Origin of the sequence: Conexibacter sp. W3-3-2 (assembly GCF_009707605.1) — a bacterium.
GTDB classification, from domain to species: Bacteria; Actinomycetota; Thermoleophilia; order Solirubrobacterales; family Solirubrobacteraceae; genus Paraconexibacter; species Paraconexibacter algicola.
The window spans coordinates 1,791,298-2,238,800 of record NZ_WLYW01000001.1; the positions used below are offsets into that span (position 1 = coordinate 1,791,298).

Genomic DNA, 447,503 nt, shown 5'->3' on the forward strand with positions numbered 1-447,503 from the left:
CGTCGGCGAGCGGGGCGGCGGCGGGGCGCAGGTCGCGCAGCGCGGGCCGGACCTGGCGCAGCGTGCGGTCGGTCGTGGCGAAGGTGCGGCGCGCCTGGCGCAGCACGGCGGGCGCGCGGGTCAGCGCGTCCTGCAGCGCGCCGCGCTCGTCGGCGATCGACCGCAGCGCCCGCGCCGTGGTCGTGATGCCGGCGCCGACGTCGTCGCGGCGGTTGGCGAGGACCTTCGTGACGGCGGCGCCCGTGGTGACGAGCCGCCCGACCGCCGCCGTGTCGAACGCGAGCTCCTCGGCGAGCGCGCGGCCCTGGCCGACGGCGGGGTTCAGGTACTGCGTGGCGCGGTTGGCGTCTCCGGCGGCGGTGCCCTCGAAGATCTCGCTGCCGTCCTTGATGATGTTCTGGAGCTTGCCGCGGGTCTTCGCGTCGAGCGCGTTGAGGAGCGTGTCGAGGTCGACGACCGGCCGCGTCTCGTCCTGGGAGAGGACGCCGCCGTCCGGGATCGCCTCGCCGCTCGACGGGCCCGGGGCGAGCTCGAGGTAGCGGTTGGCGACGCCGGAGAGGCCCACGAGGCGGATCTGCGCGACGGTGCCGCGGTGCAGCGGCTTGACCCCGTCGTCGGTGAGCGTCAGCGTCAGCTCGGCCTGGTTGTCGTCGGTCAGGTCGATGTCGGTGACCTTGCCGACGGGCCGCCCGGCGACCTGCACGAGGTTGCCCTTGACGAGCTGGCCGGCGTCGACGAACCGGGCCTTGACGACGTAGTCGCCGCTGCCGCCGAGCAGGACGACCGCGGCGACGGCGAGGGCGATGACGAGCGCCGCGACCGCGGCGATGCGCTGGGTGGGCAGGCCCCGCACGCGTCCGCGCTACCCGCCGATCGGGGCTCGAGGGTTGCCGCCCCAGAACACCTGCGTGCCGAGCATCCCGATGATGTGGATGCCGAAGATGTTCATGACCATCGACTTCGCGGTCGCGCGGCCGACGCCGACGGGTCCCCCGGTGACGTTGTAGCCGTAGTAGACGCCGACGAGGACGACGAAGGTCGCCATCAGCATCCCCTTGATCGCCGAGTACAGGAGGTCGACGGGGTTCTGGAACTGCCAGAAGATCTGGAAGTACCCGCCGGCCGACACCTCGGCGATCTGCTCGACGACCGCGATGTACGAGCCGAGGAACCCCGCGGCCACCGCGATGATGTAGACGAACGGCAGCACGAGCCACATCCCGAGCAGGCGGGTGGCGCAGAGGTAGAGCATCGAGTCGAAGCCCATGACCTCGAGCGCGTCGATCTCGTCGGAGATCCGCATCGAGCCGAGCTCGGCGACCATGCCCGTGCCGACCTTCGCGGCCATCATGTAGCCGAACGCGTACGGGGTGACCTCGCGCAGGTCGCACAGCGCGGTGAACGCGCCGACCGTCGACGGCGACCCGACCGCGCGGGTGCCGTAGACGCCCTCGATGCCGCACTGCAGCCCGAGGATGAAGACGAGCCCGAGGACGATCAGCACCGAGCCGACGACGAGGATCCCGGCCTGCCGCAGCGCCTCGCCGAAGAAGCGCATGACCTTCAGCGAGTAGACGTCGCCCATCACGCGGCCGGCGAACCGCAGCCAGACGCCGAACGGCAGGAAGATCCGGTCGTTGAGGGTCCTCATCGGACGGCCGACAGCTCCGGGTGGGTGGCCAGCAGCGTCTGCGTGAAGACGTAGTTGAACGCGCCGATGCCGAGGAACGCGATGACGACCGCCTCGTTGACCGCGCGGCCGACGCCCTCGGGGCCGCCCTTGGCGGTGAGGCCCTTGTAGCAGCAGACGATCGCGATGATCGCCCCGAACAGCGTCGTCTTCAGCAGCGAGCCCCAGAGCTCGGTCGTCGTCGCGTTCGTGAAGTACGTGGCGAAGAACGCGCCGACCGGGGCGCCGTTGGAGAGCGTCACGAGGACGCCGCCGAAGGTGCCGAAGATCAGCGCGTAGACGTTGAACATGCCGGTCGCGAGCATCAGCGCGAGGAAGCGCGGCACGACGAGGTTCTTGATCGGGTCGACGCCGAGCACCTGGAGCGCGTCGAGCTCCTCGCGGATCTTGCGGGCGCCGAGGTCGGCGCACATCGCGGTGCCGGCGACGCCCGCCATGACGATCGCGCAGACCAGCGGCGCGAACTCGCGCACGACGGCGAGGACGAACAGCCCGCCGAGCCGGTCGAGCGCCCCGAACAGGTTGAGGAAGTTCGCGGCCTGGATGCCGGACGGCCCGTAGGTGAACGCGATCGACGCGACGATCATCGGGAACCAGCAGAGCCGCAGCGCGAACAGGAACTGCGAGACGAACTCGCCGCCGTAGGGGTAGGGCGGACGGACCGCCGAGACGATCGTCTTGCCCGTGAGGATGCCCATCGAGCCGATCGTCTCGATGAACTCCCGCAGGGGCAGGAACGCGCGATCAGCTAGGCCGCGCACCATGAACGCTTCTCTCCCACATCCCTCTCCCGCGCCCCCGCCCTCGGGTCGAGGGCGGGCTCCGTGGCGCGCGGCGAGCCTAGCCGACGAGACTCTGGCCACGCAACCAGTACCGGCGCGGTCCGCCGCCGGCGCGCGCGGCGCGGCATGATGCCCGGCGTGTCCCCCGGTCCCGCCGCGACGGCGCAGCTCCTGGTCGCCCCGCTCGGCGTCGCCCTGGAAACCTGGCGGTCGCCGCTGCTGCTGCGCGGCCGGACCGGCGCCACCGCCCTGCTCGGCTCGTGGGCGGGCGGGTCACGCGCGGTGCTCGCGCCCGGCCCGCCGCTGCGGGTCGCCGTCGACGCGCCCGAGCCGTTCGCCGCCCTGGACGACCTGCCCGCCGTCACGGCCGCCGGCGACGCCCCGGCCGGTGCGGTGGGCGGCGGCTGGTTCGGCCTGCTCGGCTACCCGCTCGGCCGCGCCCTGGAGCCGGTCGGCGGCCCGCCGCCGCGACCGGTCCCGCTGCCCGGGGCGGCGCTCGCCTACCACGACCACGTGCTGCGCCAGGACGCGGCCGGCGACTGGTGGTTCGAGGCGCTCGTCACCCCCGACCGCGAGCCGGCGCTGCAGGAGCGCCTCGCGGACCTGCGCGCGCGAGCGGCCGCCCTGGTCGCCCAGGACGAGGGGCCCCGCCCGGTCCGCACCGGCACCTGGCGGGCCACCCCGTCGGCGGCCGGGCACGCCGCCGCGGTCGCCGCCTGCGTCGAGCGGATCCGTCACGGCGACCTCTTCCAGGCGAACCTCTGCCAGCGGCTCGACGGCCGGCTGGAGGGCGACGCGCTCGACGTGTTCGTGCGCGCGTGGGCGGCGCTGCGCCCCGCCAAGGCCGCCTACGTCCAGGGGCCGTGGGGCGTCGTCGCCTCGCTCTCCCCCGAGCTGTACCTGGAGCGCCACGGCCGCAGCGTCCTGAGCTCCCCGATCAAGGGGACGCGGCCGCGCGGGCCCGACCCGGTCGCCGACGAGGAGGCCCGGGAGGAGCTCGAGAGCGCGGAGAAGGACCGGGCCGAGCACGTGATGATCGTCGACCTCGTCCGCAACGACCTCGGGCGCGTGTGCGCGACCGGGACGGTGCGGGTGAGCGCGCTCGCGCAGCCGCGCGAGGCCCCGGGCGTGTGGCACCTCGTCTCCGACGTGCGCGGCGAGCTGCCCGCCGGCGTCGGCGACGCGGAGCTCGTCCGCGCGACCTTCCCGCCCGGCTCGGTGACCGGCGCCCCGAAGGTCGCGGCGATGCAGGTGATCCACGAGCTGGAGAGCACCGGGCGCGAGGCCTACACCGGGGCGATCGGGCTCGCCGGCCCGCTCGCGGGGCTCGACCTGAACGTCGCGATCCGGACGTTCGAGGCGCGCGGCGAGCGGATCTGGCTGGGGGTCGGCGGCGGCATCGTCGCCGACTCGACCGGGGCCGGCGAGGCGACCGAGGCCGCCGACAAGGCCGCGCCGCTGCTCGCGGCGATCGGGTCGCCGCCGTTCGCGGCCGACGCGACGCCCGCCCCGCCCCCGGGCGCGGGGATCGCGCCCGCCCGGCGCGCGCCCGTGCCGCTGCCGCGGCCCGAGCCGGGACGCGGCGTGTTCGAGACGATCCTCGTCCGCGACGGGACCGCGGTCGACCTCGACGAGCACCTCGCGCGCCTGACCGCCAGCACGCTCGAGCTCTACGGGGACGCCTTGGCGTTCCGGCCGCTGGTCGCCGCGGCCCGCGCCGCGATCGCGACCGCGGGGCTCACCGCCGGCGAGGCCCGGCTGCGGATCGACGTCGTGCCCGGCCTGACCGGCCGGCTCGCCTCCCACGCGGTCTGCACGCCGCTGCCGCCCGCCGCGCCCTCCCCGGTCGTGCTCGGTCCGGTCGTCGTGCCCGGCGGCTTCGGCCCGCACAAGTGGGCCGACCGGCGGCTGTGGGACGCGCTCGCCGAGCGCGACCCCGGGGCGCTGCCGCTCGCCGTCGACCTCGACGGCCTCGTGCTCGAGGCCGCGCGCTCCAGCGTGCTCGCGCGCCTGGCCGACGGCAGCTGGGTGACGCCGCCGCTGGACGGGCGGATCCTGCCCGGCATCGCCCGCGCCCGCTCGATCCGCCAGCTGCAGGAGATCGGCGAGGTGATCGCCGAGCGTCCGCTGCCGCTCGGCGAGCTGGGCGACGCCGCGGAGATCCTGATCGTCAACGCCCTCCGCGGCGCCGAGCCGGCCGTGCTCGGTCCGGCCCGGGACTGACGGGCCGGCGCGGGCTCAGCCGAGCGCCATCCGCGGCTCGCCGTTCAGCAGCCCGTTCGCGGCGCGGGTGCACCGGCCCGAGCGCGGCGTCCCGCCGTTGTAGGCGAGCCGGACGCAGGCGCGCAGCGCGAGCTGGCCCCAGTAGTTGGGGTGCAGCGACTCCTGGATGAAGTAGTTCGAGTTGATCGTCGACACCGTGCGGATCTGGTTGACCCACTCGGTCTGGTCCACCGCGCCGGGGGACGCCCAGCTCGCCAGGCCCCGCTCCTCGACCAGCCCGACGGTGTTCTCGCACAGCCGGCGGCCGTTGAACGCGCTCGACACGTCGAGCGTCCGGAGGTTGCTCAGGCCCGCGTCGGCCGCGCCGCCGAAGACGGCGCCGTTGATGGTCGGCAGCGCCGTGGCGTTGGCCCAGTTCGCGTCCGCGTTCCAGAACCCGCAGCCGCCGGTGGACTGGCGCCCGTAGCCGCTCTCCCCGTAGCGGAAGCCGCTGCCCGCCGGGATCGGCGAGCCGTAGTTCTGCACGAGGATCGTGTACTGCGAGGCGCTGTAGCCGGCGTTGCTCATCGCGGTGCGGAGGTTCAGCAGCGCGTTGCGGATCTTCAGCCGCTGGGCGGCGACGTTCGCGGCGGTGAAGTTCGCGGTGACCGACGAGTCGTCGTTGCAGTAGTCCTTCCACCAGGTCGGCGAGGTCGCCCAGTTCGTGACGCAGGTCTGGACGATCGAGGCGAAGTCGAAGTCGTTGCCGCCGATCGAGACGACGACGAGCTTCACGTTGTTGGCCTGCGCAGTCTCCTGGAGCATCCGCGCCTGCCCCTTGCTCGCTCCCGAGAGGAAGAAGTCCAGGCCGGGCTTGAAGCGCCCGTCGCCGTCGGTGTAGGTGGCCGTGCGCGCCCCCGAGCAGGCGAGGTTGATCCCGCGCACGCCGCCGCCGATGAACGCCTCGGCGCTCTCGGACCGGTGGCAGCGGTCGATCTGCTCCCCGGTCCTCGTGGCGTTGTCCCAGTAGGCGTCGGCGCCGAGCGCGTCGTGCCGGTTCTCGCTCGCGTTGGAGTTGCCCGCCCAGCGGCCCGCCTCGCCGGAGATGTAGGAGTCGCCGACCGTCACGACGGTCGGGGTGCCGACCCCGGGGCGGCGAGCGCCGACGGGGCGGCCGCGGCGGGACCGGCGAGCGCGAAGGCGACGGCGGCGAGGGCGGCACGGCGGCGCGTGCGGACGACCTGGGACATGCGGGCTCTCCTGGGACGGGCCGCCCCCGACCCGGGGGGCGGCGGACGGGCGCGAGCCTAGAGCGGGCGCGACGGCGCGCGCAAGGCCCGTTCACCGGCCGGATACGCTGGGCGGCGGATGCCCGAGACGTGGACGAGCTGGTCGCAGGAGCACACCTGCCGCCCCGCGGTGCTGGCCCGGCCGACCTCGGTGGCCGAGGTGCAGCGGCTCGTGCGGGAGGCGGCGGCCGCCGGGCGCGTCGTGCGGGTCGCGGGCGCGGGCCACTCGTTCACGCCGTGCGTGGTCACGGACGGGACGCTCCTCTCGCTCGAGCGGATGAGCCGCGTGCTCGACGTCGACCGCGAGGCGGGCCTCGTGCGCGTCGAGGCCGGGATCACCCTGAACGCGTGCAGCGAGGCGCTCGCCGCCCACGGCCTGGCGTTCGAGAACCTCGGGGACATCGACGTGCAGTCGATCGCCGGGGCGACCGCGACCGGGACGCACGGGACCGGCGCCCGGCTGCGCAACCTCTCCAGCGCCCTGCACGCGATCGAACTGGTCCGCGGGGACGGCGAGGTCGTCGAGCTCGACGAGGCGTCGGACCCCGACGGCTGGCGGGCGGCGCGCGTGTCGCTCGGCGCGCTGGGCGTCGTGACCGCGGTGACGGTGCGTGTCGTGCCCGCGTTCACGCTGCGCGGGGTCGACACGCCGATGCCGCTGGCCGAGGTCCTCCCCCGGCTCGACGAGCTCGCCGACGGCAGCGAGCACTTCGAGTTCTTCACCTTCCCGCACAGCCCGCTCGCGCTCACGCGGACGAACACGCGGACCACCGAGCCGCCCCGGCCCCGGTCGCGGGCCGCCGCGTTCGTGCAGGACGAGCTGCTCGTCAACCGCGCGTTCGGGGTCGCCAACCGGGTCGCGCGGGCGCGGCCGTCGTGGATCCCGGCGATCAACCGGCTGGTCTCGCGCGTGTCGGGCACGAGCGTGCGCGTGGACCGCAGCGACCGGATCTTCGCCTCGCCGCGCAGCGTCCGCTTCACCGAGATGGAGTACGCGATCCCGCGCGAGCACGGCCGCACGGCGCTGGAGCGCGTGCGCGCGCTGGTGCAGGACGGCGGCCACGCGGTGTCGTTCCCGTTCGAGGTCCGGTTCGTCGCGGGCGACGACGCGTTCCTCTCCCCCGCCGGCGGCCGGGACACCTGCTACATCGCCTCGCACGTCTTCGAGGGGATGCCGTGGGAGCCGTTCCTGCGCGGCGTCGAGGGGATCATGCGCGAGCTCGACGGCCGCCCCCACTGGGGCAAGCGCCACTTCCGCACCGCGGAGGACCTGCGCCCGGTCTACCCGGACTTCGACCGCTTCCTCGCCGTGCGGGACCGGCTCGACCCCGGGCGCGTGTTCACGAACCCGTACGTCGCCCAGGTGCTCGGCCCGTGAACGCGACCGGACCGCACCTGCACGACCGCTTCCCCGAGCTGGCCGGCGGTCCGCTGCCGCACGTGCGGCTCGGGTCCGCGCCGACCGCGGTGCGGCGCCTCGACGGCCTGGCGGCGGGTGGCGCGGAGGTCTGGATCAAGGACGAGGGCGCCTACGGGGACGGCGGCTGGGGCGGCAACAAGGTCCGCAAGCTCGAGTGGCTGCTGCCCGACGCGCTGCGCCGCGGCCGCGACACCGTCGTGACGTTCGGGGCGCTGGGCACCAACCACGGCCTGGCGACCGCCCTCTACGCCCGCGACCTCGGGCTGCGCGCCGCGGTCCTCGTCGTCGAGCAGCCGCTGGACGAGCACGTCGAGCGCCAGTTCGGGCTGCTGTGCCGGTCGGGGGCGTCCGTCTACCGGACCGGCACGAAGGCCCGCACCGCCGCGGCCCTGCCGGTCGTGCTCGCCCACCACGCGGCGGCCTCGGGCGGCCGGCGCCCGTACGTGTTCCCGGCCGGGGGCTCCTCGCCGGTCGGCGTGCTCGGCACCGTCGAGGCGGCGCTGGAGCTGGCCGCCCAGGTCCGTGCCGGGGAGCTGCCCGAGCCCTCGCACGTCGTCTGCGCGGTCGGCACCGGCGGCACGGCGGCGGGCTTCGCGCTCGGCTTCGCGCTCGCCGGGCTGCGGACCCGCGTCCACGCCGTCGTCGTGAACGACACGCTGCGCCTGGACGAGCCGCAGATGCTGCGGCTCGCGCGGCGCACGAGCGCGCTGCTGCGCCGTCGCGGCGCGCGGCTCGGGCCACTGCTGCTCGGGCGCGGCCACGTGGTCGTCGACCGCAGCGAGCTCGGCCCCGGCTACGGCGTCGGCACGGAGGCCGCCGGAAACGCGATCGCGATCGGCGGCGAGCACGGCGTGCACCTCGACCCGGTCTACACCGGCAAGGCGTTCGCGGCGCTGCTCGCCTCGGCGCGCCGCGGCCGCTACGGGCGCGGCCCGGTCGTGCTGCTGCGCACGCACGGCCCGCGGCCATGACGGGCGGGCGGCGTCAGCCGCGCTGGCAGGCGGGGCACCAGAACAGCGTGCGCATCGCGAGCTCCTCGCGCGTCACCGGCCCGCCGCAGGCCAGGCAGGCGCTGCGCCGGTAGACGACCACGCGCTCGTCGCGGCGCAGCCGCGAGCGGGGCTTGCCGGCGGGGGCGAGCTCGGGCGGCGTGGTGACGATGCGGTTCAGGCGCACGCCCTCGCGCAGCATCGCGACCGTCGTGTCCCACAGCGCCCGGACCGTGTCGGCCGGGACCTCGCGGGCCGGCGTGTACGGGTCGACGCGACAGGCGTGCAGCACCTCGGCCCGGTACACGTTGCCGATCCCGGCGACGACCGCCTGGTCCAGCAGCGCGGCGCCGATCGGGATCCGGCGCCGCGCGAGGTTCGCGGCGAACGCGTCCGGGTCGCCGTCGCGGCGCAGCGGGTCCGGGCCCAGGCGGGCCAGCAGCGCGTCCTCCTGGGCGGGGTCCAGCAGCTCCGAGGCGGTCGCGCCGCTGAGGTCGACCGCGAGCGCGTCGGGGTCCTCGGCGGGCACGAGCCGCAGCCGCGTCGTCGCGCGCGGCTGCGGGATCGGGGCCTTGCGGCGCGTCACGAACCGGCCGAACAGCCCGAGGTGCACGTGCACCGCGCCCTCGACCCCGGCGAAGCGGTAGAGCAGGTGCTTGCCGTGGGCGTCGACCGCGTCGAGCACGCGCCCGTCGACCGCCTGCGCGGCGGCGGACGCCCGGCCCTGCGGCGAGGTGACGTGCAGCGCCCGGCCGCCCAGCAGCCTGGTGTGGTCCCGCGCGAGGCGGTGGATCGTGTGGCCCTCCGGCATCACCAGGGATACGGCGCTCAAGCCGCGCGGACCACGGCCGACCACGGGGACGTGCACCGCTTCCTCGAGCCCGGTGTCGTCGCCGACGTCGTCCTGGACGGCGGCTGGCGACGGCACGTCCACGTCAGCCACGCCGGCGATCCCGTGCTCGTGCGCCCGATCGAGGGCGGCACGCTGCTCCCCGGCACGCTGCGGTTCTGCCCCGCCGCGCTGGAGTGGCGCGTCGGCTCCCGCGCCGCCCGGCTGGACGGCGTGCTCACCGCCCACGGTGACGGCTTCGCGCTGACGCCCGTCGGTGCCGCGCACACGATCCAGCGCCGGCGCTTCGTGCGGGTCGCCGCCGAGCTGCCCGCCGCGCTCGTGGCCGAGGACCGCCGCGTGCTGGCGCGCACGCGCAACGTCTCGATCGGCGGGATGCTCCTCGCCGGCGTGCCCGACCTGCGGCTCGACGAGCGCCTGCGCTTCGCGCTCGAGCTCGGCGAGGACGCGACGGTCGCCGGGACCGGGCGCGTCGTGCGCGGCGCGCCGGACGGCACGCGCGGCGTGCAGTTCGAGGACCTCGACGGTCGCTCCGAGCGGGCGCTCGCCCGCTTCGTGACCGAGCGCCAGCGCTCGCTGGCCGCCGCGCTCTGACCGTCGCTCAGGCGGGCAGGCGCAGCGGGTCGGTGGCCGGGTCCGCCTTCGGGCACTCCCGGCCGATGCGCCGCATCACGCCCCAGAAGTCCACGAGCTCCGGGTAGACGATCGGCTTGCCGCTGGTCACCAGCGCGCACGCGGTCGCGCGCGCCGGGTCCGCCCATCCGATCGTGTTCGAGTAGCCGAGGTGGCCGAACACCTGCTCGGTGTCGGGCCCGTAGATGCTCAGCAGCTGCGCGCCGAGCATGAACCCGAGCGAGTAGCGGGTCGGGAAGCCGAGCGTGAAGTCGATCTCGCGGTAGGACTGCTCGGTGACCGCCCGGCGGATCGTGCGCGGCTCGAACACCTCGACGCCGTCGAGCGTCCCGCCCGCCCGCAGCAGCTCGAAGAACCGCGACAGCTCGAACGCGCTGGCCACCCCGTTGCCCGCCGGGATGATCCCGGTGAGGAACCGCGGGTCGTTGGCGAGCGCGGGGATGTCGTCCGGGTGCTTGCCGAGCGCGCGCAGCAGCAGCGTCGAGACGGGCGGCAGGCTCGGGGCGCCCGTCGCGTAGGACCAGCCGACCTCGTCGACGCGGTCCGCGGGCACGCCGTAGTTGGTGAAGTCGAAGCCGAGCGGGTCGAGGATCTCGCGCGCGAGGACCGTGCGGATGTCGTCCCCGGTGACGCGGCGCACGATCTCGTCGACGATGAAGCCGCCGGAGATCGCGTGGTAGGCGAGCGCCTTCCCGGGCCGCGACAGCGGCCGCGCGTCGCACATCGTCCGCACGACGAGGTCGTGGTCGTCGATGTTCTCGAGGTCGAGCATCTCGGTCGGCACGTTCGGCACGCCCGCCCGGTGGGAGAGCACGTGCGCGATCGTCACGCCCTCCTTGCCGTGCGCGGCGAACTCGGGGACGTACTCGCAGACGCGGTCGCCGATGTGCAGCACCCCGCGCTGGTCGAGCAGGTGGGCGACCATCGCGGTGATCGCCTTGGACGCCGAGTAGATGACGAACGGCGTGCGGGTCGTGACGGGCACCCGCTCGACGTCCGGCCCGTCCGCGGGACCGTTGCCGCGCGCGTGGCCGATCGCCCGGTCCAGGACGACCTGCCCCTCGCGGCGCACCGTCAGCTGGATCGCCGGGTGCACGCCGGTGCGGTAGAGCACGCGGATCGCCGCCCACATCCGCTCGACGTTGTCGCGCGTCATGCCGACCGCGGACGGGTCGACCTCCTCCCCGACGCTCGTGATCGCGTCGAGGTCCTTCGGCACGCGGATCCGCCGCAGCGGGTCGGGGCCGATCGGCAGGCGGGGGATCAGCTGGGGCATCGCGGCGGCACCGTACCGTGTGGGGATGCCCACGGTCACCGCGCGTCCCGTGCTGCCGCCGGGCCCGACCGTCGCCCCGGTCCGGCAGTCGCTCGCCTGGATCGCGCGGCCGATGGCGTTCATGGAGCGCTGCCGCGCCGCGCACGGCGACGTCTTCACCGCGCGGATCTTCGGGGACCAGCCGCTGGTCTTCGTCGCGGACCCGGGGCTCGTGCGCGACGTGCTCACCGGGGACCCCGACGTGCTGCGCGCCGGGGAGGGCAACGCGATCCTGCGCCCGGTCGTGGGCTCGCGGTCGCTGCTGCTGCTCGACGGCGCCGACCATCTCGCGCAGCGCCGGATGATGCTCCCCGCGTTCCACGGCGATCGGATCGACGCGTACGTCGGGCTGATGCGCACGGCGACCGCGCGGGAGGTCGACGGCTGGCACGACGGCCCGGTCGCCGCCTGGCCGCGGATGCAGGCGATCACGCTGGAGATCGTCGTCGCCGCCGTGTTCGGCGTGACCGAGCCGGCGCGCGCCGCCCGGCTGCGCGACGTGCTCGCGCGGATGCTCGACGACCTCGCCGCGCCGACGAAGCTCGTGCGCCTGGCGCTCGCCACGCGCGGCGCGCGGCGCGGGGAGAGCGACGCGGCGCTCGAGCCGTTCCGGCGCGCGACCCGCGGCGTCCACGCGCTGCTGCAGGAGGAGCTCGACCACCGCCGCCGCGGAGCCGGCGGCGGGCAGGACGTCCTGTCGCTGCTGCTGGCCGCCCGCGACGAGACCGGCCGCGGCCTCACCGACGAGGAGCTGCGCGACCAGCTGATCACGCTGCTGGTCGCCGGCCACGAGACGACCGCGACGACGCTCGCCTGGGCGCTGGAGCGGCTCGTGCGCCACCCGGCGGCGCTGCACCGCGCGGTCCAGGAGGCCGACGACGGCGGGCACGCGTGGCTCGACGCGGTCGTGCGCGAGACGCTGCGGCTGCGGCCCGTGCTGCCGATCGTCGTGCGCCACACGACCGCCCCGGTGCGGCTCGGCGACCACCTGCTCCCCGCCGGGATCGACGTCGCGCCGTGCATCCACCTGCTGCACCGCCGGCCCGACGCCTGGCCGGACCCGCACGCCTTCCGGCCGGAGCGGTTCCTCGACGACGGCGGCCGCGACGCGTACACCTGGCTGCCGTTCGGCGGCGGTGTGCGCCGCTGCCTGGGCGCCTCGTTCGCGCTGGTGGAGGCCCGCGTGGTGCTGGCCGAGCTGCTGCGCCGGGTGACGGTCCACGCCGTGCGCGAGCGGCCCGAGCGGGTCGCCCGGCGGGCGATCACGCTGACGCCGTCCCGGTCCGCCACGATCGGCGTCACCCGTCGCGTCTGATCCGGGCGCGGGAGCGGGCCCGTCGGACCGTGCTCCGGACCGCCGTCGTGCGACTATCCCTGCAGCGGTCCAGCAGGCAGGCATGGGAGGAACATCGGTGGAACTCGTACCCAAGGTCATCAGCCGTCCGGCCGCGCGCATCGGCGCGGCGGCCCAGAACGCCCTCGAGGTGGCGCGCTTCGGCGGCCTGGAGACCGACGACGAGCACGCCCCGTTCGAGGTCGTCGCCGAGCAGCGCGTCTACCGCCTGCGCCGCTACTTCCCGCCGCAGGACGAGCGCCGCCTGGGCTCCGCGCCGCAGGACCGCCCGGCGATCGTGCTGGTGCCGCCGATGATGCTGTCGGCCGAGGTCTGGGACGTCTCCCCGCAGGCGTCGGCCGTGCGCGACCTGCACGCCGCCGGCATCGACCCGTGGGTCGTCGACTTCGGCGCGCCCGAGCACGAGGAGGGCGGCCTGCAGCGCACGCTCACCGACCACGTGCTGGCCGTCAGCGAGGCGTGCGACCGCGTCGGCGCCGCGACCGGCCGCGACGTGCACCTCGGCGGCTACAGCCAGGGCGGCATGTTCTGCTACCAGGCCGCCGCCTACCGCCGGGCCGAGGGCCTGGCGTCGCTGATCACGTTCGGCAGCCCGGTCGACACGCGCGGCGTCCTGCCGTTCGGCCTGCCCGAGGAGGTCTTCAACGGGGCGGCGAACGTCGTCGCCGCGCTGCTCGGCCGCGCCGCGCTGCCCGCCTGGGCGAGCCGGACCGGCTTCCGCCTGCTCGACCCCGCGAAGTCCGTGCGCCAGCGCGTCGAGTTCGTCATGGCGCTGCACGACCGCGAGGCGCTGCTGCCGCGCGAGAGCCAGCGCCGGTTCCTCGCCGGGGAGGGCTTCGTCGCCTGGTCCGGTCCCGCGATCGCCGAGCTGATGCGCGGCTTCGTCGCGCACAACCGGATGCTGCAGGGCGGCTTCGTCATCGACGAGCGGCTCGTGACGCTCGCCGACATCGCCTGCCCGTGCCTGTGCTTCGTCGGCGAGGTCGACGAGATCGCGCCGCCGCCCGCGGTCCGCGCGATCCAGCGCGCCGCCCCGCGCGCGAAGGTCTACGAGAAGAGCCTGCGCGCCGGGCACTTCGGCCTCGTCGTCGGCAGCACCGCAGGCCGCGAGAGCTGGCCCGCCGTGGCCGAGTGGCTGCAGTGGTGCGACGGCGGGAAGCAGGGCCCGCCGCCCACCGGCATCGCGCCGATGATCGGCGGCGAGCTCACCGAGACCGGTCGGGGCGGTGGCGTCGGCTACCAGCTGGAGCTCGCGGCGGACGTCGGCTACGGCCTGGCGAAGTCCGTGCTCGGCGGCGCGAGCCGCACGGTCCGCTCCGTGCGGGAGGTCGCCCGCGAGGCGGCGACGCAGCTGCCGCGCCTGGCGCGGCTCGAGCAGATCGCGCCGGGCACCCGGATCTCGCTCGGCCTGCTGCTCGACGAGCAGGCCAAGCGCTCCCCCGGCTCCGTCTGCTTCCTGTTCGAGGACCGCGCGCACTCCCACCGCGACGCGAAGCGCCGCATCGACAACGTCGTGCGCGGCCTCGTGTCGATCGGCGTGCGGCAGGGCGAGCACGTCGGCGTCCTCATGGAGACGCGGCCGTCGGCGCTCGTCACGGTCGCGGCGTTGTCGCGTCTGGGCGCCGTCGGCGTGCTGCTGCGCCCGGACGGCAACCCGACCCGGGAGGCGGAGCTCGGCCAGACGACGAAGATCATCGCCGACCCGGACAACATGCACATCGCGCTGCGCGCCGAGGGCGCGCACGTCTACGTGCTCGGCGGCGGCGGCGAGGACCGCGACCTCGGGCCCGACGTCACCGACATGGAGCGCATCGACCCGGACGCGGTCGAGCTGCCCGCCTGGTACCGGCCGAACCCCGGGAAGGCGTCGGACCTCGCGTTCGTCCTCTTCACCGGCGAGGGCGACCGCACGCGCGCCGCGCGCATCACGAACCGTCGCTGGGCGCTGTCGGCGTTCGGCACCGCGTCCTCCGCCTCGCTGGGCGAGGGCGACACGGTCTACTCGGTCACCCCGATCCACCACCCCTCCGGCCTGCTGATGTCGATCGGCGGCGCGGTGGCGGGCGGCTCGCGGCTGGCGATGGCCCGCGAGTTCGACCCCGACACGTTCTGGGACGAGGCGCGGCGCTACGGCGTCACGGTCGCGGGCTACACGTGGACGCTGCTGCGCGCGCTCGTCGAGGCGCCGCCGCATCCCGCCGAGAAGCACCACGGCGTGCGGCTGTTCATCGGCTCGGGCATGCCGCGCGGCCTGTGGCGGCGGGTGCTCGACCGCTTCGCGCCCGCCCGCGTCATCGAGTTCTACGCCGCGACCGAGGGCGACGCGATCCTCGTCAACCTGACCGGCGCCAAGCCGGGCGCGCTCGGCCGCCGGCTCCCGGGCTCGGCCGAGGTGCGGGTGGCCGCCTACGACCCGAGCGAGGGCCGGCTGCTGGAGGGCCCCGACGGGCTGGCGCGGGTGTGCGACGACGACGAGGTCGGGATGCTGCTGTCGCGGCTGGAGCCCGGCGTGCCCACGACCGGGTCGCCGCTGCGCGGCGTCTTCCAGCGCGGTGACGCGTGGCTCGCGACGGGCGACCTGTTCCGGCGCGACGCCGACGGGGACCACTGGCTCGTCGACCACGTCCCGGCGCTGATGAAGACCGACCGCGGTCTCGTCGCCGCGACCCCGATCGTCGACGCGCTGTACGACCTGCCCGCCGTCGACCTGGCGATCGCCTACGGCGTGCGCCCGCGCGAGGGCCAGGAGGAGCTGGCGGTGGCGGCGGTCACGGTCCGGCGGGGCCAGACGCTGACGGTCGCCGAGATCGAGGACGCGCTCGGCGTGCTGGCGATCGACCAGCGGCCCGCGATCGTGCACGTCGTCGACGAGATCCCGGTGACGACGTGGTACCGCCCGACCGCGGGCCCGCTGCGCGCCGAGGGCGTCCCGGCGGCGAACGCCGCGGGCCGGCCCAAGACGGTCTGGTACCGCGAGAGCGGCCGCGCGGGCTACAAGCCGCTGACGATCGCCGCGCGGCGCAAGCTCGTCGGCGTCGCGCCGACGAAGACGCCGGCCTGAGCCGCCCGGCCACCTGCCCGCGCCGCCCCGGACCGGGGCGCGCGGGCCGCGTGCGCCTGCCCGCGGCTGGGGCCGCGCGTGCCGCGGGGCGCGCTGCGGCGGGGCGGTCGACTGTGCGATCGATCACCCCTACCGACATATAAATTTATAGGTCGGTAACGTGCGGCGGGTGAGCACCGCTCGCCCCCGCGACTGCCCCGCGCCGAGCGCGAGGCCCAGATCCTCGACGTCGCCCACGCGCTGTTCGCCGCGCGCGGCTTCGGGGCGGTCACGATGGACGAGGTGGCCGCCGAGGTCGGCGTCACCAAGCCGCTGCTCTACACGTACTTCGGCAACAAGGAGCGCCTGTTCCTCGCGTGCGTCGCGCGCGGCGGCACGAAGCTCCAGGCCGCGGTGACCGAGGCGTTCACGACCGCCCCCGACCCGGGTGAGAGCCTGCGGTCCGGGATGCGCGCGTTCCTGGAGTTCCTCGACGCCGACCGCGCCGCGTGGCAGGTCCTCTACGACCCCACCGTCCCGGTCGGCGGCGAGATCGAGCTCGAGATGGACCGCCATCGCGAGCAGCTCGCCGCACTCGCCGCCGCCGCCGTCCAGGGCGTCCTGCCCGGACACTCCGCCGCCGAGGCGGACGCCATGGCGCACGCCCTCCTGGGCGCCGCCGAGGGCCTCGGCCGCTGGTGGCTGCGCAACACCGAGGCGCTCACCGCCTCGGAGGTCGCCGACCTCCTCATCACCACCGTCGAGCCGGGCATCGCGCGGCGCGCACGGACCTGACCCGACCCCCCTCACGAGACCAAGGACCAACACAGAGATGCCCGACAAGCCCCGCCGCGTCGCCATCATCGGCGGCAACCGGATCCCGTTCGCGCGGTCCAACAGCGCCTACGCGCAGGCCTCCAACCAGGACATGCTCAGCGCTGCGCTCGACGGCCTGGTCACCCGCTTCAACCTCGAGGGCCAGCGCATCGGCGAGGTCGTCGCCGGTGCCGTGCTGAAGCACAGCCGTGACTTCAACCTCACGCGCGAGACCGTCCTGGGCAGCCGCCTCTCGGCCGAGACGCCCGCGATCGACATCCAGCAGGCGTGCGGCACCGGCCTGCAGGCCGTCATCCAGGTCGCGAACAAGATCGCGCTCGGGCAGATCGACTCCGCCATCGCCGGCGGCGTCGACACGACCTCCGACGCGCCGCTGGCGCTCGGCGACGACCTGCGCCAGATCCTCATCGGCCTGAACAACGCGAAGACCAACGCCCAGCGCCTGAAGCTGCTCGCCGGCCTGCGTCCCGGCCAGCTGATCCCCGCGATCCCCCGCAACGAGGAGCCGCGCACCGGCCTCTCGATGGGCGAGCACGCGGCCCGCACCGCGCTGCAGTGGGGCGTCACCCGCGCCGAGCAGGACGAGCTCGCCGCGCGCAGCCACCAGCGCCTCGCCGCCGCCTACGAGCGCGGCTTCCAGGACGACCTGCTCACCCCCTACCTCGGTCTGACGCGCGACCAGAACCTGCGCCCGGACTCGAGCGTCGAGAAGCTCGCGAAGCTGAAGCCCGTCTTCGGCGGCCCGGACGGCACGATGACCGCGGGCAACTCCACGCCGCTGTCCGACGGCGCCTCCGTCGTGCTGCTCGCCAGCGAGGAGTGGGCCAAGGAGCGCGGCCTGCCGGTGCTCGCGTACTTCGCCGGCGCCGAGACCGCCGCGGTCGACTACGTGCACGGCGACGACGGCCTGCTCACCGCCCCGGTCTACGCGCTGCCGCGGCTGCTCGAGCGCGACGGCTCGAAGCTCGGCGACTTCGACCTCTACGAGATCCACGAGGCGTTCGCCTCGCAGGTCATCGCCACGCTGAAGGCCTGGAGCGACCCGGTCTTCGGCAAGGAGCGGCTCGGCCTCGACGGCGCGTTCGGCGAGATCGACCCCGACAAGCTCAACGTCAACGGCTCCTCCCTGGGGGCCGGCCACCCGTTCGCCGCCACCGGCGGGCGGATCGTGGCCGCGCTCGCGAAGGAGCTCGACCAGCGCGGCGGCGGCCGCGGCGTCATCTCCGTCTGCGCGGCCGGCGGTCAGGGCGTCGTCGCGATCCTCGAGAAGTAGCCAGGAGGCCACAGAGACATGCCCGACACCTACACCCAGATCGCGACCAACTCGATCGGTCGCAAGGTCATCCAGCAGCTGGGGCTCCCCGCCCCGGTCATCCTCGAGCGCCACGAGCCCGGCGACGCCGTCGTGCAGGGCACCGTGCTGCTCGGCGCGGCCCCGGGCGGCCGGCTCGCCGGCCCGATCGCCCAGGTCCTCGAGCGCGTCGGCGCCGAGGCGGCGACCGAGCTGCGCGACGACCTGCGCACCGCCGCGGCGGACGCGGGCCTGGACGCCGCCGTCTGGAACCCGCAGGCCCCGGCCGACCAGCGCTTCAAGGCGCTCGTGTTCGACGCGACCGGCATCACCGACTCCACGCAGCTGCAGGAGCTGCACGCCTTCTTCCAGCCGACGTTCCGCCGCGTGAAGAGCTGCGGCCGCGTCATCGTGCTGGGCACGCCGCCCGAGCACGCCGACTCGCCGCGCGAGGCCACGGCGCAGCGCGCGCTGGAGGGCTTCACGCGCTCCGCCGGCAAGGAGGCGCGCGCGGGCACCACGGCGCAGCTCGTCTACGTCGCCCCCGGCGCCGAGGACCAGCTGTTCACCACGCTCGCGTTCCTGCTCTCCCCCGCTCCGCGTACGTCAGCGGCCAGGTCGTGCGGATCGGCGAGGCGAAGGACCCGTCCACCGCGGACCTCGTCGCGCCGCTCGCCGGCAAGGTCGCGCTCGTCACCGGGGCGGCGCGCGGGATCGGCGCCGCGATCGCCCAGACGCTGCACCGCGAGGGCGCGACGATCGTCGGCCTCGACGTGCCGCAGCTCGGCGCGGACCTGCAGGCCGGGATGGACTCGATCGGCGGCACCGCGATCGAGGCGGACATCACCGCCGAGAGCGCCCCGAAGGACATCGTCGCCGCGCTGAAGAAGGCCCACAAGGGCGGCATCGACATCGTCGTCCACAACGCGGGCATCACCCGCGACAAGACGATCGGCGGCATGAAGCCCGAGGGCTGGGGCCTCGTCGTCGACGTCAACCTCTCGGCGGAGGAGCGGCTCAACGACGCGTTCCTGGCGACCGACACGATCAAGGACGGCGGCCGGATCGTCTGCGTGTCCTCGATCTCCGGCATCGCGGGCAACAACGGCCAGACGAACTACGCCACCTCGAAGGCCGGCGTCATCGGCATGGTCCAGTCGCTCGCGCCGGTGCTCGCCGACCGCGACATCACGATCAACGCGGTCGCCCCCGGGTTCATCGAGACCCAGATGACCGCGAAGGTGCCGCTGCCGATCCGCCAGGCGGGCCGTCTGATGAACAGCATGAGCCAGGGCGGCCTGCCGGTCGACGTCGCCGAGACGATCGCCTGGTACGCCTCACCGGGCTCGTCGGGCCTGACCGGCAACGTCGTGCGCGTCTGCGGCCAGTCGCTGCTGGGGGCCTGACCATGGCCGCGGCCAAGACGAAGACGCTCGACGCCACCCCCGGCGTCGGCGCCAACTACCTCAAGGCGTTCGGCGCGATGCTGCCCGGCATCGGCCGGCTGCCGCTGTTCCCCGGCGGCGGCACGGGCCTGCCGGAGCTCGTGCTGGAGATCCCGTCGGTGGAGACGGACCTCGACCACCTCGCGGCGTACTGCCGCGTCACCGGGTTCACGCTGCGCGACACGCTGCCGCTGACGTACCTGAACGTCCGCGCGTTCGCGGTCCACATCGCGCTGATGACCGACCCGGCGATGCCCTTCGGCCCGGTCGGCCTCGTGCACCTGACGAACACGATCACCCAGCACCGTCCCGTCACCGTCCGCGAGACGCTGTCGCTGAAGGTCTGGGCGACCGGCCTGGACCCGCACCCCAAGGGCCGCACGCTCACGCTCCACACGGAGGCGCGCGCGGGCCGGGAGCTCGTCTGGTCGGCGCAGTCGACGATGCTGCGCCGCGGGCCCGCGGGCCCGGGCGACGCGCCGAAGGCGGCCGCGACGCCCACCGCCGTCGTCGCGCCCGAGATCGCCCCGTCGGTCACGTGGAAGCTGCCCGAGGACCTCGGGCGCCGCTACGCGGCCGTGTCCGGCGACCGCAACCCGATCCACCTGAACGCGTGGACCGCCAAGCCGTTCGGCTTCCCGCGCCACATCGCCCACGGGCTGTGGACCAAGGCGCACGCGGTCGCCGCACTGGAGGGCACGCTGCCCGACGCGTGCACGGTCCACGTGCAGTTCCGCAAGCCCGTCCTGCTCCCCACCACGGCGCGGTTCGGCAGCGTCGTGCAGGACGGCACGACGTTCTTCGCCGTCCAGGACCGCAAGGGCTCCGCGCACCTGGAGGGCACCGTCACGGCGGTCACCGCGACGCCGCGGAAGGCCGCGCCCAAGCGCGGCACGCCCGCCCGGCGCACGCCGGCGGCCGCGGCCGACCAGGCGGCGCCCGCCGCGAAGAAGCCGGCCACCAAGCCTCGCAGCACCGCGGCCGGGAAGCCCGCCGCGAAGCCCCGCAGCACGGCGGCGAAGACGACCGCCGCGAAGAAGCCGGCGGCGAAGAAGCCGGCCACCACCACGAAGAAGACGACCACCAGGAGGACGACGTCATGAGCGTCGCTGATCGCAGCATGGGCCTGGGCCTCCAGGCCCTCCGCAAGCTCGCCTCGTTCGAGCTCATCGACCGCGTGGGTCTGCGCGGGCCGACCGAGCAGATCGTGTACCAGGCGTCGAAGAACGGCTTCAAGGGCGCGACCGTCGCGGGGCGCACCTTCGCCCGCGTCAGCGGCGCCGGCAAGCCGACCCGCGCCCGCGTGTCCGGGGGCAGCGACCTGTTCGACCTCACGCCCGACGACGACCAGCAGATGCTGGTCGAGGTCATGCGCGAGGTCGCGGCCGGCGAGCTGCGTCCCGCGGCGCTGAAGGCCGACGAGGCGTGCGCCGCCCCGCAGGAGGTGCTCGACCAGGGCACCGAGCTCGGCCTCGCGCTGCTCGGCGTGCCGGAGGACCTCGGCGGGACCGCCGCCGAGCGCTCCGCGGTGACGACGGTGCTCGTGACCGAGCAGCTCGCCCACGGCGACATGGGCCTGACCGTCGCCCTCCTGGGCACGAGCGCGGTCTCGACCGCGCTGGGCCTGTGGGGCGACGCCGACCAGCAGGCGACGTACATGCCCGCGTTCACCGGCGACGACGTCCCCTGTGCCGCGTTCGCGGTGCTCGAGCCGCAGCCGCTGTTCGACCCCTTCGCGCTGAAGACGACCGCCCGCCTGGACGGCGAGGGCTACGTGCTCGACGGCGTCAAGTCGATGGTCGCGCGCGCCGCCGACGCGGAGGTCCTGCTCGTCGCCGCGCACCTCGAGGGCCACGGCCCGGCGCTGTTCCTCGTGAGCAGCGGCGAGACGAGCGGCCTGACGGTGGAGGCGAACCCGGCGATGGGCCTGCGGGCCGCCGCGACGGAGACGCTGCACCTCGAGGGCGTCAAGGTCGGCCCGGACGCGCTGCTGGCGCAGGGCGACCCGGCCGTCTACGCCCAGGCGATCCACCGTGCCCGGCTCGGCTGGTGCGCGGCGACCGTCGGCACCGCCCAGGCGGTCCTCGACCTCGTCATCCCGTACGTCAACGAGCGCGTCGCGTTCGGCGAGCCGGTCAGCCACCGGCAGGCGGTCGCGTTCGCGGTCTCCGACATCGCCATCGAGCTCGAGGGCATGCGCCTGGCGACCTACCGGGCGGCGAGCCTGGCCGACCAGGACAAGGACTTCGCGCACGCGACCGCGATCGCGCGGCAGCTCTGCGCGACGAAGGGCATGTACATCGGCTCGCAGGGCGTCCAGCTGCTGGGCGGCGCGGGCTACATCAAGGAGTACCCGGTCGAGCGCTGGTACCGGGACCTGCGGGCCACGGGCGTGATGGAGGGCGCCCTGCTCGTCTAGCCATCGGCGACGAGGAGAACGACCGACATGATCAATCTCGAGACCCCCAAGAAGTTCCGGCCGCTCGTGGAGCAGGCCCATCAGGTCGCGGTGCACGTGATGCGCCCGATCAGCCGCAAGTACGACACCGCCGAGCACGAGCGCCCGGTCGAGCTGGACATGCTCGCCAAGCTCATCGACGGGATGAACGACGGCGGCGAGACCGGCGGCGCGGGTGCCGCGGGCGTCGGCTCGCGCGACAGCGCCGAGCAGAACGGCAACGGCAACGGCGCCGGCCCGAAGAACAAGAACGGGTCGAACATGTCGACCGCGCTGTCGATCATGGAGACCTGCTGGGGCGACGTGGGCCTGACGCTCGCGATCCCCGGCCAGGGCCTGGGCAACTCGGCGATCGCCGCGGTGGCCACCGACGAGCAGCTCAAGCGCTACGGCGGCAAGTGGGCGTCGATGGCGATCACCGAGCCCGAGTCGGGCTCCGACAGCGCCTCGATCCGCACGACCGCGGTGCTCGACGAGGAGACCGGCGAGTACGTGCTCAACGGCGAGAAGATCTACGTGACCGCGGGTGAGCGCTGCGAGCTCGTCGTCGTGTGGGCGTCGCTGGACCGCTCGATCGGCCGCGCGGCGATCAAGTCGTTCATCGTCGAGCGGTCGAACCCGGGCATGAAGCTCGACCGGCTCGAGCACAAGCTCGGCATCCGGGCGTCGGACACGGCCGCGTTCCGGCTGGAGGACTGCCGCGTGCCGAAGGAGGCGCTGCTCGGCAACCCGGAGATCGACACGAAGAAGGGCTTCGGCGGCGTCATGCAGACGTTCGACAACACCCGGCCGCTCGTCGCGGCGATGGCGGTGGGTGTCGCGCGGGCGTGCCTGGACCACACGCGCGAGGTCCTCACCGGCGCGGGCGTGGAGCTCGACGCGGACCGCCCGGCGCTGACGCAGTCCGCGGCGGCCGCGAAGTTCCTGGCGCTGGAGGCCGACTACGAGGCGGCGCGACTGCTGACCCTCCAGGCGACCTGGATGGCCGACAACCGCAAGCCCAACTCGCTGCAGGCCTCGCTGGCCAAGGCGAAGGCGGGCCGCACGGGCGTCGACGTCGCGCTCGGCTGCATCGAGCTGTGCGGCGCGCACGGCTACGACGAGACCGAGCTGCTGGAGAAGTGGTCGCGCGACGCGAAGATCCTCGACATCTTCGAGGGCACGCAGCAGATCCAGCTGCTCATCATCGCCCGCCAGCTGCTGAAGAAGACGAGCGCCGAGCTCAAGTAGCCGGTCGCTGCTGCGCCGTGGCTCACCGGTTCGGTGAGCTGCGGCGCACGCGTCTACCATCGGCGGATGGGAACACCGCGGATCACCGACGAGCTCGTCGCGGAGGTCGCGGCGGAGCTGCGCGACCGTTACGGGTTCGACTCCGATGACCTCCGCGCCCTCGGCGCCGCGCTCGCTGGGCGCGACACGGATCGCCGCGCGTCGGAGAACCGCGCGTTCGCCGCGCGGTTCGTGGCCGAGCACCCGGACACCTTCGACCGACTCTCCCGCTGATGATCCCGCGTTGGCGTCCGACGGTGGAGGACTATCTCGACCTCGCGGCCGTCGTGCTCGACACGGAGCACGGGACGCTGGCACGGCTTCCGCGCGCCGCGCTGGCCGAGTCCGCGGTCGAGGCGCCGTTCGCCTCCTTCGGCGGCCAGGAGGCCTACCCGGACCTGGTCGAGCAGGCGGCGGTGCTGGTCGAGCATCTGGTGCAGAATCACCCGCTTCCCGACGGGAACAAGCGCGCGGGCTTCCTGATGGCGGCGCGGTTCCTCGAGGCCAACGGTCGACCGTGGGGTCCGCAGGACGTGGAGCGGGACGCCGGGCTGATCGAGGAGCTCGCCGCGGGCCGCGTCCCGCGGGCCGCGGTCACGGCCTGGATCACCGAGCGCAGCGGCTGAGCGCTACTGGACGGACGCCGCCGCCTCGTCGAACGCGTCGGCACCGAGCGCCTCGCGCAGCTGGCCGAAGCGCACGCGGCGGGTGCTGGACCCACGGGCGGGGATCGCGAGGTTCACGGCGCGGCCGTCGAACTCGCCGGTGATCGTGACGGGCACGTCGGTGATGACGCCGAGGTCGCGGGTCTCGATGCCGATCGGCTCGAGCACCTCGGGGGCGGCGCGCAGGCCCTCGCAGGCGGCCGCGGCGTCCGGCCACGTCCCGCCGTCGGGCTCGCAGCGCAGCGTGAACGCGCGCGTGGAGCGGGGGCCCTGCAGCGTGATCGACAGCGACGACGCCGCCGTGACGTCGCGGGCGCGGTCGGTGCTGCCGTCACCGTCGTCGCCGCAGGCGGCGAGCCCGAGCAGCAGTGCCGTCGCGGCGGCGCCGAGGAGGACACGGGTCGTGGTCATGCGGTCAGCCCCAGTCGCTGGCGGACGCGCGCGGAGAGCAGCGCGCCCCGGTCGATGCCGGTGTCGGTCACGTACGGCTCGTCGGGCGCGGCGGGCCCGAGGGTCTCCCCCGCGCGGAACTGGTCGAGCGTCAGGTCGATCTCGATGCCGCCGGGCAGCCGGTTCCAGGCGTGGCGCTCGCCGTCGATGTGGCTGCCGAAGACGTCGGCCATGAGGATCTCGCCGCCGAGCAGCTCGCGCAGGACGATCGAGGTGACCGCGCACTGGCCGCGCGTGGGCACCTCGGGCGTCCACTCGTCGGGGTCGTCGCTGGTGTCGCGGCCCCACGACTCGCGGATCGCCGCCTCGATCGCGGCCAGGGTGAGCGTGGTGGTCTCGGGCATCCGTCCGCCACGCTAGCGGGCCGGGCCGCTCAGGGGGTCGTCGTCCAGCTGGCGCGCGGGTCGGGCAGCGGCGTGAGGTTCGCGACGATCGCGTCGCGGTGGGGCTCGAGCTGCGGCGGCAGGATCACGACCTCGCCGAGCCGCTCGAGCGGCACGTCGACGGTGAAGCCCGGCTCGTCGTCGGAGAGCTCGAAGAGCACGCCACTGGGCTCGCGGTAGTAGATCGCCTTGAAGTAGTGGCGGTCGATGATCGGGCTGGACTGCACGCCGGCCTGCTGCAGCCGCGCGAACCATGCCGGGTGGTCCTCGACCGTCGTGCCCCAGGCGACGTGGTGCACGGTACCGGCCCCAGGGATCGCCATCGCACCGGCGGGCGCCGGGTCGTAGGTGATCGTGCCGCCGCGACGCTCCCCGCGCAGCTCCCAGGTGCCGGGGCGCAGCTCGCGGGCGCCCATGAGCCGCTCCAGCAGCGCGCGGGAGCGCTCGGGGTCGTGCGTGTAGGCGCGCACGCCTTCGAAGCCGAGGAGGGCGTGCTCCGACGGGATCTCCGGATGGTGGGCGGCGAGCGGGGCGTCGGTGGTGTCGGCGACGACGAGGCCGATGCCGAGGCCCTCGGGGTCGGCGAAGACGAGGCCGTCGCGGCCGGTGACGTCGTCGGCGGCGCGCTCGGCGGTGATCCCCCTCGGCGGCGAGCCGCGCGGTCCAGAAGTCGAGTGCGGCGGAGGAGCCGACGCGCCAGACGACGCGGTGGACCATGCCGGCCGCGGGGCGACCGCGGCGCGCTCCGGGGTACTCGAAGAACGTCATGTCGCTGCCGGGCCGGCCGTGCTCGGAGGCGTAGAAGAGATGGTAGACGGACGGGTCGTCCTGGTTGACGGTCTTGGCGACGAGCCGCAGGCCGAGGACGCGCGCGTAGAAGTCGACGTTCCCGGCGGCGTCACCGGTGATGGCGCTGATGTGGTGGATGCCCTCGAGCTGCATGGCGTGCCCTTCCGTCCGATGTGATTGCACACGCAACTTTATCACGCGGCGCTTGACATTCTCTGCTTACTTGTATTTACTTATGCCACACAAGTAAACGGATCGAGGAGATCAGATGGACACGCCATCGACCACCACCCCGCAGGACAAGCAGATCACCGTCGACGTCCCCGCCGACCGCGTCCCCGAGTTCTACGCGTTCTACGCGCGCTTCCTCGCGGGCCGGCCGCGTCCCGGACGCCGCGGCCGCGGCCACCGCGGCGGCCCGCAGGGCCACCGCTGCGACCACCCCCACCACGACCGCCACGGCGCCGACGCGCGGCCCCGGCCCGCCCAGGCCTGATGGCCGACAAGGCCATCACGGTCGACGTCCCGGAGGACCGCGTCCCGGAGTTCTACCTCTGGTTCGCGGCCTTCCTGGCGTCGGAGCCGGGCGCCCCCGTTCCCGGCGGCCGACCGGGCCCCGGACGTGGTGGCCCGTTCGGCCCCGGCGGTGGCGAGCCCGGCCATCGCCGGCGCCGCGGCTGGGTCCCCCCGGTCGAGGACGCCGCCGCCTGGACGGCCGACGACACCGCCGAGGCCGCCTGGCTCTACGGCAAGCTCGCGCCCCCCGCGCGCGCCCTCTTCGACGCGCTGCTGGCCGCGCCCGGCACGCGGATCGCGGGCAACGACCTCGCCGCCCGCCTCGGGCTCGAGAAGGGCGCCCACGGCGTCGCGGGCATCCTCGCCTGGCCGGGCCGGTACTGCCGCAAGCTCGGCCGCGTCATGCCCGTCTCCACCGCCGGCCGTGACGACGGCGGCACCGACTACTACATGGAGCCCGAGGTCGCCGCCGTGTTCGCGGCCGCGGTCTCCGCCCGCTGACCGACGGCGGCCCCCGGCACGGCCCGTAGCATCGGGTCGTGCCCGCCGCCCTCGACCCCCACGCGGCCGACGCCGACATCGGCCGCAGCGACCGCACGCTCGTCGCCCTCGCGGCCACGCGCGTGCCACCGCGACTGCGCCCGCGGTTCGCGCCGCTGCTGCGCCGCGGCGACCTCGCCGTCCTGCACGGCCTCGCCGAGGGCCTGCGCTTCCCCGTCGTCGCGGTCCCGCCCGGCCATCCGCACACGCGGCTGCTCCTGCTCGGCGACCTCGAGGCGCCGGTGCAGGAGGCGCTGCGCCGCTCCGTGACCCCCGGGTCGGTGGTCTACGACATCGGCGCGAACATCGGCTTCTTCAGCGCGCTCGCCGGCCGCCTGACCGGGCCGACCGGGCGGGTCGTCGGCTTCGAGCCCGTCCCGCGGATCGCGGACCTCGCGCGCGCCGCGATCGCCCGCAACGGCCTCGCCGGACACGTCGAGATCCGCACCCAGGCGGTCGCCGCGACCGCCGGCACCGCCGCGCTGCACGTCGTCGGCGAGGCGTCGTGGTCGCACCTGGCCAGCCGCGGACGTCACCCGGACACCGTCGCGACGATCGACGTCGAGGTCGTCACCCTCGACGCGCTGCTGCAGGACGGCACGCCCCCGCCCGACGTCGTGAAGCTCGACGTGGAGGGCGCGGAGGTCGAGGCGCTGCGCGGCGCCACCGCGCTCCTGCGCGACCACCGACCCGTGCTCGTCGTCGAGCTGCACGACACCAACGACGAGGTCGCCGACCTGCTGGAGGACGCCGGCTACCGGCTGGAGAACCTCGACGGGCCCGAGCCCGTGCGGCAGGCCGGCGCGGTGCGGCTCCTCGCCCGGCCGAGCCGCGGCGGCGTCTAGGCCGCGCAGGCCGCCGCGAGCTCGTCGGCGAACGCCTCGGCGAGCAGCTCGTAGCTGCGCAGGCGGACCTCGGGTCGGGCGGTGTTCATCGCGACGATGACCTCGTCGGCGTCGGCGTGCGCGGCGAACGCGAGCACCTCCGCGCGGACCGTCGCCGGTGCGCCCACCGCGCTGTGGTGCAGCATCATCCGCGCCTGCCGGCCGATCGGCGAGGCGAGCAGCTCGGCGTCGGTCGCGCCCGCCGGACGGCCGGCGAGCTTCGCGAGGCCGCGGGCCATCGTCGCGAGGCTCGCCTCGAACAGCTCCCGGGCGGTCCGGTCGTCGTCGGCGGCGAACACGTTGAGCCCGGCGATGACGTACGGCTCCTCGAGCTGCTCGGAGGGCCGGAACTCCGCGCGGTAGCGGGCGACCGCGGGCACGAGCTCGGCGGGCGCGAAGTGCGAGGCGAACGCGTAGGGCAGTCCGAGGTGCGCGGCGAGCTGCGCCCCGAACTGCGAGGAGCCGAGGATGTAGAGCGGCACGTGGGTCCCCTCGCCGGGCACGGCGTGGACGCGCTGGCCGGGCTGCGGGTCGCCGAGCAGCGCCTGCAGCTCGAGGACGTCCTGCGGGAAGACCGACGAGGCGGCCGGGTCGCGGCGCAGCGCCGCGAACGTGTGCTGGTCGCCGCCCGGGGCGCGCCCGAGCCCGAGGTCGACGCGGCCGGGATGCAGCGACTCGAGCGTGCCGAACTGCTCGGCGACGACGAGCGGCGAGTGGTTGGGGAGCATCACGCCGCCCGCGCCGACGCGGATCCGGTCGGTGTGCGCGAGCACGTGCGCGGCGAGCACCGCGGGCGCCGAGGAGACGATCGTCGGCATGTTGTGGTGCTCGGAGAACCAGTAGCGGGTGTAGCCCAGCCGCTCCGCGGCACGGGCGAGCTCGACGCTCGCGGCCATCGCCGCACCCGGCGGCACGGCCTCACTGCTCGTCGCGAGGTCCAGGATCGAGAGACGCAGCGCCATCCATCGAGGCTAGCGCGCCGCGACCCTCCGCCTGCGACGGCCGTCTCAGCTGCGCACCGCGGCCTCGGTCTGGTCCATCGCGGTGTTGCGCGCGCTGGTGGAGCGGCCGAGCGCCGCGACCTCCTGGTCCATCAGCGGCAGCAGCGTCGGGACCTGCTTCAGCGTCTCGCGCTCGCCGACCGGGGTCGTGGCGAGCCGCTTGATCCAGCCCATGACGCCGACCCAGCCGGGCACGTTGACGCGGCGCTTGCGGCCCTCGATGCCGGCGACGAACGCCTCGACGCAGCGGTCGACGGAGGTCGTGCGGCTCAGCGGACCGGGCAGCGAGGCGACCATCTTGTCGAAGGCCGTGAGGTCCTTCTTGGCGTCCTGCACGAGCGGGGTGTCGATCCACGACATGTGCGCGGAGCCGACGACGACGCCGCGGTGCGCGAGCTCCAGCCGCAGCGCGTTGGCGAAGTGCTCGACGCCCGCCTTCGAGGCGTTGTAGGCGGCCAGCCCGGGCGCGGGGGCGTACGCGGCCAGGGACGACACGACGAGGACGTAGCCGCGGCGCTCGACGACCGAGGGCAGCGCGGCGCGGACGGTGTGGAAGACGCCGGTGATGTTGATGTCGATGACGCGCTTGAACGTCGCCGGGTCGACCGCCATGACGGAGCCGTAGCTCGCGATCCCGGCGTTGGCGAGGACGATGTCGATGCCCCCGAACCGCTCGATCCCGGCGGCGACGGCCGCCTCCATCGAGGGGAGGTCGCAGACGTCGCAGACCGCGGTGACCGCGACCCCGTCGCCGAGCTCCGCCCCGAGCGCGGCCAGCGGCTCGGCGTCGAGGTCGGTGAGCACGAGCTTCGCGCCCTTGCGGGCGAGCGCCCGCGCGGTCTCCGCGCCGATGCCGCGCGCCGCGCCGGTGATGAGGACGACCTTGCCGTTGACGGAGCTCATGGCGCGGCACGCTAGCCGACCGGCGCTCGACCTTGCGCGGGGCGGACGCGGCCGGGTAGCGTCGGGCCCCCGGCGGCCCGCGCACGTGCGTGGCCCCGGGCGCCGATCGTGCCGCCCTCGCCCTCGCCCCGTCCCGCCCAGGTCCCCGCCCCCGCTCCCGCCGACCGGGTCGCGACCGATCCGCCCGGGTCGGCGCCGCCGCTCGCGCTGCGCGTGCGCGCGGTCGCGCTGGTCGCGGCGATGGCGGTCGGGTCGATCGTGCTGTGGATCGGGATCCCGGTGCTGTGGATTCTCCTCGGCGGCCTCATCTCGACGCCGGGCACGCCGAGCTTCGCGCCGATCGCGCTCGTGCTCGTCGCGACCCCGGTGAGCATGGCGTTCTTCGCGCCGCTGCTGGGCCGCCTGGACCACGCGCACCGCGAGCTGCGCGGGGCGCTGCGCGACGGTCCGCGACGGGCGGCCTGGAACACGTCGATGCGCGACTCGCAGGACACGACCGCGCAGGACGGGATCCTCGAGCGCGTGATGGTCGTGAGCGTCGCCCTCGCCGTCGCGGTCGCGGGCGGCTACCTGGCGCTGTTCGGCGGCTCGATGTCCGTCCCGGGCACCTGAGCGCGGCGGCGCGCGATCCGCGCCGCGCCCTCCCCGACGGCGACGAGCAGCTCGGCGCAGTCCTCGACGAGCTCGTCGCGGGTGACCTCGACCTCGCCGTCGAGCCACGCGATCAGCAGCTCCGCGATGCCGCCGGCCAGCAGCGACGAGGTGACCGCGACGAGCCCCTCGTCCCGCGCGGTGGTCCCGAACGAGGCGCGACCCTGGTGGGCGATGAGCCCGGCGAGGGTGCGCATCGAGGCGAGGCGCCGTCGCGCGAGCGCCTCGTGGCCGAGCGCCTCGACGAAGACGACGCGGGCGCGGCGCGGGTCGTCGGTGAGGTCCACGACGAGCGTCCCGATCGCGGCGCGCGCGTGGGCCAGGCGGTCGGCCGGGTCCTCGGCGACGGCCGTCCGGACGGCGGCGAGCACGCGCGCGGTCGTCGTCGCGCTCACCTCGTCGAAGACGGCGACGACGAGCGCGTCGAGGTCGGGGAAGCTCTGGTAGAAGAACCGGGGCGTGAGCTTCGCCTCGGCGCAGACGGCGCGCACGGTCGTCCCCGACCAGCCGACGGTGCCGAGCAGCTCGAGCGCCGCGGCCATGAGGCGCGCGCGGCGCTCGGCGTGGCGCTGGGCGGCGGGGACGCCGGCGTAGACGCCGGTGGCGGGAGTGCTCACGGCCTCCAGTGAAGCACGTCCGTCACGGTTCGGAAACGGGTGTTGCCAGATCGGGCGCGTTCCGGCAACATCCGTTTCCTGATGTCCGCACCCGCGCACGATCCCGCGCTGCAACAGCGCCTCCTCGACGGCCGCACCGTCGGCGACCCGGCCGCCGACGCGGTCGTCGCCGCCTTCCGCGACCTCCCCGGCGGCCGCGGCTGGGCGCTGCTGGACGCCGCGCTCGCCGGCCGGCCGCTCCCCGGCACCCCGCGCGAGGTGCACGACCTGCTCGCCCCCGTGGTCGAGCCGCCCGCCTGGCTGGACCCCGAGCTCGCCGACGCCGGGGCGCTCGCCTTCTGGAAGGGCGGGGCGCAGCCGATCAGCCTCGCGCTCGCCGCCGGCTCTCTGGCGTTCGGCTACCAGTCGGCGTTCCTCGTGCGACCGCTCGCCGCCACCGGACGGCTGGAGCGGATGGCGTCCCGCCGCATGGGCGAGACCGCGCGCTGGGTCCTGGAGGTCACGACCCCGGGCGGGATGCGGGTCGACGGCCGGGCCGTCGCCCCGGGCGTCGCGGCGAGCATCCACGTGCGCATGGTCCACGCGCTCGTCCGCGACCACCTGCTGCGCGACCCGACCTGGGACCGGGCGTCCTGGGGCGTGCCGATCAGCGCCAGCGACACGCTCGTGACCGCCATCGGCGGCTTCCACGTCGTGCCCCTGCGTGCGATGCGCGATCTCGGCGTGCGGCACTCGCGGGCCGAGCTCGAGGCGCTCACGCACCTCTGGCGCTGGATCGGGTTCGTCACCGGCGCCCCCGAGGAGCTGCTCCCGCACAGCTACCGCGAGGCCTGCACGACGATCGGGACCGCCCTGGACCTCGACCCGGGCCCCAACGAGGACTCCGCGAAGCTGCTCCACGCCCTGCTGCACCACGGCGTCTCGCTGCAGCGCGTCCTCCCCGGCCCGACGCACGTGCCCGCCGAGTTCCTCGCCACCCAGATCCTCGGCATGTACACCCGGCGCTGGATGGGCGACGAGATGGCCGACCGGCTCGACGTCCCCGCCTCGCCGCTGCGGCACCTGCTGCCCGGGCTGCGCCCACTGATGCTCGCGCGCGACGCGCTGCGCTGGACCGGGGTGCTGGGGAGCGAGGAGCGGCTCGTGGCCCGCGAGATCGCCGGGGTCCGCCGCACGCTCGGCCTCGCGGGCGCCGCCCCGGCCGCGCTGGACCCGCGCGACGTGGCGCAGGAGCCGGCGCTCCCCCGCGCCGCATGAGCCGGTGACGGGTACCGTTGCCGCGGATGCCCGCCACCGCGCGCGACAGCGACAGCCCCCGCCCGACCCGTACACGATCGTCGGCGACGGCCCGCGCGAGCGGCTGCTGACCGCGCTGGCCCAGAGCATCCGGGAGCAGGGCTTCCGCGGCACCACCGTCGCCGACGTCGTCGCGCGGGCCCGGACCTCCCGCCGGACCTTCTACGAGCACTTCGACGACCGCGGACAGGCGCTGATCGCGCTGTTCGATGCGGTGAACGACGTCGCGATCCGGGCGATCGCCGCCGCGGTCGACCCCACCGCCCCGTGGACGACGCAGGTCGACCAGGCGCTCGACGTGCACGTCGGCGTGATCGAGGCCGAGCCGGAGATCACGGTGAGCTTCGTGCGCGAGCTGCCCGCGCTCGGTGCCGAGGCGATCGCGGTGCAGGCGGCGGTCACCGACCGGTTCGCCGACCTCATCGTGGGGCTCGTCGACACCCCGGAGTGGCGCGCCGCGGGCGTCCAGCCGCTGCCCCGGCACACGGCGGTGCTGCTGGTCGGCGGGCTGCGCGAGCTCATCGTCTACGCGGTCGAGCGCGGCGAGGACCTGAGCGCGCTGCACCCGCCCGCGCGCGACGCGGTGAAGGCCGTGCTCGACCCGTCCCGCCGGCGCTGGGTCTGAGGTCCGGGACGACGCACTGGTACATCGGCGTACCGTGCGCTACCGTGCCGGTACGCTGACGTACCGGTCAGTGTCCGTCCGAGGAACGAGAGGCCCCCGATGACCGCCACCGCCCACCGTCTGCCGCCCGGCCCGCGCCTCCCCAAGGCCGTCCAGGGCGCCGCCTTCCTGTTCTGGCAGCAGCGCGTCATGCAGGCCCTGCACCGCCGCCACCGCGACGCCTTCACGACCTACCTGCCCGGCTTCGGCCACAGCGTCGTGATCACCCACCCGACGCTCGTCAAGCAGGTCTTCACCGCCGACCCGAAGGTCCTCCACGTCGGCGACCGCGGCCCGCTCGGCAAGGTCCTCGGCAAGGGCTCCCTGTTCTCGCTCGACGACGCCGAGCACCTGCGCGAGCGGCGGCTGCTGCTGCCGCCCTTCCACGGCGAGCGGATGAAGTCCTACGAGGGCATCTTCGAGGAGGAGACCGTCCGCGAGCTCGAGACCTGGCCGCAGGACGAGGCGTTCCGCACGCTCGAGCCGTTCATGCGCATCACGCTGAACGCCATCCTGCGCACCGTCTTCGGCGCCGAGGACGAGGAGTTCGACGGGCTGCGCGAGCTGCTCCCCGGCATGGTCGAGCTCGGCTCCAAGCTCGTGCTCGTCCCCGCCCTCCACAAGGACCTCGGGCCGCGCTCCCCGTGGGGTCGCTTCGTGCGCCAGCGCGCCGCGTTCGACGCCTACGTCGCCACGCTCATCGCCAAGGCCAAGGCCGACCCCGACCTCGAGCAACGCACCGACGTGCTCGCGCTGCTCGTCCAGGCCCGCTACGACGACGGCGACGAGCTCTCCCACGCGGCGCTCGCCGACCAGCTCCTCACCCTCCTCGTCGCCGGCCACGAGACCACCGCGGGCAGCCTCTCCTGGACGGTCGAGCGCCTGCGCCGCCACCCCGAGCTGCTCGCGCGCCTCGTCGCCGAGACCGACGCCGGCGGCCGCGAGCTGCGCGAGGCGACGATCCGCGAGACGCAGCGCAGCCGTCCCGTCATCGGTGGCACCGTACGGTTCGTGCAGGAGGACTTCCGGCTCGGCCAGTGGACCGTCCCCGCCGGCATGGCGATCGTCGTCTCCGCCGCGCTCACCCACGCCGACGACCGCTACTACCCCGAGGCCGAGCGCTTCGACCCCGACCGCTTCGTCGGCGTCAAGCCCGACACGTACACGTGGACGCCGTTCGGCGGCGGCATCCGGCGCTGCATCGGCGCCGCGTTCGCGCACATGGAGATGGACGTCGTGCTGCGCACCGTCCTGCAGCACGTCGAGCTCGTGCCCACCGACGAGCCCGGCGAGCAGATGCGCTTCCGCGGCGTCGCCTTCGCGCCCTCCGCCGGCGGCGTGGCGGTCGTGCGGCGGCGCACGTCCGCGGCGCCCGCGGGCACGACGGACGCGGCGCTCGTCGCGGCCTGAGCCGCGGCGGCGGGGCGGCGCTCAGGCGGCGGCGAAGACGGCCTGTCGCAGCGTCGAGGCGCCGGGCAGCTCGTGCTCGGCGCCCGCCGCGACCGCCGCCTGCACGGCGTCCGCGTCGTGGCGTGCGCCGTCGTACACCACGACGACCGAGTGGTCGCCGGGCGCGAGGAACGTCGTCTCCCCCAGCGCCGTGTAGCGCGTCGCGCCGATCCCGATCACCACGACCGCCGGGCGCCCCGCCGCGAGCAGCTGTTGCCCGACGTCCTCCAGCGGCGTGCCGTCCGCGCCCTGCTGGTGGCGCAGGCGGTCCACGACCCAGTCGAGCAGCTGCGTGCCGAAGTACGAGTAGTCCGCGACGGCGCTGTCCACGCCGTAGGGGAGCGCCTCGCCGTCACGCACGAGGAAGCTCGCCAGGCGCAGCGTCGCGGCGGCGCCGTCCGGCTCGATCTCGGTGACGCGCAGCAGCTGCCGCGCGATGCCCTTCGACGCCTCGCCCCAGTTCTTCTTCTGGCTGATCTTCGTCGCGCCCTCGCGGCGGATCGAGCAGTCGTTGAACGCGCCGATCGCCCGCGGCTCGATCCGGTCGACGGTCCCGTCGCGCCGGTAGGTCACGACCCCCAGCACCGCGACCTCCGGCTCGATCTGGAGGTTCAGCGGCGTCTTCGACACGGGCAGCACGATCCGCTCGTGGGACAGCGGGAACAGCCGCAGGAAGCCGTTGTCGCGCGGCACGTACCAGGGGAAGATGCCCTTCGGCGCCTCCGCGGGAGCGTCGACGGACGTGAAGTCGCCCGCCTCGCCCGCCTGCTCCAGGTGCCCGGCGAAGTTGCCGGCGACGCCGAAGCCGAACGCGGCGCGGAGGTCCTCGAGGTTGAGCTGCATCGCCGCCGCAGGCTACCGGCCGCGCCCCTCGGCACGGCGGACCGCCAGCTCCAGCGGCTCAGCGCCGATCAGCGCCTCGAAGCGGCCGACGGCGAGCCACAGCGACCGCAGCGCGAAGCGCGCACGGCGGTCGACCGGCGCGACCCGCGCCTCGCTGACCAGCGTGCTGCGACCGTCGCCCGCCGGCCGCACGCCGTGCGCGAAGACGACGCGGACCGTGCCCGGGCGGTCCCACCGCGCGAACCGCTCGGCGTCGACCCGCGGGTAGTCGCGCGCAAGCGTCCAGATGCGGCCGCACAGGCCGGACACCGACCAGTGCTCGCCCTCGGCCAGGACGGTGAACGGCGCCGTCGCGAACAGCTCCTGGAAGCGGCGGTCCGGCGGCGTGCCCGGGATGCGCCAGCGCACGAGCCCGCCGAGCGTCCCCGTGTCGTCCAGGCGCACCGCGCGGGCAGCCGCCCACAGCTCCGCCGCCGACGCGGCCGCCGTCCGCTCGTGGCGCGTGCGGACCGCCGGATCGGCGACCCAGCGGTCGAGGTCCGGCAGCGGGCTCACGCCGCCCGGCGCCCGCGGCCGACCGGCAGGCACGCAGCCGGCCGGCCCCCCGGTGCGGTGGCAGCGGCAGCCCGGGACAGCTCGGCCATCACGTGCGCTCCGCCGTGCTCGAGACCCGCCAGCGACGAGCGGCCCTCGAGCAGCAGCCGACCGCGCTCGCGGACCGTGACGTGCAGCTGCCCGTCGAAGTGCTGGCGTGCCCCCGGGACGCTGCAGCGGCGCGCCGGCAGCGGGACCGGCAGCAGGTGCGCGCCCGCCGGGTCCGCGCGGCCGTCGAGCTCGACCGTGAGGCGCCGCGAACGCGCCCGCAGCCGCCAGCGCCCGTCGGTGGCGAAGTCCGTGCGGACGGGCGACCACACCGGGTCGCCGAGACGCACGACCCGGTCCCCGACCCGCACCACGATCGCCGTCGCGTGGGTGCGCCACGGACCGAGCGAGATCGCCCCGCCCGCGAACGCGACGCACGCGTCGGGCCGTCCGTCCACGTGCTGCGCCTGCCCCCACCACCAGCGCGACGGGAAGCCGCTCGTCCCCCAGTTCTTCTCCGCGTAGACGCGGAAGCCGTCCAGGTCGATCCGCTCCCCGTCGAGCTGCGCCGTCCCGGTCGCGCGGGCGCCGAGGAGGTACGGGTGCCAGCGCTGGCTGAGGCCGGGGACGACCTGGCCGATCCCGAGCCCGCCGAGCGCGCGTCCGGTCGGCCACGCGCAGGCCTCGTGGATGTGCAGGTCGAGCCGTGCGCGCGGTCCGAGGTCGACCCGGACGCCGCGCGCGTCCCCATGGAAGGTCCCGGCCCCCGCGCGCACGCCGAGGTCGTCGGGGTCCGCGAGACCGCCCGGCACGTCCGCCTGATGCAGCACGCGACCGGGGTGGGCGGCAAGCGCGACGTTGGACCAGCTGCGCCCCTCCCCATCGCGGTGCACGCCGCACAGCGCGACGATGACCCGCCCCGAACCCGGGTCGGTCAGGCGCCAGAAGTAGCCCTCCAGCGCGGTCCCGTGCGCGCGCAGCGGGTCGCCGAAGGGCAGGTCGGCGCCGGTGGCCCGGTAGTGGCGGAGCACCCCTCCATCGTGCCCGGCGCGGCGCCGTCCGCAACCCCCGTTCAGGCGTGCGCCTGGGCCTCGCAGAGCGCCAGCAGCGCGTCGAGCTCGCCCTGCATCCCGTCCAGCACGCGCTGCACGTCCGGCATCTGCTCGCGGTCGCAGATGATCCCCACGTCGATCGAGTCGAGGTAGCTCAGCACCGTGATGTTCAGCCCCGCACCGTCGGCGATCACCGACACCGGGTAGTTCGCCTCGAGCTTCGCGCCCGCGAGGTACAGCGGGATCGGCGGGCCCGGCACGTTGCTGATGATGAGGTTGAACAGCGGGCGCAGCGCCGGGTTGGCCCCGAGCTGCAGCACCACGCGGGCCGCGCGCGCGTTGATCGCAGGCGGGATGAAGTTCGTCACGTCCTGCAGCGCCTCGGCGGGCAGCGCGCGGTGGCGCTCCTTCGCGGCGCGCATCGCGTCGTGCGTCGCCGCCAGGCGGTCCTGCGGCTCGGCGACGTGCGTCGGGATCGGCACGATCATCACGCTGATGCGGTTGCCGTACGTGCCGATCTGCTCGTCGGTGCGCACGCTCACCGGGATCTGGGCGAGCAGCGGCGCCTCGGGCAGCGCGTCGTGCGCGACGAGCCACTCGCGGACCGCGCCCGCGCAGAGCGTGACGACCACGTCGTTGACGGTGACCCCGAAGTGGTTCTTGACCCGCTTGACGTCGGCGAGCGGCATCGAGCCGAACACGAACCGGCGGTGCGGGCTGATCGTGCCGCTGAACGGCACGCGTGGCGCGCGCATCTTCGGCCGCTCGACGACCTCCCCGTCGTGCTCGTCGCTGCCCAGCAGCCGGCGGCGCAGCCGCGAGGCGGTGCGGCTGATCGGCTCGGCGCCCGGCAGGCCGAAGATCGACGGCGCGACGTCGAGGTAGGGCAGCGTCGTCGGCACCGCGCGCAGCGCGCGGACCGGGTAGAGCGGCAGCGCCGCGACCCCGCGACCGAGCATCTCCAGCGTCCCCGGGGCCACCTCGGGCGCCTGGTCGGCGGGCGGCGGCTCGATGTCCCGGCCCTCCGGCGCGAGGTCGAACAGGATGCCCATGATCTCCGCCCCGGACATGCCGTCGATCATCGCGTGGTGCATCTTCGTCTGGACCGCGACGCGCCCCCCGGCCAGCCCGTGGATGACGTACAGCTCCCACAGCGGCCGCGCGCGGTCCAGCCGCCGCGACGCGATCCGCGCGACCTGCTCGGCGAGCTGGTCGTCGTCGCCCGGCGCCGGCAGCGCCAGCTCGCGGACGTGGAAGTCGAGGTCGAAGTGCGGGTCGTCCTTCCAGTACGGGCGGTCCAGCCCGAACGGCACCGGCACGAGCGTCCAGCGCAGCGGCGGCAGCAGGTGCAGCCGCTCCTGCAGCATCGCGCGGACCTCGGCGATGCCGAAGCGGCCCCCGGGGGCGGTCGCCGGGTCGAAGATCGCGAGGCCGCCGACGTGGCCGACGGTGGTGTCGCTCTCGATGGCGAGGAACTGCGTGTCGAGACCCGTGAGCTGCCGCATAGGGCGGCGAGCCTATCCGGGAACGCGACCGTTCGCCGGGCCTGTCGCACCGGCGGTCGCCAGGGTGAGCGGCGCCGCGCCGAGCCGGGTCAGATCGCGGCTTCGCGGCGCGCGCGGGCCCGGGCGCGCGGGTGCATCCGGTCCTCCTCGGAGGCCAGCAGCCGGGCGGCGAGAATGCCGCCGATCGCACCGAACAGATGGCCCTGCCACGACACGCCGTCCTCCGGGAGGATCCCGCCGAGCAGCACGCCGCCGTAGCCCGCGGCGACGACCGCGGCGACCGCCAGGTGGACGAGGTTGCGCTCGAAGACCCCGCGGCTGATCAGGTAGGTCGCGTAGCCGAACACGAGCCCGCTGGCGCCGAGGTGCACGCTGTTGTCCGAGCCGGTCAGCCACGTGCCGAGGCCGCCGACCACGCCGACGATCGCCGTGACGATCGCGACCCGCGCGATGCCGCTGAGCGCGATCCCGGCGCCGAGCGCCAGGAACGGGACCGTGTTCCCCGCGAGGTGCCCGAAGCCGACGTGCAGGAACGGGGCGAAGAGGATGCCCAGCAGGCCGTCCGCCTCGCGCGGCTCGATCCCGTACCGGTCGAGCCGGTGGTCCGCGGCGACGTCGACGACCTCGAGCACCCACATCAGCGCCGCCATCCCGACGACGAGCTTCAGCCCCGCGACGCGCGGATCGGTGGGGGTGCCGGTTGCCTGCTCGGTGGCCATGTCACCCAGGGTACGGGCTAGGCTCGGCCCCATGGCCAACGCGTGGCGCACCGACCATCCCTGGGCGACCGTCTACGACTTCCTCGTCGAGAGCCGCCGCATCGGGCATCCGATCGCCCGGATCGGGGCGGGCACCGACTTCGGCCTGCTGTGGGAGGCCGCCGAGGTCGTCGGCGAGCTGCCCGACGGCGCCGCCGTCCTCGACGTGCCCTGCGGTGGCGGCGTGGCGCTGCGCGGCATGCGCCCCGGACAGGACATCCGCTACGTCGCCGCCGACATCTCCCCGGCGATGCTGCGGCGCACCGAGGAGGCCGCGCACGAGCGCGGGCTCGCCCGGCAGGTCGAGCTCGTCGAGGCGGACGTCGCCGCGATGCCGTTCCCCGACGCGACCTTCGACCTGTGCGTGTCGTTCACCGGCCTGCACTGCTTCCCCGACGTCCGCGGCGCGGTCCGCGAGATCGCGCGCGTCGTGCGCCCGGGCGGGCGCCTGTCCGGCTCCGCGGTCCTCTCCGACGCCGGCCTGCGCTTCCTGCCGATGCGCGTCACCGGCCGGATCGCCGGGCTGCTCGGCCCGATGTGCTCGTCGACCGAGCTGCGCGAGTGGCTCGCGCAGGACGGCTTCGTCGACGTGGCGCTGCGCCCGTCGGGCGGGATCACGTACTTCACCGCGACCCGCGCCTGACGGCGTCGCTCAGGCGGCGACCGCGGTCGCGGCGGGCTCGCGCGCGTCGAGCCCGAAGGCGTCGGCGAGCAGCCGGTAGGACCGCACGCGCGCCGCGTGGTCGTGCGTGATGGTCACGAGCATCAGCTCGTCGGCGCGGTAGCGCTGGACGCGCTCCTCGAGCGCGGCGCGGACCTGCTCCGGCGTCCCGCAGACCATCCGGCGCGGCGGCGCGGTGTCCCCCTCGCTCTCCAGGAACCGCTGCGCGACGTCGGTCGGCGGCACGAGCATCGGGCGGCCGCGGCGCAGCATCTTGAACATCATCCGGCCGCTGGAGACGAGCGCCAGCGCCTCCGCGGCGTCCGGGGCGGCGAGCGCCCACGAGGCGAGCAGCAACTGCGGCGCGCGGAGGTGCTCGCCGGGCACGAAGCGGTCCCGGTACAGCTGCGCGACGTCGTGCCCGTCGGGGGAGATGAAGTCCGCGTACGCGTAGGGCAGGCCGAGCTGCCCAGCCCAGATCGCGCTCTGCGGCGAGGAGCCCAGCAGCCACGGGACCGGCCCGGTGCCCGCGGTCGGGGGCGTCACGTGCTCGCCGCGGACCTGCAGGTGGCGGAACGGGTGCTCCGGCGGGTAGGGGCGCCGGCCGAGGTGGGCGAGCAGCTCGGCGAGGTGCTCGGGGAAGTCGTCGGGCGCGGCCTGCCGGCGGTCGCGCTGCAGCGCGAAGCTGCGCATGCCGTCGGTGCCGGGCGCCCGGCCGATCCCGAGGTCGATCCGGCCGGGGGCCAGGCCGTCCAGCAGCGAGAACGTCTCCGCGACCTTCAGCGGGCTGTAGTGCGGCAGCATCACGCCGCCGCTGCCCACCCGGATGCCGGTCGTCTGCACGGCGATCGGGCCGATCAGCGCCTCCGGGCTCGCGCCCGCCATCGCGCCGCCGTGGTGCTCGGCGACCCAGTACCGGTGGTAGCCGAGGCGGTCCGCGGTCCGGGCGAGGTCCAGGGTGTTCGCGAGCGCCTGCGCGTTCGTCGAGCCCTGGGAGATCGGGGACTGGTCCAGCACGCTCACACGCATCCCCCGACGGTAGCGGGACCGCCGAGCGGGCTCGTCTACCCTGGGTGCGTGACCGACAATCCGCGGGTGCTGATCGCCGACGACGAGGTGCTCCTGCGGGCCGGGATCGCGCGGCTGCTGCAGGACGCGGGCATGACGGTCGTCGCCGAGACCGGGGACGCCGAGGAGGCGGTGGAGCTCACCGCCGCGCACACCCCGGACGTCGCGATCCTCGACGTGCAGATGCCGCCCTCGCTCACCGACGACGGGCTGCGCGCCGCGATCCGCATCCGCCGCGAGCACCCGGACACCACCGTGCTCGTGCTCTCCCAGTTCCTCGAGGAGCAGTACCCGCTCGATCTCATCGGCGACGACGCCGAGGGCGTCGGCTACCTGCTGAAGACGCGGGTCGCCGACGTGCCCTCGTTCGTCGAGTCGGTCCGCCGCGTGGCCTCCGGCGGGTCCGCCCTGGACCCGGACGTCGTCGCGCTGATGGTCGGGCGGCGCCGACGCGACAACCCGCTCGACGCGCTGACCCCGCGCGAGAGGGACGTGCTCTCGCTGATGGCCGAGGGCAAGTCCAACCACGGGATCGCCCGCTCGCTGGAGGTCACCCCCGCCGCGGTGGAGAAGCACATCACCGGCCTGTTCGGGAAGCTCGGCCTCGGCGACGAGCCGCTGCAGCACCGGCGGGTCATGGCCGTGCTCGCGCTGCTGCGGTCGCGCTGACGGCCGCGACCACGACGAGACGTGACCGCAAGGGTGACCGCGCGGTCGCGTCCGCTCCGCCGCCCCGGGTGGAGCACGATCCGAGGCAGCCGCGGGCCCGAGCACCTGTACGCGCTCACCGCGCCCTGAGCCGGGTTGCGGAAGGCTGCGTAGTGGTGGGTGATGCTCCCGAGCGCCGCCGACGACCCGCGCAGCGACACGACCGCCCTGGTGGTCGCCGTCAGCGGCGTCGTGGGCCCGGTCCCCTACGTCATGGCCGTCGCCGCGATCCGCATGGCGGGCAGCCCGCGTCGATCCCGCAAGGCCGCCGTGGCGATCGGCGTCGGTGCCGTGACATGCGTGCTGCACACGGCGTTCCTGGTCTGGCTGGCACTACGCGTGCTCTGACGCGTCCCGGTCCAGCTGAACCACGCCGGCGGGCCGCCCCGCGACCCAGGTCCTGCGTCCCACATGTGCTGGGCTCGCTCTGCCGCCCCGGCACGGCGCTCCGCAGGGTGGACCTCAGCTCGGTGCGGGCGCGTGCTGAGGTCCGCCATGCCCAAGGAGGCCGTGACTCCCTTCTCGCCTGGGGACGCTCGCCGCGGCGCAGCTCCCGCTCGCACTCGCCGAGCTCCGCGCGCGCCCAGAGCAGACGCTGCAGGAACTCGCAACGCGGTGGTCGGACTGAGAGGCCACGCTCTTGCTCGGCCGCCCACGCGGCTCGGACCATGGCGTTCAGAGGGGCTTCCGCGGCGGCCACAACGGCGGCGATCTGGATGTTCTCGCCAACGATGGTGAAGACACCCAGGACGCGCCCAACACGGTCCTTGCCGCTCTCACTTCGGCGTGGTTGCAGGCATCGGGCAGACGGATCGCCCGTACCATCGGGCTTTACGGATGCGACTCGGGGTGGCCAACAGGTTGGCCGGCGTGCTGCTGGCGATACTCGTCCTGGTGTGGTCACCGGTGTTCGCGGGTGCGGTCGTCCGCGTCGGGGGCGGGGGCGCTGATGTCCTGCGTGGGACGGCCCGTGCTGATCGGTTGGCGGGCGGGTTCGGTCGGGATCGTCTTCTGGGGCGCGAGGGCGACGACATCCTGCTCGGTGAGTCGGCCACGGATCGGCTCTACGGCGAGGCCGGAAGGGACGACCTCGATGGGGGCACCGGCGACGACCTGCTCGACGGCGGTCTCGGGGACGACGTGATCGACGGAGGTGACGGCAACGACACGCTGCGTGGAGGGCGTGGCAACGACTTCATCGTCGAGTCGGGCTTCGGCGATGACCGGCTGCTCGAGGGCGGGCCCGGGGACGACTACCTCGACGGCAACCGAGGAGCCGACAAGCGGATCGACGGCGGCAGCGGCAACGACATCCTGCGCGGAGGAGCAGGAGGCGACTACCTGGTCGGTGGACCTGGCAACGACGCCATCGACGGTGGCGACCGCCGCGATCGCATCGACGCCGGAGACGGGGACGACCTGATCGTGGTGCGGCCGGACGGGGACGGGGCGACTGATGCGCAGGACATCATCTCGGCGGGCGCCGGCAACGACACGATCATCGCCCTGATCCCGATGGGCAACGTGGACTGTGGTCCCGGTCAGGATGTCTTCGTCGGCCGGACCGAACGGGCGCTGCGGGGGTGCGAGATCGTGCGCCCCGCCGACGGCATCGACCCGGCGACCGATCTCCTGGGGAGCGTCAGCAACGCGGGCTTTCGGCGCGGAGGCCGCGCGCGGGCGGAGCTGGGATCGATCGGGGAGCCGCGACCCGTCCGAGTGCCGGGTAGCTCGGGTGCCGACGTGCTGCACGGCCTGCCCGGAGACTCCGACGACTTGTTGCTCGGCGCCGGTAGGGCAGATCGCCTGTTCGGGCTCGGCGGCGATGACCACCTCGAAGGTGAGTTCGGTGACGACCATCTGGAAGGGGGTGCCGGTGACGACCTGCTGTTCGGGCGCGTCGGCGACGACGTCCTGCTCGCCGGTGACGGCGATGACCTGCTGGAGGGCGGGCGCGGCGCCGACCGGTTGAGCGGCGGTCGCGGCGCCGACCGCCTCAACGGCGGGATCGGCTCCGACCGGATCAGCGGCGGGCCGGGGAACGACACCGTCATCTCCTTCGGCGGCGGGCGCGACCTCGTCGACTGCGGACCCGGCCGCGATCGGGTCGTCGCCGACAGCACCGACCGCGTCCGCAACTGCGAGAACCGCTGACAGCGCGGCGCCCGTCGGCCCCGGGGCGAGAGCGTCGTGCTCCCCGCTGCTGGCGTTGTCGGCGATGCGCTCGCGCGGGCACCATGGGCTATGCCCTCCACCGAGCTCCTGGACGTCTGCGGCCGCCGCCGCTCGCCCGCCACTGTGCCCGGCTTCCACGCCGGCCGCCCTCCTTGAAACAAGGGACGCTGCTACCCGGCCGACCCACCCCGGGTCGAGGAGATCATCCAAGTGCTGCGCGCCGCCGACCACGGGCTCTACGGCCTGCGGCTGCGCGCGCTGGTGGTTCGGCTACGCGAGCGGATTCGTCTCGCCTCGGCACTCGCCGAGCTAGCTCGACGGCGCAGCGACTGAAGGAGCAGACGCCTCGCTGCTTCCGCGCCGAGTCGAGCCCTTCCACGCGGGAGCGGTCACGGGCGGCATGTTCGCGGTGCTGAGCACGGCGCGGTACGGTTGGTCGGTGCGCCGTGACATTCCCAGCACCGATGCGTTGCCGCCGCGACTCCGCGCGATGATCGCTGACGGTCGAGCGATCGCGCCGCGCCGGGACCTCCGGGAGGTGCTGCGGGAGATCGAGTTGCCTCCGGCGCCTTCGAGCGACGCGGGGACGCGGGCGCTGCAGGAGCAACGCGGCGACCGTGTCTGACCGGACGGGTCTGCTCTACGCCGACACCTCGGCGCTCGTGAAACTCGCCGTCACCGAATCGGAGACCGCCGCGGTCCGCCAGGAGCTCTCCTCCTGGACTGGCGTCGTGACGAGCGTCCTGACCGAAATCGAGCTTGCCCGCGCAGTCGCGCGGGCCCGAGAGAGGGACTCGGCAGCGCTCGACGAGCTCGCCGTGTGGGCAATCACCGCAGGCATGGTCGAGATCGAGCTCAGCGCAGAGATCCGGCGTGCCGCTGCCGACCTGCAGCCCACCGCCGTCCGGTCCCTCGACGCGATTCACATCGCCACAGCGCTCTCGCTCGGCGAGGACCTCGGCGGCGTGCTGACCTACGACCGGCGCATGCAGGAAGCGCTGACTCACCGCGGCGTTGCAGTCGTCGCTCCAGCCGCTCCCTGATCTTCACGCCTGGGCCGCGTTCCCATCGTGAGCTGGCGTGATCGCATCCCACTCGACCACGGCGGCCGGCATGCCTCACCGCCGAACTGGTTCACCTAGACCGTCGTTTCCGCGGCCCCCCAACAGCCCGCTGTCGCATTGCGCGATCTGCGAGTGCGTAACGGAGCTGCTCGGCTGTGCCACCGGTACCTCCGCGGACGGGTGCCTGGGCTTCAGGCCGGTGGACGACTGTTCGAGGGTCGCTTGCGACGTATGTGGTAGTTCGTGCCGGTGAGCGCGTTGGTGTGGTGATGTCTGAACGTCTTCGGTTGGTGCTGGCCGCCTTGTCGGGGCTCGCGGTCACGCTCGTTCTGTTTCCCGTCTCGTCTGCGGTGGCGTCGTCGGTGTTGGTCGAGCGCACCGTCGTTCCGCCTGACGGTCGCGACCCTGGCTACACGACCGCTCAAGTGATGTTCGTGGCGGATCCTGGGGAGCGCAACGTCGTTGAGGTGCGCTCAGATGCGACGGGCTTGACGATCACGGATGGAGGCTCGTCGATCCGGGCAGGCGTTGGGTGTACGTCTCTTGACGGCGGTGGTGCGCGGTGCGAGGTGGTCGGTTCCGCCAGCCTGGCCTCGGGGGTGGTCGAGCTCGGCGACTCCGCGGACTCTGCCACCGCCGACATCAACGGCGCGGTCGACGCACTGACGATTGACGGCGGCGCCGACGATGACGTCCTACGCTCGAGCGGGACGATCTCGGTCTCGCTGCAGGGTGGCGAAGGAGCCGATGACCTCCGCGCCCTCGGACCTCGTGGGAGCAGTCTCTCGGGTGGGGCAGGCAACGACACCCTGGTCGGCGCCGACGGCAACGACCAGCTCCAGGGCGGTCCGGGAACAGACCGACTCGACGGAGGCACCGGGTCGGATACCGCCTCGTGGACGGACAGCTCGCGTGCCGTCCACGTCGATCTGGGCCGCGGCTCGGGCGGTCCCGCGGACGAGCTGGACCACCTGAACAATGTGGAGAACATCATCGGCAGCAGTGCTCCCGACTTCCTCGTCGGAAGCGATGGCCCGAACCGCATCTCGGGTGGCCAAGCTGGCATCGGCCCCGGTGATCGCATCTACGGGCTCGACGGCGACGACGAGCTCTCGGGCGGCCGCGACAACGACCACATCGAAGGCGGCTCCGGGAACGACCAGATCACCGGCGGAGGAGGAAGCGATTTCGCCGACGCCGGCCCGGGCCGCGACATCGTCCGCCTCACCGGCAGCGGAGGAACGGTCTCCGGCGGAGCAGGAGACGACGACCTCGCCACCATGCTGGACAGTCCCAAAGCGCGAGCGCACAGAATGGTCTGCGACGCCGGCGACGACATCGCCGGCAGCTTCGGCCGCGCCGTGATCGCCAGCAACTGCGAACGCGGCAGCATCGGCCTCTACGACCTCCGCTACCCGCGCCTGCGCAGCGACCGGCAGATCACCCTAACCCAGTTGCGACGCCCCACCGGGATCCTCAACACCTGCAACCGCCTCACGATCAGGACACCATCCGGACGGACGCTCGCCGACCGGATCGTCACCCGCTACCCCACCCAGATCACGACCCACCCGATCACGGGGCCGGTGCCGACCAAGGTGACCGTCCGCATCGATCTCCTCGGTGACTCGTGCCGACGGCGCACAGATCCCCGAGGCCAAACCGCGGTCGTAAACCTCCGCCGACCCGCGGGCATGCCGTAGGCCTTAGTGATCTCAACGCGTTCCTGATGCCAGCGCGATGGCTTTCGCTTTGCTGCGCCACTGCAATCGGAACAGCAAGCGCGACAAGCACGCGCTGCTTGACCGGACGGCGGTGCTCTTCCCCGGCAGGACTCCGCCCCGCGCGGTCACCTGCCTGCTGCACACCGCGCTTCCTGGTCTGGCTGGCGCTGCGGCTGCTCTGACGGCGCTCCGGAGCGTCGTGTGGACCGCAGATCCTTCCCGGAAGGTCCTGCGGTCCACTCGACGCCGCTCGCGCTCGCGCGGTCGGGCCGGCGCGCGGGACGGCGGCGTCAGGGAACCGGGATCGCGACCCGCAGGCGGGTGCCCTGGCCCGGCTCGCTGACGATCTCCAGCGTGCCGTCGAAGGCCGCCGCACGGTCGGCGAGGCCGCGCAGGCCGCTGCCGCCCTCGGCCCTGGCGCCGCCGCGGCCGTCGTCCTTGACCTCGATGCACAGGCCGTCGCCGCGCTCGTCGATGCGCACGTGGACCTCCTCGGCGCCCGCGTGCTTGACGACGTTCGTCAGCGCCTCCGCGACGACGAAGTAGGCGGCCGCCTCGAGGCTCGGCGCGAACCGCCGGTCGGTCACCGACACGGTCGTGATCAGCGGCAGCCGCGCCGCCAGCGAGTCGATCGCCGCCGCGAGGCCGCGCGTGGTGAGGATCGCCGGGTGCACCCCCGTCACGAGGTCGCGCAGCTCGGCGATCGCCTCCTCCGCCTCGCGGATCGCCTCCGCCAGGTGGCCGCCCGCGACCGGGTCGCCGCAGCTGCCCTCCGCCTGCTTGAGCGCGAGCAGCACCCGCACGAGCCGCTGCTGCGCGCCGTCGTGCAGGTCGCGCCCGAGCCGGCGGCGCTCGGTGTCCGCCGCCGCGAGGATCCGGGCGCGCGAGTCGTGGATCTCCTGCGCCCGCGCGCGCTCGACCGCCTCCCGGCGGGCCGCCTCCTCCGCCTCGATCCGCGCGGTCACGTCCCGGAACACGACCACCGCACCGCGGCCCGTGGACATCGGCAGCGGCGCGCTCGAGTACGCCACGCGGAACGGCGTGCCGTCCTTGCGCCAGAAGCAGTCGCCGTCCACGCGGACCGTCTCGCCCGTCTGCCGCGGGCGCAGCATCGGGCACTCCTCCTGCGGGAACGGCGTGCCATCCCAGTGGTGGTGGTGGATCGTCGGATGACTGATCCGGCCCAGCAGCTCCTCCTCCTCGTAGCCGAGCAGCTCGAGCGCCGCCGGGTTGGCGAACTCCACCCGCCCGTCCGGGTCGACGACGTACACCGCGTCCGGGACGCTCGACAGGAGCGCCTCGAGGACGTCGCGCGGCGCGAGCCCCAGGCGCTCGCCGACCCGCTGCACCGAGCTCGTCGTCATGCGCCCATCGTCGCGCACCGCGCCCGGCCGCGAGCTGGACCGGCGGTCGAGAGCTCCGGGCGCCGCGCCCGACCACGCGGCGCCGACGTGGGGTCTGCCGGAGCCCCACCGTCGGGTCACACCGCGCACGGGCGTCGGGAAACGACGGTCGGTCCCCGTCACCGCGGGCCCCGGCAGGACCGTGCGTCCCTGGCGGTCGGCCCGGCCCGCCCACAGGATCCAGGGGTGTCCCGCTTCGCCGACGCGCTCGCCGCCCGGACCCTCCTCAGCGCCGAGCTGACGCCGCCGCTGGGCGCCGACCCGACCGCCGCACTAGACGTCGCGCGCACCTGGGCGGGCTGCGACCTCGACGCCGCGCAGGTCAACGACCACCTCTGCGCACGGGTCCGCATGAGCGGCGTGGCGCTCGCCGCGCTGCTGCGCGGCACCCGCCTGGAGACCGTCCTGCACGTCGGGGTCCGCCACCGCAACCGGATCGCCGTCCAGGCCGACCTGCTCGGCGCGCACGCGATCGGCGTCCGCGACCTCGTCGTCGTCCCCGGACACGACGTGCGGCTCGGCCCCGACCCGCACGCGCGGGAGGCGCGCGACCTGAAGACCTCCGCGGCCATCGCCCTCGTGCGACGGCTCGCCGACGAGGGACGCCTCTCCAGCGGCTACCGGCTCGCCGGGCCGCTGCGCTTCCGCGTCGGGGCCGTCGAGGCCGTCGGCCGCGGCTCCACCGACGAGCTGCGCCGACGGATCGAGGCGAAGGCCCAGGCCGGCGCACACTTCCTGCAGCTCCAGGGGCTGACCGACGACGACCGCGCGACCGCCGTCCTCGACGCCCTGTGGGCCGACGGCGTGCCCGAGCGGGTGGCGCTCGTCGCCTCGATCGTGCCCGTGCGCGACGCCGCGCACCGCGCTCAGCTCGCCCGCATCCCGGGCGTCGCCGGCGTCGACGCCGAAGGCCCGGCCGCGGCCGCGGAGCTGGGCCGCCTGCTCCTCACGCACCGGGCGACCAGCGGGCTGCACCTGCGTCCCCTGCTGTGGGAGGACGCGGTGCCGCCGCTGGTCGCCGCCGTGCGCGCCCGCTGATCAGCGGAAGGGCAGCAGCTCCTTGCCCGCCGTGTCGTTGATGACCAGCGCCGCCGAGATGTACAGCGCCATCAGCGCGTCGACGAGGCCGAGCCAGCCGCCGAGCTGCGTGAGCCCGGTGCCGCCAGGAGCGGACATGTTCGCCAGGCCCAGCACGAGGAACACGACCGTCAGCAGCAGCTGCTGCGCGAACACGATGCGGTTGACGTAGAACGTCGCGACCGCGAGGAACCCGGACACGATCGCCCAGATCACGAGGTACGTGCCGATCGCGTCACCGAGTGCCGCGGGTCCCGCCGCCTCGCCGACACCCGCTGCGAAGAACTGGACCAGCAGGCCGAACGACAGCCAGAAGGTCCCGTACAACGCGCCGATCACCCCGGCGATGAGCAGCCCGGCACGGAAGTTGATGATCCCGCCGGCGAAGATGCCGATCGCCCCGACGCTGAACGCGACCGGCAGCACGACACCGGTCGCCGCCGGGCTGAACAGCTCGGCGTTCGCGGCGGACAGCAGCCCGAGCACGATGCCCAGCGCCCCGAGCTGCAGCGCGATGCCCAGCGGGACGTTGGGGAACAGCAGCCCGGCCCCGCCGGTGGGGCTGTCGAGGACCTTCGCCGCGAGGGCGCGGGTCGGGATGACGGATGCGGGTTCTGATGCAACCTGGGTGGCCACGAGAGCCTCTCCTTCTTGCGGATGAGTGATGGGCACGCGGTCCGGGCGCAGGCCGTCGGAGCAGCGAAGGACCGGATGAGCGACACGCGCCGGCGTGCCGTGGGGCGGCGGGGATCCCGGATCCGGGCCCCCGCGGCCTCACCCGTCGACCCGCAACCTACGGGCCGCTCCCGGGCCGCGGCATGGACCGCCGGCCCACAGGGCGACCGACCGCCGGTCCTCGCCCCCACCCCTCGCCGGGCCTCCCCCGACGGGCGGGTAGGGCCAACCCCACGTGTCGCGTGGGGACTCGACGTGTCGTCCGACCGCCGGTCGAAGGCCCGGACCGCCGGTCCGTAGGGAAGGTCCCGCCGGGCGGGCACTCTCGAAGGCGTCCTCTACGACGTCCAACCGAAGGAGCACCGCATGGCGGTCGAGCCCAAGCTCACCGATCAGGAGATCGCGAGCCTCATGGAGATCCCCCACCCCAGCAAGGCGGTCGGGGACTCCCTCTACGGCGAGACGAAGGTCTTCCCCGACTACCAGGCCGAGCCGGGCGAGACGTACTTCGGCCTCGTTCACGGCATCGTGCACGAGTCCTCCGTCTCGTTCGTCGCGGTCCTCCAGGCCATCCGCGCGCAGAAGAAGGGCTTCGACTCGGCGCTCTACTTCTACGGGATCGGGTCGCTGAACTGCCTCGCCACGCGCGGCTTCCCGACCGTCGGCAACGAGCTGTTCCCCGGCATGCGCAACGAGAACAACGTGCTCGAGCGCTACATCGGCGGCGGCGGCAAGGTGTACGCCTGCCGGCTCGGCCTGGCGCTGCACGGCGCCCGTGAGGAGGACCTCATCGAGGGCGTCATCCCCTGCCACCCGCTCGACCTCCAGGACGCGCTGATCGAGTACGCCCGCAAGGGCGCGATCATCAACTCCTCCTGGATGTTCTAGGGACGAGGCCCGCGCCATGGACCTTCGCTCCGAGCTCGCGGTGCGCGGGATCCGCTCCCGCCCGGCGGTCAGCCGCCGGGCCGGGGCCGGCCCCAGCGACGACGGCCACTGGATCCTCGACGGGCGCTCCGCCACCCTCCCGGTGGTCGAGGACTCCCCGTTCGAGCTGCATCCCGGCGGCACGCTCACCCGCGACGGCGTCGTCGTCGACGACGCGATGCTCGAGCCGATCGTCCGCCCGCGCTTCTACGACCTGACGACCGCGGACGGCACGCCCTACGAGGCGCTCGCCCGCCTGCACGGCACCGAGGTCCTCGCGACCACGGTCGTGCAGACCTGCATCCGCTACACCCACGAGGACACCCGCTGCCGGTTCTGCACCATCGAGGAGTCGCTGCGCTCCGGTGCGACCGTGCAGGTGAAGTCCCCCGAGCTGCTCGCCGAGGTCGCGCACGCGGCGGTGGAGCTGGACGGCATCCGACAGATGGTCATGACCACCGGGACGTCCAACGGTCCGGACCGCGGCGCGAAGCACCTGTCGAAGTGCGTCGCCGCGGTCCGGTCGGCCGTCCCCGGACTGCCGATCCAGGTGCAGATCGAGCCGCCGCTGGACCTGTCGTGGATCACCACGCTGCACGAGGCCGGTGCCACCGCCCTCGGCATCCACGTCGAGGCGCTCGACGAGACCGTGCGGGCACGCTGGACGCCCGGCAAGGCGACCGTGCCGATGGCCCGCTACGAGGAGGCCTGGCAGGAGGCGGTCCGCGTGTTCGGCCGCAACCGCGTCTCCACCTACCTGCTCGTCGGGCTCGGGGAGGACCCGGACGAGCTCGTCGCCGGCGCCGAGCGGCTGATCGCGATGGGCGTCTACCCGTTCGTCGTGCCCTACCGGCCGCTCGCCGGCTCGCTCGCCCACGCCGACGGCGTCCCCGCCCCCGACCCCGCCACGCTGATGCGCGTCACGCGGCGGGTCGCCCGCGCCCTGCGCGAGGCCGACATGCGCGGCGCCGACCAGGTCGCCGGGTGTGCCGCGTGCGGCGCCTGCTCGGCGCTCGGGGCGTGTGGCGGATGATGCTCGGCGAGACGACCGGGCCGGGTCCCACCGGACCGGCCACGTGGTCACGCCCGGTCGGCTTCGCGCCGCTGCTGGACCTGTTCGCCGCCGGCGACCCCGGGGCGCCCGCCGCCGCGCCCGCCGGGCTGATGGTGCTGCGCGCCGACGACCAGCCCCGGCTGCTGGCCGCCTACCGCGACCTGCGCCTGCGCGCCTTCGTCCACGACCAGGGCCTCTTCCGCGGCGACGACCTCGACGACCACGACGCCCACGACGCCACCCGCGTGCTCGTCGCGGTCGACCTCGACGGGGAGGTCCTCGGCGGCGTGCGCCTGCACCCGGTCGGGGACGACGCGACGCTCGGCTGGTGGCGCGGCAGCCGCCTGGTCTGCGGCCGCGGCAGCGCCGACCGCCCGCGGCGCGGCACGGTCGGCGCGGCGCTCGTCCGGGCCGCCTGCGCCCAGGCGCTCGACGCCGGGGCGCTGCGCTTCGACGCGCACGTGCAGCCGGGGCACCGCGCGTTCTTCGCGCGGCTCGGCTGGGAGGACGTGCGGGCCGTCACCTGCGCGGGCGCCCCGCACCGCCTGATGCGCTTCTCCGTCGGCCGGATCGCGGAGCTGGCGGCGCGCACGAAGTCGCCGATCGCGCCGCTGCTCGGCGGCCTCCTCGGCGGCGGCGCGTTCCTCGGGGACGACGGCGCCCCGGTGCCCGGCTCCGACCTCGTCGCCGCGACCGACGCGATCCTCCCCTCGATGGTGGAGCGCGACCCCGAGTGGGCCGCGTGGTGCGGGATGCTCGTCACCGCCCACGACCTCTGCGCGATGGGCGCGGCGCCCGTCGGCGCGCTCGACGCGCTCGGCGCCCGCGACGAGGCGCACGCGCAGCGGATCGTCCGCGGCCTGCGCGCCGGGGCCGACGCGTTCTCGCTGCCGATCCTCGGCGGCCACACGCAGCTCGGCGTGCCCGGCGCCCTCAGCGTCACCGGCCTGGGCCGCACCAGCCGGCCGGTGCCGGCGTCCGGCGGCCGGCCGGGGATGGCGCTCACCGTCACCGCGGACCTGCACGGCGGCTGGCGCCCCGGGTACGGGCGCACCCAGTGGGACTCGTCCTCGTGGCGCTCGCGCGAGGAGCTCGGGCTGATGCTCGACGCGGTCCGCGCCGGGCGCCCCGCCGCCGCCAAGGACGTCTCGATGGCCGGCGTCGTCGGCACGACGGGCATGCTCGCCGAGGCCTCCGGCTGCGGCGCCGAGCTCGACGTCGCCGCGATCCCGCGGCCACGCGGCGTCGGCGCGGCCGACTGGCTCACCTGCTTCCCCGGCTTCGCGCTGGTCACCGCCGACGCCCCCGGGGCCGCGCCGCTGCCGGCCGGTCCCGCGGTCGGCGCCGTCTGCGGCGCGCTCGTCCCCGAGCCCGGCGTCCGGCTGCGCTGGCCCGACGGCGAGGTCATCCCGGCCCTGTCGGCCGGCGTCACCGGCCTCGGCCCTGCCCGTCCCGTCACCCCAGGAGATCCCGCATGACCCCGTTGACGATCGCGGCCGCCGCCGCGCCGTTCACCCGCGACATGGAGGCGTGCTTCGCCACCATCGAGCGCCTGCTGCAGGACGCCCGCGCCGCGGGCGCCGGGCTCGTCGTCCTGCCCGAGGCGGCACTCGGCGGCTACGTCGAGACGCTCTCGGGCGAGGGCGAGATGGACCCGCCGCCCGCCCTGGACCCGGACGGCCCGCAGCTGCGGCGCCTGATGGAGCTCGCCGGCGACACCGTCGTGTGCGTCGGCTTCTGCGAGGGCGACGCCGCCGACCCGGACGGTCCCGCCTACAACGTCGCGGCCTGCGTCAGCGGTGACGGCCTGCACGGCCTGCACCGCAAGGTGCATCTGCCGCTGCGCGAGGACCGGGTGACCACGGCCGGCTCGTCGCTGGCCGCGTTCGACACGCCGGTCGGCCGGATCGGGATGCTCATCTGCTACGACAAGGCCTTCCCGGAGGCGGCGCGCACGCTCGCGCTCGACGGCGCCCAGGTGATCTGCACGATGTCCGCGTGGCCGTGCTCGGCGACGAACGCCGCCCCGGAGCTGACCGACGACCGCCAGTGGCGTCGCGCGGAGCTGTGGGACCGGGCGCGCGCCGCGGAGAACTCGCTCGTGGTCGCGTCCGCCAACCAGACCGGGAGCTTCGGGTCGCTGCGGTTCCTCGGCGGGGCGCGGATCGTCGAGCCCGGCGGCGACGTCGTCGCCCAGACCGGCACCACCCCGGGCCTGGCCGTCCACACGTTCGACCTCGACGCGGCGCTGACGCGCGCGCGTCGCGCCCTGTCCCCGATCCGCGACCTGCGCCCGGACACCTACCGGGTCGCCGAGCCGCTGCGCGCCTAGGGAGGCCCCGTGCCCACCGTCGACTTCACGCTGCGCTGGCCGGACGGCCGGCAGCAGCGCTGCACGTCTCCGTCCACGGTCATCCACGAGCACTTCGTGGACGGCCAGGAGATGCCCGTCCCGGAGCTCGTCGCGCGGATGCGCGTGGCGATGCACGCCGCCAGCGAGCGCGTCCGGGCCCGGTACGGCTTCGCCTGCACCGGTGCCGCCGAGCAGCTCGAGCAGATCGAGGCCGTCGCCGCGCGGTACGGCGGCGATGCGGGCCCGGTGACCGTCGTCGCGGTCGGCAAGCCCGCCGTGCCGGAGGTGCCCCGTGCTTCCTGACCGTACCGCGGTGGCGGTCATCGGCGGCGGCCAGGCCGGCCTGTCGATGAGCTGGTACCTGCAGCGCGCCGGCGTCGACCACGTCGTGCTCGAGCGCTCCGAGGCGTTCCACGCCTGGAAGCACGAGCGCTGGGACGCGTTCACGCTCGTCACCCCGAACTTCCAGTGCCGGCTGCCCGAGCACCCCTACGACGGCGAGGAGCCCGAGGGCTTCATGCGCCGCGAGCAGATCCTCGCCTGGCTGGACCGCTTCATGGAGAAGCTCGATCCGCCACTGCACGAGGGCGTCACCGTCACCCGGCTGCGCGCCGGCGAGGACGGGGGCTTCGTGCTGCAGACCGACGAGGGCGTGCTGCACGCCGAGCAGGTCGTGCTCTGCGTCGGCGGCTACCACCGGCCGTGGGCGCCGCCCGCGGTGGAGCGCGCGCTCCCGCAGGGCATCCACGCCGTGCACTCCAACGCCTACCGGTCGCCGTCGGCGCTGCCCGACGGCGCGGTGCTCGTGGTCGGCACCGGCCAGTCCGGGGCCCAGATCGCGGAGGACCTGCACCTCGAGGGCCGCGACGTGCACCTGTGCCTGGGCGACGCGCCCCGGGTCGCGCGCCGGTACCGCGGCAAGGACGTCGTCACGTGGCTCGAGGAGATGGGCCACTACGACCTGACGATCACCGACCATCCCGAGGGCAACGCCGCCCGCCGCGAGGCCAACCACTACGTCACGGGCCGAGACGGCGGCCGCGACCTCGACCTGCGCGCGTTCGCCGCCCAGGGGATGCACCTCCACGGGCTGCTGCGCCGGATCGACGAGGACGGCGTCGCCCACTTCGACGACGACCTCGCCGAGCGCCTCGACGCCGCGGACGCCACGTACGACCGGATCAACGAGGCGATCGACCGGTACATCGAGGCGCAGGGACTCGATGTCGCCGAGCCGCCGTCCCGGTACACGCCGGTGTGGACGCCGCCGCCCGGCCCGCCCGCCCCGCTGGACCTGCGCGCGGCGGGCGTCACGAGCGTCGTCTGGTGCACGGGCTTCCGGCCGGACTGGTCGTGGGTCGAGCTGCCGTTCCTCGACGACACCGGGTACCCGGACCACGTCCGCGGAGTGGTCGAGCGCGTGCCGGGCCTGCACGTGCTGGGGCTGCCGTGGCTGCACACGTGGGGCTCCGGGCGGTTCGCGGCGATCGCGCGCGACGCCGAGCACCTCAGCGCGCACGTCGTGACCCGGGCGAGCCTCGCGGTCGCCGCGCGCGCCGCCTGACGGCTCGGTTATGACGCCCTGACCAAAACCCTCGACCTCGGGTCGAGGGTCGTCGGCGACCCCGGGATCGCCGACCACAACGAAACCCATGAACCCTCGACCACGGCTCGAGGGTCGGTCGCCACCATAACCGGCCGGTCGACCTGCGGGTAGGGTCGGGCGGTGGTCTCGATCCAGCACCGGCGGGCCGTCGCTCAGGGCCTGCACCGCCCCGACGGCGCCGACGTCGCCGCGATCACGCAGCGCCTCCTCGCCGTCCAGGCCCAGGACTACCGCCAGGCCAAGCTCGCCGTCCGCGCCCGCACCGCCGGCCTGACCGCGGCCGACGTCGACGCCGCCATGGACGACCGCACGGTCGTCGTCAGCTGGTTCAACCGCGGCACGCTGCACCTCGTCCACCGCGACGACCACGCGTGGCTGCTCGGCCTCACCGCCCCCACGCACGAGCGACCGCTGCTCAAGCGCCTCGGCGACTTCGACGTCGGCGCCGACCTCGCGGACACGCTCGTCGACCGGATCGTCACGGTCCTCGCGCAGGAGGGCCCGCTGGACCGTCGCACCCTCGCCGAGCGGCTCGAGGCCGCCCGCCGCCCGGGCGAGGGGCTGAGCGTCGTCCACGCGCTCGGGCTCAGCGGCGCCCGCGGCCTCACCGTCCGCGGACCGGTGGTCGACGGCCAGCAGCGCTACGCACTCACCCGCGACTGGCTCGGCACCGAGCCGCCGGCGCCGCTGCAGGGCGCCGAGCGCGACCGGGCGCTGGCCGAGCTCGCCCGCCGCTACCTGCGCGGGCACGGCCCCGCCGCCGACCGCGACCTCGCCAAGTGGGCCGGTCTGCCGCTGCGCGACGCGCGCGCCGGCCTGACCGCGATCGCCGGCGAGCTCGTGCCGACCGACGGCGACCTCGTGGCGCTGCACGGGGAGGCCGCCGAGATCGAGGCGGCCCCGTCGCGGCTGCCTGCGCGCCTGCTGCCGATGTGGGACGAGATGACCGTCGGCTACCGCGACCGGGCGCTCCTCCTGCGCGCCGGCGACGAGCACCGCTTCGCCAACCGCAACGGGATCGTGCCCGCGATCGTCCTGCACGACGGCCGGGCGGTCGGCGGCTGGTCGTTCGCGCGCGAGAAGGGCGTCACCACCGCAACCGCCGAGCCCTGGGACGACGGGGGCTTCGGGCGGAGCGTCGGGCGGGCCGTCACGGCCGAGTGCCGGGACGTCACGCGCTTCGAGGGGTGACGGCGCGGCACCGGACCGTCACCGTCGCGTGACGGGACAGCATCGATCCGGTTGCGCCCAGCGCGCTGCGCGCCGTCGCCCACCACCCTGCGGCGATGCACGGTGACACCAGGCGGCACCTTTGCGATGCTCCATGAGGCCATGGCCCTCGCGCCCTCCGTCCACCGCTTCACCTCGGCCGAGTACGACGCGCTCATCAGCGCCGGCGCGCTCGACGGGCTGCGCGTGGAGCTGCTCGACGGGCTCATCCTCGACGTGCCCGACATGAGCCCGCAGGGGGACCTGCACGTCGGGACGGTCCGGGCGTTCACCCGCCTGCTCGCGGCCCGGGCGGACCTCCTCGTCGTGCAGTCGACCTTCGCCGCCGCCGAGGGGGACATGCCGGAGCCCGACCTGATGCTGGCGTCCACGCCGCAGCTCGCCCGGCCGACCGCGGGACTGCTCGTGGTCGAGGTCGCGGTCAGCTCGCGAGGGCACGACCTCGCCAAGGCCGCCGCCTACGCGCGCGCCGACGTCGCGCGCTACTGGGTCGCCGACGCCCGCGCGCGCGAGGTCGTCGAGCACACCGACCCCACCCCCGGCGGCTACCGCTCGGTGACCACGCTCCGTGGCGCGGACGTCCTCGACGCCCACGTCGACGGCGTGCCGCCGACGACGGTGGCCGCCGTCCTCCCCGGCTGACCCACCCTCACGCGCGCGCGGGCGCAGAGACCTCCTCCTCGACGCGCACGTCGCGGACGCTGTCGACGAACGCCCGGGCCAGCAGCGGCTCCGGGTCGCGGTCGGGCCACACGACCCCGATCGCGTGCCGCACGAGCGGGTCGCGCAGCGGGATCGCCCGGACGCCCTCGGGCAGGCCGAACAGGTGCAGCCAGGTGTGCGGCATGACGCCCGCGGCGAGGCCGTCGCGCACGTGCGCGTAGAGCGTCGTGATCGAGTTCGTCTCGAGCATCGGCCGCGGCTGGGCGCGCGCCGCGCGGAAGACCGCGTCGAGGATCCGGCGGTGCTGCATGTCCGGGGACAGCAGGCACAGCCGCTCGCCCGCGACCTCCGCCCAGCCGACCTCGGCCGCCCCGGCGTGCGGGCCGTCGCGCTGCACGAGGTACAGGTAGCGCTCCTCGTAGAGCCGCCGGGTGCGGACGCCGACCAGCGGCTCGTTGTCCAGGTAGGTGAGCCCGACGTCCAGGCGCGCGTCGCGCAGCCCCTCCTCGATCTGCCGCGAGGTCATCGACTGGACGGCCAGGTCCAGGTCGGGATGCGCGCGCAGCAGCGGCGCGGTGAGCAGCGAGACGATCGGCAGCGACGTGGGGATCGCGCCGATCCGCAGGCGGCCGACGAGCCCGTCGCGCATCACGCGCACGTCGGCGCGCAGCCCCTCGACGTCGGCGAGCAGCCGGTGGGCCCAGGCGAGGATGCGCTCCCCCTCGGCGGTCAGCCCCTCGTACCGCCGGCCGCGACGCACGAGCGGCACCCCGAGCTCCTCCTCCAGCCGGCGCAGCCCCGCCGAGAGCGTCGGCTGCGTGACATGGCAGGCGTCCGCGGCGCGGCCGAAGTGGCGCTCCCGGGCCAGCGCCGAGAGGTACGTGAGCTGCTGGACGAGCACGACCCCGCACGATAGACGCGCTCTATCGAAACAGCGGCACTTGCAGTTGCACGAGCACGTATCGCGCGGGAAGCTCAACGGAGTGCCCTCCCAGAACCTCGTCGAGCTCGTCCGCCGACACCACGCCGTCGACGCCCCCACCGTCCTCGACCTCCTCGTGGCCGCCGTCCAGGCCGACGGGGGACCGGTCACCGACGCCACCGTCCGCGACGTCGCCGCGCGCACCGGCGTCCCCGAGGCGACGGTCCACGGCGTCGCGGGCTTCTACGACGACCTGCTCGTCCCGCGGGGGACGCGTCACGTCCGCGTCTGCACCGGGACCGCGTGCTTCGCCGCGACCGGGCACGACCACGTCGACGCCCTCCGTGACGGGCTCGGCGTCGACGTCGGCGCCTGCACCCCCGACGGCTCCACCTCGCTGGCGGAGACCGTCTGCCTGGGCTTCTGCCACAGCGCCCCCGCCTTCCGCGACGGCGACACGATCGAGGCCGGGCCCGGCGCCCTGGACCGCGTCCTGGCGGACGCGAGCCGCGACGCTCCCGAACCGGCGGTCCGCAGCCTCCTGCCCGAGCCCGTCCTGACCCGGGACGGCGACTGGTCGGGCCTGCGGCACGTGCTCGGCACCGCGATCACGCCCGAGCAGCTGCTCGACACCGTCGAGGACGCCGGGCTGACCGGCCGCGGCGGCGCCGCCTTCCGCACCGGCTCCAAGTGGCGGTTCGCGCGCGAGGCCGACTCGCCGACCGGCCAGAAGTTCATCGTCGTCAACGGCGACGAGGGCGACCCCGGCTCCTACATCGACAAGCACCTCATGGAGCGCAACCCGCAGCTGCTCCTGGAGGGCATGGCGCTCGCCGGCTACGCGGTCGGCGCCGACCACGGCTTCGTGCTCGTGCGCAGCGAGTACCCGCTGAGCAAGCCCGCGCTGGAGGCGGCCGCCGACGAGGCGCGCGCCGCCGGCCTGCTCGGCGACGACGTGCTCGGCAGCGGCTTCGCGTTCGACGTCACGATCGTCGAGGGCGCCGGCTCCTACGTGGTCGGCGAGGAGACCGCGCTGCTCGCCTGCCTGCAGGGGCTGCGCGGCACCGTCTCCGCCCGCCCCCCGTTCCCCGCGCAGAAGGGGCTCTTCGGCCTGCCGACCGTCGTCAACAACGTCGAGACGCTCAGCAACGTGCCGGTGATCGCCGCCTGCGGCGCCGACGCCTACCGGGCGCTCAGCCCCGACAGCGAGACCGCCGGCAGCAAGCTCGTCTGCTTCAACGAGCGGTTCCGCACCCCGGGCGTGGTCGAGGTCCCGTTCGGCATGACCGTCCGCGAGCTCTGCGAGGACGTCGGCGGCGGCCTGCGTGACGGCCACACGATCAAGGCCGTGCAGATCGGCGGCCCCCTGGGCGGCATCCTCCCCGCGTCGCTGCTGGACACCCGCTTCGACCTCGACGCGCTCCCCGAGGTCGGCTGCATGGTCGGGCACGGCTCGCTGCTGGCCTTCGACGAGACGACCGACATGCGCGAGGTCGCCCGCCACCTGCTGCGCTTCGGCGCGCACGAGTCCTGCGGCACCTGCTTCCCGTGCCGGATCGGCCTGCAACGCGCCTACGAGGAGTTCTCCGTGCCCGGACGACCCCCGATCGACCGCGCCCGGCTGGAGGCGCTGCTCGAGGCGCTCGACGTCGGCAGCCTCTGCGCCCACGGCGGCGGGATGCCCGCACCGCTGCGCTCCCTGATCGAGCACTTCCCCGACGAGCTGGGGCTCGACGCATGACCCGCCTGACCGTCGACGGCACCGAGATCGAGGTCGCCGACGGCGCGACCGTGCTGGAGGCCGCGCGCGCCGCCGCCCACGACGTGCCCGTCCTGTGCTTCGACGAGCGGATGGACCCGTTCGGCGCCTGCCGCGTCTGCCTCGTCGGGGTCCAGGGCGAGGACGGCACGGTCGACGTCGTCCCGTCCTGCACGACGATCGCCAAGGACGGCATGGTCGTCCACACCCGCGACGAGCGCGCCCGCCGCGTCGCCGGCGCGGTCGTGGAGCTCGTGCTCTCCGAGCTGCCCGTCGCGCCCGCCGCGCACACCGAGCTCGCCGCGGTCGCCCGCGAGCTCGGCGTCACCACGACGCGCTGGCCCGGCGAGCAGCGCGCGGTGCGTCACGAGACCGACCACCCGTACCTCGCGCTGCGCCACGAGCTCTGCATCAGCTGCGCCCGCTGCGTGCGCGCCTGCGACGAGGTCCAGGGCACGTTCGCCCTGACGCTCACCGGTCGCGGGTTCCACACCGACATCAGCGCCGGGATCGACGAGGGCTTCCGCGCGTCGGCCTGCGTGTCGTGCGGCGCCTGCGCCGACACCTGCCCCACCGACGCGATCACCGAGCTGTCCCTGCTCGACCTCGCCACCGCCCAGGAGGCCACCGCATGAGCCGCTTCGACGACACCGTCACGACCACCTGCGGCTACTGCGGCGTGGGCTGCCGCCTGGAGGCGCACGTCGTCGACGACCACGTCGTGTCGATCACCCCCGCGCACGACGGTCCCGCCAACGAGGGCCACACGTGCCTGAAGGGGCGCTTCGCGCACCGCTTCAGCCGCCACCGCGAACGGCTCACCACGCCGCTGATCCGCGACCGCCGCGGCGGCGAGCTGCGGCCGGCGAGCTGGGAGGAGGCGACCGACCTGATCGTCTCCCGGCTCACCGCGATCAAGGAGCAGAGCGGCCCCGACGCGATCGCCGCCCTCGCGTCCTCGCGCGGCACCAACGAGGACTGCTGGGTGCTGCAGCGCCTGGTCCGTGCCGCGATCGGGACCAACAACGTCGACAACTGCTCGCGCGTCTGCCACTCCCCCACCTCCTACGCGATGCGCCGCACGCTCGGGCTCTCGGGCGCCACCGGCTCGTTCTCCGACATCGACCACGCCGACGCGGCGATCCTCGTCGGCGCCAACCCGACCGAGGGGCACCCGGTCGTCGGGGCGCGGATCAAGCAGGCCGCGCTGCGCGGCATGCAGCTCGTGGTCATCGACCCGCGCACGATCGAGCTCGTCGACCACGCCGCCCTGCACCTCGCGCCGCGGCCGGGCACGAACGCCGCGGTCATGCTCGGCCTCGCCCACGTCCTGCACCGCGACGGGTACGTCGACCACGACTTCGTCAGCGCGCGCACCGAGGGCCTCGACGAGCTCGTCGCGCTGCTGGCCGACTACGACCCGGCGGAGGTCGAGCGGATCACCGGCGTGCGCGCCGCCGACCTCGAACGCGCTGCCCGGATCTACGGCGACGCCGCGGAGGCCTCGATCATGTGGGGCCTGGGCGTGACCGAGCACCGCTACGGCAGCGAGGTCGTGCAGCTGATCTGCAACCTCGGGCTGATGACCGGCAAGGTCGGTCGGCGCGGCTCGGCGCTGCTGCCGCTGCGCGGCCAGAACAACGTGCAGGGCTCCTCGGACATGGGCGCGCTGCCGGACACGTACTCCGACTACCGCCCGGTCGACGACGAGCCGACCGCGCGCGCGTTCGAGGCCCGGTGGGGCGTGCCGCTGTCGCGCCGCCGCGGCCTGACGATCCCGCAGATGTTCGACGCGGCGATCGCCGGCGACCTGCGCGCGATGTACATCTTCGGCGAGGACGTCGCGCAGACCGACCCGAACACCGCGCACGTGATCCACGCGCTCGAGTCGCTGGAGTTCGTCGTCGCCCAGGACATCTTCGAGACGGAGACGACCCGCTACGCCGACGTCGTCCTGCCCGCCTCCTCGTTCCTGGAGAAGACCGGCACGTTCACCAACGCGGAGCGCCGCGTGCAGCTGGTGGGCGCGGCGATCACCCCGCCCGGGGACGCGCGCACGGACTTCGACATCATCACCGGCCTGTCACGGGCGCTGGGGCACGACATGGGCCTGGCGACCCCGGCGGACGCGATGGACGAGATCGCCGCGTTGACCCCGAACTTCCGCGGCATCAGCCACGCCCGGGTCGGGCGCACCGGCCTGCAGTGGCCGGTCGCCGCCGACGGCACGGACTCCCCCGACGCTGTACGAGACCGAGTTCGTCCGCGAGGGCGGCCGCGGCCTGTTCGCCGCGCTCCCGTACCACGAGCCCGGCGACGCCCCCGACGCGGAGTTCCCGCTGGTGCTGATCACCGGCCGGCGGCTGCAGCACTACAACGCCGGCACGATGACGCGCCGGACCGGCAACCTCGAGCTGCTGGACGGCGACTGGCTGGAGGTCCACCCCGACGACGCCGCGCGGCTGGGCGTGCGCGACGGGCAGCGCGTGGAGGTCCGCTCGCGCGTCGGGCGGATCGAGATCGACGTGCGCGTGACCGAGCGCATCGAGCCGGGGAACGTCTTCACCGCCTTCCACTTCCCGGAGATCCGCACGAACCTGCTCGTCGGCAACTCCGCGGACGTCAACACCTCCTGCCCGGAGTACAAGGTCGTCGCGGTCGCCGTGACCCCGTTCGGGGAGGAGCCGGCCGCCCGGCCCGTCCTCGGCACGCCCGCCGCCGCGTGATGTCCGGCCCGCTGGTCCCCGACGTCGCCGTCGCGCACAGCGTCGCGACCGTCGCGCGTGACGGCGGGCGCGACGAGGTCGCCGTCGAGGAGCCGCTGGAGATCCGCGTGGACGACCGGCCGCTCGTCGTGACGATGCGCACCCCGGGCCACGACGAGGAGCTCGCGCTGGGATTCCTGCACGGCGAGGGCCTGATCGACGCGCCACGGGCGGCGGGCCCGACCGCCGACCTCGCCGCGAACACGGTCGTCGTCGCCGGGCCGCTCCTGCGCGATCCCGGGGCCCGGTCGTTCTTCACCACGTCGTCGTGCGGGGTCTGCGGCAAGGGCGCGCTGGAGGAGGTCGCGGTGCACGCCCCGCCGCTGCCGACCGGCGGCCCGCGGGTGTCGCGCGCGCTGCTGGCCGCGCTGCCGGACCGCCTGCGCCAGCCGGGCTTCCGTCGCACGGGCGGCATGCACGCCACGGGCCTCTTCGACGCCGACGGCCGGCTGCTGCTCCTGCGCGAGGACGTCGGCCGCCACAACGCGATGGACAAGGTGATCGGCCGCGCGCTGCTCGACGGGCTGCTGCCGCTGCACGATCACCTCCTGTGCGTCAGCGGGCGGCTGTCCTTCGAGCTCGTGCAGAAGGCCGCCGTCGCCGGGGCCCCGGTGCTCGTCGGGGTCGGTGCGCCGACCTCGCTGGCGGTCGCACTGGCCGCCGACCGCGGGATGACGCTGTGCGGGTTCGCGCGCGGCGACGCGGTCGCCGTCTACGCGGACCCGGGGCGCGTCGTCGACTGACGCGCCCCCGGTCGGGCCGCTCAGGCCAGGACGAGTCCCGCCTGCGAGACGAGGTGCGTGACCGGCACCCCGTAGGTCGCGCGGAGCCGCTCGACGAGGCCGCGCTCCATCCAGTTCGACGCGCCGGGCGGGTGCGTGGACACGAGGATCTCGGTGGCCGGCCGCAGCGCCAGCGCGTCGGCGACCGCGAGGAACGGGTCGGCGTCGCCGACCTCGCCGGCCGCTCGGATGCCCCGCTGACGCAGGACCGCGACGACCTCCTCGAGCCGTCCCTGCGCCTGCAGGAGCGCCCCGTCCACGTCGGAGAAGGCGTGGCGCAGCCGGCTGTTCAGCGCGGGCGCGACGATCCGGACGTCCGCGGCCGGCGCGCGCTCGACGCGATCGTGGATCACGTCGACGAGGCCGGGACACGGACACGTGCGGTTGGCGACGACCAGGATGTGGGCGGTGGTGGGTCCCATCAGGTGCTCCTCGCGGTTCGGGGTTGAGACGAGTCTGCGCCCCGGTCCTTGCCGGACGGTGAACAGGAGATGACGGTTCGCGTTCGGCGGCGAGCACGCCCCGCGCTCGACCGCCGGTCGGGGCGCCCGGGCCCCGTCCGGTCCCGGCGGGCCATTCACCGCAGCGGGCGCGACGCCGACCATCCGAGCATGGACATCGCGCGTCTCGCCGATTCGGATCCCTCGTCACTCGCCACCCGCGTCGCCCGCATCACCGCCGGGCTGGCCGGGACCTACGTCGTCCTCGAGGCGACGCTCTGGTACACCGGCCGCCCGCCGGTCTACACCGCCGTCGTCAAGCAGAACTGACAGACTCGCCGGCCCATGGCCGGCTACCTGCAGCTCGCCCGCGTCGCGAAGCTCGCGCACGCCCGGGTGTCCACCGCCCGCGAGCTCGAGGCCCGCTGGAAGGCGCTCCCGCCCGAGCAGCAGGAGGAGGCGCGCAAGGAGTGGGAGGCCGTGAAGGCCGCCCTCGCCGCCGTCCGCACGCGCCTGGAGTACGGGCCCCGCGGGTTCGTCAGCGAGCTGAAGGCCGGCTACCGCGGCGAGGAGAGCGCCCCCGCGGACGACCCGCGCCCGCTCGCCGAGCTCGCCAAGGAGCTCGCGTCCGCGAGCAACGCGCTGCGCAACAAGCTCGACGCCTACGACGCCGCGCGGTAGCCGCTACCCGTCCCGCAGGGCGGCCGCGATCGCCGCCCACTGGGCGAGGTCCGGCTGCTCGCCGACGAGCGCCACGCGGTCGGCGAGTCCCCCGACCCGTGCGCGGATCTCCGCCGCCGCCTCGGCGGGCGTGTCGGCCCGCACCGCGAACAGGCGCAGGACGTCGTCGTCGACGAGGTCGGGCATCGTCCGCCACTCCCCCGCGCGCGACGCGGCGTGCAGCGCCTCGAACAGGCCGCCGAGGTCGTGGTGGTCGAGCACGTGCCGGTAGCCGGGCGTCGACCCGTAGAACGCGACGCGCCGGCGCACGCCCTCCCACTCGCCGTCGTCCAGGGCGACGAAGATCCCGGCGGTGACCTCGATGTCCGCGCGGGCGCGACCGCCGGTCTCGAGGCCGCGCTCGAGCGCCGGGAGCGTCACCTCGCGCAGCACGTCGACGGTCTGGAAGGCGTGGCCGAGCAGCCCGTCGGCGACCTCCCCGACGACCTCGAGCATCCGCTCGCGGACCGCGGCCAAGAGGACCGGCGGGCGCCGGACGCCGTCCGGGAGCGCGGGCGGCCGGAAGTTCGGCGGCATCAGCGTGTGCGACCAGAACTCGCCCTCGAACGCCAGCTCGCTGCCGTGCTCCCAGGCGTCGAAGATCGCGCGCAGGGCGAGCGTCTGCTCCCGCATCCGGGCCGCGGGCCGCGCGAACGCGGCGCCGTAGCGACGCTCGACGTGCGCGCGGACCTGCGAGCCGAGCCCGAGCGCGAAGCGGCCGCCGCTGAGGGTCTGCAGGTCCCACGCCGTGTAGGCGAGGTCCATCGGCGTGCGCGGGAGCGCGAGCGCGATCCCCGTGCTGACGCGGACGTCGGCGGTGGCGTCGGCGGCGAGGGTCGCGGCGACGAACGGGTTGCCGGTCGACTCGGTCACCCCGACGCCGGAGAAGCCGAGCGCCTGCGCCTCCCGGGCCGCGGACGCGACGTCGGCGATCGGCAGGGCGCGGAGGGTCAGGTCGACGTGCACGCGCCGAGTGTCGCGCACCCGCGGGTAGGGTGCGCGCGGATGCGACGCACGGTCCGGGATCCGCAGGGCACGCGCTGGACGGTCGGCCGGCGCTGGTCGGAGGGCTTCGAGCTGCCGCGCTGGCGCGGGCGCGACCCGGGACTCGACGGGTTCGACGCGGCGGGCTCGCTGGCCGACGCCGGGCCGCTCGCGATCCTCGGGGCGATCCTGGCCCTGATCGCGATCGCGCTGCTGATCGTGTTCGTCGCCGTGCCGCTGCTGCTGTTCGGCGCCGAGCTCGTGATCGTCCTGGTGGTCGTGCTCGCGGGCCTGGCGGGGCGGCTCGTGCTCGGGCACCCCTGGCTGGTCCAGGCGCGCACCGGCGGCCGGGTCGTCGAGCAGCGGCGGATCGCCGGGTGGGGCGCGAGCCTCGCCGCGGTCGCGGAGCTGCGCGAGGCCGTCGCCGCCGGCCGGCTGCGCGTGCCGCCCGCCCCGGCGCCGGGCGAGGCGCCGACCACCGAGGTGCAGCCGGACGCCGCACCGCCCGCCGCGCCCGACGGGCCGCCGGACGCGGGGGTCGGGGAGCGGGAGCTCGGCCTGCGCGCCGCGATCGCGGTGCTGCTCGGGCTGCTCTGGCTCGGCGGGATCGGCAGCGCCGTCGCGCTCGTCCTCGCGGGCGGCGTGCTGACGGACAGCGACCGCCGCGCGGCGCGGGTCGGCGCGTGGATCGCGGTCGTGCTCGGCTTCCTCGGGGTCGCGCTGACGATCGCGGTGGCGATCGGGCTCGCGGGCCAGGACGTCCGCCTCGACTGAGGTCGTCCGGGACGGTCAGCCGTGCACGTGCACGCGCTCGCCGTGCGGGCCGAAGATGCCGATCGCCTCGACCGGCTCCTCGACCGCGCCCATCGCGTGCGGGGTGCGGCAGCTGAACTCGACCGCCTCGCCGGGCTCGAGGATCAGCTCGTCGTCGCCGAGCAGCAGCCGCAGCCGACCGCTGAGCACGTAGATCCAGTCGTGGCCGTCGTGCACGCGCTGGTCGGCGGGCCCGAGCTCGCGACGGTGCGGGATCAGGAACTTGAACGCGTGCAGGCCGCCCGCGGCGCCCCGTCGCGTCAAGGGCCAGAAGGTCATGTCGCCGCGGCGGACCGGCTCCGCGCGGATGCGCGGGTCCTCCGGGGTGTGCGGCAGCAGCAGTTCGTCGGAGGACACGCCCAGGGCGGCGGCGAGCGCGGGCAGGTGGTCGAGCGCCAGGCGCCGACGACCGGACTCCAGGCGGCTGAGGGTCGAGGTGTCCATCCCCGCCCGGGAGGCGACCGCCTCGAGCGTCAGACCGCGATCGATCCGCAGCTCGCGCAGGCGCCGCCGGACGCGGTCCTCCGCCGACTCGTCGTTTGCCAACATGGCAAGCGATCTTGCCAGCCGCGGGTGCGCCGTGCCACCGTGTCCCCATGGATCAGGACTGGGACGTCATCGTCGTCGGCGCCGGGGCCGCCGGCCTGAACGCCGCGCAGATGCTCGGCCGGGCGCGGCGCCGGACGCTCGTCGTCGACGCCGGGGAGCAGAGCAACCGCGCCGCCCCCGCGGTCCACGGCGTGCTCGGCCACGACGGGCGGACGGCCGACGAGCTGTACGCGCTCGGCCGCCGCGAGCTCGCGACCTACCCGTCGGTCACCGTCCGGGACGGCACCGTCACCGCGGCCCGTGCGACCGGCACGCCGCAGGCCCCCGCGTTCACCGCCACCGTCGACGGCGACGAGCATCGGTCGCGGCGCCTGCTGCTCGCGGGCGGCACGACCTACGTCCTGCCCGACGTCCCGGGCGCGGCCGAGCTGTGGGGCACCGACGTCTTTCACTGCCCGTTCTGCCACGGCTGGGAGGTCCGCGACGCGCCGCTCGCGCTGCTGGCTCCCGGCGGCGGGCACCTGCTGCACGACCTGCTGCTCACCGGCTGGTCCGACGACGTCGTCGTGCTGACCGACGGGCCCGCGACCGCCCTCGACGACGCGGCCCGCGCGACGCTCGACGCCGCCGGGGTGCGACTCGAGGAGCGGCCGATCGCGCGGCTGCGCGCGGAGGGCGGGACGCTCGCCGCGGTCGTCCTCGCCGACGGCGAGGAGCTCGTGCGCCGTGCCGTGCTCAGCGTCCACACGCGCCGCCAGCGCTCGCCGCTGGCCGAGCAGCTCGGCCTCGAGCTGCGGCCGGACGGGACGATCCTGACCGACGGGCAGGCGATGACCTCGCTGCCCGGCGTCCTGGCGGCCGGCGACGCGGCGATGTCGATGCCCAGCGTGCCGAACGCGATCGCGGAGGGCTCACGCGCCGGGGCGTTCGCCAGCACCGGGCTGCTCGCGGAGGATCACGGGCTGCCGTTCCCGCCGCACTGAGCCGACCCCTAGCCTGTGAGAGGTGACGCGGCGGCCGGTCCTCCTCACCATCACCGCCGCGCAGGCGCTCTCGGTCGCCTCGGCGAGCGTCGTCGCCGTGGCGCTGCCGCAGCTCGGGCGCGACCTCGACGCGTCGGCGTCGGAGCTGCAGTGGGTCGTCGACGCGTTCGTGATCGTGTTCGCGTCGCTGCTCGTCGCCGGGGGCGTGCTCGGCGACCGGGTGGGCCGTCGCACGACGTTCCTCGCGGGCCTGTCGCTGTTCGCGCTCGGCTCGCTGTGGTGCGCGCTCGCGCCGAGCGTCCCCGCGCTGCTGGTCGGCCGCGTCGTGCAGGGGGTAGGGCCCGCGCTGCTGCTGCCCGCGTCGCTCGCGCTCGTGACCGCGATCTTCCCCGACGCCGTCGAGCGCGCCCGGGCGATCGGGGTCTGGGCGACCGGCTCGGGCCTGGGGCTCGCGAGCGGGCCGACCGTCGGCGGGATCCTCGTCGAGGCGTTCGACTGGCGTGCGGTCTTCGCGATCAACGTCCCGCTCGCCGCCGCGCTGCTCGTCGTCGGGGTACGCGGGCTGCCGCGCCTGCCCCCCACGCCGTCGCCGCACCGCTTCGACGTCGGCGGCGCGCTGCTGCTGACCGGCGGGATCGCGGCGCTGTGCTTCGCGATCATCGAGGGCCGGACGCTGGGCTGGGGCTCGCCGGGGATCGTCGCGTCCGCCGCGCTCGCGGCCGTGCTGCTCGCCGGCTTCCTGCGCTGGGAGCAGGGGCGGCCGGAGCCGCTCGTCGTCCCCGCGCTGCTGCTGCAGCGCACGTTCCTCGCCGCGAACCTCGCCGGCGGCACCGTGTTCTTCGCCCTCATCGGCGGCACCGTCTACTTCACGGCGTTCTTCCAGCAGGTCCAGGGACGCAGCGCCCTGGAGTCCGGGTTCTGCATGCTGCCGCTGGGCCTCGCCGTCGTGCTCGTCGCGCCGCTCGCGGGGCGGCTGACCCCGCGGCTCGGCGCCGGGCGGCTGATGCTCGCCGGGCTCGCGGTGGCGGCGACCGCGACGCTGCTGATGCTGCGGCTGGAGCCCGGGCTCGGCTACGGGGCGATCTGGTGGAACGTCGCGCTGGTGGGCGTCGGCACCGGCCTGGCGCTGCCGCCGATGACGGTGACGGCGCTGTCCGCCGTCGATCCGGCGCGCACCGGCATGGCGTCGGCGGTCCACAACGCCAGCCGGCAGGTCGGGCAGACGCTCGGGGTCGCGGTGCTCGGGACGATCATCGCCGCGCACGCGGGTGCCGCCGCCGACGGCGGGCGGGCGCTGCGCGGGGTCGCCGCCGAGGACTGGGTCGACGGCCTGCACGTCGCGCTCGTGGTGGCCGCGGCGCTGCTGGTGGCGGTCGCGGTGGCGGTGGCGGCCCTCGTGCGGCCCGGCTCCGGGGGCCCGCCCGCCGCTGCGACGACCGGCACGGTCGCGCGGCCCGCCGGCCCGGAGCCGCTCCGCCCGGCCGCGTAGCGCGAGGACGGCCACGGCGGGCCGCGGCGCCGACCCGCCCGTCCGGGGGCCGGGCGCCGCGCGGCGCCTCAGCCCCGGCGCACCAGGCGATCACGTCCCGCGCGCGGGACGGCCTCGACGTTCTCGGCGGCGTCGGTCGCCCGCACCGTCACGAGGTAGCGACCACGGGGCAGCCGGGCCGCGCGCGTGAGCGCCCAGGCCGTGGTGCCGCGGGCCTGCAGGTAACGGCGCCGGGTGCAGCCGGTCCGCGGACCGAACGTGCCGTCGTCGCGGACGAACCGGCACGAGCTGCCCAGCCGCAGCCCGATCGCCACGCGGACCCGGACGACCCGTGCGCCGCAGCCGGTGTCGGCGGCGGTGCCGGTGATGCGCAGGCCGCCGGCGCGCAGGCGCACGCGGCTGATCGCCGTGGTCGGGGCGACCGTGTCACGGCACCCCGGGGTCGCGGCGAGCGACCCGGAGGCCCCGGCGGTGCCCGGGGCCCCGGCCGCACCGGTCGCGCCGGTCGCTCCCGGCTGCCCCGTGGCCCCGGTCGCACCGGTCGCGCCCGGCTGACCGGCGGCCCCGGTCGCACCCGGCTGACCGGTGGCACCGGTCTCACCGGTCGCGCCCGGCTGACCGGTGGCCCCGGTCGGGCCCGACGCGCCGGTGGAGCCGGTCGCACCCGACGGGCCGGTGGGGCCCGTCGACCCGGTGGAGCCGGTCGGACCGGTCGGGCCGGTCGGCCCCGTCGACCCCGTGGAGCCGGTCGGTCCGGTCGGACCGGTCGGACCGGTCGTGCCGCCGCCCGGGACGTCGCCGGGCGTGAAGCGCGGCTCCTGGAAGGCGAGGTCCGCCAGCTGGATCGACCCGGTCAGGCTGTTCGTGCCGAACCCGAGCCGGACGGTCCGCACGTCGGAGAGGTCGACCCCGACGAACGCCGCGAGCGGGATCCGCACGCCGCTGAGCACCTGCTTGCGCGCCGTGGTCCCGGGCGGCACCTCCAGCGCGGGCGAATAGGAGGAGGAGATCACCGTGCGGCTGCGCGGCGGGGTCGAGCCGTCGGTCAGCGTCACCTCGACCTCGCGCTCGAGCCCCGGCGGGTTCAGCGGCGACGTGTGGTTCGTCGCCGCGCGGAACGCGAGCGTGTCGAACGCGCGCACGTCCCGCCGTCCCTCCCCGAGCGTCACGGTCAGCGCGGCCGTGTCGCTCCAGTCCAGCGACAGCTGCGGGCCACGGCTGCGGTTCGGCGTCGAGCCGCACCCCGTCGTGAGCACCAGCGCGGTCTCCGTCGGCGAGCAGGCGCTCACCGCGCTGAAGCCGGCGAAGGCGACCGCGTCCCCGTCGGGGGTGCGGGTCGGCACCGCCGTGGTCGCCGGGCCGACGAGCAGCCGCCGGTCCGGGGCCGGGGCCACGTAGGAGGTCTGCACGATGTTGCGGCACGTCACGCCCACGGGCGTCCCGGTGCTGTCGGGATCCTCGTCCGGGCAGACCGACGACGGCAGCCCCGCACCGGTCACGATCGGGTCGAACTGCCGCTCACCGCCGACGTAGCGGCGCAGGAAGCCGCCCATCAGCGTGATGCCGACCCGGCGCTCCTCGTCCGGGCTCAGCCGCGTCGGCGCGGCCGCGACGTTGCAGTTGGGGTCGCCGAAGCCGAAGAGGTTCGCGTCGTCGTTCGTCCAGACCGTGTTGAAGTAGTTGTGGTTGGCGCCGTTGACGACGTACTGGATCGCCGGGTGACCGGCCGCCGACAGCGCCGCCTTGTTGCGCTCGAAGACGGGCGCCCCCTGGAGGTTGAAGACGTCGCCGTCGCAGTAGGGCAGCGCGGTCGCGAACGCGGTGTTGTCGAACGTCGGGCGGAAGTTGCCCTGCCCGTCGACCGGCGCCAGCGAGAACACCGCCTTCAGCGGGTAGCGCGGGCCGAAGTCCGGGATCGCGCTCGGCGCGTCCCCCGGGGCGAGCCGCCACGCGGCGGCGTCCTGCGCGGTCAGCGGGCGGGCCGCGTTGTACTGGGCGAAGAGGTTGACGCCCTCGCCGCCGCGCGAGTGCCCCATCACGCCGACGCGCCCGAGGTCCACGCGCCCGATCAGCCCGGTGCCGATCCCGGCCGGTCCGGCCTCGCGGTTCCAGCGCGCCAGCAGGTCGAGCGTGCGCGACATCGTCTGCACGCGGCCGAGGTAGCCGGCGCGGTTGCCGTTCTCCCCCCAGGCCGTCACGTCGTTGATGTCGATCGACGCGACGACGTAGCCCTGCGTCGCGAGCCGCTGGGACAGGTAGTCGTAGCCCTGGTAGGAGCGGGCCGCGTCGACGTCCAGGGCGGCGTCGGCCGCCGGGCCCGCGTCGCTGCGGCACTGGCCGCTGTCGTAGTCGGCGGGCAGTGGCGACACCGGCAGGCCGTCGGGGCCCGACTCGCACGTGGAGTGGTTGCCGTGCAGGAACACAAGCGCCGGGAACGGGCCGTTCCCGTTGGCCGGGTAGTACACGTCGCCCGCGAGCCGCACCCCGGTGGTCGTCGCGTTCTCGCCGACCGGCTGCTTGGGGAAGTCGTACTCGGCGCGCACGAAGCCGTACGGGCCGGGGACCGCGGGGTCCGGGACGACGTCGGTCGCCGCCCCCGCCGGGGACGGGGCGAGCAGCGGCAGCAGGAGCAGGGCGAGCAGCAGCCCGACGGGCGCCCAGGAGGAGCGGCCCGCGCGGGCGCGGAGGTGCGGTGACACGGCGTGTCCTTTCGAGGAGGTGCGGCCGGGCGTCCGAGCTCGACCATCAGCAGGAACGACGTGGGACCGCCGGGCTTGTCCGACCGGCGGTCCAGTCCTGCGCGACCTCGCCTCGACCGCCGGTCGAGCCTCAGCCGTGGTGGGGAGGCAGGTGCGCGGCGGCGCGCCGGGCGGCCTCGATGCGCGCCGGCGGCACGGGGCCGTGGTCGGCGGGCTCGTCGGCCCGGTCGGCGGCCGTCGTGGCGGCCGGGGACGGCGGCGGCGGGTCCTCGAGCGTGCCGTACGGGCTGAGGGCGTGGAGCTGGTGGACGTGCGGTGTGTGCATGGCCTCCCGATGGTCAACCCGGGCCCGTGCGGGGCCCATCAAGAACACGGCCCCCGCATCAAGATCCGGTGAAGATCGGGCGCGGCCCCCGTCCCCTAGGGTTCGCGACGTGTCCCGCATCAGCCCGACGTACCGCTTCGCGATGGCCGCCTGCTCCCCCGCCGTGCGCGGCTGGGGTCGACTGGAGGTGCAGGGCCGCGACCTGCTGCCCGCCGACGGGCCCCTGCTCATCGCGGGGAACCACGACAGCTACTGGGACCCGGTCGCGATCGGCATCGCGGGCATGCCGCGCCGGCAGATCTGCGCGCTGGCCAAGCGCTCGCTGTGGAAGCCCGGCCTCGGGCTGATCCTCGACGGCATGGGCCAGATCCCGATCGAGCGCGGCTCCGGCGACCGCGAGGCGATGGCGACCGCGATCGAGCGGCTGCGCGACGGTGCGTGCATCGGCGTCTTCCCGGAGGGCACGCGCTCCCTCGGACGCGAGCTGCGCGCCCGCAGCGGCATCGGACGGCTCGCCGCCGAGGTCCCCGAGGCGGAGGTCGTCTGCGTGCGCGTGCGCGGCACGGTCGACCTGCCGAAGTTCCCGCGGTCACGTCCGCACGTGCAGGTCGAGTTCTTCCGCCCGGCGGGCGGCGGGCTGCAGCAGGGCGAGTCCACCACGGACTTCGCCGCCCGGCTGCTCGAGGAGATCCGTGCGGGCGCGCCGCGCGTCGTCGCGGGTCGCCGGCCGGCGACCGCCGCCTAGTCGGCGCGTCCCCGCTCACCTATATTCCGGTCGGTGTTGCGACTCATCGCTCCGGCCGCGCTCTCGGCGGTTCTCGTTCTCGCCTGGACCCCGGCACCCGCCACGGCCGTGGTCACCAACGCGCTGATCGTCTTCGACGGCGTCTTCGTGCAGCCGCAAGCCACCCAGGGCCACGAGATCTCGATCCTCGACTTCGGAAACCGGTACCAGGTCCGGGACGTCCTGGGCAAGGTCACCGCGATGAGCGGCTGCAGCCAGAGCGGCGACTTCGCCGACTGCCCGTCCGCGGACATCGAGCGACTCGTCGCCAGCGGCAAGGACGCCCCGGACAACATCGTGGTCGACATCCAGGCGACGATCCCCGCGACGCTCAACGGGCAGGGCGGCAACGACACGCTGACCGGTGGCTCGGGCGAAGACCAGCTCTTCGGAGGCAACGACAACGACAAGCTCTTCGGCGGGCCCGGCGCCGACCGGTTGATCGGGACGACCGGCGCCGACCAAGTCCTCGGCGAGGACGGCGACGACACGCTCGTCGACGAGGCCGGCGACGACACCGCCGCGACCCCCGCCGGCGACGTGTACACCGGCGGCCTCGGGTTCGACCGGCTCGACCTCTCGGCCCGGACCCGGCCCGTTCGCGTCTCGCAGAACGGGATCGCGGACGACGGCCGCGCCGGCGAGGGCGACAACGTCACCGAGGTCGAGTGGGTGCTCGGCGGCTCCGCCGACGACACCATCGGCGGGACGGGCTAGGCCGACCGCCTCGTCGGAGGCGGCGGGAACGACCGGCTCGAGGGCGGCGGCGGCCCGGACGTCCTGCTCGGCGGGACCGACGACGGCGGCCCCGTCGCGGGCGACGACACGCTGGACGGCGGGGCGGGCCCCGACGTGTTCCTCGGCGGCTCCGGGACCGACACCGTCACCTACGAGACGCGGACGACGCCGATGACCGTCACGATCGACGACGTGGCCGACGACGGCGCGCCCGGGGAGGCCGACAACGTCCGTGCCGAGAACGAGAACGTGCTCGGCGGCTCGAGCACCGACACGATCACCGGCGGGGACGGCCCCAACCGCATCGAGGGCGGGGACGGCGGCGACACGCTGTCCGGTCGCGGCGGCGACGACACGCTGCTCGGCGGCCCCGGCACGGACACGCTCACCGGCGGCACCGGCACCGACACGCTGCTCGGCGACGCCGGCGACGACACCCTGGAGTCCCGCGACGGTTCCGCCGACACCGTCGACTGCGGTGCCGGGATCGACACGGCTCGCGTCGACAACGTCGACACCACCGTGAACTGCGAGAGCGTCGAGGTGACGATCGTCCCGACGCCGCAGGGCAACGGGACGAGCCCCGGCCCGACCGGCGGCAGCACCTCGACGCCGACCGGCGGCAGCGCCTCGACGCCGACCACCGGTGGCCCGGGCACCGTGCCGGACACGACCGCCCCGTCGCTCACCGCGCTGCGCCTGTCGCGGCGCACCTTCGCGACCGGCGCCGACGCCACGGCGGTCGCCGCGGCCGTCCGCGAGACGACGCAGGTCTCCTGGCGGCTGAGCGAGCCCGCGGTCGTGACGCTCACCGTGGCGCGCACACGACCGGGCATCCGGCTGCGCGCAGCCGCCACGAGCCCCTGCTCGCCGCGCACCGGACGTCGCGTCGCGACGGTCCGTCGCCAGATCGCCCGCCTCGCGGCGGTCCGCCGGCTCACCGGGACGGCGCGCACGCGCCGCGCCGCGGCGCTGCTGCGCCAGCGCGCCTGCACGGTGGCCACGACCGCCGGGACCCTGCGCCGGACCGCGACCGCCGGGCCCTCGACGTACACGTTCACCGGCCGGATCGGCCGGCGGGCCCTGCCGCGGGGCAGCTACCGGCTCACCGCCGTCGCGCAGGACGCGGCCGGCAACCGTTCGGCCCCGGTCACCACGACCTTCCGCATCGCGCCGTACCGGGCCCGCTAGACGCCCCGGGGCCGCCGCGGCCGGTGAGCGCTCAGGCGGCGGCGAACCGCACGACCCGCCGGGCCACGTCCGCCTCGACGAGCCGGACGTCGAGCTCGTCGCCGAGCTGCACGTCGCCCTCCAGCGGCGCGACGACCGCCGGGTCGTGCAGCTGCACCTGCGCGCCCCGGTCGTCCCGGCCGACGACGACCCCGCGGAACGTCTCCCCCGCGCGCGGCGCGAGCACCGCCGCCTCGACCGCGTCCAGGCACGCGCGCTCGACACTGCTCGCGCGCCGGTCGGCCGCCCGCATGAGGTCGGGCAGCAGCGGCAGCGCGGCGCGCAGGTCCTCGGGGACCGGCTCGCCGGCGCAGAGCGCGGCGCAGACGAGCAGCCCGAAGCGGTCGACCAGCCGGCGCAGCGGCGCGGTGACGTGCGCGTACGGGGCGGCGACGCCCGCGTGCCGCGCGTCGTCCCCGGTCGGGGCCGTCCCGTCGAACGCGGTGTAGGCGGCCCCGCGGAACAGGCGCCTGGCGGCGTGGACGATCGCGACGTGCTCGGGCCGCGCGAGGTTCAGGGAGCGCAGGAACGCCCCGTGCGCGACGCCGTCGGGCCAGGCGACCCCGAGCGCGCGCGCCTGCCGTCGCAGCTGCCCGACCGCCTCCCCCGCGGGCGGCGGCATCGTGCGCAGGATGCCGATCCCGCCGTCGAGCATCAGCTGCGCGGCGGCTGAGCCGGTCATCAGCGAGATCTGCGCGTTGTGGTCCTCGACCGGCACCTGCGGGCGGTACACGAGCGCGTAGCGCCCGTCGTGCTCCTCGATCTCCTGGGCGGGCATCGGCAGCTCCGCGCCGCCGCGCTCGCGCTCCAGGGCGATGCGCCGCTCCCCGATCTCGCGCAGGAGCACGAGCTCCTCGGGTGCCCCAGCCGCATCGAGCGTCGCCTGGACGGACGCGTAGTCGTGGCGGGCGCGGCTGCGCACGCGCGCCCGGGCGACCGTCGCGCCCGTGACCACGCCGCGACCGTCCAGACGCAGGTCCCAGACGAACGCGGGACGCTCCCGGTCGGGCAGCAGCGAGGCGGCGTCCTCGCTGAGCACCGGCGGGTGCAGCGGCGTGCGCCCGTCGGGCGCGTAGATCGTCACGCCACGCCGGCGCGCCTCCGCGTCCAGCGGCGAGCCCAGCGGCACGAACGCGGGCACGTCGGCGATCGCGTACCGCACGCGGTGGCCGTCCCCGTCACGCTCGAGCGCCATCGCCTGGTCGAGGTCCATCGAGCCGGGCGGGTCGATCGTGAAGAACGGCACGTCGGTGAGGTCGCGCGCGGGCAGCGGCGCCCGCACGGCCTCCTCCGCCGCTGCCAGGACCTCCGCGGGGAACGCCTGCGGCACGTCGAGCTCGGCGCGGATCGCGTCGAACGCGGCGCGCAGGTCGGTGGACGGGGCGGGGACGCGCAGCACGTCCGCAAGCCTACGGCGAGCCCTCGTGTCACAGCGGACGGGGGCGGTGCAACTGTTGTCGCGATGGCACGCTCGAACCGACCACCACTCGACGTCGCGGCGCTCTACGCCCGGCTGGCGGACGACCTGCTCGTCTTCCTCACCCGGCGCACGGGCGACCCCGAGATCGCCCTCGACCTCTGGGCCGAGACCTTCGCCCTGGCGGTCGAGGGCCGCCGCCGCTACCGCGGCCGCAGCGACGCCGAGGCCGCGGGCTGGCTGTACGGGATCGCCCGCCGCCAGCTCGCGCTGTACCACCGCCGCGGCCGGATCGAACGGCGCGCCGGCGCCCGGCTGCAGCTCGAGCGGCCGCCCGCGTCCCCCGCGGTGCTCGAGGAGCTGACGCGCCGCGCCGGGCTCGCCGCGCTGCGCGAGGACCTCGGCGCGGCGCTCGCCACCCTCTCCCCGGCGGTCCGCGACGCCGTGACGCTGCGCGTCGTCGAGGAGCTGCCCTACCCCGCGGTCGCCGCCCGCCTGGGGATCGCGGAGCCCGCCGCGCGGGCGCGCGTCTCCCGCGGACTGTCCGCGCTCGCCGACCTGCTCGACCCACCCACCACCAAGGAGGCCCTCCAGCCATGAGCCCGACCCAGTACGACCGCTACCTCGACGACTTCGGGGCGCAGGTGTCCCGCGTCGCCGCCCCCGACCCGGACCCGGTCCGCCCGCCCCGCCGCCGTCTCGCCCTCGGTCTTGGCGGCACGGCGGTCGCGGCCGCCGCGATCGTCGCCGCCGTCCTCGCCGTCGGCGGGGGCGCGGCCGGCGAGCGCCTCGACGCCGTCGCCGAGGCGCAGGCGGCCCTGAACCCCGAGGGAGGCATCGTCCACCTGCGCCTGCGGTCGAGCGACGTCCCGACCCGCGGCCCGGGCGACGCGACCGTCGTCTCGGAGACCTGGAGCGACCCGGCGGCCGACGCCTGGCGCACGCGCTCGGCGGGCTCCGCACCGGCGGACGGCGAGGAGCCCCAGGGCCCCCTGGAGATGAGCTACGCCGACGGGACGCTGCGGGTCTACGTCACGAACATCGACACGCTGCGCGTGCAGCGGATCGACCCCGCCGACGGGCCCGTGATGCCCCTGGACGGCCTCGAGGGGCTCGGGCCCGATCCCGTGCAGGGCCTGCGCGACGCGCTCGCCCGCGGCGAGTTCCGCGACGAGGGCGAGGTGTCCTCGGGCGGGCGGACCGTCCGGCGGCTGGTGGCCACCGACGTGACCGACGCGCGCAGCCGGACCATCACCTACGACGTGGACCCGGAGTCGTTCGCCCCCGTCGCCGGCCGGGTCGTCGTGCGGACGTCCGACGGACTCGAGGTCGTGCGCTCGTTCACCGTGCCGGTGTTCGAGACGCTCGAGGGCTCGGCGGAGAACCGGAGGCTGCTGGACATCCCCACCACCGCCGACACCCGGGTCATCGTCCTGGACCGGGACGGCAACCCCGTGCGCGACGGGCGGTAGCCTGCGCCGCGTGACCGACGCCGCCCTCCTGCCCGACGACCTCGTCCACGCGTTCCGCCGCGACGGGGTCGTCGTGCTGCGCGACCTCCTCACCCCCGAGGAGGTCGCGACGCTCGCGGCCGGCGTCGAGCGCAACCTCGCGTCGCTGTCGCAGCTGGGCATGAACGCGACCGGGCCCGACCGGCCCGGCGCGTTCGTCGAGGACTTCCGCAACTGGACGCGCATCCCGGAGTACGAGCGGGTCGTGCGCGGCTCGGCGCTCGCGCGGGCCGGTGCGCAGCTGATGGGCTCGCGCGCCGCCCGCGTCTTCCACGACCACCTGCTCGTCAAGGAGCCCGGCACGCTGGACCCGAGCCCGTGGCACCAGGACCAGCCGTACTACTGCATCGACGGCACCCAGACCGTGTCGTTCTGGATCCCGCTGGACCCGGTGACGCGCGAGAACACGCTGGAGTTCGTCGCCGGCTCGCACGCGGACGGGCGCTGGTTCATGCCGCGCTCGTTCGTCCGCAAGACCCCGATGGTCTTCGAGGAGGGCGCGCTCGACGAGGTCCCCGACGTGGAGGCCGACCGCGACGCCCACCCGATCGTCGGCTGGGCGATGGAGCCCGGGGACGCGGTGGCGTTCAACATGCTGACGCTGCACGCCGCGGGCGGTTCCCCCACCCGGCGCCGCGCGTTCAGCCTGCGGCTGACCGGGGACGACGTCACCTACGCGCCGCGCCCGCACCGCACGAGCCCGCCGTTCCCGGAGCTCGCCGCCACCGACGGCAGCGGCCTGGCCGCGGGCGCGCCGCTCGCGCACCCGCTGTTCCCCGTCCTGTGGCCCACCGGTCACGTGGACGCCTGATCCTTCCCGGAAGGATCTGCGGTCCACTCGGCGTCGTCGGGTGCGCGCGGCGCGCGTGAGGAATCGATGAGAGCGGGGCGCGAGCCGGTCCGGCGCCGAGCAGGATGAGCGTCATGCGTCGTCTCACCCCCGCCCTGCTGGTCGCCTGCGCGCTGCTGGCCCCCGCCGTCCCCGCCGCCGCCGCGGAGCCGTGGGAGCGCGCCGACGAGTCGATCAGCTGCGCCGACGACGAGGGCTCGCGGCCGTTCTACAACGGTCCGAGCGCCTCGACCGTGTACGACGGGACCTTCGCGCTCGCGCGCGCCGTGCCCGGCCCGCTGCTCGACGGCTACGTGCCGCAGGGCCTGGGCACCTGGCGGGCCTGGGGTGGCCGCGGCGTCGACCTGCTCGTCCAGTCCGCCTACAACGACACGACCGACCGCGCGGTGATCGTCGGCATGGTGCCGGGCGGCGCCACGACCCGGATGCCGGTGCTCGTGCGGCCCGGCGGCCGCGACCCGGTCGACGCGCACGTCGGCGGCGTCGCCGTCGTCGGTCCGTGGCTGTTCGTGGCCGGCGAGGAGGTCGGGGGCGTCCCGACCGTCCTGCGCTTCCCGCTGGACCGCGTGCGCGAGCGCCTCGCCGACGGCCGTCCGCTCACGGCGGCGGCCGAGCACCGGCTCGAGGTCGGCACGAGCGGGTTCAACGCCTCGTTCCTGGCCGCTGACGGGGACGGCTTCTGGGCGGGGACGTTCTCGCAGGACGCCCGCAACCGCATGTACCGCTTCCGCGTCGGCCCGAAGGGCGGCCCGCGACTCATCGGCACGTCCGGCTCGTGGATCCAGGTCCCGAAGAAGACCCAGGGTCTCGCGGTGACGCGCACGCACTTCTTCTTCTCGACCTCCTACGGCAGCGAGAACCGCAGCAACGTCTACGTCGTGCGACGCGGTCGGCGGGACCTCGACGACGCCTACCCGCAGGACGTGACGTGCTTCGCGGCCCCGAGCATGGCGGAGGGGATCACGCTGTCGCGCGGCCGCGCCTTCCTGAGCTTCGAGTCGGGCTCCTACAAGTACCGGGGCGACGCGTGCGACCGCGGCATCTTCGAGGGCGGCTGCACCCGCAACGAGATCACGCACCTGCACCGTGCGAGCGTCCGCGCGCTCCAGGGCATGACCTGAGGCGACCGGCGACGGGCGACCGGTCAGTCGGCGAGGCGGACGATCGCCTCGACCTCGACCGGGATCCCGAACGGCAGCTCGGCGACGCCGATCGCCGAGCGCGCGTGGCGGCCGCGGTCGGGCCCCCAGAGCTCCAGCACGAGGTCGGTGAAGCCGTCCATCACCCCGGGGAGCGCCGTGAACCCGGGCGCCGCGCGGACGAGCCCGAGCGCCTTCACCCACGAGCCGACCCGCTCCAGCGAGCCGAGCTCGTCGCGCAGCGAGGCGAGGATCGACAGCCCGGTCGCGCGGGCCGCCGCGTAGCCGTCCTCGGGCGTGAGGTCACCGCCGACCCGGCCCTGCGACAGGACCGTCGCGCCGTCGACGGGACCGTGCCCGGAGACGTACGCGAGATCACCGTCGACGTGGACCCGGTCGAAGCGCCGCTCGAAGCCCGGCGGTCCGCCGAACAGCGCCGGCAGCGCGATCCCGAGCTCGGTGAGGCGGTCGTCGACGGTGCTCATCACCACGACGCTACCGGCCGCGAGGACCCGCTACCGGAACGTCTGGAACGCCTGCAGCCGCCGCGGGGTCGTGGCGGTGGTGGTCACCGCCCCGGTGTCGAGATCGATCTGCCCGAGGACGTAGGTGTTGTCCGCGAAGCGCAGGCCGTCGAACAGGATGCGGTTGTCGTCGGCGCGGTAGTTGAGGTGGTAGACCTCGACCTCGGCGTCCGGGCCGATGAGCACGCGCTCGGATCCGTCGGTGGTGTCGTAGAGCGTCGTGACGTTGCGCTCCTGCGCCCCCACCCCGCTGAGCACGACGTGGTTCAGCACGCCCTGGGCGACCGCGACCTTCGTGACGGCGGTGGTCGGGCGCGCGAGCGTCGGGAAGTACTGCACGAGCTGGCCCGTGGAGCCCCCGCCGGCGATGACGAACACCTTGCCCTGCAGGGTCGTGAACGCCTTGCTGATCCAGCTGCCCGTGCTGGAGCAGAAGCCCTGGTTGCTGACCCAGTCGGAGCAGAGCGACGTGCTGTCGTTGCGCGGGGGCAGCCCGTCCTCCCGCCCGGGCCCGATCCACAGCGGCGGATCGACCTCGTCGCTGGCGGCGAGGTAGCGGCGCACGCCGTAGTCCCCGGTGACGCTGACCCCGAAGTACACGTTGCCGTCCGGGAAGCGGCGCAGGAAGCTCGCGGCCGATGCCCGCAGGGTGCGCAGCGCCCCGCCCGGCGCGATGCGCCGCAGCCACGGAGCCTGGGTGTTCGACGTCGACCCGGTCAGCAGCACGGTGCCGTCACCGAGCACGAGGAAGTCGCTGACCGAGGCGTTGTCGGTGATGAGGTCGGTGCGCACCCCACCCGAGAAGCGGCGCAGGACGGTGCGGCCGTCGGCGGTGCCGCCGAGGTAGTAGACGCCGCCGCGGTCGTCGAACTGCACCGCCGGGTTGGGTGCCCCGGCGCCGCCGCCGTAGCCGTCCCACCAGACCGAGGCCAGCGTGCTGTCGACGCAGGTCGGGACGCCGTCCTGACGCCCGACCTCGGCGAGCAGGCACGACGGGCCGTCGGGCGCGAGCGGCGTGGGGCTGACGAACAGGACGAACAGCCGGTCGTTCGGCGCGATGAGGAAGCGGCTGGCCTGGACGGTGCCGGACACGAGCGCCTCGCGCAGGCGGCCGGCGCCGTCGACGACCGCGAGGTTGGAGACGCCGGTGTTGGTCGCGCGCGTCGCCGGGAGCGGCATCGACGGGTCGCGCAGGGCGATGCCCGCCGCACCCGTGAGGTCGAACCGCACCGGCGCGGCGGGCGGGGCGACGTAGCCGGGACCCCACGGCACGCTCGAGGGGGAGCGGCTGCCCGACGACCGCCGGGCGCAGCTTGCAGTACGGGACGAGGCTCCCGGCCTTGCGGTCGTAGCGCCGGGCGGCGGCGAGCTTCTTCGTGCGGGCCGCGCCCTTCAGCGTCCTCGCGGAGGAGCGGGCGTTGGCCGCCTGGCGCTTGAAGGTGAGGAAGCGGCCGGCCTTCGTGCGCGTGCCGGCGTACCAGGTGCCACCGATGCGCGCGCAGCTGACGGTGCCGACCGTCTTGAGGTCCTTGGCGGCGACGACGACGCCGAGGGGCGCCTTGGGCTTGGCCGGCGCCTTCTTCGCCGTCGCGGCGTGGGCGGCCGGCACCGGGAGCGTGGCTCCCAGGGCGAGGACGGCGAGGACCGGGATCTTCCGCAGGTGCGTCACCCGGCGCGTATCGGCTCGCGCGGGCCGGGACTTGAGCGCGGGCGCGCCCGGTGACGGTGCGGGTGCTCGACGGCTGCCCGACCGGCCGAACCGGGCGGGCCCATGCCCATATGTGGGCGTCTGCTCACCCAGTTCGCGTCCGGGGACGCCCCCGGACACCCGGGCGCCCGGGGCGGAACGGGCGAGGGCCCCGCACGCGGCGGGGCCCTCGGGCACGACGGTCCGGTGTGGGGCGACCGCTACGCGGTGGCGGCCACCGGCTCGTCGCTGTAGATCTCGCCGGCCTCGGCCTTGGCGACCAGGGACGCCGGCGGCTCGAAGCGCTCGCCGTACTTCTCGGCCAGCTCACGCGAGCGGGCGACGAAGCCGGCGACGCCACCCTCGTAGCCGTTGATGTACTGGATCACGCCGCCCGTCCAGGCCGGGAAGCCGATGCCCATGATCGAGCCGATGTTGGCGTCGGACACGGTCTCGAGCACGCCCTCGTCCAGGCACTTGACGGTCTCGAGGGCCTCGGCGAAGAGCATCCGCTCCTCGAGGTCCTTGAGGTCGACGGTGAACGGGTCGACGGTGACGGGGAAGAGGTCGTTCAGACCGCTCCACAGCCCCGTGCGCTTGCCGTCCTCGCCGTACTCGTAGAAGCCGGCGCCGCGGACGCGGGCGGGACGGCCGGCTTCGATCATCTTGTCGATGACGTCGAACGCCGGGTGGCTGATGGGCTCCTTGCCCTCGGCCACGAGCGCGTCGTTGCCCGCCTTGCGGATGCGGACCATGAGCTCCATGTTGAGCTCGTCGGTCAGCTGCAGGACCGGCGCCGGGTAGCCCGCCTGCGAGGACGCCTGCTCGATGGTCTGGGGCGAGTAGCCCTCGTTGACCATCGCGATGCCCTCGTTGATGAACGTGCCGATGACGCGCGAGGTGAAGAAGCCGCGCGAGTCGTTGACGACGATCGGGGTCTTCTTGATCTGCTTGGCGAAGTCGAGGCTCTTGTAGAGGACCTCGTCGCCGCCGCCGGCGCCCTTGATGATCTCGAGCAGCGGCATCTTGTCCACGGGGGAGAAGAAGTGCAGGCCGATGAAGGCCTCCGGGCGGCTGACGTTGCCGGCCAGGTCGGTGATCGGGAGCGTCGAGGTGTTGGAGCCCAGGATCGCGTCGGGCGCGACGTGCGGCTCGATCTCCTTCCAGACCTGCTCCTTGATGGACGGGTCCTCGAAGACCGCCTCGATGACGATGTCGGCGCCGGCCGCGGCGGCCGGGTCGGTCGTCGGGGTGATCCGCGCGAGCAGGGCGTCGCCCTTCTCCTGCGTGACCTTGCCCTTGGAGACGCCCTTGGCGACGAGCTTCTCGCTGTAGGCCTTGCCCTTGTCGGCGGCCTCCTGCGAGACGTCCTTGAGGACGACCTCGATGCCGGCCTTCGCGCACACGTACGCGATCGCGGCGCCCATCATGCCCGCGCCGAGCACGACGGCCTTCTTGGCCTCGTACTTCTCGATGCCCTCGGGGCGGTTGCGGTCGCCGTTGACCGCGTTCATGTCGAAGAAGAACGCCTGGATCATGTTCTTCGCGACCTGGCCGGTGGCGAGGTTCGTGAAGTACCGGCCCTCGATCGCGAGCGCGTTGTCGAAGTCGACGAGCGCGCCCTCGGCCGCGACGGCCATGATCGCCTTCGGGGCCGGGTAGTTGGCGCCCTTGAGCTGCTTCTTCAGGTTGGCCGGGAACGCGGGCAGGTTCGCCGCGAGCGCCGGGGTCTGCGGGGTGCCGCCGGGGATCTTGTACTTCTTGTCCGCGTCCCAGGGCTGCTGCGACTCCGGGTTGGCCTCGATGAACTTCTTGGCCGCCGGGATCAGGTCGTCGGGGCTGTCGACGAGCTCGCTGACGAGGCCCATCTCGAGCGCCTTGTCCGGGCGCACGCGCTGGCCCTGCAGCAGCAGGCCCATGAGCGCGTTGACGATGCCGAGCATGCGCACGGAGCGCACGACGCCACCGGCACCGGGGAGCAAGCCGAGCTGCACCTCGGGGAAGCCGAGCTGGATCTTCGGGTCGTTGACGACCACGCGGTGGTGGGCGACGAGCGCGATCTCCAGACCGCCGCCCAGGGCGGCGCCGTTGATCGCGGCGACGACCGGCTTGCCGAGGGTCTCGAGGCGACGCATGTCGGCCTTGAGGTCCTCGACGCCGGCGCTGAACTCGGCCGCGTCACCGGGGCCGACGCGACGGAGGTCGTTGAGGTCGCCACCGGCGAAGAAGGTCTTCTTCGCGGAGGTGATGATGACGCCCTTGATCGAGTCCTTCTCGGCCTCGAGCTGGTCCACGGTCTCCTTGAAGGAGGCCATGAACGCGGCGTTCATCGTGTTGGCGGACTGGTTCGGGTCGTCGAGGACGAGGTTGACGATCCCGTCCGCGTCCTTCTCGTAGCGGATGGTGCTCATGGCTAGAGGGCCTCCACGACGGTCGCGATGCCCATGCCGCCGCCGACGCACAGGGTGCACAGGCCGTAGCGGCCACCGGTGCGGTGGAGCTCGTCGATGATGGTGCCGAGGATCATCGCGCCGGTCGCGCCGAGCGGGTGACCCATGGCGATCGAGCCGCCGTTGACGTTGACCTTGTCCATGTCGGCGTCGAGGTCCTTGACCAGACGCAGGGCGACGGACGCGAACGCCTCGTTGATCTCGATCAGGTCGAGGTCGTCGACGGTCAGGCCGGCCTTGGCGAGCGCCTTCTTGGACGCCGGGCCGGGGCCCGTCAGCATGATCGTCGGGTCGGCGCCGGAGAGGGCGGTCGACACGATCCGCGCCTTCGGCGTGAGGCCGTTGCGCTTGCCGGCCTCCTCGTTGCCGATCATGACGAGGGCGGCGCCGTCGACGATGCCCGAGGAGTTGCCCGCGTGGTGGACGTGGTTGATCTTCTCGATCCAGTGGTACTTCTGGAGCGCGACGGCGTCGAAGCCGCCCATCTCGCCCATGACCGCGAACGACGGCTTGAGGCCGGAGAGGGACTCGACGGTCGTGCCGGGACGGATGAACTCGTCCTTCTCGAGGACGATCTGGTCGTTGATGTCGCGGACCGGGATGACCGAGTTGTCGAAGTAGCCGTTGGCCTGGGCGGCCGCGGCGCGCTCCTGCGAGCGGGCGGCGAACGCGTCGACGTCCTCGCGGGTCCAGCCCTCGACCGTGGCGATGAGGTCGGCGCCGATGCCCTGGGGCACGAAGCCGGTGTCGAAGTTCGTCTCCGGGTCCATCGCCCAGGCGCCGCCGTCGGAGCCCATCGGGACGCGGGACATCGACTCGACGCCACCGGCCCAGACGAGGTCCTCCCAGCCGGAGGCGACCTTCTGCGCCGCCGCGTTGACGGCCTCGAGGCCGGACGCGCAGAAGCGGTTGAGCTGGACGCCGGCGGTGGTGTCCGGCAGGCCGGCCTTGATGGCGGCGGTCTTGGCGATGTCGCCACCCTGGTCGCCGATCGGCGACACGCAGCCGAGGACGACGTCCTCGACCTGGTTGGGATCAAGGGACTCGTTGCGGGCCAGGGTCTCGTGCATGAGGCCGACGACCAGGTCGACGGGCTTCACGTTGTGCAGCGAGCCGTTGAACTTGCCCTTCCCGCGCGGGGTGCGGATCGCGTCGTAGACGAACGCTTCTGTGCTCATGGGGGATGAACTCCTCGAGGTAGCTCTCTCAGGCGCGGGGCGTGATGGGACCGGGCCCGCGGACCGCCGACGACATCGAATCGGCGGCCGCGGAATCGTAGCGCGTTGTTGGCAGAGTGCCAGTACGTTGCGCGACGGTCGCCCTCGAGGGGACGGCGGTCAGCCCGCGAGCGAGGCGTCCAGCGTGATCTCCTCGACGCCCGCGAGCGCCTTGGAGACCGGGCAGCCGGCCTTCGCGGCCTCGGCGTGCTCGAGGAACGCGGCCTCGTCGAGGCCGGGGACCGTGCCGACCGTCGTGAGCTCGATCTTCGTGATCGTGGGGCCGGAGTCGAGCAGCTTCAGGGTGACCTTCGCGGTCGTCTCGACCGACTGCGGCGTGTGGCCGGCCTCGGCGAGCATGTTCGACAGGGCCATCGAGAAGCACGCGGCGTGCGCGGCGCCGATCAGCTGCTCGGGGTTGGCGCCGTCACCGTCCTCGAAGCGGCTCTTGAACGAGTAGTTGCCGCCGATGCTCTCGCCGGCGACGAACTCGCCGCGGCCGGACTTCAGGTCGCCTTCCCACTTCGCGGTGCCGATGGACGGCATGTCGGGTCCTCCTGGTTTCGGGTTCGGGGTACGGCGCTCATCCTGCCCGAGGCGGAACCTCGTCAGTCCGAAGATGGCGCCGAGCCTCGGCCAGCGGGTTGCCCGCGTCGTCGGACTCGTGGCCGGGCGGCCAGGTGCCGAGGTAGTTGTTGCGTCCGCCGTCGACGTCGATGACCGAGCCGGTCGTGTAGTCGCCCGCCGGGGAGGCGAGGTGCGCGACGAGCCAGGCGATCTCCTCCGGGCGTCCGAGCCGCTGCAGCGGGACGGTCGCGGCCGCGCCCTCCACGATCGGCGTCGGGTACTTCGTCAGGAAGGTGTCGGTGCCGAACACGCCGGCGGCGATGGCGTTGAGCTTGATGTCGAAGCGCGCCCACTCCACCGCGAGCACCTTCATCATGTTGTCGACCGCCGCGCGGGCCGCGCAGGAGTGCACCATGCCGGGCAGCCCGTTGTGCGGGGTGAGCGTGACGCTGAGGATCTTGCCGCCGCGCTGGGGGATCATCGCCTTCGTCGCGACCGCGTGGGTCATCAGCCAGGTGCCCTCGACGTTCAGCCGGATGACCGTGCGGAAGCCCTTCGGCGTGATCGACTCGGCCGGGACGAGGAACTGGCCGCCGGCGTTGTTGACGAGCAGGTCGATGCGGCCGTGCTCGGCGACGACGCCGTCGACGAACGCGTCGACCTCGTCCTCCTCGCGGATGTCGCACGTCGCGGCGCTGACGTTGCCCGCGGGCGCGAGCGCGGCGGTCTCCTGCAGCGGCTCCTCGCGCCGCCCGCAGACGATCACCCGTGCGCCGAGCGACGCGAGCTCCAGCGCCGTGACCCGGCCCAGGCCGGAGCCGCCGCCGGTGACGATGCAGACCTGGCCGTCGAGCAGCCCCTCCCGGAACACCTGGCTCATGGGCGCGATCCTCGCACGCCGGCGGGGCTAGGGTGGCGGCTGCGATGGCTCCTCCCCCGCGCCGCGTCCTGGTGGACGCCCTCAACGTGCTCGGGAGCCGCCCGGACGGGTGGTGGCGCGACCGTCCCGCGGCGGTCACCGCGCTCGTGGCCGCGGTCGACGCGTGGTGCGCGCGGACCGGCGCGCAGGCGACCGTCGTGGTCGACGGGGCGCCCCGGCCGTACGGGGCGCCGGTGCTCGCGCGGGTCGTCACCGCGGACGGGCCCGACCCGTCGCGCCGGGACGCCGCCGACGACACGATCGTCGCGCTGCTGGAGCGGGACCGCGACCCGGGCGCGGTGACCGTGGCGACCTCCGACGGCGGCCTGCGCGAGCGGGCCGCGGCGCTCGGCGCCCGGGTCGTCGGCGCGCGCACGTTCCGCGAGCGCGTCGACGGCGACCCGCTCGTCGCGGTGACCTCGGCCCGCGACCCGCGCGTCGCCCGCGCCGTCGCGCTGCTCCGCGCGGAGGACCCGGACGGCCGCGTCGTCGCACTCGAGGACGCCGACGTGATCGCGGAGGCGGCCGCGCTCGGCGCCCGACCGGGCCTGCTGCTCGGCGGCCAGGACGGCGTGCCGCTCGCCGACGACGCCCGCCGCGCGCTCGGCGTGCTCGGGCAGGCCGCGGACGTCGTGGCGCTCGTGCCGCGCCCGGCCGCACCCGACCCCGGGGAGCTCCCGACGGGCGCGCTCGTCCTCGTGGGCGTGCGCGACGCCGGGAACGTCGGGACGATCGTCCGGACCGCGCGCGCGCTGGGCCGCCCGCGCGTCCTGCTCGACGAGGCGTGCGCCTCGCCGTGGTCGCGGCGGGCGCTGCGGGCGGCCGCGGGCGCGACGCTTGCGCCGGGCCTCGTGGCCCGCGGCGCGGACCTCGGAACGCTCGCCGCCGCCCCCGCCCGCCCGGCGCTCGCCGCGGCCGTGCCGCGCGGCGGCGTGCGGCCGGAGGAGCTGCCGGCGGGAGCGGTCGTCGTCCTCGGGAGCGAGCAGCGGGGCCTTTCCGAGGCGGAGGTCGCCTGCTGCGACCACGCGGTCACCGTCCCCGCGGGCGGCTTCGAGTCGCTGAACGTCGCGGCGGCGGCGGCGATCCTCGGGTACGCGACGCCGCGCTGAGGGCGACGGCTACCGCGAGCCGAGCTGCTCGAGCAGGCGGTCCAGGAAGGCCGCCTGCGCCCGCACGAGCTTCACCCGCGCCGCCTCGGTCCCGAACCAGGCGGCGCGGTCGATCTCCGGGAAGACCTGGGTGCGACCGGAGCGGGGCGGCCACTCCAGCTCGAAGGTCCCGGGCACGATCGCGTCGACGTCGAGGTCCCCGGCGACCGCCCACGCGGTGACGCGCTTGCCGCCGGACTGGCGGATCTCCCCGAGCTCCAGCCGCGGGCCGTCCGGGAGCGGCAGGCCGAGTTCCTCGCGGAACTCGCGGCGGGCGGCGTCCCACGGGTCCTCGGTGGCCGGGTCGTACTCGCCCTTGGGGATCGACCACGCACCGTCGTCCTTGCGGGCCCAGAACGGGCCGCCCATGTGCCCGAGCAGCACCTCGGGACCCTCCGGTCCGGCGCGGTGCAGCACGATCCCGGCGCTGTGGCGCACCCCGCTCAGGCGGGCGGGCCGTAGACGCGGGCGTACTCGGCCAGGAGATGGTCCAGCGGCAGGTCGTCCCAGGTGCCGTGGTCGCGCAGGTACTCCATGTAGCGGCCGCCCTGCGCGTCGAACTGGTGCAGCAGCGCGTCGCTCGTGCCGTCGAACTCCAGCGGCTCGACGCCGAAGCGCGCGCACAGCTCGGCGTTGAACGCGGAGCTCGCCTTGCGCCACGCGCCGTCGATCCAGAGGGTCGAGTAGCCGTGGTAGACGAACAGGTCGGTGCCCATCTGCTCGGCGAGCCGCTCGGACTGCAGGTGGTTCTTCACGTCGGCGAACCCCAGTCGCGAGGGCACGCCGAGTGCCCGCGCGCCCGCGGTGAGCACGACGGACTTCGGCACGCAGTAGCCGCGGCCCGCGTCGAGCACGGCGCTGGCCCGGTAGGCGGCCGGGTCGGTGGGCAGGTCGAAGGGGTCGTAGCGCAGCTCGTCGCGGACCGCCGCGAACAGCCGGCGGACCCGCTCGACCGCGGAGTCGGCTCCCGCGGTGACGCGCTGCACGAACGCGACGACGGTCGGGTGGTCGGCGTCGAGGAACGCCGTCGGCGCGAGGTCCGCGTCGGTCGGCGGCGCGTCGGGCGGGGTGACGGTCGGCATCGGCGGAGTCTGGCATGCCCGGCGGTGCCCTCCCGACACCAGAAGATCCTCCAGTTCGTGGCGCCCGACCATATGGTTTGACCTCCAAGCATCGCTACGGTGGATGCATGAGCGAGATCGAGCGGTTGGGCGTCGTCGGAGCGGGCTTCATGGGCTCGGGCATCGCGGAGTCGTGTGCGCGCGCGGGCCTGGAGGTCGTCGTCTTCGAGCCCGAGGGCCCGCCGCTGGAGCGCTCCCGCGCAGGGATCGAGCGATCGATCGCCCGCGCGGTCGGCCGCGGCAAGCTCGCCGAGGAGGACGGCGAGGCGCTCGTCGACCGCATCACCTGGACCACCGAGATCGAGGACCTGCAGCGGGTCGACGGGGTGGTCGAGGCGATCATCGAGGACGCCCGCGTCAAGGGCTCCCTGTTCAAGAAGCTCGACGCGCTGCTGCCCGACGCGCGGTTCCTCGCGTCCAACACCTCGTCGATCCCGATCGCCGAGATCGCTTCGTGGACCCGGCGCCCCGAGCGCGTCCTCGGACTGCACTTCTTCTCCCCCGTGCCGGTGATGAGCCTCGTCGAGATCGTCGTCGGCTACGACACCCACGAGGACGTCGTGGCGCTCGCCGAGGACCTCTCGCGCGACATCGGCAAGCACCCGGTGATCACGAAGGACCGCTCCGGCTTCATCGTCAACTTCCTGCTCGTCCCCTACCTCATGGCGGCGATCCGGATGTTCCAGGACGGCTTCGCCGCCCGCGAGGACATCGACGAGGCGATGAAGCAGGGCTGCGGCCACCCGATGGGCCCGCTGACGCTCGCCGACTTCATCGGCCTGGACGTCCTCTACGCGATCGGCGACTCGCTCTACGAGGAGTTCAAGCAGCCCGAGTACGCCCCGCCGCCGCTGCTCAAGCGGATGGTCGTCTCCGGCGCCCACGGCCGCAAGAGCGGCCGCGGTTTCTACGACTACGACAGCGCTCCCACCCCGACCAAGGCCATCGCATGACGACCACCGCGTTCCCCGACCTCTACGACATCCCGCAGGAGCTCCTGGACTTCCGGGACCTCGTCCGCCAGCTGGCGCAGGAGCAGATCGCGCCGCGCGCCGGCGAGATCGACCGGGCGGCCGAGTACCCGTGGGACGTCCGCCGGCTCCTCGCCGAGCAGGACGTGCTGGGGCTGCCGTTCGGCACCGAGCACGGCGGCACCGGCACCGGGACGCTGATGCTGCAGATGGCGGTCGAGGAGATCGCGAAGGTCTGCGCGTCGAGCGCGCTGATCCTCATGCTGCAGGAGCTCGGCTCGCTGCCGATCAGCCTGTTCGGCTCCGAGGAGATGAAGGAGAAGTGGCTGCCGCGCTTCGCCAGCGGCGAGCTCGCGCCCGCGTTCGCGCTGAGCGAGCCGGAGGCCGGGTCCGACCCCGCGGCGATGCGCACGACCGCGGTGCGCGACGGCGACGAGTGGGTCCTCAACGGGACGAAGAACTGGATCTCCAACGCCGGGGTCGCCGACACCTACGTCGTCTTCGCGATCACCGACCGCGAGAACCGGCGTTCCTCCGCGTTCCTCGTCGAGGCCGACCGCGAGGGGTTCTCGATCGGCAACTACGAGCACAAGCTCGGCATCAAGGGCTCCCCGACCGGCTCGCCCGTGATGGAGGACGTGCGGATCCCGCACGAGAACCTCATCGGCGTCGAAGGCAAGGGCCTCTCCGTCGCGCTCGGCACGCTGGAGCGCACGCGGCTGGGTGCGGCGGCGCAGGCGGTGGGGATCGCGCAGGGTGCGACGGACTACGCCAACGAGTACGCGAAGGAGCGGATCGCGTTCGGCAAGCCGATCAACCAGCTGCAGGGCCTGCAGTTCAAGCTCGCCGACATGGAGACCGGGACGGCCGCCGCGCGGGAGCTGCTCTACAAGGCGTGCACGATGGTCGACCGGGGAACGCCCAACGTCGGCAAGTACACGTCGATGGCGAAGCTGTTCGCGTCCGACAACGCGATGCGCGTCACGCTCGACGCCATCCAGGTCCTCGGCGGCTACGGCTACGTGAACGAGTACCCCGTCGAGCGGATGATGCGCGACGCGAAGATCACGCAGATCTACGAGGGCACCAACGAGATCCAGCGCGTCGTCATCGCCCGCGCGATGACCGCGTAGCCGGGACCCGGACGGCGCTACAGGCGGAAGTCGGCGGCCCGCAGGTGGTGCAGGACGTCGGCGAGGGTGACGAGGTCGCCGTCGCCGACGGGCTCCATCCCGAAGCGGATGCCGTTGAGGGCGCGCGTCGCGTCGGTGGCGACGGTGCGGCCCTCGTCGGTGATCCGCGCCAGCGTCGTGCGCCGGTCGCTGGGATGCCGGGTGCGCGCGACGAGGCCGAGCCGCTCGAGGCCGTCGACGAGGTTCGTGACGCTCGCGGGGTGCAGCTGCAGGCGCTCCCCCATCTTCCCGAGCGGCAGCTCCCCCGCGCGCGAGTAGAACAGCAGCATCAGCGCCTCGTAGCGCGCGTAGGAGAGCCCGTGCGGCTCGAGCTGCTCGTTCAGGCGGGCGAGCACGACCTGGTGGGCGCGCATGAGCGAGGTGACCGCCGCCACGGGAGGGACGGTCTCGGCGCCCCAGTGCTTCTCCCACTGGCGTCCGGCCTCGGCGATCGGGTCGATGGGCAGCGGCTCGGGCACGGCCCCGGGGAGCTTGCCACACGGCCCGCCGGGCCGGTCCGCCGACGCACCGACGCGCCGGACCGATGAGTTCCGGGCACCCGGTCGGTCAGGATCGACACCCGTCCCTGACCCGAGGAGCACCCGCATGTTCGACGCCAGCATCGCCTTCCACGGCCTCGCCGTCCCCGACGTGGAGGCCGCGCGCGCCTTCTACGCCGACACGCTCGGCCTGCCCACCAGCGAGGAGATGGGCATGCTCGTCCTGCACCTCGGGTCCCAGAACACGATCGTGTACCCGAAGCCCGACCACGTGCCCGCGACGTACACGGTCCTGAACTTCCCGGTGCCCGACATCGACGCGGCCGTCGACGAGCTCGCCGCCCGCGGCGTCGAACTGGTCCGCTACGACGGGTTCGAGCACGACGCCAAGGGCATCGTGCGCAGCGACGGCACGCGCGGCCCGCACATCGCCTGGTTCACCGACCCCGCGGGCAACGTCCACGCGGTCATGCAGGACGCCTGAGCGTCGCCCATGCGCGCACCACGACGTCGTCGCCGCGGCGCGCCTGCAGCGTCACGGCGACGCCGTCCACGTCACCGGTCAGGAGCAGCTCGTCCCCGGGCCACACCTGGCCGGTGAACCGCACGCGGTAGGACGCGACGTTCTCGGGCCCCGCCCAGCGGGCCAGGCGCGCGGCGACGATCCCGCCGCTCAGCAGGCCCATCGCGAACACGCCGTCGCTGCCCGCGGCGCGCGCGAACGCCTCGTCGTGGTGGATCGGGTTGAAGTCGCCGCCCGCCCCCGCGTAGCGGACGATGTCGGTGCGGGTGATCGGCCCGATCCGCTGCGGCGGGAACGCGCTCATGCGCCCGTCTCCACGAAGACGTGCCGCTGGACGGCGACGACCGCGCCGGCGGGATCGGTGAACGTGGTCGCGAACGTCGCGCGGGTCATCGTGCCGCCGCGCCGGCCCTCGCGGGTGTCGAGCGCCTCCACGACGGTCGTGCCGGTCAGCACGTCGCCCGCCCGGACGGGCCGGACGAGGTCCCAGGACGCCTCGCCGTGCAGCAGCCGCGCGACGTCCATCCCGATCGCCAGCGGCGCGTCGATGATGCCGTCGGCGCGCAGGTGGTCGGCGAGCACGAGCGCGGTCGGGGGCGCGACGGCGCCCCAGGCGTCCGGGGCCTCCCCGAACGCGCGGGCGAGCTCGCGCAGCTTGCCCGGCTCGATCGTCACGGTGACGGTGTCGAGCGCGCGGCCGACGACGGCAGGATCGACGGGCACGCCGCTCAGCCGAGGTCGTCGAAGGAGCCGTGGCGGCCGGCGCCGCCCGCGAACCGCGACGCGCCCTCCAGGGCGGCGGTGAGCGCGCGCCGCCCGTGCTCCCACTCGACGGCCAGGGCGGCCTGCTCGTCGCGGCCGTCCTGCTGCAGCGCCGAGAGGCGGTCGCCGCGCATCGTCACCTGCGGGAAGCGGGCGAGGTCGCGGGCGAGCTCCTGCGCGGCGGCGAGGCCCGTGCCGGTGGGCACGACGCGGTTGGCGAGGCCGATGCGCTCCGCCTCGGCGGCGTCGACGGGTCGGCCGGTGAGGATGAGGTCCATCGCGCGGCTGAGCCCGATCAGCCGCGGCAGCCGGACGGTGCCGCCGTCGATCAGGGGCACGCCCCAGCGGCGGCAGAACACGCCGAACACGGCGTCCTCCTCGATGACGCGCAGGTCGCACCAGCAGGCGAGCTCGAGGCCGCCCGCGACCGCGTGCCCGGCGACCGCGGCGATCACCGGCTTGCCGAGCTGCATCCGGCTCGGACCCATCGGCCCGTCCCCGCTGCCGGGGTCGTGCATCCGGTTGGCGCGGTCGGAGCCCAGCGCCTTGAGGTCGGCCCCGGCGCAGAACGAGCCGCCCTCCCCGTACAGGACGGCGACGGCGGCGTCCTCGTCGGCGTCGAAGGCGCGGAAGGCGTCGGCCAGCAGCGCGGCGGTCGGGCCGTCGACCGCGTTGCGGACCGCGGGACGGGACAGGATCACCGTGGTGACGGGGCCGTCGCGCTCGACGCGGACGGCGGCGGAGTCGCTCATGCCCCGACCCTAACCGCCGGGACCGTCCGCGATGATCCCGCCCGTGGCCCGCCGACGCGCCCAGGACATCGTGGTCGCGCGCGTCGGGGAGCTCGTCGTCGAGCGCGACCCGGCGCGCCCGACGGGCCGGCTGCTGCGTCAGGGCGACATGGACGCCTCCTACGTCGACCTCGCCGACGTGCGGCACCTCGAGTTCGACTACCTGCGCTGGGCGCGGCTCGTGCTGCGCGCGGCCGGGGCGCGCCGCGTCCTGCACGTCGGCGGGGCGGGCTGCGCGCTGGCCCGGGCCCTGGCCGACGAGGACCGCGAGGGCCGCCAGGAGGTCGTGGAGATCGACCCGGCGGTCCTCGAGGTCGCGCGCGAGCACCTGGGACTGCGCCGGGCGCCCGGGCTGCGCGTCCGCGTCGGCGACGGCCGCGAGCGGATCGCGGCGCGCCCCGACGACAGCCACGACGCGATCGTGCTCGACGCGTTCGTCGGCGCCCGCGTGCCCCGCCACCTCGTCACGATCGAGGCGCTGACGGACGCGGCGCGGGTGGCGCCGCTGACCCTGGTGAACCTCGTCGACACGCGCGCGCTCGACGACACGCGCGCGGTCGCCGCGTCGCTGCTGCAGGCCTACGCGCACGTGGTCGCGCTGGGCTCCCGCGGCCTGCGCGGCGGCAACGTCGTGCTGGCGGGGTCCACGGCGCCGCTGCCCGCCGACCGGATCGCGGCGGGCGCGGCCGCCGACCCGTCCCCGGCGCGACTGCTGGATCGAGCGGAGCTGCTGCGGCTCGTCGCGGGCACCGTGCCCGCCCGCGACGCCGACGGGATCTGAGCGGCGCCCGTCCCCGGGTCAGGCGGCGTCCGGGGTGCGCACGCGGTCGGCCCAGCCCAGCGCGGTCCCGGCGAGCTCGAGCAGGGCCTGGTCGAGCGCCTGGGCGTCGCGGGCCGAGCGGGCGCGCGCGACCTCGCGCACGGCGGCGGCGAGGGCGCCCGGCCCGTGGTCGGGCGCGGCCCCGGCGACGCCGTCGACCAGCGCGAGCCGATTGCGCCGCCGGCGGGCGAGCCGGTCGGCGGGCGTCTCGGACTGCGGGGCGGGCTCGAGGCCGGCGGCGGCGACGGCGGCGCTGAGCGTCCCGAAGTGGTGGCGCACGGTCGGCAGGCTCGGCCAGTCCCCCTCGTAGTAGCGCTCGATCCGCCACTCCTGGCGGGTGCGGCGCGCGCGGTAGGGGTCGAGGTCGGTCTGCGTCGGGGGCTCGCCGAAGCGGCGCGTCCACTCGCGGATCGCGCGCAGGACGGCGTCCGGTCCGGTGAGGTTGGGCTTGCGGCCGCGCGGGCGCGGGGGCTCGAGCCCGGCTGCGGCGATCGCCTCGCCGAGCGTGCGGAACTGGCGGCGCACCATCCGGATCGTCGGCCACGTCCCGCGCTCGAACCGCTCGGCGCGCCACACCTGCCCGCGGGCCCGGGCGCGTGAGGGCTCCCAGTCGATCGTCAGCGGTGGCGCGCCGTGCTCGGCGGTCCAGGCCTGGATCGCCGCGATGATCTCGTCGCGGCCGAAGCGGCGGGCGCGGGGGCGGCCGACCGGGCGTGCGGTGGGACGGCGCTCGACCTCGAAGACGGTGCTCATGCGGGGGGGCTCCTCGTCGAAGTACTCGGGGTGGGCGGCCTGGATCTCCCCGAGCTGCGAGGTGACCTGGCGGAGGTGGTGGCGCATCGCCGACTCGGCCGCGTCGGCGTCCCGGGCGGCGACCGCGGCGACGACGGCGCGGTGCTCGGCGAGCATGTCGGCGAGGAAGCCGGGAGCGGGGAGCGACAGCCGCCGGACGCGGTCGAGCTGGCCGTTGGCGCGTTGGGCGAGCGTCCAGGCGATCGGCCGCCCGCTGGCGAGCGCGAGCAGCCGGTGCAGCTCCCCGTCGAGCGCGTCGAAGCGGACCGGGTCGGCCCGGTCGACGACGCGCTCCTGCATCGCGAGGTTGGCCTGCAGCTCGTCGAGCAGGTCGGTGGTGGCGGCGCGCGCGGCGAGTCGCACGGACGCGCACTCGAGCGCCTCGCGGACGAACGCCGCGTCCTCGACCGCCTGGCGGCTGATCCGCGTGACGAAGGTGCCGAGCTGCGGCACGATCGCGACGAGCCGCTCCTCGCGCAGCAGCGCGAGCGCCTCCCGGATCGGGGTGCGGCTGACGCCGAGCTCCCCGGCGAGCTCGTTCTCGGACAGCCGCCGGCCGGGGTCCAGCTGCGCGGTGGTGATCGCGTCCCGCAGCGTCGCGTACACGCGGTCCCGGGTCGGTTCTCCGGGTCGGCCACGGTCGGACAGGACGAGCTGCATGGGCTGCGTACTAGTATACAAGCACGGGTGAGTTGCCCGAGCGCGCCCTGGCACCGGCTGGCGCACCGCAGAATGCACCGGATTCCCCCTCGACCACCTGCGCAGTCGGCCGCAGTTCGCCCTTGCATTTCGTCCTCCCGGTGCGGTTAGGCTGGCCGCCCATCGGGATCCGGGACTGCCGGAGCCCATGGGTCGAGAGGAGAGCGGTGGTGGCGCCCGAGGAGCGCATCGCTGGTGCATCCCTGGAGGTCCGCGATCTCGCGGTCGTCTACTCGGACGTCATCCACGCCCTGCGTGGCGTGACGTTCTCGGTGCCGGGCGGATCGATCGTCGCGCTGCTCGGCGCCAACGGCGCCGGCAAGACGACCGTCCTGCGCGCGGCGACCGGCCTGCTGCCCATGCACCGCGGCCGCACGGTCCGCGGCGGGATCGAGCTCGACGGCACGCCGCTCGGTCGTCGCGGCGCCGTCGACCTCGTGCGCGCCGGGGTCGCGCAGGTCATGGAGGGCCGGCGGATCTTCGCGCCGCTGACCGTCGAGGAGAACCTGCGCACCGGCGCGTTCTCGCGCACCGACCGCACCGCCGTCGCCGCCTCCCGCGACCGCGTGCTCGAGCTGTTCCCCGACCTGCGGGGACGGCTCGACGACGTCGCCGGCTACCTCTCCGGCGGCCAGCAGCAGATGCTCGCGATCGGCCGTGCGCTCATGGCCGGGCCGCGGCTGCTCGTCCTCGACGAGCCCTCGCTCGGGCTGGCGCCGCTGATGGTCCGCCAGATCCGCGACGCGATCGTCGCGATCAACGAGGCGGGCACCACGGTCCTGCTCGTCGAGCAGAACGCGCGGATGGCCCTCGCGATCGCTGATCGCGGCGTCGTCATGGCGACCGGCCGCGTCGCGCTCGACGGCCCGGCCGACGCGCTGCTCGCCGACCCCCAGGTGCAGGCCAGCTACCTCGGCGGCACCGTCGGCGAGCCGCTGCCCGACGCGGTCGCCCAGGCGCTCCCCGACACCGGGGAGCCGGCATGAGCGCGCTGCTGGAGGTCCGCGACGTCACCCTGCGCTTCGGCGGGGTCACGGCCCTGGACGGCGTGTCGTTCACCGCTGCGCGCGGCGAGCTCGTCGCGGTCATCGGCCCCAACGGCGCCGGGAAGACCTCGGTCTTCAACTGCATCAGCGGCGTGTACGTGCCGCAGGAGGGGGCGGTCGCCCTCGACGGCGTCTCGCTGCTCGGCTCGCGCCGGCGGTCCGCCGACCTCGGCGTCGGGCGGACGTTCCAGAACCTCGGCCTCTTCCCCACGCTCACGGTCACCGAGAACCTCCTGCTCGGCCGCCACCGCCACATGCGCTCCGGCTTCCTCGCCGGCGCCGCCTGGCTGGGTCGCGCCCGCCGCGAGGAGCGCGAGCACCGCGTCCACGTCGGCGCGATCCTCGAGCTCCTGCACCTGGAGGCGGTGCAGGACGCCCACGTCGCGATGCTGCCCTACGGCATCCAGAAGCGCGTCGAGCTCGGCCGGGCCCTGGCGATGGAGCCGCGGCTGCTGCTGCTCGACGAGCCCGTCGCGGGCATGAACAGCGAGGAGACCGAGGCGATGGCCGCGCACGTGCGCGCGGTCCGGACCGCCCGGCCCGAGCTCGCCGTCGTGCTCGTCGAGCACGACATGCCGTTCGTCATGGGGCTCGCCGACCGCGTCGTCGCACTCGACTTCGGCCGGCCGATCGCGACCGGCACCCCGGCGGAGATCCAGCGCGACGAGCGCGTCATCGCCGCCTACCTCGGCACCGCGGAGGTCGCATGACCGACTTCGTCCAGTACGTCTTCGCGGGAAGCGCGCTCGGCGCCCGCTACGCGCTCGTCGCGCTCGGGTTCGTCGTCATCTTCCGCGCCACCGGCGTCATCAACTTCGCGCAGGGCGGTCTCGTCGCCGTCGGCGCGTACCTGACCTACCAGCTGGCCGAGGAGTCCGGCCTGCCGTTCGCGCTCGCGGTCGTGATGGCCGTCGCGCTGTGCGGCCTGCTCGGCGCGCTGATCGAGCGGCTCGTGCTCGCCCGCACCGTCGGCCAGCCCGCCTTCGCGGTGATCATGATCACGATCGGCCTGCTGTTCGTCCTCGAGCAGGTCATCCCGACGATCTGGGGCTACGGGGCGCAGAACCTCGGCGACCCGTGGGGCATCGACACGGTCGACGCCGCCGGCCTCACGCTCGCGGTCCGGGACCTCTGGACGCTGCTGCTCGCCGCCGTCGCGCTCGCCGGGTTCTTCGCCTTCTTCCAGCGCTCCCGTTACGGCCTGGCGATGCGCGCCGTGGCGATCGACCAGGAGGCCGCGCTCGCGCAGGGCATCAGCGTCCGGCGCGTCGTCGCGGTCAGCTGGGCGATCTCCGGGATGGTCGCGGCCCTCGCCGGCGTCACGCTCGCGACGGGGGCGGCGGCCGTCACGCCGACGATCTCGTTCATCGCGCTCGCCGCCTTCCCGGCGATGATCCTCGGCGGCCTGGACTCCCCCGGCGGGGCGGTCGTCGGCGGCCTGCTGATCGGCATCACCCAGACGCTCACCGCCGGCTACCAACCCGACCACGCCGCGTGGCTGGGCGACAACTTCCACGTCGTCATGCCCTACGTCGTGATGATCCTCATCCTGCTCGTGCGGCCCTACGGGCTGTTCGGCAGCCGGGAGGTGGACCGCGCATGAGCACCCCCGTCCCCCGTCCGCCCGCGCTGCTGCGCGCGCCGGCGGCCCGCCCGCTCGCGGTCGCGCTGCTCGCGCTCTACGTGCTGCTGCCGCTTGGCGTCTCCGACTTCTGGCTGTCGGTCCTCGCCTACGCGGGCATCGCCGCGATCGGCGCCCACGGCCTCAATCTCCTCACGGGGTACGCCGGTCAGGTGTCGCTCGGGCACGCCGCGTTCATCGGCGTCGGCGCGTACGTCGCGGGCTGGCTGGGCGCGGACAACGGCCTGCCGCTGCCGCTGTGGCTCGCCGGGGCCGCGCTCGCCGGGGCCGTCATCGGCGCGCTGATCGGCCCGTTCGCCCTGCGGCTGCGCGGCCAGTACCTCGTCGTCGTGACGCTCGGGCTCGTGTTCCTGGCCGAGCATGTCTTCCGCAACTGGACCGGGCTGACCGGCGGCAACGGCGGCCGCGCGATCGACGCGCCCGCGAGCCTCGGCGTGGACTTCAACGACTTCGCGCTCGGCGGCTTCGAGGCCACCCGCGCGCAGAGCTGGTTCTGGCTCGTCTGGGCGCTCGTCGCGCTCGTCAGCCTCGTCGCCGCGAACCTCGCGCGCAGCCGCGCGGGCCGCGCGCTGCAGGCGATCCGCGACCGCGACCTCGCCGCCGAGCTGACCGGGGTCGACCTCGCCCGCACGAAGGTCGCCGTGTTCGCGCTGTCCAGTGCCCTCGCCGCGCTCGCCGGCGCCCTCCTGGGCGCCTACCAGGAGTTCGTCTCCCCGAACGAGTGGAGCCTCGTCCTCTCGATCCAGTACATCGCGATCGTCATCGTCGGCGGGCTCGGCTCGGTCTACGGACCGGTCGTCGGCGCGCTGTTCGTCGGCTCGCTGCCGCGGATCATCGAGGAGTACTCGGACTCGATCCCCGGGGTCGCCGCGAGCGCCGGCGACGACGGGATCATCACCGTCTTCGCGCTCAACCAGGTGCTGTTCGGGTTGCTGATCATCGGCTTCCTGATCGCCGAGCCCCGGGGGCTGACCGCCCTCACGCGTCGGGTCGCGCTGCGGGTCAACCGGCGGTCGTCCGCACAGGCGACCGCCACCACCGAGGAGGAGAGCAGATGAGAGGGAGCAGGACGACGAGGGCCGTCACCGCACTCGCGCTGGTGGCCGCCCTGGGCGTCGCCGGCTGCGGCCGCGACGACGACGACGGGGGCGGCGGCGGATCCGCAGGTGCCCCCGGCACCACCGCGGGCTTCGACGGCAAGACGATCAAGCTCGGGGTCCTGACACCGCTCAGCGGTCCGGTCGCCGTGATCGGGCAGCCGCTGACCGCCGGCAACCAGCTGTGGTTCGACAAGCTCAACGCCGCGGGCGGCGTCGCGGGCAAGTACCGGGTCGAGCTCGTGCAGCGCGACACGCGCTACGACCCGCCGACCGCCGTGCAGGCGTACAACCGGCTCAAGGACGAGACCGCCGCGTTCGTGCAGATCCTCGGCACGCCGACGATCTCCGCGGTCCTGCCGCAGATCAAGCGCGACGGCACCGTCGCCGGCCCCGCCACGCTCGACGCCGAGTGGGTGCGCGAGCCGAACCTCGTGCCGATGGGCGCCCCGTACCAGCTGCAGGCGATCAACGGGATCGACTACTACCTGCGCACCGAGGGCAAGGGCGGTGGCAAGAAGCTCTGCGGCATGTTCCAGGACGACCCCTACGGCGAGGCGGGATCGCAGGGCGTCGACTTCGCGATGAAGGAGCTCGGGCAGGAGCTCGCCGCCAGCGTCACCTTCCGCCAGGGCGACAAGGACTTCACGGGCCAGGTCACCCGGCTGAAGAACGCCGGCTGCGACATGGTGTTCCTCACCGCGCTGCCGACCGAGACCGGCGCCATCCTCGGCACCGCGGCTCAGGGCCGGTTCGCACCACGCTGGATCGCGCAGTCCCCCGCCTGGGTGCAGGCGCTGTCGCAGTCCCCGCTGAAGGACTACCTCGAGGCCCGGCTGTGGGTCGTCGCGGAGGGCCCGGCGTGGGGGGACGAGAGCGTTCCCGGCATGAAGGAGCTGATCGCCGCCCGCAAGGAGTTCCCGTCGAAGGCCAAGGTCGCCGAGGGCGACCTGTACTACGCGTTCGGCTACAACCAGGCGCGCGCCATGACCGCGGTGCTCGAGCAGGCCGTGAAGAACGGGGACCTGTCGCACGAGGGGATCCTCAAGGCGGTGCAGGAGGTCGGGACGGTCTCGCTCGACGGGCTGTCCGGCGACTACACCTACGGACCGGTCGCGCAGCGCAACCCGCCGCGCGAGTCGTCGATCTTCACGGTGAAGGCCGACGGGCCGTTCGGCCTCGAGGCGGCGGAGACGAACGTCGCCTCCGCGCCCGCCAAGGCGTTCACGTTCACAGGCGCCGCCGAGTAGGGCGCCCACCCGTCGTCGCCCGCGGAGACCGCGACCCCGGGACGTCCGTCCGGGGCCGCGGCGCGGGCGTCGCGGTCTCAGGCCACCGACTGCTTGCGCAGGGTCGGCTTGTCGATCTTGCCGACGGGGTTCTTCGGCAGCTCGTCGCGCAGCTCGATGAGCACCGGCCGCTTGTACTTCGCCAGCTGCTCCTCGCAGAGCGCGTGCAGGTCCTCCACCGTGGTGGTCGCGTCGGGGCGCAGCGCGACGTAGGCGACGACGACCTCGCCGAGCACGTCGTCGGGCCGGCCGATCACCGCCGCCTCGAGCACGCCCTCGTCGGTGTAGAGGACCGACTCGATCTCCTTCGGGTAGATGTTCTCGCCGCCGCGGATGATCATGTCCTTGATCCGGTCGACGATCTTCAGGTACCCGTCCTCGTCGAAGATGCCGACGTCACCGGTGTGCAGCCAGCCGTCGACGATCGTCTTGGCGGTCTCCTCAGGCTTGTTGAGGTAGCCGCGCATGACGACCGGGCCCTTGATGACGACCTCGCCGCGCTCGCCGTGCGGCAGGATGGTGCCGTCCTCGCCCATGATCTCGACCTGCTGGCCGGGCATCGGGATCCCGACCGTGCCGGGCTTGCGCTTCCCCCTCCACCGGGTTGATCACCGAGGCGCAGGTGCCCTCCGAGAGGCCGTAGCCCTCGACGAGCACGACGTCGAACCGCTCCTCGACGCGGTGGATGAGCTCGGCGGGCATCGGCGCCGCACCGCAGATGACGAGCCGCAGCGAGGACGTGTCGGCGACCTGGTCGTCGGGGAGCGCGGAGAGCATCGCGTAGATCGCGGGGACCGCCGAGAAGTACGTGGGGCGCACCGCGGCGACGGTGTCGAAGAACGTCGACGGGCTGAACTTCGCGACGATCGTCACGCGGCCGCCCGCGAGCAGCGGCGTGAGCGTGCCCGCGACGATGCCGTTGGCGTGGAACAGCGGCAGCACCAGCAGGCTGTGGTCGGCGTCGGTGATCAGCAGGTGCGTCCCGGCGCTCTCGCACATGCTCAGCAGGTTGGAGTGGTCGAGCATGACGCCCTTGGGCTTGCCGGTCGTGCCGCTCGTGTAGATCAGCAGCGCGAGGTCCGAGGGGTCCTGCGGCGGCGCCGGCAGCGCGGTGTCCCCGACGTCCTGCAGCAGCGCGTCGAGGCCGAGCACCTGCCCCTCGATCGGCAGGCCCTCGCCGATGATCGCCTTCGCCCCCGCGTCGTCGACCTGGTACTGCATCTCGGTCGGCGTCAGCATCGGGTTGACCGGCGTGATCGCCGCCCCGATCCGCCAGGACGCGAACAGCGCGACGATCAGCTCGTGACGGTTGGGGAGGATCACCGCCGTGGTGTCCCCCGGCCCGACCCCGGCGCGCACGAGCGCCGCGGCGGCCCGCTCGACGCGGTCGTGCAGCCCCGCGTTGTCGAGCTGCACGTGGTCGTCCCAGACGGCCGGGGCGTCGGGGGCCTGGGAGGCGCGCATCGCGGGCAGCTCGGCGAAGGTCGTCAGCGCGGCGCGGCGCTCTTCCATGGTCGTCATCGGTCTCTCCTGGCGTGGTGGGTCGCGTCCGAGGCTCCCACGTCGTCCGGGACCGCTGTATGGGGAGCAGGGACGAACCGGCACCCCGCGGGCTGTGGAGAGCCGACAGGCGCTCAGCCGCCGCCGCGGGCGCGCACGGCGGCGACGACCGCCTCGAAGCGGTCCTGCTCGAGCACGGCGCCCTCGCGGCGGATCGCGTCGGCACGGACGCGCAGGACGCGCGAGACGTCGACGTGGCTGCAACGGCCGTCGCGGTCCCACGCCCCGCTGCCGAGCTCGATCCAGTCGTCGCGGTCGAGCCGGTCCTCGTGGCTGCGGCTGGACAGCGGCACGAGCAGGACCTCGTCGCCGTCGCGGGCGATGACGACCGTCGGGCGGTCCTTGCCCTGGGAGGCGTCCTCCTCGTAGGGCACCCAGGTCCAGACGACCTCGCCGGGGTCGGCGTCCCCGTCGAGGTCCGGGTCGTAGCGGAACGCCGGCTCGCTCATGGCACAGGAACGTAACGGGGGCCGGTCGCGGCTGTGGGAGCATCGCGCCCATGGAGCGCGGAGTGTCCCGTCGGGAGCTGCTGGTCGCCGGTGCCGCGGGGGCGGGCGGCCTGCTGCTCGGGGCGCGCGGCGCGCCGCCCGCGCTCGGGCAGCTCGCGGCGCTGCGCGGCGGGCTGCGCTCGGAGCTCGTGACCGTGACGCCGACCGGCTTCTCGTGCTGGTGGGCGACGTCGGAGGCGTCCGACAGCCGGATCGTGCTGCGGGGCCCGGGCCTGCCCGCCGCCGGGGAGTCGCGGGTGCTGGAGCAGGGCGCCCGGGTGCACGTCGCGTCCGTGGAGGGCCTGCAGCCGGGCCGCGAGTACCGCTACGAGCTGTGGTCCGGCGGCCGCCGGGTGCCCGAGAACGACGCGCACACCGGGGTCGTGACGACGCTGCGCCGGCCCGCCGGGCGCGTGCTGGCGACGATCGCCGTGCTGAACGACATCCACGTCGGCGAGGGCTGCTCGGGGACGATCAGCGGCGACTTCCCGCCGTGCTTCTCCGAGCCCGGCTACGCGATCCGCATGACCGCTGCGGCCGTGCGGGCGATCCGACGGCTGCGCCCCGACCTGCTCGTCGTCAACGGCGACCTCACCGACCGCGGCCGCCCCGACGAGGTGCGCCGCGCCCTGGCGGTGCTGCGCCGGGCGCGCGTGCCGCTGGCGGTGACACGCGGAAACCACGACCGCCGCTTCGGCCCCTGCGGGGAGGACGGGGACTGCCTGCGCATGCAGGCGTTCGGCGACCGACCCGTCGGCGCGCACGCCCTGTCGTGGTCGCGCGACGTCGGCCCGGCGCTGACGGTGATCGGCCTGGACTCCTGCGACCCGGACAGTGGCCGCGGGCGGCTGGACCTCGGGGACCAGCTGTCGTTCCTGGACCGCGAGCTGACCCGGGCCGCCGGACAGGGCCGCCGGGCGCTCGTGCTCTTCCACCACCCGATCGTCGCCGGGTCGCGCTTCAGCGCGCTGCCGCCCTTCGGCTCCGGGGTCGACCCCGACCGCGGCGGCCGTGACGCGCTGGGGGTGCTCGCCCGGCATCCGCACGTCGCGCTGGTGCTCCACGGGCACACGCACCGCAACCTCGTCGCCTACGACGAGCGGATCGGGGAGCGGCTGCCGTTCGTGGAGAACGGGGCGGGCAAGGAGTACCCGGCCGGGTTCGCGCTGCTGCGCTTCCACGAGGACGGTGTCACGCGCGAGTTCCACCGCATGGACGAGCCGTTCGTGCGCGACTGGGTGGCGACCAGCGCCCGGCAGGTCTACGGGCGCCAGGCGGAGTACACGCGCGGCCCACGGTCCAGCCGCGGCTTCACGCACCTGTACGGGCGGCGGGGGTTCCAGCCCGCGCCGTCGCTGCCGCTGAGCGCGCCGGACCTGCCGTTCGTCGGCAGCTGAGGCGGACGGTCAGACGTCGGCCGCGGCGAGCAGCGCGACGCGCTCGGCCTCGGCCATCTGCACGTCGACGATCGCGGCGATGCCGTCGGCGCCGAGCGCCACGGGGACGGCGAGGACGCTGCCGGTGATCCCGAGCTCGCCCTGGCAGAGCGCCGAGCACGGCAGCACGCGGCGCGTGTCGTCGACGATCGCCGCGACGACGTCGACGACCGCGGCGGCGGGCGCCAGCAGCCCGGCGCGCTCGCCCAGCCCGGCGCGCAGCTCGTCCGCCGCGTCGGCGACGCCCGCGACGACCGCGTCGAGCCGCTCGGTGCCGAGCACCTCGGCGGCGGGACGTCCGGCGATCGTCGCGGTCGAGGTGATCGGGACGAGCACGCCGTCGTGCTGGCCGAGCACGAGCGCCTGCACGTCGGCGACGCTGACGCCCGCCTCGCGGGCCAGCAGCGACCGCAGCCGCGCGGTGTCGACGACGGTCCCGAGGCCGAGCACCTGACCGCGCGGGAAGCGGGTCGCCTCGAGCACCGCGTGCGTGGCCGCGTCCACCGGGGTGGTGAGCACGACGACGACCGCGTCCGGGCAGCGGCGGGCGAGCTCGGCCCCGACCTCGGCGAGCGCCGCGAGCGGGTCCGGCCCGCCGAGGGCGAGGACGACGACGTGGCTGCCCGCGACGTCCACCCAGCCGCCCGGGGAGACCCGGCCGGCGCCCGCGTCGAGCGCGACCGCGGCGGTGAGGTCGAGCGCGCGCGCCCGGGCACGAGCGGCGTCGGCGTCGACGAGCACGACGTCCGCGTCGGGCCGGCGGCCGAGCAGCAGCGCGGTCGCCGAGCCGACCGCGCCGGCCCCCACCACGGTGATCTTCCGTCTCATCGACCGAGTATCGCCCACGCGGCCTCCCGGCGCGGTGGACGATCGTCGGGGCGGGCCCGCACCCCAGGTGTGTCACTATTCCGAAAAGTCACATCCGTGACGTTTGCTGGTCATAACCGCACCGATTAGAGGTAGATGTGACACCATGACGGACTTTCTGGACGAGAAGCGTCAGGAGATCGCGAGCCGCCTGAAGGAGCTGGCGCCGCTCGTCGAGGAGTACCACAAGCTCGAGGCGGCGCTGCAGGCGCTCGACGGCGTCCGCGCCGCGCCCGCGCCCTCCCCCGCCCGTGCACCACGGGCCCGCAAGGCCGCCTCGGGCACGGACTCCGGCACGGGCCGTCGCGGCCGCCCCAAGGGCAGCGGCCCGCGGGCCAACGAGGCGCTCACGCTCGTGAAGGAGAAGCCCGGCATCACCATCCCCGAGCTCGCCGACGCGATGGGCATCAAGCAGAACTACCTCTACCGGGTGCTGCCCGGGCTGCAGAAGGAGGGCCTGGTGCGCAAGGAGGGGCGCGGCTGGCACGCGCTCGAGGCGGCCTGAGCGCCCGCGCAACGGCCGAGGGCCGGCGCCACCGCGGTGGCACCGGCCCTCGGTCCGTCCGGGATCGGTCGGGTCAGCCGACGAGGCCGAGGCCCTTGACCGCGTCGCGCTCGCCGACGAGCTCGGCGACGGTCGCGTCGATCTTCTCCTGCGCGAACTCGGGGATCTCGAGGCCCTGGACGATCGAGTACTCGCCGCCCGAGCAGGTCACCGGGAACGAGCTGATGATGCCCTCGGCGACGCCGTAGCTGCCGTCGGACGGGATCGCCATCGAGACCCAGTCACCCTCGGGGGTCCCGAGCACCCAGTCGTGGATGTGGTCGATCGCCGCGGAGGCCGCGGAGGCCGCCGAGGAGGCGCCGCGCGCGTCGATGATCGCCGCGCCGCGCTTGCCGACGGTCGGCTGGTAGATCTCGCGGTACCAGTCGAGGTCCGAGCCGACGGCCTCGAACGCGTTCTGGCCCTTGACCTTCGCGTTGTAGAGGTCGGGGAACATCGTCGGCGAGTGGTTGCCCCAGATCGCCATGTTCGTGATGTCGGACACGGTGGCGCCGGTCTTCTCGGCCAGCTGGGCGATCGCGCGGTTGTGGTCCAGGCGCGTCATCGCGGTGAAGCGCTCCTTGGGCACGTCCGGCGCGTTGGCCTGCGCGATCAGCGCGTTGGTGTTCGCCGGGTTGCCGACGACGAGGACCTTGATGTCGTCCGCGGCGCCGGCGTTGATCGCCTCGCCCTGCGGCTTGAAGATCGCGCCGTTGGCCTCGAGCAGGTCGGCGCGCTCCATCCCCGGACCACGCGGGCGGGCACCGACGAGCAGGCCGATGTTCGCCCCGTCGAACGCCTTGGTGGCGTCGTCGTAGATGTCGATGTTCGCCAGCAGCGGGAACGCGCAGTCGTTCAGCTCCATGGCGGTGCCCTCGGCGGCCTTGACGGCCTGGGGGATCTCGAGCAGCCGCAGGTTGACGGGGGTGTCGGGGCCGAGCATCGCGCCGGAGGCGATGCGGAAGAGCAGGGCGTAGCCGATCTGGCCGGCGGCGCCGGTCACGACCACGTTGACGGGGGTGCTCACGGTTCGGTGTCTCCTTCAGGGGTCCGGTGAGGGTGAGGTGCGGGCGATGCTATCGGCGTCGCGATTCACCGGCGGTACGGCGCCACGGCGCCGAGCGCTCAGAGCAGTTCCGCGTCGTGGACGAGCAGCGCGACCTGGACGCGGTTGTTCAGCTCGAGCTTCGTCAGCAGGCGCGAGACGTGGGCCTTCACGGTGGCCACGCTCATGTGCAGTTCGGCGCCGATCTCGGCGTTCGAGCCGCCACCGCCGAGCGCGACGGCGACCTCCAGCTCGCGCTCGGTGAGCTCCTGCAGCGCCTCGCGCGCGCGGCCGCGACGGTCCTCGACGGCCGGGTCGGCGACGTGCGTGATCAGCTGGCGGGTGACCGCCGGGGACAGCATCGCCTCGCCGGCGGCCACGAGCCGGATCGCCTCGACGATCCGGGCGGGCGGCGTGTCCTTCAGCAGGAACCCGCCCGCGCCCGCGCGCAGCGCACGCAGCACGTGCTCGTCGGCGTTCATGGTCGTCAGGACGATCACCTGCGGCGGGTCGCGGCGTGCGCGCAGCGCCTCCGTGGCGGCCAGCCCGTCGACCCCGGGCATGCGGATGTCCATCAGCACGACGTGCGGGCGGTGCGCGTCGACGGCGGCCGGCACCTCGGCGCCGTCGGACGCCTCGGCGACGACCCGCAGGTCGGACTGCCCGTCGAGCATCATCCGCAGCGCCGAGCGCACGAGCGCGTCGTCGTCGACGAGCAGGACGCGGATCGTGCTCACGTCGCCTCCACCGGCCAGGGCAGCCAGACGCGCAGGCGGAACCCGCCGTCCTGCGTGGGTCCGTGCTCCAGGCGGCCGCCGGCGAGCTGTGCGCGCTCGCGCAGGCCGAGCAGCCCGCTGCCCGCCCCGGGGATCCGGGCGGACGCCCCGACGGCGGCGCCGACCGGTGCCGGGTTGTCGACCTCGACGGTCAGCCCGTCGCCGGGCGCCCCGTGCAGGCGCACGTCGACGGGGGCGCCGTCGGCGTGCTTGCGCGCGTTGGTGAGCCCCTCCTGCACGACCCGGTAGGCGGTGCGGCCCAGTCCGGCGGGCACCGCGCCGACGGCGACCTCGGCGTGCACGCGCATCCCCGCCGCGCGGCTCTCCGCCAGCAGCGCGTCGAGGTCCCCGAGCGTCGGCTGCGGGCGGGCGGGCGCCCCCGACGCGGCGTCGACCTCGGCGGACTCGCCCGCGTCGGAGCGCAGCACGCCGATCACCTCGCGGAGGTCCTCGAGCGCCTCGTGGGCGCTGCGGCGGATCACGCCCGCGGCCTGCGCGATCTCGTGCGGCGGCGCGTCGGGGCGGAACTCGAGCGCCCCCGCGTGCATGCTCAGCAGCGAGATCCGATGCGCGAGCACGTCGTGCATCTCGCGCGCGATCCGCGCCCGCTCGCCGTCCCGGGCCTGCTGGGCGCGCAGCTGCTGCTCGGCCTCGGCCCGCTCGGCGCGCTCGCGCAGCGAGTCGACGAGCGCGCGGCGCGCGCGCACGTACATGCCCCAGCCGACGTGCGCCGCGACGAAGACGGCGACCATCACCATCAGCCAGCCCCAGGCGATCTCCTTGTCCGGGTAGAAGCGGAAGTACACCCCGGCCGTCGCGACGTACAGCGCCGCCACCGGCATCACGCTGCGCAGCGGCCGGTGCACGGCCACGGTGAAGAGGACCACCAGGCCGGCGCCGCTCGTGGAGGTCGCCAGCATCCCGAGGGGGAGCGTCGCGAGGGCGATCGGCACGGGCCAGCGCTTGCGCCACCACAGCGCCGCCGTCGCGACGACACCGGCCACGAGGTCCAGGAGCGCGACCACGCCGCCGTGGCGGTCCCACGGGGCGTCGGTCATGTACGTCACGAGGCCGAACGCGATCGCGGCGGCGATCAGCGCCGGATCGCGCCAGGTGCGGTCGGGGACGGTCGTGGCCATCGTGGATCGAGCGTACGCGCCCGCGGTCGCGCCGACCACCGACGGAAGTCGACGCCGCGATCGACCTTCGGCCGATGTGCCACGCGGCCCCGGCGCCGAAGCTCGAGAGCATGATCACGGTCGAGAACCTCACGAAGCGGTACGGCGGGCACACCGCCGTGCAAGACGTCAGCTTCCGCTGCGAGCCGGGCACCGTCACCGGCTTCCTCGGACCGAACGGGGCGGGCAAGTCCACGACGATGCGGATGATCGCCGGGTTGACGACGCCGACCTCCGGCACCACCACGGTGATGGGCGTCCCCTACGCAGACCTCCCGAACCCCGGCCGCGAGATCGGCGTCCTGCTCGACGCCTCCGCCCAGCACGCGGGCCGCACGGGGCTGGGGACGCTGCGCCTCACCGCCGACGTGCTCGGCGTTCCGCGCGCGCGGGTCGACGAGCTGCTGGCGCTCGTGGACCTCGACCGCACGAAGGCGCGCCGCCGCGTCGGCGACTACTCGCTGGGCATGCGCCAGCGGCTCGGACTCGCCCAGGCCCTGACCGGCGACCCGCGCGTGCTGATGCTCGACGAGCCCGCCAACGGCCTGGACCCCGAGGGCATCCACTGGATGCGCGGTCTGCTGCGCGACTTCGCCGACCGTGGCGGCACGGTGCTGCTGTCCTCGCACCTGCTGCGCGAGGTCGAGGCCGTCGCCGACCGGCTCGTCGTCATCGCAGGCGGCCGGATCGTCGCCGACGGCACCAAGACCGAGCTGCTCGCCGCGACCGGCACGCTGGTGCGGGCCACCAGCAGCACGGACCTCCGCCGGGCGCTCGCGGTCGCCGGCCTGCCGTCGACAAACCTGACCGACGGCGGTCAGCTCGTCGAGGCTGACGCCGAGGCGGTCGGCCGGGCCGCCGCGGCCGGCGGCGTCGTCCTCTTGGAGCTGCGCGCCGCCGACGGCGCCGGGCTCGAGGAGCTCTTCCTGTCCCTCACCACCTCCCCCCATCCCACCCTCGAGCACCAGGAGATCGCCGCATGAGCACCGCCACCCTCCCCACCACGCTCGCGCCGCGCGACATCGCCGGCCCGACCATCGGGCGGTTGACCGCCGTCGAGCTGCGCAAGGCGTCCGACACCCGCTCCGGCCGCTGGCTGCTCGGCCTCGCGGTGCTCGTCACGATCGCGGTCACCGTGGCGCGCGGGTTCATCGGCGCCGCCGAGGACCGCACGCTGACCGAGATCATCGCGCTCTCCCACCTGCCGTTCTCGATCTTCCTCCCGATCATCGGGATCCTGCTCGTCACGGGCGAGTGGTCGCAGCGAACCGCGCTCACGACGTTCGCGCTCGTCCCCGACCGTCGCCGGGTGATCGCGGCCAAGCTCCTTGCCGCCCTCACGCTCAGCGCGACCGGTCTCGCGACCGCTCTCCTGGCTGCGGTCGTGGTCACCGCGGCGGCCGGGGTGCCCGGAGCCTGGGACGTCGGCGCCGGCGACCTCGGGCAGGTGACCCTCGCGGTCCTCCTCGGCATGCTCTGGGGCGTCGCGTTCGGCCTCGTGCTGCGCACCTCGGCCGCAGCGATCGTCGCCTACTTCGCGCTTCCCACGGTGTTCGGCCTCCTCGGCGAGCTCGTCACCGCGCTCCAGTCCACGTGGACGTGGCTGGACCCGAACCTCTCGCTGGTGACCCTGAGCGAGATGCGTCTCTCCGGCGACGGGTGGTGGCACCTGCTCACCGCGTGCTCGCTGTGGATCGCGCTCCCGCTCGTCGTCGGCACCGCGCTGCTGCTGCGACGCGAGGTGAAGTAGCCCGCGCCGTGCGACCATGGAGGGGTGATCGGCTCCTCGTCCGTCCAGCTCGGTCGCCTGTTCGGGATCAGGATCGGCGCCAGCCCCAGCTGGTTCGTCTTCCTGTTCCTGATGATCTACTTCCTGTCCGGGCAGTTCCAGGACGTCCTGGGCGGCTCGGACACGGAGGCCTACCTCGTCGCGGTCGCGGGCGCGCTGCTGTTCTTCGTGTCGCTCGTCGCCCACGAGCTCGGCCACGCGCTCGTCGCCCGCCGCAGCGGGATCGGGATCGAGGGGATCGACCTCTGGTTCTTCGGCGGTCTCGCGAAGCTCAGCCGCGACAGCCGCACCCCGGGCGAGGAGTTCCGCGTCGCCGGCGCGGGCCCGGCGGTGACGCTCGTGGTCTGCGCGCTGTGCCTGGCGTTCGGCTTCGGCCTGTCCCGGGCCGGCGAGTTCTTCGACAACGTGACGTTCAGCGAGTCGAGCACCACCCCGGCGCTCGCGCTCGCCTCGTGGCTGTTCACGGTCAACGCGTTCCTGTTCGTGTTCAACATGGTCCCGGCGTTCCCGCTGGACGGCGGGCGCCTGGCCCGCGCGGCCGCGTGGAAGATCACCGGGGACAAGAACCGCGGCACGCGCTTCTCCGCCCGGCTCGGCCAGGGCTTCAGCTTCGTGCTGATCGGCGGCGGCGCGGTCCTCGCGTTCACGATCGACCCGATCAACGGCGTGTGGCTCATGGTGCTCGGCTGGTTCCTCGGCCAGGCGGCCTCGGGCGCGGTCGCGACGAGCGACTTCGCCGAGCGGATCGACGGCGTGACCGTCGCCGACCTGATGGACGGCGACCCGGTCACGATCCCCGGGGACACGACCGCGCTGCGCGCGCAGGAGGACTTCTTCCTGCGCTACGGCTGGGAGTGGTTCGCCGCGGTCGAGCCCGGGACCGGGCGCTACCTCGGGATCCTGCCGCGCGTGCGAGTGGACGGCGCGGTCGACGCGGGTCGCCCGATCCTGCCGGTCGCCGACCTGCTCGACGCCGCCGACGCGCGCTTCGCCGTCCGCGACGACGAGCCGCTGGAGGCGCTGATCCACTCCGCGCCGCTGCGCGACCTCGGGGCGCTCATGGTCGTCGACGCCGCCGGGGCGCTGCGGGGCGTCGTCACGGTCCAGCAGGTCCGCCGGGCGCTCGGCGCCGCGGTCGACGCCGCGTAGGCGGGCAGGCGGCGCCTAGCGCTCCCAGCGGAAGACGCGTGACGCGATCAGCGCGACGACCGCGCTGAAGGCGAGCAGGAAGGCCATCGGACCGAGCGCGGCCGCCGGGCCGTCCCCGCGCACCGTCACGTCGATCAGCCCGTCGGTGAGATGCCGCAGCGGGAACGCCTGCGAGACGGCCCTGATCCACTCCGGGGCGTCGTCGAGCGGGAAGAACGAGCCCGACAGGAACGCCATGGGCAGCACGATGATGTTCGCGATGCCGCTGGCGGCCTCCTCCGTGCGCGCGATGGCGCCCGCGAGCAGCCCGAGGGCCATGAACGCGAGCGCGGCGCACACGACGAGCGGGACGGCCATGTACCACGCCCCCGACAGCTGGAGGCCGAAGAACAGCACCGCGGCGAGGAAGAACACCGCGGTCTGCGCGAGCGCGATCGTGACGCTGACGCCGACCCGGGCGCCGACGACCGACCCCGCGCCGATCGGGGCGAGGCGCAGCCGCCGCAGCAGGCCCGAGACGCGCCAGTTCACGAGGGAGAGCGCCGCCCCGAAGGCGGCTCCGGTCGCGATCGCCCAGCCGAGCAGGCCGGGCGTGAAGTACTGGATCGGCTCCAGCGAGTCGTCCTCGACCTGCCGGGTGCTGAGCCGGAAGCGGGGCGGTTGTCCGGTGGCGGCGACGTTCGCGTTCTGGACGATCGCGTCGAAGGTGCCCCGGACGGTCGCGGCGGTCACCTGGTCGGCGGCGGAGTAGCGCACGACGACCCGTCCGCCCTGCTCGAGCACGACCGCGTCGACGTCGCCGTCACGGACCTGCTCGAGCGCGGCGGCGAGGTCGGTCTCTCGGCGGACGTCGAGGACGTCGTCGAGCGACCGCCTCGTCGCGGCGGACGCGCCGTCGAGCAGCGCCACCCGGCCGACCTGCACGACTGTGCTGCGGTCCCGCTGGCCGTCACCCGCGAGACCGCCGAGCAGGACGAGCAGCAGCAGCGGGAAGGCGATCGAGAAGAACAGCGCCGAGCGGTCGCGGACGAATCCGAGGAACATCGCGCGGGCGATGCTGCGCAGCGAGGTCATACGCGGTACTCCCTTCCGGTGAGGTCCAGGAAGACGTCCTCGAGCGTCGCGCCGGCGACCTGGAGCCCCTCGAGCGCGCCGTGCTGGGCGAGCGCGCCCAGCACGGCGGGCGCGTTCCGGGTGCGCAGCGTGAGCGTCGACCCGCCCACCTCGGCGTCCTCGACGCCCTCGATGGCGCGGGCGTGCGCTAGGTCGAGGGCGCTCGCGGCGACCGAGATCCGCAGCGGCGCGCCGAGGTCGCGGATCAGCGCGGCGGGCTCGTCCAGGCGCAGGATCCGCCCGTGGTCCATGATCGCCACGCGGTCGCAGAGGATCTCGGCCTCGTCCATGTGGTGGGTCGTGAGGACGACCGTGCGGCCGGCCCCGGTGATCGAGCGCAGCATGTCCCAGAGGTTGCGGCGCGCCTGCGGGTCGAGCGCGGCGGTGGGCTCGTCGAGGAACACGACCTCCGGGTCGTGGACGAGCGCGCACGCGATCGAGAGCCGTTGCTTCTGCCCGCCGGAGAGGTCGTTGGTCGGCGTCTCGTGCCGGTCCGCCAGCCCGACGGTCTCCAGGGCAGCGTCGATGCGCCCGTCCTCGACCCCGTAGAGCGCGGCGAACGTCGCGATCTGCTCGCGCACGGTCAGCCGGTCGAAGAACGCGGAGGACTGCAGCTGCGCGCCGATCCGGGGCAGCAGCGCCCGGTTGCGTGGCCAGGGGTCCAGTCCGGTCACCGTGACGGTCCCGCCGTCGGGCTCGCGCAGCCCTTCGACGAGCTCGAGCGTCGTGGTCTTCCCGGCGCCGTTGGGACCGAGGATGCCGAAGAACTCGCCCGCCTCCACCGCGAACGAGACGCCGTCGACGGCGGGGGTCCCGTCGTAGCTCTTGCGGAGGTCGTGCACCTCGATGACCGGCGCCATCGGCGCCGTCTACGCCCCGGTCGACCGGGGAAATCCCGCCGACGGGGATCCGGTGATCCCCGTTGCAGCGCCTGTGAGAGGCCCGCAGGAATAAGGGTTCCCTAACTGCCGATGGACAGCGAATGCCGTCCGCGGGAGTGGGGAATGGGCGCGTATGTCGTCAAGCCGGGAGCGATCCCGACCCGTATAGAGTGCGGTCCTAGAACACGTCCGTCGCAGAGAGAGTTCATGCCTTCACACGACGTCCTCATCATCGGCGCGGGACTCGCAGGTCAGCGAGCCGCCCTCGCCGCAGCCCAGGCCGGAGTCACGGTCGCGATCATGAGCAAGGTCCATCCGGTCCGCTCACACTCGGTGGCCGCCGCCGGCGGCATCAACGCCGCGGTCAGCGTCACCGACGACTGGCGCTCCCACGCCTACGACACCGTCAAGGGATCAGACTTCCTCGGCGACCAGGACGCCATCGAGGTGATGTGCTCCGAGGCCCCCGCCGAGGTCATGCACCTCGAGCACATCGGCGTCACGTTCCACCGCAACGACGACGGTCTGCTCGACCTCCGCGCCTTCGGTGGCGCCTCGGTCAAGCGCACCGCATACGTCGCCGACATCACCGGCCAGGCGATCCTGCACGTCCTGTACGAGCAGCTGATGAAGCACTCCGACACCGTCGACCGGTACGAGGAGTGGTTCACCACCTCCCTGATCCTCGACGACGAGGGCACCTGCACCGGCTGCGTGGCGCGGAACATCCGCACCGGCGACATGGAGGTCTTCACCGCCAAGAACGTCATCCTCGCCTCCGGTGGCGCCGGCCAGATCTGGAAGCCGTCCACCAACGCGCTCATCTGCACCGCCGACGGCATCACGCAGGCGTACCGCGCCGGCGTGCCGCTGATGGACATGGAGATGATCCAGTACCACCCGACCACGCTGCTGGAGAACGGCTTCCTCATCACCGAGGGCGCCCGCGGCGAGGGTGCGCACCTCCTCAACTCCGAGGGCGAGCGCTTCATGGAGAAGTACGCGCCCAACAAGATGGAGCTCGCCTCCCGCGACGTCGTGTCGCGCGCCGAGCAGACCGAGATCAACGAGGGTCGCGGCGTCGGCGAGGACGGGGCGGGCATCTACCTCGACATCACCGTGGTGCCGAAGAAGCGCACGCTCGAGGCGCTCCGCGAGATCGTCAACATCGGCAAGGACTTCGCCGGCGTCGACATCACCAAGGAGCCGATCCTCATCCGGCCCGGCCAGCACTACATCATGGGCGGCGTCAAGACCGACGTCGACGGCGCGACCCCGGTCCCCGGCCTGTACGCCGCCGGCGAGGTCGCCTGCGTCTCCGTCCACGGCGGCAACCGGCTCGGCGCCAACTCGCTGCTCGACACGCTGATCTTCGGCCGCCGCTCCGGCGAGCACGCCGCGGAGCGCGCGAAGAGCATGACGATGCCGACCAACGACCGCACGCAGCTGCTCAAGGACGAGGCGGAGATCAAGGAGATCATCGGCCGCCCGAAGACCGGGCGCCGCGTCTCCGAGATCAAGGACGAGCTCGGCACCGTCATGAACCGCTACGTCGCGGTGTTCCGCGACGAGGCCGGCCTCCAGCACGCGCACGAGGTCGTGCGGCGGCTGAAGGAGGAGGCGAAGTCCGCCTACATCGACGACCAGGGCACCGTCTTCAACCAGGACGTGCTCGGGGCGATCGAGCTCGGCTACATGCTCGACGCCGCCGAGTGCTGCGTCGTCGCCGCGCTCGAGCGCAAGGAGTCCCGCGGGGCGCAGTTCCGCACCGACTTCCCGGAGCGCAACGACGACGAGTGGCAGAAGCACATCAACACGTCGATCAACGGCGACGACGTGCCGACGATCCACTACTCGCCCGTGACCATCACCCAGTGGCAGCCCGAGGAGCGCAAGTACTAGATGGACACTCGTAAGCCCGCGCAGGACTTCACCCTGCGCATCCGCCGCTACGACCCGGACTCGGGCGAGGCCCCGTACTGGGACGAGCACACGGTGACCCTCGAGCCGCACCGCTCGGTGCTCGAGGGCCTGCTGCAGGCCAAGGCCAAGTACGACGGCTCGATCGGCGTGCGTTGTTCGTGCCGTGCCGCGATCTGCGGCTCCTGTGGCGTGCGGATCAACGACAAGCCCGGCCTCGCCTGCCACACCCATCTCGAGGAGGCGCTCAAGCGCTCCAAGGACGGGAAGATCACGGTCGAGCCGATGGGCAACATGCCCGTCATCAAGGACCTGATCGTCGACATGGACGCGGTCCACTGGAAGAAGATCAACCGCGTCACCCCGTGGCTGATCGGCAAGACCCCGGTGCCGGAGCGCGAGTACGTCGTCGACCGCGTCTCGATGGTCGACGTGACCCAGACGATGGCCTGCATCCAGTGCGGCGCCTGCGTCTCGGACTGCCTCTCGATGGAGGTCGACCCGGGCTTCATCGGCCCGGCCGCCCTCGCGAAGGCGTACCGCTTCGTCGGCGACCCGCGTGACGCCGAGCAGCAGCAGCGGCTGAAGGACCTCTCCGAGGACCCCAACGGCATCTACAACTGCACGCACTGCTTCAAGTGCGTGGAGGCGTGCCCGAAGGGCGTCGCGCCGATGAACCAGATCATGCGTCTGCGCCGTCGCGCCGGCTCCGACCACCACATCGACGACCGCAACAACGGCCACCGTCACGAGGCCGCGTTCGTCACGCTCGTCAAGCAGGGCGGCCTGCTCCACGAGGCCGAGCTGCTCCCGCGCTCGTACGGCGGCGACAGCTGGTTCGGCAAGTTCGCCCCGAAGGCGGGCGCCGAGCTCGTGTCCTCGCTGCCGGTCATCACCAAGGCGGTGCTGCGGCGCAAGGTCAACCCGAAGCTCGCGCTCGTGCCGCACAAGATCCCCAAGCAGGACGTCAAGGCCGTCCGCGAGATCTTCGACACGATCGGCTCGCGCGAGGAGCGCTACGAGCTGAACCTGTACGTGGTCGGGGACGACAAGGACCTGGAACAGCCCGTCGCGGGCGCCGTCGAGGATCGGAGCACCACCTGATGAAGGTCGCCTACTGGCCCGGCTGCGTCAGCCGCGGCTTCACCCCCGAGCTGCACGGCTCGATGGCGCAGGTCGCGCCGAAGCTCGGGATCGAGCTCGTCGAGCTCGACCGTGCCTGCTGCACCGGTGCCGGCGTCATCGCCGAGCACAACCAGGAGCTCGCCGACACCCTCAACGCCCGCACGTTCGCGCTGGCGCAGCAGGAGCTGGCGAAGGGCGCCGACCTGATGATGAACATCTGCTCGACCTGCCAGGGCGCGCAGAGCGAGTCGCAGGAGCGCCTGGACGCGAACAAGGTCTACCGCGACCACGTCAACGAGACGCTGGCCAAGGAGAACCTGACCTACCAGCAGGGCATCGCCAACAAGAACTTCCTGTGGATGCTCGTCGAGGACTACGGCCTCGACAAGCTCAAGGAGAAGGTCGTCAAGCCCCTCACGGGCCTGAAGGTCGGCCCGTTCTACGGCTGCTACATCGTCCGTCCGGCGGACCGCCTGGGCATCGACGACGAGAACCCGCGTGACAGCTACCTGTCGCTGGTCATCGAGGCGCTCGGCGGCACGGTCATCGACTACGCCGGCTCGCACAAGTGCTGCGGCTTCCCCATCATCACGATGAAGAAGGAGGCGTCGCTGACGATGGCGGCGCGCAACCTCGGGGACGCGCAGGACGCGGACGCGGACTGCATCGTCACGCCGTGCCCGCTGTGCCACCTGAACCTCGACCTGCAGCAGCCGATCGCGGCGAAGCTCACGCCCAAGCCGCTGAACATGCCGGTGCTGCACCTGCCCCAGCTCGTCGGCCTGGCCCTCGGCCTGTCGCCGAAGGAGATCGGGCTGAACAAGCACGTCGTGAAGCCCACCGCGGTCGTCGACTGGTCGACGAGCGTGATCGCGGGCGTCGGCGCCGAGGGCGGCGGCTGGTAGCCACGCCCGGCCGCGTGCCGATCCCGCAGGACCTTCGAGGCCGCCCCACGGGGCGGCCTCGGTCGTTCTGCACCCCCGCTTGCAGGGGCGTCCTGTCGGGGCGCCACGACGCCCCGGCCGGGGCATAGGATGCGCGCTCGATGCGGTTGCCGGATCTCGACAAGGTGCTCCCCCTCCCCGGGCGGCGCCGCCCCAAGCGGGCGGCCGCGAAGCCCGCGCCGCGCTCGTTCCTGCCGCTGCCCTCCGAGGACGGGATCGCCGAGCGCGCCCGGGCGCTCGGCGCGCCGAAAGGCGGCACGAGCCCCGCGGGACCGCTGGACGTGGCCCGGCTCGACGCGGCGCGCGAGCGGCTACGCCGCGAGATCCCGCCGGTCGACGACGACTGACGCCGTCCCCCGACGGCCCCGGAACGCGGACGGGCGGGCCGTCCTGGCCCGCCCGTTCCGACTCCCGGTGTTGCGTACCCCATTCCGCCCCAGGGAAGCTCTGTCGCGGTCGTCCCTCCCGTGGTCCGACCGGCTCGCCGTGTGTGCGTCAGGCGATGAGGCAATGGTGACGCAGCGGTCAGCGGCCGTCGTCCCCTCACCCGGGTGATCTTCGGGTGAGCGCCCGGGTGAGAAACGGGTGAGATCGCCCTCACCCTTTCGGGCCCGGCTGCCGATAGGGGTCACAGGACCATGGTCGCCCGCCGTTCCATCACCGTCGCGCTCGCCCGCTTCGAGGACCTCGTCGCCCGGGGCCTGCGCGCGTTCGTCGAGGACGACGAGCACCTGGAGATCGTGGCGGCCGACGTCGAGCAGCACGACCTCGACGGGGTCCTGCGGGTGCACCGGCCGCGCGTCGCGATCGTGAACTTCGGCGGGCTGCGCAGCCCGGCCGACGTCCGCCGCCTGCACACCGCGCACCCCGACACGCGCCTGGTGGTGCTCGCCAACCGGCCCGGGCCCGCCGAGGCCAACCAGATGCTCGCGTTCGGCGCGACCGCCTGCCTGAGCAAGGACACGCAGGCCCGCGACGTCCTCAACGCGATCCACCTCGCCTCCCGCGGCCTGCAGGTCCTCCCCCGCTCCGCGGCGGGCGGCGCCGCGACGGCCGGCGAGCAGGTCGGCCCCGACCTCCTCACCCCGCGCGAGGCCGACGTGCTCGAGCACCTCCAGCGCGGCGCCTCCAACGCGGAGATCGCGCTCGCGCTGCACGTCGGCGTCGAGACCGTCCGCACCCACCGCCGCAACATCTACCGCAAGCTCGGGGTGCGGACCCGTCGCGAGCTCGCCGGCCTGACGTCCCGCTGAGCCCGACGCTCGTCAGCGGGTAGGGTGACGCCATGCCCAAGGTCAAGCTCCACCGCTGCCAGTTCACCTTCCTGCACACGAGCCTCGACGCCTGCTGGAACGCGGAGAAGGCGCTGCGCGACCAGGGGATCGAGTACGAGGTCGTCAAGCACAACGGCCTGAAGAAGGGCAACCGCCCGGCGCTCGAGGCGCTCAGCGGCCAGAGCAAGCTCCCCGTCATCGAGTTCGAGGACGGCTCCGCGTACCGCGAGGAGTCCAAGGACATGGCCAAGCGCATCCGCGCCGGCGAGCTCTTCTCCTAGCGCGCCACGCGTCGGGTCCGGTCACCGGACCCGACGGCAGCACGGTGGCGCGCCGGTCGCGCGCCACCCCGGGACTCAGGTCCGGACGAGGCCCTTCTCGACCAGCAGCTCCGCGATCTGGATCGTGTTGAGCGCGGCGCCCTTGAGCAGGTTGTCGCCGACCACGAACAGGTTCAGCGAGCACGGGTCGGCGAGGTCCTTGCGGATGCGGCCGACGACGACCTCGTCGCGGCCCGCCCACTCCAGCGGGGTCGGCACGTCGTCGAGCGCGACGCCGGGCATCGCCGCGAGCGCCGCCTTGGCCTCGTCGACGTCGACCTCGCGCGCGAACGTGGCGCGGATCGCGATCGCGTGGCCGACCATGACCGGCACGCGCACGCACGTCGGGGCGACGGTCAGCTCGGGCAGGTCGAGGATCTTGCGGCTCTCGCTGAGCATCTTCAGCTCCTCGTCGGTGTAGCCGCCCTCCTTCTCGGAGCCCAGCCACGGCACGACGTTGAACGCGATCGGCTTCGCGTGGACGCTCGCGGTCACCGACGCGTACGCCTCGGCGCCGGCGTCGACGAGCTTCTCGCGCTGCCCGAGCATCGTCGGGATCTGCTCGGCGAGCTCGTCCATGCCCTTCTGCCCCGCGCCGCCGACCGCCTGGTAGCTGGACGCCACCAGGGACCGCAGGCCGTAGACGTCGTGCAGCGCCTTCATCGGCGGCATGAACGCCATCGTCGTGCAGTTGGGGTTGGCGATGATGCCCTTCGGCGTCTGCGCCACGAGGTCGCCGTTGACCTCGCTGACGACGAGCGGGACCTCCGGGTCCGCGCGGAACGCGGAGGAGTTGTCGATGACGATCGCGCCCTTCTCGACGAACTTCGGCGCCCACTCGCGGCTGATCGAGCCGCCGGCGCTGAAGATCGCGATGTCGATCCCGCCGATGTTGCGGTCGGCGAGCTCCTCGACCTTCAGGCCGCCGTCGAGGACCTTGCCCGCCGAGCGGGCGCTCGCGAGCGGCACGACCTCGGCCGCCGGAAAGCGCCGGTCGCGCAGGAGCCGCAGCATCGTCGTGCCGACCGCGCCGGTGGCGCCGACGATGCCGACGATCGGGCCGCTGCCGCCGCCCTGGCCGGTGACCGGGCAGGTCCCCTCTCCGCCGGCGCCGGTCATGCGAACTCCCCGAAGGGCTGCTCGGGCCGGATCGTGTCCGGGCCGCTGAGCTCGAACGCGCTGTGCAGGGCGCGGACCGCGTCGGGCACCTTGTCGCCCGGGACCACGCAGGAGATGCGGATCGGGGAGGTCGAGATCATCTCGATGTTGATCTCGTGCTCGCCGAGCGTCGTGAAGACCTTCGCGGCGACGCCCGGGTGCGACTTCATCCCGGCGCCGACGATCGAGACCTTCCCCATCGACTCGTCGGTGCGGATCTCGATGCCGTGCTCGGCGGCCAGGGCCGCGAGCGCGTCCTTGGCCGTGTCGAGGTCCTCGCGCGGGATCGTGAACGACATGTCGGCCTTCGCGTCGGCGGTGACCGGCTCGTTCTGGATGATCATGTCGATGTTGACGTTCGCCTCGGCGAGCGTCGTCGTCACCCGCCCGGCGATGCCGGGATGGTCGGGCAGGCCCAGCAGCGTCACGCGCGCCTCCCCGGTCGAGTGGGTGACGGCGGTGATCAGGGGGTTCTCCACGGTGTCCTCCTCGGACACGACGATCGTGCCCGGTTGGTCGTCGAAGCTGGAACGGCAGTGGATGCGCACGCCGTGGTTGCGGGCGTACTCGACGCTGCGCAGCTGCAGGACGCCCGCGCCGGAGGCGGACATCTCGAGCATCTCGTCGAACGAGACGACGTTCAGCTTGCGCGCGTCGGGGACGATGCGCGGGTCGGCGCTGAACACGCCCGCGACGTCGGTGTAGATCTCGCAGACGTCCGCGCCGACGGCGGCGGCGAGCGCGACCGCGGTCGTGTCCGAGCCGCCGCGGCCGAGCGTCGTGACGTCCTTCGCGGTCGACACGCCCTGGAAGCCGGCGACGAGGACGATGTTGTCGTCGTCCAGCGCGCTCGTGATGCGGTCGGCGCGCACGTCGAGGATTCTCGCCTTCGTGTGCGACGTGTCTGTCACGATGCCCGCCTGTGAACCGGTCAGGGAGATCGCGCGGTGCCCGAGGTCGTTGATCGCCATCGCGCAGAGCGCGCAGCTGACGCGCTCGCCGGTGGAGAGGAGCATGTCCATCTCGCGGGGGTCCGGCGACGGGCTGACCTCGAAGGCGTCGGCGATGAGCCGGTCGGTCTCCTTGCCGCGGGCGGAGAGCACGGCGACGACCCGGTGGCCGGCCTCGCGCTTCTCGACGATGCGCTTCGCTGCGCGCTTGAGGCGCTCCGCGTCGGCGACGGAGGTGCCACCGAACTTCATGACGACGGTCGGGGGGAGCTCATGGGGACGGTCGATTCTACGAGGGTGCCCGCCTCGCGGGCGGGCGACCCTGACCATGGGCGTGCACCTGCGTCGCCGCACCGTCGCGCTGGTCGTGCTCCTCGCCGCCCTGGCGGCGGCGATCCCGCTGCTCACGGGCTCCGACGACGACGCCGCGCCGACCACCGAGGGCGGCTCCTCGTTCCGTGCCGCGCCCGAGGTCCGCGAGCGCGGATCGTCCCTGATCTCCGCGCTCGCGCCGCTGCTGGCCGCCGGCAGCGGCCGGGCGGGACAGGGCTCCGCGACGGGCGCGGGCAGCACGACGACCGCCGCGCCGCAGCGCGGCGCGGCGGGCTCGAACCTCGGCGTGCCGGTCGACCGGGCGGCCGCGCGGCTGTTCGTCGTCGGCTTCCCGGGCACGACCCCGAACGCGCCGTTCTTCGCCCGGATGCGGGTCCGCGAGTGGGGCGGCGTGCTGCTCACGCGCCCGAACTACGTCGAGCCGGGACAGCTGCGCACGCTCGCCGCCGGGGTCGGGGCGGCCGCGCGCGCGGCCGGGCACGACGAGCCGTTCGTCGTCGCCCGCCAGGCCGGCGGCGAGGACAGCGCGTTCGGCAACCTCCCGCCCGACGCCCAGTTCGACCAGCTGACCCCGCAGGACGCCGCCGACCAGGCCCGGCGCTCGGCCGCGCAGCTGCGCGCGCTCGGGGTGACGATGACGCTCGCGCCCGACGCGGACCTCGGCTCGATCGGCGGGCCGTGGGACGGGCGCGGCTTCGCCGCCGACGTCCCGGACGTCACCGCCAAGACCGTCGCCGCGGTGCGCGCCTACCGGCGCGGGAACGTCGCCGCGGTCGTCGGGCACTTCCCCGGGGAGGGCGCCGCGTCCGCCGACCCGGCCCGCACCACCGCGACCGTCGGGCTCGGCCTCGACGAGCTGCGCGCCGCCGACATGCAGCCGTTCCTGGAGGTCGCGCCGGACGCCGCCGTCGTGCAGATGAGCGGGGCGCTGTACGCGGCGCTCGACGGGGTGACCCCGGCGACGCTGCTGCCGCAGGCGGTCGCGCTGCTGCGCAAGGAGGCCCGCTTCGACGGCGTCGTCCTGTCCGCGGACCTCGGGGCGGCCGCGTTCGCCTCGGGCACGACGCCCGGTGATGCCGCGGTCGATGCGCTGCGCGCCGGCTGCGACCTGCTGCTGCTGCCCGGGGACGCGACCGACCAGGAGCAGGCGGTGCGCACCGTGGTCCGCGCGATCCGCTCGGGAGCGCTGCCCGCCGCGCGGGTGCGCGAGGCGCTCGGCCGGGTCGCCGCGCTGAAGCGCCGCTACGACGTCGGCTGAGGGCCGGGCACGGGGCCTAGACCGCGCGGCGACCCGCGAGGGCCTTGCCGAGCGTGACCTCGTCGGCGTACTCGAGGTCCGAGCCGACCGGCAGGCCGGAGGCGAGCCGCGAGACCGTGACCTCGGGCGCGCGCTCGTGCAGGCCCGCGGCGAGGTGCAGCGCGGTGGCCTCCCCGGTGGTCGTCGGGTTGGTGGCCAGCACGACCTCGCGGACGTCGGGGTCCCCCGGGCGCGGGGTGGCGACGCGGGCGTACAGCTCGGCGATCCGCAGGTCGTCCGGGTCCACCCCGTCGATCGGGCTGAGCGCACCGCCGAGCACGTGGTAGCGGCCCCGGTACTCGTGGGTGCGCTCGAGCGGCACGATGTCCCCGGGCTCCTCGACGACGCAGATCAGCGCGGCGTCGCGGCGCTCGTCCTGGCAGATCGTGCAGTGCGGCCCCTCCGCGAGGTTGAAGCAGATCTCGCAGACGCCGATCTTCTCCTTCACCTCGCGGATCGCGTCCGCCAGCGCGAGCGCCACGTCGGCGTCCGTGCGCAGGATGTGGAACGCGAGCCGCTGCGCGCTGCGCTGCCCGATCCCGGGCAGGCGGCCGAGCTCGGTGACGAGCCGCTGGACGGACGGGGCCTGCAACGGCTAGAAGCCCGGGAGCCCCAGGCCGCCGAGGTCCATGCCGCCGGTGACGCCGCCCATCGCCTTGGCGGCGAGCTCCTGCGCCGAGCGGATGCCCTCGTTGACCGCGGCGAGGACGAGGTCCGACAGCATCTCGGGGTCGTCGGGGTCGATCGCCTCGGGCTTGATCTCGATCGACTTCACGACGAGCTCGCCCGTGACGACCACGGTCACCATGCCGCCACCGGCGGTCGCGGTGACCTCCTGCTCCTTGAGCTTCTCCTGCGCGGCCATCATGTCGGCCTGCATCTTCTGGACCTGCTTGAGCATCTGGTTCATGTTCGGCTGGGGCATCGGTCAGCTCTCCGTGGGGGTCTGGTCGGGGGCGGGTTCCTCTTCCGCGTCGAACGCGGACTTCAGGCGGGCGAGCAGCTCGTCCTCGCCGATCGGCTGCGCGGCGGCGCCGATCTCCGGGACGACCTCGCTGAGGTCACGCAGGTCGAACGTCACCCGGGCGCGCATGCCGGTGATCGAGCGGATGGCCTCGACCAGGGCGTCGCGGTTGGGCTTGTCCTCCGCCTTCTTGCGCATGAACGCGTTGCCCTCGTCGAACGCGACGACGAGCTCCTCGCCGTGCAGCTCGACCGGGACCGCGCCGCCGAGGACCGCGCCGAGCAGGCCGCTCTGCTCGCTGATCGTCTCGAGCACCGCGGGCCACAGGTCCTTGACGCCGTCGAGATCCATCGAGCCCCCGGGCGCGGCGACCGGCTCGGGGGCGGGCGGCGGCGGAGCGGGCGGATCGGGGACCGGTGCGGGCGCAGCGGCCGACGCGACGGGCGCCGGCGGGACGGGCGCGGGCGCGGCGGCGGGCGCCTCGGCGGGCGGCGACGGCGCAGCGCCGGTCGGCGCCGCGGGGGCCGCAGGCGGGCTGTCCACCGGCGTGGCGGGCGGCGCGGGCGCGGCGGGCGGCGCCGGCGTGGCGGCGGGCGCGGACTGGACGGGCGCGGGCGCGGGGGGCGCGGGCGCGGGGGGCGCGGGCGCGGGGGGCGCGGGCGCGGGGGGCGCGGGCGCGGGGGGCGCGGGCGCGGGGGGCGCGGGCGCGGCGGCGGCCGGCGCGGGGACGGGGACCGCGGCGGCCGCGGGCGTCGGCACCGGTGCCGGGGCGGGCGCGCCGGACGCGAGGCGGGCCTCGAGCCGCTCGATCCGCGCCATCAGCGCGCGGGTCGTCGCGTCGACCTGCGGGGTGGCGGCCTTCACGAGCGCGAGCTCGAGCTGCGTGCGCGCGTCCGCACCGTCGCGGACGGCCCGCAGCGCCGTGGCCAGCAGATCCAGCAACCGCACGACGTCGCCCGGCGTCACCCGCTGGGCCTGGTCGAGCAGGCGCGCGTCGCGGTCGGGGGTGATCGCGATCTCGCGCGGGACGGTCCCGAGCGTCTGCACGACCATGACCTCACGCACGTGGCCCTCGAGCTGGCGGCTGTAGTGCTGCAGGTCGCGGCCACCGTCCGACAGCGCCGCGATCGCGCGCAGCACCCCGGCGGCGTCGTGCGACGCGACGGCGTCGAGCGTGCCGAACAGCTGGTCGTCCGCCGCGACGCCGAGCACCGCGAGGACGTCGTCGAGCGTGATCTCCGCCCCGGAGTAGGTGACGAGCTGCTCGAGCGTGCCGAGCGCGTCGCGGAACGAGCCGGTCGCGTGGCGGGCCAGGAGAGCGACCGCGTCGGCGGGGATCGTGATCCCCTCCTGCGCGGCGACGCGGCCGACGACCCCGGCGAGCTGCTCGACGGTCGGCCGCTGGAAGTCGAAGCGGTGGCAGCGGTCCGCGACGGTCGGCAGGACCTTGTCGGCCTCGGTCGTCGCCAGCACGAAGATCGTGTTCGGCGGCGGCTCCTCGAGCGTCTTGAGGAACGCGTTCCACGCCTGCGTGGTCAGCATGTGCGCCTCGTCGAGGATGTAGACCTTCGCGCCGCCCGAGACCGGGGCGAAGGCGACGCTGTCGCGCAGCTCGCGGACGTCGTCCACCGAGTTGTTGGACGCCGCGTCCATCTCGATGACGTCGAGCGACGTCGCCGCGGCGATCGCCACGCACGACGGACACGCGCCGCACGGGCTGACCGTCGGCCGGGACTCCGCCCCGGTGCAGTTCAGGCACGCGGCGAGGATCTTCGCCATCGACGTCTTGCCGGTCCCGCGGGACCCGACGAACATGTACGCGTGGTGGACCTTGCCCTGCTCGACGGCGTTGCGCAGGGTGCGCACGACGTGCTCCTGACCGACCACGTCGGCGAACGTGCGCGGGCGGTGGCGACGGTAGAGCGAGGGGCCGGCGGACACGAGGAGCCAGTCTAGGGATACCCCCGGCGCGGCCGACGGGTAGCGTCACGGCCCTCGTGCACGCGCGTGTGAAAGCCCTGCTCCCGGCCATGCTCGTGCCCCCGGCGCTCGCCGCGGCGCTGCTCGTGCTGTTCCGCGGCGACGGGTTCCCGAACTACGACACCGAGTACGCGCTGCTCTGGGGCCGCGACATCGCCCGGCTCGACCCGATCGACACGGGCGCCTTCCTCTCTCCCACCCCGCACCCGCTGGCGAACCTCGCCGGCGCGCTGCTCGCCCCGCTGGACCTCGGCGTCGCGACGCAGCCCTACGGGACGACGGCGGAGTCGATCGTGACGGCGCTCGCGTTCCTGTGGCTCGGCGTGCTCGGCTACCTCGTCTACCGCCTCGGCGAGCGCTGGGCGGGCCCGGCGGCCGGGATCCTCGCCGCCGCGATCGTCCTCACCCGCGAGCCGGTCCTGAGCTTCGGCGTGCGCGCCTACGTCGACATCCCGTTCGTCTGCCTCGTGCTCGCCGCGATCCTGCGCGAGACACGGCGGCCCCGGGACGGCGCCGGGGTCCTCGTGCTGCTCGCGCTCGCCGGCCTGATCCGCCCGGAGGCGTGGCTGCTCGCGGCCGGCTACCTCGTCTACCTCTGGTGGCCGCAGCGGTGGGAGACGCCGCGGCTCGCGCTCCTCGTCGTGCTCGCCGCCGCCGGTCCCGTCCTGTGGGCGCTGCACGACCTGCTGCTCGTCGGCGACCCGCTCTACTCGCTGACCGGGACCCAGGACAACGCCGAGGTGCTGCAGCGTCGGCGCGGCTTCGCGGACCTGCCGCTCTACGGGCCCCGCCGCCTCGGCGAGATCGCACGCGAGCCCGTCCTGCTCGGCGCCGCGCTGGGTCTCGGGCTCGCGGTCCTGCGCCTGCGGGCCGTCCACGCGGTGCGGGTCGGGCTCGCGTCGCTCCTCGCCGCCGCCGTCGCGTTCGGCCTCCTGGCGGGCGCCGGGCTGCCGATCATCACCCGCTACCTGCTGCTGACGTCGGTGCTGCTGGCGCTGTTCGCCGCGGTCGCGCTCGTCGGCGTCACGCGGCTGCCCGCCGGTGACCGGCTGCGCCGACCGGCCTACGCCGGGGCGGTCGCGACGGCGACGCTGTTCGTCGCCTTCGGCCCCGGCCAGGTCGACCGGATCGACCGGCTGCGCGCCGCGATCACGACGCAGACGCAGATCCTCGCCGACCTGCGGTCGCTCACCGAGCCACGTGGCTCGGACCCCGCGCCGATCACCCGCGGGTGCGGTGTCGCGGTGCCCAACCAGCGGGCCGTGCCGCAGCTGGCGCTGTGGCTCGACGCGCCGCCGTCGCGGATCGTCGTCACGCAACGCGCGGGCGTGCCGCCGCGCGGCGGCTACGTCGTCCCCGCCAGTGCGGACGTCGCGCGGCGCTTCGTCCTCGACCCGCGCGACGAGCGCAAGGCGATCCCGCGCCCGCCGGCGGACGCCGACAACGTCGCCCGCAACGGGTCGTGGTCGGTGTCGCGACGCTGCCCCTGAGCAGGCAAGCACGAGCAGCAACGGCGACGCCCCCGGGAGACCGGGGGCGTCGTCCGTCCTGCGAAGTCATGGACCGTGCACCCGACCTCGAAGTGGCGATCGACGGGCGCTTCCGTCGAGACACGGCTCCGACCCAGGAACTCCCGCTGCGCCCGCCGGTGATCGCTTAAGGCTGCTTCCTTCCGGACCTGACCTGGTTCACGAGCCGTCGTCGCGCGGGACCCGGATCATCGACACCGCACTCGGCGAGCTCGACCCCGCGACCTCACCCCTCAACCGGGGATTCGGCCTCGCTAGAGCGGATTGCGAGCGACAGGGCACCGCTACCTCCCCCGCCTAGCACGGTCCGCCGTCGATGCTACCGGCCGGGCCCCGACGGCGCGCGACCACCCTTTCCCGACCACGGACGTCGGAGTTCCACTATGGTCCCGCCGGCCACGATGTAGGCATCCCTAACTAGGGCACCCTAAGACCGAAGGCTCGACCATGCGCAAGTACCTCCTCCCGCTGCTCCTCGTGCTCCCGCTCGCCACCACCGTGGCCGCCTGCGGCGACGACGAGGGGAACCCCAACGCCCTCACCGTCTACTCCGGCCGCAACGAGGACCTCGTCGGCCCGCTGCTGGAGCGGTTCGAGAAGGAGTCCGGCGTCGACCTCGAGGTCCGCTACGCCGATACCGCCGAGCTCGCGGCCACGATCCGCGAGGAGGGCGCCAACTCGCCCGCCGACGTCTTCTTCGGCCAGGACGCGGGCGCGCTCGGCGCGCTCGCCAAGGAGCAGCTCACCGCCCCGCTGGCGCAGAGCCAGCTCGGCAAGGTCGACGAGCGGTTCCGCTCCCCGGCCGGCGCCTGGGTCGGCACCTCCGCCCGCGCCCGCGTGATCGCCTACGACAGCCGCGAGTACCAGGACGCCGACCTGCCGCAGAGCGTCTTCGACCTCACCCAGCCCGCGTGGAAGGGCAAGGTCGGCTGGGCGCCCACCAACGGCTCGTTCCAGGCGTTCGTCACCGCCATGCGCAAGATCGCCGGCGAGGACCGCGCCAAGGCCTGGCTCGAGGGCATGCGCGCCAACGGCGTCAAGACGTTCGACTCGAACATCGCGATCCGCGACGCGATCGCCGCCGGCGAGATCGACCTCGGCCTGATCAACCACTACTACGTGCTCGAGGCCAAGGCCCAGGAGGGCGACGACTACCCCGTCGACGTCCACTTCACGAAGGCCGGCGACCCCGGCTCGCTCGTGAACGTCGCCGGTGTCGCGGTGCTCAAGAGCTCCGAGAAGCAGGCCGATGCCGCCAAGCTCGTCGACTTCCTGCTCGCCACCGAGGCCCAGAAGTTCTTCGCCGAGGAGACCAAGGAGTACCCGGTCGCCGACGGCGTCGCCGGCCCCGCGGGCGTCCCGCCGCTCGCCGACCTCGAGCAGCCCGACATCGACCTGTCGGACCTCGACGACCTCGCCGGGACGCTCGAGCTGATCGAGTCCTCCGGGGCCCTCTAGCCCCCGAGGACCGGAGCCGGACGCGTGGGCCTCGCGCTCGCCACCCCGCTGCGCCGCCGCATCCCGCCGCCCGCGCTCACGCTCGCGGGCGCGGCGTGCGCCGCGGTGGTCGCCGTGCCGCTCGTCTACCTGGCGATCGTCATCGGCGACCACCCCGACGCCGCCTGGGAGGCGCTGTGGCGCGAGCGGACCGCCCGGCTCATCGGCCGCTCGCTGCTGCTCGCCGCCGCCGTCTCGCTCAGCGCCTCGGTGCTCGCGCTGACGCTCGCGTGGCTGACCGTCCGCACCGACCTGCCCGGTCGGCGGCTGTGGTCGGTCCTCGTCGTGCTGCCGTTCGTGATCCCGAGCTACATCGGGGCGTACCTGTTCGTCAGCGCCCTCGGGCCGGGCGGCGTGATCGCCCAGACCTCGTGGATCTTCGGCTTCTGGGGCGCCTGGCTCGTGCTGACGCTCTTCACCTATCCGCTCGTGCTGCTGCCGGTGCGGGCCGCACTGCGCCGCCTGGACCCGGCACTCGAGGAGGCCGCGCGCGGCATGGGCCGCCGGCCGTTCGTGGTCTTCGCGACCGTCGTCGTCCCGCAGCTGATCCCCGCCCTGGGCGCCGGGGCGCTGCTGGCGATCGCCTACTCGCTCGCCGACTTCGGCGCCGTGTCGATCCTGCGGTTCGACAGCTTCACCCGCGTCATCTACCAGTCCTACAAGGCGAGCTTCGACCGCACCGGGGCGGCCGCGCTCGCCGCCCTGCTCGTCGTCGTGATCGTGCTCGTCGTCATCGCGGAGCGGCGGATCCGCGGCGACCGGGGCCGCACCCGCGTCTCCCCCGGCGTGGCGCGCGCCGCCACCCCGGTCGCGCTCGGCCGCTGGACCGTGCCGGCGCTGCTGTTCTGCGGGCTCGTCGTCGCGGTCGCGCTCGTGATCCCGGTCGCCACCCTGATCGTCTGGTCCGGCCGCGCGTTCGCCGGCGACCCCGACTGGGGCCGGCTGCTCGCCGCCGCCGGACGCTCGCTGGCGACCGCGGGGCTCGCCGCCGGGGCCGCGGTGCTCGTCGCGCTGCCGATCGCGCTGCTGTCGGCACGGCACCCCGGGCGGATCAGCCGCGTGCTCGACACCGTCGCGCAGACCGGCTACGTGCTGCCCGGCCTCGTCGTCGCGCTGGCGCTCGTGTTCGTCGGCACCCGCGTCGCGCCCTGGGCGTACCAGACCCTCGGCATCGTGGTCTTCGCGCTCGTCGTGCACTTCCTGCCGCTCGCGCTCGGGTCGATGCGCACCGCGCTGCTGCAGGTCCCGCGGTCGGTCGAGGAGGCCGGACGCAACGCCGGGCGCGGCCCGCTCGCCGTCTGGGCGACGATCACCGCGCCGCTGGCGATGGGCGGCACCCTCGCCGGGGCGGCGCTCGTGTTCCTCACGACGGTGAAGGAGCTGCCGACCCTGATCCTGCTGGCGCCGACCGGCTACGAGACGCTCGCCACGCGGATCTGGTCGCAGTCCACGGTCAGCGCCTTCGAGGCGGGCGCGCTCCCCGCCCTGCTGCTGCTCGCGGTCAGCGCCCCGCCCCTGTTCCTCCTGGCCGCCAAGGAGCGCTGAGCCGTGCGCATCCGGACCGTCGACGGCCTCCGCGGCTTCGCGGCGCTGCTCGTCGTCTTCGACCACACCGTCGAGGACCACTGGGGCCTCGGCCCCTGGTCCACGCAGAACCACGGCGTCGTGCTGTTCGCGATCCTCACCGGCATGCTCGTCGGCGCCCCGTTCCTGCGGGCGCGCCTCGACGGGCGGCCCGAGCCGGCGCTGCGCCCCTACCTGCGGGCCCGCGCCTCGCGGATCTACCCCGGCTACTGGGTCGCGCTCGCCGGCGCAGCCCTGCTGGTCGGCTGGCACTACGTGGAGCAGCCCGCCACCGACTGGCTGCAGATCGTCACGCTCACGCAGGCCTACGGACCCGACGGGCCGTGGGAGGGCATCCCGCCGACCTGGTCGCTGTCGATGTTCTTCGCCTTCTACCTGCTGCTGCCCGTCTGGTCGCGGCTGCGTCGCCGCGCCGACCGCGACCGCGACCCCGCGCCCGCCGCCGTCCTGCGCCGCGAGTCGCTGTGGCTGGCCGGGGTCATCGTCGGCGCGCTGCTGGTCCGCGAGCTGTCGCTCACCGGGCCGCTGACCGAGGAGCCGGTCTTCAACGTCTTCGGCCGCGCGGACTGGTTCGCGATCGGCATGCTGCTGGCGATCGTCGTCGCCGCCCGGCAGCGCGGGCTCGCCGGCCCGCTGCTCGACCTCCCGGGCCGTCGGCCCTGGCCGACCATCGCGCTCGCGCTGGCCGCCACGACGACCGCCGCGCTGCTGCCGCTGTCCTACGTCGAGGGCCGCGACCAGCTCGACACGATCGCCGCGACGCTGCTGATCGCCGCGCTGCTGCTGCACGGCGACGCGCTGCGCGGCCCGCAGCGCTGGTGCGTCACGCGCCCGGCGCAGGCGCTCGGCCGCTGGTCCTACGGGATCTTCCTGTGGGGCTGGATCGTGCAGAAGGCGCTGGTCGTGCACGCCCCGGACCTGCCGCTCGGCGCGCGGCTGCCGCTCACCATGGCCCTCGCCGTGCTGGCCGGGGCCGCGAGCTGGCGGTTCGTCGAGGCGCCGCTCGGGCGCCGGCTCAAGCGCCGCGCCACCGGTGGGGACCGACCGGCGGACCCGTCGGTCCGGCAGCCTCCCGCGCTCCCCGCGTGAGACGATGAGGAGTGCCGTGCGCCTGCGCCGCCCCGCACCCTCCGTCTCCGACGCCGCCCCGCTGGACGCGCCCCCGTGTCACGCCATCGCGTGCCTGGGGGTGACCAAGCGCTTCGACGCCCACCAGGCGGTCGACGGCGTCGACCTCGACGTCGGCAGCGGGGAGATCGTCGCGCTGCTCGGCCCCAGCGGCTGCGGCAAGACGACGATGCTGCGGATGATCGCCGGCTTCGAGCAGCCGGACGCGGGCACCATCGCGATCTCCGGCCGCACCGTCGCCGGGCCCACCCAGGCCGTCTCGCCCGAGGCGCGACGGGTCGGCATGGTCTTCCAGGACTACGCGCTGTTCCCGCACCTCGACGTCGCCGCGAACGTCGGCTACCCGCTCGGTCGGCGGCCGGACCCCGCGCGCGTGCGCGAGCTGCTCGAGCTCGTCGGCCTCGACGGCCTCGGCGCGCGCCGCCCGCACGAGCTCTCCGGCGGGCAGCAGCAGCGCGTCGCGCTCGCCCGCGCACTGGCGAACCACCCGTCCGTCGTGCTGCTGGACGAGCCGTTCTCCAACCTCGACGCGGCGCTGCGCACCGAGGTCCGCGGCGAGGTCCGCCGGCTGCTGCGCGACGCGGGCGTGAGCGCGCTGCTCGTCACCCACGACCAGGACGAGGCGCTGTCGGTCGCCGACCGCGTCGCGGTCATGCGCGACGGGCGCATCGAGCAGGTCGGGACGCCCGAGGAGGTCTACGCCGCGCCGGCCGGGCACTGGGTCGCGTCGTTCCTCGGGGAGGTCGACGTGCTGCCGGGCGTCGCCGACGCCGGGCGCGTCACCACCCCGGTCGCGGTCCTCCCCGCCTCCCCCCGGCTGCACGGCGACGTCGACGTGCTCGTGCGCCCCGAGAGCGTGCGGATCGAGGCCACCGGCGCACCGGCCGGGGCGTGCGACGCGCTCGTGGTCGAGCGCGAGTACTTCGGGCACGACCAGCTCGTGCTGCTGGAGCTCGACGGCGGCACGCGGCTGCGCTCGCGCCGCCCCGGCTTCCCGGCCTGGCATCCGGGCGACCGCGTGAAGGCGTGGGTCGACGGGCCGGTCACCGTGCTCCCGCGCGCGTGAGCGCGCCGGGAGGCGCCCCGGACGCATGATCCGCCGCACCGGCGGGAAGGCGTCGGACATGTCCCCACGCTCCCTGCTCTCGCTCGCGCTCGCGGTGCTCGCCGCCGCGCTCGCGGCCACCGCCGTCGGCGCCTCGGCCGACGGCCGCCCCGACCGCTCCCCGAAGCCCTCGACGTACACGATCCCCGGCGACCGGGTCTTCCCCGAGGGGATCGCCGCCGCCGGCCGCACGTTCTTCGTCGGCTCGACCACCGACGGCACGCTCTTCCGCGGTGACACCCGCCGCGACGCGCTCGTGCCGTTCTCCCCGGCGGGCAGGACGGCCGGACCACCGCGATCGGCATGAAGGTCCTCGGCCGCTCGCTCGTCGTCGCCGGCGGCGCGACCGGCAAGGTCTTCGTCCTCGACGCACGGACCGGGCGGACCACCGCGACGCTCGACACGGAGCCCGGCCAGACCCCGGCGTTCCTCAACGACGTCGCCGTCGCCGGCCGCCGCACCGCGTACGTGACCGACTCGCAGCGGCCGATCCTCTGGAAGGTCGACCTCGGCTCGCGCGGCCGCGCGGCGTCGATCACGCCGTTCCTGGACTTCACCGGGACCGCGTTCGCGTACCAGACCGGCTTCAACGCCAACGGCATCGTCGCCGCGAAGGGCGGCCGCGTCCTGCTCGTCGTGCAGTCGAACACCGGCAAGGTGTTCCGCGTCGACACGCGCACGAAGGAGGTCTCCCAGGTCGACCTCGGCGGCACCGCCCTGACCAACGGCGACGGCCTCGTGCTCGCCGGTCGCACGCTGCTCGTCATCCGCAACCAGCAGGAGCTCGTCGTCCCCGTGCGGCTGTCGAAGGACCTGCGCCGCGGCGCGGTCGGCACTGGCGTGACCAGCCCGGCCCTGAAGTACCCGACCACCGGCGCGCTCGTCGGCGGCCGGCTGCTGCTCGTGAACTCCCAGTTCGACAAGCGCAACAGCGGCGCCGCCCCGGAGCTGCCGTTCGACGTCGCCGCGCTGGACCTGCGCCGCGGCCGCTGAGCGCACCGCACCACCACCCCGCAACCCGCGACGACGACGGCCCCGCGCAGGCGGGGCCGTCGTGCGTCCGGGGTGTGGCGCGGGGTCAGCCGAACGGGGTGCGCCAGGAGAACCCGAGCTCGATGTCCGGCTCCTGCTCGGGGTCGGTCCACGGCACGCGCTCGTCCTTCTGCATGTAGTGGTTCTCGACCGGGGTGACCGGGGCCGGCCGGCTGCCGTCCAGCGCCGCGACGACGGCCTCGAGGAACTGCTGCGCGGCCTTGCGGTTGAACCGGCCGTCCAGGAGCGCCGCGCTCGTGCGCGGGTCGTTGCCGACGGCGTGGGTGACGACCGTCGGCTCCCCGTCGTGCACGACGACCATGTGGATCCGCGCGTTGGTCAGCTTCGGCTGCTCGTAGGCGATCAGCCTGCGTCCCTCGCGGTGGACGGCGAGCAGCTCGAGGTTCTTCGTGTTCTGGACGACGCCGAGCGCGGCCTCGAAGGCCTCGTCGGCGGGCCCGTCCACGGGCAGGTCGGTGGCGCAGGGCGAGCGCATGGGCGTCTCCGGGTCGGTGGCGATGCCGGCCTACCCGCCGAGGCGAGCAGGTACGCGCGACGGGCCGGGAACGACGCAGCCCCCGAACCACGGGGGCCGGGGGCTGATGATGGACGAGGAGGGACTCGAACCCCCGACCTCACGCGTGTGAAGCGCGCGCTCTAGCCAGCTGAGCTACTCGTCCAGCGGACCGACAGGGTAGAGGATCGGGCCCCGGCGGCGTCCCGCGGCCCTGCCCGGGGAACGGCAATGGGTAGGACTGCCCATCCTGCGCTGGCGCACCGGACGGCGGTGTGATTCATTCGGGTGGTCCAGCGCGAGGGGGTCGCGCTCCGGCGGTCCAGACCGGACGCTGCCCCTCCGCGACGCTCGTATCCCACGCACGAGGTTCCATGTCGCACTCCCCCTCCGGCCGCCCGGCCGCCGCCACCCCGCGGCCGGGCGTCGCCGACCTGCACGTCCAGCGGCGGCGCCGCGTCGACACCGTCGTCGCCGTGCTGCGCGGCCGCGACGGTCGCCGCATGACCGGACGCGAGATCGCCGCCTGCCTGCAGGTGCCCGAGTCCGAGGTCCGGGCGCTGCTCGGCCTCGCCCGCGCCGCGGGCGACGTGTCGGTGATGGGGGCGACCCCCGCCGGCGACCTGCTGTACGTCGCCACCGCGGTCGCGCCCCCGCTGCGCGCCGCCTCCTGAGCCGCGCGCCGTCGCCACCCCGGCGGCTCTACGCTGCGCAGCGTGGCGCGGCTGCAGCCCTCCCCCTCCCTCGCCCGGCGGCTGACGCGCTCGCACGCCCGGGCGCGCCGGCGCAGCCCCTACCTGCAGGGCGTCGCCGTCGCGACGCTGCTCCCGGTCGTCCTGCTCCTCGCGCGCGTGCGCGTGCGAGGGCGCGAGCACCTGCCGGACTCGGGCGGGTTCGTCCTCGCCCCGAACCACCCGTCCGTGCTCGACGGCGTCTTCGCCGCCCTGGCCGTGCTGCCGCGGCGGATCTCGTTCATGGGCATGGCCGAGCTGTGGCGGCGGCCCCTGCCCGCCTGGGTGATGAGCCGCATCGGCGCCTTTCCCGTCGTCCGCGGCACCTGGGACGCCGACGCGTTCACGACCGCCGCCACCGTGCTGCGCCGCGGTCGCGTGCTCGTCATGTTCCCCGAGGGCGGGGTCAGCCCGCCCGGCGGGTACAAGCCCGCCCGCGCCGGCATCGGGCACCTCGCGCACACCACCGGCGCGGTCGTCGTGCCCGTCCACCTCGACGGTCCCCGGCGGCTCTACCGGCCCTGGACCTGGCCGCGCGTCACCGTCACGGTCGGCCCGCCGATCACCGTCGAGGAGGACCCCGATCCGTCACGCGAGCGGAGCCTCGAGACCGCCCGGCGGATCCTCGCGGCGGTCGCCGCGCTCGATCCGGGCGTCGCCGAGCACCGTGCGGGGTAGCGTCCGGACATGGAGATCGTCATCGCCGGCGCACACGGCCAGATCGGCCGCCGCCTCACCCGTCAGCTCGCCGGTCGCGGGGACCGCGTCCACGGGATCATCCGCAACCCCGACCATGCGGCGGACGTCGAGGCCGACGGCGGCGTGCCCGTCGTGCTGGACCTCGAGCGCGCCGACCACGACGCGGTGACCACGGCGCTCGCCGGCGCCGACGCGGTCGTGTTCGCCGCCGGCGCCGGTCCGGGCAGCGGCGCCGAGCGCAAGCTGACCGTCGACCGCGACGCCGCGATCCTGCTGCTCGACGCGACCGTCCGGGCGGGGGTCGGGCGCTACCTGATCGTCAGCTCGGTGGGCACCGAGGACCCGCCGTCCGGGGACGACGTGTTCGCCGTCTACCTCCGTGCCAAGGCGGAGGCCGACGCGGCGGTCATGGCCAGCGAGCTCGACTGGCTGGTGGTGCGTCCCGGTCGGCTGACCGACGACGACGGCACCGGGCTCGTGCGCCTCGACGCCGAGCCGCACCGCGGCGAGGTCCCGCGCGAGGACGTGGCGACCGTGCTCGCCGCGCTGCTCGCGACGCCCGCGCTGCGGCGGCGCGTGCTGTACCTCAACGGCGGCGAGCAGCCGGTGGCCGCCGCGCTCGCGGCGCTGCACGGCTGAGCGGGACGACCGCTCGGCGGGCCCGGCCGTCAGCCGCGCGGGCCGACGAGCCGTGCCGCGCCGGTCTCCGGGCGCGCGCGGCGCCGGTCGGCCGTCCCGGCTTGCGCGTCCGGCCCCGCACCGCGCGCGCGACGGGGCAGGACCCGCGCGGCGAGCGCCGCCGCCACGCACAGCGCGACGCTCGCCCAGGCGGCGGTCTCGAACCCGGTCACGGTCGGCAGGCGCGCCCCCGACGGGGTGTGCGCGGCGAGGACCGCGGCGGTCGCGGCACTGCCGACCGAGAAGCCGACGTAGCGGACCACCTGGTAGAAGCCCATCGCGCTCCCGGTCTCCTCCTGCGGGACCGCGGCGACGATCATCCCCGGGATCGCGGCGAAGGTCAGGCCCATGCCGATCCCGACGATGCCCATCAGCACGAAGACCTCCCACAGGGCGCCGTGGCCGAGCGCGAAGACCACGCCGGTCAGGCCGCAGATCAGGCACCCCAGCGGCAGGATCCCGTCCTGCCCGATCCGCGCGCCGAGGGCCGGGAGCAGGCGGCTCGCGACGACGCTCATGACCGAGAACGGGACGAGGCAGAGCCCGGCGGCGAGGACCGTCGCGTCGAAGCCGTAACCGCCCGCGCTCGGCGCCTGCACGAACGCGGTGACGATCGACAGGTCGATGTAGAGGGCGGCACCGAGCACCAGCGCGCAGCCGTTGGCGGTCAGCACCGCCGGGTGGCGCAGCAGTCGCAGCTCCACGAGCGGGGCCGCGGTGCGCAGCTGCAGCGGCACCCACAGGGCCAGCAGCAGGGCTGCGGCGGCCGCGAGGGCGAGGACCGTCGCGGACGTCCAGCCCCAGCTCTCCCCCTGCCCGATCGCCAGCAGCAGCGCGACGAGCGCGCCCGCGAGGACGAGCGCCCCGCGGCCGTCCAGCGCCGGGGCGCGATCGCCGCGGCTGGACGGCACGACCGCGAGCACGAGCGCCAGCGCGACGCCCGCGAAGGCGGCCCCGAACCAGTAGGCGCCCGCGAGGCCGAACCGCTCCGCGACCAGTCCGCTGACCGGGTAGCCGACGCCGATCCCGGCGGCCGCGGACACCGACAGCAACGCGATCGCGGGCGTGATCCGCGCGGCCGGCAGACCGTGCCGGGCGACCGCCATCGCCAGCGGGATGAGGCCGAGCCCGAGGCCCTGGAGCGCCCGGCCGGCCACGAGCACCCCCAGCGACCCGGCGACCGCGGCGACGACGCAGCCGAGCGCGACGAGGCCCAGGCCGCCCGCCAGCGCCTCGCGGCGGTGCGGCCCGTCACCGAGGCGGCCGAGGACGGGTGCGCTCACCGCGCCCACCAGCAGCGCGGCGGTCAGGGACCACTGGGCGTCGCTCAGCGCCACCCCGAGGTCGTCGGCGACGAGCGGGATCAGCGGCGCGCCGAGCGACGAGATCACCGCGGTCACGATCGTGGTGAGCAGCAGCGTGGGCAGCAGCAGCGCCGTGCGGCGCTCCGCGCTCACGCGGGACCCCGGTCGTCGCGCAGCGCCGCGATCAGGTCGTCGAGCACGTCGATCGCCTGCGCCAGCGCGCGGACCTGCTCGTCGGAGCGGTCGGCGAGCTTCTCGCGCAGGACCGTCCGGTAGGAGGCGCGGACGGTGGCGAGCTCGCGCCGGCCGGCCGGGGTGAGCGTCACGCGGACGGCGCGGCCGTCCTGCGGGTCGCGGGCGCGCTCGAGCAGGCCGCGGCCGTCGAGCCGGCCGACGAGCTGGGTGACCGTCGGCTGCGCGAACGCGAGCACGCCGGCGAGCTCGGTGACGCGGCGCGGCCCGGCCTCCAGGGCGGCGAGCAGGGCGGCCTCGGCGCGGGTCAGCGAGCGGTCGCCCTCAGGCAGCAGCAGGCGCGTCAGAAGGCCCGCGCGGGGCACGAGCCCCTCGGCGACGTGCTCGACGTCGCGGGCCCGGCCGGAGGTCTGCTGGGCGGTCGGCGCGCTCACATCCGCAAACTATATAGATCTGTGATGCATCTCCTTCACATCGGCGATGCTCCATCCGCGGGGACGGCTGACTCGAGCGCCGCGTTGCGCGACGACCTGCCGGGTGGGCTCGCAGCGGCCGGCCCAGCGCTTGCGAGCCCGGAGGTCGCGCGGCGCCGCCGCTCGGACGTGCCAAAACGGCGCGTCCAGACTCTGGTGCATCGGTACCCTTCGTCACAGATTCGCGCTGGTCGACGCACTTGAAGCAGGCCGCCCGGTGTCTCGGCCGCCGGAGAACGGGCGCGAGTCAGGTCCAACCTCGAGGAGTCAGCATGCACGCCGTCGCCGTCCGCGCCATCGAGCGCACCCTGCCCTTTTCGCGCTCGCTCGCGGGGGTGGCTGCTTGTCTGCTCACCCTGGCGCTCTCGGCCTCGGCCTCGGCGGCCGTGACGCCGACGTTCACCGTCTCCAACGCGACGACCGCCGACGGCCCACGGGCGGTGGCGATCGGTGATCTGAACGACGACGGACGTCCCGACCTGGCGACGGTCAGCTCCACCAGCTTCGAAGGTACGGCGACGATCCTGACCAAGAACGCGGACGACGGCTACACCGCCAGCAGCGCGGGCTCCGCCGGCCCTGTCCCCAGTTCGGTGGCGATCGGCGATCTGAACGGTGACGGGCTTCCGGACCTGGCGGTCGCCAACCTGACCGGCGCGGTGACGGTGCTGACCAAGAACGCAAGCGCCGGCTACACCGCCAGCACGGCCGGCACCACGGGGAGCAATCCGAGGTCCCTGGCGATCGGCGACCTGAGCGGCGACGGGCGTCCGGACCTGGTCACCGCCAACACCGGCGACAACACGGTGACGATCCTGATCAAGAACGAAGGCACCGGCTACACGAAAAGCACGGTGACCACCGGCAACAACCCGAGCTCGGTGGCGATCGGCGATCTGAACGGCGACGGGCGTCCGGACCTGGCGACCGCCGACACCGGCGACAACACGGTGTCGATCCTGACGAAGAACGAAGGCATCGGCTACACGAGGAGCACTGCGGGTTCCACGGATGCGCTGCCGCAGTCGGTGGCCATCGGGGACCTGAACGGCGACGGGCGTCCGGACCTGGCGACCGCCAACATCGCTGACCAGATCGTCGGCGGGACCGTCACAGTGCTGACCAACAACGCGGACGCGGGCTACACCGCCGACACGGCGGGCAGAACCGGTCGCAACGCGGTGGCGGTGGTCATCGGCGATCTCAACGATGACGGGCGTCCGGACCTGGCGACCGCCAACAACACCAGCGGCTCCGACACGGTGTCGATCCTGACCAAGAACGCGGGCGCCGGCTACACGGTCAGCACGGCGGGAGTCACGGGCAGCTTCCGGTCCTCCCTGACGATCGGCGATCTGAATGCGGATGGGCGCCTTGATCTGGCGAGCACCGAGACCGGGGGCAACACGGTGACGGTGCTGACCAACACCACCGACTCCACGCCCCCGGTCACGACCGATGACGTGCCGCGGTTCTATCGCACGTCCCCGCCGCGGGTGACGCTCAGGGCGACCGACGACCCGCAGGGCTCGGGGGTCGACGAGATCCGCTACGGGATCGTCACCGACGCGGAGCCGGACCCGGCCCTGACGCTCGTCTACGACGCGCAGGCCAAGCCGGTCCTGCAGGACGGTGAGGCGATTCGGTACTTCGCGACCGATGTCGCGGGCAACGCGGAGACGCCGCGGACCTCGCGCGCCGCAGTCGTCCTGGCGAAGGCGACGAACGACTACGTCCCGCGCACCGCGGGCACCACCGGCCCGAACCCCGTGTCCGTCGCCGTGGGCGACCTGAACGGCGACGGCCGGCCCGACCTGGCGACCGCCAACTTCGACAGCAACACCGTGACCGTGCTGACCAAGAACGAGGACGGCGGTTACACGGCCAGCACGGCGGGCACCACGGGCGCAAGGCCGTTTTCGGTGGCCATCGGCGATCTGAACGACGACGGCCGGCCCGATCTGGCGACGGCTGACTTCGGAGCCGGCACCGTGACGGTGCTCACCAAGAACGCAGGCGACGGATACACGGCCAGCACGGCGGGGCTCACCGGCGGTGGACCGAACGCGGTGGCGATCGGCGACCTGAACGACGACGGCCGGCCCGACCTGGCGACCGCCGATCGCAACGGAAACTCGGTGACCGTGCTGACCAAGAACGAGGACGGCGGGTATACGGCCGGCAGGGCCGGCTCCACCGGCAGGCGCCCCCAGTCGATCGCGATAGGCGACCTGAACGATGATGGCCGCGTCGATCTCGCAACCGCGAACTTCGAGGACAACTCGGTGACGGTCCTGACGAAGAACCCGGGTGCCGGCTACACGTCCAGCTTCGCGTTGGCCCCACCTCCCGCGACGATTTGCAACGAGGAGACCGGCGAGGGCTGCGACGGCGGCTCTTCCCCGTCGCACCCGGCCTCGATCGCCATCGGCGATCTGAGCCTCGACGGGCGTCCCGACCTGGCGTTCGCCGATGAGGGCCGTTCGCAGGTGAACGTGCTGACCAAGAACGAGGACGGCGGCTACACGCTCACCACCGCGGGCAGCACCGGGAGCAGCCCGGGAGGCGTGGCGATCGCGGACCTCAGCGGCGATGGCAAGCTCGACCTCGCCACCTCGGACCGTGGCGACGGCACCGTGACGCTGCTCACCAATGCCGGCGACGGCTCCTACACCCGGAGCACCGCCGGTCCGACCGGCGCTGCCCCGGCCTCGGTGGCGATCGATGACATGGACGGCGATGATCGCCCGGACCTGGTCACCGCCAACGCGCAGGCGGGAACGGCAACCGTGTTGACCGCGCGGTACGCCCCGCCGACGCTGACGGTGTCACCGCAGTCGCTGTCGATCGGTGACCAGATCACCGACGACGGCCCGTCACCCACGGCGACCGCCACGATCACCAACCCCGACCCGGAGCCCGTCGATCTCGACGGTGTCACGCTCAGCGACGCCGCACCCGAGCAGTTCGAGGTGCTCGACGCTGCGGGCGACTCGACCGACTGCGATGCCTCGACCGTGCTGTCGCGCAACGAGTCCTGCGCGGTGCGCGTGCGGTTCGATCCCGGTGTCGAGGGCGACGACTCCGCGACCATCACGGTCGAGTCGAACGCCCCGGACGTCGTCGTCGACGTCACCGGCCGCGGCGTCCGCGATACCGACAACGATGGCACCGGCGACCCGACCGACACGGACGACGACAACGACGACGTGCCGGACGCCCAGGACGTCTTCCCCCTCAACCCCAACGAGACCGTCGACACCGACAACGACGGCACCGGCAACAACGCCGACACCGACGACGACAACGACGACGTGCCGGACGCCCAGGACGCCTTCCCCCTCAACCCCAACGAGACCGTCGACACCGACAACGACGGCACCGGCAACAACGCCGACACCGACGACGACAACGACGGCGTCCGCGACACCCAAGACGCCTTCCCCCTCAACCCCAACGAGACCGTCGACACCGACAACGACGGCACCGGCAACAACGCCGACACCGACGACGACAACGACGGCGTCCGCGACACCCAAGACGCCTTCCCCCTCAACCCCAACGAGACCGTCGACACCGACAACGACGGCACCGGCAACAACGCCGACACCGACGACGACAACGACGACGTGCCGGACGCCCAGGACGCCTTCCCCCTCAACCCCAACGAGACCGTCGACACCGACAACGACGGCACCGGCAACAACGCCGACACCGACGACGACAACGACGACGTGCCGGACGCCCAGGACGCCTTCCCGTTCGATCCGAGCAGCAGCGCGACGCCGACGGTCCCCCAGGTCGTCGATCCGCAGCTGGCGTGCAACGACAGCGGCATCGCGCTGTTCGACGCGCGACGCCGCGACGGCCGGGTCGCGTTCAGCGGCGTGACGCTCCCGAGGTTCGCGGGTGGCACCGTGTTCATCCAGACATCCGGGAAGACGGTCGCGACCGCGATCGTCTTCCCCGACGGTCGGTTCCGCGCGATCACGACCGGACCCGCCCCTGCCGCGGGCGCGAAGCCCCGCGCGAGCTACGTGGCGCTGATCGGGGACCGCCGCTCCTCCCCGCTCGCGCTCGATCGAAAGGTCGTCCTCGGCGCCACGAGGGTCACCGGTGGCACGGTCGCCCTGTCGGGGCGATACACCGGCACGGTCCGACCGTCTTCGGTCACCGTCCAGCTCGTGGGCAGCCCTGACCTGTGCGAGAAGGCCACGACGCTGAAGTCGGGAAGGCTGTCGAAGAGCGGTCGCTTCCGCATCAGCACCGCCGTTCGGCCGGGCGCGACCATCGGGGTCTACCGCGTCGTGCTGCGCGCCCGGGGCAAGATCATCTCGTCGAGCATCGCCAAGACGCTTGCCGTCGGCGTGCGGTGAGCGTCAGCCGTTCCCGGGTGGCGCGGTGATCGGGAGCGGTCGAAGCGGCTGACGCACGAGGAGAGGCCGGCGGCACGTCGAGCCGAGACGCGGCACCGCCCCGTCGCCGGGCCCGCTGGCGAAGCACGGGCGACGGTTGCGCCGCGATGCGGCGGGCAGCCGTCGCACCCGTGCCCTGGGACGCGCTCGCCCGCGCGGATCTCGCCGGGGCTGCTCGAGCCGGTCGCCTCGGCGGCCGGCGTCGCCGGACCGCCGCCCGGCCGCACCCGCCGAGGGCGAGCACGATGAGGATGGAGAACGCCGTGGTCGCGGCGCGGATGGTCTTGGTCGTCGTGTCGTCCCCTGGTGCGGGACGTCCGTGCTGGGTGGTCGGCGTGCCGGACCGGATACTTGAGCGGGTTGAGCGCCGGGGGGCAAACTGCACGAAGAGCCGTTCCGGGCCCTCCTGCGTCGTGCGGCTCGCGCGCCCGGAACGTCGGGCATCCGTCCATCGCCCACGACGGGCCGTACACTGTTGACTGACGGGTCAATCGGGAAGACGAGGCGGCGTCGGTTCTGCCACCATTCGCCCCCGATCGACGCCTGAACGCGTCCGTTCAACCGTTCGAACCCTTCCTGGATCGGATCCCCTCATGAGCCATTACAAGAGCAACGTCCGCGATCTCGAGTTCAACCTCTTCGAGACGCTCCACGTCGACGAGGTCCTCGGTCAGGGCGCCTACCCCGACCTCGACTCCGACACCGTCCGCACCATGCTCGACGAGTCCTCGCGGCTCGCCGAGGGCCCCGTCGCCGCCTCGTTCCACGAGACCGACCGCAAGCCGCCGACCTTCGACCCCGCCACGGGCACCGTCACCCTGCCCGACGACTTCATGGCCGCGGTCCGCGCCTGGCACGACGGCGGCTGGCCCGCCATCGGCATCACCGAGGACATCGGTGGCGTCGCCGCCCCGCCCGCCGTCACCTGGGCGATCAACGAGTTCATCCTCGGCGCCCAGCCCGCCGCGCTCATGTACCTCGCGGGCGCGTCGTTCTCCCACATCCTCTACACGCTCGGCACCGACGAGCAGAAGCGCTGGGCCCAGTGGGCGTTCGAGCGCAACTGGGGCGCCACCATGGTCCTCACCGAGCCCGACGCGGGCTCCGACGTCGGCGCCGGCCGCACCAAGGCGATCGAGCAGCCCGACGGCACCTGGCACATCGAGGGCGTCAAGCGCTTCATCACCTCCGGCGACTCCGGCGACCTGTTCGAGAACATCTTCCACCTCGTGCTCGCCCGCCCCGAGGGCGCCGGCGTCGGCACCAAGGGCCTGAGCCTGTTCTTCGTCCCGAAGTTCCACTTCGACACCGAGACCGGCGAGCTCGGCGAGCGCAACGGCGTCTTCGTCACCGGCCTCGAGCACAAGATGGGCCTCAAGGCCTCCGCCACCTGCGACGTCGCGTTCGGCGACAACGGCATCCCCGCCAAGGGCTGGCTCGTCGGCGGCGTGCACGGCGGCATCGCGCAGATGTTCCAGGTCATCGAGCACGCCCGGATGATGGTCGGCACCAAGGCCATCTCCACGCTCTCGACCGGCTACCTCAACGCGCTCGAGTACGCCAAGGAGCGCGTCCAGGGCGCCGACCTCACGCAGATGACCGACAAGGCCGCGCCGCGCGTCACGATCATGCACCACCCGGACGTGCGCCGGGCGCTGCTGAACCAGAAGGCGTACGCCGAGGGCCTGCGCGCCGTCTACCTCTACACCGCCGCCCACCAGGACGCCGCGATGGCGCAGGTCGTCTCGGGCGCCGACGAGCAGACCGCGCACCGCGTCAACGACCTGCTGCTGCCGATCGTCAAGGGCGTCGGCTCCGAGCGGGCCTACCAGGTGCTGACCGAGTCGCTGCAGACCTACGGCGGCTCCGGCTACCTGCAGGACTACCCGATCGAGCAGTACATCCGCGACGCGAAGATCGACTCGCTCTACGAGGGCACCACCGCGATCCAGGCGCAGGACTTCTTCTTCCGCAAGATCGCGCGCGACAAGGGCGTGGCGCTCACGCACCTGATGACGCAGATGCAGAAGACGGTCGACGCCGAGGTGCCCGCCTCGCTCGCCGGCGCGCACGAGCGCTTCAAGACCGCGCTCGGCGACGTGCAGGCGATGGTCGGCTCGCTGACCGGCTACCTCATGGGCTCCCAGGAGGACATGGAGGAGCTCTACAAGGTCGGCCTGGGCTCCGTCGACTTCCTCATGGCGGTCGGCGACCTGCTCATCGGCTGGCTGCTGCTGACGCACGGCATCACCGCGCAGAACGCGCTCGACAACGGCGCCAAGGAGAGCGACGTCGCCTTCTACGAGGGCAAGATCGCCACGGCGAACTTCTTCGCCCGCACCGCGCTGCCGCGCCTGGCCGGCGTCCGCGAGAGCATCGCGGCCGTCGACAACGACGTCATGAAGCTCGCCGAGGCCGCCTTCTAGCCGCCCGGTCCCGGGTCTCGTAGGGTGACCGCCATGGTCGCCCGCGAGACCCGGATCAACGCCGCCGTCGCGCTCGCCGTGGCGGCCGGCGTGACGTTCGCGCCCACCCCCTTCCTGCGCCTGTTCGGCATCGACGCCGCCGAGGTGACCGGGGCGGCGCGGTTCGGCTGGCGGCTCTTCGCCGTCCGCAACGTCTGGGTGGCCGTCCGCGCCCTCCAGGGCGACCCGTCCGCCACCGGCACCTTCCTGCCCGTCCAGCTGATGGACCAGATCGTGTTCTGGCAGGCCTACCGCGCCCGCTCGGTCCCGCGGCGCGCGCCGCTCATGGCCGCCGCGACCTCCGGGCTCATCATCGCGCTCGAGCTCCGGCGGACGGCCCGCACGGGCCGGTAGCGTCCGGCGCATGCTCCCGGCCGATCTCACCGCCCCCGCCCTGCGCGTCGCCGACCTGCTGCGCACGCGAGGGCAGACCGTCGCGGTCGGCGAGTCCTCCTCCGGCGGCCTGATCTGCGCCGCGCTCCTGTCGGTCCCCGGGGCCTCCGCCTACTACCGCGGCGGCACGGTCGTCTACGACCGCACGAGCATCGAGGCGTTCCTCGTCGGCGCCACCGACATGGACCCCGGCCGCCGCGGCGCCTGCGAGCACCTCGCCACGTTCCACGCGCGCTCGGCCGCCGCCAAGGTCGGCGCCGACTGGGGCGTCGGGGAGGCAGGCGCCGCCGGCCCCTCGGGCAACCCCTACGGCGACCCGGCCGGCCACACCTGGGTCGCGGTCGCCGGACCACAGGGCGCGCTGCGCACCCGGCACCTCCTCACCGGCGAGGAGGACCGCGAGCGCAACATGGTCGCGTTCGCCGTCGCCGCGCTGGACGAGCTCGCCGCGGCGCTCGCCGGCCCGGACGCCTAGGGCAGACGCCAGTCGACCGGCGCCGCGCCCTGCTGCTGCAGCAGCGCGTTCGTGCGGCTGAACGGCCGCGAGCCGAAGAAGCCGTTGCGCGCCGAGAGCGGGCTCGGGTGCGCGGACTCCAGGCACGGCACGTCGCCCAGCAGCGGACGGAGGCTGCGCGCGTTGCGGCCCCAGAGGATCGCGACGAGCGGGCCGCCCCGCTCGGCCAGGGCGCGGATCGCCTGCTCGGTGACCGGCTCCCAGCCCTTGCCCTGGTGGGCGTTGGCGCGGCCCGCCTCGACGGTCAGCGCACGGTTCAGCAGCAGGACCCCGCGGTCCGCCCACGCCGAAAGGTCACCGCTGCTCGGCGGCGGATGGCCGAGGTCGTCCTCGTACTCGCGAAAGATGTTGCGCAGGCTCGGCGGCAGCGGCCGCACGTCGGGCGCGACCGAGAAGCTCAGGCCGACCGCGTGGCCCGGGGTCGGGTACGGATCCTGGCCGACGACGAGCACGCGCACGTCGGCCAGCGGCCGCGCGAAGGCCCGCAGGACGTGCTCGCCACGGGGCAGCACCCGGCGCCCCGCGGCGATCTCCGCGCGCAGGAAGTCGCCCATCGCGGCGATCCGGTCCGCGACCGGATCGAGCGCCCGCGCCCAACCGGGATCGACGATCTCGTGCAGCGGCCGGCTCACCGCCGCGAACTATCGCAGGGGCGCCGCGCGCAGCCGTGCGCGCAGCCACCGCTCCACGTGTCCCAGTGCGAGGTCCGCCAGCGGCGTCCCCGACCCGAGCACGGAGTGCGGGGCGTGCGGCAGGCACAGCACCGACGCCTCGCCGCCCGCGGCGCGCACCGCGTCGGCGAGCAGCAGCGTGTCGTCCAGCAGCGGGTCGAGGTCGCCGACCGTCAGCAGCAGCGGCGGCAGACCGCGCAGGTCGGCGTGCAGCGGTGACGCCGCCCGCAGCGCCGCCCGGTCCGCGCCCGGGAACGCGACCTCGCGGAACGCCGTCAGCCAGGTCCCGGTGAGCAGCAGCGTGCGATCGTCGGCGCGGCGCGCGCTCGGCGTGCCCAGGAGGTCGTAGCGGCCGCAGTCCAGGTGCGCGCCGGCGACCCGGGTGAGCAGCGGGTCGCCGCCGTCGCGCAGCGCCAGCAGGGCCCGCAGCGCCAGATGGGCGCCCGCCGAGACGCCCGCGACCAGGAGCGGGAGCGCCGGGTCCCCCGTCGCGGCGGCGCGCAGCGCCGTGCCGACGTCGTCGACCGCCGCGGACACCGGCGCCTCGGGCGCCCGCCGGTAGGCCGGGGCGAGCACCCGCACGGCGCAGGGCCGCGCCAGACGGGCGTTCACCGGGTCGTCGTGCTCGGGCGAGCCCAGCAGGAAGCCGCCGCCGTGCACGCGCACGAGCGCCCCCGCGGCCTCGCCCGGCGGCGGCAGGACCCGCAGCCGCAGCCCGTCGCGGACGACGTCACGGGCCGCCGGGTGCCGCGGTCCCGCCGGCGGCGCGGCCCGCAGGGCCGCCAGCCCCGCCGGCTCGCGCGGATCGGGGTGCGGCATCCGGGCGAGCGCCGCGTTGGCCGCCTCCTGCGCGGCCCGTACCGCCTCCGGCACCTCGAGCGTCGTCGTCATCGCCGCGCCGATGATGCCCGGTCCGCCCGTTCGCCCTGCTTTTCGTGCACTCCTGCGCCGGGAGGTTTCGCGCGCGCGGAACCGGCCGTACGGTCCAGCGGTGCTGCAGAGCCCGGCCAGCCGCGCCCGCACGCGCGCCCGCGCGCGAGCCCTGCCCCGCCCGTCCCCGTCGACGAGGCGTCGCCCGTGAGCGTCGGCTGGCGCTGCCCGGCCTGCACGCGCATCGCGCCGGCCACGCTCGCGCTCTGCCCCGCCTGCGGGACGCCCGCCCCCGCGCTCGGCGCCCCCGCCGTGCCGACCGCCGCGTCGGCCAACGCCGCCGGCGGCTCGCCCGACGGGCTCGTCCACGTCGAGACCCACCCCGCCCGCCTGGCCCTGCGGCGCCGCGCGCGGGTCGCCCTGACCGTCAGCAACCACGGTGCCGAGCCGCGCACCGTCTGGCTGCTGCTCACCGACCCCGACGGACTCGTCGTCGGGCGCGCCGTCCCGGACGCGCTGCGGATCGCGCCCGGCGGCCGCGCCGACGCGACCGCGACCGTCCGCGCCCGTCGGCCGCGGCTCGGGGCCGCGCGGACCGCGACCGTGACCGTCGCCGCCGTCCCCGGACCGGACGACGGCCCGGCACCCGACCCCAGCCCGCTGCAGCTCGCCGACCCCGCCGCGGTCGGCCGCCTGCGGGTCGGCGACGGCGGCCGCCTGCTCGACGGCGGCCGGTCGCTGCACGTCGCCGCGCAGCTCCCGGTGCGCGTCCGGCCGCTCGTCCCCCGGCTGCTCGCGGCCGTCGCGCTCGTCGGCGTCGCCGCCCCCGTCGGGCTGTCGCTGGCCCGCAGTGACGACCGGGCGACTGTCCCGTCGCTCGTCGGCCTGCTCGACGCCGCCGGCGCCGAACGCGCCCTGGAGCGGGCGGGACTCGCGCTCGACCCCGCGGTCGAGCGCCGCCCCGACGCCAGCGTGCCGCCCGGCGTCGTCCTCGCCCAGGACCCCGCCGACGGCACCGCCCTGGACCGCGGCGGGCGCGTGCGCGTGACCGTCGCCGTCGGGGAGCGGCTGCTCCGCGTGCCGTCGGTCATCGGCCTGCGGTCCAAGGCCGCCGAGGAGCGCCTGCGCGACGCCGGCCTGACCCTCGGGCCCGCACGCCCGCGCCCGCAGGACGGCGGCGAGATCGTCGCGAGCCAGCTGCCGTCCGCCCGCCAGCGGGCCGCGGTCGGCACCCCGGTCGCCGTGTTCCTGCGGCCCGCCCTGCGCGGCGGGACGGCGCGCGCCACCGCCAGCGCGACGCCCACCAGCGAGGAGGGCATCGTGCCGTCCCCGCGCGACCAGACCCCCACGAGCTACGCCGCCGAGGCCGCGCAGCGTGGCCTCGTGCCCAAGGTCATCCGCGTGGTGCGCACCGGCCGCCCCGGGCGGCTCGTCGGCGTCGAGCCCGCCGCCGGGACCGCCCGCCCCGCCGGCGCCACCGTCCGCCTGCTCGTCACCGCGGGCGTCCCGCGGCTGGCGTTCGACACCGGCAGCGCGGTCCGGGTGCTCGACACCGTCGCCGGCCGGACCACCGCCGAGGCCGCCCCCAGCGCCGGGGACGCCGTCGAACCCGCCTGGACGCCGGGCGGCCGGCGCCTCGTCTACCGGATCGGCCGCCGCCTGCTCCTGACCGCGGCGGGGCTCTCCGACCGCGGCCGCGTCCTCTACGACGGACCGCTCGACCTCGTCACCCCGGCGTTCGCGCCGACCCCCGCCGGCGACGTCCTCGCCGTCATCTCGCGCCGCGCCGGGGACGGCGACCTCTGCTTCGCGCGCGTCGGCAGCGGACGGATCGAGCCCGCGTGCCTGCGCGACGACACCTGGGACCTCGGCCGCCAGATCAGCTGGCGGCGCGACGGCAAGGAGCTGCTCGTCTTCGGCGTGCGCCGCGGGGAGCGGTCGCGCTTCGGGCTCCTGCGGTTCCGCACCAGCCGCGCGTTCTCCGTCGACCCGGCCGCGTGGACCGGCCGCATCGCCACCGACGTCTCCAGTGCCCGGCGCGGCGTCATCGCCGGCGCGTACTCGCCGTCCGGCAAGCGCGTCGCGCTCGTCACGAACGTCGGGCTGCCCCGCTTCCAGCTCGTCGTCACCCCCGCCCGCCGCCTGCGTGACGTGACGACCGAGGCGCTGCCCGTCCGCGCCTGCGAGGTCGCCTGGCGCCCCGACGGGCGCGAGGTCGCCGTGGTGCAGAGCGACAGCGCCTGCCAGGAGCCGCTGGGCACCGTCGCGCGCGTCGACGTCGCCCGCCCCCGCCGCGTCGTCGTCGCCGCCACCGGTGGCCGGCATCCCGCCTACCAGCCGCTGCAGTACCGGGGACCGCGGGGCGGGTCGTGAGCGCCGTCGTGCGTCCCGCGCTGCACCCGCGCGCCGAGCGCGCCGAGCTGCCCGAGGCCGAGGGGGCCGCGCCGCCACGTCGTGCGGCTCCCGGGCGGCCCCGAGGGACCGCTGCGGCTGGACGCCGCGGACGCCGGCCTGCTCGAGCTGCTCGACGGGCGCCGGGGCAGCGCCGAGCTCGTCGCCGCCGCGACCGTGCGCTGCGGCCCCGACGGGCCGCCGCGCCTGGCCCGGCTCGTCGCGGAGCTCGCCGAACGCGGCCTGCTGCAGGGCGTCACGCCCGCCGGGCCCGGGGAGCGGCCCACCGGGCGGCTCGCGCGCCTCGCCCGGCCACGGTCGCGCGCGATCCCGCACGCCCCCGAGCTGATCGTCTGGCTGTACCGGCACGGCGGCCGGCTGCTCGTCAGCCGGCCCGTCGCGGCGCTCGCCGCCGTCGCCGCGGTCGCGGGCCTCGTCGCCGCGGTGCTGCTGCTCGTCCGCGGTCGCGCAGCCCCACTGGTCGTCGACGACCGGCTCGTCCTCGGGGCCGCCGCGTTCGTCGGCTTCCGCGCCGTGCTCGTGGTCGCGCACGAGCTCGCGCACGGGCTCGCGCTCGCCCGCTGCGGCCGCGCGGTCGACGCCGCCGGCGTCCGGCTGCTGCTCTGCTTCCCCTACGCGTACGTCGACACCTCCCCCGTGTGGCTCGAGCCGCGCCGGCGCCGCACCGCGGTCACGCTCGCCGGGCCGCTCTGCGACCTCGCCCTCGGTGGGATCGCCGCGACCGTCGCGCTGCTGGCCACCGACCCGCTCGTCGCGCAGCTCGCCTTCCAGGCGTGCGTCGCCGCCTACGTCGGGGCGCTGCTGAACCTCAACCCGCTGCTGGACCGCGACGGCTACCACCTGCTCGTCGACCATCTCGGGGAGCCGCACCTGCGCCGCCGCGCGATCACCCGCATGCAGGCGCGGCTCGCGGGCACGCCGGTGACGCCGGACAGCGGACCGCTGACCGCGTTCGCCGTCGCGACCGTCGCCTGGGGCGTCGCCGGCGCCACGCTGCTCGTCGGCACGGTCGCGCTCTCCTCCGGCGCCCTCGGCCGCGCGGTGCCGGAGGACCTGCGCTGGTGGGTCCTCGGGCCCGCCTGGCTGCTCGCCGTCGCCCCCACCGCCTACCTGCTCGGCCGCCCGCTCCGCCACCGAGGACTCGCCCGTGCCTGACCCGCTCCTGCCCAGCGCCGACCTGCAGGCGGTGCTCGTCGTCGAGCGGCTCCTGCGCGACCCCGGGTTCCGGCGCCGCTTCCGCGCCGAGCCGGTCGGCGCCTGCGCGCTGGAGGGACTCGGGGAGATGGCCCTGCGCCTGCACCACAGCTCCACCGGGCATCAGGCGCTCGAGCCGCGGGAGCTGCGCTCGAGCGTCGCCGGGGTCGTCATGGCCGCCGCGGTCGAGGCGGCCGCGATCGAGCACGCCGTCACCACGTACGGCGACGCGTCGGTGCAGGCCGTCCGCGACGCGGCGGGCGCCGTCGACCTCGAGACCGTCGACCGCGTGCTGCGCGGCGCGCCGGAGCCGCTGCCCCCGACCGGGACCGTCGTCACCGCCCCGCTCCCGGGCGAGGAGCTGCCGCCGACCACGCCCGCCGCGACGTCCCCGGACCCGCTGTGGACCCCGGGCGGTGACGGCACCGGCGTCGCGGCGTCCGCCGCCGTCGAGGACCCTGCGGCCGCGGCCGCCGCGATCCCCGCGGACCCGTTCGCCGAGATCCCGCAGACCGACTACCCCGGTGACGGCGCGGGCCGCGCCGAGCTCGCCCGCTGGATGGGCGCCGCCGCCCAGGAGGCCGGGCTGCCCGCAGAGCTGCCCGTGATGGCCGCGCTCGTGGAGTCCGGGCTGCGCAACCTCAGCTACGGGGACGCCGACAGCGTCGGCTTCTTCCAGATGCGCCTGTCGATCTGGAACCACGGCGCCTACCGCGGCTACCTCGAGGACCCGCAGCTCCAGCTCGCCTGGTTCATCGACCACGCGAGCGCCGTGCGCGACCGGCTGATCGCCGCGGGCGCCGGCGACCCCGTCGAGGACCCGGGCGCCTGGGGCCGGTGGATCGCCGACGTCGAGCGCCCGGCCGAGATGTACCGCGGCCGCTACCAGCTGCGCCTCGAGGAGGCCCGCGAGCTGCTCGACAGCGCGCCGGCGCTCTCGACACCGGACGAGCTGACCGTGCCCGCCGTCGAGAACCCCGGCGCGCTCGAGCCCGGCGCCCTGCCCGGGGCGACCGACTCGGCCCGCGAGCTCGCCGCGGAGGTGCTCGACGACGACCGGATCACACTCGACGGCGACGGCATCGCCGACTTCCGCGCCGAGCGGATCGACCCGCGCGTCAGCGCGGTCCTGCTGTCGCTGGCCGAGCGTCACCCGATCACCGTGTCGGTGCTCGAGACGGGCCACTCGCGCCTCACCGCGGGCGGCTCGGTCAGCAACCACTACGTCGGTCGGGCGGTCGACATCTCCGTGGTCGACGGCGCGCCGGTGACCGCGGCCAACGCGGCGGCCCGCGAGCTGTCGGAGGCGCTCGCGTCGCTCCCCGAGGCGATCCGCCCGAGCGAGATCGGCACGCCGTGGCCGCTGGAGGGCCCGGAGTACTTCACCGACGCCGGCCACCAGGACCACCTGCACATCGGCTTCGACGCCCCGCTCGCCGGGATCGAGCTGCCCGACGTCGTCCCGGGGAGCGACGGCGCCGACGCGGCCGGGGAGCCCGTCGAGCCCGCGGAGGTCGTCCCCGCCGCCGCGCCGGTCGACCCCGACCCGCGGTTCAGCGCCGCCCGCGCGACGGCGTCGTCCGGCGACGCCGACCCGACCGCCGACGGGGCGGGCTTCACCGGCGAGCCGACGTTCCGGGCCGCCGTCCCGGCCGACGAGCCCGCCCGCGGCGGCACCCGCGGCGCGACCGCGAGCGACCGGTCGGCCGGCGACGGGGCGGCCGCGCGCCCGGCGACCGAGCGGCCGTCCACCCGGCCGGCGGACCCCGAGCCGCGCTTCCGGGCCGCGGCGGGCGACGACGCCCCGCCCGCGGGACCGCGGGGCCGCGGCGGCGACGAGCCGGCGTTCGACGCGGGCTCCTGAGCGCGGTCGGCGGTCCGGCCCCGGCCACCCTCGGCGTACTGGGTGATCCGGCGCCCAGATATGGCATCGAGATCACCCAGAACGGCCCGGGCCGGCCGCGCGCCGGCCGTACTGGGTGATCTCGGGCCCTGATGTGGCACGCGGGTCACCCAGAACGAGCGCTCGGACGGGGCGGCCGGCCGGCGGCGAGCGGCCCGTCGGCGGGGCGCTGCCCCTTCGGGCCGCCTTGCGGGTCGGACGGGCAGAGCCGCTCGGGGTTCTCACGCGCGCGGTCTAGCGTGCGGTCACCGATGCCTGCGCCCGTCCTCACCGCCTCCGCGAAGATCATGTGCCCGCACGGCGGGCAGGTGACGCTCATCCCCAAGCAGATGAAGGTGCTCGCCAACGGCAGCCCGGTCCTGTGCCTGGGTGACGTCGCCGGCTCGCCGATCGTCGGCTGCACGCTGCCGCCGACCCCGGCGACCGTGCCGTGCACCGTCGTGGCGACCGAGATCCCCGTCCCGAAGGTCGGGATGAACCCGCAGGTGATGGTCAACGGCAAGCCCGTCCTGCTCCAGGGACTGCAGGGCCTGACGAACTCGGTGCCGCCCGGCCCGTTCATCGTCGCGTTCCCCGGCCAGACGAAGGTCATGGCATGAGTGCCCTGGACCGCTACGACGTCCTGCGCGAGCTCGGCCGCGGCGGCATGGCGATCGTGCACCTCGCGCGCCAGCGCGACCTCGGCCGGCTGCTCGCGCTGAAGGAGCTCGGCGGCTTCAGCGTCGGCGACCCCGCGGTGGCCGAGCGGTTCCTGCGCGAGTCCCGCGTCGCGTCGTCGCTCAGCCACCCGAACATCGTCGCCGTCTACGACTACTTCGACGAGGACGGTACCCCGTTCATGGCGATGGAGCTCGTCGAGGGCGGCTCGCTGCGCCCGCTCGTCGGGACGCTGTCGCTGCCGCAGACCACCGGGGTGCTCGAGGCGCTGCTCTCCGCGATCGGCCTCGCGGGCCAGCAGGGGATCGTCCACCGCGACCTCAAGCCCGAGAACGTGCTCGTCAGCGCCGACGGGCACGTGAAGGTCGCAGACTTCGGCATCGCGAAGGCCGGGGAGGCCGCGCAGGGTGGCGCCAACCTCACCTCGCAGGGGATGACGGTCGGCACGCCCGCCTACATGTCGCCCGAGCAGGCGATGGCCTCCGACGACCTGACCCCCGCCTCCGACCTGTACGCGATCGGCTGCATCGCGTTCGAGCTGCTGACCGGTCAGACGCCGTTCACCGACCCGTCGCCGATGAAGCTCCTGCTCAAGCACGTGCAGGAGGAGGTCCCCGACGTCCGCTCGGTCGACCCGATGATCCCCGAGCCGATCGCCGCCTGGGTCGCGGCGATGTGCGCGAAGGACCCGGACGACCGGCCCGCCGACGCGGCCGCCGCCTGGTCGACGTTCGAGGACGCGGTGCTCGAGTTCGTCGGCCCGACCTGGCGGCGCGACGCGCGGCTGGAGCCCGCCAGCACGATCGAGATCGGCGAGCTGCCGCCGCAGACCGACACGCCGCTGCGCCCGCCGACCATGGGCGGCGCTGGGACCGCGCCGCCGCCGGGCGCCACCGGCTTCCAGACCTACCACGCGCCCGCCGCGCTGCACGAGGTGCTCGGCGAGACCGGGGAGCGGCCGTCGGGCACGCCGACCGCGACGCCCCCGCCGACCCCCGCGGCCGCGACGCCGGCCCCCACGCCCGTGCCCCGGCCCGCGGTGCGGACGCCCGCGCCCGTCCCCGCGGTCACCGGCGGGCAGATACCCGCGGTGACCCGCACGGTCACCGGGGTCGAGGAGGAGGGCCGCGGCCCGCTCGTCCCGGCGCTGCTCGCCGGGGTCGTCGCCCTGGCCGCCGGGGCGGGGCTCGCGCTGGCCGCCGGGGGCGGCTCGGACCTCGCGACCGCGGCCGGTCCCGGCGTCACGCTCCAGGCCCCGGCCGGCTGGGAGACCGCCGACCCGCGCGCGGTCGCGGGCCTCGGCCCGGACGCGGTGGCGCTCGCGCCCGCGGGCGCCGGCGCGGGCGAGCTCGTGGCCGTGGGCCGCGTCCAGCGCACGCGCGCCGACCTGCTGCCCGACGCGATGAGTCCGGGGGCCGGCGGCCCCGCCCGGGCGACGCTCGCCGCCGGCGACGCGGTCCTGCACCGCGGCGCGAAGGCGGGCGGGGCGACCGCGGACGTCTACGCGCTGCCGACCGCCGACGGCGTCGTGGTGGTCGCGTGCACGCTGGCCGACCGCGCGGCGTGCGCGGAGGTCGCCGGCTCCGTGCAGGTCGACGGGGACGTACAGGAGCTCGGGCCGACCGAGGCCGGGGCGCAGGCGCTCGGCCAGGCGCTGCAGCGGCTCTCGTCCGCGATCGAGAACCCGCAGCAGGACCTCGCCGCGGCACGCTCGCGCGGCGCGCAGGCGACCGCCGCGCGCGACCTCGGCCGCGCCTACACGTCCGCCGCCGGCGACATCGGCGACACCGAGGTCGGAGCGCTGGCGGCCGCGCCGCTGCGCGACCTCGAGCGCGCGCTGGAGCGGACCGGCAGCGCCTGGTCGGCGTACGGCTCGGCCGCGCAGTCCGGCGACGCCGCCGCGGTCGAGCAGGCGCGCGGCCGGATCGCCGGCGCGCGCGACGCGGTGAAGGCCGCGCGGGCCGCCCTGGGCCGCGCCGGATACGGAGGGAAGAGCTGATGCGCAGCACCGTCTTCGTGGTCGCCGTCACCGTCGTCGTGGGCGCGGGAGCGGGCTTCGGGCTCGGCTCCGCCCTCGGGGGCGGCGGGGACGAGCTGACCCCTGCCACGCCCGCCTCCGCGTCGCGGATCGCGGTCGACGCCGCGCCCGCCGGGCCGGCGGCGCCCGCGCTCGCCGCCGCGCAGAGCAGCGGCGGCGGCTCGTCGTCCTCGTCGGGCGGTTCATCCTCCTCGGGCGGGTCCTCCTCCGGTGGTGGCTCCTCGTCCGGCGGCTCCTCGTCGGGCGGCTCGTCCTCCGGTGGGTCCTCGGGTGGCTCGTCGTCCGGTGGGTCCTCGTCGGGCGGCTCGTCCTCGGGCGGCTCGTCCTCGGGCGGCGGCTCGTCGTCCGGCGGCAGCTCCGGGGGCTCCTCGGGCGGGTCCTCCGGCGGCGGCTCGGGCGGCGGCGGCGTGGTCATCGACGAGTTCTGAGCGCGCGGCGGGTCTAGCCCGCCGCCGTCCACGACGACCGCGGCGCCACGCCCGCGGCGCCGTCGCAGCGTCCGGCCCGGGCCGTCGGCGGACACGTGGTTCCACCGCGGGCCCCGACCGGCACCCGACCTCCCGGCCCGGCACCGCTCGCGCCGACCGGCGCCCGGGCCGCCGACCGGCACGCCACGCCAGCCGGCGCCCGGCCCGGGGACCGGCGCCCGACCGCGGCCGCAGCCCGGGCCGAGGGACCGGCGCCCGGGTCACCGCCCGGGCGCGCGGCTCACTTCGGCCGGTAGGTCGGTGCGCGGGCGTCGTCGGCGACGCGCGCGGTCTCGCGCGGCGACCCGGGCGCGAAGCGCAGCACGGTCCCGCGTTCCTGCGTGCAGCCGCTGTCGGCCTGCACGATCGCGAGCTCCCCGCCGTCCGGGCGCCACGCGACCTCGCAGGCGCGCACGTCCAGCGGCTGGGGGTCGACGAGCTCGAGATCCCCCGCGTCGGCGAGGACCACCTCGAACGCCGACGACTCGACGTTCGTGATCGCCGCGATCCGCTCCCCGTCGGGGGAGAACGCGACGCTGCGCACGCCCTTGCCGGGCACCGTGATGTCGCCCGCGGTCCGGCCGGACCAGTCGTCCGGGTCGGTCGAGAACGGCTCGTCGGTCTGGTACGCGCGGACGCTGATCACGCGGGTGTCGCTCTGGCGCACCGCCCCGACGACGAGCACGCGACCGTCGGGGCGCCACGCGGGCCGGCCCGTCAGGTTCCAGCCGTCGTCGGGCAGGCAGCGCGGGGTCAGGCGGCGCCCGGCGAGGCTGCCGAAGCAGAGGTCGCCGTCCTCCTCCTCCACCCGCAGCATCGCCACGCTGCTGCCGCGCGGGGCGACGACCGCGTCGCGCAGGCTGTCGGACCCGCTGTAGACGGTGCGCGACTCGCCGCCCGAGCCGCTCGGGCCGAGCACGAGCCGCTGCCCGTCGCGGTACAGGACGTTCTTGCCCGACGGCGCCCACGACGGCTCGACCGCCGTCCCCTCCCCGGCCGGCAGGCGGCCGAGCTCCTTGCCGCCGATCGGGTCGAGGAACGTGACCAGCCCGTCGGTCTCGACCGCGATGGTGGGGCTGCCGTCGGAGACCTCCAGGCGGACGGTCGAGCCCTCCTTGGTGCTGGAGCCCGGCTCCGGCGTCACGCTGATCAGCGCACCGGCGGGCACGCTCGCAGTGACCGACACGCGCCGCACCTCGAGCCCCGCCTCCTCGAGCGCCGAGGCGTAGTCGTCGACGCCCTTGCCGGCGATCGCGGGGACCACGACGGTCTTGCGGGACGTCGTCGTCTTCTTCTCCCCGCCGGAGGACGAGGACGCCTTCTTCTTCGTCTTCGGCGCCTTGAGGAAGACCATCACCGGCGTGCCGCGCGAGACGGGCAGGTCGGCGCGCGGGATCTGCCGGTCGACGATCCACGTCAGCGGTGAGCGTGGCGGCTCGGCGACGCCGAGCGTGAGCCCGGCGGCCCGCAGGCGCTCGTCGGCGCGGGTGCGGGTCAGGCCCGCCAGGCGCGGGGTGCGGACCTGCGGCGTGCCCGCCGCGACCTGCAGCGTGACGCTGGAACCGCGCTCGATCTCCGCCCCGGGCTCGGGGCTCTGGCCGATGATGCTGCCGGGCGGGGCGTCCTGGTCGACGCGCTGCTGCACCGGCTGAGCGAGCACGAGGCCGGCGGCGCGCAGCTGCTTGTCGGCGGTGAACGTGTCGCGTGCGCCGACGACGCGCGGGACGGTGACCTCGTCCGGCAGCCGGGTGTAGACGACGTAGGCGGCGACCGCGATCAGGGCGAGCAGCCCGACGAGCCACAGCGGCACGAGCGGCCGCTGCCGGTAGACGACGACGCGGCCCGCCAGCGCGGCCGGGCTGTCCTCCGCGCGCAGGCGGGCCAGCGTGCCGAGGTCGAGCTTGAGCTTCGGGGTCTTCGGGCGGCGCAGCGGGGAGCGGGGCGCCTTGACGGCGACGCCCTTGTCGCTCGCGTCGACCGAGCCGGTCTTCGCGGCCTCCAGCAGCGACGAGCGGGCCTGGGCGAGCCGGCCCTCCTCGTCCTGCGGCTCCTCGGGCGGGGCGGGCAGCGCCTCGATCCCCAGGCGGTGCGTGAGCCGCGGGCCGACCGGCAGCGGGATCCGCGGGCGCGCCGTGAGCTTCACGAGGCGGATCTCGCCCGCGAGCAGCTGCACGCGGTCGGCGTCGAAGCTCGTGCGGACGCGGCCGGCCTCGTCGGTGGCGACGAGCCACAGGTCGATCGGCGCGTTGCCCTCGTTGCGGACCGCGACGCGGTACTGCGCCTTGAGGCGGCCGGTCGCCAGCTCGGGGGCGACCTCGGTCGTCCAGGCGGTGAACGGCCGGATCTCCAGCTGCGCGACGGCGCGCGCGGCGACCTGGCCGGTGGCGCGCGAGAAGGCGAGGATCTCGAACGTCCAGATGCCGGCGGTCGCCTCGGGGCTGCGCGGCGGCGTGATGTCGATCCGGATCGTCTGCTCGCTGTCGTTGCCCGAGCCGACCGGCACGAGGAAGACCTCGGCGGGGGCGACGTTCACCCAGCCCTCGGGGAAGCTGACGACCTGGATCGCGTAGTTGTCGACGATGCGGCTCTCGTTGCGGATCCGCAGGTCGAAGGAGACGGGCAGGCCGGCGTCGCAGGCGGGGACGCCGGCGGCGCCGAGCTCGGTCTGGGCCTCGAGGACGAGCGACGCGTCTCCGGTGACGACGGGCGGGGCGGTCGCGGGGGGCGGGGCGACCGCCTCGACGGGGAGCGTCGCAGCGGCGGCGGCCTCGTCGGGCGCGGGGATCGCGGCGGCCGGGACCGCCGGGTCGTCGGGTGCCCCGGGCGCGTCCGGGGCGGGCGGCGGCTCGTCCTGCGTGGGCGCGGCGGCGAGCGGGTCGGCCTCGACCGCGCCCTCCGTCGCGGGCGGGGCGTCCGCGACGAGCGTGTCCTCCCCGGCGCCGGCGTCCGCTGCCGGGGCGTCCGGCGCGGCCGCGGGCACTCCGGGCGTCTCCGTGGTCGCGACCGCGTCCTCGCCGGCGGTGTCCGTCGCGACGGCCCCGACGGCGGGCAGGTACCCGGTCGGCGCCCAGCTGAGGTACTCCCCGCAGAACTCGCAGAAGTCCCGTCCCGGAGCGTTGTCCTTCCCGCAACTGCCGCAGCGAACGCCCGAGGTCACGCGGGCGGCTCCGGGGTGTCGTCCTGCGTCGGGAGCGGGGTCGGGGTCGCGGCGGGCATGTCGACCGTGGTGGCGCTGCCCTTCTTCACGCGCAGTCGCGGGCGGGCGTGCGCGGGCTTCCAGCGCTCGATGCACTGCGCGATCGCCTGCTGCATCGCGGGCTCCAGCGGCCGGTCGGAGTACACGTCGAACGCCGCCGCCTTCGCCTTCGGCGGGTCGCCCGCCTCCTCGCCGATCAGCACGCCGCCGTGGTCCTCGATGCGCAGCGGCACGTCGGGGAAGAACAGGTCGAGCACGAGCCGCAGCCCCTCCGCGGTGCCGCGGAGCCTCGCCAGCTCCCCGGCCCGGTGCAGCGCGGTGCGCCGGCGGCTCGCGGGCAGCGCCTCGACCTCGTCGACCCCGAGCCACGTCGCCAGGCCGGCGAGCGCGTGCGGCGGCGCGAGGTCCGCGTCGAAGTGCGCGGTGAGCGAGTCGAGCGTCGCGACGATCGGGTCGAGGACCTCCTCGAACCCGAGCACGAACCGCATCGTGAACTCGCTCTCGCGGTACAGCTCGGGCAGGCCGTCGCGCAGCCGGCGGCGTCCCGACACGGACGGCGGCGCCGCCTCCGGGCTGCCGGTCGGCGCGGGTGCGCGCTCCTCGCGGACGGGGACGAGCGTCATCACGTCCCCCGGATCGTGGCCTTGACGACGTGCCGGCCCGAGGCGATGACCTCGTCGGGCTGCAGCACCACGTGGGTGCCGGCCGGCTCGGGCGCCTGCTTGCCGGTCCGCAGGTCCGCCTCGTAGACGCGCAGCAGCCGGACGTACTCGACGCCCGGAACGGCGTGCACGACCCCGTAGAGCTCGCCCTGGTTGAGCGTGCGGCCGAACTCCCAGCCCGTGCCGATCTCGCCCGGGGTGCCGCCGACGAGCGGGTTGAGGAACGTGTAGAGCGCCTGCTCGGTCTCCTCGCGGATGCGCTCGGTGTCGGCGAGCGGCTCGGTCTGCACGTCGACGACGATGCTGACGGCGCGCAGCCGGACCGGCGCGACGTGCACGGTGGCGCCGAGCAGCCGGCGCTGGTCGAGGTGCGCGGCGACCTCCTCGAGCAGGTCGCGCGGCGGCTGCAGCTCCTCGAACGTCAGCGGGCGGTCGGCCGGGAAGACGGTCGGCAGCAGCCGCACCGCGATCGCCGAGCCCTCGTCCGGGGGCACGCAGACGACGCGCGCCACGCGTGGGGACGCCTCGCGCGTGAGGTGCTCGAAGTCCTCCGCGGTGACCGCGCGGTGGCGGGCGCGCAGCTCCATCGGCCCGCGGGCGCGGACGCTGTCCAGCGGCTCGGCGTCCACGCCGCCGGCGGCCGCCCGCGGGTTGACGACCTCGGCGACGCCCGACGGGCCGTTCTTCAGCACCGACAGCGCGCCGGCCGTCACGTTGCCCTCGCGGCCGCCGCCGTGCCGGTAGGCGCGCATCCGCAGCAGCGCGCCCTTCTCCGGGACCGCACCGTGGCGGCGCCAGCTGCCGTCGGGCTGGCGCAGCGCGGGCCCGAGCTCGACGGTCCCGGTCGCCGGGTCGCAGACGTACACGTGGTCGTCCGGGCCCGCGTCGGCGAAGCTCTCGACCGGCTGCCACGGCTGCCAGCGACCGCCCGAGACGCGCACCTCGAGGACCTCGTCGCCGCGCGGCGCGAGGATCGGGGCGGAGCGCAGCTCGAACGTCTGGCCGGCGGTGCCGTCGCTCTCCCCCAGCGGCTCCTCCTCGACGCGCGTGGCGTGCTCGGCCGGGACGGTCGCGCCGATCACGGTCGCGCCGACGCCGAGCAGCCGGGGGGGCTCCTGGTAGGCGCCGCCGCCCTCGAACGGGTCGAGCAGCCGGCAGCGGATCCAGTGCAGCCGCTCGCCGCCGAACGAGGCCCGGGTGCTCTCGGGCGGCAGCGCCAGCACGATGCGGCCGGAGCCGAAGTTGAAGCCGCCGGTCGTGTCGAGCAGGACCTCGCAGGGCTCCCAGCGGTCGTCGGCGGCGATGACCTCCCAGCGCAGCGGCGGACGGTCGGGGTCGACGCCCGCGCCGCGCGCGGACTCGGCCTCGACGTCGAGCTCGAGCACGAGGCCGTCGAGGGCGGGCTCGAAGCCGAGCAGGACCGCGTCGCCGGGCTGCGGCGGCGTGGCGAAGGCCGCCTGGTCCGGTCCGACCGGCCGGGCGATGCCGTCGGCCAGCGGCACGACGCGCACCTCGCCGGAGCGGGTGAGCACGCACGCGGACGCCTGCAGCGGCTCGATCACGCGGCCCTGGGAGACCTGGAAGACGACCTCGGGCGCCCCGTACGCGGGCACGTTGGCGACCTCGGTCTCCCCCGCGCGGATCTCGATCGGCTCGTCCGGCGGCGCCGACAGCAGGATCCGCACGTCGGTGCGCGCGGGCGCCGGCGGGCGCAGGCGGACGCCGAGCAGGTCGAGCAGCTGCACGTGGACCTTGTCCGGCACCCGGTTGAGCCGGTAGATCGTCATCTCCGTCATCCACGCGAACAGCTCGATGAGCGTGATCCCCGGGTCGGAGACGTTGTGCTCGGTCCACTCCGGGCAGACGCGCGCGATGCGCGTGCGCGCCTCGGAGACGAGCTCCTGGAAGCGGCGGTCGTCGAGCTCGATCTCGGGCAGTCTCACGCGGGGTCCTCGGCGGGGATCAGGTAGAAGGGGTGGACGAGGTTGCGGATGCTCCCGGTCTCCCGGAGGCGGTAGGTCAGCTCGACGTGCAGCTCGCCCTCGTCGGCGCGCGCGAGGTCGAAGTCGACGGCCTCGACGTCGATTCGGGGCTCCCAGCGGTCGAGCGCCTCGCGGACGGCGCCCTCGACGCGGCCCAGCGTCTCGGGGTCGAGCTGGTCGAAGACGTGGTCGTGGACCCGGCAGCCGAACTCGGGGCGCATCGGCCGCTCGCCGGGCGCGGTCGCGAGGATGATCCCGATCGCCTGCGCGACGTCCTCGTCGCCGCGGGCGAGCGCGAGCGCCCCGCGCTGGTCGACGCCGAGCGGGAACGCGATCCCGTTGCCGAGCAGGCCGCTCATCCGAGCATCACCGTCGCCCCGGAGACCTTCGCCATCGCGGTCGCGTTGATCTCGACGATCGCGCCCTTGAGCTTCAACGGCCCGTTGGCCTCGATGCTCAGCTGCGCGGTGCTGCTGATCTTCACGGCGCTGACGCCGCTGATGGCGATCTGGCCCTTGGCGTCGACCTTCACGTCGGAGGCGGCGGCCTCGATCGCGATGGCGGCGGTCTCGGACTTCAGCGTCATCGCCTTGTTGGCGGTGAGCTCCAGCGGTCCCTGTGCGGCCTTCACGGTCATCCCCTTGTCGGTGGCGACGAGCGCCTTGCCCTTGAACGCGGCGTCGAGGTCCTTGTCCTGCCGGATCCCGATCGCCGTCGCGGGGTCGACCATCGCCGCGTCGGGCTTGTCCTTGCCGTTGTGCAGGACCCCGAGGACGAAGCAGCGCTCGATGTCGCCGTGCTCGAAGCCGAGCACGACCTCGTCGTCGACCATCAGCTGCTGGTAGGTGCCGCGGTTGGCCCCGGCGGAGCCGAGCGCGACGCGCGCCCAGTCGGTCTCGAGGCCCTCCAGGACGGGGATCTTGACCTTCACGCGCCCGAGCTTCTTCGGGTCCTTCGTGTTGGTGACGACGCCGACGACGAGCTGGTCGGTGGCGCGGCGGGCGGGCGCGGACCCGAGGTCCTGCAGCAGGCTGCTCTCGCCGCCGCCCAGGCGCAGCCGCGTGACGTACCCGCCGGCAGCGTGGAAGACGTGGGTCGCGCCGACGATGACGTGCTTGCCGCCGAAGCGCTTGCCGACGCCGGTGACGTTTGCGGTGGCGCCGGGCCGCAGCCGCGGGTCGCCGTGGGCGACGGCCTCGGCCTCGAGGAAGTGGCGGGCGACCTCGGCGGCGGCGGCCTTCGCGAGCGGCTCGGTCGTCTTCGTGCCCTCGCCGGGCCGCATGGCGTACGTGACGCGCCCGGTCGCGGCGGGACGCTTGAGGGCGGGCGCGGTCTTCGGGACCGGCGCCTTGGCGACGGTCTCGCGCTTCTGCTCGGGATCCCACTGGGTGACGACGACCTCCTTGCGCTGGCCGGCCCCGGAGGCCCGGGGGCGGAAGCGCAGCAGGCCCTGCCCCCAGGCGAGCTCGATCTCGCGGGCGCCGCGGGCGGCGGCCCCGACCTCCACGACGGTGAGCGTGCCGAGGTCGGACTGCAGGCGCCCGCCCGCGTCGCGCAGCAGGCGGGTGAGGAACCGCCAGTCGCTCTCGGCGACCTGGTCGATCGTCTCGAGCTTGGCGGGGGCGACGACCGTGTCGATCGACCCCACCCTGAGGCCGTGCTCGGCGGCGATCTTCTGCAGCGCGTCGCGGGCGCTCGCCTGCTTGAAGGTGCGCGACGCCACCGTGTTGTGCATCCGGTGGGTGGCGTCGAACGCGACGAGGTCGATGGTCGTGCCGAGCTCCCCGCCGAACTCGACCTCGACGGCGGCGACCTCGCCGACGAACACGGTCGCGGCGGTGCGCTGGAGGGCGGCGCCGAGCTTGATCTCGAGCTTCGCGCCGATCACGAACGCGCGATGGTCGACGAGCTCGTGGCGGTGGTCGTTGAAGCGCAGGGTCGCGCGGTCGGGCAGGCCGGTGGCGAGGTCGATCTCGGCGTGCGCGAGCTGTGCGGCGATCAGCGGGTCGAGCGGGCTGCCGTCGAGCTTGACGTCGATGCCGGGGGCCAGGACGGCGGAGTCGGCGGGGCTCATGCGTCGATGGCGGGGACCGTCAGCCGGCTCCCGGGTCGCAGGTTCATGGGGTCGTCGATGCCGTTGGCGTGGGCGATCTCGCGCCAGCGGGTGGCGTCCCCGTACATCGCGTAGGCGACGGAGGGGAGCGAGTCGCCGAGCGTGACGACGTGCACGGTGCGCATCGCGTCGGCGCGGGTGGTCGGGTTCTGCGCCTTCGGCGTGCTGGAGCTGGACCGCGAGTCGGCGGGGGCCACCTGCAGCAGCGACAGGCGCACCCAGGCCCGGACGGGCTCGCCGTCGGGCCGGAACAGGACGTACTGGACCTCGAGCCGGGTCGGGACGGCCTTGAAGGTCTCGACCGCGCCCCAGCGGAACGTGACGGTGGGGGGCGTGTGCCCGGCGACGGCGCCGCCGCCCTTCGGGGGCACGACCTCCATCATCTTGAAGAGGCGGTCGGTGATCGGCCGCACGCTCGTCTTCGCCGGGCGCGAGAGGGTGACGTCGAGCAGCAGCTCGAGGTGCAGCTCGCGCGGGTGACCACCGGCGAACTGGGTGCGCGCGAGGCTCGTGCCCGGGACCGGGGTGACGTGGTAGGCGTTGGTCTTGGAGATCGCGTACTGCGCCGGGTTGAAGAGGACGTCGATCTTCTGCTGGCCCTCGATCTCCAGCGACGCCCGCTGGACCGTGGTCGGCTTCGGCTGGGCGGGCTTCGCCATCGCGGCGGGTCGCGCGGGCGCGCCGCCCGGGCGGCCGGTCGCCGCGGGCTCGACCCCGCGCGGGCCGGCGGGCACGAGCTGGCCGCCCGCGGCACCGGTCGCGCCGCCGGCCGCACCGCCCGCGGCGGCACCGGCGGCCGCACCGGTGGCGCCACCGGCGGCGGCGGCGCGCGTGGCGGTGGGCGCCGGGCGGGCACCTCCGCCGGCGGCGGCGCCGGGGGCCGCCGCCTGCCCGGGCTTCTTCGCCGCAGGATCGGCCGGGGGGCCGGAAGTCGTGTCGGCGGCGCCGCCGGCGGGTCCGGCGGGGGCCTGCCCCGCCGGCTTCCCGGCCGCGCCCGTCCCGCCGCCGGCGCCGCCGGCAGGCTGTGCCGCCGCCTGGCCGGGCTTCTTCTGCGCGGGGTCGGCGGGAGGACCGGAGGACGTGTCCTGCGCGGGGGCGCCCGCTGCGCCACCGGCGGCGGGCGTGCCGCCCGCGGCCCCGGCGGGCGCGGCCGCGCCGCCCTTCGCGGCACCGGCACCGCCGGTCGCGGCACCGCCACCACCTGCTGGGCCTGCGCCCGCCGCGCCACCACCGGGAGCGCCCGCGGCACCACCACCGGGAGCGCCCGCGGCACCGCCACCGGCAGCGCCCGCGGCACCGCCACCGGCAGCGCCCGCGGCACCGCCACCGGCAGCGCCTGCGGCACCACCAGCGGGAGCGCCCGCGGCGCCGGCGCCCGGAGCACCTGCCCCGCCGCCCGGAGCACCCGGAGCCCCGGGTGCCCCCGGCGCCGCCGCGGTCCCGGCGGCTGCGGCGCGGTCGGCCGCCGCGTTGGCGGCGGCGACGGCCTGCGGGTCGACCCCCGCCGCGGACGCGGCGGACGACGCGGCCGAGCGCGCGGTGCCTCCACCGGCCGCCGTGCTCGCGGCGGACGATGCGGCTGCCGCGGTCTGGGCGTCGGCGCCCGCCGCGGACGCGGCCGCACCGGCCGCCCCGCCGGCCGAGCCGCGTGCGGCGGCCTCGGTCGCGGCCTTCGGGTCGCGGATGACCGCGTCGGCGGTCGGCGGGGTGACGCCGGGCGGCGGCTTGGGCGTGCCGCTCCCGGTCGACGCGTCGGCGGGCGGCGCGGGCTTCGCGCCGTCCTGGTCCTTGGGCTCCTCCTCCGGGGTCTTCGCGTCGTCGGTCATGTCGGGAGCTCCGTCAGGCCACCGTGGGCGATCTCGACGACCTCGGCGCCGACGCGACCGCTGCCGGCGTCGAACGTCGGGCCGACCCAGCGGACGGGGAAGGCGTCGGCGAACGACCACTTGCGCACGACCTGGCCGTCCGCCGAGAGGGTGAGCGTGACCTCTTGGCGCGTCGCGCCCAGGCGCGTCTCGCGGAACCAGCTGGACAGCGCCGGGGTCATCATCCCGCCGGAGAGCACGAGGTTCGGGTAGCTCACCGCGCCGGGGAGCCGGTGCACGAGGTCGTTGTTGCCGCCCTCGCGGTACTCGAAGACCTGCACGGTCGCCTCCAGGCCCTGGACGCTCGCGAAGTTGCCGAGCGTCCGGCCCACGACCTCGAGGACGAACGTGTAGCGCTGGTCGGTGTCGATGGTCGGCGGGGTCATGGGCGCAGCGGGTCGTCGGGGCCGATGCCGAGCCGGTCGCGGTCGTCGCGGACCGTGCGGCGCAGCCGGGCGAGCAGGTCGTCGTAGGCGAGCTCGGAGCGCAGGCCGGACGGCGCGCCGGCCGTGGTCGCGCCGCCGCGCGCCGTGGCGCCCGCGGCGAGGTCGGCGGTGCCGCCGGCCGCCGGAGCGAGCGCCGGGGCCGTCGGGGCGGGCGGCGTCGGCGCGGTGCCGTCGCCGTCGGCGCCGGCGTCCGCACCGGGACCGGCGGGCCCCGATGGTCCGCCACCGGACGGCATGTCCGGCCCGCTGCTGCCGGGCCCGCCGCCGGACGCGTGACCGGTGGGCGGCTGGCCCGCGGGCGGGCCGGAGCGCCGGGCCGCGACCGGCGTGGACGGGCGTGCGCCAGGGCCGGCCGCGGCGGTCGGGGACGGGGCGGCCCGGGGCGTCGCGACGGGTCGCGGCGCCGCGACGGGGACCGGCGGGGCGAGCGGTGCGGGCGCGGGCTCCGGGGCGGGCGCGTCGGCGAGGCGAACCGCGACCTGCCGGGCCTGCTCGGCCCAGACCGGGGTCGACGGGGCCCGGTCGGCGTCGCCCTGCGCGAGCTCCACCGCCGCGGGGGCGACCTCCAGCAGCGCGGTCGGCGCGGCGGCGGGCGCGGCCACCGGCCGCACGGTGGCCCGCGCGGCGGGGCCGGCGGCCGGGGTCGGGCGCGGGATGGCGCCGAGCGTCACGGGGACGACGGCGCGGGCGGGCGCGGCCACGGCGGGCCGGGCGGGCGCCGGACGGGCGCTCGGGCGCAGCAGGCGGCCGAGCCGCGCGAACGCGCCGGCGCGGCGGGGTGCCTCCCTCGGAACCGGGGCCGGCGGGCAGCGGCGCAGGCGGCTCCGGACGGCGCAGGACGGCGCGGACCGGTCGGCGCTCGGGCGCACGGAGGACCGGGCGCTGCAGGCCGCGGACGGCACCGTCGAAGCGGGGCGCGGCGATCGTGGGGCCGTCGGGTGCGGGCGCGGCGGCGCGGTCGGTCGCCGCGTCCGCGGGCGCCGCGGCCTCGGCGGTGACGGGGGCGGCGGGCGCGACGGCGGAGGAGAAGGACGGCGGACCGGGCGGCGTCAGCGAGATCCCCGTCGGCCGGTCGACCATCGACGCGGGCCGTCGGTCGCCGAGGTCGGCGTCGGGCTCGACGGGCGCCGGGGCCGGCGCGGGGCCCGCAGGATCGATCGCGGGCGCCGGTGCGGCGGCGTCCTGCAGCAGAGCGGGGACCGCGGCGGGGACCACCGCGGTCTCGGCCGGCGCTGTGCTGGTGGGCGGCGCGTCCTCGAGGACCGCCGGTGCATTCTCGGTGACCGGGGTCGCGGAGCGCTCGGGCGCGACCGCGCCGGCCGGCGGCGCAGGCACCGGCATGCCCGCCGCGGGCGTGGCCGGAGCAGCCGCGACGACGGCGGGAGGCGCGGGGCGAGCGGCGTCGGACACGGCGCCGCCGGACCGGGCCGGCGGCGCCGGGCGCGATGCGGCGTCGGCCGCGCTGACCTCGGCGCGGCCCGCGCGGGCGGGAACGGCCGGGCGCGGGGTGTCGGGCGCCACCGGGGCCGGCGTGACGGCGGTGGCCTCCGGGCGGGGGCGCGGGGCGGCGACCGGCTCGGCCGTGGGGGCGGGACGGTCCGTCGCGGTGGGCCGCGGCGCGACCTGGGAGGCCGTCGGGCGGCCGGGGACCTCGGGACGCTGCGGGTCGGCCGCCGCCTGCTCGACGAGCGGCGCGGCCGGGGCGCCGGCAGTGGCCGGGTCCGGCGTCGCGGCGACGGTCGGTCCCGCGGCGGGCGGGTCGGGCTCGTCGTCGGAGCCACGGTCGGACCGGTCGGTCGCCGCGGGCGCGGCGGGCTCGGGCGCCGCAGCCGCGGGCTCGGGCGCCGCGACAGGCTCGGGCGCCGCCACGGGCTCGGGCGCCGCCACGGGCTCGGGCGCCGCCACGGGCTCGGGCGCCGCCACGGGCTCGGGCGCCGCCGCGGGATCGGGCGTCGGGCTGCCGGGCTCGATGATGCGCGCGCGACGGGCCCGCTCGGGGCGCTTGGCGTACACGTCCGTGGCGTTCGGGTCGATCGGCAGCTCCCAGGCGATCGGGCCGTAGTCCTCGGCCAGCAGCGCGCGCCAGATGTTCTCGTTGATGTGCGGTGGCGGCGGCATGATCGTGCCGCGGCTCGTGTCGACCGACGCCTCCGCGGGCGCGGGCGCCGGAGCGGCCGGGGCCGGGGCCGGGGCGGCCGCCGTCGCCGCAGCGGCGGGCACCGCCGGCGCCGACGGGCTCGGCTCCGGCGCGGGACGCTCGGGCGGCGCGGTCGCTGCCGCCGGCGCAGGAGCGGCGGGCCGCGACGCGACCGGGCGCGGCGGGGTCGCCCGCGTCGAGGACAGGCGCGAGGGGCGCCGCGGAGCGGGCGCCTCGGCAGCCGCGGCCGGGACCGGCGCGGCCGGGACCGGCGCGACCGGGACCGGCGCTGCCGCCGCCGGGGCGGGCGCCGCAGCGGCCGCCGGCGCGACCGGCGGCGCGGCCTCGTCGGGGATCGGGGCGAAGGCCCAGGCAGGCACGCCCGGGTCGGCGGTGGCGATCAGCCCCTCCGGCTCCGGGGCGACGACCTCGGGCACGGGGACGCCGTCGGCGTCGACCCACCCCTCGTCGATCGTCCACGCCGCCGCGGGGACCGGTGCCGCCGCGGCGACCGGGGACGCGGGCACCGCGGGGACCGGCGCGGGAGCGGGGACCGGTGCGGGGACGGGCTCCGGCGGCAGCGCGGCCGCGAGCACGGTCGGGGGCAGCACGGGTGCCGCCAGCCGCAGCACCGACGACGCGCGCCCGGCCGTGCGTCGCAGCGCGACGTGGCCGCCGGCCATGCGGGCCTCGGCGGCGTCGGCGCGCGCGGCGAGCCGCGCCACCGCGCTGGGCGCGGGACGCAGCCCGATCGGCACGCGCGGGCGGGATCCGGGGGGCGGCGTGCTCATCGTGCTCCCGTGTCGTGCGACCCGCTCGCGCGGGCGTGCGCCGCGAACGCGCGGCGGTCGCGGTGCTCGAGGTCGAGGATGGCGTCCAGCGACCAGCCGAACGCCTGGGCGATCACGGCCGTCTCAGCCATCAGCTCCTGCTGAGACGGCCTCGTCATCCCCCCAGCCCACCGTCCTCGATGGCGGAGAGATCGACGTCGAACGCGTCGCCGCAGCCCGGGCAGGTGACCGTGCCGACGACCTCGCCGCTGGCGTTGAGCCGCTCGTAGAGCCGCTGCAGGTGGTCGAAGTCGACGGCGAACATGTTCTCGAGGATCTCGGGGGTGACGGGCTCGATGCCGCCCACCCGCACGACCGTGCGGGCGAGCAGCAGGACGCTGAGGTACGCGCCGTTGGCGCGTACCGCGGGGTCTCGCAGCGGCTCGATCTCGTCGCGAGCCGTCGCGAGACGCATGACTCCGTCGCGGTGCAGGGCACCCGAGCTGTCGAGCACCCCCGGGGGAGCGTGAACGGCACCTCGGTCGCCAGCATGCGGCTACTTCGTGCGCTCGATCTTCTCGCAGTCGAACGTGGCCTGGAGGTCGAGGTGACCGCCCGCCTCGACGCTGATCGAGCTGACGCTGAGCGCCGTGATGACGGCCTTCGTCAGCGCCCAGGTCGCCACCGGGGCGTTGGCGGCGTTGAACAGCGTGAGGGTGCCGTCCTTCATGTTGCCCTCGAGGCCCTTGTCGGCGACGGCCTTGATCCAGTTGTCGAGGCCGAGGTCGGCGGTGGCGCCGGCCGAGCAGGTGATCGAGCCGTACTCGACCGAGGACGCCGTCCGCTGGCGGATCGGCTGCCCCATCGAGTCGCTGGTGCTCGACGTGTGCAGCGGCACGGAGATGCTGACGCCCTGGACGTCCTTGAACTGCGCGTTGATGCCCGGGAACTGCAGATCGAAGTACTTCGCGTCCAGCGGCGCGGGAGCGGTGGTGGCCATGGTGATGGTCCTCCTGGTGGTCGGTGTGGGTTCTCAGTCGGGACGGGGACTACTCGTCGCCACCGTCGTCGCCGCCGCCGTCGGCGAACTGGCTGAGCCGGAAGATCACGAACTCGGCGGGCTTGACCGGGCTGATGCCGATCTCGCAGACGACCTGGCCGGCCTCGATCGAGTCGGGCGGGTTGGTCTCCGCATCGCACTTGACGAAGAACGCCTGGCTCTCGCTCGTGCCGAACAGGGCCCCCGACCGCCAGGTGCGGTTGAGGAAGTTCGAGACCGAGACCTGGAGCTTCATCCACAGGCGCTCGTCGTTGGGCTCGAACACCGACCACTGCGTGCCCTCCATGACGGACTGGGACACGTAGTTGAAGAGGCGGCGCACGTTGATGTAGCGCCACTCCGGATCGCTGGAGAGCGTGCGTGCGCCCCAGATGCGGATGCCGCGGCCGGTGAACGACCGGATGCAGTTGATGCCCGCCTTGTTCAGGGCGCCCTGCTCGGCGCTGGTGATCTGGAACGCGAGCGAGTTCGCGCCCATGACCACCTCGTTGGCCGGGGCCTTGTGGACGCCGCGCTGCGCGTCGGTGCGCGCCCAGGCGCCGGCGACGTGGCCGGACGGCGGGACGGCCAGCGGGCGCTTGGTCAGCGGGTCGATGACCTCGATCCACGGCCAGTAGAGCGCGGCGAACTTCGAGTCGTAGCCGGCGGTGTCCTGCCGCCACTCGAGGACCTCCTGCGGGAGCAGGCCGTCCGGCGTGTCGAGGATGACCATGCGGTCACCGGTCGACTCGCAGTGGGCGATGATCTTGCCCTGCACGTCGCGCAGGAGCGTGTCGTCGCCGTTCTCGCCGATGAGGTTGACGGCGTCGGGGACGCAGACGATCGAGATCTCGTCGATGGCGACGAGCCCGCCGATGCCCTGACGGCGCGCGACGTCGCCCTCGAACTCCGAGGCGTCGAGGTCGGAGGAGGTCGGGGCCGGGGCGGCGAGCTGGTAGGTGCCCAGCGCGGGGACGCGCTGCGTCTCCGGGAGGCTCGCGCCGGTGTCCTCGACGATGATGATCTTCGAGCTCGCGTTGACCTTCGTCGCGAGGTTGGTGCGGCCCTTCTTGAGGCTGAGGCCGGTGTGCTCCTCGCGGTCGTCACCGGCGGTGACGACGATGCGGTAGGTGGTCTCGGCCGGCTTGTCGTCGTCGCCCTTGGCGGCGGGCTCCTCGTCGATCTCGACCGTGACCGGCGCGGTGATCTCCGGCCGCGCGACGGCGCGGTAGGACTCGACCGACAGGTCGGCGGCCGCCGGGAGGGCGGCGACCGGGGCGGGCGCCTCGCCGTCGCCGGCGCCGACGCGCACGACCCAGCAGAGGGAGCCGCCGTTCTGGAAGAAGCCGTAGACCGCGTGGGCCAGGTAGGCGCCGTCCATGAAGGCGCCGCGCTCGGGCGCGGACGGGTCGCCGAAGATGCGCGAGAACTGCGTGAAGTTGCTGATGCGCATCGGCGTGTTGGTGGGGCCGCCGGGGGCGAGCCCGACGAAGGCGGCGACCGAGGTGCTGACCCCCTCGATCGGCTTGCTCTGTGCCGGGACCTCTTCGACGTAGACCCCGGGGGTCAGGTAAGACGTGGCCATCTTGCTCCTCGCGTGCTCGGTTCCTCGCGCTGCCCGCTCGTCGGGCGACGATGCAGGCGACTCTCACAGCGGCTCCGCGGGCGGACAAGAACCGTCCGGGCAGCCGTTCGGGCACTTTTGGGTGCCCCGGGGCGTCGGGCCCCTCAGCGCCTCGCTCGGCGGGGCGCTGACACGACGAGGTCCACGGGCGCACCCGGGACGGTCGTCTCGACGGTGGCGGTCCGGCCCTCGCGATCCCGGACCTCGATCTCCAGGGGCCCCGGCGCCAGGCGCGGGAGCCGGAAGCGGCCGTCCTCGTCGGTGCTGGCGACCTTCCCGAGGGTCGGGACCGCCACCCACGCGTCGGGCACGGGCTCGCCGTCCTCGTCGCGGACGGTGCCGCCGAGCGCGTGGAACTCGGTGGCGACCGCGCGCCGGTTGTCGGACGAGCGGGTGACGATCGTGGTGGTGCGCACGTCGGGGCCGCGCTGGGTGCGTAGGCCGCTCTCGATCGCGAGCGTGACCGTCCAGTCGATCGCCGGCTTGTAGTGGCCGCCGACGGACTGCCAGAACTCCGATCGGCGGTCGGTCCGGCCGCTGCCGATCGAGGCGACGACGGGGAACGGCTGCGTGCTGCCGAGCTGCTCGCCGAGGACGAGGTCCAGCGCGGTGAAGGTGTGGAGGATCGCCAGGACCTGGGACAGCAGGCGGTGCTCGTCGACGACGGCGGGCGCCCAGGCGGTGATCGCGAACATGAGGTCGACGCGCAGCGGCGGCGGCCGGTCGACGGTGCCCTCGGGGCCGCGCTGGGCCTGCGTCCCGGAGCTCGGAGACTGCGACTTCTGCAGGTCGTAGAGGAACAGGTCGACGGTTGGGCGGCTGAGCCGGGCGGCCCAGTCCTTCGTCGGGGTCTCGAAGACGACGTCGGCGTCCTCGAAGCCGTGCCGCGCCAGCTGCTGCTTCAGGAGCGCCTGGATCCCGCGGTCGAGATCGGCGATGAGCGTCGTCTCGGGGACGTCGATGATGGTGCCCATTCGACCGTCCATCCCATCCGGTCGGCGGGCGCGCGCCTAGGGGCGGACGGGAGGACGATCGGGCACCCGTGCGTGGCCGCCCGCTTGGCGGTCCGAACGGGCAGGACACCGTTCCCGTTCGCCACTGTGCGGCGGGGGGCCGCGCGGACGAGGATCACGGTGTGTCCCCCGAGCTTCACGGGGCGGTCCACGCCGATCCCCCCCACCCTTCCCGTGCTCGAGTACGAGCGTGTCCCCGCCATCGACCCCTTGTCTGCGTCGGAGACGGCGTTCGTCGGCTTCGCGGCCGGCGGCCCGCTGGACCGGCCGGTCCGCGTGTCCTCGCTGGACGAGTTCAGCGCGGCGTTCTCCGATCCCGATCATCCGCGGGCGGGGCCGCTCGTGCGCGGCGGCATGCTCGGCCACGCGGTCCGCGGGTTCTTCGAGAACGGCGGCGGGGCCTGCTGGGTGATCAGGACCCCCGGGACGCCCGGGGAGAGCGACGAGGCGGCCCATGTGGGGATCGCCTCGGGCGGGGGCATGCAGCTGCTCGCCAGGCTCGACGGCCCGCTGGTGGTCGTCGCCCCGGACGCGTACGGGATCGGCCCGGACCCGGCGATCGCCGACCGGGTGCAGGCCGCGCTCGGCCATCTGGCCGACGCGTCGGCCGACCGGATCGCGATCCTCGCCGCCCCGATGGGCGCGACGACGCAGGACGTGCTGCAGTGGCGCGCGCGGCTGGGCCTGGACTCGCCGGCGGCGGCGGTCTTCCACCCGTGGATCAGCCCCGGTGACGGCCCTGCCGGGCTGCGGCGCACGATCACGCCGGTCGGGCACGTCGCGGGCGTGTGGGCGCGGCTCGAGCGCCGGCACGGCGTCGGGCGGGCCCCGACCGCCTCGCGGCTGGCGGGCGCGGCGTCGCTGCAGGGCGAGGTCGCCCGCGACGAGCAGCAGCAGCTGCAGCGCAACGGGATCAACGTGCTGCGCGCCTGGCCCGAGGAGACCGTGCACGTGTGGGGCGCGCGGTCGCTGAGCAGCGACCAGGACTTCCGCTACGTCCACCACCGCCGCATCGTCGCCCACCTCGCGGGGTCGGTCCTGCGCGGGACCGCGTGGGTCGGGGCGACCGACGGCGACGAGGACGTGCAGCGCCGGGTCCGGCTGGCGGTCGTCGACTTCCTCGGTCGCGCGTGGCGCGACGGCCTTCTCCACGGGGCGGCGGCCGAGCAGGCGTTCCAGGTCGAGACCGAGGTCGTGCAGGACAGACGACGGCGGGCGCTCGTCCTGACGCTGGGGCTGGCGATCCGCCATTCGGCCGAGCTGCGGAGGGTGCGCGTCGCACAGCCGCTGGCTCAGTGACACGCGGTCATCGCGCCAGCATGCGTCGGGTTCTTCGACGCGTCTTCGGCACGCCCGGTATGTTGCACACAACAGCGGGACGGTCCAAGACGGCCCGCTGGCGTGTCAGCAACTCGGTCCGGGGGGACGGAACCGTGTCACAGTCGGTGGAAGTGATGATCGTCGAGCGCCATCCGGTGGAGGTTGTCCCGTAGCTCGTAGAACTTTGTAGGCGGCGGTTCTCCCGCCTCGTCCGCTCCCGTTGGGAGCGTGACGGGTGCTTGAAGTCCATCCGAGACAGGAGAACCGCCGTGAGGAACGTAGAGCAGGACCCCGACGGCCGCGAGCTCGCGCTGCCGCCCGCTGTGCAGGAGGCGCTCGGAGAGCTCGTCAATGCCGCCAAGGACGGGCTGCTGGCGTTGAGCGTCGGCGTCGGGCTCGGCGTGCTGGACACGCTGATGGAAGAAGAGGTCACCGAGGTCGTCGGCCCGAAAGGCCGACGCGACCCGGACCGCGTCGCGGTGCGCCACGGCCACGAACCGGGCGAGGTCACCTTGGGCGGCCGGCGTGTCGGCGTGCAACGCCCGCGGGTGCGGGCCGCTGACGGCAGCGGCGAGATCCGCCTTCAGACCTACGCGCACTTCGCCGACCGTGACCCACTCACCCGGGTCGTGCTCGAGCAGATGCTCGCCGGCGTCTCCACGCGACGGTTCGCGCGCACCCGGGAGCCGGTCGGCGAGCACGTGACCGCGGCCGAGCGGTCGACCTCCAAGAGCGCGGTCAGCCGCGAGTTCGTCGGGCGCACGACCGAGCACCTGCGCGCGCTCATGTCGCGCGACCTGGGCGACGTGCGGTTGGCGGCGCTGATGCTCGACGGGATCGAGCTCAAAGGCCGCTGCTGCGTCGTCGCCCTCGGGGTCACGACCGATGGGGTGAAGGTCCCGCTCGGCCTCTGGGACGGCAGCACCGAGAACCAGACGGTCGCCCGGCACCTCCTCGCCGACCTCGTCGACCGTGGCCTGGACCTCGACCAGGGCGTCCTGGTCGTCCTGGACGGCGGAAAGGCGCTGCGCGCGGCGGTCGACCAGGTCCTCGGCCCGGTCCCCGTCCAGCGATGCATCCGCCACAAGGAGAGGAACGTCCTGGACCACCTCCCCGAGGCCGATCGCGACCTCGTCAAGCGCAGGTTGCGCACCGCCTGGAAGCAGTCCAACTACGAGCTCGCGCTCGACGGCCTCAACCGGCTCGCCGACGAACTCGCCCACTCCCATCCCGGAGCCGCGGCGTCGCTGCGCGAAGGCCTCCCCGAGACGCTCACACTGCAGCGCCTCGGCTGCCCCGAGCAACTCCGCCGCACCCTCGCCTCGACGAACCCGATCGAGTCGATGATCGAGTTCGTCCGCCGCACCTCCAGGAACGTGAAGCGCTGGCAGTCCGGCGACATGTGCCTCAGATGGACCGCCGCCGGCATGCTCGAAGCCGAACAGCAGTTCCGGAAAATCATCGGCGTCGACCACCTCGCCACACTCACGATCGCCGTCGAGCGCGACCTCGCCGCCCGACGCTCCGCAACCGCCTCGCCGACCATGTCCACCACGACCCCCGAGCCGGCCGCTACGCTCGCACCCGCTCACTGATCACCGAACCGCCGCCGAGAAGTTCCACGGCGACCGGGACATCCTCATCCGGTGCTCCGGAGAGGTCTGGAAGCCTGCCTGGAGCGCGTGGACGGCATGGACCGCGTCGAGTGCGTGGGGTCGGTCGCGGACGCCTGGGCCAGCCCGGCGCTCGGCGAGGTCGACCTGCTGCTCCTGGGGATCGCGACGGACGGTGCGCTGCCGTTCATCAGCGAGGTCCGGGACTTCACGGACGCCTCGGTCGTCGTCTACGGCCCGGGCCGGGAGAGCGACCAGCTCCTCGGGGCCCTGGAGACCGGGGCGACCGCGGCGATGGACAGCGACGCGCTGACCCCGGAGAGCCTCGTGCTCGCCGTGCGGGCGGCCGCCGCGGGCGGGCCGTTCCTGCTGCCGTCGTTCTCCGGCGGCGGCCGCGGTCCGTCCGAGCCGCACCTCACGCAGCGCGAGCAGGAGGTCCTGGCGCTCGTCGCGGAGGGCTACCCCACCCGCGAGGTGGCGCTGGAGATGAACTACAGCGAGCGGACCGTGAAGAAGGTCCTCGGCGACGTCGTCGTGAAGCTCGGCGCGCGCAGCCGCTCCCAGGCGATCGCCCGCGCGGTCCGCCAGGGCATCATCTAGTCCCTAGCCGGTCGTCGGGCACGCCCGCGGCCGGCTCGTCCCGGGCACGAGGCACAGGTCGTCGCGCCGCGGGGCGGCGCGACGCCGCACGACGAGGCGGGTCACCTGCCCGATGAACCCCGGTCGGGTCACGGTGATCTCGCTGACCGTGCCGACCGGCAGGCTCGCGTTCTGGAAGAACGGGTGCAGCGAGACGGTACGCGTCCGCGTGGTCGCCGCGATCGTCCGCGAGGAGAAGCGGCAGCGCGCGCGGAACCGCAGGTACGCCTTGCAGGTCACCTTCACGGTGGAACCCGGCGGCACCTTCAGGACCTGCAGCCGCCGCAGCTGCGTGCCGGTCCGGGTGGAGAAGAACCGCGCGGCGAGGTCGAGCTTCACGACGGGCTGCGGGGCGTCGGCGCCCGAGCAGTCCTCGTCGACGCCGTTGGCGGGGATGTCGGTGGCCCCGGGGCGGATCGCCGGGTCGCGGTCGTTGCAGTCCAGCGGCGGCACGACGCCGTCGCCGTCGCGGTCGTTGGAGTCGGCGACGTCGAGGCGGCGCAGGAACTCGCAGCCATCGACGAGGTCGATGCTGTCCTGCTGGGTCTCGTCGTCGGCCCCCGGCCCGCAGTTCAGCGTGTCGGCGAAGCCGTCGAAGTCGAGCAGGCGGTCGTTGCCCGCGGCCCCGATCAGGGAGTCGTTGCCGGGGCCGCCGTCGAGCGTGTCGGCGCCGTCGCCGCCGTCGAGCGTGTCGGCCCCGGTGCCCCCGGCGATCGAGTCGGAGCCCGGACCGCCGACGAGCCGGTTGGCGACCGTGTTGCCGGTCAGCGTGTCGTTGCCGTCACCGCCGACGACGCTCTCGATCGCGACGAGGCGGTCGTTCTCCCCCGCCTGCCCGTCGTCGTCGACGCCGTCGAGGGTGACCGCCAGCGGCTCGAGCGCGGTGCGCGCCGCGTAGGTGACCGTGTCGACGCCGTCGCCGCCGTCGAGGCTGTCGGTCCCGGTACCGCCGTCGAGGAGGTCCTCGCCCGGGCCGGTGGCGATCGTGTCGGCACCGGCGCCGCCGGTCACGGTGTCCGCCGCGGCGACCAGCGGGTCGGTGACGAGCCGGTCGTCGCCGTCGCCCAGGTCCACGGTCGCCGGTCCCGGACCGGTGTCGATCACGTCGTCGCCGGCGCCCGCGGTGACGACGTCGGCCCCGGCGCCGGTGCTGACGACGTCGGCGCCCGCGGTGCCGAGCACCGTGTCGGCGCCCGCGCCGGTGACGACCCGCTCGAAGCCCTCGAGCGTGTCGAGCTGGCCCGCGGTGCCGGCCGTGCCTGCGGGCAGGTCGACGGTGACCGGGGTGGCGGCGTCGTCGTAGGTGACGGTGTCGATCCCCGCGCCGCCGACGAGCCGGTCGGCGCCGCCGCGACCGCGGATGAGGTCGTCGCCGCGACCGCCGAGCAGCACGTCGACACCGTCGCGCGGGACGGGGTCCTCGGCGGGGTCGGTGCCGACGAGCGTGTCGGCGCCCTCCCCGCCCTCGATCTCCTCGATGCCCTGGATCGTGATGGCGGTGGCGCCGTCCACGCGCACGCGGTCGGCGTCGACGGCCTCGAGCCGCAGCGGCGCCGACCGGTCGAGGAACGAGACGCGGTCGGTCCCGGCGCCCCCGTCGACCGCGACGCCGGGCACCACGGGCCGCAGCACGTCGTCCCCCGGGCCGCCCAGCTGCGTGGTGCCGCCGACGAGCGTGTCGCCGTCGGCGCCGCCGTCGAGCGTCAGCGAGGTGCCGGTGGCGACCGCGGTGTCCGGGCCGTCGCCGAGGCTCAGGGTGCCGGTCAGGCCGGGGACGTCGACGACGTAGCGGTCGGCGGCGCGGTCGGCGCCCGCGATGTCCTGGAGCGTGCCGACGGTGCCGCGGATCTCGACCTCGTCGGGGCCGCGCTCGCTGGCCACGCGCAGGGTCGTGACGGTGACGCCGAGCGCCCGGAGGGTGTCGCCGTCGCTGCCGCCGTCGAGCACGAGCGTGCCGGTGCTCACGCCGCTGACGGTGGCGTGGAGGATGCGGGCGCTGATCTGCAGGCGGGTCGCGGCGACGCTCGTCGGGCACTCGGTGACCGCGACGCCGGCGACGGTCGCCGCCACGCAGCCGGCCGGGAGCGTGCCGCTCGCCGCCGGGCTGAAGCGCAGCACGCCGCCGTCGCGGGTGATGTTCAGCCCGACGGTCTCCCCCGGGTTCTGGGCCCCGACGAGCAGCTCCCCGGGCGCGACGAGCTCGAGCGTGAAGGGCGCGCCCGCCTGGCCGTGCGCCGCCGCGGGCGCGACCAGCGCGGCGCCGAGCGCGAGCCCGGTGGCGAGGCGGCGGCTCAGCATGTCGTCGTCCTCGTGGTGCCGCGGGCCAGGCAGGCGTCGGTGCGGCGGGCGGGCCCGCGGCTCAGCGTGCGCAGCGTGACGCGGCGCCCGCGAGATGCCTCGTCGCTCACCGTCACGGTCACGACGGTGCCGGTCGGGAGCGGCCGGTCGCCGAAGAGCCCGCGGAAGGAGAAGCTCGTGCGGGCCGTCGTGAACGCGCGGCTGCGCGTCACGAACGGGCAGCGGGCGCGCGGCTTGGAGGTGCAGGTGACGACGACGGTGCTGCCCGCCGGGATGCCGGACACCAGCAGCTTGCGCACGCGCAGGCCGAGCGGGGTGCGGGCGCCGAACGTCACCGACACCTTCGCGGCGGTGACCGGGAACGGCGCGTCGGCGCCGTCGCAGTTCTGGTCGATGCCGTCACCGGGGACGTCGACGGCGGAGGGCGAGATCGTCCGCGTGCTGTCGTCGCAGTCGGGGCCGGAGGGGGAAGCCGTCGCCGTCGCGGTCGCGGCCCACGGTCGCGTCGCTGCCGTTGTCGGGGGCCGGGCGGGCGACGACGGGGACCGCGGGGACGAGCACGCGCTCGCAGGCGGTGATGGCGTCGTCGCCGTCGGCCTCGGCGGTGTCGGTGCCGGCGTCGCAGCCGACCGTGTCGGCGAGGCCGTCGACGGCGCGCAGGAGGTCGTCGCCCGGGCCGGCGGCGAACAGGTCGACGCCGCCCCCGCCGTCGAGGACGTCGGCGTCGTCGCCGCCGCGCAGGGTGTCGGTGCCGTCGTCGCCGGTGAGCCGGTCGGCCCCCACCCCGCCGTCGAGGACGTCGGCGCCGCCGGCGCCGCGCAGGACGTCGTCGCCGGGGCCGCCCTCGAAGCGGTCGGCGCCGGAACCGCCGGTCATCGTGTCCGCTCCGGCGCCTCCGCGGTGGATCTCGAAGCCCTGGAGCGCGTCGCGCTCGCCGCTCGCGCCCTCGTCGTCGCTCCCGTCGACGGTGATGGTCACGGGCTGGTCGGCGGTGCGGGTCTCGTAGGTGACGGTGTCGACACCGGTCTGGCCGTCGAGGACGTCGCTGCCGAAGCCGCCGTCGATCAGGTCGTCGCCGAGGCCGCCGCTGATGCGGTTGTCGGCCTGGTTGCCGCGCAGGACGTCGTCGCCCTGGCCGCCGACGAGCCGCTCGACGCCCAGGAGCTGGTCGCCCTCGCCGGGGGTGCCGTCGTTGGCGACGCCGTCGAGCGACAGGCTGACCGCGTCGGTGCGGGTGCCGTAGTCGGCGGTGTCGTCGTCCTCGCCGCCGAGGAGCGCGTCGGCCCCGTCGCCGCCGACCAGACGGTCGCCGTCGTCACCGCCGTCGACGCGGTCGTCGCCCTCCCCGCCGGAGAGGACGTCGTCGCCGTCGCCGCCGAGCACGAGGTCGTCGGCGCCGCCGCCGTCGACGGTGTCGACGTCGTCCTCGCCCTCCAGGCGGTCGGGCCCGCCGCCGCCGGCGATCGTGTCGTTGCCGTCGCCGCCGCGGACGCGGTTGGCGGCCCCGTCGCCGGTGACGACGTCGTCGCCCGGTCCGGCGGTCACGTTCTCGAAGCCGCTGAGGGTGTCCTGGCTGCTGCCGGCGGCGCCACCGGTCCCCGCGACGAGGTCGACCACGACGTCGTCGACCTCGTCGGCGTAGCTGACGAGGTCCGCGGTCCCGTCGCCGCCGATGAGGGTGTCGAGGCCGTTGCCGCCGGTGACGGTGTCGTCGCCGGGACCGCCGTCGAGCGTGTTGTCCAGCGCGTTGCCGACGAGGGTGTCGTTGCCGGCGCCGCCGAGGGCGCGCTCGACCGAGGTGAGCGTGTCGACCTCCCCGGGCGCACCGGCCTGGGCGGGTGGGGCCATCGCGACCGTGACCGGCTGGACGGCGGTGCGGTCGTCGTAGCTGACGAGGTCGCTGTCGGCGCCGCCGTCGACGACGTCGTTGCCGAAGCCGGGGCGGATCACATCGGTCCCCGGACCGCCCTCGAAGCGCTCGTCGAGGAAGCCGCCGCGCAGCGTGTCGCCCGCGTTGCCTCCGACGAGGCCCTCGATGCCGGAGATGGTGTCCATCTCGGTCATCTCGCCGCTCGTCGCCGTGCCGTTGGACTCCGCGGTCACCGGCTGGGTGCGGCCGGCGTAGGTCACGGTGTCGTAGGTCGTCTGGGTGCCGCCCTCGAGCACGTCGCCGCCGGAGCCGCCGTCGAGCAGGTCGTTGCCCGCCTCGCCGCCGAGGACGTCGGCGGCCGCGCCGCCGACGAGCTCGTCGTCGCCCGCCCCGCCGAGCAGCGACTCCGGGCCGGCGGTGCCGACGAGCCGGTCGGCCCCGGGGCCGCCGGTCGCGTTCTCGACGCCGACGAGGGTCTGGACGGCGCCGCCGCTGCGCGGCACGGTGCTCTGCCCGGCGGCGAGGTCCACGAGCACCGCGGTCGGGGCCGTCAGGTTGCCGTAGGTGACCCGGTCGGTGCCGGCACCGCCGGTGACGGTACCGCCGCCCTGCAGCGGCTCGAGCTCGTCGTCGCCCAGGCCGCCGTCGAGGTCGTTGTCCCCGGCGTTCCCCTCGAGGCGATCGGCCTGCGGCCCCGACGTGATGTCCTCGATGTCGACCAACCCCATCGACGTCACCGAGCCACGCGGAACACGAGCGACACCGGTCCGCAGCGACGCGTCGACCGAGACGCCGAACGCGGTCAGCCGGACGCGATCGCGGTCCGCGCCACCGTCGATCCGGTCGACGTCACGGCCGGGCACGAGGATGTCGTTGCCAGGTCCTCCCTCGAGCTCGTCGAACTGCGTATCGCCGGTGGCAGCGTCGCTGATCGAGTCGTCCCCGTCGTTGCCGACCAGACGGTTGGAGCCCAGCGTCCCCCCTCAGCGCGTCGTTCCCGCTGCCGCCGTTGACGTTCTCGAAGCCGCTGATCTGCTGATCCGGGGAGTTCTCCGCCTGGAGATCCACGCTCACGCCGACGGTCTCGTCGCTGTAGTCGAGCGTGTCACCCGGCGTACCTCCGGGGATGCGGAAGCCCGGGTTTCCACCGAAGAGGAGATCCTGCCCTGCACCGCCGCCGACGACGTCATTGCCCTCGCCGCCGTCCAGCGAGTCGGTGCCGCCGCGCCCCCGCAGATCGTCGTCGCCCCCGGCCCCAAAGAGGTTGTTTGCCTGGGCGTCGCCGCGGAGGACATCGGCGCCGGAGCTGCCGGTCAGGTCCTCGACCGACGCCAGCGTGTCGATCTCGCCGTCCGCGAACGTCGCGGTGCCCGCCACGAGATCGGCGGTGACGGCGCGGTCCCCTTCCCAGGTGACGTGGTCCGTGCCGCCGTCCCCCTGGTACCGGTCGTCGCCCGCGTCCCGCTGGGTTCCGGAGCCGCCCGCCAGGAACAGGTCGTCACCCGCCGCGCCCCGGAACTCCTGTGGCCCCGCGATGCCGCGGAAGGAGTCGGCGGTCTGCCCGCCCTCCCAGATCTCGGTATCCGCGACATCCACCACGTCGCGTCCTCCCGGCAGTCCCCCGATGTCCTGGATCCCGCCGAAGGTTCCCGCCCGGAGGTCGATGGTCAACGGGCCAGCCGCGACCTGGCGCTCGGGGTCGTTGTACGTGACCAGGTCGGTGCCCGTCCCCGGGTCGATGACGTCCTGGCCGATGCCGCCGGAGATCGTGTCGTTGCCCGGCCCACCGTCGATGTCGTCGACACCGGCGCGACCGGACAGCACGTCGTCCCCGTCGAGGCCGCGCAGCGTCTCGGTCTGCAGGACCGTGTCGCTCATGGTCAGGGCGTCGGCCTGCGGGGAGCCCGTCACCTGCTCGACGTTCGTGGTGGCCTGGGTCGTCGTCGGGCCGAGCTGCGCGACGCCGCCGTCGATCGTGAACTGCACGCCGACGCCGGTGAGGTCCTGCCAGTCGACGTGGTCGAGGCCGGCGCCGCCGTCGTTGGCACCCCCGCCCGATCCGGGCCGCAGCAGGTCGTCGCCGTCGCCCCCGACGAGCGTGTTCGCGGCGGCGTTGCCGATGAGCGTGTCGTCCTCGTCGGTACCGGTGACGCTCTCGATCGAGGTCAGCGCCAGGGTCTGGCTCTCGATCGTGGCGCTGGCGTTCGGGGGGCGCAGGTCCGCGACGAGCGGTCCGGTGACCTCGGCCGCGACCGCGTAGCTCACCGTGTCGCTGCCCGGCCCGCCGTCGATGGAGCCCGCGCCACGCCCGGGCCGCAGCAGGTCGTCCCCGGGCCCGCCGGCGAGCTCGTCGTCGCCGGCGAGGCCGATGAGCGTGTCGGCCCCCCGCCACCCGCGAGGTCGTTGGGGCCCGCGTCACCGGTGAGGCTGTCCCCGGCGTCGCCGCCGATGATCTTCTCGAAGGCGCCGATCGTGTCGGGCGCGGTGTTGGGCAGCACGACGGTGACCGGGGTCGTGGTCCCCTCGTAGGAGAGGGTGTCGATCCCCGGGCCGCCGCTGAGCACGTCGACCGCCGGCCCGCCGATGACCAGGTCGTCGCCGTCGGCGCCGTTGATCGAGTCCGTCCCGGCGCCACCCTCGAGGCGGTTGTCGGCGGTCGTCCCGATGATCGAGTCGTTGCCGAGACCACCGATCGCGTTCTCGAAGCCGCTGATGAAGGTCTGACCGACCGTCCCGGCGCCGAGGTCGATGACCAGGCCGTTCGTGTCGGCCGAGTAGTCGAGCGTGTCGACGCCCGCGCCGCCCTGCAGGGTGTCCTGACCGCCGCGCGAGGTGATGCGGTCGTCGCCGTTGCTTCCGATGAGAAGGTCGTTTCCGATGCTGCCGATGAGCACGTCGGGGAGCGGGGTGCCGACGATCTGGCGGATCTGCCCGCCGAAGTTCTGGGTGTCCGGCCCGACGACCGCCGTGCCGTCGCCCACGGAGACGCGCACGCCGGCGGTGAGATCCTCGTAGCTGAGGGTCGTGTCGACGCTGCCCGCGATGACGTCCGCGCCGATTCCCGGGAGCACGACGTCGTTCGGGCCGATGCCCGTGAACAGGACGTCGGTGCCGCCCCGCGCCTCGATCCGGTCGGCGCCGGGGCCGCCGTCGAGCACGTTGGGCCCGTCGTCGCCGACGATCAGGTCGGAGAAGGGCCCCCCCGATCACCGACTCGAAGCCGCTGATCGTGTCCCGGTTGGAGGTCTGCGCCGTGAGGTCGATCCCCAGCGGGGCGTTCTCCGCCGCGTAGGAGACGGTGTCGGTGCCGGTCCCGCCGGCGAGCGTGTCGACGCCGTCCAGGCCGACGATCACGTCGTCCCCCGGGCCGCCGTCGAGCGCGTTGACGTTGCCGTTGCCGGTGAGGACGTCGTCGCCGCTGCCGCCGGTCAGGTTCTCGATCGCCGTGAGCGCGTCGTCCTCCCCGACCGCCCCGTCGTTGGCGGTGTTGTCGAGGCTGGCGCTGATCGCCTCGGTCCGGCCGACGTACGTGACCGTGTCGGTCCCGGCGCCCCCGTCCAGCACGTCGGTCCCGAGGCCGCCGCCGAGGACGTCGTTCCCACCGCGGCCGAAGAAGCGCTGCGGGCCGTCGCCGCCGAGGAACGTGTCGTCCCCCTCCGTGCCGAGGATCTCGTCGAGGCCGGCGAAGGTCAGGACGCCACCGGCCGTGGTCATCGTCCCGGAGCCGACGGGCCCGGCGTAGGTCGCGCTGACGGGCACGGTCCCGACGAGCTCGATGATGCCGCGATCGCCGCCGGCCGCGAAGGTGCCCGGGGCGGGCGGCGTCTGGAGGCGGTCGCTCCCGCCGGGTGCGGTGCTCGCGAGGGCCACCTCGAGGCGCTCGAGCGACGCGACCGAGTCGAGGTCCACGAGGTTCTGGACCCGCGCGGTGCTGCGGACGTTGACGGTGCCGAGGTCGGCGGGACCCTCGACGAGGACCGCCTGGGCGTCGCCGTTGCCGAGGTCGATCGAGATGTCGAGCCCCGGGGCGGTGGTCTCGGCGCGCACGCTGACCTGCTCGAACTGGTCGAGGTTCGAACCGGTGACCGTGAGGCTCGTCGGCGGGACCGGGCAGCCGATGCTCGTCGCCCCGACCTGCAGCGAGAGGTTGCGGACGTCGATCTGCTCGAAGTTGGCGCCGTCGAGCGTGACGATCGCCGCGCCGCCCGCGCACGAGAACGTCGTGGCGGCCGAGGCGGGGGCGGGCACGCCGAGCACGCCGACCATCCCGGCCGCGCCGAGCGCCACCCATGCGCGCCTGCGCAGCGAGATCGATCGCGCCATCCTCGCGGACGGTAGGTGCGCAGCGCGGCCGCGTGGCCCGCGCGGGCACGGTCTTCCCGGAAGTTCGCCCGATCGGCGGTCGGGCGACCTCCGGGCCGCGGAGCGCGCTCAGGCGCCCGCGGCGGGCGCCGAGCCGACCGGCGTGACGGCGGGCCCGGCGGGCGGCGCGACCGGCGCCGCGGCGGGCGCGACGGCCGAAGCGGCCGGGTGCGGCACCGCGGGCGCGCCCGCACCGCGACGGCCGAGGAGGTACCCGACGACGGCGCCGAGCAGCGCGCCCGCGCCGAGCAGGCTCGTCGCGCGGGCGGGCTGGCGCCGGACCTTGGAGACGGTGCCGTGGGCGGTGTGCGCGACGACCGCCTTGGCCGCCTTGCGCTTGATCAGGGTCTTGGGGCTGCTCATGCCCCGGGGCTACCCGGTCGCCGTCGCGCCTACTCGGCGGTCGGGGCGCGCGGCCGTCAGCGGCGGAGCTTCTCCGCCAGGCCGTCACGCGCGTCGTGCCCGAGGCGCTCGAGGACCCGTCCCATCACCGGGTCGGCAAGCTTGCGCACGCCCTTGAGGGTGACGTCGGCCTCGTAGGTGACGGTGCAGCCGCCGTCGGTCTCGGCCTCGATCGTGATCGTGTCGACCGACACCGCGGACTCGTTCTCCCCGCGCAGGACGATCCGCGAGGGCGCGACGCTCTCGACCGTCTCGTAGTCGAGCTCGGTGTCGTGCCCGGCGACGTGGGTGACGACGCGGTAGCGGCTCCCGACCGTCGCGGGCGGCCCGCCGCCGGTGTGCGTGGACGCCGTGATCGACGGATCCCACTCCTGCACGGTCCGGAAGTCGGCGAGGTAGCGGAACACCTCCTCGGGCGGGCGGTCGGACGTCACGGAGGCGGTGTAGGAGGCCATGACCTCCTGGCTACCCGGGCGCCGAGGCGGGGAACGCGTGCTCGTCCCGCTCCCACCGATCCCCGCCGTCCGGTTTGTGGGGACCCCACGCAGGGCGACCCCGGACCCGGCCGTAGGCTCGCGACCGTCCACCGGAAAACGATGAGGAGACGTTCCCCGCGATGCCCACCACCAAGCCCGTCGTCGTCTACGGCGCCAGCGGCTACACCGGCCGCCTGGTCTGCGAGTACCTGCGCGAGTACCACATCCCGTTCGTCGCCGCCGGCCGTGACGCCGGCCGCGTCGAGGAGGCGATGAAGGTCATCCCCGGCATCGAGACCGCCGACTACGAGGTCGCCGCCGTCGACCACACCGTCGAGGCGCTGACCGACCTGTTCACCGGCGCGAAGGTCGTCCTGAACATGGTCGGCCCGTTCATGAAGCTCGGACCCGAGGCCGTCGAGGCGTCGCTGGCCGCCGGCTGCCACTACTCGGACACCAACGGCGAGCAGGACTGGATGATCGTCTGCGACGAGCAGTGGGGTCCGAAGTTCGCGGAGAAGGGCCTGCTGATCGCCCCGGGCGTGGCGCAGATGTACACGACCGGCGAGATCGCGGCGAACATCGCGCTCGAGACGCCGGGTCTCGACACGCTCGACATCCTCGTACTGTGGAAGGGCTTCCCGACCGTCGCGTCGACCGCGACGATCTTCGAGAACCTGCTCTCCCCCCGCCACTACCTCGAGCAGAACCAGTACCAGCCGTGGACGGTCGAGCCGCACGAGGTCGTCGTGCCCGGCCAGCACGAGCTCGCGCTGGCGCTGGAGTGGGGCGGCACCGCCCACCCGGTGTGGTTCAAGCGCGACCCGCGCGTCGCGAACGTCAAGGCGCTCGGCGGCCTGTTCGACCGCGAGCGGATGAAGGGCGTCATCGAGGGCGCCGGCCAGGTCGCCGCGCAGGCGGCCGAGATGAGCCCGGACGAGGCGAAGGCGTTCCTGGCGCAGGTCGCCGCCCAGACCCAGTCGGAGATGCCGCCGCGCGAGAACCAGCGGGTCAACATCTCGCTGGACTCGGTCCACGCGTCGGGGCCGTCGGGCCGCGTGCACGTCGTGCTCAACGGCACCTGCAACTACAAGCAGACCGGTCTGCTGCAGGCGTACGTCGCGCACTGCCTGATCCACGGCTCGACCCGCCGCGCCGGGTTCGCGTCCGCCTGCCAGGCGTTCGGTCACCGCGAGCTGCTCGCCTGCCTGACCGCGTTCGGCCTGATGGCGCCGCCGTCGATCTCCGGGCACGTCGCGCCGGTCGCCACCGTGGCGCCCGCGAACTCCTACGGGGTCCTGTAGGCGGGCATACTGCCCCCGTGGGCAAGGAGCACTCGCGCAGCTTCACGGCGTCGCTGGACATCCCGGTGACGCCGTGGGACGTCTACGAGCTGCTGGCGGACGCCGACCAGCAGACCCAGTGGCGCGACCGCTTCGCGCCCTTCCAGGACGTCACGCGGGCCGAGCCGTACACGCTGGTCGCGTACGGCAACGGCCTGGTCTTCGGCATCGAGCCGGGGCCGGAGGGGTCGGGCACCACCCTGACGGTGTCGAAGTCGTGGGAGAGCTCGGGCGCGATGGGCGCGATCGGGCTGCGCCTGTTCGGCAAGAAGGCCCAGGAGGAGGAGCTGCTCGCGCTGCTGCGCCGCGTCGAGTCGGTCCTCCTGTACGACGGGATCTAGGCGCGCCCGGCGCGGCGCAGCGATCGCGTGTACGGACCGAAGTCCGCCTCGACGATCAGCCGGCCGAGCTTCGTGTACTCGTTGGCCACGCCGCGGACCAGGTGCGCAGTCGAGACCGCCTCGCCGTCGGCGGCCGCGGACAGGGCGCCCGCCATGATCGCGTTGCGGATCCCCCCTCCAGTGAGGTCGAAGGACCGCGCCAGAAACTCGACATCCAGCGCCTCGCCGCGCGGGAGAGCCGTCGGCAGCAGCCGCTCCCAGAGCTCCTGGCGGCTCTCCGAGTTGGGAGGCGGGAAGTCGATGAGCACGTCGACCCGGCGCAGGAACGCCGAGTCGATGTTGCTCCGCAGGTTGGTGGCGATGATGACGACGCCGCGGAAGTGCTCGATCCGCTGGAGCAGGTGCGCCGTCGCGAGGTTCGTGTAGCGCGACTGGGCGTCGTCGGAGGCCGTCCGTCGTCCGAACACGACATCGCCCTCGTCGAAGAACAGCACCGCCTGCGACGCGTCGGCTGCGTCGAAGATCCGATCGAGGTTCTTCTCGGTCTCCCCGACCCACTTGCTGAACAGCGTCGAGAGGTCGACGCGGAAGAGCGGCAGATCCGCCCCACTGGCGACGACGCGCGCGGACATCGTCTTTCCCGTCCCGGACTCGCCGGCGAACAGCACGACGAGTCCGTCCCGTCCGGCCACGTCGCCCAGGCCCCACCGCTCGCGGACCTCCGCACCGAAGCGCAGGAACGCGTCCACGAGTTCGAGCGCCTCGGTCTGCCCGGGCGCGAGGACCAGGTCGCTCCACCCCGGGCCCGGTTCCAGCATGTGGGCGATCTCCTGCAGCTGGGCGTGCGTCTCGCGGCGCAGCTGGCGACCGAGCGCGCCGCGGTCCACCTCGCCGCCGACCCCTCGCGCCTCCTCGACCGCCTCCGCGATCACCGAGAGCTCGAGCGAGACCCGCTGCAGCTCGTCGGTCTTCCCGATCAGCGTCTCGAGGCACGCGGCACGCTCGGCCGGGGTTGCAGACGGGACGAGGATCGGATCCGCTGTCGCCCGAAGCCCCGAGGGCAACGATCGGAAGCGAGATGCCCAGAGCACCACGCAGGTCGGGGGCGACCGGAGGCGCTCGGTGTCAACGGCGTCAATCTCCCGGCCTTCCTGCTCGCCGACCACCGGGATCCGCTGTTCCAGCCGCGCCGTGAGCAGGAACTCCGACCAGGCCGGCTGCTCGACGACGTCGGCCATCTGGGTCACGAGCACCCCGCCAAGGGCTGCCGCGAGGACGAACGGGGCGTCGTGGCCGCCGACGATCGACCAGCACGGGGTTCCGCGGCGGATCGCCGCCGTCATGGCCGCCTGCGCGGCCTCACGGCCGATCGCATAGCTCGGTGGGTCGATCCGCCGCACGGTCGGCCCGCCTGCGCGGAGATCGCTCCCGAGCAGCCAGGCCACGATCGGCGAGGCGGGCTCGAGCGGTCGGTCGGCCAGCGGCCCTGTCCCGACAAGCCGCACTGCACCAAGGTCCTGCAGTCGCCCGTGGCGGTCGAGGCGTAGCAGCACGTCCGCATCGCGCAGCGGTCCCGTCGCCAGCAGGCGGGCGAGCAGACGCGGCGTCGGCCGAGTTCCGGCGTCGCTCGAGAACCACGCGATCTGCTGGACGAACAAGGGATGCAACTCGGGGAGCAGCACTCCCACGAGGATGGCCGCGTCGAGCTCGTCCAGCTCGAGGAGGTCGAGCATGACGCCGATGCGCTCGTAGATGCCCAGCTGCCCCTCGTCGGTCGTGACGGTGAGCGCCTGCTCGACGTACGCGAGGGGGAACGCGGCGGGCTGCGGTGCGTCCTCGAGCTCGGCGACCGCCGCGTGCAGGAGATCCGCCACGGCACGCAGGACGAGCGCTCCTCGCGCGACGTCGGACTCCGAAGCGTCGGGTCGTCCCCCCCATGCGCGCTCAGACTCCCAGCCGCCGGACGGGAAGTCGAGCCGTGCCCAAAAAGCCTGCCCGCAAAGGCCTGCAGTTGCCGGCCGGTGGCTGCAGGATCGACGCATGCCCGAGTCGGCAGGTCATCAGCGGCGCCCACCTCGCGCGGTGACGCGGCCGAGCAGCGCGCTGGCGGCGCAGGTCTCCGGCGCTGGCCACCCCAGCGCGACGCTGCCCTTCCAGTCGCGGCTCGAGTCGTCCTTCGGACAGTCGCTCGACGGCGTGAGCGCGCGGGTCGGTGCCGGTTCGACGCTCCAGGCCCACGGCGCAGCCGCGGCGACGGTCGGCGACACCGTGGTCTTCGCCGACCGGTCGCCGAGTCTCGCGACCGTCGCTCACGAGACCGCGCACGTGCTGCAGAACCGCAACGCGATGGCCCCGCCCACCGCCACGATCGGGGCGGCGGGCGGAGCGGCCGAGGCCGAGGCCCACGCGGCGTCTGCGGCGGCGGTCGAGGGCCGCGTGGCGACCGTCGGCGCCTCGCCCGGAGGCGAGGTCCAGTTCCTCCCGGAGTGGATGGAGAAGCTCATCGCCCGGCGACGCGCGAAGCTGGCCACGGGCGGCCGCCACGGGGGCTTCACCGACGCGGACCTCGCGGGGGAGCGCCTCGCCAACTCGGGGTACAGCGCGAACCCGACGTTCAAGGTCTCGTACAAGTCGACCATCGGAACCTCGGGAACGCGGGACGGATACTTCAAGCCGCTGACGGGGAGCGATGGGCAACGCCGCAAGCTCGCTGCCTCCGCGACGGTCGCGAGCCGGCTGTCCGAGATCCTCGGCCTGGACGTGCTGCCGTCTGAGCAGCTCGCCACCCACGGCGGGCAGCTCGGGACGGTCTCGCCGACGGTCGCGGGGGTGCCGCTCGTCCAGTCGCGTCTGAGTCCGGTCGAGGCGCCGCCGGCGGTCCTGAAGGCGCTGAGAGATCCCGACGAGGGGGTGGACACCGAGGGCTACACGCTCAAGGACGGTCAGGCCTATCGGATCGACAACGTCGCGTCGGACATCAACCTGAAGCTCCCTGAGACCCAGCGCGGGCTGTGGAATCTGCAGCTGCTCGACGCGCTCACCGCGGAGAGCGACCGGCACGGCGGCAACATCCTCGTCGACGGGTCCGGGACGGTTCGGGGAATCGACAACGACAAGGGGTTCGACCAGCTCGACGACGAGCTACGGCACTCGCCGTTCGACAAGGTCGTCACCGTCCCGCGCCTCGCCGATCGCGACGTCGCCGCCAGAATCCTCTCGCTCTCGTGGACCGAGCTCCAGACGGCGATCCTGAAGACACTCGACGCCGACGACGGTGGGGCCGGCGTCGCGAGCAGCCTCCGGCTCACGGACCGGGAGCTCGAGTCGCTGCGCAAGCGCTTCACGCTGCTCCAGGAGCACCTGCGGGGCCTGGAGGCGTCCGGAGGCCTGGTTGGCTCCCACGAGTGGGGCGAGGAGACGTACCGCCGAGCGCTCGCCGACGGCGACAGCTTGGCCAAGGCCCAGGATCGGGACCACGCCAACTACCTCCGCCGCGCGGTCGCGATGCAGCGCGAGCGGATGGACCCGGAGGCGCTCCGGAAGCGGGCGGAGGCCGAGGAGCGCGTCCGGATCCTGCAGCGCAACATCCTGCGGAAGCGGCCCCGCCAGGGCGGGACCGCAGAGCGTCCGACCGTCGTCATGCCCGCCAGGCGGCGCGCTGCGGGCCGGCCGACGTCTCCCGCGCCCGCGCTCCCGCGGCCGCCCGCGGTCCCGTCGCGGGTCGGCCGTCGTCGGCTGTCCCCGTCGTAGGCTCCGGCTCAGGCGACGTTGCGCCGCCAGAACGCCGGGGTGAGCAGGACGAGCACGGTCAGCACCTCGAGGCGGCCGGCGAGCATGAGGAACATGAGGACGACGCGGGCGCCCTCGGGGATCGCCTGGAAGTTCTCGGTCGCCCCGACGTCCCCGAGCCCGGTCCCCAGCAGCGCGAGGCACGCGGCGGCGCTCGTGGCCGCGCTGAGCAGGTCGAGTCCGGCGACGAGCATCGCGAACGTCCCGGCGATCGCGACGAGGAAGTACACGACGGTGAAGCCCAGGACGGCCCGCCGGACCTCCTCGCTGAACACCTTGCCGCGCGTGCGCAGCACCTGCACGGCGCGCGGGCGCAACTGGCGCGTGAGCTCCTGCCCGACGGTCTTGCCCAGCAGCATCGCGCGGACGACCTTGATGCCGCCGGAGGTCGAGCCCGCGCAGCCGCCGATGAACATCAGCAGCAGCAGGTGCGAGCGGGCGTAGTCGGGCCAGAGGTCGAAGTCGTCGGTGAGGAAGCCGGTGCCCGACCCGACCGACGCGACGGTGAACGCGGCGGCGCGCAGTCCGTCCCAGACGCCGTCGTACTGGTCGGCGAGCACGAGCGACGCGGTGACCGCCGCGGTGCTGCCGAGCAGGATCAGCAGGAACCCGCGGACCTCGGCGGCCTGCGGCCACAGGCTGTCGCCGCGCAGCGCCCGCCAGTAGAACGCGAAGTTGATCCCGGAGGCGATCATGAAGACGATCGCGACGAGCTCGACGGCGACGCTGTCGAACGCGCCGATCGACGCGCTGCGGGTCGAGAACCCCCCGGAGGAGATCGTCGTGAGGATGTGGTTGATCGCGTCGAACGGGCCCATCCCGGCGGCCCAGTAGGCCCCGAACCCGACGAGCGTCAGCCCGCCGTAGATGCCGCAGATGATCTTCGCGGTGTCCGCGATCCGCGGGGTGAGCCGCTCCGCGGTGACGCCGGAGGTCTCGGCGTGGAAGATCCGCTGGGTCGCGAGACCGGCGGCGGGCGCGATCGCGACGACGAGCACGACGATGCCGACGCCGCCGAGCCACTGGGAGAGGCTGCGCCACAGCAGGATCGACTCGGGGGCGGCCTCGACGTCGACGAGGGTGGAGCCGGTGGTGGTGAACCCGGCCATGCTCTCGAAGAGGCCGTCGACGAGCCGCGGGAGCGTGCCCTCGAGCAGGAACGGCGCCGCGCCCGCCGCGCCGGCGGCGAGCCACGCGAGCGTCACGGCGAGGAAGCCGTCGCGGGCGCGCAGCGGCACGGTCCGGGTCCGGCGCGCCGCGAGGAAGCCGAGCCCGGCGAGCGGCAGCAGCACGGCGGCGGGCACCAGGAACGAGCTCGTGGTCCCGTCGTCGTGCGCGACCGCGTGCAGCGCGCAGACGAGCATGCCGAGCGCGAGCGCCCCGAGCACGCCGGAGACGACCGGCAGGATCAGTCCCCAGTTGAACCCGGGTCCGACGCGCAGCACCGGACCGCTCACGCGTCGAACGCGGCGGCGATCGCGCTGGTGCCGCGCCGCGCGTTGAAGGTGATGACGCGGTCCCCGGCCTGGACGGCCTCGCAGTCGGCGGGGAAGAGGACCCGGTCGCGGCGCACGACCGCGGCGACGCGCGTGGTGGCGAGCGACTCCGCGGCCTTGATCGACTTGCCGTCCGCCTTGCAGCCCGCGTCGACGGTGACGTCGGTCAGCTCGCCGCCGCCGAGCAGCAGGTGGATCGCCTCGACGTTGTCGCCGCGCACCACCCGCAGGATCGCCTCGGCGGTGACGAGGCGCGGGGAGAACCCGGCGTCGATGTGGAGCGCGTCGACGAGCGGCGTGTACTCCTCGCGCGAGACGACCGCGAGGCTGAGGCCGGCGCCGAGCTGCTTGGCGTTCAGCGCCGCGAGGAGGTTCGCGCGGTCGTCGCCCGCCGCGGCGACGAACGCGCCGGCCTGGTCGACGCCGTGGGCGAGCAGCGCGTCCTTGCCGATGCCCTCCTCGTGCAGGACGGTCGCCCGCCGCAGCACCTCGGCGACCTCGCGCGCGCGCTCGATCTCGCTCTCCATGACCGTCACGTCGAACTTGCCGGTCGCCTCCAGGCGCTTGGCGAGCGGCAGCCCGATGCGGCCGCCGCCGAAGATCACGACGTCCCGGACCTGCCGGGTGTGCCCGGCGATGTGGCTGACCACGGAGCCGATGTCCTCGCGCGCCGCGGCGACGATGATGTGGTCGCCGGCGCGCGGGCGCAGGCCCGGCTCGGCGGCGACGACGCGGGTGTCGCGGATCAGCCCGACGATCTGGTGCGGGAGGGCGGCGCGGCGCTCGCGGATCGCGCGGCCGATGAGCGGCGAGCGGTCGCTGACGACGCACTCCGCGACGGCGACGCGGCCGTTGCCGAAGTGCTCGACGTGCACGGCGCCGGGGAGCAGGATCGCCTCCGCGAGGTCCTCGGCGGTCGCGCGCTCCGGGTGGATGACGAAGTCGATCCCGAGCACGTCGCGCGCGAAGCCCTCGTCCTCCCCGAAGTAGTCGGGGTCACGGACGCGCGCGACGGTCTTTCCGGCCCCGAGCTGGTGGGCCGCGAGCGCGGTGATGACGTTGCTCTCGTCGCTGGCGGTGACCGCGACGACGAGGTCGGCGTCGTCGGCCCCGACCTCCTTGAGGAAGCGTGGGGAGGCGCCGTTGCCGAGCACCACGAGCGCGTCGAGCTCGGACTGCAGGGCCTCGGCCCGGCCGGGGTCCTGCTCGACGACGGTGACGGCGTGGCGCTCGGCGCTGAGGGTGCGGGCGACGTGCAGCCCGACCTCCCCCAGCCCGACGACGATGACCTTCACGGGATCAGCGGACGCCGATCAGGTCGACGACGAAGACGAGCGTCTCGTCCGGCCCGATCACCCCGCCGGCGCCGCGCTTGCCGTAGGCGAGCATCGGCGGGATCGTGATGCGGCGGCGGCCCCCGACCTTCATGCCGGCGACGCCCTGGTCCCAGCCCTGGATGACCTGGCCGCGACCGAGCGGGAACTTGAACGTGTCGCCGCGGTCCCAGGACGCGTCGAACTGGCGGCCGGTGCTCCAGGACACGCCGACGTAGTGGACCTCGACGACCTTCCCGGCGACGGCCTCGTCGCCGTCGCCGACGACCAGGTCCTCGAGCTCGAGCTGGTAGGACGGGTCGGTCCCGACCGGGACCTCGACGACGGGCTTCTCGCTGGATGACATGCGCCGGGACGCTACCGGGTCGCGCGCGATACTCCCTGCGGTGCACCGTCCCGCCCTCCTCGCCGTCCTGCTGCTGCTCGCCGGGTGCGGCGGCTCCGACGCGCCCGTCGCGCCCCCGGCGGCGTCGGCCCCGGCCGCCTCGGCGACCGCCACCCCCGCCCCAACCGCGACCGCGACCCCGCGCCCGCCTGCGCGCCCGGCGCTGTGCCGGGCCACGCGCGGGATCGAGATGGGCACGCTCGTCGACGCCGCCCTCGACGAGGTCAGCGGCCTCGTGTACCGCGGCACCCGCTACTGGGCCGTCGAGGACTCCGGCGGCCCCGCCTCCCTGTTCGCGCTCTCCGGGGACGGCGTCCCGTTCGGGACGATGGCCCTCACCGGCGCGGCGAACGTCGACTGGGAGGACCTCGCCGCCGGCCCGGGACCGGACGGCGTGCCGTCGCTGTACGTCGGTGACATCGGCGACAACGGCGCGGTCCGGTCCGACGGCGTGCAGGTCTACCGGGTGCCGACGCCGCCCGCGGGCGCGATCCCCGGCAGCGCCCCGGCGGCGGCGCTCACGCTGCGCTACCCCGACGGGCCGCAGGACGCCGAGGCGCTGCTCGTCGACCCGGTCCGGGACGAGCTGGTCGTGGTGACGAAGCGGGCGCTAGGTGCGCGCGTCTACCGGGGCGGGCCGCAGTCGGCGCTCGCCGCCCCGGGGTCGACGGTGGCGCTGCAGGACCGCCGCCGCGTCGACCTGGGCATCGTCACCGCCGGTGACGTCTCCCCGGACGGTCGGCTCGTCGCCCTGCGGTCCTACGGCACGCTGGCGGTCTGGCGGCGCCGCGGCGACGAGCCGCTGACCGCGACGCTCGCGCGGGCCGCGACGTGCCGCGCGCCGGCGGACCTCTCGGTCGAGGGGCAGGGCGAGACGCTCGCGCTGCTGCGCGAGGGCCGCGCGGCCGTCACGCTCCCGGAGGGCGCGGGCGCGACCTTCCGGATCTACGAGCCGCCGCGCTGACCGCGGGCCGCGCGCGGCCCCTCGGCGGCGGATCCGCTCGAAGCCGCGGGCCCGGTCACCGGGGCCGAGGATGGCGCGGCGTGCCGCGCCTCAGACCTCGCGCGCGCGCTCGGCGTCGGCCGTCTTCACGAGGTACCGCGCGACCTTGAGCGTCACGGCGCGGGCGCGCGCGTGGTCGATGTCGAGGCCGTCGTCGGCGACCGCGTCCTGGGCCTTCGCGACGAGCCCGTCGCGCAGGCGGTTGGTGGCGCGCAGGACCCCGGGCGCCTCGCGCCGGGCCCACGCGGCGAGGTCGCCGTCCTCGAGCTTCTCGAGCACCGCCCAGCCGTCGAGGACCGACGCGATCTCGCGGTGCGTGCGCAGCGCGATGTCCGCGACGCGCTGGTCGTCGTTGCCGGCGAGCGCGCGGCGCTGGTCGTCGATCCCCAGGCGCAGGTCACCGACCATCCGGCCGGCGGCGCGCAGGTCCGTGACCGACCGCGCGCCGTCGAGCAGGTCCATCGCGGCGTCCATGCTGCGCGCGTCCTTCGCGAGCTCCCCGCTCGCGGCGCCCGCGCCGGAGCCGGCGCCGAGGTCCAGGGCACCGGCGACGCTGGCCCAGGTCGCGACGAGCAGGCCGACGATCAGGGTGAGGAGCAGCGCGTTGCCGACCCGTCGTGCCCGCGGCGTCCCGGCGGTCGGCGCCGTGGCGGCGTCGCCGTCGGCGGCCGGCGGGGAGGCCTGGGTGGTCGGCTGCTCGGGCACGACCACCGTCTACCCCCCACGGGCGCACGGCAACCCTCGTCGCGGTTCGATGGTGCGCCGGACTACGGCTCGATGACGTTCCCGGGGTCGGGCTGCTCCGACGGCGGCGCCTGGGAGTAGTCGCCGAACGCCCCGTCGCGCTCCTGCACGACCGCGCCGACCCCCTCCTCCTGCGCGAGCGCGACGAAGCGGCGCGCGTCCGGGGTGTTGCGCATCAGCCCGTCGAGGATCGGGCCCAGCGTCTGCGTCGAGGCGAGCCCCATCTGCTCGTAGGCGTGGTTGACCACGAGCTTCTGCGCGGCCAGCTGCGAGGACGGGATCGACGCGAGCTGCGCGGCGCGCCGGGCGACCGTCGCCTCGAGCTCGGCGAACGGGACCGCCTCGTTGACCAGCCCGGCGTCGGCGGCCTCGCGGCCCGACAGGGCGCGGCCGAGCAGCGCGTGCTCCTTGGCCTTCGCGAGCCCGAGGCGGTAGATCCACATGCCGCTGAGCGCGGCACCCCACATGCGCGAGTACGGGGTCCCGATCCGCGCGTCCTCGCTGGCGATGACGAGGTCGCCGCAGAGCGCGAAGTCGCTGCCGCCGCCGACGCACCAGCCGTGGACCTGGACGATCACGGGCTTCGGGGTGCGCCAGACGCTCATGAACTTCTGCGTCGGGGCGTGCAGCTGGCTCGTCGCGAACGCGAGGTCCTTGCCGGGGTCCCAGGCGCCGTCGGTGGTGATCTGCTCGTCCCAGTGGTGGAAGCCGCCGCCGAAGTCGTAGCCGGCGCAGAACGAGCGGCCGATCCCGCGGACGACGAGCACCTTCACGTCGGGGTCGTGCGAGGCGCGGGTGACCGCGTCCTGGACCTCGTCGGGCATCGGCGGGACGATCGTGTTGAGCCGCTCCGGCCGGTTGAGCGAGACGGTCGCGACGCGGGTCTGCGGGTCGACCGCGTAGAGGATCGTCTCGTAGGCGCTCATCGCACCGCGGCCTCCGCTGCGGCGACGGCGAGCTGGTCGGCGCGCTCGTTGAGCTCGGTGCCGACGTGGCCCTTGACCCAGTGCCAGCGCACCTGCTCGTGACGCCCGACCTCCGCGTCGAGCGCCTCCCACAGCTCCTTGTTCTTCACGGGCGCCCCGCCGGCCGTCTTCCAGCCCTTGCGCTTCCAGCCGTGGATCCACGAGGTGATCCCGTCCAGCAGGTAGCGGGAGTCGGTGACGACGCACGCTCGCGAGCCCGGCGGCAGCGACCGCAGGCCCTCGAGCGCCGCGCTCATCTCCATGATGTTGTTCGTGGTGTGGGCGAGGCCGCCGCTGTGCTCCTCGACCTCCCCGTCGGGCCAGACGACGAGCGCCGCCCATCCGCCGGGTCCCGGGTTGCCCTGGCAGGCCCCGTCGGTCCAGATCAGGACCTCGCCCTCCTGGGGCTCGGGCATGGTCCCGGGGAGCTTCGCGGCACGGCGTCGGGGAGCAGGCATCGCGCGGACCATAATGGGCGGGTGCTCCGCCACGCCGATCCCGGCCGCGACGGCGCCGCGTGCGCGGCGATCTACCGCCCGTACGTCGAGGACGGCGTCGCCTCGTTCGAGCTGACCGCCCCGGACGCCGGGACGATGGCGGCGCGGATCCGCACGTGCGCGGCCTCGCACGCGTTCCTCGTCGCCGAGCGCGGGCGCGGGGTCGTGGGCTTCGCCTACGCCGCCGCGCACCGGGAGCGCGCCGCGTACCGCTGGTCGTGCGACGTGAGCGTGTACCTCGACGCCGCCGTCCACCGCCAGGGGGTCGGGCGGGAGCTGTACACCGGGCTCCTGTCGCTGCTGCGCCGCCAGGGCCTGTACCGGGTCCACGCGGGGATCGCGCTGCCGAACGCGGCGAGCGTCGGGCTGCACGAGGCGTTCGGCTTCCGCCCGGTCGGGACCTACGCCGGGGTCGGCTACAAGCACGGCGCCTGGCGGGACGTCCTGTGGCTGCAGCTCGACCTGCGACCGGACGCCCCACGGACCGCCGCGCCCGCCGAGCCGCTCGGCCCGCAGCGACTCCCCGGGCCCTCAGGAAACTCTGAGGTGGCGGATACGTCGCCTTGAGGTTCGGGGTGGAGGATCCGGCCCATGCTCTCCCTCTCCCCCGTCCAGCCCCTCCCCCTCGAGCACCGCGAGACGCTCGCCGAGACCGCCGCGCAGGCGGCCGGCGGCGGCACCGTCGTCGGGCTCGTCCAACTCGCCGACGGTCGCACGTGGCACGCGACCGTGGTGACTGCTGACGGCATCGTCGACGTCCGCCTGGACCCGACGGTGCGGTCGGCGGTGGTGGTGCCCAGACCCGGCGAGGTCTCCGGGCACCGCGACGCGGCCTGACTCCCGGCGGGGCAGCGGCTGGTCCCCCTGCCCCACGGCCGCGTCCCTGTGGACGCACGACGGCCCCCGGCGCGCTGAGGCGTCCGGGGGCCGTTCGCGTTGCGACGGATGGAGCGGGTGCTACTCGGTGATCTGGAGGTAGAACCGCTTGCGGGCGCCCGCGGCGGTCACGGTGCCGTCGCTGTTGCGCGGCGAGATCACGATCGTGTCGTTGTTCTCGGTGTTGTCCGGGGCGCAGTTGATCGAGGCCAGGCCGCAGGCGCCGATCGACAGCTCGCCGCCGAAGTTGCTGGCGACGCCACCCTGGTTGGTGTTCTGGATCGCGATCGTGCCGGTCAGACCGCGGCTGCGGGCGTCCGCACCGGTGTTGACGTACACGTTCTGGTTGCCCGCGGGGTTCCCGCCGCCCGGGTAGGCGGTGACGACGGAGAAGCCGCCGGACTGCGACTCGATCTCGCCCTGCTCGTTGATCAGCGCCCAGCGGGTCTTCAGGCCCGCCGAGTCGACGCCGTCGACGGTGTCGGCGTCGAGGCCGGCCTTGGCGCGGGAGGCGGCGACGATGTCGGCGGCGTTGGCACCGTCGACGCGGTCGGCGTTGAGGCCGGTGGCGACGCCGGTCGCGTTCGTGGTGAACGGCTTCTTCGTGTCCCCGCCGGAGCCGGCGTTGATCGTGCCGACGGTCGTGCCGTTGGTCGCGTTGAACTCGAAGGCGAAGCCGGTCGAGAGGTTGTTCGCGCGCACGCACGGGTTCTTCGGCGGCGACGCGGCGCTGCCGCCCTCGGTGGACCGGCAGCCGTAGACGGCGCCACCACCGGTGCTCGACAGGTTCGACTGCCGGGTCGAGTAGCCGCCGGTGAGGCCGGTGCTCGAGTTGATGTTGGAGATGATCTGGGTCTCCTGCGTGGTCGTGCCGTTGCGCACGCCCTCGCGGAGGTTGCCGCCGGTGGCGGCGTCGACGACGCCGGTGATGCCGATCGCGGCGACCGCGGTGGCCGCGACCACGTTGCGGGTCCGGGCGCCGCGGCCGAGGCCGAAGCGGCGCTTGCGCGGGGTGGCGTCCTGCTCGCCGCCCGCGTACTCCTCGTTCCACGCGTCGTCGAACGCGTGCTGGTCGAACTTCGTCATGAGACAGACAACCCTTCGTGAGTTTGCTGGGTCCACGTCCCGGAATGCCCGGCGCGCGCCAAAGTTGCGCCATGACGTCGCAGAAACGGCACCGCGCCGCTGCATCCGGAGGCCGCGGGCGGCATCGCGCCCGCTCCTGGCAGGGCGCCAACAAGCTCTTGGCAGGGTGCCAACAAGGCTGCTACGGTCCCCGCGATGGGCTCGCCGTCCTCCACCCCCCGCTGGACGCGCCTCGAGCACGACGAGCGTCGCGAGCAGATCCTGGCCTGTGCCCGGCGCCTCTTCCGCGATCGCCACTACAGCGCCGTCTCGACCACCGAGATCGCCGCCGAGGCCGGCGTCGCCCGCGGCCTGCTGCACCACTACTTCGGCACCAAGCGCGACCTCTACGCCGAGGTCGTCCGCACGATGGTCCGCCTGCCGCCGCCGCTCCCCGGCGACGACGTCCGGCAGCGCCCGATCCCCGACATCCTCGACGCGACGATCCATGGCTGGCTCACGATGGTCAGCCGCAACCGCGAGACCTGGTTCGCCGCCGTCGGCGCCGAGGGACTGGGCCCCGATCCCGAGATCGAGCGCATCCTCGAGGAGGCCCGCGAGGGCATCGTCGACCGCTGGATCGAGATCCTCGCCGCGCGCCACCCCGACGCCCCCCATGACGTCGTGGCCCCGGCGCGCGCCGCGATCCGCAGCCACATCGCCCTCGCCGAGTCCGCGACCCGCGAGTGGCTCGTCCGCGGCCGCCTCTCGCGCGAGCAGACCCACACCCTGATCGTCCGGACGATGCTCGCCCTCCTCGAGGACGTGATCCCGGCGATCGCCACCCCCCTCACCGACCCCGAAGGAGCCTGACACCCTCATGGCCATCACGCTGACCAACGAGCAGCAGGACTTCGTCGCGGCGATCCGCGACTTCTGCGCGCGCGAGTGCGGCACCCGCGAGCAGCGCGACGCGCTCGACAGCCGCCAGCACCCGCACAACGCCGAGATCTACAAGAAGATGGCCGACCTCGGCTGGCTCGGCGTCGCGATCCCGGAGGAGCACGGCGGCTCCGGCGGCGGGCTCGTCGACCTCTGCCTGTTCCTCGAGGAGACGGCGCGCGGCATGGCCCCGATCGGCGGCTTCGGCGTGACGATGATCGTCGCCGGCACCTACGAGCGGTTCGGCACCCCGGAGCAGAAGGACCGCATCCTCGGCGGCATCGCCACCGGCACGCTCGAGGCGATCGCGATGAGCGAGCCCGAGTCGGGCTCCGACGTCGGCTCGCTGAAGTGCAAGGCGGTCCGCGAGGGCGACGAGTACGTCATCAACGGCCAGAAGACCTGGATCAGCGAGGCGCACCTGTCCGAGCACATCCTGCTCGTCTGCCGCACGGACGGCTCAGGCGCCAAGCACGAGGGCATCTCGATGATCGAGGTCCCCGCCGACGCCCCCGGCGTCGACATCCGGCGGATCGAGACGATGGGCGGCGAGGTCGTCAACGACGTCTTCTTCACCGACGTGCGCGTCCCGGTCGAGAACGTCCTGGGCCAGGAGGGCAACGGCTGGATGCAGCTGATGTCGGGCCTCAACGTCGAGCGCCTGATCATCGCCGCGCTCGCCCTCGGCATGGCCGAGCGCGCGTTCGACGACCTCCTCGCCTACGTCAAGGAGCGCGAGCAGTTCGGCCGGCCGATCGGCAGCTTCCAGGCCCTGCGCCACCGGATCGCGGACCTCGCGACCGAGCTCGAGTGCTGCCGGCTGCTGACCTACGACGTGGCCCAGCAGGTCGACGCGAACCCCGGGGCGATGTTCCCGCGCGAGGCGTCGATGGCCAAGCTCAAGTGCACCGAGGTCGCCAAGGCGGTGACCCTCGAGGGCATGCAGATGATGGGCGGCTATGGCTACGCGACCGAGTACGACATGGAGCTGCACGTCCGGCGCAGCCTCGTGATGACGATCCTCGGCGGCACCTCCGAGGTGCAGCGCGAGATCATCGGCAAGACCTACGGGCTCTAGGACCACGAAGGGCCCGGCCGTCCTGGCCGGGCCCTCCGGGCGGGTCCAATCCGCGGGGTGGGGCGGCTACTTGATGAAGCCGGTGTCCCCGACGATCTTCAGGACGCTCTTCTCGCTCTTGGGCGCGTCGAACGACGCCGGCGCCGGCAGGTCCTTCGTGGCCGTGCTCGGGTTTGCGCCGTGGTTGAGGAAGCGGATCCACGCGGCGTGGCGGGCCTCGACGGAGTGGATCGCGAGCGCGGCCTGGACGACGGCGCGCTGGGCGACGTTCGGGCCCTGGCCGGCGTAGGCGGAGACGCCCGTGTCCTCGAGCGCCTGCGCGGTCGCCTGGAACTTCGCGGGATCGGTGACGGTGTCGCCGAAGTCGAAGGTCGGCTTCTTGATGGCCTTCGAGCCGAGGACGGCGCGCAGCTGCTTGACGTGCGCGGCCTCGTGCAGCTGCGTGATCGTCGCGAACTTGCCGATCTGGTCGTTGGCGAACGGCTTGTTCTGCAGGGCCGCGAGGTAGAACTCGTTCTCGAGGTACTCGAGGGTCAGCGCGTAGTTCAGGATCTTCACGTCGTTGGCCTTCGACGGGCGCTTCGTGGAGATCGCGGCGAGCGCCGGATGGGCGAAGCCGCTGAACAGGACGCTGCCGGCGACGAACGTGCCACCGCCGACCGCGCCGCGGCGCAGGAAGGTCGCGCGGTCGATGCCGGCGGCCTCGGCCGTCTCGCGGATGGCGCCGTCGACGTCGACGGTCTCGAGCGTGATGTGGGACGGGTCGGACCCGTTGCTGCGCTTGGGGAACATGTTGAGTGTTCTGCCCGACCGCCGCGAGCGGATGCCTCCGCGGGCCAGCTCGGCGTGCGGACGCTCGGCGAGCGGACCGGTGCCACGAACTGCGACGGTGGTCGTAATCCGGTGCATCGCGATGCTCCGGAAGGCGACGCGTCAGCCGTCGGCCATGAGGGCCGCGCGCACGCTGCCCTCGCCCTCGCGCAGGTGACGCCGCAGCGCCGCCGGACCGTCGGACTCGAGCGCGTCGAGCAGCTCGCGGTGGTGCTGCGCCATCGTCGCGGGCGTCCACAGCGGGCGCAGCGCGATCACGAACAGCCGGATCTCGCCCGACAGGCGCGCGTACGCCTCGGCGATGCGGCGGCTCTCCCCCGCGTGCACGAGCGCCTCGTGCACCCCCTCGTGCGCCTCGACCACCCGGCGCCACGCCGGTCGACGGGCCGCGCACACCGCGTCGAGCCGGGCGACCGCCGCGTGCACCGGGGCCGCGACCCGACCGTCGTGCCGCTCGAGCATCCGGTGGGCGGACTCGAGCTCGAGCGCGGCCCGCACCTCGAAGAGCCCGCGCAGCCGCTCGACGTCGAGCGCCGCGACCGCGGCCCCCCCGGTTGCGCTCGACGGAGACGAGCCCCTCGTCCTGGAGCGTGCGCAGCGCCATGCGGGCGGTGTGGCGCGCGCAGTCGAACTCGTCGACGAGCACGCGTTCGACGAGGCGGTCGCCGGGGGCCAGCGCGCCGTCGAGGATGCGGGCGCGCAGCGCCGCCACGACCTCGGCGACCGCGCCGGCGGTCGGGTCAGCGGGAGCTGGTCGCGAGGCGGGCATCGACCGCCGATGGTGCCGCATCCCGCGGCGGGACGGCGGGCCTCGGCGCCGCGGCGAGGAACCAGCGGGCGGCGACGAGCGCCGCGAGCGTCCAGGCCCCGGCGCACAGCCCGAGCACCACGGTCCACGCGGCGCCGGTGGCGGCGACGGCACCGCCGACGGCGGCGCCGGTCCACATCGACGTGTAGAGGCCGCCGAGCGCCCGGCCGTGCACGGCCGCCGGGGCGCTGCGCACGACCTGGAGGCCGACGAGGGTCAAGTAGCACCAGTAGGCCAGCGAGAAGCCGGCGACGCCCAGGACCGCCGCGCCGGGTGCCCCCGTCGACGCGGCCACGGCCAGCCCGGCGATCCCGACGGCGAGGACGGCGACCATCGGACCGCGCGGCCCACGGCGGTCGGCGACGCCGGCGACGACCCCGGTGAGCACCATGCCGAGCAGGCCCCCGACCAGCGGGACCGCGCGGGCGCCGCTCTCGGAGAGACCGGCCCCGTCGGGACCGAGCAGCGGGGCGGCGCGGGTCACGACGGTCCAGTAGGCGATGAGGACGAGGAACGCGCAGGCGTAGGCGGAGAGGAGCCCGGAGGTCGGCCGCAGCGCCGCGGCGGGCGCGCGGCCCGGGACGGCAGGACCGCCGGTGGGCGCCGCCGCGGGGACCGGCGCGACGGTCAGCGTGGCGACGGCGGCGAGGCCGACCAGCGGAAGGCCGAGTGCGCCGAGCGCGAGCGTCGCGGTCGTGCCGAGCGGCCCCTCCGCGAGTCCGGCGAGCAGCGGGAGGAGCAGCGTGCCCACCGCGACGGCGACGCTCATGCCGCCGATCGACCGGCCGGCGCGCCCCGGACCGCCGAGCCGCGCGAGGGCGGCCTGCGCGGCGGGCGGGAAGCCGGCCGCGGCCAGACCCTCGAGCGCCCGGCCGACGAGCCAGCCGCCGTCCCCGAGCGGCAGCAGCAGCACGACGCCGCCGACGAGCAGCAGCAGCGTCGAGGCGCGCATCGCGGCGGGCGCGCCGTGACGGTCGGCCCAGGCGCCCCAGGGGAGGAAGGCGACGGCGAACGCGGCACAGAAGGGGACGACCGACCAGGCGGGGTCGTCGGGCGCGCGGCCGCCGTCGAGCGCGGCGGCGAACGCCGCGATGCCGTACACGACGGCCGCGCCGGTCCAGATCCGCAACGGCGCGCGACGAGAAGATTGTTCAACAATCGAGGGCACGCGGCGAGGCTAGCAGCCCCGCCGCATGATTGTCCAACAATCGCTGCCGGCCGGCGCGTCTACAGGTCGAGCAGCCCCAAGCGCACACCCAGCGGCAGCGCGTTCGCGCGGAAGCGCTCGGTCCCGGTCGCGAGCGTCACCGCCACACCCCCGTTGGCGTTCGCGTAGCGGACCGCCCGGGCCACGTCGCTGACCCCGTTGCTGAGCGGCACCGGCGCGATCGACAGCGTGCTCAGCACGCCGAGCGCGCGGCCGGAGCGGTCCAGGAACGCGCTGCCCGAATCCCCGGGGATGCCCGGCGTCAGCGTGTAGACCGGGTGGTTCCAGCCGCCGCCGTTGGCGCCGAGGCTCACCCCACGCTTCGGGCTCAGCAGCTTCAGCCCGCCGCGCAGCGACGAGTTGCCGTAGCTGTAGACGGTGTCGAGCAGCCGCGTGCCGGACGACGAGGGCGCCGTCGGGCCGCCCCAGTGCGGGATCGACGGGTTGACGCGCCCGTGGTCGGCCCGGTCGAGCTTCACGAGCGCGAAGTCGTTGTACTGGCAGGTGTCGTCGTCCCGCTCGCCCCGCCCCTGCATCGTCAGCCACGAGCTGTAGACGAGCGTGCCGGGCCGTGACGCCCCGCGGACCGTGACCGCGGTCCCCAGCGGCAGCGACTTCGCCTCGCAGCCGTTCGTGTCCGTCGCCTCCCCGGTCCCCGCGCAGTGCGCGGCCTGGCCGAGGTAGACGCCGCCCGACGCGTCGGTGAAGACGAAGTTCGCGGTGCACTGCGATCCGGCGGTGAACGTCTGCACCCCGGGCGTGACGGTCGCCGACGCCGCGGGCGCCCAGGCGGGCGCAGCGGCGGCGGGGGCCGCGGCGATCCCGGCGCAGACGGTGGCGGCGGCGAGGAACGTGGACAACCTGGTCATGGCTTCTCCCTGCTCGGTGACGGTTCGACGCGACGAGCTGACCCTGCGACGGCCCTGCCGACCGTCTCCCCCAGGGTGACACAGCCCGGCATCGAGGGCGTAAGGTCAAGCGTTCCGTGCGCGACCGTCCGCCGCCCGCCCCACCGACCGTCGAACCCGCACGCGCCACCCGGCGCGACGAGGACCTGTCCCTCGCGCTCCGCGCGGCGAACATGGGCTGGTGGGAGTGGGACCTGCCCGACGGCGAGATCCGCTGGTCCCAGGGGCACGAGGACGCGCACGGTGGCACCGCGGCCCCGCTCACGTACGAGGACTACCTGCGCAGCGTCCACCCCGACGACCGCGAGCGCATGGACGCGCTCATCCGCGACGCGGTGGGAACCCGCGGCTCGTACGAGACGGAGTTCCGCACCGTCTGGCCGGACGGCAGCGTCCACTGGATGTACGGCGTCGGGCGCGTGTTCTGCGACGACGAGGGCACGCCCGTGCGGCTCGCCGGGGTCGCCCGGCTGATCGACGAGGAGCGCAGCGCCCGCGACGCGCTCGCCGAGGCGCAGCGGCGCTTCGAGCGCCTGGCGAACGTCGCCCCGGTCCTGCTGTGGGTGGCGGCCCCGGACGGGCGCTGCACCTTCGTCAACGAGAGCCTCTGCGCCTTCACCGGCCGCAGCTTCGACGAGCACGTCGCCGGGGTCTGGCACGAGATCGTCCACCCGGACGACCTCGACGGGGTCGTCCGTCGCCACCGCGAGGCGTTCGCGAGCCACGTCGAGCTCGAGATGGAGTACCGGATGCGTCGCCACGACGGCACCCACCGCTGGGTCCTCGACCGCTGCCGCCCGCTCGTCGACGGCGACGGGACCTTCCGCGGCTACGTCGGCGGCTGCGTCGACATCCACGAGCGGCGCGAGGCCGACATGGAGCGCGAGCGGCTGCTGGCCGCCGAGCAACGCGCGCGCGTCCAGCTCGAGGAGGCGCACGCCCGCAGCTCGTTCCTCGCGCGGCTCGGCGGTGTCCTGGAGCGCTCCCTGCACCTCGACGACACCCTCGCCGAGGTCGTCGTCCTGCTGCGCGACCAGCTCGCCGACAGCGTCGCGGTCGACGTCGTCGAGCGCCAGGGGCGCCGTACCCGGCGCCGCGGCCAGGTGAGCGTGCCGGGCGGCCCCGCCCGCCCCGAGGACTGCCCGACGACCCGCTCGGTCCCGCTCGTCGCCCGCGGCCGGCACGTCGGCGCCGTGGTCCTCGGCTGGCGCGCCGAGCGCCATCAGCCGTCGGCAGCCGACGCCCGGCACGTCGGCGACATCGCACAGCGTCTCGCGCTGTGGATCGACAACGCCCTGCTCTACGGCGAGCGCGAGCAGGTCGCCGACGCGCTCCAGGCGAGCCTGCTGCCGCCCGACCTGCCCGCGATCGACGGGATGCAGACCGCCGCCCGGTACGTCTCGGCGGACGCCGCCACCGACGTCGGCGGCGACTTCTACGACCTCTTCCCCGCCGCCGACGGCGGTTGGGTGCTCGCCGTCGGCGACGTCTGCGGCAAGGGCGCCGACGCCGCCGCGGTCACCGCGATGGCCCGCTACACGCTGCGGGCGACCGCCGCGATGGGCGAGGCCTGCCCCGACCGCGGCCTGGCCATCCTCAACCAGGCGCTGCTACGCGAGGAGACCCCGGAGCGGTTCCTCACCGCGGTCCTCGCGCACGTCTCCCCCGTCGACGCCGGCGGGCACGCCCACGTGCAGCTGGCGTGCGCGGGCCACCCCTCACCGCTCGTGCTGCGGGCCGACGGGACGATCGAGGCCGTGTCGTCGCACGGGGCGCTCATCGGCGTCCTGGCCGGCGCCCACTGGCCCGTCTCCGCCGTCGACCTCGGCCCGGGCGACGCGCTGCTCGTCGCCACCGACGGCGTCACCGAGGCGGACCGCGACGCGCCGCTGGACGCGCCGGCGCTGGCCGCACTGCTGGGGCGCGAGCTCGGCGGGGCGCCCGCGGACGCCCAGCAGGTCGCGACCGCGGTCGAGGCGATCGCGCGCCGCCGCGCCGTCGGCGTGCTGCGCGACGATGTCGCGATCCTCGTCGTGCGGGTCCGGGACTGAGCGGACGGGCGTCCGGTGCCGCCCGACAGCAGGACGCTCAGCGCCACCGAGTTCGCCGAGATCACCGGGGTCTCGCGCGAGCGGCTGCGGACCTGGGAGCGCCGCCACGCCTTCCCCGAGCCGGTGCGGATCGGCCGCGGGGCGCGCCGCTACCTCGTCGACGACGTGCCGCGCGTGGTCGCCGTGCGCCGCTCGGTCGATCGCGGCATTCCGCTCGAGACCGCGGTGTCGGCCGCGCGCACGCAGCCCGCGGCCGGGATCAGCGATGCGGCGCGCAGCGCGCTGGCCGAGCACGCCCCGATCGCGCTCGTCGTCGTGTCCGGCCCGGAGCCGCTGCGGATCGAGGAGGTCAACGCCCTGGTCCGCGCGCGCCCCGGCGCGCCGAGCCCGGGCGACGACCTGCTCGAGCTCGCCCCGTGGTACGCCGACCATCCGGGAGCCGCGACGCTGCGGAGCCTCTTCGCGTCGACCTCGGTGGCGGCGGCGTGCGAGCACCCCGACTGGACCGCCGGGATGGTCGGGACGGCGAACGCGATCGCCTATCGGCTGCCGCAGGAGGCGGGACGCCCGCCGCTGGTGGCGCTCGTCGGGATCGACACGGCACGCGAGCGGCAGCTGCGCCGCGACCTCGACGCGGTCGCGCAGGAGCGCGCGGCGCTGCGCGCGACGCTCGAGCAGCGCGGTCGCTGGTCGGCGGCGACCGACGCGGTCGTGCGCGCGGCGCGGGCGCGCGGCGGGATGCAGGCGCTCGCGGAGGCGGCGGACGGCCTCGTGCGCAACACCGGCGCGCTGGACGCCGCGGTCGCCCCGTACATGACCGGGGCGCTCGTCCTCGGCCGGTCGAGCCGCGGCCGGCTGGGGCCCGGGACGATCACGGTCACCGCCTACGAGGAGCTGGCCGCGGCGCTGCGCGACGGCACCCCGACCTGGCTCGGGGCGGGGGCGGGAGCGGCGGTCGGCGTGCCCCCCGAGCTCGCGGCGCACGTCGTGCCCGTGGTCGCGGCGGGCGAGCCGCTCGGGGCGCTCGTGCTGCTGTTCGACGAGGAGGACGATCTGCAGGACGTGCCCGCCGAGGTGCTCCTCACGATCTCGACCGTCCTCGGGTTCGTGCTCGTGCGCGAGCGCGTCGTCGACCAGCTGCGCGACTGAGGGCCTCGCGCCCCTCGATCGTCGGCATCGTCGCCGCGATCCTCGTGCTGCTCGGCGGCATCCCGACCGGGGTGTACGGCGGACGCGGCCGCCGGGCCTGAGCGTCCGGGGGCGCCGCGACCCGCGGCGCCCCCGGACGACGACGGGCCGCCCAAGGGCGGCCCGCTGTCGTTCCGGTCGCGCGCGTCGTGCGCGCGCGAGGAGCTACTTCTTCAGCTTGTCCTTCACCGAGTCCAGGGCGCCGGAGACGGCGTCCTTCACGTCCTCGGCGGCCTCCTTGACCTTGCCGGTCAGCTCGTCGGCCTTGCCCTCCTGGCGCAGCTCCTCGTCACCGGTGAGGTCGCCAGCGGCCTGCTTGGCCTTGCCCTTGATCTGGTCGGTGGTGCCAGCCATGTCGGTTCCTTTCCAGAGGGGGAAACTACGTACGTGTAGTTCCTACCCGGCGCGACGCGCGCCGAACCCGCGGACGTCGCGCTCGCGCGCCATCTCCGCCGGGGCGTCGAGGCGCTCGCGCATGTCGTTGAGCGAGCGGCGCAGCAGGCGCGAGACGTGCATCTGGGAGACGCCGACGCGGTCGGCGATCTCGCGCTGCGTGAGGCCCTCGAAGAACCGCAGGCGCACGATCTCGCGCTCGCGCTCGGCGAGGGCGCCGAAGCCCTCCATCACGAGCAGGCGGCGGTCGGCCTGCGCGAACTCGACGTCCTCGCCGCCGAGCACGTCCATGGCGGTGCGGTCCTCGCCGAGCGGCTCGTCGAGCGACGCGGCCGAGTAGCTCTGCGCGCCCTGGAGCGCCTCGAGGACGTCCTCCTCGGTGCGCTCGACGGCCTTCGCGAGCTCGGCGATGCTCGGCGCGCGACCGAGCTCCGTCGAGAGGCGCTCGGTGGTCTTCGAGAGCTTGGCGCTGAGCTCCTGGAGGTCGCGCGGGATGCGGACCGACCAGGCGCGGTCACGGAAGTGGCGCTTGATCTCGCCGGCGATCGTGGGAGCGGCGAAGGTCGAGAGGCGCACACCTCGGTCGGGATCGAAGCGGTCGATGGCGTTGATCAGTCCGACGCAGCCGACCTGCACGAGGTCGTCCAGCGGCTCGCCGCGGTCGGCGTAGCGACGCGCGATGTGGCGGACGAGCGGGACCATCCGCTCGACGAGCTCCTGCCGGGCACGGCGGTCACCGAGGTGGTGGTAGCGGTGCAGCAGCTCGGCCTCGGCGGCGGCTGCATCGGTGGAGCTGACGGGTGCGGGTACGTTCTGCATGGTGGTCCTCCCTGATGGGTGGTGCGCGATGACCAGCACTCTGGACCACGTCGGTGCGCCAACAAGGTGGTCAAAGGTGGTCAAGGGAGACCCCGTGCGCCGAAGCTCCGGTTTTCGAAGGTGGACAAGACCGGTCACGCGGACTTCTGACCTTCGATCGGGGCGGATGTCTGATGTCACCGAGGTTTCATCTCGCGCGCGCACGGGAAGGACCGAGCCGTCAGTCACCGAAGACGTCCGCGATACTCGCCCTCCACGAGCGCACGACGTGGCATGAGCGATCCCACCAGACCAGACCTCGAACTCACGCTGCCGGCCCGTCCGGAGAACGTCGCGGTGGTCCGGCACGTCCTCGGTTCGCTGTCCGAGGCGCTCGGCGTCCGGCCCGAGCTGCTCCACGACGTGCGGCTCGCGGTGAGCGAGGCGTGCTCCAACGTCATCGTGCACGCGTACCGCGACGCGGAGGGGCTGCTCGAGCTCACCGCCCGCGCGCTGCCCCGCCGCGAGCTCGAGATCGTCGTGCGCGACCGTGGTCGCGGCATGGGTCCGCGGGCGGACTCGCCCGGGCTCGGGGTCGGCCTGCCGCTGATCGCCGCGCTGAGCTCCGCGGTGGAGATCGGCACCGCGGACGACGGCGCCACCGAGGTCCGCATGACCTTCGCCCTGGACGAGCCCGCCCACGGCGGCGACACGGTGGCCGCGTGACCGGCGCCGAGCCGACGACCCTCGCCGCCCGCCAGCTCGACGGCGTGCGCCTCGACCTCGCGATCGGCCCGCTCCTCGCGCCCGCGCTCGCGCGGACCGTCGGGGCGCTCGCCGCCCGCGCCGACCTCACGCTCGACCGGCTCGACGACGCGGTCCTCGTCGCCGACGCGATCAGCCACGGCGCGACCGCCGAGGCCGTCGACGACCGCCTGCCGATCCGGGTCGAGACCCGTCCGGGCGCGCTGACCCTGCGGATCGGGCCGCTGCGCGACGGCGGCGCCCGCCGCCTGCTGGACGGCGCCGACGACGCCGTTCCCGGCGCCCAGATCATCCAGCGGCTCGCCTCGCGCGCCCGGGTGAGCGGGGGCGGCAGCCGCAACGAGTACCTCGTCGTCGAACTGCTGCAGGAGGGGGACCCCATGAACGACGCCTTCGACTTCCGTGTCGAGACCGAGGAGGCCGCGGACGGCATCTCCGTCCTGGCCGTGTCCGGCGAGGTCGACCTGTTCACCGCACCCGAGCTGAAGGTCGCCGCCCAGCAGGCGCTCGACGCGGGCGCGACCCGCCTTGTCGTAGACCTGACGGCGACCCGCTTCCTCGACTCGACCGCGCTGGGGGTCCTGATCGGCCTCGTCAAGCGCGTCCGACCGCTCGGCGGCGATCTCACGATCGTCAACACGGACCCGACGACCGCCAAGACGTTCACGATCACCGGTCTGGACGAGATCTTCACCGTCGTCGCCACCCGCGACGACGCGATCGCCGCGCTCGCCGGCTGAGCGCGGCCGGGCTCATGCCGCGCCCGGCGGATGCCGACAGGAGGTCGTGATGCCGTACCGCCACGAGACCGTCGTCGTCGTCACCGCCCAGCACCGGATCACCGGCTCGATCACGCTCGCCCGGGACGGCTACCGCAGCCGCGTGTCCGACGTCCTCAACGCGGGCGAGCGGGAGTTCGTGTCGCTGACCGACGCGCTCGTCGAGCGGCTCGACGGCAGCGAGGAGGCGCGTCGGCATCCGTTCGTGACGATCAACCGTCACCAGATCGTCTTCGCGCTGCTGCCGGACGGCGAGGACGACACGCCGCCCGACGCGCCGTAGAGCTACCCTGTCGGGTGACACGCGCCCCACGGGCGCATCCAGGAGAGGTGCCGGAGTGGTTGAACGGGCACGACTGGAAATCGTGTGTGCGTTAACGCGTACCGAGGGTTCGAATCCCTCTCTCTCCGCTCGCCGCCCCGGCCGTGCCCTCAGGCCGCCGCTGCCGGGCGGCCGGCCGCCGCGGCCTCCAGCACCTCGCGCGTGCGACGCTGGCGGTGACGGAACGTCGGGCCCATCAGGCGCCGGACGACGAGCGCGTCCGCGAGCCGTCCGAGACGGCCGAAGGGCAGGGCGTACTCGACGTGGTCGGTGAGCTTCGTGCGGCCGTCCGGCAGCTCCTCGAAGCGGTGCTGGTGGACGAACGTGCGGAACGGCCCGTCGAGCGTCTCGTCGACGAGCAACGTCGGCTCCACGAGCTTCGTCACGCGGACGCGCCAACGCTGCGGGACCGGGAGCGGCAGCACCAGGACCTTCAGGACGACCTCGTCGCCCTCGTCGAGCGGGAACTCCCCCTCGACCCCGAGGATCGGCTGCGCGGGATGCCCGATGACCTTCGCGTTGCGCGTGTCGCGGTGGAACGCGAACACGTCCGCGACCGGCGCGTCGATGATCGTCTCGGCGTGAAAGGTGCCCATGCCCGGTCTACGGCCCGCGGCGCGCCCGCGATCGCGCATCGCACCCCGGATCGTGCGCCGCGCGAACGTCCGCCGCGGCCCGCGGCCCGACGCCATCGACCGGAGCGGCCACCCCAGGCCGTTCTGGGTGATCCGGGGCCCATATCTGGCACTGGGATCACCCAGAAGCGGGCCTGGAGGGCGGCCCGCGGCGGGCGCGGCGCGAGCCGGCGCGAGCGCGGCGTGAACCGGCTCGGGCGCGGGCGAGCCGACGCGGGCGCGAGCGCGGCGTGAACCGGCTCGGGCGCGGGCGAGCCGACGCGGGCGCGGGCGCGGCGCGAGCCGACGCGGGTGCAGCGCCCGGCGAGGTCGCGGCCTGGGCGCGGCGCGAGCCGGCTCGGGCGCGGGCGCGGCGCGAGCCGACGCGGGCGCGGCGCGGGTGCAGCGCCCGGCGCGGGCGCGGCGAGGTCGCGGCCTGGGCGCGGCGCGGGCCGGCGCGCGGAGCAGGGGGCCCGGCGACGCCCACGCTGCGGCCGTTCTGGGTGATCCGTGGCCCGTACATGGCACTCGGATCACCCAGAACTCGCCGGAGTGGGATGCCCGGGACGCTTCGCGGGACCGGTGCGTGGCGTCCGCACCCCGCGCGTCGCGGCCGGCCCGGGCGCGACGGAGCGTCCAGCCCCCGCCCCGGACGCGCGACCGCCGTACGAACCCCGCGCCCAGCGCAGGGGTTCGTACGGCGGTCAGGGCGCCGGGATGCTCAGGCGCCCCGCTCGCACCCCGCGAGACCGGGCCCGGGCCCGCTCAGGCCGGGGCGAGCGCGAGGTCGAGCTCGACGTGCACCTCGCGGCCGACCGCGACGCCGCCGGCCTCGATCGGCGGCGGCCAGGTCAGGCCGACCAGGCGGCGGTCGAGCGTGAACGACGCGCGCACGCCGCGGTCGTTCGGGGCGAGCGTCACGAGCACCGTCGCGGGCCGGCCGCGCACCCACACGGTCGCCGGGACCTGCGCGGCCAGCGGGGCGTCGACGCGGAGCTCGAGCCGCGGGTGCTCGCGCGTCGCGAACAGGAAGCCGCGCAGGTGGGCGTCGCGCGGCGGGTTGCCGGTGCTGATCGAGGCGGCGTCCACGCTGCCACGCGCGGTCAGGTGCCCGTCGGCGACCTCGAGCTCGCCCTCGGGCGCGGCGCCGAAGCGACCGCGGACCGTCTGGACGCGGAAGTGCTTGACCGAGAACGTCGCGGTCGAGCTGCCCGTGACGACGGAGCGTCCCTCGGGGAGCAGCTCGGCGGACGCGCGGCGGGTGGCGGCGGGGGTGCTCATGCCCGGGGTACGGGCGCGGCGCCGCCAGGGGGCACCGCCGGGGCGCCGCCCACGTGGACGGCGCCCCGGCCGGTCACGCCCGGCCCGTCCTGCCCCCGAGGGTCAGGAGGAGCACGTCTTCGGCGCCCTCGCCGATCGCCAGCTGGCCGGCGTCGCGGCGCAGGCGGTCGAGCTCGCAGCCCGCCACATAGGACCGCGACGCGGCGAGCCGCGAGGCGTCCTCGGCGTTCTCGCGCGCGGCGCGGGCGGCCGCGACCTTCGCGGCCGCGCAGAGGTCACGGGCCTCCGGGTCGTCGGCGTCGATCGCCTGGGCGGCCCGGCGGGCGAGCGCGTCGGCGGCCATCAGCCGCGTGCGCATCTCCCCCAGCCGGATGCGGGTGTGGGACTGGTCCAGCAGCGGACCGTCCCCGATCCGCCGGGTCCGGGACTCCTCGAGCGCCAGCTCGACCGCGCGCTCGGCGATGCCCAGGCCCCGGGCGGCGACGTTCACGCGCCCGAGGTTCAGCGCACCGAGCATGACGCGCGCCCCGCGCCCGGGCTCGCCGATGACCTCGGCGGCGGGCGCGTGGTGGTCCCGCAGCCGCCACCAGGCGGACTCGACGCCCCGGTAGCCGGGCTTGTCGATCAGACCGCCCTCCCAGGTCGCCGACCAGCCCGGCTCGCGCGGGATCGCCAGGCACGTCAGGCCCTCGGCGGTGCGCACCAGCGCGAACGGGAGCGTCGCGCTCATGCCGCCCGCGATCCAGCGCTTCTCCCCGCTGAGCAGGAAGCCGCCGTCGGGGTGCGGGGTCGCCGCGAGCGCGAGCTGGGCCAGGTCGCTGCCCGCCTGCGGCTCGGTGATCGAGAAGCTCGCCCGCAGCTGGCGGGACGCGATGCCCGGCAGCCAGCGACGCTGCTGCTCGACGGTGCCGTGGGTCTGGAGGATCGCCCCGGCGAGCGCGTGCGTGTTGACGAGCCCGGTCATGGCGATCCAGCGGCGGGCCAGGCGCCGCCAGGCCTCGAGGGCGCCCTCCGCCCCGATGCCCGCCCCGCCGTGCTCCGGCCCGACGGTGAGCCCGAAGGCCCCCGCGGCGGCGAGCTCGTCGACGACGGCGTCGGGCAGCTGGTCCTCGGCGTCCCAGGTCTCCACGTGCCCGTCGACGGAGCGGACGAGCAGCTGCTCGATGCGCTCCACCGGGGCGGGGACGGTGGACGAGGGACGGACGTCGATCGTGGTCATTCGGTGGCTACTCCAGGAGGCGCCCGGCGACGTCGAGGTCGCCGGCCTTCTCGCGGACGACGGCGTCCGCCTCGGGGATGGCACGGACGTCGACGGTGCCGTCGAGCGTCCAGGTCAGGTTGTGCTGCTGGCCCGGGTCGGTGTCCGGGTGGTCGGCGCGCTGGTGCGCGCCGCGGCTCTCGCGCCGCTCGCGGGCGAGAGCCATGGTCGAGCGCGCCGAGAGGATCAGCGCGCGCAGGTCGAGCAGGTGCGCGAGGTCGTCGTAGCCCGCGAGGTCCGGGGAGACCTGCACGTCGGCGGCCGCCTCCTCGATCCCGTCGAGCTCACGCAGGCCCGCGTCGAGGCCGGCCTCGTCGCGCACGACGCCGCAGCGCTCCCACAGCAGGTCACGGACCGCGCGCTGGAGCGGGCGGGCGAACTCGTTGCCGCGGACGGCGAGCGCGTCGTCGAGCTCCTCGAGCGCCGCGGTCGTCTCGCCGCGGTCACGGGCCGGGCCGGCGCCCTCGAGCGCGCGCTGCGCGGCGTGCTCGCCGACGAGCCGGCCGAACACCACGCACTCGGCGAGGCTGTTGCCGCCGAGCCGGTTGGCGCCGTGCAGGCCGGCGGCCGCCTCGCCGCAGCACCACAGGCCCGGCACGTCCGTCTCGTGCGTGGCCGGGTCCACGAGCACCCCGCCCATGGAGTAGTGGGCGGTCGGGGCGACCTCCATCGGCTGCCGCGTGATGTCCAGCATCGAGAGGTCCAGGAACTGCCGGTACATCCGCGGCAGGCGCTCGCGCACGAGCGCCGGGTCGAGGTGGGTGACGTCGAGCAGCACGCCGCCGCCCGGGGTGCCGCGCCCCTCGAGGATCTCCGTGTAGTTCGCCAGCGCGACGCGGTCACGCGTGGAGAGCTCCTTGCGGACCGGGTCGTAGCGCTCCATGTAGCGCTCGCCCTCGACGTTGCGCAGGATGCCGCCCTCGCCGCGGACGGCCTCGGTCACGAGCGTGCCGGACGCGTACTCGGGATCGACCATGCCGGTCGGATGGAACTGGACGAGCTCCATGTCCTGCAGGCGGGCACCGGCGAGCGCGGCGAGGCGGAACGCGTCGCCGCAGTTCTCGTCGCGACGCGAGGAGGAGCGCCGCCAGGCGCGGGTGTGGCCGCCGGCGGCAAGGACCACCTGGTCGGCGTAGATGACGTGCCGCTCGCCGTCCTCGAGGTCGAACGCGACCGCGCCGAAGACCCCGTCGGGCCCGACGAGCAGGCGGCTGACGTAGAGGCCGTCGACCCAGTCGACCGCGCGCGCCTTGGCGGCGCGCACGAGCGCGTGCTGGATCTCGCGACCCGTGTAGTCCCCCGCGAAGCAGGTCCGCCGCCAGCGGTGCGCGCCGAAGAACCGCTGCGAGAGGCGTCCGTCGTCCTCGCGGTGGAAGCGCGCGCCCCAGCCGGCGAGCTCGTCGACCGCCCGCGGGCTGTGCTCGACGAGCTGCTGCACGATCTCGGGGTGCCCGAGCCAGTAGCCCTCGTGGAGCGTGTCGGCCGCGTGCTGCGCGTCGTCGTCCTGCGGGTCCATCGTGCCGAGCGCGGCGTTGATGCCGCCGGCGGCGAGGACGGTGTGCGCGTCCGTGCGGGCGCGCTTGCCGACGACAAGGACCTGGACCCCCGCGTCCGCGCACGCGATCGCGGTGCGCAGGCCCGCTGCTCCGGCTCCGATGACGAGGACACCTGTTCTGTGCTGCCGCACGACGAACCTCCTGTGGGCTCCGACCCGTTGAAGTTGGTGCCCTGGATACGGGTGCGGGCGCGCGCGACGACCGCCCGTCCGTGTGCCCTGCGTCACACGAGCAGGTGTTCGGGCGCGACGGCGCGCGAGCTGGCGCGTCCCGGCTCGTCCGGGCGCGCCGGCGGGCCGCTCAGGCGCCGTGGCGGCGGCCGCCGGCGAGCGCGGCGACCGCGCCCAGCCCGACGTAGATGCCGCCGGTGAGCAGGTGCCCGCGGCCGGCGAGCACCCCGCCGGACCGCGCGCGCAGGCGCCGCGCCACGCGATCGGCGGCCACGGCGCAGACGACGTTGCTGAGCAGGCCCAGCGCGGCCAGCACGAGGCCGAGCGTCACGACCTGGAGCACGACGGTCCCCCGCTCCGGGTCCAGGAACTGCGGCAGGAACGCGAGGAAGAACAGCGCGACCTTCGGGTTCAGGACGTTGACGACGATGCCGTCGCGGTAGACGCGCCGCAGGGACACCGGGACCGGCGGTGCCGCCTCCCCACCGGTGCCGGCCGACCCCGCGCGCAGGGCCCGCACCCCCAGGAGGACGAGGTAGGCCGCGCCCGCGTAGCGCACCGCGTCGAACGCGGTGGCCGACGAGGCGATCAGCGCCGACAGCCCACCGGCAGCCGCGGCGATGTGGACGAGCGTGCCCGTCTCGACGCCGAGCCCGGAGACGATCCCCGCTCGCCGGTCCTGCGCCACCGCTCGGGTCGCGATGTACAGGTGGTTCGGTCCCGGGATCGCGACGAGCGCGGCCGCGGTCGCCGCGAACAGCAGCAGCGTGTGGAGCGTGGGCACGGGCCCGGGTCAGATCTTCCAGGCGCCGCCGACGAGCACGGGCACGCGGTCGCCGCCGCCGCGCGGCGTGGCGTGCACGTCGACGTCCGGCCCGCCGATCATGAAGTCGATGTGGATCTGCGACTGGTTCAGCCGCGGGTGGTCGGCCTCCCCGGCGGTGAACTGGTACGCGGAGCCGATGGCGATGTGGCTCGCCGCGTTCTCGTCGAGCAGCGTGTCGAAGAAGACCGTGTCGAGCGCGCCGATGCGCCCGTCGCCGTCGACGAGCGCGACCTCGCCGAGCCGCGCGGCGCCCTCGTCTCGGGCGGCGTAGCCGCGCAGGACGTCGGCGTGCTCGTCGGCGTCGATGCGCACGGCGCGGCCGTCACGGAACTCGACCTCGAGGCCGCGGATGATCGAGCCGCCGACGACGAGGGGCTTCGTCGACCGCACGACGCCGTCGACGCGCAGCGGGTCGGGGGCGGTGAAGATCTCCTCGCTGGGGAGGTTCGGCATGTGCGTGATCCCGTCGACGGTCTCGAAGCGCGCCGCCATCCAGGTCGAGGTCGGCAGCAGCCCGACGGTGAGGTCGGTCCCGGGGCCGGTGAAGTGCAGCGCGTCGTAGCCGATGCCGGTCATCCGTGCCGCGGTCGACACGAGCGCGTCGGCGCGCGCGGTCCAGGCGGCGATCGGGTCCTCCTCGTCGAGCCGGCAGACGTGCACGATCTGCTCGCAGAGCTTCGCGTAGGCGGCGACGGGGTCGAGCTCGGGGTGGACGAGCTGCGCCCACTGCGGCGTCGGGCACGGCACCGCGGTCCAGTTCGTCGTGCGCTCGTTGACGACCTGCCCGGACTCCTTCAGGAACGGCAGCGGGTCCTTGCCGACCCGGGCCGGGTCGAGGTCGTCGAGCAGCCCCGGGGCGGACGGGCCGGTGAGCCCGATCCGCGCGCAGCGCTGACGGCCGAGCTCGAGGATCCGCTCCCCGTACCAGGAGGGCACGAACGGCAGCAGCTCCTCGCGCGAGAACTCGACACGGGCCCGCTTGACGTGGAGGTCGAAGTACTGGACGTCCACGAACTTCGCGCCCGCGCGGTACGCGCTCGCCGCCAGCGCCCGGGCGAGGTGCTCCTTCCCGATCTCGGCGCCGATGGCGACGATCTGCTCGGGCTGGACGTTGGCGCCGAAGCCGACGACGAGGTCCGCGAAGCGGGCGAGCGTGGCCTCGTCCATGCCGCCGCTTGCCCCGGGGTGCTGATCCGTGCTCATGGCACGGACGATAGTGCGCTAGGAGGTCCCGACCGGTCGCAGGCCCGCCGGGGAGCGCCGGTCGGCCGCCGGGCGGCGCGGACCCTGCGGGCCCGCGGGCGGCGCGGCGAGCCGCGCCAGGCCCCACGCGAGCGCGACGAGCAGCGCGGCGGCGATGCCGAGCACGACCGCGTACCCGACGCCCCACAGCCAGCCCGACACGCCACCCTTGGCCTCGCGCTGCAGGAACTCCTTCTCGCCCTGGAAGGCGCGGGTGAAGGAGGCCGGGGCGGGCACGGCGGGCGCCGGGATCGCCCTGTCCTCGGGCAGGTAGATCGGCACGGTGGCGAGCTCGCCCCGCGTGTGCAGGCGGATCAGGGTCTTCCAGTCGCCGTGCAGCGGGAGCGGCTCGGTGCTGCGGTAGCGGCCGGGCCCGACCTGCTCGAGGCGGTCGACGTGGAGCTTGGTCCCGCCCTGCCAGGCGGTGACGGTCAGCCAGCGGGCGTCGTCGGCCTTCGACGCGGGACGGATCGTGACCTCGGCCGTGGCCTCGCGCTGCTGGCCGCTGCCCGCGACGTCGGCCAGGCGCACGTCGGCGCTCAGCCCCTGCGGCGTCGAGGTCATGAGGCCGTAGCCGACGACCGCGGCGACGACGAGCCCGCACACGCCGGGCAGGGCGATGCGGCGGATCATCGGGGCGCTCGCGGGTGCCACGCGCGGGGTGTCCTCGCCCTTGGCGATGGCCTGCGGGGCGCGGAGCATGGCGCCGACCCAGCCGCCGAGCGCGCCCGCCGCGATGCCGGTCACGAGCCCGACGGCGAGGGTCTCGGGGAGCATGTCGGCGGGCCACGGCAGCGTCATCCAGACGTGCGTCCAGACCTGCTCGGTGAGCAGGCCGACGGTGCCGACCGCGGCGCCCGCGATCGCACCGAAGCGGACCGGGTCACGGCGGACGGCGACGAGCAGCGCGACGCCCTCGACGACGAGCGCCGAGCCGAGGTACAGCGGGAAGTGCGGGGTGGTCTCGCCCAGGCCGGGGCCGACGATCAGCGCGAGGCCGCCGCGGACGAGGACGAAGTAGAAGACCGCCCACAGCGCGGCGCCGGGGCCGAGGAACACGCGCGCGCTGACGAGCGCGACGCCGGCGGCGACGGTGATGAGCGCGGGCTGGAGGATGAGCGCGAACTGCGGCACGCCGAAGTCGAACTCGGCCTGGAAGGTCGAGAGGCCGACGAGGAAGCCACCGGCGATCCCGAGGAATCGCATGCGCATGAAGAACGCCCACGTCCGGGAGCCCGGGGTGCCGGCGCCGCCCTCGCGCGTGGCGGTCTCCTCACGCTCGAGCGCGCGGGCGCCGCCGCCCTCGACGAGCAGCACGCTCATGCCGACGAGGGTCATGCCCGCGCCGCCGATGAGCATCAGGTGCGTCGGGCCCCAGAGCGTGACGTCCTGGCCGAACAGCCGGTGCCAGACGTCGTCGAGCGGGAAGCCGACGAGGCTGAACGCGGAGCAGCAGATCATCAGCACGCCGCCGAGCGGGGCGTACCAGCCGCGGGTGACGCGGACGGCGCCGCGGCTGGGCCTGCTGCCCTGCGGCGAGAGGACGATCGCGAGGAAGCCGGCGGCGAAGATGCCGAAGAGCCCGGCGAGGATGAAGTAGTGCGCGGGGTTGGCGAGCGGGCCGGCGTCGCGGCCGTCGTCGATGTGCAGCGCGATGTCCCAGTACATGCCGAGGACCGCGACGAGCAGGGCGACGCCCGCGAGCGCGCCGGGGAGGGCGGCCCAGGCGGGCATCCCGCTGGTGCGCTCGGCGACGGCGCCGGCGCGCGCGAGGACCTGGCTGCGGCCGGTGCGGTGGGTGTAGCCCAGCCAGCCGAGGACCGCGGTCGCGACGCCCGCCATCGCGCTGGCGAGCAGGACCTCGCCGATGGCGGCGCCCCCGGCGGGCTCGGCCGCGGCCTGGACGACCGTGGCGAGCGACGTGGTGTGGAAGCTCATGACGCGACTATTACACGATCTGATGTCACATAAACAAGTGGTACGTTCGGTCTGTGAGCGAGTTCACGCAGAGTGGTGAGCTGACGATCGAGCAGCTGGCCGCGGAGGTCGGCATGTCGGTGCGCAACATCCGCGCGCACCAGTCCCGCGGGCTGCTGGACCCGCCCGAGGTCCGCGGCCGCACCGGCTACTACGGGCCCCAGCACGTCGACCGGCTGCGGCTGATCCGCGACATGCAGGCCGACGGGCTGAACCTCGCCGCGATCTCGAAGCTCGTCGGGACCGGCGGCGAGGAGTTCGCCGGCTTCCGCCGCGCGCTCGCGACCCCGTTCGAGACCGCGGGCGCCCAGATCATGGACGGGCCCGAGGTCCGCGCCGCACTCGGCGGCGCCGTCTCGGAGGAGGTCATCGACCGGGCGCAGAAGCTCGGGCTGTTCCGGCCGCTCGGCGACGACCGCTTCGAGGTCACGAGCCCCCGGCTGCTGCGCGCCGCCGAGGAGATCACCGCGATCGGCCTGCCGCACGAGGTCGGCCTCGACGTGCTCGAGAAGCTCGACCGCCACGCGCAGTCGATCGCCAAGATCTTCGTCGAGCTGTTCCTCGAGGAGATCTGGAAGCCGTTCCAGAAGGCCGGGATGCCCCCCGAGGACTGGGCGCGCGTCCGCGACGCCCTCGAGCGGCTGCGGCCGCTCGCGGGCGAGTCGCTGCTGGGCATGTTCGAGCCGGCGATGAGCGAGGCGGTCGAGCGCGCCGCCGACCGCGTCGCCGACAAGCTCGGCCGCGACGCACGCCGGTCCTGAGCCCGGCCGGTCCCCTAGGGTCGGCACATGGAGCTCCACCACGTCCTCGTCTACGACTACGTCGCGGACATCCTCGAGCGCCGCGGCCCGCACCGCGACGCCCACCTCGCCCACGCGGGCGCGGCCCGCGACGCCGGCCGCCTGCTGTCGCTCGGCGCGCTCGGCGACCCGCCCCACGGCGCGCTGGGCGTCTTCGCCCCCGGGGTCACGGTCGAGGAGGTCGAGGCGTTCGCCGCCGAGGACCCGTACGTCCTCGCCGGGCTCGTCACCGCCCGCCGCGTCGAGCCGTGGACCGTCGCCGTCTCCGCCACGGTGGGAGGATGAGCGCCATGTCCGACACCCCCCGCCTGTGGACGTTCAGCACCTCGCCCTTCGCCGGCAAGGTCCGCGTCGCCTTCGCCGAGAAGGGCCTGGAGCTCGAGCTCCACGAGATCCATCCCGCCAGCCGCCCGGCCCGCCTGCGCGAGCTCACGCCGATCGGGCGCGTGCCGGTGCTGGAGGTTCCCGGGGCCCCGCCGATCTTCGAGTCGTCGGTGATCTGTGAGTGGCTCGAGGACACGCACCCGGAGCCGCCCCTGTGGCCCGCCGACCCGGGCCTGCGCGGCTGGGCGCGCGCGTGGGCGAAGTGGATCGACGACCACGCCACCGCGAACTACTTCCTCGGGATGCGCAAGCTCGCGTTCGGCAAGGCGCCCGACGACCCCGAGGACATCACCGAGCAGCTGCACGCGAAGTGCGTCAAGCGGCTCGCGACGCTGGAGCCGGTGCTCGCGCAGCACGACGGCCCCTACCTGTGCGGCGACGCGTTCACGCTCGCCGACGTCGGAGCGATGCCCGTCGCCGCGCGCCTGCCCGCCTGGACGCCGCACCTCGTCGAGGCGGTCGACGCCCTCCCCGCGGTCAGCGCCTGGTTCGCCGCCCTGCGCGACCGGCCCACCGCAGCCGCCCTGGACGCCAAGGGCGACCCGGTCCACCGCGCCGAGCCGACGCCGGCCTGACGCCCGGCGGCGCGCCGGTCGCGAGATCGCGCGACCGGCGCCGCGGGATCGCTCAGGCGACCTCGCGCAGCTCGCCGGTCGCGACGTCGAAGATCGCGCCGCGGACCTCGCCGACGTTCTTCAGGAACGCGCTCTCCTTGATCGTCTGCACCGACTCGCGGACGCTCGCCTCGAGGTCGGTGATCGTGCGCAGGCCCCAGGCGGGACGGCGGCCGGCGTGCTCGCGCATGAGCGCGTCGAACGCCTCGTCGGTGGTCTTCGTCAGGCCGCAGTCGGTGTGCTGGATGACGAGGACGTCGAGGGTGTTGAGGACGTGCTGCGACACGCTGAGGGAGCGGATCGTGTCGTCGGTGACGACGCCGCCCGCGTTGCGGATGATGTGCGCGTCGCCCTCGTCGAGGCCGAGGAGCGAGAAGAGCCGCAGGCGCGCGTCCATGCAGGCGACGACCGCGATCGCCCGACCGGGCTCCGCCGTCTTGTCGGTGGCGTGGTAGCCGTCGGGCGCGTCCTTGTAGCGCGCGGCGTTGTCGAGGAGCTGATCGATGGTGCCCATGGCCCGGAATCGAATCAGATGACGGGCGAGCGGCCCTTGGAGGCCCGATCGGCCGCCTCGCGCAGCTCGTCGCGGAACGCGGGCGCGGCGATCTCGGCGAGCGCGAGACCCCGTTGGTGCACGGTCAGCCCCTCGAGCTCCGCGGCCCCGTGCTCGGTGATGACGACGTCGACCTGGTGGCGGGGCGTGGTGATCACGGCGCCGGGCCCGAACCACGGCACGATCCGCGAGCGCACCTCGCCGCCGACGGTCGTCGTCGACGGCAGGCACAGCAGCGCCCGCTGCGCGAGCGACGTCCCCGGCCCGGCGATGAAGTCCTCCGCACCGCCGATCCCGGAGAACTGCCCGCCGTCGATGGTGTCCGCCACGACCTGCCCGTGGATGTCGACGGCGAGCGCGCCGTTGATCGTGACCATGCCGGCGTTGCGGGCGATGACCTCCGGGGCGTTGACGTGCTCGACCGGGAGGAACGCGACGTCGCGGTTCTCGTGCAGCCAGTCGTAGAGCTCCTGGCTGCCGAACGCGAACGTCGTGACGCTCACGCCGTCCAGATGCCCCTTGCGGTTGGTGACCTTGCCGGCCTCGTGCAGGCGCATGCACCCGTCGGTGAACATCTCCGTGTGCAGGCCGTAGCCGCCGCCCTCGTCCTGGGCGAGCCGCGTGGCGATCGCGCTGGGGATCGAGCCGATGCCGGTCTGCAGCGTCGCGCCGTCGGCGATGAACCGGCGGGCGTGCGCGGCGATCGCCTCGTCGACGTCGCCGGCGGGCGCCTCGGGCAGGGCGATCGGGCCGAGCTCTCCGGCCACGAGGACGTCGATCTCGTCGACGTGCAGGGCGTGCCGGTGCTCGGGCGGGGCGCCGAACGTGCGCGGGAAGCGGTCGCTCGTCTCGACGACGAGCAGCCGGTCGGGGTCCGCGCCGGCGGCGCGCAGTGCGGCGATCGTGCCGCCCGCGTGCAGCGACAGGCTGCACCAGCCGTCGGCGTCCGGCGGGGAGGCGGCGGTGACCATGACGCGCGGCGGGGACTTCTCCAGCAGGGGCGCGAAGCGGCGGAAGTCCGCGGGCGCGAACGAGATGTTGGCCCCCTGGTCGCGCAGCGCCCGCTCGAACGGGCCGAAGAATCCCGAGAGGTAGTGGACGCCGGGCCGCGAGAACAGCTCGGTGCCGACCGCGAGCAGCGCCCCCGCGACACGCAGGTCCTCCCAGTCGGTCCGCTGTCCCAGCGCGGCGAGCAGCGACGGCGGCTGGCCGGGGCCGAGCGGGATGCCCAGCGTGTCGCGGGTCTGCAGCAGGGCGGCGGCGTCGGCGGGCGTGACGGGAGTGGGCGGCATCCCCCTCGACGCTATACGGTGCCGCCCACCATGCAGAAGATCGCCATCGAGCACGACTTCACGGTGCCGGTGGAGCGCGCCTACGCGTTCCTGTCCGAGCACGAGAACCTCTCCACCCTCTTCCCGGCGAAGGTCACCCGCGTCAAGGACGGCGACGACGGCACCCGCAACGGCGTCGGGTCGGTCCGCAAGCTGCAGATCGCGATCCTCCCGCCGTTCGAGGAGACGAACACCAAGGTCGTGGAGAACGAGCTCGTCGAGTACCGGATCACCAAGGGGTCGCCGCTGCGCGACCACCAGGGCCGGATGACGTTCAGCGCCCGTCCCGACGGCGGCAGCCACCTGCGCTACGAGATCGAGTTCCGCGCCGTCGTGCCGGGCCTCGACGCGATCGTCGCGAAGGCCCTCAAGCGCGACATCGCCAAGGGGCTGGCGAAGGTCGACCACCTCGCCTGAGTGCCGTGGGAGCCCGCCGCACGCTGCTGACCGCGCTGGGCGGCGCCGCCGGGACGGCGGTCGCCTGGGAGCTGCAGCGCCGCCGTGACGGCGCGCGCGTGGCGCGCGACCCCGAGCACGAGCTCCTGCACCGGCCGCTGCACGGCCGCGCGCAGGAGGTGGTCTCGCAGGACGGCACGACCCTCCACGTCGAGGAGTTCGGTCCGGGGGATGGGCCGACGCTCGTGCTCGCGCACGGCTGGACCTGCCAGATCCGCTTCTGGACCCGCCAGATCCAGGCGCTCTCGCCGGACATCCGCGTCGTGGCCTACGACCAGCGCGGCCACGGCCGCAGCGGCCGCGCGGCCGACGACGAGTACGGGATCGAGCGGTTCGGCCACGACCTCGCCGCGGTGCTCGAGGCGACCGTTCCGGAGGGTCGGCGTGCGGTCGTCGCCGGGCACTCGCTCGGCGGGATGAGCATCGTCTCCTACGCGGGGCTCCACATGGGCGAGGTCCGCGATCGGCTCGCGGCCGCGGCGCTCGTGAACACCGGGATGGGCGACCTGATCCAGAAGGCCCTGATCCTGCCGGTGAGGACGCCGCTGGCGAAGGTCGAGCAGCTCGTCGGCTCCGCGGCGCTCAGCGCGCCGCTGCCGCTGCCCGCCGGCCCGACGCCGCTCGCCCACCGGGTCGTGAAGTACGTGGCCCTCTCGCCGGACGCGACCCCCGCCCAGGTCGCCTTCAGCGAGGAGCTCGTCGTCGACTGCCGGCCCGACGTGCGCGGTGCCGTCGGCGGGGCGCTGACGCGACTGGACCTCCATGCCGCCGTCGCGCGGCTCGACGTGCCGACGCTGGTGATCTGCGGGGAGCGCGACAAGCTCACGCCGCCCGAGCACGCCGAGCGGCTGCACGCGGAGCTGCCGCGCCCGCTGGGGCTGCTGCGGCTCCCCGGCGGTCACATGGGTCCGCTCGAGCACGCCGACCGCGTCTCGGCCGCGTTGCGGCGGCTCGTCGGCGACAGCCGGTAGCCGCTCCTCGCGCGGCGCTAGTCGCGGCCGATCGACTGCAGCAGCGTGCGGGTGAAGTCGACGATCCGGTCCGGATCGTTGGCCTGCGGGTCCTCGAGCACCAGCCGGGCGGTGTCCTCCAGGACGGTGATGAGCAGCCGCGTGAACAGCGTCGGGTCGAGGCCCCTCGGCCCGCCGCGCTGCTCGAGCCCCCAGGCGATGACCGGGACGATCAGGCCGCTGACCGCGTCCTTGGCCCGCTGGATGACGCCCCGCAGCTCGGCGGGCGCGCCGTCGATCGGCAGCAGCGCGAGCCGCCAGGTGATGGGGTCGTCGTGCACGCCGCGCAGGAAGCCGTGCAGGGCCTCAAGCAGCAGCGCGTCGGGGTCCTCCCCGACGGGCGCGTCGGGAACCACCCGGCGGATGCCCTGCAGCGCCCGGTTCTCGGTCCGCGCGATGAGCGCGTGCTGCATGCCCTCGAGGTTGCCGAAGTGCGCGTACACGACGGTGCGCGCGATGCCCGCCTCGCGGGCGATCCGGTCGATCGACGCCGCGCCGTAGCCCTCGGACAGGACGAGGTCGGCGAGCACGTCGAGCAGCTGCTCGCGGCGCTCGTCGGCGGACATCCTCCTCGTCGGTCGTGCGGCCACGGACACAGTGTCGCGCACGGCGTGGACGCCGCGGACGCGCCAGGGTCAGCCGATGACGATCTCGCAGTTGCGGGTGACGTCGCGCGAGTCCTTCTCGACGCGGTCGCGGCCCGGCCCGCAGTCGATGACGTCGCGGCTGCCGCCGACGGCGCGGATCGTGTCGTCGCCGCGCCCGCCGAGGATCCGGTCGACGCCGAATCCGCCGTTGAGGGTGTCGTCGCCGTCACCGCCGACGAGGGTGTCCTCCCCGCGGCCGCCCTCGAGCTCGTCGTTGCCGGGCCCGCCGACGAGGCGGTCGTTCCCGGTGCGGCCGAACAGGGAGTCGGCGCCGCTGTCCCCGTAGAGCTTGTCGCTGCCGCCGGCGCCCTCGAGGAAGTCGTCGCCGCCACGGCCGCGGATCGTGTTGGCGCGGTCGGTGCCGACGATCCGCTCGGCGATGCCGCGCCCGGGGCAGCGCTGGCGGCGCAGCTGGCAGTTGGGGAGCGTCTCGTACTCGAGCGCCTTGCGGACGAGCTCGTCGTCCCACGGGACACCGGCCGCGACGAAGCGGTCGCGGAAGTCGGTGAAGCGCGGGACGCGGGCGCCCGCGTCGCGGACGGTGAAGGTCTCGCAGCCGGCGAACCCGACGGTGCGGGGCAGCCGGTTGGCGGCGCGGCGACGGGCCGCGTCGGGCGTGAGGACGACGACGTCGGCGCCGTCGCCGCAGTCGGCGACCTGGACGGACCCGCCGACGTGCAGGACGTCGTTCCCCGGTCCGCCCTCGAGCGTCGCGGACTCCCGGTCGCCGGAGACCCAGAGCGTGTCGTCGCCGTTGCCGCCGACGAGTCGGCCCGAGCCGGTGTCGACGAGCAGGTCGTCGCCGTCGCCGCCCACCGCCGCCCGGCCGCGGAACTGGCCGCTACCGGCGAACAGCGCGTCGTTGCCGGGCCCGCCGTCGAGGCCGTCGTTCCCGGTGCCGCCGCTGAGCAGGTCGTTGCCGGGCCCGCCCTCCAGCCGCGCGTCCTTGCCCGCGTTGCCGATGAGGACGTCGTCGCCCTCGCCGCCGTCGAGGAGCTTGTCGTCGCCGAAGCGGGACTCGCCGAGGAAGTCGTTGCCGGCCTGGCCGCGCAGCGTGTCGTCGCCGTCGTAGCCGTCGAGGCGGTCGTTGCCCGGCCCGCCCTCGAGCGTGTCGTTGCCGGTGAAGCCGTAGAGGACGTCGTCGCCGTCCTCGCCGCGCAGCAGGTCGTTGCCGGAGCCGCCGTCGAGGTCGTCGTTCCCCGGCCCGCCGAACAGCCGGTCGGCGGCGGTCCCCCCGCTCAGCAGGTCGTTGCCGCCGAGGCCGAACAGGGTGTCGGCCGAGCCGCGGCCGCGGAGCGTGTCGTTCTGCTCGGTGCCACGCAGGGTGTCGGCGAGGCGGCCGCCGTCGCGGGTGGCGGCGAGCGCGGGGACGGCGGCGGCGAGCCCGGTGACGGTGAGCAGCAGGGCGACGGGGCGGGAGCGGATCTGGACCATGCCCGCTTCAACACCCCGGCGGCCCGGAGTTGCGGCGCGCGCCGCCGATCTCGCGTCAGCGGCGTCGCAGCGGGTCGGCCGGGTCGCGCTCGTCGACGCCGTGGGGCGAGCCGTAGTCGGCGAGCAGGTCGAGGAACGGCTGTGCCTCGAACGCCTCCGGCCCGAGCACCCCGGCGCCGCTCCAGACGCCTTCGGCGAGCAGCTCGAGCGCGACGACCGGGTTGATCGCGGTCTGCCAGACGACCGCCTGGCAGCCGTCCTCGCGCATCGTGCGCTCGTTGTCGACCACGTGGTAGAGGTAGGTGGCGCGCGGCTGCCCGTCCTTACCGGTGCCGGTGACGATCGTGCCCGCGCAGGTGCGGCCGGTCATCTTGTCGCCGAGCGTCGCCGGGTCCGGGAGGGCGGCGGCGACGACGTCGCGCGGGGAGACCAGCTGCCCCCGCACGTCGATCGGCGTCGTGCCGTCGAGGCCGAGCAGGTTCAGGGTGCGCAGGACGCCGATGAACTCCTCCCCGAGGCCGTACTTGAACGTCACGCGGTTGCAGTCGACCCATCGCGGGATCAGCACGACCTCCTCGTGCTCGACGTTCACGCACTCGACCGGGCCGATGCCCTCGGGGAACTCGAAGACCTCGGGCTCGCTGAACGGCTCGGTCACGTAGAAGCCGCGCTCCTTCTCCCAGATCAGCGGCGGGTTCAGGCACTCCTCGATCGTCGTCCAGATCGAGAACGTCGGGGCGAAGGCGTAGCCGGCGACCTCGAGGTCTGCGCCGTCGCGGACCCCGATCTCGTCGATCGCCGAGAACATCGTGTCGGCGGCGTGACGGGCGAACACGTCGCTGGCGCCCGGCTCGACCCCGATCCCGACGAGCGCGAGCTGCCCGTCGGCCTCCCACGCGTCGTGCTCGGCGAACTGGGCGTCGCCGAGCATCACGCCGGTCCGGGCGTACGGCTCCTCGGGGTGGCGCTCGGAGAGCGTCATCGCCATGTCGAGGTAGGTCACGCCGGCGCGCGCGCGGCGGCGAAGATCGGCGGGTTGAGCCGCGGGTCGCACGCGTTGAGGACGTGCGTGGCGCGGTGCTCCTCGATGACCGCGACGATCGCGTCCGCGTCGGAGGCGTCGCACGCGACACCGCTGATGCGGTCGTCCCCGGTGCGGGCGGCGGCGGCCCGGGCGCGGTCGGCGTCGAGGTCACCGAGGACGAGTGTCTGGAAGAACGAGCGGTGTCGGGCGATGGAGGCGACCGCGGCACCGACGCCGCCGGAGCCCACGACCAGGATGCGCATGTCGGGCATGGCCGCGACCCTGGCCGCTGGACGCACCGCCGTCAAGGGCGGTCACTCCTCGGTGGCGAACCAGCGGTGCGCCTCGTGGACGACGCGGCGCTCGTCCTCCAGGCGCCACAGCGTCGGGGCGAGCACGCGGGCGGCGATGCCGGTGGCGGCGGCGAGCTGCTCGAGCGTCGCCCCCGGCTCGTCGACGAGCGCCTGCAGGACGGTGCGGTCCCGGGCGGGACGGCCGTACGGGGACTCCGCGTCGGTGGGGACGGTCATCGTCCCGGGTACGACGGGCGCCCGCGCGGGGCGCACCGCGGACGCGTCAGGCGGCGCTCGCGTCGCCGAACCGCTTGCGGTTGCGCTCGACGGCCTTCTGGCGCTCGACCTCGCGGTCCTTCGGCGGCGCCGAGGTGACGAGGCGCTCGAGCAGCTCGTGCGAGGCGGCGGTCACGGCGGCGACCGCGGCGTCGAACGCCTCCTGGTTGGCCTGCGAGGGCTTGGTCGAGCCGCTGATCTTGCGCACGTACTGCAGCGCGGCGGCGTGCACCTCGTCGGCGGTGGCCGGCGGCTCGAAGTTGTGGAGCGTCCGGATGTTGCGGCACATGCGACGACCGTAACGGGATGTGCCGGCGCCCGCCAGGGGCACCGCAAGGACGCCCACCGGAACGCACGTCCCGTTGCAGCCCGTGCCGTGCGGCACGCCCGCGGACGGACGTCCGGTAGAACCTGACCGGTGGCCGCCCCTGCCCCACGTCGCCCCCGCGTCCCGGTTCCGCTGCTCGTCCTCGCGCTGCCGGTCGCCGTCGTCCTGATCGCCGTCCTCGGCCTGCGCGTCGCCTACGCCGACCGGGCCCTGCCGGGCACCGAGCTCGCGGGCGCGTCGGTCAGCGGCAAGACCGAGGACGAGATCCGCACCGAGCTCGAGCAGTTCGCCACCCGCACGATCGTCGTCCGGGCCGGCGACCGCCGGCTGCGCGTCGACCCCGTCGAGGCGGGCTACGCGGCGAACATCGAGGCCACGCTCGACCGCGTCATGGACGCTGGTCGCGACGGGGCCCTCGGCGGCCTGCTGTCCACGGTCGGCGGGATCACCGGTCGCCACGAGGTCCTGATCGACACGCGGATCGACACCACCCGCCTCGACCGCACCGTCACGCGGATCGCGCAGAGCGTCGACCGCGAGGCCTTCCCGGGGGCGCTCGACGTCGACGCCGAGCTCCTCGAGGTCGGCGCGCGCCCGCCGCGCAGCGGCCGCGAGATCGACCGCGACGACCTCCGCCAGCGGCTGCTGCGCGCGCTGCAGACCGGCCGCCGCGACGTGCGCGCGTCGGTGCAGACCACGCGCGTCGCGTCGCGCGCCGACGTCGAGCGCGTCGCCCAGGAGGCCCAGGACTACCTCGACGCCCCCCGTCCGCGTGACCGGGATCGGCGAGCCGCTCACGCTCGAGGCCTCGAAGGTCGCGCCGATCCTGCGCCTGTCGACCGCCGGGGACGACGGCACCGTCAGCCTCGGCACCAGCGCCGCGGAGACCGAGAAGCTCGTCGCGTCGATCGCCGCCCGCCGCGACCGCAAGGCCCGCGACGCCGAGCTCTCCGCCCCGGGCCGCTCGACGATCGTCGACGGCAAGGGCGACGTGACCTGGCGCCCGAAGCGCGCCGACGTGCGGGTCGTCCGCGACGGCCGCAGCGGCCGCGTCGTGCAGCGCGAGCGCAGCGCCGAGCGCGTCACCGCCGCGGTCCGCGCGGGCGAGCACGACATCGCGCTGGCCACCACCGAGACGAAGCCCGCCGTCGGGGCCGACGCCGCCCGCGGGCTCGACCGCCTGATCGGCACGTTCACCACCCGCTACGAGCCGGGACAGCCGCGCGTGACGAACATCCGCCGGATCGCCCGGACGGTCGACGGGACGCTCGTCGCCCCGGGCGCGACGTTCTCGCTCAACGGCCGGGTCGGGCAGCGCACCGAGGCCGACGGCTACGTGGAGGCCCCCTTCATCGCCGACGGCAAGATCGTGCCGTCGGTCGGCGGCGGCGTCTCGCAGTTCTCCACCACGCTCTACAACGCCGCCTACTTCGCCGGGCTGCGCCTCGACGCGCACATGCCCCACAGCCTCTACATCGCGCGCTATCCCCCCGGCCGGGAGGCGACGCTGAACTTCCCCGACATCGACCTGCGGTGGACCAACGACACCGACGCCCCGGTGCTCATCCGCACGTTCACCGACGAGACGTCGGTGACGGTCAGCCTCTACGGGGACAACGGCGGCCGTCGCGTGTCCGCGGACACCGGGGCGCGCCGCCCCGTCGCGGGCGGCGACTTCGCGATCACCGTCACCCGCGTGGTGCGGTACGCGGACGGGCGCGAGGTCCGCCAGCCGTACACCACGACCTACGACCAGCCCGCCGAGGGCGAGTGACCGCACCGACGTGCGGGCGCCGCCCTGCACGTCGCGGCCCGGAGCCGCCACGGACCCCGGACCACCGCGCAGGGCGGGTCGCCCGCTCAGGTCGTGCCGCCGGCCGCCGCGCCCTGGGCCTGCGACGGGGCCTGGGAGGCCTGCGGGTCGGTGCCCTGCGGCGGCGTGCCACCCGGGGGCGGGCCGGCGGGCGGACCGAACTCGCTGAGCGCCTTGGCGACCTCGTCGGCGTCGAGGTCGAGCGCCTCGGCCAGGTCGTTGGCCATCGTCTCCGCGCTCGGGGGACCGCTGCTTGAGGACGCGTCGGGCCGCGTCGAGGCCATCGCCGCCTGCAGCTTGGCGGTGCTCACGCCCAGGGCCGAGGCGAGCTCGCCGAGGTCGGGCGGGCCGCCGGTTCCGCCGCCGGACGGCGGGGCACCGGTCGCGCCCGCGGGCGGCTGACCGTTCTGCCCGGACGGGGCGGCGGAGCCCGCCTGACCGGTCACGGCGGGCGCCGCCTGCTGGGCGGCCGCCTGCGTGCCGGAGCTCGCGGTGGCGCCACCGGACCGGTCGTCGCCGGAGGCGCCGCAGCCCGCGGCACCGAACATCGCCGCGGTGCCGAGGAGCACGGCGGCCTTGCGCTTGATGGGAGACATGCGAGCAGCGTCGTGCCCGCCGGTGGGAGGAGCCTGGGCCGATCCTGCGAGCTTCCTGGGACCGTCAGCCGTCCGTCGCGAGCAGCTGCGCGCGCAGCGTCTCGCGCGCCGCGGGCTCCGCGAGATCGCCGCGGGCCGCCTGCGCCAGCAGCGCGACGGTCGCCTCCCCCGGGACCGGCCGGCCGCCATAGCGCCCACCGAGCCCCCAGAGCGCGACGGGAGCCCCGGCGGCGTCCTCGAGCGGCACCGCGATCCACCACCGCAGGTCCAGCCGATCCCCGGGACCGCCGGGGGACCGCGGTCGCGACGGATCGTGCTCGACGAGACGGGCGCCGCCCTCGCGCATCGCGGCCCAGGTCGCGGTCCCCGGCTTGGTCGGGGGCGGCGAGGTCGACAGCCAGGCCCCGAGCTCGGGGGCGTCGCGGACCTCGGCGGCGGCGCGACGCAGCACGCCCTCGCCGATCAGGTCGATGCAGCTGACGTCGGCGACGGTGGCGAGCGCGAGCGCGCACAGCGGCACGAGGTCGGGCGCGGTCGGCGGGGGCGCGGGCCGCGCGAAGGTCATCCGCACGACGGTGCCGCGACCGTCGGGGCCCGGGCCGATGTCCAGCGCCTGGGCGTGCACGCCGACCGACGCGAGACCGTGGCCGAGCCCCGGGGAGTCGTCGCGCACCCCGAGCCCGACGCCGTCGTCGGCGACCGCCACGACGAGCCGCGGACCGTCGGCGCGCAGGGTCAGGCGGACGGTCCCGGGACCGGGCGTGTCCCGGTAGGCGTGCAGGACGACGTTGCTGACGACCTCCGAGACGGCGAGCGCGACCCCGGCGACGACCTCCGGGGCGGCGCCGTGCTCGGTCGCGAACGCGACGGCCCGGCGGCGCAGGGCGCTCACCGAGGCCGGGACCGCCGGCAGCTCCTCGTCGGCTGCGTCGTCCGTCACCCCGGGGACCTTAGTGCGTCATCGCGTCGCGCCCGTCGGGCCCGGCGCGCGACCGCGGCGCGGTCGCGGCACCCAGGCGGGCGTCGCCGCCCGGTAGGCGTCGTAGGCCGGACCGAACCGCTCCCGCAGGCGCGGCTCCTCGTAGCGGCGCACGAGCAGCCCGAGCGTGCCCAGGTACGCGGCGACCGCGACGACCAGCACCGGCCGGGCGAGCACGAGCGCCTGGCCGAGCACGACCACGGCCGTCGCGAGGTGCTGCGGGTTGCGGACCACCGCGTAGGGCCCGCCGGTCACGAGCGTCGCGGTCGGCGCGGCCGGGGTCGGGGTCCCCTGTCCGCGCAGCGCGAAGTCCGCGAAGCAGCGCACGAGCACCACCAGCCCGCCGACGATCAGCAGCGCCCCGGCGACGGTCAGCGCCGGCGAGGTGCCGGACCCGCGGTCCCAGCCGCCGGTGACGAGGAACGGCCCCAGGCCGGCCTCGAGCCCGGGACCGACGAGGAAGAACAGGGCGCTGCCGAGGACGGCGGCCCGCCGCGGCAGCGCCATCGCGTCAGTAGCTCTTCGGCAGCCCGAGCGAGTGCTCGGCGACGTAGTTCAGGATCATCTCGCGGCTGACCGGCGCGATCTTGTTCAGCCGCGCGCCCCACCACATGTCGGACAGGCCGTACTCGAGCGCGATGCCGTTGCCGCCGTGGGTCTGGATCGCTTGGTCGACCGCGTGCACGCAGGCCTCGGCGGCCGCGTACTTCGCGATGTTCGCCGTCTCGCCCGCGCCCTTCCAGCCCGCGTCGTAGAGCGCGCACGCCTTCTGGTTCATGAGCCGGGCGAGCTCGAGCTCGATCTTGCACTGGGCCAGCGGGTGCGAGAGGCCCTGGTGGGTGCCGATCGGCTTGCCCCACACGACTCGCTCGTTGGCGTACTCGGCCGCCTTCGTCAGCGCGCGGTCGGCGGCGCCGAGGCTGCCCGCGGCGGCCATGATCCGCTCCGGGTTCAGCCCGTCGAACAGCGCGCCCAGGCCGCCCTGGTCGCCGCCGATGAGCCGCTCCTCGGGCACCTGGACGTCGTCGAAGTAGAGCGTCCACTGCTTGTCCGGCAGACGCAGCGCGGTCGGGATGTTCTCCTTGGAGAAGCCCGGCGAGTCGAGGTCGATGATGAACAGCAGCGGCAGGCCCAGCGAGCCGTCCTCGAGCTCGCGGCGGGCCACGACGAGCAGCGCGGTGGCGTGCTCCACGGCGGAGATGTAGGTCTTCTGGCCGCGCAGGGTCCAGGTGCCGTCGTCGTTGCGCCTGGCCCGCGTCGTGATGTTGTGGGTGTTCGTGCCCGCGTCGGGCTCGGTCACCGCGAAGGAGATCCGCTCGGTGCCGGTCGCGAGCCCGGGGGAGCCAGCGGTCCTTCTGCTCCTCGTCGCCGTGGAGCATGAGGGATCGATCCGGCGATCGCCGGGGAGACGACCATCAGCAGCTGCGTGCAGCCGTGGCGGCCGAGCTCCTCCTGGACGAGCGCGAGGCCGGTCATGCCGAGCCCGCCGCCGCCGTACTCCTCGGGGATGTTCACGCCCGTGAAGCCCTTCTCGGACAGCGCGTCCCACATCTCGGTGGGCGGGACGCCGCGCTCGTGGCAGTCGAGCATGTACTTCGCCCCGTACTTGGCGGTGACCCCGGCGACCGACTCGCGGAGCATCTCCTGCTCCTGGGTCGGCACGAGGCGGATGACGGGCTCGGCGGCGGTGGGTGTGGACATCGGGACCTCTCCAAGTCTCGGATACGTGACGGCGGCGTCATTCTGTCAGGCATGACCCCCTCGCCGGGCACCTGGCGCCGCGTCGCGCTCGGCATGTTCGCGGTCGGCTGGGGCGCCAACCAGTTCTCGTCGATGCTCGTCGTGTACCGCGACGAGCTCGGCCTGTCGTCGGGCACGCTCGCGGCGCTGTTCGGCGTCTACGCGCTCGGGCTCGTCCCCGGCCTGCTGATCGGCGGGCCGGCCTCCGACCGCTACGGGCGGCGGACGCTCGTCGTGGCGTTCGTCGCGCTGTCGCCGCTGGCGTCGCTGCTGCTGATCGTCGGCCGCGACGGCGCGGAGGGTCTCGCCGCCGCGCGGCTGCTCGCGGGCGTGTGCTCGGGGGTCGTGTTCGCGGCGGGGAGCGCGTGGGTGCAGGAGCTCTCGGCGGGCGCTCCGTCCGGGGCCGGGGCACGACGCGCGGCGGTGGCGCTGACCGCGGGCTTCGGCAGCGGTCCGGTGGTGGCGGCGCTCGTCGCGCAGGTCGCCGCGGCCCCGCGGGTGCTGGCGTTCGTCCCACACGTCGTGCTCGGGGTCGTCGCGCTCGCCGTGCTCGTGCGCGCCGGCGGCGTGCCGGAGACCGCGCCGTCTGCCGGCGGCCGGATCCGGGTCGGGCTGCCCCGCGCGGTCCGCGGCGGCGCGTTCGTCCGGGTGGTCGTGCCGACCGCGCCGTGGGTGTTCGCGGCGGCGGCGATCTCCTTCGCGGTCCTGCCCGAGCGGGTCGGGGACGACGTGCCGGTGGCGTTCGCGGGGCTCGTGACCGGCGTGACGCTCGGCTGCGGCGTGCTGGTGCAGCCGCTGGCCCGGCGGGTGGAGGACCGCCGGCCGCTGCGGGCGGGCACGCTCGGCCTGGTCGCGGCGGCGGCGGGCGCGGCGCTGGGCGCCGGCGTGCTGGCGCTCGGCGCGCCCGTCCTGCTGCTCGTCTGCGCCCCGGTGCTCGGGGCGGCCTACGGGCTGTGCCTCGTGTCCGGGCTGCGGCTGTCCGAGCGCCTCGCCGCGCCGCAGGAGCGCGGGGCGACGCTCGCGGTGTTCTACGCGCTCACCTACATGGGGTTCGGGGCGCCGTACGCGCTGACCGCCGTCGCGGGACTCACCGGCGACGTGGGCGCGCTGCTGGCGGCGGCGGCGCTGGCGGCGGCGACCGCGGGCTGGGTCAGCCGCGCCCGGACGGACCGGGCGCCCACCTGACCGGCCCCGGGCCGTGCTCGGCGAGCCGGTCGCCGGGGTTCGCCAGCGCGCAGCGGGCGAGCGACAGGCAGCCGCAGCCGATGCACTCCCCCAGGCCCGCCTTGAGCGTCTGGAGCTCGACGATGCGCTCGTCGATCCGGGCGTCCCAGGTGGCGGACAGGCGGGTCCAGTCCCGCTTGGTCGGGGCGCGGTCGCCGGGGAGCTTCGCGAGCTCCTCCCCGATCTCGGCGAGCGTCAGCCCGATGCGCTGGGCGAAGACGATGAAGGCGATGCGGCGCAGCACCGTGCGCCGGAAGCGGCGGTGGCCGGAGCCGCTGCGCTCCGAGGCGATGAGGCCCTTCTCCTCGTAGAAGCGCAGGGCGGAGGCGGCGACGCCGCTGCGCGCCGCGACCTCCCCGATGAGCAGCAGATCGGACATGCACCGCACCCTAGGGCTTCAAGTGCGATTGAGCTCAAGGGGCGGCGGGCCGGACGTGCCGGCCCGCCGCCGCCAACCCTCAGTCCGCCGGGGCGAACTGCGCGAGGCCGTCCTTGATGACGACGTCGCCGGCGTCGTTGACGGTCTCGAACACGAGCGTGTCGGGCGCCGAGCGGTGCAGCGTCGTGGTGATCGTCTGCCCGGGCAGGGCGGGCCGGTTGAAGCGGACCGCGAGACGCTTGAGCCGCGTCGGGTCCTCCGGGCTGCCGGTGCGGATCGCGGCCACCGACGTGAAGGCCATCGTGCAGAGCCCGTGGATGATGATGCCGGGGAGGCCGACGGACTTCGCGAAGTCGTCGTCGAGGTGGATGGGCATCGGGTCGCCCGACGCGGGCGAGTAGCGGAACGTCTGGTCTTCGTCGAAGCGCTGCTCCACGACCGCGACCGGCTCGGTGCCGCGCACGTCCTCGGGGAAGCGGTGGTCGTCGGGCCCCACGCCGCCGCCCGCCTCGGCGATGACGCCGCGGAAGAACGAGGTCATCAGCTGCTCGCAGACGAGACCGCCGTCGGCCGCGTCGCGCGTCTCGGACTTCACGACGAGCGTGGTCCCGGACGACTTCGCCTGGATCCCGATGCCGGCGCCGCGGACGCTGAGCGTCATGCCCGGCGTGATCGGCCGGTGGAAGCGGAAGTCCTGCATGCCGTGCACGACGCGCATGAGCACCTCGTTGGGCACGAGCGTGCCGATCAGCGGGAACAGGCCCTCGAACGGCGGGACGACGTTGAAGACCGGCGAGGCGAGGTCTCCGGACGCGTGCTGGGGGATGTCGTCGTTGGTGGCCTGGGCGTAGGCGACGAGCCGGTCGCGCTCGACGACGAACTCGCGCGGCTCGGTCCACTGGTCGAGGGCGTCGACGTTGAAGGCGGTCGTGGTGGGGGTGCTCATGCGCGAACCTTACCGAGCATTCGTTCTGTATGTGGATCTTCCGTAGGATCCAGAGCGCATGCTCGGTTTTTCGACCTCCCGCTGGGTGCGAGCGCCGGACGGCACCCGCCTGCACGCCGCCGTCAGCGCGCCGCCCGGACGCCGGAAGGCGCGCAGCGCGATCGTGCTCGTCCACGGCTTCACGATGGACCACACGTTCTGGGACCGGCAGGTCGAGGTGCTGCGCGAGCACCACCTCGTCATCGCGATGGACCAGCGCGGCCACGGCCGCAGCGACCCCGCCGGGCGCGACGGCTGGCACCACCACGTCCTCGGCCGGGACGTCGAGGCCGTCGTGCGCGCGCTCGTGCCCGACGGCCTGTCGGCCACGGCGGTCGGGCACTCGATGGGGGGCATGGCGCTCATGGGCTGGGCCGCCGTGACCGCCCACGCCCCGCACGAGCGGCAGCTCGACGCGGTCGTGCTGGCCAACACCACCGCGCACGGCGTGCCCAACGGGATCGTCCTGCGGCTCCCGCCGTGGATCTCCGCGCAGTTCGTCTACGGGCTCGCCCCGCTCGTCAGCCTGCCGCTGCCGCTCGACGGTCGCCTCGCGCCCGTGGTCCGGCCGCTCCTGCGCCATCTCGCGTTCGGGGAGCGCGCCTCCCGCCGCGACGTGGCGACCACCGAGCGGCTGTTCTTCCGCACCGACCCGCGCCAGCGCGCGGATGCCGCCCGGTTCCTCTGGCGGCTCGACGCGCGCGACGGGATCGAGGCGCTCGCCGGGGTCGACGTCACCGTGCTGGTCGGCGGTCGCGACCGGCTGACGCCCGCCGCCCGCGGCAACGAGATCGCGCAGGCGCTCGACGCGCCCGTGATCCTGCTGGCGCGTTGCGGCCACCAGGCCCCGATGGAGGACGCGGGCGCGGTGACCGAGGTGATCCTCCACGCGGCCAACCAGGCCCGCCGGCTCGCGCGGCGACGCGCGCGGACGGCCTCCGGCTGACCGGGCCGCCGCTATCGATCCGCCCCGGAGCCCTCCTCGGTGCAGGAGCTCTCCACGGTCGCCCTCGCGGTCGCGCGCTGCAGCAGGCGGTGGAGCGTCGCGCGCTCCTTCGTCGTGAGGTCGGCCAGGACCTCGTCCTCCACTGCGGCGAGCGCGAACTCCGCACGGGCCAGCAGGTGTTGCCCGGCCTCGGTGAGCTCGACGACATGCCGGCGCCGGTCCTCCGCGGAGCGACGACGCAGCACCCAGCCGTGCTCCTCGAGCTCGTTGAGCAGGCCGACGAGGTTGGTGCGGTCGATCTGGATCGCCCCGGCGAGGTCCTGCTGGGCGATGCCGGGCGAGTCGCGCAGCACGGTCAGCGCGATCAGGTGCCGTGACCGCAGTCCCAACGGCTCCAGCGCGGCCTCGCTGCGCAGCCGCATCAGCCGCGCGAGGTGCACGACGAAGACGGCTGATCGGGGCGGAGCCTGGTTGACCACGGGGAGCTCGGTGATGGGCCCACGATACTCCCCGACCGCCATCCAGCGGTGTGCTACAACTCATTTGCGTTATACAACACATCTATCTGACGCAAAGGAGTCCGAACCACGTCATGCCCCACCTCCTGCACATCGACTCGAGCATCCAGGGCGAGCGCTCGGTCAGCCGTCGACTCACCGCGCGCGCCGCCGAGCGCTGGCGCTCGGCCCACCCCGGTGGCACGTCCACCTACCGCGACCTCGGCGCCGCACCCCTGCCGCATCTCGACAGCGACTCAGGGACCGCGCGCATGCTGCCCCCGGAGGCGCACACCCCGGCACAGGCGACGTCCTACGCGCTGAGCCAGGAGCTGGTCGGCGAGATCCTCGCCGCCGACACCATCCTGCTCGGACTGCCGCTCTACAACTTCGGCGCCCCGAGCTCGGTGAAGACCTGGGTCGACCACCTGATCCTGCCGGGAGTGGCGTTCGACCCCGAGACCCAGGAGGGTCTGCTGGGCGACCGCGACCTGCTCGTCCTTGCCTCGCGCGGAGGCGGCTACACGCCCGGCTCGCCCAAGGAGGGGTGGGATCACGCCGAGACGTGGCTGCCCCATGGCCTCAGCATGACCGGGCTGCGGCCGCGCTTCATCACCGCGCAGCTCACGCTCGCCGACGTGAATCCGGCGATGGCCGATCTCAAGCCGCTCGCCGCCGAGAGCCTCGCGGCGGCCGAGCGCGAGATCGACGCCCAGTGGACGGGCGTGACGGCCTAGGAGAACTCCCAGCCGTACTCCCCGGCCAGGCGAAGGAGCTCTGGACCGTCGATCTGGGCGTCCTGCGACTCCTGCCCGATCGCCGCGAAGAACTCCTCGATCCCGGCGGGGGAGAAGATCACGACGCGCTCGAGCGGCTCGTCGCCCGCGGTTCCGCCGGCGTGCAGCAGACCCGGCGGCAGGTGCACGGTGCTCCCGGCGGGGACCTCCATCCGCTCGTCCTCTCCACCGAGCGCGAGCCACATGGTCCCGCCGGTCACGTGGATGGTCTCGGACTCGACGAGGTGTCGGTGCGGGGGCAGCTCCCACCCGGGCGGCGCCTCGTCGACCAGCAGCGTGAAGGCCCCAGCCGTGTCCTCTCCGGTCAGCCGGATCTCGGTCCGGACCCCGCCGGGCAGCCACAGGTCGTGCATGCCGGCGATCCTCGCAGGTGCGGGCGCTACAGCGAGCGCGCGCGCTGGCCCTTCGTGCGCTTGGCGAGCGTGACGGCGGCCGCGGCGTCGACGATCCCCCAGCCGAGCTCGCGGTCGTACCCGCCGCTGCGTCGCGCGGTGCCCTTGACGATCCGGATCACCTGGCGGGCCGTGAGCCGCTTGTTCGCCGCCCGCACGAGCGCGACGACCCCGGCGACCTGCGGCGTCGCCATCGACGTGCCGCTGAGGTACGCGTACGCCTGGCTGCCGCGGTAGTCGGCGCGGCAGCCGCAGGGCGGTACCGACGGGCCGAACACGCTGAACGATCCGGTGTCGAGGATCGTCGCGGTGCGCGGGAACAGGGAGAAGATGCCGCCGGGGCCCGGGGCGGTCCCCGCGGCGTCGTAGCGGAAGCTGCCGTAGGCGGCCACCGAGATCTGGGAGCCGCGCCCGGCGTACGCGGCGCGACGGCCGTCGACCGTGGCGGCGGTGACGACCAGGCCCCGCCCCTGGGCGATCTTCGAACCGGTGCCGGTCGGCTGCAGGTAGTTCGCCGGATCGCCCTGCTCGGTGACGGCCTCGTCGGCCGCGGCCGCGACCATCACGACGTCGCGGTCCAGCGCGTAGTCGATCGCGCGGCGCAGCACGGCGGGGGCGCGCGGGCGGTTGTTCGCACCGAAGCTGAAGTTCAGGACGCGGGCCCCGGCCTTCACGGCGGAGACGATGCTCGCGGCGACGCTCGTGTCCGACAGGTCGGTCTTCACCACCACGAGCCGGCAGTTGTAGCCCGCGCCGGCGATCCCGGTGCCGTTGCCCGCGTCGCCGCAGGCGAGCCCCGCGACGTGGGTGCCGTGCCCCTCCTCGTCGGTGCGCGCACGGTCGGACGTCGCGTGCTCGTCGATCGCCCGCACGACCTTGCGCTGCAGGTCCGGGTGGTCGACGTCGGCGCCCGAGTCGATGACTCCGACGCGGATGCCGCCGCCGCGCGCGACGCCCCAGGCGGTCGGCAGCCGCAGCCCGTAGGCCCACCACTGCACCGGCGTCCCCGGGTCCGTCCCGGGGGCGCCCTCGGCATCGATCAGCGCCGGGTCGTTGGGCAGGACGTCGGCGCGGTACGCGAGCCGCCGCGCGACGGTCTGGACGCTGTCGACCCCGGCGGCCCGCCGCAGGCCGCGGGCGACGCCGGCCGCGTCGACTCCGGTGGCGACCTCGAGCTCGGTCAGGCCGATCTCGGGCACGCGGCGCACGACGCGCACGGCGGACGAGGCGGCGGCCCGCGCGGTGGTCGTCGTGGCGCCGGCGGTGGCGCCGGGCTCGGCCAGCACGCTGAGCCGGGTGCCGGCCTGCGCAGGGGTCGTGGCGGCGAGGCCGAGCAGCAGCGCGGCGGCGACGGTGCGGGCGGCCCGCCGGGCCGTGGCGGGCGGCGGCGGGACGCGACGGCGGACGGTCGACGGCGTGGGACGCACCCCCACAGTCTGCCGTGCCGGGCCGCGCGACGGCGCCGATAGCAGCCCCGGCGACGATCTTCGGACGGAGGGTTCGAGGTCGCACGCTCGGGGAACACTCAGCGGACTCCCGCACTTCACCGCCACCCTGATCCCCATGGCCATCCTCCCCCACGCGCTGACGCCCCGGACCCCGCCGGCCCCCGGCACCACCCCGCTGCGCGTGGTCGCCCATGGCGCTCGCAGCGTCCGCGGGCTGCGCCGGATGCGCAACGAGGACGCGGTCCTCTTGGCCTCCCCGCTGCTGGCGGTCGCCGACGGCGTCGGCGGGCACGTCGGCGGGGACGACGCGTCCGCACTGACGGTCGCCGCGCTGCGCCGCGCCGTGCCGGACGGTGCGGTGCGCGATCCCGAGGACGCGCTGCTCGACGCACTCGACGAGGCGAACGCCGCCGTGCGCGCGGCCGCCCGCTCCCGGCGCGTCGAGGGCATGGCCAGCACGGTCGTCGCCGCGCTGCTCACCGCCGAGGGCGTGACCGTCGCCCACGCCGGGGACAGCCGCGCCTACCTCTGGCACGACGGCCGGCTCGAGCGGCTCACCGACGACCACTCGCTCGTCGCCGTGCTCGAGGCACGCGAGCAGATCACCGAGGACGAGGCCCGCCGTCACCCGCTGCGGTCCTCGATCCTGCGGGCGATCGGGCTCGACGACGAGCTCCGCGCCGACGTCGACACCGTGCCGGTCGCGCCGGGCGACGTCCTCGTCCTCTGCACCGACGGCATCAGCGACCAGCTGACCGACGCCGAGATCGCCGACGTGCTCGCCTCCACGGCCGACCCGGACGAGGCCTGCGACGTGCTCGTCGCGCTCGCGCGCGAGACCGGCGGCGACGACACGACCGTCGTCGTCGCGCAGCTCGGCTGACGCCGGGTCGGCGGCGGGCCCCCGCCGCGGCCCGTCCTGGGATGATCGGCGCATGTCCTCGGTGGCCGGCGACCTCACGGCGCAGCAGCCCGAGCGCCCCCCGCGCCGCGGACGGCTGACCGGCCTGCGCGACGCGCACCCGGGCGCCCTGATCTCGGCCGCCGGGCTCGCCGTCGTCGTGGCCGGGCTCGCGTGCACGCTCGTCTGGGCGCTGCTGGGCGCGGACACGACCTACTGGCCGGTGTGGGTGTGGATCGGCGGCGGGGCGCCGGTCGCGGCCGCCGCCGCCGTGCGGGTGTCGTGGCGGATCCCGGCCGGACCGGCCCGCTGGGCGAGCGCGCACGCCGGGGTCGGCGCGGTCGCGGCCACGCTGCTCGCGTGCATCTGGCTGCTGACCGGCGGCGGCTTCTGGCTGGCCTGGGTCCTCTTCGGGATGGGCCTGGCGCTGTCCGTCCACGCGCTGCTGGCGTTCGCCGACCGGCTGCCGCCGCGACCGCGCGAGAAGGTCCTGTCGGCCCGCGTCGACGAGCTCGTCCGCACCCGCCGCGCCGCGCTCGACGAGCAGGCGATCGCGCTCGCCCGCATCGAGCGCGACCTCCACGACGGGGCGCAGGCCCGCCTGGTCGCGCTGAGCCTCGCGCTCGGCCGGGCCGAGCAGCGCCTCGGCGAGGACCACGACGCCGCCCCCCTGGTCCGCGACGCGCGCCGCGAGGCGACGGCGGCGATCGCCGAGCTGCGCGACCTCGCGCGCGGGATCGCGCCGCCGATGCTGCAGGAGCGCGGGCTCGTCGCCGCCGTCGAGGCGCTCGCGCACCGCTCCTCCGTCGCGGTGGACGTCCGCGGAGCGCTCCCCGACCGGCTGCCCCCATCGACCGAGCGCGCCGCGTACTTCGTCGTCGCCGAGTCGCTCACCAACGTCGCCAAGCACGCGCCCGACGCGCGCGCGACCGTGTCGCTGTTCGCCTCCGACGGGGCGCTGTGGGTCGAGGTCGCCGACGACGGCCCCGGCGGCGCCGACCCGGCCGGCACCGGGCTGCTCGGCCTGCGCTCCCGCGTCGAGGCGCTCGACGGCCGCCTGACCGTCACCGACCTGGACCCGACCGGCACGCGGGTGCGTGCGGAGCTGCCGTGCGCGTCGTGATCGCCGAGGACCACGTGCTGCTGCGGGCGGGGATCGTGGCGCTGCTGGCGGACCACGACATCGAGGTCGTCGCCGAGGTCGAGGACGGCGAGGGCCTGCTCCGCGTGCTCGGCGGGCACAAGCCCGACCTGGCGATCGTCGACGTGCGGCTTCCGCCGACGTTCACCGACGAGGGCATCCGCGCGGCGATCGAGGCCCGCCGGCGCTGGCCGCAGCTCGGCGTGCTCGTGCTCTCGCAGCACGTCGAGGAGGCGTACACGTCGGAGCTGCTGGCCTCCGGCGGCGGCGGGCTGGGCTACCTGCTGAAGGAGCGCGTCGCCGAGGTCGCCGACTTCGTGGATGCGGTGCACCGCGTCGCCGACGGCGGCACCGCCCTGGACCGCGAGGTCGTCGCGCAGCTCGTGCGCCCGGCCGAGCGCGTGCAGGACGGCCGCCTCGCCGACCTCACGCCCCGCGAGCGGGACGTGCTCGGCCTCATGGCGGAGGGCCGCTCCAACGCCGCGATCGCCCGCGAGCTCGTCGTCACCGCGGGCGCGGTCGAGAAGCACGTCACGAGCATCTTCGGAAAGCTCGACCTGCCGGCCAGCTCCGACGACCACCGGCGCGTCCTCGCCGTCCTCGCCTGGCTGCAGGACCAGGGCTGAGCGGGACGGCACCGGGGGTTACCCCCACCCCGGCCGGTGGCACCCCCCATCGCTGCGCCGCGCGGCCGCCGCGACGATCCGCTCGTGTCCCTGATCGAGTCCGCCCCGCCCACGAGCGCGTCGCCGGCCCCGGCACGCGACGACGTCCAGCCCTGCCACAACGAGACGCTGGACCGCTTCCTCACCGGCCTGGTCACCGGCATCCCGATCCTCGCGCTCGGCATCGTCGGCTGGCAGCTGTGGAACTCGCTGCTGCACGTCAGCGACCTGATCGTGCTGGCGATCATGTACGTGATCACCTGCCTGGGGATCACCGTCGGCTTCCACCGCCTGTTCACGCACCGCAGCTTCAAGACGGGACCGCGCACGCGCGGCGTTCTCGCGGTCATGGGGATGATGGCGATCGAGGGCCCGGTGATCTCCTGGGTCGCCGACCACCGCAAGCACCACGCGTTCAGCGACCACGAGGGCGACCCGCACTCCCCGCACCTGCACGGTCACGGCCTCAAGGGCGCGCTGCACGGCCTGTTCCACGCGCACGTCGGCTGGATCTTCATGCACGACCAGCGCGGCTCGCACGACCGCTACGCCCCCGACCTGCAGGACGACCCGGTCGTCTCGTGGGCCAACGGCAAGTTCTTCTACTGGGTGCTGCTGGGCCTGGCGCTCCCGTTCGGCCTCGGCTGGCTGATCGGCGGCTCGCTGGCCACCGCGCTCACCGGCCTGCTGTGGGGCGGCGCCGTGCGGATGCTGCTGCTGCACCACGTCACCTACTCGATCAACTCGATCTGCCACGTGTTCGGGCGCAAGGCCTACGAGTCCGACGACGAGTCCCGCAACGTCGGCTGGCTCGCGCTGTTCTCGATGGGCGAGTCGTGGCACAACAACCACCACGCCTTCCCGACCTCCGCGCACCACGGGCTGCGCTGGTACCAGGTCGATCTCTCGGCGCTCGTGATCCGCGGCATGGAGCGCGTCGGGCTCGCGTGGGACGTCGTGCGCCCCAGCGCCGAGCGGATGGCCGCCAAGCAGCGCTGAGCGCGCGCTCAAGCAGGCCGGGGGATCTGCCGATCCTCCGGCCATGCCGTACCCCGTGCCCAGCACCGAGGGCGCCCGGATGGCCGTGCTCGAGGACCTCGAGATCCTCGACACGCCGGCCGAGGCCCTCTACGACGACGTCGTCGCGCTCGCCGCGGCGATCTGCCGCACCCCGATCGCGGTCGTGAACCTCGTCGACGCGGACCGGCAGTGGGGCAAGGCGCTCGTGGGACTGCCGAGCTCGGAGGCCCCACGGGAGCAGTCGTTCTGCGCGCGCACGATCGTCGCGCCCGACGGCACCATGGTCGTCCCGGACACGCTGCAGGACGCGACCTGGGCGCAGAACGCGATGGTCCTCGGCGCCCCGCACCTGCGCTTCTACGCCGGTGCGGCCATCCACGCCGACGGCCAGCCGGTCGGCACGCTGTGCGTCGCCGACAGCACGCCGCGCGAGCTCGACCCGCAGGCGCTGTCGGCGCTGCAGGTGCTCGCCCGGCAGGTCTCCGCGAACCTCGAGCTGCGGCTGCGCTCACGCGAGCTGCGCGCCGCCAACAGCGAGCTGCGACGTCTCGCCGTCCAGGACCCGCTGACCGGACTGGCGAACCGCACCCTGCTGCTCGACCGGCTGGAGCTCGCCCTGCGCGTCCGCGCCCGAGCCCGCTCCGGTGGCGCGGTCGGCGTCCTCTTCGGGGACCTCGACGGACTCAAGCACGTCAACGACACCTACGGCCACCAGGCCGGCGACGCGCTGCTGCGCGCGGTCGGCCGGCGCCTGGCCCGCCGCGCCCGCGGGACCGACACGGTCGCGCGGATCGCGGGCGACGAGTTCGTGATCGTCTGCTCGCGGCTGCCCGGGGAGGCGGAGCTCACCGCGGTCGGCGAGCGCCTGAGCACCGGGGTCGCGGCGCCTGTCCCCGGCCTGCCCGACGAGATCGTCCCGCGGCTGAGCTTCGGCGCCGCGATCGCCCGTGACGGCGAGGACGCCGCCGGGATCCTCGCCCGCGCCGACGCCGCCATGTACGTGGCCAAGCAGGCCCGGCGCGCGGCGCGCGTGCTCGTCGCGGACTGACGGCCCGCGGGTTGTGGCCGCGCCCCAAGCCGGGCGCGACGGCGGCTCGTAGCGTCGCCGTCATGGTCGACCGCACGAACCGCTGCTACCGCCTGCGCCGCCGCCCGGACGGGCTCGTCACGCCGCAGGACCTCGAGCTCGTCGAGGAGGGGATCCCGCCGCTGCGGGACGGGCAGGCGCTCGTGCGCACGAGCTGGCTGTCGGTCGACCCGACGAACCGGATCTGGATGAGCGACCTGCGCGGATACCTGCCGCCGGTGGCGATCGACGCGGTGATGCGCGGCCTCGGGATCGGCGAGGTCGTCGAGTCGCGCCGCGACGACTTCCCGGTCGGGGCGCACGTGACCGGCATGCTCGGCTTCCAGGACCACTGCCTCGTCGACGACGCGCTGCTGGAGGCACCGCTGACCGTGCTGCCCGACCCGCTGCCCGCACCGCCGCAGGCGCTGCTGGGCGCGCTCGGGCACACCGGCATCACCGCCTGGCTCGGAATCGAGGACATCTGCCGGCCGGCCGCCGGGGAGACCGTCGTGGTGTCCGCGGCCGCCGGGGCCGTCGGGTCGATCGCCGGGCAGCTCGCCAAGGCGCGCGGCGCCCGCGTCGTCGGGCTCGCCGGGTCCCCGGAGAAGTGCCGGCACGTCGTCGAGGACCTCGGCTTCGACGCGTGCGTGAACTACAAGGACCTCGACTGGGCCGAGCAGCTCGCGCGTGCCACGCCGGACGGGGTCGACGCGGACTTCGAGAACGTCGGCGGCGAGATCATGGACGCGGTCCTGCTGCGGCTGAACATCGGGGCGCGGATCGCGCTGTGCGGGATGATCAGCGAGTACAACGACTACGGCCCCGGCGGGGGCTCGACGGTTCCGGGCCAACGGGCGATCGGCCAGCTGATCATGCAGCGGGCGACGATGACCGGCTTCCTCGTGCTCGACCACGCGGCCCGCTTCCCCGAGGCGATCGCCGCGCTGGCCGCGCTCGCCGCGGAGGGCCGCCTGCGCTGGACCGACACGGTGGTCGACGGGTTCGAGTCGACGATCGACGCGCTGAACCAGCTGTTCTCCGGGGCGAACACCGGCAAGCTCCTCGTGCGCGTCTGACGCGTACGCTCCCGGGGCGTGCCCGAGTCCTACACCGACGCCCCGTTCCTCACCGGCCGCTTCGACGACGCGCTCGCGTACGCGGCCGCGCACCACGCCACGCAGCTGCGCGAGGGCACGCCCGTGCCGTACGTGGCGCACCTGCTCGCGGTGGCGTCGCTCGTCCTGGAGATGCACGGCGACGAGGACGAGGCGATCGGCGCGCTGCTGCACGACGTCGTCGAGGACGGCGGTGGCCGGGAGGCGCTCGCCGAGATCGAGGAGCGGTTCGGGGGCCCGGTCGCCGCGATCGTGCTCGCCAACAGCGACCGGGTCGACGTCCCCGACGACGAGGACGGGGACCCGCGCGACCGCGGTGCCGCCTGGTACCGGCGCAAGGTCGCGTACGTGCGCGCGTTCCCGGAGAAGTCGCCGGCCGCCCTGCGGGTGTCGCTGGCCGACAAGCTCCACAACGCCCGCTCGATCCTGCTGGACTACCGCACGCACGGGGACGACCTGTGGGCGCGGTTCAAGCAGGGCCAGGGTCTCGCGACGCGCGTCTACTACCGGGAGATCGCGCTCGCCTTCGAGCGCGAGGAGCACCGCATCGGCGCGGCGGCCCGGCCCTACGTCGGGGAGCTGCGGCGGGTCGTCGACGCGATCACCGCGCTCGCCGAAGAGCATCAGGGGCCCGACACGCGGGTCGGGTTCGACGGCTGACGGCCCGCGGTCGCGCCGGCGCGCGTCCGACACTTGTCCACTGGATCGGTGCAGTTCGTCGCCGGGTGCGCTACGCTCCCTCGCGGTCAAGAGCGCCAGCGTCAAGCCCCGGCTCGCTGGCCGGCAACCCTCCAACCGCGGTGGGGTGCCCCGGGTGAGGACCAGGCCGCACAGTCGTCCCCGGACGGTCTGTGGCAAGCGCGGACCCCGACGTGGGTCCGGACCCATATCGAGGAGCTCGCATGACCCCTGTCGTTCCCGTCGTCCCGTCCCGTCCGCTGCTGCCGGTGGTCGGCGCCGACCTGCCGCTGCCCGTGCTGGGCGGCGGCACGCGCCGCCACGTGCACCTCGACCTCGCGGCGACCGCGCCCGCGCTGCGGGCGGTCGCCGACGCGGTCACGGCCGCGCTCCCCTGGTCGGGCAGCGTGCACCGCGGCGCCGGCCTGCCCTCGCAGGTGGCGACCGCCCGCTACGAGGAGGCGCGCCGGGAGATCGGGACGTTCGTCGGCGCACGCGAGGACGACGTCGTCGTGGTGGTGCGCAACACGACGGACGCCCTGAATCTGCTCGCCTCGGCGGTCGCCGCGCGCGGCGGCGAGGTCGTCGTCGTGGACGTCGAGCACCACGCGAACCTGCTGCCGTGGCGCACGGGCGCCCACCGCCTCGTCCCGGCGGCGACGACCGTGCAGGAGACGATCGCCCGGATCGCCGCGGAGCTCGCGCTGCGCCCCGCCGCGCTGCTCGCGGTCACCGGCGCGTCGAACGTGACCGGCGAGGTCCTGCCGCTGGAGCGGCTCACCGCGCTCGCCCACGCGCACGGCGCGCGGATCGCCGTCGACGCCGCCCAGCTCGCCCCGCACCGGCGGATCTCCCTGGCCGCCTCGGGCGTGGACTACGTGGCGTTCTCCGGGCACAAGCTGTACGCGCCGTTCGGCGCCGGCGCCCTGGTCGGACGGCGGGACTGGCTGGACGCGGCACCCCCGCACCTCGCGGGCGGCGGCGCGGTGGTGGAGGTCCGCAGCGACGGCACCGACTGGGCGGCCGCGCCGCAGCGCCACGAGGGCGGCACCCCGAACCTCGTCGGCGCCGTCGCGCTCGCCGCCGCCTGCCGGACGCTCGCCGCGCTCCCGGAGGGCGCGCTCGAGGCGCACGAGCGGGCGCTCCACGCGCGGCTGCTCACCGGGCTGGAGGCGCTGCCCGGCGTCGCCGTGCACCGGCTCTTCGACGACGCCGACGACGCGATCGGGGTCGTCGCGTTCACCGTCGACGGGCTCGCTCCGGGCCTCGTCAGCGCGGTGCTCGCGGCCGAGCACGCGATCAGCGTCCGCGACGGCCGCTTCTGCGCGCACATCGCTCTGGAGCGCGTGCTGCGCCGGCCCGAGGGCGCGGTGCGGGCGAGCCTCGGCGCGTGCTCGTCGCTCGCCGACGTCGAGGCGCTGCTGGCCGCGGTCGAGCGGCTCGTCACCGAGGGGCCGGCCGGCGAGTACGTCCGCTGCGACGACGGCACGTGGGCCCCCGCCCGCGACGACCGCACGCTTCCCGAGCCGCTGGTCGCGGGTGCCACCGCGGGCGGGTCCCCGTGCACGGCCGCCGCGGTCGACGCCGCACGCGTGCTGACGGTCTGAGCCGCGGCGGACGGGCGGGCCCGTCAGCGGGGGTCCAGCGGCGTGCCGGTCGCGACGAGCGCGCCCGCCACGAGCGCGATGAGGATCGGCTGGTGCACGAGGTAGATCGTCAGCGACCGGCGGCCCGGCGCGCCCGCCGCGTGCGCGCGCGGCGAGCCGTCCCCGAGCCCGCGCAGCAGCGCGCGGCGCTCGCCGCCCGGGTAGAGCAGCGCGCCGAGCGCGACGCCCAGCAGGCAGGGCCCGATCCACGGCAGCAGCGGCACCCAGTCCACCCCCGTCTCCCCCGGGTCGAGCCCGATGACCATCAGCGCGGACTGCGCGGTCGACGTGCCCTGGAGGGCCAAGCCGGCCGCGACCGCGGCGACGCCGAGGACCGCGTTCCAGTGCCGCAGGCCGACGAGCACGGGCAGAACGACGAGGTGGGCGACGGCGATCAGGTGCAGGATGCCGAAGCGCACGAGCTCGTCACCGAGCGCGATCCCGGTGGCGACGGAGACCGCGAGCGCCCCGGCGGCCACCTGCAGGCCGCGCGGCACACCGCTGCGCCAGCGCTCGCGCGCGTCGACGCCGCGGGCCCGCCGCCGCGCGTCGCGCACCCAGAAGCTGAGGCCCACGACGGTGAGGGAACGTCGAGGCGCACGCGATCTGCAGCGCGCGCCAGCCACCGTCGTAGGGGTTCGGGGCGACGTCGGGGGCAAGGAAGCGGATGTCGTAGACCAGGTGGTAGACGACCATCATCACGATCGCGGCGGTGCGCAGGAGGTCGATCTCCCACAGCCGCGCGCGGCGCGGCGGGGCGGCGGGCTCAGTCACGGGCGGCGACGTCGGTGAGGACCGCAACCTCGGTGATGCGGGTCCCGTCGACCGCCTGCACGGTGATGCGGGAGCCGTCGAACTCGACCACGTCGCCGGGGCGCGGCCGCCGCCCGAGCCGCTCGAACACCGCGCCGGCCACGGTGCGCGCGGACGTGTCCCCGAGGTCGAGGCCGAAGTGGCGCTCAAGGTCGAGGATCGCGGTGGCGCCGGGCATGACGAGCGCCCCGTCCTCGCGCTCCTCGACGCCGGGCAGCTCGGGGTCGTACTCGTCCTCGATGCTGCCGACGAGCTGCTCGAGCAGATCCTCGAGCGTGACGATCCCCGCGGTGGAGCCGTACTCGTCGACCACGACGGCGAGCTGCTTGCGGCCCGCGCGCAGCTCGGCGAGCAGCGGGCGCAGCGACTTGGACTCCGGCACGACGACCGCGGGGGTCGCGACGTCGCCGACGGCCGTGTCGGGGTCACGGCGCTCGGCGGCGAGCAGCTCGCGCACGTGGACGACGCCGACGAGCCGGTCGATCGACCCGTCGCCGACCGGGTAGCGCGTGTGCGGCTGGGCGACGTGCTGGTCGAGCGCCGCGCGGACGGTCTGCTCGGCGTCGAGCCAGCGCACGTCCCGCGCCGCGACCATGACGTCGCGGGCGTCACGGTCGGCGAAGTCCAGGACGTTGTGCAGGAGGCGCTCCTGGTCCTCGGCGATGACCCCGGAGCCCTCCGCCTCGTCGACGAGCTCGCGCAGCTCCTCCGGGGACTGCACGCCGTCCCCGGCGGTGACGTCGTGGACGCCGAACGGCCGCAGGACGAGCAGCGAGGACTGCCGCAGGACCCAGACGACCGGGCGGAACAGGCGGGCGAGCAGCTCGATCGGGACGGCGATCCGCATGACGAGCGCCTCGGCGCGGTCGAGCGTCAGCGACTTCGGCACGAGCTCGCCGAGCACGACCGACAGGTAGGTGACGCTGCCGAAGGCGATCAGGAACGCCAGCCAGCCGGGCACGCCGTCCCCGAGGACGTCGCGGACGATCGGCTCGCCGAGCGCGCCGGTGAGGATGCCGAGCATGGTGATGCCGACCTGCACGGTCGAGATCACGCGCACCGGGTCGTCCATCAGCCGCAGCGCGGCGGCGGCCCGGCGCGAGCCCTCGGCGGCCGCGAGGTTCAGCGGCCCGCGTCGCGCGGTCACGACGGCGTACTCCCCGACGACGAAGAACGCGTTCGCACCGACGAGCGCGAGCACGGCGAGCAGGCCCAGAGCGTCTTGCACTGCCCGCAATGGTAGTGGCCGCCGCCCGGCGCCCCGGGGGAGCGACGGCGCGCGCCCGCCCGCGAGCGGCGGACGGGCGCGGACGGGCGATCGACGGCGGGGGCGTCAGTGGGCGAAGACCGGGTCGCCCGTGGTGGCCGGCGCCGGCGCACGGGACCCGTCGAGCACGAGCGCGGAGACGACGGCACCGAGGAAGAAGATCCCCGCCGCCCACCAGAACGCGGTCGTGTAGCCGTGGATCGCCGCCTGGCCGACGAGCTCCGGCGTGGGCCGGACGCCCTCGAGGCGGCTCGACGTCGCGCTGGCCGCGAGCGTGCTCAGGAGCGCGGTGCCGATGGAGCCACCGATCTGCTGGCCGGTGTTGACCATCGCCGAGGCGACGCCCGCGTCGGAGGCGCGCACGCCGAGCGTCGCGCCGCTCATCGCCGGGGCGATGATGAAGCCGACCCCCAGGCCGATGACGACGAGACCGGGGAGCACGTCACGCAGGTAGGTCGAGTCGGCGGAGACGCCGGTGAAGAACACCATTGCGGCGCCGCCAAGGAGCATGCCGCCGACGACGAGCGGCCGCATCCCGAACCGCGGCACGAGCCGCATCGTCGCGGCGGTCGACGAGACCATGATCGACACCGTCATGGCGAGGAACGCGAGGCCCGTCTCGACCGGCGAGAAGCCGAGCGACTGCTGGAGGAAGTAGGTGAGGAACAGGAAGACGCCGAACATCCCGGCGCCGACGACCGCGACGGCGAGGTAGGCACCTCCGCGGTTGCGGTCGCGCACGACGCGCAGCGGCAGCAGCGGGTGCGCGACGCGGCGCTCGACGAGGACGAACGCGACGAGCAGCACGACGCCGAGGACGAGCGCGACGACGGTGACGGGATCACCCCAGCTGCGCGTCTCGGCGCTGGAGAAGCCGAAGACGATGGCGAAGAGCCCCGCCGTCGCGGTCAGCGCACCGGGGACGTCGATGCGGGTGCTGGTGTCGGCGTGCTCCCGGCCGGCGACGAGGAGGGCGACGCCGGCGGCCGCGGCGGGCAGCGCGAAGAGGAGGTTCACGTACAGGCACCAGCGCCAGCTGAGGTACTCGGTGAGGATGCCGCCGAGCAGCAGGCCGACCGCGGCACCGGCGCCGGCGATGGCGCCGAAGACGCCGAACGCCGTGGCACGCTCGGCCGGGTCGGTGAAGGTCGTGCTGAGCAGCGACAGGGCGGCGGGGGCGAGCAGCGCGCCGAAGACGCCCTGCAGGGCGCGGGCGGCGATGAGCACGCCGATGCTGCCGGCCATCCCGCCCAGCGCGGAGGCGGCGGCGAAGCCGACGAGTCCGGCGATGAAGACGTTCTTGCGGCCGTAGAGGTCGCCGAGGCGTCCGCCGACGAGCAGGAGGCTGCCGAAGGCGAGGGCGTAGGCGGTGATGATCCACTGGCGGGAGTCGTCGCTGAAGCCGAGGTCCGCCTGGGCGGTGGGCAGCGCGATGTTCACGATCGTCGCGTCGAGGACGACCATCAGCTGGGCGATGCCGATCACGGCGAGGATCAGCCAGCGGTGCTTGTGCGCGGTCGCGGTGGTGGGTGACATGGAGATCCTTGGAGGAGGAGAAGGGAGCGAAAGTGGAGACTTGTTCTCCGCTTGCAGGCGCACGGTAGCACGAAAGCGGAAGAATGTCCTCCATTTGGAGGCCACGCCTCCACTTCGGCCGCTATCGTGTGACGCATGTCCACTCGGGAGACCGCCCCGCGGCCGCTGCGCAAGGACGCCGAGCGCAACCGCCGGCGCGTGCTGGAGGCGGCGCGCGAGGTCTTCGCCGAGCACGGGCTCGCCGCCTCGCTCGACGACATCGCCCGGCACGCCGGCGTGGGCGTGGGAACCGTGTACCGGCGATTCCCCGACAAGGAGCAGCTGATCGACGCGCTGTTCGAGGAGCGCGTCGGGGAGATGGTCGAGCTCGCCCGCGCGAGCCAGGCCGTCGAGGACCCCTGGGCGGGCCTCGAGCAGTTCCTCACCGCCGCCCAGGAGCTCCAGGCCACCGACCGCGGGCTCAAGGAGGTGCTCCTCGGCGACGTCCACGAGCGCGCCCGCGTCACGGCCGCCCGCGACCGGATCGCCCCGCTCGTGCAGCAACTGCTCGACCGCGCGCAGGAGGCCGGTGCCGTCCGCCGCGACGTCAGCTTCACCGACCTCCCGCTCTCGCAGTTCGCCATCGGCGGCCTGGCCGACTACACCCGCGACATCGCCCCCGACGCCTGGCGGCGCATGCTCGTCCTCGTCCTCGACGGCCTGCGCGCCACCGGCACCGACGCCACCCCGATGCCCGCCGCCCCCGTCGACCAGGAGGACCTCGAGCGGGTCATGCAGGCCGCGGGCCACGCGGACCGCCGTCGCCGCGGCTGAGCGATCCCGTCGGGCCCCGTCGCCCGTATCCGTCCGGGACCATGCTGCTGGAGCTGCTGAACCTCGTCGACGTCGCCGTGCTGTGCGGCCTGATCTGGACGATCCAGGTCGTGCACTACCCGCTCTTCGCGCGCGTGCCCGAGCCCGCCTGGCCCGCCTACGAGGCCGAGCACCAGCAGCGGATCACCGTCCTCGTGCTGCCGCTCATGCTCGCGAACGTCGGCCTCGCCGCCGCGCTGCTCCTCGACGGCGGCGCGCCACAGGACCTCGCGATCGCCAACCTGGCGCTCGCCGGAGGGATCTTCGCCGCGACCGGCGCGGTCTACGCCCCCATGCACGGGCGGCTCGCCGCCCGCCACGATCCGGCGCTGCTCACGCGACTCGTGCGGCTGAACTGGCTGCGCACGCTCGCGTGGACCGCCCAGCTCGCCGTGGCGATCGCGCTGCTGGACGCCGCGGTCTGAGCGCCGGCGCACTCACAGCACGAGCTGCAGGATCGCCGCGAGCCCGACGACCACGACGAGCGCCCGCAGGGTCCCCGGCGCGAGCCGCCGACCGATCCGCGCCCCGATCACGCCACCGGTCGCCGCCCCGACCGCGATCAACGCCGCCGCCCCGAACGACACGTCCGCCACGAGCACGAAGACGAGCGCCGCCACCCCGTTGGCCGTCCCCGCCAGGAGGTTGCGCAGGCCCTGCAGGCGCGCCATGTCGTCCGGCAGCGCCGTCCCGAGCAGCGCGAACAGCAGGATCCCCTGCCCCGCCCCGAAGTAGCCGCCGTACACGCCGGTCGCCCCGATCCCCGCCCGCAGGCCGAGCGTGCCCTCCGCGTGGCCGCCCGCCGCCCGGCCCTCCCGCCGCCGCGCGACCCACGCCGCGACCCGCGGCTGGAAGACGACGAGCACGAGCGCCCCGGCGATGAGCACGGGCACGACGACCGCGAAGAGGTCCTCCGGCAGCTCCAGGAGCAGGATCGCGCCGATCACCGACCCCGCCGCCGAGCAGGACGCCAGCAGCAGCGCGGACCGCCGGTTCTCCGCCAGCTCGCGCCGGTAGCCCCACGCCGCCGTGAACGAGCCGGGGACCAGCCCGAGGCCGTTCGTCGTGTTCGCCACCACCGGCGGGTAGCCGACCGCCAGCAGCACGGGAAAGGTCACGAGCGTGCCCGAGCCGATCACCGCGTTGATCGTCCCGGCGGCCAGGCCGGCGGCCAGGATCGCGATCGCCTCGAGGATCGTCATCCCGTCGGACCCTACGGACCGGGCAACGCGGCGGTCACGAGCCCGCGGTCCGCGTCCCGTAGCGTGTGCGGTGATGCCCGACACCGCGCCGCCCACCACGCCGATCGACCTCGACGGGACGGTCAACGCCCGCGACGTCGGCGGCATCCCGCTCGCCGACGGCAGCGGCGTGATCGCGCCCGGCGTGCTGCTGCGCGCCGACAACCTGCAGGACCTCACCGAGCGCGACATCGCCACCCTCGTCGAGGAGCTCGGCCTGCGGCTCGTCGTCGACCTGCGCACCGGCTACGAGCTGCGGTCGGAGGGCCCCGGCCCGCTCGAGCGCGACGAGCGCGTGCGGATCGAGCACCGCTCGCTCTACCCGGAGACCGGGGGCGGCACCGACCTCGACCTGCAGACCGTGCTGCCGTGGGGCGACGGCGTCGGCGCCGACCTGCCGCAGGAGACCCCGACCGTCCGCGCGTACCTCGGCTACACGCGCCGCCGCCCCGACTCGATCGTCGAGGCGCTGCGCGCGATGGCGCACACCGAGGGCGCCACGCTGGTGCACTGCGCCGCCGGGAAGGACCGGACCGGCACCGTCGTCGCGATCGCGCTCGCCGCGGCCGGGGCGGACCGCGACGCGATCGTCGCCGACTACCTGGCGACCGCGCAGAACATCGAGGCGATCGTGCAGCGGCTCGCCGAGACGAACACCTACGGCGCCGAGATGCGCAAGCACGACCCGTCGAGCCACGCGCCCGTCCCCGGCACGATGGAGCGCGTCCTCGAGCTCCTGGAGGCCGAGCACGGCAGCGTCGAGGCGTGGCTGCTCTCCGAGGGCCTGCGCCCCGAGGAGCTCGAGCGGCTGCGCGCGCGGCTGCGCCGGCAGGACTGACCCGCCGCGTCAGGGGGCGGTCGCGCGCGCCGCGTCCGCGCGCCGGCGCATCGTGCCGGCCACGTCGCGCAGGGCCACCGCGACCTGCCGCTCGCGCTCGACGCTCATCCGTCCCGTCCCGCACGACGCCGTCAGCAGGCTGCGTCCCTCGGTCCGCGGGACCGCCTCCACCGCGGCCGTGACCCGTCGGATGCCGTGCAGCGCGTACTCGGGCCGGTGGGCGGCGATCGCCCCCCACGCCACCCAGGCCCCGCGCGCGGCGAGCGCGTCGAGCGAGCGGGCCGCCCGCCCGTCGACGGGCGTGAACGCGAGGTCCAGCGACAGCAGGTCGGGGGCCGCGGCGTCGACCACGTCCCACGGCACCTCGCAGCAGCAGTGCAGGCCCCACGCGTCGGCGAGGTCGCGCAGCGGCGCCCAGGCCGCCTCGATGCCGGGGTGGGCGCAGAGGCCGAGCGCGGGCTCGTCGAGGACCAGCACCACGCCCGGGCCGCGCTCCCGGACCGCGTCGACCGCCTCCGCCGCGGCGTCCGCGAGCCACGTGGCGAGCTCCGCGGTCCGCGGGGACGGGGTCCCCGCGGGGGCGGACGCGTCCGTGGCCCGGTCGATCGCGCAGCCGAGCGTCACCGGCCCGGTCAGCTGGAGCTTCACGACGCCGTGGGCGGGCGGGCGCCGTTCGAGCTCCCGTAGGAACGCCGGCCACGCCGCCGGCTCCCGCGCCGCGCGCTCGGGCGTCCAGGTCCGCCGCGCCGCGACGTCCCCGAGCCACTCGTGCACCATGTCGCCGTCGTGGCGCGGCAGCTGCGGGCAGAACGGGACCGCGTAGGCGAGCGTCAGGTACTCGACGGCCGCGGCCGGGTCGGCGTGCGGCAGGCTGCCGATCCCGGTCGTCGCCCAGGACGGCAGCTGGTCCAGCAGCGGGAGCCGCACCCGCCCGCGCTCACTCGGGCGCGCGCGAGAGCTTCGGGAACCGCGAGACGCCGGCCCCGGCGTCGAACGGCTGCTGCTGCAGGCACGCGGGCGGCTGGCCGAGCGGCGGCACGACCTGCGGGTTGCCCGTGTTCGTGCAGTCGAAGGACTCGTAGCCACCGTCGGGCCCGATCTTCCGCTGCGCGAGCGGCGCCGGGTACGGGTTGGAGCGGTTGCTCGGCGCGCGCTGCTCGAAGAACCCGAGCGTCTCGTTCCACACCGGCAGCAGCAGCCGCAGGTAGTTCGTCTGGCGGCCGCTGGCGGTCGGCGCCGTGCGGTTCGTCGCCGCCGCGACCTTCGCCCACGACTGCGTGAAGTCGGTGCGGTAGGCGGCCAGGAAGGCGGTGGCCGGCTCGAGGTCGCGCGAGAACGGCGCGAGGCGGTCGAACAGCGGGCCGGCGGCCTGCAGGATCGCGGTCGTCGCGGGCAGGCCGTTGCGGGCGGCGCTCAGCACGGGCGAGAGGTCGCGGGAGAGGTCGCGCAGGTCGTCGCCAAGCGCGGCGCCGCCGTCGAGGGTGGGCTTGAGGTCGCGGGCGACGGGGCGCAGGTCGCGGACCGCGGGCAGCAGGTCGCGGCTGAGCGCGCGGGTCGAGGTGGCGCTGCGGTCGAGCGCCTGCAGGAACGGCGGCAGCGCGCGCACGGTCGCGCGGAGGTCGTCGCGGCGCGCGGCGGTCGTGCGCAGCACCTGGTCGCCGGCGGTCACGAGCTCACGCGTGGCCACGTCGCGACGCCCGACGGTGCGGAACACGGTGCCCGCGTCGCGGACGAGCCCCTGCACCGCGCGGGACTGCGCGTCGAAGGTCGCCAGCACGTCCCCGCCGTCCTGGAGCAGCGGGCCGAGGTTGCCGACCGCGTCGTTGATGTCCGTGCCGCGGCCCTTCAGCGCCGCCGACCAGCCCTGCATCCAGCGCTGGAGGTTGCGCCGCGACGGGGCGTCGAACGCCTGCAGGACCTCGTCGAGCTCGACGGTCGACGCGACCTGCCCGCGGGCGAGGGTCCCGCCCTCGGGGATCTCGGGCGCACCGGGCGAGCCCGGGGTCATCTCGACGTAGATCTCGCCGAGCAGCGTCTTCTGGCGCAGGATCGCGCGGGCGTCGGCGCGCAGCGGCGCGTAACGGGGGTCGATCTGCAGCGTGGCGCGGGTGCGGTCGCCGTCGCGGCGCTGGTCGACGACCTTGCCGATCGGCACGCCGGAGACCCGCACGTCGGCCTGCTCGGCGAGCTGCGTGGCCTCCGGGAACAGCACGTCGGCCCGGTAGCCCTTGGGCTTCAGCGGCGTCGAGCCGCCGAAGCTCACCCAGAGGAACAGCAGCAGCCCGAAGCAGGTCAGGGCGAACACGACCATGATGGCCAGCCGGCTGCGGGTCATCTCCGACGGGTTCACTTCGGGCACACCCGCAGATCGGCGAGCGGCTGCAGCAGCGGGACGAGCAGGCCGGCCTGGTTGACGTTCGCGCAGGAGACGATGACCTGCCCGCGCCAGGCGACGCCGTTGCCGTCGTTGGTCGAGAGCATCGAGGTCGTGTTGTGGCCGAACCAGGCGAGCCAGAAGAGGTAGCCCTCCTCCTTGCCCGGCGGGTTGTAGGCGATCGTGTTCACGATCCGGCCCAGCACCGCCATGCTGCGGTCGAGGTCGGCGGTCACCGGGGTCAGGGCCTTGACCGCGGCGGCGGTCTGCCGGGCGGTCGGGCGCGCCTCGCGCGAGAGGCCGCGCAGCTCGCGGACGGCGGGGCCGCCGGTGCGCGCCAGGGACGCGAGGTCCTGCAGCGCGGGCCGCAGCCGGCGCGCGGTCGGCTCCAGGCGCGTCAGCGCGGGCTTCAGGTCACGGGCCAGCGGGCGGGCGGCGGCCAGCGCGCCGTCGACCTCCCCGAGCGTGCCGGGCAGCTCCGCCAGGCCGCGGCGCAGCGCGTCGTCCTCGCTGGCGATGGCGGCGAACGTCGTGTTGCCCTGCGACACCAGCGCCTGCAGGTCGTCGGACTGGCCGGCGACACGGCCCGACAGGGACGCCAGGCGGCTGACGAGGCGGCGCAGCTCGACGCGCCGGCCGCGCAGCGCGGCGGTCAGCTCCTTCGTGCGCGCGAGCGTCGGCTGGCTGGTCTTGAGGATCTCGCGGAGGTTCAGCGCGCGGTCGCCGGCGAGGCCGTCGCCGAGGCCCTGGACGAGCGCCTGCACGTACCCGCGCGTGTCGCCGTCGAGGCCCGCGAGGACCTCGTCGACGTTCACGGTCGGCGTCGCGCGGGACACGGGCAGCACGTCGTCGGAGCCGAGCTTCGGCGCCGACGGGGTCCCCGGGTCCATGTCGATCGTCATGTCCTGCAGGCCGGTGCGGGGCCGCACGAGCACCTTCGCGTCGGCGTGCACGGCGTCGAGCTTGTTGCGCTCGATGTCCATCCGGACGACGGCGCGGCCGTTCACGAGGTCGACGGCGCCGATCTCGCCGACGTTGACGCCCGCGACCGTGACCGTCTGTCCCTGGCCGGGGGTGATCGCCTGCGCGGTGGGCAGCTCGACCTTGACGCTGTAGAAGTCCTCCCAGGGCAGCCGCAGCCGCTGGTTGACGAGGATGTAGCTGCCGACGGCGACCGCGGCGATGAGCAGGCCGAAGATCGCGAGGATCGTCACCGAGTACTTGCGCAGCTGCTGGCGGAGGTTCATCGCGACCCCTTCGCGTCGGCGGCGCGCTCGCGGGTCAGGGCGCGGCGCAGCTTGCCGTCCTTCGTCAGCGACTGCAGGCGCTGCACGGCCTTCCCGACCGAGGTGCCCAGGGCGCTGCGCGTGGCCCCGGAGATGCGGCGCTGGTTGGCCGGCGCGGGCACCGAGTCGGCCCGCAGGTCCGGCAGGTCCTGCTTCAGGCAGTCGGCGCCGGGGGCGAACGGCGGCACCTGGTTGGGCGTGTACCGCGGGCGCGCCCCGAGCAGCGGCTCGGAGGTGAGCGACACGAGGTCGCCGACGCCGGGCAGCGCGGTCGAGACGAGGTTCTCGCCCCCGCCGGCGTGGTAGCGGACCGCGGCGCCGTTGGCGTCGAAGCTGCTGCCGGCCGAGGCGAGCCCCGGGCCGATCATCGCGATCTCCTGCCAGACCGGGCGGCCGGTGGAGAGTGCCCCGTCGTCGACGGACTTGTTCAGGGTCGGCACGACGTTGCGCGAGACGCAGCGGGCGATCGGGTCGATCCGGCCGAGCAGCGTGTCGAGCGCCGGCTGCAGGGTCCGCAGGCCGCTGACCGCGGGCCGCAGGTCACGCACGAGCGCCGGCAGCTCGCTGGGCGCCAGCAGGCCGGCGGTCGAGCGCACGAACGGGCGGGCCGTGTCGATCGCCCCGGGCGCGACCCGCAGCGCCGGGCGCAGCGCCGAGGCGAAGCGGCGCAGCGGCGGCAGCGCGCCGCGCAGGTCGGCGAGCGCCGGGCGGGCGGTCGAGAGCGTGCGGTCGAGGCCGCGCAGCGTCGCGGCGAGGTCGTCGCGCGACGCGGCCAGCGTCGTCACGGTCTGCGCGAAGCCGGTGACGAGGCCCGCGAGCTCGCCGTCCCGGGCGGCGAGCGCGTCGGACACCTTCGCCTGGGCCTGCACGAAGCGGGTCAGGTCGCCGGGCTTCTGGCCGCGCGCCGCCTCGCTGACGATCGCGGTGCCGGTGAAGGCCCCGGCCCAGTCGGCGAACCCGGCGTTCACGGCCTCGGCGCCGCCGCCGTCGAAGGCGGTGGCGAGGTTCTTCACCGTCGCCTGGACGTCGGCGCGCGAGTTGCTGCGCAGGGCGCCGAGCACCTCGTCGAGCTGCACCGCGACGGCGGTCTGCCCGATCGGGATCGTCCCGTTGTCCGGGACCTCCCCGGCGCCCGGGGTGCCGGGTCGCACGTCGACGAAGAAGTTGCCCTCCAGGAACAGCCGCGGGCGGATCTTCATCGTCGCGTCGCGGTGGATCGGCCGGCCCTTGTCCTCGAAGCGCAGGCGCGCGACCGCGGTGCCGCCGGGTCCGCGCTCGACGCGCACGACCTTGCCGACCTCGACGCCCGCGATCCGCACGGGCGAGCCGCCCTTGATCTCGGTGGCCGCCGAGGTGAACACGGCGTCGACCTCGTACTGGGGCTTGAACGGGACCCGGAACTTCGTGAAGCCCAGGTAGGTGAAGGCGGCGACGAAGACGAGCGCCAGCGCCCCGGCCTTGAACGGGCTCATGCCCGGCTTGACCCCGCGCCTCATCGGCCCGCCCCCTCGACGAACGTGGGCGGCGAGGTCTTCTCGGTCGCGCCCGGCTGCACGCCCGGTGCGGGCCCGATCTGCTGGCCCGGCACGAACGTCTCGTTGCCCGGCTCGCACTCGCCGCCGGCGCCGGTGTCGGCGACGGGCATCGCGTGGAGCGTGCGCGACGCCCGGGCGCTCTGGAACATCTCCTCGCCCTGCACGATCGGGATGAAGCGGAACCAGGTGCCCATCGTGTCGCCCTCGCTGACGACCTGCGGGACGTTGCGACCCCAGAGGCCGAGGTAGTTGCAGCGGGTCTGGAACGGCGCGATGACCTCGAGCGCGGTGCCGAGCGACCGCACGCTGGTGGTGAGGTGGCGCAGGGCGACCGGCAGCGACGCGCGACGCGAGAGCGCGTCCAGGCGCGACAGCGTCCGGCGCAGGTCGGTGCCCAGTCGCGGGGCGCGGCGCAGCACCGGGGTGGCGGCCTGCAGGCCGGCGGTCAGGCGGTCTGCGGAGCCGCGCAGGACGGCGACCGCGGGCCGCGCGTCACGCAGCAGGCCGGCGGCCTCGGCCAGCAGCGGGCGGGCCTCGCGGAAGCCGGCGGCCGCGTTGCGCTGGGCGCCCGGGGCGACGACGAGGGTCCGGTCGATCGCCGCGTCCTCGGCGCCGAGCGCCTCGAACGTGCGCGCGCCGGCCTCGAACAGGCTGCCGAGCTGCGGCGTGACGGGCGCGAGCGCGGCGGTCGTGGCCCGCGCGCCCTGGAGGAAGCCGCGCAGGTCGGTGGTGTCCGACCGCAGGTTGGCCGCGACGGAGCGCAGGTCGGTGGCGACCTGCGGGAGCGCGCCGATCGCGTCGCTGAGGTCGGGGCCGCGGCCCGCGAGCCCGCTGCCGAGCTCGCGCACGACGCCGCGCACGCCGGCGCGGGTCGGGGCGTCGAACGCGGAGATCGCGTCGTCGAACGCCACCACGCCGGTGGACTGGCGCAGCGGGATCTCGCCGCCGGCGGCCAGCTCGCGGCTGCTGCGCCCGGGGATCAGCTCGAGGTACTTCAGGCCGAGGTTCGAGCGCTGCCGCACGATCGCCCGCGTGTCCGCGGCGAGCGGCTGCGCGGCCGTCTCGAGCGCCACGTCGATCCGCGCGGCGGGCAGGGCGTCGCCCCGGCCGGGCTCCGCGGTGATCGCCTTCACGACCCCGACGCGTGAGCCGCCGATCCGCACGTCGTTGCCGGGCACGAGCTCGGCGGCGTCGGGGACGACGACCTCGAGGTCGTAGGTCGGGACGAACGGCAGGCCGTTGTTGGCGTTGTAGGAGAGGAACACCGCGACGACGACGATCAGCGTCGTGATCGCACCGATGAGCACCGGGTTCGCGGCGAGCGAGCTGTTGCGGCGGCGGTTCATCGGCCCCCTCCGAGCAGCGAGCCGAGCAGGGACTGCAGGTCCGGCGCGGGCGTCGGCGAGGCCTGCGGGTCGCGCTTGCCGGTGAGCCCGCCGAGGAGCCCGTCGAGCGTGTCCTGGATGGCCTTGGGCAGATCGCCGACGACCTGCGGCACGGACGGGAGCTTCGGCGTCGCGGGCGCCGTCGGCTTCCCGGTCTGGGGCGACGGCGTGGGCGTCAGCTGCGGCGTGGCGGACGGGGTCTTCGGCGCCGCGGCAGGGGTCGTGCCGGCGCGCTCGGGCGTCTCGCGCGCGGCGCGGCGCCCGGCGGTCCCAGCGCCGGCGGCGAAGTGCGCGTCGCACGCCTCGGTGGTGACGACCGCGTACAGGTTGCAGGACCCGTCGACGATCGCGTACGCCGGCAGGATGTGCGAGACGCTGTCGTAGCGGGCCAGCGCGGCGGTCGCCCAGTAGACGAACCGCAGCACGCCCTCGACGGCGCCCTGGTCGCGCGAGCTCTCGAGGAAGGCGGCGAGCTGCGTGCCCGCGGGCCCGGCCGTCTCGGCGAGGCGCCGCAGGCGGCGGATCTGCGGCGCGGCGGGCTTCACCGCGCGCCGGCCGGCGGCCGCGGCGGTGCCGAGCTCGCGCAGCGCCGGGCGGGCGGCGGTCGAGAACGGGCTGAGCGCGCCGACGAGCCGCGTGGCCGACGGGGCGGCCGCCGTGAGCTGCCGCACGACCGGCGCGCCGTCCTCCCCGAGGCGGCGCAGCTCGCGCAGCGCGGGCCGGGCCTGCGCCAGGAAGCCGGGGAGCTCCCGCAGCGTCGACCGCAGCTCGGCGTTGCGCCGAGCGGTCGGGCGGGTCGCGGCGGCGGCCCCGCTGATGAAGTCGGCGACGTCCTCACGGCGGCCGTCGAGCTCGCCGATGACGGTGTCGGCCTCGCTGATCAGCGTGCGGATCGTCTGGCGCTCGCCGTTGACGAGCGTCAGCAGGCGCTCGGTCTCCTTGAACGCCGGGTCGGCCTGGCGGATCGCCTCGTCGAGGTCGTCGCCGCGGCCGGCGAGGCCGCCGCCGAGCGCGCTGAGCAGCAGCGCGGCGCGGGTCGTCGTGGGCTGGCGGAAGGTCGCGAGGACGAGGTCGAGGTCGACGGGCGAGCGCGTGTTCTGGAGTGGCACGGTCGGCGTGTCGCTGCCCGCGGGCACGCGCAGCTCACCGGCGTCCGGGGTGCCCGGGGTGCACTGGACGAACTTCTCGCCGATCAGCGACTGGGGCTGCACGGTGCAGTCGGCGTCGGCCCGGAACGGCGCGAACTTCGGGTCGACCCGCATGCTGATGCGGGCGCGGCGGTCCTTCGTGAGCGACACGTCCTCGACGCTGCCGACCTTGGCGCCGGCGATCTTCACGTCCTGGCCGGGGATGAGGAAGCCGGCGTTGCGGAAGATCGCGTCGACGCGGTAGTCCCCGCCGTCGGTCTCGCTGCCGCCCGCCCCCGAGAGCACGACGCCCAGCAGGAGCGCGGCGACCGCCAGCAGCCCGATGCGCAGTCCGAGCTTCATGGCGCGTTCCCCGGGTCGCAGGGGAAGCCGGGCGTCGGCGTGTTGTTCGGCGAGCTCGTGACCTGCCGGTAGGCGCCGCCGGCGCAGCGCGACGTGCGCCCGTTCTTGAACGGCAGCGGCAGGCCCTTGGTGAGCCCGGAGAGGGCACCGGTGAGCGACAGCTGCGAGGCGACGGGCGTGATCCGCGCGTACGGGCCGTTGGCGTCGTAGGAGTTGACCTGCTGGCCGCCGAAGCCGGTGACGACGCCGTGGTAGACGTCCGGCAGGTACGGCAGGACGCCCTGGATGATCGGGTCGGCGTCGGCGAGGGCGGTGCGCGTCGCGGTGAACGACGCGAGCGCCGTGTCGCGCAGCGCGGGCATCCGCCGCAGGACCGCGCCGAGGTCGGGCAGCAGGCCGCGCAGCGAGGCGATCGCCGGGCCGGACCGGTCGAGCACGGGCTGCAGGTCGCGGACCAGTCCGGCGGCGCGCGGGGCGACGGGCCGCAGCTCGCGGGCGGCCGGTCGCAGCGCGGTGAAGGTGCGGTCGAGGTCGTTCAGCGCGCCGGTCGCGTCGGCCAGCGTGCCGGGCGCGCGGCGCAGGACGCCCTCGAGCGACTGCTGCTCGTCCGCGAGCGTACGGGCGGTGGTGGCGGCACCGGCGAGGCCGCGGTCGAGGTCCGCGTCGCGGGAGGCGACGGCGGCGACGACGGAGGCGGTGCGGACGAGGAAGCCGCGCAGCGCGGTGTTGTCGCGGCCCAGGTCGCGGCTGAGCAGGTCGAGCTGGGAGAGCGCCGGGTTCAGGGCGACGAGGCCGCGGTTGGCCTCGGCGGCGGCGCCCTCGTAGATCGCGGCCTGGTTGCGCAGGAGGTCCTGCGCGGCGTTGCGGGTCTGGGCGTCGAGGGTCGCGAGGAGGCTGTCGATCTCGACGACGGAGCTCGTGCGCGCGGTGGCGAGCGTGCCGCCGTCGGCGATCTCGGGCGCGTTGTTGGGGCCCGGCTGGAGCTGGATGAACCGGTTGCGACGCTCGAGAGCGAGGCGACGCGGATCTCCGCGCGGGTGCCCTCGTGCAGCGGCGTGAGGTCCTTGTCGGTGATGCGGACCTTCACCTCGGCGGCGTTGTCGTCGGCGAGCACGATGTCCTCGACGGTGCCGACCGGCAGGCCGCCGACCTTCACCTCGTTGCCCTTGACGAGCTGGGAGGCGTTGTCGAACCGGAGGGTGAGACGGTACTCGTCACCGCCGCGCGTGAGCACGAGAGCGGCGGCCGCGATCGCGACCACCAGCGCTGCCACAGCGACGATCCTCCCCTGCACCGTTCGTGGTTCTCCCTCTGATCGCGGATTCCGTCACACCGGAATTCCGCATGAACAACACCCTTTCGGAAACGTATCTCATCGTTCGCGGAAGACCGCCGGTTGCCTGCGCGTCCGCGCTCGTCGGCCCCGTTTCCGGCGCACGCGCGCCCACGCGGGCGTGTGACCTCGGCCGGTCTGCGGCGTACTCCAGAGGCCGTCCCGCTGCACCCGACCTCCCAGGAGACACCGTGCCCGACCTCAGCAAGACCGCCCAGCAGACGCTCGGCGGGGTCACCAAGGACCTGATCGAGAACCCGCTGGTCACCGGGGCGATCACGCAGATCCTCAGTGCACGCGAGAAGGCCGTCGCGGCCCAGGAGGTCGCGATGAGCGGCCTGAACATCCCCTCCGCCGCCGACATCGAGCGCCTGACCCGACGCCTGCGGTCGGTCTCCCAGCGTCTCGAGGGCATCGAGGACCAGCTCGACGGCGTCGCGCAGAGCCGGTCGACCAAGCGCATCGAGGACCGTCTCGAGGCGATCGAGGCGCAGCTCGCCGAGATCACCGCCGCGCTCGGCGCGGCCACCGCGAAGTCCTGACGTCCCGCCGCCCGGTCAGCCGACGTCCGCCACCGCGACGTCGGCCACGACCGGGCGCGTCGCCGCGCCCGGTCGGCGACGCCGCGGCTCAGGCCGGGACGGCGGCGTCCTCGCGCACGAGGTCCGCGGCCTTCTCGGCGATCATGATCACCGGCGCGTTCGTGTTCCCTCGCACGATCGTCGGCATCACCGACGCGTCGGCGACGCGCAGGCCGTCGATCCCGTGGACCTTCAGGCGCGAGTCGACGACCGGGCCGATCGCCGCGGTCGACGTCGGGTGGTAGATCGTCATCGTGTTCTCGCGGATGAACGCCCAGAGCTCCTCGTCGGTCGCGTCCTTGGCGGGCGCGACGAACCGGCCGGTGATGATCTCCTGCATCGCGGGCTGCTCGGCGATCTCCAGACCCAGCCGCACGCCGGCGAGGATCGTCTGGCGGTCCTCCTCGGTCGTGAGGTAGTTGTGGATGATCCGCGGCTTGGAGTACGGGCTCGCGGAACGCAGCGTCACCGAGCCGCGACTGGTCGGCTTGACGACCCCGGGACCGAACGCGACACCGTGCTCGGTCGCGACGCCGAGGCCCTCTTCGAAGAAGAACACCGGCGCGCAGTGGAACTGGCAGTCGGGCCCGTCGAGGCCGGGCCGCGTCCGGATGAACGCGCCCGCCTCGGCGATGTTCGAGGTCAGCGGCCCCTCGCCGTCGACGCTCATCCGCTCGACGTTCTCGTCGGTCATCGCGGTCAGCAGCGACTCGACGTCGGTCTTGTAGTTCATGAGCGTCATGCAGTGGTCCTGCAGGCCCTGCCCGACCGGCAGGTCCTTCACGACCTCCAGCCCGAGCGCCTCGAGGTGCTCGCGCGGGCCGATGCCCGACAGCATCAGGATCTGCGGGGTCTGGTACGCCCCGGCGGTGAGGATGACCTCGCGCTCGGCGAGGATCTCGAAGTGGTCGGGGTGGTCGACGTGCACGCCCTTGCAGCGACCCTGCTCGATGATCAGGTCGGTCACCATCGCGTCGGTGATGACGGTCAGGTTCTCGCGGCCCTCCGCCTGCCGCAGGAACGTCGCGGAGGTGCTCGCGCGCATCCCGTCCTGCTGGGTCGTCTGGTAGCGGCCCACGCCCTCCTGGCGGGCGCCGTTGAAGTCCGGGTTCTCCTCGTGGCCGGCCTGCTTGGCGGCCTCGACGAAGGCGGTGGCGAGCGGGTGCATCGAGCGGCTCTCGCGCACCGGGAGCGGGCCTCCGGCGCCGTGGTAGAGGTCCTCGCCGCGCTCGTTGTCCTCGGAGCGCCTGAAGTAGTCCAGGACGTCGTCGTAGCCCCAGCCCTCGGCGCCCATCGCCGCCCACTCGTCGTAGTCGGCGCGGTTGCCGCGGATGTAGACCATGGCGTTCATGGAGCTGCAGCCGCCGAGCATCTTCGCGCGCGGCAGGTAGCAGCGGCGGTTGTTCAGCGCCGGCTCCGGGTCCGTCGACATGTCCCAGTCGCGGCGGCCCTTGAACAGCGCGCCGAACGCGGCCGGGATCTGCACCTCCATGTCCTGGTCGTCGCCGCCCGCCTCCAGCAGCGCGACCTTCACGGACGGGTCCTCGGTCAGGCGCGCGGCGAGCACGCAGCCCGCGGATCCGGCGCCGACGATCACGTAGTCGAACATCTCTCTCCTCTGGGTTGACCCTCGCGGCCGACCGTACCCCAGGCGCGGGCACCGGATCCTGGGGGTTCCGCACAACCTGGCGCGCCGGGCGTCTGGGGTTCTACGGGAGGAGCTGCACCTCGGCCCGGCCGTGACGGTGACCGTTGACCTGCAGCTCGATCACGTGCGGGCCGGGGTGGTGCCGTCGGGTCGTCCGCTGCGCGAACGACCGGCGGGCCGTGAGCGTCGAGGTCTCCCCCGGGGCCAGCGTGCGGGTCGCGAGCTTGAAGACCTTCGGCGCGGTCGCGCCCGACGCCTTGACGTAGTGGACGACGTAGTCGATCGCGAGCGCGACCGGTGCGTCGCCGGCGTGCGCGAGCGTGCAGGTGAGCGTGAGCTCCTCGCCGATCCGCAGCGCCGTGCGGTCCGGGACGGGCCCGGTGACCGTCAGGCCGGGCGGCGGCGGGCCGAAGCCCTGCAGTGCGAGTGCCCGCGGATCGCCGGCCTTTACGGCGGTCCGCAGGGCGTGACGGACGAGCCGCGCGGTCGGCACGTCGCCCGGTGCTCCGGCCAGCCACCGTCCGGCGACGGCGATGGCGAGGTCCGCGTCGATGCGCGACAGGTCGTTGAGGTGGTTGGCGACCGAGCGGCGCACGTACTCGGCGGGGTCGCGGTGCAGCGCGTCGAGCAGCCCGACGGTGGCGTCGGGCCGCGCCCGCAGGGCCGGGACGCGGACCGCCCACGGCAGGTTCGGCCGGGTCCCCTCGCTGACGAGGCGGCGGACGTGCTCGTCGGGGTCGTCGGTCCAGCCCGCGAGGTGCGCGAGCGTGCGGTCGGGGTCGCGCAGCAGGAAGCGGCGGATCGCCGCCTCGGCGGTCAGCCGCGGGGTGAGCGCGCGCAGGAGCTCGAGCCCGGCGACGAGATCGCGGTCGTCCGGGGCCTCGAGCGCGCGGACCGCCGCCGCGTCGGCGACCGCCCAGATCATCCAGCCGCGGAAGCGGTCGTCCGCGAGCGCGGCCCGCAGGACGGCGTCGAACGCGGCGAAGTCCGCGGGCAGGCCGGCGAGCGTCGCGTCGCGGATCGCGGCCGAGCGCTCTCCGAGCGCCTGCCCGTCGAGCGCCCCGGCGACGGCCGCGAGCTCGTCCAGCGGGCGGTCGGGAGCCACCCCGCGCAGCACGTCGCGCAGGGTCTCGACGACCTCCCGCCCGAGCAGCTCGTCCGCGAACGGCACCGCGTCAGTCCTTGGACTCCAGGACGTCGAACGACCAGATCTCGCTGTTCGTGCCGACCGGACCGTCGCTGCGGTGCTGCGCGTGCCCGGCCGCGAAGTCGGGCGAGGCGACCCAGGCGCGGAAGTCCTCCTCGCTGCGCCACTTCGTGATCACGAGGCAGACGTCGCGGTCGTCGTTGGGCCGCAGCAGGTCGAAGGACTCGAACCCCTCCGCCTCCTCGACCCTGCCCGCGCGGGTCGCGAACCGCCGCTCGAACTCGTCGAACCGCTCGCGCGGAACGGTGATCGCGTTGATCTTCACGATGCTCATGCCGGGGATCCTGTCAGCCCGCGGTGGCCGGGCCGCGGGTCACCAGCCGACGACGTGCGACGGGCCCCGTCTGCGGAGCTCGATCGCGTCGATCGTGCCGGAGCGGAGTGCCTCGACGGCCTCCGGAAGACCACGAGCCGGGTCGTGTCGTCGGCGGCGGCGCATTGTGCCGCTGCGTCTGGGTCGAGCGGGCCGGGTTCGTGTCGGCGGACAGCGACCGTCGCTTCGCGCGAACCCGCGCACCCCTCGTCAATCAGCGGTCGAGTCCGACGCTGACGGGGATGACCGGCGCGGCCCTCATCGTTCTGCGTGGCCGCACGGCGGGCTGGCGGATCTCGCGCATTGCGATAGCGGCGGGGAAAGGCTTCCGCGGAAGCCTCGTCGGCCGAACTGGGTGAACGAAAGCCCATGTGCGGTCATCGCCCCACCCAGTTCGCGCACTCGGATCCGCGTGCGAGCGGGAGCGCCTGGACGCAGTCGGTACCTTCGCGGTGTGACGACCGACTCGTCGAGAAGCCGAGCCGATCTGCGACGAGACTCGGCGCTTCAGCGTCGCTTCCGGGTGCGTCTGATCGAAGAGCGTGGGCACCGTTGCGAGCAGTGCGGCGACGCCGAGAATGTCGAGGCGCATCATCGCGTGCCGCTGAACCAAGGCGGTACGTGGGACTTGGGGAACGGCCAGCTCCTCTGCCCTGAGTGCCATAAGTCGACCCGGTCGTTTGCTTGGAAGATTCACCGCGGGGACGGCACGCCCACGCGGGATGTTCTGTTCGAGGCCATCGGTCAGCTCGTGGAGTACGGCGGTTTGACCGAAAGCGAGGCGACGGACCCGCGCAATCGCCTTCGGAACTCCTGAAAACCGGGGACAGTCCTTCCCTTGAGGACCGCTGCGCGAGCCCGGGTAGGTGCTTCGAGCCGCGCTACGCGTCGGGGTCTGGCTTGCGGAACGCCGGTCCAGGGGCAAGCTGGGTTGCTCGGTCGGAGGCTGTGCTTCGATTTCGCTCTGGCGAGCTCGCCGTCGTAGAGTCGGCCCGTGCCGGAGTCCACTGAGCCGATCGGTGCGCCGCGGCTTCGTGTCACGGAGAAGCGGGAGTACCAAGGCCCTGTCGGTTGGTCGCTCCCGCAGCGAGCGCGCGAGTTGGCGGTCGTGCTCTTCGTCGAGCTGGTCGACGTGAAGGTCTCCGTGCGTCCTGCGGGACGGCTAGAGCGCGTCACCGTGGAGGTCTGCGGCGACTGGAAGAAGGTCAACCGTTTCTGGCGGCGTCTGGACGAGGTCGCCGACGCCGGCGGGCAGACGGACGGCGCCGGCCGTGCCACGGTGCGCGCTGGCGGGCGGTGGTCGCTGCGAGCGTTTCTCGATTCGATCCTCTCCGGCAGCTAGCCGCTGCCCACTCCGCACTCACAGCGGGGGTCACGCGAAAGAGCACTAGCGAATTCGCGTGGGAGCACGAGTGCTGCGGATACCACCTTGACGAGAGTGAGGCTCAAAGCAGCAGCGTCGGCGGACGCGACGCGCGATGGCACAGCTCGCCCGTTGGAGCCGGCGTCAATCGTCATACATCACGTAGACGCACGCCGGCCGTAGCTCCGTCAGCGCACCGAACGCCCTGGTGGCTTGGACCGTCGCGGCCCAGGACCTCACATGACCAGCCCAGTCGTCGAACTCGTCGTCCTGCGTGTCGCTGACGTCAGGCCGCACCGGTCCGGCGTAACCGGTTGCTGTGTCGTCGGCGGAGAACGTCGTCGGATCGCCCGCGCATTCGATCTCTAGGCGAAGCGCGTGGGTTCCGACGTAGTCCCCGTTGCGATCTTCCAGCGAGAAGTGCCGGGTCGCCTGCAACGTGTAGACCTGCGCGTCGCCGCCGTTCGACTCGCGCGGCTCCCACCACAGCGACTCGAAGGCGAGCAGATTGCAATGGGCATCGTCGCCGACCGACACCATCTGCCCGTAGGACTCAAACGGCGCACCGCAGTCCGACAAGGCTAGTTCGCAGAACGCAGCCCAGGCGGTGTGTGCCGCCCCGCCGTCCAACGAGTGGAGGTCATCGTCAAGTGCGCGTGTCTGTACCCCGCGGTCGTTCAGTGCCGCGATCAACCGCGGAAGGGAGTCCGTCGGGCGCATGGGCAGCACCGTACCCCCCATCCGCGCAGCGCTTGGTCAGCCGCTGGCTGACCGTCGTGTCGAATCAGGTCTCCCAGGGCGCGCGTCAACGCGACGCGTGCTTCAACGCGTGTCCGCGAGCGGGGGTTTCCGATCTCCAGCGTTCGAGTCTCCCCGGTTGGCACGGCGGAGGACGGGTCGTAGGTTGTTCAACGTGAAGGTGGATCGCGACGAGCTCAGCGGCTTCGCTAACCGCGTCGGGCCGCCACCGCCGCCGATACAGCCGCAACTCGCGCCGGCGGAGGAGGCGAGGTTGCTGGCGGGCGGCGCAACCGGCGACGCCGACACCCGTGCGCGCCTGGCGCGCGTTCTTTCCCTGGTGCGGCGCCCCGCGCGCCCCACGGGCGACGACGCAGCGCTCCTCGTGCTGCTCGCGCGTGACGCTGCCCTGCCTCTCGAGCGTCCGAGCGATCGTCTTTCCGCCCGTCAGCGGTTGATCGAGATCGCAAGAGATCCGGCGCCCGAGGAGCTGGTCCTCGCCGTGATGCGCGACCTCGGCGTGCCTCACCCATGCGACCCCGGTGCCTTCGCCGACGCGCTTCTCCCGCAGCGCACCGACTTCGAGGGATCGTTCGACCCCGGCATGAGCGGCGGGCTCGCCGGCGCCGGATGAAATTCTGTCGCTCGTGCCTTCGCGTGGATGCGAGCGCGAGCCTGCAGCGCGACGGCCGTACCTCCGTCGGGAGTGCCGTACGAAACAGGGCATGTACGCCCTCTTTCGTACGGCGGTCGGGTGTCCGTAGGCTGCTGATCCCACGCGTGGAAGCGAGCGTGACCCGCACCGATGGCGCGGTTCAGCTGAATCGCGCGTCGTCGCCAGCCGGCGCGCCGACGGGGCTGCCGGGCGCTGGACGGCTTGTCGATGAGCCCTCGGCGCGCGGCGGGCTAACACGGACTCTTGATGGTGGCGATCCCGCTGCCCCTGAGGCCTACCGCGTTCGTCGGGCTCTCGCACACCCATCCGTCGGTGACCGGCCGGCACTCCGGACGCTCACCGAGGCTGGGGCAGCGTCGGACCGCTTCGCCGCGGGCCTCGTCCCGGGTGAGCCCGCCGCGCCGCTCGGCGTCCCCGCCGTCGCAGCCGCCGACGGCCCCGCAGAGAACCGTCACAGCGAGCACCTTGCGCACGGAGACCACCGTAGCCGTTCAACTGGACCCGGGCGGACGCCGACCTGCCCGCGGTCGACCATCGGGGACCTCCGCTCAACCGGGCGTGGACCGTGCCCTCTGCGCGCCAGCTCATCGCGTTGGTGAGCTGGCGCGCACTCGTGCGGCGTTCGGCCCGGGCGGCGCACCGCGGGTCAGCTGGACCGCGTCTCGTACGTCGGCTCCACCCAGCCGGGGAAGACGTCGGGGAGGTCGGTCGAGACGCGGTCGGGGAACGCGGCCGGGCGCTTCTCGAGGAACGCCGTCACGCCCTCGATCGCGTCGGCGGCCCGGCCGCGGGTCGCCATCCCGTGGGACTCGGCGCGGTGGGCCTCCATCGGGTGCGCGGCGACGAGCCCGCGCCAGAGCATCTGGCGGGCCAGCGCGACCGACACCGGCGACGTGTTCTCGGCGATCTCGCGCGCGAGGCCGCGCGCGGCCTGCAGCAGGCCGCCGTCGTCGTGCAGACTGCGGACGAGCCCGCCGCGCAGCGCCTCCTCGGCGTCGAAGACCCGGCCGGTCATCACCCACTCCGTCGCCTGCGCGATGCCGACCACGCGCGGCAGGAACCAGGTGGACGCCGCCTCGGGCACGATGCCGCGGCGCGCGAACACGAACCCCATCCGGGCGCTCTCCGCAGCGAGCCGCACGTCCATCGGCAGCGTCATCGTCGCCCCCACCCCGACCGCCGGGCCGTTGATCGCGGCGATCACCGGCTTCTTCGACGCGAAGATCCGCAGGCTGACCTCGCCCCCCAGATCGCGCGGGACGGATCCCGCGTCAGCACCGTGGGCCTCGGCGTCGAAGGACGCCCCGCCGCTGCTGAGGTCCGCCCCGGCGCAGAACCCGCGCCCGGCCCCGGTGACGATCACGGCGCGCACGTCGTCGTCGGCGTCGGACGCGTCGAACGCGGCGATGAGCTCGCGCCCCATCGTCAACGTGAAGGCGTTGAGCTGCTCGGGCCGGTCGAGCGTGAGCGTCAGGACGCCGTCGGCGACCTCGTAGCGGATGGTCTCGAAGTCCATCGGCCGACCGTACCCGCCGAACGTACCGAACGCCTGACCGGTAACCGACGGCGTTGGTGGACGATCCATAAGCTGCGGCCCCTATGAGCCTTCCTCCCCGTACCGGTCCCCTCACCGGCGTCCGCATCCTCGAGGTCGGCGGCATCGGCCCGAACCCCTTCGCCGCGATGCTGCTCGCCGACCTCGGCGCCGACGTCCTGCGCCTGGACCGTCCCGGCCAGGACCTCTTCCCGGCCCAGTTCAACCCGACGCTGCGCGGCCGCGCGACCGTCGCGGCGAACCTCAAGTCGCCCGAGGCGATCGAGTCGATCCTCACGCTCGCCGAGCAGGCCGACGCGCTGATCGAGGGATACCGCCCCGGGGTCATGGAGCGGCTCGGCCTCGGCCCGGACGTCGTGCACGCGCGCAACCCGCGGCTCGTCTACGGCCGCATGACCGGCTACGGCCAGGAGGGCCCGATGGCCCCGGTCGCCGGTCACGACATCAACTACATCTCGCTCGCGGGCGCCCTCGGCCCGGCGCAGCGCACCGGCGAGAAGCCGATGTTCGCGCTGAACCTCGTCGGCGACTACGGCGGCGGCGCGATGTTCCTCGTCATGGGCGTGCTCGCCGGGATCATCGAGGCACGCAGCTCCGGGCAGGGCCAGGTCGTGGACGCGGCGATGGTCGACGGCGCCGCCGCCCTCACCGCGATGTTCCACGGCATGCGCGCGGGCGGCATGTGGAAGGACGAGCCGGGCACGAACCTCCTGGACTCCGGCGCGCACTTCTACGACACCTACGAGACCTCCGACGGCGGGCACGTGGCCCTCGGCGCGATCGAGCCGCAGTTCTACGCGCGGCTGCTCGAGCTGCTCGAGATCCCCGCCGAGGAGATGCCGCAGTTCGAGATGGGCCGCTGGCCGGAGTACAAGGAGCGCCTGACTGCGCTGTTCAAGACGCGCACGCGCGCGGAGTGGGCGGCGCTGCTGGAGCCCGAGGAGACCTGCGCGACCGGGGTGTACGGCCTCGGCGAGGCGGCCGAGCACCCGCACATGGCCGCCCGCGGCACGTTCGTGGAGGTCGACGGGATGGTGCAGCCGCAGGCCGCGCCGCGGTTCGACCGCACGCCCGGCGAGGCGCGCCCGGCGGTGAAGGACACCGCCGCGGTCCTCGCCGACTGGGGCCTGGACGAGGCCCAGCAGGCCGCCCTCGGCGGCTGAGCGACGGACGCCCCGGGCGGTGCCGACCGCCCGGGACGCGCCTACGCGTCGGTGGACGCGGGCGCGGGGTCGGCGCTCGCGCGCGCCTGCGCCTTCAGGCGCTCCAGGCGGGCGCTGAGCGCGTCGAGGGTCGAGGCTCCCGCCTCGTCGGGGACGGGGACGCCGGCCGCGTCGGGCTCGAGCGCGCGGTCGCCGCGTGGCGCGTCGTCGTGGCCGTGCGCGTCGTCCTGGGCCTGCGCGGCGGCCCGCGCGGAGGCGAGCTCCGCGCGCAGCTCCTGCGCCACGACGCTCACGCGGCGCAGCATCGCGTCGCGGCGGGCGAGCTCCTCCTCGAGCTCGGCGCAGCGGGCGGCGCTCGCCTCGGCGGCCTCGCCCGCGCGCTCGATCCGCGCGCCGAACGCGGCGAGCGCCGCGCGGATCTCGTCCCGGTCCTCGCGCTCGGCCTCGGCCTCGGCGCGGCGGGTGCGCTCCTGCGCCAGGCACTCCTCGAGAATCGCGATGCGGTCGTTCAGCGTCGTGCGCTCGGCGGCGAGGTCCTCGCGCAGCCGACCGGTCGCGGTGGCGAGCTCGTCGCGCAGGACCCCGAGCTTGCCCTGCAGGTCACGCTGGATCTCCTGGCGCAGGCCGCGCTCGGCCCGCAGGGCGGCCTGGCCCGCGGCCTCGACCTGCGCGACCCGCCGCTCGAGCTCGCCGCGCTCGTGCTGCTCGAGCGTCAGGCGCGCCCCGAGCGCGCCGCGCTGGACGCGCTCGTCGTCGAGCGCGCGCTGCGAGCTGGCGAGCCCGACCTGGGCGGCGGCGATCTCGCGCTGCGCGCCGACGAGCGACTCCTGGTAGGCGCGCACCTGCGCCTCGAGGCGATCGATCTCCAGGCGCCGGGCGGCGAGCTCCCCGCGCGTGGCACGGTGCCCGTCCTCCTCGGCCTCCAGACGCCGGGCGAGCTCCGCCCGGGCGGCCTCGGTCGTCTGCAGGGCGCGACCCCGGACGGCCAGCTCCTCGCGCATCGTGGCGGCGCTCGCCTGCTCGGCCTCCAGGCGCCCGGCGGCCTCGGCCAGCGCGTCGGCGGAGCGGCGACGCTCCTCCTCGAGCCGCTCGGTCGCCTGCGCCGCGGCCTGCGCGGAGCGGCCGCGCTCGGCGCGCAGCCGGCCGTCCGCGGCGGCGAGGGCCTCGGCGGAGCGTCGGCGCTCGGCGTCCAGCTCGGCGGCGGCGGACCGGCCGAGGGCGGCGACGGTCTCCTCCCCGGCGGCGGTGAGCGTCGCGAGGTCGCGTGCGGCGGCCTCGGCCGCGGCACGGGCCTCGTCCTCGGTGTGGGCGAGCGTGGACTCGAGCCGCTCGGCCTCGACGGTCAGCTCGGCGATGCGCGCCTCGTCGCGCTGGGCCTGCAGCTCGGCGCGGGCGGCGCGCTCGGCCGCCGCCTCCCGCTCACGCTCGTGCTCGGCGCGCAGCAGGTCGGTCGCCCGCTCGGCCTCGCGGCGGTCCTCGTCGGCCTCGGCGAGCGCGGCGCGCAGCGCGTCGAGCTCCTCGCGCAGCCCGTCCGTCAGGGCGGTCAGCTCGTCGTGCTGGGCGGCGAGCGCCTCCTCGTACTGGCGCCCGCGGGCCTCCGCGTCGGCGACGAGCTCGGCGACCACGGCCTCGCGGTCGGCCCGCTCGGCGTCCAGCTCCTCGACGATCGTCCAGAGCTCCGCCTCGACCGCGGCGATCGCGGCACGCCGCTCCTCCGCCAGCTGCCGCAGCCGGGCCGCCTCCGCCGCGACGGCGTCGCGGTCGGCGACGAGGCCCGCGACCTGCCGGTCGCGATCGGCACGGAACCGCTCGAGGGCGGCGAGGTGCTCGCGGCGCTCCCCCGTCGACCTCGGCGCGCAGGGCGGCGAGCGCCTCGCGCGTCTGGGACAGGTCGCCCGCGAATCCGGGCCGGGGATCCTGGGCGAGCGCGAGACGCGGGCGCTCCTCCCGGGTCGTCAGCAGGGACGCGGCGCGCTCGTGCAGCTCGCGGATCCGCTCGGCCGACGCGGACGACGGGTGGGTCATCCGTCCAGTGTGACGCCCGACAAGCGCGCCTGCCAGTCGTACATCCGGACGGTCCTTGTGACCGGTCGGCCTAGGTCATCCGGAGGATGCGGCGACGCCGAGGAGCTCGTCGGCGACCTGCTTGGCGGTCACGGCGCACGCCTGCGTGCCGCCGTCGCCGTAGTCGCGGACGCCGTCGCCGACGTGCAGCAGGTTGTCCAGCGGCGTCTCGCGGGGCAGCTCGTACCCGGACGCGGCACGCTGCGCCGGCCAGTCGCCGCGCATCACGCGCGCATCGACGACGCGGGTCTCCGGGTGCGCCATGCCGGGCAGCTCGGCACGCAGCTCCTGCAGCGAGGCCTCCAGCTCGGCGTCGGCGTCGAAGTCCCCGATCGCCGGGACGGGCACGGCGTAGACGACGGTCAGGTGCCAGCCCTCCGGCGCGAGCTCCGGGCAGGTGGCGGTCATGTTCCCGGCGTTGCAGATCCGGTCGGTCGCGCTGAAGACGATCAGCCCGGGCGTGTCGAGCAGTGGCTCGCGCGAGGCGACGTGGATGATGATGTTCGCGCTCGGCCGCGACCGCTCCCGGATCGAGGCGACGTAGTCGCCGGGCAGCGCGTCCTCGCCGACGAGGTCGATCGTGGCGACCGGTCCGACGTTGCTGACGACCGCGCCCGCGCGGACGGTGACGGTGCGCCCGTCGGCGCGGCGGACGACGGCGCCGGTCGCGCGGTCGCCCTCGGTGGTGATCCGGGTGACGGTGGCGCCGGTCCAGACCTCCGAGCCCTCGCGGGTCACGACGTCGGCGATCGCCTCGCAGACCGCGGCGGTGCCGCGCGGATGGAAGCCGAAGTTGCGGAACGCGCCCTTCTGGGTGAAGTAGGTGAGGAACGCCTTCGCCGGGATCTCGTTCGCGTTGACGGCGAAGATCGCGGCGCTGAGGTTGCGGAACAGGCGGTGGACGGTCTCGTTGGAGGTCGCGCCCGCGATCCAGTCGGCGAGCGTCACCTGGTCCTCGGGCAGCTCGCCCTTGCGGGCGCTGCCGAGTCCGGCGAGGACCTTTGCGCCCTTCTTCGTGATCTGGTCCAGGAGGAAGGCCCAGCCGCCCTTGGCGGGGTTGACGGTGCGGCCCTTGATCCGGAAGACGTTCGCGGGCTCCGGGTAGCGGATGTCGAGCGTGGCGCCGAGGTCGGTGAACGTCTGCTCCATCATGCCGCCGTTCTCGATCGCGATGGCCCCGGTGTTGACCGTGAAGCCGTCGACCTCGAAGCTCGACGCGCGCCCGCCGACCCGCTCGCCGCGGTCGACGAGGAGCACGCGCTGGCCGCCCTGCGCGAGGCGCGCGGCGACGCAGACCCCGCCCATGCCGGCCCCGACGACGAGGACGTCGACGGTCTCGACCTCCTGCTCGGACATGTTGTCCAGACGTTCCGTCTCGCTCATGGGAAGAGCCTACCGCAACCTCGGACGCCGTGTCCGAGGTTTGTCTCGTCCCGACGCTCAGCCGCGGTCGCGACCGACCACCGAGATGAACGAGACGCACGTCCCCGGCCGGCCGCCGAGGTTGTGCGTCAGCCCGAGCTTCGCGTCCGGCAGCTGGCGCTCACCCGCCTCGCCACGGAACTGCTGCCAGCACTCGAACAGCATCCGCAGCCCGGACGCCCCGACCGGATGCCCGAAGGACTTCAGGCCGCCGTCGACGTTGACCGCGAGCGCGCCGTCCTGGTCGAACACGCCGTCGAGCTCGTCGCGCCAGGCCTGCCCACGCTGCGAGAACCCGAGGTCCTCCATCAGCACCAGCTCGGTCGGGGTGAAGCAGTCGTGCACCTCGGCGAGGTCGAGCTGCGCGCGCGGGTCGGTGATCCCCGCCTGGGCGTAGGCGTCCTTCGCGCACGCGACGACCTCGTGGAAGGTCGTGTAGTCGTAGTCGGGGTCGATCGGGCCGCTCGCCGGACCGGCGATCATCGACAGCGCCTTCACGTACATCGGCGTGTCGGTGTACCGGTGAGCGTCCTCGGCGCGGACGATCAGCGCCGCGGCGGCGCCGTCGGCGACGCCGGAGCAGTCGAAGACCCCCAGGCGCCCCGCGACCTTGCCGGCCTGCTTGGCGATGGTCTCCTTGGAGACCTCCTTGCGGAACTGCGCGCGCGGGTTGCGCGCACCGCCGACGTGGTTCTTCCACGCCACGTGGGTCATCGCGTCGCGCATGTCCTGCTGATCGACCCCGTACTTCTCGCAGTAGGCGGGATCCAGCAGCGAGAACGCGGCCGGGGCCGTGAGGTTGATCTCCGGCGCGGTCCCGTCACCGGGGACGGTCGAGCGGACGAGGCCGGCGAACCCGGTGTCCTTGAGCTTCTCGACCCCGACCGCCATCACACGGTCGTACGCGCCGGAGGCGACGGCGTAGCAGGCGGCCCGCACGGCCTCCGAGCCGGTCGCGCACATGTTCTCCACGCGCGTCACGGGCTTGTAGTCGATCCCGACCGGGCGGCTGAGGACGACCCCGGACTGCCCGGAGTTCATCGTCCCCAGCCAGTAGGCGTCGACGTCCTCCTTGGGGAGCCTCGGCGTGGAGGCGAAGCACTCCTGGGTCGCCTCGACGAGCAGGTCGTCGGCGCTCTTGTCCCAATGCTCGCCGAACGTCGTGCAGCCCATGCCGACGATGGCGACCTTGTCCTTGATCCCGTGACTAGCCATCGGTCGGACGCACCTTCCAGAAGTAGTTGTGGACGCCGCCCGTCGTGTACAGGCGGCGGAACGTCAGCTCCAGCCGCGTGCCGATCCCGATCTCCTCGGGGCTCGCGTCGGCGACCTCGAGCGTGTAGCGGCCGCCACCGTCGAAGTCGACGACCGCGTCGATCATCGGCGGCGCGGGCGAGAACGCGAGCCGGTCGACGGTGAACGTCGCGACCGTGCCGCGGGCGCCGCTGAGCGGCCGGCGGGTCATCCGGTCGACCGCGCCGCAGCCCGCGCACACCCGCCGCGGCGGCACGTGCACGCGACCGCAGGCGTCGCAGACCGTGCCGACGAAGCCGAACTTCCACGCCGCGTCGCGTGCCGACGGCGGGGCGGTCGGACGCTCGGGCTCGGGACGGCGCGGCGGCTCGCGGTCCAGCAGGCCACGCCAGCTGAGGTAGGTCGCGTAAGGGACGTCGCGGCCGGCCGCGGCCTGCTCGGCGATCGCGGCGCCGCGGCGGGCGCTGCCGACGCGGTCGGTGGCGCGCAGCAGCAGCGCGTCGGCCCCGTCGCTGGCGACGACCAGCAGGATCGTCTCGCCGGGCGCCGCGCGGTCGAGGACGGCGGCGAGCCGCAGGCCCGCGTCCGCCGCGCCCGCGTAGCCGACCCCGGTCAGCTCCTCGGGGACGCGACCGCCGCCGAGCGCCTTCGTCGCCGTGGCCGCGGCCTTCAGGTGCGGGCACGAGACGACGAGGTGGTCGGGCTCCCCCACGCCGCCGCGCTCGAGCGCGCGCGCCGCCGCGTCGCGGATCAGCGGCACGTACGTCTCGAGGCCGAAGCGCTCCTCCCATTGCGTGCTCGTCGCGGCGCCGGGCAGGCGCCAGCGGTCGAGGAACTCGGCGGTCAGCGAGACCTCGGCGAGCGTCTCGACGCATGCCTCGTCGGCCGGGCCGAACGCGAACGCCGCGGCCGCGTCGCCGCCGCCGAGCTCGTCGGCACTGCCGGGCAGGCCGGTCCGGAGGTCCGACAGGACGGCGACGCCGCCGGTCGCGGCAGCGGCGCGCAGGGCGCCGACGCCGGAGCGCGGCGAGCCGACGAGGTCGACGGCGAAGCCCTCGCGCGGCAGGTCGAGCGCCGCGTGGACGGCGGCGGCGTTGGTCTTGTCGAGGTACGGCGGGGCGGTCGTCGCGAGATACAGGGCGCCGAAGCCCGGGGCGGTCGCCGGATCGCGGCCGTCCAGCAGCCGGCGGGCGGCCTCGGCGGCGAGGGTCGTGGCGTCCTCGTCGTAGGAGGCGAGCGCGCGGACGCCGCGGCCCGGCCGCCCGGACAGGACGGACCCGGCCTCCGCGCCCTGCAGGCGGTGGCGGGGGACGTAGGCGGCGTAGCTGACGATGGCGTGACCCATGGACCCTCTCGGAAACGATCTGTGCGGACAGACTGTCCGAGAGGCTACACGACGGGCGCCACGGTGTCGTACGCTGCGGCCCGTGAGCACCTACGAGGACCTCCGGCTGACCGTCGCCGACGCCGTCGCGCACGTGCAGCTGCACCGCCCCGACCAGCTGAACGCCTGGACGCCCGACCTGGGCCGGCAGCTGCTGCACGCGCTGCGCGCCGTCGCCCAGGACGACGCGGTGCGCGCGGTCCTCGTCACCGGCGCCGGGCGCGCGTTCAGCGCCGGCGCCGACGTGAAGGTCCCCCGCGAGATCACCCCCGACGGCGAGCCCGATCTCCACACGCGCCTGGAGGAGATCTACAACCCGATCGTGCTCGAGATCCGTCGCATGGAGAAGCCCGTCGTCGCGGCGGTGCAGGGACCGTGCGCCGGGCTCGGCGTCTCGCTCGCCCTGGCCTGCGACCTCGTCCTCGCCGCCGACGACGCGTTCTTCCTGCTGGCGTTCGTGCACCTCGGCGTCGCGCCCGACGGCGGCTCGATCCCGCACCTTGTGGCCCGGATCGGCCCGGCGCGCACCGCGCAGCTCGTGATGCTCGGCGAGAAGCTCCACGCCCCGCAGGCGCTCGAGTGGGGGCTCGTCAACGCGGTCCACCCGGTCGGCGAGCTGGCGGACGCGGCGCACGCGCTCGCCCGCCGGCTCGCGGCGGCGCCCACCGTGGCGCTCGCGACGATGAAACAGCTCATCCGCGAGTCGCCCCCGGCCGACCTGCCCGCCTTCCTCGCCCACGAGGCGGCGCTCCAGCAGCGCCACGCGACGACCGCGGACTACGCCGAGGGCGTCGCGGCCTTCAAGGAGAAGCGCCGCCCGGTGTTCACCGGCCGCTGACCCCCGCCGAACTGGGCGGGCGCAAGGCCGTATCTGGGTCTCGGATCACCCGGAACGGCGGGGCGGGCGGGGCGGGCAGCCGGTCAGGGCCGCGACGGCTCACCGCCGCGTACGACGCGTACGCAGCTCGACGACCAGGACCACCGCGATCCACACCGATCCGGCCGCGACGAGGACCCCGGGCTCCACGCCCGGCAGCAGGACGACGAGCACCGCCATCAGGACGGCCCGACGACGAGCACCCGGTTGGCGGCGTCGGTCAGCACCAAGCGAGCATACGCCGACGTCGCAGGCGCCCCGGTCCGCCACCGCGGCGGTCGCCGTCCGCGCGCGGACCGCGCCAGGCCGCCGAACTGGGTGAGCGCAAGGCCAGATCCGGGCTTCGGATCACCCAGAACGGCGAGGCGGGCGGGCGCGCCGCCCGCCCCACGCCGATGCCGCACGCGCCCCGATCGGCCAGCGCGGCGGTCGCCGTCCGCGCGCGGACCGCTCCAATCCACCGAACTGGGTGAGCCCGAGGCCATATCTGGGTCTCGGATCACCCAGAACCGCTGGTGCGGGCAGGTGCGGGCCCCGCTGTGCGCGCCTGCGCGCACCCGCGCCGGGCCGCGCACCCGCGCCGCGCCCGGCCCGCGCCGCGCCCGGCCCGCGCCGCGCACGTGCGGCCGCGCCCGCCCACGCCGCGCGCCCGCGCCCGCCCGCCCGCGCCCGCGCCCGCGCCCGCGCCCGCGCCCGCGCCCGCTTCAGCGTGCGTCGGCGAACCGCGTCACGCCGCCGAACGAGCCCGCGTAGGCGACGCCGTCCGGGCCCAGCACGACGGCGCCCCCGTCGCTGTTGAAGCCCAGGCCCTCCCCGGCGAGGACGCCGAAGCGCCGCGCACCGGTGCGCCAGTCCAGGGCGACGAGGTTCCAGGCGTCGGGGAAGCCGGCCGGCTTCTCGATCGCGTACAGGAGTCCGGTCGCGCGCGAGACGACCGCCTGCGCCGACGGCGTGACGACGTCGCTCGTCCACGCGACGCGGCAGCCGCGTCGCCCGACGACCACGCGGGCGAGGCCGCCGGTGGTGGTGCCGCCCGCCTCGGTGGTGAGCAGGCTCTGGTAGCCGTAGGCGTTGCTGACGACGAGCGAGCGGCCCGCCGCCACGAGGTGCGCCTCGACGCTCCCCGCTCCCGGCCGGAAGACCGGCACCGTGCAGCGCAGGCGCTGGGCGTCGCGGCCCGCGGTCCGCAGCACGGTCACGCGCGGCGGGTTCAGGCCGTCGACGACCGCGACGAACCCGCCCGCCACCATCACCGGCGGCGTGCCCGGCCCCTCGTGGATGCGGCCCGAGCGCCCATCGGCCAGCCCGGAGCCCAGCGGCTGGCGCCAGACGACCCGGGGCGTGCCGTCCGACCGCGCGACGAGCCGGTACAGCGCGTCGCGCGTCACCACGTACGTGCCGGACGCGTTGGTCGCGAGGTCCTCCGCGACCGGCTCGCGCAGCGCGAGCGCGCGCACCGGGCCCCCGTCGCGCGGCACGGTGACGACGGTCCCCGCGGTGCCGACGACCCAGTCGCGTCCGTCGAAGCCGGCGCCGACGGCGAACGGGCGCTCGCCCGTGCCGAGCGCGCCGCCCAGGTCGGTCTCCCCCGCCTCCTGCAGCCGGTCGCCCTCGACGGTCACGCGCAGCAGCGTGCGGGCGTGCGTCGGCACGAGCAGGCTGCCGTCCGCGCGCACGACGAAGTGGGTGCCGCCCGCGAGGTCGGTGCGGTCCGGGCCCGGGCGCAGCGGCAGCGCCAGCGAGGCCCGGGTCGCGAGCGTCCGCGGGTCGAACAGCCGCAGCCCCGGGCCGAGCGGGTTGCTGCAGACGGCCAGCAGCCGGTCGCGCGCGTCGAACGCCAGCGACGAGCAGCCGCCCTGCGCGAACGCGCTGATCGAGCGCGTGCCGACGCCCAGCGGTCCCGGGTACGGGGAGGCCGCGCCGTTCCCGGCGGCCAGGCCGCTGCCGCTGCGCCCGTCCGCGGCGAGCGCCGGGTTGGCGGGCGGGAACGGGCCGGGCAGCGGGGCCGCGGTCGCGGGCGCCCCGGTGTACCGCGGCAGCGGACCGTCGAGGGGTCCCGGGATCGGGAACGCCGCCTGCTGCGCGGACGTCGCCGGGACCGCGGCGAGCGCGGTCGCCCCGGCCGCGACCAGGGCGCCGAGGAGCGTGCGCCGGCGGCTCACGGGACGGTCACCGGGTCGGCGCCGGGCACGTCCGGTCGGGCGGCGGGCGGCGCCGCGTGCTCGTCCTCGCCGCCGCGCAGCGACGGCCGGTAGACGCTCGCGGGCTCCTGGCGGTAGACCTGCACGACGCAGGCGTCGACGTGCTCCTCCAGGCGCGGCGCGAGCTCGGCCAGCGCCTGCAGCGGCAGCGCGGCGTCGCGCGGCGGGGCGAACAGCGCGATCTGCGGGAAGCTCAACGGGTGCGGGTCGGTCGGGGCGGGCGGCTCGAGGAAGCCGAGCGAGGCGACCGCGCGGGTCGCGTACACGCACGGTCCCGCGACCGGCTCGGTCAGCGCGCGGACCGCGTCGATCGCGTCGTCGTCGGCGCCGCGCAGGTGCACGGCGACGAGCGTCCGCGCGGATCGCAGCTGCGGGGCCGTGTGCATCGCGTGCGTGAACGACGCCTCGAACCGCCGCACGCCGGACTCGCGCAGGAGGTTGATCGCCAGGTAGTACGGGTTCAGCGTCATCGCCAGGAAGCGCCGCTGCGACGGGTAGCGGACGACCAGGAACTTGTCCGCCTGCCGCTCCCCGTGCACGACCGTCTCGGTCCGGCCCATCCACAGCGGCCGGCCGCCGACGGCCAGCAGCGGCGGCGTCACGAGCAGCGCGTACCAGCGGTAGTGCGACCAGCGGCCGGTGTGGATGAGGTTGATGACGTCCAGCGGCCCGGGCAGGTCGCGACGCGCGAGGTCCAGGAGCGGGCGGGGACGGATGCGGTGCAGCACGGGTCAGCTTTCGGGGAGGAGTTCGCAGAAGAAGCGGGCGTGGTCGGCCCGGCTCGGGCGGGGCCCGAGCAGGCCGAGGTCGGGCAGGCCGCCCTCGTACAGGAAGGCGGCCGGGGTCGGCTGCGGGCCGGGGATCGTCAGGTAGCTGCCGGGCGCCGCACCGACCCACGGGTTGGGGATCGTGTTCGACGTCGCGTTGAGGCTCGGCGGCTCGGGCAGCTTGCGGATCGGGGCGCGCGGCCCGTAGGCCGGCACCTGCACCGGGGTGAACGACACCGCCTCGCGCTCGTAGAGCCAGGCGAGCAGGTCGGTGGCGAGCGCCGCGTAGCCGGGATCGTTGGCGAGGTTGCGGATCTCGTACGGGTCGTTCCAGGTGTCGTACAGCTCGTACTCCTGGCGCTCGCGCAGCTCCGGTCCCGCGAAGTGCTGGTCGGCGACCGCGACGTAGCGGGCGAACTTGTAGCGGCCGTCGTAGATCGCGCGGATGTGGCTGTTCGTGGGGACCGCGGTGCCGACGTTCGTGATCGGGTACTCGTCGGTGCGGTAGAGCGTGTGATCGCGCGGGCCGCGCCGCTCGGGATGCTCGAGCGCCTCGACGAGCGACACGCCCCGCAGCCAGGGCCAGCGCGCCACCGGGTCGGCGGCGCCCGCGACCTCCAGCAGCGTCGGCACGAGGTCGACCGCCTCCCCGAGCGCGGCCGAGCGCCCGCCGCGCGGGAACCGCTTCGGGTAGACGACGGTGAACGGCACGCGGTTCTGCTCGTCGTACATCGTCGTGCCCTTGTTCTGCAGGCGGTGCGCCGAGCCCAGCTCGCCGTGGTCGGCGGTGCGGACGATCACGGTGTCGTCGAGCGCCCCGGCGTCCGCGACCGCGCGGATCGCGGCCCCGAGCATCTCGTCGGTCCCGACGATGAGGTCGTAGTAGACGTTCAGGTGGCCGCGGAAGTAGTCCGGGTCGTCCTGGGTGCCGCGCGGCGTGCCCGCGACGACCGCGGCGACCTCGCGGAAGCGCTGCTGGCTCGTCGGCTTGTCCGCGAGCGTCGGCTCGGCGTGGAAGGACGGCTCGAGCTGCGGGTCGTAGTCCGGCCGCTCCCAGTCGACGCGGAAGCCGCGCGGGTAGAACTGGATGTCGTGCGGGTTGAGCAGCGACAGCACGCACAGCCACGGCTGCTCGTCGTCGGCGTGCCGCTTCAGCCAGTCGACCGCCTGGCCGGTCCAGATCGGGTCGTTGGTGTACCCGTCGTTGTAGCCGCCGACGTCCGCGGGCGGGGAGATCGCGGAGTCGTCGAAGCCGTAGCCGGCGAGCGGGCTGCCCTTCGCGAGGTCGAGCAGCGCCTCCGGGTTGGTCGGCGGCTCGCCGGGGAACGAGAGGTGCCACTTGCCGAAGAACGCGGTGCGGTACCCGAGCTCCTTGAAGAGGTCGCCGATCGTGGGGATCGACGGGTCCATGGTGAACTGCGTGCCGAGCACGAAGGTCCCGTAGATCCCCCTGCTGCGGCGCGTACATGCCCGTCCAGAAGCACGCGCGCGACGGGGAGCAGGCCATCGAGGAGGCGTGGAAGCGGTCGATCCGCGTGCCGTTGGCGTCCATCCAGCAGCGCACCGGGGTCGGGAGGTGGTCCGGCAGGCGGTCCTGGTGGCGCTCCTGGTCGGTCATGAGGATCAGGACGTTCGGGCGCCGGCCCGCGGGCGCCGCCGCGGCGGAACCGGGGGCCGCGGCGGTCGCGAGGCCGCCGAGCGACGCGGCCGCCGCCAGCCGCGCACCGCCCGCGAGGAACCCGCGCCGGTCGGTGCTCATGCGGTCACCCGGTGCACCGCACCGGTGAGGTGGTCGACCGTGAACGCGCGCTCGCCGACGACCGCCAGGCCGCGGGGGGCGCCGCCGACCGCGCGCCGGCGGGGTCGCGGGCCGAGCACGACGACCTGCCCGGCGCCGCCCACGACCGCCAGGCGACGGCCGCGGCGCGTGTAGCCCACGGCCGCCGGGAGCGGCCCGGCGGCCAGTCGCCGGACGGTGCCGCGGCGCAGGTCGATCTCGCTGACCCGGTCGGCGTCGGGGCCTGCGTGGGTGAGCAGCAGGCGGCGGCCGTCGGGGGCGAGCGCGAGCCGCTCGGGCCGGGGCGGTGTCGCCAGGCGGCGCGTGAGGCGCCCGCTGCGCAGGTCGATGCGGACGACCTCGTCCTGGGCGGCGAGCGCGACCCAGGCGGCGCGGCCGTCGGCGGTCACCGCGAGCCCGCGCGGCACGAGCCCGAGCTCGTGTCGCGCGAGCACGGCCGTGCCGTCGGCGTCGAGGACGTGGAGGGTCCCCTCCTGCTCCCCGCCGACGACGACGAGCCGCGCGCGGCGGCCGGTGGTGAAGGTCGCGGCCCCCGGAGCGGGACCGACGTCGGTCCGGCGCAGCGTCCGAGCTGCGACGGGGTCCACCATCACGAGCCCCGGCTGGTCCCACGCAGCCGTGCTCACCGCGATCCGTCGCCCGTCCGGCGACACCGCGACCTCCACCGGTTGTCCGCCCACGTCGACGAGGCGGTCGGCGCGTCCTCCGCGGCCGACCAGCGCGATCGTGCGGCGGCGGTCGTGCGCGACGACGAGCGTGCGGCCGTCGCGCGAGGCGGCGATCGCGACCCCGCGGCGCACGGTCACCGAGCGGGCGGCGACGATCGTGGCGGGCGCCGTGGGCGCGGCGGCGGGCGCGACCGCCGGGGCGGCGAGCAGGCCGGTCGCGCCGGCGACGGCGGCGCCGAGCGCCTCGCGTCGCGTGCTGCTCATCGCGTCCGGCCGGCCATCGGGCCGAGCTCGCAGAGCATCCGCGCCCGGTGCAGGGCGCGGGCCTCGGCCAGGGCCCGCGACTCGTCCGCCGTCTGCGGCAGCCGGTCGCCGCCGACGCCGTCGTAGACGCGGGCGAGCAGGTGCGGGTCGCCGAACGGCAGCTGCACGTACGCGCCGGGCACGCCCTCGACCGGGGACGGCGGGTTCTCCTTGGTCTGGTCGCCGATCGACGGGCGGCCGATCGGGTCGGGGCGGATCGGCTCGATCAGCGACGGCGGCCCGCTGAGCGGCACCTCGACGGGGCCCAGGCGCTCGCGCTCGAGGTCGTTCAGGACGGTGAGCAGCTCGTCCAGGAGCGGCGTGTAGGCCGGATCGCGGGCGAGGTTGCGCAGCTCCAGCGGGTCCTCGCGCAGGTCGTAGAGCTCGTACTCCTGGTCCTCGGTGCGCTCGGTCTGGGGCTTGCCGGTCATCGCGACGTAGCGCGCGATCTTGAAGCGCCCGGAGAGCGCGGCGCGGACGTGACGCCGCCACGCCTTGCCCTGTCCGGCGAAGTCCTGCGGCGACCAGACCTCGTCGCAGGTGCTGACCGTGAACTCCTTGCCGCGCGCCCCGACCGGGTCCTGCAGGGCGGGGACGAGCGAGCGGCCGCGCAGCCACGGGTAGCGGTTGACGGGGTCGGCGACCCCGGCGAGCTCGAGGCACGTGGGCACGAGGTCGACGGCCTCGGCGAGCGCGGGCGTGCGCGCGCCCTGGACCGCCGGGAACCGCTTCGGGTAGGAGATCGACAGCGGCATCCGCAGCTGCTCGTCGTAGATCATCGGTCCCTTGCCGACGGCGCGGTGCGAGCCGGCCATCTCGCCGTGGTCGGCGGTGCGGATGACCACGGTGTCGTCGAACCCGCCCGAGTGGTGCAGGGCCTTCATGATCGCCGCGTAGTTGTCGTCGGTGTTGACGATCAGGTCGCAGTAGGTGTTGATCAGCCGCTTCCACGTGGCGGTGTCGTCCGGCTTGACCTTGCCGCGGACGAGCGCCGCGCCCCCGTCGTACTGGGCGTGGACGCGCGGCTTGGAGCGCACGTCGTCCTCGAAGTTCGGGGGCAGCTGCACCTCCCAGTCGGGCCGGGTGACGTCGGCGGTGAAGCCGCGCGGGAAGTACGCGATGTCGTGCGGGTTCAGCAGCGAGACGACGCAGAACCAGGGCTGGTCGCCGCCCCCGTGCTCCTTGAGCCAGTCGACGCCCTGCTTCGTCCAGACCGGGTCGTTGTAGATGCCGTCGTTGTAGCCGGCGGGCTCCAGCGAGGTGGAGATCTCGGAGTAGTCGAAGCCGTACGGCGCGAGGTAGTTGTTGCGCAGCGTGTCGAGCGGTCCCTCCGGCAGCGAGGTGCCGACCATGCTGAGGTGCCACTTGCCGAAGAACGCGGTGGTGTACCCCTGCTCCTTGAGCAGGTCGGCGATCGTCGGGATCCGCGGGTCGAGCGAGAACTGCCAGCTCTGCAGGAAGTTCCCGAAGATCCCGTTCTGCGGCACGTACATGCCGGTCCACATGCAGGCGCGGGCGGACGAGCACTGCACGGCGGAGTGGTGGAACCGCTCGAAGGTGACGCCGTGGCTGTCGATCCAGTCGCGCGCGGGGAGCGGCAGGTCGGGCGTCCACTGCGGCGCGCGCTCCTGGTCGCACATGACGATGAGGATGTTCGGCTTGCGCGTCGGGGTCTGGGCCCCGGCGCTCGCCTGCCCGAGGGCGGCGGCGGTGAGGGCCGCGGCGCCCGCGGCGCCGAGGCCTCCCGGCGGGTGGTGCGGGACATCAGCGGGGACCCTTCGTGAGCGGGACGGCGGTGAGCAGGCCGGTGTCGCCGTCGACGGCGATCCCCCGGCGTCCGGCGACGGCGACCGCGCGGGGCGCGCCACCGGGGCGCGCGCGACGGCGGTGGCGGCCGCTGCGCAGGTCGAGCACCGAGACGGTGCCGTCCCCGGCGTTGGCGACGAGCGCGACGGTCCCGCGCGCGTCGACGGCGACCCCGGCCGGGTCGGCGCCGGTGCGCAGGGTCCGCAGGGCGCGGCCGCGGACGAGGTCGACGAGCGTGACCCCGGTCGCGCCGTAGCCGTCGTGGGTGACGAGGGCGCGGGTGCCGCGCGCGGCGAGCGCGAGCTCGGAGGGGAACGGGGACGTCGCGATCCGGCGCAGGACGCGGCGGCGGCGCAGGTCGACGAGCAGGAGCGCCGCGCCGGTGTGGTCGGTGACGGCGGCGCGGCGGCCGTCGGGCAGCAGCGCGACGGCGCGCGGGCGACCGCCGAGCGCGATCGGCCCCTCGACGGCGCCGTCGGCGAGCGTGACGCGCAGCAGCCCCTCCTCCCCGGCGACCCAGGCGTGCCGTCCGTCAGCGGTGACGGCGAGGGCGCGCGGCGCGGCGCCGACGTCGACGCGGTCGGTCGCGGTGCCGATGAGGTCGACGAGCACGAGCCCGGGGCGGTCGTGCGCGGCGGTGAGCACGAGCGCGGTGCGGCCGTCGGGGGTGAGCGTGAGCGCGAGCGGCGAGCCCCCGACGTCGCGCGCCGGACCGCGGACGAGGTCGCGCACGCGGACGCGGCTGATCGTGGTGGCGCCGGCATCGGCGGTCCAGGCGCTGCGCGCGCCGGGCGCGAGCGCGATGGCGCTCGTGCGGGTGCCCGGGGCGGTCGGCGTGCACGGCGCGGTGTCGGCCGCGCGGGCGACCCCGTCGAGCAGCGATCCGGACGCGGCCCACCCGGCCGCGCCCGTCATCGCTCCGAGCACGAGGGAGCGTCGCGTGCTCCCCGACGGCGTGGACGCGCCGCTCCCCGACTCTGCTGACCCCTGCTCCCGCACCACGGAACCTCCGCTTCTCCACCGCGCTGATGACGCGGTGTCGCAGACCTTCCCAGCTTGATGACGCGCTGTCAATAGCGCTACTGTGGCGAGCGATGAGCGCCCCCGTGCACCGCACCCGACCCCGGCAGACGCCCGAGCAGACGCGCAGCCAGATCGTGCTGGCGATGCTCGAGCTGCTCCGCGAGCAGCCGTTCCGCGAGATCGGGGTCGAGACGGTCATGCGGCGGACCGGCCACTCGCGGACGGTCTTCTACCGCCACTTCGAGGACATCCCCTCGCTCGTGCTCGCGGTCATCACCGAGGTCGGCGGGGAGCTCGTCGAGGTCGGCGCCGACTGGGCCGCGGTGGAGCGCACCTCCCCCGCCGAGGCGCGCGCCCGGCTCGAGCGGTTCGTGGACTTCTACGTGCGCCACGGCCCGGTCGTGCGCGCGATCGCCGCCGCCGCCCACCACGACGCGACCGTCGACGCCGCCTACGGGCAGATGGTCGAGGGCTTCATCGCGATGACGACGCAGGCGATCGAGGCCCGCATCGCCCGCGGCGAGCTCGAGCCGCTCGACGCCCCGGAGGTCGCGCGCGCCCTGGTGCGGATGCTCAACGGCTACCTCGGCGACGCCCTCGGGCAGGAGCCCTTCACCGACCGCGAGCGCGTGCTCGAGACGGTCTGGACGATCTGGACGAGGACCCTCTACGGCGGAGCGAGCGCATGACCCCGAAGGACCGCATCAAGCGCCGGCTCGTGCCCCGGCTGATCGTGACCCTGTCGACCGTCGACGCCCACCGGCGGCTGCTCGCGCGGCTGCGCCGGGCGCGCGGCGGGCGCGGCACGGTCGACCTGTACGTCGCCTTCGACGACCCGTACAGCGCGGTCGCGACGCTCGGCCTCGCCGCCCGGACGGCCGGCCGCCCCGCGGACGTGCGCGTCCACCCGGTCGTCGCCCGCGGGATCCCCGGCGACCCGGCCGCCGAGGCCAAGCGCACCTACGCGGTGACCGACGCCCGGCGCCTCGCGGCCCGCGACGGGCTGACCTTCACGCGCACCACGACCGTCGCCCCCGCCGCGGCGGCGTTCCTCGCCCGCTGGACCGCCGCCGCGCCCGACGGCGCCGCCCGGCTCGCGTTCGCGGCCGACGCCATGCGACGGCTGTGGTGCGAGGACGTCGAGCCGACCCCCGACGCGTACGCGGACCTCCATGTCGCGCACCTCGGCCCGCCGCCGGCGGCGGCGACCGAAGCGCTCCCCGCCGAGTCGGTCATGCGGCGGCGCGGCCTCTACGACACGCCGATCGCGGTCGTCCACGGGCAGTGGTTCTTCGCCCACGAGCGACTGCCGCAGATCGAGCACCGCCTCGACGAGCTCGGCTGGAGGGCCACCGCATGACGACCGTCCGCTTCTTCTTCTCGTTCCGCAGCCCGTACTCGTACCTCGCGGCACCGCGTGCGTTCGAGCTCGCGCGGCGCCACGACGTCGAGATCGACGTCCGCGGCGTCCTGCCGATGGCGATGCGCGGCCAGTCGGTGCCGCTGCCCAAGCGGCTGCACACGCTGCGCGACGCCAAGCGCGAGGCCACGCGCCTGGGCCTGCCGTTCGGTCGCGTGCACGACCCGATCGGGGACGGCGCGGTCCGCTGCCTGCGGGTCTCCGAGCACGCGCGGGACGTCGGGCGGATCGAGCCGTTCGTGCTGACCGCCAGCCGCGCGATCTGGGGCGAGGCCGTCGAGGTCGCCTCCGACGAGGGCCTGCGCGCGGTCTGCGAGCGCGCCGGCCTGGAGTGGGCGGCGTGCCGCGCGGCGATCGACGACCCGGCGATGCAGGCGCGGGTCCAGGCCAACACCGACGAGCTCGCCGCCCTGGGCATGTGGGGCGTGCCGGTGTTCACGCTGGGCGACGAGTGCTTCTGGGGCCAGGACCGGCTCGAGGACCTCGAGGCGGCGCTGACCGCCGGCGCCGTCGCCTGACCGGCCGCCGCCGCTCAGCCGGGGCCGAGGTTCTCCACGGCGGGCGGCCGCCAGCGCCCGTCGAGCGCTTCGGGGGCGGGCCCGTAGAGCCGCAGGTTCAGGCGGAAGGTGCCGGGTGGCGAGGGCAGCCAGTTGACGTCGGGCGCCGTCGGTCGCGTCCGCGCGATCTCGATCACGACCGAGCCGTCGGGCCGGGTCCGCAGCGGCGGGTGGCTCGGGCCGATCGAGTAGAGGTCGTCGGGGTTGTCGACGAGGTAGCCGTCGGCGTCGTACATCGTCAGTGACCAGAAGAACCGCGCGGGCGGGATCCGGTCGGGCGTGAAGGTCAGCCGGTAGCGGTTGAGGCCCAGGAAGGGGAGTCCGAGGCCATCGGTGACGCCCGCGGGGTAGGTCGCCTCCTCGGGCGTGTTGGCGCCCAGGCCGAGCGCGGCGATCAGCGCGCGGTCGCGGTAGGCGGTGCCGAACGCCCCGGTGTTCGCGGGCGGCGTGTACCAGCCGTCGGTGCGCTGGGCGGCGAGCAGCGCGTCGAGCCGGGAGGTCGACGTCAGCGTGCGGGCCGACAGCTCGATGCCGGCGAAGAGCGCGGCGCGGGTGGCGGGGTCGAGCTTGGCCGCCTCGGGCGAGCGGCCCGGCCCGATGCCGTAGGGCGCGAGGCGACGCAGCAGCGGCCGGTCGCGGTCAGGCGGTGGGCTCTCCTCCATCGCGCGGTTGAGCGCGGCGACGAAGCCACCGCCGTCGGTCGGGGTGGGGAAGCTGCCCGGGTCGCCGGGGCGGCAGTCGGTCGCGAAGCGGCGCGCGGTGCCGTCCAGGCGCGACAGCCGGTAGCGCTGCATGAGCGCGAACGCCCGCGCCTGGTCGGCCCGGTCGGTGGCGAGCGTGCGCCCGATGATCCACACGCGGCGGTGCGGGGAGGTGACGACGCGGGTGAACGTGCGGCGCCCGACCTTGCCGGGCTTCTGCGCCCAGCGGACGAGGATGCGCCCGGCCCGGCCCCCCGTCCTCGCGCGTGCCGGGGGTCGCGATGACGTTCGTGTACGGGTCGAGCATCGCGAAGCTGAAGTAGCGCGTGCCCATCGCGGGGTGGCGCAGGACGATCGGGCCCTTGCCGAGGTCGAGGTGCGCGATCGAGTAGAGCGTGTCGGTGTTCGGCGCGACGACGGTGCGGGCGGAGGCGTCGGCGAAGACCGGGACGTTGGAGAACGCGTTGACGGGGGCGTTGCCGCGCTCGTCGGGGCAACGGACGCTCGTCATCTCGCGGCGGACGCGCAGGAACTCCAGCAGCGGGAAGCCGTACTCGTGGGCGGCCTGTCCGACGGCGAGCGCGGCGACCGGGTTGGGCGCACCTTCGCGGTCGGCCTGCCGCGCCGGAGCGGTGGCGGCGGCCCCGAGCAGAACGGCGACCGCGGCGAGCGTCGCACCGATTCCCCGTGTCATGCCCCGAGACGCTAGCGGCCATGCGCGGACCGCGGCGCCACCGGACGATCTCGGGCAGCTAGTCCGGACACACTGTAGGATCGCGGCGATGCCCGATCCCGTCGTCACGACGACCGTCCACGAGGGCGTCGCGTCGGTCACGCTGAACCGCCCCGACGCGATGAACGCGATCACCGTCGCGCTCGCCCGCGAGCTCGAGGCCGCGCTGCGCGACGCCGCCGCAGGCGCCGACGTCATCGTCGTGCGGGGCGCCGGGGACCACTTCTGCGTCGGCGGCGACTACAAGGAGCTCACCCGCCTGCAGGCGCAGGGCCCCGCGGCGATGCGCGAGCTGTTCGAGGCGTTCGGCGCCGCGACCGCGCTGATCGCCACCCTGCCGGTGCCGGTGATCGCCGCCGTCCAGGGCAACGCGATGGCCGGCGGCTTCGAGCTGCTGCAGGCGTGCGACATGGCGATCGTCGCCGATGACGTGCGCCTGGCCGACAACCACGCGAACTTCGCGATGGTGCCCGGCGGGGGCGGCTCGCAGCGGCTGCCGCGGCTGATCGGCCGCCAGCGCGCGCTCGCCCACATCCTCACCGGCGCGCGGATCGGGGCGGCGGAGGCGGTCGCCCTCGGGCTCGCGCTGCGCGCCGTCCCCCGGGCCGAGCTCGACGCCGCCGCGGGCGAGCTGGCCGCCACGCTCGCCGCGAAGGACCGCACCGCGCTCGCCCGCACCAAGGCGCTCGTGCACGAGGGCCTCGCGCTGCCGCTCGACGAGGGCCTCGCGCTGGAGCGCCGCCGCGTCGTCGAGCACCTGACCTCACCGGACGCGATGGACGCGTTCACCACGAAGGGATGACCCGATGACCGACGAGCCCCCCGTCCTGCTGGAGGTCCGCGACGGCGTCGCGCACCTCACGCTCAACCGCCCCGAGCAGTCCAACGCGCTGAACGCCGCGCTGCTCGAGCAGCTGCTCGAGATCGTCGGCCGCCTGCGCGGCGACCGCGACGTGCGCGTCGTCCTGCTCACCGGCGCCGGCAAGAACTTCTGCGGCGGCGGCGACGTCGTCGAGTTCGCCTCCAAGGGCGAGCAGCTCCCCGACCATCTCGTCGTGCTCACCGAGCAGCTCGGTCGCATCGCCGCCGGGCTCGTCGGCCTCGACGTCCCGGTGATCGCCGCGATCCAGGGCGCCGCGACCGGGGGCGGCGGCCTCGGGCTCGCCTGCGCCGCGGACATCGTCGTCGCGGGCGAGTCGGCCCGCTTCATGGTCGCCGCGACGCGGGTCGGCATGGCCCCCGACGCCGGGATGACGTTCACCCTCCCCCGCCTCGTCGGGCTGCGCGGGGCGCTCGACCTCGCGCTCACCAACCCGCTGCTGAGCGCCGCCGAGGCGAAGGAGCTGGGGCTCGTCGGGCGCGTCGTGCCCGACGACGCGCTCGCCGACGAGGCCCTGGCGCTCGCGACGAAGCTCGCGCGCGGCCCGCGCGACTCGCAGGCCGAGACGAAGCGGCTGATGTGGGCCGGGGCGGGCGCCGCGTTCGGCGCGGTCCTCGACGACGAGGCGGCGACCGTCTCGCGGCTGTCCGGGAGCGCCGACGCCCGCGAGGGCCTCGCCGCGGTGATCGAGCGTCGCCGCCCGGAGTTCTCGTGAGCGGCGTGCCGGACCTCGCGGCGTGGGGCCGCGCCTGGAGCGCCGACGAGCCCGACGCCCTGCTCGCCCTCTACGCCCCGGACGCGGTCTACACCGACGTCGGCTCCGATCTCGTCTTCCACGGCCACGACGAGCTGCGCGCGTTCTTCGCGTTCATGCTGCGGTTCTCGCCCGACGGGCTGATCGAGTTCCACGAGGCCTACGGCGACGATCGCGGCTTCGCGTCGCGGTGGACCTGGTCGGGCACGGCGGCCGGGAAGCTCAAGGTCCGCGACCGCGTCTACCCCGCGACGGGCCGGCGGTTCTCCGTCCCGGGCGTCGCGTACTGCACGACCACCCCCGACGGCCTGCTGGCGACCCACGCCGACTACTGGGACATGCATGCCGTCCTGCACCAGCTGGAGCTGACATGACGACGACCCGACGCTTCGACGGCCGCCGCGCCCTGGTCACCGGGGGCAGCCGCGGCATCGGCGAGGGGATCGCCCGCCGCCTGGCGGCCGAGGGCGCGCACGTGATCGTCGCCGGTCGCTCGCTCGGCCCCGCGCAGGAGGTCGCCGGGGAGATCGGCGGCAGCGCCGTGCAGATGGACATCTCCGACGCGGAGGCGACGATGGCCGCGGTCGCGGCGCTCGGCCCGCTCGACGTCCTCGTCAACAACGCGGGCTTCGACGACTTCGCCTACTTCACCGACACGACCCCGCAGCAGTGGCGGGCGCTGCTGGGCACGAACCTCGAGGGCATGTTCGCCTGCACGCACGCGGCGCTGCCCGCGATGCAGCAGGCCGGCTACGGGCGGATCCTCAACATCGGCTCGGAGGCGGGACGGATCGGCTCCAAGGGCAACGCGGTCTACGCGACGACGAAGGCCGGGATCATCGGCTTCAGCAAGTCGATCGCGCGCGAGAACGCCCGCTACGGCATCACCTGCAACACGCTGGCGGTCGGGCCGATCGACACGCCGCTGACCGACGCGGCCCGCGCGGTCCCGGTGCACGGCGAGAAGATGGTGCAGGCGATGAAGGACGGCACGCTGCTGCGACGCCTCGGGACGACCGAGGAGGTCGGGGCGGCGGCGGCGTTCCTCTGCGCCGAGGAGGCGTCGTTCGTGACCGCGGAGTGCCTCGGGGTCAGCGGCGGGATGGGGATCAGCGCCTGAGCGCGCCCCGCGCGCTCACAGCCCGACGGCGTCGCGACCCTTGTCGACGAGGTCGTAGCTGAGGACGGCCCAGACGACGACGCCGGCGAGCACGATGCCCCCGACGGAGGTGACGCCGGCCACGACCGGGCGGCGCTTGGCCTCCTCCCAGGCCGCCTGGCCCTTCTCCTGGAACTCGTCGAAGATCTTCTCGGCGAAGCGGAACTCCCACGACCAGATCCACAGGCCGAGCAGCATCGGCGGGATCGTCAGCGGTCCGGGCAGCACGACGAGCGCGAGCCCGAGCGCGATGCAGAGCAGCCCGGCGACGAAGACGCCGACGAGGTAGGCGTGCCGCGTCGCGGGGTTCTCGCGCAGCCGGCCGCGCCATCCGCCGGGGCGGGTGCGGGCGTGGTCGAGTCCGGGTTCCTCTCCGTGCATCGCCTCAAGCCTGACGGAAGCGGATGACGTGCTGCGAGCGATCCTCGACGATGCGGCCGTCGGCGAGGAGCAGGTCGAGGTGTCCGAGGACCTCCGACAGCGTCAGGAACGCCTGCGTGATCGCGACCTCCCCCCACTTCGCGGTCGCGATCTCGTGCGCGCTCATCGGGCCGTCGGTGAGGATCGCGTGGAAGTCGTCGGCGCGCCGCTCGTGCGCGCGCAGCCGCTCGTCGACGAGCGCCCGGTGGTCGACGACGGGGCCGCCGTGACCGCCGAGGGCGAGCGCGAGGTCCTGCTCGCGCGTGGCGCGCAGCGACTCCCGGTACTGCAGGAGCGGGGTCGGGCGCGGCCGGGCGCCCTCCCACGGGCCGAACGGCAGGCCCATCGGCCGGGCGATGAGCGCGTTGGAGGAGATGTCCTTGAGCAGGTGGTCGCCCGCGATGAGGATCCGCGCCGACGGCTCGAGGAGGGTCGTGTCCGACGGCGAGTGGCCGGGCCGCCACGCCACCTCGAACGCGCGCCCGGCGAGCGTCACGGTCTCGCCCGCGCGGACGGTGCGGTCGACGCGGGCGGGGGCGCCCCAGCCGCGCACGAGCGCGGCGACGGCGTGCAGCGCCTCGGCGACGTGCGCCTCGACGCCGTGGCGCGACATGAGCAGGAAGGCGTCGTCGTCGTCCTGCTGGGCGAAGGCGTTCCAGTCGGCGAGGACGGGCTCGAGCAGGTCGAGGCAGACGATCTCCGCCCCGGCGCGGCGCGCGACCTCGCCGGCGAGGCCGATGTGGTCGATGTGCTGGTGGGTGACGAAGACGACGTCGAGGTCGGTGATCGCCCAGCCGTGCGTGGCGAGCCCCTGCTCGAGGCCGCTGAGCGCGGTGGCGGAGTTCGGTCCGGCGTCGACGAGCGCGAGCCCGTCGCCCTCGATCACGTAGGTGTTGACGTCCCCGATCGCGAACGGCGTGGGGACGGGGATCCGGTGCAGCCCCGCCTCGGCGGCGGTCTGCAGCGCGGCGTGCGCGTCGTCGTCCAGGGCCGGGGCGCTCATGGAGGCAGTCTAGGTGGGGTCGGGGATCGCCAGCGTGGCGGTGAGAACGTGGGTCAGCGCGTCGGCGAGCGCCGCCGGGTCCGCGTCCGGCGGGGCGGTCGCGACGGTGCGCTCGGTCATCCAGGCCAGGGCGGCGCCGGTCTCGGCGGCGGGCGGCCCGTCCGGGATGGTGCCCGCGGTCCGTCCGGCCCGGACGAACCGCGCGATCGCGCGGGCGTAGTCCTGGACCGCGCTGGTGTAGGCGGCGGCGAGCGACGGCTCGGTGGTGGCCGCGTCGGCGGTGGCGCGCAGGACCGCGCGCTCACCGGTGTAGGCCTGCAGCAGCGCGGCCATCGACGCGCGGACGTCGGCACGGGTGGCCTGCGCGCCGCGGGCCAGCCACGAGCGCTGGGCGGCGTAGAGGCGGTGGAGCGTGTCGGCGCTGAGCGCGTGCAGCATCGCCGGGCGGTCCTCGAAGTACTTGTAGAACGTCGAGCGGGAGATGCCCGCGTGGGTGCAGAGCCGCCCGACGCTGAGGTCGCCGGCGGGCGTCCCGTCGGCGGTGAGCGCGACGAGGGCCTCGCGCAGCAGCGCCCGCACCTCGTCCTCCCCGTATGCCTTGCCCTGTCCCATCCGGGCGCATCGTCGCAGGTCGACACAACTTCGGACAGCCTGTACGATGTTGCCATGTCCACCGTCGCCCCCACCCCCACCGGCATCTTCACCGAGGATCACGCCGCCCTGCGCGAGTCGATCCGGTCCTTCATGGACCGCGAGGTCGTCCCCCACGTCGAGGCGTGGGAGGAGACGACGTTCCCCGACGCGATCGTCCGCCGCATGGGCGAGCTCGGCTTCCTCGGCCTGTCGATGCCCGAGGAGTACGGCGGCCAGGGCGGCGACTACTTCTGCAACCTCGTGCTCGCCGAGGAGGTCGCGCGGGCGGGCAGCGGCGGGTTCCTCATGGGCCTCTCCGTCCACACCGACATGGTCATGCCCCCGCTGCTGGAGTTCGGCACCGAGGAGCAGAAGCGCGAGTACCTGCCGCGCGGCATCGCCGGGGAGAGCATCTACGCCCTCGGGATCACCGAGCCCGACGCGGGCTCCGACGTCGCCTCGATCAAGACGCGGGCGGTGTACGACGCGGCCACCGACGAGTACGTCATCAACGGCTCGAAGACCTACATCACCAACGGGCACCGCGCCGACATGATCTGCCTGGTCACGAAGACCGACCCGGACGCCGGCTACGCGGGCTTCACCCTCTTCCTCGTCCCGATGGACGCCCCCGGGGTCATCCGCGAGCAGAAGCTGCAGAAGATGGGCATGCACGCCTCCGACACCGCGCTGCTCGCCTTCCAGGACGTGCGCGTGCCCGCCAGCGCGATCCTCGGCGAGAAGGGCAAGGGCTTCCAGCACATCATGTGGGAGCTGCAGGCCGAGCGCTGCATCGCCGCCGCCGGCTGCCTCGCCTACGCCCAGTACGCCTTCGACGCGACGCTGGAGTACGCGAAGGAGCGCCGCACCTTCGGCCAGCAGCTCGGCACCCACCAGGCGATCCGCCACAAGTTCGCGCAGATGGCGACGGAGCTCGAGGCCACCCGCAAGCTCATCTACGCCACGGCCGCCGACTACGCGGCCGGCGCGTACAACGTCCGCGAGATCTCGATGGCCAAGCTCAAGGCCACGCAGGTCGCCTGGGAGGTCGCCGACCAGTGCGTCCAGATCCACGGCGGCGCCGGCTACATGAAGGAGTACCCCGTCGAGCGCGTCATGCGCGACATCCGGCTCTACCGCATCGGCGCCGGCGCCGACGAGATCATGCTCGACGTGATCGGCAAGAGCTACGGGCTGTAGGCCGCCCGGCGCTCACGGCGCGGCGGCCGCGAGCCGCCGCGCCGCGCGCTCGACGAGCTTGAACTTCTGGACCTTGCCGGTCGGCGTCGTCGGCAGGTCGGCGGCGTCGACGAGCAGCACGTGCTTGGGGACCTTGAACCGCGCGAGGCGCTCGCGGCAGAGCGCGAGCACGGCGTCGACGTCGACGGCGACCCCGGGCTCGGGGACGACCCAGGCGCAGCCCACCTCGCCCCAGCGCTCGTCGGGGACGCCGACCGCGTAGACCTGGCTGACGCCCGCGACGGTCGCGACCAGCTCCTCGACCTCCTTGGGCATGACGAGCTCGCCGCCGGACTTGTAGAGCTCCTTCGTGCGGCCGGTCAGGACGAGGTAGCCGTCCGGGTCCACGCGCCCGAGGTCGCCGGAGTGCACCCAGCCGTCGCGCAGCGCGCCGGCGGTCAGCCCGGGCTCGTCCCAGAAGCCGCGCATGTGCGTCGGGCCGGTGGAGATGAGCTCGCCCTCCTCCCCCGTCCGGCCGGCGGGTGCCGTCCAGCGGGTCCACCGTCGCGTAGACGCACAGGTCGCCGCCGGCGTCCGCGATCCCGGCGACGCCGGCGCGCTTCGGCCGTCCGACCGTGGTGGTGTGCCGCTCGGTCGGGTCCTCGGGCAGCGTCATCGTCATCGCGCCGCCGCACTCGGTCATCCCGTAGCCGGTGGTGATCTCGGTGATGCCGAGCTCCCGCGCGCAGCGCTCCCACAGCCACGCGGGGCCGGGCGCCGCCCCGGAGAGGAGCGCGAAGACGCTGGAGAGGTCGGTCGTGCGGCGGTCGGGGTGCTCGAGCAGCGCGATCGTCATCGTCGGCACGCACAGCACCTCGGTGGCGCGGTGGCGGGCGATCGCCGCGTAGTGGTCGGCGGGGTCGAACGCGGTCCGCGGCACGATCGCGCCGCCGACGAACATCGTCGCGATCAGGCCCTCGACGTAGCCGAACATGTGGTAGCAGGGCAGCGAGAAGAGGATCCGCCGGGCGTCCTCGAACGCGCGGGTCAGCGCCGAGGCGTAGCCGGTGCGCTGCACGGCGTCGTGGGTGACCATGACGCCCTTGGGCGAGCCGGTCGTGCCCGAGGTGTAGAGGATGTCGCCGATGTCCTGCGGGCGGCGCAGCGGGCCGTGGTCGGTGGGCTGCTCGGCCCCGAGCCGCTCGAGCCCGGCGACGGTGAGGACCTCGCCGCGGCCGGTGCCGTCGAGCAGCACGACGCGCTCGAGGTCGGGCAGCTCGGCGGTCGGGCCGCGCTCCCAGCCGGGGGCGATCGCGTCGAGCATCGCGGCCTGGTCCAGGCCCGCGAAGCGCGCCATCGTGATCAGCACGCGGCAGCGCGACTGGCGCAGCACGAACGCGAGCTCGTCCTGGCGGTAGAGGAAGTTGAACGGGATCGCGACGGCGCCGGCCCGCGCGATGGCGAACTTCAGCGGCGCGAACTCGACGTGGTTGGCCATCAGCAGCCCGACGTGGTCGCCGGGCCGGACGCCGAGCGCGGTCAGTCCGTCCGCCAGCCGCCAGGCCCAGTCGCGGGCCTGGGCGTAGGTGACGGTGTGCTCGTCGGTGATGACGAGGGGCCGGTCGGGGAACTCGCGGGCCGCGTCGTCGAGCAGGCCGTCGAGGGTCCGTGGCCGCCACGCCGGGTGCCGGGCCTCCAGCGCGGCGCGGCGGTCGTCGATGCTCGGCACGGTCGCGTCCATGCGACGACCGTAACACTTCGGGCGCCCTGTTCGGACGGCATGTCCGAAGCGGGGACCGGCGCCGGGTCAGCGCGCCGCGACGTACAGCGTGCCCCAGATGACGTCCGCGAGCCCCGTCGCGATGGCGTCGAGCTGCTTGGGCGTCGCGCCCTGCGCGCGCTGGAGCGTCGTGCGCTCGATCATCCAGCTGAGCGCGGTCGCCGTCTCGGCCGGGTGGACGTCGCGGATCGTGCCGTCCTTCTGCCCGCGCTGGATGAGCTTGCGGACCGCGCCGACGAAGCCGTCGACGCTCTCCTGGTACATCTCGCCGACCTCGGGGTCGTAGACGGCCGTCTCGGCGACGGCGCCCATCACGACCTCGTTGGCCTGGAACGCCTCGAGCAGGCCGCGCATCGCGGTGCGGACGTCCTCGTAGGTGACCTCGCCGCGGTTCTCGAACCAGGCCTGCGCGCCCTCGTAGAACGTGTGGAGGGTCGAGGCGCCGATCGCGCGCAGCAGCGCGCCCTTGTCCTCGAAGTAGACGTAGAAGGTCGAGCGGGCCATCCCCGCCTCGGCGACGAGCCGCTCGACGCTGAGCTCGGTGAAGCGCTCGCCGTCGACGACGAGCTTCGTGATCGCCTGGCGCATCCGCTCCTCGATGTCGGACTTGCGGTCCGCGCGGGCGGCCTTGGAGCGGCGGGTGGTCGACGGCATCAGCTCATCGTACAGGCTGTCCGGACACGAACTCAGTCGGCGCCGGGATCGCGCCAGCGCAGGAAGGAGGGGTCCAGCAGCTTGTGGAGGCCCCCCTCGGGCAGCCACGCGAGCGTCTCGAGCTCGAGCGCGTCGAGGAAGCCGACCTGCCCGGTGCGCAGGTCCTCGATCCGCAGGCGCGGGTCGTTGCCCTCGCGGTCGATGCTCAGCCGCACCGAGGCGAACTCGCTCTCGACGACGTCGTCCGGGGGGCCGGCCATCAGATCAGGAACGCGAGGGTGTGCAGCGGACGCTCGTTGTCGACGAGCACGACCTTCTTGCGCGCCATCCGCAGCCCGTCGGGCGTGTCGCGCAGGACGTAGGTGGTCCGCCCCGCCCACAGGACGGTGCCGCGCTCGCGGGCCTCGCAGACCAGGACGTTGGCGCCCACGTGGACGTCGTCGGGCAGCTCCGGGTGCGCCTCGAGCAGCTCGACGTTGGAGACGATCCGCCGCAGGTCCGAGCGCGGGATCTGCGCGTGACGCTTGCCGGTGTGCAGCTGCTTGATGCGGGTGGCGATGCGGGCGCGGTTGTCGTAGAGCACCGACATCTGCCGCGTCGGGTCGATGTCGGCCCCGTTGGCGGGGACCCAGTAGATCGCGTCGTCGGTCCAGAGGGCCTCCCACGCGTCGTACTCGTGCTCGTCGGCGTAGCGGGCCTCGCGGTAGACGAACTGCTCGACGGCCTTGAGGAGCTCGAGGTCCAGGGCGGTGGACACGGTCTCAGTCCTCCATCAGCTCGCGGTAGTGGCGCCAGATGCCGCGCTGCGGGACCTCGTCGGTCGCGTCGCCGATCAGGAAGCCGTTCTCGTCGCGACGCTCGCGGTGGGTGCCGCGCTTGATCTGCAGCCACTCCGGCGAGCGCGCCTGGACGCCGCGCTGGTTGCGCTCGTACATCTCGGTGTCGTCCGCGAGCAGGAAGCCGGCGGGCCCGACGGAGCCGATCGTCTGCTGCAGCAGCCGCCGGTTCATGTCGTCGCAGCCGGGGAACTGCACGGCGGTCACGTGCTGGACCGTCTCGTCGACGGCCGTGGGCTGGATCACGAACAGCTGGATCTCGGCGATGAACAGGTTCGGGAAGAGCATCACGTGCGGGGCGCCGTCGATCAGGATCTCGCGGGCGCCGTCGACCCCGTGCCTCGCCTCCATCTGCGCGACGTAGTCGGGCACCTTCTCGGGCCTCGTGCCGAACCAGCCCAGCGGCTGGCCGATGCGGCGGAACTCGGGGCGCAGGTCGTTCTCGGTGTGCCCCCCGCCGAGGTCGCGGCTGACCGCCGTCGACTTCTCCCCGTACAGGTCGCCGATGCCGCTCTTGGCGACGCTGAAGATCGAGGAGTGCACGAACTGCGGGTGGTACCCGTCGGTCTCGTTCTCCAGCAGCATCTTCCAGTTGGCCTTGGCCTCGTGCTGCAGCCAGCCGGCGGTCAGGGCGACCTCGCCCGTCGGCGAGAGGGCGACGAGCCGGTCGAAGGCCTCCGCGGCGGCACCCAGGTGCTCCATCAGGGACGGTCCGTCCTCCGCGAAGGAGCCGAAGACGAAGCCCTGGTGGACGCCGATCCGGGGCACGCGGCCGAGCCCGAGGTCCTTCTTGGCCTCGCGCCCGCCGTAGCCGGAGTTGAACGGGTACCCGAGCAGCTGCCCGGTGTTGGAGAACGTCCAGCCGTGGTAGGGGCAGCGAAACGCGGAGGAGTTGCCCTTCGCCGCGTCGCACACGAGGTTCGCGCGGTGGGTGCAGCGGTTGAGCAGCAGGTGGATCTCGCCGCTCTTGTCGCGGCTCATGATGATCGGCTGCGGGCCGATCGACTTCACCACGTAGTCGTTGGGCTCCGGGATCTCGCTGACGTGCCCGACGTAGACCCACGTCCGGTACCAGATGCGCTCGAGCTCGGCGGCGTAGACCGCGGGGTCGGTGTAGAGCGACCCGTGGACGCGGTCGTGCTCGATGAGCGCGTCCCAGTCCGGCGTCTGGCGTTCAGCGATGCTCATGGCCACGACGATACCAGATGTCCGGACAGACTGTCCGATCTTGTCGGGACGCCGCCGGCGCCGGTTCAGACGCCGCCGAACCGCGGCGGGCGGCGCTCCCCGAAGGCGCGCACCCCCTCGACCGCGTCGGCCGTGCGGCTGCACGCGAGCATCGCGTCGACCTCCCGCGCGTAGTGCTCGCGCATCGGCGTCTGCGCCGCCGCGCGCAGCAGGGCGCGGGCGTGGCCGAGCGCGACCGTCGGTCCCGCGGCCAGCGCCGCGGCCACCTCGCGCGCCCGGTCGTCCAGCGCCTCGGCCGCCACGACCTCGGTCACGAGCCCGGCGCCGAGGGCCTCCTCGGCGTCGAGCACGCGCCCGAGCAGCAGCATCTCCTGCGCGAGGCGCAGTCCGACGAGCCGGGGCAACCACCACGAGGAGGCGCCGTCGCCGCTGAGCCCCAGCAGGTGGAAGCCGGTGGCGAAGCGCGCCTGCGGCGCGGCCAGGACGACGTCGGCGCACCACGCCAGGCCGAGGCCGCCGCCGGCGATCGGCCCCTGGACCGCGCAGACCACCGGGACGGGCAGCTCGGCGAGCCGCACCAGCGCGTCGTGGAACGGGGCCACCATCGCCGCCATCGCGGCCTCGAGGTCGTCGAGCGCGCCGGCGAAGTGCGCGAGGTCGCCGCCGACCGTGAAGGCGCGCCCCGTCGCGGTCACGAGGACCGCACGCGCGTCGGCGCCGGCGCGGGCCTCGAGCTCGGCCACGGCGGCGGCGAACGCCGTGACCCAGGCCGGGTCGATCGCGTTGCCGGCGTCCGGCCGGTCGAGGCGCAGCTCGGCCAGTCCGTCGGAGATCGTCAGGGCGATGCGGTCGGTGCTCACGACGCCAGCGTAGACGAGCGCGGACAATCCCGAACAAGTTGTCCGGCCTACTTGTCCGATTCTGGTAGGTTCGGCGCCCGTCACCCAGGCCGGAGGACCTGCCCGATGAGCACCGCCCAGACCACCGACGTCGACCTCGACGCCATCGACGTCCTCGACGCGCGCTGGTTCGCCGACGGCACGCCGCACGAGCTGTTCGCCCGCATGCGCGCCGAGGCTCCCGTGCGCTGGAACCCGCTGCCCGACGGCACCGGCTGCTGGTCGGTCACCCGCCACGCCGACGTGTCCGCGATCAGCCGCGACACCGAGACCTTCTCCTCCTACAAGGCCGGCATCTTCCTGCACCCCGACCAGGTCGTCGGCCTGGACCTGACGCGGAACCTGCTGCTCTACATGGATCCGCCGCAGCACACGAAGTACCGGCTGATCCTGCAGAAGGCGTTCACGCCGCACACCGTGCAGGCGCTCGAGGACGGCATCCGCGCCCGCGTGACGAAGACGCTCGACCGGATCGTCGAGGCCGGTTCCTGCGACGTCGTCGACGACATCGCCGTGCCGATCCCGCTGGGCGTGCTCACCGAGCTCATGGGCGTCCCCGAGGAGGACATCGCCGAGTTCTACACGTGGACCGAGGAGATCGAGGCCGCCCAGCGCGCCCCCGAGCCCAACGCCGCCGCCGAGGTCTTCGTGAAGATGGCCGGCTACCTGCACGGGCAGATCGAGCGGCAGGCCGCCGAGGGCAACGAGGACTCGCTCGTGATGAAGCTCCGCGCCGCCGAGGTCGACGGCGAGAAGCTCACGGACCCGGAGATCCTCGTCTTCTTCGGCCTGCTCGCGTTCGCGGGCAACGACACGACCCGCAACACGCTCGCCAACGGGCTGCACGCGCTGCTCGAGCATCCCGACCAGCTGCAGGAGCTCGTCGAGGACCCGTCGCTCATCCCGGGCGCCGTCGAGGAGATCCTGCGCTACACGAGCGTCGTGCGCTGGTTCGTGCGCACCGCGACCACCGACACGGAGCTCGGCGGGCAGTCGATCCGCGAGGGCGACCGCGTGGTCATGTGGTACGCCAGCGCCTCCTTCGACGACGAGGTGTTCGACGAGCCGACGCGCTTCGACATCCACCGCGTCAAGCCCGAGCACAAGGCGTTCGGCGGCGGCGGACGACACTTCTGCCTCGGCGCCGGCCTCGCCCGCGCCGAGCTGCGGATCGCGCTCGAGGAGATCACCCGGCGGCTGCGCGACCTCCAGCCCCCCGGCCCGGTCGAGCGCCTCCCCTCCTCCTGGGCCAACGGCCTCGTGCACTTCCCGGTGACGTTCACGCCCGGCGCGCGCGCCGGCGACACCGCGGCCTGAGCGCCGCGGGCGCGGCCGCCGCTCAGGCGGCCGCGAGCAGGGCGTCGGCGACCGCGGCCGCGGCCGCGTCGACGCCGCCGGCCAGGCGCCGGGAGGACTCGGCGCGGCGGTAGTAGAGCTGCGCGTCGTGCTCCCAGGTGGCGCCGACGCCGCCGTGGATGAAGATGTTCTCCGGTGCGGCGTAGCGCAGGGCGTCGTCGGCGGCGACGCGGGCGGCGTTCGCCGCGAGCGCGAAGCCGTCGCGGTCGTGCGACCACGCCTCCCCCGCGGCGACGAGCAGCGAACGGGCGCCCTCGACGAGCCGCAGCATCTCGACGATCTTGTGCTTGATCGCCTGGTAGGAGCCGATCGGCCGCCCGAACGCGACGCGGTCGACGGCGTAGTCGCGCGCCATCCGCATCGCCGCGTCCGCCGCGCCGACCGCCTCGGCCGCCAGCAGCGTCCGCTGCAGGTCCACGCCGTCACGGCCGCGGCCCGCGGGCAGCTCCAGCCGGGTCCCCGCGGCGGTGCGCAGGACGACGTCCGCGACCGCCCGGGTGCTGTCGTAGGCGCGCTTGCCGGCGACGACGACGCCGTCCGCGCCGGCCTCGACGACGAGCAGGGTGTCGCCGCAGACCACGACGAGGACGTCGGCGCCGTCGGCGTCGAGCACCCCGGTGACCGCGCCGGAGGCGAAGTCGCCGTCGAGGCTGATCGCCCCGGGCCGGTCCCCGGCGCCGCCGTCGACGAGCGCGGCCCGACGCTCGCCCCGGGCCAGCGCGCCCCGCAGCTGCGCGTCGGCGCCGGCCGCCTCGAGCAGCGCGGTCGCGGGCAGGTGGCCGAGCAGCCGCGCGTCCGCCAGCCGTCCGCCGCAGGCCTCGAGGACGAGCAGCGCCTCGTAGGCACCGAGGCCGACGCCGTCGGCGTCCTCGCCGGTGAGCAGGCCGGTCCAGCCGGCCTCCGTGCCGGTCGGCCACAGGACGGGATAGACGGCGTCGTCGAGCGCCTCGCGGGCGGCCTCGACGGTGGCGTGGCGGGCCAGGGCGTCGAGCGCGGCCTCGCGCAGGAAGGTCTGCTCGTCGGTCAGGGGGAGGTACACGGCGTCTCCTCAGACGGTCGCGGGAGCGGGGGCGGGAGCAGGGGCGGCGGGCGCCGGCGGGGCGACGCGGGGCTCGGGCGGCAGCCCGAGGTGGCGCTCGCCGATGAGGTTGCGCAGGATCTCCTCGGTGCCGCCGGCCGAGCGGACGCCCGGCAGGGCGGAGACCTGGTGGCCCCACTCCCCGTCGACGAGCGCGTCGGGGCCGATGGCGTCGACGACGAAGCGGCACGCGTCGAGCGACGCGATCACCGACGTGATCTTGATGAGCCCGGCGTCCGGGCCGGGGACGCGGCCCTCGGCGATCTCGCGGACGACGCGCTCGCTCGTGTGGCGCAGGGCGAGGAGCTGGCTGGCGACCTGGCCCATGCGCACGCGGACGGCGTGGTCCTCGCGCGCCGCCGGGTCCTCGGCGATCGCGGCGACGAGCCGCTCCAGGCGGACCGCGTGCAGGCCCGAGCCGACAGCCACGCGCTCGAACCCGAGCATCGTCAGCGCGACCTTCCAGCCCTCGCCCTCGGCGCCGATCATGGCGTCGGCCGGCAGGACGAGGTCGTCGAGGAAGACCTCGTTGAACTCGGCGTCACCGGTGATCTGGCGCAGCGGCCGGATCGTCAGGCCGTCGCTGTCCATGGGGACGAGGAACATCGACAGGCCCTTGTGCTTGGCGACGGCCGGGTCGGTGCGGGCGAGCAGGATGCCGAACGCGGCGTGCTGGGCGAAGCTCGTCCAGACCTTCTGGCCGTTGACGACCCAGGCCCCGTCCTCGCGCCGCCGGGCGCGGGTCTGGACGGCCGCGAGGTCGGAGCCCGCGCCCGGCTCGGAGAGCAGCTGGCACCAGAACTCGTCGCCGCGCAGCAGCGGCGCGAGGTGGCGCTCCTGCTGCTCGGGGGTGCCGTGGGCCATGATCGTCGGGCCGACCATGCCGATGCCGATGAAGTCGAACGGGCCGGCGATGCCGCGGGCCTCGAGCTCCTGGTCGACGATGACGGCCTCGGCCGGCGTGCCGCCGGGACCGCCGAACCGCGCGGGCCAGGTGACCCCGACGTAGCCGGCGTCGGAGAGGCGACCCTGCCACGCGCGCAGCCGCGCGACGGCCGCATCGTCCTGGGGCTCGAGGACGTGCCGACGCGGGGCGTCGGCACCGTGCTCGTCCAGCCAGGCGCGCAGCCGGTCGCGGTAGTCGTGCTGATCGGCCGTGAGCTCGAGCGACATGCCACGATCATACATCGTGAACGGACAGGCTGTCCGAGTCTGGTGGGTAGGGTCGCGCCAGGCATGGGCGACGACGAGCAGCGCATCTACCGCTACGAGCAGCGCACCGACCGCGACCTCGAGCCCGCCCCGGGCGACGACGCCACCATCGCCGCCGTCGGCGCGCACCTCGAACGGCACATCGGCCCGGTCGAGACCGTCTTCCACGAGATCGTCAGCGACCTCGTCCACGTCGACATCCACATGGTGCTCCCAGCCCCCGACCGCCCGTACGCGGCGCTCATGACCTCCGGCATGAGCGACCGGCCGATGACCCTCCCCGCCGAGCTCGACGGCGAGCTGTCGCCGCACGCCGAGATCTGCCTGCTGCTCCCGCCCGACTGGCCGCTGGACGAGGACGCCTGGCAGGACGAGCGCCACTACTGGCCGATCCGCTGGATGAAGGTGCTCGCCCGCTTCCCGCACGAGTACGACTCGTGGCTCGGCGCCTGGCACACGATGCCCAACGGCGACCCGCCCGACCCCGTGGCGCCCGGCAGCCCGTTCGTCGGCGTCATGCTCGCCCCGCCGCTCACCCCGCCGCCGGAGTTCGGCACCCTCGAGCTGCCCGACGGCCGGGTCGTGACCGTCCTGACGTTCCTGCCGCTGCACGCCGACGAGATGGAGCTGAAGGTCCGCTCCGGCGCCGATCCGCTGCTCGAGGCGCTCGACGCCGCCGGTGTCGGCGACGTCCTCGACGGCGCGCGCCCCTCCGCGCTGGGCGGGCGGCGCCGCCGCGGGCTGTTCCGCCGCCGCTGACCGCGGGCCGCAGCCGGCGGTCAGGCCGCCGCGCCCACCGCGGCCGTCGCGGCGGCCGCGCCCCCGCCGAGGTGGCGGCGCAGGAACGCGAGCTGGTGCTCGACGACGCGCTCGTGCGCCGATCCGCCCGGGTACACGTCGAAGTGGTCGCACGGGTAGTGCCGGACCTCGGCCCGCCCCTTCTCGGCGGCCTTCATCGACTGGGCCGGGGTGACCGTGCGGTCCTCGTCCCCGATCTGCACGAGCAGCGGCACCCGGAGCTTCGCGGCGTGCCGGCCGGGGGCGTAGGAGCCGACCTGCAGGAAGATGCGCGCCGCGACCTCGTTGCGCCACGTCGGCCCGGCGACGGCGTGCATCGCGGCCTCGGCACCGGGCGCGGTCAACGCGGCGACGGTGCCCGGCGCGCCGACCGACGGGGCGTACACCGGCGCCGCGCCCCGCAGGGCCCCAAGCGCGTCCTTCAGGCCGACCGCGGTCAGCCGGCCGGCGGCCAGCGGCCCGTTGCGGCGCACGAGGTCGACGAGCGTCGCCAGGCCGTCGGTCGCCGGCGTCAGCGCGATCACCGCGGCGATCCGCGGGTCCTCCGCCGCCACCTGGAGCACGTGCCCGCCGGCGAACGAAACGCCCCAGGCGACGATGCGGTCCGGATCGACGCCGGGCAGCGTGCGCGCGTACGCGATCGCCGCCGCGTAGTCCTCGCGCTGACGCCGCGGGGACAGCAGCTGGCGGGGCTCGCCGTCGCTGGCGCCGAAGTGCCGGTAGTCGAACAGGACGACGTCGGCCCCCGCCGCCGCGAACGCCTGCGCGAACGGCGGCAGCCCGCTGTCGCGCGTGGCCGCGAAGCCGTGCGCCATGACGACGCAGGGCCGCCCGGCCGGCGAGGAGAGCGCGTCGCCCTCCCCGACGTGATGCCAGGCGGCGCACTGCACGCCGCCGGACGGAAAGCGGATGTCGGTCGGCTCGGTCATGCGGTGGGTCCTCCGAAGATGGCGGAAAGCCAGGTCGTGGTCAGGGCGTCGGCGAGCTGCTCGTCGGTGAAGGACGGCTCGTCCTCGCCGCGCGCGTGGCGCTCGAGCGCCCGCTCGTTCATGGACAGCAGCAGGCGGGCGAGCAGCACCGGGTCCGGGCCGTCGGGCGCATTGCCCAGCGCGCGCTCGGCGGCGATCGTCGCGGCGACCGGGGCGACGAACCGGTCGATCCACGCGTTCCACAGCCGCCGGACCTCGGCGTCGTCGCGGGCGTCGATCGTCGCGAGGACGACGTGCCGGTGACGGCGCCAGGCGGCGACGGTGCTGCGCATCGTGCGGCCGACCGCGGCGACGTCGCGCCCGTGCGGCTCGTCGAGGAACGGGGCCGCGACCGCGAGCAGCTCGTCGGCGACGTCGCCGAGCAGCTCGGCGACCGCGGCCTCCTTGCCGGGAAAGTAGAAGTAGAACGCGGAGCGCACGACGCCGGCGTCCCGGGCGATCTCGCCGATGCCGACCGCCGACAGCGGCCGGTCGCGCAGCAGCCGCTCGAGCGCCTGCAGCAGCGCCGCGCGCCGGACGTCCCCCCTGCTCGGCGGCCGCTGCGCGACCGCCTCAGACACCGACGGGCTCCCCGGCACGCCCCGCGAGCGGGACCGGGCCGGGCGCTGCGCGCGCTCGCGGCCCGCGGGCAGCTCCTTCTTGCGCATCTCGTACTCGTAGACGTGGTAGTCCATCTGCTGCGTGTGGCGCGGCGAGTCCTTGAAGTGGCCGGTGTTGCGCGCGTCGTCGGCCGCGATCACGCGGCGCATCTCCTCGGGCGCGGGCGGCCGGTAGGTGCCCGCGAGGTAGCGGGCCGCGAGCCGCGACTGGCACTCCACGAACGGGAACAGCGTCGGGACGGCCTGGGCGAAGCCGACGAAGACGACGTCGTCGTGGTCGGGGTGCAGCATCCGCTTGTAGAGGTCGATCCGGTTGCCCGGTGCGCTGATGAGGTCCTCGTCGAAGAACGGGAAGCTGATGTTGTAGCCCGTGGCGTAGACGATCGCGTCGAACTCGCCGCTGGTGCCGTCGACGAAGTGGACGGTGCGGCCGTCGAGGCGCTCGACGTTCGGCTTCGCGCAGGCGTCGCCGGAGCCGAGGCGCAGGAGCAGCTCGCTGGAGGCGGTCGGGTGGGCCTCGAGGAAGTGGTGGTTGGGCTGCGGCAGGCCGAAGTCGGTCGGATGCCCGGAGATGAGCCGGGGCAGGATCCGCGCCGCGCGGCGCTGCAGCGCCAGCGGCAGCCAGGGCGTGGTGGACACGACCTTGTCGACCGGCCGGCCGAACACGTACTTGGGGATGATCCACGCGCCGGAGCGGGTCGAGATCGTCACCCGGTTGCCCCACGCCTTCTGGGACAGCTCGCTGACGATGTCGGCGGCGCTGTTGCCGATGCCGACGACGAGCACGCGCTTGTCGCGCAGGTCGAGCGGGTCGGTCGGGGAGATGTAGTGGTGGGAGTGGATCGTCTCGCCGGTGAAGGTGCCGGGGAAGTCGGGCAGGCGCGCGTCCCAGTGGTGGCCGTTGGCGACGACGAGCGCGTCGAAGCGGCGCGTCTCGCCGTCCTGGGTGTCGACCTCCCAGCCGCCACCGGGCAGCCGCCGGGCGTGCTCGACGCCGTTCTCGAAGTGGATGCGCTCCTTGAGCGCGAACGCGTCGGCGTAGAGCTCGAGGTAGCTCTTGATCTCCGAGTGGTGCGGGAAGTCCGGGTAGGACTCCGGCATCGGGAAGTCCTTGAACGACAGGAGGTCCTTGGACGTGTCGATGTGCAGCGACGCGTAGGCGCTCGAGCGGCCGTTGGGGTTCTTGAACGCCCAGTTGCCGCCGATGCGGTCCGAGGACTCGAAGCACTCGTACGGGACGCCGTAGTCCCCGAGGTTCTTGCCGGCGGTCAGGCCGCTGATGCCGGCGCCGATGACGCAGGTGGTCGGAAGCTCTCCCATGCGGCCGACCGTACCCCGGGAACTTGACGGGTGTCAACTTCGCCCGGTGCGGGCGGCCCGGCGGGCGTCGCGGGCCTCCACCAGGCGCGCCGTCTCGCCCGACACCGGCGCGCCGAGGAGCCCCGCGACGAGGTCGACGAGGTGGCTCGTGAACAGCCGGTGGTCGGCGCGGACGCCGCGCTCGTGCGCGCGCCGGGCCAGCTCGACGTGGGTGAACTGCATCGCGGTGAAGCGGCGGTGCAGCTCGACCGCCCCGGCGGGCATGAACGGCGCGACCGCGGTGCGCCAGCGGGCGGTGCTGCTGCTTTCCACGCCGCCCAGGAGCCGCAGCGCCCGCTCGCCGGGAGCCGTGGCGAGGTCCGCGAGGACCTGCAGGTAGCCGGGACCGCCGTCGGCGTCGCCGAGCTTGACCGCCAGCGGGCGGACGTAGGCGGCGACGACCGCGCGCAGCTCGGGCTCGTCCTGGGCGGCGTCCAGCAGCGCGTGGCGCCGGGCCTCGACCTCGGGGGCGTGCTTCTCGAGGACGGCCGCGATGACGCCGTCACGGCCACCGAGGTGGTACTGGACGGCGCTGGCGTTGCGAGCCCCGGCGGCGGCGTTGATCTCGCGCAGCGAGACGCCGTCGAGGCCGCGCTCGAAGAACAGCTGCTCGGCGGCGGCGACGAGGCGCGTGCGCAGGTCCGGGGCGTCGGGCACGGCGCCGGACCCTACAAGCACCCGCATTGACAATCAATGCGCCTGCATTAGACTCGGTCGCATGCCTTGGGATTTCTCGACCGACCCGGAGTACCAGGAGAAGCTCGACTGGGCGCGGCAGTTCGTCCGCGAGGAGATCTGGCCGCTGGAGACCGTCTTCCACGAGCTCGACCAGGACCAGCTCGACCGCGCCTACGCCCCGCTGCAGGAGCGCGTCAAGGAGCAGGGCCTGTGGGCCGCGCACCTGCCGCCCGAGCTCGGCGGTCAGGGGTGGGGCCAGGTGAAGCTCGGCCTCCTGCACGAGATCCTCGGCACCTCGATGCTCGCGCCCAACGCGTTCGGCTGCCAGGCGCCGGACTCCGGCAACAGCGAGATCCTCGCGCTCGCCGGCACGCCCGAGCAGAAGGAGCGCTGGCTCGAGCCGCTCCTCGCCGGCGACATCAAGAGCGCCTTCTCGATGACCGAGCCGGGCGCGGGCGCCGACCCGACGCTGCTGCAGACCCGCGCGGTCCGCGACGGCGACGACTACGTCATCAACGGCCACAAGTGGTTCACCTCCAACGGCTCGATCGCCGACGTGCTCATCGTCATGGCGGTCACCGACCCCGACGCGCGGCCGCACCAGCGCGCCTCGATGTTCATCGTCCCGGCCGACACCCCCGGCGTGAACATCCTGCGCGACGTGCCGACGATGGAGCACCCGGAGGGCGGCTTCGGCAAGCTCGGCGGGCACTCCGAGGTGCTCTACGAGGACGTCCGGATCCCGAAGGAGAACCTCCTCGGCGCGGAGGGCACCGGCTTCCTCATCGCCCAGCACCGCCTCGGGCCCGGCCGCATCCATCACTGTATGCGCTGGCTCGGCGTCAGCCAGCGGGCCTTCGACATGCTCTGCGAGCGGGCGACCTACCGCTACGCGTTCGGCTCCACCCTGGCCGAGAAGCAGACCGTGCAGAACTGGATCGCCGACAGCGCCGCGCAGATGCAGGCGGCCCGGCTGATGACGCTGCACGCGGCGTGGAAGATGGACACCCAGGGCGCCTCCGCCGCCCGCACCGACATCTCGCTGATCAAGTTCTTCGGCGCCGGCGTCCTGCACGACGTCGTCGACCGCGCCCTCCAGATCCACGGATCGCTCGGCTACTCGACCGACCTGCCGCTCGAGGCGATGTACCGGATGGCGCGCGGCGCGCGGTTCTACGACGGGCCCGACGAGGTGCACCGCCAGTCGGTCGCGCGGCAGATCCTGCGCGGCTACGAGGCGCCCGCCGACGGGGTGCCCAGCGAGCACCTGCCCACGCGCGAGGCGCACGCCCGGCAGAAGTTCGCCGAGATCCTCGAGATGGTCACGGCCAACGACTGATGGCACCGCAGCCGGACGCCGCCGACGAGGGACGGCACGCGCCCGGCCCGGAGCCGCTGTGGAACGAGAGCTGGTACTTCGACGCGGTCTCGGCGAGCGGGGACCTCGGCGTCTACGCGCGCCTGGGGCGGCTGCCGAACCAGGGGGTCGCCCTCCTCACGGTCTGCGTGACCGGTCCCGGCCGCCCGTCGGTGATGCTCGCGCGCGAGGTGCCGCTGCCCGACGCCGACGACGACACCCAGGCCGTCACGGTGGACGGCGCCCGCTACCGGCAGTCCTGCGAGGAGCCGCTGCGACGCTGGCGGCTCTCCGTCGACGGGATCGGCGAGGCGCACGCCGACCACGCCGCCCCGCTGCACGGCGGGACCGGTGTGCCGACCGCGGTCGCGCTGGAGCTCGAGTGGACGACCGACGGCACCCCGTACCGCTGGCGGCACGGCAACCGCTACGAGGTCCCGTGCCGCGTCGCCGGCACGGTCCGCGTCGGCGAGGAGCAGCTCACGCTCGCCGGGGTCGGGCAGCGCGACCACTCGTGGGGCGCGCGGGACTGGTGGGCGGTCGAGTGGATGTGGAGCGCCCTGCACCTCGACGACGGCACGCACCTGCACGCCGTCGGCATCCCCGGGGTGCCGCAGTACAGCGTCGGCTACGTGCAGCGCGACGGCCTCGTGCACGAGCTGTCGACCGTCGTCGCGCAGGACGAGGTCGCGCCGGACGGGCTGATCGTGCGCTGCGCCGTCGCGCTCGCGCCCGACGCCCCCGACCTCGCGGTCGAGCCGCTGGCGTTCGGCTGCGTGCGCCTCGATGCCCCCGACGGGCGCGTGTCGTGGTTCCCGCGGGCCCTCTGCCGCGTGCGCACCGACGACGGGCGCACCGGCCTGGGCTGGCTCGAGTGGAACCGCCTGCAGCGCTGAGCCCGCGCGCGGTTGCCCGCGCGGTCGCCGGGTAGCCCGACGGCATGGACACCGACCCGATCACCCCCACCGAACGCGAGCACGAGCAGGAGGCCGCCGCCGAGGCGGCCGCCATCGGCGGGACCGGCACGTCCGAGGCCGACCCGGCCCAGCAGGCCGTCCGCGAGGCGGGCGGCGGCGAGGCCGAGGGCTTCGAGGACGCCGAGCGCGCCCTCGTCGACAACGCCTCGCACGGCGACCAGCACGCCGCCCACCGCGTCCTGCAGGACATGCCCGACCCCGAGCCCGAGCGCGAGGCCGCCGAGCACGGCGAGGCCGACCGCGAGGAGGACGCCGGATGACCGCCACCCTCCCCCGTGCCGAGGTCCCGGCGCCGCCGGCGCCCGGCCCGCCCTCGCCCGGCCCCGAGCCGCAGCTCCCGCCGGACCCGGCGCCCCAGCCCCCGGTCGTGCCCGACGACCCGGCCCCGCCGACCGAGCCCGACCCGGCGCCGGTCCCGCAGATCTGATCCCGCGGGCGGCGCCGGAGGGCGCCGCCTAGCGCTTGCGGTCGTAGGCCGCCTTGACGACGCGGCCGAGCAGCTTCGACTTCAGCGGCGTGTACGGGAACATGTTCAGGTCCTTCTTGAGCGCGAAGCGCTGCGAGACGACCGTCTGGGTCTTGCAGTACTTGCGGATGCCGTTGGCGCCGTGGCGCGAGCCGACGCCCGAGGACTTCCAGCCGCCCATCGGGGCGCCCATCACCGCGTAGTTGAGCAGCGCGTCGTTGACGAGCACCGCGCCCGCCTCGACGCGCCGGGCGATCGCCTCGCCGCGGGCGATGTCCTTGGTCCAGACGCTGGCCTGCAGGCCGTACTCGGAGTCGTTGGCCATGCGGATCGCCTCCTCGGCGTCCTCGACCGCCATCACGGGGATCGTCGGGCCGAACGTCTCCTCGCGCATGCAACGCATCTGGTGCGTGACGCCGGTCAGGACGGTCGGCTCGAAGAACCGGCCGGGACCCGCCCCGCGGCGGCCGCCGATCTCGACCTTCGCGCCCTGCTCGACGGCGTCCTTGACGTGCGCCTCGACGATGTCGATCTGCGGCGCGAACGTCAGCGCCCCGACCTCGGCGACGCCCGGGCCGTCGGAGACGCCCTGGCGCAGCTCGCGGACGTTGGCGACGAGCTTGGCGACGAACTCGTCGTGCACGGCACGCTCGACGTACACGCGCTCGATCGAGATGCAGACCTGGCCCGAGTTCAGCAGGCCGTAGTAGGCGGCGGCGTTCGCGGCGCGGTCGAGGTCCGCGTCGGCGAGCACGATCATCGGGTCCTTGCCACCGAGCTCCAGCGAGACCGGCGTGAGGGTCTTCGCGGCGCGCTCCATGACCTTGCGGCCGGTCGCGGTCGAGCCGGTGAACATCACGTAGTCGGCCGCGTCGACGACCGCGCCGCCGGTGCCGCCGTCGCCGGTGGCGACCGAGAACACGTCGGCGGGCATGCCGGCCGCGTCGAGCATCTCCTGGACGAGGAGCGCGGTCATCGGGGTGACCTCGGACGGCTTGAGGACCACCGCGTTGCCGGCCATGAGCGCGGGCACGCAGTCGCAGAACGCGTTGACCAGCGGGTAGTTCCACGGGCCGACGACGCCGACGAGTCCGACGGGCTCGTAGCGGACGACGACCTTCTTGCCGACCGTGAACGGCGTGAAGTGGGAGATCGGCTCGTCGGCCAGGTACCGCTCGGACTCCTTCGCCCAGAAGCGGAAGCTCTGCGCGGCGATGCTGACCTCCAGCGAGGCGTCCTCGTAGGTCTTGCCGGTCTCGTCGCAGATCGTCTTGATCATGCGGTCGGTGTTCGCCATCAGCCAGCGGCGCGAGCGGTGCAGGACGTCGGCGCGCGCGTCGAAGCCCATCGCGTTCCAGCCGACCTGCGCCATCCGGCCGCGCGTGGCGAGCTCCTGGACCGCACGCTCGTCCAGGACGGGGATCTGCCCGATCGTGCGGCCGCGCGCCGGGTCCTCGACGTCGATGGTGCGGGTCGCGGGGGCGGAATCGGCGGTCACGTCGGCCATGCGGGCTCTCCTCGGGTTCGACAGGGTGTCAAGGGTGATGCTACTCAGCTGATCGCGGCGTGCAACGCGGCGAACTCCTCGCGCACGTCCTCGACGAGCTCCCACAGGTCCGGGAGCAGCTCGCGGTCGCCGACCATCCCGATCTCCAGCGCGTCGGCGTAGCTGACGACGGTGACGTTCAGCCCCACGCCGCCGAAGATGAGGCTCGCCGGGTACTGGCCGACGACCTCGCGGCCGAACGCCGTGATCTGCACGGGCGGACCGGGCACGTTGGAGATCGTCAGGTTCACCGGCGGTGCGACCTGGCCGGAGTCCATGAGCTTCATCGCGACCCCGGCGACGGCGCCGAACAGGGGCGGCGGGATCAGGCCGTTGGTGTCGGCCAGCAGCGAGGTCGGGATCGCCCGGTGGCGTTCCTTGGCGGCGACCATCGCCCGGCGGGCGAACCCGATGCGGCGGTCGGGCTCCTCGAGGTGCGTCGGGATCGGCACGACGAACGAGGAGATCGCGTTGCCGAAGCCGCCCGCGGCGGTCGTGCCGCGCACGCTCGTCGGCACGAACGCGACGAGCGGCGCGTCGGGGACGCCCCCGGTGGCCTCGAGCCGCCGACGCAGCCCGCCAGAGACCCCGGCGACGACGACGTCGTTGAAGGTCACGCCGTGGGCGTTCTTCAGGTCCTTCACGACCTGGACCGGCACGCGCCCGAACGCGACGATGCGCCGCGAGGAGAGCGGGCCGTTGATCCGCGTCCGCGGCGCCGCGACCACCGTCGGGCGGGCGCTCACCGGACCGCCGGTGGCCCACGCGGCGAGCCGTCCCGCGGTCCGCGCGGCACCCGCCACCTGCGGGACCCCGGGGATCGAGCGCAGGCTCGGCGACTGGTCGAGGTGGGGCAGGACCTTCAGCCCCGCCCGCGTGCCGCGCACCGGGTGCAGCAGCAGACCACGGGTGCCGCGCGCCAGCAGCTCGCGGCGGCGCGGGACGAGCGCGGCGCGCCGGGCGGGGCGCACGGGCGCGTCGTGGTCGACCATCAGCGTGCCGAAGATGTGCGCGGCGGCGACGCCGTCGGCGGCGGCGTGGTGGAGCGTCGTGAGGATCGCGGAGCGCCCGTCGGCGAGGCCGTGGACGAGATCGATGCGCCACAGCGGCCGGTCGCGCGGCAGCTGGACCTCGAGGATCGACGCGACGGCGGCGCCGAGCTGCCGCTCGTCCCCGGGGGCGTCGAGCGTGATCTCCTGCACGTGCGCCGGGACGTCGGGGTCGACCTCGACGAACACCGGGTGGTCGAGGCCGAGCGGCACGGTGTGGAGCTTCCAGCGCAGCGGGGTCAGCAGGCCGATGCGCTGCTGGACGCGGGCGATGATCGCGTCCCGGGTGACCGTGCTGCCGTCGGGGGCGGGCGCGACGATCGTGATGCCCGTGTAGTGCGCGAGCGTCGTGTCGGTCTCGGCGAGGAACTGCGCGTCGAAGGCGCTGAGCTGGTGCAGGGCGAGCTGGGACATCGGACCTCAGGCCTCCGCGTCGTCGTCGGCGCCGCGGACGAGCTCGGGCTGCTTGGCGGCACCGATCCGGCGGTCGTAGCCGGCGCGCGCGGCCTGGTCGATCTCCAGGAACGTGCGGTCGGCCTTCAGCGCCCGCGCGGTCGCGTCGCGGAAGCGCCGGCCCAGCAGCTGGTTGGCGCGGACGGCCGAGCCGACGACGCGCGGCACGTACACGTCCGGGCGCGGGTCCGCGAGGGCGTCGACGATGCCCGCCGCCACGTCCTCGGGGGTGACCGTGCGGATGAACCGCGTGCCCGTGGTGCCGGCGATCAGGTCGGTCTGCGTGAACGACGGCATCACGCACGTGAACTCGATGCCGCTGCCGCGGTGCTCGACGCGTGCGGTCTCGGTCATCGCGACGACGGCCGCCTTGCTCGCGCAGTAGGAGACCGCCCCGGGCGCGGGCGCCTTCCCGGCCACCGAGGCGACGTTGACGACGTGGCCGCGACGGCGGGGCAGCATCCGGCGCAGCGCGAGCCGCATGCCGGTCATGGCCCCGAGGACGTTGACCTGCATGACCTTCTCGGCGGTGCTGTCGGCCTCGTCGACGAACGGGCCGAGTGGCATGATCCCGGCGTTGTTGACGAGCGCGTCGAGCGGGCCGAGCTCCTCCTCGACGCGGTCGATCGCCGCCGCGAACGAGCCCGGGTCGGTGACGTCGAGCGCGAGCCCGAGGACGTCCGGGCCGAGCGCCGCCGCGGCGTCGCGGGTCGCCTGCTCGTCGAGGTCGCCGATCGCGACGCGCGCCCCGGCGTCACGCAGGGCCCGGGCGGTGGCGTGCCCGATCCCGCGGGCACCTCCGGTGACGAGGACGACGCGGCCGGAGAGAGGAGACATGCCCCGATCTTGACACGTTGCGAACAGTATGTCCGGCCTGACCGTCCGATCTACGGGGTCCCGGCTCAGCGGTACCCGGTCCCGACGAACAGCCCGTCGATCACGGCCTGCCGGGTGTCCTGCGGCCGGATGACGTCGTGCAGGAACGACTGCGACGCGGCCCGCCAGGGGGCGAACGCGCTGTGCATCTCGCGCTCGAGCTCGGCGGCCAGCGCGCGCGCCGCCTCCTCCCCGCCCTCGGCGCGCGCCGCCTGCAGGCGGCGGTGGTGGACCACGTGGACGGCGTTGTCGGCGGCCATGAACCCGATCTCCGCGTTCGGCCAGGCGACGACGTAGTCGGTGCCCATCGACGGCCCGCCGAGCGCCATGTAGCCGAAGCCGAACGCCTTGCGCAGGATCACCGTCACCTTCGGGACGGGCGAGCGAGCGACCGCCGTGTAGAGGCCGATGAGCTTCTGGCCGACCGCGAGCCGCTCGGACTCCTCCCCGATCATCACCCCGGGCATGTCCTGCAGGAAGACGAGCGGCAGCCCGAAGCCGGTGCAGAGGTCGACGAGGCGGTGGACCTTGACGGCCGCCGGGGCGTCGAGGACCCCGCCGCGGAACTTCGGCTGGTTGGCGACCACGCCGACGGGGCGACCCTGCACCCGGCCGAGGCCGACGACGACGCTGCGCGCGTGCTCGGGGTGCAGCTCCAGGAACGAGTCGCCGTCGAGCACCGCGTCGAGCACGCGGCGCACGTCGTAGCCGCGCCGGCCGCGGTCGGGCACGATCGTCAGCAGCTCCTCGCCCGGCGTCGCGGGCGCGACCGGCGGGACGCTCGGCGGCTCGCGGGTCGCGTTGCTCGGCAGGTAGCCGAGGTAGCGGCGGATCGTCTGCATCACGGCCTCCTCGGTCGGCTCGAGCCGCGTGACCATGCCGGTCTCGCGCACGGTGACCGCGGGACCGCCGAGCTGCTCGTGGGTCGTCTCGGCCCCGGTCGACGCGCCGACCAGCGACGGGCCCGACAGCGCGATCGAGCAGCCCTCCGCCATCACGACGAGGTCCGACGACCCCGCCCAGAGCGTCGGGTCGCCGTAGGCGTTGCCGAGGATCGCGGTGATGCGCGGGATGCGGTCCTCGGTGACGCGCAGGCCGAGGAAGTGCTCGCCCTCGTCGCCACCCGCCGCGGCCGCGAAGTCGGAGCCCAGGAGGTCGGGCAGGCGTCCGCCGTTGGCGTCCCCGAGCATCACCAGCGGGTAGCCCTTGCGGCCGGCGAGGCTCATGATCTGGCCCTGCTTGCGCGACCCGACGCGGCCGGTCGTGCCGGCGAGCACGGACGCGTCGGTGGCGATCACGCAGACCTTGCGGCCCTCGACCGTGCCGACCCCGGTGACCACCGCGTCGGCCGGGGCGCGCTCCCCGACCTCCTCGCGGTCGGAGTGGGCGAGCATGCCGAGCTCGACGAACGAGCCCGGGTCGACGAGCAGCGCGACGCGCTCGCGGGCGTTCAGCCGCCCGGCGGCCGCGCGCGCGGCGAGCCGCTCCTCCCCGCCCATCGCCAGCGCGGCCGCACGCCGACGCTCGAGCTCGGCCAGGCCCTCCTGCTTGGTGACCTCGCCGGGGGCGGGGGCGTCGCGGTCGTCACGGGTCGTGCCGGTGTCGGACATCTCGACCGGAGCATATGTCCGACCGGCGCCTCAGGGAGACGGAGCGGTGCGCGCGTCGCGCTCGCGGGCCAGCGCGCCGAGCGCCTGCAGCGGCCCGGGCTGCGCCCACGCGCGCAGCAGCCGGCCGGCGAGCAGCGCGACGAGGCGGGCGGCCGGGCCGTCGACCCGCATCCGCAGCGTCACCTCGCAGGCGTCGTCGCCGAGCGGGCGCAGCTCGTGCTCGTAGGTGCCCCGGGCGACCGGCAGCCCGTGGACGCCCACGAGCGTCAGACGCCGCTGCGGCTGAACCACGCCGACCTCGAGGTCGACCGGTCGCGTGCGCTCGGGGTGCAGCCCGCCGCGCACGCCGGGCGCGAGCGGCCCGTCGAGCCACGCGCGCTGCAGGCGCGGATGCCATCGGGGGCGCGCCTCCACGTCCGCGAGGACGGCCCACACCGCCTCGGCGGAGGCGGGGACGGTGGCGGTGGTCTCGGCGAGCAGCGGCACGGGCGATCACCCGGTCTACGGGCCGCGGGGCGCGCTGCGACCACCGCGCACGACCGCGGACGCGCCCGTGCCGCCGGTCGCGTCCCGGTCTCAGTGCGGTCTCATGTCGGGCCGGGCGGCTTGTCCGCGACCCGCCGGTGGGGTGGGATGGGCCGATGCGCCTCCGCCATCTGCCGGCCGCCCTCGCCGCGACCGTGCTCGCGACGCCGATCGGGGTCGCCCACGCCGGCTGGGAGTCGGTCGGGCCCATCACGCTCGGCGCCAGCCCGGCCCTCCTGCAGGCCGTCGAGCGCGCGAGCGACCGCAGCGTCGTCGTCGGCCAGCTGGACGGCGCCCTCGCGACGTTCCAGCGCCTCGCCCCCGGCGCGGCCGCCGCAACACCCCCGGTGACGGTGTCGACCACCGCGACGCGGGCCGCGTTCGGCACCATCGCCGGGGTCCCGACCTTCGTCGTGCGGGACAACGGGCCGGAGGGCGACGGCTACTACCTGCTGCGGGTCCGGGAGGACGGGAGCGGCGCCGACCGGATCACGCCCCGGCTGAGCGTCCCCACCGCATCGCGTGTCGGGATCGGGGAGGTCGGCGGCGTGCCGCACGTCGTCCTCGTCGACGTCAGCGGGACCGACGAGCGGCTGCGGCTGTTCCGCTTCGCCGCGGGCGCCTGGACGGAGATCGCCGACATCGTCGGCGCCAACGGCTTCAACGCGGTCTCGGGCAACTCGACGGTCGGCGGCCCCAACCCGTCGGTCGTCGACCTCGGCGGGCAGCCGGGCGTCGTGTGGATCGAGCGGGACGCGGACCCTGCGGACCTGAACATCGGCACGCTGTTCGTCGCGCGTCCCAACGGCTCCGGCGACGTGCTGCAGGAGTCGGCGGGCCTGTTCCGCATCGACCAGCAGACCGCGATCGTCTTCGACGCCCCCGGCGGCCCGTACGTCGGCGTCACCAGCCAGCACTACGACATCGCCACCCCGGACGAGCCGTACGGTCCCACCAGCGTCACCCTGTACCGCCTCGCCTTCGAGGCCGGGCGCGCCCTGTTCGTCGGGGTCGGCGGCGGCCCCGCCGCGACCGGGGACTCGACGCCCCAGTCCGCGTTCGGGCCGCTCGGCACGGGTCCCGGCCTGCTCACCACCGGAGGGACGGCCAACGCGGTCGCGCGACGGGTGCTCGACGGCGCCCTCGTCGACCTGGGGCTCGGGTTCCCGGGCACCGGCGAGCTGGCGGCCGACATCCCGATCTCGCTGCTGCACGTCGGCGGCGCGACCGGCTCGCCGTACGCGCTGCGCGCCATCGCGACCCTCTCCGGCCTGCGCCTGGAGCTGCTGCGGCTCGTGCCCGAGGGCCTGCCCGCGCACGTGGCGGCGAACGCCACCACCGCGCAGCTGCAGCTCCCCGTGCGGACCTTCGGCCTGCCCACGCGACTGGCCCTGGAGGTCGGCACGACGCCCGCGCAGACGCTCGACCTCAGCACCCCCGACGACGCCGACCGGCTCGCGTTCCCGGTCGCCGCGGTATCCGGGCTGGCGCCCGGGGCGAGCACGCCGTTCCGGCTCGTGCACCGCGACGGTCAGGGCCGGAGCACCGACGTGACCACCGGCGCGATCCAGACCCCGGCGGCTCCGGGGAGCGGTCCGGCGGGTCCCGCCGGACCCGCCGGACCGGCCGGCGCCGCGGGCACGACCGCGCGGGCGCGGATCGTCGTCGTCGCCTCCTCGAACCGCCTGCGCGTGCGCCGCGGTCGCCGGGCCGCGTTCTCGCTCGTCGTCACCGAGCCGGGCAGCCTGCGTCTCGTCGTGCGGCGCGGCAGCCGCACGGTGGCGACCGTGACGCGCACCGTGCGCGCGCCCGGCCGCGCGACGATCGCCTGGAACGGCCGCAGCGGGCGGTCCGCCGCCGCGAAGGGCACCTACACCGCGACGATCACGCTGACCGCCCGGGACGGGGCGAGCGCCCGGCTGACCGGCCGCGTGACCGTCCGGTAGCGGCCGGACCCGGCCTCAGGGCTGCGGGGCGAGCAGGTCCTCGACGGCCGGCCGCTCCGCGGCGGGCAGCGCGCTGGCCGGGGTCCCGACGTCGACGCGCTCGTTCACCTCGGTCTCGCGGACCGTCCCCCACCACAGGCCGAACAGGCTCACGGCCGCGATCGCGGCGAACGTGCCGCCCAGCGGCAGGCGCAGCGCCCGGTCGCGCCGGCAGGCCAGCAGCACGGCGAGGCCCAGCAGCGCGAACCAGACCGTCGTGAGCGCGATGGCGGCGACCGTCGTGCGGGCGACGATCGCCCCGAGGAACCAGGTGCCCGCCGCGACGGCGGCGACGAGCGCCAGCGGCGCGGCGACGCGCATCACGAGCGGCCCAGGTCGGCGCGGGCGAGGTTCGACGTGAACGGCACGCACCAGAACACGACCGAGCTGTAGCGCCGCAGGTCGATCGACTTCGGGATCCGGTAGCTCTGGTTGCCCTTGGAGCCCTTCAGGCGTCCGAGGTCCTTGTAGTCGTCGTCGATGCGGCCGTCGCTGCGGGCGCTCTTCGGCACGAGCCACACGCGCACGACCGGGCCGGGATCGATGCGGAAGCGCCGCAGGTTCAGCGTGCGGCTGCCGTCGGGACGGGCGACGACGGTCGCGACGCCGCGGGCGTCGTGGGAGGCGGGCCGCACGGTGCCGCGCAGCAGCTCGACGTTGGCGGCCATCGCGGGCGGCGCGGCCGACAGGAGCGCCACGGCCGTGGCCGCGGTCGCCAGGAGGGCGGGACGGGATCGGAGCATGGATCGAGGATGGCGGCCCGCCGTCCCACCGTCGATGACGAACTGCTTACGCTGCGCCGTGTGCAGATCAACGGCATCGACCTCGCGGTCGACGAGCACGGGCCCGCCGACGGTCCGGTCGTCGTCCTCCTCCACGGCTTCCCGGAGCTCGCGTACTCGTGGCGCCACCAGATCGGGCCGCTGACGGACGCGGGGTACCGGCTGCTCGTCCCCGACCTGCGCGGGTACGGCCGCTCGGAGGCGCCGGCGGCGGTGGAGGACTACGCGATCGACGTGCTCGCGCGCGACGTCACCGGGATCCTCGACGCGTTCGCGGTCGAGCGGGCGGTGCTGATCGGGCACGACTGGGGTGCGGACCTCGCGTGGAAGACGACGTGGCTGCACCCCGACCGCGTCATCGCGGTGGGCGGCCTGTCGGTGCCGTTCGCGCCGCCCGCGCCCGCCCCGCCCGTCGGGCTGATGCGCCAGGGGCTCGGCGAGGACTTCTACATGGTGTGGTTCCAGGAGCCCGGGGTGGCCGAGGCGGCCCTCGAGCGCGACGTGCGGCGCACGCTCGCGACGAGCCGGCAGTGGACGGCCGCGTGGGCGCAGGAGCAGGACGACGTGCCGCCGACGCCCTCGTTCCTCACCGACGAGGAGCTCGACGTCTACGTGCGGGCCTACGAGCGCACGGGCTTCCGCGGCGGGCTGAACTGGTACCGCAACCTCGACCGCAGCTGGGAGCGGACGAAGGACCTGGACCGCCGGATCGAGGTCCCGGCGCTGTTCCTCACCGGCGAGCGCGACCCGGTCCGCCGGTTCATGCCGTCGGTGGTCATGCAGGGCTGGGTGACGGACCTGCGGGTCGACGCGGTGATCCCCGAGGCGGGGCACTGGCTGCAGCAGCACGCGCCCGAGGCGGTCAACGAGCACCTGCTCGCCTGGCTCGCCGACGTCACGTGACCCATCGCACATGACATCGATCGATGTCACATGGTGTGATGACACCCATGGAGAGGACGATCGACATCGACCGCGAGCGGGCCCGCGTGGCCCGCGAGGCCGCCGCCCTGGCCCGGCCCCGCATCTGGACCGACACCATCGGGGCGCTCGCCACGACGGCCTGGCGGGCGGTGAGCAGCGCCGCGCCCGACGCGCCGCTCGTGCTCCTCGGCGCGGCCGCCTCCGCCGCCGGCGCGCCCGCGATCGGCCCGGTCCGCAGCGAGCCCGCCGCGATCGCCGGCGCCCAGCGGCTCGTGCGCCGCGGCGGCCCCGCCTACATCAAGCTCGGCCAGTTCGTCGCCAGCGCCGACGGGATCCTCCCGCCCGCCTGGGTGCAGGCCTTCGCCTGGTGTCGCGACGACGCGCCGCGGCTGGACACCCGGATCGTCCGGGACGTCATCGCCCGCGAGCTCGGCGAGGACGCTCTGGCGGTCGTCGAGGAGGAGGCGCTCGCCGCCGGGTCGATCGGCCAGGTGCACCGGGCGTGGCTGCCCGACGGCACGCCCGTGGTCGTGAAGGTCCGCCGGCCCGGGCTGCGCCGCCGGCTGCGCTCGGACATCGGGGCGCTCGCCCTCGCCGCCGCCGGCGCGGAGCGGATGAGCGAGGACGTCGCCGCGCTCAACCTGCCGGGGTTCGTCGAGCTGTTCGCGCAGCTCACCCTCGAGGAGCTCGACTTCCGCCTCGAGGCCCACAACCTCGTCCAGAGCGCCGCGATCTACCGCGACTGCGGCCTGGACTTCGTGCAGGTCCCGCGGCCGATCGACGGGCTCGTCACCTCGCGGGTGCTCGTCATGGAGCACGTCGCGGGCGTGCCCTACGACCGGGCGGGCGAGGAGCTCGACGCCGACGTCGACGGCGAGCGTCTGCTGCAGCTGGCGATCGGCGGCGTGCTGACCAGCACGCTCCTGCACGGGGTCTTCCACGGCGACCTGCACGCCGGCAACGTGCTCGTCCGTCACGACGGGACGTTCGCGCTCGTCGACTTCGGGATCTGCGGACGGCTCTCCGAGGAGCAGCGCGGAGCGCTCGGCGCGTACCTCATGGGCTTCGCGGCGGGCGACGCCGCCGCCCAGATCCACGCGCTGCGCCGCTTCGGCGCGATCCCGGCCGACGCGGACGCCGACGCGCTCGTGGCCGAGCTCGGCGCGGAGCTCGAGCGGCTCGGCCACCGCACCGACGGGGCCGTGACGTTCGAGCGGCTCGGCGACACCGTCGGCCGGCAGCTGGCGATCCTCTCCCGCAACGGGTTCCGGATGCCGAAGGGGCTCGTGCTGTTCTTCAAGAACCTGCTGTACCTGTCGAGCTTCGCGGCGGCGATCGCCCCGCAGGCCGACCTGTTCAGCACGATCGAACGGGCGCTGGGCGACCTCGACGCCGAGCACGCCGCGCGCCTGGGCGCCGCCCTCGCCGCCTGACCCCGAGCCGGCTCAGGCGTCGAGGTACGCCGCGAGGTGCTCGCCGGTGAGCGTCGAGCGGTCGGCGACCAGGGCCGCGGGCGTCCCCTCGAACACGACCCGGCCGCCGTCGTGCCCGGCGCCCGGCCCGAGGTCGATGATCCAGTCGGCGTGGGCCATCACCGCCTGGTGGTGCTCGATGACGATCACCGACCGGCCGTCGTCGACGAGCCGGTCGAGCAGCCCGAGCAGCTGCGCCACGTCGGCCAGGTGCAGGCCGGTCGTCGGCTCGTCCAGCACGTAGACGCCACCGTCCTGCCCGAGCTGCACCGCGAGCTTCAGGCGCTGCCGCTCACCGCCGGAGAGCGTCGTGAGCGGCTGGCCGATCGTCAGGTAGCCGAGCCCGACGTCGACGAGGCGGACGAGCACCTTGTGCGCGGCCGGGATCCGCGCCTCGCCCTCGGCGAAGAACCGCTCCGCCTGTGCGACCGACATGGCGAGCACCTCGGCGATGTCGTGGCCGCCGAGGCGGTGCTCGAGGACCGATGCCTGGAACCGGCGGCCCTCGCAGTCCTCGCAGGTCGTCGCGGCCCCGGCCATCATCGCCAGGTCCGTGTAGATCACCCCGGCGCCGTTGCAGGCCGGGCAGGCGCCCTCGGAGTTCGCGCTGAACAGGCCCGGCTTGACGCCGTTGGCCTTCGCGAACGCCTTGCGGATCGGGTCGAGCAGCCCGGTGTAGGTGGCGGGGTTGCTGCGGCGCGACCCCTTGATCGCGCCCTGGTCGACGACCACCACCCCGTCCTGCGGGGCGACCGAGCCGTGGATCAGCGAGCTCTTCCCCGAGCCCGCCACGCCGGTGACCGCGACGAGCACGCCGAGCGGCACGTCGACGTCGACCGCGCGGAGGTTGTGGGTGTCGGCGCCGCGGACCGCGAGCACGCCGGTCGGCGTGCGGACCTCGTCCTTGAGCGTGGCGCGGTCGTCGAGGTGCCGGCCGGTCGGGGTGTCGGCGGCGCGCAGGCCCGCGACGTCGCCCGCGTACACGACGCGGCCGCCGTCGGTCCCGGCTCCCGGCCCGAGGTCGACGACGTGGTCGGCGATCGCGATCGTCTGCGGCTTGTGCTCGACGACGAGGACCGTGTTGCCCTTGTCGCGCAGCGCGAGCAGCAGGTCGTTCATCCGCCGCACGTCGTGCGGGTGCAGGCCGATCGTCGGCTCGTCGAAGACGTAGGTGACGTCGGTCAGCGAGGACCCGAGGTGCCGGATCATCTTCGTGCGCTGCGCCTCGCCGCCGGACAGCGTGCCGGACGGCCGGTCCAGCGACAGGTAGCCCAGGCCGATCTCCACGAACGCGTCGCACGTGTGCGCGAGCGCGTCGAGCAGCGGCCGGACCGTCGGCTCGTCGAGCCCGCGCACCCAGGCCGCGAGGTCGGTGATCTGCATGCGGCAGGCGTCGGCGATGCTGACCCCGTCGATCCGCGAGCTGCGCGCTCCCTCGGCCAGGCGGGTGCCGTCGCACTCCGGGCAGGTCGTGAAGGTGATCGCGCGCTCTACGAACGCGCGGATGTGGGGCTGGAGGCTGTCGACGTCCTTGGAGAGCCAGGACTTCTGCATCTGGGGGATGAGCCCCAGGTAGGTGAGGTTGACGCCGTCGACCTTGATCTTCGTGGCCTCCTTGTGGAGGAGGTCGTCGAGCTCGCGGGTCGTGAAGCGGCCGACGGGCTTGTCCGGGTCGAACCATCCGCAGCCCCGGTAGATCCGTCCGTACCAGCCCTCCATCGAGTAGCCGGGGATGAGGATCGCGCCCTCGTTGATCGACTTCTCGGGGTCGTAGAGCGCGCCGTGGTCGACGTCGCTGACCTGCCCCATGCCCTCGCAGCGCGGGCACATGCCGCCGGTGCGCGAGTACTCGGCCTTCTCGGTGCGGGTGCGGCCGCCGCGCTGCACGGTGATGCCGCCCTTGGCGGTGACGCTCGGGACGTTGAACGCGTAGGCGCCGGGCGGGCCGATGTGCGGGTCGCCGAGACGGCTGAACAGGATCCGCAGCATCGCGTTCGCGTCGGTGACGGTCCCGACGGTGGAGCGGGCGTTGCCGCCGAGGCGCTCCTGGTCGACGATGATCGCCGTCGTCAGCCCGTCGAGGAGGTCGACGTCGGGTCGCGCCAGGGACGGCATGAACCCCTGCACGAACGCGCTGTAGGTCTCGTTGATGAGCCGCTGGGACTCCGCGGCGATGGTCGAGAACACGAGCGAGCTCTTCCCGGACCCGGAGACGCCGGTGAAGACCGTCAGGCGACGCTTGGGCAGCTCGACGTCGACGTCGCGCAGCGTGTTCTCGCGCGCGCCGCGGACGCGGATGACGTCGTGGCGGTCGGCGGCGTGCACGGACAGGCGCTCAGGCCTGGTTGAGCCGCACGAGCGTGCCGGCGGGGTCGCGCAGCGCGCAGTCGCGGATCCCGTAGGGCTGGTCGACGGGCTCCTGGACGATCTCGGCGTCGGTGGCCTGGAGCCGCGCGAACGTCGCGTCGAGGTCGGCGGTGGCGAGCGTGAGGCTCGCGTACGTGCCCTTGGCCATCATCTCGCGCACGGCGGTCCGCTCGGCGTCGGTGATCCCCGGGGTCGCGTCGGGCGGGTACAGGACGATCGAGGTGCCGCCCTCGGCGGGCCCGAGCGTGATCCAGCGCATCGTCCCGGAGCCGACGTCGTTGCGAACCGCGAAGCCGATCGCGTCACGCCAGAACGCGAGCGAGGCCTCCGGGTCGGTGTGGGGCAGCATCACGTGGTGCACGGTGAGGTCCATGGGCGCCACGCTAGCCCGCCCGGCCACGATCGGCTTCTCGATTCCTGACCGGTCGGGTCACCTGCTTGGCGACGCACGCCGGCACCCCGGGCAGTCCGGGTCCGGCGCCGGCCCGGTACGCGCTGGGGGTCACGCCGACGAGCTCGGTGAAGCGGCTGCTGAAGGTGCCCAGCGACGAGCAGCCGACCGCGAAGCAGACCTCGGTGACCGTGCGGTCGCCGCGGCGCAGCAGCGCCATCGCGCGCTCGATGCGGCGGGTCATCAGGTACTGGTAGGGCGACTCCCCGTAGGCGGCGCGGAAGCGCCGGCTGAAGTGCCCGGGGGACATCGCAGCGTCGCGGGCGAGCGCCGCGACGTCGAGTGGCCGGTCGTACTCGCGGTCGATGCGGTCGCGGACCCGTCGCAGCCGCACGAGGTCGTCGAGGCGCTGCTGGTCGGCTGACGGGGTGGTGGGAGTTCGCGGGGCCACGCCCCGCGAGTCTACGTCGCGCGTCGCGGGTTCAGGCGGCGGCGAGCTCGCGCGCGCGGAGGTCCCAGCGCAGCTCCTTGGCCCCGGACTCGTAGGCGTCGACCACCGTGACGGCGACCTCGGCGGCGGAGAGACCCTCGGGCAGCTTGGGCGGCGTGCCCGCGAGCGCGTGGTCGGCGAACTGCGTGTCGAGATGCGGCAGCCGCGCGTCGAGGACCGAGATGTGGTCGCGGCGCAGCTCGCGGCGCACCGCGGTCAGGTACGCGCTGAGCGCGGCCTTCGACGCGGAGTAGGCGGCCAGACCGGCGGTCGGGTACTCGGCGACGACCGCGGTGACGGCGCCGAGCCGGCCGGGCCCGTCGATGTGGGCGGCGGCCGCGCGCAGCACGGCGATGGCCGACGTGGCGTTGACGGCCATGAGCTGCTCGGCGATCTCGTCGTCGAGCTCGCGCGCGTCGCCGAACGCGGCGACCCCGTGGGCGATCATGCAGCCGTCGAGCCCGCCGAGGGCGGCGGCGAGCGCGTCGACGGCCGGTCGGCACGACCCGACCCGGGTCGCCTCGAAGCACGCGACGGGGGCGCCGCCGAGCTCGTCGGCGAGCTCCTCGAGGCGACCGCGGTCGCGGCCGAGCAGCGCGAGCTCCGCCCCGCGTGCCGACAGCTCGCGCGCGAGCTGCGTGCCCAGGGCGCCCGTGGCGCCGGTGATGAGGATCCGCTGCTCGTCCAGTCCCATACCGCAGGTACGGCCGACCGGGCGCGTCGGACTACGACGCGCCGCGATAGGCCCGGCGGGCGCGCGGTCCAGGAGCGCGTGCGCGGCGTCGAGGTCCTGCTGCACGTGCAACGTGTCGACGAGGCCGCTGAGCTCGAGCACGCGCAGGACGGCGCCGGGCGTCGCGACGGCGACGCAGTGGTTGCCGGCGGCGATCGCGCGGCGCGCGCTGTTGAGCAGCACGGCGAGCCCGGTCGAGTCGACGAAGCGGGTGCCGCGCAGGTCGAGGATCACGTGCCGCTCGGAGCGGCTGAGCGTCCGGAAGGTGGCCGCGTGGGTGGGGGTGGTGGCCAGGTCGAAGTCGCCGCTGACCGTGAGGACGACGCGGTCGGCCCGCTCCTCGACGGTGACGGTCGAGGCGGGAACACCGGCGGCGTCGGACGGGGAGCTGGGCATCTCGCTCACGGGGTGGGGAGGTCGCGGGGAGCCCGTGTGGGTTGATGCGCGGTGCGCGGCCGGGTCCCCGCCGGTCCTCCGAGTCTAGGCGCTCGGTGGCGGGAACGGGCGCGGGCCCCAGGACGGGGCCCGCGCCGGCACGATGAGGTGCCCGGCCGCCCCCGGGGGCTGGGGCGGCCGGGCGGTGCGGAGGATCAGCTCTGCGGGACGAGCACGCCGCCGATGACGTGCACGACGCCGTTGGAGGCCTCGACGTCGGGCATCTCGACCGGGATGTCGTTGATGGTCACGGCGCCGTCGGCGACCTTGACGGTCAGCTTCCCGCCCTGGACGGTCGTGAGCTCGTCACCGTCCTTGAGGTCGGCGGCGGTGAGCTTGCCGGGCACGACGTGGTACGTCAGCACGTCGGCGAGCTGCGCCTTCATGTCCGGCTCCAGCAGCGGCGCGACGACGTCGTTGGCCGCCTCGAACGCGGCGTTGGACGGCGCGAAGACCGTGAACGGACCCTCACCCTGCAGCGTCTCGACGAGGTCCGCCGCGGTCACGGCCTGCACGAGGGTGGACAGGTCGGGCGTGGCCTGGGCGAGCGCGACGATGTCCTGTGCACCGGCCTCGGGGGCGGTGGTCGCGGTGTCGGCGGGCGCGGCGGTCGTGGTGCCGGTGGACGCGCTCTCGTCCTCGTCGTCGCCGCACGCGGCGAGTCCGCCGATCGACAGGACGCCGACGATGACGCCGGCGGTGATGCGGGTGGGGAACTTCATGGAACGGCCTCCAGGGTCGGGGTGGTCTCCCCTGGTGCTCCGAGCGCACCACGACGCACGGTTGAGCGTCGTCGCGCCAGCTCCCGTCGGGTCGCTCAGGTCGCGGCGAGCGCGCCTGTCCCGAGCAGCACGACGAGCACCGATCCGAGGACCAGCCGGTACACGATGAACACGGTGTACGTGTGGCCGGCGACGAACCGCAGCAGCCAGGCGACCGCCGCGTACCCGACGACGAAGCTCACGACCGTGGCGGTGATCGTCGGTCCCCAGCCGACGCCGCTGGCGATCTCGTCATACTTCGTGACGGTCTGCAGCGCGCCGGCGCCGGTGAGCGCGGGGATCGAGAGGAAGAACGCGAGCTTCGTCGCCGTGACGCGGTCCAGGCCGCGCAGTAGCCCGGCGGACATCGTCGCCCCGGAGCGCGACACGCCCGGGATCAGCGCGAGGCACTGCGTGAGGCCGATGATGATCGTGTCGGTGCGGGTGACGTCGCGCTCGCCGCGCTCCTGCGTGGCGGTCCGGTCGGCGAGGAGCATCACGAAGCTCCACAGGATCAGGGCGCCCGCGACGAACCAGAGGTTGCGCAGCGTCGTCTCGATCGTGTCCTTGAACGCGAGGCCGACGATCCCCAGGGGCAGCGAGCCGAGCAGGATCGCCCAGGCGAACCGGTAGTCGGGCTCGGCGCGCCGGTCCTGCCGGGTGAGCCCGGCGAAGAACGCGCCGAGGATCCGGCGGATGTCGTGGCGCAGGAAGATCAGCGTGGCGAGGACCGCGCCGACCTGGATGATCGCGGTGAACGCGGTGATGTCCGGGTCGTCGATCTCGTAGCCCAGGAGCTTCTCGATCACCGTCAGGTGCCCGGTGCTGGAGATCGGCAGGAACTCGGTGAGGCCCTCGACCGCCCCGAGCAGGATGGCCTCGAGGATGTTCACGGCGTGGGTGTCCCGGTGCGCACCCCGGGATGTCTACCCCATCGCGACGGGCCGCGACCCGGTCGGGCCACCCCTAGAGTGCACAGTCCGATGCCCCACCCTGCCCTGACCGACCCGTTCACCGCCGGCGCGCTGGAGCTGGCGCACCGCGTCGTGATGGCGCCGCTGACGCGCATGCGCGCGACCGGTGCCGGCAGCACCGCGCCGAAGCCGCTGAACGCGGAGTACTACGGGCAGCGGTCCTCTCCCGGCGGGCTGCTGATCTCGGAGGCGACCCAGGTCGCGCCCGACGGCCAGGGCTACCCGGACACGCCGGGCATCCACGAGCCCGAGCACGTCGCCGGGTGGCGCGGCGTGACGGACGCGGTCCACGAGCACGGTGGGCTGATCGTCGCGCAGCTGTGGCACGTCGGCCGGATCTCGCACTCGAGCTTCCAGCCGGGCGGTGGCCCGCCCGTCGCGCCGTCGGCGGTCACCCCCGCCGGCCGGGCGCTGGACGCGTCCTTCCAGCCCGTGCCGTTCGAGACGCCACGCGCCCTCGCGCTCGACGAGCTGCCCGGGGTCGTGGAGCGCTTCCGGGCGGGAGCCCGCAACGCGCAGGAGGCCGGCTTCGACGGCGTCGAGATCCACGGCGCCAACGGCTACCTGCTGCAGCAGTTCCTCGAGCCGCACACCAACCTCCGCGACGACGCCTACGGCGGCTCGATCGCCAACCGCGCCCGGCTGCTGCTCGAGGTCGTCGACGCCGCGTGCGCGGTGCTCGGCAGTGAGCGCGTCGGCGTGCGCCTGAGTCCGTACGGGAGCGCCAACGACTCCTATGCGGGGACGGACGGGACGCTCGAGCTGTACGCGCACGTGCTCGCCGAGCTCGCGGCGCGCGACATCGCCTACCTGCACCTGATCGAGCCGCGCGGTCACGCCGACCGCCCCTCCCCGAGCGGGATCTCGTCGGTCGCGGCGCTGCTGCGCCCGCAGTGGCCCGGCACGCTGATCGCGGCCGGCGGCTTCACGCCGACCTCGGCCGCGGAGATCGTCGCGGCCGGCGACGCGGACGCGGTCGCGTTCGGCCGGGCGTTCATCGCCAACCCCGACCTGCCCGAGCGGATCGCCCGCGGCGCCGCGCTCAACGACCACGACCGCTCCACCTTCTACGGCGGCGACCACCGCGGCTACACGGACTACCCGACGCTCACGGGATAGGCCAGCCCCTCGGAGGGCCGCGGCGCGGAACGCACCGCGCACCCGGTCAGGACCAGGGGTCCGGACCAGTCTGCACCGAGCCGGTCGCCGGGTCAGCGCGCCGGCGCGAGCCGCTCGAGCTCCAGGTTCCCCGGGACCGGTCCGTCGGAGAGGACGAGATGCGGCGCGGCCCGCGCCGCCGCCAGCTCGGATGCCCCGATCGTCGACCACGACGCGGCCGGGAGGAGCTCCACCATCCCCGGTCGGACGAGTGCGACCCGGGCGTGGTCGAGCGCACGCACGACGGGGCCGTCCGCCCGCTGGTCCTCCCCGCGCAGGACCACCGTGTCGATCCCGACCGCCGCGCACGCGAGCAGGAGGTCCACGAGCTGATCGGCGCAGAGATCGGCGAGCTCGTCGTCGGCGGGGGCCCCGAGCCCGTCCGCCAGCGCGGCCGGACCGCGGACGGCGAGCGCCAGGCGTGGCCGCCCGCCGAACAGCTGCCTGAGCGTCCCGACGAGCGTCACGAGCGCCGCGCCCTGCGGCTGCTCGCACAGCGGCCTGTCGGCGTCGTAGATCGCGTCGACCGGATCGGCGGCCCCGCCGACCACCGTCGCGAGCGCGCCGGTCTCGAAGCCGCCGTCCCACCCGAGGACGAGCATGTCCGGGCGGGCCAGGGCGACGGCCTCACGCAGTGCGTACGCCCACCGCTCCGGCTCGGCGAGCGCGACCGCCGGGTCCGCACCGGTCAGCCGCGCAGCGAGCGCGTCGAGGGACAGCGCCAGCATGACCTCAGCCGGTGGCGGTGCCCGTGTAGCGGACGACGTCGGCGACCGGCCGACGCGCCACCGGTCCGAACTTCCCCTCCGGCCAGCCGACCGGGACGACGCAGTAGATCTTCGTCCCGCGCTTGAGCCCGAGGGCCCGTCGCCAGTCCGGCTCGTAGATCGTGTGCCAGGTCGTCAAGCACGCCGCGAGGCCGTGCGCCCGTGCCGCGAGGAGCGTGTTCTCGACCGCCGGGTAGATCGACGCAGCCTCGCCGGTCGAGAAGAACCGCACGAGGTTGGGGAGCATCTTCAGCGTCCCGACCGGCCCGACCGCCACGCAGCCCGCGAGCGTGTGCCGCAGCCCCTTCACCATCTTCGTGATCACCGTGCCGGTGAAGTCGTAGGTGAAGACGATCAGCGCCGGAGTGTCGTCAAAGTGCGCCGCCTGGTGGCGCAGCGCGTCGTGGACCTTCGTCCACTTCTCGGCCGTCGTGAACTCGGGGACGAGCGGCTCCTGCGCGCGCGAGTAGAACCTCTGCTGGCGCCGCCAGATCCTGCCGCACTTCGCCATCGTCTCCCGGTCGTCGACGATCACGAACCCGTAGGTCTGCGTGTTGCCGGCGCTCGGTGCCCAGGTGGCGGCCTCCACGAGCCGCTCGAGCAGCTCGCGGGGAACGGGATCGGGCTTCAGCTTGCGCATCGCGCGCATGGTCGACATGACCTCCATGATCGGCGCGTCCTCCCCGAGGACGACGCCGTGCTTGGCCGCGGCTGCGACGGCGGCCGGGTGCGGGTCAGCGGTCACGGCGCTCACCACGACCACCCCCCGAGGTAGTCGATCCCCACGGGCGGCTCGTCGCGCCGCCACTGCGCGACGAACTCGTCGTACGGGAGGGACCGGGCCCGCCGTGCGTCGCGCTCGGCCGTCCGCGCGGCCGTCGTCGCGTCCTCGTCGACGAGCAGCGTCTCCTCGTCGTAGACGACCTTGTAGAGCTCCCGCGCGCGCCAGTGGCTGATGCGCGTCTCGCGGAGGTCGCGCATGACGTCCTGGGGGTCGCGCTCGAGCACGTCACCGTAGCCGCCGCCACCACCGACCTGGAGGATCCACAGGTCCCCCGGCTTGTTCAGGTCGGCGGACTGCGTGCAGCGCTTGCTCTCCACCGTGCCGGGCAGGCCGCCGTCGCGGTGCAGTTCGTGCGCGGTGTAGGGGACGTCCGCAGCGTTGTCGCGCAAGGCCGCGACGACCGCTTCCGACGACGAGCCCTTGAACACGGTCAGCGGGTTGGCGCCCGACCCGTACCCGCCGAACAGTCCCGGCGTGGTGGGGAACTTGGAGCCGGTGCCCATGCAACCGTAGAAGAACTCGGGGACTCCCCAGACCATGTACATGCACTCGACGGACGAGCCACCGCGGTGGCGGCCCGGCCCGTGGTTGTCGACGGTCAGCCGCCGGCCGAGCGTGAGGACCGGCAGCTCGGTCTCGCGGTCCTCGATCTCCCCGTAGTCGGCCATCGAGGCGAAGAACGGGGCGCAGGCGTGCTCGCCGTCGCGGTCCGCGTGTGCGCCGCCGCCCACCGAGTTGATGTCGATCATGAGGTTCGCCACCGGCGCGCCCCACTGGTTCAGGCCGCCGTAGTAGAGCGATTGCGTCATCCCGTACCACGGGGCGATGATCTCGATGTCGCCCGGCCGGTTGTAGGCCATCTTCGACATGCACTGGTGCATCGCGGTCTGCCACGCGCAGGCGCCGATCATCCCGAGCCCGTTGGGGACCTCGTTGCCGGCCGTGGAGATCGAGTCCTCCTCGAACTCGAAGTCCAGCGCGGCGACGTATCCCGCGTTGCGGGGCAGGTCGGCCCAGAAGAACATCTGCAGGCTGTTCATGAACAGCGCGCGGGCGAACGTCGGGGCGGTGTTGATCGCGCGGTCGGGGATCATCGGCGCGGTCCCGACGGACCGGCAGATGATCCGGTCGTGGCGCTTCTCGACCTCCAGGCCGAACTTGAGGAGCCGGTCCTCCAGCAGCGTCGTGTCGACGAAGTGCGTCGCGCGGTAGATGCCGTCGGGCAGCTCGCTGAAGCGGCGGCGGACCTCGGCCTCCGTGTTCTCCAGCGCGCCGCGCAGGACGGCGACGACCAGGTCGCGCCCCTTCTCCCGGACGAGCTCCAGGACCTGCTGCTCGATGCGCATGCAGGCGCTGAGCTTCGCCCGCATGTCGATCAGCTGCATGAGCGGATCGCGGACGTTGTTCTGCAACAGGTTCACGACGTCCCGGCGGAACGTGTAGTTCTCCGCGATCTTGATCGGGCTGATCTTCAGGCCCTCGTCGTAGACGCTCAGCGCCGAGGCGGAGAGGCCGCCCGGCTCGGTCGCGCCGTTCTCGCCCTCGTGGATCGTGGCGCCCGCCCAGCCGATGATGACCCCGTCCACGAAGATCGGGATCCAGAGGGTCTGGTCGGCGTTGTGGACCCCGCCGTAGCGGGCATCGTTGTGGTAGTAGACGTCGCCCGGGCGGACCCCCACGGTGGGCTCGTCGGCCCACTGCTTGACGATGTGCTTGAGCGGTGCCGAGGCGCAGGCGGAGAAGACGACCACGCCGGAGGACGACGCCAGCGCCAGGTCTCCCGCCGCGCTGTAGAGCCCGGTCGTGAGGTCGCCCCACTTGGCGCCGGGAGCGGCGCCGGTCTGCTCGAGCATCTCCTTTGCGGACTCGAGGATGATCTCGAGCCGGTTCTGCGAGATCGTCGCGTCGACGGGATCGACGCCGCTCGCGAGCGCCTCGTCCTCGAGCGCGGTCCGGGGTGCAAGCGCGTTGCCGTCCATGATGGAGGCGTCCGGTCCGTACATGACCGGCCGCGCGTGCAGCAGGTCGGTGAAGAAGGCGTCGGCGTCGATCGGCGCCGCGACCTCCGGGGCGTCCGGCGTCAGGGTCTGGGGCGGGGGGTTCATGCGGACTTCTCCTTGTCGAGCACGAGGAACCCGTGCTGGTTCATGGTCGCCGTCCACCGGGGCTCCACCACGACCGTGGTGTCGCGTCCCTCCAGGACGGCGGGTCCCTGCACGGCGTCGCCGTCGCCGAGCAGGTCGTAGTCGTAGATCGGGCTGTCGGTGAAGCCCAGGCCGCGCCACCACACCTGACGCGAGCCCTTGAGGGCGGCCTCGACGCCGCCGGCGGACGGCGGGACGTCCTGCGGTTCCCAGTGCGCTCGGGGGACCGAGGCCCGCAACCGCAGGGTCTCGATCGAGACGCCGACCTCGCTGGTCAGCGCGAAGTCGCCGAAGCGGTCGGCGTACTCCTTGAAGTAGGCCTGGAGGACCGCGGCGAGGTCGGCCTTGTCACGGATGCGCAGGACCGGCGACTTGATCGTCGTCACGTACAGCTGCCCGCCCGACCGCAGGTCGAGCTCCAGCTGGTAGACGATCTCGGTCGCGTCGTGCCCCTCGTCGGCGAAGTCGGCCTCGGCCTGCCGGGCGAAGTCGTCGAGTACCGCGTCGATCGCGGGGAAGTCCTCGAAGACCGTCCCGAACAGCGGGTTGTAGAGCGTGAAGTGCTCGGACTGCTCGTAGATGTGCAGGAGGTCCAGGCCGGCCGCGCCGGAGGCGCTGAACACTGGGGAGTGCGGCGGCACGACCACCCGGGGGATCTGCAGGACGTCCGCGTAGCCGCACGCGTGGAGCGGGCCGCCACCGCCGAAGCTGAAGATCGTGAACGACCGCGGGTCGTACCCCTTCAGGACGACCTCCTTGAAGATCGCGTCACCCATGTTGTTGTCGACGACCTGCCGGATCGCCGCAGCCGCCGTGACGACGTCGACGCCCATCGGCCGGGCGACGCGACGCTCGATCGCCCGCTCGGCCCGTCTGACGTCGAGCGCCAGCTCGCCGCCGTGGTAGTGGTCGGGGTTGAGGTACCCGAGCACCACGTTGGCGTCGGTCGTCGTCGGCTCCGTGCCGCCCTGGGCGTAGCACGCGGGCCCGGGAGTGGACCCGGCGCTCCGCGGCCCGACCTGCACGCCCTTGTACGGGTCGTGCGAGGCGATAGAGCCGCCGCCGGCGCCGACGGTCTTGAGGTCCATCATCGGCATCTGCACGAGCCACCGGTCGATCACCGGGTTGAACTCGTAGAACCGCACCGACCCCTTCACGACAACGCCGATGTCGAACGACGTGCCGCCCATGTCGGTGGTCACGACCTTGTCGTAGCCGAACGCGTCGGCCATGTGACGGGAGCCGTAGAGCCCGGCGACCGGCCCGGCGTGGATCGTCTTCAGCGGCGTGGTGCGGGCCAGCCCACCCATCCCGCCGGAGTTGTGGACCAGCAGCAGCGAGCCCGTGTATCCGTGACCGCGGAGCTCGTCGCGCAGCTCGCTCATCTTGTCGCCGGTGAAGCGGTGCAGGTACGCGTCGAGGATCGAGGTGCTCGTCCGGACGTACTCGCCCGAGCGCTTGCTCACCTCGTGGCTGAGGATGACCGGGAAGCGGCCCAGGTACGCGCCCGGGAACTCCTCCTCGATCACCCGGCGGACGAGCAGCTCGTGCTCGGGGTTCTTGAACGCCCACAGGAACGACACGACGAAGCCCCGCACGCCGCGGTCGACGAGGTCGAGCACGCGGTCCCGCACCTCGTCCTCGTCCAACGGCATCACGACGTTGCCGGCGGAGTCCACGCGCTCCCGCAGCCCGACGATCATGTCGCGCGGGATCAGCGGCTCGGGACGCTGCGCCTTCGCGAGGTTGCGGTTCTCCTGGATGGAGAGGCCCTCGCCGTAGCCGCGACAGCGGGAGACGGGCACGACGTCCTCGAACCCCATGGTCGTGATGAGGCCGAGCCGCGGACCGGTGCGCTCGATCAGCGCGTTGGTGCCGAGCGTCGTCGCGTAGCGGATCGCGCTGGTGCGGCCGAGGAGATCTTCGGCGCTGGTGTCGAACGCCTGCGCGAGATCGCCGACCGCGGTCATGAACCCCTGGCTGAGGTCGTGGTGGGTGGTGAGCGCCTTCGCGGACGCGACGGTCCCGTTCTCGGTGGCGAAGCAGTCCGTGAACGTGCCGCCGATGTCGACGTTGATCTCCATCAGGCCACGCTCCCCTCACGCTCGCGCCGGGCCTTCAGCCAGTCGAGGTCGATCTCGATGTCCCGGTGCAGCGGATGCCCGGGCGGCAGGTACTCGGCCTCGACCTGTGTGCCGCAACCGGGGCAGCAGTACTCGACGATCCGGCACCAGGCCGGGTCCGGCGCGTAGCTGTACTCCGCGTCGATCTTCGCCTCGTAGACCTCGCGCGGGTCGCGGTCGTGCAGCAGCAGTCCGCGCTTGTAGTCGCCCCGGGCGTCGCCGAGGTCCTGCCCGCAGACACGGCAGTGCCAGCGCTCCGCGTCCAGGTCGATCTCCAGGTACTCCGTGATTCGCTCTCGCGTGGTGCTCATCGGTCGTTCCTCGTCAGTCGTCCGTTGCCGTACTCGTCCACGGAGAACGCCCAGCCGGGCGGCACCGCGATGGTCGTGTCGCTCGCCTCGATCACCGCGGGTCCGTCGACGCGCGCGCCCGGGGCGAGCGCCGCCAGGTCGTGGATCGCGGTGGGCTCCGGGGCGCTGCGCCAGCGGACGGCCCGGGTGGCACGGGCGGTCGTGCTCGCGCCGTTCGTCGGCTGCGCGACGAACGCGTGGTGGGCGAGCCGGGCGACGGCCCGCACCTGCGTGCGGTCGACGCCGTGCCGCGTCACCGCGGTCGTCGCGATCTCGACGTCCTCGGCGCTGAACCCCTCGCCGCGCATGTCGCGCGACGCGCGGGCGCGGAGCTGCTCCTCCACCCCGTCCCCCGGGGCCGCCGCGTACGTGTGGGTGACGTCGGCGCTCTGCGCCCCGAACGCGGAGAAGACCGCGCTGAAGGGGAGCGTGATCACCTCGCGGACGCCCAGCCGCTCGGCGACTCCGGCCGCGTGCGTCGGGCCGGCGCCGCCGTAGGCGAGCAGCGTCGCGTCCGCGGGGGTGACGCCCAGCTGCGCGAGCTCCTGCGCGATCCGCGCGCCCATGTTCTCGTGCAGTCGCGCGCGCACCTGCTCCGCGGCGGCACCCGGGTCGTCGGCGTCCAGGCTCTGCAACGCCGCGCGCGCCCGCTCGCCGTCGAGCGGCATGGTTCCCCCGAGGAAGCTGGACGGCTCGATGATCCCGAGGACGACGTCGGCGTCGGTCACCGTCGGTGCGGTCCCGCCGAGGGCGAACGCCGCGGGCCCTGGCCGGGCGCCGGCGCTCTGCGGCCCGACCTCGATCGTCCCGTCCTCGAGGCGGTGCGCGATCGATCCGCCGCCCGCGCCGAGCACGTGCAGGTCGGGCATCGAGAACGACAGCTCGACGCCCTCGACGGTGCCGTGCTCCCGCATCGCGACCCTGCCGTCGCGGACGACGCCGACGTCCAGCGAGGTGCCGCCGACGTCGAACGTGACCAGCGCCGGCACGTCGTAGAGCCGGGCGATGATCTCCGCACCCATCAGGCCCGCGGTCGGACCGGAGTTGTACGTCTTCCCCGCGATCGTCTTGGCGACGCGGGCGCAGCCGCCGTCGTTGTGGACCACCAGCAGTGGCCGGCGGTACCCCTGGTCACGCAGCCAGTCCTCGCAGCGGTGGAGGTACCTCGCCACCTCGGGGTGCACGTAGGCGTTGAACAGCGCCGTGGACGTGCGACGCGTGTCGTCGGGATCGTCGTCCACCTCGTGGGAGAGCAGCAGCGGCACGGCGTCGAGGCAGTGCTTGGGATAGTGGCGCTCGAAGCCCTCGCGAACCGCGCGCTCGGCGGCGGCGTCCCCGGCGGGGAGCGAGCAGACCAGCGCGCGGGCGCTGCCCGCGAGCAGGTCCTTCGTCGTGGCGACCAGGGCGTCGTCGGCGCCGACGGCGCCCACCATCCCGGTTTCCACGAACCGTCCCGCCGCGGCCTGGGCGGTCCCTTCGGCGCCGGGCGCGACCAGCAGGCCGATGCGCGGCCCGGTCCGCTGGATGACGGCGTTCGTGCCGACGGTCGTGGCGTAGCGCACGCACGCGGTCTCGCGCAGCAGCGCGGGGACGGGCAGGTCCAGGCTCGCGGCGGCGCGCTCCACGACGTCCTGGAAGCAGACGGCGAGATCGTGTGGCGTGGTCAGCACCTTCGCCGTGAGCGCCTGTCCGTCGCGGACGACGTAGGCGTCGGTGAACGTGCCACCCGTGTCGATGTCGATCGTGGTCGACGGCACTGGCGGTCCTCTCCTCGGTGGGGCTCGCGCGGCCGCTCCTCGTCGACCGCACGACCAACCTAGGCCGAGGCCGCGGGGGTCGCTCAGGAGGCTCGGCGGAACGATCGGGCACGCGTTGTGGGACCTGCACAACGGCGCTCAGTCGCCCAGGGAGCCGAGCAGCCGCAGCGCGGTCTCGAGCTCGTACCGGCGGTCCGTGACCGAGCGACCCAGCAGCGCCTCGGCCTGTCGCACGCGGTACGTGACGGTGTTCTGGTGGATGCCGAGCCGCTTCGCCGTGACGCCCGTGCGCAGCTGCTCCTCGAGGTGCACCTGCACGGTCGCGCGGATCCGCGTGGTGGCGTCGTCGGCCGCGGCGAGCGCGCCGAGCTCACGCGCGACGAAGCGGCGGGCGCGGTCGGTGTCGGCGAGCAGCAGCGAGGACACGACCACCCTGCCGTAGCGGACGACCTGGCCGCGCCGGCCGGACCGCTCCGCCATCTCGCGTGCCCGGAGCGCCTCCGTGTGGGTGTCGACGAAGCCGCGGATGCCGTCCTCGACCTCGCCGGTCGCGGCGTGCAGGCCGCGCAGCGCGTCGCTGTCGCGGGCCGCGTGGTCCAGGAGGTCGGGATCCGGCTCGTCCTCGAAGCCGATCCACGCCCAGAGCGTCGTGCGGCCGTCGGGGACGAGCAGCGGCCGCGGTGCGCCCATCGAGGCGGCGAGCCGACGGGCACCCTGCTCCAGGCGGTGGATGACGTCCTCGGCCTCGTGCTCCGGATGGGTCCACAGCACGAGACCGAGGTGGCGCCGACGCAGGTCGTAGGACAGTCGCTGGGTGGCGACGTCCAGGTCGATCCCCTCCCCCGACAGGAGCCGCACCACCGTCTCGTGGCGCAGCGCGGCCGCGGAGCGCGCCCACCGCTCGCGTTGGACGGCGTACTCCTCGGTGACCTCCTCGGCGATCGCGTCGACGTAGTCGAAGACGAACTGCATCGAGTGGTCGACCGCCTGCATCAGCTCGTCCGGGTCGTCGATCCGCGTGACGAACTCGCGCCGCCACAGCCGCCAGAAGTACATCGTCCCCAAGCGGTATGCGCGTAGCAGCGTCTGCAGCGGCTGGCCGCGCTTGACCATGATCTCCGCGTAGTCGATCGCGCCCGCCGGAGCAGAGGCCTCGAAGACCGGGCTGCCGTCGGCGAGCATCCGGAAGATCTGCTCGAAGTTGTCGTAGGCGCTGGACTGCAGGCCGGCGGCGAGCTCGGGGTCGGAGGCGAGCTCGGGCTGGTGCGCGTTGATGTAGACGACGCACTCGTCGACGAGGTCCCGCAGGCGCGGGAGCATCTCGGCCGCCGTCTGCCGCCGCACGTCGTCCCAGGCCGAGGGATCGGTCACTGGGTCGTGGTAGCGCATGGCGTGGTCAACGTACCGCTGGTCCGCTAGCCGCGCGACCCGTCGCTCAGCCCGCCGCCCCAGCCGCCGAGCGGTACTCGTCGCGCAGCGCGCGCTTGAGGACCTTCCCGGCGGGCGAACGCGGCAGCTCGCGGAACAGCACGTGCTTGGGCGCCTTGACCGAGCCGAGCCGCGCCTTGCAGCGGGCCCGCACCGCGTCGACGTCGAGGACGTCGAAGCCCGGCTTCATCTGCACGACCGCGGTCACCGCCTCGCCCCACACCTCGTCGGGCAGCCCGATGACGGCGACGTCCGCGACGCCCTCCATCGCGTGGATCGTCTGCTCGATCTCTGACGGCCAGACATTGAAGCCGCCCGTGATGATCATGTCCCGCTTGCGGTCGACGAGGTAGACGAACCCGGCCTCGTCCACGCGTCCGACGTCGCTCGTGCCGTGCCAGCCGCCCGGCCGATGGTTCGCGGCGCTCTGCTCGGGGTCCTCGAAGTAGCCCGGGGTCACGAGCGAGCCGCGCACCACGATCTCGCCGACCTCGCCCGCCGGCAGCAGCGTCCCCTCGTCGTCCATGATCGCCACCTCGGCGACCAGCGACGGCCGTCCGGCGCTCGCCAGCCGCTCCGGGTGCGCGGCGACGGCGTCGGCGTGGTCCTGCGGGGACATCACGGTGAGGATCATCGGCGCCTCCGCCTGCCCGAAGGTCTGCGTCATGACTGGCCCGAAGACCTCGATCGCCTCGCGGAGCTTGCTGACGCTCATGGGCGCCGCTGCGTAGATGAAGTGTCGCAGCGACGAGTAGTCGTGGTCGCGCACTCCCGGATGGGCCAGCAGCGCGTAGATCGCCGTCGGCGGGAGGAACAGCCGGGTGACCCGGTGCCGTGCGATCGACTCCAGCAGCCGTTGCGGGTCGACCCCGTCGTGCACGACGACCGTCCCTGCGCGGGCAAACACGGGAAAGCAGATCGGACCGGCGGCATGGGTCATCGGCGCCGCCATCGCCATCACCGGCGGCCGCTCGGGCTCCGGCATGTGGGCGGCGAACGCGAGGTTCATGAGCTCGACCATGCCGTGCGTGAGCTGCACGGCCTTCGAGCGGCCGGTCGTCCCGCCCGTCGGGAAGAGGACGGCCGGGTGGTCGCGGTCGTGGGGCGGGCGCGGCACCCGCGCCCCCTCGGCCGCCATCCACTCCGCGAGCACCGGGTCGCCGTCACGCCCTCCCGTGTCCAGGCAGACGGCCGTGTGGAGCTGCGGCAGCTCCGCGCGGATCTCGTCGGTCAGCGCGACGAGCGACGGGTGGTAGAAGAGCAGCTCGCACCCGGTCAGCCCCAGCAACGCGACGAGGTCCTTGGCGACCGCCCGGGTGTTGAGCGGGACCCACGACGCGTCGGCGCGCAACGCGCCGAGGATGCAGACGAAGGCCATCGGCGCGTTGGGGGAGAGCACGCCGACCCGGTGGCCCTTGCCGACGCCGGCCGCGAGGAGCGAGGCCGCGATCCGGTGGGACGCCTCCTCGACCTGCCGGTAGGTCATCCGCCCGGCGCCGTCGGCCATGACGAAGCAGTCGCCGTCGGGTGCCTCGCGCACGCCGCGGTCGAAGGTGTCGATCAGGTGCACGGACGCGAGCGTAGGAGCCCGCCTGCCGCACGCGCTCCGTCGCGTCTCCCAATCCGGCGGTGACCGGTCGTGCGGGTTCCACAACGGCGGAGCCGGCGGGCCGCCAAGGCGCCTGAACACTGGGAAATCGCGGGACCACAGCGGAGAGGGAGGGATTCGAACCCTCGGTACGCCTTACGACGCACAACGGTTTTCGAGACCGCCCCGTTCAACCACTCCGGCACCTCTCCATGGGTCCGCTTCGCGGGGACGAAGGAGGGTACCGAGCCGGTCGCGCGGAGGTCGGCCGGTCCCTAGTCGTGGGCGCTGGGGCGTGCGCGCTCGCGCAGGGCGCCGCGGCGGGCGAGGTGCGCGCGCGGCAGGTGCAGGCGCCCGTGGTGGCCGAGCAGGTGCCGCACGACCGGCCGGTCGGGACCCTCGTGCAGGGACCAGACGCGCTCGAGCTGCTCGAGGTCCGCGCGGACGCGGCGCTCCCCCTGGCGCTCGTGCTCGGCCCACGATGAGACGACGAAGGTCTCGACGTGGCGCATCGCGTCGTCGAGGTCGCTGGCGACCGACCAGTGGATCGCCCCGTCGCGGCGCCGCAGGCGGGCGACGCGACGCATCTCGGTGAGGAACTCGTGCGCGCGGTCCTCCGCGACGCGGTACTCGATCGTCACCAGCACCGGCCCGTCGTCCGGCGCGATGCTCGCGCCCTGGTGCGCGCCGGGCCACGGGGCGGGATCGAGGTCCAGGCCCTCGACGGACCCCAGGCGCAGCCCGGCGGCGAGCGCGCCGGACAGCAGCACGCAGACCAGGACGGCCGCGGCGACCAGCGCGGTCGGCGTGCCCTGCGCGGTCGCCAGCTGCCCCCACACGACCGCACCCCCCGCGAGCCCCGCCTGGAAGACGAGCTGCGAGACCGCGAGTCCGCGGCCCCGCACCCACGCCGGGAGCACCTGCTGGGCGGCGGCCTGCAGCGAGCTGAGCACGATCATCGACCCGGCGCCACCGAGCACCAGACCCGGCAGCGCGACCGGCAGCGACGGGGCGAGCGCCACCGTCCCCAGGGCGCCCGCCGCGAACAGCACAGTCGCTCCCGCGACGATCGCGTCGATCGGCACCGCGCGCGCCCGCAGCCGCGGCACCACGAGCAGGGCGCCGAGCACGCCGCCGACGCCGAACGCGCCGAACGCGAGGCCGTAGCCGCTCGCGCCCGCACCCAGGTCGTCGCGGACGGCGACCGCCAGCAGCGCGGGGAACGCCGCGAAGCAGAAGACGTGCAGCAGCTGACGGGCCAGCACGAGCTGCAGCGGGGGCGCGTGCCGCACGTACCGCGCCCCGGCGCGCACCGCGCCCCAGACGTGCTCGGGCGGCAGGTGGCTCTCCGGCGTCTCACGACGCCACGCGACCACCACCGCGACGACGGCGAGGAACGAGACCGCGTTGGCGGCGAACGCCCAGCCCGCACCCGCGGTCGCGACCAGCACGCCGCCGATCGCCGGACCGAGCGCCTGCGCGACCGTGAACGCGACCGCGTTCAGCGCGATCGCCTGCGGCAGGTCCTCGCGCGGCACGAGCTCCGGCACGATCGCCGACTGCGGCGGCATCCCCAGCGTCGACCCGAGGCCGTACAGGGCGGTGCCCGCGAGCAGCAGTCCCGGGGTCATGACGTCGGTGAGCGCGAGCACCGCCATCGTGCCGGACACCGCGATCTGCCACGTCTGGGTGGCGATGATGAGCCGGCGACGGTCCACCACGTCGGCGAGCGCGCCCGCCGGGAGCGCGAGCAGGAACACGGGGAGCGCCGCCGCGGTCGCCAGCAGCGCGACCAGCGCCGGGGACCCGGTCAGCTCGGTCATCAGCCATCCGGCCGCGACCTGCTGCATCCAGAACCCGAGGTTCGAGACGACGTTGGCGCCCCACAGCCGGCGGAACACCGGGTGGCGCAGCGGTGCGAGCGAGGTCCCCACGCACCGGGAAGCTACTCCCGCGCGCGCGAGGCCGCGACCGGGACGGCGACGCCCCGGGCGCGGCGGGTCGGGCTACAGGTAGCCGGGCGTCTCGTCGCCCGGGAAGGCGGCGGCGAGCGCCGAGTCCAGCTCGGCGGGGCTCATCGCGACGTCCGGACGGACCGGGGTCGCCGGTCGGGGCGCGAACGGGGCCGGGACGACCGCGGTCGGGCGGACCTCGTGCGGGCGGCCGCGCAGGCGACTGGCGGTCACGGCGCCACCGACGGCGCAGGCGCCTCCGAAGAGCAGGGTGCGGGTGGGGACGACGGACATGCGTGTCACTCCAGTGTGCTCGGGGGTGGGACACCGACCATCCCACCCTCACCCGCGGGCACAAGCGATCCCCGGCACGGACCCGCCGTCCGGGGGGCGGCGGTCTGCGAGGATCGCGGCCATGAGCGACAGCGCGTCCTGCTTCGTCACCGGCGGCACCGGGTTCCTCGGCCGCTTCGTCATCGCCGAGCTGCTGCGCCGCGGCGCGACCGTGCACGCCCTCGTGCGGCCGCAGTCCGCCGGACGGCTCCAGGCGATCGCCGACGACCTGCAGGCCGGCGAGCGCCTGATCGCGGTCCCGGGCGACATCGCCCGCGACGGCCTGACGCTCGAGCCGTTCGACGCGCCGATCGACCACCTCGTGCACCTCGCGGCGATCTACGACATGGACGCCTCCGCGGAGGCGATGGCCGAGGCCAACGTCGAGGGCACGCGGCGCGTCCTCGCGTTCGCCGCCGCGCACGACGCGGGCCGCTTCCACATGATCTCCTCGGTCGCCTCGGCCGGCACGTACGCGGGCTCCTACCCGGAGGCGGACTGCCGCCTGGGCCAGTCGTTCACCCATCCGTACCACCAGTCGAAGTACGACTCCGAGGTGCTGGTCCGCGAGACGGCCGCGATGCCGTTCCGGATCTACCGGCCGGGCGCGGTCGTCGGGACCACGACGACCGGGGAGACCGACAAGCTCGACGGCGTCTACGCGCTGTTCCCGCTCGCGGCCGCGCTGCGGGGCGTGCCGTCGCTCGCGGTCGTCCCGGTCCCGAAGATGGGCCGGCTGCCCACCGTCCCCGTCGACCGGTGCGCGGAGGCGATCGCGCACATCGCGCTGACCGACGACCCCGCCCACGGCGACACGTTCGGCCTGACCGCCAGCGAGGACGAGCGCGTGCACGACATCCTCGCCGCGCTGTGCGCGCACGTCCGCGGCCCGCGGATCGTCGCGGCGCTGCCCGAGAGCACCGGGTCGGTCGCGTTCCTCGCCGGCCAGCTCGCCGGGCGCCTGCCCGTCGTCGGCGGCGTGCGCGACCGGACGCTCACGGCGATCGGCGTCTCCCCCGGGCTGATCGACGCCGCGCCGTTCCGCTGCCACTTCGAGACCTCCCGCACGCGCGCCGCGCTCGCCGGCAGCGGGATCGACCTGCCGCCGATCGCCGACTACCTGCCCGCCCTGTGGGACGGCTGGAAGCGGATGAGGCGCGCCGGCTAGGGGATCACGCGGTCGCGGCGCCCCCCGGCCCGCCTACCAGTGCGTGCCGCGCGTCAGGTTCGCGAACGCGACCCCGGTCGTGTTCGCGTTGCCGTCGGCATCGGTGCCCGGCGCCGCCGCCGCGTCCTCGGCCGACTGCTCCGCCGCCACCGCCCGCGCCGCGCGGGTGTCCGGGAACATCTTGAAGCCGCGGTTGCGCACCAGGTCCATCGTGTCCGGCGACAGCGTGTCGATGAACGCCGCTGCGCTGCCGAACGGCGGACCGAGCCGCCGCGGACGGTGCACGATCGCCCGCGTCACCAGCCCGCCCGCCTGCTCGGGCGTCAGCGCCGGGAACCGCTCGTACATCTTCGTCGGCGCGATCATCGGCGTGCGCACCAGCGGCATGTGGATCGTCGTGAAGCGGACGTTCTCGTCGCGCGTCTCCGCCTGCAGCGCGTCGCAGAGCGTGTCCAGCGCCGCCTTCGACGCGATGTACGCGCCGAACCGCGGCGTGCGCGTCTGCACCCCCGCCGAGGAGATGTTCACCACGTGGCCGCCGCGCTGCTCGCGCATCCCCGGCAGCACCCGCAGGATCAGCCGCACGGCCGCGAAGTAGTTCAGCTGCATCGTGCGCTCGTAGTCGTGGAAGCGGTCGTAGGAGAGCGCCACCGAGCGGCGGATCGACCGGCCCGCGTTGTTGACGAGCACGTCGACCGTGCCGTGGTCGGCGAGCACCGACTCCATCAGCGCGTCGATCGCGTCGAAGTCCGAGAGGTCGCAGGACCGCGGGTCCGCGGTCCCGCCCGCCGCCTCGATCTCCGTGGCGAGCGCCTGGAGCTTGTCGAGCGAGCGCGCGACGATCACGACCTTGCCGCCCGCGGCGCCGAGCTGCCGCGCCGTCTCCTCGCCGATGCCCGAGGAGGCGCCCGTCACGAGGATCGTCCGGTCGCGCACCGCGTCCTGAACGGAGCCCGCGCCACGCAGCAGGTCCATCGGCCGCAGCACGAGCGGACGGTTGGAGAGGTCGTTGACGAGCCCGACGGGCTTCGCGGCGAGCGCCGCGAGCTCCTTCAGGCCCGGGATGGGGGGAAGGCCAGCCATGGTCGCGCAGCCTACGCGAAGAACGCCGACGTTCACAGTGGTTCCTACACCGCAGTAGCATTCCCGCATGCCCGAGATCACCCCCGCGCTCTACCGCGCCGGCAGCGGCGAGCCCGTCGTCCTGCTGCACGGCTTCACCGGTACCTGGAAGCACTGGCGCCCCGTGCTGGGCGAGCTCGTCGCCCGCTACGAGGTCATCGCCCCGACGCTCGCCGGGCACCACGGCGGCCCCGCCTTCGAGGCCGACGAGCTGACGCTCGAGGCCGCCGCCGACCACCTCTGCGGCCACCTCGACGACATCGGCGTCGGCACCGCCCACCTCGTCGGCAACAGCATGGGCGGCGCCCTCGCGATCGAGCTCGCCAAGCGCGGCCGCGCGCGCAGCGTCGTCGCGCTCGCCCCCGGCGGCGGCTGGGAGCCCGGCCACGCCGAGTCGCAGCGCCTCGCGCGGTTCTTCGCGCGCACGATCAAGCTCTCGCAGGCGGCGGCCCCCCGCGCCCCGCAGGTCATGCGCCGCGCGGGCAGCCGCCGGCTCGCGCTGCGCGACGTCATGCGCCACGGCGAGCTCGTGCAGCCCGCCGACGCCGTCGACCTCCTGCGCGACTCGCTCGGCTGCACCGTCAGCGACCGCGTCATCACCGCCCTGCAGGCCGGCACCCCGGTGCTCAAGGAGCTCGGGCAGGTCAGCGCCCCTGTCCTCCTGGCCTGGCCGCAGCACGACCGCATCCTGCCGCTGCCGCTGCACTCGCCGCGGCTGCGCCGCGAGATCCCCGGCAACGAGTTCCGCGTCCTGCCCGGCTGCGGTCACGTGCCGATGTGGGACGACTCCCGGCTCGTCGTCGACACGATCGTCGAGTGGGTCGACCGGCACACGCCGGCCGCCGGCGATCAGCCCGAGACCCTGGCCGCCAGCACCGCGTAGCGCAGGCCGCGGGTCTTCAGCCGCACGGTGTGGGAGATGTTCCCCTCCACCGTGCGGACCACCCCGCCGCGGGGCGCGCCGCGCACCAGCGCGATGTGCGACGCCTTCAGGCCCGGGCGGAAGGCGAAGAACAGCAGGTCGCCCGTGCGGACGCTCCCGATCGGGATGCGGCGCAGCCCCCGGCGGCCGGCGACCGCGTCCTCGTAGGAGCGGTCCGGGTCGATCAGGCGGGCCGACAGCCGCAGGCCCGCGCGCTTGAACGCCTGGTGCACGAACGCGCCGCACCACGGGCGGCACGGCGGCACGCGCAGGCCCATGTCGCGCTGCCAGCGCGTGATCCGCGACGAGCAGTTCGACGTGCCCGTCTCGCGGTGCCCGTTCTGCGTCACCGCCCAGGCGACCGCCTCGGCACGCACCGACGCGAGGTCCTGCGCCCCGACCGGCGCGGCGCCCGGCAGGGCGAGAGCCGCGGCCACGAGGGCCAGGGCGAGGGGCAGCGCACGCAACCGCGACATGGGCCGCACGCTACTGGAGGGCTGCGGCCGTCAGCGCCGGCGGGCGCGGAAGAACGCGCGCAGCAGCTCCGCGCACTCGTCCGCCAGCACGCCGCCGACGACCTCGGGCCGGTGGTTGAGCGCCGGCTGGTCGAGCACGTCGAGGACCGAGCCCGCCGCGCCCGCCTTCGGATCGGTGCAGCCGTAGACCACGCGCGGGATCCGGCTCAGGACGATCGCGCCCGCGCACATCGCGCACGGCTCGAGCGTCACGTAGAGCGTCGCGTCGAGCACCCGCCACGAGCCGAGCGCCGCCGCCGCGCGCCGCAGCGCCAGGACCTCGGCGTGCGCGGTCGGGTCCTCGTGCAGCTCGCGCTCGTTGTGGGCGGCCGCCAGGAGCGTGCCGTCGTGCGCCAGGACGACCGCGCCGATCGGCACGTCGTCGTGCTCGAGGGCCCGGCGGGCCTCGTCGATCGCCAGGCGCATGCCGGGCGCAGGGTCGGGTGCAGGGGCGACGGGGTCCACGGGATGCGTCATCATCGCTCAGGCCGCACAACTCCGGCAGGCGCGCGCTGTTGGGAGAGGTGCCGTCTCCCTGCCGGTCCAGCGCCCGATGCCCTTCCCGCCCCGCCCCTCCGTCCCTCGCGCCCGCCGCCTCGCGGTCGCCGCCGCGACCCTCGGGGCGATCGCGCTGACCGGCCCCGTCGCCGGCGCGCACGCGGTCGAGACCGTGCCCGGGGAGATCGTCGTCAAGGAGCACCCGACCGGGATGCTCGCGCGCGCGGCGACCCGGGCGCAGACCGCGCACCGGGTGATCCGCGTCACCGACGTCGACCGGGCGCTGCGCGCCGTGCGCCGGCGGTCCTCGGTCGTCTACGCCGTCCCCAACGTGAAGGCCCGCGCCGCGGCGCTCGTGCCCAACGACCCGGGCCGCGGCACCACCGCCGGCGGCTGGCAGCGCGTGCAGTGGAACTTCGTCGGCCCCTTCTCCGTCAACGCCCCCGAGGCGTGGGCGAACCTCGCCGCCGTGAAGCGCAGCGGCGGGCGCGGCGTCACCGTCGCCGTGCTCGACACCGGGGTCGCGTACCGCGCGAAGGGCACGTACCTGAAGTCCCCCGACCTGCGCACCGACCAGTTCGTGCGCGGCTACGACTTCGTCGACCGCGACCCCTACCCGTACGACCGCAACGGGCACGGCACCCACGTCGCGTCGACGATCGCCGAGGCGACGAACAACGGGATCGGCCTCACGGGCCTGGCGTACGGGGCGCGGATCATGCCGATCCGCGTGCTCGACGACCAGGGCGAGGGCGACGCCAGCGACATCGCCGACGGGATCCGCTTCGCGGCCCGCCGCGGCGCGCAGGTCATCAACCTCAGCCTCGAGTTCTCCAGCGACGTGCGCGCCGCGCAGATCCCCGAGATGCTCGACGCGATCCGCTACGCGCACAGCAAGGGCGCGGTCGTCGTCGGGGCCTCCGGCAACGAGGGCCACCGCGCGATCGCGTACCCCGCGCGCGCGTCGAACGTGATCTCGGTCGGGGCGACCACCGAGCACGGCTGCCTGTCGGACTTCTCGAACGTCGGCGCGGGCCTGGACCTCGTGGCGCCCGGTGGCGGCGCGGACGCGCAGCTGCTGGACGACCCCAACTGCAAGGACGACGCCAAGCCCGGCCGCGACATCTTCCAGGTGACGCTGCAGGGCCGTCAGCGGCGCAGCTTCGGCCTGCCCAGCGACTACGAGGGCACGTCGATGGCGACCCCGCACGTGTCGGCGACCGCGGCGCTCGTCATCGCCTCCGGCGTGCTGGGCCCGTCCCCGAGCCCGGCGCGGATCGAGCGGCACCTGAAGGCGACGGCGACCGACCTCGGGACGCCCGGGGTCGACGAGCGCTACGGCCACGGGCTGCTGAACGCGGCGAAGGCGACGCAGCCGGTGCTGCCGCAGCCCGCGGCGACGCCGGGCACGTAGCGGCGGTCGGGACGCCGCCGCCCGCGGCGGCGGACGGTGCGTCAGACAGCCAGCGCGGAGGCGCCGGCGCGCGAGAACTGTGCGAGCTTGCGCGCGGCCCGCCGGGAGGCGTCCTCGAGCGGCTCGGCGGCGCGGACGGCGGCGACCGCCGCGGTCACGGCGACGGCGGGGCCGGCCAGGCCGCGCAGCGCCTCGACCCGCTCGAACGCGGCGTCGAGCCCGCTGCCGGGCAGGAGCACGCCGATGGTGCCCGCGTCGATGGCGACGAGGTGCTCGTCGACGGCGAGCGCGCCGCGCCAGTCGCGGACGAGGTCGACGACCGACGGGGTGGACGCGGGACGGCGGCGCAGCCGGGAGCGGCGGCCCTCGGCGCGCAGCAGCACGACGGCGACGGGAGCGTCGGCGCGCAGCGCACGCTCGACGGCGGCCTCGGCGCTCGTGGTCCACGGCGTGGTGCGGGCGGGCGGCCGCAGCGCGACGACCTCCGCGGTCGCCGACGACGACCCGCGCTCCCGGAGCCCCGGGCGCGTCGTGGTGAACCCCTGCCTGACCGTCACCGCCATGCCCGACATGGTGCGACAGGCCGTGCGGTTCGACACTCCCCGAACCGCAGGGTCCACCGGACCACGTGGCCTCACCCGGTCGACGAACGGGCCTCGTCCGATCGGACGACCCCTCGCTCCCCCCCGACCGGGAGAGACCCGTCGACTTTCCGGTGTTTTCAGCTGGTGCGCACGATCAGGACGCTGCACGGGGCGTGGTGGCTCACCTTGTTGGGCACCGAGCCCAGCAGGAACCGCTTCGCCCCGGTCATGCCCTTGTTGCCCACCACGATGAGGTCCGAGTCGAGCTCCTCGGCGACGTCGAGGATCGCGTCGGCCGGGTCGCCCTGCCGGGCGTGGACCCGCACCTCGGGCACGCCGGCCGCCCGGGCCTCGTCGGCGGCCGCGTCGAGCGTCGCGTCGACGTCCTCCCGCGGGGTCACCATCCACTGCAGATCCCCGGGCACCTGCTGCTTCTCCTCGCGCAGCCGCTGCTCGGACACCGGCTCGTACGCGCTCACGATCTCCAGCGTGGCCTTCAGCTCGGCGGCCAGCGCGACCGCGCGGGCCACGGCCTTCTTGGCGGTGTCGGACCCGTCGGTCCCGACGACGATCGAAGTGAACATAGGGCCCAGCCTAACCGCAACGCACCGGCCCGCGGGTGCGTCGCCGCACACTCCCTCCGAGCGTCCCGGACCGCCCGGTGCTGTGGCAGGCTCTGCGGCTGTGCTGGACCTCCACTGCCACATCCTGCCCGGGATCGACGACGGGCCGCCGACGATGGACGACACGCTCGACCTCGCCCGCGCCCACGTCGCGGCGGGCACCTCGCTGGTGGTCGCGACCTCCCACGTCAGCTGGGACCACCCGGACAACGGCGCGCGGCTCCTGGGGCCGCTCGTCGAGCTCGTCCGCACGCGGCTCGCCGCCGCCGCGATCCCGCTGGAGATCCGCACCGGCGCCGAGGTCGCCCTCACGCGCGTGGAGGCGCTCGACGATCCCGAGCTGCAGGCGCTGCGCCTGGGCGGCGGCCCGTGGCTGCTGCTCGAGTGCCCGTTCACGCCCAGCGGCGCGGGGTTCGAGCTCGTCATCGACGACCTGCTCGCCCGCGGGCACCGGCTGCTGCTCGCCCACCCGGAGCGCTGCCCCGCCTTCCACCGCGAGCCCGCGCTGCTCGAGCGCCTCGTGCAGCGCGGGATCCTCACCTCGGTGACCGCGGGCGCGTTCGTCGGGCGCTTCGGCTCCACCGTGCAGGAGGTGGCGACCACGTTCCTGCGGCGCGGCCTCGTCCACAGCGTCGCCAGCGACGCGCACGACCTCACCCGCCGCCCGCCCGGGATCGAGGAGCCGCTCACCAGGGCCGGGCTCGACCCGCAGCTCGTCCGCTGGCTCGGCCACGACGTGCCGCGCGCGATCCTCGACGGGACCCCCGTCCCGTTCGCCCCCGTGCCCTTCGACGCCACCCCGCCACGGCGGGGCCTGCGCGGCCGGCTCAGACGAGCTTCGTGACCGCGATCACCATGCCGGCGAGCACGAAGACGACGATGAGCACCTGCATCCAGATCCAGAACGGGGACACCCCGTGAGGGTACCGTGAGCCGACGGCGTCTCAGCGCCTGCCTCATCACCCTGGACGAGGAGGAGCGGCTGCCCGCCGCGCTCGCCTCGCTCGCGTTCTGCGACGAGATCGTCGTCGTCGACTCGGGCTCCACCGACCGCACCGTCGAGCTCGCCCGCGCCGCCGGCGCCACCGTCGTCCACAACCCGTGGCCCGGGTTCGCCCGGCAGCGCAACGTCGCCCTGCGCCACGCCACCGGCGACTGGGTCGTCGAGATCGACGCCGACGAGCGCGTGACCCCCGAGCTCGCCGCCGAGCTGCGCGCCTTCCTCGACCACCCCACCCTGCCCGACCGCTTCCCGCTGCTGTCGCTGCCGCGCCGCAACCGCTTCCTCGGCGGCTGGCTGCGCGACTCGATGAAGTACCCGAGCTACTGCCGGCGGATGTTCGCCCTCGGCGCCTACGAGCACGACGAGACGCGCACCGTGCACGAGGAGGTCGTGCCGACCACGCCCGCGTGGGCGGCCCGCGGCGACATCACGCACGAGCTGGCCGGCACATGGCGCGAGGCGCTGCGCGACACCTGGGCCTACGCGAAGCTCGACGCCGCCCAGTTCCGCCCGCAGCTCTCCGTCACGGCGCTCGTGCGCGGCGTCGTGGCGCGACCGCTGGTGAAGGCCGCCTACCGGCTGACGCTCGACGGCGGCTGGCGCGACGGCTGGCGCGGCGCGGCGCGGATCGCCCTGGACACCGGGACCGACGCCGCCGTGTGGGTCCTCGCGGCCCGCGCGGCGCGGCGCACCGGGCCGGACGGCGCGGCGGACGCGACCGCCGGCCACTACAGCGAGCGGTTCCCCGCCGTGTCCGCCGTGCGGGTCGTCGGCGTCGCGACCAGCGCCGGCGGAGCGCAGCGCGTCACCGCCTGGCTCGCGCAGGCGGCCGCGGCGGGCGCCGACGCCACCCTCCTGGTGCCGCCGCCCGTCGCGCCCGTCGACCTCGACGCCGCCGCCCCGCCCTGGGTCCGTGACGCCGTCCGCGTGCAGGCGCTCGCCGGACGCGGGCCCGTCGCGATCGGGCGCGCCCTGGACCGCGAGGAGCAGGTCCGCCCCGTCGAGCTCGTCGTCGCCGCCGACGACGCCCGACGGGCCACCCGGCTCGCCCTGCGGCTCGTCGCGCGCGGCCCCGTGGCCGGGGACCTGGACGCGCCCGCCGCCCCCCAGGTCGACGCCGTGCGTCCCTCCCCCGGTCCGTGAGCACGCCCCGTCCCACCATCACCGCCTGCCTGATCGTCCGTGACGAGGAGCGGCTGCTGCCCCGGGCGCTCAGGAGCGTCGCGTTCTGCGACGAGGTCGTGGTCGTCGACTCCGGGTCCACCGACCGGACCGTGGAGATCGCCCGGGCCGCGGGCGCGGTCGTCGTGCAGCGCGGCTGGCCGGGGTTCGCCGCGCAGCGCAACGTCGCGATCGACCACGCGCACGGCGACTGGATCCTCGAGGTCGACGCCGACGAGCGGATCACGCCCGCGCTGGCCCGCGAGATCCGCGCGTTCCTCGACGCCCACGACCCGCGCCACGACATCGTCGCGCTGCCGATGCGCCACGAGTACCTCGGCGGCTGGCTCGAGCCGGCGATCAAGTACCCGTGCTACCGCTACCGCCTGTTCCGCCGCGGCGCCTACCGGCACGACGAGCGGCGCACCGTCCACGAGGGCCTGTGGGCGACGACGCCCGCGTGGGCGATGCGGCACGACATGGAGCACGAGCTCGCCCCGACGCTGCGCGCGGCGCTCGCCGACCTGCGCGCCTACACGCGCCTGGAGGCCTCCCAGTTCACCCCCGCGCGCACGCCCCGCGCGGTCCTCGTCGGCGTGCTCGCCCGGCCGCTGGCCAAGACCGCGTACCGGCTGCTCGTGGACCGCGCCTGGCGCGACGGGTGGCGCGGCGTGCTGAAGGTCGCGCTGGACGCCGTCGCCGACGCGGGCGTGTGGGTGCTCGCGCTGCGCCGCGACACCGGCCACCCCGACGGCTCCGGCGCGCACTTCTCGCTCGAGCCGCCGCCGCGCGGGCCGCTGCGGCTCGTCGGCGTGGCGACGGACGCGGCGAGCACCCGCGCGATCTGCGCCTGGCTGCACGAGGCGGCCGACCGCGGCGCCGACACCGCGCTCCTGACCCCCTGCCCCGAGACCGTCGTCGTCGGGCACGCCCCCGGCGACGGGCCGGCCGTCACCGCCGCCGGCGTCCGCGTCCGGCCGCTGTCCGGCGCGGCGGCGCTCGCGCTGACCCGCGGCCTCGACGCCGAGCGACAGGTGCGACAGGTCGACGCGCTCGTCGTCCCCGCCCGCCTGACCCCGCTCGCGCGACGCGCCGTCGCCCGGGTCGGCCACCATGCGCCCGTGCCCGTCACCACGCCCGTCGCCGACGCCCTGCACGCCGTCCGCGCCCACCGCACGCGGGGAGGCGCCGGTGCCTGAGCGACGGACCCTGTTCGTCACCGAGGACGCCCCGCGCCTGGGCTCCGGCCGCGCCCTGCGCGTCCACGGCGTCGTCCGCGCCCTCGCGCAGCTCGGCCCGGTCGACGTCCTGTACCCGCAGCGCGGCGTGCTCGAGCCCGGCGAGGAGTACCGCGCGATGGCCGGCGTGACCCTCCACGCGGCGGCGCCCTCGCGCGGCGCCCGGCGCGCGCTCGCCTACGCCGCCACCCGCGCCCGCGGCGTGCCCGACGGCTTCGCGCGCGGCGTCTCCCCCGAGCTCGTCCGCGCCGCCCGGCGGCTCGCCGCCACGCCCGACCGCGGGCACGTCGTCGCCGACGGGCCCGTCTGCGCCGCCGCCCTGCACGGCCTCGGCGCACGCGTGACCTACAACGCCCACAACCTCGAGGCGCAGCTGCGCGCCGACATCGGGGACATGGGCAGCCCGGCGCTGCTGCGACGCTTCGAGCGCCGGTTGCTCGCCCGCGTCGGCGAGTCGTGGATGGTCAGCGAGGCCGACATGGCCGGCGCGCGCGAGCTGTGCCCCGGCGCGACCCTGCGGCTCGTGCCCAACGTCGTCGACGCGGAGGCGGTCAGCCCCTCCCCGCCACCCGCCGGCGGGCCGGGGCGCGTGCTGCTGCTCGCCGACTGGACCTACCCGCCCAACGTCGAGGCCGGCCGGTTCCTGCTGCAGGAGATCGCGCCGCTGCTGCGCGCCGCCCGGCCCGGCACCGTGCTCGTGCTCGCCGGCCGCGACGCCGCCGGGGCGCTGGGCCTCGACGCGACCGCCCCGCCGCCCGGGGTCGAGCTGCCGGGGTTCGTGCCGGACATCGGGCCGCTCTACGCGACCAGCACCTGCGTCGCCGTGCCGCTGCTGACCGGCGGCGGCTCGCCGCTGAAGTTCGTCGAGGCGCTCGCGCACGGGCGGACCGTCGTCACCACCCCGCGCGGGGCCGCCGGGCTGCGCGGCACCCCCGGGGTGCACTACCGGGTCGCCGACGGGGCCGCGGCGTTCGCCGCCGCCGTCGGCGAGGTCCTCGCCGCCGGGGGCGACCCGGCGATGGCGACCGCCGCGCGCGAGCTCGCCCTGGCCGAGTACTCGATCACCTCCGTCGTGGAGCGGCTGCGCCCGTGGGCGACGAGCTCCTGATCGTCAACGCCGACGACTGGGGCGCCTCGGTCGCGGTCACCGACGCGATCGCGCGAGCCCACGCGGCCGGGGCGATCACCTCGACGACCGGCATGGTCTTCATGGCCGACAGCGTCCGCGCCGCCACCCTCGCGCGCGAGCGCGGCCTGCCGACCGGGCTGCACCTCAACCTCACCGAGGCGCTCGACGGCCCCGGCGTCGGCGCCGAGCACGCCGCCCGGCACGCGCGGCTGCGCGCGCACTTCGCCGACCTGCCGCGACGACGCTGGCGGTACACGCGCGCGGTCCGGCGTGACGTCGCCGCCGAGATCGCCGTCCAGCTCGCCGAGCACCGGCGCCTCTACGGCGCGCCGCCCGGGCACGTCGACTCCCACCACCACGTGCACGTCTGCCCGGACGTCCTGCTCAGCCCCGCCCTCCCGCGGGGGACGCGGGTGCGGCAGACGCGCAGCGCTCCGCCCGGCGCGGGCGCGCCGCGCACCCCGCAGGCCCTCGCGTCGACCGCCAAGGCCACGCTGATGCGGCGACGGTTCACCACGACCAGCCGGTTCTGGGCGATCGCCGACGTGCACCCCGCCCTCGGGGGCGCCGGCCTCGACGCCGCGCTCGCCGCCGCGCGCGGACGGACCGTGGAGGTGATGGTGCACCCGGGCTTCCCCGACGAGCTGCCGCTGCTGCTGGCCGACGACTGGCGCGCCTTCGTCGCGGCGGCGCGCGCCGGGGACTACGGGGCGCTGCGGCCGTCGTCGCGCAGGCGCGCCAGCGCGATGCGGTTGCCCGGGTAGAAGTGGCCGCGCGGCCGCTCCCGGAACACCGTGACCGGGACGCCCAGCTCGCGGCCGAGGTCGTGCAGCGCGTCGAGCTGTCCCCACACCTGGATCACGTCGAGCGTCGGGGCGGCCCGGGCCAGGACGGCGTCGAGCTCGGCGCGCACGTGCGCGCTGTCGGGCAGCGAGTCGGAGACGAACAGGTCCACGCGCTCCTCCCCGACCGCCGCGGGGATCCCGGTGCGCGAGTCCGCGACGTGGAGCGCCCAGCGCTCGCGCAGGTGCGGCGCGACGAGCGACCCGGCGCCCGGCATGACGTCGAGGCTCACGAGCCGCCCCGGCGCGCCCTCCTGCGCGTTGCGCTCCAGCGCCCGCAGCACCACCAGCGAGGCGAGCCCGTCGAGCACCCCCGCCTCGACCACCAGGGCGGGCCGGCGGGCGCGCACCAGGACCCAGGCCGCGAGGTGGTGGCCGACCGGATGCAGCCGGCGCTTGACGTCCAGGCGCCGGCGCGTGCGGCGCGCCAGGCCGCGGGTCAGCTCCTCGTCGGTCTCGACCTCCCGGGCGTGGGCGGCGAGCTGCGCCGCCGGCAGCCCGGTCTGCGCCGCGAGCACGGCGACGAGCTCGTCGACGTTGTCGAGCCGGTAGGTGAACGTGTCGACCTCCGGGTCGAGCAGCACGTAGCGCAGCCAGGTCACGGGGCTCGTGCGCAGTCGCACGTCGTGGCGGCGCAGCACCCCCGCCTTCGTGATCCAGCGCAGGCGACCGAGGCGCCGCAGCCGCCGGCGCGCGCCCTCGCCCATCAGTGCCTTGAGCTGCTGCTTCATCGGGGAGCGCCCGCGAGCGGGCGGGTCGCGTACCCTAGCGTCCGACCGCCACGCAGGACATGTGTCGCAGCGCCAGGGGGTCGTCCATCCGTCATCCGGCCGCGCCCCGCGCGCACCGCCGGCGTCCAAGGTCCATGAGCAGACGCGCGATCATCCTGGCCGGTGGCCTCGGCACCCGGCTCCGCCCCTACACCGTCACCCTCCCGAAGCCGCTGATGCCGGTCGGCGACCGGCCGATCCTCGACATCGTGCTGCGCCAGCTGCGCCACCACGGCTTCGAGCACGTCACGATCGCGACCGGCCACCTCGCCGAGCTCATCGAGGCGTACTGCCGCAACGGGGAGCGCTACGGCCTGCGGATCGACTACTTCCGGGAGGAGGAGCCGCTCGGGACGGTCGGCGCGCTCGCGCTGATCGACGGGCTGCGTGACGAGCCGTTCCTCGTCATGAACGGGGACGTCCTCACCGACCTCGACTACGCCGCGCTGCTCGCGCGGCACGAGGCGAGCGACGCGGTCGCCACGATCGCCACCCGCGTGAGCACCGTCGAGGTCTCGCTCGGCGTCCTGCACTTCGACGCGACCGACGACACGCGCCTGGCCGACTACTCCGAGAAGCCGACGCACCGCTACGAGTCCTCGATGGGCGTGTACTGCTTCTCCCCGAAGGCGATCGAGTACATCGAGCCCGGCGTGCGCCTGGACTTCCCCGACCACATGCTGCGGCTCGTCGCCGCCGGCGAGGTCGTCCGCGGCTGGCGCTCGGAGGACTTCTGGCTCGACATCGGCCGGCCCGGCGACTACGAGCAGGCCCAGGAGGACTACGAGCGCCTCGTCGACCGCCTGCTGCCCGGAGGCGCCTGAGCGATGGACGAGGACCGGCCCCACGGGCTGGACATCGTCTGCGTCGGCTTCGCCGAGTGGGACAGCGAGCTGTGGACCAACCAGCACCACCTCATGTCCCGCCTGGCGGCGGACAACCGCGTCCTGTTCATCGAGTCGCTCGGGCTGCGCCGCCCGACGCTCACCGGCCGCGACCTGCGCCGCATGCGCCGCCGGTTCGTCCGCGGGCTGCGGCCCGCGCGCCGGATCGACTCGCCGCACGGCGGGCACGTCTGGGTGCTCTCGCCGATGGTCCTGCCGTTCCACGGCTCACGCGTCGCGCGCGCCCTCAACGGCCGGCTGCTCGCCCAGCTCGTGCGGCGGGCGGTGCGGCGCGCGTTCCCGGGCCCGCGCGGCCGCCGCGCGCTGTGGGGGTACGTGCCGCAGGCGGAGATCCTCCTGCACGTCGTCTCCCCCGACCTCGTCGTCTACCACTGCGTCGACGACATCGGCGCGCAGGACGGCATCGACGCGTCCGTCTACGTCGACGCCGAGCACCGCTTCGCCGCCCGCGCCGACCTCGTGCTCGCCAGCTCCGCGATCCTCGCCGCCCGGATGCGCGACCTCAACGACCGCGTCGTCGACGCGCCGAACGTCGCCGACGTCGCCGCGTTCGCCGCCGCGCTCGGGCCCGGACCGGTCGACGGCCCGGTCGCCGCGCTCCCCGGCCCGCGCCTGGTGTTCACCGGAGCGGTCGCCGCCAAGAAGCTCGACGTCGACCTGCTCGCCGGGGTCGCCCGCGCCCGGCCGGGCTGGTCGATCGCGCTCGTCGGGCCCGTCGGCCTGGGCGACCCCGCCGCCGACATCTCGCGCCTGACCGACCTTCCCAACGTGCACCTGCTCGGCGCGCGCAGCTACGAGGAGCTGCCCGCGGTGCTGCGCGCCGCGGACGTCGCGCTGATCCCCTACCGGCGCTCGCCGCTGACCGACTCGATCTTCCCGATGAAGGTCTACGAGTACCTCGCCGCCGGCCTGCCGGTCGTGTCGACGCCGCTGCCGTCGATCGCCGAGGTCCCCGACATCGCGTTCGCCGCCGACGTCCCCGCAACCGTCGCCGCCGTCGAGGACGCCCTGGCCGCCGACGGGCCACAGGAGCGGCGCGCCCGCTCCGCCGCGGCGGCGGGCCACTCGTGGGACGATCGGCTCGTGCAGATCCGCGACGCCCTCGACGACCTCCCCGGAGCCTCCGCGTGACCCAGGACGAATGGCGCTCCGCCTGCCTGCTGTTCGCCGCCGAGCTCGCGGACGGCACGCTCGCCCCGCGCGACCTCGACCACCCCGCCGTGCTCGAGGCCGTCCGCTCGATGCCGGTGCCGTCGCTGCCGAGCCGCACGCTGCAGCGCGTGCAGCTGCGCAACGGCAACCTCGGCTACGACGAGCACGTCGTCGCGCCGCTGCTCGCCGCCCGTGACGCGGTGCTCGGCAGCGACCGGCCGCGCGCGCCGCGGTTCCTGGTGCGCGTCGACGAGTTCCCCCACTACCGCGCATGGGACCGGCCCGACACCTACGGGACCGACGTGTTCGCGCGCTTCCACCGCACGCTGCGCGACGCCGGCGTCGCCTACCTGCTCGCGGTCGTCCCGTGGGTCCCGCGCGAGCCGCTGGACCCCGACGTCGACGAGTGGCGCCCCCACACGCAGGACGAGCTCGACACGCTCGCCGCGCTGCGCCGCGAGGGCGTCGCGTTCGGCGTCCACGGCCTCGACCACCGCACCCGCTCGGCGAACCCGCGCAAGCACTCCGAGTTCCTCGGCCTCGACGACGACGACACCGTGCAGCGGCTGGAGGCCGCCGCCGGGGTGCTGCGCGACGAGGCGCTGCACGCCGACGTGTTCGTGCCGCCCTACAACCGCTTCGGCCGCCGTCAGTACGGGCTGATGGCCGACCGCTTCGACGTCGTCACCGGTGGCCCCGAGTCCGTCGCGCACCTCGGCTTCCACCGCACCCCGCTGTGGCGTGCGGACGCCGTGTACCTGCCCGCCTACGCGCCCCTGTACGGGCGCGCGAGCGAGGTGCTGCCCGCGGTCCGCGCGCTGCGCGAGCAGGGCGCCGACCTGTGGCACCCGATCGTGCTGCACTGGGGCTGGGAGGCCGACGACGGCTGGACCGCGCTGGAGGCGCTTTGCGCCGAGCTCGGGGCCGACGCGCGCCCGTGGGAGGAGTTCCTCGCCGCCGCCGACATGAGCGGCAAGGTCGGGGCGCTCGCCGCGCAGGGGGACGCCGGATGAAGATCGTCTCGGTGATGACGACCACGTCCCCCGGCGGCGCCGAGTTCGCGGCCGTGGAGATGCTCGACGCGCTCGTCGCCCGCGGCCACGACTGCGTGATGCTCAGCGACGACCCCGGGATCGGACGCGGCACCGGCGTGCGCGTCGAGCCGATCGCGATCGGGCCGAAGCTGTCGGTGCGCACCTGGGGCTCGCTGATGCTGCGGTTCGTGCCGTACGTGCGGCGGCTGCGCCGCGCGCTCGAGGCGCAGGCGCCCTACGACGTGCTGCTCGTCCACTACAAGAAGGAGCAGCTGATGGCGCGCTGGCTCCCCCGCGAGCTGCGCGCGACGCTCGTGTGGTGCGAGTGGGGGCCGGTCCCGTTCCCGCTGCGCAAGGGCCTGCCCCGACGGATGTACCTCGCCGCCGGGGAGCGCGCCGACCTCGTGCTCGCGATCTCGCAGGGGACGAAGGACTCCGTCTGCGCGGTCGGGATTCCGCCGCAGGAGGTCGTGGTCGTCCCCAACGTGCTGCGCACCGACGAGATCGACTGCTCGCCCGAGGGTCGCGCCCGCGTGCGCGAGCGGCTCGGCATCCCGGCGGACGCGTTCGTCGTCGGCTGCATCTCGCGCTTCCACGTCAAGAAGCGCAACGACGTCGTCGTCGACGCGGTCATGCGGCTGCCCGACGACGTCCACCTGATCCTCGCCGGCAGCGGCGAGACCGAGGCGCAGCTGCGCGAGCTCGGCGCGCCGCTCGGGGACCGGCTGCACGTCATCGACACGCCGCGCGGCGACGTCGGCGACGTCCTCAGCGCCTTCGACGTCAGCGTCTTCTGCCCGTCCCCGACCGAGGGGCAGCCGCGCGCGGTGATCCTCGGGATGCTCGCCCGGCGCCCCTGCCTGTCGACCGGGGCGGAGGGCGTGCACGACATGATCCACGCGGACTTCGGGGCGATCTCCTCCCCGGAGAACGACCCGGACGCGCTCGTCGCGCTGCTGCGCCGCTACCTCGAGGACCCGCAGCTCGGGCCCCGCCAGGGGGACGCCGCGCGCGCCTACGCCGAGCGGACCTACGCGGCGCCCGTCGTCGCCGAGCTCCTCGAGGGGCTCATGCGCGACGCCGGCGCGAGCGGCTGACCGGCTGCCGGGGCGACGACGGCCGCGCCGCTCAGGCGAGGATCTCGCGCAGCGCGCCGATGACCAGGTCGACCTCGCGCGCGCCGAACGACGAGGACAGCGGCAGCGCCGTGTGCCGCGCTGCGATCGCCTCCGCGCGCGGCCGCGATCCCGCGTCGGCGTAGCCGCTGAACATCGTCAGCGCCGGATACCAGGTGGTCTGGATGCCGCGCGCGGCGAGCTCCTCGCGGACCCGGTCGCGCGTGGCGAGGTCCTCGAGCAGCACCGCGAAGCAGAAGTGCGTCGCGCGCTCGACGAGCGCGTCGTCGTCCCAGGGGACGAGCACCCCGTCGAGCCCCGCGAGCGCCTGGCGGTAGGCCTGCGTCATCGCGCGGCGACGGTCGAGGTCCGCCTCGAGGCGGCCGAGCCGGCTGAGGCCGAGCGCGGCGCGCGGCTCGTCGAGGCGGTAGTTGAACCCCACGTCGAGGATGTCGTAGCTCTCGGCGTGCCCGCGGTGACGGTCCCACGTGACCGAGGTCATCGCGTGCGAGCGCAGCGACCGCACCTTCGCGGCGAGCGTCTCGTCGTCGGTGGTGACCATCCCGCCCTCACCGACGCACAGCTGCTTCTTGGAGAAGAAGCTGAAGCAGCCCGCGTCGGAGCGCGACCCGACCCGGGCGCCGTCGGCGTCCCGCGCCAGCACCGCCTGGGCGCAGTCCTCGACCACGCGCAGCCCGTGCTCGTCGGCGAGCGCGCGGACGGCCGCGAGGTCGCACGCGTAGCCCATGAAGTGCGTCGGCAGGATCGCGCGGGTGCGGGCGGTGACGCGCGCCGCCGCGTCCTGCGGGTCGAGGTTCGGGTCGTGCGGGCCGACGCTGTCGACGAGCACCGGCACGCCGCCGCACGCGCGGACCGCCGCGGCCCCGGCGACGAACGTCAGCGCCGGGACGAGCACCTCGTCCCCCGGCCCGATCCCCGCGGCGAGCAGCGCCAGGTGCAGCGCCGCGGTGCCCGACGAGACGGCGACCGCGTGCTGCACGCCGACGAGCTCCGCGAAGCGCCGCTCGAGCTCCTGGGTGCGCGGCCCCATCGTCAGCCAGCCGTCGCGGTAGCAGGCGAGGACCGCCTCGACGTCCTCCTCCGCCACGACGACGTCGGTCAGCGGGACGGTCCAGCTCATCGCGACACCCCGGCGCGCAGCGCCCGCAGCTCCTGGTCGATCGACCGCACGACGTGGTCCTGCTGCTCCTCGGTGAGGTGCGGGAACAGCGGGATCGTGACCTCGCACCGCGACGCGAGCTCGGCCCGCGGCAGCGACACGCCCGCGAAGCGCTCGCGGTACGCGGTGAACTCGTGCACCGACGGGTAGAACAGCGAGGTCTGCACGCCGTGCTTCTCGCGCAGCGCGATCCGCAGCGGGCCCTGCACCTCGGGCGCCACCATGATCGGCAGCACGTAGCAGGAGGACGTGTCGACGTCCTCGTCGCGGTAGGGCAGCGTGACGCCCTCGACCGCGCCGAGCAGCTCGCGGTACCGGCGCGTCAGCACGCGCCGGCGCGCGATGTCGTCCTCGAGCCGCCGGAAGCGGCTCGACAGCAACGCGGCGCGCGGCTCGTCCAGGCGGTAGTTGAAGCCCAGGCCGGTGACGTCGTAGGTCGTGGTCGCGCCGGTGTGCCGCGCCCAGGTCCCGGAGGTCATCGCGTGCGAGCGCAGCGCCCGGGCCTGCTCGGCGACCGCGTCGTCGTCGGTGGACAGCAGGCCGCCCTCGCCGACCGAGAGGATCTTGTTCGAGAAGAAGCTGAACGCGCCCGCCAGGCCGAACGAGCCGAGCTTGCGCCCGCCCGCCGTCGCGCTGGGCGCGTGCGCGACGTCCTCGATCAGCGCGAGCCCGTGCTCGCAGCACAGGGCCTGCAGCTCCTGCACGGGGGCCGCGTACCCGGCGAAGTGCACGCACGCGACCGCCTTCGTGCGCGGCGTGATCCTGCGCGCCACGTCCTGCGGGTCGATCGACGGGTCCTCGAGCCCGCGGATGTCGGCGAAGACCGGCGTGCCGCCCGCGTAGAGCACGGCGGCGGCGGTCGCGGCGAACGTGAACGCGGGCACGATCACCTCGTCCCCGGGGCCGACCCCCGCGGCGAGGTAGGCGAGGTGCAGCGCCGCGGTGCACGAGCTGACCGCCACCGCGTGGCGGACGCCGAGGTGCGCGGCGAACGTCTCCTCGAACTCCTGCGTGCGCGGCCCGAGGGTCAGCCACCCGGAGCGCAGGGTCTGGGCGACCGCCTCAAGGTCCTGCGGCTCGAGGCGCAGGTCGAAGAGCGGGATCTCCGGGAAGCCGCCCGCGCTCACGGGATGTTCTTGAACTTCCCGGCGAACGGGTCCCCGAAGACGCCCTCGTCGAGACCGCGGAGGATCTCGCCGATGCCGTCGGGCACGGTCATGAGGGTCTCGAAGCCGAGCACCTCGCGGATCTTGTCGAAGCTCACCTTGTAGTCGCGCGGGTCCTCGTCGCGCTTGACGTAGCTGACCGTGCCGCGGTCGGTCTGCCGGCCGATCTCGTGCACGAGGTCGAGCTTGCGGTAGTTCTCGCCCGAGCGGCCGACGTTGAAGACCTGCTTGCCGGCGATCGCCGGGTCGGCGGTCAGGGCGGCGACGACCCCGCGCCCCGCGTCCTTGACGTGCACGTACGGCCGCCAGAACTGCTCGCCGAACACCTCGAGCTCGCGGTCGGCCCACAGGTCGCGGGTGAACTCGTTGACGGTCAGGTCGAAGCGCATGCGCGGCGCGACGCCGTACACGGTCGCGAACCGCAGGCAGGTCGGGATCATCTGCCCGAAGTCCTCGGTCATCAGCCGCTGCTCGACCCCGACCTTCTGGCGCGCGTAGAGCGAGACCGGGGCCAACTCCCCCTCCTCGGTGATCGGCACGGTCGGGTCGGCCATGCGGCCGTAGTTCGAGCAGGTCGACGCCATGATCCAGCGCTGCACGCCCGCGGCGGCCGCCTCGTCGATGAGGTCGTGGGAGGCCCGGACGTTCACGTCCTCGGAGAGCTCCGGGTCCAGCGCGCAGGCGGGGTCGCCGACGATCGCGCCGAGGTGGACGACCGCGTCGGCGCCCTGCAGGGCCTCGGCGCGGGCGGCCTGGTCGCGCAGGTCCCCCTCGACGAGCGTGACGCCCTTGGCCCGCAGGTCCGCGGCGATGTCGGCCTGCCCGTGCAGCAGGCTGTCCAGCGCGCGGACGGCCTTGCCCTGCGCCAGCAGCTCCTCGCACAGCGGGGCGCCGATGTATCCGGCTCCTCCCGTGACCAGCACCGTCTCGACCATCACGTCTCCTTGGGGTCCGCCGGCGTCCGGGTGCCGGTCTCGAGTGGATCGTAGACCGAGGTCGTAGACGTCGGAAGTCATGTGTCGCACGACGGTACGCCCGTCCGCCCATCCGCGGCCGTCGCTCGCGCGCACCCGCGTGCGAGAATCCTGGGGATGACCTCGTCGGCGCACCCCCGGTCCGGACCGCCGGACGATCCGCCCCTGCGCGGGCGCGACATCGTCTGCGTCGGCTTCTCCGACTGGGGCAAGGACCTGCTCACCAACGAGCAGCACCTGCTGATCCGCCTCGCGGAGCACAACCGGATCCTGTTCGTCGAGTCGCTCGGCCTGCGCCGCCCGCAGGTCGCCGGCCGCGACCTCAAGCGGATGGCGCGCCGGCTCGTACGCGGCGTCATGCCGGCCCGCGAGGTCGACGGCGTCCACGTGCTGTCGCCGCTGGTCCTGCCGATCCACCACCTCGCGTGGGCCAAGCGCTTCAACGCGTTCGTGCTGCCGCGCCTCGTGCGTCGTGCCGTCCGCCGGCTCGGGCTGCGCGACGTCGTGCTGTGGACGTTCGTCCCGCAGGCCGAGGTGCTGCTCGAGCCGCTGCAGCCGCGCACCGTCCTCTACTACGTCGACGACGACCACGCCGCGAAGAAGGGCATCGACGCCGACAGCTTCCGCGCCGCGGAGGAGCGGTTCGCCCGCCGCGCGGACGTCGTGATGGCCAGCGCGCCCGAGCTCGCCGAGCGCATGCGCACGCTCAACGACAACGTCCACGAGGCGTTCAACGTCGCCGACACGGCGCTGTTCGCCACCGCGCTGCAGGACGGCCCGGTCGACCCGGCGGTCGCCGCCCTGCCCGAGCCGCGCGTCGTCTTCGTCGGGGCGATCATCGCGTCGAAGATCGACATCCCGCTGGTGCGCGAGCTGTCGGCGCTGCGTCCCGGCTGGAGCTTCGCGTTCGTCGGCCCGATCGGTCCCGGGGACCCGACCACGAACGTCGACGGCCTGAAGGACCTGCCCAACGTGCACCTCCTCGGCCACCGCCCGTACGAGCAGCTGCCGGAGGTGCTGCGCGGCGGCGCGGTCGCGATCATGCCGTACCACACCGGTGGCGAGATGCGCAGCGTCTTCCCGATGAAGACCTACGAGTACCTCGGGGCGGGCCTGCCGGTCGTCTCCACCTCCCTACCCGCGCTCGCCGACGTCGACCTGATCGACAAGGTCGCCACGGCCCAGGAGATGGTCGACCGGATCGAGGCGGCGATGGCCGCCGACTCCCCGGCGCAGCGCGCCGCGCGGTCCGCGTCGGTCCAGCAGTTCTCGTGGGAGTCGCGGATGGCGCAGCTGGGGCGGCTGCTCGGGTCGGGGGACCAGCTGGCCGCCGGCGGCTGACGTGCGGATCCTCGTCGTCTCGAACATCTACCCGCCGGTGGTGCGCGGCGGGTACGAGGTCGAGTGCAGCGGCGTGGTCGACCGGCTGCGCGAGCTCCACGACGTCCACGTGCTGACCTCGACGCTCGACGACCCCGCCCCGCGCCCCGGGGTCACCGCCACGCTCCCGTTCCTGGACCACGACCTGTCGGGGACGCTGCGCGCCCCCGCCGGCGCGTTCGCCGGGGGGCGCGAGACCCGCCGGGTGCTCGAGCGGGTGCGGCCGGACCTCGTGTGGGTCTGGAACGGCTCGTGCCTGCCGGACACGGCGCTCGGCGCGCTCGCGCACGCCGACGTGCCGCTCGCGTTCCGCGTCTGCGAGCACTGGTTCGCGGACGTCCTGCGCGCCGACCGCTTCGGCGCCCACCTGCGGGGCGGCGAGGACGGCCCGCGCGACCGGCTCTGGGGCACGGCGATGCGCGCGCTGAACCGGCACCCGCGGCTGCGCCACGACCCCGACCGACGGTTCCGCGCCGCGATCTCGTGGAACTCCGCCGCGATCCGCGGCATGGCGCCCGCCCCGGCCGCGGTGGACGTGGCGTACGAGACCGTCCTGCACTCCACCTCGCGCAAGCTGCCGCAGCTCGCCGCGCTCCCCCGCGAGCCCGCCGCCACGCCGACCGTCCTCTTCCTCGGCCGCAAGGACGCGATGAAGGGCGCCGACGTCGCCGTCCGCGCGGTCGCCCGGCTGCGCGACCGGCACGGCGTCACCGCACGGCTCGTCCTCGCGGGGCCCGACGGCGTCGACGGGCCCGCGTTCGCGACGCGCGTCGCCGCGCAGGAGGGCGTCACCGACCTCGTCGAGGACCGCGGGCCGCTGGACGCCGACGGGGTCGGCGCGCAGCTCGGCGCCGCCCACGCGCTGGTCGTGCCGTCGGTGTGGCCCGAGCCGTACCCGCTCGTCAGCATCGAGGGGGCGGCCGCGCGCGTCCCGCTCGTCGCGTCGCGCGCCGGTGGCATCCCCGAGTTCGTGCACGACGACGTCGAGGGCCTGCTGTTCGACGCCGGCGACGCCGACGGCTGCGCCCTGGCCCTGCACCGCACCCTCACCGACGCGCAGGGCACCGCGCGGCGCGTCGCGGCCGCCGCGCAGGCCGCCGAGCGGCACGGCTGGGAACGCTACCTCGACGCCTCCGAGGCGTTCATCGACGACGCGCTGGCCGCGCTGCGGGGCTGAGCGTGACCGGCGAGCAGGACGCCCTGGAGGCCGGACGCGGCCGCGCGGCGCTCGACGTGCTCGTGCAGCTCGTCGGGCGGTTCGGGAACCTCGCGCTCGGCGTCGTCGCCACGGTCGTCCTCGTCCAGGCGCTCGGCATCGAGGGCAACGGCCAGTGGGCGACGATCCTCGCCGTCGCCACGCTCGTCGGCGTCGCCGGGGAGTTCGGGCTCGAGCCCTCCGCGGTCCGGCTCGCCGCCCAGGAGCGCGAGGACGAGGCCCGCTGGATCACGGCGCTGCTGCTCGTGCGCTGCGCGATCGCGCTGCCCGCCTCGCTGCTGGCGGCCGCCATCTGCTTCGCCGTCTCGACCGACGGGACCATGGCGCTCGCCGGGGCGCTCGTCAGCGGCACGATCCTCGCCGGGGCGCCGATGTCGCTGCGGACCATCTTCCAGCTGCGCGTGCGCAACGACGTCCCGATCGTCGTGATGACCGTCAACAGCGTCGCGTGGCTCGCGGCGATCGTCCTGCTCGCGGTCCTCGACGGCGGGCTCGTCGCGTTCGCCGCCAGCTTCCTCGCGATCCAGGTCGCGACCACCGGCCTGATGGTCGTCCTCGCGCTGCGCGAGCTCGACCTGCAGGGCGGGGAGCTCGTCGCGCGCGCCCGGCGGCTCGTGCGGATCGGGTTCGTCGTCGGGATCGGCACCGCGCTGACGACCGCCTACGCGAAGATCGACCAGGTCATGGTGCTCGAGATCGCCGGCGAGCGGGACGCCGGCCTCTACGGCAGCGCGTACATCCTGCTCGACCGCCTGCAGTTCATCCCCTCCGCGGTGATGACCACCGCGTTCCCGCTGCTGGCGGCCGCCTGGCCCGGGGACCGGCCGCGCATCCACGGGCTCGCGCAGCGCATCCTCGAGCTGCTGCTGCTCGCCTCCGCGCCGATCCTCGCCTTCACCGTCGTCGCGCCCGAGCAGGTCGTGCGGGCCCTGTTCGGCGCCGAGTTCCAGGACGCGGGCGCGGCGCTGCCGATCCTCATGGGCGCCTACGTGCTGGTGGCGTTCGGCTACCTCATGGGCTTCATGGCGATCGTCGTCGACGCCCAGCGGATCTTCGTGCGGATCGCGCTCGCCGGGCTCCTGTTCAACGTCGTCGCGAACCTGCTCGTCATCCCCGACCACGGGTACGTCGGCGCCGCCTGGACGACGCTCGCGACCGAGGTGCTCGTCTGCGGGCTCGCCGCCCGCGCGACGCTCGTCGGGCGGGTCGGGATGCGGCCCGCCCTGGTGCCGCTGCTGCGGATCGCCGCGGCCGCCGCGGTGATGGGCGTCGCCGTCGCGGCGGCGGAGCGCGCGGGCGCCCCGCTCGCGGTCCTCGTCATCACCGCCGCGCTGAGCTACCCGGCCGCCGTGCTGGCGCTGCGGGCCGTCCCCCGCTCCGACGTCACGCGCGCCGTCGGGGCCGTCCGCGGCCGTCTCGGCGGATGAACCGGCGCACCGACCGTCCGCCGGGACGGACACTCGGGGAGATGCGCCGCCTGCGACTGCTCGTCCTGCTCCCCGCCGCCCTCACCCTCGGGACGCTCGGCTGCGCCGCCTCCGACGGCGAGCCGCTGCCCACCGTCCCCCGGCTGGGGCTGGTGTCCAACACGCTGGACTGGGGCACGCAGATGGCGGCGATGCAGCGTCGCTCCCGCGACCTCGGCGCCGGCTGGCTGCGCGAGGAGATCCGCTGGAACGAGGTCGAGCCCGTCCGCGGCACGCGGCGCTGGGCGCGCACCGACCGGCTCGTCGCGTCGGCGACCCGCCGCGGCCTGCGGATCCTCCCGCTGCTCATCGGCACGCCCCGGTGGGCCGCCCCCGACCCGACGACGATCCCGACCGACCCGCGCCGCTACGCGGCGTTCGCCCGGGACGTCGTGCGCCGGTACGGGCCCGACGGGGCCTTCTGGCGGGCCAACCCGGACCTCGACCGCCGCTTCGCCATGGCCTGGTTCGAGCTGTGGAACGAGCCGTTCCTGCCCCAGTTCGCCGCCGACCGCCAGGACGCGGGCACCTACGCGCGGCTCGTCCAGGCGGCGGGCAACGCGATCCACGCCGCGCACCCGCGCGCCAGGGTCCTCGCCGCGATGGAGTACGAGTGGAAGACGCCCGACGGGACGTTCCGCCGCTGGGTGCGCGACGTGCACGCCGCAGTGCCCAAGCTGGCCGAGAGCTACGACGGGGTCGCCGTCCACCCCTACTCCCCCGGCGCGCCGATCGGCACCGCCGCCGCCGGCGCCTCCAAGGACCTGCGCCGGATGGAGCTGATCCGCGAGGACCTGCGCACCGTCGGGGGTCCGACCGACCAGGTCTGGATCACCGAGATCGGCTGGCCCACCTGCCCGCAGCGCCCGGCGTGCGTGTCCCGCGCGCAGCAGGCCCGCTACCTCGAGCAGGCGATCCGCGCCGCGGGCGGCCGCTACCGCGGCTGGGTCCGCGCCCTGTTCGCGTACGCCCTGTTCGACTTCCGGCCCGCGAGCGGCGAGCCGCTGCGCGAGGGCGCCTTCGGCCTGCTGGAGCTCGACGGCCGGGAGAAGCCGGCGGCCGCGGTGCTGCGCCGCGCCGGCCGCTGAGCCGCGGTCAGTCCCCGAGGACCGCGAGCGCCGCGGGCACCCCGGGACGGGCGGCGAGGACCGCGCGCATGCGGCGCGCCTCGTCGTCGGTCGTGCGTCCCAGTCGGGCGACGACGAGGCAGGCGTCGACCTCGTCGCGGTCCAGCAGCACGCGCGCGTCGGCGACCGGCAGCAGCGGCGGCGCGTCGAGCACGAGCACGTCGGCGAGGGCGTGCAGCTCGTCGAGGACGGCGCCGAGCGCCGCGCTGCGCAGCAGCTCCGGCGCGTTGGGCACGGGCGGCCCGCCGGGCAGGACGACCAGCGAGCGCAGCCCGGGGATGGCGGGCTGCACCAGCTCCCGCACGGGCAGCCCGCCGACGAGCGCGGTGGTCAGGCCGCGCCCCGGCGCGGGCAGGTCGAAGCGGGTCGCCATGGTGGGACGGCGCAGGTCCATCTCGACCAGCGCGACGCGCAGCCCCGCGAGCGCGTAGGCGCGCGCGAGCTCCCCGGCAAGGGCGGAGGCGCCCTCCCCGGCCACCGCGCTCGTGACGAGCACCGTGCGCGCGTCCGGCGCGCGGGCCTCGAGGCCACTGCGGACGATGCGCAGCGCGTCCAGGCGGGCTGGGCCGTCGGGCTCGGTCGGGACGGTCGCGAGCACCGGCAGCCCGGTCAGGGCCGCCACCTCCTCCGGGCGGCGCAGCCGCCGGTCGAGCAGCTCGAGCAGCACGACGACGAGCGCGCCGAGCCCGAGCCCCAGGGTGACGCCGACGACCGCCGAGCGCTTGGGCAGCGGGGCGGCGGGCGTGGACGAGGCGCTGGCGCGACTCGCGACCTCGACGTCCCCCGTCGTCACCGCCTGCAGCGCCCGGACCTTGCGCAGCGCCTGCAGCAGCTCGCGTCGCTCCCGGGAGTCCCCGTCGGGCAGGGCGGCCAGCTGCTGCTGCAGCGTGCGCGCCCCCCCCCCCCGCGAGCCGCCGGTCGCTCGCGCGGCGGAACACGACGAACTGGTCGGCGAACGCGTTGGCCAGCCGGGCCGCGCCCTCCGGGTCCGGGTCGCTGGCCGTCAGCTCGAGCAGGTCGGTGTCGGGCTCGTTCGTCACGTCGATGCGGTCCAGCAGCCCCGAGACGTCCAGCGGCGAGCGCAGCGAGGCGCGCACGAGCTCGGCGACGTCGTTGGAGCGCGCGAGCAGCAGGTTCGTCGCCGCGGCCCGGGCCGGATCCGGCGGCCGCGCGCCCGGGTCGATCAGGGTCAGCAGGCTCGACTGGCGCACGAGGACGGTCGCGGTCGCCGTGTAGGTCTTCTCGGTCGTGACCGCCCGCGCGACGAAGACGCCGCCCACGACCGCGGCGGACAGCGCGAGGATCCACCAGCGGGCGCGCAGCAGCCGCCACGCGTTCTCCAGCGAGGTGGGGGTCGCCGCGGTCGGGCCCGGGCCGGTCACGCGGCGCTCCCCGCCCGGGACGGCAGCCCGCGGTAGGCGACCGCGAGCAGGCCCATGCTCAGCGCGAGGACCGCGGTGCCGCGCTCGTCGGAGCCCATGATCGACGCGGCGAGCTCGACGATCACGAAGCCGATCGCGCCGACCGCGGCCGCCAGCGCGGCGCAGCGCACGAGCGGGTCGCCGTGGCGGCGCCAGACGCGCAGTCCGGTCCACAGGACCGACCCGAGCACCGCGAGGTACGCGAGCCCGCCGAGCACCCCGGCCTTCATCCACCACCACAGCAGCCCGAAGTGCGCGTACTGGTGCAGATCCTGGCCCTCGAACGGCAGCGGGTAGCGGGTCGGCCAGTCGACGCCGACGCCGATCCCGGTCAGCGGCTCCCGCTCGAGCGCGAGCAGCACGTTGCGCCGCTCCGAGAGCCGGTAGCGGTCCTGGTCGTTGCGGCTGACCTTCTGCGGCGAGAGCGACTGCGCCCGCTGCACGACCTCGCTGTCGGACCCGCCGAGCAGGCCGCCGGTGAACGCCGCGTACCCGGTCAGCCCCACGAGCACGACGACCACGGGCAGCAGCCGGCGCAGCTCGCGGCCGGAGCCGAGCAGCAGCAGCACGAGCAGGCAGGCGATCGCCGCCAGCCAGAAGGAGCGCCGGTAGGAGAGCACCATGCAGGCGACGACGACCGGGACCGTGAGGCGGGCCAGGCGGCTCGTCGGGACCCCCGCGAGGGTCGCCGCGAGCATGCCCAGGAGGAAGAGGACGAACAGGTAGTTCGTGGCCGGCTCGTAGTACGTGATGCGTCCCAGGCCCGTCGACACCGCGCCGAGCCCGCCGAAGACGACGACGAACCCGGCGAGCGCCTTGACGAGCGCGATGACCGGGATCGCCCGCAGCACGCGGCGCAGCTGCTCGTCGGTGCGCACGACGTGCACCACGAGGAACGGCATCGTGAACAGCGGGGCGGTCGTCTGGATCGTCGAGACGATCGTGTACGGGATCGCCTTCCCGCCGAGGACGCCGTACAGCGTCCCGAAGACCAGCGCCGCCGCGACGAGGCCGAGCGCGAGCCCGAACGGCGCGACGCCGCGGAAGCCGACCTCCCGGCGGATCCCGTCGAGGACGACCGCGGCGACGGCGAGGAGCGTCAGCAGGTTCACCGGGCTGAGCGTCACCGCGGTCGGCGTGTAGAGCGTCTCGAACGCCGGGACGCCCCACTCGCGCGTCGCCTCCGCCCCGATCAGGACGCCGACCGTGACCGCGACCGCCCAGCCCGGATGCCCGAGCAGGAAGACCGCGGCGGCCAGCGCGACGAGCCCGAGCACCGCCAGGAGCGGACCGGCGACCACCGCCGCCCCGACGAACCCGACCGCGAGGGCACCGGCGAGCAGGACGGGCAGCGGACCGACGCGGACGTCCCCGGGACGGACGGCCGTGAGGCTGGGCGTCGCCACCGGACCTCAGACCGGGACGCGCCGGCCCGTGCCCGACTGGCCGCTGCCGTAGTAGTCGTAGCCGGCGTCCAGCACGCGGACCCCGTTGACCACGAGACCGGCCCGCGCGCCCGGGAAGCGGTCGAGCACGGCACGCGTGCGCCGGACCTCCTCGCGGGTCGTGTGGTACGCGCGGGCCGTGATCAGCACCGCGTCGATCTCCGGCCGGTCGAGCAGCACCTGCGAGTCGGCGACCGGCAGCAGCGGCGGCGCGTCGAGCACGATCAGGTCCGCGGTGGCGGCGAGGTCGTCGAGCACGCGGCCCATCTGCGGGGACCGCAGCAGCTCGGCCGCGTTGGGCGGCGTCGGCCCGGAGGGCAGCACCCGCAGCGTCGTCAGGCCGGGCAGCACCTGCCGCGCGAGCGTGTCCACCGGCGTGCCGCCGATCAGCGCGGTGGTCAGGCCGCGCGGGTCCCCGGCGAGGTCGAACTGGTCCTGGAACGTCGGCCGGCGCAGGTCGACCTCGACGAGCACGACCTGCTGGCCGGACAGCGCCGCGGCCCGCGCGAGCCCGGCGGCCGTCGTCGACTTGCCCTCCCCGGGCACGGCGCTCGTGACGAGCACCACGCGGATCGGGCGGTCCCGCTCGAGCGTCCCGAGGCTGCTGCGCAGGATCCGGAACGGCTCGAGCGCGAGGCTGCGGTCGCGCTGGGTGGCGGGGTCGCGCGGGCGCTCCGGGATCGTCGTCAGGGCCGGCAGCCGGTAGAGCGCCTCGAAGTCCTCCCCCGCCTTGATGCGCCGGTCGAAGAGGTCGATCAGGTAGATCAGGACCAGCCCGAGCACGAGCCCGAGGAGCAGGGCGAGCAGCGCCGAGCGGCGCAGGTCGGGGGACGCCGCGGAGGTGGGGACGGTCGCCCGGTCGACGACCTGCGCGCCGCCGGTCGTGACGGCGGACAGCGCGTTGATCGTCTGGAGGGTCTGCTCGAGCTGCGCGCGCTCCGCGGTCGCGGTCTGCGGCAGCGCGGCGAGGCGGCGGCGCACGAGGTCCTGGCCGTCGGCGATCTGCCGCCGGTCGGCTTCGGCGCGGAAGGCGACGAACTGGTCGGCGAACGCGTCGGCGAGGCGCTTGGCGCGGTCCGCCGAGGGATCGGTGACCGTGATCGTGATGATGTCCGCGTCGGGCTCCGCGACGGCGTCGACGCGGTCCAGCAGCTCCTCGGGGCTCTCGGGCGCGCGGAGCGCGCGCTTGACCCGCTGCGCGACGGCGACCGAGCGGACCAGCAGCACGTTGGTCGAGGCGTCCCGGGTGGTGTCCTCGGAGGCCTGGGCGCTGGGGTTGATCAGCCCCTGCAGCTGCGACTGGCCCTGGAGCAGGGTGCTGGTCGCCTCGTACTGCTTGGTCTGGGTCGCGGCGAGGCCGACCCACACGACCACCACGGCGACCGTGACGAGGAGCGCCATCCACCGCCGCTCGCGCAGGACGCGAAGCGCGGCGAGTGACGCCGAAGGCTCGTTCGTCGGGGTGCTCATGCGCCGCGCAGTCTACGAAGCGGTCGCCGGTCAGATGCGCTTCGTCGCGCTGGATCCCGACCAGAACTGCCGCACGCGGACCTGCAGGCCGCGGGTGCCGAGCTGGCGCGGGAGCCGCACGCGGTAGCTGCGGTCGCGGGCCTGCCGCAGGGTGGCGGTGTAGCGCAGGCGGCCGCCCTGACGGACCTCGAGGCCGAGCGCGTCGCCGGCCGGGCCGCTGCCGCTGGCGATCACCGTGCCGCCCGAGCGGCGCAGCCGCAGCGTGACGCGCGCGGCGGTCCCGCCGCCGCCGAACGCGGTGCGCGCGGCGGCGAACGCGAGCTTGCGCTTCTGCGTGGTGGAGAGCAGCCCGAACCGGTACTGGGCGGTGTCGCGCAGGTTGTAGACGAGCGCGCCCTGGACGTAGGAGGCGGAGCGCAGCAGCCGGAACGTGTCGCGGAGGTTCGCGGCCTGCACGCCCTGGGTGACGCAGGCGTGCCCGCCCTCCGTGCTCTTCGGCCGGCAGCTGGTCCAGCCGAACTCGCCGAGGAACAGCGGGGCGCGGTCGCCGGCCGCGCGCTGGGTCTCGCGGATCGCGCGGATCGAGGCGAGCACGAGGTCGTAGTAGTGGACCGAGAGCGCGTCGTAGCTGCCCTTGGCGCCGTTGGCGTAGAGCGCCTTCAGGAACGCGCCGTTGGCGCCGACGATCGCGCCGCCGAGCACCTTGACGTCGGGGGCCGCCGCCCGGATCAGGGGGTAGCTGGCCTTCAGCAGCCCCGCGTAGGTCCTGGCCTTGTCCGCCCCGCCCCAGTAGACCTGGTTGGCGTGGTCGGGCTCGTTCCAGATCTCGATCCAGCCGAGCGTGCCGGTGAAGCGCTGCGCCAGGAACGCCGCCGCGCGCCCGTAGGCGGCGGGATCGGACGGCGGGTGGAACGGCGCGTCCTGCGGCACGGTGCCCGAGCAGCCCGCGGTGAGCTGCGGCGCCGTCGAGGTCCAGCACGGGGACCCCAGGAAGGTGACGAGGACGCGGATGCCGCGGGCCTTCGCGGCGGCGAAGACGTCGTCCAGGCGCGCGAGGTAGGCGGCGTCGTAGGTCCCCTGCGTCGGCTCGAGCAGGTCCCAGCGGATCTCCGTGCGCACGACCTTCGCCCCGAGGGCGCGGGCCTCGTCGAGGTCCCGGACCATCTCGACGCGGTTCTCCGCGGCACGGATCGGGGCGATCGTGACCCCGGTGACCGGGGCCGCGTGGGCGGCCGGGGCGGCCAGCAGGCCGGCGAGGGCGGCGGCTGCGCCGAGCAGCACGGACCGTGGGCGGGGGGAGCGGAGCGCGTTCATGCGCGGACATCAACACCGCCACCCCCTCTTGGTTTCGGTCATTTGTCGCGGTCGGCGCGCCGCCGCGTCGCCGCGGTCGTCGCCGTGCAGGACCGGGCCGGCCGCGGGGTCGCCGCTACCATCGGGCGCATGAGCACTGCTCCCCACGGCCTGTCCGACCGCGCTCGCGCCATCGTCGAGGCGGCGGAGGAGGCGGCCCGGGCGGGGCGCGGCGACCGTCCGGCGGCGGAGCGCACCCCCGTCCCGCGCCGCCCGGCGCCGGCCGCGCTGCGCGCCGTCCAGCCGCCGAGCGCGGCGCCCGCGGACGTCACGGCGATCCCCGATCCCGAGCGGTTGCTGGCGCTGATCCAGCGCATCGCCGTGCAGGCCGCGGAGGTCCGGCGCCGGCTCGACGCGCTCTCCGAGGAGGTCGGCCGGCGCGAGGCCGTGGCGCCGGCCCCGCAGCCCGCGCCGACCGACGCGCCGCAGGACGCCCCGCTGCCCGGGCCGACGGACGCCGCCCCGGACGACACGGGTGCGGACGTCGCGGCGGCCCCCGTCGCGGCCGAGCGGCCGGCCCCGGCGCCGCACGGCGAGACCGCGCGGCTCGTGGCGATCGAGATGGCGGTCGGCGGCGCGTCCCGGGCCGAGGCCCGCTCGCGGCTCACCGACGAGTTCGGGATCCGCGAGGTCGACGGCCTGCTCGACGAGGTCTACGGCCGGGCCTGATCTCCGGCCGTCCCCGTGAGCACCGCGGCCATCCGGTCGCGGAACACCTCGGGGGCGAAGCCGCGCGCGTGCGCGCGCAGGTCCTCGTCGCGGAGCGTCAGGCCCTCGAACCGCTCGATCGCCGCCGCCAGCCCCGCCGGGCTCGGGTCGTCGTAGAGCACGCCGGTCACCCCGTCGACGACCGAGTCGCGGGCGCCCCCGACGCCGTAGGCGATCACGGGCAGGCCCGCGGCCTGCGCCTCGACCGGCACGATCCCGAAGTCCTCGGTCCCCGGGAACAGCAGCGCCCGCGCGCGCGAGAACAGCGAGGCGACCTCCGCGTCGTCGACCCGGCCGGGGAAGCGCGCGCCGGACCCGGCGACCGCCCGGACGCGATCGAGGTCGCGGCCGGTGCCCGCGATGACGACGTCACGGCCCAGGAGCTCGCACGCGGCCGCCGCGACGTCCGCCTTCTTGTAGGGCACGACGCGCCCGAACACGAGGTAGAAGTCCTCCGGGACGCGCGGCGCGTCGAGGAACCGGTCGACGTCCACGGGCGGGTGCACGACGTGCGCGGGCACCCCGTAGGTGCTGCGGATGCGCTCCGCGACGAACGTCGAGTTGGCGACGAACTCGTCGACCTGGCGGGCGCCGCGCAGGTCGGCGCGGCGCAGCCGCCCCAGCAGCGCGCGGAAGACGAGGCCCCCGACGCGGCCGAGGTCCTCGCCCTCCAGGAACGACGGGTCCCAGGCGTAGCGCATCGGCGTGTGGCAGTAGCAGACGTGCCGCACCTGCCGGCCGCGACGCGGGTGCGTGCGGACGTTCTTCGCGTTGGCGTGGTTGCTCGACACGACGAGGTCGTAGCCGGAGACGTCGAAGCCGCGGAACGCGCGGTCCATCAGCGGCAGGAGCTTCGGGTAGTGCTCGCGGGCGCCCGGCAGGCGGTCGAGGAACGACGGGTGGATCGGCCGGTCGGTCAGCGCCCGCGGCCACGGTCCGTCGGGGTCGTAGACGGTCGTGAGGATCTCGGCGTGCGGGAGGAGGTCCAGCAGCGCGAGCACGACCTTCTCCGAGCCGCCGGGGATCGTCAGCCACTCGTGGGAGATCGCGACGCGCCGGTCGGCGAGCGCGGTGATCGGGGCGGGGTCGGTCATCGGGTGGGTGGAGGGTCTCAGGACAGGGAGGCGGCGCCGCGCAGGATCGCCGCCGAGAGCGCGTCGAGGTCGACGACGCCGCCGTCGCGGACGATCGCGAGGCTCTCGCGCGCGATCGGGTCGCGCGGCGCCAGCGCCACCGCGCGGCGCAGCAGACGCAGGGCGCGCGGCCGGTCGCGCTGGACGGCGGCGATCGCGCCGAGCTGCAGGGTCGCGTACTGGCCGTCGGGCACGCGCTCCAGCGCGTCCTCGAACGCGCGGCGCGCCCGCGGCAGGTCGCCGTAGCGCAGGGCGATGCTGCCCTCCAGCAGCGACGCCCGGTCGGACAGCGGGTCGAGCGTGCGGGCGCGGTCCAGGCGCGAGTAGGACTCCAGCGGCCGGGTCGCGAAGACGGCGGCGGCGCGGTCGATCTCGCGCTGGGCGCTCCACGGCGACAGGACGGTGAGCGCGGCCGCCCCGAGCACGAGGGCGAGGGCGGCGAGCTCGCCGGCGCCGCGGGCGCGCATCAGGGGGGCGCGCGGCGGGTCGTGGCGGGGGGCCAGCGAGCAGGCGAGCCCGAGCATCGCCACCGCCGGCAGCCCGAGCCCGGCGAACTCCCAGAACCAGTCGGCCGAGCCGTGCACCAGCCAGTAGCCGGTCACCCCGAGCGCCCCGGCGACGACCGCACGCGTGAGCGGGTCCCCGGCGCGCACCGCCCGCGCGGCCGCCCACGCGGCCCCGCCGAGCCACAGGAGCAGCAGCAGCGCGCCGACGAGGCCCAGCTCGCCCAGGACGCGCAGCTCGACGCTGTGCGGGTAGCGGGGGGTCTCGGTGCTCGTGCCGTCGCGCAGGTAGCTCTGGCGGAAGCTCTCGGCGCCCTGCCCGACGAGCGGCGCGGCGGTGAAGCCGTCGAGCGCGACGCGGTAGAAGTCGTAGCGGTTGGAGCCCAGCCCGGACGCGAGGCGGTTGCCCGAGCCGGAGTCCTCGGCGTAGCCGCCCTGGAACGAGGTCCAGGCGCGGTCGAGCCGGTCGACGGGGTCGCCGACGGCGACGAGGCCGCCGACGAGGCCGACGGCGACGACCGCGGCGGCGGCGAGCCGGCCGGCCCGGTGCAGCGCCGCGACGCGCGGGTCCCCGGACGGGCGCGCGACCTCCCAGCGGGCGACGGCGGCGACGATCGCACCGGCCACGAGCCCGCCGCCGAGCGCGAGCACCGCGACCGCCCGGAGGTCCGACGACGGGTCGGCGCCCGGGGTGGTGAGGACGTCGCCGACGTCGAGCGCGGCGAGCAGTCCCGGGGTGGCGGCGGCCGCGACGAGCAGCAGCGTGCCGAGGTGGCGCAGGCGGCCGGGCAGCAGCACGAGCAGCAGCAGCGCGGTGAGCGGGACGGCGATGAGCGACCCGCGGCTGACGCTCAGCAGCGCGAGCGGCAGGACCACGACCGCTCCGGCGGCGAACGCGCCGCGCGCCACCCAGGGCACGCGCGCGGAGGCGGCGAGGGCGACGGCGGGCCAGAGGACCATGAGCCACGTCGCGGCGGACGCGTTCGGGTAGCCGGCGGGGGAGCGCAGCCGGTCGTCGAGGAACAGGTCGACCGCGGCCTGCCCGCCCGCCCCGACGCGCACCGTCCAGGCGGCGGCGAGCACGAGCATCAGGGCCGTCCAGGCGCCGAGCACGAGCGCCGCGGAGCGGGCGCGCTGCCGCCAGAGCGCGAAGAGGAGGAAGACCGCCGCGTAGAGGACGGTGCGGCCGCCGGCCTCCAGCGCGGCACCGCGGTCGGGCGTCCAGAGGATCGACAGGAACGTCCAGGCGGTGAGGCCGACGAGGCCGGCGGTGGCGACCCGCACGGGCGTCGGGACGTCGCCCCAGGCGTTGGGCAGCGTGGCGACGGCGACCCCGAGCAGGCCGAGGACGAGGACGGTGGCGGGCGCCCACGCGGTGAGCGGGTAGCCGACGTCGTCGAACACCAGCGCGACCGAGACGAGCACGACGACGAGCGACGGCACCGTCACCGGCGCCGCGCGCACGAGCAGCTCGAGGGGACGCCCGGACCTCACCGCCTGGACCTTACGTCGGCGTGCGTCACTCGGCGGCGCGGAAGGCCGCGACGACGGTGCGCACGAGGATCTTCAGGTCGAGGGCCAGCGACCAGTGCTCGATGTACCAGTTGTCCCACTCGACGCGATCGGCCAGCGAGGTCTGCCCGCGCAGGCCGTGGATCTGCGCCCAGCCGGTGATGCCCGCGCGGACGCGGTGGCGCTCGTCGTAGCGGTCGATGTCGTGGACGAACAGCTCGACGAACTCGGGACGCTCGGGCCGCGGGCCGACGAGGCTCATCTCGCCGCGCAGCACGTTCAGCAGCTGCGGCAGCTCGTCGAGCGACGTGCGGCGCATGAACCGCCCGACCGCGGTGCGACGGTCGACCCCCTCGACGCCGCCGGGCGCCTGGCCGGCCCCGGGCCGGAAGGCGTCCCCGGGCCGCGGGACGGCCATCGACCGGAACTTCAGGAGGTCGAAGGCGCGGCCGTCCCGGCCCACGCGCCGCTGGCGGAAGAGGACCGGACCGGGACTGCTGGCCTTCACCGCGACGACGAGCGCGAGCAGCAGCGGGCCGAGGAGGAGCAGCATCACCGCGGCGACGAGCCGGTCGAGCGCGTGCTTGACCACGAAGCGCCAGCTCCGCGGGTTCGTGCCCGCGAGGCCGAGGAGCGGCAGCCCGCCGAGCGACTCGTACCGCGTGCGGTCGTTCATCGACTCGAACAGGCGCGGCACGAGCGTCACGCGCAGGCCCGCGCGCTCGCACCGCTGCACGAGCTCGACGAGGTCGCGGTCGGGCTCGGACGAGAACGCGACGACGACGTCGCGCGCGCCGGTCGTGCGGGCGACGTGCTCGAGGTCGTCGGGACCGCCGAGCACCGGGACGTCGTCGGCGGCCGGTGCCTCCGGGCCCCGCGGGTCGACGTCGAGGAAGCCGACCGGCCGCAGCCCGTACTCGGGCAGCTGGACCAGACGCCGGGCGACGCGGTGGCCGACGTGGCCCGCCCCGACGATGAGCGCGGGGCTGCCGATCCCCAGGCGCGTGCGCGCGAGCCGCTGCGTCCCGGCGATCGCGATGCGCGCTGCGCCGACGAGCAGCACCGACAGCACCCAGGCGTGACCGACGACCCCGTCGTCCAGCGTCGCGTCCGCGACGGTCGCCTGGACGACGACGAGCACCATGACGGCGACCGAGATCGCGCCGACGACGGGTCCGACGCCGTCGAGGACGTCGATGCGCAGGCGGCGGTCGTACATGCCCCGCGACCACAGCGCGAGCATCGCCAGCGGCGGCAGGGCGAGCAGCACGGGCCGGGCGCTCCCGGGGTCGCCGCCGCCGGGCCAGGCCAGGGTGAGCGCGACCGCGGCGACGAGCGCGAGCAGGTCGACGGCGGGGCGCAGCGGCCGCCAGCCGGGCCCTTCGAGCAGCCAGGTGGCGCGCGGGTGACCGGTCGTGGCGGGTGCGGGCGCCGGCCCGGGAGCGTCGCGGCCCGCGAGGATCGGCGGGTCGGGGGCGCGCTCCGCCCGCCTCACGACCCGCCCAGGTCCGCGCGGCTGCCAGCGGGTGAGGGGGCGCAGGCCGAGGACGAGCAGCCCGAGCAGCAGCGCGGTGCCGAGCAGCAGGAAGAGGTCGCGCCGGTCCAGCGGCAGCGTCGAGGCGGCGTCGCCGGACGGGTAGGCGGTGCGGACGGGCGCGCCGGGCGCGCGGTCCGCGGCGACCGTCGTGGTGCCACCGCCCGCGGCGGCCGGAGCGCCCTCCCCCGCGGTCGCGGCGCTGTCGCGCTCGGTCCGGGCACCGTCGCCGGATCCGCGGCGCTGCGAGCCGCGGGTGTCGGAGCGCGGGTCGTCGCCGCGCGTGGCGGGCGCGGTCGCGCCGGGCGCGGGGGCCGCCGCGGTCGGGGCGGCCGCGGGTGCGGGAGCGGCGGCCCGCAGCGGCGCCGGGGCCGCGGGACGGGCGCCCGTCCCGGAGCCGGAGCCGCCCGCGGCCGGGCCCGAGCCCCCCGGGCCGCCGAGCAGCTGGGAGCCGAGGATCACCTGCTCCCCGCCGCCCGGCCCGCCGTAGCCGCTCAGCAGCGAGCCCTTGGCCTGGGCGGCGGTGGGCGTGAGGGCGAGCGCCGCGACGGCGGCGAGCAGGATCCGGGAGCGTGGACGGGGCATCGGCACAAGGAACACCGGCGGGACCGGAAGGTTGGCCCGCGCAGGAGCGGCGACGCGCCGAATGTTGCACGCCACCTACGTCATCGAGCCTATCGGACGGCGCGCCCGCCGTCGGACCGGCCGTCGGTCACTCGCCCCGCAACGTCCGGTTGATCGCGTCGATCGTCTGGTTGATCCGCACGCTGGTGCGCGCGACGTCGGTGCTGAGCTGCGTGCGGGCCGCGAGGATCTCGGTCGCGTCCTTGGAGCGGAACGCGGCCCGCGCCTTCGTCACCGTGGTGCCGTAGCTGCGGATCGCGGCGACGAGCTGCTCGTGCTGCTGGCGCACGGAGTCCGGCGGGTCGACGCGGCGCAGATCGGCGACCACGTCGTCGATCGCGGCGCGGAAGCGGCCCAGCGTCGCGCTGTCCTGCGCCGGGGTGCTCGACGTCGTGATCTGCGACTGCAGGCGGTCGAAGGTCTGCGCGAACGAGGTCTGCGCCGCGTTGACCGCGCGCACGTAGTCGTTGCTGCGCTCGACGTCCTCCCCACCGCAGGCGGCGAGCGTCAGCGCGAGCAGCGCGGTGGCGATGGCCGAAACGACGAGGCGGTGCACGCGCGGAGAGTAGCCTGCGGGGTCGATGTCGCGCGCACGCTGTCCGGTCGTCCTCGCGGTCCTGGCGGGCCTGCTGTCCGCCTCCGCGCCGAGCGCGTACGCGGCGCCGTCCTCGTGGCGGATCATCGGCGGCACGAGCGTGCCGATCACCGCCCAGCCGCACCAGGTCGCGCTCGTCGTCACCGGGCGCACGCCGGATCTCGGCCAGTACTGCGGCGGCACGCTCGTCTCGCCGCGGATCGTCGTGACCGCCGCGCACTGCGTCGAGCTGCCCGGCTCCTCGACCTACCCGGGCGACGTGCAGGTGTTCGCCGGCCACGAGCGGCTGGACCAGCCCGCCTCCGGGCAGACGGTGGACGTGGCCCGCGTGTCGTTCTCCCCCGCCTGGGATCCCGTCTCCAACCGCAACGACGTCGCCGTGCTCGAGCTGGCACAGGACGTCGTCGACCCGCAGGCCCTCCCCGCCACGCCCGCCACCACCGCGGACGCCGCGCTGCTCGCCGCCGGGGCGGCGGTGACGACGAGCGGCTGGGGCAACACGGTCGCGAGCGGCACGCCCGCCTACCCGAACGACCTGCGCGCGGTCGGCCTGAACGCGATCGCCGACGCGACCTGCAACGCGCCGTCGAGCTACGCCGGGGCGGTCGACCCGGCCTCGATGGTCTGCGCGGGCGCCCCCGGCAAGGACTCCTGCCAGGGCGACTCCGGCGGCCCGCTCGTGTCCGGCACGGTCGGGTCGTTCCGGCTCGTCGGGATCGTCAGCTGGGGCGTCGGCTGCGCCTCCGCCTCGTTCCCCGGCGTGTACACCGACCTCACCGCCCCGGCGATCGACGGCTTCCTCGCGCAGCGCGCGACGCTGCCCAACCGCCCGGACTTCGCCAGCGCCACCGCCGCCGGGATCACGGGCACCGCCCGGGCGGGCGAGACGCTCACCTGCACCCACGACGCCGGGACCGGGACCGGGCCGCTGACCGTCTCCTACCTGTGGGCGCGCGCGGGTCGCACGATGTCCGAGGCGGACGTCGCGATCCCGGGCGCGACCGCCGCGACCTACGTGCCGGGCAGCGCCGACGTCGGCCGAAAGCTCTTCTGCCGCGTGCGCGTCACGAACGCGGGCGGCTACGCCGAGCGGTTCTCGGCCGACACCACGGAGATCCTCGCCGCGTCGACCGCCCCGGCGTCGGCCCCCGCCCCGCGGCCGGCGGACACCACGGCCACCCCGACGCCCACGCCCACGCCGACCCCGACGGCGACGCCGACGGCCGCGACGCCCACCACCTCGACGACCATCCCGCTGGTCGACCGCACGCCGCCGACCGCGACGCTGCGGCGCCGCTCGTGCACCACCGTCTCCTGCACGCTGACGCTGCGGATCACCGACCCGGCCGCGGTCGTGCCGCTGCGCTCCGTCACCGCCCGGGCGACCACGACGGCACGCCGCCGCTGCGGCGGCACGTCCCGGCCCCGGACCTGCCGCCGCACCGAGGCGCGCAGCGTGACCGTGCGCTTCCTCGGCGCCGACACCTACCGGCTGACCGCCCGCGGCCTGCGCCGCGGCGCGCGCTACCGCGTCACCGTGACGGCCACCGACGCCGCCAACAACCGCCGCATCCAGCACTTCACCGCGACCACGAGGAGGCGCTGATGGCGCCCGCGCAGTTCTCCGCCGAGTCCGACGACGACGGCCGCTTCGTCCGCCAGGTCAGCGCGTTCCGCGACCGCGTCACCGCCGACGGGTCGTCCGGCTACCCGGCTGCCGCCGGCCGGTACCACCTCTACGTCAGCCTCGCCTGCCCGTGGGCGCACCGGGCGGTCATCGTCCGCGAGCTGAAGGGCCTGCAGGACGCGATCGGAATGACGATCGTCGACCCGATCCGCGACGAGCTCGGCTGGCGCTTCCGCCCCGGCGCGGGCAGCGAGGCGCACCCCGCGCAGGCCGACCCGCTGCACGGCTGGGACTACCTCTCGCAGGGCTACACGCAGAGCGACGCCGCGTTCGTCGGCCGCGTCACCGTGCCGGTCCTGTGGGACACCGAGCGCGGCCGCATCGTCAACAACGAGTCCTCCGAGATCATCGAGATGCTCGCCCGCGAGTTCGACGCCGTCGCGGCGAACCCCGGGCTCGACCTGCTGCCCGACGACCTCCGCGAGGAGATGGGCCCGCTGAACGACCGCATCTACGAGTACGTCAACAACGGCGTGTACCGGTCCGGCTTCGCGGCGTCGCAGCACGCCTACGAGGAGGCGGTGCTCCCGCTCTTCGAGGTCCTCGACGAGCTCGACGCGCGGCTCGCCGACCGCCGCTACCTGCTGGGCGACCGGCTGACCCTCGCGGACATCCGGCTGTTCACGACGCTCGTGCGCTTCGACGCCGTCTACGTCGGCCACTTCAAGTGCAACGTCCGGCGGATCGCCGACTACGCGCACCTCTCGGGCTACCTGCGCGACCTGTACCAGACCCCCGGGATCGCGCCGACCGTCGACTTCGAGCACATCAAGCGCCACTACTACGAGACGCACGACTCGATCAACCCGACCGGGATCGTGCCGGTCGGGCCGGAGCTCGACCTCGACGCGCCGCACGGGCGCGGCTGATCAGCCGGGCAGGACGACCGTCACCACGGTCCCGCGGCCCGGCGTCGCGTCGAGCGTGAGCGTGCCGCCACGGCGGCGGACGCGGTCGCGCGCCGCCGCCAGGCCGATGTGCCCCTCCGCGAGCGCCGCCGCCGCCCGGTCGGGCGCCATGCCGCGGCCGTCGTCGGCGACCACGAGCACGTGGGCCCCGCGGCCGTCCGCGCCGAGCGTCACCGTGAGCCGCCGGGCCTGCGCGTGGCGGACGGCGTTCGTGACGAGCTCGCGCGCGAGACCGAGGACGAGGCCGCCGTCCGCGGCGGCCGCGACCGCCGGGTCGATCGCGCGGACGACGAGCAGCTCCGACTCGGACTCCGCCTCCCGCACGAGCGCCTCGAGCGCCGTCGCCAGCCCGCCCTGCGGCGCGCGGTCGACCTCCTGCCGCAGCGACGCGCGGTCGAGCTGCGCCTCGACCTCGGCGAGCGCGAGGCGCGCCCGCTGCGCGCCGTCGGCGCCGATCGCCGGGTCGGCGGCCTGCGCGGCCTCGTCGGCGTCCTGCCGGGCGGTCAGCAGCAGCTGCAGCGCGTCGTCGTGGAGGCGGCGCGCGACCGACCGCCGCACCGCCTCCTCGGAGGCGAGCAGCGACAGGAAGGCCTCGCGGCGGCACTCCAGGAGGACCGTGGCGAGCGCGATCGCCCGCTCGGTCGCGACGGCGAGCGCGACCGCGATGACGGCCGCGGCGCCATAGCCGATCACGAAGGCCTGGTCCCAGCCGATCACCGCCAGCGTGCCGAGGCCGAGCCCGGCGACGAACACCGCCACGATCCGTGGCGCGAAGATCGACGCGTAGACCGGCGCGAAGCCGACGACCAGCAGCAGCAGCTCGTCGCGGGCCGGCCCCGCGAGGGCGACCGCGGAGACGACCAGCGCCGCGTCGATCGCGGTCATGGCGATGCGGCCGCGCACGGGCAGCGGGCGGCGGGCGATCGCGATCTCCGAGGCGACGACGGCGACGAACCCGATCGCGGTGGGGATCCAGAACGAGGCGGCGCTGGTCCCGCAGATGAGCGCGATCACCGGCACGGCGAGGGCTCCGAGCCGTCGGGAGGCGCGCGCGGCGCTCGGGGTGCCGGGCGGCGGCGGGACCTCGCGTGCGGGCTCGTCCTCGAGGATCGCCGTCACGAGCCCGTCGCCGACGACCAGGACCGCGCCGGGCACGCCGAGCAGCCGCTCCCGCACCAGCGCCAGGCCGAGCTCGTCGAAGGCGGCGAGCGGCGCGCCGCGCACCGCGACCTCGAGGCCGCGGTCACCGGCCGCGACCGTGACCGTGAGGTCCGCCGCGGCGCTCCCGTGGGTCGTGATCGCGTCGAGCAGGTCGCGCACGAGCACGAGGACGAGGTCGTCGCGCTTCCCCTCGACGGCGTCGTCGACGCGCACCGCGATGGTGCGACCGGTCTGCGCGGCCCGTCGCGCAGCGACCGCGTCGACCGCGGCGCGCAGCGCGACCGGTCGCGCCGACAGCGCGTGCAGCTCGCTGACGAGGCCGCGGATGCGGCCGGCCGCCGAGCGCGTCAGCTCGGCCGCGCGCCCTGCGCCCCCGGGCAGGACGAGCGCGGTCCGGGCGGCGCGCACGTCGTCGAGCGCGCCGAGCCGCAGCTCGTCGGCGGCGCGGTCGCGCTCGCGGGCGGCGGCGCCGTCGTGCGCCTCCAGCAGCCGCTCGCGGACCTCCGCGAGCCGGCGCATCCGCCCGACGAGGCGGCGGCGGTCCCGCACGAGCGCCAGGCCGACGGCGGTCGACCACGCCCCGACGACGAGGTTGACCGCGAGGCCGCCGGGGTCGTCCAGGCCGGAGGGGATCAGCAGCGCGCCGCCGCCGACGCCGATCCCGACGACGACCGGCGCGCGGAACGCGAACGCCATCGCCAGCGGCAGGACGCCGAGCAGGAGCCGCATGCCGCTGTCCGCGCCGCCCGAGGCCGCGATCCCCGCGGCGACGATCGCGACGTCCACGGCGGCGAGCACCAGCGCCTCGCGGCGGCCGAGGCCGCGCCGGCTCATCCGCCGGTTCGTCGCGAGGATCCAGCAGATCGCGACGGCGCTGATCGCCAGCGCCGGCTCCCAGGCGACGTCGGCGGACGTGAGCCCGAGCGCGATGCCGGTCGGCAGGGCCGCGAGGCGGGCGAGGAGGAGGGCGCGCACGCCGAGTGCCCCGACCGCGTGACGGGGGTCCTCCCCGTCACGTAGCGCTCGAGGGGATCCATCCCCACCTGCCAAGGCTCCCGTGCCCATGCCCCTACCAATCTACGCCAGACCGGTGCGAGGCGGCAGACTGGGACCGTGCCCGCCCAGCTCCCCACCGGCGATCCCGCCCCGGCCGACGGTCGGCTGCCCGACCCGGCGCAGGACCGCGTGGGCGACCGTCCGCTCGGGATCTACGTGCACGTCCCGTTCTGCGCGGCGCGCTGCGGCTACTGCGACTTCAACACCTACACCCCGCGGGAGGCCGGGGGCGGCGACGCGACCGAGGCGTACGTCCGCGCGGCGATCGCCGAGACCCGACTGGCGGCGCAGGTGCTCGGCGAGCGCCGCCCACCGGCCCGGACCGTGCACGTCGGCGGCGGGACCCCGACGCTGCTGTCCCCCGCCCAGCTCGGGCGGATCCTCGACGCGGTTCGGGACGAGATCGGCGTCGCCGCCGACGCGGAGATCACGGTCGAGGCCAACCCCGAGAGCGTCGAGGCGGCCTCCCTCGCCGCGCTGCGGGAAGCGGGCGTCGACCGGATCTCGCTGGGGATGCAGTCGGCGGCGCCGCACGTCCTCGCCACCCTCGACCGCGCCCACACGCCGGGCCGCGCGGAGGCCGCCGCCCGGGAGGCGCGCGCCGCCGGCTTCACGGTCGTCGGGCTGGACCTGATCCTCGGGACGCCGGGCGAGACCGACGAGGACTGGGCGCGCACCGTCGACGCGGCGCTCGCCACCGGGCCGGACCGGCTGAGCGTGTACGCGCTCACCGTCGAGCCGGGCACCGCGCTCGCCGCGCGCGTGCGCCGGGGCGCGGTCCCCGCGCCGGACCCGGACGCCGCCGCCCGCCGCTACGAGCACGCCGACGCGGCGCTCGCGGCCGCCGGCCTGCACTGGTACGAGGTCGCGAACTGGTCGACCGGCCCCGCGACCCGCAGCACCCACAACCACGGGTACTGGATGGGCGACGACTGGTGGGGGATCGGCCCCGGCGCGCACAGCCACGTCGCCGGGGTGCGCTGGTGGAACGTGCTGCGGCCCGCGAGCCACGCGCGGGCCCTCGCGGAGGGGCGCTCGCCCGCGGCGGGCCGCGAGGTGCTCGACGAGGAGACCCGCCGGGTCGAGCGCGTGATGCTCGAGCTGCGCCTCGTCGAGGGCCTGCCCGCGTCGGTGCTGCGCCCCGCCGGGCGGGCCGCCGCGGAGCGGGCCGCCGCGGCCGGCCTGCTGGACGGGCGGGCGCTGCGCGAGCGCGACCGCTGCGTCCTGACGCTCTCCGGCCGGCTCGTCGCCGACGCGCTGACCCGCGACCTCGTCGACTGACGGCCCCCGAGTTCATCGGCCCGTTAGGGGTGAGGAGTACCGTCTGGACATGCTCTTCTCCCGCAAGCCCGCGACCATCCCCAGCGCGCAGGACGCCCTCCCGGGGCGCGACGCGGAGATGCCGGTCGCCGCCACCCATCTCGTCACCGGTGCGCCGCTGAAGCCGCCGTTCCCGCCCGGCACCGAGGTCGCCGTCGTCGGCATGGGCTGCTTCTGGGGCGCCGAGCGGATGTTCTGGCAGACGCCGGGCGTCCTCAGCACCGCGGTCGGCTACGCGGGCGGTCACACGCCCAACCCGACCTACCGCGAGGTCTGCTCCGGCCGGACCGGCCACACCGAGGTCGTGCTCGTCGCGTTCGACCCGCAGACGATCAGCTACGAGCAGGTCCTGAAGGTGTTCTGGGAGGGCCACGACCCGACCCAGGGCATGCGCCAGGGCAACGACGTCGGCACCCAATACCGGTCGGCGATCTACACGACCTCGCCCGAGCAGGAGCGCGTCGCGCTCGAGACGCGCGACCGGTTCCAGGCGGCGCTGCGCGCGGCCGGCCGCGACGCCGAGATCACCACGGAGATCGCCCCGGACCGCGGCTTCTACTACGCCGAGGACGAGCACCAGCAGTACCTCGCGAAGAACCCGAACGGCTACTGCGGTCTCGGCGGGACCGGCGTCTCGTGCCCGGTCGGGGTCGGCGTCAGCGCGTCCCCGGACGCGTCCGTCGCCTGACCCGCGGTCCGGCATGATGGGCGGTCGATGACCGCCCCGCTGTTCGTCCTCGGAGCGTCCGCCGACGGCGCCGACGTGCTCGCCGCCTCCCTGCGCGAGGTGGCGGGCGCCGCGCCCGTCGCGGTCTCCGACGTCGACGCGGACGGCGCCCGCGCGCTCGCGCGGACGCCGGGCGCCCGGCTCGTCGCGCCGTCGCCGTGGCTGGCCCGCACCGGCGCGGGCGAGGGTCCCTGGACGGCCGTGGACCTCGCCGCGCTGCTCGCCGCCCCGGCCGACGGGATGCGCGCGCTGTGCGCCGCCCTCGGGATCGCCTACGACCAGGCGGCGCTCGGCCCGGTCGAGGACGCCGCGCGGCTCGCCGCCGGCCGCGACGGCGACACCGCGTTCGCCAGCACGTACACCCCGTCGATGGCCGCGGCGCTGCGCGCGCTCGGCGGGGCGCTCCTCGTCTCGACCTACCAGTCTGGACGGCTCGTCTGCCTGCGGGCCACCGACGACGGCCTCAACACGCACTTCCGCCCGGTCGACAAGCCGATGGGGATCGCGGTCGGCCCCGGGCGCTTCTCGCTCGGCACGCGGACCGAGATCTGGGACCTGCGCGACGTGCCGGGCATCGCCGCGCACCTCGACCCTCCCGGCGCGCACGACGCGTGCTTCCTCCCCCGCCACCGGCACGTCACCGGGGACGTCGCGGTCCACGAGATGGGGTTCGCGGGCGGCGAGCTGTGGCTCGTCGCGACCGCGTTCTCGTGTCTCGCCACGCTCGACGCGGACCACAGCATCGTGCCGCGCTGGACGCCGCCGTGGATCAGCGCGGTGGCCGCCGGCGATCGCTGCCACCTCAACGGGATGTGCGTCGTCGACGACCGTGTCCGCTACGTCACGGCGCTGGGGCGCACGGACGAGCCCCGTGGCTGGCACGCCGGGAAGGCGACCGGCGGGGTCCTCTACGACGTCGTCGCCGAGGAGGTCGTGGCGGCCGGGCTGTCGATGCCGCACTCGCCGCGCGTGTGGGACGACCGGCTGTGGGTGCTCCAGTCCGGCCTCGGGGCGCTCGGCGTCGTGGACCCGGCCGACGGGACGGTGGAGGTCGTCTGCGAGCTGCCCGGCTTCACGCGCGGGCTGACGATCGTCGGCGGCTACGCGTTCGTCGGGCTGTCGCAGATCCGCGAGACCTCCACGTTCGGCGACCTGCCGGTCGTGCAGCGGCTCGACGAGCGCCAGAGCGGGGTGTGGATGGTCGACCTGCGCAGCGGCGCGATCGCCGGGTTCCTGCGCTTCGAGGATCTCGTCCAGGAGGTCTTCGACGTGGCGCTCCTGCCCGGGACCCGCTACCCGGAGATCGCGGACCCGTCGAGCACCGCGGTGGCGCGCACGGTCCAGCTGCCCTGAGCCGGGCCCGCAGGCCCTAAAACGCGACAGTCGGTGCACTAGTTGTCGCAGCTCGGTAAGGTGCCCGACGCAGGTCCAGGTCCAGCCCCTTCCTCACGAGGTCCCCATGTCGCAGCGCTCGGTCCGCCGTGCCCATCGGCGTCGTCTCGACGCCGCCACCCGTCGCGAGGCGCGCCTGCGCCGCGCCGGCCTCACCGCGGGCGTCGTCCTCGGCGCCGCCGCCGTCACCGCCCCGGCCGCCCACGCCGACACGTTCGTGGTGACCTCCACCGCGGACCCGGCCCGCTGGGTCGGCGGCGAGCGCACGCAGCGCGCCGCCGAGGACGAGCTGACCCTGCGCGACGCGATCATGCGGGCCAACGGCACCGACGGCCCCGACACGATCACGTTCGCCAGCGGCCTCTCCGGCACCATCCGGCTGCAGTCGGGTCCCCTCACCGTCCGGCCCGGCGGCCTCACGATCACCGGCCCCGGCTCGCAGGTCCTCACGATCAGCGGCGACGCCGACGCCGACGGCGAGGCCTCGCCGGGGGACACGTCGCTCTTCACGATCACCGCGGACGCCGCGCTGGAGCTCAGCGGCATCACCGGCTCGCACGGGCGCTCGGGCGACTCGCGCTTCAAGTACGCCGGGGCGATCACGGTCGAGCCCGACGCGACGCTCGACCTCCACGACGCCGCGCTGACGCAGAACGGACGTTTCACGTCGCAGTCCGGGCCGCAGGAGTTCACGATCGGCGGGGCGATCCTCACCGGGGGCCGGACGACCGTCACGCGGACGACCTTCTCCGGCAACAGCGGCCTCTTCGGCGGCGCGATCGCGCAGCTGCCCTCGACCGAGGACGCACAGCGACCGTCCTCGCTGACGATCACCGACTCGAGCTTCTCGGGCAACGCCGGCTTCGTCGGCGGCGCGGTCGCCAGCATCGGCGCGGCGATCAAGTACGCGCCGGACGACCAGCAGCGCGCCGCCCCGCTGACCGTCACGACCTCGACGTTCACCGGCAACCAGGCGCAGACCGGCGGGGCGATCCTCGCGGCACCCGCCCCCGACAGCGACGACCTCGCCATCACCGACAGCACCTTCAGCGCGAACACCGCCGACCTGGGCGGCGCGGTCGCCGTCCAGGCCGGGAGCGCCTCGGGCCCGTCCGGCGGGCTTCCCGGTGGCGGCGGGACGCTCGACCGCAACACGTTCGTCGACAACACCGCCACCGACCTCGGCGGTGGCGTCGCGATCTCCGGCGCGGCCGACTCGGCCCTCGCGCTCACCCGCTCGACGTTCACCGGCAACCAGGCGGGCCGCGGCGGCGCGATCGCGATCCCGGCCCAGACACCCGGCCCGGCGCCCATGGCCCGTGCCGCGGCCTCGACCACCGGGGTGGCGCTCGACGCGCTCACGGTCACCGGCAACCGCGCGACCGAGCGCGGCGGTGGCATCTACCTGGCCCCCACGCAGGTGCCGACGCAGGACGGCACCACGAGCGCGCCCGGCACCCAGGTGCTGTCGAGCTCGATCGTCGCCGGGAACGTCGTCGTCGAGCCGCTGGAGCAGCGCGCGGGCCGCGCCCCCGGCGACACCACGCCCGACGACCTCGGGCAGGAGCCGGCCGGCGGCCCCGGCGACGGGTTCGCGCTGCGCCACAGCCTCGTGCAGGCGCCGATCGCCGCCGCCTACACGACCGACCCGGCGGCCCCGAGCCTGCTCGGCGTCGACCCGAAGCTCGGCGCGCTCGCCCCGGCCGGCGGACCCACCGCGACGATCCTGCCCGCCGCCGACAGCCCCGTGATCGACGCGGGCCGCGCCGCACCCGGGATCACCAGCGACCAGCGCGGCGCGCCTCGGCCCGCCGACCAGCCCGGCGTCGCCGACGCGGTCGGCGGTGACGGCAGCGACATCGGCGCGGTCGAGCTGCCCGCGCCCGGGACGCCCCCGGCCCCGCCGAGCCCGCAGCCGCAGCCGGCCGCCCCGGCCGCCCCGGTGCCGCCCGCGACCATCCCGACCACCCCCGCCGGGACGACCGCGGTCGCGCCGCCCGCGCCGTTCAGCCGGCCCGGGGTGCTCCCGGCACGGACCCGGCAGCCGATCACCCTGCGCGGCACCGCGGGGCGCGGCACGTCCAAGGTGCGCGTCTCGGTCGCCCGCAAGGTCGGCAAGCGGTGCCGGTTCCTCCTGCCCGGCGGGACGTTCTCCGCGACCCGCGACTGCCGCCGCACGCTCTACGTCACCGCGCAGGGCACGACCTCGTGGCGGCTGACGCTGCCGAAGCTGCCGAAGGGCCGCTACACGGTCTGGTCGCGCGCGATCGTCCAGGGCAAGCTCGTCGAGCGCAAGAAGACCAGCCGCAACTTCCGTCGCTTCGAGGTCAGGTAGCGCGCGGCGGGTCGGGCGCGAGCGCGCCCGCGAACCAGCGGACCCGCAGCTCCCCACCGGGGCTGCGGGTCACGTACGACATCGGGATCCGCGGCCACACCGCCTCGCGGTGCGCGGCGCGCAGCCCGTCGTTCTGCAGCCGGAACGCGATCCCGGCGCCGCGCCGGTCGCGGCCGTCCTGCCAGCGCGCCTCGAGCAGCTCGACCGTCGTGCGCAGCAGGCCCTCGGCGACCGTGGACCGGCGGTGACGGACCCCGACGTAGGTCCGGTAGAACCACAGGTCGGCGCGCAGCTGCGGGTCCTCGTGCAGGTGGACCGTGCAGACCGCGGCGAGCTCGCCCGCGGACGTGACTGCGACGTGCAGGACCTCGGGCAGCCGCGCCTGCGCCTGCGCGGCGTCCAGGGCGCCTTCCCCGACCCAGAGATCGAGCACGTCCTGCGGGCCGACCTGCGGATGGCCCTCCAGGGGCAGGTACGTGCAGGGCCCGGTCACGACGGGGGCTCCGGGGCGAGCGCGCCGTCGAACCAGTGGACGCGCAGGTCCTGCCCGGCGACGTTGCGCGCGTAGAAGCGAAAGCCCATGGTCGGCCAGACCGCCATCGGGAACGCGCGCGCGAGCTCCTCGTTCTCGAGCTGGAACAGCACGCCGGAGCCGCGCGTGTCCGCCCCCTCGGCGAAGCGGCGGGCGAGCACCTCGCGCGAGCGCACCCCCAGCCAGTAGCCGACGGCGCTGCCGCGGTGCGCCGCTCCGACGAGGCCGCGCACCCACCACATCGTCGCGCCGAGCTGCGGCTCGCGCTCCAGGTACGCGGTCGTCACGCCGGCGAGCGTGCCGTCGGGGGCGCGGGCGACGAGCAGCAACTCGTGGACGCGCTCCTCGCGCTCCTGCGGGCTCAGCACGCCCTCCGCCTCCCAGAAGGCGACAACGTCGGCGGCGGCGATCTCGTCCTGCCCCTCGAACGGCTCGACCCGGTAGCCGTCGGCCAGGCGCCACGGCCCGATCCTCACGTGGTCACCGGCGGGCGCAGCAGCGCCCCCTCGAAGTACGCGACGCGCACCTGACGGCGGTCGCCGAGGTAGCCGACGTAGAGCATCGGCGGGTCCTCCCACTGCGCCTGCGGTCGGCGGCGCATCTCGGCGCGGTCGGCGATCAGCAGGCAGAGGCCGATCGGCTCCCCGTCCCGGCCGGGCTCGTGCTCGGCGTCGAGGGCGGCGTAGGTGGCGCTCAGCAGCCGGTCGGCCTCCTCGGGCAGCAGGCCGGTCGCGGCGGCCGCGTAGAGGTAGAGGTCCTGCCCGCCCACGAGCTCGACCCGTGCCGGACGGACCGCGGTCGCGGCGCGCACCCCGTCCGGACCGTCCTCGAGCACGAGCACGACCCGCTCGCCCGCCAGGCCGAGCCGCTCGAGCACCGGGCCGTCCTGCGGCCGTGGGGGGCGGATCGTCGCCGGGGGAGCCATGGTGCAGACGCTACTGCGTCGCGCCCGGATCTCGGACGCGGGTCGCAGATGACCGCCGGACCGGCTAGGGTTCCCGGCCTTCCGGGCCGTCATGGTCCCCCTACGTCAGCACAGAGGTCCAGATGTCCAACCGTTCCGTGCGCCGGGCCCATCGGCGCCGCGTCCTGTCCGCCGCCAAGCGCGAGCAGCGCCTGCGCCGCGCCGGCCTGATCGCCGGCGGCGTCGCCGGCGCGTCCGCCGTCGCCGCCTCCGGGGCGCACGCGGCCACGTTCGTGGTCACCACCACCGCGGACCGCAAGCCGGCGATCGAGACCCGGCAGGCGCCGGGCGACGAGCTGACCCTGCGCTCCGCCGTCGAGCAGGCCAACGCCACCGACGGTCCCGACACGATCACGTTCGCCAGCGGCCTGACCGGCACGATCCGCCTCGTCGGCGGCCAGCTCGACGTCGCTCCCGGCGGGCTGACGATCACCGGTCCCGGCAGCCAGCTGCTGTCGATCAGCGGCGACAGCGACGGCAGCGGCACGACCGGCCAGGGCGACACGCGGATCCTCGAGGTGTCGCCCGACGCGACGCTGGCGCTCAGCGGCCTGACGCTCACGCGCGGCTGGGTGAACGACCCCAGCAAGTACGGCGGCGGCGACGGCGGCGGCGCCATCCTCGTGCGGGCGGGCGCGACGCTCGATCTGCGCGACGCGGCGCTCACGGCGAACAGCACCACCGGCACGGGCGGCGCGATCGCGGCGGGCGGGACGACCACGGTCGCCCGCACGACCTTCCAGGGCAACGGCGCGACCGGCCCCGGCGGCGCCATCGCGCAGTTCGTCCCCGGATCGGACTTCGGCCCGGACGCCGTGGTCGGCGCCCTGACCATCGAGGACTCCGCGTTCAGCGGCAACGCCAGCGCGTTCTCCGGCGGCGCCGTCGCGCGCTCGAAGTACGGCCGCAACCAGACACAGGCCCCGCTGACGATCCGCGGGTCGCGCTTCGCCGCGAACACCGCCGGGGTCTCGGGCGGCGCGGTCGGCGTCAACCGCGTCGACGACACGACCCCGCTGACGGTCACGACGTCGACCTTCGCCGACAACACGGCCGGGGACGACGACACCGACGGCACGGGCGGTGGCCTCCTCGTCGGCCTCGTCCGCGAGGGCGCGACGGCGACCGTCGACCGCTCCACCTTCTCCGGGAACGTCGCCGGCAGCGGCGGCGGCCTCACCGTCCTCGCCGAGGCGGCGGCGGACGCGAACGTGACCCGGTCGACCTTCACCGGCAACCGCGCCGGGCAGGGTGCCGCGATCGGGATCCAGGACCCGCAGCTGCGCGCGCGCCGCGGGACCCGCGCGGCGGCCCCGACCGACACGGGCGTCACCCTCGACGCGCTGACGATCGCGGGCAACACCGCCACCGACGCGGACGGCGGCGCCGTGCGCCTCGACGCGCGGCCGGCGGAGGACCCGCAGACCCAGCAGGAGATCCTCGTCGCGCCGACGCAGGTGCTGCGCTCGTCGATCGTGGCCGGCAACACCACCAACGGCGCCCCCGGCGACCTCGGCATCGCCCCCGGCACCCAGGACACGCCGGGCACCGGCTTCGTGCTCCAGCACAGCCTCGTGCAGGTCCCGGGCACCGCGCGGGTGCGCACCGACGCCGCGCGTCCGAGCCTGATCGGCGTCGACCCGCAGCTCGGCGCGCTCGCCGACAACGGCGGCCCGACCGCCACGCAGCTGCCGTCCGCGACGAGCCCGGCACTGGACGCCGGCAGCGCCGCGCCGGGCGTGACCGCCGACCAGCGCGGCGCCGCCCGCACCGTCGACCTCGCCGACGTCGCCAACGCGACGGGCGGCGACGGCACCGACATCGGCGCCGTCGAGCGCGACGCGCCGCCGGCGCCCGCGCCGCAGCCGCAGCCCGCCGCCCCGGCGGCAGCGGTCCCGGCCGCCGTGCCGCCCGCGCCGACGACCCCGGCGGGCTCGACGGCGATCGCCCTCCCGCAGCCGATCAGCCGGCCCGCGGTCGTCCGCGCACCGCGCCAGCCGATCACGATCCGCGGCACCGCCGGGCGCGGCACCACGAAGGTGCGCGTGTCCGTCGCCCGCAAGGTCGGGTCGAAGTGCCGCTTCCTGCGGCCCGACCAGCGGTTCTCGGCGCTGCGCGACTGCCGTCGCACGCTCTACGTCACCGCCGAGGGCACGCGGACCTGGCGGCTCGCGCTGCCGGTGCTGGCGAAGGGCCGCTACACGATCTGGTCGCGCGCGATCGTCGCGGGCCGGCTCGTCGAGGCGAAGAAGACGACGCAGAACTTCCGGCGCTTCGAGATCGAGTAGCCCGGCTCCGAGGAAGCTCCCAGGTCACCGCCCTAGACTTGGCGCGGTGACCTGGCTTCTCACCGGCGGCGCCGGCTACATCGGCTCGCACATCATCCTCGCCCTCCAGCGGGCGGGGAAGGACGTCGTCGTCCTCGACGACCTCTCCACCGGATACCGCGCCTTCGTGCCCGAGGACGTGCCGCTCGTGGAGGGCTCGGTCACCGACCGCGCCGCCGTCGACCGGGCCCTGGACCACGACGTCACGGGCATCGTGCATCTCGCCGGCTGGAAGTACGCGGGCGTGTCCGTCGACCGGCCGCTGCACTTCTACCGCGAGAACGTCACCGGCATGCAGGTGCTGCTCGAGGCGGTCGCCGACCGCGGCATCGAGCGGTTCGTGTTCTCCTCGAGCTCCTCGGTCTACGGCACGCCGGCGGAGGAGATCGTCGACGAGGACGCGGTCGTCGGTCGCCCCGAGAGCCCGTACGGGGAGTCGAAGCTCATCAGCGAGTGGCTGCTGCGCGACGTCGCGCACGTGACCCCGGGCCTGCGTCACACGTCGCTGCGGTACTTCAACGTCGTCGGCTCCGGTCCGCCGCACCTCGCCGACCACAGCCCGTACAACCTCTTCCCGCTCGTGCTCGGCGCGGTCGCCGAGGGCCGGCGTCCCGCCGTGTTCGGGACCGACTACCCGACGCGCGACGGCTCCTGCATCCGCGACTACGTCCACGTCGTCGACCTGGCCGACGCGCACGTCGCCGCCGCGTCGCGGCTCGACGACGGGCTGCCGTGCGGGCAGGCCTACAACGTCGGCCGTGGCGAGGGCGTCAGCGTCCTGGAGATCATGGACACCGTGCGGCGGGTCACCGGGATCGACTTCGAGCCCGAGCGGCACGAGCGGCGCCCGGGGGATCCCGCGCGGATCGTCGGCAGCACCGCGCGGATCGAGCGGGACTTCGGCTGGCGCGCCACGCACGGGCTCGACGAGATGGTCGCGAGCGCGTGGGCGGCGGTCAGCGCCGCGCGAACGTGACCTTCCAGTTGTAGGGGACCGCCCGGGTCCACACGGCGTCGTACCCGGCCTCGCGCATCCGCGCGACCTCGGCGAGCGCGACCGCGGGCGCGACGGGCGTCGCGAACTCGACGGTCACGACACGCACGTCGAGGCCCGACCGCCGGACGTCCGCCAGGATCGCGTACTCGCTGCCCTCCGCGGAGACCTTCAGCAGGTCGACGCGGTCGTGACCGCGCTGCGCCATCAGCGTCGAGAGCCGGCACGCGGGGGCGGTGAACGCCACCGGGGTGCCGTGCATGTCGGTCGCGGAGTGGCTGATGTAGCCGGCGACACGGGGCGCGTGGAAGTCGAGCGTCGTGTCCTCGTCCCACAGCGCGACCGGCAGGAACTCGTGGCGCGGCTCGTCGGCGGCGGCGCGCGCGACGAACGCGGCCGCGTCGGGCACCGGGTCGAGCGCCAGGACGCGGCAGCCGAACCGCTCGATCAGCGCGAGGTCGAAGCTGATGTCGGTGCCCGTGCCGCAGAGGACGACGACGCTGTCCGGGCCCAGGCCGCCGGTCGGCACGACGTAGCCGCCGTAGCCGGGGTCCGCGATCGTCGCCGCGTCGGGGCGCGGGCGGACCTCGAGCGCACGGCGGAACCGGCGCGACTGGACGCGCAGCACGACGGCGTCACGCAGACGGGGGAGCAGGCTCGGCATCGGGCCGGGACCGTACCGCAGGCCGCCCGCGCAGCCCGTACCCTCGGCGGCCGCATGCTCGTCCTCCTGCCGCCCTCCGAGGGCAAGACCGCCCCGGCCGACGGGGCGCCCGTCGACCTCGCCGCGCTCGTCCACGACGCCGAGCTCGGGCCCGTGCGGGCACGGGTGCTCGACGCGCTCGTGCGGCTCTGCGCGGGCCGCTCGCGCAGCCGCGCGCTCGACCTGCTCGGCCTCTCCCCCGGCCTCGCCGGGGAGCTCGACCGCAACGCCACCCTGCGCGACGCGCCCGCGGGCCCGGCGGCCGACGTGTACAGCGGCGTGCTCTACCAGCACCTCGACCTCGGCTCGCTGACCCCGCGCGCCCGCGAGCGCGCAGCCGAGCGGGTGCTCGTCGCCAGCGCACTGTGGGGCGTCGTGCGGCTCGAGGACCGCATCCCCGCCTACCGCCTGTCGATCGGCGCGACGGTGCCCGCGCTGCGGCGCACGCTCGCCGCCACCTGGAAGCCCGCGCTGACGGCGGCGCTCCCCCCGGACGACCTCGTGGTCGACTGCCGCTCGGGCGGCTATGCGGCCGCGTGGAAGCCGGCGGGCGGCACGCTCGTGGCGGTGCGCGCGTTCTCGCAGGCCGCCGACGGGACCCGCAAGCCGATCAGCCACATGGCGAAGGCGACGCGCGGCGACGTCGCCCGGCTCGTCGCGCAGGCGCGGACCGATCCCCGCAGCCCCGAGGACCTCGCGACGCTCGTCGAGCGCTCGGGGCGCACGGTCGAGCTCGCGCGGACCGGCAGGCCGGGGACGGGGGGCGTCGCGACGTGGACGCTCGACGTCATCGAGACCGCCTGAGCGGCCCGGCCGCGAGCGCGCGCGTCAGGCGCGCGGCGCGAGCATGATCCGCAGCACGGTCGCGGTGCCGCTGACGGTGGCGGCCTGCGCCGACGCGTCCGCGGGCACGAGCGCGAACTCGCCGGCGGCGAGCGCCTCGCCGTCGAGCTCGACGGCACCGTCGAGCGGCACGACGATCGCGCACTCGCCCGGGTCGGTGACGCGGCGCGCGCCGTCCAGGGCCCAGCGCTCGACGACGAACAGCTCGCCGGCGACGAGCGTCTCGCCGTCGGGCTGCACGAGCGCGGGCTCGACGTCGTCCCAGTCGATCGAGCGCATCGACTCCTCGACGTGCAGCTCGCGCGGGCGGCCGTCGAGGCCGGGCCGGTCGAAGTCGTAGACGCGATAGGTCGTGTCGGAGTTCTGCTGGATCTCGACGATGAGGTTGCCGGCGCCGATCGCGTGCACGCGGCCGGACGGCAGGAACATGACGTCGCCGGCGGCGACGTCGATGCGGTGGAGCATCGCGCTGACGTCCTCGCCCGCGCGTAGCGCGGCGTCGAACGCCTCGCGGGTGACCCCGGCGCGCAGGCCGGCGAACAGGTGGGCGTCGGGGGTGGCGTCGGCGACGACCCACATCTCGGTCTTCGGCTCGCCCCCGAGGGCGGGCGCGAGGTCGGCGGGCGGATGCACCTGCACGGACAGGGTCTCGACGCAGTCGAGGACCTTGACGAGCAGCGGGAAGCGGTCGCCCCAGCCGTCGGCGCGGGCGCCGAAGATGCGGGTGCGCTCGGGACCGCGCCAGAGCTCGCCGAGGGTGCGGCCGGCGAGCGGGCCGGCGGCGACGACGCTCTCCTCGCCGGGGCGGTCGACGAGCTCCCAGGACTCGCCGTAGGTGCCCTGCGGCAGCGGCTTGCCGTAGACGCTCTCGAGCCGCCGTCCGCCCCAGACCCGCTCGTGGTATCCGGGGAGGAAGCGCAGGGGCGCGAGGGCCGTCGAGGTCATCATCGGCAACGGTATCGGCTGAACGTCGTAGCGACATGAGCTTGCACGCGCCGATGCGTGACTGGTACAACCAGTCCCGATGACTGGTCCAACCAGCACGGCGTCCACGGTGTCCGGGTCGATCTTCGACCGCCTCCGGGCCGACATCCTCGGCGACACCCTCCACGCGGGCGACCCGCTGCCCAGCGAGCGCGCGCTCGCCGAGGAGCTCGGCTGCAACCGCCACGCCGTCCGCGAGGCCGTCAAGCGCCTGCAGCAGGCCGGGCTCGTCGAGGTCGCCCAGGGCGGCGCCACCCGCGTGCGCGACTGGCGCGCCACCGGCGGCCTGGACCTCCTCACCCAGCTCACCGGCGCCACCGCCGACGGCACCGTCGACCCGAACCTCGCCGTCGCCGTGCTGCCCGGCGTCCTCGAGATGCGCGCCTGCATCGGCACCGACGTCGCCGGCCGCGCCGCCGAGCGCGCCGACGCCGACACCCTCCTGGCGCTCCCGGGTCACCTCGCCGCCGTCACCGCCTGCGCCCCCGACGACCTCGCCGCCCGCGAGACCGCCTACGCGCACCTCTGGACCACCCTGGTCGACGGCGCGCAGAACCTCGCCTACCGCCTCGCCTTCAACAGCCTCGTCGCCGGCGTCGGCGCCATCGGCGCCCCCGCCCTCGCCCTGCTCGCCGACGAGCTGCGCGACGACGACGGCCACGTCGCGCTCGTCGACGCGGTCGTGCGCCGCGACGCCCCCGCCGCCGAGATCGCCGCCCGCGCCCTCCTCACCACCGTCCCGTCGGAGGACTGATCCCCGTGTCCGAGCTCATCACCTACGCGATCCCCTTCTTCGTCCTGCTGCTCGCGCTCGAGGCGCTGAGCTACCACCTGCTCGGCCACGACCACCACGACGACGAGCCCGCCACCCCGCTGAGGGGCTACGAGCGACGCGACACCGTCACGAGCCTCACGATGGGCCTCGGGAACGTCGCGATCAACGTCGGCTGGAAGCTCGTCGTCGTCGCGCTCTACGTCACTCTCTACGAGCTCACGCCGATCCGGATGCCGCAGGACGCCTGGTGGGCGTTCGTCCTGCTGTTCGTCGCCGACGACCTCGCGTTCTACTGGTACCACCGCGTCGGGCACCGCGTGCGGATCGGCTGGGCCTCCCACGTCGTGCACCACTCCAGCGAGCACTACAACCTCTCCACCGCGCTGCGCCAGCCCTGGGTGCCGATGACCGCGCTGCCGTTCTGGCTGCCGCTGGCGCTGCTCGGCTTCGCCCCCTGGATGATCCTCATGCAGCAGGCGATCTCGCTGATCTACCAGTTCGGGCTGCACACCGAGCGGATCGGCCGCCTGCCCCGCCCGGTCGAGTGGGTCTTCAACACCCCCTCGCACCACCGCGTCCACCACGGCGCCAACGCCCGCTACCTCGACAAGAACTACGGCGGCATCCTCATCGTCTGGGACCGCCTGTTCGGCACCTTCGAGCCCGAGGGCGAGCGCGTCCGCTACGGCCTGACCACGAACATCGGGACGTTCAACCCCGTGCAGGTCGCCACGCACGAGTGGAAGGCGATCTGGGCGGACATGCAGCGCGCCGACCGCCTCGCCGACAAGCTCCGCTACACGGTCAAGCCGCCCGGCTGGCGCCACGACGAGCAGCCCGGGACCGCCGCCGCGGCGACGGCACCCGAGCCGCCCGTCACGGCTGCAGCCGGTCGATGACCCAGGCCGCGTCGGCGCCGTCCCGGCGGTAGCGGACGCGGTCGTGCAGGCGGTCGCGCCGGCCCTGCCAGAACTCGACCTCCAGCGCGACGACGCGGTAGCCGCCCCAGAACGGCGGGACCGGGATCGCGTCGTCGTCCGGGAAGCGCTGCGCGATCTCCTCCTCGGCGGTCTCCAGCGCGGCGCGGTCGGCGATCGGCCGCGACTGCGCCGACGCCCACGCCCCGCGGCGGCTGCCCGCCGGACGGGTCGCGAAGTACGCCTCGGTCTCCCTCGTCGGACACGCGCTCGACGGTCCCGACGATCCGGACCTGACGCTCCAGCTGCCCCCAGTGGAAGACGAGCGCGGCGCGCGGGTTGGCCGCGAGCTCCTCGCCCTTGCGGCTCTCCCGGTTGGTGTAGAAGACGAAGCCCCGCTCGTCGACCGCCTTCAGCAGGACGATCCGGGCGGACGGCAGGCCGTCCGGGGACGCGGTCGCGAGCGTCATCGCGTTGGCCTCCCACGGCACCGCGTCGGACGGCAGCGCCTCCTGCACCTCGGTGAACCAGCGCTCGAACTGGGCGACGGGATCGGCCGCCACCTCCGACGGGTCGAGCGTGGCGTGCAGGTAGCTGCGGCGGAGTTCTCCGAGATCCATGCACCAGAGCATCCCATCCGGGCCCCCGCGGTCGGGGGCGGGGCGCGCCAGGATGCCCGGCCGACGCGCCCCGTCGCGCCCGTTACGGCAGGCTCGGCTGGGCCTGCTCGCTGCTGCCCTGCCCAGCCGCGGTCTGCGGGCGGGTGCCGAGCGTCACGGTGACGTCGCGGCCGCTCGCGGTGATCGTCACCCGGTCGCCGGGCTCGTGCGCGTCGATCAGGCGCGACACGTCCCCGGACTCGGTGACGGCCTTGCCGTCGACCGCGGTGATGAGGTCCCCGGCGCGCAGGCCGGCGTCGGCGGCGGGCCCGCCGTCGGCGACCGAGGCGACCGTCGCCCCCGGCTTGCCGGTCGTGCTGTCACCCGTGCTCACGCCGAGGTAGGCGTGCTCGGCGGTGCCGTCGGCGCGCAGCTGCGCGACCACGCGCCTGACCGTGCTCGACGGGACCGCGAAGCCCAGGCCCGTGTTCGCGGGCGAGGAGCCGGAGCTCTCGATCTGCGAGTTCACGCCGATCACGCGCCCGGACGCGTCGAGCAGCGGGCCGCCCGAGTTGCCCGGGTTGAGCGCCGCGTCGGTCTGCAGCACGTCGGAGATCGAGTAGCCGTTCGGGGACTCGATCGTGCGCGCCAGCGCGGACACGACGCCCGTGGTCAGCGTGCGGTCCAGGCCGAACGGGTTGCCGATCGCGACCGTCGCGTCACCGACCTGCACGCCCGCGGAGTCGCCGAGCTGCAGGACCGGCAGGTCGTCGGTGCCGTCGACCTTCAGCAGCGCGATGTCGGTGGAGGCGTCCTGCCCGACCACGCGCGCGGTCTGCGCGGGCCGGTCGCCGATCTCCACGCGCACGGTGGTCGCGCCGTCGATGACGTGCTGGTTGGTGACGATGTAGCCGTCCTTGGAGATCACGAAGCCCGAGCCCGTCGCCTGCCCCTGGGACTGGCGCGGGCCGAACGGGGTCTGCTGCGTCTCGGTGACGTTCGCGGTGATGAACACGACCGCGTCCTTGGACTGCTGGTAGATCTCGCCGGCCGTCTTGGCGCCCCCGCTCGTGGACGCCGCGAAGGCGCGCGTGCCGGTGCCCGAGGAGGCCTCGGTGATCGTGGTGGTCGTGGTCTTCGACGGCTGGAACGCCGCGACCGCGAGCGCACCGCCCGCCCCGCCGATCAGGGCGGTGGCGCCCAGCGCCGCGAGGCTGCGCGCACCGAGACGGCGGCGGGCCGGAGCGGCCGCCGCCGGGGCGGGCGGCTCGGGACGGGCGTGCTGCGCGGTGGGCTCGTCGGCCACGCGGGTCGGCTCGTCGTCCGGATCGCGGTAGGGGGCCTGCCAGAGGGGATCGTGCGGTGAGGGGGGCATGTCCACAGGATTCCCCCGGGACCTTGCCCCGACCTTCGGGAAACCTCAGAGGTTCCTGAGGACCACGGTCTGCTCGGCGTAGGCGGGCAGCTCGACGACGAAGCGGGCGCCGCCGCCGTCGGCGTTCTCGGCGCGGACGGTGCCGCCGTGCGCGTCGACGATCCCGGCGACGATCGCGAGCCCCAGGCCCGCGCCCGCCGGGCCCTGCTTGCGCCCGCCGCCGCCGGCACGCCAGAACCGCTCGAACAGGGTCGACGGGTCGTCGACCGGCAGCCCCGGCCCGTGGTCGCGGACGCTCAGCGCGACGCGCCCGCCCGCGCCCTGGGCGCTGCCGGCGTGGACCTCGATCGCGGTGCCCGCGGGCGTGTGCACGAGCGCGTTGCGCAGGAGGTTCGCGAGGACCTGGCGCAGCTGGTCGGGGTCGGCGCTGACGATCGGGTCGTCGTCGGCGGCGACGTGCAGCCGGATCTCGCGGTCCGGCGCGGTGGCCTTCGCGTCCTCGACCGCGTCCGCGGCCAGGTCCCCGACGTCGACCGGCTCGCGCACCACCGCGCGGGTCTCGTCCAGCCGCGCGAGCGCGAGCAGGTCCTCGACGAGGACGCCCATGCGCCGGGCCTCCTCCTCGATGCGGCGCATCGCGGTGCTCGTGTCCGCCTCGCTCTGGGCGGCGCCCATGCGGAACAGCTCGGCGTAGCCGCGGATCGACGCCAGCGGCGTGCGGAGCTCGTGCGAGGCGTCGGCGACGAACTGCCGCAGCCGCTCCTCGCTCTGGCGCTGCCCCGCGAACGCGGTCTCGATCCCGCCGAGCATCGTGTTGAGCGCGAGGCCGAGGCGGCCGACCTCGGTCGCGTCGTCGGCGGGCTCGACGCGTCGCGAGAGGTCGCCGGCGCGGATCTCGTCCGCGGTCGCCGCCATCTCGTCCAGCGGGCGCAGCCCGATCCGCACGACGAGGAACGCGATGCCGCCGAGCACGCCGAGCACCGCGACGATCACGATGCCCTCGACGAGCAGCAGGCGGCTGAGCGTCGAGTTCATCTCGGCCAGCGGCACGGCGATGACGTTGAGGTTCGCGTCGCTGCGGCTGAGGTCGACGGCGATCCGGTACGGCTCGTCGGCGATCGACACGGTCCGCAGCTGGCCGGCCTGCAGGTCGTCGGGCAGCTCGAGGCTCGGCGCGTCGCTCTCGCCCCGGTAGGAGGAGATCCCCGCGGCCAGCACCTCGCCGGTCGTGGTGACGCGCGCGCCGTAGGTGCCGGGCGGCAGGCTCGCCGGAGGCGGCCCCTCCCCGGGGCGGCGGAAGCCGCGGCCGTAGGGGAAGCGGGCGGAGCGCGGGTCCAGGCCGAGGTCCTCGTCGAGCTCGCGGCCGATCGCCGGGAGGCCGTCGCGGGCCTGCTGGTCGATGCGGTCCTGCAGGAACGAGCGCTGGCTCGCGTACGTGACCGCGGCGAGCGTCAGCAGCCCGACCGCGGCGACGGCGAGCAGGATCGCGACGAGCCGGCCGCGCAGCGTCTGCGGGGCGAACCGGGACACGTCAGCTCCGCGGCAGGCGCAGCGCGTAGCCGACGCCGCGCGCGGTCTGGATCAGCGACGGGCCGTGCGCGTCGAGCTTCTTGCGCAGGTAGGAGACGTAGGTCTCGAGCACGCGCGCGTCGCCGCCGAAGTCGTAGTCCCAGACGTGGTCGAGGATCTGCGCGCGCGTGAGCACGCGGCGCGGGTTGCGCAGGAAGTAGCGCAGCAGCCGGTACTCGGTGGCGGTGAGGTCGATCGGGTTGCCGGCGCGGGTGACCTCGCGGGTCTCCTCGTCCATCTCGACGTCCTCGAACACGAGCCGGTGCGACTCGGGCTGCGCGAGCCCGGCGCGGCGCAGGATCGTGCGGATGCGCGCGACGAGCTCCTCGAGGCTGAACGGCTTGGTGACGTAGTCGTCGCCGCCGGTGGTCAGCCCGCGGACCTTGTCCTCGGTGCTGTCGCGGGCGGTGAGGAAGACGATCGGCAGCGAGGCCCGCTGGGCGCCGAGCCGCTCGGCGACCTCGAAGCCCTCCATGTCGGGGAGCATGATGTCGAGCACCATGAGGTCGGGCTTGAAGCTCCGCACGGCGTCCAGGGCGGTCTTGCCGTCGCCGGCGGTCTCGACCTCGAAGCCCTGGTAGCGCAGGGCCATCGCGACGACGTCGGCGATGTTCGGCTCGTCGTCGACGACGAGGACGCGGTGGGACGACTCGGACGCGGTGCTCGTGCTCACAGCGGGATTATCGGCCAGGTTCCTGTGCGGTTCCTGAGAGCCTGCTGTGAGGACGGCGCCCCGTAGGCTGCGGTCATGTCCTCCGTGCCGCAGACCGCCCCGACCGCCGCCGAGCAGGCCCGCACCCTGACCGAGCACGGCCGTGTCGCGACGCTCGCGACCGTCGGTGGGGACGGCGCGCCCTGGGCGTCCTACCTCGCGTACGCGCTGCTGGCGGACGGCTCGCCGGTGCTGTGCGTCTCGACGATGGCCGAGCACGGCCGCAACCTCGTCGACGACCAGCGCGCGTCGCTGTGCGTGCTGGACCAGACGCCGGCCGCCGACCCGGTCGAGACCGCGCGCGTGACGCTCGCGGGCGTCGCGCGGCGCGCGCGGGACGCCGACGAGGAGGCCGCGGCGCGCGCCGCGTTCCTCGCCGCGCACCCGGGCACCGACTTCCTCGACTTCCACGGCTTCTCGATCTGGATCGTCGACGTCGAGCGCGTCCGCTGGGTCGGCGGCTTCGCGCGCATGGACTCCGCCGACGGCGCTTCGTACGCGACGGCGACCGCCGACCCGGTCTCGCCGCATGCGGCCGGCGCGGTCGCCCACCTCAACGAGGACCACGCCGACGCGCTGCTGCTGATCGCCCGGGCGCTCGCCGACCTGCCGGACGCCTTGTCCGCCGAGTGCCTGCGCTGCGACCGCTACGGCATGGACCTCGCGGTGACGCGGGCGGACGGGTCGCGCGAGTGGCCGCGGGTCGGCTGGCCGCAGCGGCTCGACGAGCCGGCGCAGCTGCGGGCCGCGAGCGTCGAGCTGGTGAAGCAGGCGCGGGCGGCGCTCGCCTGAGCTCGTGACGCCCCACCGGTGGGGCGGCCGACACGCGGATCGCGCTCTTGGCCGTCCATCTCCTGCCCCCATGGGGGCCGGAGATGGACAGTCTCGCGGGGCGTGCGGCGTCGCGCCCGCCGCTCGCGGTCGGGCTAGCCGCCGACGGTCAGGGTGCGGCGACCGAGCTCGCGACCGCGCGCGTCCTGCAGGACGAACGCGAGGCGGCGGCGCTTGCGCGGCAGCTCGACGCGGGCGACGCCGCCGCGGACGGTGGCCCGGCCGACGCGGCGGCCCTGGAAGGTGACGGCCACCCGGCGGACGGTCGTCGCGGTGGTGATCGTGCAGGTGGTGCGCGGCGCGCCGCCCCGGCGGGTGCGCGCGCAGCGGATCCGCGGCGTGCCGAGCCGCGTCGGAGCGGTGGTGGTCCCCGGCGTCGTCGCGACGGGAGCGACCGGTTGCACGACCGCGGGCGGGGTCGGGGCGGCGACGGGGACGGCCGCCGCGGCGGTGTCCACCCGGACGGTGAAGCGCCCGAACGTGTTCGGGGTGCGGTCGGGGCCCGCGCCCGCCGGGTAGCTGCCGCCGGGCCAGACCATGTCGGCGGTGGCGATCGCGGGCGCGGCGCCGGCGATCGTCGTGACGGTGCCCTCGGTGCTCGCCGGTGGGAGCGCGAGGTCGAAGACCGGGCGGCTGCGGTCGTAGGTGGCGCCCGCGGAGGAGGACTGCCCGGACCCCGAGGAGCCCGAGCCGGAGGCGAACAGCTGCGCGCGGCCGGCGGCGACGACGACGCGCGGGTTGGAGACGGTGATCGCGAAGCCGTGCGCGGCGGAGGTGAAGCTGAGCGTCCCGGCGAACTCGAGCGTGCCCTCGCCGGTCGCCGCGTCCCAGCTGCCGCCCGCGGCGACGGGGAAGCTCGTGGTGGCGGTCGCGTCGGCGCCGCGCGCGCTCTGCGCGGTGACGGTCGGCCCGGTGGCCGGCGCGGTGGGGCGGGCGGTGCCGTTGGTGAACGGCGGGCCGAGCGCGGTCGTGTACCCGAGCCAGGTGCGGTTGGTGCCGTCGGGGGCGCCGGTCTCGTAGACGTTGGCCTGGGTCCACTCGAGCGCGCCGCCGGTCACCGGGGTGGGAGCGGCGGTGGCGGTCGCCGCGCACCCGAGGACACCCACGGTCGTAAGGCCGATCAGAAGTCGCATGTCAGGGCACCCTAACATTGCGCTAGGCTCGGCGCATGGCACCCACCGCTCTCCGGACGATCGCGGCCACCGCCGTCGCCCTCGCGCTCGGCGCGGCCGCCGCCGACGCCGCCCCCCGCCGCGTCGTCGCACTCACCCCGTTCACCGCGAACACCGCCGCCCGCATCGGCCTCACCCCCATCGCCATCGGCCAGACGCTCGGCGGCCAGGACCGCTTCGCGCCCGAGCTGCGCGGCGTGCCGCGGCTCGCGCTCAGCCACCCCAGCGGCCCGAACATCGAGCAGCTCGCCGCCCGCCGGCCCCAGCTCGTGCTCTCCGCCCCCGTCTGGCGCAAGGGCCACGGCGCGATGCGCCGGCTGAAGATTCCGGTGCTCGAGTCCGAGCCGCGCACCGTCGCCCAGGTCGCCACGCAGACCCGCCGCATCGGCCGCGCCCTCGGCCGCTCCGCCGCCGCGAACCGCCGCGCCGCGTTCATCGACCGCCGCGTCGCCGCGGTCACCCGCGGCATCCGCCGCCGCCCCACCGTCCTGCTCGTCCTCGGGGTCGGCCGCACCTCCTACGCGATGCTCGCCAACAGCTGGGGCGGCGACGTCGTCCGGCGCGCCGGCGGCCGCCTGCTCACCCAGGGCCTGCGCGCCGGGGACGGGTACGCGCGGATCTCCGACGAGGCCGTCGTCGCCCGCAACCCGGACATCATCATCGCCGTCCCCCACGGCGAGTCCAAGGACTACGCCCGGCAGGCCGCGTACCTGCGCACCAAGGCCGGCTGGCGGACCACCCGCGCCGCCCGCAACGGCCGCGTCTACGTCGCCACCGGCAACTCGCTGCTGCAGCCCTACGACGACGTCTACCTGACGATCCGCGACGTCCGCCGGCTGTTCCTGAAGAACCTGTAGATGAGCACGGTCGTCGCCCGCCCGCCCGCGTCCACCAGCGGTCCCGCCCCGGACGCCACGCCCGCCCGCCGGCGGCGGCTGCGCCGTGCCGCGGTCGTCGCCGTCGCGTTCGCGGTGCTCGTCGGGGCGACCGCCGCCTCGCTGGCGTTCGGCGCGGTCGACGTGCCGCTGGGGACCGTCCTCGACGCGCTCCTGGGCCGCGCGCAGGAGGGCCCGCTGAAGGAGATCGTCCTGCAGCTGCGGCTGCCCCGCACCGTCGAGGCGCTGACCGTCGGCGCCGCCCTCGGCGTCGCCGGGGCGATGCTCCAGGGCGCCCTCGCCAACCCGCTCGCGTCCCCCGAGGTGCTCGGCGTCACCGCCGGATCCGGGTTCGGCGCGGTCCTCGTGCTGCTCGCCTTCCCCACCGCCGTGGCGCTGCTGCCGGTCGGGGCGCTCGCCTTCGGGGCGCTCGCCATCGTGCTCGTGATGGCGTTCGCCTGGGGCGGTCGCGGCGGCGGCTCCACCCAGCGCCTGATCCTCGCCGGGATCGCGGTCAGCGCGATGTTCGGCGCCGGGACCACGTCGCTGATGGTCGCCTTCAGCGACCGCGTGCAGGGCGCCGTCCTGTTCCTCGCGGGCGGCTTCTCCTCCGACGGCTGGGAGGGCATGGACGTCGCCTGGCCGTTCTTCCTCGCCGGCTTCGCGCTCGCGCTCGTGCTCTGCGGGCCGCTCGACCGGCTGGCGCTCGGCGACGACGTCGCCGCCTCGCTGGGCTCGCGCCCCCGGCTCGTGCGGCTCGGCGCCGCGGTCGCCGCCGCGTTCCTCGCCTCCGCCTCCGCCGCGATCGCGGGCCTGCTCGGCTTCGTCGGGCTCGTCGTCCCCCACCTCGTGCGGCTCGTCGCGGGCACCGCGCGCCACCGCTACGTCGTGCCCGTCAGCGCCGCGATCGGCGCCGGGCTCGTGCTCACCGCCGACACGATGGCCCGGATCGTCGTCGCCCCGATCGAGCTGCCCGTCGGCCCGATCATGGTCCTCCTCGGCGTCCCCCTGTTCCTCGTGCTGCTGCGACGGGAGACGTGAGCGTGGACCGGCCCGACCCGCTGCTCGAGGTCCGCGGCGTCGACGTGCGGATCGGCGGCACCGCGATCCTGCACGGCTGCGACCTCACCGCCCGTGCCGGCGAGCTCGTCGCGGTCGTCGGCCCCAACGGCGCGGGCAAGTCCACGCTCGGCCGCGTCGCCGCCGGGCTGCTCGCCCCCGCCGCCGGGACCGTGCGCTGGGGCGGGCAGGACGTCGGCGCCGTCCGCGCGCGGCGCCGTCCGCACCACCGGGCCTACGTGCCGCAGCGCGGACGCGTCCCCGACGGCATCCGCGTCCGCGAGGCCGTCGAGCTCGGCCGCGCCCCGCACGTCGGGCTGCTCGGGCGACCCACGACCACCGACCACGACGCGATCGACCGGGCGCTCGCCCGCACGCGCATGACCGGGTTCGCGCAGCGCCGCCTCTCCACGCTCAGCGGCGGCGAGCTCCAGCGCGCGCAGCTGTCCGTCGCGCTCGCGCAGGAGGCCCCGCTGCTGCTCGCCGACGAGCCGACCGCCAGCCTCGACCTCGGGGCCGCCGTCACCGTCGCCCGGCTGCTGCGCGCGCTCGCCGACGACGGGCTCGCCGTCGTCCTCGTCGTCCACGACCTGGCGCTCGCCGCCGCCATCGCCGACACCATCGTCGTCGTCCACCGCGGACGGACCGTCGCCACCGGACCCGCCGAGGAGGTGCTCACCCCCGACCGGCTCGCCGCCGTCTGGGAGGTCGACGCCGAGCTCGACCCGGGCGACGGCGCCCGGACCGCGCTGCGCGTCGGCTGGCGCCCCGTCCCCCACGCCCTGGAGGGCCGCTGAATGCTCCGCACCCTGCCGACCGCGCTCGTCCTCGCGCTCCTGGCCGTCCTCGCCACCGCCGGCGCCGCGCACGCCGGCCCCGGGGAGGGCAGCGCCACCCTCACGCTCGACGGCCCCGCCGGAACCCGGCTCACCGACCGCGACGTCCGGCTCGCGGGCAGCGGCGGCGCCGAGGCGTTCGGGACCCGCGTCGTGCTGCCCGTCACCGGCGGCCGGGTCGGCTCCTCGGTCTTCGCGCTCGGCACCCGCGGCGCGATCCGGCTGGTGCGCGGCGGCCGGTCGATCACGCTGGGCGACGTCGAGCTGCAGCTCGGCAGCAGCGTCTGGGTCACCGCCCGGCTGGGCGGACGGCGGCGGCCCGTGCTCGTCTCCACCACCGGGGTGCGCCCCGTCCTGGACCGCCGCAGCGGCCGCGCGCGGCTGCGCAGCGGGAAGCTGCGGCTCGCCGTCCCCGCCGCCGGGATCGTGCGGCGCGCGCTCGGGATCCGTGAGATCGGCCTCGGCTCGCTCGGGACGCTGACGCTCGACGCGACGGTCGCCCCGGACCTCGCCGGGACCGCCGCCGGCGCGGGCACCAGCGCCCCCGCCCGCCCCGCGACCGCGGTCGACGTCACCGCCGCCACGCTCGACTGGCACGTGCGCGAGTCGTTCATCCGCTACGTGAACACCGGGGAGGGCACGCGCGTCCTCGGCGGCGCCGTCGCGCCCGGGAAGACCGTGCGGCCCGGCACCTCCGTGCCGCTGGACTACGACTTCCGGTTCCCGTTCGCCAGCGGCTGGTACGACCCCGCGAGCGACCTCGCGGTGCTGACGTTCCGCGGCGGGGTCGGGTTCTCCTACCGCGACCACGGCATCCAGTTCGAGACCAGCGACCCGCAGCTCGAGCTGCGCGGCGCCGGCAGCGGGTCCCGCGCGACGTTCTCGTTCACCGGCCGCGACGGCACCCCGTTCGACGGCCGCCGCGCGACGCTGCTGGACCTCGACCCCGCCGCCGCCACGCGCAGCGGCTCCGCCGACGGAGCGACCCGCACCCTGACCGACGTCCCGGGCGCCGTGCCCGCACAGACGCAGGGCTCGGTCTTCAACGGCTTCTACGCGCCCGGCGACCCGTTCGGCGCCATGACCGTCACGTTCACCACGACCCCAGGTTCCTGACATGACCGACACCGCCACGTCGTTCCCGACCGACCACGCCGCTCCCGCGGAGGTCCTCAACCCGCCGATGCCCGAGCCGATCGGCCCGACCCACGAGGGCCGGCGCCGCTCCGCCGCCGAGGAGGCCCGCACGCTCGTCGCCCAGACGAACGTCGCCACGCTCGCGACGCTGTCCGAGGACGGCCACCCGTGGGGCTCGCTCGTGAGCTACGCCACGCTGGCCGACGGCTCCCCCGTGCTGTGCGTGTCGCTGCTGGCCGAGCACGGCCGCAACCTCCGCGCCGACCAGCGCGCCTCGCTCGTCGTCGCCGAGCCCGCCCGCGGCGGCGACCCGCTGAACAGCGGCCGCGTCACCCTCGCCGGGGTCGCGCAGCGGCCGACCGGGACGCTCGAGGCGACCGCCCGCGACGCCTACGTGCAGGCCCATCCGCCCGCACGGCTCTACGCCGGCTTCGGCGACTTCTCGCTCTGGGTGCTGCGCGTCGACCGCGTCCGCTGGGTCGGCGGCTACGGGCGCATGGACTCCGCCGACGCCGAGAGCTACCGCGCCGCCGAGCCCGACCCCGTGCAGGGCCAGACCGCGTACGCGATCGCGCACCTCAACGCCGACCACGCCGACGCGCTGCTGCTGATGGCCCGGGCGTTCGGCGGCCACCCCGACGCCCTGTCGGCCACGTGCACCGGCGCGGACCGCTACGGCATCGAGCTGCGCGTCGTCACGCCACGCGGGGAGACCCGCGCGCGGATCGGGTTCGCGGAGCCGATCGTCGAGCCCGACGGGCTGCGCGGCGCCACCGTCGAGCTGACGCGCCGCTCGCGCGCCGCGCTCGTCTGAGACCGGGCCGCGCGGAGCGATCCGTAGGGTGCCGGAGGATGACCGCGGATCCCACCCTGGACGAGATGCTCGACGGCGCCGCGACGGGCGCGACCACGGTCGCGCCCGGCTGGGGGCAGGGCCGCGCGACCTACGGCGGCCTCGTCGCGGGCCTGCTCGTCGCGCGCGCCGAGACGCTCACGGCCGACCCGGCGCGACGGCTGCGCTCCGCGGCCGTGTCGTTCGTCGGGCCGGTCACCCCCGGCACCGCCGAGCTCCAGGGCACCGTCCTGCGCGCCGGCGGCTCGGCGACGACCGTGGACGTCAAGCTTGTGCAGGACGGGACCGTGCGCGCCGCGATGCTCGCCACGCTCGGGCAGGACCGCGCGACCGCGATCGCGTTCCCCGCCGACCGGCGCAACCCGCCGCCCGCGCTCCCCGAGCCGGACGAGCTGCAGCCGATCCCGTACCTCGAGGGCCTCACCCCCGAGTTCATCCGCCACGTCGAGCTGCGCTACGGCAGCGGCGGGTTCCCGCTCAGCGGTGCGGCGGAGCCCGACTTCGGCGGCTGGTTCCGCTTCCGCGAGCCCCCGGCGCGGATGGGCGACCGCGAGCTCATCGCGCTCGTCGACGCCTGGCCGCCCGCGATCGCCCCGATGTTCGGCGGCCCGGCGCCGATCAGCACGATGAGCTGGAGCTACGAGCCCGTCGCCGCACCGGACCCGGCCGTGCCCGACCGGCCCGACGCGCTCTGGCGGTACGCCGTGCACACGCACGTCGCGCGCGACGGGTACACGCAGGCGGCCGCCCGCGTGTGGGACGCCGACGGGCATCTGCGCGCGATCAGCAACCAGACCGTCTCGTACTTCGACCCGCGCGGCTGACTACCCGTCCAGCGACTCCTCCAGGTCGCTGATCGGGTCGTACCAGCCACGCTCCAGCACGAACGCCTGGAGGTCGCGGTCCAGCCCGAGCATCACGGCCACGCCCACGAACACGAACAGCGCGCCGGTCACGCGGCGAAAGACGCCGTGCGGGTTCGCCAGCCAGCCGAGCCGCTCGGCCGCCGCACGACCGAGCACCGCGAGCAGCAGCAGGATCACGGCCAGTCCGACCGCGTACGCCACCAGATACGCCAGGCCCTCGCCGAACGACGCGGGCAGCACCGTGGCCACGATCAGCGCGTAGGTCGGGCTGCAGCTGCTGAACACGGGACCGAGCGACGCGCCGATCAGCACGTCCCGGCTGCGGCCACTGCGTGCCGCGGAGCGCTCCAGGAGGGCGGCCGCCTGCCGCTGACCGCCGCTGGCGGCCATCCCCCGCTCCCAGAGCCCGGGCGCCAGCAGGCTGACGCCCAGTCCGAGGACGACGAGCCCGGACAGCGTGCTCCAGACCTCCTGCGGGACGCCGAGGAGCGCGCTGGTGGCCTTCAGCAGCAGCGTGAAGACCACCACCGACGCTCCCAGCGAGGCCACGATGACCACCGGCCGGGCGATGTCTCCCCGGCCCGTCGCACCGTCCGTCGCCGTGACGACCGCACCCCCGACGACCACCGGCAGCAGCGGTAGGACGCACGGCGCCGCAGCCGTCAGGACCCCGGCCATGAAGCTGACGACCAGGAGCTCCACGGCCGTCAGGCGAGCTCGTCGAGGACCTTCGTGATCTGCGGGTCGTCGTACGGGACGACGCTGCCCGTCTTCCGACCTTCGGCGTCCACGCGGACCACGGTGGTCTGGAGGGTCACCCCGTAGCGCTGACGCAGGTCCTGTCGCTCGTCGTAGTCGACCTTCAGCACGGTGACGCCGGCCGGCAGCCCCTCGTCCCGGATCGACTGCTCCAGCGCGCGGCACTGCGTGCACCACGACGCGTGGAAGAACAGCAGTCGCGTGCCGTCCGCCGCGGCCAGCGCCGCCGGCGAGTACTCGACGTAGGTCCCGGACCGTTCGGCGACCGCCGCATCCGGCGTGGCCTGGGAGGTCTCGGAGGGCGGGACGGACACGGTCGGCGTGGTCCGGGAGAGCGCCGGGGCCGAGCGACCGTCGGGGTCGTCCGATCCACCGACGGCGAGGAACACGCCGGCTGCTGCGATCAGCACGCAGATCGAGGCCGCCAGGTACGCCGTCCGATTCATGCCCTCATGGTGGAGCGGACCGGTCGGCGCGTCGATTACGACGCGGTGAACGTGGTTCAGACGAGACCGCGCGCCCGCAGCTCGGCGAGCAGGCCCACGCAGCCCGCCTCGACGACATCGAGGACCACGTCGAACCCGTCCGGTCCCCCGTAGTAGGGGTCGGGCACGTCGGTGTCGCCGGCGGCGACCGCGGCCGGGTCGAGCTCGCGCAGCAGCACGACCCTGTCGCGCGCCGCCGCGTCGTCCCCGGCGAGCGCGAGCAGGTCGCGGCGGTTGCTCGCGTCCATCGCGACGAGCAGGTCGTGGTCCGCGAAGTCGCGGCGGGTGACCTGCTGGGCGGCGCCGCGCAGGTGCACCCCGCGGCGCGCGGCCGCGGCGGTGCTGCGCGCGTCCGGCGGGTCGCCGACGTGCCAGTCACCGGTGCCCGCGGACGCGACCTCGACGCGGTCGGCCAGCCCCTCGCGCTCCAGCAGCGCGACCATCACCGCCTCCGCGGTCGGCGAGCGGCAGATGTTCCCCAGGCACACCATGAGGATCCGCACCGGGCGGTCGGGCGCGCTCATGCCGCGGGCGGGACCCAGCCGCCGAACGCCCGCTCGAGCTCCAGCGCGACCGCGATCGCCACGTGGTCGTGGTCGCGCGGCGCCGCCACCTGGACGCCGAGCGGCAGGCCCTGCGCGTTCAGGCCCAGCGGCGTCTGCACCACCGGCAGGCCGAGGAGGTTGAAGATCGCGGCGTGGTGGATCGACCACGGGCGACCGACGGTGCGGCCGTGGCGCGGCGCGACGCGCCCGAACGGCGGGTGCAGCAGGACCCCGTCCCCGATCACCTCCTCGACCTCCGCGGCCAGGCGCCGCCCCGCCTCCAGCGACCGGCGCGTCATCCCGGCCGGCAGGACGCCCGAGGCGCGCTCGGCCCCGAGCAGCAGCGCGCTCGCCACCGTGTGCGGCCCGCGGCCGCGGACCGCGCCGCCGAGCGCGCGGCGGACCGTGACATCGCCGCCGAGCTCCGCGGCGAACGTCACGTCGGCGCCGGACTGCAGCGCGGCGAGGTAACCGTCCATCACGCGGCGCAACGGCTTCAGCGACAGCTCGCGCACGCGCGCGCCGGAGGCCTCGAGGGCGCGCGCGGCCCGCTCGCGCGCCTCGCGCAGGTCGCGGCGCAGCGGCCAGGCGCTCGTGTCCTGCGTGACGATCACGTCCAGGGCGGCGAGGTCCACGTCCGCCGGGTCGCCGAGCGCGACGTCGCGCGCCCGCGCGTCGAGGCCGTCGGGTCCGGCGATGATCCGCAGCAGCCCGATCAGGTCCTCCGCCCGGCGCGCGAGCGGGCCCATCGTCAGCAGGCGCGCCGCCTCGCCGTGCGTGACCGGGAACTGCCCGGTGTTCGGCACGAGCCCCGGGGACGGCTTGAGCCCGAAGACGCCGTTGAAGAACGCCGGCAGCCGGATCGACCCGCCGATGTCCGAGCCCAGGCCGAAGGGCGAGCCGCCACTGCCGACCGCGGAGCCCTCCCCGCCACTGGAGCCGCCCGCGATGCGCGTCGGGTCGTAGGCGTTGGAGGTCCGACCGTAGACGTGATTCTGCGACTCGATCCACATGCACAGCTCGGACGTGTTCGTCACCCCGAGCGGGATCGCGCCCGCGTCCAGCAGGCGCTGCACGGCGGGCGCGGACCCGGGCGCGCGGTGGTCGCGACGGCTGACGAGACCCGCGCAGTTCGGCATCCCGGCGAGCTCGATCGACTCCTTGACCGTGCAGGGCACGCCCAGCAGCGGCGGCAGCTGCTCGTCCGGGCCCGCGGCGGCGATCCGGGCGTCCGCCGCGTCGGCGTCGGCGAGCGCGGCGTCGAAGCGGTCGTGCGCGACCGCACGCAGCGTCGGATGGCGGCGGCGCAGCAGCGCGACGTGCGCCTCGACGACGGCGCGCGAGGAGGTCTCCCCCGTGCGGATCGCGTCCGCGAGCGCGGTGGCGGACCGCTCGGTGAGGGCGGTGGCGGGGACGGATGCGGCGGACATCGACGATGAACGGTAGCGTTCAGCCGGACGGGTCGGGAGAGCCACGGGAGGTTTCGTGATGGGACGAGGGACGGTCGCGCTGCTGGCGCTGGCCACGACGCTGCTGACGCCGGGAGCCGCGCTCGCGGCGGGCGTCGAGATCGACGTGCTGAGCAACCGCGCGGACCTGCTGTCCGGCGGCGACGCGCTCGTCGCGATCGCCGTGCCCGAGGGCCGGCGCGTCCAGGACCTGCGCGTGACGCTCGGGTCCACCGACGTGACGAAGCAGTTCGCCGTCCGCGCCGACGGCCGCTTCGGCGCGCTGCTCACCGGGATCCCCGACGGTCCCGTCCGCCTCGCCGCCCGGCTCCCCCGACCGCACCGGCGCGTCGATCCGGCTCGTCGGGCACCCCAACGGCGGCCCGGTGTTCGCCGGACCGCAGGTCCAGCCCTGGGCCTGCCAGCCCGGCGCCCGCGACGCGCAGTGCAACCAGCCGGCGAGCTACCAGCTGCTCTACCGCGGCGACCGCGGCTTCCGGCCGTACGACCCGGCGAGCCCGCCGCGCGACCTGCGCTCCACCACGACCGACGGCGGGCGCACCGTCCCGTTCGTCGTGCGCGTCGAGACCGGCTACCAGGACCGCGACCAGTACCGGATCGCCACCCTGCACGATCCCGCCCGGGAGTGGGACCCGTGGGCGCCCCAGCCGCAGTGGAACCGCAAGCTCGTCATCACGCACGGCGGCTCGTGCGGCGTGGACCGCGCCGTCGGCAGCGCCCCGGACGTGCTCAACGAGGAGCTGCTCGGCAAGGGCTTCATGGTCATGAGCACCGCCCTGAACAACCTCGGGCACAACTGCAACCCGGCGCTCATCGCCGAGTCGGAGATCATGGCCCGTGAGCGGATCGTCGAGCAGTACGGCGAGGTCCGGCGCACCATCGGCACCGGCAGCTCCGGCGGCGCCATCGCGCAGCTCATGATCGCCCACGCCTACCCGGGCTTCTACGACGGCATCACCACCGGTGCGACGTTCGCGGACCTCCTCACCACCGGACGCCACGCGGTCCACGGGCACCTGTTCAAGGAGCTCTTCCGCGGGATCAGCGACGGTCCCGGCGGGCTCTACACGCCGCTGGACCAGGCGGAGGTGTCCGGCTCCCCCGCTCGCCACGCTGGACGACCAGCTGTTCGACCTCGCGTTCTGGTCGAACATCACCGGCGAGAGCGGGTGCGGCGGCATGGACCCCACGCTGAAGTGGTCGCCGTCCAACCCCGGCGGGGTGCGCTGCGGCGTGCTGGACCACAACATCGCCGTCTTCGGCAAGGGCGAGAGCGGCTACGCGGGCGTCCCCCTGGACAACGTCGGGATCGAGTACGGGCGCAAGGCGCTCCTCGCCGGCCGGCTCACGCCGGCGAAGTTCGTGGACGTCAACGCGCGGATCGGCGGGCTCGACAAGACGACGTTCGGCGCGGCACCGGGCCGCACGAGCGCCGACCCGCAGGCGCTGCGCAACGCGTACCGGTCCGGCTACATGGCGATCGGCAACACGCTCGGGCAGACCCCGCACATCGAGTACCGCGGCTCCAACGAGGTCACCGCGCACGTCACCTACCCGAGCCTCGCGCTGAACGCGCGCCTGGACCGCTTCGAGGGCACGCACGCCAGCCACGTCCTCTGGCAGGGCCCGGTCCCGCTGATCGGCAACATCACGTTCCCGAACCGGTCCGTCCTCGAGATCGACCGCTGGATCGCCCGCATCCAGGACGACCGGTCGGGTCGCACGCAGGCCGAGAAGGTCCGTGCCAACCGGCCCGCGGACCTCACCGACCGCTGCGAGCTCGCCACCGGCCTCGAGCAGCAGGGCACCGACTGCCCGCTGCTGACCCGCTTCTACGACTCGCCGACGAACGTCGCCGGTGAGGGACCGCGCAACGACGTGCTCAAGTGCCAGCTCAAGCCGCTGCGCCGTGAGGACTACCCGGGCGTGACGTTCACCGACGCGCAGTGGGCGACGCTGCAGGCGACGTTCCCGACCGGCGTCTGCGACTGGAGCAAGCCGGGCGTCGAGGGAGACCCCGACCGTGCCCTGGCTCACCTACGAGGACGGTCCCGGCGGCCGCGAGCTCGGCCCGGTGCCCGCCGCGGTGCCGTTCGCGGGCGTGCGCGCGCTGCGCGTCGGGTCGACCGTCCGGCGGCTCGGCCGTCCCGGCGTGCGGTCGGTGCGGATCGTGCTCGAGAAGGCGCGCGGCTCGGTCGCCGCGCGCCGTGTCGCCGTGCGCGTGCTCGACGCGCGCGGCCGACTCGTCGCGTCGTCCCGGTCCCGGACCCTGCGCGGCCCGCGGACCGGCGTGCAGCTGCGTCGCCTGCGCCGCGTCGCGCCGGGCAGCACCGTGAGCGTGACCGTCCGCTCGGTCGACGCCGCGGGCGCCCCGGTCGACGCCGGCACCGTGCGCGTGCGGCTCGCGCGCTGACGCCGCGGGCGCCTGCGGCGGCGCCACGGGCGCTTCCGGAGGCGTGATTGGCGCCTGCGGCGGCGCCGCACGGCCGTTCTGGGTGATCTGCGTGCCACATATGGCCTCGAGATCACCCAGAACGACGCCGGGCGGGCGCGCTCGACCCGTTCTGGGTGACCTCGACGCCATATCTGGGTCCCGGATCACCCAGAACCCGGGCGCCCGCCGTGATGGGCGCGGGCGGGCCGGTGGGCGCCGTCCACGGGCGTTCTGGGTGATGCGCGACCCATATCTGGCACGCAGATCACCCAGAACCCGCGGGAGGGCAGCGAGGTCGGCCCCGCCACCGCCCAACCGGGACGGGCGTCACGAGCGCCTGGGTGGCGCCCGGCCACGCCGGAGCGCGGTAGCGTGCGCGTCGTGCCGTCCTTCGCGCGTGATCGACCGTCCTGCCGCGTCCTGCGAGCGCGCGCGGGCCGGGGGCTGCTCGCGGCGACCGGGCTCGCCGTGGTCGCCTCCGCCGTTCCCGCGACCGCGGCCGCGCCGGCGCCGAAGGTGCGGATCACCGCGTTCACGCTCACCCAGGTGAACATGGAGCAGCAGCGCGTCGCGCCCGGCGGTCGGGCGTCGCTGTGCCAGGCGATCCCGTTCACCGAGCTCGCGCCGCACGTGCGCTGGTCGGGCGGGGCGCTGCGCGCGGTCGTGTCGGTGAGCGCGCCCGAGCACCGCAGCCGGCCCGCGCGCCGCACGCTGCGGGCCACCCCGCGCGCGGGCACCCGGCGCGTGACGTTCACGCCCGCCGCGCTCGACGACGCCGCCTTCCCGCAGGGCGTCTACGTGGTGCGCGTCACGATCGGTGGCCGCACGCGGGCGACCGCGCGGCTCACGCTCGACCGTCCGGTCGCGAGCACCTGCTGACCCGGCGGCCCGCCGCCACCCCGCCGCCGCGCCGCGCCGCCCGCCTCAGCGCGACGCGCGCTTGCGCCACGCGCTGAACGACCCGATCGAGCCGGTGTGCGGGCGCACGAGCCACGGCCAGGGGTGCACGACCGCCGGCCGGATCGCGGCCGCGCGGCGGCGCCAGCCGGGCACGGGCGTGAAGGTCGCCGCGACCGGCCGGCCCGACAGCACGGAGACGGGATCGCCGAGCCACACCTCCAGCGGCCGGCGCGCACCGAGGTCGGCGAGCGTCTGGGCGAGGAACACGAGCCGCTTGCCGGACAGCTGCCAGCCGCGGAGCAGCTCGCGGTCGAGCACGAACACCGCGGGCAGGTCGGGGTGCGCGGCGAGCGCCGGGTCCTCGTCCCCCAGCGACTCGGCGGTCAGCCACACCGCCTCGGGCTCGCCGAGCTCCGCGGTCGTGCGCGGGCCGGCGGTGCGCTCCACGTCGGGGTCGCTGCGCAGCAGCGGCGACGGCTCGGGCAGCCGGGCGGGTGCCGTGGCGTCGTCGGGCCAGTCCTCGATCGGGCACGCGTCCCGCAGCGCGCAGCGCCCGCACAGGCCCGGGGCGCGCTTCTCGGTCTGCCAGCGGCTGAAGCCGTACGCCTTGCCGGTGCCCGCGCCGATCGTCCACTGCCAGCCCAGGCGGTTCGCGGCCCGCGAGCCGTCGAGCAGGTGGGTGAAGAACCGGTCCTCCCCGGCCCGCCAGTCCCAGCCGGCGCGCACGGTCCAGTGCGCGGACATCCACATGCGGGTCTGGTTCACGAGCCAGCCGTCGTCCTCGAGCTCCCCGACGACGAGGTCCATGCACGCCATGTCCCGCGGCCACGGGTCCTCCCACGGCGCGCCCGCCGCGACCGCGGGCGCGTACCGCAGCGGCCGCGCGGTCGCCGCGCCGAGCCGCGCGTAGAGGTGGCGGGAGTACTCCTGCCAGAGCAGCTCGTCGCGGAACTTCGTGCGGTCGCGCGCGGGACCGTCCCCCACCGCCGCCCAGACGCGCGGCAGCGGCAGAAGCCCGTGCCGGATGTACGGGGACAGCCGGGAGGCACCGCGCCGCCCCACGGGCAGGACCTCGCTGCGCGTGCGCGCGTAGCCGCTGACGTCGTAGAGCCCGAGCGCGGCGTCGGCGGCCGCCTGCCCGCCGGTGAACGCGCCGCTCACGGGCACGGGACCCGGGGACTCGGCGTACAGGCCGCCGAGGTGCTCGGCGACCCAGGCGGGCGCGTCGTCGATCGTGGGGACGGGGAGCGGCAGATCGGCCATCCCCGGGGTCCGGGCGCCGGGCGCCCCGGGATCAGCCGGAGGTGGCGGTGTCCGCCCCGCGGGCGTCCGGGCTCTCGAGCGGCTCGAGCACCCCGAGGAGCTCCCCGACGCGGCAGACGAGCAGGCGCTCCTCGTCGACCTCGACCCACGCGCCCGCGGAGGCGGGGAAGACGACGTGGTCCCCGGCGCTCACGGGCATCGCGACCCCGGCCTGCGCCCACCAGTCCAGGCCGGGCCCGACGGCGAGCACGATGCCGTGCTGCGGCGGCGGTTCGTGCGTGCCGGGCGGCACGAGCAGGCCCGACTGGCGCATGCGGTCGGGCTCGAGCTCCTTGATGACGATGCGGTCGAAGAGCGGGCGGAGCTGGTGTCGCACGCCCTCCAGGGTACGACGGCCCGGCCGCGGACGCGGACGTCAGCGCATCGACAGCAGCACGACCCCGACGATCGTGCCGAGTACGCCGAGCGCCTGCGGTGCGCTCAGCCGCTCGCGGTCGAGGCCGAGCGCGAGCGCGACCGTCACGACGGGGAACAGCGACCCGAGGACGGACACGACGCTGAGATCGCCCTCGCGCGTGGCGATCGCGTAGGAGAACGTGCCGAGGAACAGCAGGATCCCGGGGACCGCGAGCACGGGCAGGCGCCGCGCGCCGACCGACCGCAGGACCCCGAGGCGGACACAGAACACCACGAGGACGCTCAGCAGCGAGACGCGGCTGAACAGCACCGCCCAGCCGGCCGCGTCCTCGGCGGCGGGGGCGATCGCGGCGAGGAACACGCCGAAGCAGAACGCGGAGGCGACCGAGAGGGAGGATCGCCGCGCGGCGGTCGGCGTGCTCGTCGGGGTGGGCGTCCGGGTCGACGGGGCGGCGGGCGACGAGCACCACGCCGGTGAGCGCGAGCAGGATCCCGACGCCCTCCAAGGCGGTGACGGTCTCCCCGCCCGCGATGCCGACGGCGACCGGGAGCGCGGCGCCGAGCGCCCCGATCGGGGTGACGATGCTCAGCGGCCCGACCTGCGCGGCCCGGTAGAAGAGCACGAGGCCACCGGCGTTCCCGAGCCCGGCGAGCAGCGCGAACGCGACCGCGTCCGCGGCCGGGAACGGGTCGCCGCCTGCCGCGACCACGACCGCGGCGAGCACGAGCGAGCAGGTCTGCCCGGCGAGCAGCAGCAGGTAGAGCGACACGCCGCGCGCCAGGCGCGGCCCGACGTAGTTCGACACGCCGTAGGCGACCGAGGTGAACAGCGCGAGCGCGACCGCCATCCCCGGATCCTGTCACGCGCCCGGTCCCGGCCCGCCGACCACCACGCACCGACGCCCGGTCGGTTGCGTCCGGCGGCCCGCTCGGGAACGATGCCCGCCATGCACCCGTCCGCGCGCCGCCTGGCGCTGTCCGTCGCCTGCGCCGCTCTCGCCCTGCCGGCCGCGGCCGCCGCCCACGAGCGCGGCGCCACCTCCCGCTCCGCCGGGACGTCCGCCACGGCACCGACCGCCCCGGCGACGACGGTCCGTGTGCTCGGCACCGACGGCCCGCTGCGCACGGCGCTGCGCAGCACGCGCGCGGTCCGTCGCAGCTGCGTGACACGTCCGCTCACCGGCGCGGGGGTCGCGCAGCACCGCTGGATCGCCCCGGCCGACGGCGAGGCCGCCCTGCGCCTGCGCGCCGCGCGCGGCGACTGGGACCTCGCGGTGTTCGAGTCCACGTCCGGGAAGCTCGTCGGCTCCTCGGCCGCGTTCGGCGCCGACGAGGTCGTGACGCTGACCCTGCGCGAGGGCGCGTCGCTGCTGGTGCAGGCCTGCCGTCGCACGGCGGCCGCCCCCGCCACCGCGTCGCTGACGACGACGTTCACGCGCCTGGACCTCAGCGGCCTGCCGCGCACCGCGCCGCGCCTGTCGCTCGTCGACGTGCCGTTGGAGGGCCGCGGCGCGCTCGCGCGGCTGGAGGCCACCGGGGTCGACGTCACGCACGACATCGACGCGGACAGCGCGAAGGTCCTCGTCGCCGACGACCACGACCGGGACGCGCTGCGCGCCGCGGGCTTCACGCTGCGCACGGTGATCGCGGACGTGATCGCGGCGAGCCGCCGGGACGCCGCCCGCGGCGCCGCGACGCTGCGCCAGGCGCCCGCCAGCGCCCTGCCGACGGGGCGCACCGGGTACCGCGTCTACGAGGACTACCAGGCGGAGCTGAAGCAGATCGTCGAGCAGCACCCGGCGATCGCGCGGCCCGTGCGGCTGCGCGGCCGCACGTTCCAGGGGCGCGAGCTCGGCGTGGTGGAGATCGCCGGGAACGTCGCGCGCCGCGACGACGGCCGCCCGACGTTCATCCTCAACGGGCTGCATCACGCGCGCGAGTGGCCGGCGGCCGAGTCGATCATGGAGTTCGCCCACGACCTCGTGCGCGGCTACGGGAAGGACCCGCGGATCACGAAGCTCCTGGACGAGGTCCGCGTCGTCGTGATGCCGATCACCAACGCGGACGGGTTCATCGTCTCGCGCTCCTCCCCCGACCCCGATCCCGACGAGGAGCTCGGCGTCGGCACGGTCTACTCGCTGGCGACCGGCGTGATCGTCCTGGGCGGCTCGCTCTCCTACAAGCGCAAGAACTGCAACCCGGGCTTCGCGGTCCCGTCGTTCCCGTGCGAGCTGGCGATCGGCACCGACCCGAACCGCAACTACGCGTCGTCGTGGGGCGGGCCGGGCGCGTCGTCGAACCCCAACGACCAGACCTACCGGGGGACCGGCCCGTTCTCCGAGCCGGAGACGCAGGCGGTCCGCGAGCTGACGAGCACGGTGAACCCGACGTCGTTCCTGACGATCCACAACGTCGCCGCGCTGATCCTGCGCCCGCCGGGCCTGAAGGCGGACGGGTTCGCGCCGGACGAGGAGGCGCTGAAGGCGCTCGGTCAGCGCATGGCCGACGCGACCGGCTACACGAACCAGTACGGCTTCGAGCTCTACGACACGTCCGGCACGACCGACGACTGGACCTACGCGACCACCGGCGGGTTTGGGTACACGATCGAGCTCGGTCCCGAGGACGGCTTCTTCCACGGCAACTACCAGCGCCACGTGATCGACCAGTACGTGGGCACCGGGGAGCGCGCCGGCAAGGGGATCCGCGAGGCGTACCTGCTCGCCGCGGAGGCCGCGCGCAACCCCGCGTACACCTCACGGGTGGCGGGCCGCGCGCCGGCCGGGCGGACGCTGCGCCTGACCAAGACGTTCGACACGCTCACCAGCGACGTGTGCGCGATCGCCGACCCGCTGCCGGTCAGCCTGCCGCTGCAGCTCGGGGAGGGCGCGGACCCGACCGCGTGCATCGGCGCGACTGGGGTGCGGCGCAGCCCGGAGAAGCTCGAGTTCACCACCGTGGTGCCGGCCAGCGGCCGGTTCGAGTGGTGGGTCAACCCGTCGACGCGGCCGTTCGAGCTGAAGGCCGGCCGCCGCGAGGAGTACACGCTGACCTGCGAGAACGGCGGCAAGGTCGAGCAGTCCCAGCCGCTGTTCGTCGCGCGCGGCGAGACGGCCCGGGTCGAGCTGCCGTGCGGCGGCACGCTGCCGGCCGAGGGCGGCGCCGCGTCGGCGGGCGCGACCCGGGTGCGGATCGGCCGGCTGCAGTCGACGCTGCGGACGCTGAACGCGCGGCGCCGCGGGCTCGTGAGCATCGGGGTCCGCGGCGGCCCGGTGCGCAGCGTCCGACTGGCGCTGCTGCGCGCCACCGGCTCGCGGGTGCTCGGGGAGGTCCGGGTCGCGCGGCTGTCGCGCACCACGCGGGTCGCGGTGCGGCTGCGCCGCGGCGTGCGGCTGCGTCCGGGCAGCTACCGGCTGCGGCTGACCGCCCGGCTGCCGAAGGGCTCCCCGGTGACGGTCACGCGCGGGGTCCGGCTCACGACGCCGCGCCGGTAGCGGCGCGGGGCGCGGGCGGCGCTCAGCGCCGCTCGTCCGCGGGCAGGTCGTCGGGCAGCGGGATCTCCTGCGGCGGCGCGGGCGTCGACGCGTCCCAGTCGGGGAACGCCTCCCCGTCGCGGCCGCGGTGCTCGGCGCTGCCGCCGAGGGCGAGCAGGACGACCCGGTCGGGCCCGCGGTTGACGAGCTTGCGGCGCAGCTGCGGGGCGACGCGCACGACGTCGCCACGGCGCAGCTCGTGGGTCTCCTGCTCGACGACGAGGTCGAGCACGCCGTCGAGGACGACGTAGACCTCCTCCTGCATCGCGTGCCGGTGGATGCGCCCCTGCTGCCCGGGGTCGAAGGTCATGAGGTTCATCCCGAACGTCGTGATCCCGAGGTCGCGCCGCAGCGGGACGAACCGCTCGTGCGGCGGGTCGTCGAGATCGACGTGGGTGCGGGAGAGGCCGGGCTCGGGGGACATCGGCGCAGCGTACGCGTCCCGGAGGGCGCGCCGTGCACCTGCACGTTCAGCTGCGGGAGACGCCGACCATCTCGTCGATGTCGACGAGCTTCACGCGCGGCCGGCCGGCGGGCTCTCCGGCGGCGACCTCGTGCGCGTCGATGCGCCCCCAGGCGGCGTAGTCGATGCGGTCGGGGACGCGCTCGGCGAGCAGCGCGTCGAGCTCGGCGGCACCCTTGGGCGGGTCGGCGAGCAGGCCGGCCTCCGCGTCGGCGCGCAGCTCACGCACGGTCTCCTGGGCGCACTTCTTGTTCGTGCCGATGACGCCGCTGGGGCCGCGCTTGACCCAGCCGGCGGTGTAGACGCCGGGGACGACGGTGCCGTCCTCCTCGGTGACGCGGCCGTCGACGTTGCGGATCGTGCCGCGGCGCTCGTCGAACGGCACGCCGTCCAGCGGCGCGCCGAGGTAGCCGATGGAGCGCAGCACGAGACCCGCCGCGATCGTCTCGGTGACCTCGGTCGGCCGCGCGGAGAACGAGCCGTCCTCGTTCTGCACGAGCTCGTTGCGGACGATCCGCACACCCTCGACGCGGTCCTCGCCGAGGATCTCGACCGGCGAGGAGAAGAACTTCAGGACGATCCGGCGGCTCGCCCCGGTGGGCACGCGACCGGCGTAGTCGGTGACGATCTCGACGTTGCGCCGGGTCGTCTTGTCGGCGGTCTCGAGCAGCGCCCGGTGCGCGTCGTCGAGCCGGACGTCGTCCGCGTCGACGATGACGTCGAGGCCCTCGATCTCCCCGAGCTCGAGCAGCTCCGGGTTCGTGTACGCGCCCTGCAGCGGCCCGCGGCGCGCGAGGATGACGACCTCGCGGATCGAGCTGGCGGCGAGCGCGGCCAGCGCGTGGTCGGCGGTGTCGGTGCTCTGCAGCTCGGCGACGGGCACGCCGAGCATGCGGGCGCAGTCGAGCGCGACGTTGCCGGCGCCGACGACGACGGCCCGCTCGCCGGAGAGGTCGGGGTCGAGGTCGCGGAAGTCCGGGTGGCCGTTGTACCAGCCGACGAAGTCGGCGGCGCCGAGGCTGCCCGGGAGGTCCTCGCCGGGGATGCCGAGCTTGCGGTCGTTCGGCGCCCCGACGGTGTAGAGGACGGCGTGGAAGTGCTCGCGCAGCTCCGCGGGGGTGATGTCGCGGCCGATCTCGACGTTGCCGTGGTAGCGGAACCCGGGCTTGGCGGCGGTCTTCTCGTAGACCTTCGTGACGACCTTGATGTTCGGGTGGTCGGGCGCGACCCCGGCGCGGACGAGGCCGTACGGGGTGGGGAGCCGGTCGAACAGGTCGACCTCGACGCTGCCGTCCCCGGCCTTGAGGAGGTCGCCGGCGGCGTAGAACCCGGCCGGTCCGGCCCCGACGATGGCGACCCGCAGCGGCGCGCTCATGCGCGGGCCTCGGCGGCGGTGGACGGACTGGCGGCGGGTCGTGCGGGCATCGGGACTCCTGGGGAACGACGGAACGTGCTCCGAGGCTAGCGAGGAGCGGCGCGAGCCCCAGTCCCGGAACGGCCGCCGGCGGCCGATGGCCGTCCGTTCGGGGGGTGCGGATCCTCCGGCCGGAAGGGACGGGCGCCCGTTCAGCGCGGGCGGGCGAGCGACCGCTCGCGCACGGTGCGGGTGCCGGTCGGCGCGGTCGGGGTGACGGTGGCGCGCACGACGCGCGTGGCGGCGCGGCGGGCGACCCGGCGGCGGGCGGCCGGGACGGTGATCCGCAGCGTGGCCGTGCGGCGCGAGGCGGTCGTCGCGTAGCGGCGGGTGGCGAGCACCCGGGTGACGGCGCGCGCGCCGGTGCGCGCGCGGGTGCGCAGCGCGATGCGGGCGCTCCCCCGGCACACGCCCGTGGTGGCGCGGCACGCGAGCCGCACGACGAGCTGGGCCGGCCGGGCCCGCGACCAGGTGACGGTCATGCGCGGCACCGCGGGCCCCGCGGCCGTGGGGGTGACGGTCGGGGTCGTCGTCGGGGTCGGGGTGAGGTTGCGCAGGGCGACCGCGTAGCTCGGCCGGGCGCTGCCGTCCGGACGGATGAGCCCGGAGTCGAACGGGTCCCCGGTGCGGCCGCGCCAGTGGTAGAGGTACATGCGGGTGATCCGCGGGCGGGCGCGGGCGATCGCGAACGCGCGCTCCACCGACGCGGCGGCGCGCGTCTCGTCGGTGCGGAGCGTCTCGCGGCCGTTCTGGCTGGAGCGCAGCGTGACGATGCCGCCGGTCTCCTCGATCCACAGCTCGCCCGGCACGGTCGCGAGCACGGCGTCGGTGCCGGTCGTCGTGTCGTAGGTGACGTCGCCGTAGTTGTGCAGGCCCCAGAGCTGCGGCGGGGTCGGGCTGGCGTCGAGGAACCGCTGCAGCCAGCGGACGTAGCCGCCGGAGTCCAGGACGTCCCCGGCGACGATCGTGCAGCTCGGGCAGACTGAGCGCAGCTCCTCGTGGTAGCCGGCGACGGTCTCGGGGCTGCTCGCGACCGGCTGGCTGCGGTGGTTGGCCTCGTTCCAGGTCGTGAACGTCGTGACCTGCGGGAAGCGGGAGCGGAACGCGGTGACGGCGGCGCGGTAGCGGCTGCGGGACGGCGCGCTGCAGGGCGAGGACGGGCAGCGCTCGCTGCGCAGGTGCTGGAACGCCACGTGCGGGGTCATGCCCGCGGCGGCGGTCGCGTCGAGCCAGGCCTGCACGCGGGCGGGCTCGGAGGTCGCAGCGTCCCAGGGGACGATCAGCCGCGCCTGGCGCAGGCCGAGCGCGGTGAGGCGCGGGTCCTTCCAGCTGTCGACCTGCTGGTCGGACAGGCCGAAGGTCAGCGCGGCCGCCGGGGTGGCGGGCAGGAGCGTGAGCGCGAGGAGCAGCGCGAGCAGCGCGGGGCGCCTCACGGCGTCTCCTCGGTGGCGGGGTCGGCGGTCGGCGACGCGTCGTCGGCGTCGGCGTCCGCGACGGGCTGCGTCGGCGCGGTCGCGGGTGCCGCGTCGGTGGTCGTCGTGGCCGGGCCGGTGTCGGTCCCGGCGGTCGCCTCGGTGGTGGTCGCGGCGGGCCGGCTGCCGGCGCCGGGGCCACGGGCGGGCCGCTGGCCGGCGGGCCGCTGACCGGCCGGCCGCGCCGCATCGGTCGGGGACGTGGGGCGCTCGTCGTCGGCGGTCGCGTCCGGGGTCTGGGTCGTCGTGTCGTCGCCGCGGCGGGCGCCGTCCCGGCGGGCGGACGGACCGCTCCAGCCTGGCCCGGCGACGTGCGCGCCGTCCGTCTCCGTCTCGGCGCCGCGCGGTGCGTCGCCCGACCAGGCGTCGCGGTCGCGGCGGCTGCCGGCCGGGCGGTCCTGCGCCGTCCCCCGGCCGTCGGGGTCCGCCTCCGGCCGCGGCGTGGCGTCACGGTCGCGCGTCAGCGCCGCGGTCCCCGTGGCGGCCACCGGCGCGAGCGTGCGCGGCGCGGCCGTCGTCCGCAGTGCGGTCCGCACCGGCGTCGCGGTGGCCGGACGGGCGACGGCCGCGGTCGCGTCGTCGGCCGGCGACGCGGGCGCACCGGACGTCGCGGCGCGGGTCTCGGCGGGGCTCGGGGCGGCGTGGCGCTCGACCTCGTGGACGGCGACCGGCGTGGCGCCGGCGGCGACCGCGGCGAGCGCGGCGAGCGCCTTGCCGTTGAGCGCCAGACCACCGCCGAAGGAGGTGCCGACCGCACCCGCGGTCCCGGAGGCGCCCACGCCCAGCGCCCCGGAGAGCCAGCCCCACAGCGAGCCGCCGGCGAGCCCGGCGGCGCCGGGCAGCACCGACAGCCGCTGACGGCGCGTGTCCAGGGCGGTGGACCAGTCGCGGCAGCACGCGCAGCCGCGCAGGTGCCCGCGGACGTGGCGGGCCGGGCGGCGGCGGTGATCGGCCTCCGACAGCTCACGGCGGATGCTCTCGCACGGCGCCTCGCGGCCCGCGCGGTCGGCCTGCAGCGCGGTGCGCGCCTCGAAGACCGCCTGCCGCGCGCCGCCCGCGGAGATGCCGAGCACCGTGCCGACGGACGCGTAGTCGAGGTCGGCGAGCTCGCGCAGCAGCAGCGCCTGGCGGGCGCGCGGCGGCAGGCCACGGATCCCCTCCAGGAGCGCGGCGAGGTCCTCGCGCAGCTCGACGGTCTCCGCCGGCGCGGGCGCGCAGCCGGCGGCGCCGCTCTCGGTGAGCTCCTCGGCCAGCTCGGCGGTCGGCCGGCGGCGGCGCATGAGCGAGATCGACTCGTTGTGCGCGATCCGGAACAGCCAGGCGCGGACCGCGACGTCCTGCTCGCGACCGTCGAGCGCCAGGAACGCCTTCGTCATCGCGTTCTGGGTCGCGTCGCGCGCGTCCTCGTCGTGGCGCAGGATCGAGCGGCAGTACAGCTCCAGCCGCAGCTGGTAGCGGGAGAACAGCACGCCGAACGCCTCGTGGTCGCCGCGGGAGGCCCGGCGGGCCAGCGCGTCGTCACCGGTGGCACGGAGGAGGCGGACGGGGGTCATGGTGTCTCGATCGGCGGCTGGGGGCGGAGGGACTGAAGAGGTGGTGAAGAAGCGGCGCCGGGACGGGCCCGGCGCCGCGGGTCGATCAGGTGCCGTAGCTCCCGGCGGGGAGGTCGTCGGCGGGCTGCTGCTGGCCGGCGCCGGGGCGCGGGCCGTGCGGGCGGCCGCCCGGACGCGGGCAGTCGCCGCGGTCGCCGCTCGGGCGGTCGGCGACGTCGGTCGGGTAGCCGCTGTCGTCGGTCGGGTAGCCGGTGTCCTCGTCGTCGGCCTCGTCGGCGCCCTCGATGGCGTCGAGCTGGGCCTGGGCGGCGGTCCGGGTGGCGGCGATCTGCGTCGCGGCCTCACCGAGCGCGGTGGTGGCGGCGTCGGTCAGCTCGTCGTCGGCGGCGGTCTCGGCGAGCTCGTCGATCTCGTCGTCGGCGTGCTCGACGATCCGGTCGAGGACGTCGGCGTAGTCGGCCTTGTCGTCCTCGCCGAGCGCGGCGATCGCGGCGACGATGCGGTCGCGCCCGTCCAGGGCGGCGTCGATCGTGGTGGTCGCGGCGGTCGAGACGTCCTCCCCGGCCCCGTCGAGGATCGCGGCGGCCCCGCCGACGATCCGGTGGTCGGTGCGCGTGACGGCGGCGGCCGCGGCCTCGCCGGTGCTCGCGGCGGCGGCGACGCGCTTGACGGCCGAGCCGGTCGCCGAGGCGAGGTGGCGCCGTGAGGCGGCGAGGCTCGAGACGGCGCCGGCGGTCTCGCCGTCGTCGGCCCGGTCCTGCGCGCGCTCGAGCGCGCGCTCGGCGCTCTTGAGCTTCGACGCGATCCGCGTGGGGGCCTTGACGTGGTCCCCGCGGTCCGCCTGCGCCGCGGACGGGACTCCGGCGGCGAGACCGGCGGCCAGGGCGAGGGCCCCGGCCTTCCTGGTGATGGACATCGCTCTCCTTGGGTGTTGGGGTGGCGGTCCTGGACATCGGTGTCCGAGACCGTGCCTTGAGGACGCGGCGACCGGGCCGCGCGTCAGGAGCGGCGCCGCGCTCTTACGCGGTCCTTCGGTTGCGCGTTCTTCGGTGGCTCTCACGAACGCCGCGGGCGTCGCGCGCGTCATGGGGTCATGCACGTCCCCGACGCCCCCGCGCGCCGCCGGCGCCCCGGCGAGCCGATCCCCGGCAGCGCCCATCGCGCCGGCCGCCTGGCCGCGCGCTGCGACGCCGACCGCGGGCGCCTCGCGCAGCTGCTGACCGAGGAGCTGCTGACCGTGCGGGAGACGTTCGCGGTCGCCCGGGACGAGCCCGATCCCGCCGTGCTGGCCGCCCGGCTGCTGGCCACGGTGCTGCCCCGGGCGATCCCGCCGCTCGCGGTCGCGGCGCTGGCCGGCGAGCTCGCCGCGGTCGCCGCCGAGGGCGGCGGCAGCGTGAGCGACGTGGACGTGCGCGTGTGGTTCATCGCCTGGTCCCTGGGCGATGTCGCGCATCAGCCCGTCTCGCGCAGGACGTAGCCGACGTTGCGGACCGTGTGGATCAGGCGCGGCTCGCCGCCCGCCTCGGTCTTGCGGCGCAGGTAGCCGATGTACACGCCGAGCGAGTTGGACTCGGCGCCGAAGTCGTACCCCCAGACGCGCAGCAGCAGCTGCGAGCGCTCGATGACGTGCCCGGCGTTCGCGGCGAGCTGGTCGAGCAGCAGGAACTCGGTGCGGGTGAGCTGCAGGAGCCGGTCGCCGCGGTAGGCCTGGTGGGCGGGGAGGTCGATCCGCAGGTCGGCGTAGCGGCGCTCGACGGGCGCGGGCGCGCTGCCGCGCGTGCTGCGGCGGTGGATCGCGCGGACGCGCGCGAGCACCTCGCGGAGCGCGAACGGCTTGCCGACGACGTCGTCGGCACCGGCGTCGAGGGCGGCGACGCGGTCGTCGATCCCGCCGCGGTCGCACAGCAGCACCACCGGGACGGGGTCGCCCGCGGCCCGCAGGCGGCGGCAGGTCTCCAGGCCCTCGACGAACGGCAGGCCGCGGTCCAGGAGCACGGCGTCGACGCGCTGCTCGCGCAGGACGGCGAGCACCTCCATCCCGTCCCCGGCGACCAGCGCGGTCCAGCCGGCCGCGGCGACCCCGCGGGCCACGCCGACGCGCAGCTCCGGGTCGTCCTCGACGACGAGGACGGTGAGGGTCTGGGCCGGAGCGTCCGCCACGAACATGCGGGGCAGCCTCGTGGTGGCGCGTAAGAGCCGGTCGAGAAGTTCCTGAGAGGACCCTGAGAGGCGGCGATCGGGGACCATCCGTCCATGCGCTTCGTCCTGCTGCACGGGCTGCTGTGCTCCGCCCGGACCCTCGACCGCGTCGCCGGGCCGCTGCGCGCGGCCGGACACGAGGTGCTCGTCCCCGACCTCCCCGGTCACGGCACCGACGCCGCCAACCCCGGCGCCGAGTCGATCGAGGAGATGGCCGGGTACGTGCGGGACGTCGCCGCCGGCCCGGCGGTGCTCGTCGGCCACTCGATGGGCGGGCTCGTGGCGGTCGCGGTCGCCGAGCAGGACCCGGCGTTCGCCACGCACGTCGTCGCGATCAACGCGCCCGCGACGTTCGCGTCGCGGCTGACCGCGCGCGGTGGCCCGGAGCGGCTGCTGACGGTGGCGGGGCTCGGGCCGCTGCTGTGGCGCGTGCTGCCGCAGCGGGTCCGGCGCGACGGGCTGCGGACCGCGTTCGCGCCGGGCACCGAGGTCCCCGACGTGTTCCTCGCCGCCGCGGGGGCGGCGCGCTGGCGCACGTTCCGCGACGCGACGCTGGCGATCGACCACTACGTCCACGACGAGCCGCTGCCGGAGCGGGTCGCGGCGCTCGACGTGCCGGTGACGATCGTCTTCGGCGAGCAGGACGCCCGCGTCGACCCGGCGACCGTCGCGCGCTACGAGGCGCTCGAGGACGGGCCGGCGGTCGTGCGGATCCCGCAGTCCGGGCACTCCCCGGTCTGGGAGACCCCGGAGCGGGTGGTCGAGGTGCTCCTCGCGCTCGAGGGCGCGCCGGAGCGCTAGCGGCGGGCGCCGGGCCGGTCGGCCTGCAGGGCGGCCCAGATCAGCGGGAGCTGCAGCGGCACCCGTGCCCACATCAGTCGCTTGTCGTCGGCCGGTCCGGGGTGCTTGCCGGACCCGGCGTCGAGCGCCATCTGGATGTTCGCGGGCCAGATCGCCAGCAGCGTCAGCGCGGCGAAGCGTCCGGCACCGGGAATGCGGCGGCGCAGCGCGATCGCGGTCCCGACCTCGACGACGCCGCTGACGAGCACGAGCTCCCGGCGGTAGGGCAGCTGCGACGGGATCGTCTCGGCCATCGTCCCGGGGATCACGAAGTGCAGCGAGCCCACGACGCCCATCACTCCGGCGAGGGCGTCGGGGGCACGGTCACGGAGGCTCATGCGGCGACCCTACCGACCGGTCCGCAGCGCGGCCTCGACCGCCCGGCCGACCGCGAGGACGAGCGCGTCCGTCCCGGGCGCGCCGACCAGCTGCGCGGAGGCGGGCAGCCCGTGCTCGGCCGTGCCGCAGGGCAGCGCGAGTGCGGGCGCCCCGGTGGCGTTGAACGGGTAGGTGAGCGACAGCGCGCGGGCGCGGATCGGCGCCTCCCCCGCGGCGGCGGGCGGGGCGACCATCGCCATCGTCGGCGTGAGCAGCACGTCGTAGGGGGCCAGCAGCGCCGCGGTCCGCTCCCGGTAGCGCTCGCGGCGGGCCGCGTCCGCCGCCATCGCCTCGGGGGTGACCGACAGGGCTCGGCGGACCTTCGCGGCGACGTTCTCGCTGTAGCGGTCGGCGTGCGCGGCGAACAGCTCGCGGTGGACGGCGGCCGCCTCGCCGGCGAACAGGTCGTACGCGTCGTCGGGGAACGGCAGCTCCAGCGGCTGCGCCCCGAGCAGCCGCGCGACGTCCTCTACACGCGCGCGCACGAGCGGGTCGGCGTGCCCGGTCCACGCGACGGCCGCCCGGACGTCCGCGAGCGCGACGTCCGCGACCGGCCGGTAGCCGGGCACGAGCGCGGCGAGGAGCGCCTCGCACCCGGCGACGTCGCGGGCCATCGGGCCGGCGTGGTCCCAGCTGGGCGCGAGCGGCCAGCAGCCGTCGAGCGGCACGAGGCCGTGGGTGGGCTTGAAGCCGGTGGTGCCGCAGCACGCCGACGGGATGCGGATCGAGCCGCCGGAGTCGGTGCCGAGCGCGACGTCGGCGAGCCCGGCCGCGAGCGCCGCGGCGCAGCCGCCGCTGGAGCCGCCCGCGATCCGGTCGGGCGCGAGCGGGTTGGGCACGGCCCCGAAGTGCGGCGTGTCGGAGGTGATCCCCCAGGCGAACTCGTGGAGGTTCGCCTTGCCGACGCTGACGTAGCCGGCGTCCTGCGCCGCGACCACGGCGGCGGCGGTCACGGTCGGCACGTGCTCGGCGAAGATCGCGGACCCGTAGGTCGTGCGGACCCCGGCGGTGTCGAACAGGTCCTTCACCGCCAGCCGACGCCCCGGGACCGCTCCGACGTCCGGTGTCTCGGTGATGAAGACGCGGCGCACCGGCAGATGGTACGGCCCGTGTACAGCTGTGTAGGGTCGGCTCACCGTGTCGACGTCAGAGTGGATCACCTTCGCCTCCATCCCCGTGTTCACGGGCGCGATCGGCTGGATCATCAACTGGTCCGGCGTGCTGATGCTGTTCAACCCGGTGCAGTACCACGGCCGCCGGGTCCTGGGGATGCGGGCGCTGGCGGAGTTCCTGCCGCACAAGCTGCAGGAGATCCCTGGCATCGCGCAGGGCGGCCTGGGCTGGCAGGGGATCATCCCCATGCGCGCCGCGAAGATGGGCTCGATCGCGGTCGACAAGGCGATCGCGAAGCTCGGGACGCCGGGCGAGTTCTACCAGCAGCTCGAGCCGGACAAGATCGCCGAGCACATCGTCCAGATGTTCAGCCCGCAGATCCCCGAGCTCGTCGACGAGACGATGCGCCGCGAGCATCCGCAGCTGTGGGCGGACGTGCCGCCGCGCGGCAAGCAGGCGGTGTACGCGCGGGTGCAGCAGCAGCTGCCGTCGATCGTGCGGCAGGTGACCGACGAGATCGGCGTGCACATCGACCAGCTGCTCGACCCGAAGCTCATGGTCATCGACCACTTCGAGAAGCACCCGGACGTCGTCAACCGGATCTTCCGCGACATCGGCGAGCGCGAGCTGAAGCTGATGATCAACTTCGGGTTCTACTTCGGCTTCCTGCTGGGCATCCCGGTGGCGATCCTCGACCACACGCTGCACCAGTGGTGGCTGCTGCCGATCCTCGGCGTGATCGTCGGCTGGATCACGAACCTGCTCGGCATGTCGCTGATCTTCGAGCCGGTGCGGCCGCGGAAGATCGGTCCGTTCACGATCCACGGCCTGTTCCTGCGCCGCCAGGACGAGGCCGCCGAGGTGTACGCGCGGATCATCGCCGCCGACGTCATCACGCTCGAGAACATCGGCGACTTCCTCCTCAACGGCCCGCGCGGCGACCGGACGCGCAAGATGCTCGCGGACGCGATGGGCCCGGCGATCGACGGTGCCGCGGGCCCGATCAAGGGCGCGGTGCGCGTCGCGCTCGGCCCGTCGAAGTACGACGCGATCCGCGCGGCCGTCGCCCAGGACGCGGTCGGCAAGACGATGCAGCCGTTCACCGACCCGGAGTTCTCCCGGCGCCAGTCCGAGAAGATCCGCGTGCTGATCGAGGCCCGCACGAAGGAGCTGCCCCCGAGGACTTCGTCGAGATGATGCGCGCCGCCATCAAGGAGGACGAGTGGATGCTCTACGCCCACGGCGCCATCCTCGGCCTCGCCGGCGGCTTCCTGCACCTCGCGATCTTCGGCGTCAGCGGCGGCTGAGCGCGCCGGGCGGGGCGCCGCGCGGCACCCGTCCCTCAGCGGTAGTGGTCCGGGTCCTTGGACGGCTCGGGCAGCCGCGGCGCGATGACGCGCGCGAGCAGTTCCGCACGTGCGAGCCGCGCGAGCAGTTCCGCGAGCGCGCGCCGCGCGACCAGCACCGCCACCGCGCCGACGATCGAGGCAAGACTCGGGAGCGCCAGATCACCGGACAGGCCCTGCGTGACGAGGGCGACGATCGCGGGCGCGGCCAGGATCACCGCGAGGAGGTAGGCGCCGGCCGCACCGATCGCCGCGGTGCGCTCGGCAGGCGGCGCGTAGCGGTAGTCGTCGGGGTCCTTGCTGACGGGCATCTGCCAGGCACGATCCCACACTCCCACGGTCTCGGCTGAACCGCGACGCGCTCACGTCGCCGTCCTGTCGACCGCGCTTTGGATGCTCGCGGTGCGCGGCGTCCTCGGCTGTCGAAGTACGACGCGATCCGCGCGGCCGTCGCCTCACGCTCAGCGCGCGTCGCGCTCGAGCGCGGCGCGCGCGACGTCCGCGCCGGGCCCGGGGGCTGCGGACCGCAGATAGCGGCGCAGCTGGGCGCGGCCCTCCGCGGCGCGCCCGGCGTCGAGCAGCTCCAGGCCCAGGGCCAGCCGGGCGCCCTCGTACCGCGGCGTGTGTCGCGTCGCGCGGCGTAGTTGGGCGAACCCCTCGTCCTCGTTGCCAGCGTCGACGAGCGCGATGCCGTAGGCGGCCCGGACGTCCGGGCGCCCGGGCAGTCCGCGCAGCGCGATCCGGTACCGCTCGATCGCCGCGTTGAGCCGACCGTCCTGCTGCAACTGCTGCGCCTCCGCGGCCAGCTGCAGCGGATCGGCCCCGGGGTCGGGCGGCGGCACGACCTGCTCGGCCTCGACCGGCGGCGCCGCCGCGGCCGCGGCCGACGCGGGCTGCGGCGCTGCGGGCGGGGCGATCGACACCTCCTCCCCGGCCCGGTCGCCGAGCGAGTCGTCCACGACGTAGGCGGTCGCGGTCCCGCCGACGACGAGGATCAGGACGCTCGCCAGCCACGCCGACCGCGGCACGGTCCAGCGGGTGCGCGGGCTCTCGGCGGACGCCGCGCGCCAGCGGGGATGGTGCCGCGCGGCCCAGGACGCGCGGACCGTCCCGCGGACGATGCCGCGCATCGCGTGCCGTGTCGGCGGCCAGACGAGCGCGAGCCAGAGGTGCCCGAGGAGCAGCGCGACGGCCCCGAACATCGCGGCGTCGTGCACGACGATCGTTCCCTGCAGGCGCAGGCCGTTGACCCGCTCGGAGAGCCACAGCAGCGTCCCGCTGGCGACGAACAGGGCGGCGAACCCGGCCTGCACGACCGTGTGCAGCTTCTGCCCGGCGTTGAAGCGCGCCGGCGGGGTGCCCCGGCGGCGCAGCCAGTCGCGGTCGTCCTGGTCGAAGCGGTCGATCTCCTGCAGCGTCACGTGCAGCCCGCGCCGGTCGCCGAGCAGCACGACCAGCGCCATCGCGACCAGCCACGCGATCGACGCGCCGAGGTGCGCGGCCTTCGCGGTCGGCCGCCCGCCGAGGACGTCGCTGAACGCGGGGACGTAGAGCAGGAGCCCCGTCCCGAGCATCGCGAGGAACCCCGCGGTGTGCGTCCAGTGCAGGAGCCGCTCGGTGCCGCTGAAGCGCCGCACCAGCGGGACCGCGGCGTGGCTCACACCGCGTCCTCGCTGTTGAGCCAGGGGTCGCGGTCATAGCCGCGCTGCTCCCAGAACCCCGGCTCGACGCGGTCGACGAGCTCGATCCGCTCGACCCACTTGACGCCCTTGTAGCCGTACATCTTCGGCATCACCACCCGCGCAGGAGCACCGTGGGGTCTCGGCATCGGGCGGCCGTCCATCCCGTAGGCGAGCATCGCGTCGTCGACCATCGCCTGCTTCATCGTGAGCATGTCGACGTAGGGCCGTTCGGCGGACACGAAGCGCAGTGCCGTGGCGCGCGGCAGCGGGCGGGCGGCGGCCAGCAGGTCGGCGAAGCGCACGCCGGTCCAGCGCACGCCGAGGACCGACCAACCGGTGACGCAGTAGAAGTCCGAGGTCTGCTCGACCCGGGGCAGCGCGAGCAGCTGCGCGTGCGTCAGCGTCATGGGCCGCTCCACGAGCCCGTCGATCGTCAGGCGCCACGTCGCCGGGTCGAACCGCGGCATCGGCGGGTTCACCGTGTAGATCCGCCATCCCCCGCCGGGTGCGGGCAGCGCGGCCCGGACGCCCTCCGGGAGCGCGTCGGTGAGCGGACGGGACGCCCGACCGACGACGCTGAGGACCCCGTCGCCGACGACCAGGCCGACCGCGCCCGCCCCCATCATCCCGAGGAAGACGCGCCGTCCCATGCGCTCGTCCTCGGGCCGGGTCGTCGGGCGGCGCTGGTCGTCGGCGTCCACGGACACGACGGTAGCGGCAGGATGTGAACACGCGAGAACAAGCGCCGGGCGTCGACCTCGTGTGGACCGCTGATCCTTCCGGGAAGGTCCTGCGGTCCACTCGCCGGCCCGGGCCGGTCCGCAGCCGGGGCGGCCCGCCCCGTCACGCCCCGGCCGCGGACTCAGCGGGCGCGGCCCCGGCGCGCGAGGAGCACCACGCACCCGGCGAGCAGCAGCGGCGCGACGGTGAGCGACGGGACGACGTCGCCCTCCTTGATGCCCGAGGTCGCGATCGCGACGGCCATCGTCGCCGCCAGCACGACGCACGCCGGGCGCACGAACCGGTCCGCGAGGAGCAGCGCGCCACCGACCAGCTCGATGACGCCGGCAGCGATGACCCACGCCTCGTCGGGGCCGGGCAGGCCGAAGCGGCGGAACTGGTCGAGCTCCCAGCCGTAGGCGAGGAACTTCGGCAGCGACGCGATCAGGAAGACGACGCCGAGCGTGATCCGCAGGCGGCGCCGCGTCACGCGGCTACTCGCTCTGCCGGCCGAGGATGGCGACGAACCGCTCGATGCGGCGGCGCTCCTCCTCGGGGAGCGGCCCGTCGATCTCGACGAGCAGCGTCATCGGGCCGCGCTTGCGCGCCCACTCCTTCGTCCCGTCGGTGAAGGACGGCGCGCACCAGATCGTCGGCAGCCGCGTCGCGTACGCGATGACGGTGCGCTCCTGCGCGCCCTGGTCGGCCTCCGTGCGGACGACCTGGACGGTGACGAGGTCGAGCGCGTGCGCGGTCGCGTCGATCGCGGCGAGGCCGCCGTCGTCCACGACGAGCGCGATCTCGCCGTCGCGGAGCATCTCGATCGCCCATCCGGGCGTGATCCCGTCGAGTGCGGCGGGCGGGGCGACGAAGCGGAAGTTCGGGGAGGCCACGGCGCCACGGTATCCCGATCGCGCGCGGCGCGTCGCTCAGACCGCCGCGAACACGGGCGGCCGGCGCTCGTGCCAGCGCTCGACCTCCTGCAGCTGGGCGGCGAGACCGAGCAGCCGGCCCTCGCTGCACGCCGGCCCGAGCAACGTCGCGCCGATGGGCAGCCCGTCGACGAGCCCGGCCGGGACGTTCACCCCGGGCCAGCCGACGACGTTCCACGGCCACGAGTACGGGCACGCGGCGATCATGCGCTTGTCGGTCTGCCAGTTGCTGAGCCCGTCGATGGCCCCGATCGCGGGGGGCGGCTGCGCGGTCGTCGGGGCGAGGACCACGTCGTGCGCGCGGAACACGGCGCCGAGCTGGAGCCGCAGCAGCGCCTCGGCGCGGCGGGCGAGCCACAGCAGCGGACCGCCGAGCAGCGCGCCGGTGCGCGCGTTCTCGCGCGTGCGGTGGTCCAGCCGCGCCGGGTCGGGCACGCGCCCCGCCCACTCGCGCACGCCCGCGGTCGAGCGCGGGACGAAGCTCAGGCCGACGAGCCCGTAGCGCGGGTCGGCCGGCGTGACCTCGTGGCCGAGCCCCTCGAGCACCGCGCCGAGCCGCTCCACCTGCTCGCGCACGCGGGGATCGAGCCGGGCGGGCGGCCCGCTGAACGGCACGGCGGTGGAGAGCGCGATCCGCAGCCGCCCGGGCTCGCGCGCGGCCGCGGCGGCGAACGACTCCGCCGGCGCGGGCGGGCGGTGGCGCTCGCGCGGGTGGTTGCCGGTCGCGGCGTCGAGCAGCAGCGCGGCGTCCTGCACCGTCCGCGCCAGCGGCCCGTTGCACGTGAGGCCGTTGAACGCCTCCGCGTCGGGCCAGGTGGAGACGCGGCCGCGCTGGGGCTTCACGCCGACGAGACCCGTCCACGCGGCGGGGATGCGGACCGAGCCGGCGCCGTCGGACCCGAGTGCAGCGGGCACGAGCCCGGCGGCCACGGCGGCGGCCGACCCGCCGCTGGAGCCCCCGGGGGTGTGATCGGTGTTCCAGGGGTTGCGGGTGACGCCGAAGCCGGGACCCTCGGTGAACGGCCACTGACCGAACTCGGGGGTCGTGGTCTTGCCGACGATCACGGCGCCCGCGACGCGCAGGCGACGGACGACCTCGGCGTCCTGCTCGACGACGGGGAAGTCGCCGACGCAGCCGAACGGGGTGGTCTCCCCCGCGACGTCGGTGTCGTCCTTCACCGCGATCGGGACGCCGAGCAGCGGCGCGCGTTCCCCGCGGGCGAGCGCGGCGTCGGCCGCGTCGGCCTCGGCGAGCGCGGCCTCGTGACGGACGCGGCGGAACGCGCCGAGCTGCGCGCCGACCCCGTCGATCGCGTCGAGCGAGCGCTGCACGAGCTCGCGGGACGTCACGTCGCCGGCAGCGAGCGCGGCCGCCCGGTCCGCGAGCCCCGCCGTCCCACCCTCCAGAAGTTCGGACATATGTCCAGCATAGGGGAAGTCCGGACAGATGTCCAAACTTCCGGGTACGCTGGAGGTGCATGCCGAGCCCGCGCCCCGCCCACCGCGCCTCCACCCTCGAGCGCCGGGACGCGCTCCTGGCCGCCGCACTCGAGGTCGTCGCGGAGCGCGGCGTCGGCGCCACCACGCATCGGCTCGTCGCCGCGCGCGCGGGCGTGCCGCTGTCGACGACGAGCTACTTCTTCGGCTCGATCGACGAGCTGCTGCTGGAGGCCCTGCGGACGTTCGCGGCGCGCTCGATCACCCGGCTCGAGGCCGCGACCGCCGCGATGGTCGAGCACGACCTCGCCCCGGACGCCGCGATCGACGCGTTCGTCGCGCTGCTGCTCGCGGTCCCCGAGACGGAGCTCGTCGCGCAGTTCGAGGCGTACGTGGAGGCGTCGCGACGCCCGGAGCTGCGCGCCGACCTGATCGCGGTGCTCGACGCGTTCCAGGCCCCCGTCCGCGCCGCGCTCGCCGCCGCCGGCGTCGCTCGCGCCGACGAGGCCGCCCGGGCGTTCGTCGCGCTCGTCGACGGGTTCGCGCTGCACCGCGTGGTCCGGGGCGCCGGCCCGCAGGGCGACGCGCAGGCGCTGCGCGAGGCGCTGCGGCTGCTGCTGGCGGCCTACGCGGCGGCGCCGACCGACTAGCCCTGCCGGGCCTGCCGGGTGATGCGCACGAACTGGTCGTTGAGCAGCCGCATCGCGAGCGCGTAGCCGGGCGGGAAGACGCGCTGGGCGAGGTACCCGAGGCGGATGTCGGGCGAGGTGTGGACGAGGTAGCGGTCCTTCTCGATCCCGACGAGGATGCTCTCGGCGACCTGCTCCAGCGTCCGCGCGTGGCGGCGGAAGCGGCCGACCATCTTCTGGATCGCGGGGTTCTCCCGGTCGATCCCGGCGATCTCGACCGTCTGGACCAGCGGCGTGTCGACGCCGCCCGGCACGACGAGGCTCACGCCGATGCCGTGGCGTCGCAGGTCGAAGCGCAGGACCTCGGAGACCCCGCGCAGCCCGAACTTCGCGGCGCTGTAGGCGGCGTGCCAGGGCAGCCCCAGCAGCCCGGCCGCCGAGGAGACGTTGACGAGGTGGCCGCCCCGGCCGGCGGCGATCATCGGCGGCACGAACGTCTCGATCACGTGGATCGGACCCATCAGGTCGATGTCGATCACGCGCCGCCACTGCTCGTGGGTGAGCGTCTCGACGCTGCCCCAGATCGAGATGCCCGCGACGTTCATCACGACGTCCATCGCGCCGTGCTCCGCATGGATCGCCGCGGCCATCGCGACGACCGCGTCGTGGTCGGCGATGTCCGCGGCCTGCGCGAAGGCGACGGTGCCGCCGGCCGCGCGGATCTCCGCGACGACCTCGTCGAGCCGGTCGCCCTGGACGTCGGTCAGGAACAGGATCCCGCCGCGCTTGGCGGTCGCGATCGCCGTGGCCCGGCCGATGCCGCTCGCGGCGCCGGTGATCAGGCACTGCTTGCCGGAGACGGACTTCTTCGCCATGGCGCGGCAGCGTAGCGGACCGGCGAACGCCGCTGTTCGCCGATGGTTCGGCGCGTCGGCGCCGGGCGCGCCGGACGGGTCAGTCGCGTCCGGCCGTGCGCAGCACGATCAGCACGAGC

425 protein-coding genes, 3 tRNA genes, 1 other RNA gene, 20 pseudogenes and 1 riboswitch (2 of these 450 only partly in view) are annotated in these 447,503 nt (G+C 75.0%); of the genes and pseudogenes, 207 read left to right on the forward strand and 242 right to left on the reverse strand.

Features of this window, described 5'->3' with window-relative positions; genetic code table 11:
- The 3 genes in view from GKE82_RS08815 to GKE82_RS08825 are tightly spaced (at most 9 nt apart) and all read right to left on the reverse strand, a layout consistent with a single transcriptional unit that may run on beyond the window.
- On the reverse strand, positions 1–853 hold the 5' portion of the coding sequence (locus GKE82_RS08815; RefSeq protein WP_154733027.1) for an MlaD family protein. The gene continues 464 nt to the left of window position 1, outside the view; 853 of the gene's 1,317 nt are visible here — the first part of the coding sequence; the start codon lies at positions 851–853; its stop codon lies beyond the left edge, outside the window.
- A 9-nt stretch (positions 854–862) separates the two neighbouring features.
- Positions 863–1,651: an ABC transporter permease gene (locus tag GKE82_RS08820; RefSeq protein WP_107571189.1), complete on the reverse strand. Its 789-nt coding sequence runs from the start codon at positions 1,649–1,651 to the stop codon at positions 863–865.
- Positions 1,648–2,388: an ABC transporter permease gene (locus tag GKE82_RS08825; RefSeq protein WP_107571359.1), complete on the reverse strand. Its 741-nt coding sequence runs from the start codon at positions 2,386–2,388 to the stop codon at positions 1,648–1,650. Before GKE82_RS08825 ends, GKE82_RS08820 begins: the two co-directional genes overlap by 4 nt.
- Before the next feature lie 222 nt (positions 2,389–2,610).
- Here GKE82_RS08825 and GKE82_RS08830 point away from each other — a divergent pair, with 222 nt between their 5' ends.
- Entirely contained in the window at positions 2,611–4,695 is a 2,085-nt protein-coding gene (locus GKE82_RS08830) for an aminodeoxychorismate synthase component I (RefSeq protein WP_196189127.1), read from the forward strand.
- Positions 4,696–4,710: 15 nt separating this feature from the next.
- On the opposite strand, the gene GKE82_RS08835 is transcribed toward GKE82_RS08830, so the two are convergent.
- Together GKE82_RS08835 and GKE82_RS29845 are read right to left on the reverse strand one after the other, a co-directional pair.
- The gene (locus GKE82_RS08835; protein WP_230316126.1) at positions 4,711–5,802 is read right to left on the reverse strand and encodes a hypothetical protein; all 1,092 of its coding nucleotides are present in this window, start codon (positions 5,800–5,802) and stop codon (positions 4,711–4,713) included.
- Positions 5,799–5,924: a hypothetical protein gene (locus GKE82_RS29845; RefSeq protein WP_255450680.1), complete on the reverse strand. Its 126-nt coding sequence runs from the start codon at positions 5,922–5,924 to the stop codon at positions 5,799–5,801. Before GKE82_RS29845 ends, GKE82_RS08835 begins: the two co-directional genes overlap by 4 nt.
- 118 nt (positions 5,925–6,042) lie before the next feature.
- Here GKE82_RS29845 and GKE82_RS08840 point away from each other — a divergent pair, with 118 nt between their 5' ends.
- Both GKE82_RS08840 and GKE82_RS08845 read left to right on the forward strand, forming a co-directional pair.
- Positions 6,043–7,341 (forward strand): D-arabinono-1,4-lactone oxidase, encoded by a 1,299-nt coding sequence (locus GKE82_RS08840; RefSeq protein WP_154733029.1) that lies wholly within the window; start codon positions 6,043–6,045, stop codon positions 7,339–7,341.
- Entirely contained in the window at positions 7,338–8,354 is a 1,017-nt protein-coding gene (locus GKE82_RS08845; protein WP_233243952.1) for a 1-aminocyclopropane-1-carboxylate deaminase/D-cysteine desulfhydrase, read from the forward strand. Before GKE82_RS08840 ends, GKE82_RS08845 begins: the two co-directional genes overlap by 4 nt.
- A 13-nt stretch (positions 8,355–8,367) precedes the next feature.
- On the opposite strand, the gene GKE82_RS08850 is transcribed toward GKE82_RS08845, so the two are convergent.
- Complete coding sequence (locus GKE82_RS08850; protein WP_230316127.1) at positions 8,368–9,204, reverse strand: Fpg/Nei family DNA glycosylase; 837 nt, start codon at positions 9,202–9,204, stop codon at positions 8,368–8,370.
- A gap of 30 nt (positions 9,205–9,234) precedes the next feature.
- On the opposite strand from GKE82_RS08850, the gene GKE82_RS30650 reads away from it, so the two are divergent.
- Positions 9,235–9,816, forward strand: coding sequence for a flagellar brake protein (locus GKE82_RS30650; protein WP_196189128.1), 582 nt, complete (start codon positions 9,235–9,237; stop codon positions 9,814–9,816).
- A 7-nt stretch (positions 9,817–9,823) separates the two neighbouring features.
- Here GKE82_RS30650 and GKE82_RS08860 read toward each other — a convergent pair whose 3' ends face one another.
- On the reverse strand, positions 9,824–11,131 hold the full coding sequence (locus GKE82_RS08860) for a serine hydrolase (protein ID WP_154733032.1): 1,308 nt from the start codon (positions 11,129–11,131) through the stop codon (positions 9,824–9,826).
- 25 nt (positions 11,132–11,156) lie between these two features.
- Between GKE82_RS08860 and GKE82_RS08865 the strand changes: the two genes are divergently transcribed.
- The 10 genes and pseudogenes from GKE82_RS08865 to GKE82_RS08910 all read left to right on the forward strand — a co-directional run bounded on the left by GKE82_RS08865 (position 11,157) and on the right by GKE82_RS08910 (position 23,490).
- Positions 11,157–12,485, forward strand: coding sequence for a cytochrome P450 (locus GKE82_RS08865; RefSeq protein ID WP_196189129.1), 1,329 nt, complete (start codon positions 11,157–11,159; stop codon positions 12,483–12,485).
- Positions 12,486–12,567: 82 nt separating this feature from the next.
- Positions 12,568–15,585, forward strand: coding sequence for an AMP-binding protein (locus GKE82_RS08870; protein WP_107566588.1), 3,018 nt, complete (start codon positions 12,568–12,570; stop codon positions 15,583–15,585).
- Positions 15,586–15,804: 219 nt separating this feature from the next.
- Positions 15,805–16,359: a helix-turn-helix domain-containing protein gene (locus GKE82_RS28170; protein ID WP_309233802.1), complete on the forward strand. Its 555-nt coding sequence runs from the start codon at positions 15,805–15,807 to the stop codon at positions 16,357–16,359.
- A 37-nt stretch (positions 16,360–16,396) separates the two neighbouring features.
- Positions 16,397–17,674, forward strand: a complete 1,278-nt coding sequence (locus GKE82_RS08880) for an acetyl-CoA C-acetyltransferase (RefSeq protein ID WP_154733035.1) — start codon at positions 16,397–16,399, stop codon at positions 17,672–17,674.
- An 18-nt stretch (positions 17,675–17,692) separates the two neighbouring features.
- A pseudogene (locus GKE82_RS31310) lies at positions 17,693–19,098 on the forward strand (3-oxoacyl-ACP reductase).
- A 2-nt stretch (positions 19,099–19,100) separates the two neighbouring features.
- The gene (locus GKE82_RS08890) at positions 19,101–20,240 is read left to right on the forward strand and encodes a MaoC family dehydratase (protein ID WP_154733036.1); all 1,140 of its coding nucleotides are present in this window, start codon (positions 19,101–19,103) and stop codon (positions 20,238–20,240) included.
- Between the two features lie 17 nt (positions 20,241–20,257).
- A complete protein-coding gene (locus GKE82_RS08895) occupies positions 20,258–21,556 on the forward strand; it encodes an acyl-CoA dehydrogenase family protein (RefSeq protein WP_107566593.1) in 1,299 nt (432 codons plus the stop codon).
- A 27-nt stretch (positions 21,557–21,583) separates the two neighbouring features.
- A complete protein-coding gene (locus GKE82_RS08900) occupies positions 21,584–22,825 on the forward strand; it encodes an acyl-CoA dehydrogenase family protein (RefSeq protein ID WP_107566594.1) in 1,242 nt (413 codons plus the stop codon).
- 66 nt (positions 22,826–22,891) lie between these two features.
- Positions 22,892–23,098, forward strand: coding sequence for a hypothetical protein (locus GKE82_RS08905; RefSeq protein ID WP_154733037.1), 207 nt, complete (start codon positions 22,892–22,894; stop codon positions 23,096–23,098).
- On the forward strand, positions 23,098–23,490 hold the full coding sequence (locus GKE82_RS08910) for a type II toxin-antitoxin system death-on-curing family toxin (RefSeq protein ID WP_154733038.1): 393 nt from the start codon (positions 23,098–23,100) through the stop codon (positions 23,488–23,490). The genes GKE82_RS08905 and GKE82_RS08910 overlap by 1 nt, the downstream gene beginning before the upstream one ends.
- 3 nt (positions 23,491–23,493) lie before the next feature.
- Here GKE82_RS08910 and GKE82_RS08915 read toward each other — a convergent pair whose 3' ends face one another.
- The 4 genes and pseudogenes from GKE82_RS08915 to GKE82_RS31315 form a co-directional block, all read right to left on the reverse strand.
- A complete protein-coding gene (locus GKE82_RS08915; RefSeq protein ID WP_154733039.1) occupies positions 23,494–23,940 on the reverse strand; it encodes an SSI family serine proteinase inhibitor in 447 nt (148 codons plus the stop codon).
- Complete coding sequence (locus GKE82_RS08920) at positions 23,937–24,323, reverse strand: hypothetical protein (protein ID WP_107566598.1); 387 nt, start codon at positions 24,321–24,323, stop codon at positions 23,937–23,939. The genes GKE82_RS08915 and GKE82_RS08920 overlap by 4 nt, the downstream gene beginning before the upstream one ends.
- Positions 24,324–24,352: 29 nt before the next feature.
- Positions 24,353–24,832 carry a VOC family protein gene (locus GKE82_RS08925; protein ID WP_154733040.1) on the reverse strand — a complete coding sequence of 160 codons (480 nt, stop codon included), beginning with the start codon at positions 24,830–24,832 and terminating at the stop codon, positions 24,353–24,355.
- A 229-nt stretch (positions 24,833–25,061) separates the two neighbouring features.
- Positions 25,062–25,304 (reverse strand): annotated as a pseudogene (locus GKE82_RS31315) (VOC family protein); the annotation flags it as partial.
- A gap of 115 nt (positions 25,305–25,419) precedes the next feature.
- Between GKE82_RS31315 and GKE82_RS08935 the strand changes: the two are divergent.
- Genes GKE82_RS08935 through GKE82_RS28180 form a run of 3 tightly spaced genes read left to right on the forward strand, consistent with a single transcriptional unit; the run spans position 25,420 to position 27,052 of the window.
- On the forward strand, positions 25,420–25,647 hold the full coding sequence (locus GKE82_RS08935; RefSeq protein ID WP_154733041.1) for a hypothetical protein: 228 nt from the start codon (positions 25,420–25,422) through the stop codon (positions 25,645–25,647).
- Positions 25,647–26,168 (forward strand): DUF6416 domain-containing protein, encoded by a 522-nt coding sequence (locus GKE82_RS08940; protein ID WP_154733042.1) that lies wholly within the window; start codon positions 25,647–25,649, stop codon positions 26,166–26,168. The genes GKE82_RS08935 and GKE82_RS08940 overlap by 1 nt, the downstream gene beginning before the upstream one ends.
- 38 nt (positions 26,169–26,206) lie before the next feature.
- Positions 26,207–27,052 carry an FkbM family methyltransferase gene (locus GKE82_RS28180; RefSeq protein ID WP_154733043.1) on the forward strand — a complete coding sequence of 282 codons (846 nt, stop codon included), beginning with the start codon at positions 26,207–26,209 and terminating at the stop codon, positions 27,050–27,052.
- Here the strand turns inward: GKE82_RS28180 and GKE82_RS08950 are convergent.
- Both GKE82_RS08950 and GKE82_RS08955 read right to left on the reverse strand, forming a co-directional pair.
- Positions 27,049–28,053, reverse strand: a complete 1,005-nt coding sequence (locus GKE82_RS08950) for an LLM class flavin-dependent oxidoreductase (RefSeq protein WP_154733044.1) — start codon at positions 28,051–28,053, stop codon at positions 27,049–27,051. The two genes, GKE82_RS28180 and GKE82_RS08950, sit on opposite strands and share 4 nt — an antisense overlap.
- Positions 28,054–28,098: 45 nt before the next feature.
- Positions 28,099–28,995 (reverse strand): SDR family oxidoreductase, encoded by an 897-nt coding sequence (locus GKE82_RS08955; RefSeq protein WP_154733045.1) that lies wholly within the window; start codon positions 28,993–28,995, stop codon positions 28,099–28,101.
- Positions 28,996–29,103: 108 nt separating this feature from the next.
- Here GKE82_RS08955 and GKE82_RS08960 point away from each other — a divergent pair, with 108 nt between their 5' ends.
- Positions 29,104–29,607 (forward strand): hypothetical protein, encoded by a 504-nt coding sequence (locus GKE82_RS08960; RefSeq protein WP_154733046.1) that lies wholly within the window; start codon positions 29,104–29,106, stop codon positions 29,605–29,607.
- Here GKE82_RS08960 and GKE82_RS08965 read toward each other — a convergent pair.
- Positions 29,562–30,263: a TetR/AcrR family transcriptional regulator gene (locus GKE82_RS08965; protein WP_309233505.1), complete on the reverse strand. Its 702-nt coding sequence runs from the start codon at positions 30,261–30,263 to the stop codon at positions 29,562–29,564. The two genes, GKE82_RS08960 and GKE82_RS08965, sit on opposite strands and share 46 nt — an antisense overlap.
- Before the next feature lie 81 nt (positions 30,264–30,344).
- On the opposite strand from GKE82_RS08965, the gene GKE82_RS08970 reads away from it, so the two are divergent.
- The 3 genes from GKE82_RS08970 (at position 30,345) to GKE82_RS08980 (ending at position 33,633) form a co-directional block, all read left to right on the forward strand.
- Positions 30,345–31,520 carry an oxygenase MpaB family protein gene (locus GKE82_RS08970; protein WP_107566623.1) on the forward strand — a complete coding sequence of 392 codons (1,176 nt, stop codon included), beginning with the start codon at positions 30,345–30,347 and terminating at the stop codon, positions 31,518–31,520.
- A gap of 4 nt (positions 31,521–31,524) precedes the next feature.
- Positions 31,525–32,184 (forward strand): TetR/AcrR family transcriptional regulator, encoded by a 660-nt coding sequence (locus GKE82_RS08975; protein WP_309233506.1) that lies wholly within the window; start codon positions 31,525–31,527, stop codon positions 32,182–32,184.
- A gap of 99 nt (positions 32,185–32,283) precedes the next feature.
- On the forward strand, positions 32,284–33,633 hold the full coding sequence (locus tag GKE82_RS08980; protein WP_154733047.1) for a cytochrome P450: 1,350 nt from the start codon (positions 32,284–32,286) through the stop codon (positions 33,631–33,633).
- 21 nt (positions 33,634–33,654) lie between these two features.
- On the opposite strand, the gene GKE82_RS08985 is transcribed toward GKE82_RS08980, so the two are convergent.
- From GKE82_RS08985 to GKE82_RS09005, 5 genes are all read right to left on the reverse strand, one after another.
- Positions 33,655–34,515, reverse strand: coding sequence for a DUF5718 family protein (locus GKE82_RS08985; RefSeq protein WP_154733048.1), 861 nt, complete (start codon positions 34,513–34,515; stop codon positions 33,655–33,657).
- 12 nt (positions 34,516–34,527) lie between these two features.
- Complete coding sequence (locus GKE82_RS08990) at positions 34,528–35,070, reverse strand: hypothetical protein (protein WP_154733049.1); 543 nt, start codon at positions 35,068–35,070, stop codon at positions 34,528–34,530.
- Positions 35,067–36,128: a tocopherol cyclase family protein gene (locus tag GKE82_RS08995; protein ID WP_309233507.1), complete on the reverse strand. Its 1,062-nt coding sequence runs from the start codon at positions 36,126–36,128 to the stop codon at positions 35,067–35,069. Before GKE82_RS08995 ends, GKE82_RS08990 begins: the two co-directional genes overlap by 4 nt.
- Positions 36,129–36,169: 41 nt before the next feature.
- Positions 36,170–37,654, reverse strand: coding sequence for a wax ester/triacylglycerol synthase family O-acyltransferase (locus tag GKE82_RS09000; RefSeq protein WP_154733050.1), 1,485 nt, complete (start codon positions 37,652–37,654; stop codon positions 36,170–36,172).
- Between the two features lie 89 nt (positions 37,655–37,743).
- The gene (locus tag GKE82_RS09005) at positions 37,744–38,373 is read right to left on the reverse strand and encodes a rhomboid family intramembrane serine protease (RefSeq protein WP_107566630.1); all 630 of its coding nucleotides are present in this window, start codon (positions 38,371–38,373) and stop codon (positions 37,744–37,746) included.
- 31 nt (positions 38,374–38,404) lie between these two features.
- Between GKE82_RS09005 and GKE82_RS09010 the strand changes: the two genes are divergently transcribed.
- Entirely contained in the window at positions 38,405–39,055 is a 651-nt protein-coding gene (locus tag GKE82_RS09010) for a class I SAM-dependent methyltransferase (RefSeq protein ID WP_154733051.1), read from the forward strand.
- 9 nt (positions 39,056–39,064) lie between these two features.
- Here GKE82_RS09010 and GKE82_RS09015 read toward each other — a convergent pair whose 3' ends face one another.
- On the reverse strand, positions 39,065–40,102 hold the full coding sequence (locus GKE82_RS09015; protein WP_107566632.1) for an LLM class flavin-dependent oxidoreductase: 1,038 nt from the start codon (positions 40,100–40,102) through the stop codon (positions 39,065–39,067).
- Between the two features lie 48 nt (positions 40,103–40,150).
- Between GKE82_RS09015 and GKE82_RS09020 the strand changes: the two genes are divergently transcribed.
- The 7 genes from GKE82_RS09020 (at position 40,151) to GKE82_RS09045 (ending at position 45,791) form a co-directional block, all read left to right on the forward strand.
- The gene (locus tag GKE82_RS09020) at positions 40,151–40,810 is read left to right on the forward strand and encodes a response regulator transcription factor (protein ID WP_233243663.1); all 660 of its coding nucleotides are present in this window, start codon (positions 40,151–40,153) and stop codon (positions 40,808–40,810) included.
- Between the two features lie 162 nt (positions 40,811–40,972).
- Positions 40,973–41,197 carry a hypothetical protein gene (locus GKE82_RS09025; protein WP_107566633.1) on the forward strand — a complete coding sequence of 75 codons (225 nt, stop codon included), beginning with the start codon at positions 40,973–40,975 and terminating at the stop codon, positions 41,195–41,197.
- Between the two features lie 489 nt (positions 41,198–41,686).
- Entirely contained in the window at positions 41,687–43,003 is a 1,317-nt protein-coding gene (locus GKE82_RS31320) for a hypothetical protein (protein WP_154733052.1), read from the forward strand.
- Between the two features lie 231 nt (positions 43,004–43,234).
- Complete coding sequence (locus GKE82_RS29850) at positions 43,235–43,357, forward strand: hypothetical protein (RefSeq protein WP_255450682.1); 123 nt, start codon at positions 43,235–43,237, stop codon at positions 43,355–43,357.
- A 67-nt stretch (positions 43,358–43,424) separates the two neighbouring features.
- Positions 43,425–43,649 (forward strand): hypothetical protein, encoded by a 225-nt coding sequence (locus GKE82_RS09035; protein WP_154733053.1) that lies wholly within the window; start codon positions 43,425–43,427, stop codon positions 43,647–43,649.
- Positions 43,642–44,067: a type II toxin-antitoxin system VapC family toxin gene (locus tag GKE82_RS09040; protein ID WP_309233508.1), complete on the forward strand. Its 426-nt coding sequence runs from the start codon at positions 43,642–43,644 to the stop codon at positions 44,065–44,067. The genes GKE82_RS09035 and GKE82_RS09040 overlap by 8 nt, the downstream gene beginning before the upstream one ends.
- Positions 44,068–44,378: 311 nt before the next feature.
- Entirely contained in the window at positions 44,379–45,791 is a 1,413-nt protein-coding gene (locus GKE82_RS09045; protein ID WP_309233803.1) for a calcium-binding protein, read from the forward strand.
- Positions 45,792–46,102: 311 nt separating this feature from the next.
- On the opposite strand, the gene GKE82_RS30375 is transcribed toward GKE82_RS09045, so the two are convergent.
- A complete protein-coding gene (locus GKE82_RS30375) occupies positions 46,103–47,176 on the reverse strand; it encodes a PAS domain S-box protein (RefSeq protein ID WP_154733055.1) in 1,074 nt (357 codons plus the stop codon).
- 225 nt (positions 47,177–47,401) lie between these two features.
- Between GKE82_RS30375 and GKE82_RS09055 the strand changes: the two genes are divergently transcribed.
- Complete coding sequence (locus tag GKE82_RS09055; protein ID WP_196189132.1) at positions 47,402–48,253, forward strand: methylenetetrahydrofolate reductase; 852 nt, start codon at positions 47,402–47,404, stop codon at positions 48,251–48,253.
- Here GKE82_RS09055 and GKE82_RS09060 read toward each other — a convergent pair whose 3' ends face one another.
- Complete coding sequence (locus tag GKE82_RS09060) at positions 48,254–48,928, reverse strand: GPR1/FUN34/YaaH family transporter (protein WP_158276546.1); 675 nt, start codon at positions 48,926–48,928, stop codon at positions 48,254–48,256.
- Between the two features lie 405 nt (positions 48,929–49,333).
- On the opposite strand from GKE82_RS09060, the gene GKE82_RS09065 reads away from it, so the two are divergent.
- The 8 genes from GKE82_RS09065 (at position 49,334) to GKE82_RS09100 (ending at position 56,779) form a co-directional block, all read left to right on the forward strand.
- Positions 49,334–49,855: an MSMEG_0572/Sll0783 family nitrogen starvation response protein gene (locus tag GKE82_RS09065; protein WP_107566641.1), complete on the forward strand. Its 522-nt coding sequence runs from the start codon at positions 49,334–49,336 to the stop codon at positions 49,853–49,855.
- Positions 49,856–49,871: 16 nt separating this feature from the next.
- Entirely contained in the window at positions 49,872–50,927 is a 1,056-nt protein-coding gene (locus GKE82_RS09070) for an MSMEG_0568 family radical SAM protein (protein ID WP_154733057.1), read from the forward strand.
- 131 nt (positions 50,928–51,058) lie between these two features.
- Positions 51,059–52,426, forward strand: coding sequence for an MSMEG_0567/sll0787 family protein (locus GKE82_RS09075; protein WP_154735084.1), 1,368 nt, complete (start codon positions 51,059–51,061; stop codon positions 52,424–52,426).
- Entirely contained in the window at positions 52,423–53,280 is an 858-nt protein-coding gene (locus tag GKE82_RS09080) for a carbon-nitrogen hydrolase family protein (protein ID WP_154733058.1), read from the forward strand. Before GKE82_RS09075 ends, GKE82_RS09080 begins: the two co-directional genes overlap by 4 nt.
- 9 nt (positions 53,281–53,289) lie before the next feature.
- Positions 53,290–53,604 carry an MSMEG_0570 family nitrogen starvation response protein gene (locus GKE82_RS09085; RefSeq protein WP_309233510.1) on the forward strand — a complete coding sequence of 105 codons (315 nt, stop codon included), beginning with the start codon at positions 53,290–53,292 and terminating at the stop codon, positions 53,602–53,604.
- 10 nt (positions 53,605–53,614) lie between these two features.
- On the forward strand, positions 53,615–54,865 hold the full coding sequence (locus GKE82_RS09090; RefSeq protein ID WP_309233511.1) for an MSMEG_0569 family flavin-dependent oxidoreductase: 1,251 nt from the start codon (positions 53,615–53,617) through the stop codon (positions 54,863–54,865).
- A gap of 162 nt (positions 54,866–55,027) precedes the next feature.
- Positions 55,028–56,098: a winged helix DNA-binding domain-containing protein gene (locus GKE82_RS09095; protein WP_154733059.1), complete on the forward strand. Its 1,071-nt coding sequence runs from the start codon at positions 55,028–55,030 to the stop codon at positions 56,096–56,098.
- A 141-nt stretch (positions 56,099–56,239) separates the two neighbouring features.
- On the forward strand, positions 56,240–56,779 hold the full coding sequence (locus tag GKE82_RS09100) for a Uma2 family endonuclease (protein ID WP_196189133.1): 540 nt from the start codon (positions 56,240–56,242) through the stop codon (positions 56,777–56,779).
- A gap of 7 nt (positions 56,780–56,786) precedes the next feature.
- Here the strand turns inward: GKE82_RS09100 and GKE82_RS09105 are convergent, their stop codons facing one another.
- Positions 56,787–57,701 carry a LysR family transcriptional regulator gene (locus GKE82_RS09105; protein ID WP_309233512.1) on the reverse strand — a complete coding sequence of 305 codons (915 nt, stop codon included), beginning with the start codon at positions 57,699–57,701 and terminating at the stop codon, positions 56,787–56,789.
- Positions 57,702–57,783: 82 nt separating this feature from the next.
- On the opposite strand from GKE82_RS09105, the gene GKE82_RS09110 reads away from it, so the two are divergent.
- The 5 genes and pseudogenes from GKE82_RS09110 to fdhD form a co-directional block, all read left to right on the forward strand.
- Positions 57,784–59,463, forward strand: coding sequence for an NAD(P)H-dependent oxidoreductase subunit E (locus tag GKE82_RS09110; RefSeq protein WP_196189134.1), 1,680 nt, complete (start codon positions 57,784–57,786; stop codon positions 59,461–59,463).
- The gene (locus tag GKE82_RS28195) at positions 59,460–60,116 is read left to right on the forward strand and encodes a 2Fe-2S iron-sulfur cluster-binding protein (protein ID WP_230316133.1); all 657 of its coding nucleotides are present in this window, start codon (positions 59,460–59,462) and stop codon (positions 60,114–60,116) included. Before GKE82_RS09110 ends, GKE82_RS28195 begins: the two co-directional genes overlap by 4 nt.
- Positions 60,113–61,510: pseudogene (locus tag GKE82_RS31325) on the forward strand (molybdopterin oxidoreductase family protein); the annotation flags it as partial. The gene GKE82_RS28195 and the pseudogene GKE82_RS31325, both read left to right, overlap by 4 nt.
- Before the next feature lie 358 nt (positions 61,511–61,868).
- Entirely contained in the window at positions 61,869–62,207 is a 339-nt protein-coding gene (locus GKE82_RS31330) for a molybdopterin dinucleotide binding domain-containing protein (RefSeq protein WP_375337039.1), read from the forward strand.
- Between the two features lie 83 nt (positions 62,208–62,290).
- Positions 62,291–62,989, forward strand: a pseudogene (gene fdhD / locus GKE82_RS31335) (formate dehydrogenase accessory sulfurtransferase FdhD); the annotation flags it as partial.
- Positions 62,990–63,009: 20 nt separating this feature from the next.
- Here the strand turns inward: fdhD and GKE82_RS09125 are convergent.
- Complete coding sequence (locus GKE82_RS09125; RefSeq protein ID WP_154733064.1) at positions 63,010–63,450, reverse strand: hypothetical protein; 441 nt, start codon at positions 63,448–63,450, stop codon at positions 63,010–63,012.
- Between the two features lie 189 nt (positions 63,451–63,639).
- Here GKE82_RS09125 and GKE82_RS09130 point away from each other — a divergent pair, with 189 nt between their 5' ends.
- Both GKE82_RS09130 and GKE82_RS09135 read left to right on the forward strand, forming a co-directional pair.
- Entirely contained in the window at positions 63,640–63,798 is a 159-nt protein-coding gene (locus GKE82_RS09130; RefSeq protein WP_154733065.1) for a hypothetical protein, read from the forward strand.
- A 15-nt stretch (positions 63,799–63,813) separates the two neighbouring features.
- The gene (locus GKE82_RS09135; protein WP_107566650.1) at positions 63,814–64,149 is read left to right on the forward strand and encodes a hypothetical protein; all 336 of its coding nucleotides are present in this window, start codon (positions 63,814–63,816) and stop codon (positions 64,147–64,149) included.
- A 3-nt stretch (positions 64,150–64,152) separates the two neighbouring features.
- Here GKE82_RS09135 and GKE82_RS09140 read toward each other — a convergent pair whose 3' ends face one another.
- A complete protein-coding gene (locus GKE82_RS09140; RefSeq protein WP_196189135.1) occupies positions 64,153–65,154 on the reverse strand; it encodes a TIGR03617 family F420-dependent LLM class oxidoreductase in 1,002 nt (333 codons plus the stop codon).
- A 39-nt stretch (positions 65,155–65,193) separates the two neighbouring features.
- Here GKE82_RS09140 and GKE82_RS26935 point away from each other — a divergent pair, with 39 nt between their 5' ends.
- Positions 65,194–65,946: a hypothetical protein gene (locus tag GKE82_RS26935; RefSeq protein ID WP_196189136.1), complete on the forward strand. Its 753-nt coding sequence runs from the start codon at positions 65,194–65,196 to the stop codon at positions 65,944–65,946.
- Positions 65,947–65,961: 15 nt separating this feature from the next.
- Here GKE82_RS26935 and GKE82_RS09145 read toward each other — a convergent pair whose 3' ends face one another.
- Positions 65,962–66,534, reverse strand: coding sequence for a helix-turn-helix domain-containing protein (locus GKE82_RS09145; RefSeq protein WP_107566652.1), 573 nt, complete (start codon positions 66,532–66,534; stop codon positions 65,962–65,964).
- A 47-nt stretch (positions 66,535–66,581) separates the two neighbouring features.
- Between GKE82_RS09145 and GKE82_RS09150 the strand changes: the two genes are divergently transcribed.
- Together GKE82_RS09150 and GKE82_RS09155 are read left to right on the forward strand one after the other, a co-directional pair.
- Positions 66,582–67,517, forward strand: coding sequence for an NAD(P)/FAD-dependent oxidoreductase (locus tag GKE82_RS09150; protein WP_107566653.1), 936 nt, complete (start codon positions 66,582–66,584; stop codon positions 67,515–67,517).
- A gap of 22 nt (positions 67,518–67,539) precedes the next feature.
- Positions 67,540–69,006 carry an MFS transporter gene (locus GKE82_RS09155; RefSeq protein WP_154733067.1) on the forward strand — a complete coding sequence of 489 codons (1,467 nt, stop codon included), beginning with the start codon at positions 67,540–67,542 and terminating at the stop codon, positions 69,004–69,006.
- Between the two features lie 68 nt (positions 69,007–69,074).
- Here GKE82_RS09155 and GKE82_RS26940 read toward each other — a convergent pair whose 3' ends face one another.
- Positions 69,075–71,705 (reverse strand): hypothetical protein, encoded by a 2,631-nt coding sequence (locus GKE82_RS26940; protein ID WP_196189137.1) that lies wholly within the window; start codon positions 71,703–71,705, stop codon positions 69,075–69,077.
- Between the two features lie 130 nt (positions 71,706–71,835).
- Positions 71,836–72,030: a hypothetical protein gene (locus tag GKE82_RS09165; protein WP_154733068.1), complete on the reverse strand. Its 195-nt coding sequence runs from the start codon at positions 72,028–72,030 to the stop codon at positions 71,836–71,838.
- Positions 72,031–72,139: 109 nt separating this feature from the next.
- Between GKE82_RS09165 and GKE82_RS09170 the strand changes: the two genes are divergently transcribed.
- The 4 genes and pseudogenes from GKE82_RS09170 (at position 72,140) to GKE82_RS09185 (ending at position 74,743) form a co-directional block, all read left to right on the forward strand.
- The gene (locus GKE82_RS09170; RefSeq protein WP_199223814.1) at positions 72,140–72,775 is read left to right on the forward strand and encodes a lysophospholipid acyltransferase family protein; all 636 of its coding nucleotides are present in this window, start codon (positions 72,140–72,142) and stop codon (positions 72,773–72,775) included.
- Positions 72,776–72,808: 33 nt separating this feature from the next.
- Positions 72,809–73,531, forward strand: a complete 723-nt coding sequence (locus GKE82_RS09175; protein ID WP_154733070.1) for a calcium-binding protein — start codon at positions 72,809–72,811, stop codon at positions 73,529–73,531.
- A 12-nt stretch (positions 73,532–73,543) separates the two neighbouring features.
- Positions 73,544–73,603 (forward strand): annotated as a pseudogene (locus GKE82_RS31340) (hypothetical protein); the annotation flags it as partial.
- A complete protein-coding gene (locus GKE82_RS09185) occupies positions 73,595–74,743 on the forward strand; it encodes a hypothetical protein (protein ID WP_255450902.1) in 1,149 nt (382 codons plus the stop codon). The pseudogene GKE82_RS31340 and the gene GKE82_RS09185, both read left to right, overlap by 9 nt.
- A gap of 31 nt (positions 74,744–74,774) precedes the next feature.
- Here the strand turns inward: GKE82_RS09185 and GKE82_RS09190 are convergent, their stop codons facing one another.
- Positions 74,775–76,181 carry an RNB domain-containing ribonuclease gene (locus GKE82_RS09190; RefSeq protein ID WP_309233513.1) on the reverse strand — a complete coding sequence of 469 codons (1,407 nt, stop codon included), beginning with the start codon at positions 76,179–76,181 and terminating at the stop codon, positions 74,775–74,777.
- Between the two features lie 63 nt (positions 76,182–76,244).
- On the opposite strand from GKE82_RS09190, the gene GKE82_RS09195 reads away from it, so the two are divergent.
- From GKE82_RS09195 to GKE82_RS09210, 4 genes are all read left to right on the forward strand, one after another.
- On the forward strand, positions 76,245–76,799 hold the full coding sequence (locus GKE82_RS09195; RefSeq protein ID WP_154733072.1) for an RNA polymerase sigma factor: 555 nt from the start codon (positions 76,245–76,247) through the stop codon (positions 76,797–76,799).
- The gene (locus tag GKE82_RS09200) at positions 76,796–77,671 is read left to right on the forward strand and encodes a hypothetical protein (protein ID WP_154733073.1); all 876 of its coding nucleotides are present in this window, start codon (positions 76,796–76,798) and stop codon (positions 77,669–77,671) included. The genes GKE82_RS09195 and GKE82_RS09200 overlap by 4 nt, the downstream gene beginning before the upstream one ends.
- Positions 77,672–77,681: 10 nt before the next feature.
- Complete coding sequence (locus GKE82_RS09205; protein ID WP_309233514.1) at positions 77,682–78,521, forward strand: phytanoyl-CoA dioxygenase family protein; 840 nt, start codon at positions 77,682–77,684, stop codon at positions 78,519–78,521.
- A gap of 113 nt (positions 78,522–78,634) precedes the next feature.
- On the forward strand, positions 78,635–79,681 hold the full coding sequence (locus tag GKE82_RS09210) for a hypothetical protein (RefSeq protein WP_154733075.1): 1,047 nt from the start codon (positions 78,635–78,637) through the stop codon (positions 79,679–79,681).
- Positions 79,682–79,704: 23 nt separating this feature from the next.
- Here GKE82_RS09210 and GKE82_RS09215 read toward each other — a convergent pair whose 3' ends face one another.
- The 6 genes from GKE82_RS09215 to GKE82_RS09240 form a co-directional block, all read right to left on the reverse strand.
- Positions 79,705–80,184, reverse strand: coding sequence for a RidA family protein (locus GKE82_RS09215; protein WP_154733076.1), 480 nt, complete (start codon positions 80,182–80,184; stop codon positions 79,705–79,707).
- A 30-nt stretch (positions 80,185–80,214) separates the two neighbouring features.
- Positions 80,215–81,495: a hypothetical protein gene (locus GKE82_RS09220; RefSeq protein WP_154733077.1), complete on the reverse strand. Its 1,281-nt coding sequence runs from the start codon at positions 81,493–81,495 to the stop codon at positions 80,215–80,217.
- Positions 81,496–82,131: 636 nt separating this feature from the next.
- Entirely contained in the window at positions 82,132–84,321 is a 2,190-nt protein-coding gene (locus tag GKE82_RS09225) for a 3-hydroxyacyl-CoA dehydrogenase NAD-binding domain-containing protein (RefSeq protein ID WP_154733078.1), read from the reverse strand.
- A gap of 2 nt (positions 84,322–84,323) precedes the next feature.
- Positions 84,324–85,538, reverse strand: coding sequence for an acetyl-CoA C-acetyltransferase (locus GKE82_RS09230; protein WP_154733079.1), 1,215 nt, complete (start codon positions 85,536–85,538; stop codon positions 84,324–84,326).
- A 159-nt stretch (positions 85,539–85,697) separates the two neighbouring features.
- On the reverse strand, positions 85,698–86,123 hold the full coding sequence (locus tag GKE82_RS09235; protein WP_107566662.1) for an OsmC family protein: 426 nt from the start codon (positions 86,121–86,123) through the stop codon (positions 85,698–85,700).
- A gap of 37 nt (positions 86,124–86,160) precedes the next feature.
- Positions 86,161–87,024: an SDR family oxidoreductase gene (locus GKE82_RS09240; protein ID WP_154733080.1), complete on the reverse strand. Its 864-nt coding sequence runs from the start codon at positions 87,022–87,024 to the stop codon at positions 86,161–86,163.
- A gap of 44 nt (positions 87,025–87,068) precedes the next feature.
- Between GKE82_RS09240 and GKE82_RS26945 the strand changes: the two genes are divergently transcribed.
- Positions 87,069–88,172 (forward strand): TrmH family RNA methyltransferase, encoded by a 1,104-nt coding sequence (locus GKE82_RS26945; RefSeq protein ID WP_196189138.1) that lies wholly within the window; start codon positions 87,069–87,071, stop codon positions 88,170–88,172.
- A gap of 9 nt (positions 88,173–88,181) precedes the next feature.
- On the opposite strand, the gene GKE82_RS28205 is transcribed toward GKE82_RS26945, so the two are convergent.
- Entirely contained in the window at positions 88,182–88,649 is a 468-nt protein-coding gene (locus GKE82_RS28205; RefSeq protein ID WP_309233515.1) for an NUDIX domain-containing protein, read from the reverse strand.
- Between the two features lie 5 nt (positions 88,650–88,654).
- Positions 88,655–89,293, reverse strand: coding sequence for a transglutaminase family protein (locus tag GKE82_RS28210; protein ID WP_107566667.1), 639 nt, complete (start codon positions 89,291–89,293; stop codon positions 88,655–88,657).
- 107 nt (positions 89,294–89,400) lie between these two features.
- On the opposite strand from GKE82_RS28210, the gene GKE82_RS09260 reads away from it, so the two are divergent.
- Together GKE82_RS09260 and GKE82_RS09265 are read left to right on the forward strand one after the other, a co-directional pair.
- Positions 89,401–90,285, forward strand: a complete 885-nt coding sequence (locus GKE82_RS09260; protein WP_107566668.1) for a 3-hydroxybutyryl-CoA dehydrogenase — start codon at positions 89,401–89,403, stop codon at positions 90,283–90,285.
- Positions 90,282–91,436: an acyl-CoA dehydrogenase family protein gene (locus GKE82_RS09265; protein ID WP_154733081.1), complete on the forward strand. Its 1,155-nt coding sequence runs from the start codon at positions 90,282–90,284 to the stop codon at positions 91,434–91,436. Before GKE82_RS09260 ends, GKE82_RS09265 begins: the two co-directional genes overlap by 4 nt.
- A gap of 17 nt (positions 91,437–91,453) precedes the next feature.
- On the opposite strand, the gene GKE82_RS09270 is transcribed toward GKE82_RS09265, so the two are convergent.
- Positions 91,454–91,954, reverse strand: a complete 501-nt coding sequence (locus GKE82_RS09270) for a MarR family winged helix-turn-helix transcriptional regulator (RefSeq protein WP_107566670.1) — start codon at positions 91,952–91,954, stop codon at positions 91,454–91,456.
- A 127-nt stretch (positions 91,955–92,081) separates the two neighbouring features.
- On the opposite strand from GKE82_RS09270, the gene GKE82_RS09275 reads away from it, so the two are divergent.
- Positions 92,082–92,459 carry a VOC family protein gene (locus tag GKE82_RS09275; protein WP_154733083.1) on the forward strand — a complete coding sequence of 126 codons (378 nt, stop codon included), beginning with the start codon at positions 92,082–92,084 and terminating at the stop codon, positions 92,457–92,459.
- Here the strand turns inward: GKE82_RS09275 and GKE82_RS09280 are convergent.
- Genes GKE82_RS09280 through GKE82_RS09290 form a run of 3 tightly spaced genes read right to left on the reverse strand, consistent with a single transcriptional unit; the run spans position 92,443 to position 94,012 of the window.
- Positions 92,443–92,802 (reverse strand): MaoC/PaaZ C-terminal domain-containing protein, encoded by a 360-nt coding sequence (locus GKE82_RS09280; protein ID WP_154733084.1) that lies wholly within the window; start codon positions 92,800–92,802, stop codon positions 92,443–92,445. The two genes, GKE82_RS09275 and GKE82_RS09280, sit on opposite strands and share 17 nt — an antisense overlap.
- Positions 92,799–93,221, reverse strand: coding sequence for a MaoC family dehydratase N-terminal domain-containing protein (locus GKE82_RS09285; protein ID WP_196189139.1), 423 nt, complete (start codon positions 93,219–93,221; stop codon positions 92,799–92,801). Before GKE82_RS09285 ends, GKE82_RS09280 begins: the two co-directional genes overlap by 4 nt.
- A 5-nt stretch (positions 93,222–93,226) precedes the next feature.
- The gene (locus GKE82_RS09290) at positions 93,227–94,012 is read right to left on the reverse strand and encodes a crotonase/enoyl-CoA hydratase family protein (RefSeq protein ID WP_154733086.1); all 786 of its coding nucleotides are present in this window, start codon (positions 94,010–94,012) and stop codon (positions 93,227–93,229) included.
- Positions 94,013–94,055: 43 nt separating this feature from the next.
- Between GKE82_RS09290 and GKE82_RS09295 the strand changes: the two genes are divergently transcribed.
- The gene (locus GKE82_RS09295) at positions 94,056–94,832 is read left to right on the forward strand and encodes a spermidine synthase (RefSeq protein ID WP_154733087.1); all 777 of its coding nucleotides are present in this window, start codon (positions 94,056–94,058) and stop codon (positions 94,830–94,832) included.
- Positions 94,833–94,850: 18 nt separating this feature from the next.
- Here the strand turns inward: GKE82_RS09295 and GKE82_RS09300 are convergent, their stop codons facing one another.
- Positions 94,851–96,323 (reverse strand): GntR family transcriptional regulator, encoded by a 1,473-nt coding sequence (locus GKE82_RS09300; protein ID WP_196189140.1) that lies wholly within the window; start codon positions 96,321–96,323, stop codon positions 94,851–94,853.
- 209 nt (positions 96,324–96,532) lie between these two features.
- Between GKE82_RS09300 and GKE82_RS09305 the strand changes: the two genes are divergently transcribed.
- Genes GKE82_RS09305 through GKE82_RS09325 form a run of 5 tightly spaced genes read left to right on the forward strand, consistent with a single transcriptional unit; the run spans position 96,533 to position 101,397 of the window.
- Positions 96,533–97,348, forward strand: coding sequence for an ABC transporter ATP-binding protein (locus GKE82_RS09305; RefSeq protein WP_309233516.1), 816 nt, complete (start codon positions 96,533–96,535; stop codon positions 97,346–97,348).
- The gene (locus GKE82_RS09310; RefSeq protein ID WP_154733089.1) at positions 97,345–98,118 is read left to right on the forward strand and encodes an ABC transporter ATP-binding protein; all 774 of its coding nucleotides are present in this window, start codon (positions 97,345–97,347) and stop codon (positions 98,116–98,118) included. The genes GKE82_RS09305 and GKE82_RS09310 overlap by 4 nt, the downstream gene beginning before the upstream one ends.
- On the forward strand, positions 98,115–99,011 hold the full coding sequence (locus tag GKE82_RS09315) for a branched-chain amino acid ABC transporter permease (RefSeq protein WP_154733090.1): 897 nt from the start codon (positions 98,115–98,117) through the stop codon (positions 99,009–99,011). The genes GKE82_RS09310 and GKE82_RS09315 overlap by 4 nt, the downstream gene beginning before the upstream one ends.
- A complete protein-coding gene (locus GKE82_RS09320) occupies positions 99,008–100,108 on the forward strand; it encodes a branched-chain amino acid ABC transporter permease (RefSeq protein ID WP_154733091.1) in 1,101 nt (366 codons plus the stop codon). Before GKE82_RS09315 ends, GKE82_RS09320 begins: the two co-directional genes overlap by 4 nt.
- Complete coding sequence (locus tag GKE82_RS09325) at positions 100,105–101,397, forward strand: ABC transporter substrate-binding protein (RefSeq protein WP_154733092.1); 1,293 nt, start codon at positions 100,105–100,107, stop codon at positions 101,395–101,397. The genes GKE82_RS09320 and GKE82_RS09325 overlap by 4 nt, the downstream gene beginning before the upstream one ends.
- Positions 101,398–101,474: 77 nt before the next feature.
- Here GKE82_RS09325 and GKE82_RS09330 read toward each other — a convergent pair.
- Positions 101,475–102,900: pseudogene (locus GKE82_RS09330) on the reverse strand (class I adenylate-forming enzyme family protein).
- A gap of 170 nt (positions 102,901–103,070) precedes the next feature.
- Positions 103,071–103,445, reverse strand: coding sequence for a type II toxin-antitoxin system PemK/MazF family toxin (locus tag GKE82_RS09335; protein WP_154733093.1), 375 nt, complete (start codon positions 103,443–103,445; stop codon positions 103,071–103,073).
- A gap of 50 nt (positions 103,446–103,495) precedes the next feature.
- Between GKE82_RS09335 and GKE82_RS09340 the strand changes: the two genes are divergently transcribed.
- Positions 103,496–104,881, forward strand: a complete 1,386-nt coding sequence (locus GKE82_RS09340; protein WP_154733094.1) for a metallophosphoesterase — start codon at positions 103,496–103,498, stop codon at positions 104,879–104,881.
- Positions 104,882–104,890: 9 nt separating this feature from the next.
- On the opposite strand, the gene GKE82_RS09345 is transcribed toward GKE82_RS09340, so the two are convergent.
- Positions 104,891–105,748 carry a hypothetical protein gene (locus GKE82_RS09345; protein ID WP_154733095.1) on the reverse strand — a complete coding sequence of 286 codons (858 nt, stop codon included), beginning with the start codon at positions 105,746–105,748 and terminating at the stop codon, positions 104,891–104,893.
- A 145-nt stretch (positions 105,749–105,893) separates the two neighbouring features.
- On the opposite strand from GKE82_RS09345, the gene GKE82_RS09350 reads away from it, so the two are divergent.
- Positions 105,894–106,292: an Rrf2 family transcriptional regulator gene (locus GKE82_RS09350; protein ID WP_154733096.1), complete on the forward strand. Its 399-nt coding sequence runs from the start codon at positions 105,894–105,896 to the stop codon at positions 106,290–106,292.
- Between the two features lie 73 nt (positions 106,293–106,365).
- Here GKE82_RS09350 and GKE82_RS09355 read toward each other — a convergent pair whose 3' ends face one another.
- The 3 genes from GKE82_RS09355 to GKE82_RS09365 all read right to left on the reverse strand — a co-directional run bounded on the left by GKE82_RS09355 (position 106,366) and on the right by GKE82_RS09365 (position 109,291).
- Positions 106,366–107,358 carry a malate dehydrogenase gene (locus GKE82_RS09355; protein ID WP_309233517.1) on the reverse strand — a complete coding sequence of 331 codons (993 nt, stop codon included), beginning with the start codon at positions 107,356–107,358 and terminating at the stop codon, positions 106,366–106,368.
- Between the two features lie 98 nt (positions 107,359–107,456).
- Entirely contained in the window at positions 107,457–108,113 is a 657-nt protein-coding gene (locus GKE82_RS09360) for a response regulator transcription factor (protein ID WP_309233518.1), read from the reverse strand.
- The gene (locus GKE82_RS09365; protein WP_154733097.1) at positions 108,110–109,291 is read right to left on the reverse strand and encodes a sensor histidine kinase; all 1,182 of its coding nucleotides are present in this window, start codon (positions 109,289–109,291) and stop codon (positions 108,110–108,112) included. Before GKE82_RS09365 ends, GKE82_RS09360 begins: the two co-directional genes overlap by 4 nt.
- Before the next feature lie 110 nt (positions 109,292–109,401).
- Here GKE82_RS09365 and GKE82_RS09370 point away from each other — a divergent pair, with 110 nt between their 5' ends.
- The 3 genes from GKE82_RS09370 to GKE82_RS09380 are packed head-to-tail and all read left to right on the forward strand — an operon-like array spanning position 109,402 to position 112,268.
- Complete coding sequence (locus GKE82_RS09370) at positions 109,402–110,313, forward strand: ATP-binding cassette domain-containing protein (RefSeq protein ID WP_154735092.1); 912 nt, start codon at positions 109,402–109,404, stop codon at positions 110,311–110,313.
- Positions 110,310–111,080 carry an ABC transporter permease subunit gene (locus tag GKE82_RS09375; protein WP_154733098.1) on the forward strand — a complete coding sequence of 257 codons (771 nt, stop codon included), beginning with the start codon at positions 110,310–110,312 and terminating at the stop codon, positions 111,078–111,080. The genes GKE82_RS09370 and GKE82_RS09375 overlap by 4 nt, the downstream gene beginning before the upstream one ends.
- 24 nt (positions 111,081–111,104) lie before the next feature.
- Complete coding sequence (locus GKE82_RS09380; protein WP_107566689.1) at positions 111,105–112,268, forward strand: site-2 protease family protein; 1,164 nt, start codon at positions 111,105–111,107, stop codon at positions 112,266–112,268.
- 15 nt (positions 112,269–112,283) lie between these two features.
- On the opposite strand, the gene GKE82_RS09385 is transcribed toward GKE82_RS09380, so the two are convergent.
- Positions 112,284–113,342 carry an ABC transporter permease gene (locus tag GKE82_RS09385; RefSeq protein WP_154733099.1) on the reverse strand — a complete coding sequence of 353 codons (1,059 nt, stop codon included), beginning with the start codon at positions 113,340–113,342 and terminating at the stop codon, positions 112,284–112,286.
- On the reverse strand, positions 113,339–114,241 hold the full coding sequence (locus GKE82_RS09390) for an ABC transporter ATP-binding protein (RefSeq protein ID WP_154733100.1): 903 nt from the start codon (positions 114,239–114,241) through the stop codon (positions 113,339–113,341). The genes GKE82_RS09385 and GKE82_RS09390 overlap by 4 nt, the downstream gene beginning before the upstream one ends.
- 228 nt (positions 114,242–114,469) lie before the next feature.
- Between GKE82_RS09390 and GKE82_RS09395 the strand changes: the two genes are divergently transcribed.
- The 6 genes from GKE82_RS09395 to GKE82_RS09420 all read left to right on the forward strand — a co-directional run bounded on the left by GKE82_RS09395 (position 114,470) and on the right by GKE82_RS09420 (position 119,806).
- Positions 114,470–116,164: an FAD-binding protein gene (locus tag GKE82_RS09395; protein WP_107566690.1), complete on the forward strand. Its 1,695-nt coding sequence runs from the start codon at positions 114,470–114,472 to the stop codon at positions 116,162–116,164.
- Positions 116,165–117,286, forward strand: a complete 1,122-nt coding sequence (locus GKE82_RS09400; protein ID WP_154733101.1) for a succinate dehydrogenase/fumarate reductase iron-sulfur subunit — start codon at positions 116,165–116,167, stop codon at positions 117,284–117,286. It abuts the gene before it with no gap.
- Positions 117,286–118,212, forward strand: coding sequence for a CoB--CoM heterodisulfide reductase iron-sulfur subunit B family protein (locus tag GKE82_RS09405; protein ID WP_107566692.1), 927 nt, complete (start codon positions 117,286–117,288; stop codon positions 118,210–118,212). The genes GKE82_RS09400 and GKE82_RS09405 overlap by 1 nt, the downstream gene beginning before the upstream one ends.
- A 140-nt stretch (positions 118,213–118,352) precedes the next feature.
- Positions 118,353–118,598 carry a hypothetical protein gene (locus tag GKE82_RS09410; RefSeq protein WP_107566693.1) on the forward strand — a complete coding sequence of 82 codons (246 nt, stop codon included), beginning with the start codon at positions 118,353–118,355 and terminating at the stop codon, positions 118,596–118,598.
- 291 nt (positions 118,599–118,889) lie between these two features.
- The gene (locus GKE82_RS09415; protein ID WP_154733102.1) at positions 118,890–119,504 is read left to right on the forward strand and encodes a response regulator transcription factor; all 615 of its coding nucleotides are present in this window, start codon (positions 118,890–118,892) and stop codon (positions 119,502–119,504) included.
- Positions 119,505–119,536: 32 nt separating this feature from the next.
- Positions 119,537–119,806 (forward strand): glutathione S-transferase N-terminal domain-containing protein, encoded by a 270-nt coding sequence (locus GKE82_RS09420; RefSeq protein WP_154733103.1) that lies wholly within the window; start codon positions 119,537–119,539, stop codon positions 119,804–119,806.
- 75 nt (positions 119,807–119,881) lie between these two features.
- Here GKE82_RS09420 and GKE82_RS09425 read toward each other — a convergent pair whose 3' ends face one another.
- Both GKE82_RS09425 and GKE82_RS09430 read right to left on the reverse strand, forming a co-directional pair.
- Positions 119,882–120,964, reverse strand: a complete 1,083-nt coding sequence (locus tag GKE82_RS09425) for an aspartate-semialdehyde dehydrogenase (RefSeq protein ID WP_154733104.1) — start codon at positions 120,962–120,964, stop codon at positions 119,882–119,884.
- Positions 120,961–122,205 carry an aspartate kinase gene (locus tag GKE82_RS09430; protein ID WP_107569505.1) on the reverse strand — a complete coding sequence of 415 codons (1,245 nt, stop codon included), beginning with the start codon at positions 122,203–122,205 and terminating at the stop codon, positions 120,961–120,963. Before GKE82_RS09430 ends, GKE82_RS09425 begins: the two co-directional genes overlap by 4 nt.
- Positions 122,206–122,287: 82 nt before the next feature.
- Between GKE82_RS09430 and GKE82_RS09435 the strand changes: the two genes are divergently transcribed.
- Entirely contained in the window at positions 122,288–123,544 is a 1,257-nt protein-coding gene (locus GKE82_RS09435) for a glycoside hydrolase family 3 N-terminal domain-containing protein (protein WP_154733105.1), read from the forward strand.
- Positions 123,545–123,560: 16 nt separating this feature from the next.
- Here GKE82_RS09435 and recR read toward each other — a convergent pair whose 3' ends face one another.
- The 3 genes from recR to dnaX are packed head-to-tail and all read right to left on the reverse strand — an operon-like array spanning position 123,561 to position 126,488.
- Positions 123,561–124,175, reverse strand: coding sequence for a recombination mediator RecR (gene recR / locus GKE82_RS09440; RefSeq protein ID WP_107566698.1), 615 nt, complete (start codon positions 124,173–124,175; stop codon positions 123,561–123,563).
- Between the two features lie 3 nt (positions 124,176–124,178).
- A complete protein-coding gene (locus GKE82_RS09445; protein ID WP_107566699.1) occupies positions 124,179–124,508 on the reverse strand; it encodes a YbaB/EbfC family nucleoid-associated protein in 330 nt (109 codons plus the stop codon).
- Positions 124,509–124,511: 3 nt separating this feature from the next.
- Positions 124,512–126,488, reverse strand: a complete 1,977-nt coding sequence (dnaX, locus tag GKE82_RS09450) for a DNA polymerase III subunit gamma/tau (RefSeq protein WP_154733106.1) — start codon at positions 126,486–126,488, stop codon at positions 124,512–124,514.
- A gap of 56 nt (positions 126,489–126,544) precedes the next feature.
- Between dnaX and GKE82_RS09455 the strand changes: the two genes are divergently transcribed.
- On the forward strand, positions 126,545–128,017 hold the full coding sequence (locus GKE82_RS09455; RefSeq protein ID WP_154733107.1) for a glycosyltransferase family 39 protein: 1,473 nt from the start codon (positions 126,545–126,547) through the stop codon (positions 128,015–128,017).
- A 73-nt stretch (positions 128,018–128,090) separates the two neighbouring features.
- On the opposite strand, the gene ffs is transcribed toward GKE82_RS09455, so the two are convergent.
- Positions 128,091–128,362: signal recognition particle sRNA large type (gene ffs, locus GKE82_RS09460), an RNA gene on the reverse strand.
- Positions 128,363–128,503: 141 nt separating this feature from the next.
- Here ffs and GKE82_RS09465 point away from each other — a divergent pair.
- The 6 genes from GKE82_RS09465 to GKE82_RS09490 are packed head-to-tail and all read left to right on the forward strand — an operon-like array spanning position 128,504 to position 134,363.
- The gene (locus tag GKE82_RS09465) at positions 128,504–129,514 is read left to right on the forward strand and encodes an iron ABC transporter substrate-binding protein (protein WP_154733108.1); all 1,011 of its coding nucleotides are present in this window, start codon (positions 128,504–128,506) and stop codon (positions 129,512–129,514) included.
- A gap of 24 nt (positions 129,515–129,538) precedes the next feature.
- Positions 129,539–131,098 carry an iron ABC transporter permease gene (locus tag GKE82_RS09470; RefSeq protein ID WP_107566704.1) on the forward strand — a complete coding sequence of 520 codons (1,560 nt, stop codon included), beginning with the start codon at positions 129,539–129,541 and terminating at the stop codon, positions 131,096–131,098.
- A gap of 3 nt (positions 131,099–131,101) precedes the next feature.
- Entirely contained in the window at positions 131,102–132,226 is a 1,125-nt protein-coding gene (locus tag GKE82_RS09475) for an acyltransferase (protein WP_154733109.1), read from the forward strand.
- Between the two features lie 16 nt (positions 132,227–132,242).
- Positions 132,243–133,331, forward strand: a complete 1,089-nt coding sequence (locus tag GKE82_RS09480) for an ABC transporter ATP-binding protein (protein WP_309233519.1) — start codon at positions 132,243–132,245, stop codon at positions 133,329–133,331.
- A gap of 58 nt (positions 133,332–133,389) precedes the next feature.
- Positions 133,390–133,677 carry a hypothetical protein gene (locus tag GKE82_RS09485; protein ID WP_154733111.1) on the forward strand — a complete coding sequence of 96 codons (288 nt, stop codon included), beginning with the start codon at positions 133,390–133,392 and terminating at the stop codon, positions 133,675–133,677.
- Complete coding sequence (locus GKE82_RS09490) at positions 133,674–134,363, forward strand: hypothetical protein (protein WP_154733112.1); 690 nt, start codon at positions 133,674–133,676, stop codon at positions 134,361–134,363. The genes GKE82_RS09485 and GKE82_RS09490 overlap by 4 nt, the downstream gene beginning before the upstream one ends.
- 85 nt (positions 134,364–134,448) lie before the next feature.
- Here the strand turns inward: GKE82_RS09490 and GKE82_RS09495 are convergent, their stop codons facing one another.
- Positions 134,449–134,898: a hypothetical protein gene (locus GKE82_RS09495; RefSeq protein ID WP_154733113.1), complete on the reverse strand. Its 450-nt coding sequence runs from the start codon at positions 134,896–134,898 to the stop codon at positions 134,449–134,451.
- Between the two features lie 110 nt (positions 134,899–135,008).
- Positions 135,009–135,082: transfer RNA gene (locus tag GKE82_RS09500), tRNA-Val, on the reverse strand.
- Between the two features lie 208 nt (positions 135,083–135,290).
- On the opposite strand from GKE82_RS09500, the gene GKE82_RS09505 reads away from it, so the two are divergent.
- From GKE82_RS09505 to GKE82_RS09515, 3 genes are read left to right on the forward strand one after another with little or no spacing between them, the layout of a single operon-like run.
- Positions 135,291–135,590, forward strand: coding sequence for a hypothetical protein (locus GKE82_RS09505; RefSeq protein WP_154733114.1), 300 nt, complete (start codon positions 135,291–135,293; stop codon positions 135,588–135,590).
- Positions 135,591–135,632: 42 nt separating this feature from the next.
- Positions 135,633–136,325: a 1-acyl-sn-glycerol-3-phosphate acyltransferase gene (locus GKE82_RS09510; protein ID WP_196189141.1), complete on the forward strand. Its 693-nt coding sequence runs from the start codon at positions 135,633–135,635 to the stop codon at positions 136,323–136,325.
- A gap of 9 nt (positions 136,326–136,334) precedes the next feature.
- Positions 136,335–136,985 carry an SDR family oxidoreductase gene (locus GKE82_RS09515; RefSeq protein ID WP_154733116.1) on the forward strand — a complete coding sequence of 217 codons (651 nt, stop codon included), beginning with the start codon at positions 136,335–136,337 and terminating at the stop codon, positions 136,983–136,985.
- A 29-nt stretch (positions 136,986–137,014) separates the two neighbouring features.
- On the opposite strand, the gene GKE82_RS09520 is transcribed toward GKE82_RS09515, so the two are convergent.
- Both GKE82_RS09520 and GKE82_RS09525 read right to left on the reverse strand, forming a co-directional pair.
- Entirely contained in the window at positions 137,015–138,481 is a 1,467-nt protein-coding gene (locus tag GKE82_RS09520) for an MFS transporter (protein WP_309233520.1), read from the reverse strand.
- Complete coding sequence (locus tag GKE82_RS09525; protein ID WP_154733117.1) at positions 138,478–138,954, reverse strand: MarR family winged helix-turn-helix transcriptional regulator; 477 nt, start codon at positions 138,952–138,954, stop codon at positions 138,478–138,480. The genes GKE82_RS09520 and GKE82_RS09525 overlap by 4 nt, the downstream gene beginning before the upstream one ends.
- A 311-nt stretch (positions 138,955–139,265) precedes the next feature.
- On the opposite strand from GKE82_RS09525, the gene GKE82_RS09530 reads away from it, so the two are divergent.
- From GKE82_RS09530 to GKE82_RS09545, 4 genes are all read left to right on the forward strand, one after another.
- Complete coding sequence (locus GKE82_RS09530) at positions 139,266–143,369, forward strand: FG-GAP-like repeat-containing protein (RefSeq protein ID WP_154733118.1); 4,104 nt, start codon at positions 139,266–139,268, stop codon at positions 143,367–143,369.
- A gap of 632 nt (positions 143,370–144,001) precedes the next feature.
- The gene (locus tag GKE82_RS09535; protein ID WP_107566714.1) at positions 144,002–145,834 is read left to right on the forward strand and encodes an acyl-CoA dehydrogenase; all 1,833 of its coding nucleotides are present in this window, start codon (positions 144,002–144,004) and stop codon (positions 145,832–145,834) included.
- A 33-nt stretch (positions 145,835–145,867) separates the two neighbouring features.
- A complete protein-coding gene (locus tag GKE82_RS09540) occupies positions 145,868–146,227 on the forward strand; it encodes a hypothetical protein (protein WP_154733119.1) in 360 nt (119 codons plus the stop codon).
- Between the two features lie 10 nt (positions 146,228–146,237).
- Positions 146,238–146,741: a CinA family protein gene (locus GKE82_RS09545; protein ID WP_154733120.1), complete on the forward strand. Its 504-nt coding sequence runs from the start codon at positions 146,238–146,240 to the stop codon at positions 146,739–146,741.
- On the opposite strand, the gene GKE82_RS09550 is transcribed toward GKE82_RS09545, so the two are convergent.
- Together GKE82_RS09550 and GKE82_RS09555 are read right to left on the reverse strand one after the other, a co-directional pair.
- Positions 146,738–147,412, reverse strand: coding sequence for a uracil-DNA glycosylase (locus GKE82_RS09550; RefSeq protein ID WP_309233521.1), 675 nt, complete (start codon positions 147,410–147,412; stop codon positions 146,738–146,740). The two genes, GKE82_RS09545 and GKE82_RS09550, sit on opposite strands and share 4 nt — an antisense overlap.
- A 9-nt stretch (positions 147,413–147,421) precedes the next feature.
- A complete protein-coding gene (locus GKE82_RS09555) occupies positions 147,422–148,342 on the reverse strand; it encodes an alpha/beta hydrolase (RefSeq protein ID WP_154733121.1) in 921 nt (306 codons plus the stop codon).
- Positions 148,343–148,528: 186 nt separating this feature from the next.
- On the opposite strand from GKE82_RS09555, the gene GKE82_RS09560 reads away from it, so the two are divergent.
- The 6 genes from GKE82_RS09560 (at position 148,529) to GKE82_RS09585 (ending at position 156,953) form a co-directional block, all read left to right on the forward strand.
- Positions 148,529–150,694 (forward strand): PASTA domain-containing protein, encoded by a 2,166-nt coding sequence (locus GKE82_RS09560; RefSeq protein WP_196189142.1) that lies wholly within the window; start codon positions 148,529–148,531, stop codon positions 150,692–150,694.
- An 81-nt stretch (positions 150,695–150,775) separates the two neighbouring features.
- A complete protein-coding gene (locus GKE82_RS09565; RefSeq protein WP_154733123.1) occupies positions 150,776–151,888 on the forward strand; it encodes a M50 family metallopeptidase in 1,113 nt (370 codons plus the stop codon).
- Positions 151,881–153,791 carry a hypothetical protein gene (locus GKE82_RS09570; RefSeq protein ID WP_154733124.1) on the forward strand — a complete coding sequence of 637 codons (1,911 nt, stop codon included), beginning with the start codon at positions 151,881–151,883 and terminating at the stop codon, positions 153,789–153,791. Before GKE82_RS09565 ends, GKE82_RS09570 begins: the two co-directional genes overlap by 8 nt.
- 290 nt (positions 153,792–154,081) lie before the next feature.
- A complete protein-coding gene (locus GKE82_RS09575) occupies positions 154,082–154,429 on the forward strand; it encodes a hypothetical protein (protein WP_107566721.1) in 348 nt (115 codons plus the stop codon).
- Positions 154,426–156,486 carry a serine/threonine-protein kinase gene (locus tag GKE82_RS09580; RefSeq protein ID WP_154733125.1) on the forward strand — a complete coding sequence of 687 codons (2,061 nt, stop codon included), beginning with the start codon at positions 154,426–154,428 and terminating at the stop codon, positions 156,484–156,486. Before GKE82_RS09575 ends, GKE82_RS09580 begins: the two co-directional genes overlap by 4 nt.
- Positions 156,486–156,953, forward strand: a complete 468-nt coding sequence (locus tag GKE82_RS09585) for a hypothetical protein (protein WP_154733126.1) — start codon at positions 156,486–156,488, stop codon at positions 156,951–156,953. The genes GKE82_RS09580 and GKE82_RS09585 overlap by 1 nt, the downstream gene beginning before the upstream one ends.
- A gap of 280 nt (positions 156,954–157,233) precedes the next feature.
- Here GKE82_RS09585 and GKE82_RS30655 read toward each other — a convergent pair whose 3' ends face one another.
- The 8 genes from GKE82_RS30655 to GKE82_RS09625 are packed head-to-tail and all read right to left on the reverse strand — an operon-like array spanning position 157,234 to position 167,957.
- Entirely contained in the window at positions 157,234–160,149 is a 2,916-nt protein-coding gene (locus GKE82_RS30655; protein WP_154733127.1) for a PASTA domain-containing protein, read from the reverse strand.
- A complete protein-coding gene (locus GKE82_RS09595; RefSeq protein WP_154733128.1) occupies positions 160,146–160,811 on the reverse strand; it encodes a phage tail protein in 666 nt (221 codons plus the stop codon). Before GKE82_RS09595 ends, GKE82_RS30655 begins: the two co-directional genes overlap by 4 nt.
- Positions 160,811–162,793 carry a putative baseplate assembly protein gene (locus tag GKE82_RS09600; protein ID WP_107566725.1) on the reverse strand — a complete coding sequence of 661 codons (1,983 nt, stop codon included), beginning with the start codon at positions 162,791–162,793 and terminating at the stop codon, positions 160,811–160,813. The genes GKE82_RS09595 and GKE82_RS09600 overlap by 1 nt, the downstream gene beginning before the upstream one ends.
- Complete coding sequence (locus tag GKE82_RS09605) at positions 162,790–163,191, reverse strand: GPW/gp25 family protein (protein WP_107566726.1); 402 nt, start codon at positions 163,189–163,191, stop codon at positions 162,790–162,792. Before GKE82_RS09605 ends, GKE82_RS09600 begins: the two co-directional genes overlap by 4 nt.
- Positions 163,188–164,906 carry a VgrG-related protein gene (locus GKE82_RS09610; protein WP_154733129.1) on the reverse strand — a complete coding sequence of 573 codons (1,719 nt, stop codon included), beginning with the start codon at positions 164,904–164,906 and terminating at the stop codon, positions 163,188–163,190. The genes GKE82_RS09605 and GKE82_RS09610 overlap by 4 nt, the downstream gene beginning before the upstream one ends.
- Complete coding sequence (locus tag GKE82_RS09615; RefSeq protein ID WP_154733130.1) at positions 164,903–166,771, reverse strand: LysM peptidoglycan-binding domain-containing protein; 1,869 nt, start codon at positions 166,769–166,771, stop codon at positions 164,903–164,905. Before GKE82_RS09615 ends, GKE82_RS09610 begins: the two co-directional genes overlap by 4 nt.
- The gene (locus GKE82_RS09620; protein ID WP_154733131.1) at positions 166,768–167,196 is read right to left on the reverse strand and encodes a phage tail protein; all 429 of its coding nucleotides are present in this window, start codon (positions 167,194–167,196) and stop codon (positions 166,768–166,770) included. Before GKE82_RS09620 ends, GKE82_RS09615 begins: the two co-directional genes overlap by 4 nt.
- A complete protein-coding gene (locus GKE82_RS09625) occupies positions 167,193–167,957 on the reverse strand; it encodes a hypothetical protein (RefSeq protein WP_154733132.1) in 765 nt (254 codons plus the stop codon). The genes GKE82_RS09620 and GKE82_RS09625 overlap by 4 nt, the downstream gene beginning before the upstream one ends.
- Positions 167,958–168,862: 905 nt before the next feature.
- Between GKE82_RS09625 and GKE82_RS09630 the strand changes: the two genes are divergently transcribed.
- Complete coding sequence (locus GKE82_RS09630; protein ID WP_154733133.1) at positions 168,863–169,318, forward strand: hypothetical protein; 456 nt, start codon at positions 168,863–168,865, stop codon at positions 169,316–169,318.
- Between the two features lie 862 nt (positions 169,319–170,180).
- Here GKE82_RS09630 and GKE82_RS29860 read toward each other — a convergent pair.
- The 5 genes from GKE82_RS29860 to GKE82_RS09650 form a co-directional block, all read right to left on the reverse strand.
- Positions 170,181–170,315: a hypothetical protein gene (locus GKE82_RS29860; protein WP_255450685.1), complete on the reverse strand. Its 135-nt coding sequence runs from the start codon at positions 170,313–170,315 to the stop codon at positions 170,181–170,183.
- A 23-nt stretch (positions 170,316–170,338) separates the two neighbouring features.
- Entirely contained in the window at positions 170,339–170,677 is a 339-nt protein-coding gene (locus GKE82_RS09635) for a hypothetical protein (RefSeq protein WP_230316136.1), read from the reverse strand.
- 42 nt (positions 170,678–170,719) lie between these two features.
- The gene (locus GKE82_RS09640; RefSeq protein WP_107566732.1) at positions 170,720–171,163 is read right to left on the reverse strand and encodes a phage tail protein; all 444 of its coding nucleotides are present in this window, start codon (positions 171,161–171,163) and stop codon (positions 170,720–170,722) included.
- A gap of 49 nt (positions 171,164–171,212) precedes the next feature.
- Positions 171,213–172,787 (reverse strand): phage tail sheath subtilisin-like domain-containing protein, encoded by a 1,575-nt coding sequence (locus GKE82_RS09645; RefSeq protein WP_107566733.1) that lies wholly within the window; start codon positions 172,785–172,787, stop codon positions 171,213–171,215.
- A 143-nt stretch (positions 172,788–172,930) separates the two neighbouring features.
- Complete coding sequence (locus tag GKE82_RS09650) at positions 172,931–173,800, reverse strand: Pvc16 family protein (protein WP_196189143.1); 870 nt, start codon at positions 173,798–173,800, stop codon at positions 172,931–172,933.
- A gap of 213 nt (positions 173,801–174,013) precedes the next feature.
- Between GKE82_RS09650 and GKE82_RS09655 the strand changes: the two genes are divergently transcribed.
- The 3 genes from GKE82_RS09655 to GKE82_RS30660 all read left to right on the forward strand — a co-directional run bounded on the left by GKE82_RS09655 (position 174,014) and on the right by GKE82_RS30660 (position 177,372).
- Positions 174,014–175,138, forward strand: a complete 1,125-nt coding sequence (locus GKE82_RS09655; RefSeq protein WP_154733135.1) for a phage tail sheath subtilisin-like domain-containing protein — start codon at positions 174,014–174,016, stop codon at positions 175,136–175,138.
- 290 nt (positions 175,139–175,428) lie between these two features.
- Positions 175,429–176,754, forward strand: coding sequence for an IS256 family transposase (locus tag GKE82_RS09660; protein WP_196189050.1), 1,326 nt, complete (start codon positions 175,429–175,431; stop codon positions 176,752–176,754).
- A 51-nt stretch (positions 176,755–176,805) separates the two neighbouring features.
- Positions 176,806–177,372: a LuxR C-terminal-related transcriptional regulator gene (locus GKE82_RS30660; RefSeq protein WP_154733136.1), complete on the forward strand. Its 567-nt coding sequence runs from the start codon at positions 176,806–176,808 to the stop codon at positions 177,370–177,372.
- Positions 177,373–177,375: 3 nt separating this feature from the next.
- On the opposite strand, the gene GKE82_RS09670 is transcribed toward GKE82_RS30660, so the two are convergent.
- The 8 genes and pseudogenes from GKE82_RS09670 to GKE82_RS09710 form a co-directional block, all read right to left on the reverse strand.
- Positions 177,376–179,709, reverse strand: a complete 2,334-nt coding sequence (locus tag GKE82_RS09670) for a MopE-related protein (protein ID WP_154733137.1) — start codon at positions 179,707–179,709, stop codon at positions 177,376–177,378.
- The gene (locus tag GKE82_RS09675; protein ID WP_154733138.1) at positions 179,703–180,050 is read right to left on the reverse strand and encodes a hypothetical protein; all 348 of its coding nucleotides are present in this window, start codon (positions 180,048–180,050) and stop codon (positions 179,703–179,705) included. The genes GKE82_RS09670 and GKE82_RS09675 overlap by 7 nt, the downstream gene beginning before the upstream one ends.
- 328 nt (positions 180,051–180,378) lie before the next feature.
- Positions 180,379–182,538 (reverse strand): annotated as a pseudogene (locus tag GKE82_RS09685) (hypothetical protein); the annotation flags it as partial.
- The gene (locus GKE82_RS26955) at positions 182,429–183,949 is read right to left on the reverse strand and encodes a calcium-binding protein (RefSeq protein ID WP_375337040.1); all 1,521 of its coding nucleotides are present in this window, start codon (positions 183,947–183,949) and stop codon (positions 182,429–182,431) included. The pseudogene GKE82_RS09685 and the gene GKE82_RS26955, both read right to left, overlap by 110 nt.
- Positions 183,841–184,737 carry a calcium-binding protein gene (locus tag GKE82_RS09695; RefSeq protein WP_154733140.1) on the reverse strand — a complete coding sequence of 299 codons (897 nt, stop codon included), beginning with the start codon at positions 184,735–184,737 and terminating at the stop codon, positions 183,841–183,843. Before GKE82_RS09695 ends, GKE82_RS26955 begins: the two co-directional genes overlap by 109 nt.
- 187 nt (positions 184,738–184,924) lie before the next feature.
- Positions 184,925–185,902, reverse strand: a pseudogene (locus GKE82_RS31345) (calcium-binding protein); the annotation flags it as partial.
- Between the two features lie 108 nt (positions 185,903–186,010).
- Positions 186,011–186,304: a hypothetical protein gene (locus GKE82_RS09705; RefSeq protein ID WP_154733142.1), complete on the reverse strand. Its 294-nt coding sequence runs from the start codon at positions 186,302–186,304 to the stop codon at positions 186,011–186,013.
- A 56-nt stretch (positions 186,305–186,360) separates the two neighbouring features.
- Entirely contained in the window at positions 186,361–186,798 is a 438-nt protein-coding gene (locus GKE82_RS09710) for an SRPBCC family protein (protein WP_107566740.1), read from the reverse strand.
- 161 nt (positions 186,799–186,959) lie between these two features.
- Between GKE82_RS09710 and GKE82_RS09715 the strand changes: the two genes are divergently transcribed.
- Positions 186,960–188,123, forward strand: a complete 1,164-nt coding sequence (locus GKE82_RS09715; RefSeq protein WP_107566741.1) for a DUF5938 domain-containing protein — start codon at positions 186,960–186,962, stop codon at positions 188,121–188,123.
- Between the two features lie 17 nt (positions 188,124–188,140).
- Positions 188,141–188,503, forward strand: coding sequence for a hypothetical protein (locus GKE82_RS09720; protein ID WP_107566742.1), 363 nt, complete (start codon positions 188,141–188,143; stop codon positions 188,501–188,503).
- Here the strand turns inward: GKE82_RS09720 and GKE82_RS30665 are convergent.
- Positions 188,500–190,377 carry an ATP-binding protein gene (locus GKE82_RS30665; RefSeq protein WP_154733143.1) on the reverse strand — a complete coding sequence of 626 codons (1,878 nt, stop codon included), beginning with the start codon at positions 190,375–190,377 and terminating at the stop codon, positions 188,500–188,502. The two genes, GKE82_RS09720 and GKE82_RS30665, sit on opposite strands and share 4 nt — an antisense overlap.
- A gap of 166 nt (positions 190,378–190,543) precedes the next feature.
- On the opposite strand from GKE82_RS30665, the gene GKE82_RS09730 reads away from it, so the two are divergent.
- On the forward strand, positions 190,544–192,253 hold the full coding sequence (locus GKE82_RS09730) for a DUF4157 domain-containing protein (RefSeq protein WP_196189145.1): 1,710 nt from the start codon (positions 190,544–190,546) through the stop codon (positions 192,251–192,253).
- Positions 192,254–192,261: 8 nt separating this feature from the next.
- Here GKE82_RS09730 and GKE82_RS09735 read toward each other — a convergent pair whose 3' ends face one another.
- From GKE82_RS09735 to GKE82_RS09745, 3 genes are read right to left on the reverse strand one after another with little or no spacing between them, the layout of a single operon-like run.
- Positions 192,262–193,749, reverse strand: coding sequence for a TrkH family potassium uptake protein (locus tag GKE82_RS09735; RefSeq protein WP_154733145.1), 1,488 nt, complete (start codon positions 193,747–193,749; stop codon positions 192,262–192,264).
- Positions 193,746–195,083, reverse strand: coding sequence for a Trk system potassium transporter TrkA (gene trkA / locus GKE82_RS09740; RefSeq protein ID WP_107566744.1), 1,338 nt, complete (start codon positions 195,081–195,083; stop codon positions 193,746–193,748). Before trkA ends, GKE82_RS09735 begins: the two co-directional genes overlap by 4 nt.
- Before the next feature lie 4 nt (positions 195,084–195,087).
- Positions 195,088–195,468 carry an FKBP-type peptidyl-prolyl cis-trans isomerase gene (locus GKE82_RS09745; RefSeq protein WP_107566745.1) on the reverse strand — a complete coding sequence of 127 codons (381 nt, stop codon included), beginning with the start codon at positions 195,466–195,468 and terminating at the stop codon, positions 195,088–195,090.
- Positions 195,469–195,508: 40 nt separating this feature from the next.
- Between GKE82_RS09745 and GKE82_RS09750 the strand changes: the two genes are divergently transcribed.
- Positions 195,509–196,471, forward strand: coding sequence for a hypothetical protein (locus GKE82_RS09750; protein WP_154733146.1), 963 nt, complete (start codon positions 195,509–195,511; stop codon positions 196,469–196,471).
- A gap of 90 nt (positions 196,472–196,561) precedes the next feature.
- On the opposite strand, the gene GKE82_RS09755 is transcribed toward GKE82_RS09750, so the two are convergent.
- The 3 genes from GKE82_RS09755 to rnhA all read right to left on the reverse strand — a co-directional run bounded on the left by GKE82_RS09755 (position 196,562) and on the right by rnhA (position 198,677).
- On the reverse strand, positions 196,562–197,215 hold the full coding sequence (locus GKE82_RS09755) for a hypothetical protein (RefSeq protein WP_154733147.1): 654 nt from the start codon (positions 197,213–197,215) through the stop codon (positions 196,562–196,564).
- Positions 197,216–197,277: 62 nt separating this feature from the next.
- A complete protein-coding gene (locus GKE82_RS09760; RefSeq protein WP_154733148.1) occupies positions 197,278–198,180 on the reverse strand; it encodes a crotonase/enoyl-CoA hydratase family protein in 903 nt (300 codons plus the stop codon).
- Entirely contained in the window at positions 198,177–198,677 is a 501-nt protein-coding gene (rnhA, locus tag GKE82_RS09765) for a ribonuclease HI (RefSeq protein ID WP_107566749.1), read from the reverse strand. Before rnhA ends, GKE82_RS09760 begins: the two co-directional genes overlap by 4 nt.
- Positions 198,678–198,698: 21 nt before the next feature.
- On the opposite strand from rnhA, the gene GKE82_RS09770 reads away from it, so the two are divergent.
- Positions 198,699–199,283, forward strand: coding sequence for an N-acetyltransferase family protein (locus GKE82_RS09770; RefSeq protein ID WP_309233522.1), 585 nt, complete (start codon positions 198,699–198,701; stop codon positions 199,281–199,283).
- 24 nt (positions 199,284–199,307) lie between these two features.
- The gene (locus GKE82_RS09775; protein WP_154733149.1) at positions 199,308–199,553 is read left to right on the forward strand and encodes a hypothetical protein; all 246 of its coding nucleotides are present in this window, start codon (positions 199,308–199,310) and stop codon (positions 199,551–199,553) included.
- A 120-nt stretch (positions 199,554–199,673) separates the two neighbouring features.
- Here the strand turns inward: GKE82_RS09775 and GKE82_RS09780 are convergent, their stop codons facing one another.
- On the reverse strand, positions 199,674–200,678 hold the full coding sequence (locus GKE82_RS09780) for a hypothetical protein (protein WP_107566752.1): 1,005 nt from the start codon (positions 200,676–200,678) through the stop codon (positions 199,674–199,676).
- A 195-nt stretch (positions 200,679–200,873) separates the two neighbouring features.
- On the opposite strand from GKE82_RS09780, the gene GKE82_RS09785 reads away from it, so the two are divergent.
- Together GKE82_RS09785 and GKE82_RS09790 are read left to right on the forward strand one after the other, a co-directional pair.
- Entirely contained in the window at positions 200,874–201,530 is a 657-nt protein-coding gene (locus GKE82_RS09785; protein WP_154733150.1) for a TetR/AcrR family transcriptional regulator, read from the forward strand.
- A gap of 7 nt (positions 201,531–201,537) precedes the next feature.
- Positions 201,538–202,677: an acyl-CoA dehydrogenase family protein gene (locus GKE82_RS09790; RefSeq protein WP_107566754.1), complete on the forward strand. Its 1,140-nt coding sequence runs from the start codon at positions 201,538–201,540 to the stop codon at positions 202,675–202,677.
- 66 nt (positions 202,678–202,743) lie between these two features.
- On the opposite strand, the gene GKE82_RS09795 is transcribed toward GKE82_RS09790, so the two are convergent.
- The 5 genes and pseudogenes from GKE82_RS09795 to GKE82_RS09815 form a co-directional block, all read right to left on the reverse strand.
- Positions 202,744–203,469, reverse strand: a complete 726-nt coding sequence (locus GKE82_RS09795) for a ferritin-like domain-containing protein (RefSeq protein ID WP_154733151.1) — start codon at positions 203,467–203,469, stop codon at positions 202,744–202,746.
- Between the two features lie 141 nt (positions 203,470–203,610).
- Entirely contained in the window at positions 203,611–204,006 is a 396-nt protein-coding gene (locus GKE82_RS09800; RefSeq protein WP_154733152.1) for an FCD domain-containing protein, read from the reverse strand.
- A 61-nt stretch (positions 204,007–204,067) separates the two neighbouring features.
- A pseudogene (locus GKE82_RS31350) lies at positions 204,068–204,298 on the reverse strand (GntR family transcriptional regulator); the annotation flags it as partial.
- Complete coding sequence (locus tag GKE82_RS09810) at positions 204,249–205,484, reverse strand: MFS transporter (protein WP_154733153.1); 1,236 nt, start codon at positions 205,482–205,484, stop codon at positions 204,249–204,251. The gene GKE82_RS09810 and the pseudogene GKE82_RS31350, both read right to left, overlap by 50 nt.
- Positions 205,485–205,543: 59 nt before the next feature.
- Positions 205,544–206,392, reverse strand: a complete 849-nt coding sequence (locus tag GKE82_RS09815; RefSeq protein WP_154733154.1) for a serine protease — start codon at positions 206,390–206,392, stop codon at positions 205,544–205,546.
- Positions 206,393–206,508: 116 nt separating this feature from the next.
- Here GKE82_RS09815 and GKE82_RS09820 point away from each other — a divergent pair, with 116 nt between their 5' ends.
- Together GKE82_RS09820 and GKE82_RS09825 are read left to right on the forward strand one after the other, a co-directional pair.
- Positions 206,509–208,482 (forward strand): SpoIIE family protein phosphatase, encoded by a 1,974-nt coding sequence (locus tag GKE82_RS09820; protein ID WP_154733155.1) that lies wholly within the window; start codon positions 206,509–206,511, stop codon positions 208,480–208,482.
- Between the two features lie 15 nt (positions 208,483–208,497).
- A complete protein-coding gene (locus tag GKE82_RS09825; RefSeq protein ID WP_154733156.1) occupies positions 208,498–209,631 on the forward strand; it encodes a helix-turn-helix domain-containing protein in 1,134 nt (377 codons plus the stop codon).
- Between the two features lie 204 nt (positions 209,632–209,835).
- Here GKE82_RS09825 and GKE82_RS09830 read toward each other — a convergent pair whose 3' ends face one another.
- Both GKE82_RS09830 and GKE82_RS09835 read right to left on the reverse strand, forming a co-directional pair.
- A complete protein-coding gene (locus GKE82_RS09830; RefSeq protein WP_107566760.1) occupies positions 209,836–210,024 on the reverse strand; it encodes a CsbD family protein in 189 nt (62 codons plus the stop codon).
- Between the two features lie 42 nt (positions 210,025–210,066).
- Positions 210,067–210,882: a SigB/SigF/SigG family RNA polymerase sigma factor gene (locus GKE82_RS09835; RefSeq protein ID WP_154733157.1), complete on the reverse strand. Its 816-nt coding sequence runs from the start codon at positions 210,880–210,882 to the stop codon at positions 210,067–210,069.
- Between the two features lie 273 nt (positions 210,883–211,155).
- On the opposite strand from GKE82_RS09835, the gene GKE82_RS09840 reads away from it, so the two are divergent.
- From GKE82_RS09840 to GKE82_RS09855, 4 genes are all read left to right on the forward strand, one after another.
- Positions 211,156–211,587, forward strand: a complete 432-nt coding sequence (locus GKE82_RS09840; RefSeq protein ID WP_154733158.1) for an ATP-binding protein — start codon at positions 211,156–211,158, stop codon at positions 211,585–211,587.
- The gene (locus GKE82_RS30670; protein ID WP_309233523.1) at positions 211,584–212,366 is read left to right on the forward strand and encodes an STAS domain-containing protein; all 783 of its coding nucleotides are present in this window, start codon (positions 211,584–211,586) and stop codon (positions 212,364–212,366) included. The genes GKE82_RS09840 and GKE82_RS30670 overlap by 4 nt, the downstream gene beginning before the upstream one ends.
- Positions 212,367–212,415: 49 nt before the next feature.
- Positions 212,416–212,688 (forward strand): hypothetical protein, encoded by a 273-nt coding sequence (locus tag GKE82_RS09850; RefSeq protein ID WP_107566765.1) that lies wholly within the window; start codon positions 212,416–212,418, stop codon positions 212,686–212,688.
- A 41-nt stretch (positions 212,689–212,729) separates the two neighbouring features.
- Positions 212,730–212,816 (forward strand) — tRNA-Ser (locus tag GKE82_RS09855).
- A 21-nt stretch (positions 212,817–212,837) separates the two neighbouring features.
- Here the strand turns inward: GKE82_RS09855 and GKE82_RS09860 are convergent.
- The 7 genes from GKE82_RS09860 to GKE82_RS09890 all read right to left on the reverse strand — a co-directional run bounded on the left by GKE82_RS09860 (position 212,838) and on the right by GKE82_RS09890 (position 221,612).
- A complete protein-coding gene (locus GKE82_RS09860; protein ID WP_154733159.1) occupies positions 212,838–213,323 on the reverse strand; it encodes an SRPBCC family protein in 486 nt (161 codons plus the stop codon).
- 783 nt (positions 213,324–214,106) lie between these two features.
- Positions 214,107–214,622 (reverse strand): YceI family protein, encoded by a 516-nt coding sequence (locus GKE82_RS09865; protein ID WP_154733160.1) that lies wholly within the window; start codon positions 214,620–214,622, stop codon positions 214,107–214,109.
- A gap of 73 nt (positions 214,623–214,695) precedes the next feature.
- A complete protein-coding gene (locus GKE82_RS09870; protein WP_154733161.1) occupies positions 214,696–215,841 on the reverse strand; it encodes an acyl-CoA dehydrogenase family protein in 1,146 nt (381 codons plus the stop codon).
- 7 nt (positions 215,842–215,848) lie between these two features.
- Positions 215,849–217,567 carry an FAD-binding protein gene (locus GKE82_RS30675; protein WP_309233524.1) on the reverse strand — a complete coding sequence of 573 codons (1,719 nt, stop codon included), beginning with the start codon at positions 217,565–217,567 and terminating at the stop codon, positions 215,849–215,851.
- A gap of 169 nt (positions 217,568–217,736) precedes the next feature.
- Entirely contained in the window at positions 217,737–218,390 is a 654-nt protein-coding gene (locus tag GKE82_RS09880; RefSeq protein WP_309233525.1) for a LysE family translocator, read from the reverse strand.
- A gap of 9 nt (positions 218,391–218,399) precedes the next feature.
- The gene (locus GKE82_RS09885; RefSeq protein WP_230316137.1) at positions 218,400–219,635 is read right to left on the reverse strand and encodes an aminopeptidase; all 1,236 of its coding nucleotides are present in this window, start codon (positions 219,633–219,635) and stop codon (positions 218,400–218,402) included.
- Positions 219,636–219,653: 18 nt separating this feature from the next.
- The gene (locus tag GKE82_RS09890) at positions 219,654–221,612 is read right to left on the reverse strand and encodes a hypothetical protein (protein WP_154733162.1); all 1,959 of its coding nucleotides are present in this window, start codon (positions 221,610–221,612) and stop codon (positions 219,654–219,656) included.
- A 53-nt stretch (positions 221,613–221,665) separates the two neighbouring features.
- On the opposite strand from GKE82_RS09890, the gene GKE82_RS09895 reads away from it, so the two are divergent.
- The 3 genes from GKE82_RS09895 to GKE82_RS09905 are packed head-to-tail and all read left to right on the forward strand — an operon-like array spanning position 221,666 to position 223,410.
- Positions 221,666–222,412 (forward strand): MerR family transcriptional regulator, encoded by a 747-nt coding sequence (locus GKE82_RS09895; protein WP_107566772.1) that lies wholly within the window; start codon positions 221,666–221,668, stop codon positions 222,410–222,412.
- A gap of 27 nt (positions 222,413–222,439) precedes the next feature.
- Positions 222,440–222,736, forward strand: coding sequence for a YciI family protein (locus GKE82_RS09900; protein ID WP_107566773.1), 297 nt, complete (start codon positions 222,440–222,442; stop codon positions 222,734–222,736).
- 5 nt (positions 222,737–222,741) lie between these two features.
- Positions 222,742–223,410, forward strand: coding sequence for a glutathione S-transferase family protein (locus tag GKE82_RS09905; RefSeq protein ID WP_196189147.1), 669 nt, complete (start codon positions 222,742–222,744; stop codon positions 223,408–223,410).
- A gap of 52 nt (positions 223,411–223,462) precedes the next feature.
- Here GKE82_RS09905 and GKE82_RS09910 read toward each other — a convergent pair whose 3' ends face one another.
- Both GKE82_RS09910 and GKE82_RS09915 read right to left on the reverse strand, forming a co-directional pair.
- A complete protein-coding gene (locus tag GKE82_RS09910; RefSeq protein ID WP_107566775.1) occupies positions 223,463–223,963 on the reverse strand; it encodes a carbonic anhydrase in 501 nt (166 codons plus the stop codon).
- A gap of 14 nt (positions 223,964–223,977) precedes the next feature.
- Positions 223,978–225,294 carry an acetyl-CoA hydrolase/transferase family protein gene (locus GKE82_RS09915; RefSeq protein WP_154733164.1) on the reverse strand — a complete coding sequence of 439 codons (1,317 nt, stop codon included), beginning with the start codon at positions 225,292–225,294 and terminating at the stop codon, positions 223,978–223,980.
- Between the two features lie 30 nt (positions 225,295–225,324).
- On the opposite strand from GKE82_RS09915, the gene GKE82_RS09920 reads away from it, so the two are divergent.
- Complete coding sequence (locus tag GKE82_RS09920; RefSeq protein ID WP_154733165.1) at positions 225,325–225,750, forward strand: SRPBCC family protein; 426 nt, start codon at positions 225,325–225,327, stop codon at positions 225,748–225,750.
- A gap of 5 nt (positions 225,751–225,755) precedes the next feature.
- A complete protein-coding gene (locus GKE82_RS09925) occupies positions 225,756–226,760 on the forward strand; it encodes an alpha/beta fold hydrolase (RefSeq protein WP_154733166.1) in 1,005 nt (334 codons plus the stop codon).
- Between the two features lie 17 nt (positions 226,761–226,777).
- Here the strand turns inward: GKE82_RS09925 and GKE82_RS09930 are convergent, their stop codons facing one another.
- The 5 genes and pseudogenes from GKE82_RS09930 to GKE82_RS31355 all read right to left on the reverse strand — a co-directional run bounded on the left by GKE82_RS09930 (position 226,778) and on the right by GKE82_RS31355 (position 230,762).
- Positions 226,778–227,389 (reverse strand): TetR/AcrR family transcriptional regulator, encoded by a 612-nt coding sequence (locus tag GKE82_RS09930; RefSeq protein ID WP_154733167.1) that lies wholly within the window; start codon positions 227,387–227,389, stop codon positions 226,778–226,780.
- A 45-nt stretch (positions 227,390–227,434) separates the two neighbouring features.
- Positions 227,435–228,880, reverse strand: a complete 1,446-nt coding sequence (locus tag GKE82_RS09935) for a calcium-binding protein (RefSeq protein WP_107566780.1) — start codon at positions 228,878–228,880, stop codon at positions 227,435–227,437.
- A 55-nt stretch (positions 228,881–228,935) separates the two neighbouring features.
- A pseudogene (locus GKE82_RS28250) lies at positions 228,936–230,167 on the reverse strand (saccharopine dehydrogenase family protein).
- Positions 230,168–230,218: 51 nt separating this feature from the next.
- Positions 230,219–230,434 carry a hypothetical protein gene (locus GKE82_RS09945; protein WP_154733168.1) on the reverse strand — a complete coding sequence of 72 codons (216 nt, stop codon included), beginning with the start codon at positions 230,432–230,434 and terminating at the stop codon, positions 230,219–230,221.
- A 46-nt stretch (positions 230,435–230,480) separates the two neighbouring features.
- A complete protein-coding gene (locus GKE82_RS31355) occupies positions 230,481–230,762 on the reverse strand; it encodes a DUF2277 domain-containing protein (RefSeq protein ID WP_107566782.1) in 282 nt (93 codons plus the stop codon).
- 429 nt (positions 230,763–231,191) lie between these two features.
- Here GKE82_RS31355 and GKE82_RS31360 point away from each other — a divergent pair.
- Together GKE82_RS31360 and GKE82_RS30685 are read left to right on the forward strand one after the other, a co-directional pair.
- A pseudogene (locus GKE82_RS31360) lies at positions 231,192–231,419 on the forward strand (hypothetical protein); the annotation flags it as partial.
- 154 nt (positions 231,420–231,573) lie between these two features.
- Entirely contained in the window at positions 231,574–232,575 is a 1,002-nt protein-coding gene (locus GKE82_RS30685) for a VanW family protein (RefSeq protein WP_154733169.1), read from the forward strand.
- 86 nt (positions 232,576–232,661) lie between these two features.
- Here the strand turns inward: GKE82_RS30685 and GKE82_RS09965 are convergent, their stop codons facing one another.
- From GKE82_RS09965 to GKE82_RS30690, 4 genes and pseudogenes are all read right to left on the reverse strand, one after another.
- Complete coding sequence (locus tag GKE82_RS09965) at positions 232,662–233,210, reverse strand: hypothetical protein (protein ID WP_154733170.1); 549 nt, start codon at positions 233,208–233,210, stop codon at positions 232,662–232,664.
- Between the two features lie 64 nt (positions 233,211–233,274).
- The gene (locus GKE82_RS09970) at positions 233,275–234,150 is read right to left on the reverse strand and encodes an ATP-binding protein (protein ID WP_154733171.1); all 876 of its coding nucleotides are present in this window, start codon (positions 234,148–234,150) and stop codon (positions 233,275–233,277) included.
- An 18-nt stretch (positions 234,151–234,168) separates the two neighbouring features.
- Positions 234,169–234,696, reverse strand: a complete 528-nt coding sequence (locus GKE82_RS09975; protein WP_230316139.1) for an isoprenylcysteine carboxylmethyltransferase family protein — start codon at positions 234,694–234,696, stop codon at positions 234,169–234,171.
- A 4-nt stretch (positions 234,697–234,700) separates the two neighbouring features.
- Positions 234,701–235,860, reverse strand: a pseudogene (locus tag GKE82_RS30690) (acyl-CoA dehydrogenase family protein).
- Between the two features lie 81 nt (positions 235,861–235,941).
- Here GKE82_RS30690 and GKE82_RS09985 point away from each other — a divergent pair.
- The gene (locus GKE82_RS09985; protein WP_154733172.1) at positions 235,942–237,114 is read left to right on the forward strand and encodes an MFS transporter; all 1,173 of its coding nucleotides are present in this window, start codon (positions 235,942–235,944) and stop codon (positions 237,112–237,114) included.
- On the opposite strand, the gene soxR is transcribed toward GKE82_RS09985, so the two are convergent.
- Together soxR and GKE82_RS09995 are read right to left on the reverse strand one after the other, a co-directional pair.
- On the reverse strand, positions 237,080–237,532 hold the full coding sequence (soxR, locus tag GKE82_RS09990) for a redox-sensitive transcriptional activator SoxR (RefSeq protein ID WP_154733173.1): 453 nt from the start codon (positions 237,530–237,532) through the stop codon (positions 237,080–237,082). The two genes, GKE82_RS09985 and soxR, sit on opposite strands and share 35 nt — an antisense overlap.
- A gap of 79 nt (positions 237,533–237,611) precedes the next feature.
- A complete protein-coding gene (locus GKE82_RS09995) occupies positions 237,612–238,478 on the reverse strand; it encodes a MaoC/PaaZ C-terminal domain-containing protein (protein ID WP_154733174.1) in 867 nt (288 codons plus the stop codon).
- A gap of 58 nt (positions 238,479–238,536) precedes the next feature.
- Between GKE82_RS09995 and GKE82_RS10000 the strand changes: the two genes are divergently transcribed.
- A complete protein-coding gene (locus tag GKE82_RS10000; RefSeq protein ID WP_154733175.1) occupies positions 238,537–239,463 on the forward strand; it encodes an alpha/beta fold hydrolase in 927 nt (308 codons plus the stop codon).
- 11 nt (positions 239,464–239,474) lie between these two features.
- On the opposite strand, the gene GKE82_RS10005 is transcribed toward GKE82_RS10000, so the two are convergent.
- The gene (locus GKE82_RS10005) at positions 239,475–239,984 is read right to left on the reverse strand and encodes a MarR family winged helix-turn-helix transcriptional regulator (RefSeq protein ID WP_154733176.1); all 510 of its coding nucleotides are present in this window, start codon (positions 239,982–239,984) and stop codon (positions 239,475–239,477) included.
- A gap of 71 nt (positions 239,985–240,055) precedes the next feature.
- Here GKE82_RS10005 and GKE82_RS10010 point away from each other — a divergent pair, with 71 nt between their 5' ends.
- A complete protein-coding gene (locus GKE82_RS10010) occupies positions 240,056–240,697 on the forward strand; it encodes an FMN-dependent NADH-azoreductase (protein WP_154733177.1) in 642 nt (213 codons plus the stop codon).
- On the opposite strand, the gene GKE82_RS10015 is transcribed toward GKE82_RS10010, so the two are convergent.
- Both GKE82_RS10015 and GKE82_RS10020 read right to left on the reverse strand, forming a co-directional pair.
- Complete coding sequence (locus tag GKE82_RS10015; RefSeq protein ID WP_107566792.1) at positions 240,694–241,110, reverse strand: cupin domain-containing protein; 417 nt, start codon at positions 241,108–241,110, stop codon at positions 240,694–240,696. The two genes, GKE82_RS10010 and GKE82_RS10015, sit on opposite strands and share 4 nt — an antisense overlap.
- Before the next feature lie 26 nt (positions 241,111–241,136).
- On the reverse strand, positions 241,137–242,576 hold the full coding sequence (locus GKE82_RS10020) for a S8 family serine peptidase (protein ID WP_146175208.1): 1,440 nt from the start codon (positions 242,574–242,576) through the stop codon (positions 241,137–241,139).
- A gap of 136 nt (positions 242,577–242,712) precedes the next feature.
- Between GKE82_RS10020 and GKE82_RS10025 the strand changes: the two genes are divergently transcribed.
- The 8 genes from GKE82_RS10025 to GKE82_RS10060 all read left to right on the forward strand — a co-directional run bounded on the left by GKE82_RS10025 (position 242,713) and on the right by GKE82_RS10060 (position 250,793).
- Entirely contained in the window at positions 242,713–243,480 is a 768-nt protein-coding gene (locus GKE82_RS10025; protein WP_154733178.1) for a PP2C family serine/threonine-protein phosphatase, read from the forward strand.
- Positions 243,481–243,532: 52 nt separating this feature from the next.
- Positions 243,533–244,621 (forward strand): sensor histidine kinase, encoded by a 1,089-nt coding sequence (locus tag GKE82_RS10030; RefSeq protein ID WP_107566795.1) that lies wholly within the window; start codon positions 243,533–243,535, stop codon positions 244,619–244,621.
- On the forward strand, positions 244,609–245,265 hold the full coding sequence (locus GKE82_RS10035) for a response regulator transcription factor (RefSeq protein ID WP_107566796.1): 657 nt from the start codon (positions 244,609–244,611) through the stop codon (positions 245,263–245,265). Before GKE82_RS10030 ends, GKE82_RS10035 begins: the two co-directional genes overlap by 13 nt.
- Before the next feature lie 84 nt (positions 245,266–245,349).
- A complete protein-coding gene (locus tag GKE82_RS10040) occupies positions 245,350–246,303 on the forward strand; it encodes an acyl-CoA desaturase (protein ID WP_233243680.1) in 954 nt (317 codons plus the stop codon).
- A 43-nt stretch (positions 246,304–246,346) separates the two neighbouring features.
- A complete protein-coding gene (locus GKE82_RS10045; RefSeq protein ID WP_154733179.1) occupies positions 246,347–247,372 on the forward strand; it encodes a diguanylate cyclase domain-containing protein in 1,026 nt (341 codons plus the stop codon).
- Between the two features lie 62 nt (positions 247,373–247,434).
- Complete coding sequence (locus GKE82_RS10050; RefSeq protein WP_154733180.1) at positions 247,435–248,469, forward strand: NADP-dependent oxidoreductase; 1,035 nt, start codon at positions 247,435–247,437, stop codon at positions 248,467–248,469.
- A gap of 18 nt (positions 248,470–248,487) precedes the next feature.
- Positions 248,488–249,168, forward strand: coding sequence for an HD domain-containing protein (locus GKE82_RS10055; RefSeq protein WP_309233529.1), 681 nt, complete (start codon positions 248,488–248,490; stop codon positions 249,166–249,168).
- Positions 249,169–249,252: 84 nt separating this feature from the next.
- A riboswitch (SAM riboswitch) is annotated at positions 249,253–249,375 on the forward strand.
- A gap of 35 nt (positions 249,376–249,410) precedes the next feature.
- Positions 249,411–250,793 carry an aminotransferase class V-fold PLP-dependent enzyme gene (locus GKE82_RS10060; RefSeq protein WP_154733181.1) on the forward strand — a complete coding sequence of 461 codons (1,383 nt, stop codon included), beginning with the start codon at positions 249,411–249,413 and terminating at the stop codon, positions 250,791–250,793.
- 23 nt (positions 250,794–250,816) lie between these two features.
- Here GKE82_RS10060 and GKE82_RS10065 read toward each other — a convergent pair whose 3' ends face one another.
- The 4 genes and pseudogenes from GKE82_RS10065 to GKE82_RS10075 form a co-directional block, all read right to left on the reverse strand.
- Complete coding sequence (locus tag GKE82_RS10065) at positions 250,817–251,407, reverse strand: heparan-alpha-glucosaminide N-acetyltransferase domain-containing protein (RefSeq protein ID WP_196189148.1); 591 nt, start codon at positions 251,405–251,407, stop codon at positions 250,817–250,819.
- A gap of 19 nt (positions 251,408–251,426) precedes the next feature.
- Positions 251,427–251,531: pseudogene (locus tag GKE82_RS31365) on the reverse strand (hypothetical protein); the annotation flags it as partial.
- A 67-nt stretch (positions 251,532–251,598) separates the two neighbouring features.
- Positions 251,599–252,873 carry a hemolysin family protein gene (locus tag GKE82_RS10070; RefSeq protein WP_158276562.1) on the reverse strand — a complete coding sequence of 425 codons (1,275 nt, stop codon included), beginning with the start codon at positions 252,871–252,873 and terminating at the stop codon, positions 251,599–251,601.
- Between the two features lie 105 nt (positions 252,874–252,978).
- Positions 252,979–254,448 carry an MFS transporter gene (locus GKE82_RS10075; RefSeq protein WP_154733183.1) on the reverse strand — a complete coding sequence of 490 codons (1,470 nt, stop codon included), beginning with the start codon at positions 254,446–254,448 and terminating at the stop codon, positions 252,979–252,981.
- Between the two features lie 135 nt (positions 254,449–254,583).
- Between GKE82_RS10075 and GKE82_RS10080 the strand changes: the two genes are divergently transcribed.
- Entirely contained in the window at positions 254,584–255,261 is a 678-nt protein-coding gene (locus GKE82_RS10080) for a TetR/AcrR family transcriptional regulator (RefSeq protein ID WP_154733184.1), read from the forward strand.
- 41 nt (positions 255,262–255,302) lie between these two features.
- On the forward strand, positions 255,303–255,725 hold the full coding sequence (locus GKE82_RS10085) for a hypothetical protein (protein WP_107566804.1): 423 nt from the start codon (positions 255,303–255,305) through the stop codon (positions 255,723–255,725).
- 12 nt (positions 255,726–255,737) lie between these two features.
- On the opposite strand, the gene GKE82_RS10090 is transcribed toward GKE82_RS10085, so the two are convergent.
- Positions 255,738–256,502, reverse strand: coding sequence for a sulfite exporter TauE/SafE family protein (locus tag GKE82_RS10090; protein WP_154733185.1), 765 nt, complete (start codon positions 256,500–256,502; stop codon positions 255,738–255,740).
- A gap of 73 nt (positions 256,503–256,575) precedes the next feature.
- Between GKE82_RS10090 and GKE82_RS10095 the strand changes: the two genes are divergently transcribed.
- Positions 256,576–257,379: a tyrosine-protein phosphatase gene (locus GKE82_RS10095; RefSeq protein WP_107566806.1), complete on the forward strand. Its 804-nt coding sequence runs from the start codon at positions 256,576–256,578 to the stop codon at positions 257,377–257,379.
- Between the two features lie 9 nt (positions 257,380–257,388).
- Here GKE82_RS10095 and GKE82_RS10100 read toward each other — a convergent pair whose 3' ends face one another.
- From GKE82_RS10100 to GKE82_RS31370, 8 genes are all read right to left on the reverse strand, one after another.
- A complete protein-coding gene (locus GKE82_RS10100; protein ID WP_154733186.1) occupies positions 257,389–258,306 on the reverse strand; it encodes a hypothetical protein in 918 nt (305 codons plus the stop codon).
- A gap of 10 nt (positions 258,307–258,316) precedes the next feature.
- Positions 258,317–259,714: an MlaD family protein gene (locus tag GKE82_RS10105; RefSeq protein ID WP_154733187.1), complete on the reverse strand. Its 1,398-nt coding sequence runs from the start codon at positions 259,712–259,714 to the stop codon at positions 258,317–258,319.
- Between the two features lie 11 nt (positions 259,715–259,725).
- Positions 259,726–261,000, reverse strand: a complete 1,275-nt coding sequence (locus GKE82_RS10110) for an MlaD family protein (protein WP_154733188.1) — start codon at positions 260,998–261,000, stop codon at positions 259,726–259,728.
- A complete protein-coding gene (locus GKE82_RS10115; protein ID WP_154733189.1) occupies positions 260,997–262,535 on the reverse strand; it encodes an MlaD family protein in 1,539 nt (512 codons plus the stop codon). The genes GKE82_RS10110 and GKE82_RS10115 overlap by 4 nt, the downstream gene beginning before the upstream one ends.
- Positions 262,532–263,920 carry an MlaD family protein gene (locus tag GKE82_RS10120; RefSeq protein ID WP_107566811.1) on the reverse strand — a complete coding sequence of 463 codons (1,389 nt, stop codon included), beginning with the start codon at positions 263,918–263,920 and terminating at the stop codon, positions 262,532–262,534. The genes GKE82_RS10115 and GKE82_RS10120 overlap by 4 nt, the downstream gene beginning before the upstream one ends.
- Positions 263,917–265,449, reverse strand: coding sequence for an MlaD family protein (locus tag GKE82_RS10125; protein WP_154733190.1), 1,533 nt, complete (start codon positions 265,447–265,449; stop codon positions 263,917–263,919). Before GKE82_RS10125 ends, GKE82_RS10120 begins: the two co-directional genes overlap by 4 nt.
- Positions 265,446–265,886, reverse strand: a complete 441-nt coding sequence (locus GKE82_RS10130; RefSeq protein ID WP_154733191.1) for a hypothetical protein — start codon at positions 265,884–265,886, stop codon at positions 265,446–265,448. The genes GKE82_RS10125 and GKE82_RS10130 overlap by 4 nt, the downstream gene beginning before the upstream one ends.
- A 341-nt stretch (positions 265,887–266,227) precedes the next feature.
- A complete protein-coding gene (locus tag GKE82_RS31370) occupies positions 266,228–266,605 on the reverse strand; it encodes an MlaD family protein (RefSeq protein WP_375337041.1) in 378 nt (125 codons plus the stop codon).
- Here GKE82_RS31370 and GKE82_RS28280 point away from each other — a divergent pair.
- Both GKE82_RS28280 and GKE82_RS10140 read left to right on the forward strand, forming a co-directional pair.
- A complete protein-coding gene (locus tag GKE82_RS28280) occupies positions 266,495–266,764 on the forward strand; it encodes a hypothetical protein (RefSeq protein ID WP_230316142.1) in 270 nt (89 codons plus the stop codon). The two genes, GKE82_RS31370 and GKE82_RS28280, sit on opposite strands and share 111 nt — an antisense overlap.
- Before the next feature lie 209 nt (positions 266,765–266,973).
- A complete protein-coding gene (locus tag GKE82_RS10140) occupies positions 266,974–267,324 on the forward strand; it encodes a hypothetical protein (protein WP_107566814.1) in 351 nt (116 codons plus the stop codon).
- 88 nt (positions 267,325–267,412) lie between these two features.
- Here the strand turns inward: GKE82_RS10140 and GKE82_RS10145 are convergent, their stop codons facing one another.
- From GKE82_RS10145 to GKE82_RS10155, 3 genes are all read right to left on the reverse strand, one after another.
- On the reverse strand, positions 267,413–268,972 hold the full coding sequence (locus GKE82_RS10145) for a GMC family oxidoreductase (RefSeq protein WP_107566815.1): 1,560 nt from the start codon (positions 268,970–268,972) through the stop codon (positions 267,413–267,415).
- A gap of 100 nt (positions 268,973–269,072) precedes the next feature.
- Complete coding sequence (locus GKE82_RS10150; RefSeq protein ID WP_230316143.1) at positions 269,073–270,182, reverse strand: hypothetical protein; 1,110 nt, start codon at positions 270,180–270,182, stop codon at positions 269,073–269,075.
- Positions 270,183–270,186: 4 nt separating this feature from the next.
- Positions 270,187–270,492 carry an antibiotic biosynthesis monooxygenase gene (locus tag GKE82_RS10155; RefSeq protein WP_107566817.1) on the reverse strand — a complete coding sequence of 102 codons (306 nt, stop codon included), beginning with the start codon at positions 270,490–270,492 and terminating at the stop codon, positions 270,187–270,189.
- 493 nt (positions 270,493–270,985) lie between these two features.
- On the opposite strand from GKE82_RS10155, the gene GKE82_RS30695 reads away from it, so the two are divergent.
- Together GKE82_RS30695 and GKE82_RS10165 are read left to right on the forward strand one after the other, a co-directional pair.
- Positions 270,986–271,348 carry an HNH endonuclease signature motif containing protein gene (locus GKE82_RS30695; RefSeq protein ID WP_309233530.1) on the forward strand — a complete coding sequence of 121 codons (363 nt, stop codon included), beginning with the start codon at positions 270,986–270,988 and terminating at the stop codon, positions 271,346–271,348.
- Positions 271,349–271,525: 177 nt separating this feature from the next.
- Positions 271,526–271,873, forward strand: coding sequence for a hypothetical protein (locus GKE82_RS10165; protein WP_154733194.1), 348 nt, complete (start codon positions 271,526–271,528; stop codon positions 271,871–271,873).
- Positions 271,874–272,038: 165 nt separating this feature from the next.
- Here GKE82_RS10165 and GKE82_RS10170 read toward each other — a convergent pair whose 3' ends face one another.
- On the reverse strand, positions 272,039–272,614 hold the full coding sequence (locus GKE82_RS10170; protein ID WP_154733195.1) for a hypothetical protein: 576 nt from the start codon (positions 272,612–272,614) through the stop codon (positions 272,039–272,041).
- A gap of 193 nt (positions 272,615–272,807) precedes the next feature.
- Here GKE82_RS10170 and GKE82_RS10175 point away from each other — a divergent pair, with 193 nt between their 5' ends.
- The gene (locus tag GKE82_RS10175; RefSeq protein WP_154733196.1) at positions 272,808–273,266 is read left to right on the forward strand and encodes a hypothetical protein; all 459 of its coding nucleotides are present in this window, start codon (positions 272,808–272,810) and stop codon (positions 273,264–273,266) included.
- Between the two features lie 688 nt (positions 273,267–273,954).
- On the opposite strand, the gene GKE82_RS10180 is transcribed toward GKE82_RS10175, so the two are convergent.
- Complete coding sequence (locus GKE82_RS10180; protein ID WP_154733197.1) at positions 273,955–274,824, reverse strand: crotonase/enoyl-CoA hydratase family protein; 870 nt, start codon at positions 274,822–274,824, stop codon at positions 273,955–273,957.
- An 83-nt stretch (positions 274,825–274,907) separates the two neighbouring features.
- Here GKE82_RS10180 and GKE82_RS10185 point away from each other — a divergent pair, with 83 nt between their 5' ends.
- Complete coding sequence (locus GKE82_RS10185; RefSeq protein WP_107566826.1) at positions 274,908–276,026, forward strand: CaiB/BaiF CoA-transferase family protein; 1,119 nt, start codon at positions 274,908–274,910, stop codon at positions 276,024–276,026.
- Positions 276,027–276,067: 41 nt separating this feature from the next.
- On the opposite strand, the gene GKE82_RS10190 is transcribed toward GKE82_RS10185, so the two are convergent.
- The 4 genes from GKE82_RS10190 to GKE82_RS10205 form a co-directional block, all read right to left on the reverse strand.
- Positions 276,068–277,651 (reverse strand): hypothetical protein, encoded by a 1,584-nt coding sequence (locus GKE82_RS10190; protein WP_154733198.1) that lies wholly within the window; start codon positions 277,649–277,651, stop codon positions 276,068–276,070.
- 475 nt (positions 277,652–278,126) lie between these two features.
- Positions 278,127–279,473, reverse strand: coding sequence for an NAD(P)/FAD-dependent oxidoreductase (locus GKE82_RS10195; protein ID WP_230316144.1), 1,347 nt, complete (start codon positions 279,471–279,473; stop codon positions 278,127–278,129).
- A 57-nt stretch (positions 279,474–279,530) separates the two neighbouring features.
- Positions 279,531–280,727 carry an acetyl-CoA acetyltransferase gene (locus GKE82_RS10200; protein ID WP_107566828.1) on the reverse strand — a complete coding sequence of 399 codons (1,197 nt, stop codon included), beginning with the start codon at positions 280,725–280,727 and terminating at the stop codon, positions 279,531–279,533.
- Positions 280,720–282,111 carry an OB-fold domain-containing protein gene (locus GKE82_RS10205; protein WP_154733199.1) on the reverse strand — a complete coding sequence of 464 codons (1,392 nt, stop codon included), beginning with the start codon at positions 282,109–282,111 and terminating at the stop codon, positions 280,720–280,722. The genes GKE82_RS10200 and GKE82_RS10205 overlap by 8 nt, the downstream gene beginning before the upstream one ends.
- Before the next feature lie 82 nt (positions 282,112–282,193).
- Here GKE82_RS10205 and GKE82_RS10210 point away from each other — a divergent pair, with 82 nt between their 5' ends.
- Positions 282,194–282,988, forward strand: coding sequence for an enoyl-CoA hydratase/isomerase family protein (locus tag GKE82_RS10210; RefSeq protein WP_233243685.1), 795 nt, complete (start codon positions 282,194–282,196; stop codon positions 282,986–282,988).
- Positions 282,989–283,731: 743 nt separating this feature from the next.
- Here GKE82_RS10210 and GKE82_RS26970 read toward each other — a convergent pair.
- The 6 genes from GKE82_RS26970 to GKE82_RS30700 form a co-directional block, all read right to left on the reverse strand.
- Complete coding sequence (locus GKE82_RS26970) at positions 283,732–285,189, reverse strand: hypothetical protein (protein ID WP_196189425.1); 1,458 nt, start codon at positions 285,187–285,189, stop codon at positions 283,732–283,734.
- Positions 285,186–285,956, reverse strand: coding sequence for a DUF1330 domain-containing protein (locus GKE82_RS10215; protein ID WP_154733200.1), 771 nt, complete (start codon positions 285,954–285,956; stop codon positions 285,186–285,188). Before GKE82_RS10215 ends, GKE82_RS26970 begins: the two co-directional genes overlap by 4 nt.
- Positions 285,957–285,959: 3 nt before the next feature.
- Positions 285,960–287,426, reverse strand: a complete 1,467-nt coding sequence (locus tag GKE82_RS10220) for a sulfatase-like hydrolase/transferase (protein ID WP_154733201.1) — start codon at positions 287,424–287,426, stop codon at positions 285,960–285,962.
- 324 nt (positions 287,427–287,750) lie between these two features.
- The gene (locus GKE82_RS10230; protein WP_154733202.1) at positions 287,751–288,725 is read right to left on the reverse strand and encodes a YncE family protein; all 975 of its coding nucleotides are present in this window, start codon (positions 288,723–288,725) and stop codon (positions 287,751–287,753) included.
- Positions 288,722–290,632: a sulfatase-like hydrolase/transferase gene (locus GKE82_RS29875; protein WP_309233531.1), complete on the reverse strand. Its 1,911-nt coding sequence runs from the start codon at positions 290,630–290,632 to the stop codon at positions 288,722–288,724. The genes GKE82_RS10230 and GKE82_RS29875 overlap by 4 nt, the downstream gene beginning before the upstream one ends.
- A complete protein-coding gene (locus GKE82_RS30700) occupies positions 290,529–291,497 on the reverse strand; it encodes a YncE family protein (protein WP_196189151.1) in 969 nt (322 codons plus the stop codon). The genes GKE82_RS29875 and GKE82_RS30700 overlap by 104 nt, the downstream gene beginning before the upstream one ends.
- 167 nt (positions 291,498–291,664) lie before the next feature.
- On the opposite strand from GKE82_RS30700, the gene GKE82_RS10240 reads away from it, so the two are divergent.
- From GKE82_RS10240 to GKE82_RS10250, 3 genes are read left to right on the forward strand one after another with little or no spacing between them, the layout of a single operon-like run.
- Positions 291,665–292,282: a TetR/AcrR family transcriptional regulator gene (locus GKE82_RS10240; protein ID WP_107566837.1), complete on the forward strand. Its 618-nt coding sequence runs from the start codon at positions 291,665–291,667 to the stop codon at positions 292,280–292,282.
- Complete coding sequence (locus GKE82_RS10245) at positions 292,279–292,953, forward strand: hypothetical protein (RefSeq protein ID WP_154733204.1); 675 nt, start codon at positions 292,279–292,281, stop codon at positions 292,951–292,953. Before GKE82_RS10240 ends, GKE82_RS10245 begins: the two co-directional genes overlap by 4 nt.
- Positions 292,950–293,531, forward strand: coding sequence for a 2-hydroxychromene-2-carboxylate isomerase (locus tag GKE82_RS10250; RefSeq protein WP_107566839.1), 582 nt, complete (start codon positions 292,950–292,952; stop codon positions 293,529–293,531). The genes GKE82_RS10245 and GKE82_RS10250 overlap by 4 nt, the downstream gene beginning before the upstream one ends.
- Positions 293,532–293,545: 14 nt before the next feature.
- Here the strand turns inward: GKE82_RS10250 and GKE82_RS10255 are convergent, their stop codons facing one another.
- Both GKE82_RS10255 and GKE82_RS31375 read right to left on the reverse strand, forming a co-directional pair.
- A complete protein-coding gene (locus tag GKE82_RS10255; RefSeq protein WP_309233532.1) occupies positions 293,546–294,427 on the reverse strand; it encodes a DUF1214 domain-containing protein in 882 nt (293 codons plus the stop codon).
- A 148-nt stretch (positions 294,428–294,575) separates the two neighbouring features.
- Positions 294,576–294,965: pseudogene (locus GKE82_RS31375) on the reverse strand (DUF1254 domain-containing protein); the annotation flags it as partial.
- Positions 294,966–295,053: 88 nt separating this feature from the next.
- On the opposite strand from GKE82_RS31375, the gene GKE82_RS10265 reads away from it, so the two are divergent.
- The 4 genes from GKE82_RS10265 to GKE82_RS10280 are packed head-to-tail and all read left to right on the forward strand — an operon-like array spanning position 295,054 to position 297,758.
- Positions 295,054–295,806: an enoyl-CoA hydratase/isomerase family protein gene (locus GKE82_RS10265; protein WP_107566841.1), complete on the forward strand. Its 753-nt coding sequence runs from the start codon at positions 295,054–295,056 to the stop codon at positions 295,804–295,806.
- A 4-nt stretch (positions 295,807–295,810) separates the two neighbouring features.
- Positions 295,811–296,599, forward strand: coding sequence for an enoyl-CoA hydratase/isomerase family protein (locus GKE82_RS10270; protein ID WP_154733207.1), 789 nt, complete (start codon positions 295,811–295,813; stop codon positions 296,597–296,599).
- Between the two features lie 5 nt (positions 296,600–296,604).
- On the forward strand, positions 296,605–297,012 hold the full coding sequence (locus GKE82_RS10275; protein ID WP_154733208.1) for a nuclear transport factor 2 family protein: 408 nt from the start codon (positions 296,605–296,607) through the stop codon (positions 297,010–297,012).
- On the forward strand, positions 297,009–297,758 hold the full coding sequence (locus GKE82_RS10280) for an SDR family NAD(P)-dependent oxidoreductase (RefSeq protein WP_154733209.1): 750 nt from the start codon (positions 297,009–297,011) through the stop codon (positions 297,756–297,758). Before GKE82_RS10275 ends, GKE82_RS10280 begins: the two co-directional genes overlap by 4 nt.
- Positions 297,759–297,773: 15 nt before the next feature.
- On the opposite strand, the gene GKE82_RS10285 is transcribed toward GKE82_RS10280, so the two are convergent.
- Genes GKE82_RS10285 through GKE82_RS30380 form a run of 3 tightly spaced genes read right to left on the reverse strand, consistent with a single transcriptional unit; the run spans position 297,774 to position 299,832 of the window.
- Complete coding sequence (locus GKE82_RS10285) at positions 297,774–298,178, reverse strand: PGPGW domain-containing protein (RefSeq protein ID WP_107566845.1); 405 nt, start codon at positions 298,176–298,178, stop codon at positions 297,774–297,776.
- Positions 298,179–298,182: 4 nt separating this feature from the next.
- Positions 298,183–299,220 carry an MBL fold metallo-hydrolase gene (locus GKE82_RS10290; protein ID WP_154733210.1) on the reverse strand — a complete coding sequence of 346 codons (1,038 nt, stop codon included), beginning with the start codon at positions 299,218–299,220 and terminating at the stop codon, positions 298,183–298,185.
- A gap of 9 nt (positions 299,221–299,229) precedes the next feature.
- Positions 299,230–299,832, reverse strand: a complete 603-nt coding sequence (locus GKE82_RS30380) for a TetR/AcrR family transcriptional regulator (protein ID WP_154733211.1) — start codon at positions 299,830–299,832, stop codon at positions 299,230–299,232.
- Positions 299,833–299,886: 54 nt separating this feature from the next.
- Here GKE82_RS30380 and GKE82_RS10300 point away from each other — a divergent pair, with 54 nt between their 5' ends.
- A complete protein-coding gene (locus GKE82_RS10300; RefSeq protein ID WP_154733212.1) occupies positions 299,887–301,053 on the forward strand; it encodes an acyl-CoA dehydrogenase family protein in 1,167 nt (388 codons plus the stop codon).
- Positions 301,054–301,065: 12 nt separating this feature from the next.
- On the opposite strand, the gene GKE82_RS28295 is transcribed toward GKE82_RS10300, so the two are convergent.
- From GKE82_RS28295 to GKE82_RS10330, 7 genes and pseudogenes are all read right to left on the reverse strand, one after another.
- Positions 301,066–301,521, reverse strand: coding sequence for a class I adenylate-forming enzyme family protein (locus GKE82_RS28295; RefSeq protein ID WP_255450921.1), 456 nt, complete (start codon positions 301,519–301,521; stop codon positions 301,066–301,068).
- Positions 301,522–301,681: 160 nt separating this feature from the next.
- A pseudogene (locus tag GKE82_RS10305) lies at positions 301,682–302,773 on the reverse strand (AMP-binding protein); the annotation flags it as partial.
- A 66-nt stretch (positions 302,774–302,839) separates the two neighbouring features.
- Positions 302,840–303,466, reverse strand: coding sequence for a TetR/AcrR family transcriptional regulator (locus GKE82_RS10310; protein WP_154733213.1), 627 nt, complete (start codon positions 303,464–303,466; stop codon positions 302,840–302,842).
- Positions 303,467–303,498: 32 nt separating this feature from the next.
- Positions 303,499–303,726 (reverse strand): hypothetical protein, encoded by a 228-nt coding sequence (locus GKE82_RS10315; RefSeq protein WP_107566851.1) that lies wholly within the window; start codon positions 303,724–303,726, stop codon positions 303,499–303,501.
- Entirely contained in the window at positions 303,726–304,223 is a 498-nt protein-coding gene (locus GKE82_RS10320) for an aromatic-ring-hydroxylating dioxygenase subunit beta (protein ID WP_107566852.1), read from the reverse strand. Before GKE82_RS10320 ends, GKE82_RS10315 begins: the two co-directional genes overlap by 1 nt.
- Before the next feature lie 4 nt (positions 304,224–304,227).
- The gene (locus GKE82_RS10325; RefSeq protein WP_154733214.1) at positions 304,228–305,490 is read right to left on the reverse strand and encodes a Rieske 2Fe-2S domain-containing protein; all 1,263 of its coding nucleotides are present in this window, start codon (positions 305,488–305,490) and stop codon (positions 304,228–304,230) included.
- Positions 305,491–305,555: 65 nt separating this feature from the next.
- Entirely contained in the window at positions 305,556–306,350 is a 795-nt protein-coding gene (locus GKE82_RS10330; protein ID WP_158276567.1) for an enoyl-CoA hydratase/isomerase family protein, read from the reverse strand.
- 105 nt (positions 306,351–306,455) lie between these two features.
- Here GKE82_RS10330 and GKE82_RS10335 point away from each other — a divergent pair, with 105 nt between their 5' ends.
- On the forward strand, positions 306,456–307,706 hold the full coding sequence (locus GKE82_RS10335) for a cytochrome P450 (RefSeq protein WP_154733215.1): 1,251 nt from the start codon (positions 306,456–306,458) through the stop codon (positions 307,704–307,706).
- 22 nt (positions 307,707–307,728) lie between these two features.
- On the opposite strand, the gene GKE82_RS10340 is transcribed toward GKE82_RS10335, so the two are convergent.
- Together GKE82_RS10340 and GKE82_RS10345 are read right to left on the reverse strand one after the other, a co-directional pair.
- Positions 307,729–308,784 (reverse strand): acyl-CoA dehydrogenase family protein, encoded by a 1,056-nt coding sequence (locus tag GKE82_RS10340; RefSeq protein ID WP_309233533.1) that lies wholly within the window; start codon positions 308,782–308,784, stop codon positions 307,729–307,731.
- A 9-nt stretch (positions 308,785–308,793) separates the two neighbouring features.
- Positions 308,794–309,996: an acyl-CoA dehydrogenase family protein gene (locus tag GKE82_RS10345; RefSeq protein WP_107566856.1), complete on the reverse strand. Its 1,203-nt coding sequence runs from the start codon at positions 309,994–309,996 to the stop codon at positions 308,794–308,796.
- Between the two features lie 63 nt (positions 309,997–310,059).
- Here GKE82_RS10345 and GKE82_RS10350 point away from each other — a divergent pair, with 63 nt between their 5' ends.
- Positions 310,060–310,794 carry a suppressor of fused domain protein gene (locus GKE82_RS10350; protein ID WP_154733216.1) on the forward strand — a complete coding sequence of 245 codons (735 nt, stop codon included), beginning with the start codon at positions 310,060–310,062 and terminating at the stop codon, positions 310,792–310,794.
- Positions 310,795–310,814: 20 nt separating this feature from the next.
- Here the strand turns inward: GKE82_RS10350 and GKE82_RS10355 are convergent, their stop codons facing one another.
- The 4 genes and pseudogenes from GKE82_RS10355 to GKE82_RS10365 form a co-directional block, all read right to left on the reverse strand.
- A complete protein-coding gene (locus GKE82_RS10355) occupies positions 310,815–311,762 on the reverse strand; it encodes an alpha/beta hydrolase (RefSeq protein ID WP_154733217.1) in 948 nt (315 codons plus the stop codon).
- On the reverse strand, positions 311,759–312,382 hold the full coding sequence (locus GKE82_RS31380) for a TetR/AcrR family transcriptional regulator (RefSeq protein ID WP_375337042.1): 624 nt from the start codon (positions 312,380–312,382) through the stop codon (positions 311,759–311,761). The genes GKE82_RS10355 and GKE82_RS31380 overlap by 4 nt, the downstream gene beginning before the upstream one ends.
- A pseudogene (locus tag GKE82_RS10360) lies at positions 312,365–313,741 on the reverse strand (flavin-containing monooxygenase); the annotation flags it as partial. The pseudogene GKE82_RS10360 and the gene GKE82_RS31380, both read right to left, overlap by 18 nt.
- A gap of 33 nt (positions 313,742–313,774) precedes the next feature.
- Entirely contained in the window at positions 313,775–314,437 is a 663-nt protein-coding gene (locus GKE82_RS10365; protein WP_199223823.1) for a TetR/AcrR family transcriptional regulator, read from the reverse strand.
- A gap of 61 nt (positions 314,438–314,498) precedes the next feature.
- Here GKE82_RS10365 and GKE82_RS10370 point away from each other — a divergent pair, with 61 nt between their 5' ends.
- Genes GKE82_RS10370 through GKE82_RS10385 form a run of 4 tightly spaced genes read left to right on the forward strand, consistent with a single transcriptional unit; the run spans position 314,499 to position 317,219 of the window.
- Positions 314,499–315,797 (forward strand): acyl-CoA dehydrogenase family protein, encoded by a 1,299-nt coding sequence (locus GKE82_RS10370; protein ID WP_154733219.1) that lies wholly within the window; start codon positions 314,499–314,501, stop codon positions 315,795–315,797.
- On the forward strand, positions 315,797–316,711 hold the full coding sequence (locus GKE82_RS10375) for a hypothetical protein (RefSeq protein WP_154733220.1): 915 nt from the start codon (positions 315,797–315,799) through the stop codon (positions 316,709–316,711). The genes GKE82_RS10370 and GKE82_RS10375 overlap by 1 nt, the downstream gene beginning before the upstream one ends.
- Positions 316,712–316,755: 44 nt before the next feature.
- Positions 316,756–317,052 carry a hypothetical protein gene (locus GKE82_RS10380; protein WP_107566864.1) on the forward strand — a complete coding sequence of 99 codons (297 nt, stop codon included), beginning with the start codon at positions 316,756–316,758 and terminating at the stop codon, positions 317,050–317,052.
- Positions 317,049–317,219 carry a hypothetical protein gene (locus GKE82_RS10385; protein ID WP_154733221.1) on the forward strand — a complete coding sequence of 57 codons (171 nt, stop codon included), beginning with the start codon at positions 317,049–317,051 and terminating at the stop codon, positions 317,217–317,219. Before GKE82_RS10380 ends, GKE82_RS10385 begins: the two co-directional genes overlap by 4 nt.
- A 28-nt stretch (positions 317,220–317,247) precedes the next feature.
- Here the strand turns inward: GKE82_RS10385 and GKE82_RS10390 are convergent, their stop codons facing one another.
- The 5 genes from GKE82_RS10390 to GKE82_RS10410 all read right to left on the reverse strand — a co-directional run bounded on the left by GKE82_RS10390 (position 317,248) and on the right by GKE82_RS10410 (position 323,278).
- Positions 317,248–318,789 (reverse strand): succinic semialdehyde dehydrogenase, encoded by a 1,542-nt coding sequence (locus GKE82_RS10390; protein WP_255450922.1) that lies wholly within the window; start codon positions 318,787–318,789, stop codon positions 317,248–317,250.
- A 20-nt stretch (positions 318,790–318,809) separates the two neighbouring features.
- Positions 318,810–320,267: a wax ester/triacylglycerol synthase family O-acyltransferase gene (locus tag GKE82_RS10395; protein ID WP_107566866.1), complete on the reverse strand. Its 1,458-nt coding sequence runs from the start codon at positions 320,265–320,267 to the stop codon at positions 318,810–318,812.
- Positions 320,268–320,273: 6 nt separating this feature from the next.
- Positions 320,274–321,143: an SDR family oxidoreductase gene (locus tag GKE82_RS10400; RefSeq protein WP_154733222.1), complete on the reverse strand. Its 870-nt coding sequence runs from the start codon at positions 321,141–321,143 to the stop codon at positions 320,274–320,276.
- A 65-nt stretch (positions 321,144–321,208) separates the two neighbouring features.
- Positions 321,209–322,792 (reverse strand): acyl-CoA carboxylase subunit beta, encoded by a 1,584-nt coding sequence (locus GKE82_RS10405; protein ID WP_154733223.1) that lies wholly within the window; start codon positions 322,790–322,792, stop codon positions 321,209–321,211.
- A gap of 30 nt (positions 322,793–322,822) precedes the next feature.
- On the reverse strand, positions 322,823–323,278 hold the full coding sequence (locus tag GKE82_RS10410; protein WP_107566869.1) for an SRPBCC family protein: 456 nt from the start codon (positions 323,276–323,278) through the stop codon (positions 322,823–322,825).
- 155 nt (positions 323,279–323,433) lie between these two features.
- Here GKE82_RS10410 and GKE82_RS10415 point away from each other — a divergent pair, with 155 nt between their 5' ends.
- Positions 323,434–325,263 carry a hypothetical protein gene (locus tag GKE82_RS10415; RefSeq protein ID WP_154733224.1) on the forward strand — a complete coding sequence of 610 codons (1,830 nt, stop codon included), beginning with the start codon at positions 323,434–323,436 and terminating at the stop codon, positions 325,261–325,263.
- A gap of 15 nt (positions 325,264–325,278) precedes the next feature.
- Here GKE82_RS10415 and GKE82_RS10420 read toward each other — a convergent pair whose 3' ends face one another.
- Both GKE82_RS10420 and GKE82_RS10425 read right to left on the reverse strand, forming a co-directional pair.
- Positions 325,279–325,623 carry a hypothetical protein gene (locus tag GKE82_RS10420; protein WP_107566871.1) on the reverse strand — a complete coding sequence of 115 codons (345 nt, stop codon included), beginning with the start codon at positions 325,621–325,623 and terminating at the stop codon, positions 325,279–325,281.
- Positions 325,623–326,045 (reverse strand): DM13 domain-containing protein, encoded by a 423-nt coding sequence (locus tag GKE82_RS10425; protein WP_154733225.1) that lies wholly within the window; start codon positions 326,043–326,045, stop codon positions 325,623–325,625. The genes GKE82_RS10420 and GKE82_RS10425 overlap by 1 nt, the downstream gene beginning before the upstream one ends.
- Positions 326,046–326,054: 9 nt before the next feature.
- Here GKE82_RS10425 and GKE82_RS10430 point away from each other — a divergent pair, with 9 nt between their 5' ends.
- Complete coding sequence (locus GKE82_RS10430; protein ID WP_107566873.1) at positions 326,055–326,987, forward strand: alpha/beta fold hydrolase; 933 nt, start codon at positions 326,055–326,057, stop codon at positions 326,985–326,987.
- Between the two features lie 47 nt (positions 326,988–327,034).
- Entirely contained in the window at positions 327,035–328,441 is a 1,407-nt protein-coding gene (locus GKE82_RS10435; RefSeq protein ID WP_154733226.1) for an AarF/ABC1/UbiB kinase family protein, read from the forward strand.
- A gap of 12 nt (positions 328,442–328,453) precedes the next feature.
- On the opposite strand, the gene GKE82_RS10440 is transcribed toward GKE82_RS10435, so the two are convergent.
- The 6 genes from GKE82_RS10440 to GKE82_RS10465 form a co-directional block, all read right to left on the reverse strand.
- Positions 328,454–330,811 carry an excinuclease ABC subunit UvrA gene (locus GKE82_RS10440; RefSeq protein ID WP_154733227.1) on the reverse strand — a complete coding sequence of 786 codons (2,358 nt, stop codon included), beginning with the start codon at positions 330,809–330,811 and terminating at the stop codon, positions 328,454–328,456.
- A gap of 4 nt (positions 330,812–330,815) precedes the next feature.
- Positions 330,816–331,220, reverse strand: coding sequence for a VOC family protein (locus tag GKE82_RS10445; protein ID WP_154733228.1), 405 nt, complete (start codon positions 331,218–331,220; stop codon positions 330,816–330,818).
- A gap of 10 nt (positions 331,221–331,230) precedes the next feature.
- Positions 331,231–331,689, reverse strand: coding sequence for a helix-turn-helix transcriptional regulator (locus GKE82_RS10450; protein ID WP_107566877.1), 459 nt, complete (start codon positions 331,687–331,689; stop codon positions 331,231–331,233).
- A gap of 31 nt (positions 331,690–331,720) precedes the next feature.
- Entirely contained in the window at positions 331,721–332,857 is a 1,137-nt protein-coding gene (locus tag GKE82_RS10455; RefSeq protein WP_230316743.1) for an SDR family NAD(P)-dependent oxidoreductase, read from the reverse strand.
- 194 nt (positions 332,858–333,051) lie between these two features.
- On the reverse strand, positions 333,052–333,618 hold the full coding sequence (locus tag GKE82_RS10460; protein WP_107566880.1) for a fasciclin domain-containing protein: 567 nt from the start codon (positions 333,616–333,618) through the stop codon (positions 333,052–333,054).
- Positions 333,619–333,713: 95 nt separating this feature from the next.
- Positions 333,714–334,550, reverse strand: coding sequence for an undecaprenyl-diphosphate phosphatase (locus tag GKE82_RS10465; protein WP_309233535.1), 837 nt, complete (start codon positions 334,548–334,550; stop codon positions 333,714–333,716).
- 90 nt (positions 334,551–334,640) lie between these two features.
- Here GKE82_RS10465 and GKE82_RS10470 point away from each other — a divergent pair, with 90 nt between their 5' ends.
- The gene (locus GKE82_RS10470) at positions 334,641–335,750 is read left to right on the forward strand and encodes an alkene reductase (protein ID WP_154733230.1); all 1,110 of its coding nucleotides are present in this window, start codon (positions 334,641–334,643) and stop codon (positions 335,748–335,750) included.
- 92 nt (positions 335,751–335,842) lie between these two features.
- Here GKE82_RS10470 and GKE82_RS10475 read toward each other — a convergent pair whose 3' ends face one another.
- The 11 genes from GKE82_RS10475 to GKE82_RS10525 form a co-directional block, all read right to left on the reverse strand.
- Positions 335,843–336,517: a hypothetical protein gene (locus tag GKE82_RS10475; RefSeq protein WP_154733231.1), complete on the reverse strand. Its 675-nt coding sequence runs from the start codon at positions 336,515–336,517 to the stop codon at positions 335,843–335,845.
- Positions 336,518–336,521: 4 nt separating this feature from the next.
- Positions 336,522–337,310, reverse strand: a complete 789-nt coding sequence (locus GKE82_RS10480) for a nitroreductase family protein (protein ID WP_309233536.1) — start codon at positions 337,308–337,310, stop codon at positions 336,522–336,524.
- Positions 337,307–339,445, reverse strand: coding sequence for a hydantoinase B/oxoprolinase family protein (locus GKE82_RS10485; protein ID WP_154733232.1), 2,139 nt, complete (start codon positions 339,443–339,445; stop codon positions 337,307–337,309). The genes GKE82_RS10480 and GKE82_RS10485 overlap by 4 nt, the downstream gene beginning before the upstream one ends.
- The gene (locus GKE82_RS10490) at positions 339,442–341,568 is read right to left on the reverse strand and encodes a hydantoinase/oxoprolinase family protein (protein WP_154733233.1); all 2,127 of its coding nucleotides are present in this window, start codon (positions 341,566–341,568) and stop codon (positions 339,442–339,444) included. Before GKE82_RS10490 ends, GKE82_RS10485 begins: the two co-directional genes overlap by 4 nt.
- Positions 341,568–341,918 (reverse strand): acetone carboxylase subunit gamma, encoded by a 351-nt coding sequence (locus tag GKE82_RS10495; RefSeq protein WP_107566886.1) that lies wholly within the window; start codon positions 341,916–341,918, stop codon positions 341,568–341,570. The genes GKE82_RS10490 and GKE82_RS10495 overlap by 1 nt, the downstream gene beginning before the upstream one ends.
- Positions 341,915–343,714, reverse strand: a complete 1,800-nt coding sequence (locus tag GKE82_RS10500; RefSeq protein WP_196189153.1) for a hydantoinase/oxoprolinase family protein — start codon at positions 343,712–343,714, stop codon at positions 341,915–341,917. The genes GKE82_RS10495 and GKE82_RS10500 overlap by 4 nt, the downstream gene beginning before the upstream one ends.
- Positions 343,715–343,852: 138 nt before the next feature.
- On the reverse strand, positions 343,853–345,085 hold the full coding sequence (locus tag GKE82_RS10505; protein WP_107566888.1) for a CdaR family transcriptional regulator: 1,233 nt from the start codon (positions 345,083–345,085) through the stop codon (positions 343,853–343,855).
- Between the two features lie 64 nt (positions 345,086–345,149).
- Complete coding sequence (locus GKE82_RS10510) at positions 345,150–346,712, reverse strand: AMP-binding protein (RefSeq protein ID WP_309233537.1); 1,563 nt, start codon at positions 346,710–346,712, stop codon at positions 345,150–345,152.
- Positions 346,713–346,853: 141 nt separating this feature from the next.
- Positions 346,854–346,942 (reverse strand) — tRNA-Ser (locus GKE82_RS10515).
- Between the two features lie 63 nt (positions 346,943–347,005).
- Complete coding sequence (locus GKE82_RS10520; protein ID WP_154733235.1) at positions 347,006–348,664, reverse strand: MFS transporter; 1,659 nt, start codon at positions 348,662–348,664, stop codon at positions 347,006–347,008.
- A gap of 72 nt (positions 348,665–348,736) precedes the next feature.
- Positions 348,737–348,976: a hypothetical protein gene (locus GKE82_RS10525; protein WP_107566891.1), complete on the reverse strand. Its 240-nt coding sequence runs from the start codon at positions 348,974–348,976 to the stop codon at positions 348,737–348,739.
- Between the two features lie 121 nt (positions 348,977–349,097).
- On the opposite strand from GKE82_RS10525, the gene GKE82_RS10530 reads away from it, so the two are divergent.
- A complete protein-coding gene (locus GKE82_RS10530; protein ID WP_158276571.1) occupies positions 349,098–350,183 on the forward strand; it encodes an SDR family oxidoreductase in 1,086 nt (361 codons plus the stop codon).
- A gap of 33 nt (positions 350,184–350,216) precedes the next feature.
- Here the strand turns inward: GKE82_RS10530 and GKE82_RS10535 are convergent, their stop codons facing one another.
- Entirely contained in the window at positions 350,217–351,266 is a 1,050-nt protein-coding gene (locus GKE82_RS10535) for an SDR family NAD(P)-dependent oxidoreductase (RefSeq protein ID WP_154733236.1), read from the reverse strand.
- A 67-nt stretch (positions 351,267–351,333) separates the two neighbouring features.
- Here GKE82_RS10535 and GKE82_RS10540 point away from each other — a divergent pair, with 67 nt between their 5' ends.
- A complete protein-coding gene (locus GKE82_RS10540) occupies positions 351,334–352,188 on the forward strand; it encodes an alpha/beta fold hydrolase (protein ID WP_154733237.1) in 855 nt (284 codons plus the stop codon).
- Here GKE82_RS10540 and GKE82_RS10545 read toward each other — a convergent pair.
- Positions 352,155–352,703 (reverse strand): hypothetical protein, encoded by a 549-nt coding sequence (locus GKE82_RS10545; RefSeq protein WP_107566895.1) that lies wholly within the window; start codon positions 352,701–352,703, stop codon positions 352,155–352,157. The genes GKE82_RS10540 and GKE82_RS10545 overlap by 34 nt on opposite strands.
- A gap of 30 nt (positions 352,704–352,733) precedes the next feature.
- Entirely contained in the window at positions 352,734–353,219 is a 486-nt protein-coding gene (gene tadA / locus GKE82_RS10550) for a tRNA adenosine(34) deaminase TadA (protein ID WP_107566896.1), read from the reverse strand.
- Positions 353,220–353,295: 76 nt separating this feature from the next.
- On the opposite strand from tadA, the gene GKE82_RS10555 reads away from it, so the two are divergent.
- Positions 353,296–354,654 carry a S8 family serine peptidase gene (locus GKE82_RS10555; RefSeq protein ID WP_196189154.1) on the forward strand — a complete coding sequence of 453 codons (1,359 nt, stop codon included), beginning with the start codon at positions 353,296–353,298 and terminating at the stop codon, positions 354,652–354,654.
- A 41-nt stretch (positions 354,655–354,695) separates the two neighbouring features.
- Here GKE82_RS10555 and GKE82_RS10560 read toward each other — a convergent pair whose 3' ends face one another.
- Both GKE82_RS10560 and GKE82_RS10565 read right to left on the reverse strand, forming a co-directional pair.
- A complete protein-coding gene (locus GKE82_RS10560; RefSeq protein ID WP_154733239.1) occupies positions 354,696–355,217 on the reverse strand; it encodes a hypothetical protein in 522 nt (173 codons plus the stop codon).
- A 158-nt stretch (positions 355,218–355,375) separates the two neighbouring features.
- A complete protein-coding gene (locus GKE82_RS10565; RefSeq protein WP_107566899.1) occupies positions 355,376–355,822 on the reverse strand; it encodes a universal stress protein in 447 nt (148 codons plus the stop codon).
- Between the two features lie 100 nt (positions 355,823–355,922).
- On the opposite strand from GKE82_RS10565, the gene GKE82_RS10570 reads away from it, so the two are divergent.
- The 5 genes from GKE82_RS10570 (at position 355,923) to GKE82_RS10590 (ending at position 361,156) form a co-directional block, all read left to right on the forward strand.
- Positions 355,923–356,705 (forward strand): tyrosine-protein phosphatase, encoded by a 783-nt coding sequence (locus GKE82_RS10570; RefSeq protein ID WP_154733240.1) that lies wholly within the window; start codon positions 355,923–355,925, stop codon positions 356,703–356,705.
- Between the two features lie 84 nt (positions 356,706–356,789).
- Positions 356,790–358,007 carry a glycosyltransferase family 2 protein gene (locus GKE82_RS26995; RefSeq protein ID WP_309233539.1) on the forward strand — a complete coding sequence of 406 codons (1,218 nt, stop codon included), beginning with the start codon at positions 356,790–356,792 and terminating at the stop codon, positions 358,005–358,007.
- Complete coding sequence (locus tag GKE82_RS10580; RefSeq protein WP_154733241.1) at positions 358,004–359,224, forward strand: glycosyltransferase family 2 protein; 1,221 nt, start codon at positions 358,004–358,006, stop codon at positions 359,222–359,224. Before GKE82_RS26995 ends, GKE82_RS10580 begins: the two co-directional genes overlap by 4 nt.
- A complete protein-coding gene (locus tag GKE82_RS30705) occupies positions 359,217–360,371 on the forward strand; it encodes a glycosyltransferase family 4 protein (RefSeq protein WP_154733242.1) in 1,155 nt (384 codons plus the stop codon). The genes GKE82_RS10580 and GKE82_RS30705 overlap by 8 nt, the downstream gene beginning before the upstream one ends.
- Positions 360,353–361,156: a ChbG/HpnK family deacetylase gene (locus tag GKE82_RS10590; RefSeq protein ID WP_154733243.1), complete on the forward strand. Its 804-nt coding sequence runs from the start codon at positions 360,353–360,355 to the stop codon at positions 361,154–361,156. The genes GKE82_RS30705 and GKE82_RS10590 overlap by 19 nt, the downstream gene beginning before the upstream one ends.
- Here GKE82_RS10590 and GKE82_RS10595 read toward each other — a convergent pair.
- Positions 361,096–361,965, reverse strand: coding sequence for a class I SAM-dependent methyltransferase (locus GKE82_RS10595; RefSeq protein ID WP_154733244.1), 870 nt, complete (start codon positions 361,963–361,965; stop codon positions 361,096–361,098). The two genes, GKE82_RS10590 and GKE82_RS10595, sit on opposite strands and share 61 nt — an antisense overlap.
- 134 nt (positions 361,966–362,099) lie before the next feature.
- Here GKE82_RS10595 and GKE82_RS10600 point away from each other — a divergent pair, with 134 nt between their 5' ends.
- Genes GKE82_RS10600 through GKE82_RS10615 form a run of 4 tightly spaced genes read left to right on the forward strand, consistent with a single transcriptional unit; the run spans position 362,100 to position 366,192 of the window.
- Entirely contained in the window at positions 362,100–362,828 is a 729-nt protein-coding gene (locus GKE82_RS10600; protein ID WP_154733245.1) for a sugar phosphate nucleotidyltransferase, read from the forward strand.
- Between the two features lie 3 nt (positions 362,829–362,831).
- Positions 362,832–364,040, forward strand: coding sequence for a glycosyltransferase (locus GKE82_RS10605; protein WP_154733246.1), 1,209 nt, complete (start codon positions 362,832–362,834; stop codon positions 364,038–364,040).
- Positions 364,037–365,074 carry a DUF2334 domain-containing protein gene (locus GKE82_RS10610; protein ID WP_107566909.1) on the forward strand — a complete coding sequence of 346 codons (1,038 nt, stop codon included), beginning with the start codon at positions 364,037–364,039 and terminating at the stop codon, positions 365,072–365,074. The genes GKE82_RS10605 and GKE82_RS10610 overlap by 4 nt, the downstream gene beginning before the upstream one ends.
- Before the next feature lie 14 nt (positions 365,075–365,088).
- Positions 365,089–366,192 carry a glycosyltransferase family 4 protein gene (locus GKE82_RS10615; protein WP_196189155.1) on the forward strand — a complete coding sequence of 368 codons (1,104 nt, stop codon included), beginning with the start codon at positions 365,089–365,091 and terminating at the stop codon, positions 366,190–366,192.
- Positions 366,193–366,223: 31 nt separating this feature from the next.
- Here the strand turns inward: GKE82_RS10615 and GKE82_RS10620 are convergent, their stop codons facing one another.
- Genes GKE82_RS10620 through GKE82_RS10630 form a run of 3 tightly spaced genes read right to left on the reverse strand, consistent with a single transcriptional unit; the run spans position 366,224 to position 369,572 of the window.
- On the reverse strand, positions 366,224–367,351 hold the full coding sequence (locus tag GKE82_RS10620) for a DegT/DnrJ/EryC1/StrS aminotransferase family protein (RefSeq protein WP_154733248.1): 1,128 nt from the start codon (positions 367,349–367,351) through the stop codon (positions 366,224–366,226).
- Positions 367,348–368,517 (reverse strand): DegT/DnrJ/EryC1/StrS aminotransferase family protein, encoded by a 1,170-nt coding sequence (locus tag GKE82_RS10625; RefSeq protein WP_154733249.1) that lies wholly within the window; start codon positions 368,515–368,517, stop codon positions 367,348–367,350. Before GKE82_RS10625 ends, GKE82_RS10620 begins: the two co-directional genes overlap by 4 nt.
- Positions 368,514–369,572 carry an NAD(P)-dependent oxidoreductase gene (locus GKE82_RS10630; RefSeq protein WP_199223827.1) on the reverse strand — a complete coding sequence of 353 codons (1,059 nt, stop codon included), beginning with the start codon at positions 369,570–369,572 and terminating at the stop codon, positions 368,514–368,516. Before GKE82_RS10630 ends, GKE82_RS10625 begins: the two co-directional genes overlap by 4 nt.
- 75 nt (positions 369,573–369,647) lie before the next feature.
- On the opposite strand from GKE82_RS10630, the gene GKE82_RS10635 reads away from it, so the two are divergent.
- Genes GKE82_RS10635 through GKE82_RS10650 form a run of 4 tightly spaced genes read left to right on the forward strand, consistent with a single transcriptional unit; the run spans position 369,648 to position 374,680 of the window.
- Positions 369,648–370,871 carry a glycosyltransferase gene (locus GKE82_RS10635; protein WP_154733250.1) on the forward strand — a complete coding sequence of 408 codons (1,224 nt, stop codon included), beginning with the start codon at positions 369,648–369,650 and terminating at the stop codon, positions 370,869–370,871.
- 1 nt (position 370,872) lies between these two features.
- Positions 370,873–372,087 (forward strand): glycosyltransferase, encoded by a 1,215-nt coding sequence (locus tag GKE82_RS30710; RefSeq protein ID WP_154733251.1) that lies wholly within the window; start codon positions 370,873–370,875, stop codon positions 372,085–372,087.
- Positions 372,088–372,089: 2 nt separating this feature from the next.
- Entirely contained in the window at positions 372,090–373,553 is a 1,464-nt protein-coding gene (locus GKE82_RS10645; protein ID WP_196189156.1) for a flippase, read from the forward strand.
- 41 nt (positions 373,554–373,594) lie between these two features.
- The gene (locus GKE82_RS10650) at positions 373,595–374,680 is read left to right on the forward strand and encodes a cellulase family glycosylhydrolase (RefSeq protein ID WP_154733253.1); all 1,086 of its coding nucleotides are present in this window, start codon (positions 373,595–373,597) and stop codon (positions 374,678–374,680) included.
- Between the two features lie 7 nt (positions 374,681–374,687).
- Here GKE82_RS10650 and GKE82_RS10655 read toward each other — a convergent pair whose 3' ends face one another.
- Positions 374,688–375,512, reverse strand: a complete 825-nt coding sequence (locus GKE82_RS10655) for a CpsD/CapB family tyrosine-protein kinase (RefSeq protein WP_154733254.1) — start codon at positions 375,510–375,512, stop codon at positions 374,688–374,690.
- A 251-nt stretch (positions 375,513–375,763) separates the two neighbouring features.
- Between GKE82_RS10655 and GKE82_RS27000 the strand changes: the two genes are divergently transcribed.
- Complete coding sequence (locus GKE82_RS27000) at positions 375,764–375,955, forward strand: hypothetical protein (RefSeq protein ID WP_196189157.1); 192 nt, start codon at positions 375,764–375,766, stop codon at positions 375,953–375,955.
- A gap of 142 nt (positions 375,956–376,097) precedes the next feature.
- Here the strand turns inward: GKE82_RS27000 and GKE82_RS30715 are convergent, their stop codons facing one another.
- Genes GKE82_RS30715 through GKE82_RS10675 form a run of 3 tightly spaced genes read right to left on the reverse strand, consistent with a single transcriptional unit; the run spans position 376,098 to position 380,369 of the window.
- Entirely contained in the window at positions 376,098–377,546 is a 1,449-nt protein-coding gene (locus GKE82_RS30715; protein ID WP_154733255.1) for an O-antigen ligase family protein, read from the reverse strand.
- Between the two features lie 6 nt (positions 377,547–377,552).
- Positions 377,553–379,055 (reverse strand): polysaccharide biosynthesis tyrosine autokinase, encoded by a 1,503-nt coding sequence (locus GKE82_RS10670; RefSeq protein ID WP_154733256.1) that lies wholly within the window; start codon positions 379,053–379,055, stop codon positions 377,553–377,555.
- A gap of 30 nt (positions 379,056–379,085) precedes the next feature.
- On the reverse strand, positions 379,086–380,369 hold the full coding sequence (locus tag GKE82_RS10675; protein ID WP_154733257.1) for a cellulase family glycosylhydrolase: 1,284 nt from the start codon (positions 380,367–380,369) through the stop codon (positions 379,086–379,088).
- Positions 380,370–380,498: 129 nt separating this feature from the next.
- Here GKE82_RS10675 and GKE82_RS10680 point away from each other — a divergent pair, with 129 nt between their 5' ends.
- Positions 380,499–381,077 (forward strand): hypothetical protein, encoded by a 579-nt coding sequence (locus tag GKE82_RS10680; RefSeq protein ID WP_154733258.1) that lies wholly within the window; start codon positions 380,499–380,501, stop codon positions 381,075–381,077.
- Here the strand turns inward: GKE82_RS10680 and GKE82_RS10685 are convergent.
- The 4 genes from GKE82_RS10685 to GKE82_RS10700 all read right to left on the reverse strand — a co-directional run bounded on the left by GKE82_RS10685 (position 381,062) and on the right by GKE82_RS10700 (position 386,978).
- Entirely contained in the window at positions 381,062–382,210 is a 1,149-nt protein-coding gene (locus GKE82_RS10685) for a glycosyltransferase (RefSeq protein WP_154733259.1), read from the reverse strand. The genes GKE82_RS10680 and GKE82_RS10685 overlap by 16 nt on opposite strands.
- A gap of 17 nt (positions 382,211–382,227) precedes the next feature.
- On the reverse strand, positions 382,228–384,246 hold the full coding sequence (locus GKE82_RS10690; protein ID WP_154733260.1) for an O-antigen ligase family protein: 2,019 nt from the start codon (positions 384,244–384,246) through the stop codon (positions 382,228–382,230).
- 25 nt (positions 384,247–384,271) lie between these two features.
- Complete coding sequence (locus tag GKE82_RS10695; RefSeq protein WP_154733261.1) at positions 384,272–386,383, reverse strand: sugar transferase; 2,112 nt, start codon at positions 386,381–386,383, stop codon at positions 384,272–384,274.
- A gap of 127 nt (positions 386,384–386,510) precedes the next feature.
- Positions 386,511–386,978, reverse strand: coding sequence for a hypothetical protein (locus GKE82_RS10700; RefSeq protein WP_107566927.1), 468 nt, complete (start codon positions 386,976–386,978; stop codon positions 386,511–386,513).
- A 25-nt stretch (positions 386,979–387,003) separates the two neighbouring features.
- On the opposite strand from GKE82_RS10700, the gene GKE82_RS10705 reads away from it, so the two are divergent.
- Complete coding sequence (locus tag GKE82_RS10705) at positions 387,004–388,623, forward strand: serine protease (RefSeq protein ID WP_154733262.1); 1,620 nt, start codon at positions 387,004–387,006, stop codon at positions 388,621–388,623.
- Complete coding sequence (locus GKE82_RS10710; RefSeq protein WP_107566929.1) at positions 388,623–389,573, forward strand: glutathione S-transferase family protein; 951 nt, start codon at positions 388,623–388,625, stop codon at positions 389,571–389,573. Before GKE82_RS10705 ends, GKE82_RS10710 begins: the two co-directional genes overlap by 1 nt.
- Here GKE82_RS10710 and GKE82_RS30720 read toward each other — a convergent pair whose 3' ends face one another.
- Positions 389,574–391,748 (reverse strand): sensor histidine kinase, encoded by a 2,175-nt coding sequence (locus tag GKE82_RS30720; protein ID WP_154733263.1) that lies wholly within the window; start codon positions 391,746–391,748, stop codon positions 389,574–389,576. It abuts the gene before it with no gap.
- Between the two features lie 138 nt (positions 391,749–391,886).
- Here GKE82_RS30720 and hemW point away from each other — a divergent pair, with 138 nt between their 5' ends.
- The 4 genes from hemW to GKE82_RS10735 all read left to right on the forward strand — a co-directional run bounded on the left by hemW (position 391,887) and on the right by GKE82_RS10735 (position 397,603).
- Positions 391,887–393,110 (forward strand): radical SAM family heme chaperone HemW, encoded by a 1,224-nt coding sequence (hemW, locus tag GKE82_RS10720; protein ID WP_309233540.1) that lies wholly within the window; start codon positions 391,887–391,889, stop codon positions 393,108–393,110.
- A 49-nt stretch (positions 393,111–393,159) separates the two neighbouring features.
- Complete coding sequence (gene msrA / locus GKE82_RS10725; protein WP_107566932.1) at positions 393,160–393,837, forward strand: peptide-methionine (S)-S-oxide reductase MsrA; 678 nt, start codon at positions 393,160–393,162, stop codon at positions 393,835–393,837.
- A gap of 27 nt (positions 393,838–393,864) precedes the next feature.
- Positions 393,865–395,229: a TIGR03032 family protein gene (locus tag GKE82_RS10730; RefSeq protein WP_154733264.1), complete on the forward strand. Its 1,365-nt coding sequence runs from the start codon at positions 393,865–393,867 to the stop codon at positions 395,227–395,229.
- Between the two features lie 106 nt (positions 395,230–395,335).
- Entirely contained in the window at positions 395,336–397,603 is a 2,268-nt protein-coding gene (locus GKE82_RS10735; protein ID WP_154733265.1) for a choice-of-anchor Q domain-containing protein, read from the forward strand.
- Here the strand turns inward: GKE82_RS10735 and GKE82_RS10740 are convergent.
- The 3 genes from GKE82_RS10740 to GKE82_RS10750 are packed head-to-tail and all read right to left on the reverse strand — an operon-like array spanning position 397,596 to position 399,060.
- Complete coding sequence (locus tag GKE82_RS10740) at positions 397,596–398,096, reverse strand: hypothetical protein (protein ID WP_154733266.1); 501 nt, start codon at positions 398,094–398,096, stop codon at positions 397,596–397,598. The genes GKE82_RS10735 and GKE82_RS10740 overlap by 8 nt on opposite strands.
- Positions 398,093–398,611 carry a hypothetical protein gene (locus tag GKE82_RS10745; RefSeq protein WP_154733267.1) on the reverse strand — a complete coding sequence of 173 codons (519 nt, stop codon included), beginning with the start codon at positions 398,609–398,611 and terminating at the stop codon, positions 398,093–398,095. Before GKE82_RS10745 ends, GKE82_RS10740 begins: the two co-directional genes overlap by 4 nt.
- Positions 398,608–399,060 carry a hypothetical protein gene (locus GKE82_RS10750; protein WP_107566937.1) on the reverse strand — a complete coding sequence of 151 codons (453 nt, stop codon included), beginning with the start codon at positions 399,058–399,060 and terminating at the stop codon, positions 398,608–398,610. The genes GKE82_RS10745 and GKE82_RS10750 overlap by 4 nt, the downstream gene beginning before the upstream one ends.
- 122 nt (positions 399,061–399,182) lie before the next feature.
- On the opposite strand from GKE82_RS10750, the gene GKE82_RS10755 reads away from it, so the two are divergent.
- Entirely contained in the window at positions 399,183–401,387 is a 2,205-nt protein-coding gene (locus tag GKE82_RS10755) for a choice-of-anchor Q domain-containing protein (RefSeq protein WP_154733268.1), read from the forward strand.
- A 46-nt stretch (positions 401,388–401,433) separates the two neighbouring features.
- The gene (gene galE, locus GKE82_RS10760) at positions 401,434–402,402 is read left to right on the forward strand and encodes a UDP-glucose 4-epimerase GalE (protein ID WP_309233541.1); all 969 of its coding nucleotides are present in this window, start codon (positions 401,434–401,436) and stop codon (positions 402,400–402,402) included.
- Here the strand turns inward: galE and GKE82_RS10765 are convergent.
- Complete coding sequence (locus tag GKE82_RS10765; protein WP_154733269.1) at positions 402,383–403,084, reverse strand: FkbM family methyltransferase; 702 nt, start codon at positions 403,082–403,084, stop codon at positions 402,383–402,385. The genes galE and GKE82_RS10765 overlap by 20 nt on opposite strands.
- 54 nt (positions 403,085–403,138) lie before the next feature.
- On the opposite strand from GKE82_RS10765, the gene GKE82_RS10770 reads away from it, so the two are divergent.
- Positions 403,139–403,927, forward strand: a complete 789-nt coding sequence (locus GKE82_RS10770) for a YaaA family protein (RefSeq protein ID WP_154733270.1) — start codon at positions 403,139–403,141, stop codon at positions 403,925–403,927.
- 24 nt (positions 403,928–403,951) lie between these two features.
- Here the strand turns inward: GKE82_RS10770 and GKE82_RS10775 are convergent, their stop codons facing one another.
- The gene (locus GKE82_RS10775) at positions 403,952–404,911 is read right to left on the reverse strand and encodes a type I phosphomannose isomerase catalytic subunit (RefSeq protein WP_154733271.1); all 960 of its coding nucleotides are present in this window, start codon (positions 404,909–404,911) and stop codon (positions 403,952–403,954) included.
- 79 nt (positions 404,912–404,990) lie between these two features.
- On the opposite strand from GKE82_RS10775, the gene GKE82_RS10780 reads away from it, so the two are divergent.
- Both GKE82_RS10780 and GKE82_RS10785 read left to right on the forward strand, forming a co-directional pair.
- Positions 404,991–405,704 (forward strand): FadR/GntR family transcriptional regulator, encoded by a 714-nt coding sequence (locus GKE82_RS10780; RefSeq protein WP_154733272.1) that lies wholly within the window; start codon positions 404,991–404,993, stop codon positions 405,702–405,704.
- Positions 405,705–405,709: 5 nt separating this feature from the next.
- Positions 405,710–406,624 (forward strand): sterol desaturase family protein, encoded by a 915-nt coding sequence (locus tag GKE82_RS10785; protein WP_309233542.1) that lies wholly within the window; start codon positions 405,710–405,712, stop codon positions 406,622–406,624.
- Here the strand turns inward: GKE82_RS10785 and pdxH are convergent.
- From pdxH to GKE82_RS10805, 4 genes and pseudogenes are all read right to left on the reverse strand, one after another.
- Positions 406,602–407,262, reverse strand: a pseudogene (pdxH, locus tag GKE82_RS31385) (pyridoxamine 5'-phosphate oxidase). The gene GKE82_RS10785 and the pseudogene pdxH overlap by 23 nt on opposite strands.
- An 82-nt stretch (positions 407,263–407,344) precedes the next feature.
- Complete coding sequence (locus GKE82_RS10795) at positions 407,345–408,616, reverse strand: S1C family serine protease (protein ID WP_154733273.1); 1,272 nt, start codon at positions 408,614–408,616, stop codon at positions 407,345–407,347.
- A 45-nt stretch (positions 408,617–408,661) separates the two neighbouring features.
- Positions 408,662–410,146 carry a cell wall metabolism sensor histidine kinase WalK gene (locus tag GKE82_RS28330; RefSeq protein WP_154733274.1) on the reverse strand — a complete coding sequence of 495 codons (1,485 nt, stop codon included), beginning with the start codon at positions 410,144–410,146 and terminating at the stop codon, positions 408,662–408,664.
- 1 nt (position 410,147) lies between these two features.
- A complete protein-coding gene (locus tag GKE82_RS10805) occupies positions 410,148–410,858 on the reverse strand; it encodes a response regulator transcription factor (RefSeq protein ID WP_309233543.1) in 711 nt (236 codons plus the stop codon).
- 75 nt (positions 410,859–410,933) lie between these two features.
- On the opposite strand from GKE82_RS10805, the gene GKE82_RS10810 reads away from it, so the two are divergent.
- Positions 410,934–411,689 carry a HugZ family protein gene (locus tag GKE82_RS10810; RefSeq protein WP_154733275.1) on the forward strand — a complete coding sequence of 252 codons (756 nt, stop codon included), beginning with the start codon at positions 410,934–410,936 and terminating at the stop codon, positions 411,687–411,689.
- A gap of 134 nt (positions 411,690–411,823) precedes the next feature.
- Here GKE82_RS10810 and GKE82_RS10815 read toward each other — a convergent pair whose 3' ends face one another.
- Positions 411,824–412,861 (reverse strand): HtaA domain-containing protein, encoded by a 1,038-nt coding sequence (locus GKE82_RS10815; protein WP_196189158.1) that lies wholly within the window; start codon positions 412,859–412,861, stop codon positions 411,824–411,826.
- Between the two features lie 35 nt (positions 412,862–412,896).
- On the opposite strand from GKE82_RS10815, the gene GKE82_RS10820 reads away from it, so the two are divergent.
- Genes GKE82_RS10820 through GKE82_RS10845 form a run of 6 tightly spaced genes read left to right on the forward strand, consistent with a single transcriptional unit; the run spans position 412,897 to position 418,484 of the window.
- Entirely contained in the window at positions 412,897–413,757 is an 861-nt protein-coding gene (locus GKE82_RS10820) for an ABC transporter substrate-binding protein (RefSeq protein ID WP_154733277.1), read from the forward strand.
- Entirely contained in the window at positions 413,758–414,816 is a 1,059-nt protein-coding gene (locus GKE82_RS10825; protein ID WP_154733278.1) for an iron ABC transporter permease, read from the forward strand.
- Positions 414,813–415,631, forward strand: a complete 819-nt coding sequence (locus GKE82_RS10830) for an ABC transporter ATP-binding protein (protein WP_309233544.1) — start codon at positions 414,813–414,815, stop codon at positions 415,629–415,631. The genes GKE82_RS10825 and GKE82_RS10830 overlap by 4 nt, the downstream gene beginning before the upstream one ends.
- Positions 415,632–416,786 carry an HtaA domain-containing protein gene (locus GKE82_RS10835; protein WP_154733279.1) on the forward strand — a complete coding sequence of 385 codons (1,155 nt, stop codon included), beginning with the start codon at positions 415,632–415,634 and terminating at the stop codon, positions 416,784–416,786. It abuts the gene before it with no gap.
- 1 nt (position 416,787) lies between these two features.
- Positions 416,788–417,621: a HugZ family protein gene (locus GKE82_RS10840; RefSeq protein ID WP_196189159.1), complete on the forward strand. Its 834-nt coding sequence runs from the start codon at positions 416,788–416,790 to the stop codon at positions 417,619–417,621.
- A 38-nt stretch (positions 417,622–417,659) separates the two neighbouring features.
- Complete coding sequence (locus GKE82_RS10845; protein ID WP_154733280.1) at positions 417,660–418,484, forward strand: acyl-CoA thioesterase II; 825 nt, start codon at positions 417,660–417,662, stop codon at positions 418,482–418,484.
- Here GKE82_RS10845 and GKE82_RS10850 read toward each other — a convergent pair whose 3' ends face one another.
- Genes GKE82_RS10850 through GKE82_RS10865 form a run of 4 tightly spaced genes read right to left on the reverse strand, consistent with a single transcriptional unit; the run spans position 418,485 to position 421,745 of the window.
- A complete protein-coding gene (locus GKE82_RS10850) occupies positions 418,485–419,228 on the reverse strand; it encodes a cytochrome c biogenesis protein CcdA (protein WP_199223828.1) in 744 nt (247 codons plus the stop codon).
- A gap of 5 nt (positions 419,229–419,233) precedes the next feature.
- Positions 419,234–419,731, reverse strand: a complete 498-nt coding sequence (locus tag GKE82_RS10855; protein ID WP_154733281.1) for a thioredoxin — start codon at positions 419,729–419,731, stop codon at positions 419,234–419,236.
- Positions 419,732–419,787: 56 nt separating this feature from the next.
- Complete coding sequence (locus tag GKE82_RS10860) at positions 419,788–420,273, reverse strand: low molecular weight protein-tyrosine-phosphatase (RefSeq protein WP_107569529.1); 486 nt, start codon at positions 420,271–420,273, stop codon at positions 419,788–419,790.
- A gap of 17 nt (positions 420,274–420,290) precedes the next feature.
- Positions 420,291–421,745, reverse strand: coding sequence for an amidase (locus GKE82_RS10865; RefSeq protein WP_154733283.1), 1,455 nt, complete (start codon positions 421,743–421,745; stop codon positions 420,291–420,293).
- A 58-nt stretch (positions 421,746–421,803) separates the two neighbouring features.
- On the opposite strand from GKE82_RS10865, the pseudogene GKE82_RS31390 reads away from it, so the two are divergent.
- The 4 genes and pseudogenes from GKE82_RS31390 to GKE82_RS10880 all read left to right on the forward strand — a co-directional run.
- Positions 421,804–422,040 (forward strand): annotated as a pseudogene (locus GKE82_RS31390) (DUF6351 family protein); the annotation flags it as partial.
- Between the two features lie 109 nt (positions 422,041–422,149).
- Positions 422,150–422,827, forward strand: a pseudogene (locus GKE82_RS31395) (DUF6351 family protein); the annotation flags it as partial.
- Positions 422,828–422,963: 136 nt separating this feature from the next.
- Complete coding sequence (locus GKE82_RS29885; RefSeq protein ID WP_154733285.1) at positions 422,964–424,244, forward strand: DUF6351 family protein; 1,281 nt, start codon at positions 422,964–422,966, stop codon at positions 424,242–424,244.
- A 355-nt stretch (positions 424,245–424,599) separates the two neighbouring features.
- Entirely contained in the window at positions 424,600–425,097 is a 498-nt protein-coding gene (locus GKE82_RS10880) for a hypothetical protein (protein ID WP_154733286.1), read from the forward strand.
- A 45-nt stretch (positions 425,098–425,142) separates the two neighbouring features.
- On the opposite strand, the gene GKE82_RS10885 is transcribed toward GKE82_RS10880, so the two are convergent.
- The 3 genes and pseudogenes from GKE82_RS10885 to GKE82_RS10895 form a co-directional block, all read right to left on the reverse strand.
- Positions 425,143–426,381 (reverse strand): FAD-binding domain-containing protein, encoded by a 1,239-nt coding sequence (locus GKE82_RS10885; protein WP_154733287.1) that lies wholly within the window; start codon positions 426,379–426,381, stop codon positions 425,143–425,145.
- 31 nt (positions 426,382–426,412) lie between these two features.
- Entirely contained in the window at positions 426,413–426,757 is a 345-nt protein-coding gene (locus GKE82_RS10890) for a co-chaperone GroES family protein (RefSeq protein ID WP_107566962.1), read from the reverse strand.
- A gap of 39 nt (positions 426,758–426,796) precedes the next feature.
- A pseudogene (locus GKE82_RS10895) lies at positions 426,797–427,174 on the reverse strand (EamA family transporter); the annotation flags it as partial.
- A gap of 40 nt (positions 427,175–427,214) precedes the next feature.
- Here GKE82_RS10895 and GKE82_RS10900 point away from each other — a divergent pair.
- The gene (locus GKE82_RS10900) at positions 427,215–430,292 is read left to right on the forward strand and encodes a M14 family zinc carboxypeptidase (protein WP_154733290.1); all 3,078 of its coding nucleotides are present in this window, start codon (positions 427,215–427,217) and stop codon (positions 430,290–430,292) included.
- 22 nt (positions 430,293–430,314) lie between these two features.
- Here the strand turns inward: GKE82_RS10900 and GKE82_RS10905 are convergent, their stop codons facing one another.
- The 5 genes from GKE82_RS10905 to GKE82_RS10925 all read right to left on the reverse strand — a co-directional run bounded on the left by GKE82_RS10905 (position 430,315) and on the right by GKE82_RS10925 (position 436,149).
- Entirely contained in the window at positions 430,315–430,755 is a 441-nt protein-coding gene (locus GKE82_RS10905) for a cupin domain-containing protein (protein ID WP_107566965.1), read from the reverse strand.
- A gap of 46 nt (positions 430,756–430,801) precedes the next feature.
- Entirely contained in the window at positions 430,802–432,169 is a 1,368-nt protein-coding gene (locus GKE82_RS10910; RefSeq protein WP_154733291.1) for an FAD-dependent oxidoreductase, read from the reverse strand.
- Between the two features lie 191 nt (positions 432,170–432,360).
- Positions 432,361–433,641, reverse strand: a complete 1,281-nt coding sequence (locus GKE82_RS10915; protein WP_154733292.1) for a hypothetical protein — start codon at positions 433,639–433,641, stop codon at positions 432,361–432,363.
- Positions 433,638–435,233: a sigma-70 family RNA polymerase sigma factor gene (locus GKE82_RS10920; RefSeq protein ID WP_154733293.1), complete on the reverse strand. Its 1,596-nt coding sequence runs from the start codon at positions 435,231–435,233 to the stop codon at positions 433,638–433,640. The genes GKE82_RS10915 and GKE82_RS10920 overlap by 4 nt, the downstream gene beginning before the upstream one ends.
- A gap of 85 nt (positions 435,234–435,318) precedes the next feature.
- Positions 435,319–436,149, reverse strand: coding sequence for a hypothetical protein (locus GKE82_RS10925; protein ID WP_154733294.1), 831 nt, complete (start codon positions 436,147–436,149; stop codon positions 435,319–435,321).
- A 177-nt stretch (positions 436,150–436,326) separates the two neighbouring features.
- Between GKE82_RS10925 and GKE82_RS10930 the strand changes: the two genes are divergently transcribed.
- The gene (locus GKE82_RS10930) at positions 436,327–436,710 is read left to right on the forward strand and encodes a hypothetical protein (RefSeq protein WP_154733295.1); all 384 of its coding nucleotides are present in this window, start codon (positions 436,327–436,329) and stop codon (positions 436,708–436,710) included.
- Here GKE82_RS10930 and GKE82_RS10935 read toward each other — a convergent pair.
- On the reverse strand, positions 436,686–437,399 hold the full coding sequence (locus GKE82_RS10935; protein ID WP_154733296.1) for a response regulator transcription factor: 714 nt from the start codon (positions 437,397–437,399) through the stop codon (positions 436,686–436,688). The genes GKE82_RS10930 and GKE82_RS10935 overlap by 25 nt on opposite strands.
- 87 nt (positions 437,400–437,486) lie before the next feature.
- Between GKE82_RS10935 and GKE82_RS10940 the strand changes: the two genes are divergently transcribed.
- Positions 437,487–438,233: an alpha/beta fold hydrolase gene (locus tag GKE82_RS10940; RefSeq protein ID WP_154733297.1), complete on the forward strand. Its 747-nt coding sequence runs from the start codon at positions 437,487–437,489 to the stop codon at positions 438,231–438,233.
- Here GKE82_RS10940 and GKE82_RS10945 read toward each other — a convergent pair.
- A complete protein-coding gene (locus GKE82_RS10945; protein WP_154733298.1) occupies positions 438,230–438,610 on the reverse strand; it encodes a DoxX family protein in 381 nt (126 codons plus the stop codon). The genes GKE82_RS10940 and GKE82_RS10945 overlap by 4 nt on opposite strands.
- Positions 438,611–438,619: 9 nt before the next feature.
- Positions 438,620–439,741, reverse strand: a complete 1,122-nt coding sequence (locus GKE82_RS10950; RefSeq protein ID WP_196189160.1) for an amidase — start codon at positions 439,739–439,741, stop codon at positions 438,620–438,622.
- Positions 439,742–439,787: 46 nt separating this feature from the next.
- Between GKE82_RS10950 and GKE82_RS10955 the strand changes: the two genes are divergently transcribed.
- Positions 439,788–440,960, forward strand: a complete 1,173-nt coding sequence (locus tag GKE82_RS10955; RefSeq protein ID WP_196189161.1) for a hypothetical protein — start codon at positions 439,788–439,790, stop codon at positions 440,958–440,960.
- Positions 440,961–441,105: 145 nt separating this feature from the next.
- Here the strand turns inward: GKE82_RS10955 and GKE82_RS10960 are convergent, their stop codons facing one another.
- From GKE82_RS10960 to GKE82_RS10985, 6 genes are all read right to left on the reverse strand, one after another.
- Positions 441,106–441,420 (reverse strand): hypothetical protein, encoded by a 315-nt coding sequence (locus GKE82_RS10960; RefSeq protein ID WP_154733300.1) that lies wholly within the window; start codon positions 441,418–441,420, stop codon positions 441,106–441,108.
- Between the two features lie 150 nt (positions 441,421–441,570).
- Positions 441,571–442,770, reverse strand: a complete 1,200-nt coding sequence (locus GKE82_RS10965) for a cytochrome b/b6 domain-containing protein (protein ID WP_154733301.1) — start codon at positions 442,768–442,770, stop codon at positions 441,571–441,573.
- On the reverse strand, positions 442,767–443,492 hold the full coding sequence (locus tag GKE82_RS10970; RefSeq protein WP_154733302.1) for a molybdopterin-dependent oxidoreductase: 726 nt from the start codon (positions 443,490–443,492) through the stop codon (positions 442,767–442,769). The genes GKE82_RS10965 and GKE82_RS10970 overlap by 4 nt, the downstream gene beginning before the upstream one ends.
- A gap of 161 nt (positions 443,493–443,653) precedes the next feature.
- The gene (locus tag GKE82_RS10975) at positions 443,654–444,001 is read right to left on the reverse strand and encodes a DoxX family protein (protein ID WP_154733303.1); all 348 of its coding nucleotides are present in this window, start codon (positions 443,999–444,001) and stop codon (positions 443,654–443,656) included.
- Between the two features lie 4 nt (positions 444,002–444,005).
- Positions 444,006–444,404 carry a hypothetical protein gene (locus tag GKE82_RS10980; protein WP_107566978.1) on the reverse strand — a complete coding sequence of 133 codons (399 nt, stop codon included), beginning with the start codon at positions 444,402–444,404 and terminating at the stop codon, positions 444,006–444,008.
- 36 nt (positions 444,405–444,440) lie between these two features.
- On the reverse strand, positions 444,441–445,862 hold the full coding sequence (locus GKE82_RS10985; protein ID WP_154733304.1) for an amidase: 1,422 nt from the start codon (positions 445,860–445,862) through the stop codon (positions 444,441–444,443).
- Between the two features lie 59 nt (positions 445,863–445,921).
- On the opposite strand from GKE82_RS10985, the gene GKE82_RS10990 reads away from it, so the two are divergent.
- On the forward strand, positions 445,922–446,530 hold the full coding sequence (locus GKE82_RS10990; protein WP_107566980.1) for a TetR/AcrR family transcriptional regulator: 609 nt from the start codon (positions 445,922–445,924) through the stop codon (positions 446,528–446,530).
- Here GKE82_RS10990 and GKE82_RS10995 read toward each other — a convergent pair.
- Together GKE82_RS10995 and GKE82_RS11000 are read right to left on the reverse strand one after the other, a co-directional pair.
- Positions 446,527–447,384, reverse strand: coding sequence for an SDR family oxidoreductase (locus tag GKE82_RS10995; protein WP_154733305.1), 858 nt, complete (start codon positions 447,382–447,384; stop codon positions 446,527–446,529). The two genes, GKE82_RS10990 and GKE82_RS10995, sit on opposite strands and share 4 nt — an antisense overlap.
- 79 nt (positions 447,385–447,463) lie before the next feature.
- A protein-coding gene (locus tag GKE82_RS11000; RefSeq protein ID WP_154733306.1) for a GlsB/YeaQ/YmgE family stress response membrane protein crosses the window boundary here: on the reverse strand, positions 447,464–447,503 show its 3' end. It continues 209 nt past the right edge of the window; only the last 40 of its 249 coding nucleotides appear in the window; its start codon lies off the right edge, out of view; the stop codon is at positions 447,464–447,466.

What these genes read in the sequence shown, in the direction of transcription:
- GKE82_RS08820 (WP_107571189.1), bottom strand. Translation starts at nt 1,651, where the DNA reads ATGAGGACCCTCAACGACCGGATCTTCCTGCCGTTCGGCGTCTGGCTG.
- GKE82_RS08825 (WP_107571359.1), bottom strand. Translation starts at nt 2,388, where the DNA reads ATGGGCATCCTCACGGGCAAGACGATCGTCTCGGCGGTCCGTCCGCCC.
- GKE82_RS29845 (WP_255450680.1), bottom strand. Translation starts at nt 5,924, where the DNA reads ATGTCCCAGGTCGTCCGCACGCGCCGCCGTGCCGCCCTCGCCGCCGTC.
- GKE82_RS08840 (WP_154733029.1), top strand. Translation starts at nt 6,043, where the DNA reads ATGCCCGAGACGTGGACGAGCTGGTCGCAGGAGCACACCTGCCGCCCC.
- GKE82_RS08860 (WP_154733032.1), bottom strand. Translation starts at nt 11,131, where the DNA reads ATGCCCCAGCTGATCCCCCGCCTGCCGATCGGCCCCGACCCGCTGCGG.
- GKE82_RS08865 (WP_196189129.1), top strand. Translation starts at nt 11,157, where the DNA reads ATGCCCACGGTCACCGCGCGTCCCGTGCTGCCGCCGGGCCCGACCGTC.
- GKE82_RS08870 (WP_107566588.1), top strand. Translation starts at nt 12,568, where the DNA reads ATGGGAGGAACATCGGTGGAACTCGTACCCAAGGTCATCAGCCGTCCG.
- GKE82_RS08880 (WP_154733035.1), top strand. Translation starts at nt 16,397, where the DNA reads ATGCCCGACAAGCCCCGCCGCGTCGCCATCATCGGCGGCAACCGGATC.
- GKE82_RS08890 (WP_154733036.1), top strand. Translation starts at nt 19,101, where the DNA reads ATGGCCGCGGCCAAGACGAAGACGCTCGACGCCACCCCCGGCGTCGGC.
- GKE82_RS08895 (WP_107566593.1), top strand. Translation starts at nt 20,258, where the DNA reads ATGGGCCTGGGCCTCCAGGCCCTCCGCAAGCTCGCCTCGTTCGAGCTC.
- GKE82_RS08900 (WP_107566594.1), top strand. Translation starts at nt 21,584, where the DNA reads ATGATCAATCTCGAGACCCCCAAGAAGTTCCGGCCGCTCGTGGAGCAG.
- GKE82_RS08905 (WP_154733037.1), top strand. Translation starts at nt 22,892, where the DNA reads ATGGGAACACCGCGGATCACCGACGAGCTCGTCGCGGAGGTCGCGGCG.
- GKE82_RS08910 (WP_154733038.1), top strand. Translation starts at nt 23,098, where the DNA reads ATGATCCCGCGTTGGCGTCCGACGGTGGAGGACTATCTCGACCTCGCG.
- GKE82_RS08915 (WP_154733039.1), bottom strand. Translation starts at nt 23,940, where the DNA reads ATGACCACGACCCGTGTCCTCCTCGGCGCCGCCGCGACGGCACTGCTG.
- GKE82_RS08920 (WP_107566598.1), bottom strand. Translation starts at nt 24,323, where the DNA reads ATGCCCGAGACCACCACGCTCACCCTGGCCGCGATCGAGGCGGCGATC.
- GKE82_RS08935 (WP_154733041.1), top strand. Translation starts at nt 25,420, where the DNA reads ATGGACACGCCATCGACCACCACCCCGCAGGACAAGCAGATCACCGTC.
- GKE82_RS08940 (WP_154733042.1), top strand. Translation starts at nt 25,647, where the DNA reads ATGGCCGACAAGGCCATCACGGTCGACGTCCCGGAGGACCGCGTCCCG.
- GKE82_RS08950 (WP_154733044.1), bottom strand. Translation starts at nt 28,053, where the DNA reads ATGGCGCTGCGTCTCTCGATCCTGGACCTCGCGACGAGCAGTGAGGCC.
- GKE82_RS08955 (WP_154733045.1), bottom strand. Translation starts at nt 28,995, where the DNA reads ATGAGCTCCGTCAACGGCAAGGTCGTCCTCATCACCGGCGCGGCGCGC.
- GKE82_RS08970 (WP_107566623.1), top strand. Translation starts at nt 30,345, where the DNA reads ATGTCCGCACCCGCGCACGATCCCGCGCTGCAACAGCGCCTCCTCGAC.
- GKE82_RS08980 (WP_154733047.1), top strand. Translation starts at nt 32,284, where the DNA reads ATGACCGCCACCGCCCACCGTCTGCCGCCCGGCCCGCGCCTCCCCAAG.
- GKE82_RS08985 (WP_154733048.1), bottom strand. Translation starts at nt 34,515, where the DNA reads ATGCAGCTCAACCTCGAGGACCTCCGCGCCGCGTTCGGCTTCGGCGTC.
- GKE82_RS09000 (WP_154733050.1), bottom strand. Translation starts at nt 37,654, where the DNA reads ATGCGGCAGCTCACGGGTCTCGACACGCAGTTCCTCGCCATCGAGAGC.
- GKE82_RS09005 (WP_107566630.1), bottom strand. Translation starts at nt 38,373, where the DNA reads ATGGCCACCGAGCAGGCAACCGGCACCCCCACCGATCCGCGCGTCGCG.
- GKE82_RS09010 (WP_154733051.1), top strand. Translation starts at nt 38,405, where the DNA reads ATGGCCAACGCGTGGCGCACCGACCATCCCTGGGCGACCGTCTACGAC.
- GKE82_RS09015 (WP_107566632.1), bottom strand. Translation starts at nt 40,102, where the DNA reads ATGCGTGTGAGCGTGCTGGACCAGTCCCCGATCTCCCAGGGCTCGACG.
- GKE82_RS09025 (WP_107566633.1), top strand. Translation starts at nt 40,973, where the DNA reads ATGCTCCCGAGCGCCGCCGACGACCCGCGCAGCGACACGACCGCCCTG.
- GKE82_RS31320 (WP_154733052.1), top strand. Translation starts at nt 41,687, where the DNA reads ATGCGACTCGGGGTGGCCAACAGGTTGGCCGGCGTGCTGCTGGCGATA.
- GKE82_RS09035 (WP_154733053.1), top strand. Translation starts at nt 43,425, where the DNA reads ATGTTCGCGGTGCTGAGCACGGCGCGGTACGGTTGGTCGGTGCGCCGT.
- GKE82_RS30375 (WP_154733055.1), bottom strand. Translation starts at nt 47,176, where the DNA reads ATGACGACGAGCTCGGTGCAGCGGGTCGGCGAGCGCCTGGGGCTCGCG.
- GKE82_RS09065 (WP_107566641.1), top strand. Translation starts at nt 49,334, where the DNA reads ATGGCGGTCGAGCCCAAGCTCACCGATCAGGAGATCGCGAGCCTCATG.
- GKE82_RS09070 (WP_154733057.1), top strand. Translation starts at nt 49,872, where the DNA reads ATGGACCTTCGCTCCGAGCTCGCGGTGCGCGGGATCCGCTCCCGCCCG.
- GKE82_RS09075 (WP_154735084.1), top strand. Translation starts at nt 51,059, where the DNA reads ATGGTGCTGCGCGCCGACGACCAGCCCCGGCTGCTGGCCGCCTACCGC.
- GKE82_RS09080 (WP_154733058.1), top strand. Translation starts at nt 52,423, where the DNA reads ATGACCCCGTTGACGATCGCGGCCGCCGCCGCGCCGTTCACCCGCGAC.
- GKE82_RS09100 (WP_196189133.1), top strand. Translation starts at nt 56,240, where the DNA reads ATGGCCCTCGCGCCCTCCGTCCACCGCTTCACCTCGGCCGAGTACGAC.
- GKE82_RS28195 (WP_230316133.1), top strand. Translation starts at nt 59,460, where the DNA reads ATGACCCGCCTGACCGTCGACGGCACCGAGATCGAGGTCGCCGACGGC.
- GKE82_RS31330 (WP_375337039.1), top strand. Translation starts at nt 61,869, where the DNA reads ATGACGCGCCGGACCGGCAACCTCGAGCTGCTGGACGGCGACTGGCTG.
- GKE82_RS09125 (WP_154733064.1), bottom strand. Translation starts at nt 63,450, where the DNA reads ATGGGACCCACCACCGCCCACATCCTGGTCGTCGCCAACCGCACGTGT.
- GKE82_RS09130 (WP_154733065.1), top strand. Translation starts at nt 63,640, where the DNA reads ATGGACATCGCGCGTCTCGCCGATTCGGATCCCTCGTCACTCGCCACC.
- GKE82_RS09135 (WP_107566650.1), top strand. Translation starts at nt 63,814, where the DNA reads ATGGCCGGCTACCTGCAGCTCGCCCGCGTCGCGAAGCTCGCGCACGCC.
- GKE82_RS26935 (WP_196189136.1), top strand. Translation starts at nt 65,194, where the DNA reads ATGCGACGCACGGTCCGGGATCCGCAGGGCACGCGCTGGACGGTCGGC.
- GKE82_RS09145 (WP_107566652.1), bottom strand. Translation starts at nt 66,534, where the DNA reads ATGTTGGCAAACGACGAGTCGGCGGAGGACCGCGTCCGGCGGCGCCTG.
- GKE82_RS09150 (WP_107566653.1), top strand. Translation starts at nt 66,582, where the DNA reads ATGGATCAGGACTGGGACGTCATCGTCGTCGGCGCCGGGGCCGCCGGC.
- GKE82_RS09165 (WP_154733068.1), bottom strand. Translation starts at nt 72,030, where the DNA reads ATGCACACACCGCACGTCCACCAGCTCCACGCCCTCAGCCCGTACGGC.
- GKE82_RS09195 (WP_154733072.1), top strand. Translation starts at nt 76,245, where the DNA reads ATGGCACGCTCGAACCGACCACCACTCGACGTCGCGGCGCTCTACGCC.
- GKE82_RS09200 (WP_154733073.1), top strand. Translation starts at nt 76,796, where the DNA reads ATGAGCCCGACCCAGTACGACCGCTACCTCGACGACTTCGGGGCGCAG.
- GKE82_RS09210 (WP_154733075.1), top strand. Translation starts at nt 78,635, where the DNA reads ATGCGTCGTCTCACCCCCGCCCTGCTGGTCGCCTGCGCGCTGCTGGCC.
- GKE82_RS09215 (WP_154733076.1), bottom strand. Translation starts at nt 80,184, where the DNA reads ATGAGCACCGTCGACGACCGCCTCACCGAGCTCGGGATCGCGCTGCCG.
- GKE82_RS09225 (WP_154733078.1), bottom strand. Translation starts at nt 84,321, where the DNA reads ATGAGCACCATCCGCTACGAGAAGGACGCGGACGGGATCGTCAACCTC.
- GKE82_RS09230 (WP_154733079.1), bottom strand. Translation starts at nt 85,538, where the DNA reads ATGAGCACAGAAGCGTTCGTCTACGACGCGATCCGCACCCCGCGCGGG.
- GKE82_RS09235 (WP_107566662.1), bottom strand. Translation starts at nt 86,123, where the DNA reads ATGCCGTCCATCGGCACCGCGAAGTGGGAAGGCGACCTGAAGTCCGGC.
- GKE82_RS09240 (WP_154733080.1), bottom strand. Translation starts at nt 87,024, where the DNA reads ATGAGCCAGGTGTTCCGGGAGGGGCTGCTCGACGGCCAGGTCTGCATC.
- GKE82_RS26945 (WP_196189138.1), top strand. Translation starts at nt 87,069, where the DNA reads ATGGCTCCTCCCCCGCGCCGCGTCCTGGTGGACGCCCTCAACGTGCTC.
- GKE82_RS28210 (WP_107566667.1), bottom strand. Translation starts at nt 89,293, where the DNA reads ATGCCGACCGTCACCCCGCCCGACGCGCCGCCGACCGACGCGGACCTC.
- GKE82_RS09260 (WP_107566668.1), top strand. Translation starts at nt 89,401, where the DNA reads ATGAGCGAGATCGAGCGGTTGGGCGTCGTCGGAGCGGGCTTCATGGGC.
- GKE82_RS09265 (WP_154733081.1), top strand. Translation starts at nt 90,282, where the DNA reads ATGACGACCACCGCGTTCCCCGACCTCTACGACATCCCGCAGGAGCTC.
- GKE82_RS09275 (WP_154733083.1), top strand. Translation starts at nt 92,082, where the DNA reads ATGTTCGACGCCAGCATCGCCTTCCACGGCCTCGCCGTCCCCGACGTG.
- GKE82_RS09280 (WP_154733084.1), bottom strand. Translation starts at nt 92,802, where the DNA reads ATGAGCGCGTTCCCGCCGCAGCGGATCGGGCCGATCACCCGCACCGAC.
- GKE82_RS09290 (WP_154733086.1), bottom strand. Translation starts at nt 94,012, where the DNA reads ATGAGCGACTCCGCCGCCGTCCGCGTCGAGCGCGACGGCCCCGTCACC.
- GKE82_RS09300 (WP_196189140.1), bottom strand. Translation starts at nt 96,323, where the DNA reads ATGCAGCTCGTCCTGTCCGACCGTGGCCGACCCGGAGAACCGACCCGG.
- GKE82_RS09310 (WP_154733089.1), top strand. Translation starts at nt 97,345, where the DNA reads ATGAGCGCGCTGCTGGAGGTCCGCGACGTCACCCTGCGCTTCGGCGGG.
- GKE82_RS09315 (WP_154733090.1), top strand. Translation starts at nt 98,115, where the DNA reads ATGACCGACTTCGTCCAGTACGTCTTCGCGGGAAGCGCGCTCGGCGCC.
- GKE82_RS09320 (WP_154733091.1), top strand. Translation starts at nt 99,008, where the DNA reads ATGAGCACCCCCGTCCCCCGTCCGCCCGCGCTGCTGCGCGCGCCGGCG.
- GKE82_RS09325 (WP_154733092.1), top strand. Translation starts at nt 100,105, where the DNA reads ATGAGAGGGAGCAGGACGACGAGGGCCGTCACCGCACTCGCGCTGGTG.
- GKE82_RS09335 (WP_154733093.1), bottom strand. Translation starts at nt 103,445, where the DNA reads ATGAGCGAGCCGGCGTTCCGCTACGACCCGGACCTCGACGGGGACGCC.
- GKE82_RS09340 (WP_154733094.1), top strand. Translation starts at nt 103,496, where the DNA reads ATGGAGCGCGGAGTGTCCCGTCGGGAGCTGCTGGTCGCCGGTGCCGCG.
- GKE82_RS09345 (WP_154733095.1), bottom strand. Translation starts at nt 105,748, where the DNA reads ATGAGACGGAAGATCACCGTGGTGGGGGCCGGCGCGGTCGGCTCGGCG.
- GKE82_RS09350 (WP_154733096.1), top strand. Translation starts at nt 105,894, where the DNA reads ATGACGGACTTTCTGGACGAGAAGCGTCAGGAGATCGCGAGCCGCCTG.
- GKE82_RS09365 (WP_154733097.1), bottom strand. Translation starts at nt 109,291, where the DNA reads ATGGCCACGACCGTCCCCGACCGCACCTGGCGCGATCCGGCGCTGATC.
- GKE82_RS09370 (WP_154735092.1), top strand. Translation starts at nt 109,402, where the DNA reads ATGATCACGGTCGAGAACCTCACGAAGCGGTACGGCGGGCACACCGCC.
- GKE82_RS09375 (WP_154733098.1), top strand. Translation starts at nt 110,310, where the DNA reads ATGAGCACCGCCACCCTCCCCACCACGCTCGCGCCGCGCGACATCGCC.
- GKE82_RS09385 (WP_154733099.1), bottom strand. Translation starts at nt 113,342, where the DNA reads ATGACCTCGCTGCGCAGCATCGCCCGCGCGATGTTCCTCGGATTCGTC.
- GKE82_RS09390 (WP_154733100.1), bottom strand. Translation starts at nt 114,241, where the DNA reads ATGGCGCCGGTCATCGAGGTGCACGACCTCCGCAAGAGCTACGACGGG.
- GKE82_RS09395 (WP_107566690.1), top strand. Translation starts at nt 114,470, where the DNA reads ATGCCTTCACACGACGTCCTCATCATCGGCGCGGGACTCGCAGGTCAG.
- GKE82_RS09400 (WP_154733101.1), top strand. Translation starts at nt 116,165, where the DNA reads ATGGACACTCGTAAGCCCGCGCAGGACTTCACCCTGCGCATCCGCCGC.
- GKE82_RS09405 (WP_107566692.1), top strand. Translation starts at nt 117,286, where the DNA reads ATGAAGGTCGCCTACTGGCCCGGCTGCGTCAGCCGCGGCTTCACCCCC.
- GKE82_RS09410 (WP_107566693.1), top strand. Translation starts at nt 118,353, where the DNA reads ATGCGGTTGCCGGATCTCGACAAGGTGCTCCCCCTCCCCGGGCGGCGC.
- GKE82_RS09415 (WP_154733102.1), top strand. Translation starts at nt 118,890, where the DNA reads ATGGTCGCCCGCCGTTCCATCACCGTCGCGCTCGCCCGCTTCGAGGAC.
- GKE82_RS09420 (WP_154733103.1), top strand. Translation starts at nt 119,537, where the DNA reads ATGCCCAAGGTCAAGCTCCACCGCTGCCAGTTCACCTTCCTGCACACG.
- GKE82_RS09425 (WP_154733104.1), bottom strand. Translation starts at nt 120,964, where the DNA reads ATGACCGGCGCCGGCGGAGAGGGGACCTGCCCGGTCACCGGCCAGGGC.
- GKE82_RS09430 (WP_107569505.1), bottom strand. Translation starts at nt 122,205, where the DNA reads ATGAAGTTCGGTGGCACCTCCGTCGCCGACGCGGAGCGCCTCAAGCGC.
- GKE82_RS09445 (WP_107566699.1), bottom strand. Translation starts at nt 124,508, where the DNA reads ATGCCCCAGCCGAACATGAACCAGATGCTCAAGCAGGTCCAGAAGATG.
- GKE82_RS09465 (WP_154733108.1), top strand. Translation starts at nt 128,504, where the DNA reads ATGCGCAAGTACCTCCTCCCGCTGCTCCTCGTGCTCCCGCTCGCCACC.
- GKE82_RS09485 (WP_154733111.1), top strand. Translation starts at nt 133,390, where the DNA reads ATGTCCCCACGCTCCCTGCTCTCGCTCGCGCTCGCGGTGCTCGCCGCC.
- GKE82_RS09490 (WP_154733112.1), top strand. Translation starts at nt 133,674, where the DNA reads ATGAAGGTCCTCGGCCGCTCGCTCGTCGTCGCCGGCGGCGCGACCGGC.
- GKE82_RS09495 (WP_154733113.1), bottom strand. Translation starts at nt 134,898, where the DNA reads ATGCGCTCGCCCTGCGCCACCGACCTGCCCGTGGACGGGCCCGCCGAC.
- GKE82_RS09505 (WP_154733114.1), top strand. Translation starts at nt 135,291, where the DNA reads ATGTCGCACTCCCCCTCCGGCCGCCCGGCCGCCGCCACCCCGCGGCCG.
- GKE82_RS09515 (WP_154733116.1), top strand. Translation starts at nt 136,335, where the DNA reads ATGGAGATCGTCATCGCCGGCGCACACGGCCAGATCGGCCGCCGCCTC.
- GKE82_RS09530 (WP_154733118.1), top strand. Translation starts at nt 139,266, where the DNA reads ATGCACGCCGTCGCCGTCCGCGCCATCGAGCGCACCCTGCCCTTTTCG.
- GKE82_RS09535 (WP_107566714.1), top strand. Translation starts at nt 144,002, where the DNA reads ATGAGCCATTACAAGAGCAACGTCCGCGATCTCGAGTTCAACCTCTTC.
- GKE82_RS09540 (WP_154733119.1), top strand. Translation starts at nt 145,868, where the DNA reads ATGGTCGCCCGCGAGACCCGGATCAACGCCGCCGTCGCGCTCGCCGTG.
- GKE82_RS09545 (WP_154733120.1), top strand. Translation starts at nt 146,238, where the DNA reads ATGCTCCCGGCCGATCTCACCGCCCCCGCCCTGCGCGTCGCCGACCTG.
- GKE82_RS09555 (WP_154733121.1), bottom strand. Translation starts at nt 148,342, where the DNA reads ATGACGACGACGCTCGAGGTGCCGGAGGCGGTACGGGCCGCGCAGGAG.
- GKE82_RS09575 (WP_107566721.1), top strand. Translation starts at nt 154,082, where the DNA reads ATGCCTGCGCCCGTCCTCACCGCCTCCGCGAAGATCATGTGCCCGCAC.
- GKE82_RS09580 (WP_154733125.1), top strand. Translation starts at nt 154,426, where the DNA reads ATGAGTGCCCTGGACCGCTACGACGTCCTGCGCGAGCTCGGCCGCGGC.
- GKE82_RS09585 (WP_154733126.1), top strand. Translation starts at nt 156,486, where the DNA reads ATGCGCAGCACCGTCTTCGTGGTCGCCGTCACCGTCGTCGTGGGCGCG.
- GKE82_RS09595 (WP_154733128.1), bottom strand. Translation starts at nt 160,811, where the DNA reads ATGACGCTCGTCCCCGTCCGCGAGGAGCGCGCACCCGCGCCGACCGGC.
- GKE82_RS09605 (WP_107566726.1), bottom strand. Translation starts at nt 163,191, where the DNA reads ATGAGCGGCCTGCTCGGCAACGGGATCGCGTTCCCGCTCGGCGTCGAC.
- GKE82_RS09610 (WP_154733129.1), bottom strand. Translation starts at nt 164,906, where the DNA reads ATGAGCCCCGCCGACTCCGCCGTCCTGGCCCCCGGCATCGACGTCAAG.
- GKE82_RS09615 (WP_154733130.1), bottom strand. Translation starts at nt 166,771, where the DNA reads ATGACCGACGACGCGAAGACCCCGGAGGAGGAGCCCAAGGACCAGGAC.
- GKE82_RS09620 (WP_154733131.1), bottom strand. Translation starts at nt 167,196, where the DNA reads ATGACCCCGCCGACCATCGACACCGACCAGCGCTACACGTTCGTCCTC.
- GKE82_RS29860 (WP_255450685.1), bottom strand. Translation starts at nt 170,315, where the DNA reads ATGGCTGAGACGGCCGTGATCGCCCAGGCGTTCGGCTGGTCGCTGGAC.
- GKE82_RS09640 (WP_107566732.1), bottom strand. Translation starts at nt 171,163, where the DNA reads ATGGCCACCACCGCTCCCGCGCCGCTGGACGCGAAGTACTTCGATCTG.
- GKE82_RS09645 (WP_107566733.1), bottom strand. Translation starts at nt 172,787, where the DNA reads ATGGCCACGTCTTACCTGACCCCCGGGGTCTACGTCGAAGAGGTCCCG.
- GKE82_RS09650 (WP_196189143.1), bottom strand. Translation starts at nt 173,800, where the DNA reads ATGGGCACCATCATCGACGTCCCCGAGACGACGCTCATCGCCGATCTC.
- GKE82_RS09670 (WP_154733137.1), bottom strand. Translation starts at nt 179,709, where the DNA reads ATGCTGAGCCGCCGCCTCGCCACCGGGCTCGCGCTCGGCGCCGCGCTG.
- GKE82_RS09705 (WP_154733142.1), bottom strand. Translation starts at nt 186,304, where the DNA reads ATGAGCAGCCCCAAGACCCTGATCAAGCGCAAGGCGGCCAAGGCGGTC.
- GKE82_RS09710 (WP_107566740.1), bottom strand. Translation starts at nt 186,798, where the DNA reads ATGGCCTCCTACACCGCCTCCGTGACGTCCGACCGCCCGCCCGAGGAG.
- GKE82_RS09715 (WP_107566741.1), top strand. Translation starts at nt 186,960, where the DNA reads ATGCCCACCACCAAGCCCGTCGTCGTCTACGGCGCCAGCGGCTACACC.
- GKE82_RS09730 (WP_196189145.1), top strand. Translation starts at nt 190,544, where the DNA reads ATGCCCGAGTCGGCAGGTCATCAGCGGCGCCCACCTCGCGCGGTGACG.
- GKE82_RS09745 (WP_107566745.1), bottom strand. Translation starts at nt 195,468, where the DNA reads ATGTCATCCAGCGAGAAGCCCGTCGTCGAGGTCCCGGTCGGGACCGAC.
- GKE82_RS09760 (WP_154733148.1), bottom strand. Translation starts at nt 198,180, where the DNA reads ATGAGCGCCTACGAGACGATCCTCTACGCGGTCGACCCGCAGACCCGC.
- rnhA (WP_107566749.1), bottom strand. Translation starts at nt 198,677, where the DNA reads ATGCCTGCTCCCCGACGCCGTGCCGCGAAGCTCCCCGGGACCATGCCC.
- GKE82_RS09775 (WP_154733149.1), top strand. Translation starts at nt 199,308, where the DNA reads ATGCTCTCCCTCTCCCCCGTCCAGCCCCTCCCCCTCGAGCACCGCGAG.
- GKE82_RS09780 (WP_107566752.1), bottom strand. Translation starts at nt 200,678, where the DNA reads ATGACGAAGTTCGACCAGCACGCGTTCGACGACGCGTGGAACGAGGAG.
- GKE82_RS09785 (WP_154733150.1), top strand. Translation starts at nt 200,874, where the DNA reads ATGGGCTCGCCGTCCTCCACCCCCCGCTGGACGCGCCTCGAGCACGAC.
- GKE82_RS09790 (WP_107566754.1), top strand. Translation starts at nt 201,538, where the DNA reads ATGGCCATCACGCTGACCAACGAGCAGCAGGACTTCGTCGCGGCGATC.
- GKE82_RS09795 (WP_154733151.1), bottom strand. Translation starts at nt 203,469, where the DNA reads ATGTTCCCCAAGCGCAGCAACGGGTCCGACCCGTCCCACATCACGCTC.
- GKE82_RS09815 (WP_154733154.1), bottom strand. Translation starts at nt 206,392, where the DNA reads ATGACCAGGTTGTCCACGTTCCTCGCCGCCGCCACCGTCTGCGCCGGG.
- GKE82_RS09830 (WP_107566760.1), bottom strand. Translation starts at nt 210,024, where the DNA reads ATGGCTGGCACCACCGACCAGATCAAGGGCAAGGCCAAGCAGGCCGCT.
- GKE82_RS09835 (WP_154733157.1), bottom strand. Translation starts at nt 210,882, where the DNA reads ATGCAGAACGTACCCGCACCCGTCAGCTCCACCGATGCAGCCGCCGCC.
- GKE82_RS09840 (WP_154733158.1), top strand. Translation starts at nt 211,156, where the DNA reads ATGAGCGATCCCACCAGACCAGACCTCGAACTCACGCTGCCGGCCCGT.
- GKE82_RS09850 (WP_107566765.1), top strand. Translation starts at nt 212,416, where the DNA reads ATGCCGTACCGCCACGAGACCGTCGTCGTCGTCACCGCCCAGCACCGG.
- GKE82_RS09860 (WP_154733159.1), bottom strand. Translation starts at nt 213,323, where the DNA reads ATGGGCACCTTTCACGCCGAGACGATCATCGACGCGCCGGTCGCGGAC.
- GKE82_RS09865 (WP_154733160.1), bottom strand. Translation starts at nt 214,622, where the DNA reads ATGAGCACCCCCGCCGCCACCCGCCGCGCGTCCGCCGAGCTGCTCCCC.
- GKE82_RS09870 (WP_154733161.1), bottom strand. Translation starts at nt 215,841, where the DNA reads ATGACCACGATCGACGTCCGTCCCTCGTCCACCGTCCCCGCCCCGGTG.
- GKE82_RS09885 (WP_230316137.1), bottom strand. Translation starts at nt 219,635, where the DNA reads ATGAGCACGGATCAGCACCCCGGGGCAAGCGGCGGCATGGACGAGGCC.
- GKE82_RS09890 (WP_154733162.1), bottom strand. Translation starts at nt 221,612, where the DNA reads ATGAGCTTCCACACCACGTCGCTCGCCACGGTCGTCCAGGCCGCGGCC.
- GKE82_RS09900 (WP_107566773.1), top strand. Translation starts at nt 222,440, where the DNA reads ATGGAGCTCCACCACGTCCTCGTCTACGACTACGTCGCGGACATCCTC.
- GKE82_RS09905 (WP_196189147.1), top strand. Translation starts at nt 222,742, where the DNA reads ATGTCCGACACCCCCCGCCTGTGGACGTTCAGCACCTCGCCCTTCGCC.
- GKE82_RS09910 (WP_107566775.1), bottom strand. Translation starts at nt 223,963, where the DNA reads ATGGGCACCATCGATCAGCTCCTCGACAACGCCGCGCGCTACAAGGAC.
- GKE82_RS09915 (WP_154733164.1), bottom strand. Translation starts at nt 225,294, where the DNA reads ATGCCGCCCACTCCCGTCACGCCCGCCGACGCCGCCGCCCTGCTGCAG.
- GKE82_RS09920 (WP_154733165.1), top strand. Translation starts at nt 225,325, where the DNA reads ATGCAGAAGATCGCCATCGAGCACGACTTCACGGTGCCGGTGGAGCGC.
- GKE82_RS09935 (WP_107566780.1), bottom strand. Translation starts at nt 228,880, where the DNA reads ATGGTCCAGATCCGCTCCCGCCCCGTCGCCCTGCTGCTCACCGTCACC.
- GKE82_RS09945 (WP_154733168.1), bottom strand. Translation starts at nt 230,434, where the DNA reads ATGACCGTCCCCACCGACGCGGAGTCCCCGTACGGCCGTCCCGCCCGG.
- GKE82_RS31355 (WP_107566782.1), bottom strand. Translation starts at nt 230,762, where the DNA reads ATGTGCCGCAACATCCGGACGCTCCACAACTTCGAGCCGCCGGCCACC.
- GKE82_RS09965 (WP_154733170.1), bottom strand. Translation starts at nt 233,210, where the DNA reads ATGTCTCCCATCAAGCGCAAGGCCGCCGTGCTCCTCGGCACCGCGGCG.
- GKE82_RS09975 (WP_230316139.1), bottom strand. Translation starts at nt 234,696, where the DNA reads ATGGCGCTGCCGCGGCGGGCCGCCGTCCTCGGCAGCGCCCTGTTCTTC.
- GKE82_RS09985 (WP_154733172.1), top strand. Translation starts at nt 235,942, where the DNA reads ATGACCCCCTCGCCGGGCACCTGGCGCCGCGTCGCGCTCGGCATGTTC.
- soxR (WP_154733173.1), bottom strand. Translation starts at nt 237,532, where the DNA reads ATGTCCGATCTGCTGCTCATCGGGGAGGTCGCGGCGCGCAGCGGCGTC.
- GKE82_RS09995 (WP_154733174.1), bottom strand. Translation starts at nt 238,478, where the DNA reads ATGAGCACCCCCACCACGACCGCCTTCAACGTCGACGCCCTCGACCAG.
- GKE82_RS10000 (WP_154733175.1), top strand. Translation starts at nt 238,537, where the DNA reads ATGCTCGGTTTTTCGACCTCCCGCTGGGTGCGAGCGCCGGACGGCACC.
- GKE82_RS10005 (WP_154733176.1), bottom strand. Translation starts at nt 239,984, where the DNA reads ATGGCGGTCGGGGAGTATCGTGGGCCCATCACCGAGCTCCCCGTGGTC.
- GKE82_RS10010 (WP_154733177.1), top strand. Translation starts at nt 240,056, where the DNA reads ATGCCCCACCTCCTGCACATCGACTCGAGCATCCAGGGCGAGCGCTCG.
- GKE82_RS10015 (WP_107566792.1), bottom strand. Translation starts at nt 241,110, where the DNA reads ATGCACGACCTGTGGCTGCCCGGCGGGGTCCGGACCGAGATCCGGCTG.
- GKE82_RS10025 (WP_154733178.1), top strand. Translation starts at nt 242,713, where the DNA reads ATGGCCATCCTCCCCCACGCGCTGACGCCCCGGACCCCGCCGGCCCCC.
- GKE82_RS10030 (WP_107566795.1), top strand. Translation starts at nt 243,533, where the DNA reads ATGTCCTCGGTGGCCGGCGACCTCACGGCGCAGCAGCCCGAGCGCCCC.
- GKE82_RS10045 (WP_154733179.1), top strand. Translation starts at nt 246,347, where the DNA reads ATGCCGTACCCCGTGCCCAGCACCGAGGGCGCCCGGATGGCCGTGCTC.
- GKE82_RS10050 (WP_154733180.1), top strand. Translation starts at nt 247,435, where the DNA reads ATGGTCGACCGCACGAACCGCTGCTACCGCCTGCGCCGCCGCCCGGAC.
- GKE82_RS10060 (WP_154733181.1), top strand. Translation starts at nt 249,411, where the DNA reads ATGACCCCTGTCGTTCCCGTCGTCCCGTCCCGTCCGCTGCTGCCGGTG.
- GKE82_RS10075 (WP_154733183.1), bottom strand. Translation starts at nt 254,448, where the DNA reads ATGTCACCCACCACCGCGACCGCGCACAAGCACCGCTGGCTGATCCTC.
- GKE82_RS10080 (WP_154733184.1), top strand. Translation starts at nt 254,584, where the DNA reads ATGTCCACTCGGGAGACCGCCCCGCGGCCGCTGCGCAAGGACGCCGAG.
- GKE82_RS10085 (WP_107566804.1), top strand. Translation starts at nt 255,303, where the DNA reads ATGCTGCTGGAGCTGCTGAACCTCGTCGACGTCGCCGTGCTGTGCGGC.
- GKE82_RS10090 (WP_154733185.1), bottom strand. Translation starts at nt 256,502, where the DNA reads ATGACGATCCTCGAGGCGATCGCGATCCTGGCCGCCGGCCTGGCCGCC.
- GKE82_RS10095 (WP_107566806.1), top strand. Translation starts at nt 256,576, where the DNA reads ATGCCCGACACCGCGCCGCCCACCACGCCGATCGACCTCGACGGGACG.
- GKE82_RS10105 (WP_154733187.1), bottom strand. Translation starts at nt 259,714, where the DNA reads ATGACCCGCAGCCGGCTGGCCATCATGGTCGTGTTCGCCCTGACCTGC.
- GKE82_RS10110 (WP_154733188.1), bottom strand. Translation starts at nt 261,000, where the DNA reads ATGAACCTCCGCCAGCAGCTGCGCAAGTACTCGGTGACGATCCTCGCG.
- GKE82_RS10115 (WP_154733189.1), bottom strand. Translation starts at nt 262,535, where the DNA reads ATGAGGCGCGGGGTCAAGCCGGGCATGAGCCCGTTCAAGGCCGGGGCG.
- GKE82_RS10120 (WP_107566811.1), bottom strand. Translation starts at nt 263,920, where the DNA reads ATGAACCGCCGCCGCAACAGCTCGCTCGCCGCGAACCCGGTGCTCATC.
- GKE82_RS10125 (WP_154733190.1), bottom strand. Translation starts at nt 265,449, where the DNA reads ATGAAGCTCGGACTGCGCATCGGGCTGCTGGCGGTCGCCGCGCTCCTG.
- GKE82_RS10145 (WP_107566815.1), bottom strand. Translation starts at nt 268,972, where the DNA reads ATGTTCGACTACGTGATCGTCGGCGCCGGATCCGCGGGCTGCGTGCTC.
- GKE82_RS10155 (WP_107566817.1), bottom strand. Translation starts at nt 270,492, where the DNA reads ATGAGCATCGTGAAGATCAACGCGATCACCGTTCCGCGCGAGCGGTTC.
- GKE82_RS10170 (WP_154733195.1), bottom strand. Translation starts at nt 272,614, where the DNA reads ATGCGCCCGACGGACTCCCTTCCGCGGTTGATCGCGGCACTGAACGAC.
- GKE82_RS10180 (WP_154733197.1), bottom strand. Translation starts at nt 274,824, where the DNA reads ATGGACTTCGAGACCATCCGCTACGAGGTCGCCGACGGCGTCCTGACG.
- GKE82_RS10185 (WP_107566826.1), top strand. Translation starts at nt 274,908, where the DNA reads ATGAGCCTTCCTCCCCGTACCGGTCCCCTCACCGGCGTCCGCATCCTC.
- GKE82_RS10195 (WP_230316144.1), bottom strand. Translation starts at nt 279,473, where the DNA reads ATGAGCGAGACGGAACGTCTGGACAACATGTCCGAGCAGGAGGTCGAG.
- GKE82_RS10200 (WP_107566828.1), bottom strand. Translation starts at nt 280,727, where the DNA reads ATGGCTAGTCACGGGATCAAGGACAAGGTCGCCATCGTCGGCATGGGC.
- GKE82_RS10205 (WP_154733199.1), bottom strand. Translation starts at nt 282,111, where the DNA reads ATGGGTCACGCCATCGTCAGCTACGCCGCCTACGTCCCCCGCCACCGC.
- GKE82_RS10230 (WP_154733202.1), bottom strand. Translation starts at nt 288,725, where the DNA reads ATGAGCAGCACGCGACGCGAGGCGCTCGGCGCCGCCGTCGCCGGCGCG.
- GKE82_RS10240 (WP_107566837.1), top strand. Translation starts at nt 291,665, where the DNA reads ATGAGCGCCCCCGTGCACCGCACCCGACCCCGGCAGACGCCCGAGCAG.
- GKE82_RS10245 (WP_154733204.1), top strand. Translation starts at nt 292,279, where the DNA reads ATGACCCCGAAGGACCGCATCAAGCGCCGGCTCGTGCCCCGGCTGATC.
- GKE82_RS10250 (WP_107566839.1), top strand. Translation starts at nt 292,950, where the DNA reads ATGACGACCGTCCGCTTCTTCTTCTCGTTCCGCAGCCCGTACTCGTAC.
- GKE82_RS10265 (WP_107566841.1), top strand. Translation starts at nt 295,054, where the DNA reads ATGCCCGATCCCGTCGTCACGACGACCGTCCACGAGGGCGTCGCGTCG.
- GKE82_RS10270 (WP_154733207.1), top strand. Translation starts at nt 295,811, where the DNA reads ATGACCGACGAGCCCCCCGTCCTGCTGGAGGTCCGCGACGGCGTCGCG.
- GKE82_RS10280 (WP_154733209.1), top strand. Translation starts at nt 297,009, where the DNA reads ATGACGACGACCCGACGCTTCGACGGCCGCCGCGCCCTGGTCACCGGG.
- GKE82_RS10285 (WP_107566845.1), bottom strand. Translation starts at nt 298,178, where the DNA reads ATGCACGGAGAGGAACCCGGACTCGACCACGCCCGCACCCGCCCCGGC.
- GKE82_RS10290 (WP_154733210.1), bottom strand. Translation starts at nt 299,220, where the DNA reads ATGAGCGCCCCGGCCCTGGACGACGACGCGCACGCCGCGCTGCAGACC.
- GKE82_RS30380 (WP_154733211.1), bottom strand. Translation starts at nt 299,832, where the DNA reads ATGGGACAGGGCAAGGCATACGGGGAGGACGAGGTGCGGGCGCTGCTG.
- GKE82_RS10300 (WP_154733212.1), top strand. Translation starts at nt 299,887, where the DNA reads ATGTCCACCGTCGCCCCCACCCCCACCGGCATCTTCACCGAGGATCAC.
- GKE82_RS28295 (WP_255450921.1), bottom strand. Translation starts at nt 301,521, where the DNA reads ATGCGCGGCTTCTGGGACGAGCCCGGGCTGACCGCCGGCGCGCTGCGC.
- GKE82_RS10310 (WP_154733213.1), bottom strand. Translation starts at nt 303,466, where the DNA reads ATGCCGTCGACCACCCGCCGCTCCAAGGCCGCCCGCGCGGACCGCAAG.
- GKE82_RS10315 (WP_107566851.1), bottom strand. Translation starts at nt 303,726, where the DNA reads ATGGCCGGCCCCCCGGACGACGTCGTCGAGAGCGAGTTCGCCTCGGTG.
- GKE82_RS10325 (WP_154733214.1), bottom strand. Translation starts at nt 305,490, where the DNA reads ATGAGCATCGCTGAACGCCAGACGCCGGACTGGGACGCGCTCATCGAG.
- GKE82_RS10335 (WP_154733215.1), top strand. Translation starts at nt 306,456, where the DNA reads ATGAGCACCGCCCAGACCACCGACGTCGACCTCGACGCCATCGACGTC.
- GKE82_RS10345 (WP_107566856.1), bottom strand. Translation starts at nt 309,996, where the DNA reads ATGTCGCTCGAGCTCACGGCCGATCAGCACGACTACCGCGACCGGCTG.
- GKE82_RS10350 (WP_154733216.1), top strand. Translation starts at nt 310,060, where the DNA reads ATGGGCGACGACGAGCAGCGCATCTACCGCTACGAGCAGCGCACCGAC.
- GKE82_RS10355 (WP_154733217.1), bottom strand. Translation starts at nt 311,762, where the DNA reads ATGACCGAGCCGACCGACATCCGCTTTCCGTCCGGCGGCGTGCAGTGC.
- GKE82_RS10370 (WP_154733219.1), top strand. Translation starts at nt 314,499, where the DNA reads ATGCCTTGGGATTTCTCGACCGACCCGGAGTACCAGGAGAAGCTCGAC.
- GKE82_RS10375 (WP_154733220.1), top strand. Translation starts at nt 315,797, where the DNA reads ATGGCACCGCAGCCGGACGCCGCCGACGAGGGACGGCACGCGCCCGGC.
- GKE82_RS10380 (WP_107566864.1), top strand. Translation starts at nt 316,756, where the DNA reads ATGGACACCGACCCGATCACCCCCACCGAACGCGAGCACGAGCAGGAG.
- GKE82_RS10385 (WP_154733221.1), top strand. Translation starts at nt 317,049, where the DNA reads ATGACCGCCACCCTCCCCCGTGCCGAGGTCCCGGCGCCGCCGGCGCCC.
- GKE82_RS10395 (WP_107566866.1), bottom strand. Translation starts at nt 320,267, where the DNA reads ATGTCCCAGCTCGCCCTGCACCAGCTCAGCGCCTTCGACGCGCAGTTC.
- GKE82_RS10400 (WP_154733222.1), bottom strand. Translation starts at nt 321,143, where the DNA reads ATGTCTCCTCTCTCCGGCCGCGTCGTCCTCGTCACCGGAGGTGCCCGC.
- GKE82_RS10405 (WP_154733223.1), bottom strand. Translation starts at nt 322,792, where the DNA reads ATGTCCGACACCGGCACGACCCGTGACGACCGCGACGCCCCCGCCCCC.
- GKE82_RS10415 (WP_154733224.1), top strand. Translation starts at nt 323,434, where the DNA reads ATGCGCCTCCGCCATCTGCCGGCCGCCCTCGCCGCGACCGTGCTCGCG.
- GKE82_RS10420 (WP_107566871.1), bottom strand. Translation starts at nt 325,623, where the DNA reads ATGCGCGTCGCCGCGCCGCTGGCGCTCGTCGCCGCCGTCGCGGCGGGC.
- GKE82_RS10425 (WP_154733225.1), bottom strand. Translation starts at nt 326,045, where the DNA reads ATGCTCCGATCCCGTCCCGCCCTCCTGGCGACCGCGGCCACGGCCGTG.
- GKE82_RS10430 (WP_107566873.1), top strand. Translation starts at nt 326,055, where the DNA reads ATGGCGGCCCGCCGTCCCACCGTCGATGACGAACTGCTTACGCTGCGC.
- GKE82_RS10435 (WP_154733226.1), top strand. Translation starts at nt 327,035, where the DNA reads ATGGAGAGGACGATCGACATCGACCGCGAGCGGGCCCGCGTGGCCCGC.
- GKE82_RS10445 (WP_154733228.1), bottom strand. Translation starts at nt 331,220, where the DNA reads ATGGACCTCACCGTGCACCACGTGATGCTGCCCCACACCGACCCGGAG.
- GKE82_RS10455 (WP_230316743.1), bottom strand. Translation starts at nt 332,857, where the DNA reads ATGCCCAGCTCCCCGTCCGACGCCGCCGGTGTTCCCGCCTCGACCGTC.
- GKE82_RS10460 (WP_107566880.1), bottom strand. Translation starts at nt 333,618, where the DNA reads ATGAAGTTCCCCACCCGCATCACCGCCGGCGTCATCGTCGGCGTCCTG.
- GKE82_RS10470 (WP_154733230.1), top strand. Translation starts at nt 334,641, where the DNA reads ATGCCCCACCCTGCCCTGACCGACCCGTTCACCGCCGGCGCGCTGGAG.
- GKE82_RS10475 (WP_154733231.1), bottom strand. Translation starts at nt 336,517, where the DNA reads ATGCTGGCGCTGTCCCTCGACGCGCTCGCTGCGCGGCTGACCGGTGCG.
- GKE82_RS10485 (WP_154733232.1), bottom strand. Translation starts at nt 339,445, where the DNA reads ATGAACCCCCCGCCCCAGACCCTGACGCCGGACGCCCCGGAGGTCGCG.
- GKE82_RS10490 (WP_154733233.1), bottom strand. Translation starts at nt 341,568, where the DNA reads ATGGAGATCAACGTCGACATCGGCGGCACGTTCACGGACTGCTTCGCC.
- GKE82_RS10495 (WP_107566886.1), bottom strand. Translation starts at nt 341,918, where the DNA reads ATGAGCACCACGCGAGAGCGAATCACGGAGTACCTGGAGATCGACCTG.
- GKE82_RS10525 (WP_107566891.1), bottom strand. Translation starts at nt 348,976, where the DNA reads ATGTCCGTCGTCCCCACCCGCACCCTGCTCTTCGGAGGCGCCTGCGCC.
- GKE82_RS10530 (WP_158276571.1), top strand. Translation starts at nt 349,098, where the DNA reads ATGAGCGACAGCGCGTCCTGCTTCGTCACCGGCGGCACCGGGTTCCTC.
- GKE82_RS10535 (WP_154733236.1), bottom strand. Translation starts at nt 351,266, where the DNA reads ATGGCTGGCCTTCCCCCCATCCCGGGCCTGAAGGAGCTCGCGGCGCTC.
- GKE82_RS10540 (WP_154733237.1), top strand. Translation starts at nt 351,334, where the DNA reads ATGCCCGAGATCACCCCCGCGCTCTACCGCGCCGGCAGCGGCGAGCCC.
- GKE82_RS10545 (WP_107566895.1), bottom strand. Translation starts at nt 352,703, where the DNA reads ATGTCGCGGTTGCGTGCGCTGCCCCTCGCCCTGGCCCTCGTGGCCGCG.
- tadA (WP_107566896.1), bottom strand. Translation starts at nt 353,219, where the DNA reads ATGACGCATCCCGTGGACCCCGTCGCCCCTGCACCCGACCCTGCGCCC.
- GKE82_RS10555 (WP_196189154.1), top strand. Translation starts at nt 353,296, where the DNA reads ATGCCCTTCCCGCCCCGCCCCTCCGTCCCTCGCGCCCGCCGCCTCGCG.
- GKE82_RS10560 (WP_154733239.1), bottom strand. Translation starts at nt 355,217, where the DNA reads ATGGCGGTGACGGTCAGGCAGGGGTTCACCACGACGCGCCCGGGGCTC.
- GKE82_RS10565 (WP_107566899.1), bottom strand. Translation starts at nt 355,822, where the DNA reads ATGTTCACTTCGATCGTCGTCGGGACCGACGGGTCCGACACCGCCAAG.
- GKE82_RS10595 (WP_154733244.1), bottom strand. Translation starts at nt 361,965, where the DNA reads ATGAAGCAGCAGCTCAAGGCACTGATGGGCGAGGGCGCGCGCCGGCGG.
- GKE82_RS10600 (WP_154733245.1), top strand. Translation starts at nt 362,100, where the DNA reads ATGAGCAGACGCGCGATCATCCTGGCCGGTGGCCTCGGCACCCGGCTC.
- GKE82_RS10605 (WP_154733246.1), top strand. Translation starts at nt 362,832, where the DNA reads ATGGACGAGGACCGGCCCCACGGGCTGGACATCGTCTGCGTCGGCTTC.
- GKE82_RS10615 (WP_196189155.1), top strand. Translation starts at nt 365,089, where the DNA reads ATGACGACCACGTCCCCCGGCGGCGCCGAGTTCGCGGCCGTGGAGATG.
- GKE82_RS10620 (WP_154733248.1), bottom strand. Translation starts at nt 367,351, where the DNA reads ATGAGCTGGACCGTCCCGCTGACCGACGTCGTCGTGGCGGAGGAGGAC.
- GKE82_RS10630 (WP_199223827.1), bottom strand. Translation starts at nt 369,572, where the DNA reads ATGACTTCCGACGTCTACGACCTCGGTCTACGATCCACTCGAGACCGG.
- GKE82_RS10635 (WP_154733250.1), top strand. Translation starts at nt 369,648, where the DNA reads ATGACCTCGTCGGCGCACCCCCGGTCCGGACCGCCGGACGATCCGCCC.
- GKE82_RS10650 (WP_154733253.1), top strand. Translation starts at nt 373,595, where the DNA reads ATGCGCCGCCTGCGACTGCTCGTCCTGCTCCCCGCCGCCCTCACCCTC.
- GKE82_RS27000 (WP_196189157.1), top strand. Translation starts at nt 375,764, where the DNA reads ATGCGGTCCAGCAGCCCCGAGACGTCCAGCGGCGAGCGCAGCGAGGCG.
- GKE82_RS10670 (WP_154733256.1), bottom strand. Translation starts at nt 379,055, where the DNA reads ATGAGCACCCCGACGAACGAGCCTTCGGCGTCACTCGCCGCGCTTCGC.
- GKE82_RS10675 (WP_154733257.1), bottom strand. Translation starts at nt 380,369, where the DNA reads ATGAACGCGCTCCGCTCCCCCCGCCCACGGTCCGTGCTGCTCGGCGCA.
- GKE82_RS10680 (WP_154733258.1), top strand. Translation starts at nt 380,499, where the DNA reads ATGAGCACTGCTCCCCACGGCCTGTCCGACCGCGCTCGCGCCATCGTC.
- GKE82_RS10685 (WP_154733259.1), bottom strand. Translation starts at nt 382,210, where the DNA reads ATGACCGACCCCGCCCCGATCACCGCGCTCGCCGACCGGCGCGTCGCG.
- GKE82_RS10695 (WP_154733261.1), bottom strand. Translation starts at nt 386,383, where the DNA reads ATGCCCCGTCCACGCTCCCGGATCCTGCTCGCCGCCGTCGCGGCGCTC.
- GKE82_RS10705 (WP_154733262.1), top strand. Translation starts at nt 387,004, where the DNA reads ATGTCGCGCGCACGCTGTCCGGTCGTCCTCGCGGTCCTGGCGGGCCTG.
- GKE82_RS10710 (WP_107566929.1), top strand. Translation starts at nt 388,623, where the DNA reads ATGGCGCCCGCGCAGTTCTCCGCCGAGTCCGACGACGACGGCCGCTTC.
- msrA (WP_107566932.1), top strand. Translation starts at nt 393,160, where the DNA reads ATGCTCTTCTCCCGCAAGCCCGCGACCATCCCCAGCGCGCAGGACGCC.
- GKE82_RS10730 (WP_154733264.1), top strand. Translation starts at nt 393,865, where the DNA reads ATGACCGCCCCGCTGTTCGTCCTCGGAGCGTCCGCCGACGGCGCCGAC.
- GKE82_RS10735 (WP_154733265.1), top strand. Translation starts at nt 395,336, where the DNA reads ATGTCGCAGCGCTCGGTCCGCCGTGCCCATCGGCGTCGTCTCGACGCC.
- GKE82_RS10750 (WP_107566937.1), bottom strand. Translation starts at nt 399,060, where the DNA reads ATGGCTCCCCCGGCGACGATCCGCCCCCCACGGCCGCAGGACGGCCCG.
- GKE82_RS10755 (WP_154733268.1), top strand. Translation starts at nt 399,183, where the DNA reads ATGTCCAACCGTTCCGTGCGCCGGGCCCATCGGCGCCGCGTCCTGTCC.
- GKE82_RS10765 (WP_154733269.1), bottom strand. Translation starts at nt 403,084, where the DNA reads ATGCCGAGCCTGCTCCCCCGTCTGCGTGACGCCGTCGTGCTGCGCGTC.
- GKE82_RS10770 (WP_154733270.1), top strand. Translation starts at nt 403,139, where the DNA reads ATGCTCGTCCTCCTGCCGCCCTCCGAGGGCAAGACCGCCCCGGCCGAC.
- GKE82_RS10775 (WP_154733271.1), bottom strand. Translation starts at nt 404,911, where the DNA reads ATGACCTCGACGGCCCTCGCGCCCCTGCGCTTCCTCCCCGGATACCAC.
- GKE82_RS10780 (WP_154733272.1), top strand. Translation starts at nt 404,991, where the DNA reads ATGACTGGTCCAACCAGCACGGCGTCCACGGTGTCCGGGTCGATCTTC.
- GKE82_RS10795 (WP_154733273.1), bottom strand. Translation starts at nt 408,616, where the DNA reads ATGCCCCCCTCACCGCACGATCCCCTCTGGCAGGCCCCCTACCGCGAT.
- GKE82_RS10810 (WP_154733275.1), top strand. Translation starts at nt 410,934, where the DNA reads ATGTCCTCCGTGCCGCAGACCGCCCCGACCGCCGCCGAGCAGGCCCGC.
- GKE82_RS10815 (WP_196189158.1), bottom strand. Translation starts at nt 412,861, where the DNA reads ATGCGACTTCTGATCGGCCTTACGACCGTGGGTGTCCTCGGGTGCGCG.
- GKE82_RS10820 (WP_154733277.1), top strand. Translation starts at nt 412,897, where the DNA reads ATGGCACCCACCGCTCTCCGGACGATCGCGGCCACCGCCGTCGCCCTC.
- GKE82_RS10825 (WP_154733278.1), top strand. Translation starts at nt 413,758, where the DNA reads ATGAGCACGGTCGTCGCCCGCCCGCCCGCGTCCACCAGCGGTCCCGCC.
- GKE82_RS10835 (WP_154733279.1), top strand. Translation starts at nt 415,632, where the DNA reads ATGCTCCGCACCCTGCCGACCGCGCTCGTCCTCGCGCTCCTGGCCGTC.
- GKE82_RS10840 (WP_196189159.1), top strand. Translation starts at nt 416,788, where the DNA reads ATGACCGACACCGCCACGTCGTTCCCGACCGACCACGCCGCTCCCGCG.
- GKE82_RS10845 (WP_154733280.1), top strand. Translation starts at nt 417,660, where the DNA reads ATGACCGCGGATCCCACCCTGGACGAGATGCTCGACGGCGCCGCGACG.
- GKE82_RS10855 (WP_154733281.1), bottom strand. Translation starts at nt 419,731, where the DNA reads ATGAATCGGACGGCGTACCTGGCGGCCTCGATCTGCGTGCTGATCGCA.
- GKE82_RS10865 (WP_154733283.1), bottom strand. Translation starts at nt 421,745, where the DNA reads ATGTCCGCCGCATCCGTCCCCGCCACCGCCCTCACCGAGCGGTCCGCC.
- GKE82_RS29885 (WP_154733285.1), top strand. Translation starts at nt 422,964, where the DNA reads ATGGACCCCACGCTGAAGTGGTCGCCGTCCAACCCCGGCGGGGTGCGC.
- GKE82_RS10885 (WP_154733287.1), bottom strand. Translation starts at nt 426,381, where the DNA reads ATGGCCGATCTGCCGCTCCCCGTCCCCACGATCGACGACGCGCCCGCC.
- GKE82_RS10905 (WP_107566965.1), bottom strand. Translation starts at nt 430,755, where the DNA reads ATGTCCCCCGAGCCCGGCCTCTCCCGCACCCACGTCGATCTCGACGAC.
- GKE82_RS10910 (WP_154733291.1), bottom strand. Translation starts at nt 432,169, where the DNA reads ATGAGCGCGCCGCTGCGGGTCGCCATCGTCGGGGCCGGACCGGCCGGG.
- GKE82_RS10920 (WP_154733293.1), bottom strand. Translation starts at nt 435,233, where the DNA reads ATGACCCCCGTCCGCCTCCTCCGTGCCACCGGTGACGACGCGCTGGCC.
- GKE82_RS10925 (WP_154733294.1), bottom strand. Translation starts at nt 436,149, where the DNA reads ATGTCCATCACCAGGAAGGCCGGGGCCCTCGCCCTGGCCGCCGGTCTC.
- GKE82_RS10930 (WP_154733295.1), top strand. Translation starts at nt 436,327, where the DNA reads ATGCACGTCCCCGACGCCCCCGCGCGCCGCCGGCGCCCCGGCGAGCCG.
- GKE82_RS10935 (WP_154733296.1), bottom strand. Translation starts at nt 437,399, where the DNA reads ATGTTCGTGGCGGACGCTCCGGCCCAGACCCTCACCGTCCTCGTCGTC.
- GKE82_RS10940 (WP_154733297.1), top strand. Translation starts at nt 437,487, where the DNA reads ATGCGCTTCGTCCTGCTGCACGGGCTGCTGTGCTCCGCCCGGACCCTC.
- GKE82_RS10945 (WP_154733298.1), bottom strand. Translation starts at nt 438,610, where the DNA reads ATGAGCCTCCGTGACCGTGCCCCCGACGCCCTCGCCGGAGTGATGGGC.
- GKE82_RS10960 (WP_154733300.1), bottom strand. Translation starts at nt 441,420, where the DNA reads ATGCCCGTCAGCAAGGACCCCGACGACTACCGCTACGCGCCGCCTGCC.
- GKE82_RS10985 (WP_154733304.1), bottom strand. Translation starts at nt 445,862, where the DNA reads ATGTCCGAACTTCTGGAGGGTGGGACGGCGGGGCTCGCGGACCGGGCG.
- GKE82_RS10990 (WP_107566980.1), top strand. Translation starts at nt 445,922, where the DNA reads ATGCCGAGCCCGCGCCCCGCCCACCGCGCCTCCACCCTCGAGCGCCGG.
- GKE82_RS10995 (WP_154733305.1), bottom strand. Translation starts at nt 447,384, where the DNA reads ATGGCGAAGAAGTCCGTCTCCGGCAAGCAGTGCCTGATCACCGGCGCC.